This window comes from Victivallis sp. Marseille-Q1083 (genome assembly GCF_903645315.1).
Classification (GTDB): domain Bacteria; phylum Verrucomicrobiota; class Lentisphaeria; order Victivallales; family Victivallaceae; genus UMGS1518.
In genome coordinates, this window is the sequence record NZ_CAHJXL010000001.1 from 2,812,844 (window position 1) to 3,274,216 (window position 461,373).

The window sequence follows — 461,373 nt, forward strand, 5'->3', positions numbered from 1 at the left end:
CTGCGGCGGGAACTGGACGAGGCGGTGGCGGCCGGGCGGAAGGTGGTGATCGTCGCGCATGTGCCGTTGTTTGTGGAGGAGCCGGACGAGCCGGCGGAATATTTCAATATCGAACCGGAACGACGGGCCGGATTGCTGCGGCTGTTCGCCGAAAAGCAGGTGGTCGCTTATCTGGCGGGTCACACGCATACGGCTTTCACGCTGGTGTATGACGGTATTCTGTTCAGCAGCGGCGAGAATACCAGTGTGGCGTTCGACGGCTTGCCGGCCGGTTTCCGGAGCGTGGAATTCAGCGATGGCTTGGTGAAAGTCAAAACGATAACCGTACCAGAAAAATGAGAGTGAAAAACGTATGAGCAGACTGTATTGGAATCGCCGGGAGGTCAAAGAGGACGTCGCGCTGATGCTGGAAACGCTGGCGGAGGAGTATCCGCTGGCGGAAGGGCAGGGCGAGGTGAAGCTGGAATTCGTCGGCGCCGACCGGGCCGGCGTCAAAGTCAACGATGTCGGCGACAAGTACATCATCACGTATTCTTCGGTGGCGACCGCCGCCCGCGGCGTGGCGTTGGCAATGGCCGGCTTGCAGGGCGACAATCCGACGGTGTTCGAGACGATCGGCATCATGCTGGACGCTTCGCGCAATGCGGTGATGACTGTCGGCCATGTCAAGAACTGGCTGCGCCGGCTGGCGCTGATGGGCTATAATATGGCGATGCTCTATACCGAGGATACCTATGAATTGCCGGGCGAACCGTATTTCGGGTATCTGCGCGGCGCCTATACGTTGGAGGAGATTCAGGAGATCGACCGTTACGGCGCCCGGTTGGGCATCGAGGTGATCGGCTGCATTCAGACGCTCGGCCATCTTGAGCAGATTCTGAAATACGGCACCTACGGCGACGTGCGCGATACCGCGTCGGTGCTGATGGTCGACAAGCCGGAAACCTATGCGTTGATCGACAAGATGCTGGCCTTCTGGGGCAAAGCGGTCAAGAGCCGCCGCATTCACATCGGCATGGATGAAACCCATGATCTCGGCCGCGGCCGCTTCATGGATTTGAACGGTTACCAGAAGGGCTATGAGATTTTCAACCGCCATCTGGCCAGAGTGAACGACATGTGCGCCTCCCACGGCCTGAAGCCGATGATCTGGTCGGATATGTATTTCCGCCTCTGCAACAAGAACAACGATTATTATGACAAATCGACGGTAATCACCGACGAGGTCAAATCGACGATTCCGAAAGAGGTCGAACTGGTTTACTGGGACTACTACAACAAGGACCAGGATTTTTATGCCGACTGGATCGAGCGGCACCGGGCGCTCGGCCATGAACCGTTGATGGGCAGCGGTGTCTGGACCTGGAGCCGGTTGTGGTACGATCATCGCCAGACGGTCGACACGGTCAAGCCGTGTATCGACGCCTGTACCGAACGGAAGGTCAAAGAGCTCTTTTTCACGATGTGGGGTGATGACGGCGCCTATTGCGAATACGGTTCGTCGCTGGCCGGGCTCTGTTACGGCGCCGATCTGGCGTACGGCAACGATGCCGGCGAAGAGCGGATGGAGAAGTTCTTTCTGGCGTTGACCGGCGGCAGCTACAAGGCCAATTTGATCGCCTCCGGCATGGAGCTGTACACCGATGAAGGGCTGTTCGACAATGAACGGCTGCTGTGGGATGATCCGATGCTGTGGAAGGCTTATCGCGAAAACGAAAAATTGCGGCCGGGCGTCACCAAAGAGATCATCGCCAATCTCGAACGGGTGTTGAAAGAGTTGCAGCCCTATGAGAACGATTGCGGCGGCGGCCGGATCCGTTACGCGATGACGGTGGTCGAATTGCTGTTGGCCAAGGCCCGGCTGCACCGCAATCTGATGGCGGCGTACCGCCGCGGCGACCGGGAAGAATTGCGCCGGGTTCAGCGGCAGGAGCTGCCGGCGGTCCGCAGTCTGCTCCGGTACTTCATGGCGGAGTTCCGCGATCAGTGGTTGAGCCGCAACAAGCCGTTCGGGCTGGAATCGATGCAGCATCGTCTCGGTGGCCAGTTGGTGCGTTATGATGAATTGGAACTGCGCCTTGATGAATATTTGACCGGTAAAGTGGCGTCGATTCCTGAACTGGACATCACGCTGGACGAATCGGTGAAGCCGTTCGGCGGCTGGGGCGGTTACCGCTACTGGACGTTCGGCTCGTTGATCAATTGATAGGGAGTTTTCTGCAGTCGCAGCGTGAGTTGGCGCCGGGAATTTCCCGGCGCTTTTTGTTTTTTCGCTGATTTTGGAGTGATTGTTGATGGCGGGAAGTTTGCATTTGGGATTTCCCGGCGCTAAGTTAGCGCTGGGAAACCGGTAAAAAAATGATCAATCAGCAAAGGAGGCGGACGGTGAAAAAGATCATCTGGCAGATCGGTGTTCTGGCGGCGGCGCTTCTGCCGCTGCAGGCGGAAGAGGACGCTTATCTGGGTAAAACGATGTGGGGGCTGTCGACGCAGAACGTTGCGGCGGAAACGATTCCGGAACTCAAGGCGGAGCCGGAGCTGGGCGAGGTCTGGCGGATTACGATTGTGGCGCCGGGCGCCACCGGCGAGCAGGAGGGGTTGCGGAAAGGCGACCTGGTGCTTTCGATCGACGGCAAGAAACCGACCGAGTTCAATATTTCCAACGTCAGCGGCAGCCGCGGCGGTAAATTGGCCGTCGGCGATAAAATTCCGGTCCGGGTTTTGAAGTACCGCGACGGCAAGGCCAGCGTGGAAGAACTCGAGTTGGAAACCCGGCGTTATTTCGAAAACGAAAAAGTGCCGTACCGGGAACCGGCCGGCGCGAAGGAATTTGAAAATGCCGAGTCGGAACATTGGCGGACCGCCGAGCCGGTCATTGCCGGAAACCAGTGGGAAGAGCGCTTCGCCGATCTGCTGCAGCGGCTGGAGAATACCGATGTCTATCAGGATCCCTACCGGTTGCCGATTTTCAGTTATCTGATCCGGAATCCTTTCCGGATCGAAGCGGTCAGCCGGAGCGTTGTCGACCGGATCAAGCAGTGCGGGCAGCAGCCGGTTAAGTTGTTGGACTGTGCGCAATATCTGCTGGAATTTGCCGAACCGGCGCCGCAGGAAAATCCGCTGCCGGAGTTCAAAGGCGGCGATCTGGCGGCCCATCTGGATTACATCGAAGCGGTATTGAAACAAGCCGACCAATGGAACCGGCAGGCGTTCAGCCGGATTTCCGAAGAGGAACGTGATTTCGTGCTGGCCAACCGCGAGGCGCTGCTGGATTCCTTCATCTTCTATAAAATGCTCACCTATGAACCCGATACGGAGTTGACCTGCCGTTCGCTTGAGGTATGCCGGATTTTGAACCGGATCGACCGTGAAGCGTTGTTCCGGCAAGCCCGGACGGCCGGTCTGCTGCTGGCGGACACCTTCCTGGATTCACTCTATCAGGCGGCGGCTGGCGAGGCGGACAAGGCGGTCGTCGCCGAACGCGATACCGCTTACGGCAAAATCGTCATTGCCGGCGTCGGCAACAACATCCATGACCGGGATTGCGCCGTCATTTATGACCTCGGCGGCGACGATCTGTATTTGAACAACCAGGCCGGTTCGGTGCCCGGCAAAATTCCGACCGCCGTCATCGTCGATTACGCCGGCAACGACGCTTATGAGACGACGGAGCCGCTGACCCAGGGCGGCGGCAATTTCGGCGTCGGTCTGCTGCTGGATTTGAGCGGCGACGATCAGTATGTCGGGATCCGTTCCGTACAGGGCTGTTCGTTCGGCGGCATCGGTTTGCTGCTGGACGGGTTCGGCGACGATTGCTACCGGGCGATCAGCGTGGCGCAGGGCGTCGGATTTTTCGGCGCCGGCATCCTGGCCGACCGCGCCGGCGACGACCGTTACGAAGCCCATCAGAATTCCCAGGGCGTCGGTCTGGTCCGGGGCGTCGGCTTGCTGGTGGACGACGGCGGTGACGACAGTTATTATTGCAAGGGCAGTCAGCCGACTGGCTACGGCACCCGTGGTCATTTTGAAGGGTGGGGGCAGGGGATGGGATTCGGTATGCGGCCCTACGCCTCCGGCGGGGTCGGAGTATTGTATGACCGTTCCGGCCGCGACCGTTTGGAAGCCGGCACTTTCGTCCAGGGCGGCGGTTATTATTATGCTTTCGGCATCTGCTGCAACGACGGCGATGATGACGATGTGTATATCGGAACGCGCTATGCGCAGGGATTCGGCGTCCATCAGGCGCTCGGCGCGTTTCTGGAAAGCGGCGGCAACGATACCTATCGCACCCGGCACAGCGTCGCTCAGGGATTGGCCTGGGACGAAGCGGTGGGACTGTTCATCGACGAACAGGGGGACGACAGCTATGACGGCGGCGCTTTCTTCAGCCTGGGGGCGACATCGCACAACGCGATCTGTCTCTTCTGGGACCGGGCCGGCAAGGACACCTATGCGTCGGTGCAGCCGGCAATTGCCGATATCAACACTTATCACGGCGGCACTTCGCTGTCGGTCTTCATCGATGACGGCGGTGCTGAGGATAGTTACGTCAATCGCCGGAACAATTCGGTGGAAACCGGCCCGGAAGATTCCATCTTCGTCGACCGCTGACTGATAAAGTCCGGCAGCGTAGAAACTTGGAGAGGCGGGGAAGAACTTTTCTTCAAAAGTTCTTCCCCGCCCTTTTTCAAACCTTTTTTCGAGGAATTTTCCGCGCTTAAAGGATTGAAAACAGAGGCTTATGCCATCTTCAAAGGGTATGGAAGATTGATTGGGGAGAAAGCGGGAAGCCCTCTTTTTAGAAAAAAGGAGCTTCCCGCTTCCCCGGGGAACGATTTCCGGCGTCGGTTACGATTCCGGTTGGATGGCGCCGAAACGGCAGAGCTGCCGGCACATGCCGCAGCCGGTACAGCTTTGTGGGCTGATTGCCGGCTTGTTGCCGCCGGCGGATTCCAGAGCCGGGCAGCCGAGTTTCAGGCAGGCTTTGCAGTTGCGGCATTTCGCCTGGTCGATGGAGTACAGCGGGCCGATTTTCCGGCGGATTTTCAACAGGCAGGGCGCCCGGGAGATAATCAAAGAGACTTCCGGCGCCGCCAGTTCGGTTTTCAGGACTTCGGTCACTCGGTCCAGTTCGTAGGGATTGACGACGGTGATCCGCTTGACGCCGCAGGCCGCGGCGATTTTTTCGATTGAGGCGGCCGGGGTCGCTTCTCCCATCAGGGTCCGGCCGGTGCCGGGATGGTCCTGGTGGCCGGTCATTGCCGTCGTACTGTTGTCGACGACGATCAATGTCGCTTTGCCCCGGTTGTAGACGATGTTCAGCAGCCCGGTGACGCCGGAATGGAAAAAGGTGGAATCGCCGACGATGCCGACGACCGGACGCTTTTCGCCGGCTTTGTCGAAGCCTTGCGCCATGCTGAAGCCGCCGCCCATGCAGAGGATGACATCGGTTCGGTTGAGCGGCGGAAAGACGCCGAGGCTGTAACAGCCGATGTCGCCGGTGACGATGACATCGAATTTGGTCAACGCGTAAAAGATGCCGCGATGCGGACAGCCGGCGCATAGGATCGGCGGCCGGCCCGGCAAATCGGCCGCGGCGGCCACCGGCGCCGGCGGTTGGAGGTCCGTGCCTTCCAGCGCGGCTTTGACGGCCAGCAGACGCACCGGCGTCAGCTCGCCGGTGCGCGGTACGAGGTTTTTGCCGTCGCAGGCGATGCCGAGCGATTTGACGTGTTCTTCGAGAAACGGGTCGGCTTCTTCGATGACGATAAGCCGCTTGACGCCGGCGGCGAATTCCCGGATCAGTTCGTCCGGAAAAGGCCAGGCCCAGCCGAGTTTCAACAGCGACGCTTCCGGAAAAAGTTCCCGGCAGTGCAGCGCCGTGAGGCCGGAGGAGAGGATGCCGAGCGCTTCGCCGCGCCGGTCGATGACGTTCAATTCCCGGTCGGCGGAAGCGGCGGCGGCCTGTTCGGCAAGGCGTGTTTCGACAGCCTGGCGCAAGACCCGGCCCCAGATCGGAATCGGCACATATTGACTGGGGTTGCGGACGAAATCGGCGGTCGGGGTCGGCCGGCGTTCGCCGACTTCGACCAGCGAGCGCGAATGGCTGACGCTGGTGGTGGAACGCAGAATAACCGGGCAGCCGAATTGTTCGGACAACTCGAATGCCCGGATCATGAAGCGGCGCGCTTCATCGGCATTGGCCGGTTCGAGGATCGGAATCTTGGCCAGCCTGGCATAATGCCGGGTATCCTGTTCGGTCTGGGAAGAATGCATGCCGGGATCGTCGGCGACGCAGAGCACCAAACCGCCTTTGACGCCGATGTAGGAGAGCGTCATCAACGGGTCGGCGGCGACATTCAACCCGACGTGTTTCATCGTCACCATGCTGCGGACGCCGGCCAACGCCGCGCCGACGGCGGTTTCGAGCGCCACCTTTTCATTCGGCGCCCACTCGCAATAGAGGTCCGCTTTATAACCGGCCGCCGTTTCCATGATTTCGGTCGACGGGGTGCCGGGATAGCCGGAGGCCAGCCGGACGCCGGCCTCCCAGGCGCCGCGGGCGATCGCTTCGTTGCCGGAGAGTAATTCGCGCATCATTTCGACTCCTTGGCGGGGGTGTCGGCATCATTTTGATAGAAAACCCGCTTGGCTTTGCCTTCGGTCCGCGGCAGCGCGCCGGGCGGATAGACGTCGCCGTCCGGCGAGAAGCCGAGGTCCTCCTTCAACTGTTTCTCGATCATATAGCCGGTGACGCCCGGTTCGGCTTCGACGTTGATGTGCAGTTTTTTGATGCCGTGGTGATCTTCGATGATCAATTGATAATTGGGCAGTACGCCCGGAATCTTCAGCAGAGACTGTTCCACCTGGCCGGGGAAGAAGTTGACGCCGTGGATGATCAGCATATCGTCGGCCCGGCCGCTGACCGATTCGATGCGCGCGTGGGTCCGGCCGCAGGCGCAACGGTCGCGCCCGGCGATCCGGGTCAAGTCGCCGGTCCGGAAACGGATGACCGGCAGCGCTTCGCGGGTCAGCGAGGTGATGACCAGCTCGCCGAGTTCGCCGTCCGGCACCGGCCGGCCGGTGGCCGGGTTGATCACTTCGAGGATATAATGATCTTCCCAGACGTGGATGCCGCAATGAGCCGGACAATCCATGCCGAGGGTGCCGATGCCGCCGGTTTCGGTCATGCCGTAGATGTCGAACACCTCGATGCCGAGATGGCTGCTCAAGCGCTGTTTCATCGCCGGCGTGAAGGTTTCGGCGCCGAAAATGCCGATTTCCAGCGTCGGCAGCGAATCGCCGGTTTCTTCGAGCACTTCCAGGATCCGGGTGCCGTAGGAGACGACGGCGGTCAGGATTCTGGTTTTGAAATCCTTGGCCAGTTTGATCTGGCGCACCGTGTTGCCGGCGCCGCAGGGCAGGATGAAAAGGCCGCGTTTGCGGGCGCCGTGGAACAAGCCGAAACCGCCGTTGAACAGCCCGAAACCCGGCGTGATCTGCACGACGTCGCCGGTGGCCGCGCCGGCCATGCTGTAACAGCGCGCCATGCACTCCGCCCATTGATCGACGTCGTGCAGCGTGTAAGGCATCACCACCGGCGTGCCGGTCGATCCGCTGGACATGTGCATTTCGACGATGTGTTGCGGCGCGACACAGCACATGCCGAGCGGATATTGGCTGCGGAAATCGACTTTGCTCATCGTCGGCAGGCTGGTCAGGTCCTCCAGGCCGCGGAACGATTCCGGGTCGACGCCGGCGGCGGCGAACCGGCGGCGGAAATAATCGCTGTGGGCCGCCGTGTAACGGACCAGCGCCTTCAATTTTTCATTTTGACGGCTTTTCAACTGATCTGCCGACATGGTTTCGGCGTCGGGCTGGAAAAAATGAGAATGGTTCATGGTGGTCAGGCCTCTCTGCCCGCCTGGAACGCCGCGAGATTGGCGTCGATGAGCGGTGTTTTGATACAGTTGCGGATTGCCTGGCTCCAGGCGTCGACCGGCAGGTCGAGTCCGTTGGACAACGCGCCGAGCAGAATGGTGTTGGCCAATCTGGCGTCGCCGCGCTCCCGGGCCATGCCGGGGCAATCCAGGTAATTCAAGTGTTGGAAACAGCTTTGCAGCCGGATTTCGACATCGGTCGGATATTGCGCCTTGCCGCTGGAAACGGTCACCGGAATGATCGCCTGCCGGGAAACGACCGCCAGGCCGTCCGGTTTCAGGTAATGGGCGTAGCGGAGCGCTTCGATTTGTTCGAGGGCGCCGAGCACATCGGCGGTGCCTTCCAGGATAAGCGGCGAGTGTACTTTTTCGCCGTAACGGACCTGGGCGGTGACCGAGCCGCCGCGTTGCGCCATGCCGTGAATTTCGTTGGTGGTCACGTCGAATCCGGCGCCGGAAGCGGCGTTGGCGATGATTCTGGCGGCCAGCAGAATGCCCTGGCCGCCGACACCGGCCAGAATGATGTTTCTGATCATGGAAGAAGTCCCCTGTCGCTGATAAACGGTTATTCGGGTAATATATCCGTCGAAAAAGGAATGTGCAAATGTTCCGGCCGGGTTGGAGCCGGCGAAGTGCATTCCTCAATAAAAAGCGAACGCTCCGGGTCGTCCCCGGACGCAGTCCGGCGGGCGGACACCGCTGGTCGCTTCAGCTTCACTGGAGTGAAGCCAGCTTCGAAAAGTGCCGGCATTTCCGGCGCTTACCAGCCAGCCAGCCGGGCGATTGCCGACTATTGCCGGCGGCAATGCCCCGGAACGTTCACTTTTTATTCGAAGTCGCTGTTCGGGAAATATTCGGCGGCGATTCTGGTCATTTCGTTGATGTCGCCCATCATCAGCATGCCGTCGCCGGCTTCCAGCCGGGTGTTGCCGCGGGCGAGGATGAAATGATTGTTGCGGCGCAGCAGCAGCACCAGCACGCCCGGCGGCAGTTTCATTTCCGCCAGCGTCTTGTTGACGAACGGCGCGTCGGGTGGAATTTCGAATTCGAACATTTTGCTGTTCAGCGTATCGGTTTCTTCCAGTTCGATTGGTGCCCGCACTTTGTCGTTCAGCGGCTTGTCCAGCTTGAGCAGCCGGGCGAACGGCATCAACGTCCGGCCCTGGATCAGCACCGAGGCGATGACGATGAAAAAGACCAGATTGAACAGCAGCCCGGCGTTCTCGATACCGGCCAGCAGCGGGAAGGTGGCGAACACGATCGGCGCCGCCCCGCGCAGCCCGACCCAGGAGATCAGCAGGCGCTCTCGCATCGAATAAGGGCTCCTGATCATGCAGAGCAGCACGGCGGCCGGCCGGGCGACGAACATCAGCAGCAGCGCCAGGATAAAGCCGCTGATGGCGATCCCCGGCAACTGTTTCGGGAAGACCAGCAAGCCGAGCACCAGGAACAGCATGACCTGCATCAACCAGCCGACGCCGTCGCTGAATCGGACCAGGCCTTTTTTGTAGTTGAAGCGCAGATTGCCCATCGTCAACCCGCAGACATAGCAGGCCATGAAGCCGTTGCCGTAGATACATTCGGCGATGCCGTAGGCGAAAAGCACCAGCGAAATGCCGAGGACGAAGTAGAGTCCTTCATAATCGAGTTTCAGCTTGGTGTACAGCCAGGCGCCGGCCCGGCCGACCAGATATCCCCAGACGATGCCGATGGACATTTTGCCGAAGAAGGCCGGAAAAATTGACCAGTAGGAGGTTTCCGGGTTCTGGATGATGCCGATCATGAAGACGGTCAGAAAGGCCGCCATCGGGTCGTTGCTGCCGGATTCCAGTTCGAGCAACGGTTGCAGCCGTCCCTGCAGGCTGACGCTTTTGGAGCGCAGGATGGCGAATACCGCCGCCGCGTCGGTGGAGGAGACCACCGCGCCGAGCAGCATGCCCCATTTCCAGTCGCAGCCCAATACGAAGGTGACGCCGATACCGAGGAGAATCGCCGTCAGCAGCACGCCGGCGCTGGCCAGCAGCGTACCGTAACCCAGTACGCTTTTGATGCTGCGGAAATTGGTGTCCAGTCCGCCGGAATACAGGATGAACGCCATGGCGACCGTGCCGAGATAGTTGGCGGCGGAAGCATCGGAAAATTCAATGCCGCCGAGGCCGTCCGACCCGGCCAGCATGCCGACGCCCAGAAACATCAACAGGATCGGGACATTGAACTGGCTGGACAATTTACTGGAAAAAACGCCGAGAAACAACAGCAGCGCCACGACGGCCAGCACATATTGGATGATCATGCTTGAAACTTTTCCTCCCCGCTGAAATCAAGATTATTTCCGTTCGCAATGTACCAGAAAAGCGGCGATTTTCAAATGGAACAACCCGTTTTATCGCCGGAAAACCTTCGTTTTCTCCTCCATGGTCGGTCAGCCGATCTGGAATAGCAGCCAGCTCAGCAGCGCCGAACCCAGCAGCACGTAGATCATGTTGATCTTCCAGCGCAATTCGACGAACAGCACCAGCGCGAAAATCGCCGTGCCCTGCCAGCAGAGGCCGAAGGCGCCTTTCCGCCACCAGTCGGCCAGCGGCGCGCTGAATACCGAGGTATCGGCGAAAAAGATGACGGCGGCGGCGATCAGGCCGAGCGTCGCCGGCCGGATGCCGGCGAGAAGCGCCTTGACCAGGGGATTGTCCTTGAACAGCACCATGAAGTAGGCGATCAAAGTGACGATGATCAAAGAAGGCGTCATGACGCCGAGCGTACCGACCAGCGCGCCGAAGACGCCGCCCTGCTGGTAGCCGATGTAGGTGGCGGCATTGAGACCGACCGGCCCGGGCGTCACCTGCGCCAGTGCCACCATATTGGCAAACTCTTCATTGGTGAGAAAGGCGTGCCGGAACACCAATTCGTCCTGAAACAACGGAATCATCGCATAGCCGCCGCCGAAGGTGAAAGCGCCGATCTTGACGAACAGCCAGTAAAGCGTCCACAAGTTCACTGCCGTTCTCCTTTCAGCCGGCGCCGGAGCGCCAGATACTGGCAAAGCCCCTGGCCCAGTCCGGCGGCCGCCGCGGCGGCGATCAGCCAGATGGCGTTGACATTGAAAAATACCAGGCTGATGAAGCCGATGGCGGCGACGGTCAGCGGAAAAACGCCTTTGAGGATCTGTCTGGACAACTTGATGACGGAAACCAGGATCAGAGCGCAGACCGCGGCGCGGACACCGAGAAAAATCTGGTCGGCCGCCGCCGAACCCTGCAGGTTCATAATGAACATGGCGATGATGACGATGACGATGAAGGGCGGCAGCACCACCGCGACGGCGGCGGCCAGCACGCCGGGCAGTTTCGCCACCTTGTAGCCGATCAGGATTCCCATATTGATGGCGATGATGCCGGGGACCGATTGCATGACGGCGACGGTATCGACCATGTCCTCGTCGGTCAGCCAGCGGCGTTTTTCGACGAATTCACGGGTCATCAGCGGCAGCATTGTCAAGCCGCCGCCGACCGACACGGCGGAAATTTTAAAAAAGATGGTGAAAAGCTCTGTCAATCGCTGCAGACGCTGCTTCAAAACCGCGGTTCCTCCAGTTGGGTGATGAAAACAATAATATAGCCGAAAAATGGCGGGAAACAACCGCCGGGCGATCGATTTTCGGCCCGTTGGCGGGGAGGTTTCTGGCGGTGCTGGCATTGTACCGGCAGCACGGGAACAACTGGTGCCGGAATTTCTGCCGGCGCTGCCGGTCGATCCGTTCAGCGGGCGGCCGTAGCCGCAGGGAATTGCCGTCGGACCGACTCCGGTCAGTTTTCCCGGAATTTTATTTGCATGTCTTTTTCAATCATGATATATTAATCCTCTTGATAGGAGAATAGAAGTCATGGAAATTCGAAAAGTCAAAATTCACAATTCGGCCGGCATTCATTGCCGTCCGGCCAGTGTCATTCTGAACACGATCAATGCCGAATTCCCGCATGAAACTTTTACTTTGTATACTTCAATGAATGAAGCGATCGAGCTGCACGGCATTCTGGATTTGATTTCGCTGGGACTGCAGTGCGGCGATGAAGCTACGCTGCAGGTGGAAGGCGATCGCGCCGCCGCCGCCGCGGATCGGATTGCCGCACTGCTGGAGCATGAATTCGATTTTCCGCCGCAGTAAGACGGCGGGGAGGCGCTTCCCGGAGTTTTCAAGCGGATGATCCGGCGGAAGTGACCGGAGCGGAACGGGGAGAGATATCGAATCCCCCCGGCGATGAGAGTGCCGTCCTGTTCAGACGGGGCGGGAGGTTACTTTGGGCAGGCAGGGGCGCATTTATGATAAAACTTGGCATCAGCAGTTGTCTTTTGGGGCAGCGTGTCCGCTATGACGGCGGCCATAAGCTGGATTATTTTCTGCGGGACGGCTTGAAGGACCGGGTGGAGTGGGTGCCGGTTTGCCCCGAGACGGAGTGTGGATTGGCGGTGCCGCGCGAACCGATGCACCTGGTGGCTGACGCCTCCGGGTATCGTCTGCGCACCGTCGATTCACAGCGGGATTACACCGAACTGATGCGGCATTACATCAACCGCCGGGTGACGCAACTGTCGCAGAGCGGACTGTACGGATATGTTTTCAAAGGTAAATCGCCCAGTTGCGGTTTGCGGGAAGTGCCGTGCTACCGGCCGGACGGGGAGGCTGCCGGCGTCGCCGGCGGACTGTTCGCCGAGGCGGTGCGGCGGGCGTTGCCGTTGTTGCCGGTGATCGACGATGCTTCCATCCACAATGTCTGGCTGCGGGAGACTTTCGGCAATCAGATTCTGACCCTGCGCCGCTGGCATCAATTTGTCGCAGCGGATGGTTCGGCCGCCGGACTGGCGGAATTCAACCGCCGCCACCGCCTGCTGATCATGCTGCACTCGCCGGGAATGACGCCGTTGTTGAGCTACCTGGTGTTGCACGCGACCTCCGACAAATTGACCGCCACCTGCGAACAGTATTTCCGGACCCTGATGGCGGTGATGGCGACGCCGGTCAGTTTGCGCAAGCATCAGAAAGTGCTGTTTTTCGTTTTCGAGGAGTTGAAAAATCACCTGGACAACTGGGAACGGCTGGAATTGCAGAACATGCTGCACCATCTGCCGGAACAGCCGGATACCCGGAGCGCGGTCGCCGCCTTGCTGTTGCACTATATCCGCAAATTCAGATTGGCCGACTGGCTGGATCAGTATTATTTTCAGGGCGGCGAACAGATTTTTTCACCCCAGTCGTGATACGATTGGGCTTTCAGCGATTCGGCCGGCATGCCGTTCGAAGAGACTTATTTGGCCTGCAGTTGTTCGCGCTTGGTTTCCAGCTCTTCCCAGCGCTGATAGAGCGTTTCGACCCGCTGGCGGGATTCGGCCAGCTGCTGTTGCAGTTCAGTGCTTTGCGCGCCGTAGCGGGCAAAAAAATCCGGCAGCGAGAACAGCATTTCCAGTTTTTTCACCCCAGTCGTGATACGATTGGGCTTTCAGCGATTCGGCCGGCATGCCGTTCGAAGAGACTTATTTGGCCTGCAGTTGTTCGCGCTTGGTTTCCAGCTCTTCCCAGCGCTGATAGAGCGTTTCGACCCGCTGGCGGGATTCGGCCAGCTGCTGTTGCAGTTCAGTGCTTTGCGCGCCGTAGCGGGCAAAAAAATCCGGCAGCGAGAACAGCATTTCCAGCTCCTCGACTTTCTTTTCCGCTGCGGCGATGGCCGGTTCCATATCGTCCAGTTCCCGCTGTTCCTTGTAGGATAATTTGGTCGGCGGCGCTTTGACCGGCGGCGCCGACGAGTTGGCTGGTTTGACGATCGGCGCGCCCGGCGCGGCGGCCGGTTGTTCCTGCCGGCGGGACAGATAATAGTCGTAATCGCCATGCGTATAGACGATGGTATCGTTTTCGAAAGTCATGATGCCGTCGCAGATCCGGTTCAGAAAATAACGGTCGTGGCTGACCAGCAGGAGGCAGCCCGGGAAATCGATCAGCGCCTCCTCCAGCATCCGCAATGACGAGAGATCCAGATCGTTGGTCGGTTCGTCCAGGATCAGGAAATTGCCGCCGCGCTTGAGGATTTTTGCCAGGGTCAAGCGGGCTTTTTCACCGCCGGACAGATATTTGATCCGGGTGTTGATTCGTTCGTTTTCAAATAGAAAACGCTTCAGATATCCCCAGATCGAGATTTTTTCACTACCGAGCTGAATCGAATCGACGCCTTCGGAAATCTCCTCGTAAACGGTTTTTTCCTGGTCCAGCACCAGTTTGCCCTGGTCGACGTAATTGAACGCGACGGTCGGGGCGATTTCTACCCGGCCGGAAGTCGGCGGCAAGGCGCCGGTGATGACTTTCAGCAGGGTGCTCTTGCCGATGCCGTTAGGGCCGACGATGCCGATTTTGCAGCCGGGTTGGAATTCGAAGCTGAACCGCTCGATCAGGCGGCGGTCGCCGAAGGAAACGGAAATTTCTTTCAGCTCCACCGTTTTGTTGCCGAGCCGGGCCGGGGCCGGGATGACCAGTTCGATGTCGCCGGTCCGTTCGATGCCGCTTTGGCCGTCCAGTTCCTGAAACCGTTTCAGGCGGCCGAGGTTGCGGCGCAGTCGCGCTTTCGGCGAACGGCGGACCCATTCGACTTCGGAACGCAGGAACTTCCGCCGTTTGGCTTCCAGCTGGTCCTCGGCATATTCGCGCTCCGCCTTATCGGCCAGGAAATCGGCATAAGAACCTTCGCTGGAAAACAGTTGACCGTGGTCCAGTTCGATGATCCGGGTCGCCAGCCGGTCGAGGAAACAGCGGTCGTGGGTGACGAACAGACAGGCGCCGCGATAACCGGCCAGGAATTCCTCGATCCAGCCGATCGTCGCGATGTCCAGGTGATTGGTCGGTTCGTCGAGCAGCAGCAAATCGGGAGCGGCGATGACGGCGCGGGCAAGGGCGACGCGCCGTTTTTCGCCGCCGGACAGATGACGGCAGGATGACGCGCCGTCCGGCAGCCGCAATTTTTCGAGGAGGGCTTGAATGCGATTGTCCAGACTCCAGGCGTCGAGCTGCAGCAGCCGGTGCTCCAGCGCATCGTGTTCGGCGGAATGGCTGGGCAGGCTTTCGAATTTTTTCAGCAGGCCGGTGAGATAGGCGGCGCCGGACCGGACATTTTCCGTCACGGTTTGGTCCTCGGCCAGTTCAAAATCCTGCGGCAAATAGGAGACGCGCAAATTGCCGGCCGGACAGATGTCGCCTTCGGCCGGTTCCTGGCGTCCGGCGATGATTTTCAGCAGCGTCGATTTGCCGGAACCGTTGCGGCCGACCAGGCCGACCCGTTCCCGGTCGTGGATGGCCAGCGACGCGCCGTCGAACAGAATCTGCCGGCCGATACTCAATTTCAGACCGTTGCCGGTCCACAAAACCCGTTCCGCCATACGATGCCGCCGTTCAATCCAGCATTTTGAGCCGGAAGCCGCCGGGAATGTCCTCGACCAGCCAGCCGGCTGCCTTGAGCTGCTCGCGCAACGCGTCCGCTTCGGCGAAATTTCTGGCTTTTTTGGCGGCCAGTCGTTGTTCGGCCAGCGCGGCAATCGCCGGCGGGATGACCGCTTCGACCGCCTCATCGACCCGGAAGAACCCGAGCACTTCATCGAAGTTGCGGAATTGGGCGAGCAGCTTTTGCGCGCCGGCCTGCGACAAATTGCCGGAATCCAGTTGGCTGTTGGCGCCGCGCTGCAGCAGAAATACCGCCGCCGTCGCTTCGGCGATGTTGAGGTCGTCGGCCAGCGCCGTCCGGAAAGCGGCGTCGGCGTCGGCCAGCAGTTCGCCGCACTCTTTTCCGTCGCCGGGCCGGGTGACGGCTTTCAGGCGCACGAACAGCGCATCGAATTTTTTCAATGTTTCACGCGCCTGGTCTAGGGCCTCGAACGTAAAATTGAGCTTCTTGCGGTAATGGGCGCCGAGCAGCACATAGCGCACCTCCCGGCCGCTGTAGCCCTTGGCCAGCAGGTCGCGCAGCGTGAAGAAGTTGCCGGCCGATTTGGACATCTTTTCGCCGTTGACCATCAGATGGGCGCAATGCAGCCAGTAGTTGACGTATTGGCAGCCGTTGGCGCATTCGCTCTGGGCGATTTCGTCCTCATGGTGCGGGAACATGTTGTCGATGCCGCCGGTATGGATGTCGAACGTCGGGCCGAGATATTTCATCGCCATCGCGCTGCATTCGATGTGCCAGCCGGGCCGGCCTTTGCCCCACGGGCTGTCCCAGGCGACTTCGCCGTCGTTGTCGTCCCAGGCTTTCCACAAGGCGAAATCGGCGACGGCGTCCTTGGCGTATTCGTCATTTTTGATCCGGACGCCGGACCGCTGGTTTTCCCGGTCGATGCGGGCCAGCCTGCCGTAAGAAGGAAATTTGTCGATCGAAAAATAAATGCACCGGTCCTCCGCCTGATAAGCGTAGCCTTTGTCGATCAACGTCTGAATCAACCGGATCATTTCGCCGATATGGTCGGTTGCCGCCGGATAAACCGCCGCCGGCGTGATGTTCAGCGTTTTCAGATCGGCGAAAAATGCTTCGATATATTTGGCGGTGAACTCCTTCAACGCCAGATGCTGCGCCCGGGAATCCCGGATGGTCTTGTCGTCGACGTCGGTGAGATTCATCACCTGGATGACCCGGTAGCCGAAATAAGCCAGCACGCGGTGCAGCAGATCTTCGAACATATAGGCCCGGAAATTGCCGATATGCGCATAATTGTAAACGGTCGGACCGCAGGTGTACATTCTGACTTCTCCCGGCGTCAGCGGCTTGAATGTTTCCAGGCGGCGATCCATCGTATTGAATAACTTCAGTTCCATAATCCGGTTCGAACCCTTCGAGTTTAAGTAAAACCAATATTGACATCCGGTAATTTACTTCCCCGGACGCTTCGATACAAAAAAGAACGCCGGAAAAACCATCCGAAAAACCGAATTTTTCCAAAAACGACTGGCAAAAAGAGCAAAGTACATTATATTAGAAACTCGTCGGCCCGGTTGGAGCCGGCAAGCGAAGCGGAAGGGTGGCTGAGCGGTTGAAGGCGACGGTCTCGAAAATCGTTGTACGGTTTTCCGTACCGGGGGTTCGAATCCCCCCCCTTCCGCCATTTTCTTTCTTTTGCCGCTCGCAATGTTTTTGGCGAAAATTGATAAAAACAGTTCCTGGCCGGCTTGCATGCCCGGGAGAGCTATGACAAACTGCCGTCCGTTCGGCGCTGAACGCGGAGCCGGTTTCAAAAAAATGATTTGGCTGGCCCCGTTTTTTTCGCAAGTTCAAGAATTTGTCAGGACAGGTGGGCCAGATACAACTTTACTTGATTCATGATCATTTTTTGGGGGTGTAAAGGGTTTTCTCATTCCAAAACACTTCAGATGGCATTGGAAATTTTAAAAAATCCGGATCATCAATTGATAAAACCGGTTGTCCAAACTGATAGCAGGTGGGAAAATATTGCCGCAATACCCGGACCTGTTGCTCCCATTTTTTCTGATTTTCTTTAATCTTTTTTTGATTAGGCTCTTGAGACTGTTTTAAAACTTCAATGGCCTGGAGATAAAAGCCTCCTCTGTTATGGGCCAGGGCAATCAAGTCGGCTGTTGAGGCAGAAAGTTTTTGATTGGGATTCTCGGTCATTGCCCGGCTTGGCTGTTGCCAGTTTTGGGTTATTTCGTAGCGCTTAGCCGGGTGCATGAGGATCGCGCGGAGACTGGCCAGGTATGCAAGCCGGGGGTGCTGCTGTTGTTTTTCCAAAACCGCTATTTTCTGCCATTGATAATAATCTGAATACTCTGATGATATGTAATCATTATAAATTACGCAGATGTACTTTTCGGAAGCAGCATGAATCATTTTTTCTTTTTCATATAACTCCGCTATCGCAAACCATCTCTGGTATCGCTGGAGGGGCAGTCCTGTCGGACAATTAGACATCATACGAGGCTTCTTTCTGCGATCCTGTAAAATCGCGTTGGCCCTATGTGCTATTTCTGACCATAAAATCGGCCTTGCCATCATCAATGCGATATCGTCTTGTCTTTCTTTGGGCAATTCTAAGCCTTTAGCACAAGCGTAATCCAACATTAGCCAGTCCGGCATGATGACTGAATAGTGACCGACTACTTGACTGATCAGTGATCTGGCCTCTTCATACCTACCCTGAAAATATAACAATTTAGCAATTAAAAGTTCGACTTCCGGTTGAAGACCGTATGGCGCCTGAATTTGTTTAAGCTGCATTATCAGGGAATCGATCTCCTGGGCAATGCTGTCGGGATCGGAATTTTTCAGTAAGAATCCTGCATCCGCATAAAGCTGAAACAGTTCATCTGTTTGGTTGTCAACATTGTCATTAGTTTTTAATATAGTGAGTAAGAAAAACGAAAGACACAGAATGAATGCCGCCACAATGATTTTACATTTCTTGAACCGCATTTTTTACCTTTCTGACATGGAGTTAAGAATTTTGATTTTCTTCCAAAGGTGTTAACGCATATGGTCAATGTAATCTTTATCTTTTTTACTCAATAAGCAGCTATGCTTTCAAGAAAAGGGTTCAAAACTGGTCTAATTGCAGGGTCGTTTTTTGATGTTTGCTGTAATAATACACTATATTTTAATGTCTTACGTTACAATATGATATTGAGGCCCACCCGTGACAAATGTAGTATTGCAAGCCCTGCCTTTCAAGGGCCGAATGGCAGAAAAATCGAATTTGACGGCTACGTTGCCGGATTGTTTTCCGCCGCTGCATGTCTTTTGCGCGGATCAATGGCTTGCGGGCCGTCCAGGATTGAGGCGCTGGACATTGCCGGACAATTCTTTCGTTACTGAAGCCAGGCAATTATTTTTTGAAAATATCCTCCAACCGGTCGGCGCAGTCCAGGTTGAAGCGCTCGCCGAGTTCGCGCAGCAGCTTGGCGGCCAGCGTGGTTGCTTCGGCGTGAAATTGCGCTGCCGAACGGTGCAGCTTCAATTCGATGGCGCTGATGTGGCATTCGCTGTCCGGATTGAACGGCAAAAGGGCATAGCGGCACTCGCGGTTGACCAGCCGGATGCCTTCGGTGTGGCTCAGTTTCAGTTCCAGTTGCAGCATTTCCATCTGCAAACCGAGTACCGCGTAGTAATTGCCGAGAAACACCAGCGTGTCATGGAACAGCTCCGGCAGACTGTCGAATTCCAGCTCGTCGTTCGGCACCGGCAGGAAGGCCAGATAGTGAAACAGACAGCACTGGAACAACTGCCATTGCCGGCGGTCGTCGGGCGGCAAGGCCCGCAGCGACGTGTTGGTGAAATAACTGTGGGCGAGCTCGCGGAGGATGCCGGGCCCGGCGGGCAGCCGGGCCAGCGCCGTATCCGTCGCCGCTTTGATTTCGGACAACGTGAAATCGTTGGCCGGAAAACTTTCCGGCTGTACCGATAATTCCAGCAGCAGGCTTTTCTGGCCTTCCGGCGGCCGCTTGCGGCGCAGGAAAAAGTTGCGGCTGTGCAGTTTGTCCTCCTCGTAATGACTGATTGCCGTGTCGTCGCCCGGATTGCGGCTGTTCTCGAAGAGGATGCCGCGGATCATCCGGGCCAGCGATTCGCGCTGATGCCGCAGCGCCCGCTGGATCAGCGCGTGAATTTCGCTGGCCCGGTAGGCCGGCCGGCTCGACGCGTCGGCGGTCCGGATGTAAAAAACGCCGAGCATCAGCTCGTTTTCATACGAGGACGTGCAGACGTGCGGGATCAGCCTGAACGGTTTGACGTCGAAGATGACGTAACGTTTGCCGTCGATCAGCGGCCGCTCGATCGTGAAATCGATGGCCGGATCGGCGTAACGGTTGATGAACGGCCCGACGATCGACGGGTCGAACGACTTGCACTCTTCCGGGCTCAGGCCGGTGTAATCCGACGGATGCCCGGCCCGGTCTTCCCCGACGCCGACGACGATATGGCCGCCGTCGGTGTTGGCCAGCGCCAGGCAGTGCCGGACGAATTTCACTTTGCCGCTGCGCGGCAGGTCCAGGAAGTTCATCGCCGCTTTGTAATCCAGCGAATCGGATTCCACGCCGCGATAAACGATTGTGCTGTAGTCGATGGGGCCGGGTTTGCCGCTCATGGCCGTTTACTTGGCTTTCAGATCGAGGTCCAGCCCGATGGCTTTGTTGAAGGTGTTGAACGCACTCATCTGGGCGGCCACTTCCAGCGCGCCGGTGATCTCCTCGTCGGTGACGCCGAGCTGCAGGGCGGCGGCCCGGTGGGCGCTGACGCAGTATTCGCAGCCGTTGGCGGCGCTGACCGCGATGGCGATCAATTCCTTCGTTTTCGGTTCGAGATTTTTGCCGGCGGCTTCCGACAGGCTCAATAATTTTTCCAGAAATTCGCCGCTGCGGCCCATCGCCTGGAAGGTCTGCGGCAGAAAACCGAAATTGTTCTCCAATTTTTCCTGGATGCGGATCGCTTTGGCATCCCCGGTTTTGTCGTAAAGTTTGACGCTCGCCATGATTGATCACTCCTTGAATGTGTTGATTGTTTCCGGGCGGCCCGGCCGCCCCGGCTAAAGTATGCCATCACTTCGGCGGAAAATCAAGTCCGAATTGCCGTTTGGCTCAAAAACGGTTCAATTTGATCAACAGCATCCGGCCGGCGAAAATCAACGTCGTATGGGTGACGTGGGCGACGCCCAGCCGCCAGCTCAATTGCAGCTCGGCGCCGGCCGGTCGCCAGTTGCCGTTTTCGGCCGGCAGCTCGCCCGACACATAGATGCCGTCGCCGGTCAGGTCATTTTCGGTCCGGCTCCAGCATTGCGTTCCGGCGTTACGGGCCGCCAGCAGCGTCCAGCTTATGGTATCGACCTGGACGGCGTCGATTGCTTCGCCGCCCGGAAAGACTTGCAGCCGCAACGGATGCGCCGCGTACTTCTCCGGCTGCGGCAAGCGTTCCAGCAGGGCCAGCGCCCCGCGGTCGCCGCCGCACAACTGGCGGAAATAGTTTTGAAGCGCGGCGGACATCAATAAGTCTCCCGGAGATGGGTGACGCGCAGTTCGCGGCGCAGTTCATCCGCCGTCGGCGGCGGGCCGAACGGAAAATAATCAACGGTGACCGCCCGGCCGGGAAGCAGGGTGAAACTGCTGTCGGAGAAGCGGCCGCCGCACGCTCCCGGTTCGAGATGGACGAAAAATGCCGGCGCATCGGCGGTCAGTTCGACCGAGAGCCGGGCAGCGTGCATTTTGATTTCAGTTCGGATTTGACTCGGGGCCAGGTCGCAACGCTTGTACGGTACCGGGAAAATCGTGTTGGAATGACGGTCGACGAGCCGACCGTCGGCATCGTAGCCGTCGGTTTGCAGTTCGAAGAAAACCTGCTGCGGCAATTCGGCGGCCGGGATGGTTTGCAGCTCGACACTGCCCGGCGCGGCCAGTTCGGCCGAGAAGCGTTCTTTGCCGACCAGGCGGCCGTTGAAATCGTAAGCGGTCGATTGCAGTACGAGCCGTTTGATCGCGGGCAGGTCGCTGACCGCCCGCACCTGCCAGTTACCCTGACGGTCGACGAACGCCAGACCCAGCAGCGGCTGGTAAAAGCGCCGGGCGTGGTAGTGCAGTTGTTTCCAGCTTCCGGAATATTCCAGACTCGACCAGGAGGCGACCGGCCAGTTGTCGTTGAGCTGCCAGTACAGCGTGCCCATGCAGACCGGCCGGGTGGAGCGCCAGTATTCCACCGCCGTTTTGATCGCCAGCGCCTGCTGAAGCTGGCTCAAGTAGAGAAAATGTTCGAACCGGTCCGGCATCCGGAAATAGTTGGCGAACATGGCGATGATGGCGCCGTTGCCGCGCGGACATTTCTGGTGGTGGTCCATCACCGGCGAAAAGACGTTGAACTGCGACGGTTCGGCGAAACGGCGGACGGTTTCGAGCGACGGAAACGATTGAAAACCGAACTCCGAACAGAAGCGCGGTTTGACCTCGTGATAACTGCCGAAATCCTTGCCGCCGTGCCAGACCTCCCAGTAGTGCATGTCGCCGCTGGAATCGTCGTGCCAGCCGTCGTTGAACCGGCCGGGGCCGCCGCAGGGCGAACTCGGCCAGAACACCCGGTCCGGATCGGCGGCGTTGACAATCCGGGCGATTTCCCGGTTGAGCCGGTCGTAGTTGACCAGGTAAGCCGCATAGTTCTGCCGGGAAACGTCGTACCAGTTGATCGCGCCGATCACTTCATTGTCGCCGCACCACAGGGCGAGCGACGGATGGTGTTGAAGGCGTTTGACCTGGTAGGCGACTTCGGCCTGCACATTGACGAGGAATTCTTCGTCGGAGGGATACAGCGCGCAGGCGAACATCATGTCCTGCCAGACCAGCAGTCCCTTGCGGTCGCACAATTCGTAAAAGCAGTCGTCCTCGTAACGGCCGCCGCCCCAGACCCGGATCATGTTCATGTTGGCCTGCCTGGCCGATTCCAGCAGCATTTCATAACGCTCCGGCGTATGGCGCCCCGGAAAGGCATCGGCCGGAATCCAGTCGGCGCCTTTGGCGAAAATGTCGATGCCGTTGATCCGGAAAGCCATCGAAATGCCGTGTTCATCCGGCTCGTTGCGCAATTCGAGCCGGCGCAGACCGATGTGCTGGCCGATCCGGTTGGCCGGTCCGGCGACTTCCAGTCGGTACAGCGCCGGTTCGCCGTAGCCGGCCGGATACCAGAGGCGCGGGTCGGCGAGTTCGAACGCCGCGGTGGCTGTGACCGGTCCGGGCTGGACGTCGAGCGTCCGCCGGCAGCTTTGCCCGTCGAATCGGAAATCGACCGCCAGCGTGCCGCCGGCGCAGGCGGTCAAGTGCGCGGTGACTTCCACCCGGCAATGACGGTCGGAATGGATTTGCCGGTGGGTGACGGCATCGAGCTTGGCGGTGGCGACCGCCAGCAGATAGACTTGGCCGTAAATGCCGCCGGTCGGCACACTGACGCCCCAGTCCCAGCCGGCCTGGCATTGCATTTTGCGCAGCAGATTCAAATGGCGGATACTCTGTAGCGGACTGTCCGGCATCGGCAGCCGCTGCCGGGCGGCGGCTTCCCGGGCGGCGGCGGCCGGCGCCTGAATGCAAACCTTCAATCGGTTGTGTCCTGCGCACAGCAGGGAATGGACCTCGAACTCGTAACTGCGGAACATGTTTTCGCAACGGCCGAGCCAGTGGTCATTGAGATAGACGTCGGCGACGGTGTCGATGGAATCGAAATGCAGCAGGACGGTTTCCGCCTGGCGGACGGCCGCGTCGACCGGAAAGGCGGTGGTATATTCCCAATCGGTTTCGCCGATCCATTGTATCGCCGTTTCATTGCAACTGTCGAACGGGTCCGGAATGATGCGATGTTCCAGCAGCGTCAAAGCCGCGTCGCCCGGCACGGCGGCCGGAAGCGGCCGGGCGAGCGCGGCGCTGTCGAGCTGCCAGACGCCGGAGAGGTCTTGTTGATACATGACAGATACTTTCAAAATTATTTTCCGTGAAGCCGAAATGGCGGACGGTTGAGGAAATATAGACAGTCCCTGCCGGATTGTCAAACCGGAAACGGCGGCCGGAAATTGTCTGAAATTCTTGTTTCGATTGTTGAATGATGCTTGAACGATATTATTTTAGAAGATGAAACAAGCGTGGAAGACGGGTGATGGCGTTGATGTTCAGAATCATTTTGCTGTTGATGATCGGCTGCTGCCGGCTGGCGGGAGCGGAAGCGGCTCCATTGCGGCTTTATCTGCAGTGGCGGCCGCAGGCGCAGTTTGCCGGGTATTATCTGGCGGAGGAATTGGGATTTTACCGGGAGGCCGGGTTGCAGTTGGAGCTGCACCACCTGGCGGCCCACCGGACGCCGGTTCAATTGCTGGCCGACGGCAAAGCGGATTTCGTTTCCGATTGGCTGCCCAGCGCCGTTTCCCGCCGTGCCGCCGGAGTGCCGGTGGTCAGCGTCGGACAATTGATGCGCCGCTCCGGAATGCTGCTGGTCGGCAGCAAGGCGCGCGGCGTCGAGACGCTGGCCGATCTGGCCGGCCGGCGCGTCGGCGTCTGGGTCAACGATTTCCGGCTCGGGCCGCTGTGCATGCTGCTTCGGGAGAAAATCGCCTTTGAAACGGTGCCTTCCAGCGGCGATATCGAATTGTTTCTGTGGGGCGGCTGCGATGCGATGGCGGCGATGATCTACAGTGAATATTTTTCTCTGCTCAATGCCGGACTGGAACCGGAGGATCTCAGCGTGTTCTGTTTGGACGACTATGGCGTGCCGCTGCCCGGCGACGGCATTTACGCGCTGGAGGAAACTTGCCGGCAGCGTCCCGACGAATGCCGGGCGCTGGTCGAGGCGACGCGCCGCGGCTGGGAAGCGGCTTTTGCCGATCCGGAAAAGGCGCTTGAAGCGGTGAGGCGGGCCTGCCGCCAGGGGGATGTCTATTATAACGAAGCGGAACAGCGCTGGATGCTGGAACATCTGAAGGCGTTGTATGATCCGCCCGGTGCGGCGGCGCGAAGCCAGTTGAGCCGCGAAGAATATGAATTTGTCGGGCAGATGCTCCGGGATAACGGCTTCATCACCGGGCCGCTGCCGGATTTTGCCGAATTTGCGCCGTTGGCCGCCGGCGCCGGGGAGCGGGAATGATGCTTCGGCGACGCGGACTGGTGTTCAAACAGTGTTTTTTCGTACTGCTGGCGGTCGGGCTGGTGTTCGCCGGCGTGGTATTTTTCATGTCCTGGAAGGTGCGGCTCTCGCTGCTCAGCGATATCCGGGAGCGTTCGCTCAATCTGGCGCAGAGCAGCGCCAATGAGATCGACCAGGTTTTTTTCGAAGTGCAGCGTACCGCCAAAATGCTGGCGTTGCTGGCGGCCGATCCGCAGTTCAGCGATGAGATGCTGCAGGAGACGCTGAAACGCGCGATCCGGGAGTTGCACCGGGAACGGGAGCAGGTATTCGGCGGCAGTTTCGCCTTCGAACCGTATATGCGTTCGCCGGAACGGCGTTATTGCATGTGGTACGTGTCGCTCGACGGGGAAGGCAAGGTGCGTTTCGAAACTGCCGGCGGGCCGGATTACGAGTATTTCATGCTCAAATGGTATGAGGTGCCGAAACTGCTGGAGCAGCCGGTGTGGTCGGAACCTTATATCGATACCGGTCTCGGTGAAATCGCGATGACCACTTATTCGGTGCCGATTTACCGGGAGGATGCGGCGGGAGAACGGCGATTTGCCGGCGTGGTGACGATCGATGTGTCGCTGGACTGGCTGCGGGAGTCGATCGGCAAACTGCAGTTCAATCAGGTCGGCTACGCCTTTTTGATGTCGCGGTTCGGACGCATCGTCAGCCATCCGCTGCCGGAAATCGTCATGAACGAGACTTTTTTTTCGCTGGCGCCGCTCGACGACCGGAAATTCCGGGAGCTGGGGCGGCGGATGCTTTCCGGCGAACAGGGATTCGCCCGGGATTATTATCCGGTGATGAAGACGGAAGGGGATTCCTATCTGTGTTACGTGCCGCTGAGTTCCAACCGCTGGGTGCTGGTGCTGGTTTTTCCCAGCCGGGTGTTGTTCGGGACGCTCAATCTGATGCAGTGGACGACGGTCGGGCTGGGGCTGGCCGGCATCGGCCTGATTTTGCTGCTGGTCATTTATATCCCCCGCCGGGAGCTGCGGCCGCTGCGGCAGTTGGCGACGGCGGCGGAACGGATCGGCGCCGGCGATTTGCAGACGAAACTGCCGGAAATCGTCTCCGGCGACGAAATCGGCATGCTGGGCGGCGCCTTCGTTCAAATGCGCCAGGCGCTGCAGAATTATATCGCCGAACTGCAGGAGACCACTTCCGCCAAGGAGAAGATCGAGAGCGAATTGAAGATCGCCCGCTCCATTCAGAATTGGATTCTGCCGCAGTTGCGGGAGATCGGCCGGTCCGGCCGGCGGATGGATCTGCACGCCGAACTGTTCGCCGCCCGCAGCGTCGGTGGTGACTTGTATGACTTTTTCTGGCTGAATGACAATAAGTTGTGTTTCGCTATCGGCGATGTGGCCGGCAAGGGAGTGCCGGCAGCGCTGTTCATGGCGGTCACCCAGACTTTGCACCGCGGCATCGCTTCGGAACTGCTTTCCAGCGGTGAAATCGTCAGCCGGGTCAATGCGTCGCTGGCGCAGAACAACGAACTGATGATGTTCGTCACCTATTTCCTCGGAATTTTGGATGTCGCGACCGGTCGGCTGGAATACACCAACGCCGGCCACAATCCGCCTTATCGGCTGGCGGCGGCCGGCCGGCAGTGGCGATTGGATAAACTGCACGGTCCGCCGATGGGGATCGGGGAACAGCAATACGGTTCCGATGTGCTGCAGTTGTCGCCCGGCGACTGTCTGGTGCTCTATACCGACGGCGTGACCGAGGCATTGAATCCGAACCGGGATTGTTTCGGGGAACAGCGGCTGCGGCAGGTGCTGGCCGGCGGCAGCCATCACAACAGGCCGCAGGCGGTGATCAACGCCATCCTGGCGTCGGTCGACGCGTATGCGGCCGGCGCCGAACAGGCCGACGATATTACGATGCTGGCGATCCGTTACGCCGGCGGCCGGGAGGAGCGGGCGGATGAGTGAGCGCCGGCGGCATTGGGCCTGTCCGGAGTCGCCGGTGACGGCCGGCGCCCGGCGGATTGTCGACGTTCTGCGCCGGCAGGGGTTTGCGGCGATGTGGGTCGGCGGGGCGGTCCGGGACGGTTTGCTCGGGCGGCCGCCGCACGATATCGATCTGGTGACCTCCGCCCGGCCGGCAGAAATTTTGCAGTTGTTTCCGGATGCCCGGCAGGTCGGCGTCAGTTTCGGCGTGCTGCTGGTGGCGCAGGACGGTATCGTCTATGAAGTGGCTTCCGGCCGGGAGGAACGCGCTTACCTGGACGGGCGCCATCCGTCGGAGGTCAAATATACCGCCGATCTGGCGCGGGATGTCCGGCGGCGTGATTTTACGGTCAACGCGCTGCTCTACGATCCGCTGACCGGGACGGTGATCGACTATGTCGGCGGATTGGACGATCTCGACCGGGGGGTGGTGCGGACGGTCGGTCCGGCCCGGCAGCGGTTCCGCGAAGATTATCTGCGGCTGCTGCGGCTGGTGCGGTTCGCCGCCCGGCTGGGATTTGCGATCGATCCGGCTGCGCGCGCGGCGGCGGCGGAGCTGGCCGAATTGGCCGGCCGGTTGGCGGCCGAACGGGTCCGGCAGGAATTGGAGGCGATTCTGACCGGGCCGCGCCCGGACTGGGCGTTGGGCTGTCTGGAGGAGATCGGTTTGCTGCGTGCGGTGCTGCCGGAGGTGGCGGCCTTGCGCGGCATTCCGCAGAATCCGTTGTTTCACCCGGAGGGCGATGTCTGGGCGCATACGCTGCTGATGCTGCATCACCTGGTGCGCCCGGCTCCGGCGCTGGCCTGGAGCGTGCTGCTCCACGACGTCGGCAAGGCGCCGTCGCTGCATTTCGACGAGGCGGGGGAGCCGCATTTTTACGGCCATGAAAGCCTCGGGGCGGCGATGGTGCCGGAAATTGCCGCCCGCCTGCGTTTTTCCCGGGCGCTGACCGAACAGGTCGCCGCTGCAGTGCGGACGCACATGCGTTATGCGGCGGTTCGGGAGATGCGGCCGGCGAAACTGGCCCGGCTGCTGGCCGATCCGGATTTCCCGCTGCAACTGGAATTGCACCGGCTCGACTGCCTGAGCAGCCACCGCCTGATGGAGGGGTTCGTCTTTCTGCTGGACGCGTTGAGCGAACAGCCGGAACGGCGGGAATTGCCGGCGCCGCTGCTGACCGGCCGGGATCTGATCGCCGCCGGTTTCCGGCCGGGAAAGGCGTTCAAAATCATGCTGGACGCCGTGCGGGAAGCACAGTTGGCCGGTGAGTTGGCCGACCGGCGTCGGGCGCTGGAATTTATCCGGAAAAACTTTGTGGAAAACTGAAAAAAGTCTTGCGAAAATTGACGGTGCGGCATATATTACTTTTTCCTGATGATCTTGTCAGATTATAAGTTTTCATCATATACAGCGAAAGACAGTTATGAATAACAGAGCCTTGTATCAGAATGACAGCGCCAGCGCAGCGGATTATGTGCAGCCGGAGTATTTGAAAGATTTGCAGTTGATCCGGCTTCAGAAGGAAGTGAAGCTGGCTTTTGAGAACGTCGAACTGTTTCGCGGCCGGATGGAAGAGCGCGGCCTGACGCCGGAGGATGTCAAGACGTTGGCTGACATCCGGAAATTGCCGTTCACGACCAAGAGCGATCTGCGCGACACCTATCCGTTCGGCCTGCTGGCCAGTCCGATGGAGAAGGTGGTTCGGCTGCACGCTTCCAGCGGTACGACCGGCAAACAGATCGTCGTCGCCTATACGCAGGAGGATATCAAGGTCTGGGCGGAAGTGGTCCGGCGGGCTCTGGCCTGTTGCGGCTTGTATAAAAACGATATCATTCAGGTGTCCTACGGCTATGGTCTTTTTACCGGCGGGCTCGGCGCCCATTACGGCGTCGAGGCGCTCGGCGCGACCGTGGTGCCGACTTCCGGCGGCAACACGCAGCGGCAGATTACCGTCATGCAGGATTTCGGGGTGACGGCGATCTGCTGCACGCCGAGTTATTTCAATTTCATCATCGAAAAGGCGCAGGAGCAGGGCATTGATTTGCGCAAGCTGCCGATTCGGGTCGGCGTCTTCGGCGCCGAGCCGTGGACCGACCAGATGCGCCGGCGCATCGAGGAGGCCAGCGGCATCAAGGCCTTCGATATCTACGGCCTGTCCGAAATCATCGGACCGGGGGTGGCGATCGAATGCGAGGAGCAGAACGGGCTGCATATCTTCGAAGATCATTTCTATCCGGAAATCATCGACCCGGACAGCGGCGAGGTGTTGCCGGACGGCGAACTCGGCGAACTGGTGCTGACCACCCTGACCAAACAGGCGATGCCGATGATCCGTTACCGGACGCGCGATCTGACCCGCATCATCGCCGAACCGTGCGCCTGCGGCCGGACGATCCGGCGGATCGCCCGGATTTCCTCGCGCAGCGACGATATGTTCATCATCCGCGGCGTCAACGTCTTCCCGTCTCAGATCGAAGCGGCGCTGCTGTCGGTTGAGGGAACTTCGCCGCACTACAACATCGTGCTGTATACCGAAAACGGCATGGACAACATCGAAGTGGATGTCGAAGTGACCGAAGGGCTGTTCTCCGACCGGGTGCGCGAGATGGAGACGCTTCATCAGAAGATCAACCGGGCAATTGAGAGCACCATCGGTTTGCGGGTGCGGGTGAAGCTGGTGGCGCCGCAGACGATTCAGCGTTCGGAAGGCAAGGCCCGCCGGGTGATCGATCATCGCAACAAATAATTGCGGTTGACGCCGCTTGAAACATTTTTTTTCGAGGAGCAAAAGGACAATGAGAAAATTCTGGCTTACGGCAGTCGCGTTGTTGGCAATCGGCTCGGTGTGTGTGGCGGCAGGGCCGCAGGTGATCAGGGACAGCATTACCAAGAGTGCGCAGTTCGGCCTGAACAATCCTTCGCTGGTCTACGACGGCGTCGCCGGCAATGAAGCGTTGTCGGCGGCCATCGGTTCGTTCATCAACGCCTGCGGCTGGTTCGAGGTGCGGAAACCCGGCGGCGCCGAGCCGGATTATGTTTTGAAAGGGACGGTGAGCGGCAGCCGCTATTCGCTGGTGGTGCTGCAGGGCGGCGCGACGCTGTTTCAGGGGTCGTTCGACTTCAAGCCCGGCATGGAGCGGGAGAGCGCCAAACTGGCGGTCGACGCCGTGTTGCGGCAGATTTTCAAGATGCACAAGTTGAAGGGAATCTGCAATACCAAGATCGTTTTTTGCGCCGAAGTGACCAAGGGCGTCCGCAACCTTTATCTCTGCGATATCGACGGCAAAAATGTGACGCAGTTGACCAATTACCGCAGTCTGTGCGTCGAGCCGGGCTGGTTTCCGGACGGCAGATCGGTGGCCTACACCAAATACAATAAATCGACGACCGATATTCTGGAAACGCGCATCGATTCGCGGCAGACCCGCCGCCTGGCTTCGTATCAGGGCTTGAATGTCGGAGCGGCGATCCATCCGCGCGGCAATTTCCTGGCGTTGATCCTGAGCCTCGACAATCAGGTGGAGCTCTATGTCAAAGCGCTGAACAGCCCGGACAAAATCCGTCTGACCAACAGCAAGGCGGTGGAGGCGGCGCCGTGCTGGAGCCCGGACGGCAACAATATCTGCTATGTGACCGATGAGAACAGCCGGGTGCCGCGGCTGGCGATCATCAATGTAAAGGACAAGAAACCGCAATTGACTTCGACGATGACGGTCGAGGCGTCGACGCCGGACTGGTCGGATGACAACAAAATCGTCTATGCCGCCAAGATGGGCGGACACTACGGTCTGGCGGTGCTCGATTTGAAGGATGCCAACAGCAAGATGACCGGTTCGGTGGTCAACCTCGCCGGCGACTGGGAATCGCCGAGCTGGGCGCCGGACAACCGGCATGTCGTCTGCGTCCGGTCGTACAACGGCAAATCCGCCCTCTATGTCGTCGACACTTTTACCAAGAAGGCCCGGCAGTTGTTGACCTACAACGGCAATATCTATATGCCGGCGTGGTCGCCGCTGCAGCAGTAATTCGGGAGTGAATGATTGAAAATGAGTTTTGATGCAGCGGTCGCCTATCTCGGCGAGCTGCAGAAATTCGGGATTAAGCTCGGTCTGGAACAGATCGGAGCGTTGTTGACGCGCTGCGGCAATCCGCAGCGCGCTTTGCGTTTTCTGCATCTGGCCGGCAGCAACGGCAAAGGTTCCTGCGGGGCGATGCTGCACAGCATGCTGCATGCGGCCGGGTTTCGCACCGGTTTTTACTCTTCGCCGCATCTGGTCAGCGTCACCGAACGGATCCGGATCGACGGCCGGGCGGTCAGCGAGGCGTATTTCGCCGAATTGGCGGGACGCCTGCAGCCGGCGGCGGAGGCGATGCGCCGGGAGGGCCGGGCGGTCACCTATTTTGAATTTACCACTGCGATGGCGATGCTGGCGTTTGCGGAGGCCGGCGTCGATTTCGTCATCTGGGAAACTGGAATGGGAGGACGGTTCGATGCGACCAACATTGTCGATCCGGTCGTATCGATCATCACCAATATCGCGTTCGACCATCAGAAATATCTCGGCGACACGCTGGCGAAAATCGCCTTCGAGAAAGCCGGCATCATCAAGCCGGGCCGTCCGGTTTTCGTCGGGGAGTTGCCGGAGGAGGCGCTCGCGGTGATTCGGGGCCGGTCGGAAGAGTGCGGCGCCGTTCTGACCGCGCCGGCCGGCCGGGTCGGGAGACTTCGGATCGGCCGTAATGCAGGTGGAAGGCTGACGCAGCAGTTCGAATATGACAGGCACGCGATCGAGCTTAGTTTGATCGGCCCGATGCAGCGGCGGAATTTCCGGACGGTTTACGAAGTGATGAAATATCTGGCCCGGACCTTCGGATTTCCGCTGGAGCGGGCGCTGGCCGGGCTGAAGCGAACAAATTGGCCGGCCCGCTGTCAGGAGATAACGCCGGCGCTGTTGGTGGACGGCGGTCACAATCCGGACGGGTTGGCGGCGCTGCGCCAGACGCTGGAAGAGGTGTTTCCCGGCGAAAAATTGGTGTTTATTTTCGGCGCGTTTGCCGACAAGGACGTTCCGGCGGAGCTGCAGATTATCGCCCCGCTGGCCGCTGAAATGATTTTCGTGCCGATTCAATGCGGGTTCCGGCCGAGCCGCGACCCGCAGGAGTTGGCGGCGTTTGTCCGTTCATTCGGCGATTGTCGGGTGCGGACGGCGGCGAATTTGGCGGCGGCGCTGCAAATGAGTGAAAATAGCGGTCGCCGGGTGGTGGCCGGGTCGTTGTATCTGGCCGGCGAATTGCTGGCGGCGCTGGTGAAACAGTCGGAAGTGTTGGATTTGTAATATGAGACCCGCCGGGCGGAAGCGCGGCGGAGCCAATGGAGGCTTTATGGCGGAAAAAACCGGAAATATCACGGTTCGAACAGAAAAACTCATGCTGCCGGAACTGCGTTCGTTGAACGACAACGGCGTGCCGTTGCTGACGGTCAGGCGGCTGGTGATTTTCCCGCATGTGCTGGTGCCGTTGATGCTGGATGCCGAGGCGGATATCCAGGTGGTGAAGCGGGCGATGGAACACGACCGGGTGCTCGGCGTGTTCATCGAAGTGCCGGACGAAATGCCGGCCGGGGAGGACAAAGACTCTTTTCGGACGGTGAAGCATGAGGATCAGGAGCTGGCGGCGGTCGGCATCATGGCCCGGGTCGTCAAATTCCTGACCTTTCCGGACGGTTCGGTGCGGCTGCTGCTGCGCGGCCTGAAGCGGATCACGCTCAACGGGGTGATGAAAAATTTGAATGGCATTCCCTATGCGCTGTATGACGCGTTCGAGGAGCCGGAGGACAAATCGCTGGAGAGTTCGGCGATGATGCGCAACGCGATCGGCAAATTTCAGGAAATTGCCGGGATTCTGCCGAATTTTCCGGACGAGTTGAAGCTGGCGATCCTCAATATGACTGAACCGGGGCGGGTCGTCGATTTGATGGCCGATGCGCTGAACTTGAGTTTCAGTGAAAAACTGAAAATCCTGACATTGCCGACGGTGAAGAAGCGGCTGCAGTTGATGCTGGTTTTTCTGAATCGCGAGTCGGAAGTGTTGCAGTTGAGCGCCAAAATCCAGTCGCAGGTGCATATGGCGATGAGCCAGTCGCAGAAGGAGTTCTATCTGCGGGAGCAGTTGCGGGCGATTCAGGAGGAGCTCGGCGAGGACAACCGCAATCCCGATCTGGTCGAATTCGAGCGGCGGCTGGCCGAGGGCGGTTATCCGGAGGCGGTCGAGGCGGCGGCCCGCAAGGAGATGTCGCGCCTGGAATTGATTCCGCAGGCTTCCCCTGAATACCATGTCGCCTATAATTACGTCGACTGGCTGTTGGCGGTGCCGTGGACGCAGTGTTCGGACGACTGCCTGGATGTCGGACGGGCGGCCAGGGTGCTGAACGAGGATCATTACGGCCTGGAGGATGTCAAGGAGCGGATTCTGGAATTTCTGTCGGTGCTGCAACTGCGCAAAGACCGCAAGTCGCCGATCCTCTGCCTGGTCGGTCCGCCCGGTGTCGGCAAGACTTCGCTCGGCCAGTCGATCGCCCGGGCGATGAACCGCAAATTCATCCGGGTGGCGTTGGGCGGCGTGCGCGACGAAGCGGAAATACGCGGCCACCGCCGCACCTATATCGGCGCCATGCCGGGGCGGATCATTCAGAATATGAAGAAAGTCGGCGTGGCCAACCCGGTGTTCATGCTCGATGAAATCGACAAGCTGGGTAACGACCATCGCGGCGATCCGGCCTCGGCGTTGCTGGAGGTGCTCGATCCGGAACAGAATAAGGCATTCAACGACCATTACATCGAGTTGGATTACGATTTGAGCCGGGTGTTCTTCATCGCCACCGCCAACGTGCTGGAAGCGATTCCGGCGCCGCTGCTCGACCGCATGGAAGTGATCCGGCTGCCGGGTTACACTTCGTTCGAGAAAAAGCAGATCGCCAAGCGCTATCTGGTGCCGAAGCAGTTCAAGGAAAACGGGCTGCAGGGCATCAAAATCAATTTTTCGATGGCGGCGATCGATGAGATCATCGATTTTTACACCCGCGAAGCCGGGGTGCGGCAACTGGACCGCACCATTGCCGCCGTCTGCCGCAAGCTGGCGCGGCAGGTGGTCGAGCAGAAACTGGACCGGACCGGACGGACGACGGTGACGCCGGAGATGGTGCGGGAACTGTTGGGGCCGCGGAAGCTTTTGCAGGACGAGGCGGACCGCCGGCCGGAAATCGGCAGCGCGGTCGGCATGGCCTGGACCAGTTGCGGCGGTACCGTCTTGACGGTGGAAGCGGCGATGATGCCGGGAAAAGGGTTGTTGAAGCTGACCGGCTCGCTCGGCAATGTGATGAAGGAGAGCGCCGAAGCGGCGTTCAGCTATCTGCGCGGCCACGCGGCCCGGTTCAACTTGAAACCGGAAGTGTTCGAAAAGAACGATTTTCATATTCATGTGCCGGACGGGGCGACGCCGAAAGACGGTCCGTCGGCCGGAGTGACGCTGTTTTCGGCGCTGTTGTCGCTGTTGACCCGCAAACGGGTGGCGCCGTCGCTGGCGATGACCGGCGAAATCAATCTGCGCGGCCGGGTGACGGCGGTCGGCGGCATCAAGGAGAAAGTGATCGCCGCGTTGCGCGCCGGCGTCAGGACGATCATGCTGCCGGAGGAAAATGGCAAGGATCTCGAAGAGATTCCGGAAGAGCTGCGCCGGAAATTGACCTTCCGGCTGGTGAAAAATGTGGACGAGGCGGTGGCGGTGGTATTCCCGTCGCTGGCGGCCGGCAAAAAGGAGATGGTATGATAAATAACTGACGTTCGCGGAATCAGCTTTCTGCGTGTAATTTATGGCGATTAACTTACACGTTTGGAAGCGGACAGGTTGCAGACTGAATGTTTCAATGAGGCGCATCAGAAACGATGACGACCCCGGAAAGGAGATTAGTCAGATCTGTAAACCAGAGCGCCACCGTAGAGAGCGACTGATTAATCGACTACTCTGTATGGGAGGATGGTGAGGCCGTGACAGCAGTTCCGCTTCGATTCGTGAAAAACGAATGGAGGCAGAGAATGATGACAAGTTTTGTTGGAGTGGATTTGCACCGGAACAATTTTACTTATTGCATCCGGGTAAATGGGGAAGAACGGAAAATCGGCAAGTGTGAGATTACCGAACTGAAGGGCTTTGCCGCAATGCTCGGTCCGAACACGGCGATGGCGGTGGAGGCGACCGGAAATACGTTCATGTTTTGCAGCTCGCTGAAAGCTCATGTCGGGCGACTGGTGGTGGTGAATCCATCACAGTTCAAAGTCATCAGCATGTCCACCAAAAAGACGGACAAACATGACGCAAAAGTGTTGGCGGAGTTCCTGGAAAAGGATATGCTTCCGGAGGTAAGAGTGAAAGACGATTTGCAGGCGAAAATTTCAAGTCTGACGCAGACCAGGGAAAAACTGGTTCAGTTGCGTACCGTATTGAAAAACAAAGTCAACAATCTGTTAGCAGCTAACTTCATCGTGCTGAAACGGGAAGAACTGTCCACGGAGAAAGGGCTTTTGAAAGCATTGAGTTATCACTTCGACCCGATCACCGACACGGAAATGCTGGTGGTTGTCGAACAGATTCGCAGTCTGAACAAAAGCATTGAAAAACTGGATAAGGCGATTGAGGATCACGGCAGCAAGATGGACGGCTTCGACAACCTGAAATCCATCAAGGGAATCGGCTCGAAAGGTGCGGCGATCCTGTTGGCAACCATCGGCAATATCGCTGATTTCCGATCGGCAAAGCAGTTGGCCGCTTATATCGGAATCGTCCCCAGAGTGAGCAATTCAAATGACACGGTTTGCCACGGAAGAATCACGAAGAGCGGCAGCAAGATCGCCAGAACCGCTTTGGTGCAATGCGCTTTGATCGCCAAACGCTACAGCCCGTATCTCAATGCCTTTCATGAATCGGTAAAAAGTCGGCGGGGAGGTGCGAAAGCCAATATCGCCTTGGCTCGCAAATTCCTCGATATCGTGTATAGAACATTAAAAAACAATTGGATGTTTGAGAATTTTACTCAATTCAAGCTCGTAAAAAATTGAGTTTTTCTCGACATCGAAGTGGAAATTTATCATGGGAGAAATGACATGCGAAGCGGTATCGGTCGTTGGCTGGGCGTGGTCCTGTGCGGTATTTTGGGGATGGCGGCCTGGCGCGCCGGCGCCGGGGACGCGCTGTCCGGAGAAGAATTTCTCACCCGGGTGCGCCGCCCGGCCGTCCGGCCGAGCTACGCGGCGATGAGCGGCGAAAGCCGCCATGTCCGCCGTGGCCGGGAGGCGACGGTGAGCACGCTGTACCTGGGCATCATGTTCAATTCGGAACGGACGCTGGCGCAACTGGTCATCGGCGACCGGGAAGGGTATTTTGTCGGCCAGGCGTATGCCGCCGGCACCGACGGCTGCTCGGTCATTCCGGTCAACAAAACGGGATACCCGGATTCGCTGCTGGCCAATTACGGTCTGCGGCCGCAGGATCTCACGCTGGCGTTCATCTACTGGACGTTGGAGAAGGAACTGCCGGAGGAGAGCCTGATGACGCTGAATTGCCGGGTATTCCTGCTGCGTTCGCCGGACGGCAAGGAGCAGGTGCGCGCTTATCTGAGCAGTAAATACTTTTTTCCGTTGAAGGCGGAGTGGTTTGCCGGCGATGATACGGCATATGAAACGCCGGTCCGGACGCTGGAGGTTTCCTCGTTCCGCAAACAGGATGATTTCTGGCTGGTGAAGAACCTGAAGCTCTACGGTCCCGGCTGGCTGACGCAGATCAATTTCGGCGATACCGAAGCCGGCTGGATCGACGAGGAGAATCCGCCGCGCATTTTCAAGGAACTGCCCGGCGTGGCGGCCGGAGAGTGACGGCTCCGGCGCCGCCGGCCGGATCGGTCAATTTTCCGGCAATTTCAACCATTCCAGATGTTGCGGCAGCGGCGGGCGGTGCTGCCCGGCTTCGGCGTTGCAAACGATGTCGAGATAACTGTCGTAGCGCAATTGCATCCGGCGGATGACGTCATCGATGCTCAGGCGTTCTTCCAGCAGCGCGGCGAACAGGTCGGCGGTGCCGGTCAGGAAGCGCGGCAGCGCCTGGCACTGAAAGGCCCGCAGGGAACTGCTCAGCGTCAGCCACTGCGGTTCCGAAAGGGTGGTGAACTGTTCGCTGACGGTCGAATAGAGGTCGCGGCGGTACGGCAGGCTGTTCATTTCGGTAAAAATCCGTCGCTGGACGGCATCGGAAAGCATGTAGCGCAGGAAAATATTGCCGTCGAGGTAACGATTGCTGCGGGCGTTCAAGGCCAGGAAACTGCCGCCGCTGGAGGTGCAGTTGCCGGGGAGGGGCAGCAGCGGAGACTGGCCGATTTCGAAGTCGAAATCGGTGAAGTTGCACAGTGCCCAATGCGACCAGCCGACGAACAGCAATTGCCGTCCCTGCAGAAACGACCGGAATTTGGCCGGATCGCTGCTGCAGGCGTCGAACGGATAGAGGATGTGTTCCCGGGTCAGGGCGAGCAGTCGCTCGAAAACCGGTCGGAAATCGGCGATGGTCGTCTCCGGCCGGAAACCGCACTGCAGCAGCAGCGCGTCGGCGTTGTTGACGACATATTCGGCTTCCGGCACCTGGCGGTGCAGCCGCCGGCACAACTCGAAAAAATCTTCGCCCGGCGCCGGTTCCGGCAGCGCGTATTTCCGGAACAGCGAACGGTTGAAAAAGCAGGTGTTGAAATTGAAAAAGACCGGAAACAGCCGTGCCTGCCAGAAAGAATCGATGCCGTCGAAGGCTTCACAAAGAAAACGGCCGTCGTCCTTCAGGTCGTGCAGCAGATCGCCGGGCAGCGGCGCCAGCAGTTGCGGGTCGAGCAGGCAGCCGCTGATCTGAATGATATCACAGGGCTGGTCGGCCTGGAGACGCCGGAACGCTTCGGTCGTCGGTTCCGTCTCGAGGTACCGGATGCTGGCGGCGATGTCGCCCTGCAACGCGTTGAAATCGGCGACGGTCTGTTCCCAGAAGCGTTTCTGGACCGGATTCTTTTCAAATAATGCCAGCCGGACGGTGCGGGTCGGGCTGAACGCCTTGAGGTAATTCTTGAAGCTCAAATCCGGCCGGGCTTGGCGTTCCGCCGGTCGGTCATCCGGCGGCGCGGCCGCTTCCGCTTCCGTTTCCGATTGCCGGCAGGTGAAGGTGCCGTGATGGCCGCGCCGGATGATCTGGCCGCGTTCGATAAAGTAATTCAGGGCCGCTTTGATGGTGCCGCGGGCCAGGTGCAGCTCCTGCGCCAGTTGCCGTTCCGGCGGGATGCGGGTTCCGGCCGGATGCTCGGCGATGAAGGATTGTAAATATTCCCGAAACTGAAGATAATACGGAATGCCGGAACTTTTGTCGACGGTAAAATTCATTTTGATTTCAGATTGCATATGCCGGTCGCCAATTCTGTTGATTTTTTTTATGGATCATATTGGAAGTATACCAAATTTTGGGAAGAAAGTCAATATTGAACCAAACTTTTTTTCAGAAAAAATTTGCCAGACCGGCAACCGGCCGGTGACGCTCAGCGGATTTTCTGCAGCAACAGCCGGTCGCGGAGCAGCCGGGCGGCGCCCAGGGCGCCGGCGAATTCGTCCAGGCTGGAGAGCTCGAGCCGCAGGCCGGCGAGGGTTGCCTGCAAGCAGCGTTCGCGCAAACTGCGGCGTATCGTATCGAGCAGCAGTTCGCCCAGTTCTTTCAATGCGCCGGAAATGACGATGCAGCCCGGATTCAGCAGCGTGGCGATGATGGCGAAAACCGGCGCGATCTGTTCGCAGATGTCGCTGGCCAGCAGTTGGGCCGGCCGGTCGCCGGAACGGACCGCCGCCGGCAGGTCTTTCAATTGAAAACCATCTGTCCTGAGGATGGTCCGGACGCTGTTGGCTTCCAACTCGGCGATACGGCGCCGGATGCCGGCCAAGCCGGCGATCGCTTCCAGGCAGCCTCGGTTGCCGCACTGGCACAGCGGTCCGTCCGGGATCAGCACCAGGTGGCCCAGTTCCATCGCGCAGCAACTGTCGCCGCTGAACAGTGTGCCGTTTTGGATGAAACCGGCGCCGATGCCGTCATCCAGCCGCAGATGAAACAAACTGCCGTCGAAATGCCGGCAGCGTTCGCTGTATTCCAGATAACTGCGCGCCCCGCATTCCGGGATGACCAACGTTTGCTCCAGATGGCTCAACTGCCGCAGCAGTTTGCCGGTTTCCAGGCCGTTCCAGCCGGCGATGGCGACTGAACGCAATGACACCTGGCGCCGGGTATCGACCAAACCGGGATCGGCCAGCGCGATGCCGCTGTAACATTCCGCCGGTTCCCGGCACAATTTGCGCAGCAGGGCGTTCAGCAGTTGCGGCAGGTCGCTGGCGTGGAAGCGCCATCCCGGTTCCAGGCTGGCCGTCGCCGTCGGCTGGCCGGTTGCGTCGCAGACGACGCCGTAAAGATGATCGGAAGTCACTTCCAGGCCGATGAAGCGTCCGGCGTCCGGGTTGATCCGCAACCGGGGAGAGCGCCGTCCGGTCCGGCTGCCGTTGCGGTCCGGTTCGAGGAGCAGCCCGAGCGCCTTCAATTCATCGACCGCTTTCAGGACGGTGGCGGCGCGGTAATTGCCGGCGGCGGTGAATTCACTGCGCGTCAGGGTGCCGCACTGCAATAGCCGACGCAAAAATTCCTGTTGAAGCAATTGATTGCTGATCATGGTTTCTTTGTACTTTATGATTCGGATTCGTATTATAATCGTGATTATTTTGACTGAAAACTCTCTTTTATAATACAATATTCATTTTAAAAAAGCAAAAACAGTTTTATCGTTATGGAAGAAATTTACGAACCTTAACCCTGTTTTACAAGGAGTGTTGCCATGGAAAAAGAAAAAAGTACCGGGGATTTTCGTTATGCGGTCGGCGCCGCCAAGGTGCCGTGGCATGCGGTCGGCGAGTTTTATCGGGCCGGCGATGTGCTGGAAGTGGTGAAATTCCTGCTGCCGCCCGGCGGCGATGAAGCGGCCTGGCGGCAGCGTCTGGCCGCGGTGGAGAGTGCGTTGCAGGCGCTGAGCGGGGAGGCGGCGACGGCGACGAAACTGACGCTGGGGCAGCAGGTGCAGGCGGCGGAGGCGGAAGCCCGGAACTATTTCGATTGCCGGTATGCCTGTCTCCTGAGCAATTGGACCGCCGGCATGGAGATCGCCTACAAACTGTCCGGGCTGCAAGCCGGCGATGAAGTGATCATGCCGGCGGTGACTTTCATCGCGACGATGGCCTATCCGCTGAGCATCGGCGCCAAGATCGTTTTCGCCGACATCGACCCGGAGACGATCAACCTCGATCCGGCGGATGTGGCGCGCAAAATCACGCCGAAAACCCGGATGATAGTCCCGGTCCACCTCGGCGGCTACCCGGTGGATATGGCGCCGCTGATGGAATTGGCCGCCGAACACGGCATCTATGTGATGGAGGATGCCGCCCACGGCATGGGCGGGGCGTACCGGGGACGGAAGCTGGGCGCGATCGGTCATTTCGGCGGTTTTTCGCTCCACGAAGTGAAGAATATCAACTCGTTCGGCGAGGGCGGGCTACTGCTGACCAACCTCGATTGCGGCGAACAATTTGCGCAAGCCCGTTTCCTCGGGCTGGATTTCACCCGCAAAATCAAGGATTGGCTGTACGATATTTCTCCGTTGACCGATCGGTTCGGCAAACTTCAGATTCCCGGCAACCATTCGGCTTCCGAGTTGCAGGCGCTGGGGTTGCGTTTGCAGATGAAACGGCTGGACGCGATCATCGCCATGCGCCGGCAGGCGGCGGAATATATGAACGGCGTCCTGTCCGAGGAGCCCGGCATTCTGGTGGAAAAAACCGACACCGCCGACACTTACGGGACCCATCATCTCTATCTGTTGCGCATTGATCCGAAAAAGGTCAACGGCGACATTCAAACGCTGTCGGCCAAACTGGCGGCAGCCGGGTTGACCAATATCACCCACTTCGGTCCGATGTACCGTTTCCGCATCATGAAGCAGCTCGGTTATGATGAGAATGCCATCGCGGCGACCTGTCCGCGCACCGAGGAGATGTTCTATCACTCCTATACGCATTTGCCGCTCTATCCGTTGACGCCGGAACAGCTCCGGTATCAGGCGCAGGCGGTGGTCGAAGCGGTCCGCGACATGAAGCGGGGCCGCTGATGGGTCGCAAGGTGCGTTATGCGCTGGTCGGTTTCGGCGGCATCGCCGAAAACCGGCTGGCCAGGGAGGGATTCGGCCTGGACCGCAGCCGCTTCGACGGTTTGGCCGAGGCGGAATTGATCGGCGCTTTCGATGTCAATCCCGACCGGCGCGGCGCGGCCGAGGCGTTGCAACTGCGCTGGTATCCGTCGCTGGCGGCGGTCTGGCAGGATGAAGCGGTCGAAGCGGTCTTCATCGCGACGAACAACTTGTCGCATGCGCCGCTGGCGCTGGAGGCGCTGGACCGCCAGCGGCATCTGATCGTCGAAAAACCGCTGGCGACGACGGCGGCGGCCGCGGAAGAAGTCTGTGAACGGGCGGCGGCGGCCGGCTTGAGCTTGAGCGTCGATCATATGATGGTTTACCAGCAGTTGAATGTCCGGGCCAGGCAAATGGCGGCCGACGGAACTCTGGGCGACATCGACGATGCCTGCTTCCATATGGAATTCGCCTATGGCTATGAGGCGGCGGAAGCGGCTTCGTGGCGCTGTTCCAGACCGGAAGAGCTCGGCGGTCCGATCGGCGATGTCGCCACTCATTGCTTTTACCTGGCGGAAGACCTCCTGCAGCAGTCTATTGTCGAGGTGGCGGCGGTCTATTATCCGCGGACGATGCGGATTGCGGCCGAAAACGGCGCGCTGATCCGGCTGGCGCTGGCGGACGGCCGGAATATCTCGGTGCGGGTCAGCTTCTGCGACCGGCGCGGCGGGCTGGCCGGAACGCTCGGCAACCTCGGCTACGAACTGTACGGTTCGAAGGCGGTCTTGCGCGGCTATGGAACGATGTTTCAATTGTCCGGAGCGGCGGGAGAACCGTTTCAGCCGCGGCTGGAACTGGAAAAAGACGGCAAGGTCACTATCCTGCGGCCGTCGGCGGCAGGTAATATTTATCAAGCGGTGATCCGGGCGCATGCCGGCAGTATCTTGTCCGGCCAGCCGCTGGATGGTCGCGGGGCGGTGCACAATTTGCGGGTTTGCGAGGCGGCGCACGCCTCGGCGCGGGCCGGCGGTGAATGGAGAAGGGTGGATGGTTGCTGAGGTGGTCGGCGTCCTGGTCAAAATTTTCGTCCTGATGGCGCCGTTTTTCGTCCTTTCGGTCTTTGCCGGCGTCACCGACGGCATGCCGTTGCGGGCCCGGAAAAATCTGGCGCTGCGAACCACGGCGGCGATTCTGATTTTGAGCCTGGCACTCTACTTTATCGGTGATAAAATTTTCTGGGGGCTGGGAATTACGCTGGACGCGTTCCGGGTCGGCGCCGGGTTGGTCCTGCTGCTGAGCGGTTTGGAGATGGTGCGCGGCGCCGTCGGCGGAATCCGGGCCGGCGGCGAGCAGTCCGGCGGACCGGACAACGATCCGGCGGTGGTGCCGCTGGCGACGCCGACGGCAGTCGGGCCCGGCACCATCGGCGCGCTGCTGGTGATGGGGGTAGGTTCCCAGGGCGAACCGAAGCGGATTCTGCTGGAGCTGGCCGGGATTGTGCTGGCGATCGCTTTGATCGGCCTGATGCTCTACTACGCCAACGCGATTGAAACGCTGCTCAAACGGCGCGGCCTGGCAGTGCTGAGCAAATTGACCGGGTTGTTTCTGGTGGCGCTGGCGGTTCAGCTGATCGCCGCCGGCATCCGGGGGCTCTGGCCCGGGCTCTGAGACTTACTTTGAGTTCGCACTCACACCGAACGGTCCGGAAATGTCGAAAATTTGACGTTTCCGGACCGTGTCTTTTCCGGCCGGCGCTTTCTGTCGGATTCGCCGTCCGATGACCGCAAATTTTCAGTCGGAAAAGAGACAAAGTGTACCGGAAAGAGACCGGAAGAAGCACTTTTGGTAACAAAGTCGACTTTTTGCAGGCTCTTCTAATATCTTGTTTATTGTGTTTATAACTAATTGTTTATGATTGTTTTTATGCCTTGTTCCTGAAGAAATATACCAAAAAGAAGAGCGAATGTCTTGATTTCAATTCCTTTTTTTGCTATACTCTTCCATAAGAACAGCGTTGACTGGCTAGAGCAAAGGACGAGCGATGGGTTTCAAGTATCAGGATTTGGCACAATATTACCGGGAAAAAATTTTCAGCGGCGAAATTGCGGCGGGAACGCGGATGTGCACCGAGGCGGAGCTGGTGGAACGGCACCGGATTTCCAGAAAGACTGCCCGGCAGGCGTTGGAGGAACTCAAAAAGAGCGGTCTGGTCCGGAGTCGGCGGGGCGCCGGCACGTTCGTGCGGCCCGGAGCCGGCGGTGAAAAGCGTCAGGCCAGAAATTGCTGCCGCAATATCACTTTGCTGTTCATCGATATGGTCAATGCCCCCGACAGTTATGAACAATATCTGGCGTCGGCGTTGTCGCAGCTGGCCAATGCCGCGGAATTGTCGCTATCGGTGCGCTATCTGACTACCGGTGATTTTTTCAACGAGCGGACGATGGAAAATTTGCGCCAGTCCGGCACCGATATCCTGTGGGTGGACGGTTTCGTCAATACGGTGCATGAGTACCTGCTGAAGCGCCTGGAAATTCCTTATCTGCTGATCGGCGACCGGCCGGAGCAGCCGTGCGGGCCGCAGGTGAAATTCGACTGGCAGGCGTTGAGTTTCGAGGCGGCGGAATACCTGTGCCGGAATAGCTCGTGGCCGGTGGTGGCGATCTGTAAGCCGCTGCAGGCGGGCGGCAATCCGTATTATTTTTATCACGGCATTCAATTGGCCTGCCGCCGGCACGATCGGCCGCTAGAGTTGCATATGTCTTTGCATGCAAATGATTTTGATGCGGTTCCGCTTTTGGGCGATCACTTCCGGATGTATGGACGGCGGAAATGTTCGATCATCACTTCGCCGCATTTTGTCCCCAGTATCGAAAAAGCCTTTCTGATCTATTCGGAATACCGCTTCGACGGACCGATCGCCGTGGCCGGCGCCCGCCATCTGATTCCGGCGGCGACTTACCCGAATATCCGTTATTTCAATTTCGATATCGGTGAATATGCTTCCAGAATTTTCGAAGCTCATGTAAAATTTGTCGACAGCCTGGGCGGCGAAAACAAAAGAAGCATGGAGAGATAAAAATCCGGAACAAAATCAACCAAAGGAGATGGTATGATAAATAACTGACGTTCGCGGAATCAGCTTTCTGCGTGTAATTTATGGCGATTAACTTACACGTTTGGAAGCGGACAGGTTGCAGACTGAATGTTTCAATGAGGCGCATCAGAAACGATGACGACCCCGGAAAGGAGATTAGTCAGATCTGTAAACCAGAGCGCCACCGTAGAGAGCGACTGATTAATCGACTACTCTGTATGGGAGGATGGTGAGGCCGTGACAGCAGTTCCGCTTCGATTCGTGAAAAACGAATGGAGGCAGAGAATGATGACAAGTTTTGTTGGAGTGGATTTGCACCGGAACAATTTTACTTATTGCATCCGGGTAAATGGGGAAGAACGGAAAATCGGCAAGTGTGAGATTACCGAACTGAAGGGCTTTGCCGCAATGCTCGGTCCGAACACGGCGATGGCGGTGGAGGCGACCGGAAATACGTTCATGTTTTGCAGCTCGCTGAAAGCTCATGTCGGGCGACTGGTGGTGGTGAATCCATCACAGTTCAAAGTCATCAGCATGTCCACCAAAAAGACGGACAAACATGACGCAAAAGTGTTGGCGGAGTTCCTGGAAAAGGATATGCTCCCGGAGGTAAGAGTGAAAGACGATTTGCAGGCGAAAATTTCAAGTCTGACGCAGACCAGGGAAAAACTGGTTCAGTTGCGTACCGTATTGAAAAACAAAGTCAACAATCTGTTAGCAGCTAACTTCATCGTGCTGAAACGGGAAGAACTGTCCACGGAGAAAGGGCTTTTGAAAGCATTGAGTTATCACTTCGACCCGATCACCGACACGGAAATGCTGGTGGTTGTCGAACAGATTCGCAGTCTGAACAAAAGCATTGAAAAACTGGATAAGGCGATTGAGGATCACGGCAGCAAGATGGACGGCTTCGACAACCTGAAATCCATCAAGGGAATCGGCTCGAAAGGTGCGGCGATCCTGTTGGCAACCATCGGCAATATCGCTGATTTCCGATCGGCAAAGCAGTTGGCCGCTTATATCGGAATCGTCCCCAGAGTGAGCAATTCAAATGACACGGTTTGCCACGGAAGAATCACGAAGAGCGGCAGCAAGATCGCCAGAACCGCTTTGGTGCAATGCGCTTTGATCGCCAAACGCTACAGCCCGTATCTCAATGCCTTTCATGAATCGGTAAAAAGTCGGCGGGGAGGTGCGAAAGCCAATATCGCCTTGGCTCGCAAATTCCTCGATATCGTGTATAGAACATTAAAAAACAATTGGATGTTTGAGAATTTTACTCAATTCAAGCTCGTAAAAAATTGAGTTTTTCTCGACATCGAAGTGGAAATTTATCATGGGAGACGGAACATGCAGAAGTTTAGATTTACATTAATTGAATTGCTGGTAGTGATTGCAATCATTGCGATATTAGCCAGTATGTTGCTGCCGGCATTGGCGAAGGCGAAAGAGGCGGCGGTTGCCATTTCCTGTACGAACAATCAAAAAAACATCGGACTTGTTCTGATCATGTATGCCGAGGACAATGATGGAGAAATTCCGGCCTATTATTCCGCCAAGCAGGGGACTTGGGGGGAAGTGTTGATGGATCGCAAGATCGACGGCCCGTATAAAAAATCGATTTATTGTCCGGCGGCGCCGGCGCCGAAGGATCCCGACAGCGGCGATATTTTTTACACCACCTACGGCATTCACTACGGCCATGACGGTTCCACGATGAAATTCTCGACCCGGCAGCCGAAAGATCCGAACGATTCGTATGCGGCGAAATTCGGCTTCTGGGACAAGATCGACAATCCGAGCGAACTGCCGTTGTTTGCCGACAGCTTGAATCCCGCCTCCAACAAGCAGTCGTCGGCGCTCTATTCGATCGTGGCCAGCGGGGCTTTGAACCTGGCCCACAGGCAAAAGGCCAATATTCATTTTTTTGACGGTCATGTTGCCAATTACAACGCCGATGAGGCCTTCGAATTGGGATACAAAACCTATGTTCGGAACGGAGTCCGGATTGATCGCAATTAATATTTCATGCTGCAATATGCATTGGAAAACAATGGGATAATATTTACAGGAAATAGGATGGCAATGGAGAAAACCTACCGGATCGACTTTGAGACGCTGGAGCGTTTCATGTGTGAAGTTTTCGAATGTGGTATGGCGGGCGGGGAAAAATCTGCCGTGGCGGCGCCGCCGGGAGCGGGGTCGGAAAAATTAAACTGGTTAGGGCTGGGATGATGATGAAAGAAATTTTGTCTCTTTTTTTTTGTATGCTCGGATTGGCGGCAAGCGCCGCGGAACCGGCCTTCTGGAATACCGACGGCGCAGGGGAGTTGAGCCGTCGCCGCCTGACGGCTGCCTTGCCGGCGATGGCGTGGAATGCCGACGAAGAGGCTGCCGGCATGGCATTGAGCGCGATGGACTTGAACAGCCCGCTTGGCGACCGGTTCCGGTTGCCGGAGCCGTTGGTGCGGCACTTGGACCTGGTCGGGACGCCCGGCGATTATTACACGGCTCTGCTGGGACTGTACGCCTGGCAGCCGCAACGGAACCTGACTCTGGAAGTCAGTGACCTGGTAGCTGACGGGGCGGTGATCCCGGCGGCGAACCTGACCGTTCTGGAGGCAATCGATAATGCGTTGAACCCGGAAAACCGGGTGTTGACCGAACCGCTGCTCAAGCCGGATTGGATTGCCCTGCCGGCCGGAACCGCTGTGCCCCTGATGGTCTTTGTGGATATTCCGGCCGGCGCCCGGCCGGGCATTTACCGGGGAACGTTGCGGGTCGAGTCGGCAAACGGCAGTTTGCGTTTGCCGCTGCGGCTGCGGGTGATGGCGTTTCGGCTGCCGGAACTGACGGAATCGGCCGGCTTTTTCGTCCCCGGCCATTTCCATATCGAAACCGACCGGGGGATCTACGTCAACATGGCTCCTGCCAGCTTGATTCCGGAAAACCTCGATCATTTTTTCCGCTTTTATCGCAGCCGGCGGTTGAATTCTGTGGTTTTATGTCATGTTGCACCGGGCTTGCAGTTGGCCGACGGCAACGTGCAGGCCGATTTCCGGGAGTTGTCGCAGTTTGCCGCGGCGATGCGCCGGGCCGGTTTGAATGGCAAATTGATTATCGATTTGCGGCCGATCACCTGGTGGTGCAATACGGTGGCGAGACAAAATTCGACGCTCCCGGCGGAACCGGACGCTTTTCACCCGGCTTCGGCTGATTATTTCCGGCCGGTTCTGCGGCAATTGCTGGAAACCGCCGAAAAGGAGAATTGGCCGGACTGGTACTTTTTCCCCGAAGAAGAGATGGGCAACGGGCCCCGGCAGCAGCGCGGATACGATTTCTTCCTGCCGATTCTCCAGGAGGTCTGCCCGCAGCGTATTGCCGTGATCGACAACGACATCGGTTACAACCGCCGGGTGGAAGTGGATCGCGGGCATCGCGACCGGATCGTGCATCGGCAGTACAACAGCTGGACGGAGCAGGCCTGGGCGGACGCCCGGCGGGATGGCGCGGAGGTCTGGACTTATAACTACGACATTTCCCGGCTGGCCGCCGGTTTGCTGCAGCAGCGGCTGGGTTCCAGAGGGCATCATCAATGGGCGGATTTGTGGACGGGAAAACGGAAGAACTCCACCGTTTTCTGGGGATACAGCATCTTGACCGGCCGCGGCGTGGTTACGACGCGGGGAATGGAACGTTTCCACGACGGCCGGCTCGATCTGGCGGCCTGTAAATTATTGGAGCAGTCGGCCGGTGAACTGCGGAAACGGGGAAATGACACCGCCGCCCAGATGGCGGAGAAAACCTTGCAGGACGTTACCGCCGACATCCCGATCAACGGCACCCGCTTCCGTTCCTGGCAGTGTCTGGTGCCGAATCGCGAGATCGATTTGCGGCGGTGGAAGATATTTACCGCGATAGAGCGGGCGCAACAACAGTTATCCGGACAACTGGCAAATGAAATTGCCGCCGGCGGCACTCCGGCGCTAACGGTGGAACGGATCGCCGACGGGACTGGAAAGAACGACGGGCTGCCGCAGTTTATGGCGTTGTTTCAGACTCCCTCGCCGCTTCGACTGGACGGCCGGCACGAAGAACCGGTCTACGGCGACGGAACCGGAGCGATTCCTTATATCCTGCAGCAGGAAAATGCCATCCGGGCCAAATGCAGCAGTGAAGAAGAGTTCAAATCGTTCGCCCCGAGTTATGCTGCGGCTTATTTGTGCTATGGTTATGACGGTCTCTATTTTGCCGCCGACGCCGGTCTGCAGACGGCGAAAGAGCCTTTTCTCAGGCAGCGCCAAAATGATGATCCGGAACTGTGGCGGGACGATTCGCTGCAATTCTTCTTTCTGGTTCCGGAGCAGGAGGACAGCTACCAGCTGACGGTCAATTCCGCCGGGGGTCGGACGCTGATGCATGGAGGTCGGGGCGTGCCGATACCGGATTGTGAGATTCTGGTCCGGTCGCCGCTTGATGCGGATGGCGGCATCGCCGTGGAAGGCTTTCTGCCGTGGGAGTATTTTGATTTGCCCGGTATGCCGTCGCCGGGAACGGAGTGGCGGTTCAACTTCGCCCGGCAGTTCCACACGCGCGATCAATTGACGTCGTGGGGCAGGGTGGATTGGAGTTTCCAGCAGCGGGAGTTCTGGGGCGGCGTCTGTTTTTCCGGCCAATCTCCCAGTCGGGCTTTTGCGCAACTGGCGTTGCCGGCTGTTTATCCGGGACCCAACCGGTTGGCCGGCTTGCTGCAGCAGGAGGTGCCGGCCGGCGCCGTTCTGGCCGTTGAAAATGCGGCTGGAGAAGCTGCTGATGCTTTGCCGGTCGGGTCCGGCGGCAGTTTCGCGTTGTCTTTTGTCGTGCCGGCCGCGGATATCGGTTCGAAGTGGCAATTGGTGCTGCGTTGCGGCGACCGGGAAATCGAGCATTTGCCGCTGCCGGTGCAACCGTTGCAAGCGACGGTCGCATGGCGTGGCGGCGAAGACAAAGTATCCGGCGATGACACCTTGACGTTGCTGGCGGACGTCTGCTATCCGTCCGGGCTGTTCCGGCCGGTGCTGACCGGGAAATTGTTGGGACCGGCCGGCATTGAATTGACATTGCCGGAGGCGCCGCTGTCCGCGCCGGGACGTTGCCGGATTCGTTTGCAGGCCGCCGGCCTGACTCCGGGACGCTGGCAGTTGCGGCTTGAGGTTCCCGGAGTGAAACCGGCCGGTCCGGTCGAAGCGATGGAATTTGAAGTACTGCCGCCCCGTTTTGAATTTCGGGAAAGCAAACCGGCCGGTAAATAGCGCTGGCTGCGGGCGATGGCACGGGCTGGCGCCGGTGAGCCGGAGGATTCCCGGCGGTGAAGAAAAATAACCGGCAAGGTGAACCCGGCGGTCGTTTCGGCTGTCGGGTTTTTATTGCATAACGGTGTCGGAGAATTTGGAAAAATACGGAAAAACGCCTACATTACCCGAATCGAGTGAAAGCTGTCGAACGACTTTTGGAGTTGCGGCTCATGGAAGTTAATATTGTTTTGTTTTCAAAACGCCGCCCAGGAATCGTTCGCTGAAGCCGGGTGTTCGGTCTGCGGCTGGCTGATTCGTGGTCCGAACTGGAAGAAAACCGGCGGCCGCAAAGTCGGAAAGGACGGAAAAATGCGTGAAAATTTTCAACAGTTGGTCGGTGACAATTGTTCCGGTGTCTGTCCGGAGGCTTTGGCGGCGATTGCCGAAGCCAACCAGGGCAGCGCCGCTTCTTATGGCGAAGACCGCTGGACCGCTTTGGCCTGTGAGAAACTGCGGGAGTGGTTTGAAACGGATTGTGAAATTTTCTTCGTCTTCAACGGGACGGCGGCCAACGGTTTGGCCCTGGCGCATCTGTGCCGTTCTTATCAGAGCATTGTCTGTACGGCGGTCAGCCACATCGAAACCGACGAATGCGGCGGGCCGGAATTTTTTACTCACGGCGCCAAATTGCTGCACGCCGGCTCCGGCAGCGGCAAACTGACGGTGCCGGATATCGAACGGGTGGTGCGCAAGCGCCGGGACATTCATTATCCCCGGCCGCGGGTGGTCAGTTTGACCCAGGCGACTGAGTTGGGAACGGTTTACAGCGTTGACGAGTTGAAGACGTTGGGGGCGGCGGCGGCGGAACACCGTTTGCGGCTGCATATGGATGGGGCGCGTTTTGTCAACGCGGTGGCGGAACTGGGGGTAAAGCCGCGGGAAATTTCCTGGGAGTGCGGTGTCGACGTACTGTCGCTGGGGGGAACGAAAAATGGTCTGTTGGGCAGCGAAGCGGTGATTTTTTTCAACCGGGAATTGGCCGGGGAGTTCGATTTTCGCTGCAAGCAGGCTGGACAACTCGCGTCCAAAATGCGCTTCATGGCGGCGCAATGGCTGGGGGTGCTGGACGGAGACGTTCTGCTGGCGAACGCGAAACACGCCAATGCGATGGCGGAACGGCTGGCCGAGGGCATGCTCCGGCTGGGGAGGGCGCCGATGTTCCGGCGCCAGGCCAATTCGGTCTTCGTCGAACTGCCGGAAAGAGCGATGGCGCATCTCAAAAAATGCGGCTGGCTTTTCTACACCTTCATCGGCGCCGGTGGTGCCAGATTCATGTGCTCCTGGAATACTTCGCCGGAAACGGTGGACCGCTTTCTGGAAGATTTGAAGCAGGGGCTGGCGGAATAGCGCCATGCCGCTCTTCGTTATGAAAAAATGCGGCAGTGAGGGCGGCCGCCGGCGGTGAGAAAATCTTCAGGTTTCCGGAGGAAGAAAGGCGATTGGCGTTAGGGCTTGTCTTGGGTTGTAAAAGATTTTTTATTAGTGTTTATTGGCCTAATTGCCAATGTAAGCGCTGAATTTTCATCATGATATGGATGAAAAATGCCGGAATTTATTAGTTCATAAAAATCATTTGACCATCTTGACTTTTAGCCTGGCGGCAGTATATTGAAACCGGTTCTGCAGTTATGGATGATGCGGATGCTTGCTTAACTCCGGCTGCAAATCGCGAAACAATACCGGCTGGCGGGTGGAAAAGATGGAATGGGCTGTCATGTAACTTTCGGTCGATGGCCGCGTGGCGCTGTTCCAGCTGGAATCGCTGAGGCGTTATTGGATTAACTTGTTGTTAATCAATATAAAGATGGCATTGCAGATGGAACGGAAGTTTGATTTGCAATGCTGTGGCGTGCCAAGATGGGCGATTTTCCGGGTATGGGCTTGAAGATGGGAGGATTACCTCCCGGTTCGAGGCCGCTTTAATAAAGATTGCTTGATGGAAGAATCAAATCATATAGACGGACCGATTCTCAAAATTGAAAATCGTATCTGGTGTCCGGTTTGGACGCTGGCGCGAAATGAAATCAAGATGAGGAATTATCTGGTGTCGCACGGCATTCCGCACTACCTGCCGCTGCGGCGGGTGATCAAAAAAAATTCCGCCACCAACGCTTACGGCAAGCGGTATAATTATGAAAAGCCCGCCTATCTGCCGATGTTTCCCGGGTACATTTTTGCCGCTCTGGAGACGGAGGAGAAGCGGGCGATCGGTTATGAAAGGTCGGTGATTCGGGTTTTGAACCGGCAGCCGGAATTGGAGTCTTTATTGATTGATGAGCTGAATCTCATCAGGAAAATCGAGCAGGAAGCCGAAACGCATGAACTGATTCTCAAGCCCGAATTGCAGGAAGGGACGCCCTGCCTGCTGCATGGGAGATTCGAAGGCTGGCGTGGGGTCGTCAAAAAGCGGAAAAATAAATTTGAAGTCATCATTGCCCTGACCGAAGTCAATTACACTGCGACGATTGTTTACGAACTGATGGATATCGAAGCGATTCAATAGCTTGCGCAATATCGATGAAACTGCCGGCGGCGAATTCCAGCTTTGCTTAAAATCCGGGTAATTCCGTGGTTTTTTGACGGGAAACGGTCCTGTCTTTGCTGTTTCACGATTTTTTGGGATGATTCTGCTTACAAATAAAAAATCTTTCAAGGCTATTCATAATTTATTGGCTTTCCTGTTAAGCTGATATTAATTTTATTCTATTTTTTTAATTGCGAGGGATGGATTGAGATGTTACAGAAGCTCCAAAATGGTGAAATCAAAGTTGCGCTGATCGGTCTGGGTTATGTCGGCTTGCCGTTGGCGGTTGAATTCGGCAAGAAGTTCGACACGGTGGGCTTCGATGTGAAAGCGGAACGTCTGGAATCGTTGCGCCACGGTGTGGATACGACGCTGGAGACTTCACCCGCAGATCTGAAAGCCGCGAAATATTTGAAATATTCCTGCAATCCGGAGGATTTGAAAGACCGTGATGTTTTCATCGTGACGGTGCCGACCCCGGTGGATCAGTACAATCGTCCGGATCTGACGCCGCTGTATAAAGCGAGCGAAACGGTCGGCAAAGCGATGAAACCGGGTGCGGTCGTCGTTTACGAAAGTACCGTTTACCCCGGCTGTACCGAAGAGGAATGCGTTCCGGTCCTGGAAAGGTTCAGCGGTTTGAAATACAATGTCGATTTCTTCTGCGGTTACAGTCCGGAACGGATCAATCCGGGCGATAAGGAACATACGCTGACCAGGATTTTGAAAATCACTTCCGGCTCGACGCCGGAGACTGCCGAACTGGTCGATGCGTTGTATAACCGCATTCTGCAGAGCGGCACCCACCGGGCCAGCTGCATCAAGGTTGCCGAAGCGGCGAAAGTGATCGAAAACTCTCAGCGCGACCTGAACATCGCCTTCGTCAACGAATTGGCGAAAATCTTTCATCTGATCGGAATCGACACCAGCGAAGTGCTGGAAGCGGCCGGCACCAAATGGAATTTTCTGAAATTCCGGCCTGGCCTGGTCGGCGGCCATTGCATCGGCGTCGATCCTTATTATTTGACCCACAAGGCGCAGGCGCTGGGATATCTGCCTGAGGTGATTCTGGCCGGCCGCCGCATCAACGACGGCATGGGCAAATATGTGGCGACCGAGGTGGTGAAACTGATGATCAAAAAGGAACAGAAGGTGGCCAATGCCAAAGTGTTGGTGCTGGGGATCACCTTCAAGGAAAATTGTCCGGATATCCGCAATTCTCATGTGGTCGATGTGGTGCGCGGTCTGGAAGAGTTCGGCTGCCGGGTCGATATTTATGACCCCTGGGCCGATCCGGGAGAGGTCAGGCACGAATACGATCTGGATTCGGTCCGGGAGCTGTCGGCACTGAAACCCGGCGAGTACGATGCCATTGTGCTGGCCGTTTCCCACCGCCAGTTTGCGACGCTCGATTTCCGCCGGTTTCAGAAATCGCATGCCGTGGTTTTCGATATCAAGGGGCTGCTGCCCAAAGAAGCGGTGGATGGACGGTTGTAAATGATGAAAAAGCGAGTTGAAAATTCCCGAATCCTGGTGACCGGCGGCGCCGGTTTCATCGGTTCCAATCTGGTGGAAACGCTGTTGGCCCAGAACAACGAAGTGGTGGTTCTGGACAACTTCATGACCGGCAGGCGGGAAAATCTGGCTCCGTTCGCCTCGCATAAGGCTTTCGCCTTGATCGAGGGCGACATCCGGGACATGGCGGTGTGCCGCCAGGCGGTCGACGGCGCCGATTATGTGCTGCACGAAGCCGCATTGGGATCGGTGCCGCGTTCGATCAAAGATCCGATGACATCGACGGAAGTGAATATCAGCGGCTTTGTCAATCTGCTCTTTGCGGCGCAGGAAGCGAAAGTCAAACGTTTCGTCTATGCGGCGAGTTCTTCGACTTACGGGGACAGCAAGAGCCTGCCCAAAGTGGAAGACAAGATCGGCCGGCCGTTGAGCCCGTATGCGATCACCAAATATGTCGACGAGCTGTTCGCCGAGAATTTCAGTAAGACTTACGGGATTGAAACGATCGGGCTGCGGTATTTCAACGTGTTCGGCCGTCGGCAGGATCCGTACGGCGCCTATGCGGCGGTGATTCCGAAGTTTGTGATGAGTCTGATGAAACATGAAAGTCCGGTGATCAACGGGGACGGCAGTTACAGCCGGGATTTTACTTACATCGATAATGTGATCCAGGCCAATCAGTTGGCGTTGCTGGCGGATCGGCCGGAAGCGGTCAACCAGGTTTACAACGTGGCCTTCGGCGAACGCACGACCTTGAATCAGCTTTTCAAATATCTGCGCGAATATCTGACGGAATTCGATCCGGAGATAGCCAAAGTCGAGCCGCAATACGGTCCCAACCGCGCCGGCGACATTCCGCACAGTCTGGCCTGCATCGACAAGGCCAGGAAGCGGTTGGGGTATAAGCCGGAATATAATATGCGTCAGGGCTTAAAGTTCGCTACTCGGTGGTATTTCGAAAATCTATGAGTTTCTGTTTCCATTTTTAATGTTTCGGCGAATAAATCGGTTTGCACTTCTCGTGATCATTCTACGGAAACCATAAGCGTAATTCTGGGTATTTGTAATCATTTGCAGGATCTGGATAGTGTCATCGGTCATTACTTAATCCAAGCAGCAATTATTCTGATTTAAGAGCTGCAAGGAATGACGATGTGTTTTGGATATATTGTGCTATAAAATCAAAATCCAACTTTTGAGAGGCTTTTGGTTTACGATCTCCGATTCATGCGGAAATATATAAACCAAAGATATCACACGACAAGAAATTATAAACCATCGCCGCGATAGCTATTCCGTTCACAATGAAGAAAAAAGTGTTCTGTGTCCTGCGCTCGTTAGGGGCTGGAGGAGCCCAAAAAGCTCTTACTTTTGTTGCCAACCTATTAGCTGCAACAGATGATTATGAAGTTCATTTGATTACTTTGTATCAATCTACATCATCTTTGACTTTGGAACCATCCATAAAAGTTATTTATGGACCATATTCTAAAGATGAATTTACCAACAGTTCCTTTTGGGGCAGAAAGAAAAAACAAATTCAGAATCTAATCTGGATTCACAAGATCATAAAGAACAGCAAACCAGATCTCATGATCGTTTTTTTAGCGGATCTTGTTTTCCTATGCAAGATGGCGATGTTTGGTTTGAGAATTCCATTTATTGCATCAGAGCGCGGAACGCCACAGAATTTTTCTTTTCTGCAAAAAATTAGGTATTGTTGGGGGTATTTGCTGGCAGATGTAGTTGTTTTTCAAACGAAACGGCAGCAGCAGTATTTTTCGTCTGCGATTCAGAAAAAAAGTTACATTATAGAAAATGCAATTACCATAAGGAATGATGATGCCAGAAACGTAAATAATCAAGTTACGAGAAATCCATATTTTATGGCCGGTGGAGCGCTTTCTTCGATTAAGGGGTTTGATATTGCAATACTTGCCTCCGAACTTGTTACCGCAAAGTTTCCGGACTTCCAATTACATATTTACGGTGATGGCCCCGAGCGTCAACATCTTCAACAAATGATATTTGAACACCATCTTGAACGGAATGTTATACTGAAGGGCGAAAAAGATAATATTTTTGAACATGCAAATCGATATTCCGGTTTTCTGCTTTCCAGTCGCAGCGAAGGAATTCCGAATGTGCTTTTGGAAGCAATTTTAACGGGACTTCCTGTCGTTGCTACGGATTGTCTATCCGGTGGGCCGCGGACAATTCTGAATGACGGTAGAAGAGGGGTTTTGATTCCGACAGAAGATCCGGAGAAAATGGCTCAGGGTATTATTTCTATTTTATCGGATCCAGAACAGTCGCAGAAGATCGCATTATCCTGCCGTGAAGAATGCAAGCAACAATTCGGACCAACAAGAATAGCCCAAAAATGGATAAATCTCGTCAAAAAGATTTTGGAATAATGATTAAGAGAGTTTTGATCTGTTTGTATTCAGTTGTACATACCGGATATTTAAATTTATGTTGGTTTTTACAATTCCAGATTTGTAAAAATACGCAAAAATCATCAATTTCCGGGAGTAAAGATGTTTCATCCTTACCCTTTAAGCATGCACTTTATCTAGTTCCGCACGCAGATGATGATCTGATCAGCGGTTGGTCATTTCTAAAACGTAACAGAGAGCGTATCTCTCTATTCTATTGTGGTTTTACGGGATCTAGAACGGATGAGAAAAACCGGAAAATCAGAAGAAATGAATTTGTGCAATACTGTACGAAAAATGATTTTTATTTTATTGAATCAAATGGTAATTATGCAAAAGAAATTGATCAAATCCTGAAAACTAAACAATACGATGCGGTTTTTTTGCCTTGTTATCTGGACTGGCATAAAGAGCATCGACAGTTGGATGAAATGTTGGAAAAGATTGATTTGAATAATTTACAAATCATTTGGTATTCCGTAACTGTTCCTCTGACCGCTCAAGTCAACAACGCCTGTTCTCCCATGACGGAACAGGAACAGAAAGAAAAATGGATACAGTTCAAACAAACATATCGTTCACAATGTATGCCGATCATGCGGTTGAAATATCAGGAAAGGCTTACTGGGATGCAGTTGGGATATTTTGCAGTGGAATCATTTTATATTTTCCCGGATACAGAGGCATTTCTATGTTTAATGAACAAATTTCATAAAATAAATGAAGTTACACCATTTGATTGTTTGAGTGAAAAAATCAATAATCTTTCCAAAATTCGTCAGTTTGTAGCAGAAAAATTTGTATTGGATTTTGATCATGCCATCAGCAAGTAAACTTGTTGTCAATTCTGTTTTATATTCCTTCAGCGGAATTTTATCAAAATGTTTGGGATTTTTTCTTTTACCGGTATACACTTTTTACCTTTCCCCTGCGGATTACGGGATCATCAATTTGCTTTTGAGCTTTGTCAGTATGTGTTCATATTTTGTTCTTCTCTCACTTGATTCTGGATTGATGCGTTATTTCGCTGAATATAGAGATCAGCCGCAAACCCTGCGGCGTTTATACGGAAGCTTGATTTTAGTTGTTTTCAGCTGTTACCTTCTGTTTGTAATTATACTTATTCTATTCCGTGATTGGTTTGATGAAACGTTTTTTAAGGGGATCGCATTTCTTCCGTATGTTGTGATCAGTCTATTGATCTTAGGGGGCAGCGCTACTTTTACACTGCACAGACGGTATTTGGAGGCTTCGCAACAGGGGAAAAAATTAGTTTCCATATCTGTTTTTGCGACTTTTCTGACGGCAGGGACAGCACTTTCTTTTTTGGCGTTATTTCATTGGGGAGCCAAAGGTATGCTTCTAGCCACATTGACATCAGAAGGATTTTATCTTTGTTATATGTTTTTTGATATTATTCGCAATAAACTTGCTGTATTTTGCTTTGATATGAAACTGATAAAAGAATGTCTTGCATATTCTCTTCCTATTATACCGCATAATATGTCTGGATATATCGGAAACTTCCTTTCCCGCCTGTTTTTGAAAAATGCCGACAGTCTGGCTTCTCTCGGGATTTTCAGTGTCGCTTTGCAAATAGCGTCGGCGCTAGAAACAGTACAAGACTCCTGTGGGCATGCGTATCGTCCATGGTTGAATGAAACTTTGAAAAACAGGGCTTCGGATATGAAGCAGAAAATCAGTGATATATCGAAACTTTTGATTTGCTGTTATTGTATCTTGTATCTTGGTGTGGCTGTTTTTTCGATGGAAATAATTGTGATTATGGTAAGTCCCGCTTTTTGGGGAGCATGGAAAATCGTGGTTGCAATGACCATGGTATATTCATTTTATTCACTGTATTATTTTTATATTTACCAAGCATTTTATTATAAAGAAACGGCTCGCAAGATATTCATAGTTTCCATTATGGGAAGTATTGTCATGATTCTTGTAACTTACTTTTCCGTTCCGTACTTAGGGATATGGGGAAATGTAGCGGGGATGTTTGTCAGTATCAATATCAGATGGCTAGGAATTCGTCTCCTTCTGCGAAATATGGAAAAAATCGGGTATAATATCAAGTATCTGCTGAGCAGTATCTTATCTTCATGTTTTTTCATTATACTGGGTATAATTCCGGCATTTCTGTTAGAATTTCGAGGGATCTGTTTTTACTATATTGTATATAAATGTGCGATAATAGGGGTATTTGTCCTGGGCCTTTATTTTGTCAACAGGAAGTTCTTTGAAACGATTGGATTGAAAAATCTGATCTGGAATTATTTATCAAAAAAACTCCATGTATTCAGGATGAAAGGTGCTTGATGAAAAAAATAGGTCTTTTGACATTTCATGAATCGGACAATTTCGGGACATGTTTGCAGGCTTTTGCCCTGCAGCATACGCTCAAGAAAATATCGGGTTGTCAAGTTGAGTTGCTTCGTTATTACAGAAGTAACGTCGTTCGAAAAAGCAAGTTCAATAAACTTCAGGAACTGTTGCGGTTACTTTTTCAGTGGAATTTTATTTCAATTTTCTGGATTATCTTCGGACGGAAAAAGATTCAACGGCTGAAAAAACGTTTTCGTGAATACAGAGAGAAGTATTATTCTTACAGTGCGGTGACTTACAGAGAGTATCAGAATTTCTGTGAACATGAGGATGATTATGATGCATATGTTGTCGGAAGTGATATGGTTTGGTCACAAGACCGGGCGACACCATTAAGTCTGTATTTTCTGAAATTTGCCCAGACGTACAAAAAGATTGCATATGCACCAAGTATTGGCTCTTTACACATAGCAGAGGATTTACTGCCGGAATATAAAAAATGGCTTTCCGATTTCCCATATATTTCGTGCCGGGAAAAGTCTGGCTGTGATTTGATTTTTGACTTAACCGGCAGGAAAGTTCCATTGGTGGCTGATCCGACACTGCTGATTTCCGCAGAGGAATGGAATGATATTTTCCGGTTAGAGAAGAGTTATAAAGCACCTGAAAGTACATTGACTCTTTTGTCATATCTGTTCGATGGAGTGCCCAAAGGAAGCAGGAAAACATTAGAGGACTTTTGTAAAGCAAATCACATGTCCCAGACAATAATCCCGATGTCCCCTTATGAGCATTTTTACAGTAAAAATGAACTGCTTGATCCCACGGAATTTGTAGATTTGATTCGAAAAAGCAGTTTGGTCCTGACTAACTCATATCATGGACTTGTTTTCAGTATCATCTACCGTAAACCGTTTTGTGTTCTTGCACGTCCGGCGAATGCCCATTGGGTACAATTTGAAGAGCGTCTCACTGGGTTGTTGCGGTATTTGCATCTTGAGAACCGCCGCATTTCTAATATTTCCGAGCTTACGACGGCTCATCTGACATTAGACTACAGTACAATAGAGCCTCTTCTTCTGGATTTTATTGCTTCGTCCACGGAATTTCTTCGTTCCTCTTTGCGTGATTCGGAGGGTAGCAAATGACCAAACAAGAATATCGTCATTTTTGTGAGGTGGAAGTTTTCCGGTTTCAAAAGAGTTCTTTTATAAAAGATTTTTTGAATAAAATCTTTTGTTTGTATTTTTCTCCTTCAACCCGAGCATGTTATCTGATCCGGAAAATGCAGTTTTTATACCATCGTGGCATGATAGGAAAAATTCGTTCTAAATTTCTGGAAAGAAAAATATTCAAAGAATTCGGAATTTTAATAACGCCCCATACAAAAATCGGGATAGGATTTCATTTACCACATCCACATGGAATTGTGATTGGTCATGCTGTGCATATTGGGAAAAATGTTTCAATCTATCAGGACGTCACACTGGGTGGAACACGCATTGGAGACAGTAAACTCAACAACCAACCGAATATCAGTGACGGCAGTATTATCTTTGCTGGAGCAAAAGTTTTGGGTGGTATAGTATTGGCCGAATTCACAGTTGTTGGCGCCAATGCTGTTTTGCTTTCAAGCACAGAAGCGAGTGGTGTCTATGCTGGAATTCCTGCGAAACTGGTGAAAAATAATGCGGCTCAAAAATAACATAACGGAGATTGAGCGGAAGGATTGTACCGGGTGTGGAGCATGTCAGGCGGCTTGTCCCGTGGATTGCATTGTCATGAAACCGGATCCAGAGGGATTTAGCTGTCCCTCTTTAGTGCCGGAGAAATGTTTGAACTGTGGAAAATGTTTGACAGTCTGCCATACACGGATTGCAGTTTTAAACGAAAATGATCTACCTCGGTCATATATTGTTCAAGCGAAGGATCACGAACACATAAAATTGAGTTCTTCAGGAGGTGTTTTTGCCGAAAGTGCGCGGTATGTGATTGAACAACTTCAGGGGGTTGTATATGGTGCTGCATTTGATGAGACAATGAATGTTGTCCATGAGAAAATAGAAACGACTTCAGGGATCGGCAAGTTGCAGAATTCGAAATACGTACAAAGCAGAACAGACCATTGCTTTGAGGAAATTCGCCGATTCTTGGAGAATCACAGAATCGTTCTTTTTTCCGGCGTCCCCTGTCAGGTGGCTGGATTGAAGGCATATCTTGGCAAAAATTATCCGACATTGCTGACAATGGATCTGATTTGCCATGGAGTAGCCAGTCCAGAATTTTTGCAACGGTCTTTTGAGGAGCTGTCAAAGCAGTATGACAGTCCAATCATATCTTGCCTTTTTCGGACACGTCGCGGATTTCACGCCAAACGGACATTATTTCGAAGTCGAATTGGGTTCCAAAACGGAAAAATCCTTGAGCGCAATCATTCATATGATCCTTATTATTCCATCTATTTGAAGGGAGTCGGTTTTCGAGAAGCCTGCTACAGATGTCGCTATACTTCACTGAATCGTACAGGAGATATCACAATAGGCGATTGCGACAGTCATAATCTTTATCCATCGTTTTGTCCAGAGTATTCCAATTCCGCCGTTTTGCTCAATACGCAGAAAGGGATCGAACTGTGGGAAAAAATTTCGGCGTATTTTGTATTTCAACCTATTGATCCTCTGCGAGAGCAGCAGTGCAATAAACAGCTTCTTTCGCCCTATCCCAGGCCATTGGAACGGGATGGTTTTTATGAACGACTGAAAGAAATGACATGGAGGGAAGTATCTTCCGGTTTTGCCCGTCCATTTACAGTAAAAGCCCGGATCAGAAATTTTCTGACCGGATATCTGGCGATTGCTTGGGTTGCTAAGTTGAAAATTTTTTTCAGATAAGACGTCATGAGATCATCTTTAAGTGAAATTTTTTCTATCCGTTGTCTGAGTTCTTTGTTTTTCGTATTCACTCTGTTTGGATATAACTTCATTACCAGCATGCTGGGCAGATTTGTCGGGAATGAATCCACAGTGATTACGACACCGTTTCGAGTTTTTTTACTTCTGCTGTCGTTTTATTTGATTTATTCTTCAATGTCCTCTCAAGCGGATATCAATAAAGAAAAAGTACTTACCGCTAACAATTACTTTTTCCTTTGTATTTATGCCGTATATGTTCTTAAAATTTTCTTTGATTTATACTTTGATGAACCAGCAAAAGCAGGGCAGTATTACTGGACAACAGAAAAATATCTGTGGTTTGTGATGATTCCAGGAGTTTTAACGATTATTTTAACCATCAGGTATATTGATTATGCATTGGTTTTGAAGATGGCGTTGTTTGTCTGTTTTTTCGGAAATGTAGCCTCTTTGTTCAATATGAATTTTCAGGGAGGCCAGAACATGGGGCGCATGCAGATCGGTGAAAATATCCAATTATTGAACTCGATTTCTCTTGGACAATTTGGGACATCTGCCGCGCTTCTTGGGATCTCTCAGTGGAACAGGAAATCAAATATCCGGATTTTCAAAATATTTATCGGAATACTGATTATACTGGGATTGATTCTAATAGCTAAAGCCGGATCACGGGGACCAATAATTTCTATGGCAGTACCTGTTCTTGTCTATATTTCGGCAAGGCAAAAGAACCCTCTGTTTGGATTTATAGTCTGTGGACTAGTTGGGCTGTTAGGTTATTTATTTATTGACTATATTTTCCAATTGATTTCTTATATTTCCCCTGTATTAGAAAATCGCTTTCAAAGGACTTTGCTGGAAGGCGATTTGGGCCGAGAACAACTTTTTAATGATGCGTTACAGGAATTTTATAAATATCCTTTGGGAGGAGGGTATTTTATGGTTCCTTATCGTTGTTATTCTCACAATATGATTTTGGATGCATTTATGACATTCGGAATTTTTGGAGGTTGTATTTTTGCGATCATGCTTCTATTGAGTGTGGTGCATGCTTATAAGGTTATGCATGCAGAATATTCAGATAGTCAATGGATTAGCTTGATCTTTCTGCAGTTCCTGTGTGCCAATATGACCTCTGGAGCTTTTTATATTAATATGCCATTGATTGCCACCATTATCATTTTGTTTACACTTCCGATTTTAAGCCGTAACGATCTGAAAACAGAAAACAGATAGCAAACGCATGAGGTATTTTCAGATATTTCAACACCACAGGAATCTGTTTCTATGCCTGATATTACCTTCCATATTGCTTTGGGGCGCAGTAATCAGACTTCTAAACTGGCATTTCTATCCGGTTCCCTGTCGGGATGCGTTTTTCTATGAAAATATGATAGAGCAATGGGAGATGACGAAGTCAATTCCCATTATGACACAGTCAATGCGTGCCAACGATATTCCGCCTCTGGCTATTTATTTAATGAAACTGCCCCGCATGTGGTTTCCTTGTGATATTATAACAGGCGGAGTTATTATAAATATATTCCTGGGAATTTTCTTGATATATATAATCTGGCAGATTGCTCTACAGATTTTTCAGTCTAAATTTCTGGCCGGAATGGCGGCTTTATTGGCAGCATCGAATCCTTTTCTGGTTGAGTATTCCACCCAGATGACCAGAGAGATCCCGTATTTGTTTTTTGCCAGTTGTACGGTTTTGTTTTTTGTACGTTTCTGGCAGAAACAAAAATGGTACGATATCATTTGGGCTGGAATCTCATGTTCATTGTCTTATTTATGCAGGCATGAAGCATTTGAACTGTATTTCATTTTAGGTATGATCTGTTTCTTCCTCTGCATTGGTAAGATAATATCATGGCAAAAAGCCGCTGTTTCTATCCCCGTATTTTTGACTTCAGGACTTATTAGCCTATTGCTTTGTTCCTGGCTAATCGGCTGCCCTATAGAATATTATTATGGAGCATACTCTAAGATGAAAGTCGCAATCGGTTGGTTCATATGATAATGACGCTGCAGAAAATCACAGAAGTGCTGTTTTTTCCCATTTCCTTTTCATGTCTGGTCGGTTTTTTCTTTTGTTTTTACAAAACGAAACAATCATTGTTACACATTTGTCTTTATACGATTCTCTCCTTTATGATAATTTGGCGAGGCTTTTATGGAATTATTTCTGAAAGATATTGTTGTATTTTTCTTATTCCTTGTATTATTATTGGAGTATTTGCCTTATCAAAACTCCATCAATTACTACACCGATATCATTTTTATCCGAATTTGATCATATCAGTTCTTTTTTTCCTTTGTATCGGAACTCAAATCGCAAAAGTTTTTCATCCTTTTCCCAAGGCATTTCTCTTGGATCTGGGAAAAGAGATAGAAGAACGTCAGATAAATGATCATGGCTGTGCATGGTTTATCTATGACAGCGAGTACAGAAGGCTTGGTGGAAGCAAATACCCTTTTGTTTATCCTTTATCAAAAGAACAGCAAGGAGAGGAGAACTTAAGCGATATCTTTGAGCAATATCGTTATTGGGGAAAAGCTGTTTATTTCATTTTGCCGGAAGATACCGATAGCCCTTTCTTAACGGAACAGAAACTTGTTTTACCGCAAGGGACTTCATTGAAAATGGAAATTTTTTATTTCTCCAACCGGGAAAAAAGTAAACGTTTGACATTATACCAATACCTTCCGGTTTCTCTGCCTCTTGTTGAAAATATCACAGAGACTTCCGGAGAAAAAGAGAATCTGATTGAGAATGGAAATATGGAAATAATGATGTCCTCGGATATTCTCAGAAAACGCCTTAAAAGATGGATTGATGACGGTGCAGTTTTTTACGATTCGAATTCAATAATGCTCCCTGAATATCAAATACTTTTACCGACATGGAATACACTGAAAGAGTATCCTGAAGTCTTTGCGGATTCAAACTGTCCCATTGAAGGCAACTATTCCCTTCACATACGATTTAAGGGATTGGGGGCAATATATCTTATGCAAAAAATTCCAGCCTGTCCAGGCGTATTAACCTTTAAGATCAAGAATTCAGAAAAAAGTTCTGCATTACGTCTTTTTCGCTATGATTATGCTTCAGATGGCAAAATGCAGTATCCGAAACAAGTCTATAATTTCTATATTTCGGATAATCAGAGCCGTATTGTCTATCTTAATTTGAAAGACAGTGATTATTTAGGTGAAGAAACCTTGTTTGTGTTAGAGGGAAATGACTGCGATTTTCTACTGGATGATGTATCTTTTTTCAAGTTCAATAGGGAAATATAGTTCTCCACAGTTCTGTATATTTGGATTGGCTCCCGGAACAGATATTGAGAAGGTTGCGCCTGGAAGTAACACGTTTGTAATATGCATTATGCATTTATGACATCTCATTTAGGAAAGCGTATAAATTATCAGTCCATTTACAACTTTTGACGCAAAGATCGTACGAATAGTGGTCGCCTTTATTTTATTACTTTTATGGACTTGACTTCGTTGTGGGGGCTTTCACAATGGCTTATTGTTGGAAGATATCAAAAAACTCAAATCAAAAATGTAAATTTCAAATTATCTTTCTAATAGGTTTAATGTTATATCTGTTACGCTTTATCGGTACAATGACAAAAATGGATACGAATTTTTCATTGTTCCGTTTTTTTTGGCAACAATAGTTTTTCGCATTGTAAATTTAAAATAAATTGAAATATTTTATTTGTAGGTCAATGAATAATAGATGAATAAAAATTCACATCTACCCAAAATTGCTATTATACAACCTCTTATTCCCCATTATCGTCAAGAATTTTTTTCAGGGATTCGAAAGGTATATAACACGGATTTATACTGCTTTGAATCTACATCACAATCAGAAAATATGGGTTTTTTCCAAACCGAATCAAATTATTTGCAATTGAAAAAATGGAATGTCGGTCCAATTTATTTTCTGTCTATTTTTCCTTTACTGACTCGTCAATATGATGTGATTATCATCTTGGCAGCTATCAAATCTCCCAGTGTTTGGATTCTCTTACTGATCATGAAATTCTGCAAATGTAAAACGATTTTATGGGGGCATGGTATTTCCCTTCCCCGGTATCTGAAGGAATCAAGGAGAATTCATTACATCAGACGCCTTTTCTATTCGTTGGCAGATATGGGATGGCTCTATACAGAAAATGAATGCCATTTGTGGCAAAAAAGTATTTCCCGAAAAAAATTTATCGCCTTAGGTAACACAATTTCAGACGTCGAAAGAATCACAGCTTTGCCATTGCATAAATTTTCCACTGATTTGCAAAAAAAATATGGTATTAAAACCCGATGCAATTTTATTTTCTGCGCTCGCTTTTCAAGTCCGCAACGCCATCCTGAGTTGCTGATTCAGTTGATTGAACTCTTGGATCCTGAACAATATGGTTTTATTATCATTGGAACAGGTCCATATAAACCTGAGTTTTCTTGTTATAAAAATGTTTATGATTATGATGCTGTGTATGATTCTCAAGTCAAAGATGAACTGTTCTCCATTGCCGACATTTATTTCCAACCGGCTTGGATTGGGTTGTCATGTGTGGAGGCTATGGCTTATGGTAAACCTATTTTGACTTTTCAACGTACCGAGGACCTTCACCAGGGAGTGGAGTTTTTCTATATTCAAGATGCAAAATGTGGAATTATAATCCATTCCTTGGAGGAGGCTCTCCAAGAAATCCGTAAGTTGTCTATGGAACAGATTCAACTGTTGGGTGCGCGAGCTAAAAATTATGTAAAAGCTAACCTGACCATGGCTCAAATGATAAGGCGAGCTAATGATTCTATCGCGGACTTGTTGCAATTGATGTAATTTCCACACTGGTATTTTAAGAAAACATTTTTTACAAAATACTGAAGGTACAAAGCTTCTCTATTTAGGTTTATGTCGCGGCAGCGGGTATTATCATCGGTAGTGAATAAAGAAGAATTTCTAATGGTACGAATCTTACAGATTAATGTCACAGCCAACAATGGTTCCACAGGCCGCATTGCTGAAGGAATTGGCAACGCGATACGCGATGCGGGGTTTGAGAGTCGGATTGCCTGGGGACGGGTAGGACGCGATTCGTCGAGCCGGTTAATACAGATCGGGAACCACTGGGATTGCCGATGGCACGGGCTGGAATCCCGTCTGTTGGACAATCACGGGCAGGCATCGCGACATGCAACTGGCGAACTGATTCGGCAAATGGAGGCGATCAAGCCGGATATCGTCCATTTGCACAATATTCATGGTTATTATTTGAATTATCCGACGTTATTCCAGTATTTGAGTAAAAAAGATATTCCAATCGTATGGACCCTGCATGACTGCTGGAGTTTTACCGGACATTGTACTTATTTTGATTATATTGGCTGCAACAAATGGCAAACCGGATGTAATAATTGCCCTCAAGGAAACAGTTATCCCGCCAGTTGGCTTTTTGACCGTTCGCGACAAAACTGGATTGATAAGAAACATTTTTTTACCATGCCGCGTCGAATGACTCTTGTACCGGTTTCGCGTTGGTTGGCCGAGCTGGTTCAGGGGTCTTTTCTCAACCGATATCCATTTCGGGTAATTCACAATGGTATCGATATCAGGAACTTTCGGCCACATAATTCAGAAGCCGTCAAAGAAAAATATGGTTGGCAAAGGGAGAAAATTCTACTGGGCGTCGCTTCGGTTTGGAGTTCACGCAAGGGACTGGCCGATTTTGTGAAGCTGGCTAATATGTTGCCTTCGCCCTATCGGCTCGTTCTCGTCGGCCTCAGCAAAAAACAGATGCGAAGACTCCCTGAAAATATGACGGCAATTCCTCGTACCGAATCAATTGCCGAATTGGCCGAACTCTATTCCGTTGCCGAGGTTTTCATCAACCCGACTTGGGAAGATAATTTTCCGACGACCAATCTGGAATCGATAGCCTGCGGAACTCCGGTCATTACCTACCGAACTGGAGGTAGCGTAGAGTCAATAAGGCCGGATACCGGCATTATTGTCGAACAAGGTGATTTAGGCGGGGTGCTTAATGCTGTGAATTATACCACAAAAAACGTTGAAAATTGCCGGAATTATGCGTTGAAGCATTTTCGCCAGGAAGATCGTTTCCTGGAATATGTTAAACTGTATCAAGAAATTTTACAGATAAAATAGAGGTATCATGTTTCACGACAAAGTATTACTGATCACGGGGGGAACGGGGAGTTTCGGGAATGCGGTATTGCGCCGTTTTCTGAACTCGGATATCCGTGAGGTGCGGATTTTTTCTCGCGACGAGAAGAAACAGGACGACATGCGGCATGAGCTGCAGAACCCGAAAGTGAAGTTCTACATCGGTAACGTGCGTGACCGGCAGAGTGTCGACGGCGCCATGGACGGCGTGGATTACATCTTCCACGCGGCGGCGTTGAAGCAGGTGCCGAGCTGCGAGTTTTTTCCGCTGCAGGCGGTGCAGACCAACGTGTTGGGGACCAATAACGTCTTGGAATCGGCGGCGGCGCACGGCGTGAAAAACGTTGTAGTGCTGTCGACCGACAAGGCGGCGTATCCGATCAACGCGATGGGTATCTCCAAAGCGCTGATGGAAAAGGTGGCGATCGCCAAGGGACGGGCCTTGGGGCGTGAGGCGGAAACCACGGTTTGTTGTACACGCTACGGCAACGTGATGGCGTCGCGCGGTTCGGTGATTCCATTGTGGGTGGAACAGATCAAAGCGAACAAACCGATCACGATCACCGACCCGAATATGACCCGTTTCATGATGACGCTGGACGACGCGGTGGACCTGGTGATTTACGCGTGGCAGCATGGCGTCAACGGCGATCTGTTCGTTCAGAAAGCGCCGGCGGCGACGTTGAACACCTTGGCGATGGCGCTGAAGGAGTTGTACAACTCCACGTCGGAAATCCGGATAATCGGCACCCGCCACGGCGAAAAGCTCTACGAAACGCTGGTAACCCGCGAAGAGATGGCCAAGGCGGTCGATATGGATGACTATTACCGGATTCCGTGCGACACCCGCGATCTGAATTATGATCAATATTTCATTGAAGGTTCCGAGGATGTCGCGAGAATCGAGGATTACCATTCGCACAACACCCGCCGGCTGGATGTCGCCGGGATGAAGGAACTGTTGTTGAAACTCCGGTTTATCCGGGAAGATTTGGGACTGTAACACCAAAATGGCCGGAATCAGCGTTATTCCGGGCGAAATCTTCACCGACCATCGTGGTCAAATTTCCTCCCTGAACGCTTTTCGTTTTCCCGGCGTGGAACGTTTTTATTTCATTCACCATCCGGACGAAAACGTGATCCGCGGCTGGCATGGGCATCGCTACGAAAAGAAGTGGTTTTACTGTGTCAAAGGAGCCTTCACACTGGCCTTCGTCGCCGTCGATGACTGGGAACACCCGAGCGAACAGTTGATCCCCGAAGTGTACGGACTGGATGAACGGCACAGCCGGATCATCTGCGTGCCGGAAGGGTATGCCAACTGCCTGAAGGCGGAAGTTGCCGATTCGATACTGCTGGTGTTTTCCGGGAAGGTGCTGACGGAGGCGTTGCAGGACAGTTGGCGTTATGACAAGGACTTGTGGATGGATTGGCAAAAGAAGGAGCCTAGAAATCATGTTTAGAATCGGGATCACCGGACAGCCGGGATTTGTCGGAACCCATTTATACAACCTGCTTGGTACTCAAAGCGATGTCGAGCGGGTTCCCTGTAAAGACGAATATTTTACGGATGAGGCGGCGCTGCGGCATTTTGTGAAGCGGTGCGACGCGATCGTGCACCTGGCGGCGATGAATCGCCACCCCGACCCGCAGGTGATTTACGATACCAATCTCCGGCTGGTCCGGCAGTTGATCGCGGCGATGGAGGCCGAGCAGGTCACGCCACACGTGCTGTTTTCCAGCTCGACCCAGGAGGAGCGCGATAATCTCTATGGCGCCTCGAAACGCGCAGGCCGCCAATTGCTGGAAGCCTGGGCGGAACGGAGCGGCGCCAAATTCACCGGTTGCGTGATTCCGAACGTTTTCGGTCCCTACGGCCGGCCGAATTACAACTCGGTTGTGGCGACCTTCTGCCATAAATTGACGCATGGCGAACAGCCGGAAATCCAGGTGGACGGTTCGATCAAACTGATTTACGTCGGTGAGCTGTGTCGGGAATTCCTGCAGATCATCCGGACGGGGGAAGCGGCCAGTCCGCGACCGATTCCATACGGCGCCGAACGCAAAGTATCGGAGCTGCTGGCGACTTTTGAACGGTTTAGAACCCAATATTTCGAGCAGGGAATCCTTCCGGAGTTGCCGACGAAGTTCGATGTGCAGTTGTTCAATACCTTCTGCGGCTATATCGATCACAAGAACTTCTTCCCGTTCGATTTGAAACTGAACACCGATGCGCGCGGCAGTTTCGTCGAGCTGGTCAAATTGGATCACCTCGGCGGCCAGGTTTCGTTTTCGACGACGAAACCGGGCATCACCCGCGGCAACCATTACCATACCCGCAAGATCGAGCGTTTCGCGGTGATCAAAGGCAAGGCCCGGATTGAGCTGCGCAAAGTCGGTAGCGCAGAAAAGTTGACGTTCGAGCTGGACGGCGGCCATCCGTCCTTTGTCGACATGCCGGTGTGGTACACCCACAATATCACCAATATCGGCGAGGACGAACTTTACACCGTCTTCTGGATCAATGAATTCTACGATCCGGCCGACCCGGATACGTTTTTTGAAGAGGTTTAAGACAAATGGAAAAATCGAAGTTGAAGGTAATGACGATTGTCGGGACCCGTCCCGAGATCATCCGCCTCGCGGCGGTAATCAAGCTGCTGGAAAAACACGTGGACCACAAAATGATCCACACCGGCCAGAATTACGACTATGAACTCAACCAGGTCTTTTTCGAGGAATTGGAACTGCGCAAGCCGGATTATTACCTCGGAGTCGATACTTCTAGCCTCGGCCATGTGCTGGGCGAAACGCTGATCAAAGTCGAGGCGGTATTTGACGCCGAGCGGCCGGATGCGGTGCTGATCCTGGGCGACACCAACGCGGCGATTGCCGGCATCATGGCCAAACGGATGAAGATTCCGATCTACCATATGGAGGCCGGCAACCGGTCGTTCGACCTCAACGTGCCCGAGGAAATCAACCGTCGGATCATCGACCACATCGCTGATTTCAATCTGGTTTATACTGAGAACTCCCGGCGCCATCTGTTGGCCGAGGGGCTGCCGCACCGCCATACTTATGTAACCGGCTCGCCCATGTACGAAGTGCTCAACATGTTCCTGCCGAAGATCAAAGCATCGAAAATTCTTGAAACGCTGAAGCTCGAAAAGAACCGTTACTTCATCGTCAGTTGCCACCGCGAGGAAAACGTCGATTATCCCGGCAATCTGCGCAAAATCCTGACCTTCCTCAACGCGATTGCCGCCAAATACGATATGCCGGTGGTGGTTTCGACCCATCCCCGTACCCGGATGCGGATCGAAGCGCTCGATGGCGTGACGATCGACTCGCGGGTGCAGTTCCTCAAGCCGTTTGGTTTTTTCGATTACAATGCGCTGCAGCTTAATGCCAAGTGTGCGATTTCGGATTCCGGAACGATCAGCGAGGAGTCGAGCATGATGAATTTTCCGGCGATCACCATTCGCCAGGCGCTGGAACGTCCCGAAGCGATGGATGCCGGTACCATCATCCTCACCGGACTCGATCCCGAAATCGTCCTTGATTCCATCGCGCTGGTGCTTGACGAATTCGAAGCCAACGGCGGCAAATATGACAAAATCTGTTCTGAATACCAGGTGACCAACACTTCCTGGCGCGTTCTCAAGCTCATCCTCGGCACCGCCAGACTCGCCAATCGCTGGAGAGGCGTCGAACTGAAAAAATAACGGATGCAACCATGGGTAAACGCAAAATTCTGATTCTGACGGAGCGCTTTTTCCCGGAAGAGTTTCTGATCAATGATCTGGCTGCCGAATGGAAAAAGCGCGGTTGGAACATTGAAGTGTTGACGCAAGTGCCAAGTTATCCGCATGACCGGGTTTTTGACGGTTATTATAATCGTTGGTTTCAGACGACCAGGGAATACCGGGATATTCCGGTTCATCGGGTGAAAACTTTAACCGGCTACAATCGAAGCGTGGTCCGGAAAATCGTCAATTATTTGAATTTTGCGCTGCTGACTTCGCTGTGGAGCTTATTTCATGGTTGGCGGTATCAGCAGATTTTTATTTACCACACCGGACCTCTGACGATGGCCGTTGCCGGAGTGGTACTGCATTATATCTGCCGGAAACCGTGTATGATCTGGACCCAGGATGTCTGGCCGGATACCGTTTATGCTTACGGGTTCAAGCCCTGCTGGTGGAAACGGTTGCTGCTCGATAATTTCGTCCGCCTGATCTATTCAGCCTGCGGGACGATTGGCGTCAGTTCGCCCGGCTTCATTGAAAAATTACGGCCCTATACGGATAAAGAGATCCATTTTATCCCGCAGTGGACGACCCAGCGTCTGGCTATGGCCTCCAAAGCTGTTTCCGGCAAAAGAATTTTCACTTTTGCCGGAAATATCGGTTCGGTTCAGAATCTGGAAATGGTAGTTGAAGCATTCGGCTCTTTGAAAAATGAGGAAGCGGAATTGCGGCTGGTTGGGGGAGGGGTGTTTCTTGAGCGTCTGCAGAAGCTCGTCCAGGCAAAACAATATCGGAACATTGTTTTTACCGGTCGACTGCCGCAGGAAAAAATGCCGGAAGTTTTTGCCCAGTCCGATGTAATGATCATTTCATTGAAAAGAGAATTTGCGATGACACTTCCGGCCAAATTTCAAGCGTATATTGCAGCCGGGAAGCCGATTTTCGGCATCATTACCGGGGATACGGCGGAATTGATCGAACAATATGAACTCGGCATGATTGCGTTGCCGGAATTTGAATCGATCAGGAGCGGTTTTCAAACTTTGATGCAACAATCGTCCCGGCAATTGGAAGTGTGGGGCAATAATGCCCGAAATACCTCGAAGCGTTTATTTGACCGTACTAACATTGTCGGAATCATGAGCTGTTTGTGTGGCATGGAGGAATATGACCATTCTATCGAGCATTCGCCAAAATATACCGTGTAATCTCAACCCAACCATCAGGAGGTAGAAAATGGAATTATTAGGTCGCGTTATCATTGCCTGTAGTGTACTGGCGACAGGAGGTTGTATGACTTCTTCTCAATCCGAAGAAAATGTTGTTGCCTCTTCGGAACTTGTCGCGCTCCAGTTCAATGACACGAAAACGGATGTCCGGATCGAATTCCCGGAGGATTGGTTGAACTGGAATTCGCAGACCGGAACTTTTGATGGAAAAAACGCCGGTTTTCAGGTAAGTGGGAAGGTGACCAATGTCTATAGCAGGGATATGCTGACAGTTGATCCGGCTCGACCGATTGAAATTTCAGGAAATTTTAAGAATTTATCTGCAGATTCAGAGGCGACAGTTTATTTGGGGTTCAAAGTTTATGATCAGAACGGTAATGAAATCCGGGATTGGACGGTGAAGGCACTTCCAGGCAGCGATACTGTTTTGAGCCGTAAATGCAATGAAGATTCGACGACGATTTACGTCAGAGATGCTTCTGCGTGGCAGGAAGGCGCCAGGGCCGTACCGGTATTTTTTACTGAAACTGATTACAGTGACTTGCCGAATAACCATTTGAAACAATCGTATTCTCAGTCAATCAGGTCTGTAACAAAGTTGACAGATAATAATTTTGCAGTAGAATTCACTGAACCGGTTGGTTTCGACGCTGGAGTTGGGATTGGCGTACGGTTGCATAAACAGGGCGGCGCGTTGATGTATGCAGGAGGCAGCAAAACCCTTAAACCACAGGAAAGCGTAACACTAAGCGGAATAGTTCAGGGACAGGCAACAATGGGCATGCCGGCGGATGCCTGGTGTCCGGGAGCGGCGTATGCGCGGTTGATTGTACTGGTTCGCAGCAATTCAGAGGACTGCAAAGTTCAGTTCGATTCCATTGAGGCGGAGACGCTGACAGAAAATACGCTGTAAACGGTCATTCGATTCAGCAATATTGTCAAACCGCTCCGGCAAATTCGTTTTTTGCCGGAGCGGTTTTTCTTTTTCGGTGCTTGGAAACAGATCGCCCGGCCGGTGAATTCCGGCCGGGCGATTTATTGGTCGAAATATCAACTTTAGAAACTGTAATTGAATAAAGGGAAGACCGGCAGGAAGCCGTCCGGATTGTAATTGATCGCACCGATCTGCAGCCCCTTGCCGCCTTCCACGCAGTTGATGGCGCCAAGCTGGAAATCGCAATCTTCGGCGAGGTTGAAAGCGCCGATCTGGGCGCCGTCGGCCGTTTCGGTGATGTTGGTGATGCTCAACTGGCAGCCGGTAAACTGATAAGCCGAATTGCCGCCGACGCCGAGCTGCAGGCCGGTGAACTGATCGGTAATATTGCCGCAGGCCAGTTGGACGCCGCAGAAAGTATTGGCGATGTTGACGCAGGGTGCCAGTTGAAAACCGTTGACATCGGCTTCGCTGAACAGCAGGCCGAATTCCATGCCGTTGACTTCATCGTGGGCATGATACAAGTCCAATGAAAAACCGTTGACGACATCCACCCACGGCCAGCCGAAGAAGGAGACCAACCCGCTGCTGCGGGTGGCGCAACTGCTTGCCGGACAGATTTGCGGCATCACTTCCGGCTCGGCCGGCGCTTCTTCCGCCGCCAGACCGAACGACAGCAGCGTAATCATCGAAAAACCCAGTGCCATTTTACCCATTTTTTCCCTCCGTTGGAAGTTTGCTATGCTGTTTTTTTGAAAACTGTTCTTCATCTATATAATATCGTCTGTTCGGCAAAAGTAAAATACTTCCTCCATATTTCCGGCAAATTTTTGCCGGAGATCGCCGAGGATTTGCAAGGTTAAGCGATAATTGTTGTAATATTATATGTAAATAAAAATTCTATCAGAAAAAGGCTTTATTTTCAATATAGGTATTGACTTTTGCCCAAAAATATACTATACTTAGCTTTGTTGATATTAGTGGTAATGCAATCGTTCCGGCAAAAACGGCGAAATCAAAGCCGAAGTGACGGATCGGAATTGTAGCGGATGAACAAATATATGAAGTTATATGAACAAATCACCGATGAGTTGAAGCGGCGCATCGAGTCGCAGGAGTTGCGGCCGGGCGACCGGGTGCCTTCCATCAGGGAGCTGCGCGATCAATATGGGGTCAGCCATATCACCGTCATCCGCTCCTATAAGGAATTGGCGGCCCGGAATTATATTTGCCAGAACCACGGCAAAAACTATTCGGTGTGCGGACCGAAACCGGAAGAGCCGCGCCGGATTACCGGCAACATCGGATTTTTTATCCGTCCGCTGTCGCCGTTCAGTGTCCAGGACAATTACTTCAACGATATTACGCTGGGGATTCAGGGGGAATGCGCGGTGCGGCGGGTCAATTTGCTGTGCAGTCATACGACGGCCCCGTTGAATCATCTGCCGATCAACACCAGTGCTTTCCGCGCGATTGCCGGAGCGATGCGGGAGTTGGCCGGCGAGGTCGACGGCTTTCTGGTCGATGAGCACATTCCCGACGGTGTGCTGGCGCCGTTGGTCGGCGAACTGACCAAGCCGATGGTGATCGTCAACCGGCGCAGTACGCTGGCGGTCAATACCGTGACGCCGGCGATTGAGAAAAATTTTGCCACGGCGCTGGATTTTGCTTTGCGGATGGGATATGACGCGTTCCTTTACATGCGCGATGTGGTGCGCACCAGCAATTTCAATGACTTCCGGACGGCGTTTGAAGCATTTATGGCGCTTCACCGGATCGGCGAAGAGCGACAGCGGGTGGTCGGTAATTGCAATTTGGACCCCCATGAGGTTTCCTGCATGGCGGCGTTGGGTTATTTCAATGAACTCAAGGAAAAATACAACAAAATTTTGGTCGTCACCGAAAGCGACGCATTCGCCCGGGTACTGGTGGATACCCTGGCCGGCCGGAAGGTCGGCTTGAAGCAGCGAATCGGCGTGCTGGCGGCGGAGGGCCTGGGGTATTGCCGCTGGAAAGAGCCATTCATCACTTCCTTGTGTTCCAGGCCGATCGAGATGGGGCGGCTGGCGACGGAAGTGTTATTCAGTTGCATGGACGGCAATTACAAGGCGCCGGCCAATCATACGCCATCGGAAGAATTTTTCCTGGGAAATACGTTATAACACTTTTGAACGACAAAAACAAGAACGGAAAGCAGGTGAAAAATGAAGAGAAATTTTACATTGATAGAATTGCTGATCGTAATTGCAATTATTTCCATTTTATCTGGCATGTTGTTGCCGGCTCTGGGCAAAGCCAAAGCGAAAGCCGTCAGTATCAAATGTACCGGCAACCAGAAACAGCATGGCCTGGCATTGTTGATGTATGCCGATGACAACCGGAGTTTCATGCCGCCGACCTATGCGAATTGCGGCGTCAACATCGGCTGGTGGGTGGCGGACGGTCATCCATCCGACCGGAGCAAATGGCGTTTTCGCGACGATGCCTACGGCAGTTACATCCCTTATATTTACGAGTACGCCGGCAGCGACGAACTGTTTCTCTGTCCGGCCGGCGGCCGCAGCTCCGATATGGCGACCAATATGCAGAATGACTATCCGTTGTCGCCGGTGTTCACTTTCGCAATGAAGAAAGTGGAAAATGTGCCGTCTCCTTCCGACATCATGTTGTGTCTGGAGGGATACACCGTTCCGGCGATGTGTGCCTATATGACGGAAGTACGCCATGACAAGGCAGCGAATATCCTGTTTGCCGACGGTCATGCCGAAACGGTCGGCCGCCGGCAACTGTTCAATGATTGGGAACGTTTTTATCCGGAAGAAATTGCCGGGGTAAACGATTACAGCTATGCCGGGCAGGGGGCCTGGCAGGCTTATGACCGGCTGCCGTTCCTGCCGGGTGAAGTGTGGTGAGGAGTCCAGACGATGGTGAACTGCGGTTGGAAAAATGTTCTGGCCGGCGTGCTTTTTGCCGCCGGCTGGCTGTCGGCGGCAAAATGTGAATATGCTCCGCAACTGGCGCCCGGAATCCTGGCACGGGTGCAAGCGGCGGCGGAGCCGGCGGATATGCGGTCGAAAAACTTTGTGACGGCGGAGCCGGCCGGCGACGAACTGCTTCTGAAATCCGGCGAGGTTATCGTCAGCCTCAACCGGCGGAATCTGACGGTGACGGTCCGGCGCGCTGGGCAAATCTGGCGTTTGGCGGAACTGACGCCGTCGGTGGTTCGGTTCAATGGCGAGGATCATCAACTGGAATTGAAATCGGCTGGTCGGCGGCGGATCGAACCGGAACAATTCGCCGGAGTTCTCGGCTACAAAATTTATCTGGCCGGTTGGAAAGCCGCCGGAGTGGAGCTGGATTTGGCGATGGTTTTGTTCGTCGGGCTGGAATGGGAAACCGGCGATGTCATCTTCGAATTACGCCCGCAGGAAACCGGGGCGGTTTGGCGGCAATGCCGATGGCCCGGCGCACTGGAGGCCGGCGACGCCGACGGGACGGCGGTGCCGTTCATGCAGGGTCTGTACATTCCACGCCGCTGGCCGCAGGCCTTCGAGACGCCTTACGGCGACGGTCCGGGCTACGGGATGGCCTACGGCCGTACTCTGTATATGCCGTGGTGGGGAATCAGTCGGGGCGGTCAGTCGGCGATGTTGATATTGGAGACGCCCGACGATGCCGGTTGCACGTTGAAACATTCTCCGGAGTCCGGCACCGGCGTGGAGGTGCTGTGGCTGCATTCGCTCGGGAAAATGGGCTATGTCCGGCGGGCGCGGCTTTCCACGCTGGACGGTAACTACGTTCAGATGGCCAAACGTTACCGGCAGTACGCCAGGGAACATGGTAAATTTGTCGGTTTGAACGAAAAAATCGCCCGGACGCCGGTACTGGAAAAGCTGCTCGGCAGCCCGATTCTGCATACGACGGTAATGTATACCAATATGCGGGCTGGCCGGGACAGGCCGGAAGGCGATACCTGGTGGATCGACTACCGGAAACACGCTGACAACATCCGCAGATTGAAGGAAGCCGGACTCGAACGGCTGTACGTGCATTTCGACGGCATCGGTTACCGCGGTTATGACAATCTCGAACCGGACCAACTGCCGGTTGGACGGCAGCCCGGCGGCGTCGAGGGATTGAAACAATTGCTGGCCGAATGCCGCCGGCTGGATGTCGTTACCGCCTTTCATCAGCAATATCGCGATTTCTACACCGATGCGCCGAGTTACGACCCGGAGTTGTTGGTCCGGAAGGAAGACGGCAGCCGGCCGATGGACGATATCTGGGCGGGCGGCAAAAACGGCATTCTCTGTCAGCATCGTTCGCTGGATTATGTCCGTCGCAACAATCAGTTTCTGGCGATGCTGGGCGTCAGGGTCGACGGCTGTTATCTGGATGTGTTCGCGGCGGTACCGGCCGACGAATGCTACCACCCCGAACATCCGATGAGCCGGACGCAGTGTTATCGGGCGCGCGGCGAATGTTTCCGCTTTATCAAGGAGCAATGGGGCATCGTCAGTTCGGAAGAGCCGGTGGATTGGGCGATCCCTTATCTCGACCTGGCTCATCACGGACCGTGGCCGGTGATGGAGAATGATACGCCATTCGCGATTATGATTCCGTTGTTCAACCTGGTATATCATGACGCGATTTTCCTGCCGTTCGAATCGAAGATGACCCGCGATTCCTATTATTATCCGGCGACGGAAATTCCGGGTCTGTACGGATTGCTGAATGCCGGCATGCCGTATGTCGCCGAAGAGCCGACCCCGGAGGAACTGGAAACGGTCAAGGCGATGGCGGCGCTGCATCGGCGGGTCGGCCTGCTGGAGATGACTGGCCATGAATTGCTCGATGACGCCGGACGCCGGCAGCGCTCCACGTTTGCCGACGGTACGACGGTGACGATCGATCAGGAAAACGGCACTTACCGGATTGTTATACCGCCGGAGAATTGACGGCGGCGCGGAGGAAGGCAACGGCAAATTCATTGAAAGCAGGCGCGGAAACCGGAAGCGTCGGAGGGAACGGAATGGAAATCCGGGCGGAAAAACAGCGGCTGGCCGAAAAGATATTCTCGAACTGTTTCATCCTTTACGGCGCCGGGATCGGGGGAGGCGGGATGGCCGGTTGCGTTCGAGCGGCGAACGGTTGAATTGAATGAAGATGGTGAAAAACTTCGTTAGCTTTTCTGCTCTTTGCGTTTGTTGCGGTCCAGACGGTAATTGGTCAGGATTCCGCAGGCCAGCCGGGCGGCGGCCCAACTGCCGTTGCCGAGCTTTTTCATGCCGGCCGCCAGCAGATACTGGTGATTTTTCCGCATGTTGGTGTAGGATAAATCCTCGTTGCGCTTGAACAGCTCGATGATTTTCCGTTTGGTCTCTTCGGCAGTCATACTGCGCCGCAGCCGGATCTGTTTATAGGATATCCCGGCGCTCTGGACCGCTTTGCCCCAGTTGCCGAAACGTTTCAAGGCGGCCATATACAAGGATTTGTTGATCGTCTGGATATATTTGGAGTGCAGCGGTTCGCCGCGTTCGTCCATCGCCCGGATCTCTTCGAGGACGCCTTGCGATGTCCAGGTTTTATACTTGCGGATTTCATCGTAATCCAGCCCGCAGGCCTCGATGGTTTCGCCCCAGGAACCGAACAGCCGTTCGGCGGCGGCGTAGACATCCGGATAATTGGTCGCATAATAATAGGAATTCAACGGTTCCTGCCCGTAACGCTGCAGAATATGCTGTTGAATCATTTCCGGATGCCAAAGTTTTTTGAACATTTTACTCCTGTTTCCTACCCGTTAAAGACAAATTTACCTTGCTTTTCGGGCGATACTATACAGCATGATCGGAAACCATGCAAATACAATTATACCCCAATCGGGTTAAAATTGTTCAGAAATCACCGGCTGTCGCCGGCAAGGATGAGTGCGTTTGATTCTTTTGGCGACATTTGCCGCAGTCGCTTTCAAGCCGGGCCGCGATAATCCGAAAAATAGCGTTCCCCAACTGAAACCGGTCAGCAGACAGTAAGGAGATTAATTCATTGAAACGGACGGGAATGATTCCGGATCACTTTTCTGTACGGTCACATAAGATAATTGCAGTAGAAACCGTGTTCTTGTCAAGTGTGAAACGAATCGTTGCAGGGAGAGTTTTCAGGCCGGACCAGGATACCTTCAATGGTTTTTCCTGATGCACCGGCTCCTATTGCCCTTTCATTGATACCGTCTTCAACCGCGTTCCGGTTTGCCGAATCCGGGAAATTCAGCTATATTAACCGGATGCGGAAACGCATGGCCCAACTACAGTTCGTCAAGTAATATGGAGAGGAGTTTTCATGGGGGCGGCTTATTTTTTCGGCGACATGTCCGGCTGGCAACTGGCCGCTTTGATTCTTTCGGCGATTCTGATCGGCATCAACAAAACCGGGGTGCCCGGCATCGGCACCTTGCCGGTCATCATTCTGGCCCTGAGTTTCGATGCCAGGCTTTCGACCGGTTTGCAATTGGTGATGCTCTGTACCGCCGATCTGATGGCGGTGGCCTATTACCGGCAATATGCCGACTGGAAACTGGTGCTCCGGCTATTGCCGTGGGCGCTGGGCGGCATCGGGATGGGGGCGGTGGCGCTGGAATACCTCGACGACAGTTGGATGCGGCCGGTCATCGGCGGCATCATCCTGCTGATGGTGGCGATCCATTTCGGCCGGCAGTACTTGCTGCGCAACGACGACCGGGTGCCCCGGCATTGGGCCTTCACCGCATTTTTCGGCCTGATGGCCGGCTTCACCACCCAGATGGCCAACGCCGGCGGCCCGGTGATGGCCATCTATCTGCTGGCGATGCGGCTGCCGAAAAATAATTACATCGGCTGCTGCGCCTGGTACTTCCTGATCCTGAATTATTTGAAGCTGCCGATCTTCGTGCTGCAGGAGCGCATCACCTGGGCCTCTTTCCGGGCGGACCTGGCGATGCTGCCGGTGGTTTTGCTGGGCGCCTGGTGCGGGGTGTGGATTTTGAAGAAAATTCCGCAGCGCGGCTTCGAATGGATCATTCAGATTCTGGCGGTCATCGGCGCGCTGGTGGTGATCTTCAAGGATCAGCTATTGCCTTGAGGATCGTACGGCAAAAGCGCCATGGGAGCCTTTCGGCATCCCATGGCGCTTTTGCCGTTTTCAGCCGCCGCGTCGACGGCGGCGACCGGACGGGAACGTCGGTTTACTTGACGCACATGACATGGTAAATGCCGTCGATGACTTCCGTTCCTTCGGTGACGTGCTCGAAGCCCGGGAAGGAATGATCCCAGTCCTCCAGCGATTTGAGGTAACCGATCTGCGGGCTGTCGGCGCCGCCGAAATTTTCTCCGGACATCAGCATCGGAATGCCCGGCGGATACGGGATGATCGAGTTGGCGCTGATCCGGTTCATCAGCTTGCCGCTCGGCACCATTTCCACTTCGTTGGCGACGATCTTTTCATAGGCCTGCCGCGGCGTCATCGCCATTTTCGGCAGCGTCGCAAAGGCGGCGTTGAGCTTGGCGCCGGGGTTTTCCTTCTGCAGGTATTCGAACATCCGGTTGCTCAAATCCCGGATGCCGACGTTGCCGTAAACCGCCGGGAAGGCGTCGGCCAGTTCCGGCAGCACTTCCGCCACCGGCACGTTTTTGTCATAGAACTGCTTGAAGGCCAGTAGCGTATTGATCAGCGTACCCCATTTCCCCTTGGTGATGCCCATTGAGAACAGGAACATGATCTGGAAGTCGGTCGTCCGGGTCGGGACGATTCCTTCGTGGTACAGATAGCTGGAGACCAATGCCGCCGGCACGCCGCTCTGCAGCAATCTGCCGTCGTCGCCCATGCCGGGACCGAGGATGCTGACTTTGATCGGGTCGAGCATCACCCAGTTGTCCTCCAGGTCGGTGAAGCCGTGCCAGGTGTCTTTCGGATCCATCCGCCAGCACTTCTGCTCGGTGATCAGCAGTTCCCGCGGCGCATCGGCGAAATCGTAGACTTTGCCGGTTGCCGGATCGGTGACTTTTTCCGCATTCCACGGTTTGAAGAACCAGGAACCCTTTTTGGTGAAGTCGCGGTACAGCCGGGCCATCGCCTGGCGGAAATCGACCGCTTCCTCAATCACTTCGCGGGTCAACGAGGTACCGCTTTCGTTCATCATCGCCGTGGAGATGTCGTTGGAGGCGCAAATCGCGTACAGCGGCGAGGTCGTCGCATGCATCATGTAGGCCTGGTTGAACCGGTTGAAGTCGATCGAATCCTTGCCGTTGCGGATGTGGATGTAAGACGCCTGCGACAGTGCGTTGAGCAGTTTGTGGGTCGACTGGGTCGCGAAGACGGTCGGGCCGTCGTAATCGGCCGGAATTTCACCGCGCATCGCGAAATGGTCGGCGTACATCGGGTTGAACCGGGCGTAACCGTACCAGGCTTCGTCGAAATGGACCCGGTTGACGGTCAACGCCAGTTCATCCTGCACTTTGGCGGCGTTGTAGCACAGGCCGTCATAGGTGCAGTTGGTGACGACTGCATAGGCCGGTTTGTCGTATTTCGGCTTGAGGCCGGTGGCGGCGATTTTGGCCTTGATGGTGGCCGGGGTCATTTCCGAACGATGGATCGGTCCGATGATGCCGTAGCGGTTGCGGGTCGGGATCAGGTAAACCGGGATGGCGCCGGTCAGGATCAGGCCCTGTTCGATCGATTTGTGGCAATTGCGGTCGCAGATGGCGATATCGCCTTCGCGCAGACAGATCTGCATGACGGTCCGGTTGGAGCCGGAGGTGCCGACGACGACCGAATAGGATTGGTCGGACCCGAATACCTTGGCGGCGAATTTTTCGCTGACGCCGAAGGCGCCGGAGTGATCGAGCAGCGAACCGATGCTGGAACGTTCGATGCCGGTGTCGGTGCGGAAGAGGTTTTCCCCGTAAAAGTCGTAGAATTTCTTGCCGGCCGGACTTTTGGTGAAACCGACGCCGCCCTGGTGGCCCGGTGCCGCCCAGGAGTATTCGTGGCTGTCTTCGTTGTACTGCCAGATCGCTTTCATCAACGGCGGCAGCAGGAGATCGCGGAACCGCTTGATGGCCGCTTCCACCCTGCCGGCGACGAAGACCGGGCTGTCCTCGAAGATCCAGACGAATTCGCTGACCAGCGCCATCAGTTTTTCCGACATTGCCTGGGCGGTTTTCGCCCGGTCAGCCAGCAGGAACACCGGTACTTTGGCTTGGCGGTCCTTGATGAATTTCAACAGTTCGATCGCTTTGAGTTCACTCTTGGCGTCCAGTTCCATGTCGCTGGTGATCATGAAGCAATCGATGTCCATGTTATTGCCGACGATCGGCCAGGCTTCCGCGTAGGAATCGGCCTGGATGACCCGGATGTTGTTGTCGAGCAGAACTTCGCTCAAATTGTCCAGCGCCATATTCATGGCGCCGTTGGCGGCGCTGCGTTCGTCGAGAACGATCAGAACCTGATAGGTGTCGATGTTGTTCGTCATAATTACTACTCCTCTATGAGTTGATTGGGATATTCAGCGTTAAATTGCCAGCCAGCCGACGGAAAATGCGATGACTGAGCCGATTGCCACGACGGTGATTGCAATGGCACCGATCAATTCCGGTTTGGTGAAGATCGGCTGTCCTTTGGCGTTCGGATCCGATTCGATCGCCTTGCGCCGGGTGTAAATGTAGACCGGAATGCCGATCATCAGAAAGACGAAGGCCAGCGCCATATATTTCAGGCCGGCGGCGTAGATCATCCACACGCCATAGATGGAGCCGAGGATGCCGCAGGCATAGGCGAAGTGGAATTTGACCGGCATGTTGGCCGGATACTGCTTTTTCGCGCAGATTTCCCAAAGATAGGCGGTGCAGGCCAGGTAGGGCGGCAGGATCATCACGGCGGTGATGGTCAGCATGAAAATCCAGGCGGTGCTGTCGAAGTAAACCATGATCATCGTCACCTGCATGACCAGACTGGGGACCCACAGCGAAACGTTCGGCATGTTGTTTTTGTTTTCCCGGGTGAAAATTTTCGGGAAGGTTCCGTCCTGGGCGGCGGCGTACGGAATCTGGGCGATCATGATCGTGAAGGCCAGCCAGGAGGTCAGCAGCGCGACGATGACGCCGAGGTTCATCAGCCAGCCGCCCCAGTCGCCGACGACATCCTGCAGCAGCGGCGCGGTCGAAGGATTGGCCAGGCCGGCCAGTTCCGGCTGGTACATCTTGCCGAACGGCAGGATGGACAGCAATGCGTAAATCAACAGGCAGGCCAGAAAACCCAGCACGGTGGCTTTGCCGACCGCGCTCTGGCTTTTGGCTTTGCCGGAAACCACCACGGCGCCTTCGATGCCGATGAATGCCCAGAGGGTGACCGGCATCGTCGATTTGATCTGGTCGATCAGACTGCCCAGCGGTTTGATGCCGTGGGCCGGAATCGTCTCAGTGCCCATGACGTCGGTGCTGAAGAAGGTCCAGCGGAACACGTAGAGCATGATCAGGATAAACAGCAGGATCGGCACCAGTTTGCAGATCGTGCCGATCGTGTTGATGAAGGTCGCCTGCTGCATGCCGCGCAGCACGGCGAAATTCATCACCCAGATGATGATCGAACCGCCGATGATCGACCAGATGTTGTTGCCGCCAGTGAAAGTGCCCGGAAAGAAATAATTCATCGCATCCATCAGCAGCACGGCGAAGCCGACGTTGCCGAAAATATTGCAGAGCCAGTAGGCCCAGGCCATTTCGAAGCCGGCGAATTTGCCGAAACCCAACCGTGCGTAAGCGTAAATACCGGTCGTCGCATCCGGCCTGGCGTCGGCCAGCACCCGGAAGGTATTGGCCAGGAAGAACATGCCGATACCGGTGATCACCCAGGACAGGATGACCGCCGTCAATGCGGCGCTTTGGGCCATGTTTTGCGGCAGGCTGAAAATGCCGCCGCCGATCATTGCGCTGACGACCAGCGCCGCCAGTGGGATTACGCCAAGTTTTTTGCTGTCACTGCTGTCCGACATAATTTTCTCCTCTTGATTGTAATTCGGAACGCTATTGAAAATTTTATTTTTATTCGCCGTCGAACCTCCAAATTCAACGGAACGAAATCAACCCGGCCGTGGGGGTGACTTTCCGGCGACGAGTCTGTCAGGGCAATAAAATGCGATTCCGTCTTGTAATGCTATTCTCTTGTCGATTGACCCGCTCCAGCGGAATGTTCGAAAAATGTCACTGAATGACGGAATGCTCCCGTTGCCGGAATTGATCGCGACAGCGGCGGCGGAAAACCGGAAAATGTTTCCGCGGCCGGTCGGACGACAAACTCCGCCCGGAAAAAATCAGCCAAGAAAAAGATGGTAAGTCGGCATGGTTCCTCCTCTAATAATACGCTTCACTTCATTAAAATAAAATTACTCGCTCTCTGGTTTACCAATAGCACGGTTTCGGAAGATTCAAAATAAAATTTATAAAAAAAGACGTATTTTTTTCACCGTCCGGGTTGGCTTGAGCGTATCGAAGCCATTGCGGCAGTTGAGTTCAACATGTTCGGCGGGAAGCGGCTATACTTTGGATACGAAGAGCGTGGAAACATTTCCGCTCAGAAAATTTTTTTGAATTTTTTTCTTGACAGTTGATCGGATCAATGGTATTGGTAAAAAATAGAGAGCGAGTAATTTCCCCGAAATTCTTTAATAATTGTTTATTTTTTTTTCAGTCTGCCGTTTTGGTGTCGCCGGATTTCAGCGGCGCCGGGCGGAGAGCACTGGTCGCAGTCTGCCGGGAGATATTGTTCAGGAGTAAGACAATATCGCAACAGCCGGCTTTAATGTCTATCAATGAAGAGGAGTAGAAAAATGAAGACAGAAAAATCCCAATGGCCGATTCTGTTGGTATCCAAACAATTGGGAGCAGACAACGACGATGCGTTCCGGTTGCGCGAGCTGATCGCGGAGCTGGAAAATGTCCAGGATTGCACGGTGATCGTCTCTTGTTCCTATGAGGATGCGCTGGAAATTTCGGTTTCCCGTGCCGATTTGGGGACAATCATCATCGATTGGGATCTGCCGTTGGAAAATCAATTGGAAGCGATGACGCCGGACGCGTTTGTCGCCGCGATCCGGCAGCGCAACCGGACCATTCCTTTGATCCTGCTGACCGACCGCCTGGAGACGGAAAATCTGCCGACCGATGCGCTCGCGGAGATTACCGATTGCCTGTGGAAAACCGCCGATCCCGTTCCGTTCCGGGCCGGTCGGTTCGTCGATGCGCTGGGGCGGTATCTGCAGAGCTTCTACCCGCCATTTTTCGGCGAACTGGTCAAATATGCCGAACAGTACAAATACGCCTGGCATACGCCCGGGCACCTCGGCGGGCAGGGGTTCCTGCGCAGCCCCGCCGGCGTGGCGATGTACAAGTATTTCGGAGAAAATGTCTTCCGTTCCGATCTGTCCATTTCGGTGCCGGAGCTGGGATCGCTGCTGGATCACGAAGGCGTCGTCTGTGATGCCGAACGCAATTCCGCCCGCGCTTTCGGCGCCGATCAGACCTATTACGTGCTGAACGGCACGTCGACGGTCAACCAGATTGTCTGGCGCAGCCAGTTGGTGCGCGACGACATCGCTTTCGTCGACCGCAACTGCCACAAATCGTTGAATTATGCGATGGTCATCACCGAAGCGTTGCCGGTTTACATGATTCCGCGGCGCAACAAGCGCGGCATCATCGGTCCGGTCCGGCTGTCGGAGTTCACGCCGGCTTCCATCCGGCAGAAAATCGACGCCAGTACGCTGATTCCGGCGGAACTGAAAAAGAATCCGGTCAAAATGTCGGCGTTGACCAATTCCACCTACGACGGCGTCTGCTACAACGTCGTCAATATCAAGAAGCAGTTGGAAAAGAGCGTCGAGAATCTCCATTTCGACGAAGCGTGGTACGCCTACGCCTGCTTCAGTCCGATGTACAAGAACCATTACGGCATGGCCGAGGACGAACTCCAGGCCGATCATCCGCCGATCTTCTGTTCGCAGTCGACCCATAAACTGCTGACCGCCTTCTCGCAGGCGTCGATGCTGCACATCAAGAACGGCGGCAGCATCAGGATCAATCCGGACGAATTCAACGAGTCGTATATGATGCACGGTTCCACCTCGCCGCAGTACAGCATGATCGCGTCACTGGATGTGGCGACCAAGATGATGCAGGATAACGGCGGCGTGATGATGCGCGACATCATCCTTGAGGCGGTGCAGTTGCGCAAAAAAACCGCTTCGCTGAACCGGGAATTTGCCGCCAGGGGCGACTGGTTCTTCGATATGTGGCAGCCGCGCAAGGTCAAAGCCGACGGCCGGACCGTCGATTTCTGCGACGCCGAGACCGATTATCTGGCCGATCACCAGGAACCGTGGGTGATGCGCAGGGACAACAACTGGCACGGCTTCGACGACATTGAGGACGATTATGTCATGCTCGACCCGATCAAGCTGACCTTTACGACGCCCGGACTGGACGACGACGGCCGGATGGGCAATCGCGGCATTCCGGCCGGTATCGTCACCAATTACCTGATCGATCGCAATATCGTCTGCGAAAAGACCGATTATTATTCCTTCCTGATGCTGAATTCGCTGGGAACCACCCGGGCGAAGCAGGGTTCGCTGCTTGCCGCGCTGCTGCAGTTCAAACGCGATTTCGACGGCAATACGCCGCTGGCCGACATCTTCCCGGCCCTGGTCGACGCGCATGGCGAACGCTATGCCGGCGTCGGATTGAAAGACCATTGCCTGAACATGCACCGCTATATCAAAGAGCACGACATGCTCGGCAAAATGCAGGCTGCCTTCCAGATCATTCCGGACCAGGCCCTCAAACCGGCGGACGCCTATCACGAAGTGGTGCGCCGCAACGTCGAATATGTCTTCCTCGACGCTATGATGAACCGGATTCCGGCGGTGATGATGGTGCCGTATCCGCCCGGCATTCCGATCATGATGGGCGGGGAAAAGATGAATGAAAAGGCACGTCCGATTTTCGAATACCTCAAGGCCCGCGAAGATTTCGAAAACGAATTTCCGGGTTACGAAGGCGACATCCACGGCGTGGAACGCGAAGTCCGCGACGGCCGTACCTGCTTCAAAACCATGTGCATCAAATCCAAATAACAACCCTCGACGGCGAATGCCCGGCTGCCCGGAAAGGCGGCGGCCGGCGCATTCGCCGGTATTTCCGATCGAATTACAACAGCTTTTTTCTGGAGGTATCGTATGGCTGCTACCAATGGCTCGAAAGGTACGATGAGTGTCTTTACGATGGCAATGCTGACCGTGGCGGCGGTATTGTCACTGCGGAATCTGCCGAGTCAGGCGGATTACGGCTACAGTATTATTTTCTATATCACGGCGGCGGCGGTCTGCTTTTTCCTGCCGTCGGCGCTGGTGTCGGCGGAGCTGGCGTCCGGCTGGCCGCAGGACGGCGGCGTTTATTTGTGGGTGAAGGAGGCGTTCGGGCCGAAATGGGGGTTTGTCGCCATTTTCATGCAATGGGTGGAGAACCTTCCCTGGTTCCCGGCGGTGTTGACCTTCGTCGCCTCGGCGATCGCCTATGTGTTCAATCCGGAATTGGCTACCAGCCGCTGGTTCGTCTTCATCACCATCCTGGTGATGCTGTGGCTGGCCACCTGGCTGAACTTCCACGGCATGAAGCTTTCGGCGTTTCTGAGCAGTTCCGGCGCGCTGGCCGGGACGGTGATTCCGGGGATCGGCATCATTCTGCTGGCGGCGGGTTATCTGATCGCCGGCAATCCGCCGAGCATTCAATTCTCGGTCGGCGCCATTTTCCCGGAAATGAACAACCTCAATCAGTTGATGCTGCTTTCCGGCATGATGGTGGCGCTTGCCGGGATGGAAATGTCGGCGATCCACGTCACCGAGATGTCGAACCCGACCAAACAGTTTCCGAAAGCGATTTTCAGCGCCTGCGCCGTGGTGATTTTGTTGAGCGTGTTCGGCGCGCTGGCCATCGCATTGGTGATTCCGGAGAATGACATCAGCCTGGCAGCCGGCGCCTGTCAGGCTTTCGACAAGATTTTCCAGATCTTTCACATCGAGTGGATGACGCCGATCATGTGCTTCCTGCTGGCTTACGGCGCCTTGACGATGGTGGTCACCTGGGTGCTCGGTCCGTCCAAGGGAGTACTGGAAGTCGCCAGGGAAGGTTATCTGCCGCAGTACTGGCAGAAGCGCAACAAGAACGGCATGCCGACCCGGATTCTGATCGTCCAGGCGACGATTTCCTCGCTGTTGGCGACAGTGGTGTTGTTCATGCCGACCATCAGCGGCGCGTTCTGGATCATGTCGGCGCTGACCGCCCAGTTGTATATGATCATGTATCTGCTGATGTTCGCCGCGGCGATCAAATTGCGTTATTCCAGGCCGGATGTGCCGCGTCCCTACCGCATTCCCGGCGGAAAGCTCGGCATGTGGATCGTTTCCGGCATCGCTTTTCTGACCGCGTTGCTGGCGATTTTCGTCGGTTTCATCCCGACCGGCGGGGTTCGTGAAAAAGGTATCGAAGCGCAATTCATCTATATCGCGTTTCTGTTCTTCGGTTCGGCGATCTTCGTGCTCATTCCGTTGTTGTTCTATCATATCTATGAAAAGGAACAGGCGAAAAAGGGCAAGGCGAAAGCCAGATGAACAGATAATGCCGGAGGAATTTGAGACGACAGGCGGAAAACGCCGGAACCCGATCGGTTCCGGCGTTTCTGCTGGTTGTAGAAAAAATCGTGCTGAATGGCTTTGGGGTGATTGATAATCAACGAAATGAAGATGATTTGGTTGACAATTTTCCTGACCGTCGAACCTGTCGCGGGTGAGGTTTGTCAATGAAAATAAGTCAGGAAAGGTTGGTGCGCATGAGAGCGAAGGAACGTCAGAACGAAAATCGGGAAATCGGCGATATCTGGTTCGGGACGCTTATCTGGCTGGGGGTCGTCACCGGATTTGTCGCCCTCGCTGCTTTGCTGGGCGGTTGTGAGGGGCTGCAGGACAAAGCGGTCGGAATCGGCTCCGGGGTCGATGCGTTCAAAGTGGAGACCTCCGGCTCGGTGTCCAGCGGGACGGTGCTGCCGAACATCATCGCCGGCGGCGCCGTCAACGCGATGGGCACCAGTCCGGCGATGGCGGAAGGCGCGACAGCGGCGCCGGTCTATGTGCATTCCAGGCGCGGCTCATTGTTCGGTCAACTGCTCGGTTTGAATGCCGATACGGAAGCGGTGGTCTACATCGGGGTGCCGGGCGAATCGGCGACGGAAACCACCGCCCGGCTGGCCGCCATCCGGCAGTGAACATTTTTTCTCGGGATATTTTACGGTAGCGGACTGCAATTGAAACGCCCCGGCCGGCGGCATCGCCGGGCCGGGGCGGATAAGTTCAGTTTGACATGAGGGGACGGTTTACCACAGCGAATCGGTGGACGGATTGAAATGCGCGTAATTGGTCGGCGCGTTTTTGACGATGTTGTTGGCGGTATCCGTGTCGAGTTCCGCGTTGAGCAGGACCCAGTTTTCGTCGCCGATATCGTCGATTTTGCCGTCACAGATAAAGCTGGTATAATGGCGGCTGTCGATGCACAATGCCATATAATCGCCGCGGAAGCGGCCGATCATCTGCGCCCAGCGCTGCCGTCCGTGGCGGCTGAGTTTCAATTCCACCTTGAAGAAATCCGGTTTGTCCGGGATCGGCACCAGCCGCGCTTCGCTGAAATCTTTGGAATCGAGATAGCCGTGCCGGTTGATCCACAGAGTGCGTCCGTCGAAAGTTTCCAGCGGCACTTCCATCTCTTCGGCTTTTTCGTTGCCGGGATATTTGACGATGTGATAGATGTTGACCGTATAGACCGGTTCCGTCTTCAATTTGGATAAATCAAGCGTTTCGCAGCCGGCGGAAAACAGACCGAGAATCAGTGTCGCAAGAAAAAGAAACAGAACGCGAAACATGGGGCCACTCCTAACAGTTACTGAATTTGATTCCTGAAAACCGCTCATACTATAATCTGCATTGTGCCGAACTGCAAGTCGAAGGACGGAAAAGCATTCGGTTGTTCGTCCGGGCGCTCCGGCGGTCCGGATGATATTGTACATCAGATTGGTCGTTTTATCCATTGCCAAAACCGGCGGCCGATGATATAATATATCCCGGTCGATTTGCCGACCGTTGAAACGAATTGCTATAAGGAACGCAACAATGACCGAACAGTATCGATTCCCCCGTTATCCGGCGGTGCCGCTGGTGGTGCACGACCCTTATTTCAGCCTCTGGTCGTTTGCCGACAAATTGACCGACAACTGGAGTTCTCACTGGACCGGAGCGATTCAGTCGTTGTGCGGGATGCTGCGCATCGATGGCGTCGCCTGGCGGTTTGCCGGGATCTGGGGCGATCTGCAGCCGATGGAGCAAATCGGTCTGGAAGTTTGGCCGACCCGGACGGTTTACCGGTTCGCCGCTGCCGGCGTTGAACTGACGTTGACTTTTCTGACGCCGGCTTTGCTGCATAAGCTGGAGATTCTGTCGCGGCCGGTGAGCTATGTGGAATTCCGCATTCGGTCGCTCGACGGGAAAGCGCACGACGTGGCGTTGTATTTCGACGCCGGCGGCGAATTGTGTCTCGACAATGTTTATCAGGCGGCGACCTGGGGGCGGCTGCGGCTGGAAGGGCTGGAAGTGATGACGGTTGCCGCGGCGGAACAGCGGCCGTTGCACCGGGCCGGTGACGACCACCGCATCGATTGGGGACGGTTCTACCTGGCGGTTCCGCAACAGTACCGGCCGATGACGGCGATCCGGTCGAATTTTGAATTGCGCGGCTGTTTCGTCGCCGGCGCCGCGTTGCCGGACAGCGACGATTTTCAACCGCAACGCATGCAGTTTGACGGCTGGGTGAGCCCCGGTATGGCGGTGGAACTCGGAACCGTGGAGCGCGAACCGGCCGAAGTGATGCTGATGCTGGCATACGACGATGTCTGGAGCGTCGAATATCTCGGCCGCAAACTGGCGGCCTACTGGCGGCGGAATGGGCGGGATTTCGGTGAAATGCTGCGGCAGGCCTGGCGGGAATATCCGGCGCTGCGGCAGGAATGCGCCGCCTATGACCGGGAATGGATGAACGATTGCCGTCAAAGCGGCGGCGAAGCTTATGCGCATTTGTGCGCGTTGGCGTTCCGGCAGGCGATCGGCGCTCACAAGCTGGTGGCCGATGAACAGGACCGGCCGTTGTTCTTTTCGAAGGAAAATTTTTCCAACGGCTGCATTGCGACGGTGGATATCACTTATCCGTCCGCTCCGCTGTTTTTGCTGGCCCAGCCGACACTGCTCAAGGGCATGCTGCTGCCGATTCTGGATTACGCCGAAACCCGGCGCTGGAAATTTCCGTTCGCGCCGCATGACCTGGGAACTTATCCGCTGGCCAACGGCCAGGTGTATGGCGGCGGCGAACGCGACGAGCTGGATCAGATGCCGGTCGAGGAGTGCGGCAACCTGTTGCTGCTGGCTGCTGCGCTGGTCAAATTTGCCGATGAATTGGAATTTGCCCGCCGCTATTATCCGACGCTGAAGCAGTGGGCCGATTATTTGAATGAAAAAGGTTATGATCCGGAGAACCAGCTTTGCACCGACGACTTCGCCGGCCATCTGGCGCACAATACCAATTTGTCTTTGAAGGCGATTCTGGCCCTGGCGGCGTTCGCGCAGTTGGCCGGACGGCTGGGTGAAGATGCGGCGGCGGTCGCCGTCTACCGGCAAAGCGCGGAAACTTTTGCGGCGCACTGGCGGCGGGACGCCTGGGCCGGCGACCACTATAAACTGGCGTTCGACCGCGAGGTTTCCTGGAGCCAGAAGTACAATCTGGTCTGGGACCGGCTGCTGGAGCTGGAGTTGTTTCCGGCGGAAGTGGCGGAGACGGAGCTGGCCTGGTACCGTGTCAGGCAGGAGCGTTACGGCCTGCCGCTGGATAACCGGAAAAGTTATACCAAATTGGACTGGATCATCTGGTCGGCGACGCTGACCGGCCGTGACGAGGATTTCCAGGCGCTGCTGCAGCCGGTTGCCCGCTGGCTTGCCGAGACGCCGAGCCGGGTGCCGCTGACCGATTGGTATGATACGCTGGACGGCCGCCAGGTCGGTTTTCAGGCCCGGTCGGTGGTCGGCGGCGTTTTCATCAAATTGCTGGCCGATGCGGCGATGCGCTCAAAGTGGCGGGCCGGGCTGGCGGAGTGAAACAAAATTGCCGGCCGGACCTCGTGAAGTTCCGATTGCCGTTTTTTCAACGGCAATCGGAACTTTTCCGCTGCCGCTCCGGTCTATTGTTCTTGGAACAGTGTAAATGACAAAAAAATGTTTTTTTTGAAAGAATCCGGAAAAAAAGAGTTGCAAAAGCGGCGGGAAGGCAGTATATAATATTGTGATGTATTATATAAGTTCCAAAAGTGTTTGGGTCATTTCTCTAGTGTAAGGAGCGGAAAAATGAGAAAGAGTCGTTTTACCTTGATCGAACTGTTGGTCGTGATCGCGATCATCTCCATTCTCGCCAGCATGCTGCTGCCGGCGCTGGGCAAGGCGAAAAGCACTGCGCTTAGGGCTGCTTGCAGCAACAACTTGCGTCAGGTGGCGATTGGTGCCAGTATTTACGGACAGGAAAATAAAAACTGGGTTTCGCCGGTTGCGGACGGTTTCGCCTGGTCGGTCTTGCTGACCGGCAAACATGCGAATGGCGCCAATGCCGATAAAGTCGGCGGTAATTATCTGGAAGGCGGCGTATTCGTCTGTCCGATGAGTATGGATGATGAATGGACCGAGGATACGGCCACTTATGCGATGTATGATGCTCTTAACGACGGAAATTACGACAACAAAGTAAAGAATTGTGGCGATTTTGTCAATCATAAAGTATTTAATGACAATAATATTGCCTATCGGACGACGAAAATTAAAATGCCGAGTACGATGGTGATGTTCAGCGAGTCGTTGAATCCGAAAGAACAGTCGATGTATTACCGGTTTTCACCGAACGCCGTTGTGAACGGTGCCTCGATCCATACCTATCATGACAATTTTACCAATGCGGTATTTTTCGACAGCCACGTCGCCAGCATGCGGCCGGGTGAGTTGAGCCAGACTGCGACGGAGATTACCAACGTCATTGATGACCAGGGAAATCAAATCGGAATGAAGTAAGATAGCGGATTCTGGGGCCGGGAGTTTTTCCCGGCCTTTTTTTTGTCTATGCCCGGGAAAAAATAGAACCGGGGATTGAGTTTCAGAAAAATTCCGTCACCGCTTGCGGAATTTTACCGGATGGAGACAATTTTTTCAGTGAAAACCGCAAATATTGTTGCAATTGCAACAATATTGTGATATAGTAAACGCACGTTTTTTGAGAAAACCGATTCGGAGGAATCTCATGCGAATGAAATTGTCACTGCGGTTGATTTATCTGGGCTTGCTGGTCTTGTTCGTCGTCGTCCTGCTGCTGACGGTGGGAACGGCCAACTACGCGCCATATTCAGGCCGGGCTTATGTCGAATACGGTGAAGCGCCGGTATTCAGCAAGGTTTCCGCTGTCATTGAGGAACTTTATTGCCGGGACGGCCAGCAGGTCGAGAAGGGCGATCCGCTGTTTCGGCTGGATGACCGGAATTTTCGGGCCGAAGTGGAACGGCTCGAGGCGCTCTATGAAACTACCGTCAATAAACTAGCCGCGCTGGACTGCCAGATTGCCGAACAGGAGGAGGATATCCGCAGGCAGGAAAAAACCTGTGAAAAGTGCCGGATCGATTTCGAGCGCGATCGCACTCTGCTGGACAAACAGGCGGTCGCGGCCAAAACCTTCGAGAATTCCCGGTTGCAATTCGACATTGCCGCCGGCGAGTTGGCGGCGATGCGCAGCCGACTGAATGCCTTGACGCGTCAGCGGGGACGTGCCGGCGACGACAACAGCGAACTCAAACAGCTCCGGGCGGAACTCGCCGTCGCCCGCAACCGGCTTGATGACACCGTCATTCGCGCGCCGATTGCCGGCTTGCTCAGTTGCCACCAGCTCCATCATGGCCAGATGATCCTGACGGCGGAGCGCTATGCGGTAATCCATGAAACCGGCAATCTGACGATCAACGCCGATTTGATGGAGAAGAGCGTGGGACGGCTGCAGATCGGTCAGAAAGCCCTGGTCGCTTTTGATGCGATTCCGGGACGGGTGTTTCAGGCTTCGCTGAAAGGCGTGGTGCGGGAATTGCGTTCCGGCTACGTCGCTCCGAATGAGTTCCACGAAATCGCCGAGGATACCCGCTGGATTCGCACCGTCGGCCGCAATCGGATTCAACTGTCGCTCGAGGAACCAATGCCGCCGGAGGTATTGTTGACGTCCGGTTCCAAGGCCGCCGTTTCGCTGCAGAATCCGGCCCATGCCGTTTTCAGCGGCTTGAGCAATGCCTGGATCCGGTTGATTAGCGTCTGCAACTATCTTTACTGACGGAGCGGAGCATGCGGCGTTATGACCGGGCGCTGGCGGAATTCCGGCGCGATAAATTCCGGCGGCTGGTGCTGGCCGCCGTGGCCGGCGTGATGCTGGCCCATCTGCTGCCGATGAATAGTACGGTTTTCATCGGTTTGTATCCGGCCAGCATCCTGCTCGGCATGGACCGGTTTTCCGTCGGCGCGCTGCTGCTGCGCTGCGCTACATTGCTGGCCGGTATGGTCGTCGGAACTTTGATCATCGAAGCTTTCATGAATGCTCCGATCCTTTCGGTCATGATTACTTATGGCGTATTTCTGGTGATTCTGAAACTCTTTGCGATCCAGTTTGAAATGGGCAATGCGTACAGTTTCATGTTCGCTTATTCGTTGAGCACCATCTATGCGAGCTATCCGGATTCCACGATGGAGGCATCCATCACCGAACCCTATCTGATTCAGGCGGTGTTGATCTTTTTCGTGGTATGGGGATGTTTTGCACTGTTTCCGGCCCAGCCGCCGACCATTCGCAGGGCTTCGCCGCCGCCGCCGGAAATACAGGTCGGAAACGGCGAATTGATGATTTATGCTTTGATCTGGCTTGGCATCTGGTTGTTTTTCCTATTTTTCGAATGGCGTTTCGCCCTGTTCGCCTTCCTCAGTTTTGCCGGAGCGTTCCGCTGCTTTGACCGGAACGTGCTGAAAAAGATCACCCGGGAGAATATCATTGCCCATGTATTCTGCTGTTCGGTGGCGGCGTTGTTCAGTTTGCTGCTGCCGGGAACCGGCGGGAATATCCTGGTACTGCTCGCCGGCTTGATCGTGCTGGTACTGCCTTTTCTGCATGCGGCGGTCTTTCCGCCGAAGCCAGAACTCGCTTATCGTTGCAGTACGATGCTTTCGGGGCTGCTGGTGCCGCTGATCCTCTACCTCGGCACCGATCACGCGGCGGTTTATCAGAGTGCGCTCCGGGCGGCTTTGATCGTTTTTCTGATGGTAATCCTGTATCTGGTGATTGAATCTCTTTATCATGGCGGTACAGTAGTGAAAAAAGTTTCCCGGTGCTGGCGGCAGCATGCCGAGCCGGACCGGCAACCGGAGGATCAGTCATGTACCAGCCGAATCTGATCGCCCGCGCGGTCTGGGCGGTCTGCCGCCATCAGCAGGCCGGCTTGAGCCGTCTGCTTGCTCCATACCGTCTCGGCGGCGGTTCTTACGTTTATCTGCTGATCATTGCGGAGAATCCGGGTATTACCCAGATCGAATTGAGCAGCCGCCTGGCCATCGACCGGGCGACGGTCAGCAAAATGTTGGCGATTCTAGAACGGGAAAATCTGATTCGCCGGTTCCCGCACCCGGACGACCGCCGTTCCGCCAAACTCGAAGCGACGCCGCAGGGGATGGAAACTTTCGACCGTCTGGCCAGGACCGTGACCGGTTTCCGCCTGAAGATGCTGGAGGGCATTGCGCCGGAGGAGCAGGAAGTCACCCTCCGTACCTTGCGAAAGATTCTTGCCAACATCCGGGAACCCGGCGACGGTGAATCCGATTTTTTCCGGCAGTAGTGCCGCGAATCGTTTTTGCGGAGTATTCAAGGTGCTCCAACGCGGGGAGTTGAAATTTTTTCTGGATGATCTGGACGGCGCCAAGGTCGATTTTTCTGCCGATGGCCGGTCTGGCGCCGGGGAACGGCCGGCGCTTTCCGGATGCCTTGCCGGAGGCGCTTGGCTGGCTGTCTGCCGGTCAAGCGAATGCGAATTGGTTTTTTCAGTTGGCCAGCAGTTGGTGAATCAGTGCACAGAACCGGTCGCCGCGTTCCTGATAGTTGCGAAACAGATCCATGCTGGCGCAGGCCGGGGACAGCAGGATGATTTCACCGTCCACCGCCGCATTGGCTGCTGCGACGACCGCGGTGTCGAAATCGTCGAATTCCCGGCAGAACAGGTGCGCTTCGAGCGTTCGGTAAATCTTGTGCCGGCACTCGCCGAACAGATAAGCCGCCCGGATTGCCGGCCCGTATTTGGCCAGCAGCGCAAAATCCATCGCTTTGTCCAGGCCGCCGAGCAGCAGGTGGACGTTGCGCACGCCGGGCGTGATCAGACTGTCGAGGGCGGCCGCGACAGCGGCCGGATTGGTCGCTTTCGAGTCGTTGATGCAGAGGAGATTGCCGGTACCGGGAATTCGTTCCATCCGGTGGCGCCCGGTTTGGAATTCCCGCAGCGCCGCCTGAAAAACCGGTTCGAAGCAGCGTTCCGGCGGGACGACCCGGCCGATCAATTCGAGCGCGGCCAGCAGATTTTCCCGGTTGTGTGCGGCGTTCAAATGGGTGTCCGCCGGATTGATCAGGCATTTTCCCTGCCGGAAAATACCGTCGCCGCGCAATTCGAACAACGCCGGATAAGGCTGGTGCATCGCCAGGCCGAAAATACGATTTTCCGGCGGCACGTGATCGAAGATGCGGTATTTGGCGGCCGTGTAGAGTTCCATGCTGTTGTTGTAGCGGTCGAGGTGATCCGATTCGATGTTCAGAATGACTGCGGCCAGCGGCGCGAAATCGCGGCAGTGTTCGAGCTGGAAGGAACTGACTTCGATGACCGGCAGCGTCGCTGCCGGCCGCAGGCCGGATTGCACATCGGCGGCGAGGTCGGACAACGGCAGCCCGATGTTGCCGGCGGCGCAGGCCGGCACTCCCAGCGCCGTCAGGAGATGGGCCGTCAGCTCGGTGGTGGTCGTTTTGCCGTTGGTGCCGGTGATGGCCAGGCAGGGGCCGGTGAAATGCCGGGCGGCGAATTCCAGTTCGCTGATCAGTTCGACGCCGCTTTGCCGGGCGGCGGCGTATAAGCCGGAACGCTGCGGCACCACGCCGGGGCTGATCACCGCCAGGTCGGCGTCGCCGAAACAGGATTGCGGTGATGCGGCGCTGTCGTCGGTGACGATTTGCTGGGAATATCCGAGTAGAGCGGCGAGACGGGCGGCGGCCTGGCCGCTTTTGCCGTTGCCGATGATGACGATTTTCATAATGCTGCAATGCTCCGGTTCAAGTGATGATGACATCAATATAATCTATCGGCGGCGACAGTGCAACCGCCAAAATGCCGATATTGGACCGGAAGGAGGAGCCGGGGAGGAAAATGATGGAAACGCGGCCCGATTCGGCGGCAAATTTGGCCGGTAACCTTGAATGTCGTAAAAACGGCGTTATCATAAATAATGTTGAAATTGCAATTGAATATGCAGGAGACGCAATGAATTTCAAACGGTGCTTATTGAGCTGGTCCGGCGCTTTGCTGCTGGCCGGCGGCTGCCATTCGGCGGTGGAGGGAAAAATTGACGCCATGAAGGAATCCGGGGTTGTCAAGCTGAACGAAGCCGGAGTGATTGATTATGCCGACCTGTCGCCGATGGACGATCTGCCGACCGAAATCGGCGGCCGGGATCCGGTCGAAGGGTTCAACCGGGCGATGTTTGCCACCAACGATGTGTTCATGCGTTATTTGTTCCGGCCGGTCGGCTACGTCTACGGTTCGATCTTTCCGGAACCGGCGGTGATGGCGTTCAACCGTTTTACCGACAACCTGGGGTTTCCGGCCCGGATGATCAGCGCTTTCTGCCAGGCCCGTTTCCAGGCCGGCGGTATCGAATTTGTCCGTTTCCTCGGCAATACGACGATCGGAATTGTCGGATTTTTCGATCCGGCGACGGCCTGGTTCGATCTGCCGCGGCAGGATTCCGATTTCGGGCAGGCGTTCGCCAGTTGGGGGATTGGGCCGGGCTGTTATCTGTTCCTGCCGGGCGCCGGCCCGACGAACGTGCGTGACGGAGTCGGTAAAATTTTCGACTATGCGCTGGACCCGAAAACCTATTTCTACGGCGGCCAGGCTTTTACGATGCTGAACAAGGGGATGACCTCCTATCGGGATTACGAAACGCTGGTTTACGCCAACTTCGACCCCTATCTGCAGATGCGCGATCTGTCGCTTCTGACCCGGCGCATGCAGTTGGAGCGCTGGAAGCCGGAAACGACGGCTCTGCCGGAAGCGCAGCCGGCCCCGGCCGGTCCGGTCCAACTGGCGGATTATCCGGAGCAGGGCGGCGATGTCAACACGTTGCGGGCGGCGCTGTTCGATTTCACCGACCCGAGCGCCTGGACCTACCTTTCGGTATTCAACGGTTCGTTCGGCGCGGCCGGGTTGATCCGCGACGTTCAGGTGCTGCCGGGCAAACCGGCGATGGAATTTAAATTCTGGCCGGTCGCCGACAACCGGCGGGCGCCGCTGCTGATCATCCTGCCGGGGCTGGGCAGCCACTACACGGCGGCGACGGCGGCCGGTTTGGCAGAACTGGCCCACCAGCAGGGGTATGCCGTCGTCGTGCTCAGCAATGCGATGCACTGGGCTTTCGCCACCACGGCGACCGACAATTTCATGCCGGGATTCACGCCGGCCGATGCCAGGGCGATCCGCCAGGCGATCAATGCGGTGGTCAGGGATTTGAACGAGACGGAGCGCTGTTTCCCGGCGGATATCAGCTTGCTGGGCTATTCGCTCGGCGGCCTGGAAACGCTATTCATCGCTTCACAGCCGTCCGACGATCAGCCGTTTCAATTCCGCCGTTATATTGCGATCAATCCGCCGGTCGACCTGTTGCGCGGTTTGCAGTGCCTGGATGATTATTACGCTTCGATGCCGGCGCCGGATGCCGATGCGGCGGCGGACAATATGGTCGATGCCGCCGGAAATTTCATGATGACGCTGCGCAACAAAAACGCCGAGGTCGGCTACTGGGGCGTGAAGACCGATTTGACGAACAACGGCGATACGCTGTTGTTCACCGACGAGGCGCAGGCGCGGTTCCTGATCGGCTACAGTTTCCGGCGTTCGCTGCAGGAGCTGCTGATCGCGCTGCACAAACAGCAGCCGCTGCCGGTGCTGCAGATTCCGTACAGTTGGTGGAACCGCCACGAATTGTACCGGGAAATTTCCCGCTTCGGTTACGAACAGTATTTGAACGAAGTGCTGCTGCCGTTTTACGAGCGGAAAGTCGGCGACAAAATTTCGCTGCCGAAGTTCAATGAGCTGGCCGGTTTGCACGCCGTTGAAGAGACGCTGCGCGACAACCCGAAAATCCGGGTACTGCACAACGGCGATGATTTTCTGACTGACGCCGCAGACCGGACTTTTCTGCAGCGGACGCTCGGCAGCCGGCTGACGCTTTTTAACACCGGCGGGCATCTGGGGAATTTTTTCCATCCGACCGTGCAGCAGGCGTTGCGCGACGCGTTGTCCCGGCAGCCGGCGGCGAAATGAGAAAACTGAAATCATTGCGACTTTGATTTCGTGCGATAATCCAATTGTTCAAGGAGGATACGGTTATGTGGGAACAAGGTGTCGACATTCATGAAGTTCGGGAATTGCGGGTCAATTCGCTGGTCTATCTCGGCGTTGGCGCGATTCACAAGATTGAGGAGATTGCCGCGCAGTTGAAGGCGCGCGAGATCGCCAGCGTGCTGGTGGTTTCCGGCCGGAACGCCTACAAAGCGACCGGCGCCTGGGATATTATCCGGGCGGCGCTGGACAAGAACGGCATCAAATACGTCAATTACGACCGGGTGTCGGCCAATCCGACCGTCGACCAGGTGGACGAAGCGGCGGCGATGGGCCGCGCCGCGTTGGCGACGGCGGTGATCGCCATCGGCGGCGGCAGTCCGATCGATGCCGGCAAAAGTGCGGCGATTCTGCTGAAATATCCGGATCGGACCGCCCGCGATATTTATGAATACAGTTTTTCGCCGTCGGAAGCCGTGCCGATCGTCGCGGTGAATCTGACCCATGGCACCGGGACGGAAGCCGACCGGTTTGCCGTCGTCACGGTGCCGGAAAAGGAATTCAAACCGGTGGTCGCCTATGACTGCCTCTATCCGACCTGGTCGATCGACGATCCGGCGTTGACGGTCGGCCTGCCGCCGAACCAGACCCGTTATGTCAGTATCGATGCGGTCAACCACGTCGTCGAAGCGGCGACCAGCAAAGGGGCCAGCCCGTATTCGATCATGCTGGCCAAGGAGACGATCCGGCTGGTGGCCGCCTATTTGCCGGCGGCGCTGGCGGACGGCAAGGACCTGACCGCCCGTTATTTCCTGCATTACGCTTCCCTGATCGCCGGGGTGGCGTTCGACAACGCTCTGTTGCATTATACCCATGCTTTGGAGCATCCGCTGAGTGCGGTCAAGCCGGATTTGACGCACGGCCTGGGGCTGGCGATGCTGCTGCCGGCGGTCGTCAAGAATATCTATCCGGCGGAAGCGGCGGTGCTGGCGGATATTTTAAGCCCGATCGTGCCCGGGCTGAGCGCCGATGTCGAGGACGGCAGCGTGGCCGCCCGCGGCGTGGAAAAATGGTTGTGTTCGGTCGGGGCCGATCATAAACTGGCCGACGAGGGCTTTGGCGAGAAGGATATTCCGCGGCTGGTGGAACTGACCTTCACGACGCCGTCGCTGTCGCTGCTGCTGAGCATGGCGCCGACGCTGGCCGACCGCCAGGCGGTGGAGGAAATCTACCGGGAATCGTTGCGGCCGATGCGCTGACGGGAGTTCGGTGAACGAAAGGAAGCGCTCCGCCCTGACCGGCGGGGCGCTTTTTCATTTTCCGGCGTCAAAAAACGGTCGGCGGCTGGCGCCGGAATGCCGCCGGCGTGACGCCGAAACGTTTTTTGAAACATTTGATGAAGTGAAAGACATCGTAAAACCCCAGCTCCGCCGCCGTCTCCTCCGAATTGTATTGGCCGGTACTCAGTAATTGATGGGCTCGATCCAGCCGCAGGTTCTGCCAATAAGCCAACGGCGAAACTCCGATGGTCGCTTTGAACAGCGCGGCAAAACGCGATTCCGAAAGGTGGACGGTTCCGGCCAGTGCCGCCAGTGTCGGCCGTGCCGCCAGATGACTGTGCAGTTGCCGCAGCGCCGGTGCCAGCCGGTGCAGGTCGTCGACTCGTTCCAGTTTCTCCGGCCGGGGCGTGCCATGCCTGATGAGTTCGCCGACCAGCGCCAAACCGGCGCTTTGCCGGTGCAGCGAACTTGCCAATGGCGACAGCCCCGCCGGCGGCCGCAGCAGCTTGAGCAGGGACTTCCGGAGCGGGCCGACGGTGGCGGCCGGAAAAAAATCCGGCAGGTCGAAGAAGTCCAGCAAATCCAGCCGGTGGAAAATGCTGACTTGAAAATGGCACCAGATCGAGATGCCGTTCTTCAGCATTTCTCTTGTGATGAAGCGGTGCCGGGTTTGCGCCCGGACCAGGATGCCGGTCTGCGGCAGGAAATGCACGGCCGGGGAGGCGGCCCGCTCGCAGCGGCCGCGATGGTCGCCGGCGTTGATCACCAGTACATGCTGCGGAAATTGCCGCCAGCCGGTGTGGTGTCCCGGTTCGACGACGGTGACATCGCCGCAGGCGAATTCGAAAACAATCGGTGTGTCAAGCGATATTTCCATTGATATTTCCGCTGAATTTATGACGAACAGTGATTTCTTACATAAAAAAGACTATATCGTACATTGGCGGAAAAACAAGTTTCTGCTATACTTTATAGTATCACAATTCCAAAGAACGGAGAAGAATTTATGAATGAAATGTGGAATGTCATCGGTTTTCCGGCGTTCCGTTACGACGGCGAAGCGTTCGATCCGGCCCGCTGTGAGGTGATGGAGCGATTGCTGGCCGAGACCGCTGGATATCGGCGCTGGCAGCTCTGCTGCACGCTGCCGGACCGGAAGCTGATGCTGCGGCTGACCCGGACCGAATATCGCGACTATCCGGTGGCGGAGTACCTGCCGGAACTGTTGGGAATCGGTGACGAAGCCAGCGGGCTGGTCGAGGATTTTCAAGCCTTGGCGTTTGTTCTGCCGCTGCCGCGTTCGGAACGCTGGGATGAGTATCCTTATCGTGAGGTACGGGTGCGGCGGAATCTGGGCAGCAAAAATGCGCAGGATGATTTCGTCGCCGCCGATGCGGTCCTGCGCGACCGTTATCCGGTCGATCGGTTGACCATGGATACCGACGAAGGCCGTTCTTCGGCGGCTTTTCTGCCGTTTTTCGGCGTCGATTTGTCGCCGGAAGAGGGATACAATTTCGGATTGGGCTGGAGCGGAGCGTGGCGGGCGGATTTTCATCTGGATACCGCGCTGCGGATCACTGCCGGCCAGCGGAAAACCTGTTTCCGGGTATTGCCGGGGGAAACCATCCGCCAGATGTCGGTTGCCGTGCAGCACCGTTCCGGCCTCTCTGCCGCCGCCGGCCGGAATCAGTGGCGGCGTTTTCTCCTGGAATATCATTCGCCGCGCGACCGCGCCGGAAATTTGCTGCTGCCGCCGCTGCCGTTGTGCGCCTGGGGCGGTATGTCCAACCGGGCGTTGCAGGAGATGGTCCGGATACGGGAGGAACATCTCCTGCCTTATGACACCTTCTGGGTGGATGCCGGCTGGTTCGGCCCGGCCCGGGAAGTGGCCGACAGTGAATACGACGGCAGCGACTGGTACAGGACCGTCGGCGACTGGCGGATCAATCCGGTGCCGCATCCCGACGGGCTGAAACCGGTTGCCGATACGGTTCATGCCGCCGGCATGAAGTTTCTGCTCTGGGTTGAAATCGAGCGGGTGATGCCCGACGCGCCGGTGGCGCAGGAGCATCCGGACTGGCTGCTGCATGCCGGCGACGATGTCGGCAATTTGCTGCTCGACCTGGGCAATCCGGCGGCCTGGCAGTGGGCGTTCGAGACGGTTGCCGGCTTGATCCGGAGCCAGGGGGTCGACATTTACCGGCAGGATTTCAATTTCAATACCATTCCTTTCTGGACGGAGGCCGATGCGCCCGACCGGCAGGGGATCTGCGAAGCGAAATATATTGCCGGACTGTACCGGCTGTGGGATGCTTTGCGGACGGAGTTCCCGGATTTGCTGATCGACAACTGCGCCTCCGGCGGCCGGCGGCTGGACCTGGAGACGGTATCGCGCAGCATCTGCCTCTGGCGGTCGGATCTGCTGGGGCGGCCGTGGTTCGACTGCAGCGAATGCAATCACACCGAGAACGGCTATCTGAGCGGCTGGCTGCCGCTGCATGCCGGCGGGGTGACGATGAATCCGCTGGATGATTACGCTTTGTTGAGCGGCGTTGGCACCGGCGGTTCTTTCAGCGGTTTCGGTGCGCTCGAACTTGCTCCGGCGGAATGGGAGTGGCTGCGGTCCCGGCTGGAATTGGTACAGCGGGTCAGGCGGTATTTTCTCGCTGATTTCTACCTGTTGACCCCGCAGCCGGAAAATCGGCGGAATTTCTATGCGGTGCAATGCCATGATCCGGAGACCGATTCCGGGGTGGTGCTGGCGTTCCGCCGTCCGGAATCCCCGGAAGCTTCGTTGAAGTTGTCATGCCACGCGGTGGTTCCGGCGGCCCGTTACCGGCTGGAACGGTGGGAAGGGGACGAATCGGATGTCGGCGGCGAAACTCTGCAGCAGTGGCATCTGGAATTTCCGGCGCCGCGCAGCGTACAGCTCTATTTCTACCGGCGAATCCAGGCGTGACTTGTCTGGAAAGGAAGCGGCCGGAGCGTCGGTGCGAATACTCCCGGAACCGGCTTGCAAATCCGCCGGCTCCGGGTAAGGGCGCGGAAGCTTAGAAAACGCCGGACCGCTTCAGTCCTTCAGAATATCGCGAATGGTTTTTTCCCATGCCTCGGCCATCAGGAAAAAACCGTAGTCGTTCGGGTGGGCGCCGTCGACTGTGGCTTCATCGCAGTAACGCGAGCCCCACACCTTGCCGCCGTCCATGAAATAGAGATTGGTATCGCCGGCTTCACGCAGCTTGCGGACGCGTTCGGCCTGTTCCCGGACGATATCGCTCCAGCGCCGATTACGGGGATTGGCGCCGTCAACACGAGGTTTGTCGTAGGATTCGAAGCTGTAAGGTGTGCCGGAAACCCAGAGAATCGGCGTGGTCGGATGCGTTTTGCGCAATTCCGCAATGCAGGCGGCAACATTCCCGGTCACCGCTTCGCCGGCATTGGCTTCGCAGTCGAAAATGAACATGGCGGGATCTTTGATTTGGGCGAGATGCCGGGCGACGGCAACCTCGCCGCCGCCGCAGGACGAAAAGCCGAAGTTGAGCACCGGCCGTCCCAGCCGGCGGCTGAGAATATTGCTGACGGCACTGCCCGGCCGCGAGGCGCAGGCGCCCTGGGTGATCGAGGTTCCGTAGATTGCGATCGGGCGGGAATCCGCTCCGGCGGCCGGCGTCAGCAGCTTTGCGCCGGGAGTCAAGCCGATCCGCACGGTTTTTACGGGATTATAAAGCGGGAAATTGATGATGAAGGAGCGCATTTTCCGCTCGGCAGGATCGGAAAAAGGAAAGAGCCGCCGGGTATATTGGGCTTCTGACAACGGCGGCGGCGCAACCGCGACAAAACGTTCTTCGCCGGGCGGTCCGGCATAGAGATCGAAGCCGCTGCTGCCGGTTGGCGCCATATGTCCCATCAGTTTCAATTGGCCCAGATCCACGTCGATCCACACTTCGGCGCTGTCCGTTTGAAAGTGCAACTGCCCGCCCGCCGTGTCCCAGGCGAGGTCGGAAACGAGGTAATAGACTGCGGGGTTCGGTTCTGCCGGCAGGCGGCGGAAGAGTTTCTCCTGGTCATACCAGTAGAAACCTTCCACTGAGAATCCCGGCTCGTCGACTTCATGCCATTCGATTGGCTCGCCGGCCGCCCGAACCGGCTTCGGCGCAATGCCGGATAGTGCCATGAACAGCAACAGCAATATGATTTTTCTGGTTTTCATCCCTCTGCCTTTCCTTCAACATAAACGCTTGCGGCATGCCGCGTTTTCCGCCGGAACTGCGGTTATTGTTCTTCCGCCGCCGCCGCCAGTTGCTGCTGCAATTCCGGCAGGTGCGCCTGAATTTGAGCCTGGCCCAGGGCGGCGCTCTGCCGGGAAAGCAGCGCCTGCCTGGCGGCTAACTTCTGACCGAGGGGCGTCTGGTAGAAGGCGATCAATTCCTGCAGCTCCGGTACGGTGAATTCGGCCAGGTAGATGTCGGCGAATCCCTGCTTCAAAAGGTCGAACGAAAGATATTTCCGAAAAAAGTTTTCGAAAATCTGCCGTTGCGCCGCGTTGGCATTGCTGTGTTCCAATTGCATTTTCAGCATTGCCGCCAGCGAATCGTCGAGCATTTCACGGGTTTTCAGGACGTCGAGCAATTGATAGGCGGTTTCGTAGGCTGCCGCCGGATAGACCGGTTGGGCCGGCGCGGCCGGTTCCGCGGCCGGGAGCCGGCCGGTCAGGCTCAGCAGCAGGGCGAGGCTGCAAAGGCGGAAGAACTTTTTCATCGTTTGGGTTCCTTACTGGTTTGGGGTTGACGAAGTTCCTCATACTGTAATCATTCGACCGGAGCAATGCAAATGGCGGGCGGCGGATGGCAGACAAAAAATTTACAGACGGCTAAAAAAATAAAATTGATAATCGTTCCTTTATTTGAACCCGCCTGGACAATTGTTTGTCTTGAACAATAAACGATCAAGGAGTCTGTGAAACCATGAAAATGATTCAATTGAAAAAGCCGGTCGCCGGCAGCAGGCGGGTTGCTTTCCGGGTCAAGGCCGCGACCGGGCGACGGGTTCGGCTGATCGGTTCGTTCAACGGTTGGAATGAGCCGGCGCGGCCGATGGTCGATTGGCGGCACGATGGCATTTATCGCGGGATGTTGTCCCTGCTGCCGGGCGTCTATGAATATAATTTCATCATCGACGGGCAATGGTACAGCGACGCGGCCAACCCGAACCGGAAAAGCTGGCAGCCCGGCAAAAGCCGGAGTATTTTGAAAGTCTCCTGAAACTGACCGAGGAACGGCCCGGAAATGCCGGCGGTTGAGGTGCCCTTTGAATGTTGGATCACTTTCGGAGGACAGTTTGGACGCTGGCGTTTTTGTTTTTGGGGATGACCAAAACACATGCCGGATGCTGCGCTGATACCGTCTTTTCTGGTGATATTGCCCGGTTGGATGCTTGACAAAAGAAAACTGTCGACGTTTATTAATGAAACTTACGGAAATCATTCAATCGTTCAAATCAAGGAGAAAACGATGATGAAAATGTGGCGCAGGTTGGGGATGCTGCTGGCGTTTGCCGGTTGTTTCGGCTTGACTGCCGGGGCTGCTGAAATCGCGGTGCCGGGAGAGGTGCTCGCTCCGGGACAGGGGATTGCGGAAAGCACCCAGCATCTCTGGCCGGGATACGGCTTGTTCACTTACAGCTACGAGGACCTCTACGGCGGACCGCAGACCGTTTCGATCCTGAAAGTGGATCTGAACGATCCGGCTCTGGAGCTCGGCATTGGCGTCTGCCCGGACGACAACCGCCAGACGGTCAGCGCGTTGGGGAAACGATACCATGCCCTGGCCGCCGTCAATGCCGGTTATTTCAACTTCAGCCCCTCGTCGGCGGTGGGGTTGCTGAAAGTCAACGGCGAAATGTTGTGTGACGCTCTGGGCGGAGTCGACTCTTCCGGCTACTTGTATTTTACCGGCAGCCGGGTCGGCGTGGCGACGCCGGAGGAGGTGAATACCGGATTGGGCGACAATATGCGCTGGAGTTTCCCGCTGCTGGTGAAGGATGGGGAAATTTACGACCGCATCGGCGATTATGACCATACGCTGCAGCGTCACAACCGTACCGCAGTCGGCGTCACGGCCGACAACCAGTTGTTCCTGGTGGTTTTCGACGGCCGGACGCCCGGCCGGGCAATCGGCGTAACCTGTCCGCAGTTGGCCGATTTCATGAAGCGGCTCGGCTGTGTCGACGCGATCAATATGGACGGCGGCGGTTCGACGACGATGTGGGTGGAATCGCTCGGCGTCGTCAACCATCCGACCGACAACCGGAAGTTCGACCATGCGGGGGAACGGCGGGTCTACGATATTCTGTATGTCCGGCTGAAATCGGCGGCGGAATTGCCGCTGGAGCCGTCCGCCGAGGAGGCGCCGGATTCCCTGGACCAGACCGACCCGGACAATGAGGCGTTTACCGCCGCGGCGTGAAAAAGCGGCAATTCCCGGCAGAATCTCTGGAATGGGGCCGGTTCGTCGGTATTATGATCTTTCATCATAAATCCGGAGATTGATCATGGGCTTCGGGATTCTGTGCGGACTGCTTTCGGCTGTATTGCAGTCCGCTTCTTAGGTATTTTCCGGCGTTTCATGGCGCATTGTCACCGGCACTGACGGCGCCGTGCGTGAAATCGAAGCGTCGCGCCTTTCCACGCGGCCCGGCCGTTGAGCGTCCGGGCGGCGAGGAGACTGGCCGCGGCGTCAGACTTCGATGGTCAGGCCGTCATAACCGACTTGGATGCGGTGCGGTTCATAAAAGGCGCAGAGCTCTTCGTGGTTGAAAATGCCGTTGTGGGAAAAATGGTTGGCGTACACCGGCGTATCGCGGTCGATGACCTCCAGTTCGAGCAGCCGGTCGCGGAAGGCGACCACCGTGTTGCAGCCCATGTGGTTGTCCCGGGCGTCCGGATATTTGATGCCGCAGGTGCTGTCCAGTATCACCGCGTCGGCGTGCCGGCGGCGGATCAAGTCCCAACTGCTCTCCTTCCAGTAGCCGCTGTCGTTGACGATCAGCAGGCTGCGGCCGTTGCGCTGCAGCAGATAGTTCAATGCCTCTTCGTGGTGGGTATGGTTGGCGGCGATCGGCAACAGTTCCAAGTCGTCGTCGCGGATTTCCCGGCCGGAACAGGCGACCGCCGGATTGATTTTCAACGTATCCAATCCGGTTTCCTCGACGCCGAATATCATCGCCTGGACCAGCCGGTTGAAGACCCACCGGTTGCCGAAGACGTTGATGGGATGATGGACGACGCTGTAGCCGGCATGCCGCCACAGCAGGTCGACCGCGTTGAGGTGGTCTTCGTGGGAATGGGTGAAAATCAGCCGCTTGATGGTTCGCAGGTCGATTTTGAAGTGGGTCATCTGCCAGAAAGCGTCCGGGCCGAAATCGATCATCGTATCGCGGTCGAGCAGATAGGAGCAGCGGCGTCTGAGGTCTTTGCCGCCGTGTTCGAGGGCATGGCGGCAGGCCTCGCATTCGCACCACAGCGCCGGAACGCCTTCCGCTGCGGCGGAACCGAGAATGGTCAGTTGCATGATGAATATCTCCTTAGACAGGGTAATTTTTTCGGAACGGCAGCAACATAATCTTTCAACGGCCAAAATGCAATTCTTCTTGGCTGAAAAAGGAGTTGTTACTTGAAAAAACGGTAAAACACGGCAAAGTATAAAAGAAGTGTGATGTAACAGCAGGAGACGGACAGCGATGAGCGAAGCAAAGCGGCATACGATTTCGGTATTGGTTGAAAACAAATTCGGAGTTCTGGCGCGGGTGGCCGGATTGTTCAGCGGGCGCGGTTACAATATCTGTTCGCTGACGGTCAACCAGACGCATGATCCGCAGGTGTCGAAGATGACGATTGTCACTGTCGGCGATGCCGCCGTGCTGGAGCAGATTGAAAAACAGTTGAACAAATTGATTGATGTCATCAAGGTCGACGACTTGACCGAAGGCCGGTTTATCGAGCGGGAACTGGTGCTGGTGAAAATCAGGGCGGCGACACCGGAAGTGCGTTCCCAGATCATGCAGCTGGTCGAAATTTTCGACGGCAAGATCGTAACGGTGCGCAAGGAGGAACTCGGGGTGGAAATCTCCGGCCGTTCGGACCAGCTGGACAATTTCATCGATCTGGCGCGCGATTTCGGCATCATCGAGACGGCGCGTTCCGGCCGGGTGGCCATCGCCCGGGAAGCGGGAGTCGCCCAGGAATATTGATGGCGGCCGGTGAAGCATGAAAAAATAGACAGGCGATTGGGAGGCATTGATGCGTCCGATCGCCTTTTTCGTGGGAAGTGATTGATGCGGGTGAAGAGAAAAACATGGATGACGGCCGGTTTGCTGGCCGGATTGACCCTGCTGGCCGGCTGCTGGACGGTGCGCGGCCGGGGCGGGGCGGTGCTCTCGGAAGCGGAAAAGCAGGCGATGGCGCAGGAAATTGCCGGCTTGCGCGCCAGGGCCGACCGGGGCGACGCGCCGGCCGCCCGTCGGCTCGGTGAGATTTACGCGTCCGGCGAGGCGGGCGATTTCGATTATCCGGCGGCGTTGAAATATTCGCGCCAGGCGGCGGAAGGCGGCGAACCGGAGGGCTATTATCAGTTGGCGCTGCTCTATTTGTATGGCGACGGCGTCGAACAGAGTTATCCGGAAGCGGTCCGTTATCTGGAATTGGCGAATACGCCGTCGGCCTGGAATGCGTTGGGCGTGATTGCCCAGCAGGGGTATCGGGGGGAAGCGGATCTGGCGGCGGCGGCGGAATGGTATCGCCGGGCGGCGGAGGCCGGCTTGCCGGTGGCGCAGTGCAATTACGCGGCCTGTCTTTTCTCCGGTAGCGGCGTCGCAGCGGACCGTGGTGCCGCGATGGAATGGTTTGAGAAGGCCTGGCGGAACGGGGATTCGACCGCCGGAGAGTGGTTGGGGATGATCTATTTGAAAGGACTGGGCGTGCCGGTCGATCGCGGGAAGGCGCAGGAGTATTTGCAGTGCTCCGGGACTGAATTGGAAGAATTGGCGCGCCGTCCGGTGAACAATTGAACGTGGAACCGGGTCTATTTTTAAATGACTTTACCGGGATGAATATGAATTTTTTGGTGAATTCCTCAAATGATGAAGCGTTGTAACTGCGGGCAGGCAGCCGGGATTGGTTGGAAATGGCTGGTGCTTGAGGCGGTGATCTGCTGTGCGGCCCCGACGGTGCTGCCGGCGGCGGTGTCTCCTTCGGCTGCCGGCCGGCAGGACGGCGTGATCGTCGATCCGGCCGTTTCCTCTCCGGGAGCCAGGCTGCAGCAAACCAGCGAACTTTTCAAGAAAGACGCCTCGCCGGAGCGGGTGGAACAATTGTTGAAAGCCAACGAACTGTTCAACCGGGGGGTCTGTTATTTTGTCGGCCGGGACGGCGAACGCGATTTGCCGGCGGCGATTGCCGCTTTCAAGGCGGCGGCCGATCTGGGGTCGGTATTCGCCCGGTACAACCTCGGCGTCATCTATTCCGAGGGACTTGACGTGCCGGTCGATTACGCCGCGGCCAGACATTATTATGAATTGGCGGCCGACAGCAATTTCGCCGATGCCCAGTACAACCTTGGGGTAATGTGCGGCCAGGGACTGGGCGGCGAACCGGATTTCACGGCGGCGGCCGGCTATTATCAAGCGGCTGCCGAACAGGGACATTTGCGGGCCTGTCACAATCTCGGCGTGTTGTATTATTATGGCCGCGGGGTCCCGCAGAGTTACGAAAAGGCCAGGGAATATTACCAGATTGCCGCGGAGAATGGCGACCCGCGGGCGCAATATAAGCTGGGGCAGTTGTTTCGCTACGGCAAGGGGGGACCGGCCGACGATACCGCCGCGTTTCACTGGTATATGCAAAGCGCCCGCCAGAATGAAGTCTGCGCCCAGGTGGCGCTGGGACAGATGTGCTGCAGCGATGTGTTCGGCAAACCGGACTATGAACAGGCGCGGCAGTGGTATGAGCTGGCGGCGAAACAGGGTTGCGGCGAGGGCTGGTACGGTCTCGGGGTGATTTATTTGAACGGTCTGGGCGTCGAGGTCGATATGCCGCAGGCGCGGCGCTGCTTCGAACAGGCGGCTTTGCTCGATGAACCGGTGGCGCAGTACAACCTCGGGGTGATGAATCTGACCGGCGACGGCGGGGACGTGGACCGGAAGCGCGGCGTGGATTTGCTGAAACTGGCGGCGGAAAGCGGTTGTGCAGCGGCGCAATATGCGCTGGGCTGCTATTATTATAATCTCACCGAGGGCGAACCGGATTACGAACAGGCGTTCCGGTATTACCGGCAGGCGGCGGAGCAGGGGCATGCCAATGCGCAGTATCACCTCGGTCTGTTGTTTTTCGATGGTCACGGAGTCGGCCAGGATACCGGCAAGGCGCTGGAATTGTTTGAAGCCGCCGCCGGCCAGTCTTTGACCCAGGCGCAATTCACGCTCGGAGTGATTTACGCCAAGGGGATGTGCGTCGCGCCGGACCGGGACCGCGCACTGGGATATTTCAATGCGGCGCTGGGGCCGGACCGCGGCCGTGAAGCGTTCGAACATTGTCTGCAAAGTCCCCGGGAAGCGGCCCGCTGAAAAATCGTTATCCCTTGGGTTTACGGCGGAAGACATCTTCGCGCAGCCGGTCGTTGGGCAGGAACGCCAGCGGCCGGGTGAAGAGAATGAGCAGCAGCGACGTGCACAAAATCACGCTGAAGCCGCCGATCATCGTTGCAATCTGATATTTGATCGCCAGAACCGGCTCGGTCCCGCCAAGCAACTGGCCGGTGATGACGCCGGGCAGCGTGACGATGCCGACCGTGGCCATCACTGCCAGGAACGGCGTGGCGGAGGCGTGCAGCGCATCGCGGAGGAACGGCAGCAGCGCTTCGAGACGGGTGGCGCCGAGCATCAGCCGGCAGAGGTATTCATTTTCCCGGTCGCGGCAGGCCCGGTAAAAGCGGTCGACGGCCGTTACATTGCCGCGCATCACATTGCCGAGCAGCACGCCGGTGATCGGAATGGTGATGGAGGCGTCGGCGAAGGGACGCCGGGCGACCAGATAGAGGAAATAGAGCAGCAGCGGCAGGAAGCTGAGCGCCAGTGCCGCCACCGTCGGCAGCAGGAAGCGCCGCCAGTTCAATTCGGTCTGCCGCATGGTCGACAAGTTGGCGGCGAGCATCGTCAATACAACCCACAATAAATTGATGGAAAAAGAGTTGTATAGAAAGATATAGCGCAGGTACAAACCGACCAGCAGCAGTTGAAGCGTCATGCGTATCAATGCCCCGACCGCCTGCCGGAACAGTTTCAGCCGATAATAGAGCACGATGGCCAAGCCGGGCAGGAACAACCCGTAAGCCATGATCATGCCGACGGTGTCGATGTCAATATTTGGTTTGGGCATCTTTGATTTCCTTCGGGGTGCGGACGATCAGTTGTCGGTTGGAAATGACGTAAATGCGGTCGTATTGGGCGAGCACTTCGAGATCGTGGGAGACGGCCAGCAGCGGCTGCGGCATTTTCAGAAAAATATGGGTGACGCGGGTGCTGTTGCGGTTGTCCAGTTCCGATGCCGCTTCGTCGGTGAGAAAAATTTTTTTCTCGAACAACAGACTGCGGGCGACCGAAATGCGCTGCCTTTCACCGCCGGAAAGTGCCGCCGGCGCCGCCTCCAGCAGCGTTTCCGGCAAATTGACCTGATTCAGGATGGCTTTCAGCACTTCCGGGGTCGGCCGGGGATGGCGGCGGTTGGCGCGGAAGCTGTAGGGATAGAGCAGCACCTCCCGGACGGTCGGTTCGCATAACACCGGCGTCTGTTGGATATAGGCGATGCGGCTGCGGAACTCCGCCAGCGTTTCCGGCTTCAGTTCCAGGTCGCCCAGCGCGACGGAGCCGGCCTGAAACGGCAGCCAGCCGACGATGGCCTGCAGCAGCGCGGTTTTACCGCTGCCGGAAGGTCCGGTCAGCGCCACTTTTTCGGTGTCGCCGACTTCCAGGGCGGCGTGCTCCAGCAAGGTCCGGCCTTCCACTGTCAAAGTGAAATTGCGAATGGTCAACATTGTAAAAATTCTCCTCTTCAGACAATATAATTCGCTGGAGGAGATTTCGCAACAGAAATGCGGCAGAAAAGCCGTTTCTCCGGCTGGTCGAAAATATTTCGAACATTGAAGTATCCGAATTGCGGTGTATAGTAGCAACGCCCAGCAACATGGAAAATCGTATGCCGTCCGGGCGTGCGTGCGGTTGGCAAGGCTCCGCAGATTTGGCGGACAAAAAAAGGCAGATTCATCGCGTCTATGAAAAAAGTTTGGCTCATCCTGTTCCTGTCCGTGTTGGTTTGGGGCCGGTCTTCGGCGGCGGCGGAAGGTCCGGCCGCCGGACGAATTCTGTATTTGAATTCCTATGCGGTTTCCAGCCGTTGGAACGACGATGTTCTGGCCGGCTTCCGGGCGTATTGCCGTACCGGGGCGCAGCCGGTTTACCTCGATACTCTCGATCTGAACGGCATGGACTCGGAGTCGGCTGGCGGCTGGCTGCGGCAGCGGCTGACCGACGGCGCGTATGATCTGGTGGTCGCCGGCGGCAATCCGGCCGTGGAACTGTTTCTGCGGGAAACGGCGACTTTGCCGCGCCGGCTGCCGCTGGTGTTCTGCGGTGAATTCGATCCGGCCTGGCGGGACATCTGTCCGGCGTTGACCGGGATCGACTGCCGCGATACCCGTTTGCCGACTTTGACGTTGGGCCGACGGTTGCTGCCGCGGGCCGCGGCGGCAGTTTGCCTCGGAGATGGCGCGGCCGGCGGGAACGTTCCGCTTCCGGAACGGGATTTTCAGATTTTGTCGGTGAAGGCGGCGGAAACGCGGCCGGAAGAGATTCGGAAAGAGCTCGGCGGTTTGCCGCCGGGCTCTTTTATCATTTGCGACGACAGCTGGAGTGCTTTGCCGGCATCGGACCGGCGGGAAATCGCCGCGCTGGCTCCGGTGCTGGCGACGACGGAAACGGCATTCGACGCCGGTGCCGTCGGCGGCGTGATGGGTGACGGCGTGATGACGGGACGCCGGCTGGCCGAACTGGCCTGCCGGATTCTGGCCGGTGAAGTGGCCGGGGCGCTGCCGGTTCGGCCGGCAGCGGTCAAGACGGTTTTCGACTGGAACGGATTGCGGCGGTGGCACCTTGAGGCCGCGTCGCTTCCGCCGGAGGCCGTCCTGCTTCACTGGCCGTCGCCATTCTGGTATCGTCATGGCGGCTGGCTGCTGCTGGTTGGCTCGATCGGCGGAATTGCTGTGATGCTGCTGGTGTTGCTGTGGTGCGGCCGCCGGAAAGACAGAAAATATAAGATACTGCTCGATTCGCTGCCGGTCAGAATGGGGGCAGTCGATGCTGCCGGCAGGGTGCGTTTTTTTCAGGCCGGGGATGCCTATATGCAGTGTCACCCGGCGGAATTGGGCGGCCGGCTGGACTCGTTCGTGCCCGGCGTTCAGAAGCCGTTCCGGAAATGTATCCGGCAGGTATTCCGCCGCAACCGGAAAGCATTTTGCGAATACGATTTCGAAGGCCGGCGGCGGCGGGCGGTGTTCACGCCGTTGCCGGGAAAAATTTTCGGCGTTCCGACGGTGCTGTGGGTTTCGGTCGATGTCGATGAACTGCATCGCGCCAGGCGGAAGATGACCGAACTGGCCGAACGGTTCCGGATGACCCTGCGGTCGATCGGCGACGGCGTGATCGCCACCGATGAGCGGGCCGTCGTCACGATGGCCAACAATGTGGCGGCGCGGATGACTGGCTGCAGGCATGAGGAGCTGATCGGTCGGAAACTGAGCGAGGTGGTTCAACTGGTCCGTATCCGGGATGGCGGCGCCGTCGCTCCGCCGCTGGAAAGCGCGTTGCAGACCGGCAGAATCGTCGAATTGCCGGAACCGGTCGATTTGATTTCGCGGGACGGCACGATGCGCCATACGGCGAGCAGCGCTTCGCCGATCCGCAGCCGCAACGGTGGAATCATCGGTGCGGTGCTGGTGATCCGCGATGTGACCGAGGAGTATGAAAAAGACGATGAAATGCGGCGGCAGAATGCCGTTTTGAACAAGACCGCGATGAGTGCCGATCTGACTTATTTCCGGTGCGACGGCGACGGCCGGGTACAGGAGCCGGTCGATGGGAAATGGTGGGGCGTGCGCGACGGCGAACCGGTGCCGGTCGAGGAGTGGGTGTGCGAGGCGGACCGGCCGGCGTTTCTGGCCGGCTGGCGCCGGCTGCTGGGCGGAGAACTGGATGAACTCGAACTCAACTACCGTTCCCTGTCCGGCGGCCGGTGCCGTTATTTTGAAATGCGGGTGGAAAGGGGTTGTCCGGCCGCCGGCCGCCGGGCCGGATATTGCGGCACCATTCAGGAGGTGACCGCCAGGCATGAAACCGAGTCGAATTATTATGATACCTCGGTGTTGCTGCAGAACATCATGGATAACTTGCCCTGTTATATTTTCGTCAAGGATGTCGATGACGATTTGCGCTATGTGATGTGCAACCGGGATTTTGCCCGGATGACCGGCTGCCGCGATACGGATATCGTCGGTAAGACCGATGCCGACTTTTTCCGGCGCATGGAGGATGCCGAACGGTTCCGCAACGATGACCGGCAGGTGGTGAAGGGCGGGCGGAAGATTCGTTACAAAGAGTCTTTCCTGCGCGGCGACGGGACGGTTGCCTGTGCGCAGATGTACAAGAACGTCATTGTCGGCGCCAACGGCCACCGGCTGTTGATCGGCATGGGCATCGATATCACCCGGCAGGAGTCGACGGAGCAGGAGCTGAGGAACAGCAACGCCCTGTTGCAGGGGTTGATGGATCATTTGCCGGCGGCGGCGGTAGCCAAGGAGGCCGGAAACGGTTTCCGTTATGTGCTCTGGAACAAGATGGCCGAGCGGTGGTCCGGCATCCCGTCGGCGGAAGCGCTCGGTAAAAATAATTTCGAGCTCGACTGGCTGAAGCAGCGGGCGGTGGCGCTGGAAGAGGAAGATCAACTGGTTTGTGCCGGCGACGGCCGGAACAAAGTGGAAGCGGTGCGGTTTCCGGACGGGGAAACCCGCGTGCTGCATACGTTCAAGACGTTGATCAAGCGGGAGCAAAACACGCCTTTGCTGTTGACGCTGAGCATCGATGTGACCGAAGAGAAACGGCTGGAACAGGAACGGCAGCGGCTGAACGACGTCTTGAAAATTTACGCCGACCAGGAGCGGACGGTCAATGCCTGCCTGGAGAACATCATTTTGAATCCGGATTCCGAGTCGGCCGTTTTTGAGGTGTTGCGGCTGGTCGGCGAACAGACCGGCGCCGATCGTTGTTATATCTTTGAAAACGATTACAGGCAGCGGAAGTGCCGCAATACTTACGAATGGACGGCGGCGAGCGTCCCGGCGCTCAAGGAGCATTTGCAGAATCTGGCCCTGGAATTTTCGCCGGAATGGGACCGGGCGCTCCGGAATCGCCAGTTGATCTGTTCCTCCGACCCGGCGGCCGCTGAATCGCCGGCGGTTTTGCCGGAAGTGGCCGACAGGTTGCACCGCCGGGACGTCAAGGCGCTGATGGTCGCCGGAATCTGGGCGGAAGGGGTGCTGTGGGGCTTTATCGGGCTGGATTACGTCGGCCGTCCGCACGTATTTTCCGAAACCGAGTGGAATATCGTGCCGGCGGCGGCCCATCTCATCGAAATAGCCCTGGCGCGGCGGCGCAGCCAGTTCGAACTGGAACGGAAGGAATATGAGAAGCGCTTGATTCTGGATACCATCCAGATTCCGATTCTGCTCTTTGATGCGCAGATGAAGCTGGTGTGGGTGAATGCGATGGCCGGTCGGCTCTGCGGCCGCCGGCCGGAGGCGATCTACCGGGAACCGTGTCATTGCAGTTTCTGCCGCGGCAGTGTGCCGCTGGAACGGTGCCCGGTCCATCTGGCGCTGCGGGAAGGCCGGCCGCATACCGCCGCCGTCCGGGTCTGCGAGCGCGATTTCTTCGTTTCCGCCTATCCGATCTGGCAGGACGGGGTGTTGGTCAACGTCCTGGAAAGTTGTATCGACATGACCGAATTCAACGAGAGTCAGCGCCGGCTGGAAGAGGCGCTTGAGGCCGCCCGCGCCGCCGACCGGGCGAAGAGTTATTTCCTGGCGACGATGAGCCATGAATTGCGGACGCCGCTGAATGCGGTGATCGGCTTCAGCGAGCTGATGCAGGCCCGGCACCAGACGGAAGCGGAACGCCGGGAAAATTTGAGCGCGATCAATTTTGCCGGCAATACGCTGCTGACGCTGCTCAACGACGTCCTGGATTTGTCCAAGCTGGAAGCCGGGCAGATGGATATCGTCAAGGCGCCGATGGACTTGCGGGAACTGATCACCGAAACGGTCCGGACGTTTCAGGCCGGCTGCCGGAAGCGGGACAACGTCATCGCAACCGACATTCCGGAGCGGCTGCCGCTGTTGTCGCTCGACCAGATGCGGTTGCGCCAGGTGTTGTTCAATCTGCTCGGCAACGCGGTCAAATTCACCGAACACGGCACGATCCGGATTCAGGTGGCGTTCGATATGGACGCCGCCGCGGCGGCCGGTACTTTGAAAATAGCCGTCAGCGATACCGGCATCGGCATTGCGCCGGAAGCGCAGCGGACGATTTTCGAGCCGTTCCGGCAGGAGAGCAACCGGATCCGGGGCAACCAGGTCTACCAGGGGACCGGGTTGGGGCTTTCGATTTCCCGACGGATGGTGGCCCGGATGGGAGGACGCATTGAATTGGAGAGCGAACTGGGGCGCGGCAGTACCTTTACGGTGATTTTGCAGGACGTGGAGCCGGCGCAACCGCCGGCGGCTACGCCGGTTGCCAACGGGAAAATTCCGGAGAAACTCGCCTGGCACGGCCGGGTGATGCTGGTTGACGATGTGCCGATGAACCTGCGGGTACTGGAGGCGATGCTGACGCAGTTGGAGGTGCCGTTCATTTCCTGCGTTTCCGGCGAGGAGGTGCTGCGGCAGTTCGCTGTCGAGGCGCCGTCGGCGGTGCTGACCGATTTGTGGATGCCGGGGATGAGCGGCGAGGAGTTGGCGGCGCGGTTGAAAGCGAATCCGGACTGGGCGAAAGTGCCGGTGGTGGCGGTGACGGCGGACACCCAGTTGAATTACAGGGCCGGGGTGTTCGACGGTGTGTTGTTCAAACCGCTGACGCTGGAAAAATTGGGGAATTTGTTGCATTCCCTGGCATCCGGCGGCGAAAAATGATGAATGGTTCCTTGATCCGATTTTATCGATTCCGCGGCAAATGCCGCTTGTAAATCATCCATATTCGATATATATTTAATGAATTTAATTCGGAAATTTGAAATAATGTCCGTAAACGGGATTCTAACCTAAATGGAGGCAAAATTCATGGTTAAGTACCTGAACGAAATCCCCACGAAGAATGAAAAACTCATCAAGTGGGTTGAGAACTGGGCTGAAATCTGCAAGCCCACCGGGGTCTATTGGTGCGATGGCTCCAAAGCCGAATACGACCGGCTGTGCGACGAACTGGTCGCTAGCGGCCTGGCGACCCGCCTGAACAGCAAGAAGCGTCCGAACAGCCTGCTGTTCCGCTCCGATCCGTCCGACGTCGCCCGGGTGGAAAACCGTACTTATATCGCTTCCGAAAAGCAGGAGGATGCCGGTCCGACCAACAATTGGATCGATCCGAAAGAACTGAAAAAGACGATGCTGGATCTGTACAGCGGCTGCATGGCCGGCCGGATTATGTACGTCATCCCGTTCTCGATGGGACCGATCGGTTCGAACATCGCCAAGATCGGCGTGGAAATCACCGATTCCGCTTACGTCGTCATCAATATGGAAATCATGACCCGCGTCGGCAGCAAAGTGCTCGACGTGCTCGGCGACAAGGGTGAATTCGTGCCGTGCGTTCATTCCGTCGGCAAACCGCTGGCCGAAGGCGAATGCGACAACGGCATCTGGCCGTGCGCGCCGCTCGACAAGAAATATATCGCTCACTTCCCGGAAACCCGCGAAATCTGGTCGTTCGGTTCCGGTTACGGCGGCAACGCATTGCTCGGCAAGAAATGCCTGGCGTTGCGCATCGCTTCGGTCCAGGCCCGCGACGAAGGCTGGCTGGCCGAGCACATGCTGATCCTGAAGCTGACCAATCCGAAGGGCGAAGTCAAATACGTCACCGGCGCGTTCCCGTCCGCTTGCGGCAAGACCAACCTGGCGATGCTGATCCCGACCATTCCGGGCTGGAAAGTCGAAACCATCGGCGACGATATCGCCTGGATGAAGTTCGGCAAGGACGGCCGTTTGTATGCGATCAATCCGGAAGCCGGTTTCTTCGGCGTGGCGCCCGGCACCAGCCGCGACTCCAATCCGAACGCGATGGATTCCTGCAGCAAGGATACCATTTTCACCAACGTGGCGTTGACCGAAGACGGCGACGTCTGGTGGGAAGGCATCGGCTACGATGCGCCGGGAACCCTGATCGACTGGAAAGGCAACAAGTGGAACAAGGAAACCGCGACGGAAAAGGCGGCGCATCCGAATGCCCGTTTCACCGCTCGCGCCTGCAACTGCCCGGTGATCGCTTCCGAATGGGAAGATCCGGCCGGCGTGCCGATCTCCGCGTTCCTGTTCGGCGGTCGCCGTCCGAACACGGTGCCGTTGGTCCATCAGTCCACCTCCTGGGAACATGGTGTGTTCCTCGGTTCGATCGTCGGCTCCGAAGTGACCGCTGCGGCGCTTGACCTCAAGGCCGGCACGGTCCGCCGCGACCCGTTCGCCATGCTGCCGTTCTGCGGTTACCATATGGGCGAATATTTCCAGCACTGGCTGGATATCGGCAAGAAAACCCCGGCGGACAAACTGCCGAAGATTTTCTATGTCAACTGGTTCCGCAAAACTGCCGATGGCAAGTGGCTGTGGCCGGGATTCGGCGAAAACAGCCGCGTGCTGGAGTGGATTTTCAACCGTTGCGACAATGCGGTCGAGGCGGTGGAAACCCCGATCGGCCTGATGCCGAAGTCCAGCGACATCAACCGCGCCGGAATCGAAAATGAAGTGACCGCCGCCGATATGGAAGAACTGTTGTCGATCGATATCGAAGGCTGGAAGAAGGAAGTGGAGATGATCAAGACGCATTACGCCCGTTTCGGCAATAAATTGCCGAAGGCGCTCGAAGAGCAGCTTGCGGCGTTGGAAGCGCGCTTGAACAAGTAATTCCGATTCCGTATTTTTGATTCGAACCGCCGAAGCGAAAGTCAATTCCGCTTCGGCGGTTTTCTTTGTTAAGGATGTTGAAATGAGGGTGAAAAAAAACGGAACGACAGTGAACCGTTGGCAGGGGTGGATTTTTTTCTGTATTGGTCTGATCGGGCTGGCGGTCGGTTGCTGGTATCGTCATGCCGGACTTCGGAAGGACGCGTCGCCGGAAGTGGCGGAGAGTTTTGGCGTGATGGGGACGGTGGCGTCGCTGGAGTTGGCCGGCAATGCGGAGACGGCCGGGGCGGCGCAGCAGCGGATTCACCGGATTTTCGAAGATGTGGAGGCGCGTTGGAGCCTGTTCCGGCCGGAGAGTGAATTGAGTCGCCTGAACGCTTCGGCGGCGGAACAGCCTTTTGCCTGTTCGGAGGAATTGTGGCGGGTGCTGCGGCTGGCGCGTGAGGCGTGGCAGGCGTCGGATGGGGCGTTCGACATTTCGGCCAAGCCGTTGATGGATCTGTGGGGATTTTACCGCAAACGCGGCACCATGCCGACCGAAAAGGAAATCGCCGCGGTGCTGCCGCGGGTCGGATTGGATAAAATTCAGTTCGACGATGAGCAGCATTCGGTGAAATTCACGGTGCCGGGGATGGCTTTGGACCTGGGCGGTATTGCCAAAGGGGTGGCGGTCGATTGGGCGAAAGAGGCTGCCGTGGCGTGCGGCGTCAAGGCCGGAGTGATCAATCTGGGCGGCAATCTGGCGTTGCTGCCGGAGCCGTTGCCGAACCGGGAGTCCTACCGGATCGGCGTGCGTCATCCGCTGCGGGCGGAACAGTGTTTGGAAGTGCTGGAATTGCAGAACTGCGCGACGGCGACCAGCGGCGGTTATGAACGCTTCGTCGAGCTGGAAGGCAGACGTTATGCGCATATCATGGACCCGCGCACCGGCCGGCCGGCGGAACAGATGCTGGCGGTGACGGTCATTGCGCCGTCAGCCGGCCAGGCGGATTGGATGTCGACGGCGGTTTTTGTCGGCGGCGAAGCCATCGGCCGGCGTTTGGCGGAGCGTTATCCGGATACCCGGATGTTGTTATGCTTCGAAGACGGCAACGGCGGGGTGCGCGTCGTGCGCCTGCCGGTTGAGTAAACGTCTCATTGTCGGGATTGCAGTCTGCCGCCGCTGGGTTCCGGCCCGGCTTTATTCGACGTTCTGCACCTGTTCGCGGATTTTTTCCAGTTCGGCCTTGAAGATGTTGTTATGCTTCGAAGACGGCAACGGCGGGGTGCGCGTCGTGCGCCTGCCGGTTGAGTAAACGTCTCATTGTCGGGATTGCAGTCTGCCGCCGCTGGATTCCGGCCCGGCTTTATTCGACGTTCTGCACCTGTTCGCGGATTTTTTCCAGTTCGGCCTTGAAGCGGACGATCTGGGACGTGATGGCGCTGCCGCCGGCCTTGTTGCCCAGCGTGGTGATTTCCCGGAACATCTCCTGGAGCAGAAAGTCCAGGCTGCGGCCGGTCGGCTCGGCGGCGGCCAGAAAACTTTCGAACTGCTGAAAATGACTGTTCAGCCGGGTCAGCTCTTCGGTCACGTCCGCTTTGTCGGCATAAAACAACACCTCTTTGAGCAAACGCTCGTCGTTGAGGTCGACCGGCAGATTTTCCGCCGTCAGTTTGTCCAGCAGCCGCTGCTTCTGCAATTGCGGAATTTCCCGGGTGTAAGGGGTGATTTCGGCCAGTAGCGTTTTCAACAGGTTCAAACGGTTCCGCAGATCTTCGTAGAGGGAGCGCCCTTCCTGTTCCCGCATGTGCAGCAACCGGTCCAGCGCCTTCGCCGTCGCCTGGCGGACCGCGTCGAGCAGTGCCGGATTGTCGGCATCCGGCGGCGCGTTGTCGACGACGCCGGGGAGGGCAAGCAGTTCGCCGGCGGTCGGCAGCGCCGGCAACGAATAACGCCGCTGCATGGTCTGCGCGGCGGCGACCAGGGCGTCCGCCAGCGGCCAGTTGATTCTGGCCTGGGTCAGTTCGCTGCCGGCCTGGGCGGTAATGGTCAGGCGGACGGTAACGCTGCCGCGGCTCAGGCGGGCGGCGAGCTGCTGGCGGATGGCCGGTTCCAGCATCGCCAGTTCGCGCGGCAGGTTCAGGCGGATTTCAAGCTGTTTGCGGTTGACGGTGCTGATTTCCACGGCGAAGGCGGCGCCGTTGAATTGAACTTCGCCTTTGCCGAAGCCGGTCATGCTGCGGATCATTGGGCCGCTTCCTCGGTTGAACGGTAATGGTTGAATTCTTCCGCGGTGAACAAGCCGCCGAAGTTGACATTCCAGTTGGTCAGTTGGTCATCCTGGGCGTAGCCGCAGATGACGACCAGACGTTCGCCGGCCGGCCAGACCATCGAAAACTGCTGCAGCCTGGACAAATCGGATTGCGGTTCATCGCTCGGCAATGGGGTTTTGAATTCCGGCGGGAAGGTGGTTTTGACGATTTCCGGATTGGCGAAACGCGCCGAATTCGCTTCCGCCGAACTCAGTTGATTGAACAGATTGTTCCACAGATAGGTTCTGGCCTTCTGCACAGCGCTGATCCATTTGCGGTCGACCGGTTCGAATTTCTTGCGAATCAACCGGTTTGGGGACCAGTTATACATATTTTTGTTGCTGACGCCATAGACGAGATAGGCTTCCTCTTGCCCGGGAATCAACCAGGTGATGCAAACCTGGCTCAGCTCGGAGGACAACTGCATTTCGCCGACCAGGTTGTTCTGGGCGAGAATGTTGCCGAACAGGAAAACCGGCGGATTGAAGGTGACGAATTCCCGCTGATCCCGGGTCAGCTCCGGCGATTCTTCCAGCAGGAATTCGCGGGCGCGCCGGGCCGCCTGGTTCTGGTAATATAAATTGGATTGACAGCCGGCGGCCAGACCGACCGCCATTGTCAGCAGCAACCACGACAGTATTTTCATAACTAATTTGATCCAATGCGTTGATGTCAGTCAATAACGATTGCAAAATATAGTCTTGAATTGAAAGCTTGTCAATGAGGATCGCCGGGCAACTCACCGTTATTTTCGCCGGGCGGCGGCAAAAAATGACGGAATCGGATTGTAAAATGGAAATTCGGCATTACATTTTTCCCAATCCTGGAATTCCGTGCGGTGCCGACAGGCATCGATTGATTCCTGCCGCGGCCCGGCTGGCAGCCGAAGCGGATTGGCCGGGATCCCAACCCGATACAAATACAACTGGAAAGCTGGAAACAATATGCCTTTTGAACATGGATCTTTCACCGTCAGCATTTTTGAATTGCGCGATGCGTTGCCGGACAACTATCTGGAACTGTTCGCCGCCCAGACGGCCGGCATGCTGGACAATGTCAAGGACGAGCCGCAAATCGGCTGGGTCAGCGGCCGCCATCTGCTGGAGAACAACATCGAGGAAAAGACCGCTTTGCGCGGCGGCTGCCTGTATTTGAACCTGCGCAAGGCGGAGCGCAAGATGCCGGCTTCGCTGCTGAATGCGATCTGCAAGCGTGAAGAGCTGATCTACCTGCAGGCGAACAACGCGCAGTTCGTTTCCGGCAAAGTGAAAAAACAGATTCGCGAGGAGGCGCTGGAAAAACACCTGATGAAGATGCCGCCGCAGATTGCCGGGGTGCCGCTGGTCGTCGACCTGGCGACCAGGAGCATGTACGTCGGCGCTTCTTCGCCGACGCAGATCGACGATTTCATCGGTTTCTTTTTCAAGACCACCAACGTCGAGCCGCTGCAGTTGACTCCGGCGTCGCTGCTGGAAACGATGTTTCAGACGACGCTGAGTTCCTTTCCGTCGATCCGCTTTGCGGAGGAGTGCGACGACGAGCCGGCGCCGGGCCGGGATTTTCTGACCTGGCTGTGGTATTACAGCGAAACGGCCGGCAAATTGTCGCATCCGCAGTATGGCGAATTCGATCTGTTGATCGAAGCGCCGGCGACTTTCGCCTTTACCGCCGAGGCGCGCGGTGCGGCGGAAACTTCGATCAAAAAAGGCGGCAGTCCGTTGCGCAGCGCGGAAGCCAAAGCGGCGCTGACGGTCGGAAAAAAAGTGAAGAAGGCGAAATTTTCGCTGACGCGCGGTGACGATATCTGGAGCGGCGTCTTCGATGCCGACCGCTTCTCGTTCAGTTCTTTCAATCTGCCGGAAGGGGAAAACCTGGAGCCGGAGAGCCGTTTTGCCGAGCGGATGCTCAATTTGTTCATTTTTCAGGAAGCGTTGAAGCTCTATTTTCATAAATTTGCCGAATCGCTGTTGTCGATGAGCTGGCCGGAGGAGGAGAAAAACATCCGGCGCTGGGTTAAAGAACGCGATTCGATTTGAGGCGGGTCCGATGTTGGAGAGTTTGAAAGCAATCTGGTTTTCGCCGGTGACGCGGACGGTCCTGCTGCTGGTCATGAGCAATGTTTTCATGACTTTCGCCTGGTACGGCCATCTGAAAAATCTCAGCCAGAAACCGTGGTACATCGCCGCCGTCATCAGTTGGGGAATCGCCTTTTTCGAATACATGCTGCAGGTGCCGGCCAACCGTATCGGCCATCAGCCGGGCGTCCTGACCCTGCCGCAGTTGAAGATTTTGCAGGAGGTCATTACCCTCAGCGTTTTCGTGCCGTTCGCGCTGCTTTATATGGGCGAATCGATCCGCTGGAATCATATCTGCGCCGGAATCTGCCTGATTCTGGCGGTGATTTTCATCTTCGCGTTTAAAAATTGATTCATCGTTTTTAGCGGTCGGGAAAACGGCCCGGCGCCGGCCTGTCATTTTTCAGGCACCGCAGATGCGGGGCATCGGCATCGGTTCGATAGCCATATCCGCCTGCAGGAATTCCAGCAGCAGTTGCTGCTTCAGCATCTGGCATTCCGGCTTGTCCCAGAGATTTGTCAACTCGCCGGGATCGTCCCGCAAATCGAACAGTTCGCCATAGGACGCATTCAAATAAACGGTGATTTTGTAACGGTCGTTGACGAGTGTTTTGGCGTAGAACGTCGTCGGGTTGTGATGGTTTTCGATGATCACATGGCGGCGGGCCTGCGCATGGTCGCCGCACCAGTTGCCATAGCGGTTCAGTCCGGTCATGAACCGGGGGACCGGCAGGCCGGCGAACGCGAGCATCGTCGGCGCCAGGTCGACGGTCGATTGCAAATCGGCGCTGGTTGCGCCGGACGGAATGACGCCGGGCAGCGCGGCGATCAGCGGAACGCGCAGCAGATCGTCGTAATGGTGCATCGCTTTGTAGACCAGGCCGTGCTGGCCGAGAAAATCGCCGTGGTCGGTGGTGAAAATCACCAGCGTGCTTTCGGTCAGGCCGCGTGCGTCGAGCTGGTCGAGAATTTTACCGATATAGGCGTCGAGCATCGTCACCATGCCATACATGGTGGCGATATTTTTCGCTCTGGTTTCCCGGTCGAGCAGGTGGGAGCCGGCGCCGTGCAGCGCGTTGCAGCCTTCGTCGGTCCGGTAGGCGCTGAAATCCGGATTTTCCTGCCGGGTCATCGCGAAATGCGGCGGTTTGTCGTCGAATTCGCCCGGCGTGAATTCCGGGACGGTGACCTGTGCCGGATCGTACAGGCTGGCATAGGGCTCCGGCACCATATAGGGCGGGTGCGGATCGAAGAAACTGGCCCACAGGAAGAACGGTTTCCGGTTGGCGGAGAATTCATCGAGCATTGCGTTGGTGCGTTCGGCAATCCAGGCGTTGTAATGAATTTCCTCCGGGATATCCCAGGGCGCGCCGGGAAGGGGAGAGCGATGCGAGGAGTTGCGCAGCGGATCTTCCGGCAACTGGTAGCAGGGCACGTTCGGCGAAAAATATTCCCGCCAGTCCGGGTAGCCTTTTTCTGCCATCCAGAGTGCGTAGTGCTGGCCGGCGTGGCCCTCGTCGGTATGGTTGCGGGCCAGCTCGACATGGTCGAAACCGTAGAACGGCCCGTGGAAGCTCCGCCAGAAATCAAGGTTGTGGAGAAGCGGATAGGATTCCAGCGAAGGATATTCCGGCGGCGACAGCAACGGTTGGAAGTGCGCTTTGCCGATCAGAGCGGTCCGGTAGCCGGCTTTCTGGAATTCAGCGTTGACGGTCGGCTGATTTTCCATCAATTTGGTGCCGAGGCTGTAGGCTCCATGCTGGCTCGGATAGGTGCCGGTGATCCAACTGCAGCGGGTCGGCGTACAGGTCGGATTGACGGTATAGGCACGGGAAAAATAACAGCCCCGGGCGGCCAGCCGGTCGAGGTTGGGAGTCCGTACTTCGTCATTGAGAAAGCCGAGGGTGTTCCAATGCTGCTGGTCGGTGGTGATCAGGAGAATATTTTTCATGAACCGTACTCCTTGGAGGTTTTTCGGGATGAATGCGCGACGGCGGTCTGTCCAGCACGTTCGGCCAGCAGTTCGAAGCGGCCGATGGTATGGGAATAGAACAGTTGCCAGTCTTCGCACAACGCGCTGCGGCCGTCGGGAAGGCGGTTTTTGGGACAATCGCCCAGGCAGAGCGGCAGGAACCGGCAGGACGGACAATGCGGGTTGTGCGGCTCTTTGCGCTGTCCGAAAGCGGCATGGGAGGGCGAACGGAACAACGCGGCGAAGCCGGTTTCCTGGATGTTGCCGAGGCGCAATTCCGGCCGGACGAAGAAATCGCAGGGGAACAGGTCGCCGTTGCATTCGACGACGAAATAATTGCGGCAATCGCTGTTCATCGGACAGACGGTGGGAATGCCGGTGGCCAGCCGGGAAATGATCGAGTCGAACAGCCGGATGGAGATGCGTCCGCAATCGCGCGGATACCATTCGTTGAACAGCCGGCAGAGAAATTCTCCCCATTGACCGGGCGCGAGGGCATACGGCTGTCGCCGGCCGTTCGAGTCGAACTCCACGCAGTCGATATATTGTTGAAACCGCATGCCCTGATCGCCGAGATAACGGTAAATTTCAACCGGCGAGGCGGCATTGGCGGCGGAAACCAGTGTCAGGATATTGGTTTCGACCCGATGCCGTTTCAAAATGGCCAGGCCGCGCATCACTTCGGCATGGCTGCCGTTGCCGTTGCCGCTTTTGCGGAAACGGTTGTGCAGCCTGGCCGGCCCGTCGAGGCTGAGGCCGACCAGAAAGCGATGGGCGGCCAGAAACCTGCCCCAACCGTCGTCGAGCAGGGTGCCGTTGGTCTGCAACGCATTGCTGATGGCGCGATTGCCGCCGTATTGCCGCTGCAGCTTCACGGCCAGCTCGAAAAAGGCCCGCCCCGCCAGCGTCGGTTCGCCGCCCTGCCAGCCGAACTGGTGCAGCGGCAATGGTTCGGCCAGATAGCGGCGGATCACCGTTTCCAGCGTCGTCTTGCTCATCCGCCGCCCGTCGGCCGGGAACAATTCCCGTTTCGGCAGGTAAAAACAGTACGCGCAACGCAGATTGCAGTCGCCGGAAACCGGTTTGATCAACAAGGAATAGGACGGCGTCATTTGCCTTTTCCCGCCCAGGGCAGCGATGGAACCGGCGTCCGGCCGTTGACCAGTTGGCCGGCTTCGACGTAACCTTCCGGCCGTCCGGCCAATTCCTGAACCAGTCTGTTCCGCCAGAATGCCGTCCGTTCCGGCCGGGCGGCCGAGAGGTCGTGCCGTTCCTGCGGATCGCCGACGAGATCGAACAACAATTCGCGGCCGCTCTGGCTGAACCAGCAATATTTTTCGCGGCCGTCGGTCAGCCAGTGGTTGGACCATTCGCCGTAACAGTGTTCTCCGTGCAGGCTGTCGCGCCGGAAGGTTTCATCGAGCAGGCTGTGGCCGTCCAGGCCGGCCGGAACCGGAATGCCGCAGACCTCGCAGATCGTCGGAAAAATGTCGCATAGTTCAGCGAGCCGCCCGTCGGTCCGGCCGGAGCGGTCCTGCAATGGCGGCGGCAAACGCAGCAGGAGCGGGATGCCGGCGCAGCCTTCGAACGGCAGCGCCTTGCGAACCAGCCGGTGATCGTAAAGCAGATCGCCGTGATCGGAGACGAAAACGATCAGCAAATTGTCCCACAACCGCAGGTCGCCGAGCGCGATGAACAGCCGGTTGAGTTCGTAATCGATGTGGGAAACCGAGGCGTGATAAGCCTTTCTGGCCCGGTCGCGGAACGGCGGCTGCGACGGGACCGGATTTTCCACGTTGCCGGCGGTCGACAGAAAACCGCTCCAATCGCTTTCGATTGGTTCCGGCAGTTCGATCGCATCGTACAGCCGGAGAAACTCCGGCGGCGGGTCCAGCGGCGTGTGCGGCCGGTGGTAGGATACTTTCAGGAAAAATGGTCTGGTCGGATCGCGCCGTTTCAGAAATTCGATGCTTCTGGAGGTGACCCAGGAGGTCGGATGGTACCGGACATCCCACGGCCAGGGCCGGACCGCATAGCCGTTGCAGCCGACGCCGCAATCGCCGATATCGGCGTCCGGCCCGAGATGCCGGCGAATGTCCGGCAGATAATCGTCGTATTCGATCGCATCGCGGTATTGCTGCCGCTTGTCGTGCAGGAAACCGTCATGCAGCACGACGTGGTGAAAACCCAGCAGATTCCGGGCCGGTTCGACGTGCATTTTGCCGACGCATTGGGTGTGATACCCGGCGGCGGCCAGCGTGCCGGCCAGCGTGGTCGGATAGCGCCATTCCACCCGGGAGTCGTAACCGGTAAAGCCGTGACGGTCCGGCCGCAGGCCGGTCATCAGGGCCGCCCGGGCGGCAATGCAGCTCGGACAGGCGGAATAGGCCCGGGAAAAGTTGATGCCTTCCCGGGCCAGTTGGTCGAGGTGCGGCGTGTGAAGGTCGTCCGAACCGTTGACGCCCAGCGCGTCGCGCCGCATCTGGTCGACGACGATCAATAGGACATTGGGGCGGTTGTTCATAGCGAAGGTTCCTTGAAAATTTTCAGTGTCCGAGGCGGGTGGCTCCGGCCCGCCGCGGCCGGTCCCGCTGTTGGAAAAAATCTTGGCCGGGATTTGTCCTCCGGAGCATTTCCGCCATCGTCAGGCCGATACGGCGGTCGAAAATGCCGGACCGGAGGAGTGGTTTCAAGTTTATTGTCCGGATGCCGTTTTTACCGGGTCAGTCGGCGTGTTGCGACATCGCCTTTTCGATCCGCTGCGGGATGTCGCTGTTTTCAAGCGGTTCGGCGAAGAGTTCGCACCCCGGTCCGGCGGCGTTGGTGATGATCTTGGCGCCCGAGTGACCGCCGGTCGTATAAGCGATGCCGAGCCGGGCGTCCCGGCAACGGAATGCCGCCCGCAAACCGTCGTCGAGGTGTTCGGCCAACCCGCTTTGATCGGCATCGGTTCCGCCGAGCGCGGTGATGACCGTCTGGCGTTCCACGGCGGTGAACGGCTGCTGCGCCAGCCCCAATTGGTCTTCGAAAAATTCGACCAATCCGGCGGCGGTGGTCAATTTGCTGTCCTTCAGCCGTTGCCTGGCTTCCCCGGCGATTGCGCCGATTTCCTGTTTTTGAAGCCGCAGCAGCGGCAGCAGCGCCGCTTTCATCTGGTCGATGTTCAGGCCGCCGGTTTCATGGTCGGCGGTGACGATCAGCAGGGTTTCCTGCGGGTGCAGCGCCTGAAAGGCCAATCCGGCCTGGACGGCTTCGTCCAGCGCCACCACTTCGTGGATCAGTTTGCCGGCGTCGTTGCTGTGCCCGGCGTAATCGGTGTGGCCATTTTCCACCATCAGAAAGAAGCCGTCCGGATTGTATAATTGCGCGATGGCCGCCCGGGTGTGTTCGGCCAGCGTCGGGCGGGAGGATGCCTGTTCGGTCGTCCAGCGGGTGAACGGCTGGGCGACGGCGTAAACCTTATCGCTGTCCGGCAATCGGGTTAGCGCGTCGTTGGCGGCGATGACCGTGTAACCGTTGTCTTGCAGCATTGCGTAACTGGCTTCGGCGTTGCCGGCCAGCGCCGCGCCGCCGAGGTAATCGACGCCGGTGGCCGGAATTTCGGCGGCGATCTCATCGAGCATCGAACGGGACGGCTGGTGGGCGTAATGCGCCGCCGGCGTGGCGTCGTTGAGCGGGCTGGAGGAGACCAGGCCGACTTTGAAGCCGCGTTCTTTCAGGCGGGCCGCCAGGCTTGCGACCGGCCGGAGTTCATGGTCCATGCCGATAACGCCGTTGTTGGTTTTGACGCCGCAGGCGATTGCCGTGCCGCTGGCGGCGGAATCGGTGACCGTCCCTCCGTAATTGTCGGTGCCGGTCCGCGCCGCAGTCGGCAATGTGCTCATCATCAGCTTCCGGCCCAGCAGCGTTTCGGTCAACTCCCGTTGCGCCGGTCCGAAGCCGTCGCCGATAAACAGCAGCACATACTTGATTTCCGCCTGCGCGCCGGCGGCGACCAGCAGCAGCAACAGCGCCAGTCCGAATTTATGAAACCGTGTACTCATGTTTTCCTCCTTGAAATTAAATTTGTCTTGAAAGAAAATTCAATCTATGCAGTTCCGGCGGCGGCTTCGGCACGATCTTCTTCCGCGGCGCCATCCCAGACTGCCGCCGCGAATACCGCTTCATCTTCCAAGGTGCATTTCATGATCGTCCGATCCGATTTCCGGGATATGCTCCGCATCCAAGAATACCATCTTTTCGGCCGGGTTGCAAATTCAGTCGGGTATTTTTGACGATAAAAAAAGATCCGGATCCTGCCAACGGATCCGGATCGAATCGCGGGACGGCAGATGTCAGCGGGAATTGCCGTAACGGGCCAGCAGTTCGCCGATCTGCTGCCGCCGCCGCAGTATTTCCCGGCTGTCGCGGGTATATTCGGTATCCGAGCGGATGAAATCCCAATCGGGAGCCAGCAACTTCTCCGCCTGTTCGAGATCGCCGTCCGCCATCTTCACCGCGCCGGCTTTCGCTTGGGCGACCAGCGATTCCAGCAGTTGCAGATATTCATAATCTTCGAGTCCGTCGCGGAGGAATTTGAGCCGCAGCGACGGCACCGCGCCGCCCGGTACCGGATAGAGCAACATGCCGTCGCCGTTGAAATCGGCCCAGCTTTTGCCGTTCATATTGGTATACGGTCCGCCCCGGAGCGGTTCCGGCCACGGATGGTTTTCCAATATTTCAGTAGTGCCGTCCGCCCCGGTCCGGGTCTGGTTGGTCCGCCAGAAGGTCAACTGGTAGTAGAGCAGGCCGTCGCTGTGGAATTGGCGCGCCATGAAGCCGGGCAGCAGCCGGGTGCCGGTCGCCGGACATTCGATCATGAAATTGGCGCTCGGCGGCACCGGGAAGCAGCAGACGTAGTACCAGATTTCCCGGCCGCGCTGCCGGGCGGCTTCCGCTTCCGCCGTCGTATCCAGGTAAACCGGCGTCAGCGGCACCCAGATGTCGATCAACTCGTCCAACCGGCTGTCCGGCCCGAAGGAGTGGTCGTAGGCGGTGGTCATCGTCCGCAGTTTCGGATATTCGGCCCGGATTGCCCCGAATACGTCGTGCATCAGCGCGAAGCCTTCCGGCGAAACCTCGTCGAAGCCGTAGATATAAACGTTGTCCCACCAGTCGTTGCGCTCGACGGCCGGCAGGATTTTCCGCAGTTTGGGCAGAGCGTCCAGGCCGTGGACGTAGAGCAGATTGACCATCGTATTGCGGTTGTCCAGCCGCTCCTGCAATTCCCGTTCGGTCGGCACCGTATTGCGGTACAGATTGTCGGTCGGGACGCGATGGGCGGCAATGATCGCTTCGCAGTTTTCGACGGCCAGCCGGATTTGCTCGGCGTTGCCGTCCAGTTCCGGCCGGTCGCCGGCCACATATTCCAGATACGCCTGATAGTCTTCCGGCGTCGCTTCCGGCGCCACCAGCGAATAAACGAAGTCGCCGTAACTGATCTCGTTGAACGCCAGCGGGAAGGAGTTCTTCTCCGGCAGGACGAACGGCCAGACTTCGATGGTCAGCGGGATTTGCAGCGGTTCGGCCAGCTGGTCGGCGGTGACGGTGATGATGCCGTCATAGAGGCCGGGCGGCTGGTCGGCCGGGGCGCGGACATCCAGCCAGACCGGCTGCCAGCGCTGTTTTTTGACCTCGAATTGCGGCAGGTAGTCGAGAAAGATATCCGGCGTCCAGCCGGTGTATTCCACCGGATAACACGGCTGGACCGTGTTGACGAAGCCGACCGGCGCAATGGCGATATTTCCGGCGTCCAGCACCGTGCCGTCGGCCTGCCGGAAGCTGTCCGCCCGTACCGATACGTTGGTCCAGTCTTCCTGCGGCATCAGGCAGAGTTGAATGCCTTCGGTCTCATTGGCGGCCAGGCTGAGCCGCCCCGGCGTCTTGCCGTCCAGGCCCTGTTCGGGGAACACCCGGGTGATGCCGTCCGCCCAGGCGGTCAATACGCCATCCGGCGAAGCGGCCAGTTCCGCCTGCGCGGCGATCAGGCCGCGCAGCCGTTCCAACTGCGGCAGCAATGACTGCAGCGCCACCTGCGCGGTATAACGCGGCGACGGCGCCCCGGCCTGTTTGAAGTCCGCCAGCGCCTCGGCATAGGCGGTTTCCACCGCTTCCCGGCGCTGCTGCAGTCCGGCGTCCGGACTGGCCGGCTGCCGGAGTGATTTTTCATAAGGGGTTTGCCATTCCGCCGCGGTTTTCAGGCGCTCCAGGTGCAATGGACCGTGCAGCGTCAGGTCGGCGAAACCGTATTGGCGCGGTTCTTTCGGGTCGGTCAGGAAGAAATGAAGCTCTTCGACCGGCAGCTCGGTGGTCAGGCGCCGATTGACCGGCAATGTCACGGTATTCCAGCCGGGGGATAATTTCAATGGCAGGTATGAACGGCTGCCGCCCTGGTTCAGGACGCACAATTGCAGGGTGTTGTCTTCGGTTGCCGCCGGGTTGTAAATTTTTACCGTCAGGCGGTCGTACAGAATCCAATTCTTCTCCGGCAGCGCTTCCCCGCGCAGAATCAGCGCCGGCCAGCGCTCTTCCCCGGCCTCGTAATCGACCAGGAAGCCGGCCGGCGCCTGATCGTCGTCCGTTGCCATCAATTCGCCCTTCGCCGCCCGCAGCGAAAGTTTTTCAATTGCGCCCGGCGACCGGAAATCATTGAGCACCAACGGATCTTCCGCCTGCAAAGCTCGCAGGGACACTGCCCCGGCAATCATCGTCAGCAACACCGCCAACCACCATCGTTTCATAGTCTTCTCCCATGTTTCATGAAAATTACCGTCGGAAACGAGTCCGACTGTATTGTATTGCCAATTCGGACGAAAGCAAGAACGATCTCTTGCGATGTCCGAATTGGCATTTAGAATTCTGAAAAGGCATTCTGCCCGTTTATCCGGCTCCGGTCAATTGGTGTATTCCCTGACGACGCCGTCGACCACCAGCGTTGTGAAGTCGAGGTCGCGGAATTGTCCGACGCTCTGGGCTTCGGCGTGGCCGTCGGCGAAAGCGATATTGCCGGTGCTGCCGTGATTGAGGCTGGCCGCCGCATTTTCCGACGTGGCATAGGGATAGAAATTGAAGTGTCCTCTGCCTTGCTCCGCCCCGGAAGCGATGAGGGTATCGGCGAGAAGCGGAGTTTTGGTCGGCTGTTTCATCCGGGAAAGAGCGTAAAAAGCGTAATACCAGCTTGGATTGCCGAACATGGCGAAATCACCCCAGTTTTCCTTGTATTTGTTATAGAAAGTCAAATCGTCCTTCAAATTGAGGACGCCGTAAGTCCGGAAGGGTCCCCGCCAGTCGTTCTCGTAATCGACTTTCTGAACCGAAGGACAGAAAAAAACCGACTGGTCGACGTACTTGTTCTCATTCAGCGCCTGGTTCCAGGTCAATTCGATTTTTTTGTCGTAGAAATAGACCAGCATGATGTCCTGGCTGTCGTTGGCATAAAGTTGAGTGCCGAGCATGTTCTGCTTCAGATTGTTGAGGCAGGTGATGCTCAAAGCCTTCTGTTTGGCCTTGCCCAAGGCCGGCAGCAGCATGCTGGCAAGAATCGCAATGATCGCAATTACAACCAGCAACTCGATCAGCGTAAACCTCTTCTTCATCTGGTTCTCCTTGGATAGTTTGTCCTTTTACGATTTATCGACCCGCCGGTTAAATAGCCGGCAACAATCCGGAACGGCAAAATATTCTCCTCGGTACATGGCGGCGGATCGGGACACGAAGTCAATTTCGAAATCGCATTGTAAATCCGGTTTCGATTTTCCTGTAACGAACTGTTCCGATACAGCATCCATATAGATAGTATATCAAAAAATTCGGCAAAAGTCAATCCCCCCTTTACAGAAAACTCGAAAATTACCTGAAATTATGTTTGAAATAAAAAAATTCTCCGGCCCAATATCCATTGGCCGGAGAATTTGCGTTGAAAACATTCACTCAGAAACCGGTTGCCGCTTCCGCCGTCGTATTGTCCAGAAGATTGATCACCTTGAATTTCCATGCGCCGGGCATCGGTTCCAACCCGGGATCGACGAGGATTTCAGTCCTGTCCCTGCCGGCGTGGTTGCCGGTCGCCGGCCGGTAGAGCGTGCCGTCCGGCTGATAAACTTCCAGCCGGAACAGCCCGGCGACGCCCGGATTGGCGACTATCGCCTTGACGCAGCGGCCGTCCCGCTCCAGGGTCAGCGAATACGGCTGCGCCGGTTCCGGCAGCAGCGCCAGCAGCCGGACGCCGTACGAGTCCAGCGCGGTTTCAAACCGGTCGGCCCGGCCGAGCGGCCGGCGTTCCAGTAGATCGTAGAGATAATACTCCCGGTCGAACTGCAGAACGGCATCCTTGCGTTCCTCCCGGCCGACTTTGGCGCGGGTCAAACCGACGTATTCATTGCCGTCGAGCCGGTAGCGCCCCAGTTCGGCGTTCGGCGGCAGCCGTACCAGCCAGTCAGCCGGTACGCCGGCATATTGCAGCGCCGTCCGGAACAGTTCGACCGCCGGGTCGCCGGCCGCCGCCTTATCCCGGATGTAGCGGTAATTGTTCGGCAGGAAGTTCAACAGCAGATGGCCGTCCTTGCCGATCATCAGCCGCCGGTCGGCGGCGAACTGCGGCCGGCCGTCAAGCACTTCGAGGTCCGGGTCGCCGATTTCCAGCTCGACGGTCCGGCCGTCGATGGTCAGGAATTCGCCCGGCTTGCCGCCGAAGGCGCTGCGAAACTTCGCATCGACCCCGAAAATCTCCCGGAACGGATTGTCCCGGCGGGCCACGCCATTTTCGTAGCAGCCGCCCGGCAGCACGTCGGCGATCAATTTGCCGCCGGCAGCGACATAACGCTCGATCGCCTCGATGTCGGCGTCGCTCATCGCCTGGGCCAGCGGCAGGATCAGGTACGGCGACACCGCCGGATCGAGTTCCGGCAATTCCTCCGGTCCGACCACCAGCGGGCCCGGATAGCCGAGGTTGGCCAGCACGGCGGTCCAGCCGCCGAAGTCGCGATGGTAATTGCGTTTGTCGGCCACCATGTAATGCAGGAAATCGGAAGCGTCGCTGGTCAGCATCGCCGGGATCGAAAAATACAGCGCAAACGGCGAAGCGACCCGGTTGGCCGGCTCGGTGATGACGTCGAGGCCGGACTGCCTGATTTCGGCGATCATCGCCTTGAGCTGCAAACCGTAATCGACAATCTTCAAATCGCCGTGGCGCAGCAGATAACCGTTGGCCCAGTTGCCGTTGTCCCGCAGGCCGTTCAGGATTTCCCGGTAATTTTTCTCCCGGATTTCCGGAATCGGCGCATGGTAACCGGTCCAGTCGCCGAGACCGGCGCCCGGGGCGGCAAAGCTGCGCAGCACGTCGTCCAGGCCGGTATTCAACTGATCGTAAATCACCACCCGGTCCAGATATTTCAGCATTTCATGCCAGTCGAAGCCGGTGTACAGATTGGTCAGCACCATGCCGGAAATCGCCAGCCTGCCGTCCGGATCGGCGGCTTTCATCGTCTCATACTGGGTTCTGACCGCGTTGGTCACCGAAGTGAACATGAAATGGCGATGGTCGATGAACGAGGCGAATCGCTGTTTTTCAATCGCTTCGGCCGCCATATCCGGTTTCACCTCGTCCCAGGCGGCGAACTCGGTCCGCCAGGCGGCGTTCAACTCGTCCAGCGACGCATAACGCTGCTGCAGCCACTGGCGGAACGCCGCCAGGCACCACGGCGACTGGCAGTAATCGTTCGGCAGGTCCCAGTGGTACAGGGAACACTCATCGCCGATAAAATAGGAATTGGGGTGATAATCGGCCAGCTTCTCCACTTGCTGGCGGACGCTCTGGCAGACCTGCTGCAGATAGTCCGGGTCGCGCAGGCAATTTTCCCTGACACTGTGGCCGGGCTGGGACACATTACTCCAATCCCGGATCGCGTAAATTCCCATCGGAATATAATTGATATTGCTGCGCAGCGCCGCTTCGGCCGCGGTCCGCTGCAGATCAAGATTGGCCAACTCGCCGCTATAGCCGAGCACCTCGTCGAACCCCATCTCGACCAGCGCCCGATGGTATTCGTCGGCGAAATAGTTCGAACAGGACCCCCAGCAGGCAAAGCTCAAGCCGGATCGCGGCGGCAGCTGCGTCGTCCAGGTCGCCTCGGCCCGGTCCAGCACCCGGCCGTCCCGGCGCAGCGTCGCCGTCAGGGTGCTCATCGTCGTCTCCGGCCGTACTTCCGGCTCAACGGCAAAGGGCAATTCCGGCGGCAAGTCGTCGAACAGCCGGCGATACAGCACCCGGCCGTAACGGTCCACGCTTTTCAGTTCCAGCTCGGCCCCGGCAACGTCGCCCCGGAACCGGATATTGCCGGCGACCGGTTCGCCGCCGCCGAAAGATTTTTTCGCCAACGCGAACGCTTCCAGCGCCGCTGCCGCCGGCCGGTTCTGCACGACGGTATACCAGTCGGCGGTATGGCCGTCGACTTTCAGAAAAACGTTGTAAAAGTAATCGCCGTCCAGCGTCATCTTTTCTAGCGGCAGCACCAGCGGCAATTCGTTGCGGCCGGCCTGCAGCGCCGCTTCCGATTCGGCGCAGTCGACCACTTCGCCGTATTTGTCCCGGACTTCCAGCGTCACCGTTCCTTCGGCGGCGGCGACTGCCGCGACTTCCAGGGTCAGTTGATCCTCCCCGGCGTCCAGGCCGGTGATTTCGGCCGGCAGAGCCGTCTGCGCCGCCAGCCGGACCGCCCGCAGAATCTGCGAAAAGTGATAGTCGTAGTAATTGAACCGGCTGCCGACGGCGAAATCGGGATTCGGGATCATTCCGTAACTGTCGATCATCCACTCGCGCGGATTCTGATTCAAGCGATAATTGACCGAAACCACCTTGCCTTTGCCGCAGTCGTACACCTTCAACGGCATCGCCGCCGGATCCGCGTCGGTCCGGATCGCCGCCAGCTTGTCATAGGGTACCGCCCGGTTCAATTTGACCGTCTCCGCTTCGTTGTACCGCAGTGCCAGGCCGGTCGAATCGATGCCGAACGGCGGGTCGACGAAAACCAGACCGACGCCCGATTCAATTTTCGCCTTGATCTTTTCCTTGACCTCGTCCGGCAGGATTTCCCAGCGGATCGCCGAGGAAATCATGATGACGTCATAATCGGCGTCGATCACCTGCCGCGCATAGACGGCCGGGTCCGGCGCCAGCCAACTGCGGTTGTCATTGACATCGAATGCCATTTGATGCGGATAAGCCACCTCGACCAGTTCGAGGTCGAAGTTGCCGCGCACCGTCAGCTCGGCGCTGTCGTGATGGCTCCAGGCGGTGGCGAACAGCAGCAATCTGGTTTTCTCTGCCGCGTCGGCGTCCCAGCGGATGATTTCCCGCCGAAAATCGGTGAACAATGCGGCATATTCCGGCGTGAAGGTGAATATTTTGTCCTTCTCCGCCACCGGCGCCGGCCGGTGGCCGGCATCGAAACTTCTGGTCAGGACGGCGATTCGACGGCCGTCGGCCGCCGTCAGCTCCAGAGAAACGACCGGCTCATCATCCGGGCACGGCAATTCCACTGCGACCTCCCGCAATGCCGGCAGCGTAATCCGCCGGCTTTCCTCGCCGCAGCGCACCGTAATTTCGCCGTAATCGCGATCGCTCCGCAACGCCGCCGTCAGCTTTCCGCCCGCCCGTTTCAAACCGGCGGCGATATGGTTGTCGGCCGCCTCCACCGACCGGCAGCCGTACAGCGGCGTGACACGATAGGAGAAGCGGAAGATGAAGTCGAACAGCGGGTCTTCCTGCTCCGGCCGAATCATCGCCTTGCCCTCCGCCAGCGGCCGGATTTTCAGGTCGGAAGTCAGGAAGTCCAGACTGGGTTGCTGCGGCCCGGTCGGCAGCCAGTTGTAGAAATTGCGCAAAGCCGGGTAATCGACTTCCAACAACACTCCGTCGTCGGCGTCGTTCAGCGCCGCCGCCCAGCCGGCCGCCGGCTGATTGGTGACGATATCGCCGGTCGTCTCCGGCCAGCGGAGCGGCTCCAGCACCGCTTCGCCGTCGTTGAAATCCGGCCAGCTCGAACGCTGCGCGAATGGATAATAGTAGCGCATCGACGTTGTGCCGGCCGGGAACGGCACGGTGACGAACCAGAGGTTGCCGAGAAAGTCCCGGGAGCCGGGGTTGTCGGCCGCATAGGCGACCTCCAGGCTGGCGGCATCCTCCCGCAGGGTGTAGGTTTTGACCAGGTGCAGCGGAGAATCGCCGTTTTCCAGCGTGATGAAGCTGCCGCCGTCCCGGTCTCCGAAATCGACGACCTGCCAGGCCGCGCCGGAAGTCAGATTGATGCGGCTGCCGCGGTCGCGCAACTGTTCCAGCCCGAAGCCGCTGCCGGCCGGGGCATCGCCCTCCGAACCGGGCGAAAACAAATTCGCTTTGCCCGGCTGGCGAAAGCTCTCCACCCGGCCGCCGGCCGCCGGATTGACGACGGCTTCGACCAGTCGATTGGAGAGGCGGTAAAGCGTATTGCCGTCCTGCTCCACCGCGGCAATCTCCGCTGCCGCTTCCCAACTCAGCGCCAACGAAACGAACATCAAAAATCTTTTCCAGAAAACCATTTGAAAGAACCATTCCATTCCAGGGATTCAGCTTGATAAATCAGGCGCTCCGAACGGGACGGTGTCCGCCTTCGGAGTGCCTCCACCAATATACCGCCAGAAGACCGGCGCAGCGAATATTACGGGATATCGAGTCCCAGCACCGGATAATAGGACAGATCGTACAGGCGCTGCTGCGGCTCGATGGCCTGCCGGAATGAAAATCCTTCACAGTGTCCGTCGACAAAAGCGACATTGAGATAGTTGCTGTGGCGGAACGCCGTGTCCGGCCAGCCGGTGAACCGCTGGTTCCACAGCCCCGGCCAGCCGTGACCGTTTTCGACATCGCTGTACAGAAGCGCCTGGGTGGGATTCTTCACATTGGAGAGCTTATACGGCTGGCAGGTGACATAAGCGTTGGCGGTATCATCCCAGCTTCCGCCAACCCACATATTCATGCCATAGGTATAAAAAGTTCTGTTGCCGGAATAACTTGGACACTCCATCGCCGCATGGTCACCCTGCTTGTAAGTGTTCCAGGCGACAATTTTGACTCCCATGTAATCTGCCAGTTGTTCAAACCAGTCACCATTGGAACCCCAACTGTAATAAACAAGTGCTTGCGGTGCCGAATCATTGTTGTCATTGGCGTACATGTTGGTCGCCAACCCCAGCTGTTTGAGGTTGCTGGTGCATTTGATCGCCACCGCCTTGGCTTTGGCCTTGCCCAGGGCCGGCAGCAGCATACTGGCGAGAATCGCGATGATAGCGATTACGACCAGCAGTTCGATCAGTGTGAATTTCTTTTTCATCTTGTTTTCCTCCTTTTGTAGGGTTGATTAATGTGCATTCTGCGAAATACATTAAATTATTTATTTTTAACTATTTACAATGCATTGAAATTTGAAAAATCCTCCAACTGAAATTATATTGTAATCTTCTAGCAATCAAAATCATAACTCCAGAAGGAGGAATAAAAACCAATGCAACTATCTTTATTCTGCGATTATCGCGGGTACGCCAACTCCAAATACGAGAGCCTGTTTCTTGCGCTGGAAGAATCTCATACTAGTGTCGCTAAGAAGAAAGGTCCTGGTCGTATCGGCTATGGAGATTTGGCTTACCTCAAAGCATACGTTTACAAGCACGCGGAGGAAATCAAAAGCATTCCGGAGCTCTTGCGCAATCTGCAACGGAATCCGGTGATCTGCGAAATGATCGGTTTCCAGTATGATTCGCTGCCGGACTCGTCCCGTTTTTATACATTCCTGAGCAAGACAAAAAACTCCGAAATCCAGGCGATTCATCATGCGGCGGTTCAGTCGCTGATCGGCGGCGGCGTGGTTTCGCTTGACGTCCTGATCGTCGATTCCAAACCGGTCATGGCCAATACCAAGCACAACAATCCCAAAAATCCGAGTCGCTCATTGGATAAAGAGGATAAAATCCCCCGCAATCCCAAAGCGACTCTCGGCTATTATTCTTACTTGAAACAGCCATTCGGCACGGGCAAGCAATTCAGCTTTTTCTGGGGCTTCCGGACGCACGTATTGGTCTCCGAAGAAGGCGTTCCGCTGGTCGAAATCACCAAGCCGAACAACATCTCCGACGAACAGATTGCGCACTCGCTCTTACGCAAACTCAAACGGGTCTACGGACAGAAGAAAGGCCGAGTTTTTATCGCCGATTCCGCCTATGACCACCGCCAATTCTACGACTTTATCAAGGACGAAATCAAAGGCCAAGCATGCATCCCAATCAATCCGCGCAACCAGCAAGCGGCCAAACTTCTCGGCGAAAAAGGCTGTCCCATCTGTCCCGGCGGACTCGAAATGAAATATTCATGCATCACCAAGAGCGAAGGCCGCACCCGCAAGAAATTCCGCTGTCCGATCATCGCCGGAACGCGCCCGGAAAAAGCCGAATTACCTGGCCAATGCCCTTGCAATCATCAACGATTCTGTACCGGCAGCCGCTATGGCTGTACCGCTTACATCGACGTTACCGATGATGCACGCGCCCAGGTCCCGCGCCAAAGCGCATGGTACAAAGAGACTTATACCAAACGTACCGGCGTCGAACGCTATTTCTCGCGCCTCGGCTCGCGCGAGGTCGAACAGACCACGCATTTCAATTACCGAGCCATCCGCAACCAGATGAGCATTGCACATCTGACGCTCGCGCTCACCGCCGTCGCCGCCGCATTCATTCTCGAACAGCCGGACAAAATCCGCTGTTACAAATCGTTTGCTGACGCCGCATAGCTTCGCGATAATCTCAAATTTTTCAATCAACCCCGGCGAATTCACATCCGCCTTAATTCTTCACGCCTTTTTTCAGCGATTTTTTACCCAATTCTGCACCAACTCGTACTGTTTGCTTGTTTTCAAAGCTTTTGCCGGTGGCTCAAACTGCTTCCTGTTCACTTTTCCTCTATTTCGCAGAACTCATAGGGTTGATTAATGCTTACATCTCGTCTGTTCGGTTATCATGGGACCAGCCGGTTGAATTGCCGGTGATAATTTGCGGCGGTAAAAAAATCCTTTCCGAAGGCAGCGGCCGTTTCCAGCGGCAGTAATCGACGATCCGGCTGATCATTTCCCGGCCGATCTGCCGGAAAGGCGGCGTGACGCGGCTGCAGATCGGACAGACCGACGAGGCGCCGATGTACATGAAATCGATTTCCCGGCCGGGCTGCAGGTTCAATTTCGAAACCGCATTGTATAAAGGCTCCAAATGATCGCTGTTATAGAACAGGAAGTCAGGCTTTTCCCGCCGCAGGAATGCGACAATCTCGTCCTCCGCTGCCACCACCGGAAAAGGCACCTCCTGCAGCGCGCCATCCGGCACCGGCAGACCGGCGGCTCTTCCCAGCCGGCAGTATTCCAGCGTCCGCCAGTGCAGGAACGGCACATCGTCCGACGTTCTCGGCACTGCGATGCAGCCGCACTTGCGGTAGCCGCGCGACTTGATCGTGTCGACCAGGCATTCGACCAGTTCCCGGTCGCTGTAGCCGACCGCCAGTTCAGGCTCGCGATATTCCGCCGGCGCCCCGAATTGAACTGTCGCCACCACCGCCACCTCGTTGGCGGCAACGGAACGCAGCTTGCGCCGTTGGTCGCCGTAGAAGATTGCCGCGTCGTAGCCGGCCAGGCGCTGCAACTGCCCGTTCAAGGCGAAATTGTCTTCCGCTTCCGGAAAATATTCCAGATGGATGTGGGTGTTGTGCGCAATCCCGACTTCCAGCATGCCGCGGTAGATCTCGGTGTTGGCGTGCCAGTTGCCGACCGGCAGCACTTCCGGCAGAATCCCCACTTCCGGGAAAACCAGGATCACCCGCAGCGGCTTGTTGTCCACCGTATTGCTCCGGCTGACGAAAACCCCTCTGGCCGGCTCCCGGATGATCAGGCTGTCCTTCTCCAGCAATTCCAGCGCCTGGTTGACTACCCGGTCGCTGATCTTGAACTCCCTGGCCAGCACGCGAATGCTGTCGAGCTTCTTGCCGGCCGGATAACGGCCGGAGGAGATGCGCTCGAGCAGAATCTTATAGAGCTGCTGGGGCAGTGGCGTCGATCGGTCTTTCTGCAATACTTCCATTTTTTTTCGGCTTGCTTTGATTTCAAAAACACATCAACTGTTGTACTACAGTCAATAATTATAGCAAGAAAATGGAAAAAAGTCAACCCCCCTACAGAAAATTTCCGATTATTTTTATTTATTTTTATTTGTTTTTGACCTGTGCAGAGCCAATCGATTTTCCGTATTGTCATTGTACCGGCCGCGGCCGCGCGAAAGAGAAAGCGGGAAGCAAATTTTTTGCTTCCCGCTTTCGACTGCGCTCCTGCGGGACGGCTTCGCTCAGGGAATCAGTTGCAGCGCTTCTTCCCCCCCTCCCTGGCGGTCCTGGTTGACGAAGCGCACTTCGGCCCGGCCCGGCGTCAGCGCCACCGCCGCACCGGTAAACTGGCTGCGGTCCTTGCCGGGCAGCGAACCGACCACCACCGGACAGGGCTGTCCCAGGTGGTCGAGTTCATCGCCGACATGGGTGATGTACAAATCGTGGATATGGCCGGACAGCATCAACTGGGGATGGACATTCTCCGCCAGCAGCCGGCACCATTCCCGATAGAGCTCCTGCTCGATGTCGAACGGCGGTTTCAGTACCTGCGAAAACGGCACATGCGAAACCACCAGCCGGTATTCGACGCCGGGCGCCGCGTATTCGTTGCCGGCATCGGCGATCACCTGTTTGAGGAATGCCGTTTCGCGCTGCCGGAAGGCGTGGCAGGCCATCGTGTTGCCGTATTCCGGATGATCGTCCGGTTTGTCCTCGCCGCAGTCCAGCACGATTCCCCAGACCGGTCCGAGCCGGAAGGTAAAATAGGAATTGCCGTTCAGCGTCGGGGTGTGTTCCGCCAATTTTTCCGCATAAATGCCGCGGAGGTCGTGATTGCCGCGGGAAAAGACCACCGGGATTTCCCCTTTGGAGATATTGCCGGCGATGGCGTGGATGGTGGTGAAATTCTGAATGTCGCCGCTGTCTTCCGGAATGTCGCCGTTCAGGATCAGCAGATCGAGGTCGGCTCCGAAATATCCGGCCGCCGCGACCGGGGCGTCGATCCGGTTGTGCGCGTCGGCGATATGAAAGATCCGGATGTCATCTCCCCGGACCGGCCGGAAAGAAAATTCCAGCTTGTTCACTTCGCTGGTTTTGGAAAAATAAGGCAGGCGCTCTTCCACTTCGCGATAGCAGATCGTGTAATGGCCGGCATCGTCCAAATCCTTCATCGGCACGGTCATCCGGTGGGTCGTGGTGGCGGAGCGCAGGATGCCGCAGGATTCGTCGTAATATTCATTGCCGTTCACCTCGCACCACATCAGGGTTTCCTGCTTGACCGGCACCAGAATCTGATATTCGTCGCCGACGGCGTATACCACCGGATAAGTGCTGAAGATCGTTTCGGGAAGTTCGGCAGCACCCATTGCGCCGCCGCATAGCATTCCCAGAGCCGCCGCAGTAAGACACGACAATTTTTTCATTGATTTTCTTTCTGTTGTTTGATGATAATAGGTTGCGCCTGTTTTACGATTGAAAAAGAGAGATACCGCGAAATCCGGGTCAATTTAGCATGAACTGTCTAGTTTGTCCAGTCGGAATTGCCGAATGCGGTCGATGCCGATGCCGGTCATTCTTCAAAACAGCACCAGAAACACCGGTCGAGATCGACATTGCCGTTGGGACGGAATGCCACGTTTTCCCGCCGGAGCAGAGCGGCCTGTTCCGGCCAGCCGGGCGCGCAGCGGCCGGCGGCATTGACCACCCGGTGACAGGGCAGTTTCAGCTTCGACGGCGCTTCGCGCAGAAATTTGCCGACCAGCCGGGGATGTCTGGGATGACCGGCCAGGAAGGCGAGTTGTCCATAAGTGGCGACCCAGCCCTGCGGAATTACCTTCACCAGAGCATAGACCTGCTGCCGGAACTCTTCCTGTACCATCGGACTTCCACTCATCACTGCCGGGAAGGCGGCTGGGTGCTCGCTTTGAACAGGCAGGAAGTCGGCAGCAGGATTTTCTGCGGCTCGCCGGAGCGGGCGAGCAGCTCCAGCGCCCGGCTGATGCTTTCCTTGACCGGCAGCACGACGGTGCTGATTTCGTCGCCGCCGTGCTCCATGCCGCCGAGCGCGGCGATGCTGATATCCTTGCCGACCTGGTAGCCGGCCGCGGTGAACGCCTTGGCCAGTTTGGCGGCGTAATAGTGCTGGATGAGCAGGACGGCGGTGCAGTTCCGGTAAATTTCGTCGAGCAGGCTTTTTTCAAAAATAAAATCGTGGACCAAAATAAGCTTGATCAGACGGTTTTCGACATAATGACCGTGGCGGTGCAGCATTTCGGCATAAGCCGCCAGTACGGTCATGCACGGGATGATGTCCTCGTCCATGATCATGATTTGGCGGTGTCCGAGCTCGAACAGATGCGCCAGCATGGTCCGGACGCCGCCGGCGAGATCGGCGTTGATGCAACTGAACGGCCCGCCCTGCAGCCAGAAATCGTTGATGATGACTGTATTGATCGATTTTTCCTGCAGCAGCTTCCAGATTTCCGGCTCGTTGGTGACCGAAAACGGAAACCGGATCATGTCGTGGCACGGCACCGCCGGCAATTGCCGGATGAAGGCGGCTTCGCCGGTGCCGTCGCCGATCAGCGGCCGGATGTTCCGCTCGGTCAGTTGATGCGACAGTTCGGCGAGCATCGAGACGTGGAGCGGATTGTAACTGGAGTGCATCGGAAAGGCGACGGTCCGCAAGCCGCCGGGCTGGCGGCGGTCGGCGACGAAGGTGCCGACACCGTTGCGGCGGACCAGATGCCCTTTGTCGGCCATCTTCAGCAGCGCCAGATTGACGGTGGCGAGCGAGACGCCGTAGCGGTCGGCCAACTGCCGGTTGACCGGGATGCGGTCGCCGGGCTTCAGCCTGCCGGATTTGATCTGGCCGACCAGATCGGCTTCCACCCGGTCGGTACAGCGAATTTTCGGATTTTTAGTCGGTGTCGCCATCTTAATTTTCCGGGACCTTTTACAGTGATTGCTACTTTTTATAAAGTATAGCATATTTTGAAAAAACAATCAAGTGCCGCGGCGAGGTTTTTTTGAAAAATTTCTGACGTTTTATTAGAAAGCTTGTGAAGATAAAAATAATTTTCGAAAAAATTCAGCTTTGAAATCAATTTTTTTCCCTTTCGAAAAGTCTGCCTGCCAGTTGGAATAAAAGCTGTTAATTATATATAATATGTTTGAAATGAATATTTTTTAATATTTATTTTTTATGTGTTTTGTCTTGAATTTTTGGTAAGCTAATAAAAAAGTGGTTTTTTTATGAAAAGCTATTGACATTTCTGCGGAATTTTGCTATAATTAAAACATGGAACCAATTGGCTGCTGAACCGGTAGGGTCGACTGGTCAAGAGTTATCGGCCGAAAATTGATCGGAATCAAAAAATTCCGACCACCAAACAGTATGGAAGGAAAAGTGAAAAGATGAAAAAGTGTTTTACATTGATCGAATTGTTGGTAGTAATCGCTATTATAGCAATTCTTGCCAGTATGTTGCTGCCGGCATTGGGCAAGGCGAAAAGCAAAGCGCTGGATATCTCCTGCCGGAGCAATTTGAAGCAGCTCGGTTTGCTCAATGTGCTGTATATCGACGACTACGACGGCTGGGCGATGTCAGCGCGGATTCCGAGAGCGGGGCAGGCGAACAGTTGCTGGGGTGCGTCCGTCTGGAGTGTGACGCTCGCCGAAGATTACGGCGCGGCCGGCAACCTGTTTGTCTGCCCCGCCAGCTCGGGCAAATGGGATGAGGATGACATTGCCCATGGAAATCAAAGCATCGGCCTGTCGTTTAATACGTTCGGCTATGGTATTGGGCACGGCGGCCAGAATCCGGTGAAATTTGCCGCTCCCGGCGAATTGTCGCATGGTTCCTCGCCGGTTGTTTTCGCCGATACGCCCTCGCATCTGGAATTCAACAGCGACAAAGCCGCCGGCGCGTATTTTGCGGCGGAAATCATAACCGACCGGGACGACATCGACAATGCGTTCTGGCCGATGCTCGGCAGCGGAGACGGGGGGTATCACTGGTATCCGATGAGCAGCCGGCATAACCTGAGGGTCAATGTCGGCATGTATGACGGCAGCGCGACTCAGTTGATGCGCCGCGAGTGTGGCGCCAGGTACGTGGAGCTGTTCCGGCCGATTCAGGTGGATGGCTCGTGGAAATTTAATTAAGATACCGCTGACAGAGTATGGGATAATTATGTTGTTCAAAAGAATATTGTTCCTCATATTGATGCCCGCAGTCGGCCTGGCGGTGAAGCCGGAGGATTTTTCCGGCTATAAGGCTGCGGTCCTGCCGCAGGTGAGGAAAACCAATCTGCTGGAAGATCCGGCGTTCAGCGATGTCGGCTGCTGGAAGGGGCTGCGCTCCGGGGTCGGCATTGAAAATGGCTGCGGCCGAAACCAGACAGCTGGTTTGAAGTACGATCGCACATTGCCGGATGAATACGTGATCTCCTATCAGAATGTAGTTTTGCAGCCCGGAACATCTTATCGTTTCGGAGTCTGGATCAAAACCGAAGGCGAGCTTGAAGGGGATGGCGCGGCTTTGTGCATGGAGCACTACGACCGCAACGGCAGCTGGCGTTCAACCGCGCATTCCTCCTCCCGAGTAACTGATGCTTCTCATTGGCAATGGATAGAAGGGACGCTTGCCACGCCTCCGGAAGCGGAAGGGGAGTTGGTTTATCGCTTTTCCTGTTACATGATGAAAGGGACGACCGGACTGGCGTTTTTTGATGACGCGGTGGTCGAGGAGATCGCCGAATCCGGATGGCTTATTGCACAGACATGGCCGACCCATAGCGTTTGTCCGGCCTCCGACGGCAAACTCAAACTCTCTTGCCTCAAGGCCGGAGACACCGGACGGGAAATCGTTTACGAAGAGCTGGTCTGCCTGGGACGCTTGTCTGTCGATGGCGGAGGAGTCGTGGAAAGGACGGCGGAACTTAATGCCAGTGGCTGCGTAACCTTGCAATTCGGCAAGCTTGCACCCGGCAGGGGAGAACTGGAAATAATCATTGCCGATCCGCAAAGCAGAAGTTTCATCGGGCGTCAGAAATGGCCTGTTTCCATCGAAGCGCGCGACAGCGCCGGAGTTCAGATTGATGAACATGGCCGTACCCTGGTAAATGGAAAACCTTTCATGCCGATCGGGCTTTACTGCTACGACCTGCAAAAAGAGGATTTGGATTGCATTGCCGATTCGGCTTTTAACACAGTGCTGCCGTATGGAAGTTTGGATTTGCGTTTCAACGGCTCGTCTTTCACGCATCGGGCGGCGATCCGCGAGGTCCTGGATTATTGTGAGCAAAAGGGTTTGAAGCTGATTTTCGCCTTGAAGGACCTTTTGCCGGCTCCGGTTGTTGCTTCGCCGGTTGCGGAGTGGAACGGGATCGAGGGCGGTGATGAAATTGTGAAACGGGTTGTCGAAAGCCTTGGCGACCATCCCGCCATTCTGGCGTGGTATATTTGCGATGAGGCCGATGTCAACCAGCTGGACACTCTTGTCGCCCGGCGGCGGCTGATGAATTGCCTGGATCCCTCGCGCCCATCGCTGGCGGTTTTCTACCAGATCGAATCCATTCCCTGCTATCTTCCCTGTTCGGACATTCTCGGTCTCGATCCGTATCCGATCGCCCGCAACGCCTGCAACCAGATGACGGTGGTCGAACAGGCTATGAATTGGGGTGAACGCTGCGGCATGCCGCTCTGGACGGTTCCGCAGATCTACAACGCCGGCCTCTACGATCCGGAGGTCCGGGAAGGCGATACCGCGAAGTTCTACCGGGAATACACCGACCCGACCGAACATCAGATGCTGGCGATCGTCCTGCGCGAAGTGATTGCCGGCGCCAAAGGTTTTATCTTTTATTCCTATTTCGACCTGCGGCCGGGCCGCGGTCCCGATTCGAAGCAATTCGAACGGCGCTGGCCGGAAGTCTGCCGGGTGGCGTCGATTCTGAAATCGCTGGAGCCGTTCATCCTGAGCACGGCGGCCGGACCGGCCGTGACAATCGAACCGCGCCGGGGGGAGGTACGGGCCCGCTGCCTGGCGGATCAGGCCGGCCGGCACCGGCTGTTGGTGACCGGCAACGGGCCGGGAAGGTCGGAGGCGCTGCTGGAACTGCCGGAAGAGTTCGGGTCTTTTCAATCCACCACCGGCAATACGGAAAATCTTGGCGGCGGCCGATACCGTTTTGCCGGGGAAAATATCTCGTGTGATTGGTTGATCGAAACCCGCTGACTTCACTGATTGAATAGGATGGAAATGTTGAAAATGAAAATAATGATGTGGTTGCCGGTGATGTTTGCCGGTCTGGCTGCCGTTGCCGCCGCCGATATCACCGGCCGGGTGACGGATGCCGACACCGGTGGGGGACTGGCGGGAGTGATTGTTTCCAATTGCGCGGAAGCGGCCGTCACCGATGCGGCCGGAGCATATGTGCTGCCGCGGCATGCCGACACGCGTTTTGTCACCGTCGTCACGCCCGCCGACCGCAGTGCGGAAACGTTTTTCCAGCGGGTAACGGTCGATTCGGATACGAGTTACGACTTCAAGCTGCAGCGCCGGCCGAAATTCGATTCGTTCTGTTTCGTGCAAATGTCCGATACGGAGGCGGAGGGTTCTCCGGTCGTGATGGATTGTTTCGACCGGATCCGCCGCTTTGCCAGAAACTGCGGCGCGGCGTTCGTGATTCATACCGGGGACATTCACACCACGGAGGACATGCGCATGCACGCCGCTTCCGTCAATCGCCGGGGATTCGGCCTGCCGGTCTACCATGTGCTCGGCAACCACGATTTGAAGTCGGAAGGGCGGGGCGAGGCTTTTTACGAGGACACGCTGGGACCGATCTATTATGCTTTCGAGGAGGGAAATGTGCTGTTCGTCATTTTGCCGAAATACCTGGACGGCGATATGGCGCCGGGATTCACCGAAACGGATGTCGCGAAGTACCTTCACAATCTGATGGCGCTGGTGCCGGAAACGCGCCCGGTCGTCTTCGTCAGTCATTATCCGGAAATTCTTGCCGCCGACGGCGTGGCCGGTGCCGGCACGCCGTATCCGACCGATCTGAAAAAATGGAACCTGAAGGGCTGGATTTACGGGCACACCCATTACAGCCGGGTTGCTTCGCTGCCGTTCGGACTGAAAACCTGGTCGAGCTGCATTTCCACCAAGGGAGGCGGTTCCGGTGAAGCGGCGAGCTATCGTTATTACCATGTGGCGGCGGACGGAACGCTTTCTTCCCGCGTTGTTCCGATGTTTGTGGAGAAACTGCTGGATGTGCGCATTTCACCGGCGGCGGACGGCGGCGGTTATACGGTGGCTGCCGCTGCCGGTGATTCCAGCACCCTGATTACCGGACTTGAGATGATTGCAACCGGGACGGACGGCGAAAGTGAAAGGCTGGCGATGACGCGTCGCGGACCGTGGCTCTGGACGGCCGTCTACCCTTTTGAGCCGGAGCGCTCGTACACGGTTGAAGTGGTCGCGACGCTGAATTCCGGAGAGACGATCCGGAAGACCGTCCCGTTTCCGGCGCCGATTTCGCGGACGGCCTCCCTGGAACTTGAACGAATCGCCTGGTTTCCCGGTCATGTTCACTGGGGTGCGCCGGCTTTCGGCGACGGCATGATTTTTGCCGGCATCAACGATGACGACGACGGCACGAACAGCGGAATTGCGGCGCTTGATGCCGCCACCGGCCGGCTCCGCTGGAAATTGCCGGTCGCCGCCGGTATCCGCAACTCCGTCTGCTACGATGCCGGTACGGTATATGCCGCCGATACCGACTCCAATTTATATGCCGTGGAAGCGGAAACCGGCATCCTGCGCTGGAAGTCTTCGCCGGGGCCGGTTCTGTTCGATCATAAGAACAGCAACGGAATCGTGCTGGCCGACGGAATTCTCTATGGCGGCTTCGGCCGCTATCTGCGGGCGGTGGAGGCCGCCACCGGCCGGGAATTGTGGCGCAGCGCCTTGTCCCAATGGGACCCGTCAACCGATCCGCCGCAGGTGATCGACGGCAAACTGATCATTTCGAATTCCGGGCATGGCTGGATACTGGCGGCATTGGACGCCGCCACCGGGAGCTTGGTGTGGAAACTGGAGCTGGATCGCTATCACTTCCAGGTGCGGACCAGCCGCCTGGCGGATGGCAATCTTCTGATGGTTTCGTCTGCCCGGTCCGCCATCGTGGAACCGGAGACGGGCAGGATGATTGCCGCCACCTCGGAGGAGTTGGGCGGAGACGAACTGCTGTCGATGTCCGCCTCGGCTCCGCTGGTCGGCGACGGCCTGATTTATGTCGGCGTCGACTGGGAAGGGGTGGGCGCCTTCGATTTCCAATCGCTCCGGCGGCGCTGGACATCGGTGGAAACCGCCGGCGTTCCGGGCGTTTCCAGGCTGGCGACCCAGGTTTACAGCCGGTTGGAAAAGATTGTCGAATCCGCTCCATTGCTGCTTGGCAGTCGGTTGCTGTTCGCCGGCATGGATGGCGTTCTCTACGAATGTTCGGCTGCCGACGGCGTGCTTGAGGGCCGGCTTGACCTCGGTGTGCCGGTTAGCGCTTCCCCGCTGGTCGCCGCCGGCCGGGTTTATCTCGTGGATTATGCCGGGCGGGTATTCATCTTCAAGCTTCGCGGAGATTTGACGGCGGCCGGTGACTTTCGCCTGAAATAATTGCTCGCCGTTTGACGGTTTGAACGATAACGGCCGCCCCCGAAACATTGAGCGCTCCGGCCTGGCTTGGCACATCCGGCTTGACGGCCGGCCGGCGCTGGCGGCGGAACTGCCGGCCTGGCCGTTGCCGGCTTCGCTGTTAGTGGCGATCCGGCATTTGCTGCTGGGATCGATCACCGTCTATCAGGCGGCGGTGCTGCAACAGGACGGAATGGTGACCATTTTCGGCTGCGACGTGCTGATGAATCTGGTGTTGGTCGGCTCAATTTATCTGGTTTGCCGCATGGAACGCAACTGTGTCACGGAACTGGTGCCCGGCCGGCCGCTGCCGGAATGTTGGCGGTTGATCCGGCGCCGGTTTTTCAGCGGTAAATTTTCTTGATGCGCAAATCCTGGAGCACGGCATCCCGGCCGCCGCCGCAGCAATAGGCGAGCAGCAGCCCGTCCGGCACGAACTCGATGGCGATATAACAGTAGCCGTGGTCCGGTTCGCTTTCGAGCAGTTGATGATCGTGCCAGGTTTCGCCTTCATCCGCACTGCGGGCCAGCACCAGCGGCGTCCGCCCCCAGCTGGCATCCCGGCGTTCGATGGCCCAGCGCGGCGAATGGTCGTTCCAAACGGCGATCAGATCGCCGTGTTCCGGGTCGCGTTTGATCGACATCGGCGATTCCGACGAGCGGAAGCGGTTGTTTTTGACCGCCGTTTCCCAGGTCAGTCCCTGATCGCCGGAGCAGGCGGTGTATTGGGCGCCGTCATTGGTGCGGAACCAGATCATCAGCCGTCCGCCGGATAGCTCGACAACGCCGGGCTCCTGAAAACCGCTGCCGAGCCGGGAGGGCGGCAGCAGCCATTGGGGCGCCTCCCGCCAACTGTCGCCGTTGTCGTCGGAATAATAGACCAGTCCGATGCCGCGGATGTCGACTCCTTTCCGGCCGTCATCGTCGGTGTGTGCCCGGTGCAGGGCGACCGGATAGAGCAGTCGGCCGCTTTTCAACTGGACCAGCCGGTCGTTGTTGCCGACGTAATAGCCGGGCGTCGGAATGATCGAAACCGGTTCGCTCCAGGTTTTGCCCTCGTCGGCCGAATGACGCAGTTGCGGCCGGCAGTCCAGGTAGCCGTCCGCCGTCAGCGCCTTGCGCAGATAAACCATCGCCAGCCGGCCGTCGGCCAGCCGCAGCAGCGAAACGCTCATGACGTTCTGTCCTTCATTCGGCACGACAATTTCATCCTCTGCCGTCCAGCTGTCGCCGTTGTCGTCCGAATAGCGCGCCGCCAGGCAGGCGGCGGCATGGTCGGACCAGCTATCGCCGTAAAATTTGGTATAGATGAACATGATCCGGCCGTCCTTCAACGTGATGAAGGCGCCTTCCGAGTTGCGGGGATTGCCGGCTTGGTGCGGCAATTCCAGGACGGTTTTCTGCTCCATTGAGACATCTCCCTTCGATGCGGCCGGCAAACTGCCGGCGGTTGCCGCCGCCGGAGCCGGCAGAAAGAACGACAGACCGCCCACGGCGGCGAACAGCAAGGCAACACCTGATTTCATCGGTTTCTCCGGGACGGTTTCAGTTGATTGTCGGTTCGATGGACAATACTGTAATCGCCGAGGGCTCCGGTTGCCAACCGCCGGAACCGGATTTTGCGCAGAATTTTTACCACCGGTTCCTCCCGGCCGCCTTGACCGCTCCGCCCCGGCGTGAATTTTCGCTTTTCGTTTTCCCGGCCGGGTCAGTGCAGGGCGATGGTCAACGCCGGATTCGGCCGTCCGACCGAAGAACGCGTGATCAAGTTGACCGGATGGTATTTGCGATGATTCTGTTCACTGCAACCGTTGGCGCGGTGGTCCAGCAGCAAATCGACCGCGCCGCGGCCGGCTTCGTAAAACGGCAGCCGGAAAGTCGTCAGCGGCGGCTCCGATTCCCGCGATTCCGGCAGGTCGCCGAAGCCGACGACGGAAAAATCCCGGGGAATTTTTTTACCGCAATCCTGCAGAATCCGCATGGTTTCCAGCGCCGTGACGTCATTGTTGCATAGCAGCAGGGTCGGCTGTTGCGGCAGTTGGATCAGCCGGGCGATTTTATCCGCCAGCTTTTCTGCCATGTGGTAGTCGTTGAACGTGATGATCCAGTCGTCGTGGATTTCGATCCCGGCATTGCGCAGGTCGGGCAGGCAATCGCGGATATCGCCGAAATCATAATAACAATACATATGTCGCCGCCAGTAATCCGGCTGAATGATCGCCAGCCGCCGGTGGCCGAGTTCCCGCAGGTACTGGGTGAACAGTTTCAACCAGCGCGGATAATCGTAACGAATCGCTCCCAGCGCCGGGGAACTGTGTTCGGCGGCGAGAAAAACCTGTGGAATTTTATCGAGTTCCAGCAGCTTTTCCAGCACCGGGTCTTCGTCGTAGCCGCGGTCGCCGAGATGGACGATGCCGCGGATTTCCCCGGCCAACCGGCGCAGTTGCGGGTCGATTTCCCCGGCGTCAGCATCCGGTTCCGGCAGTTGGAGCATCCGGACGGCATAATCCAGCTCCGAAGCCCGGTCGATGATGCCGTTGAAAAAGCTGCTGCGGATATATTGGCTGGCTTTGATATTGACGTATTCGGAATAGGGCATCGGCAGGACCACGCCGAGGACTTTGCCCGGTTCCGTTTCGCGCGACGGCGGCGTCAGCAGGTAGCGCCGGCTGCCTTCCGGCCGTTCCAGCAAACCGTCGTCCAGGAGACGCTGATACGCTTTGTGGATCAGCGACCGGTCCAGGCCGGCATACAAGGCCAGTTGCCGTTCCGGCAGCAGGGCTTTGCCGCTCAGGGCGGCGCGGTTGCGGCGCAACTGGCCGGTCAGATGGCGGTACAAGGCGTCGGCGGAAGTCGGTTGCCGGAGCTCCGGCTGGTCCAGCAGCGGATTGAAGTATTGATCATTTTTCATGGTTATTTTCCTGGTGTTGGCGGGACTGATGAAAACTGCGGACATCGAATTCCGGTCCCCACGGATCGACGTCCTGAATTTCCGAGGAGACGATTGCCTGGATCAGCCGGTCGCGATAGGCGGCCAGTTCGGCCGGCAGACAACTGAAATCGGCCAGATGCCGGACCAGTTGTGCGGGGATGACGGCCGTCTCCCTGGCTGTTTTCAGCCATTGGAGCTGTTCGGCGGAAGACCGGCCGGCCGGCAGCGCTTCGGTCGCGGCGATCTGGGCGTTGAGAATGCACAGATAGGCGAAATCCTCCAGACCGTCCCGGTAATTTTCCAGCCGGATGCCGGCCAGCGGCTGGTCGTCCGGGCCGGGATAGGCGAGCAACCCGTCGCCGTGGTGATTGTACCAGCTTTCCGGCCACCACGACGTGTAGGGGCCGTCGGTGATCGGCTGGTTGTCCCACCAGATGCGCAGCGCATAATAGAGAAAGCCGTCCGGCTGGAATTTTTCACTCATCACTCCCATCAGCAGCCGGGCGGTCATCGCCGGCTGCTCGATGAACCAGTTGATATGCGGCGGAACCGGAAAGTTGCAGATATAGTACCAGACCCGGTTGCCTCGGGCGCGGCTTCGTTCCACTGCGGAGCGGTCCCGGGCGTAGCGTTCGGTTTTCGGCACCCAGATGTCGACGGAATTGATTCGGCCGTCGGTACCGAGTGAATGATCCCAGGCGGTGGTCATGATCGCCACTTCCGGAAAGGCTTCGTGCAGAGCCGCCGCACAGGTTTCCAGATTGTCGAAATCGGCGGCCTCCACTTCATCGAAACCGTAGATGTAGGCGTGGTTCAGCACGCCGAGCGCTCTGGATTGTTCATAAAGCGGCCGGAACCGGGCCAGCAGTTTGCCGACGTCGATTTGACGGGTGGCCGGGTCGAGTGCGTCGCCCGGAATGTTGCCGAGGTTGAAGGCGACCAGCCGTCTTTCGCGATGCAGCCGTTCGATAATTTCAAAATCCGGCGCGTCACGCCGGTAAAGATCGTCCATGCCGATCAGATAATCGTCGAGAAAATGGCTCCAGCGCCGGCGCTTTTCCGGATCCTTCGACAGTTTGTCGGTGCCGAAACTGATGACGCTCGGCAGCGGTGAATGGCGCGGCAGCGTGAAGGGCAGCACTTCGATTTCCAGTTGCAGGGTACGCCAGCGTTCGCCGTCTTTTAAAATTTCAAGTTTGGCGGTATAGCGGCCGGGCGCCTGATCTTCCGGGGCCCGCACCCGCAGCCAGAAACTCTGCAGATCGCCGGCGGCAATGTCGCAGCCGGTCATGAAATCGAGAATCGGGTCGGGATACCAGCCGACGATCGGCGCGTCGAACGGCGCCAGCTTGGTGGTCTGGACGAAACCGACGACCGACGCAGTCAGCGCGCCGTCCGGAAACGCCATGCCGTCGGCCCGTTGCGGCGTGCCGCATTGCAGTTCGATCCGGGTGTCACGGGTCAGCGGCAGCGCCAGCAATTGCGCCGCTTCGGTTTCATTGCGGGCCAGGCGGATGAGGTGATGGTCGCCGACTGCGGCGGCAAACGGCAGCAGCCGGGGCGGATATTTGGTCATTGCATCGGAGAACGCCAGCAGCAGATCCGGATCGTCTTGAAACAACCGGTCGTTGTCCTGCTTCAACTGCAGCAGGGAAGCAGCCCGCTTCATATTCTGGCGGCTGTTTTGAAATGCGATGATTGCCGCGTCGTCGTCGACGCCGTCATAGTTGTTCTGAATGACTTTGGCCAGTGCATTCAGACATTCCTGGTGGGTGCGGTCGAATTCACCGATCAGGAATTGTTTGTATGGTTCGGTCAAGGCGCTGCTGTGAATCGGGACTTTGGTCGGATAAAATTCTTCGCTGACCGCGGCTTTCCACGGCGTCATCCATTTGCGCAGCCGGTTTTTGACTTCCCGGGAATAGGGAGCGGGTTTTTCCCCAGTTTTGAGCAGCCGGAAATTGTCGAAATAAACTTCGGCCGGAAAAGCGCGCCGCATGCTGTAAAAATAAAATTGTCCGATTGGTTCGGCGCCGAAGCGCGCATTCAGTTCCGCCAGCGGCAGGACGACCCGTTTCAATTGATAAGGACGTATTTTCAATTCATAATACGGCCCGGCGTCGCGGGCGATGCCGGCGGGACCGATATGCATGCCGAACTGGACTCCGTAGGGCGTCGGATTGAAAAGATCGAACGCCAGTTGATCGTACGCCTGAAAGCTGCCGAGATCACCGTGGAAGGAAAAGGCCGGATAGGCGGGGGCGCCGTCGGTCCAGCGCGGCGTGGTGAAGCATAGGCTGCGGTTTCCGGCGGTGGCGAAGGTTTCCGTCAATTCCAGACGGCTGCCGCCGGCGGTTTCCGGCGACAATTGCCAATGGGCTGCCGCATCGTCCCGGTCGAAATCGATCAACGGGGCCGGGGCGCACAGCATGGCGGAAGCGCCGAACAGGGCGAGGAGGGAGACGATGGCTAAAAAGTATTTCATTTCAATTGTAACTGGTTAAGATTGCTTGGCACGGAAGGCCCCCGCCGGAGACCGGAGCTTTCCGTCCGGTCTCCGGCGGGCAGACGATGAAAGGCGATCCGTCATCAGTAGAACGTCCCGTTCGGCCAGTCGGCGTAGTACCAACTGTTCGTCCACTGAATCGGCGAGAAATGCCGGTCGCGCAGCGACACCGCTTCGCGTCCGCCGAAGTCGCGGGCGCTGCCGTCGGCCAGACAGGCATTGAACTTCTGGTTGTGACGCAGCGCAATCTGGTAAGCGGTGCCGCCGTCGGCCGGCGTGGAATAAAGCTGGTCCGGCTTGCCGCTGGAAACGGAGGCGGCCGAAAACAGCGGCCCGTAGCAGCCGTTGTATTCCCTGTTGGCGTAGGAATCGGCGAACAGCACCGGCGAACCGCCGTTTTTACCGTATTCGTCGAGAATTTTGCTCATCTTGATATGCGGATAATTGTGCGTGGCCGGGTTCCATTCATAGCCGGTCACCATTGCGTTGAGGCCGATGGAGGTGTTGCCCTGAAACTCCGCCGTGTCGCTGTCATCCCAGTCGTTGCCGGCGCCGGCCGGACAATATTGCACTTCCGGCGAAATGCCGTAGTGATCGGAAACGTAGATCGCCCAGTCCCGTACTCCGAAGTCGCCTCGGGTGGCGTAAGGCATCGCGTAATCGTCGAAATCCATCGTGTAAAAGACGAACGCCACGCCGAGCTGTTTGTGATTGGAACGGCATTTGATGCCCTGGGCCGCCGCTTTGGCTTTGCCGAGGGCCGGCAGCAGCATGGAGGCGAGGATGGCGATGATCGCAATCACGACCAGCAGTTCAATGAGCGTGAAAGTGAGTGACCGATGTTTTCCCGACATTTTTGATGATCCTTTCCTTTGGTGAATATGCCAGTGAATTTTGGTTTGTTGAAAAGTATAGCAAGATTCAACCAAAAAGGCAATATCCCGGTCAGGAAATTGCGCATTTTTTTTGAAAAAAATTATGATTAAAAAATGGTTGAATTTTGGTTTTTAAATGGTTATTATATTTTATAACATATTTGTATTTAATCTATTATGAATTTATTTCCCGGTGTTTTATTGTACCGGATTCCTGAATTATTTTCAACCAAATGATTGATTTGGTTGAAAAAGCTGTTTTGGAGGAAAAATATTGTGAAAAATGGTGTTGCCCCGACCGGCCCGCCGCTTGCATCGGCGGGAGAGTAATTCTATTTTTTCTTCAAAGAAACTTACCAAAAATGGAAAGGAAAAGATGATGAGATGGTTTCTCGGATTATTGCTGCTGCTGACAATGACAAGGGCAGATGCCTGGGACAACGATGATTTCGACCTTTATCCGATCGTCGTTCGGGCCGGCCGGGTCAACCGGCTGACCATTGATTGCAAAGATGCCGGTCTGCTGCGGGAACCGGAACGGCTGGTGATCGACTATGTGCGCGGTGACGGCATGTTCGATCATCGAACCTATGCCTATTATGACAGCCATCGCGAGATTCCGTTTGAAATCATCGATGAAACGACGCTGGCGCTGGAGCTGAATTTCGACGGTGAAATGGAGTATGCTTTTCGCATTTTCCGCCTCGAAGGCGACACGCGGCAGCCGCGGCAACTGGCGAATTTGAAGGTTTATGCTCTGCGGGAAGACCTCTGGCGGCTGCGTCCCTGGAAAGGGGATGTCCATATGCACAGCCGTTATTCCGACGGCAAGGGAGAGCCGGCCGAGGTGGCGGCCTATGCCCGGTGCAAGGGGCTCGATTTCATGGCCCTGAGCGACCATGTGGCCTACCGGCCGTCGCTGCTGGCGATCGAGGCGATGGCGGCTCTGCCGACCGAATTGCGATGTTATCCGGGCGAGGAGGTGCATGCGCCGCGCAATCCGGTCCATATCGTCAATTTTGGCGGCAGCTTCGGCGTCAGCGACTGGTTCCGGGATCATCCGGAGGAGTATCAGGCTGCTTTTCAGGCCAAACTGGCGACGATTCCAGCCGACGACAATCAGGTGGCCAGGGAAGACGTCGCTTCCAGTGAAGTGGTTTTCGATCAAATCCGCGCCGGCGGCGGGATAGCGATTTTCAGCCATCCCTATTACCGGATGGCCAACCGGGTGTACATCATGGACGATACTGCCGAATGGATACTGAAACGCCGGAATTTCGATGCCGTCGAATTGATCGGCGGTTATGAAAAAAGCGCCACCGAGGACAATGCGCTGATGTTGTCGCGTTATCTGCAACTGCTGCGGGACGGCAATCACCTTCCGGTGGTCGGCGCCAGCGATGGCCACACTTACGATCCGGAGAGTTTCTTCTACTGGTATTATACGATCGTCTTTGCGCCGTCGGTTGATTTTGGCGAGCTGTCCGCCGCCATTCTTGACCATCGTTCGGTTGCGGTGGAGAATGTCGATGGCCGGGATTTGCGGGTATGGAATGCCGATTTCCGGTTGGCGCGTTACGCCTACTTTCTGCTGCATGAGTATTTCCCAAAACACGACGCACTCTGCCGCGAGGAGGGAGAACTGCTGTTGCGGGCGGTCCGGGGCGACGAAACGGCGGTGCCGGAGTTGGACGCACGGCGCTACGCCGTCGCCGAACTGATGAAAAAGTACTTTCAGGCCGACGGCAAATGAGCGGATTTAAAAGACGCCCAGCCGGCCGAGCAGCACCGGCAGCGCCACTTCGGTGCGGAGGATGCGCGCGCCGAGCCGCACGGGCCGGCAGCCGGCGGCGGTGAGCCGGTCGACTTCGTAATCGGTGAAACCGCCTTCCGGGCCCAGGACCAGCGAAACCGGGCCTTCGAGTCCGCCCGGACAGCGGTTGTCGGTATAGGGATGGGCGACCAGTGCCGTCGTTCCGGCCAGGATGGCCGGCAGGGCATCCTCAACGAACGGTTTGAAGGAGCGGTGAAACGCGATGGCCGGCGTGAGCGTATCGCCGGATTGTTCGAGCGCCGCCAGAATTTCATCGGAGAGCGCCTCCGGCTGGAGCCGCGGGCTGGACCAGTAACTTTTTTCCACCTTGAAGCAGTGGATGAAATGAAATTCTTTGACGCCGATGGTAATGCCGGCATGGAGAACTTTTTTGAGCGTCTGGGGCCGGGGCAGGGCGATGACCAGCTTGCATGCCGGCGGTGCCGGCGGCGGCGAATTCAGCGTCACCGCCAGCTCCGCGGCTTCCGCCGAACAGCGGAGCAGTTCGCCGCAGCCGCGCCGGCCGTTGAGCAAACCGACTTTGCAGCATTTGCCGGGCGTAGCGCGCAGGACGTCGCGCAGGTGCTCCAGCCGGCGCCCGGTCAGGCGCGCCAGGCCGGGGCCGATGAAATCTTCCGTTTGCAGAATGATTAAGTTCACCGGATGATCCGCCGTAAATTTCTTTCGTAAATTGTTTTTTCGAAGCTATAGTATACCGGAAAAGTTTGAAAAAGCAACAGATCGGATGAGGAAACTGCAATGATTATCGGGCTGGGGACGGATATCGTGGAAATCGAGCGGGTGCGGAAATTGTTGAACGGTTCCATCGGCGAAGCGTTCCTGGAGCGGGTTTATTCCGCCGGCGAGCTGGCGGCCGGCCGGGAACGCGGCAGTGGCGGTTACGAATATTACGCCGGCCGCTGGGCGGCCAAGGAGGCGTTGTCCAAGGCGCTGGGATGCGGCATCGGCGAAAACTGTCATTGGCAGGACATTGAAATCGGCAACGACGCCATCGGCCGGCCGTTGGTGACGCTGGGCGGGGCGGCGGCGGAAACCTTGTATCGCCTGCATCCGAACGCCACGGTTCACCTGAGCATTTCCCACGAGCGCCGCTATGCGACGGCGATGGTGATCATCGAGGCAAATTGAACGGTTATTGCTCCAGTTCTTTGCCGATGGCGGCCGCTTCCTGCGCCGAAATCTCATGCGACTGCAAAAGATTCATCCGGTAATAAATGCCCTGTCGCGCCAGCAGCTCCTCATGGCTGCCGATTTCGGCGATTTCACCATGCTGCAGTACGACGATGCGGTTGGCGTTGCGGATCGTCGACAGCCGGTGCGCGACGATGAAGGTGGTCCGGCCTTTGATCAGGCGGTCCAGCGCTTCCTGGATCAATGCTTCCGATTCGACGTCCAGTGCGGAGGTCGCTTCGTCCAGCAGCAGGACGCGCGGATTGCGGAGCAGGGCGCGGGCGATGGCGATCCGCTGCTTCTGGCCGCCGGAGAGCCGGGCGCCGTTCTCTTTGACCCGGGTGTTCAGTCCTTCCGGCAGCGAACCGATGAACTCGGCCAGATTGGCGCTGCTGACGGCCTGTTCGAGGGCTTCCTCGGTGACGTTGGAGGCGCCGTAGACGATGTTGTCGCGGATTGTGCCGTCGAACAGCAAGGTTTCCTGGCTGACCACCGAGAGGAAGCGCCGGTAGCTGCGCAGGTCGATGTCGTTCATATTGTGGCTGTCGACCAGAATTCGTCCGGCGGTGGGGCGGATGAAACCGATCAGCAATTGCATGATCGTCGATTTGCCCGAGCCGGAAGGGCCGACCAGCGCGATGGTTTCTCCGGGCTTGATCTGCAAACTGAAATCGCGGATCGCATAGGATGCGTCGTTTTCGTAACTGAAAGTGACATGGTCGAATTCATAATAGCCGTCCAATTGGTGAACCGCCGGTTTGCCGGCGTTCATTTCAAGGTCCGGACATTCCAGCACCTCGCCGATCGAACGGACCGATTCCAATCCTTTGCTGATGGCCGGGATGGTGTTCAATAACTGCATGACCGATCCGGTGATGGAGCCGAAGTAAGTGGACAATAACACGATGTCGCCGACTTCGATCTGAATGACGCCGCCGCGCCGCAGCATGACGGCGGCGAACAGGGTGATCATGTTGAACAGCATGAAGGTCACCCAGTTCACCGAGTTGAAGATGGCGTTGAGAAAGTCGAGCCGCAGGCCGCGTATTTTCACCTCTTCCAGCTTGGCATTGACCCGGTTGAGTTCGTCGTCCTCGATGTTGTGCGCCCGGGTGATCTGGATCATCCGGAGCATTTCGATCACTTTGCCGGACATCGATTCGACGCTGAGGCGGAACTCCTGGTTGTAGCGCTGCATACGGCGGTTCATCACTTTGCAGATCAGCACCGCCAGCGGCACGGTGGCCAGGTAAAAGATGATGAAAAGCGGCGCCCGGCAGGCGGTGACCGTCAGCGCCACGGCGAATGTGATGAGGATTTGCGGCAGGCTTTCGACCAGCATCCTGGTCAGCATTTCGATATTTTCGACGTCGCGCAGCACTTTGGTCTGCAGCACGCCGAGCTTGTTGTTGGTGTGATAGGGGATGGACAGGTGCTGCAGCCGGGTGCACAGCGAGGTCCGCAGATTCATTTCGACTTTGCGCGTCACCTTGCTCAACACCCGGACGAACCAGACGTGGGTCGGGACGTTCTGGACGATGGCGGCGGCGCCGACCAGGAAATTCAACAAAATCAGCCAATCGGCATTCGGCGCTTCGGAATCCCATAAATTGATGATGTTGGCGGTGACGATCGGCATGATCCAGACCGGCGCCGCCTTCAGAACGTACAGCAGTCCGGCGTAAATCAGCCGGCCGATGTCTTCCCGGTAGAATTTGATGTAGTTGCGGAAAATCTTATCCTTGCTGTATTCCAGATGCAGCAGTTCGGGGGAGAACTTTTTCGGGGACTTGTTTTCCTTGGACTCCATGAGCGAATCTCCCAGAATGGTTGAGCATTTGAAAACGGGAAACCGGACCCGTCAATCCAGTTCCCGGCTGATGCGCATCGAACAGAAATCCGGGCCGCACATCGTGCAGAACCGGTCGTCGCCGTGCGGTTTGCCGCCCGCCTGGCTGCTTTCCTCGATGGCCTCCCGGCGCAATTCCCGCGCCCGGTCCGGATCGAGCGCCAGCTCGAATTGTTTTTCCCAATCGAAATCGGCGCGCGCCTGGCTGATGGCGTCGTCGCGTTTGCGGGCGAACGGCCGTTTGCGGGCGATATCGGCGGCATGGGCGGCGATCTTGTAGGCGATGACGCCGTTGCGGACATCTTCGGCGTTCGGCAGGCCGAGGTGTTCCTTCGGCGTGACATAGCAGAGCATCGCCGCCCCGTAATAAGCGCCGAGCGTGCCGCCGATGGCGCTGGTGATGTGATCGTAACCGGGCGCGCAGTCGATGACCACCGGGCCGAGGATATAAAACGGCGCATCGTCGCAGAGCTGCTGCTCTTTTTTCATGTTCATTTCGATTTCGTCGAGCGGAATGTGGCCGGGCCCCTCGACCATCGCCTGCACGTCGGCGGCGCGGCAGCGGCGCACCAGGTCGCCGAGCACCTTCAGTTCGGCGAATTGCGCCTCGTCGCTGGCGTCGGCCAAGCAGCCGGGCCGCATGCCGTCGCCGAGCGACAAAGTGACGTCATACGCCGCGCAGATTTCCAGAATGCGGTCGAACAACGTGTAGAACGGATTTTCGCAGTGATTTTTCTGCATCCACCGGGCCAGGATCGAGCCGCCGCGGCTGACGATGCGCAGCAGCCGTTTTCTGGCCAGCGGAATGTGGTCGTACAGCAACCCCGGATGAATGGTCATGTAATCGACGCCCTGTTCCGCCTGGTCCTGGATGACTTCGAGGATCAGCTCCCCGGTCAGCTTGTCGGCGCTCTTGGCGCGGGCCAGCGCCTCGTAAACCGGCACCGTGCCGATCGGGGCCGGACTGTTCTCGACGATCAATTTGCGGATTTGGACGATATTGGCGCCGGTACTCAGGTCCATGACCGTGTCGGCGCCGTATTTCAGCGCGGCGCGCAGCTTGGCCAGCTCCTGCTGCGGGCAGCTCGACAATGTCGAATTGCCGATGTTGGCGTTGATTTTGGTCGTCAATTGCCGGCCGATGCCGATCGGTTGAAGGGCGTGGTGATGGATGTTGGCCGGAATGACGATGGTTCCGGCGGCGACGCCGGCGCGGATGAATTCCGGTTCCAGGTATTCTTTGGCGGCGACGGCGGCGATTGCCGGCGTGATTTCGCCGGCTTTGGCGCGACTCATTTGGGTATTTATTTTCAAAGCGTTTCCTCCAGTAGCTTGATCACTTTGGCGGTGGCGCCGGCGTGCCGGGCGACGGCCGCATAGGCGCGTTCGCCGAGTTGACGGCGTTGAGCCGCGTCGGCGAACAGTTGGGTCAGGACCGGCTGCAGCCGGTCGTCGTTTTCGACCAGGCGGACGGCATCCGCTTCGGTCAGAATCTGCAGGATAAAACGGAAATTGCGCAGAACGCTGCCGGTGACGATCGGTTTGGCCAGCAGGGCCGGTTCGATGAGGTTATGGCCTTCGTCCTGCCCGGCCAGGCTTTTGCCCATGACCACGACGTCGGCGGCGGCCATCAGTTTCAGCATTTCGCCGGTGGTGTCCGCCAGCAGGCAATCGACCGGTTCGGCCGCCGCGGCTTCCCGGCTGCGGCGGGCGAACTTGAGCGACTGCTTCTGCAGCATGGCGGCGATTTCACTGCCGCGCTCGGCATGGCGCGGCACCAGCACCAGGCGCAACGGCGGGAAGGCCGGCTGTAAATTCCGGAACACCGAGGCGATCAACTCCTCTTCGCCCGGATGGGTGCTGGCGCCGAGCAGGATCAGATGGGGACCCGGACCGAAATACCGATTCAGGTCGACCGGCTGCAGATCGGCCGGCACCGGCTGGTCGAATTTTAAATTGCCGACCGGAACGACTGCCGCCGCCGGCGAAACGTGCCGGAAGCGTTCGGCGTCCGCTTCGCTCTGTGTCGCGATCAGGTCGAACTCTTCCAGCAGCGGCCGGAAAAATTTCCGGAACCGGTAATAACCCCGGGAAGAGCGGTCGGACATCCGGGCGTTGACCAGCGCCAGCGAACAGCCGACCCGCTTCGCTTCATAGATCAGCGCCGGCCAGATTTCGGTTTCCAGAATGACCAGCAGCGACGGCTGGACGAGCGTCATCGTCCGGCGGACGAACGGGAAGAAATCGATTGGACAGAAGATGACTTCGACCCCTTCCGGCGCTTTGCTGCGGGCCAGCGCCTGGCCGGTCGTCGTCGTCGTGGACAGGACGAATTTGTGATCGGGGTAAGTCGCCTGGTAATGTTTCAGCAGTGCCAGGGCGATGACCGTTTCGCCGACGCTGACCGAATGCAGCCAGATGGCGCCGCGGCCGGACGCCAGCCGGGCCCGGCGCTCGGGAGAAAAATGGCCGAAACGTTCGGCGAAGGTCGTTTTCCAGCCGGGCCGCCGCCATAATTTATAGAGCAGGCCGGGCAGAAACAACAGAAAGCCGATCGGAAACAGGATATGATAAATCAACAACATGAAACGCATATTTTCATCTCTTAACATAAAAACGGTTTCAGGGAATATACCGCTTCCGGCCGGGTTTTCAATTGTGTTGCGCCAGAAAGCGGCGATTTCCGGGCGGAATGCCCGGAACCCGCTGCACCGGAGTTTGGAGCCGGCGAAATGTTCCGGCGCGGCCGGTCAAGACGCGGTTCCGGCGGTGCACCTCCGGTTCCGTTCAGAATTCGTCGTTCCTGCCGCTCCTGGCCGCCAGTTGGTAGGCTGAAATGAGCGCCAATGCGGCCCAGAGCAGGTCATGGGCGCTGAAAAAAATTTTGAAAATTTCCAACCGGTCCGACAACGTATAGGAGGCCAGCCGCATCGCCGTGTCATCCCGGGCGGCCCGGCTGCGTAATTCGTCCAGATCTGACGGCTGCAGGGCGATGACCTGCTCCCACTGTTCGTCGTACAAGGTTTGGTATTGCTGAATATATTCGGATAGCTGCCGGTATTCTTCTTCACTCAGGTCGTCCGCCCGCGCCTGGAAGGCATCGATTTCCTCCTTCGTCAATGACGGAGTATATTCGCCATCGGTGATTTTCTGGCCGATCAGATAGAAAACCAGCGGCTGAGTCTGCTGAAATTGCCGGTACTCATCACGCTGCTCGTCCGTCCAGTTCGCCATCCGGTTGGCTGCTTCATCGAAATTGGCGGCGGTCTGTCTCTTCGCCTCCTGCTCCGCCTGTTGATACATCGCCCAATCGGCATCAATTCCTTCGGCTTTCAACTGATTCAATTTCTGGTCTGGATCGGGCAGTTCCCCGGCTTTGACCAGCTCATTGGCCAGCAGCGCCGGCAGGGTATCGTCTTTCACAAAATAGCGGGTTTGCATCTCTTCGCGGACAGAGGCCCGGATCTGGTATTCCACCGTCAGGATTTTGCCGACGGCCAAACCGGCCAGCGCCAGCAGAATTGCCACCATTCCGGTCCGCAAACTGCGCTCCGGGGTCAGTTTCCGGACCGCAAAACCGGTGGCAACGCCGATGGCGATGGCCAGCCAACTGCTTTCGACGTTGCTGACGACGACGATGGCCGCCCAGATCATACCGCAGATCAGCGAGATGGCGAGGCCGATTGCCACGGCCAGGCCGAACCGGCCGGCCGTCTTCAGGGCAGTTCCACTGTCTTTCAGATTCAGAAGAGTGCCGCAGTTGCGGCAGACGCGGGCATCCGGCGCCAGCGGGAAACCGCACTGCGGACATTGGGGCTCGTCATTTCGATGAATCATGAAATACTCCTCGTTATTTGTAAACTGGCCGGAATACGGCTGAAATATTGAAGACGGTCATCGGCGGAGCGGCGCCGTCCAATTCGCCGCCGCAAGCGTTCCGGCGGGCCAGCGGGGGGATGACCGTGGCAGCCGTGTCCGGCAGTTGTTTCAGTAAATGTTTCAAAATCGTTCTTTTGCCTGATTCTGCGGTTTTCGACTGAGAATATAGGGTTCCGGCGAAGAATAGTCAAGTCCATTGTCCGAAATCGGAAAAAAGTTAGGCCGGCATTAAGAAAATGTTGAATTGTACCAGTGCTGCATGTCTTTTAATTGACGGCGAAAAATACGCTGGCAATGATCTGTAAAAGAATTGTGTATCATTTGTAATAAATCTGTATTCATTTTGTGTAGCAATCTGTATAAGTTTATCATTTATAGCTAGTTGTTGAATAAAAAAATCGTTTTATTTTCGCTTTTCCCTTATACAGATATTGACATTGTAATGAAAATTTGCTATACTATCCCTTGTAACAGATATAGCACATAGGATATACAATCATGTACCGTCGGCTTACCAAATCACAATCGATCGTCGAAGCGGTCACCAATGCGATTACCAAAGGGGAATTGAAAAATGGTGAACGGTTGCAGTCGATCCGTCGGCTGGCGGCGCAATTCGAGACCAGCCCGCCGGTGGTGCAGAGCGCGCTGGACATTCTGGAGCGCAACGATCTGATCATCCGCAAGCCGCGCAGCGGAGTGGTGGTGAAGCCGCATTTTCCCGGCGGCGGTTCGAACAGCGGGAAAGTTTTGCTCTGCCTGCCGGCCAGTTGCCATATCATGCAGAACATGTGCCGATTGCTGGAAACCAAATTGAAAGGCAAGCCGGTCGCTTCCGAGCAGGAGTTGCACCGGTCGATCAGCAAGATACTGCCGCCGATCGGCCAGTTGTACCAGGACATCTTCGAACTGGTGCATGAGCGGCTGAATCTGAACGGCTTGCTGCCGGTGCTGGCCAGCCACGACCTGATCATGAAGCCGATGCCGAATCCGGCGCTGATGAACCATTTGAATGCGGCGCTGGAGGACGATTTGCAGGCGGCGATCGTGTTCGGCAAGGACTATATCGACAATCCGATTTTACAGAATTTTCCACCGCTGCGTTCGATTTTCCTGTTCGAGCTGGATTACCCGGAAATTCCCGGCAATGCGGTGCTGCTCGATTTCGAGCAGGCCTTCTATATGATGACGGCGCATCTGGCGAAACTCGGCCGGAAACGGATCATGTTTTCGGTTTCCGAGCCGCACCGGTCGCCGACCCAGCCGGGCTGGAACAACCAGCACCATTTCCTGATGATCTACGGCGGCTACGAACGGGCGCTGCGGGAGTACAATCTGGCCAATTACAATGTGAAATTCACCGGCATCTACGGCAGCTATATCACCAAAAAGGTGCTGGCCGACATCATGAGCGCGCCGAACCCGCCGGACGCGATCATGTGCCACATGGATTTCTGCGCCCTGAATTTCATCAAGGCGGCGCAGGAGCTGGGCATCCGGGTGCCGGAGGACCTGGCGATCACCGGGTTTTTCAACACCGCCTGGTCGGATTATTCGCCGGTGAAGATCACGACGGTCGGTTTCGACACCGAGGAGTTGGTCAACGCGGCGGTGGCGCTGGCCCGCGACCTGCCGGCGGAGCGGCGGGTGATTTACCTGAAACCGCAGTTGTGCATCAAGGACTCCTGCGGCGCGACTCTGGACTTGCTGTAGAAAGCGAAAAAAAGAAAATGGCCGCTGCACAATATTGGAATCGGGCGAAGGCATTTTGCCGGCGCAACAAAATGCTTGAAAGTCCGGTTTCAATAGGCGCGGGCGATTGTTTGGGCAACCTGAAAATCATTCAACATCTCTAAGAAAGGGTGAAAAAAATGAGGAAACAAAGTTTTACATTGATTGAATTGCTTGTCGTAATCGCGATCATTGCTATTTTGGCCAGCATGCTGCTGCCGGCGCTTTCACAGGCCAAAGCGAAGGCGCAGGCGATCAAATGCGTCAGCAATCTCAAACAGATCGGTTTGATGATGCAGATGTATGCCGGCGATTTCGATGATATGATCATCATGAATGCTCCCTGGTCCGGAGATCCCTATACCTATGTGTTCAGTGAAGGCGGTTATGGCCTTTCGAAGGATCTGGTTTGTCCGAGCAATTCCGGCAAGGGGGAAATGAACCTCGATGGCGAGGATGAATTCAACAATCCGGCTTATCCGGCGCTGTTCTATTGGCTTGATGAGGCTTACAATGCGCCGGGATCTTTCAAGACGTCCAACTTGAGTACGGTGAAATGCGCCTGGACGGATATTACCGTCGGCTCGTCGAATTTGGCCGTCGCGGCGGACGGAGCTGCTTCCGACGGCGCTTCGGTCTGGCCGAATTGTTTTCTGGACTATAATTTCGACGAAGAAGGGTATTACAGTGCCCCTTACTTGATTCATTCGAACCGGTCCAATGTCGCTTTTCTGGACGGCAGCGCCCGTTCCATTACGCTCGGTGGATTCAAAAGCGGCGCGGGGCGGGCGCCGTATATTCTGCCCTGCACCGGCGGCCGTGAAGCCAAGGCGTTCTATAAAGTGTTGCTGAGCGACAACAAAGTGATCACCGGGTGGGAGCTGTAAGGAAGAGGCGGCCCGGGGCTCCGGAACCCCGGGCTGGCCGGAAAACAGCCGAGTCGCAAGTTGAGGATTGAAAATAGAAAGACAAAAGATGAAAAGACAAAAATTTACATTGATTGAACTCCTGGTTGTGATCGCGATCATCGCCATTCTCGCCAGCATGCTGCTGCCGGCGCTCTCACAGGCCAAAGCGAAGGCGCAGGCGATCAAATGTGTCAGCAATCTCAAACAGATCGGGTTGATGATGCACAGTTATGCGATCGACAATGACGACATGATCATCATGAACATGATGTGGGGCGGACAATCCTATGTCGAAGCTTTTCATGACGGCGGATATGGTATGACAAAGGGATTGGTCTGCCCGGTCAACTCCGGCGACGGGGAGATGACGCTGGAGGAGCCGGACCGGTTGACCAACCCGGCCTATCCGGCTGTCTATTACTGGGAAGAAGGAGCCGGTTCCTTCAAGACGACGGCTTTGGCCGATACGGTCTGCCTGTGGAGCAATGGCGTTAAAGTCGGGGTATCCAATTTTGTCATCGCGGCCGACGGCGTGACGAAAAGTGACGGCCGGATGTATCCGAACGCTTTTCTCTACTACTATCCGGATGCCGGTTACAGTTGCGCTCCCTATCTGTGCCATTCGGGACGCGCCAATACGGCCTTTCTGGACGGCAGTGTCCGTTCCGTCACTCTGGCGCAGTATAAAGCCAACATCCACGGCGGCACGCCGTATATTCTGCACCGCTATGGCGGCAGAGAAGCGAATTTGTTTTACGATGTCGTCGACAAAGATGGTAAAATTGCCCGGGGCTACAGCTATGATTCGTTGAATTATATCGATGAGTTTTAAGAGGACGTCATATGAAATGGTATCAAATTCCAATGCTGCTGGGATGTCTTGTCTGCAGCTGTCCGGCGAGTCCGGCGGCGGTGACGCCGCAGACGATGCAGTTGAGTCTGGAGCCCAAGGCCGCCGGGAAGCCGATGGTTCTGCTGGGACAGAATTATTACACCGATGAAACGGAGGCCCGCCTTCTGGTGGCTGGAGCCGGCCTGGCCGGCGGCAGCTTCCGCCTGGCGGATGAGACGGCAACTTTGTTGAATACGGCGCTGGCCAGCGACTACCAGTTGCTGCCGTTGCCGATTGAAAAGCTGCCGGAAGGCCGGCGGCTTTTCCAATGGCAGCTGCAATTGCCAGGCGGCCGGGAAACCCTGCAGGGAACGCTGGCGTTCGAAAAGCTGCCGCCGAAGCCGCATACGGTGAAGATCAACCGGATATCGCGCGGCTTGATCGTCGACGGCAAACCGTTTTTTCCGGGCGGATTTTACACTTACTCTGAAGCGTGCGCCGTCACGTCCGGGCAGGTGGCGGATGCGGCGTTCGGGCTGTTCAATGTCGTCAGTCCCTACCAGACCATCACGTCCGATACGCTGGACAACCGTTTGAAATTCCTGGACGAATGCGCCGGGCATGGTCTCAAGGTGCATTACCAGCTCCAGAGCGTCGTCGACGATACTGCGGTGAAGCCGGACGATCCGGAATATCGGCGCAAAATGGCGCAATTGGAAGCTGAAGTGCTGGCGGTGCGGGAGCATGAGGCTTTGCTGGCCTGGTATATCAGCGACGAACCGACCGGACACGGTGCGACGCCGGAGGGATTGCAGGCGGTCTATGAGACGATTCGCCGGCTCGATCCTTATCATCCGATCAGCGTGGTGTTCATGTCGCCGAGCGCGGCGGTGAAATTTGCCGACGGCTTCGACCTGTCGATGGCCGATCACTATCCGGTGCCGTGGGGGCCGCCGTTGGGGCCGGTCGCCGAATATACCTGGTGGGGGTTGCGGCCGGGTAAACCGTGCTGGACGGTGCCGCAGGCGTTCGGCGGCGCGGAGTGGTGGGAACGGGAACCGACCGCGCAGGAGATGCGCGGCATGGTGTACTCCGCCGTCGCCGCCGGCACGACCGGCATCCAGTATTTCATCCGCCGCTGGCCGAACGGTTTTCCGAAATCCCGGGTGCTGTGGGGCGAATGTATCAATTTGAATCTGGAACTGCAGGAGCTGGCGCCGTTTCTGTTGAGTGAGGAAGATTATGTCCCGGTGGCGGTGGCGGGGGAGGCCGGCGATCGTTCCGGGATCGAGAAGATGTCCGAGGCGAAATTCGTCGTCGCCTCCGGCTGGCGGCGGGCCGGTTCATTGCTGGTGATCGCGGTCAATTATGAGAACCGGCCGAAACCGATTGAATTGTCCCTGCCGGGTTGTGGCTGGAATGGCGAGGCGGAAGTCAAATTCGAAACCGGCCGCCGGGTGGCGGTCGAAAACGGCCGATGGCGGGATTTCATTGACGGTTACGGCGTGCGGATCTATCAGTTGGAGCTGGCGCCGCAGAGGTTTGACCGGGTGAAAATCGATCCGGCCAATTTGACCGCTGATCCGAGCTTTGAAGCCAATACCCAGGTGGGGACGCCGGACAGTTGTTATTTCTGGTGCAATCTGGAACCGGAAAAACAGGGCGGCACTGTCTATGTCGATCCGACTGAAGCAATTCATGGTTTTCATGCCCTGCGCGTTATGGTACCGCGGCGGGAAGCGGCATTCTTCCTCGATCCCTACCCGTTGCGCAATCTCGAAACCGGCAAACCGCTGCGGTTCGGCATCTGGGCCAAAACGCAGCCGGGAAAAGAATTCCGCTTCGGCTTCACGCCGGTCGGCAGCCGGGGGGCCGGTGAAAAAGTGGAATTTACCGCTGTCGACTGCTGGCAGAAATTCGAATGTGATTTTATTCCGGACAGTTCGACTGTCCGCTGGCAGCTTGAGTTCGATTCGCCGGGCGTCGCCTGGTTCGATTTGATGGAAGTGACGCCGGTGGCGGAAGGAGAATAATAATTGGGAGATGCCGGCGGCGGCCGGCCGATTACCCGTCACCACGGCGGCCGCCGCCGGCATTTTTTTGATCCGCTGACTGATTGCGGCGGATTTTGTCCCTCTTCCGTTCAGTGAAATGGAAGAGGGATTGATTTTGAAAATTGTATTTTCCGGTTGCCGCAGTATATTATAAGCTTTTTCAAAACGTCCGGGCATATTCCGGGGGAGGAATCGGGCGCATTTTTTTAAGTGGAATTCTTGTTTTATTGCGGGTTGTCGACATGTTTCATCCTTACAGCTTTTCCGAATTGAAATCTTATTCCTGGCAGAAATTTTCCAGCGATCTGTTCGCCGGTGTCACAGTGGGAGTGGTGGCGCTGCCGCTGGCCATGGCGTTTGCCATTGCGTCCGGCTTTTCACCGGAACGGGGGATTTATACCGCCATCGTCGCCGGCTTTCTGATTTCGTTGTTCGGCGGCAGTAAAGTACAGATTGGCGGACCGACCGGCGCTTTCATCGTCATCATTTCGTCAATCTATCTGAAATTCGGCGATGCCGGATTGCTGATGGCGACTCTGTTGGCCGGTGTGATCCTGGTGCTGTTCGGCCTCTGCCACATGGGGGCGTTGATCAAATTCATTCCGTTTCCGGTGACCACCGGTTTCACTTCCGGCATTGCCGTGGTGATTTTCATGACTCAGGTCAACGATCTGCTGGGGTTGAAGCTGACCGGCCTGCCGGCGGATATGTGGGGTCGGGTCGGCTGTTATGCCGCCAATTTCCACCGGATCGACTGGCCGACTGTGGCAGTCAGTTCCTCGACGATTCTGGTCATCGTTCTGGTACGGCGCTTCCTGCCGCGCTGGCCGGCGATGCTGATCGGCATGCTGGCGGCGACGGTATTGGCGACCGGCTGCGGACTGGAGGTCGAAACCATCGGTTCGCGGTTTGGGGCTTTGCCGCGTACACTGCCGGAACCAGCGTTGGCTTTTCCGGACTGGAGCACCCTGCTGCAACTGATCATGCCGGCGTTTACCATTGCCCTGCTGGCCGGGATTGAATCGCTGCTCAGTGCGACGGTGGCCGACGGCATGACCGGTGACCGGCACCGCCCGAACACCGAACTGATCGCTCAGGGCCTGGGGAATATCGGCGCAGTTTTGTTCAACGGAATTCCGGCCACCGGCGCGATTGCCCGGACCGCCACCAATATCAAAAGCGGCGGCCGGACGCCGGTGGCCGGCATGATCCATGCGGTGACTTTGGCCGGGATTTTATTGCTGCTGGCGCCGCAGGCCGGAATGATTCCGCTGGCCTCGCTGGCCGGCATCATGATGGTGGTCTGTTACAATATGAGTGAATATCATACTTTTCTGCGGATGTTCCGCGGACCGAAGAGTGATTGGGTGGTGATGTTGACGACGTTCCTGCTGACGGTGTTGGTGGATCTGGTGGCGGCGGTGGAAGTCGGGGTGGTGCTGGCGGCGCTGCTGTTTATCCGGCGGATGGCGGAAATCGCCAATGTCAGCGCGATTACCGGAGAACTGGGGACGGATAAATTGTCGGACCCGGATGATCCGGATGCGATCGCCGGCCGGGAAGTGCCGGAGCATGTCGTGGTGTTTGAAGTGCAGGGACCGTTTTTCTTCGGTGCGGTTGATGAATTCAAAGATGCGGTGATGGCAGTTTTCCATCGGGAGAGTCGGGTCATTATTTTACGGATGCGGCAGGTGCCGGCCATCGATGCGACGGGCTTGAATGTGCTGGCGGACTTTTTGAAACAGTGCCGCAAGGACAATATTATTTTGATTCTTTCCGGCGTCCGGCCGGATTCGCAGCCGATGTGTGCGTTGGCGCATTATGGCCTGAGCGAAGGAATCGGGGCGGACAATATCTGTCCGCATATCGACAAGGCTTTGGAGCGGGCCAGAATATTATTGAAGGAGCTTCCGGCCGGGCGGCGAGCTTGAAATCCCGGTGATTTTCCCGATTTTTTTCATAAGTCCGGTTTGACAAATTCATCCGGCGGCAGTAATGTAATCAGGTCAACCGGCTTATCCGGGCTTGACGAGCCGAAGTGGCGAAACTGGCAGACGCGCTAGACTCAAAATCTGGTGATGGCGACATCGTGTGGGTTCGAGTCCCACCTTCGGTACCAATGAATATCAATGACTTACAGTAAAAAATACTGTAAGTCTTTTTTTTGTAGATAGAGGATAATAAAGGCTGATAAAGTACAATAGATGTGTTGAAAGTACACCAGTAAAAAATCTTCATAAATTTTACACATTTTGAAATTCCCATCCTCATTTTTCTGCATAAATCGTCTTCACAATTGAAAATTTGATTTAACCTGAACGTTTCGTGCAATATTCAGTCTGACCGGAGCGAAATAAACCCGAAGAAGCGCCGGATGTCCGGCGCCGGATTTTGCGCCGGGAGCCGGGGCTGCCGTTGCCTTTCCGGTGGTGCCGTTTGAAAATTTCACTCTGACGATCGAGGCGGCGCGGCACGATGATTTTGTTCACACCTATGTTGCAAAGGTGTGGAAGAAAACGGCGGCCGGCTCCTGGCTTCCGGCCGGCGAGTTTCAGTTCTTTTCCGATTTTTATCGCGGTTTGGACCGGGTGGCGGATCCGCTCTGCGTCACGGTGCCCGGGGAAAATTTCGACGGCAACTGTGATTACCGGCTGGAAATCGTTCCGGAGGAGTCTTTCGGGCGGCGGGGCGCCGAATCGGTCTGGGTCGAATTCCATACGCCGGACAAACAGGAAAAGCTCTGATCGCATGGAGGCAATCAGGTAAGCAACGATGCGCCGTTCCGCCCGCGAGCCGGGGGGAACGGCGGTCGGGTTCAGGGAATGCGCAATTTCCAGGTGTGTTCAGCCAGGAAGCCCAGCAGGATCAGCAAGCCGCCGATCAACGCCAGCGTCGGCGCGAACTCCTTGTATTCGACATATTTCGGCTGCTCGAACGAAGTCTTTTCCAGTTGACTGATTTCGTTCATCGCCTCTTCGAAGCCCTTGGCGTCGGCGGCGTGGAAGTATTTGCCGTTGGAGATCTTGGCGATATCCTGCAGCAACTCCTCGTCGAACTGGTCGGGAGCCGGTTCGAACCGCATCTGGCCGAACAGCTCCTGCATCGCGTAGGCGTTGTTGCTGCCGATGCCGACCGTATAGATGATCACATTGCTGTTATGGGCCAGCTCGGCGGCCTGGCGCGGCGTAATCCGGTTGTCGACATTGTTGCTGCCGTCGGTGAACAGCACCAGGACGCGGCGCGGCGCATCGCTGTCTTCCAGCCGTTTGGTGCCGCTGGCGATCGGTCCGGCGATGCCGGTCCGGTTGCCGATGGCGCCGGGCTCCAGCCGTTTCAGGTTGGCCAGCAGCCAGGCGTGGTCCAGCGTCGGCGGCGCGATGTTGTACGGCTGTTCGGCGAAGCCGATCAGGCCGATCCGGTCGTTGACCCGCTTGTCGATGAACTTGCCGAGCTCCTCCTTGGCCACTTCCAGCCGGTTTTTGACGCTGCCGTTGTTGATCGCCCGGACCAGTTGCTCGGTGGTGGTGATGTTGGTCGGGACATCGAATACCTGCATGCTGCCGGACAAATCCAGCGCCAGGACGATATCGATGCCTTCGGCTTTGATCACCACTTTTTCGTCGCCGATCCGGGGCCGGGCCAGCGCGACGATCAGCAAAACGGCGCCGAACAGGCTGCACCAGAACGGCCAGCCGGCCGGATGACGCCGGCGGCCGCCGGCGGCCTGAAACGCCTTGACGCTGGAAATCCGGAACGACGGCATCGGCCGGTAGTGCCAGAGGTAGTAGAACAGCGGCAACAGCAGCAGCAGGGCCAGCAACACATAACGATAAGCGAAACTGATCATGCCTGACCTCCTTCCGGCCCATTGGCCGGGTTTTCCGCTTCCGGCGCCGGCCGGGTGGCGTCGACCAGTTGTTCCGCCTTGTCCAGCGCCTGGTTCAGCAGTTGGACGTCCGGCGCGGCTTTGGCGAACTTGACCAGATCGGCGGCCAGCATGAATTCGCGCAGACTGTATTGCTGTCCGGCCGGCAGCGGCGAATCGCTGCGTTCCATGCTCTGCAGAAATTCACCGGTGGTCTGCCGGGTAGCCGGCAACTCGAAACGCTGTTCCAGATAATTGCGGACGATATCGGTCAGCATCCCGAAACCGCCGGACAAATCAGCGTCCCGGCTGTGCAGGTAATCGCGCAGCGAATGAAGTTTTTCCAGCGCCAGTTCCCACGGCGACAGGATGCGTTCGGTCAATTGCCGGCGACGGAAGTGGAGCCACGCCAGCAACGCCAGAACGATGATCAAAGCGATGACCGCCGCCGGCAGGCGCCAGGAAATTCCGCTGCTTTCCGTTTCCGGCGCCAGTTCGCCGGCCAGCGACAACGCTTCGCCTTTGGCAACCGGTCTGGGTTCGGACTGCAGCGCCGGCAATTCCAGCGTGATCGTTTCCGGCTGCGAACTGTCGGCGCGGTCGTTGGCCAGCATGATCTTGAGGCTGCCGGCCGGAATTTCCCCGGTCCGGTAGGTTTTCAGCTCAAAGGTGATTTCCCAGACTGTATTGCCCCATTGCCGGGCGGTCTTTTCGATGGTCGGCTGGTTGACCAGCGTCGCGCCGGCGCCGGGAACGACCTCGGCGGTCACCGGCCGCAGATGCCAGGGAGCCAGCAGTTCGACCCTGCCGCTGACCGGTTCGCCGAGAGTGACGTCGGTTCCCGGCGTCATTTCGACCGCCGTCGTCACCGAAAGCGGTTTGTCCCGGTAGTAGTTGACCGCATACGTGACCGCCAGCGCGACGATCAACAGGACGGCCGCTCCCAGCAGCAGCAACGCATATTTCAATAATTTTCTTTTCCAATCGGCTGTCATAATGGCTTACCTCCTGCCTACCGTCGGGTTTGCCGGCGCCGGCGCCGCTGGAAGAATTCGACCAGCGGCCGCAGCGGGTCCTCGCCGCAATGCAGGTCGATCAGGTCGACCTTGGCGCGGTCGCAGACTTTTTTCTGGGCGGCCTGTTCGGCGGCGGCGGCGGCGGCGAAGGTCTGCCGGTGCCGCGCACTGCCGCCGAAAGCGACCAGTTCGCCGGTTTCGGCATCTTCCAGCATGGCGTCCAGATGCAGCGGCCAGGCCGTTTCGCACGGGTCGGTGACGCGTACGGCGATGACGTCATGTTTGCGGTTGGCGATTTTCAGCGCCACTTCGTAATTTTCATCGAGAAAATCGCTGACCAGGAAAACGACGCTGCGTTTGTTCAAAATCCGGATGGTCTCCTGCAGCGCGAAATTCAGATCGGTGCCGCTGTGGCTGCTCTGGTGGGCGAGCATTTCGCGGATCAGCCGCAGCACGTGCTTACGGCCGGAGCGCGGCGGCAGGTAGAGCTCGACCTGATCGCTGAACAGCATCAGCCCGACTTTGTCGTTGTTGCCGATCGCGCTGAAGGCCAGCATGGCGGCGATTTCGACCGATAGCTGCCGTTTGGACTTGTCCCGGCTGCCGAAGGAGCTGGAGCCGGAGACGTCCACCAGCAGCATCACGTTCAGCTCGCGTTCCTCGACGTATTTTTTGATATAGGGTACGCCCATGCGGGCGGTGACGTTCCAGTCGATGTCGCGGATGTCGTCGTCGCTGGAGTATTCCCGCACCTCGTCGAATTCGATGCCGCGCCCTTTGAAAACACTGTGATAGGCGCCGCCGATGATCTCGTCGACCATCCGGTTGGTGCGGATCTCCAGTTTTCGGATTTGTTTCAATATTTCAGGTGGTAACATGAAAAGATTCCTCCTTGCGGACTAAAAAGCTGCAAACGGCCCGGTTTCCCGTCGCCGGGAAGGCGGTTCGCACTACGGCGTGCGCAGTTCGTCGAGCAGCATTTTGACCACGGCGTCGGAATCCAGATTTTCCGCTTCCGCCTCGTAACTCAAGATGACGCGGTGGCGGAGAATGTCCGGCGCGACGTCCTTGACATCCTGCGGGATGACGTAGCTGCGTCCGGCCATGAAGGCCATGCCCTTGGCGGCGATGACCAGCGCGATGGCGGCGCGCGGCGAAGCGCCGAAATCGATGAATTCCTTCAGTTGATCCAGTTTGGCGCCGCTCTGACGCTCGGAGAGTTCGTCGAGGTGGCCGGGCCGGGTGGCGATGGTCAGGTCGAGGATGTATTCGATGATCTTTTCGTCGATGTAAATCTGGTCGACACACTGGCGGGCGGCGATGACGTCTTCCAGTTTGGCGGCCGGCTGGACAGCCAGAGTCAGCGACGGGTGGGCCATGCGTTCGAGGACCGAGCGTTCTTCGTTACGCTTCGGGTAATCGACTTTCAGTTTGAACATGAAACGGTCGACCTGGGCTTCCGGCAGCGGATAGGTGCCTTCCTGTTCGATCGGGTTCTGGGTGGCCATGACCAGGAACGGCTGCGGCACCTGGAAGGTTTCCCCGGCGATGGTGACCTGTTTTTCCTGCATGCACTCCAGCAGGGCGCTCTGGACCTTGGCCGGCGCCCGGTTGATTTCATCGGCGAGTACGATATTGGCGAACACCGGACCGAGCTTGGTGCTGAAGGAGTGTTCGTCGGCATTGTAGATGCGGGTGCCGATCAGGTCGGCCGGCAGCAGATCCGGGGTGAATTGAATGCGGGAGAAACTGCCGTTCAAGGCCTGCGCCAGCGTTTTGACTGCCAGCGTTTTGGCCAGCCCCGGCACACCTTCGAGCAATACGTGGCCGTCGGCGACCAGCGCCAGCAGCAGGCGGTTGAGCAGATGTTCCTGACCGGCGATAATCCTGCCGAGTTCACTTTTCAACGGCTGCAGAAAGGCGGATTTTTCCTGGACGACGGCTTGCAGTTGCTGAATGTCATATTGCTGCATAATCATTTCCTCCTGTAAAATTTTTATGCCGGAAACCAGAGAATCATATTTTTTTCCAGACAACGGCAAATCCTGCCGCGTTCACCCGCAACTCCGGCATTTTGAAAAATACAGCCGGATTCTCAGGCAAACGGCCGGAAAATTCTATTTACGCAATCGATGATTCTCTCCTGTAACAAAAAAATAATACCACCGGCCGGCCGATTATGCAAATCTTTTTTTCAAAAATCCGCCGATTCGCGGCGGAAGTCACGGAGTTTGTTCCGCAGGTTATCGCTGAGCGCCAGACCGGCCGGCGGTCGCCGGAGGAGAACGACGCCGTCGAGCAGTTGAAAATCGGCCAGAACGGCGGAATATTCTTCGAGCTGGTCCAGCGGCACCTGGCCGGGGGCGTTGGCCAGATGCAGCAGCAGCCTGGCGCACCGCCGGCTGTCGCAGAACAGCCAGCGCACCGCGTATCGCCAGGCCCGCAGGGCCGTGAAGAATAAAAATGGACTCAGCAACAGGATGATCACCAGTCCTCCGCCGGAGAGGTTGCCGGGGTAAGGCCGAAACAACGGCTCGGGCGAGGTGACAAAGGAATCGTCATTCTCGTACTTCCTCTTGTACCACAGGTAAAAAACGGTGATCAGGAGGAAATTCAAACCGAGCGTCAGCCAGGAGTTTTCGGCCGGTTCGACCGGATACTGATGGCGTATGAGCCGGCCGGACAGGAAGAGAACCGGCAGCCACACCGCCGCGCAACCGATCATTGCCAGCCCTCCGCCCAGAATGCCGAGACCGATTTGGCGCCGGCGCTCCCGCTGCCAGAATTGCGATATTTCATTCAATCCATAAGACATTGCGGACCTCCCGAATGAATGGTCGATAATCCCAGCGCCATTATAATGACAAAAAGAAGCATTTGCAAGCCGGAACCGGTATTTTTTCGCGTAATTTTGCCGCGGCATTTGATCTTTGGCGGTCAGAACCCTATAGTGAGTGGGAATAAAAATCATCAATAAAATTCGGAGTCGTCTTCAATTATGCCCTGGGATAACGGTTTGTATGAGGTCTGGCTGGGATTCGCCCTGGTGTTCGGCTGCTGCATCGGCAGTTTTCTGAATGTTTGCATCTGGCGGATTCCGCTGGGGGAATCGGTGGTGTTCGCGCCGTCGCATTGCCCGAAGTGCGGTCACCACATCAGATGGTATGAAAACATTCCTTTGATCAGTTATCTGGGGCTGCGCGGCAAATGCAGCCAATGCCGCCAGCCGATCACCATCCGCTATTTCCTGGTGGAATTGTTGACCGGGCTGTTGTTTGTCGGCGCTTTTGCGGTCTCGGCGGAGCTGCCGCTGCCGCTGCCGGCGCTGGCGTTGAGCGCCGGTTTGATCATGATGGCGTTGCCGGCGGCGTTCATCGATGTCGAGCACCGCTTGATCCCCAACAAACTGACCTGTCCGATGATGGTGTTCGCCGTGCTGGTCGCCTGGCTGGAACCGGCCTGGTGGCAAGAGGATTCGCGCTGGGCAGCGGCCGTATGGTCGATCGGTTCGGGGCTGGCGGCCTGGGCGGTCATGGCGGCGCTGGCCTGGCTCGGCCGCCGGATTTTCAAAGCGGAAGCGCTGGGTGGCGGCGATGTCAAATTTATCGCCGCGGTGGCGGCGGCGACCGGCTGGCAGGGGGCGCTGGTGACGCTGACGGTCGGTTCTTTTCTGGGGACGCTGTACGGCATCGGCCTGATGATCCGGCAGTGGAAAAGCCGGAAAGATTGGAAACGTTTGACGGTGCCGTTCGCGCCGTTTCTGGCGGTGGGCGTCTACGTCTGGATGACGCTGGGACGGTACTGTTACGAATTGCTGCTGGTCAGGTAAGTCGCCGGATGACAGCATGAGATTGCATGGGAGGATTCGGCGTTTCGGTGAGGCGGAATGCCGATTTTTTTTTTACTGAGAAGTCAACAGGGCTGAAAAAGGAGCACAAAAGCGTATGGCGGAGCGGCTGAAATCCGATTTGCGGGCGGAAAATTTGCGTTGTGAATATTTGGCTGCGCCGGTGGGCGTCGATGCCGCCCGGCCGCGGTTGAGCTGGTGTTTGAGCGCGCCGCCGGAACACGATGCCAACCGGCGCCAGACCGCCTGGCAGGTGACGGCGGGGGAGTCGGCGGCGGCGCCCGACTCGCTGTTCGATTCCGGCAAAGTAGCCGGCTCGCAGACCAATGCGGTGCTTTATGACGGCAAACCATTGCGTTCGCATCAGCGGGTTTTCTGGCGGGTGCGGGTTTGGGATGAAAATGATGCCGTGTCCGGGTGGAGCGAAACGCAGTGCTGGAGTTGCGGCTATTTGAACGGTGAAACGATCGGCGGGGAGTGGATCGGCCGGCCAATGCCGGAATCGTCCCGGCAGGAGAACCGGAGTTATCCGGCGGCGACCTACTTGCGCAAGGAATTCGTTCTGGCCCGTCAGCCGGTCCGCGGCGTCGTTTATTTTTCGGCATTGGGTATTTTCGAGGGCCATTTGAACGGCCGGCGGCTGGGCGACGAATATTTCCTGCCGGGCTGGACCGATTACCGGCAGCGGGCGTATGTGCAGGCCTACGATGTCAGTGAACAGTTGACGGCGGGGTGCAATGTGCTGGGCGGCATCGTCGCCGATGGCTGGTTCCGCGGCAATATCAGCAATCTCGGACCGGGGTTTTACGGCTGGCAGACCCGGCTGCGGGCGGAATTGGTGGTGTTTTATCCGGACGGCGGGACGGAGCGGATTGCAAGCGATGCTTCCTGGTTCGTGAGCACCGGGCCGGAGCTGGAAGCGGATATGCAGCACGGGGAGACCTGCGACGCCCGGCTGGCGATGCCGGGCTGGGATGCGCCGGGATTCGATGCCCGGAATTGGGCGTCGGCGGTGACCGGCAGCGAGGTGGCGCCGCAATTGTCCGCCTATGCCGGCGCTCCGGTCAGAGTGCTGGCGGAATTGCCCGCCGTCGCGGTGACCGAGCCGAAACCTGGCGTGAAAGTGTTCGATTTCGGCCAGAATTTCGCCGGCTGGGCGCGTTTGAAGGTGTCTGCTGCGCCCGGCACGCAAATCGAGTTGAAATTCGGTGAAATGCTCAATGCCGACGGCACGGTTTACCGCGAGAATCTGCGCAGTGCCCGCAGTTGTGACATCTATATCTGCCGGGGCGGCGGTGTCGAGGAATGGGCGCCGAAATTCGTCTATCACGGCTTTCGTTACGTCGAAGTGACCGGCTGGCCGGCCGATGGCGAGCTGACCGGCATTGTCGCCGGTTCCGATTTACCGCCCGCCGGCGGTTTCGAATGTTCCAACGGCCTGATTAACCGGATTTTTCTCAACACGTTATGGGGGCAGAAATCCAATTATTTCGAACTTCCGACCGATTGTCCGCAGCGCGACGAACGGATGGGCTGGACCGGCGACACCCAGATTTTCGTCCGGACCGGCAGCTACAACCAGGAGACGGCGCGGTTGTTCAACAAATACATCGTCGACCTGGTCGATGCTCAGCAGCCGGACGGCGCTTTTCCCAATATGGCGCCGGCGCCATACGCGGACTGGTGGTCGCCGGGGTGGGGGGAGGCCGGCGTGATCGTGCCGTGGACGATGTATGAGTTTTATGCGGACCGGCAATTTCTGCGAATCAGTTATGAGGCGATGAAGAAGCATATCCGTTTCTGCCTGGACCAAAGCGAGGACGGGATTATGCCGGACGAAGGGTTTGGCGACTGGCTGGCGATTGGAGAGGAAACACCGAAATCGCTGATCGGTACCGCCTATCTGGCCCGGGCCGCCGATTTGACGGCGCGAAGTGCGGCGGCGCTGGACAAACCGGAGGAGGCGCGGCAGTTCCGGACGCTTTTCGAACGGCTTCGCGCGGCATTTCAACGCCGTTTTGTCGCCTCCGACGGCACCGTTGGCAGCGACTCCCAGACTTCTTATCTGCTGGCGATCTGTTTTCATCTGCTGACGCCGGAACAACGGCAGGCGGCCGGAGAACATCTGCTGGCCGCGCTGGCCCGTAACGGCAACCGGCTGGCGACCGGCTTCCTCGGCGTCAATGTGCTGTTGCCGGGGTTGACGGCGATCGGGGCGACGGCGCTGGCCTATCGACTGCTGCAGAGCCGGGAATTTCCATCCTGGGGGTATTCGATCGACCAGGGCGCGACGACGATCTGGGAGCGCTGGAACAGCTATACGCTTGAAAACGGTTTCGGTCCGGTGGAGATGAATTCCTTCAACCATTATGCCTACGGCGCCTGCGTCGAATGGATTTACCGGGTCGTACTGGGCATCGAGCCGCTGGAACCGGGCTTCGGCCGGGTCCGCCTCCGGCCGCAACCGGGACCGGGAGTCGAGTGGGCGGCCGGACACTACCGTTCGCTGCAGGGTCTCATCGGAGTTTCCTGGCGTAACCGGGAAGGGGCGTTTGAACTCAATTTGACCATACCGGTCAACACGACCGCGTTGGTGGTGTTGCCCGGCCGGGCCGCCGAGGCGGAATGGAACGGCAGAACTGTGAAAATTGCCGGTGAACCGGCCGGTATTGAAGTCGGCTCCGGCGTCCATCATTTCAGCCGGAAGTGGTAGAGGGGCGGCTCCCGCTTTGTCGGCGCCGAACTCTTTCCTGGCAAGACTTCCCGGAACCGGCCCGCAAAATGCCGGTCCCGGGAAACGTTCAGAAAGCCGCCCGGCCTGACCGGACGGCTATTCCTGTAGACCAGCCGGCCGGCTGAAATCGCGAAGTGATAGTCGGCCACCTCAAGCGGAATGAAAAAACCTGCACACGGCGTTAATTTATTTGTAGCATGGCCCGAGGGTCTGGCAGGCCCGGAAATCGGCTCCTTCCGGGTCCATGCCGAAAGCCGCCCAGGTGCTCGGCCGGAAGATCGTTTCCGGCGGCACGTTGTGCATGCAGACCGGAATCCGGAGCATCGACGCCAGCGTGATCAGGTCGGCGCCGATATGACCGTAGCTGAACGCGCCGTGGTTGGCCCCCCAGTTGGCCATCACTTCGTAAACGCCGCGGAAAGCGCCCTGGCCGGTCAGGCGCGGCACGAACCAGGTGGTCGGCCAGCTCGGATCGGTCCGGAGGTTGAGCTTTTCGTGGACTTCCGGCGGCAATTCCACCGTGCAGCCTTCGGCGATCTGCAATACCGGTCCGAGTCCCTTGATCAAATTGATCCGGCTCATCGTGATCGGCATACCGGTGCGCGTCGTGAAATGCGACGAGAAACCGCCGCCGCGGAAGTAACCGGTATTGGCGGGGCACCATTGGGTGGCCTCAAGGCAGGCGTCGACTTCCGACTGGCCGATTTCCCAGAATGGTTTCATCACCGGCCGGCCGTCGCGCTCCTGCCGTCCGGTCGCATCCAGGGTTGTCGCGCCGGAGTTGATCAGGTGGATGAAGCCGTTGGCCGCCATGCCTTCCGGCCGGTAACCGGTCGCTTTTTCCACCGCGTCGGGGCTCCAATAGGTCCGGACGTCGGAAAATCCCTGGGCGGTTCCGGTCAACAGATGGCCGAACAGCATGGCGACGCCGTTCAGCGCGTCATTTTCCGTTGCCAGCACGAACGCTTCGCGGATGCCGTTCCAGTCGAACGAGGAATTGAGCATGCTTTCCATGAAGTCGCCGTTCGGCATGAAGTCGGTCCACTGCCGCTGGCCCTGGAAACCGCCGGCGAGCGCGTTGTGCCCCATCGCCTCTTCGCCGAAACCGAGTTCCGCCAGTTTGGGATTGCCGATCATCAGGTCGCGGGCGATCATCATCATCTTGACGCAATAGCGCCAGATTTCCGCTTTCTGTTCCGCGCTCTTGCGGGCGGACGGCTGATTGTAATCGGTCCCTTCCGGACAGTTCGCCTTAACCCATTCGAGCGCCCGGGCGTATTCGTCGGCGTCGTAGATATGCTCGTTGACCCGCCGGATGATCTCGCTGGAATCGACCGACACGCAGCGCATGTTCAAATAATTTTCGAAGAAATTGCAGTCGACGATCGAACCGGCGATGCCCATCGCCACGCTGCCGATCGACAAGTAGCTTTTGCCGCTCATCGTCGCCACCGCCAAACCGGCCCGGACGAAGCGCAGGATTTTTTCGGCGACATCGGCCGGAATGCTCGGATCGTCGGCCGCCTGGACATCATGACCGTAGATGCCGAACGCTGGTTTGCCTTTCTGGCTGTGGGCTGCCAGCACCGCCGCCAGATATACCGCGCCCGGCCGTTCGGTGCCGTTGAAGCCCCAGACCGCTTTCGGCCAGTCGCCCATATCCATCGTTTCCGAACCGTAACACCAGCACGGCGTCACCGACAGCGTCAGACCGACCTGCTGGTCGGCGAATTTCGCCGCGCATTGCGCCGCTTCCGCCGCGCCGCCGATGCAGCTGTCGGCGATGACGCATTCGACCGGCAGGCCGCAGGAATGCCGCAGGGTTCCGGTGATCAGTTCGGCGGCTTTGAGCGCCATGTTCATGGTTTGCTGTTCCAGCGATTCGCGCACCCCTTTGCGACGGCCGTCGATGATGGGACGAATCCCGACTTTCGGCAACGCACCGTTGAGACGATTGCGCAATGTGACATTTGGGCTGCTCATGATTTGCACTCTCCTGACGATTGGTTGAAAATACGCTGAAAAATTTAAAAATTCTTCATTTGTTCACGTCAAACTACATATAAGGGCGACAGCGGTTTTTTACAAATGGAAATCTTTTTTTTTACAACTTTATTTGCGAAAAGCCGCCGTCAGATTATATTGGACGAACGAATGATTGACGATGATCGGGGGATATATGAAACGTCTGTACCGGATAGTGCTGGTTATCATTGGAATCGGAATGTCGCTGCCGGCGGCGGATGGCGCGGTCGGTTCGATGAATACGATGTTGGAGTCTGTCATCACCGCCGCCGACCGGGTGCGGGTGCGCAGCGGCGGCACCTGCCACCGGGTGCCGCCGGAGGAGGTGACGCTGGCGGAAATCAGCGGATCGGCGGAGTTGCGGGAGTTGTTCAAATTGCTGGCGGTCAATGAGCAGGCCGGTTTTTTCAGTTGCAGCTGCTGCGGCAATCCCAGCCTTGAGTTTTACAAGGGCAATCAGTTGCTGGCGGTGCTGGGCATGCACCACGGCCGGGCGGTCCGCTGGGGCGGCAGCTACTGGCCGGGCGATGGTCTGCTGCTGAACGGCCGCGGCCTGGTTGAATTTCTGGCGGAGCATGGCGTCAAGGAGCCGCGGGAAGAACTGGACCGTTATGAGCAGTGGCAGAAGCAGTTGAAGGACAACTTCAGCGCGTGGGAGGCGGAAACGCCGGAAATTCTGAAGCCGGTCATGCCGCAGATTGCCCGCGGCATTTTTCAGGAGCAGTACCACGCTCTGATGAAAAAAGCCTACAAGGACCGCGACGAACGGCTGCGCGCTTTGCTGCGCTGGTACGGCAGCGGCTTGCATCTGTGGGCGATGCACGTTCAGTTCGAATACATTCCGGCGTTGATGCTGCGGCATTATTCGACGTTTTCATTGGTCAAGGCGCTGAATGCCGAAGCGCTGAAGACGATGATGGAACAGGAGGATACCCGGGCGGATGCCGAAAAAATTCTCAACGGCGCGGCGCTGTACTTCAGCAATTATGTCTTTCTGGACAAACACCAGCAGGAGCTGCAGTTCGTCCCGGACGAATTGCGGATCGAAATGCTGGAAAGCGCGATGCGGAGCAGCGACGGTGAATTTTTCGACCGGGTCGACCGGGTGTTGAATCCGCCGCCGGAGATTACTGAGGATGAACTCGAAGAAGTGCTGCCTGCTGTCGGCGATTGAGCCGTCGGAAGAAACGCCGTCCGCCGAAAAAGGTTTCGGCGGACGGATTTTTTTTCACGTTCAGAACAGATTGTCTCCTTCCGGCTTTTCACGGAACAATTTCACCTGTTCAATGACAATTTCATTGGCCGTGCGGCCGCGAAACATCCAGATTTCCAGTTCGTTGAATCCTTCTCCCGGCGCGGTGCCGGTCGGATTGAATGGAAACGCCAACACGGCGCGGCCTTGTCCTTCCAGTTGCAGCTGCAGACCGTCGACGGCACCCCGGGGACCGTGAAGCTTCAGCATGGCCGAAGTAGCCTCGGTCATCGGATTGGACACCGTGAGCTGGATCCAGCGGTATTCGGCGGTGTCGCCGGTCAATTTCAGCCGGACATTCGGAAATTCGGTGGTCGTATCGAACCGGAACCCTTTGATCACGCTACCCGGCAAATCGAACATCGTCACTGCTGAGTCCTGCCACGGCCGGTAATATTCCTCCGCAAAACTGAAAACGGTCTCATGCCGCTGCCGGCCGCTGTCCGGCCAGTACTGCCGCGACAATTTCAATTCCTTTCCTTCCTTCCGTACCGTGACCGTCAGCCGAACCGGCTGCTCGACCGGCAACTGGAACGCCGCCGCATCTCCGGTCAGTTCCAGTTCGGCGCCGGTAGCCGGGTCAGTCGCCTGCACAACCACGTCGCAATCCGGTTCGGCGACCACCTGGTACTGCAGCAGCGTGCCTTTCGGCACCAGCCCTTCCGCCTGGGAGGCGATCAGGAAAGCATCCGGCCCGCCCTGTGCCATCGCAGTCAGTTCATTGATGACATCGAGCCGCATCGTCTCCAGCGTTTCGATCTCCCGGTTGAATGAGGCCAGATCGGACGCGGAGCGATTGGTCACCTCGAATATGCGCCGTTCGGCCAAACCCGGATCGAGCTTCAAATTTCTCAGCACCCGCCGGCAAGCCTCTTTGTACATCGTCAGCAGATCGAAATCTTCCTGGCCCTGCTTGATCATTTCCAGCCGGATCGTCGGCACCGGGTCGTCATCGACCGTCTCGCCCGGATAGATCAGGTAGCCGTCGCCGTTGGCGCCGGGAAACGCCGCCGGATCGTTCCAGAGGTCCCGTTCGATATATTTTTCCTGGACCGGGTCCCATTTTTTCCAGATATTGATCGCCCAATACAAAGTACCTTCGATGCCGTACTTGGCTTGAAAAATCGACATCATCCGCGGGCTGATGCCGTCATCGTTGATGAAATATCCCGGATAGGGCGGCGGCGGAAACACACAGGTATACCACCACACCTGCTCGCCGCGCGCCTGCCGCTGCTGGTAATAATTCGGATTGTAACCGGCGACTATCGGACACCAGATATCGACCTTTCCTTCCAGTTCCTCGGCGGTGCCATTGTTGATCGTCAGCAGGAAACGGACATCCGGCGCCAGTTTGTGCAGCGCGTCGGCGTAATCGGCACATTCCCGATAGCGTTCCCGGGGCGGTTCATCCAACGTGTAGACATAACCTTTGTCCAGCAGATTTTTCTGCCGCAGCCAATCGCACAATTCGACGAAACGCTGCGGATTGGCCGGGTCGTACGGAATACGGAAGCTGTTGACAACCGGATTGTTCAAATATTTCTCAGCTGCCGGCGAATCCAGCGGTACCGGCAAATCATCCGGCGGCAAACGGTAGCGGAGCATGAAATCGTAAATGCGTTCATAGAGTTTTTGCAACGCCGGCGAATCTGGAGTGAGCCCGTACGGCGCGGCAAGCTGTTCGCCGCCCCAGATCGGAAAGGCGCTCCCTGCCGTCGGCGTATCGGGCAGATTCAGTGGACGGACATCGACGGAAACCGGCGTCGCATGAGTTTTGCCGTTCACGTCGGCGGTAATTTCCCCTCGGTAAATTCCCTCCGGAGTATCTTTCGGCACCTGGATATCGACATAAATGCTCTGCAGCATACCCGGCGCCACCGTAAAAGATTCGCCGCCATAAGCAGGCAGGGCATCCGGATACCAGGTCGGCGTTTTGATGAATTCCCGGCAGCAGATGTAATGGGCTTTGCGCAGTTGGATCGCCTCGGGCGTGATCTGGCGGCCGTCCGGGCCGTCCAGTGCGCTCATCGCCACCTTCGTCACCTGCAAGGGATCCGCCGTCGCCTTGAAAATCAGTTGAAAGGCCTCCGATTCGTTGCCGAGCGCCGTCAGTTCCACCGGCGCGGGCGTTCCCTGCACATCGGCGTCACGGGTGTATTTGCACATCATATTGGCGGGGAACACTTCGCTGTCGGCGGCGGCGAGCAGGCCGCCGCCCAACAGGATGCCGCCCAACAGACAATGGAATAAGTTCATCATGCTTTTTTTTCCCATCAATTATGATTGTGGCGGCTCCATTTGCTGCCGGCGTAGTCCCCCCACCAGAGATTGCCGAGGTTACCGTCCAGGCAGGCCCGTTCGGTCGTCGCCCGGGAAGCCGGTCCGAGCCGGTACGCTGCGGCATGACCGTCCGCCCAAACCAGATTGACCGCATTGTTATGCCGGAACCACAGGACGCCCACGCCGGCTGCATCGGCAGTCAGCATATAATTCCCTTTTTCGGTATTCTCGAAATTATAAACCGTATCGCCGTGCATGATCGTATTCGACGGCTGTCCGAGCCCGGATAGTTTGGCCGGCTCATTGCTGATTCTGCTATAGGGCAGGCTCATATCGAAGGTGGCGCCCAGAAAATAATAATTGTAACCGTAATCCACATAGTTGTTCCAGCCTGCGTACGGATCGCCGAGTTCCGATTTATCGACTCCCTGGGCGCTGGAACCCGGACAGAAAAAGATGTCGGCCGACCCCAGGTAGTTGCCGACCATCAGCAGCCCCATCCAGCCGATTCCCCCCCACGGAGAATCTTTGTAATTTATCGAATGGACCGTCAGCGAATCATTGTTGTCTCCGGCATACATGATCTGTGCCAGACCGACCTGTTTCTGATTGCTGACGCATTTGATCGCCTGGGCGGCTGCCTTGGCTTTGCCCAGAGCCGGCAACAGCATGCTGGCGAGAATGGCAATGATCGCGATGACGACCAGCAATTCTATCAGTGTGAATTTTCTTGACATTTTTTTTACTTCCTTTTTGGTTGAGGATGTTGATTGATATTGATCTGGTTTCCTGATTTCCGGTTTCACAATTTGAGGAAAGACGGCGGAAGCGGATTCCTGCATCAGAGCCGCGACGATCTGTTCCAGAGGATGTTCCGCCGACAGGATCGGATAGATGCAGCTTTGGGCCGCGTGGGTATAGTTGAACCCGGCCAAAGCAATCCTTCGACCGGTCCGCCGGTAATGCTCCAGCAGTACCGGCGCCGCGCCGACCGCAAATGCGTCGGAATAGAGAAAAATGGCATCGACATCCGGACATTCCGCCAGAAGGCGTTCGGCCGCCTGTTGGCCGCAGAGCCGGCTTTCGGTGAAAAAATTTCCACTGTGCCGGATATCGAACGGCAGCAGGTGCAGCATTTTCTTTTGAAGCGTCGTCCGGCCATACTCCGGAAACGCCCGGCACAGACCGAGGAAACGCTGCTCATCCGGATCGACCGCCAACTGAAAGAAAGCAATGTTTTTATATCCCTCCCGGCGCCACAGTTCGATCATCTCGCAAACGGCCCCCGCAGTATCCGAATAAACGCCCGCGTAGCCGGCCGGCAACGGCAGCGTTTCATAATAGACGGTCATCCGGCCGTAGCGCCTGATCTCCCGGTCAAGTTTTTCCATTCCGAAAGGATGGCCGATGAAAATGAAACGCTCCACCCCGTAATCGAGCAGTTTCTGAATCCGGCGCATATTCTGTCCGGCATTGTGTTCCCCGCTGCAGAAATAACAGGAATAATCGAGCTCCTCGTATCGCTTGAACAAGGTCAGAATGATCCGCTGAATGTGGTCATCCAATTCCATCTGATTCATGCTCAACACCGTGGCGACCGATTTCAACGGTTCGCCGCGCATGATTTTAACCCCGACATTCGGGCGGTAGCCCAGTTCCCGGGCCAGTTTGCGTACCCGCGATTTATTCGCTTCCGAGCAAAAATCGACGGTCTTGTTGTTCAGAATCTGCGAGACCGCCGTCACCGAAAGCCCGGCATTTTCGGCAATCGTCTTCAGGGTTACCCGTTTCTGTTTGACATTCTCTACTTGCATTCGGTGGCATCCAAACGAACTTTAATATTTAATATGAAATGCTTCATACCGATATTATAGCAAAAAAAATTTCAAAAGTCAATAGGTGGAGCGAAAAAAGCGTCAATTTTTTCCGGGTCCCGTCCCGAACGCCTGCAGCGGCGATTTTATCTGCCTTGAAAGACGATCAGAACGGCAGCGGCGACGGCAGCCGAAGCTCGGGCTGCACGGTGATAACCGTTTCACCGCCGGTGAAATCGTCCATCAAAGCCCGGGTAATCTGTTCGAGCGGATGAGCGGCCGAGAGGATCGGATAAACGCTGCTCTGAACGGCATGGGTATAATTGAAGCCGGCCAGCGCGATCGCCCGCCCGGTCGTCAGATAATGGCGCAGCAGCACCGGCGCCGCTCCGACCGCGAAGGCGTCGGAATAGAGGAAAATCGCCTCGATCTCCGGTTGCTCCGCCAGGATTTTTTCAGCCGCCCGTTGGCCGCAGAGCCGGCTTTCCGTAAAAAAATCCCCGCTGTGCCGGATGTCGAACGGCAGCAGATGCAGCATTTTCTGCTGCACCGTCGCCGCGTCGTATTCCGGAAAGGCCCGGCACAAACCGATGAATCGCTGGTCGTCCGGGTCGACCGCCAACTGGAAAAAAGCCAGTTTCTCATGTCCCTGCCGCCGCAGCCACCGCACCATTTCGCAAACCGTCGCCGCCGTATCGGAGTGGACGCGCCAGTAACCGGAGCCGGCCAGCGGCACCGTTTCATAATAGACGGCCGTCCGGCCGCAACGCCTGATTTCGGCATCCAACTGCTCCACCCCGAACGGTCGACTGAGAAAGATAAAACGTTCGACGCCGTAATCGAGCAGCTTCTGAATCCGGCCCATATTCTGTGCGGCATTGCATTCGCCACTGCAGAAATAACAGGAATAGTCGAGCGCCTCGTACTTCTTGAACAAGGTCAGGATAATTCGTTGAATATGGTCTTCCAGCTCCATCTGGACCATGCTGAGCACCACCGCGACCGATTTCAGCTTCTCGCCGCGCATGATTTTGACCCCGACGTTCGGCCGGTAACCCATCTCCCGGGCGATGCTCCTGACCCGCTGCTTGTTCGCTTCCGAACAGAAATCGACCGGCTTGTCGTTCAAGATCTGCGAAACCGCCGCGATGGAAAGTCCGGCGCGTTCGGCAATCATCTTCAATGTCACCCGTTTCGGCTTCGATTCCTGTACCGGCATTCCGCGCTATCCTGTTTTACGATTTAATATGAAATGTTTCACTTAGAAAAAAATAGTTGATTTCCCGGCAAAGTCAACCGGAAAAAACGGGAAAACCGCCATTTTGCCGATCCGCAGCGGCGTCAGTCAAACCGCGGCTGCCAATGCGGATCGGCGGCCGCCTGGAAACACATCGCAATCTGCTCGGCGGTATTTTTTTCGAGCGCCAGCGGCGGCAGCGCCTCCAGCGGGAAAAAATCGCTGGAGGCGGTTTCGATATTGGCTTTGAATTCTCCGCCGCGCAGCCGGCACAGGATGAAAATTTTGCAGATGCCGTAGGCGTAACGCGGCGGATTGTGCCGGTTGCGGTCCTGCACGGCGATCAACCGTTCCGGCATCACATCGAGTCCGGATTCCTCCAGCGCTTCCTTGACCGCGTTGTCGCCGACCGACTGGTTGACGTCGACCCAGCCGCCCGGCAGCGACCAGCTGCCGTTGCGCTCTTCGACCAGCAGAATCCGGCCGTCCCGGAAAATGGCGGCCCGGGTATCCAGTTTCGGCGTTTGAAAGCCAGTCTCGTTGCAGAACAGGTTCTTTACCGTTTCCAGCGACAAACCGGATTTCACGCTCAACATTTCGGCGGCAATTTCCCGGATGCGCCGGAACCGTTCCAGATCGAACGGATCCTGGGAATAGGTCACCCCCGCCTGGCCGATGAACTGCAGCTCCACCGCCCAGTCCAGCCAGGGCGGCTCCAGCAGAGTCTGTTCCGGCATGATGATCTACTCCGCCGCCGGCCGGATGGCGATTTCCGCCGGGTCGGTCAATTTGAACAGCAGGTCGCCGGCCGGGTCGAACGGTTCGGCCAGGTGATTGCCGGCAATCGTCACGTCGGCGACATGTTCGAAAAAGAACAAATGGCGATTCCAGTGGAATGGCGGAAATTCGTCGTTCCGCCGCACCGTATTGCCGGCAAAAGTCAGATGTTCGATCGACTTCGCGTAGAGAAGCGGCCGGTCGAAGGAATCGAATTCGTTGTCGCAGATCCGGACGTTGGCGTGAAAATACGTCTGGCCGGCCGTCAGTACCGGAATCTCCGGATAGATCGAAATGACCGCGTTGGTGAACTGGTAGTTGGCGGTCAGGACATTGATGAAGCGGTTGCGGCGGATTTCGACATCCGTGCAGGCGCCGGTTTCGAACCAGCCGTTGCAGTCGCCGCACAGCAGAATGGCGGTGCCGTGGACGTGATCGAATACATTGTCTTCGCAGATTACTTCGCGCGGCGTGCTGAACAATGCGCCGCGGGCCCGGTTGTTGCGGACCAGGTTGTTCTGGAACAGCACGCGCGGCGACCAGGTCAGGTTCTCCACTCCGTAACCGGCCGCCGTTCCGGCCGGCTCCGGCAATTCATCGGCGAATTCCAGGATGAACTCCCTGGCGCCATGCGCCGTCGGCGCATCGGCCGGCCGGATGGCGGTCAGGCGATTGACGCCGCCGGCTTTTTCCATGCTGGCGGCCCGGATCAACTGGACTTCATCCCCCGGCTCACCCCAATCGAAGCCCCAGCTCTGCTCGTGCATATAACGGGCGCGCACCGTATGATTGTCCGTTTTTTCCAGAATTTTCAAGTAAGTGCCGTGGACGTTGATCGCATCATCCGCCATCGCCTCGTAACTGCCATTTTTCGAAACGATCGATCCCCTGCAGCCGGAGAAGTGAGTCGCGTCCGCCCGGGTCGTGAAATAACGTTCACTGCCTTCCCGGCGCCAGACCCGGAAGCCGTCGAGCAGGATGTTCTCGCTCATCTGCGCCAGCAGGCCCATGCCGTCGGCATAATGAAGCGTCAGGTTTTCAAGGCGGCTGTTGTCGGCATGGTGGAGAAAAATCCCCGGCGCCGGCCGCGTATGGAGAAACACGAACCGCTGCCCCGGCCGCCAGGCGCAATTGGATTTTCTGATCCGCAGCCGATACGGCTCGAGCTCCTCCACCGTTTCCGGCCGAAAAACCGGATCGGCGCATTGGTAGGTCAACCGGCCGTCCGGTTCGAACTGCATCCCGCCGCCCGCCTCATAGCGGTAATCGTCGCCGGTGAAAAACAATTTGCCGTCGACGAGCTCATAGGCGCCGCGCGGCAGGATTTCGGCGAAGTAATCCCCGGACTGTTCATCGCGTTCCCGGATCACCAGCTGCCGCGCAGTCGGCTCGGCGCTGTCGATGACGAAATTCCGCAGCGTGCAGTTGTCGCAATCGACCATTGAAAAAGCGATCATCCGCCCATGAAACCGGATTTCGGCGCCATTGCCGTCCAGCGTGACGTTGACCAGCTTCTCCAACGGGAGGCAGACCGCTTTCGACGGCGTCTGGTCATGATTGGAAATGAAATAATTGCGGCTATTTTCCGCGCTTGGATAAAAATGGTAAATTCCCGGCGCGAAGTTGACGACGATCCGATCGTATTTACGGCAATTTTCCTGCAGAAAGGCGATAAGTCCGGCAGCGGCGGGCGCGGCGTTTTCCGGCTGATCGGGAATACCGCCGAACTGCTGGAACGAAACGGTCAAAACGTTCATGTTCTGTATATTTACCTGTTGTTCTGAATTTTCAGAAGTTGTTGTTAATGAAAAATCCCCGGCAGAAGCTGCCCAGAGGCAGCTTAATCCGTAGAAGCCGATGCAAGAAAAGACGAATCTATTGAATAGGCTCATCACGCTTCCTTGAAAACGTTTTTGTATAATAAACAGAGGTTCGGAGAAAAATCAAGAAAGGAAATCGTGATAGGCTTAAAAAAGGTGATGGCCGAAATTATAATATTCCTGCAAGGGAAATGATTGGTCGCCAAAGAACTATTTGGAAGGGGCATGCCGCTTACCGGATGGCCGGCATGCGTTGAAACGGCCGTCAAGTCCGGCGCAAACCCAATGGCGGCTGCCGCCGGCCCGTGCTCCGCCGATCGGTGTCCCGAATGAACAATTGCATTCCGCCGGACTCGGATGTATATTAAGCCGTTTGTGTTTTTATTATGTACAAGTGGCTCGCCGCCATGGAGTACCAACGTTTCAAGACAGGATTCGACATGTTCAGCAAAGTTTTACCCTTTCTCCAGAATCTGGGCAAGGCCCTGATGCTCCCCATCGCCGTGCTGCCGATCGCCGGGCTGATGCTCCGGCTCGGTCAGGAAGACCTTTTGAATATTCCGTTCATGGCCAAATCCGGCGGCGTGCTGTTCGACAACCTGCCGCTGCTGTTCGCCATCGGCGTCGCGGTCGGCTTTTCGGTCGATGCCGCCGGAGCGGCGGCACTGGCCGGCGTCGTCGCTTATTTCACGTTGACCACCGCGCTGACGGCGATCAGCAGCGGCGCGGATATGGGAGTCCTGGCCGGTATCCTCTCCGGCATCATCGGCGGACTGATGTACAACCGCTTTCATAAACTTACGCTGCCGCCCTGGCTGGCCTTTTTCAGCGGCAAGCGTTTCGTACCGATCATTTCGGCGTTGACCGCGCTGGCGCTGGCCGGAGCGATGTCGCTCATCTGGCCGCCGATCCAGCACGCCATCAATCTGGTCGGCAACTGGATGGTCAATGCCGAAGCGCTGGGGGCGACGGTTTACGGCATCCTCAACCGGCTGCTGCTCTCGGTCGGTCTCCATCAAATCCTCAACACGCTCTGCTGGTTCAAATTCGGCACCTTCACCGATGCCGCCGGCAAAGTATTTGAAGGGGATTTGCACCGTTTCTTCGCCGGCGATCCGTCCGCCGGAATGTTCATGACCGGTTTCTTTCCGGTGATGATGTTCGGTCTGCCGGCCGTGGCGCTGGCCTTCTATTTGACTACCGACAAAAAGCGGCGGCCGGAAGTGGCCGGTTTGCTGTTCTCGCTGGTACTGACCGCCTTTCTGACCGGCATCACCGAACCGTTGGAATACACCTTCATGTTCCTGGCTCCGCTGCTCTATGTGGTCCATGCGTTGCTGACCGGTGCGGCTCTGGCCATTTCCCAGCTGGTCGGTTACAAAGCCGGCTTTACGTTTTCGGCCGGGTTAATCGATTTACTTCTCTCCTGGGGCAAGTCTACCAAGCCGTATACAATCCTGTGGATGGGACCGCTGTTTTTCGGGTTGTATTTCTTCATATTTTATTTCGCCATCAAATGGTTCAAGCTGAAAACGCCCGGCCGGGAACCGCTCGACCGGGACGATGCCGCCGATGAAGCCGCCGCCGAACCGCCGGTGCCGGGCGGCGACCGCTACGAGCAACTGGCCGTCGGTTACATCCGGGCGCTCGGCGGTCTGGACAATCTCAGGACCATCGACAACTGCATCACCCGGCTGCGGCTGCAACTGAACGATGCCGGCAAAATCAACGAAGCGGCGCTGAAAAAGCTCGGCGCCGCCGGCGTCATCAGAATGGGCGGCAATGCGCTGCAGGTCATCGTCGGTTCCCAGGTGGAATCCGTCGCCAATGCGATGAAGCAATTTTCCCGGGCGGGGCGACTGCCGGTTGCCGAAGCCGCGGCAAGTCCGGCGGCGGCCGAGCCGGCGGCTCCGGCGGAAACGGCCCGGCCGGCTGCCGGGAGCGCGGCTGAAATCGTGCTGCTGTCGCCGGTGGAAGGACGCGCCGTGGCGCTCGACGAGGTGCCGGACCCGACTTTCGCCGACCGGCTTGCCGGCGACGGCATCGCCATCGAACCGTCCGGCAATGTCTTCGCCGCGCCGGTTTCCGGCACCATCATTTCGCTGCCGGCCAGCGGCCATGCTTTCGTCATCCGCCACGCTTCCGGCGTTGAAGTGCTCGTCCATATCGGCATCGAAACGGTAGGGTTGAAAGGGGCCGGCTTCCGGATCATGGCCGCCAGCGGCATGGAAGTGGCGGCCGGAACGCCGATTCTGCAGGTCAACTGGCCAGCGGTGCGCGGGAAGATCAAAGCGACGGTATCGCCGGTGCTGATCGCCACCGCCGACAAGGTAACCGGTCTGGCTCCGGCTGTCGCGCCGGGCCAGATTGTCAAACCCGGCATGCCGCTGGTCCGGGCCAAACTGAAGAAATGAGGAATCAGCCATGTTGATCGCTTCCGAACATCTGATCGCCGCCGCCGACTGTGCGACTCCGCTTCAGGCGCTGGAACTGCTGAGCGGCCTGCTGCAGAACAATGATTGTACCGGCGCTTCATGCGCCGCCGCGCTGGAAGCCGGCGACCGCGCTTTCCCCTGCGTTCTCAACGGCATCGCCGTTTCCCACCTCGGCACCGCCGGCGAGGGGTTACTGCGCCGCGGCGGTGTGGCCGCCCTGCGGTTGAACAGACCGCTGGATTGGTACGGCAGTCCGGTTTCGCTGGTTTTCGCCGTCGCGCTGCCGAGGCCGCTGCAGCCGGCCGCCTTTGCCGCCATCGCCGCACTGTCCGCCGATGCCGAACGTCTGGCCGCCGTCGCCGAGGCGGCGCTGCCCTCCGATTTGCTGACGTTGTTCAATGCCGTTTCGGTCGCCGCCAGCCGGGCGGCGATTCCGGCACCGCCGCCGGAGCGGCGGTATGAGGCAACCCTGGCGGTTTTTCTGAAAGATCCCAACGGCATCCATGCCCGCCCGGCCGCCAAACTTGCGGCGGCGGCGGCCGGTTTCGACGGTGAGCTCCTGCTGCTTTACCGGGATCAGGCGGCCAATTTGCGCAGTGCCGGCGCAGTTATGGGACTCGGGATCGGCGAACCGGCTGAAGTGACGGTCGCCGCCAATGGCGCCGGCGCCGCCGAAGCGGTCAAGCGGATTGCCGGAATGATCGAAAACGGGCTGGATGACGCGGCGGCGGCTGAAAACGAGGCGCTCAATTTCGCTGCGCTGCCGACCTTCCCGCCCTCGCGGCAGGCCATTCACGGCATTCCGGCTTCGCCCGGAATCGGCATCGCGCCGCTTTTCCGTCTGGACATGAACGACCGTCGGCCGGCCGTTCCGGAACAAGGCTCCTCTCCGGCGGAAGAAGCCGCCCGGCTCCGGCAGGGCTGGCGTGCCGCCGCCGAAGCGCTGCAGCGCCTGAGCGCCGGACTGATTCAGCAGGGCGAGAAAACCTCCGCCGGTGTTTTTGAAGCGCATCGGGCGCTGCTGGCGGACGAGGCGCTGCAGCAGCGCGCATTGCAACTGATCGCCGACGGCAAGAGCGCGCCGTTCGCCTGGCAAACCGCTTGTGCGCAGGCGGCGGAAACGATCGCCAATTCGGAATCGCAGCGCATTGCCGAGCGGGCGATTGATTATCAGGATGTCGCCAAGCGGGTGCTGGCCTTTCTGTTGCCGGAAACGGCGGCGGCGACCCGCTGGCCGTCCGGCAGGTTCATTCTCGCTGCCGTCGACTTGACGCCGTCGCAAACCGCTCAGTTGCCCAGGGCGCAGGTGGCCGGCATCGTCACCGTCCAGGGCGGCCCCACTGCCCATACCGCCATCCTGGCCCGGGCGCTGGGCATTCCCGCCGTGGTGGCCGCCGGCGACGCGGTTTTGCAATTGCCGGAAGCGGCGGCGCCGATGATTCTCAACGGCGTCTCCGGTTTTCTGGAGCCGCAGCCCGATACTGCTCAATTGGCGGCGGCAGAGAAAGCGGCCGCCGAACTGGCCGGGCGGCAGAGCAAGCTGGAGCGGCTCCGGTTCGAAGCGGCCCGTACCGTAGACGGCATCGGCGTTGAAATCGCCGCCAATATCACGTCGGCCGCCGAGGCGCGGCAGGCGGTGGAAGCCGGCGCCGACGGCATCGGATTACTGCGTACTGAAATTCTGGTGCAGGATTGCCGCGAAGCGCCGCAGGAAGAAACGCTGCTGGCCGGTTTCGCCGAGATCGCCGCCGCGCTGGACGGCCGCCCCATCCTGATCAGGACTTACGACATTGGCGGCGACAAACCGGTGCCGTTCATGCCGGTGCAGCCGGAAGCCAATCCGTTTCTCGGCGTGCGGGGCATCCGGCTCTGTTTCGCCTATCCGGCAATTTTCCGGACCCAGCTCCGCGCTATCCTGCGGGCCATCCGCGACCACCATTTGAACGGTAAAATCATGCTGCCGATGATTGCCGCCGTCGACGAACTGCGGCGGGGAAAACAGTTCATTCAGCAGGAGGCGGCGGCATTGCAGATGAGCTGTCCGCCCATCGGCATCATGATTGAAGTGCCTTCCGCCGTCTGGATGATCGACGCGCTGGCGCAGGAGTCCGACTTTTTTTCAATCGGCACCAACGATTTGACGCAATACATCCTGGCGATGGACCGGCTGCATCCGGTGCTGGCCTCCCAGGCGGATTCTCTGGACCCGGCTGTGCTGCGGGCGATTGCCGCGGCGGTAGACGGCGCCCGCCGCCAACGGAAATGGATCGGCGTCTGCGGCAATCTGGCCTCCGATCCGATCGGCGCGGCGGTGTTGCTCGGCTTGGGCGTCGATGAATTGTCGATGGGAGCGCCGGCGATCGCCGGCGTCAAAGCGCTGGTGCGCGGCAGCCGCCTCGAAGCGCTGAAAAGCCGGGCCCAACGGGCGCTCCAATGCGTTTCCGCCGCCGAAGTCCGCGCCTTGTATTCGTGAACCATTTTCTCAGCTCCCCGGCGGTTGCGCCGGGGAGGGGGGCCGGCCGGCGGCGTTCTTGGGGGGATCCGCAGGGAAGATTCCGCAACCGGTCTTGACTTCGGCGGAAAATCTTCTATATTTCCCTGTCACCAAAAAAACAACGGAGGCCGTGACCATATGCCGAAAAACAGCTTTGTCACTTGTCCGCATTGCGGCGGGGAGACGGTACCGAAGGAGAAGGTGTTGCTGGACGGCTGGACCAGGCGCGGCACTGTGCTGGTCTGCGCCTTTTGCGGCGGCGAGTTGCCATCGGCGGAGAGTCCGGAAGCGACGGCTCCGGCGGCGGATCGGAAAACTTCCGCGTTGGCCGCGCTGCTTGGCAGCGAAGTGCCGGAAGCCGTCAAGCTGACCGCGTCCGCCGAAGAGCGCCGTTTTTGCCGTGACTGCCGTTACTATATCAAACATCCGTTTCTGTCGCGGTGCGAACGCCGGCAGGCCGAAGTCAATCCGATGGACGACTGTCCGGATTTCGCGTTGCCGGACCCGCCGGCGCCGGATGCAACTCCGAACCACTGAAATGATTTTTTCGCGATGAAAAGCTGTTTTCAAACTCTGGCGGACCGGGTGCGGGCTTTTGAAGCCGTCGATCTTTATCCGGTCATCTCCTCGGAATTCACCAACGGCCGGCCGGTGCTGGAAATTCTGCGCGGCGTCGCCGCCGGCGGGGCCCGGATTGTGCAGTTGCGGGAGAAAAATCTGGCGCTCGGCGCTTTCTATGAACTGGCGACCGCCGCCCGGGCGATCGCCAACGAGCACCGGATGCTGCTGCTGATCGACGACCATCTGGACATTGCGTTGCTGAGCGGCGCCGACGGCGTGCATCTCGGCCAGGAGGATTTGCCGTTGCGCCCGGTGCTGGAATCGGCCCCGGAGCTGTTGATCGGCAGTTCCACCCATAACTTGACCGAAGCCTTGGCGGCGGAGACTGCCGGGGTCGGCTATCTGAATATCGGGCCGATCTATCCGACCCGGACCAAGAGTGTGCCCTGCGGCGCGGTCGGGCTGGAAATGTTGCAAGAGGTGAGCCGGCGCATTCATACGCCGTTTTCGGTGATGGGAGGGATCAAGGAGCGCCATCTGCCGGAATTGCTGGCGGCCGGCGCCCGGCATATCGCGATGGTGACGGAAATTACCCAGGCGCCGGATGTTGCCGCCCGCACCAGCGAATTGCGGCGTTATTTCCATGCGTAATCTTGTTGTTTTTTCAAAAATACGCCGTGTGCGGGTTTTCAGATGGCGTTGGCAATCGTTTAAACCCGGAGGTGCAATACATCTGATTTGTACCACAGCCCGAAATGATGTGGTATTCTTTGCGTATCGGGTTGCCAATTGGGAAAAAATTATTCAAAAAAGGTCTGAAAAAGGAAGATCGCCAGAAGGCAAGAACCTTTCAAAAGGTTTTTTCTGCTCGCAGCCAGTTTTGCATAACTGACTAATTTACGGAACTTTTCTTGCATGACTCGTCGTGGAAATGAAAAAACTGGTTTGCAAACCGCGAATCCAGCTGCGGTATAGATTAAGAAATAAAATGATGCTTTGACCCGGATGTCGCCGCAGGACTTGTTTGACGTAGCTACGGGATAAACGTTCTTGATTTTGTGCCAAAATCGAAATAAAACCATTAAAAATTTTTCTATTTTTGATTGATGGGGATTGACTTCAGAAATTTTTTTTGCTATACTATATAATGTATTATTTTCAGAATAGTTATAGTCCTGGACTGTAATTGGTTTTATTTTTTTAAGAAATAATATAAATTTTAATTTTGTTAAGTACATTTTTTATAAAAGTAACTGTAATTTGGTGCTGATTTCAATGAATAGTGTTATAAGTAATTTATATTAAATATTTTATTTATAGTTTGCGGGAATTAATTTTCCGATATGAAGGTGGATAACTTGGATTATATCTTTAATTAAGGCATGTCAATGCTTTGAAACCATTGGAAAGGAGATGAGAGATGTTAAGAAAAGTATTTATTATGATTTCCTGCTTATTGTTTTCCGGAATATTTTCATTTGTTTCCGCATATGAATTTGTTGTAACCGAAGAAAGAGACCAGAGTACCATTGATACCATGGATACGTTGGAACAGAGAGTAAATTGTGGTTCATCTTCATTAAGAGTTTATTTGGAGTTTCCCAAAAGCACTACTGATAACACAAAGGGTAATGATCTCAATTGGGTGGAAACAAACGGTGTGTGGCAGTGTACATATTTTCTTACTTTTTTTCTTCCTGGCTTGGACCAACCATATCATAATGGCAAAGGTGGAGGCTATAACAGTGGACGGCTTGTGCGGCATATTTATCGTTTTGCCGTTTATGCAAAGTATTATGATGTAATAGAGAGCCAAGATCCAGTCCTCGTCAGAGAAGAGTTGATGCGTTTTCGTTATAAAGACTCTCCGATAGAAGAGGGGCCACACGCTCCCAATAAAGCTTGTGGACCACATGAATAAAAAACGGTTGACTCTTTCGATGAAACATCAGAAAACAATTGGGTTGGCGGTACTCTTATTCATTCTATTTGGTATTGCAATTGTTTATTTTGTCGCGAAATTCATTCCCGCCAACGGTCCCCGAACGATCGTTTATCTCGCCAATTCGCAGGGGGAGTGGGAGCCGGCTGATACCGCGAAAATGGCGGAATTACAGCCTTTGCTCAATGCTCCGCAAGTCGTCATATGGCTGGAAGGCACTGATCTGGATATGGTTCCCTATCCTCCGATATTTCTGGAGGAGCTCTGTCGCGGTGCCGACTTTGACTTGCCGACGATGATATTCGGGAATGCGGAAGTTTATGTCGCGGCACGCAAGTCGCCACGCGGAGAAGGCTGGTATGACTTCAAAATTTCCGACCGGGGTGTTCTTCTGGAACTCAATGAAGTCCCTTACCGGGGTGAAAAACGCCAAACGATCGCCCGGGGGGTTCATTGGCTGATCGAAATTGTCCGGGGGCCATACTTATGAAATTCGGCGTTTTGTTTTTAGTGATAACATGTGGTGTTTCTCTTTGGGCGGAAACGCCGGCGGCGGAAGAAAGCCGGCGCGGCAAACAGTTGATCCGGGAGGCGCTGACGGCCAGTGCCAATGCTTCCTATATCGCCCGACTGCCCAGGGCTGACCCGCATTCCCGGCGCAACCTCCCCGGGCTTCTCTACCGCCGGGTCGATGAGCGGGGAGGCGTTTGCAAGCGTCTGGAGTTGTCATCCGATTCGCAGCGCCGGGAAATTTATCTTGTCAATGACACCGGTCAATACGGCACTACCGGTGATGACTGGGTAAAGATTGAGGAAGTTTTGATTCTCTCACACTGGGACAATCTTTTTCAGCCGCTGACGGCAGGGGAATTCATGGTCAGCGTCTGTCGCGTCGAAGAGGTCAACTATCGCAATGTCGCCTGCTATCAGATAACGCAGGACTTGGCTTCCGATGTCAATCTGATTGCCTCAATTTCCAGTTTGAGCGTCACCGACGCCGTTACCAACCTCAACAGTACTTATCACAAGCTGCGGCCGGTCAAGCGGATCTTTCTGATCGGCAAAGAGAATCATCTGATTTACTCCCGAACTCATTACAACCGTTTCGGCAGAAAGTTACTGGATTTGGAATTGGGTGATGTTGATTTGACCACGCCGATTGATCCACAACTTTTTGTAACGCCGGAAAAGATCATTCGCCATGCCCGGTTTCGGAAAGATTTTCTCTCTCCGTCGCAGGAACTTCCTGCTTTTTCAGAAACCGTCCAAACCAAAGTATCAAGCGGGACGGCAGCCGTCGTTCAGTGGTTGCGCCAGAAGATGATTTCCTGGCTTCCCGTGTTGCTGCTGGCTGTCGGGGGTGTCGCGCTGGCCGGAGCTTATTGGCTCCGGCGACGAATGCGGCAACGTTAAGCGGTCGCAGTCCTGTTTGCGTTTTCCCCCCGCCGGAGCCAACCTCCTCTTTTACTCCGAGGAGTGGAGGCACTCCGTTGCCAGGCGAGAGTTTGGCCGATGGATCCCGAAACAAAGCAATGGCTCCATTCCTCAGACTGCTTCCGAATAAGTACCAAAAAAAAACTTGTGTATGGCACCGGAATACGGATTTTTTAATATGGACAAAACCATAACTTATGACTATATTGGTTACAGGATCAGAAAAGGGTGGTTCCGATGATCAAAATTTCAACCCGCTTTTCGGTCGGCGTGTACATTCTGACGTTGCTGCTGGTCATCTGCAAGGATTACCAGTGTATTTCCGAATTTATCGCCGGAAGCGTCAACTCCAGTCCGGTGGAGATCCGCCGCCTGATCGGCCGGTTGAAAAAAACGGGCTGGTCAGAGTATCCGCTGGCGTGACCGGTATGGTGCTGGCGAAAAATCCGGAGAAAATCACGCTGCTGGACATCTATCGGGCGATGGGAGCGTCTGATCGCGACCGACTGCCGTTTGAATCAGCGGATCGTTTTGTAATTCATGATGATCGTAGAGGTTCTCCGTTGCCGGCAACCAGCGCAAAAACTCTTTTACGAAGCATGTCCAGAAAAGAGTGTTTCACTTTGCCGGACTGTCGAATATCAAAAGAAGTCAATAATTTTCCGGCTCGGCGCGTTAAGCCGAGTTTGCAATCAAATTTCTTGACAAAGAGCAAATCTCCGTCATTGCTGATAGCTCCGTCACTGAAATTGAATTCTATTTTTCTGCTTTTCGGACCTTGAAAATTACAACTTGGAACACTACAGTTTGTCATAAGCAGACCTTTTTTGTTTACTGTGACGTAAGATTTTACAATATAATGCCTTACTTGAGGTTCTACCTCTTTGTTTGAGGAATTTTATACAATATTCAGCTTAAAGTCAAAGCTTCAGTATTATTAGGAAAACTTGAGAGGCCAAGAGGCAATGGCAATATGGTTTTCTACTCCGGAGATTTTGAAGCCACAGTTAATGCCGGAGTCGCTGCAGAATTAGGAATTCGGTTAGCGCTTGAAGCAGATGGTGAGATTATGGCGATGCTGGAAATATTATGATTAATAAAGTTATTTGTTTTATCCTTTGCGGAAGTATTATTTTGGGGGGAGGAGGTAGTCTGGCTAATGCCGATAACGGAGATATTCCGCAATCGAAAGAGAAAATTTTGAATTCTGACGAGCTGTCGGCTAACGAGAAGTCAGAAGGAGAAAATGAAAAAATAGCATCGCTATGGCAACAGGCAAGAAAAAATCAAAAAGAACGCTATTGGTGGTCAGTAATTGACGAAGAAACAAAAAGAGAAGAACTTATTGCCAAGGATAACGATAATGCCGTAATGCGACAGTTTTATCATGACTTCACCGACAGTTCATTGCAGACAATTCTAACGCAATACGCATCGTTTCCAGAAGTATTTCCGTATGTAATCACGGATTATAATTTTCTTAAAGCATACCGCGAATTTCTTGCTATGTTGAAATTGTATACAGATTGTACGCAACAAGATTATGAGCTTGCCGTTCAAGCGGAAGCGCAACAGGAAAGTCCAATGCGCTTTTTATTGAAACAGCAAATTCAAAATATTGGGAAAAGTATTTTTAAAATTATAACTCCATCTGGCCTGAAACATACTGTAAAAGTTGATGATGAGGGTTATTTTGAAATCTTGTCTTGCGAAATCCCCGAACATGATGAGCAGAATATGCTTATGGAACTTGCAGATTGGGAAGCCAGATGGGAATATGGAACTGAATTATTAAAGACATTTCCTTCTATGACCTTCTATGACCTAAAAAGAAATATGAGTAATTCAGTGAGAAATGCTTCTATTTTTTTTCAGCCCCAAAAACAAAGTGGCCGGTATCTTTTAGATGTAATGAAACGATATTGTATATTGGAAGATGGGAAACGGTTGAAAAGTCTTATCGGTTATACACGTGTAATTGTTGAAGTAACCTATCTGCCGAAAGATAAAAAATACGAACTGAAAAGCAAGATTTTATTTTCAGATCCTCCCATCAAGGATTCAGTGTTTACGTATGATGCTGAAACGGAAAAACCAGCTTATGGGGAATTGAATTCGATTACAGTATGGATTATGATCATGTTACATAATTCTAGTCTTCCTTCTGAATCAGTGACCAGGGAACAATGCTGGAGCGCTGATGGTATGCAATATGAACTGACATCGGTAGGAATAGCACAAGATAATTTGTTTGCACGTGTGAAAGAGGTTGCTGTATCAAACTCTACCGATGGTTACTTAGAAGGAAGTTTTTTATTTGATTTGAACAAAGGGAAATATGTATCTGCAGATTATCATTATGTAAAGACTACAAAAGAGCGAGATGTGCTTATAGAAGTTAATATTCGCTCTCTGGATGAATGATAAGATTGTTTTTAAGTATATAACGCCGTGTGCAAGTTTTTTCATGAGAAAACCTGTTTAAACTGTAGAATCGGATCCCTGCGGCATATGAAGAAAGCAATTGATATGGTATGAGTCAATAACTTTCGCTCAATCCGGACAGTCAGATGCCATAGATTTCTTGCTCTGACTTGTTCAATGTGGAACCGTTTTGTCAATTGCCCGATCACGGTTTCAATCAGGCGTCTTCGATTGTTCAATGCTTTAACCTGAGAAGCGGGTCTTGAGTCTTTCATATTTGTCCGTAACGGAGTATGAAGTGTCATGCCGACCCTCCAGAATGCCTCTTATATTGCGTCATTACAGAGATGTCCGTTATCTCCAAGTATATGTGGCGCAGCATATCTCCGTTGTTGAAGTGACATTTCACGTTCATCGATATTTGTCGGAGCTCCGGATGACTCCATATTGGGGCCACCGGCAGGTATCCCTTCAAATCGTAATAGAGCATTGCTTGGGCCGGTGGTGGAGCTGGTGATCGGTCATTGTAAAAACGAATACAGAATGGATCGTAACCGGCTTCGCAGCAAACTCGGCGATAAGCTCAAAGTGATTTTCGTCGTGGCCGGATTCAATAGGCTTTTGCATAGCCAATACATAAGGTTACCAGCTTGCAACGCATCAACGAGGCATTGGGAGCCGCTCTGCGCTTCCACTTGCGTAATAATAGCTCAAAAGTCCGAAAAAAATAGTGATCTCTAGATTTTTAATAAGTCAACAGATGCAATTTTTCACTGTGTTTTCTGGATGTTGAAAACAATCCACAACATTCCTGCCGTCGACAACAAGAGTCACAAGTTTCCGGAAAGAAAACCTTCCAATCGGAGATAGATTGACACGCATATGGATATAAACCGGGCGGCAGCAGACAATGCGGCAGATTAAAAATTGCCACCGGTATATCGTAAGCGTTTAAAATACTTACAGCTCTTTCTAACTCTTGTTGATATTCTGCCGGATCAATCCATACCTCAACTTCGTGCTGGATTGCCAATCCGGTAAATTCCAGTCCCATGAAAACCACGGAGCCTACAAACGGCAAATTCCGATAAATGAATTCTGCCACTTTCGGCAAACGCCGCCAATTCTTTTTTTGAATCACGATGCGCAGTTCGATTTCCGCTTTGAAGCAGGCAAGTTGATAAAGACCATGCATTGTTTCCGACCAGGAGCCCTTCACTTGGGTGATTTCATCATGATCTCCACAGAAATCGGAATGTAGTGGAATACTGATCAACAACCTGTCCAATCCGACATTATTCAATTTCTCTGTATATATCGGATCGGCAAAAGCACGACCATTACTCAACAGTTGAATCGTTGTTTCAGGCAGCGTTTCCCGGATTTGCTTCAGAAGCTCGAATAATCGATCTCCCAGCAAAGTCGGTTCACCTCCGGAAATTCCTATGGTCGGTAGCTCGACCGGAGCGTGTTCCAGCAACTTTAGGCTCCGCCGGAAGTGAAATTCGACGTCATCTCGCTTTAATGGTGGTTGCGCACACATCAGGCAATGGTTATTACACTGTGACGTGACGAATAGGGTATTGTCATTAGAATAGATATCCCACCTGAACTTTTTCATCCGTTCCACTCCGCCAGCCAACGCCGAAATACCGGCATGACTTCTTCTTCGCGTTCAATAATCAGAGAGAAAAGATGCTCAATGATGGCGGTACACTTTTTGCAAACTTCAGAAGCAGGCCTATATCCGTACCGATCTTGCTGAACCGCATAATTGCGGACCGGATCTGCACCGCAATATGCCTGAAATGCACAGTCGGAACAGCCGGCAATTCCTTCAACAGTATTTACATCGGCCAAGTCTTGCACCTGGATGCCATGAAAAAGCTTTTCGTAAGATTCCGAGACAGGTCCTATTCTGAATTGAAAATCTCCGCAAGCGGCTAACATCCGGGATTCATCGGAAGCATATACATATCCGTCGCAGTGATAAACCGCCACTCCTGACATGAGGCCGGAAGGCGAACGCAGGTCGACGAAGCCGTCAGAAAATGGAGTTAGGATTCGCCGCAGAAACAACAATGTCAATTCCTCAACCAGTACCGTTCCGTTCCGATTCAAAGAGATAATATAATCCAGTGCCTTCCGGTAAAATGCAATAAAACGCTCTCCATATTCGGTCCAATCGAGATTCTGCATTGCCACGCCGTAAGGATTCAAAGAACGCAAAAAAACAGAATGGAAGCCAAGCTCAAGATAAGTATCAATAATTTCATGCGGTTTCGTCAATGAAGCCGGCGCTGCGGTCATCAAGGCGGATACTCGGTCTTCACCCAGCCATTCCCGCGCCCGGGCAATCCCGGTCGTTACCCGAGAATAACTGTCCTCGCGACCCCGATTGTGATTATGCAAATTCTCCGGACCATCCAATGAAGTAGAAATCAAAACATGGTATTGCCGACATATTTCCAACACCTCAGCCGAAAGTTCCACACAATTGGTACAAAGAACATAGGTGATTTGTTTACCGCACTCTACTTTCCTGCGTTCTGCCGTTTCGACTGCCAGCCGGAATAATTCCGGAACCAAGGATGGTTCACCTCCTTGAAATTCCATCGTCAATGCAGCCGCAGGACTTTGGAACATCAGATCGATCGAATACAAAAGAACAACTTCCGGCATATCGTAACCGACTGCATCCTGTTTTTGGCTGGAGGCTTGGCAATAAATACAATTCTGGTTGCAACGCAGGGTAAGTACGAAAATGTGCAGCGAGGTAAATTCATTCAAAAAAGCCTTTCGGGTACGGAGCCTCACTGCATATAAATCAAGCCATTCCGGAATCAGGGATTCACTGATGAAGAAAGCCGCAATCAGATCTTTGTACAATTCTTCCGTCGGTCTTATCTGCCGTCCTACGATACGTGCAACGGTGCCTGCCGGAACCACCAGAAAATCACCGACCTCGTTTACCAGCAATTCCCGACCAGCCAAATGCCGGAACCGGAACGGCAGCAAAAAATATCGTTCATTCATCATTGGCCCCGAATTCTGCTGTTTTTTCAAACTCGGCAAATGCCTTCACATACAGAATCGTTCGAATATCACGCGTTTCGCGCTCGACGATCTCTCGCAATTTATAATCGGCGAAATCCCGACTCAACCGTTCTTCAAGCTTTCGCAGTTCTTGTGGAGAAAACTCACCCTGTTTCTTTCGCAATGAAATCTGTTGTTGTCTTTCTCCTGAGTTCTCCCGCATAATCAAATATTCAGATGCCATCCAGTATAGGACATGAGAAATTACTTCATCACTGTAAATAGACAGATCTACCACGAAAGAAGCGATTGTCGGAGCTTTCAACTGTATCGCATCGATCATTCAGTCTCCGTTTCCTTGAAAGTCTTCAAACTTTCAATCAGACTGGAGGTTGCTTTGCCGTCCTCCGAAATTTCCAAAATAGTCTGAAGTTGGCGAATCGCCTTTTGAACGACTTGTGTTCCGATTACGAGACCGGCACTATTTCGCTTAAGATCCTGTTCGGAAAGATACCGTTGTGTAATCAATAACCGGATTAATTCTTTCCATTCTTTTCGTTCCGTCCCATTCCAACAGAGTGCCGCCTCAATCAGCTCGCCAACGTTTAATTCAGTTTTCATGCCGGCCACGACAACCGCTTTCATCATTTGCGGATTGCAGATGTTTTTTCCTGCTGCATCATACTGCAGATCTGCCTTTGTCATATATTCATATTCTACCAAAAAAGCAGCCAGTATCGCAACATGTTCTGGATTGATCTGGTCCCAAATCAATAGAGCTTTGATTGTACTGCTTCTCGCAAGACCATCTGCAGAAAGCCCGGCGGCCAATTGAAAACGCTTCACTGCTGCCATAACATTTTTTTCAAAAATGACCTCTCCTGAACCATTTTTTACAACAGCATTGGCTGCAAGAAAATTATGTTTAATCAGAAGCCGTCCCAATTCTGCAACGTCCATTCCGTAACAACCTTCTTCAAGGTTGCGTTCACCCAGCTTATATTGTGGTACCGCTGTTTGAGGTGTCGAACGTGTTTGCTTCGGGGATATTGATTGAACAGGCTGCCGACGCGGCGCAACCGGCGGAGTTGCCGGAATCGACGGAACTTGTGGGACGTAATAACTTCCACCGCCTCCACCAGTTCCGGATCGATGAGAAGAATGGGACGAATGAGAACGATGACTGCTATGGCTGCGATGCGCAGCTAAAGTCATTGAAGTCGCTCCATGATGATTCAGAATCAGTGAGTCAGGGGCATTCTTCTTTGGCTTATTCCGATCCTTCATATAACTATTCCCGAAAATCACCGGAAATGAGACAACTTCGGATCCATGTGCATTGACCAAAGAACTTACCGACGCCAGCAAAATACCTTGCAGAATTCTATAGAATTTTAGTTCCATAAAAAGAGCATTTTATATTATTATATTTAAAGATAATATCTAACTGTAAATATGATACAATATAAAACTGAAAAGTCAACAATAATGTTAAAAAATTTCATTAAATCATATCGATAGTGTCTCCGACCATCAAAGAAGCTGCCACCATCTTGAATAAAATGAACCCGAACAAATCTGCGACCCACTTTATCATGATGCTTAAAACGGTTGCGTTTTATCAAGTTCTGTAAATTACAAAAGTCATGAACTTGTTAATTTACGGAGTTTTTCTTGCCGACTTGGCGTGGAAATGAAAAAACTGATTTGCAAACCGCGAATCCGACGGTATGGTATGATTAAGAAATAAAATGATGCTTTGACTTGGACGTCGCCGGATGGTCAGGTCAACGGAAAGCACTGGAAATTCGTACCGTTAGGCCCTGGGGTGCGAATGAGCCGGTGCTTTTTTTTTTGCGTTTGGGACGAGGCTTGAAAGGAATGTTATGAAAAGCGGAGAAACGGATATTCGGAGCGAATTTGCCCGGTATGTATCCTTAAACCTTTTCGGCATGGTCGGATTGTCGCTTTACATCCTGGCCGACACCTTCTTTGTGGCCCGGGGAGTCGGCCGTGACGGACTGGCGGCGTTGAATCTGGCTATTCCGGTCTTTTCCCTGATCAGCGGCATCGGCTTGATGATCGGCATCGGCGGAGCCGCGCACTTCTCAATTTTACGCGGCAGCGGCCGGAAGCGGACGGCGGATGCCGTCTTCTCCGGAGCGGTCAAGCTGGCCGTGCTGTTCAGCCTGCTTTTCGTGATGATCGGAATTTTCTGGACCGAACGGCTGGCGCAATGGCTGGGAGCCGACCGGACGCTGCAGCCGTTGACCATTCCCTATATCCGGACACTGTTGCTGTTCGCTCCGGCTTTTCTCGGCAACAACCTGTTGATCGCTTTCGTCCGCAATGACGGCGGTCCGCGGCTGGCGATGATTGCGATGCTGGTCGGGAGCGCCGCCAATATCGTGCTGGATTACCTGTTCCTCTTTCCATTCGGCTGGGGAATGTTCGGAGCGGCGTTGGCGACCGGTCTTGCTCCGGTTATCGGCCTGGCGATTCTATCGTTCCATCCGTTACCGGGACGGAACCGTTTTCATTGGGGATCCCCGGGATTCCTGCCGGAGGCGGCCGGAAAGATTCTTGTGCTTGGAATGCCTTCGTTCATCACCGAGTTTTCATCGGGTGTCGTGATGCTGCTCTTCAACTGGACCATCCTGAAACTGGCCGGCAACCTCGGCGTCGCCGCTTACGGAGTGATCGCCAACATCGCCCTGATCGCCGTAGCGGCTTTTTCCGGCGTCGGCCAGGGAATCCAGCCATTGGTCAGCCGTGCCCACGGCGCCGGACATCATGAAAAAAGCCGGACCGTTCTGTTGCTGGCGCTGTGTCTCGCACTGCTGATCGGTGCGGGGTTGTACCTCATTCTGGCCTGTTTCCCGGATGCGGTCATCGGTATTTTCAACCGGGAAGGGGATGAGGGATTGCAGGAAATCGCCCGGCAGGGAACTTATCTTTACTTTATTGCCCTGTTGTTCATGGGAGGCAATATCGTGGCGGTCTCGTTCTTTACCGCCATCGGGAGAAGTTTGCCGCCGTTGCTCATCTCATTCCTGCGCGGCCCGGGAATCATCGTACCGATCCTGCTGATTTTCCCGTATTTCTGGGGATTGACCGGTGTCTGGCTGGTCATTCCGGCGGCAGAGAGCGCCACTTGGCTCTTGACGGCGGCCCTGCTGCTGAAGCGATGTCACGCCCGTACCGGCGGCCTGGCGGCTTGACGGGATTGCGGACGGTTGTTTTGCTTACGACCGGCCGGGAAAAATGGATTTTTTTGGGAAAAAAATTTGACAAAACCATAACTTATAACTATATTGGTTACAGGTTCAGAAAAGGATGGTTCCGATGATCAAAATTTCAACCCGCTTTTCGGTCGGCGTGCACATTCTGGCGCTGCTGGTCGTCTGCAAAGATTACCAGTGCACTTCCGAATTTATCGCCGGAAGCGTCAACACCAATCCGGTGGTGATCCGCCGCCTGATCGGCCGGTTGAAAAAAGCCGGGCTGGTCAGAGTATCCGCCGGTGTGGCCGGTGCGGCGCTGGCGAAAAAGCCGGAGGAAATCACGCTGCTGGATATTTATCGGGCGGTGGGAGCGGCGGACAGTACGCTGTTCGACATCCATGGCGATACCAATCTTCATTGTCCGGTCGGGGCGCATATCCAGTCGGCGCTCGACGGCAGCATCAGGGACGCCCAGAACGCTATGGAGTTGGAATTGGCGTCACAGACATTGGCCGATATCGTCCGAAATATCGAAGCGGAATGCCGATGAATTTTTTTCTGTCAACCTGTAACTGATATGGGTACAAAACAATGACAACCGGTTCCGGCGACGCCGGAAGGTTGAAACAACCCAAACTACGTAAGGAGACCCGATCATGAACAAATCCGTCATCCGGAATTACCGGACCGCCGAAGGCCAGCCGGTGGAGAGCAACGGCAATTGCTTTACCGTCAAGCCGGTGGTGCCGTTGAGCGAAGCCAAACAATGCCAGGTGAATTTTGTCGAAGTGGCGCCCGGCAATTATGCCTATGGCTACCATTGGCATGAGATGAATGAAGAGGTGTTCTACATCATCGAAGGCAGAGGCATCGTCCGCACTGCGACCGGCGAAGTCGAAGTCAAGGCCGGCGATGCGATCACCTTTCCGCCCGGACCGGAAGGAACTCATGTGATTCGCAACGCGTCCGAAACGGAAAGATTGGTGTACATTGATTTCGACACCAACAATCCGGCCGAGATCGTCCATCTCCCGGAGGTGAAGAAAATCATGGCGATCGGACCGTTTTCGAACGCCGTTTACGACGAGCAGTAAGCGAAAAGAGGAAGTGCATCGGTGCGTGACATCTGGAATCCGCGGCGGGGCTGCCGGAAAGTCGGCGAAGGATGCCGGCACTGCATGTACTTCCTCGACCGCCGGTGCGGCGGAAACGGCGCGGCCGCCGTACCGGCAATTTCAATGGTCCGCTGCAATGCGACTGTCATGGAGGTTATAGACTCGAAGCTGACCGGTGTGCGGGGATTGCCGCCGAGTGGAACGCGCGCATTCCGGCGTATTTTTTTCATCCGGCCGATTGAAAAATAATAAAACAAATATATAGTAAAGTTGTTTTATTATTTAAATACGGACAGGTGAATCATGAGCAGAGACGTCAGATTGTTCCTACAGTACATCGCCCCTTCGATGATCGGCATGCTGATTGCCGGCTCGTTCAGCATCGTCGATACTATTTTTATCGGGCGCGGCATCGGCAAAACCGGGTTGGCGGCGGTGGCGCTCACCTGGCCGCTGGTTATGCTGTTCGGCGCGCTGGGGGATATGATCGGTTCGGGCGCGGCGGTGATCATCTCGCAGTCCCGCGGCGCGGGCGACGAGGCGAGAGCGCAGAAAGCGCTGGGCAACATGGTTTCGCTGCAACTGCTCGGCTCGATCGCCGGCGGACTGCCGGCGCTTCTCTGGCTGGAACCGCTGCTCCGCCTGTTCGGTGCGACGCCGGAACTGATGCCGGATGCCTTCGTCTATGCCCGGATCATGATCGTCGGCGCCTTTGCCGGCATGTTCATGACCGGTTGCATTGCGGTGGTCCGCAACGACGGCAGGCCTTTTCTGGCGATGTGGCTGGTGATCTGCGGTTTGCTGGGCAATATGCTGCTGGACTGGCTGTTCATCATGGTGTTCCAATGGGGGGCGGCCGGCGCCGCCTATGCCACCGTGGTCAGCCAGGCGTTGGCCGGTATTCTGGGACTGGTTTACTTCCTGTCGCCGCAGACCATGCTGAAAATCACCGGCGGCAGTTTGAAACTGTCCGGCCGTGCCGTCCGGCATATCTGCATTACCGGCATTCCGATTTTCGGCAACATGCTTTCGATCATCGCCATGTTGTTCATGCACAATTTCCAGGCGCTCCGCTACGGGGCGGTGGACGGCCTGGCGGCCTATACGCTGGTGGCCGGACTCGAATCGGTCGGTTCGCTGTTGATGAGCGGCCTGGCCGGCGGTGTCCAGCCGCTGACCGCTTATCTGTACGGCGCCGGCAAACACCGGCGCCAGAACCGCATCGGCAACTACGGATACTGGACGGCGTTCGGTTTGGGGATCGTATTGATGCTGGGGGCGTTCGCATTCCGGCGCATCATGCCCGGCTGGGTCGGGCTGACCGGGCAGGTCGGGGCATTGGCGGCGCACGGCGTGCTGCTCAGTTCTCCGGCGTTTCTGCTGCTGGGGGTGATCCGGGTCGCCGGTTTCTACTATCAATCGACCGGCAAAATCGCCGACGCTTCGCTGCTGATTTACGGCGATTCCTTTTTCGCGTTGCCGTTGTGCCTGTTCCTGCTGCCGGTCTGGTTCGGCATGGACGGAGTCTGGCTTGCGATGCCGGTTTCGCGGGTTATATTATTTGCCATCTTGTGTTATCTGTGGTTTGGAAAGCGGCGAAAGGAGAAGGCGCATGTCGACCGACCGTACTTTGCTGAGCGAGTGGATGGAACTGTGGCGGCTGACCGATAACGTCTACACCGTTTTTCTGAAACGCTGGAATCTCTCGCTGAATGCCTATTTCGTGCTGACCTGGCTTCGCGACAATCCCGCCGGGGTCGAACCGGCCAGGCTGGCCGACCTGGTGAATATCCAGCGCCAGTTGGTGACGATCATTCTGCGGGATTTCGAAGCGCGCGGCTTGATTCTCCGGCGGGAACGGTCGTCCGACCACCGGCGGAAACTGATTCTGCTTTCTGCCGCCGGCCGGGATTTTGCCGATGAAGTGTGCGGTGCGGTGGAGGAGATGGACCTGCAGGGGCTGGCCGCGTTCTCGCTGGAAGAACAGCAGCGCCTGGTCGAATATTCCAAACGGTTTTATGAGGCGATCCGCGGTTTTTAGGCGCCGGAATCGGATGATGCGGAACGGATTTTCGGCGTCATATCCGGTGAATTTTCGCAAAACCGGCCGCCGGGTTTCCAGGCGGAGTATTTTTCTTGTTCCCGGCCAGCTCCGGCACCGCTGCCCGGACGATGGAAATAAGGGGGGGAAGAAGATCCTGGCTTGGATTATTTTATTTTCAAACCTTGAAAAATGGCAATCCCGGATTAGTTATAGTTTGACCTTTTTCCGGAATCCATTCCGGGAGAGTCTAAAAAAATACAAACCGACGGGAAGTTTCGAATGAAAAAGACGGGCGTGATATTGGCGGGGTTGGCAGTTTCGATCGGATGTTTCGCCATGGATTTATCCGGCACTCCCGAATCGTCCGCTCCGCCGTCCGGCCGGGGTGAACGGTTTGAATCCGATTGCTTGCGGCTTTATCCGGTGCCGGCGGAGTTTCCGCTGGCAATGCCGGAGGCGGCATTGACGGTACGGGTGGATGGTCATGCGCTGGGGTTGTACGTCGACCGGAATTTCTGGCAGGGACTGGTGCATTTCGCTTCGTTCGATTTCGATCCGGCCCAGCCGGTAACAGTGGAAATCGAACTGCCGGAAACGGTGAAAACGTTCCGGCTGCTGCCGGAAAAATACGGGTTGCGGCCGGAACGGCAAGGGCGGACGGTTTCGTTTACGGTTGCCGAGCCGGACAGCATGATTACGCTGGTGACCGATGAAAATTACCGGACGGCGCCGGTCCTGCATTTGTTCGCCAATGCCATTGATCCGGACGCGCCGTCCGGATCGACCCCGAACGTCTGTTATTTCGGGCCGGGGTATCACGACCTGCAGGCCGAAACCGGCAGCGATGAATTGGTGGTCTCCGGCAGCGAAACCGTCTATCTGGCGTCCGGCGCGGTCGTCGACGGCAAAATCGCCCTGGCGCATGCCGACGGCGCGGCGGTGCGCGGCCACGGCATGCTGATGCGCAACCGGTATGAAGGCATGCTGCTGACGACCGGTTTTTCGCGCAACATTACATACGACGGCTTTCTTTTGTACAATTCCAGGCCGCAATGCTGGACGGCCGGCACCCACGAAGCGGACGGCGTCGAGGTGAGCAACGTCAAGGTGATCGCGCCGCATTACGCCAGCACCGACGGCTTCGATCTGGTGAATTCGCGCAACCTGCATTTCGTCAACACTTTTGTCCGGGCCAGCGATGACGCGGTGGTCATCAAGGGACTGGCCGACGGTTTGCCGGCCGACTGTCCGCCCAATGAGAATATGCTGTTCGAGCAGATGCAGTTGTGGAACGATTGCAACAATGCGTTCAACATGGGCGCCGAGGCCCGCGCTGCCGCTTATCGGAATATCACGCTGAAAGACAGCGATATTCTGTTTTCCTACGATGATCCGCATCACCACGGCAAACTCGACGAGCGTTCGACGATGTCGATTTCGGTGGTGCATGGCACTTTTTTCGAGAACATCCGTTTCGAAAACATCCGGGTCAACCGGTGCGAACGGCTGATCTGCCTGACCTTCCTGGAATCGTTCTGGTTCGGTTCGCTGCCGGGCGAACAGGAAACGCCCGGCGGCATGCGCGACATCACTTTCCGGCAAATTTCATCGCCGAACCGCTCGGAAAGCCCGATCGCCAATCAGATTCTGCTGCACGGCTGGCCAGGCACCGGCGATACGCCGGTCAAGCGGATTGAAAATCTGCGTTTTGAAGATGTCACCATCCGGGGGAAGCCGCTGACGACCGACAGCGAACATTTCCGGATCGATACCCCGGAACTGGTCGATTTCGAAGTCGTCGGCGCCGAATAACCGGTTGGGAAAAAAAGTTCAGGCGGTCAGGAAACGGATCGCTTCCGGCAATTCGGCGAAATGGTAGATAATGTAATCCGGTTCCGCTCCCGTCGGTCTTTGTTCGCCCTGGTTGGACCGGAAAAACACCGTCTTCATTCCGAGCCGCTGCGCTCCGTAGACGTCGCGGTACATGTCGTTGCCGATGAAGATTACTTCCGACGGCAGCAATTCCAGCTCAGTCAGCGCCGCTTCGAAGATGCGTTGGTCCGGCTTCCGGAATCCGAGGTCGCTGGAGACGATGACCGGGTTGAAATAGCCGGCCAGTCCGACCGAGCGGAGTTCCGGAATCGCCCAGAGGCTCTGTCCGTCGGAAACCGCCGCCAGGCGGTATTTCCAGCGCAGTTGGGCCAGGGCTTCGACGACGCCCGGATAGAGTTGCAGCTTGAAGCGTGACGCCGCCCGGAAGACTTCGGCCAGCATCACCGGCAGCAGTTCCCGCTTTTTTTTCGGCAGCGCCCGGGTGTAGGCGCTGGCGTGCTGTTCGACGATGTCGCGGAAGAGCGTAACGACGTCGAACTCCGGATACTCCTCCGGACTGTTGCGGCGCTGCTGTTTGTTGAGGTCGAAATAGAGGCGCTTGATCTCCTCCGGACTCAGGGCGATGCCCTGATAATCCAGCAGGTTGCTGAGCGTCCGGTAAAGGTCGTCGCAGCCTTCATTGGTCAGAATGTCGCTGACCGTGCCGTTGATGTCGAACAATAAGCCCCGGATCGTCATTGCCACCTCCTCAGACATTGTTTGGCTTCGTGAATGAGTTTTCGTCGGTACTCCGACCCCAGCCAGGCGTTGCGGGCGATCCGCAGCAGTGTGATGCCCATATAGAACGGCACCCGCCGGGTAGTGGCCCGGAAGGCCTGTTCCCGGTCGGGGAAATGGCAGGCGTATTCCCAGAGAAAATGGCCGATGAACGGTTCCGCCGCATATTTGTTGCCGGTGGTCTGCAGGAAAAAATGGAGCAGTTCGCCGGCAATCCGGCCGGTGTCGTAAACGCGGTCGGCGCGCCGGACCCGTTCCAGGTCGAACGAAATGACGCTCAAACCGTCGCCGAACAGGAAATTTTCCGGCGTGGCGTCGCCGTGCGCGAACACCTGGCGGTCTTCCCACATCCGGGGCTGTTCGCGCCAGCGGTCGCGTAAATAATAGAGTTCGCCGGATTCGTCGCCGCGGAGGCTCTGGTTGACGAGCAGCCGGTTGATCAGCGAGTCCATATAAAAGCAGGCCTCCTGGAAATCCACCCCGGCGTCGACGGCCGTCCGGTTGTGAAAGGCGGCCAGAAAGTAAGCCAGTGCGGTCAGTTTGGCGTACAGCAGCCGGTCGTCATGCTGCTGGATGGCCCGCTGGATGATATGGCTCAACAGCTCGCCATTGCAGTATTCGACGACCAGCAGCTTGTTCAGCCAGTCGTTGCAGCCGAGCGGCCGGGCGATGTAATGCGGCCAGCCGGTGAACCCGTAGCCGCGCATCATCGCCAGGTTGTGATATTCCCGACCGAGCCGCCGCGCGGCGATTTCCGGATTGCGTTCGCGTTTCGACAGGAAGAATTTGCCGATCACTTTGGTGAGGCTGTGTTTTTCTTCGTACAAATAAACATCGTTGGAGCCGTTCAATTGAAAGACCCGATACGTCGGCCGGGCCGGACCGGCGCCCAGTTGCGGCTGAATGTCGTACTTGAGATATTGATAAAGCGGGTCGTGCTCCGGCAGATGACCCAGATAATTTTTCCACATATTTTAACGTTTTTCTCCTCTCGACACAACAGGAAAGGCCCGCGGCCGCAACGGTGGCGGGAGTCCTGAAACATCGGATTTCTTGCCCTTTGGTTAGAATTCGATTCAATTTATCCCGGCAATGACCAAAATACAATCGGCGATTGCCGAAATGAACCAAAGAATGAACCGGCAAGACCGCCGGAGGAGAACGGGCGGCGGGCATCGGAAGCGGGAGCGTGCCTTTCAGGTCCGGTTGCCGGTCCGGCGCCAGCCGGTCTGCACCAGCCAGTCGTGGTATTGCCGCCGGTGGCGGGCCAGCGTTTCGCGGTCGGGGATGAAATCCTGTTCGCGGCGGAAACGGTCGGTTTGTTCCGCCAGCGGGCACAAACCGAGTTTCCGCCGCCGGCGGTCGACGGCGGCCAAATCGTCGCAGGCTACCGGCGCCATCCGGCCGTCATCGTCCCAGTCGAACTGGGTGCCGTAACGCTGCGGTTTGCCTTCATACATGTTGATGCGGTCTTCGAGGTAAGCGAGGTCCCGGGGGGAGATTTCGCCGGCCGGCAACCGGCGCAGCAGCCGCAGCATTTTTCTCATGAAATCCGGCCGGCCGATGGCGTGCTGGATGATCAGCCAGGCGGCGTTGGAAGCGTCGGCGCCGACCTTGGCGATCGTCGGGTAACCGATGACATCGATGATCGCTTCCAGCCGGCTGGAATTTTCCCGGTGGAGTTGTTCCATTTCGGGACAGTAACCGTCATACAATCTGCCGGCCTCCAGCAATTGCTGCCGGACGGCGAAGTCGTGTTCCCGGCGTTGAATCAATTCCCGGGCGATTTCCTCAAAACACATATTCCGTTCCTTCTGGCGATACGATGTCGAACGTCCGGGAAAATAGAAACCCCGGCAACAGGTTTTGCAAATCTGGCGCCGTTTTTTTTCGGGAAAGAATGAACATTTCCGGAGCTCCGACCAACCCGGCCCGCCAGGTGGAAGGCCGGAGGGGGAAGGCGCGGTTACGGCGAAAGCCGCGCCCCCATTGCGCAGAGTTCGGCCCGGATCTGCCTGCCGTCGAGTTCGGCCGGAGAACAACGGCCGGCAACCGCCGCGGCGGCGGCGACGCCGGCCGCCTGGCCGAGCGAACAGACCGGCGGCATGACCCGGATGCTGCTGTGCAGCGCGTGATCGACCGAAATGCAGCGGCTGCCGATCAACAGGTTGTCGCAATCGGCCGGCACGATGCAGCCGTAAGGTATTTCATAGAATTCCCGGTCGCTCATCATCATGATTTCGGTGCCGCTGCCGGTCGGGTTGTGGATGTCGATCGGATAATTGCAACGGGCGATGGCATCCGGAAACTTGCTGCGCCGTTCGAAATCGCTCCGGGTCAGGTAGGCCAGTCCGCGGATCCGCCGGCTTTCCCGGACGCCGAGCTGTACTGCCTGCGACACCAGTTCAGCCTGTTCGAAACCCGGGATGGTCCGGCGCAGCCAGTGCAGCAGTTCGCGTTCCTGGCGGTGGGCGATCCGGGTCGCTTCGGCGAAGCTGACGCCGTCGGTGGCATCGTGCTTCAGAATGCGGGTCGTGTTGAAATGGACGACATCGTCAGTGGCGCCGGGGAAGATCAGGATATTCTCCCGCGGGCAACTGAGCGTCCCGTCCTGCTGGGCCTGCCGGTAGGCGCATTCCATCGCCTGGCGCCATTGCGGGTCGAACAGGCCGCCGGGCGGCAACTGAACCGGCGCCAGTTTGAAACAGAGTGTCATCGGCTGGCAATAGCCTTCGCGGTTGCCCAGCTCGAAACGGCAGCCGAACCGGGCGGCCAGGTCGCCGTCGCCGGTTGAATCGACGTAAACGGCGGCGCGAATGCCGACCGGGCCGGAACGGGAGACGCCGATTAGCGCGTCGATGCGGCGTTCCTGCCGCTGGACGCCGATCAGCTCGTGGCCGTAGAGAATTTCAACTCCGGCGGCTTCCAGCAATTCTTCGGCGGCCAGCGCCGCATATTCCTTGTGGATGAAAAAATCCTCCTGCCACGGATGTTGCCGCCGGCGTCCGTCGGCATAATAACTCGACATTTTCTGCCGCCATTCTTCATAAATCGGCGCGTCGAGGCTGATGCCGTCGACATGGTTGCCCATGAACGGGGAGATTTCGCCGACGGCTGCCATGCCGCCGACTACGCCGTATCGTTCCAGCAGCACGACCCGGGCGCCGCGGCGGGCCGCCATGATGGCGGCGCCGAGTCCTCCGGGACCGCCGCCGACCACCGCGACATCGGTTTGACGGATGATCGGAAATTCCGTGGTAAATTTTGCCGTTTCCATTTTTTCCTCATAAATTTGGCGTTTGACGATTCCGGTACTACAATAAGTATAGCAAATTTTTAGCGGTTCGACCAGAGGGAAAATGGTCGAAAAAGTTGCGTGAAACGCTATTTAAACCGTAATAACTGGTAAAAGCGATTATGGAATCTGAAATGGAATGGGCCATCCGCTGTTTCGAACGCTGGAGTGAAACGCGGGTTGCCCTGTACGATCATTCCGGAGAATTCGGTCTGCTGTTGGGGCCGGAACGGTTCGTGCACCGGCATGTGCCCTGCCGCCAGGCCAAGGAGTATGACGAACGGCGCTGCATTCGATTCGACCAGACTGCCGTGGCGCGGGAGCTCTGGCGGCAGCCGCGCGGCCTGCTGAAACTCTGTCACGGCGGTTTGCTGGAATGGGTGGCGCCGCTGTTTGTCGACGGCCGCTTGAAATTGATTCTGAACGCCGGCTGGCGTTGCCCGCCGGAGAAGGAATTGGCCGGCTATACGCTGCTGGCCGACCGGCGGCTGGTGCTGACCGGACGCCGGGTCGAAGCCGATGAACTGGAGTGGATTATGGAAGGTTTGCGCCAGTTGGCCGCCCGGTTGGGGCAGTTGTCGCTTGCGGCGCTGCGGCCGCCGGAGGCGGTTTCCAGGCAGATGAAAATCCACGCGTTCCTGCTGCGGCGCTGCCGGGAAAAAATCGGCATCGCCGAATTGGCCGCGGCGCTGCATTTGAGCGAAAGCCGGGTGGTTCACGTCGTCCGGGAGGAGACCGGCTGCGGATTCCGGGAACTGTTGACCGGCTACCGGCTGCGGCTGGCCGCCGTGCAGTTGCAGGCATCCGACCAGCCGGTGCCGGAGGTGGCGTCGAACTGCGGATTTGGCGACGTCGCCAATTTTCACCGCAGCTTCAAGCGTTTTTTCGGCCAGACGCCGCTCAAGTACCGCCGCCTTTGCCGGAAGGCCGCACCGCCGGATGCGCCGGCGAAAATGTCGTGAATTTTCCGGATCGGCGACGTGTAAATCGTTGGCGGAACACTTATAGTATGCGATAAACAGGAAGGAAAAGAGAATGAAAAAATTATTTTCAGCGATGGCGGTGCTGGCCACGACGGCGCTGGCGGCCGGCGAATTGGAATTTACTTATACGAACAGTTACGACGGCAGCGAGCAACTGGCGCTCGGCTATGTGCCGCAATCGTACTCGCCGGAGCAGGCGGTGCCGCTGGTGCTGCTGGCCCATTCGGCCGGTTGCGACCGGACCCAGGCGCGGAACCTGGGATATTACGAGACGGCGGAAAAAGAAAACTTCATCGTCGTCTGTCCGGAGCTGCACGGTGAATACAATCCCGGGCAGACCTCGTTCGCGGCGCTGCCGGCGCAGTACGATATGCTGGATGCGATGCATTACATGCTCGAACATTACAACATCGACCGGACCCGCATTTATGTCGACGGCCGTTCGATGGGCGGCATGATGGCGGCGCTGTTGGGCTTGAAGCATCCGGACAAATTCGCCGCGGTGATGGCCGGCCAGGGCATTTACGAGATGAAGGACTGGGGCGGGGATTGGGTCCGGGAGTTCGGCGGCACCATAGAAGAAAAGCCGTTTGCCTATGCCCGCCGCTCGGCGATCAACTTTGCCCGCAACGGCCGTTACTTGCCGGTGTTCCTCTGGCACGGCACCAACGATACCTGGGTGCCGGTCGAGCAGGCCGACAACTTCTTTGACGAACTGAAAAAGTTCAATAAATACCAGACGCCGGTATTCTACCGGGTCGCGTCTTCACATTGCGAGATGAATTATCCGCCGCAATGGATCTACGACCAGTTGAAGACCTATCAGAACGTCCCGGAAAACGGTTTCGATTGTTCCACCCGTTTTTTCCGGGAGCTTGATTTGATTACCGACGAGGATGGCGAAATCTTTTATCTCGGTTTCAAAAAGGCCAACCCGGACGAATTCATCGAATTGCAGGCGGTGCTGGATGACGAGGGGGCATTGGTCATCCGCAGCGTCAATGCCGCGGAAATCACCGTCAACGAAGCGGAAATTCCGTTCCCGGTCACATCGGTCACCGTCGATCCCGGCGTCAAGTTGCAGCGTTTGCCCCGGCCGGCCCGAAAGTAGAAACGGCTGACGCAGTCAAGCCGGAAGTGGGTTATTGGGTGCCGGCCGCTTCGCGTTTCAAGACCAGTTCCAGCACCCGTTTGGCGCCGCGTTCCAGATCGGTCCGGGTCAATTCTCCGGCATGCAGTGCCGCCAGTAAACCGTCAGGCTGGCCGTTCGGCATTTTGACATCGCTGCCGGCTTTGATTTCCAGCGTTTGCAGGCTGTTGTTGCCCCAATCGGTCATCACCAGGCCGTCATAGTGCCATTCCTGCCGCAGGATTCCGGTCAGCAGTTCCCGGTTTTCGGCCGTTTCGCGGCCGTTGACTTTGTTGTAGGAGGACATGATGCACCAGGGAGCCGCCTCCTGAATGGCAATCCGGAACCCTTTGAGATAGATTTCACGCAACGCCCGCTCGGAAACCCGGCTGTCACTGTTCGTGCGGTTGTTTTCCTTGTTGTTGGCGACGAGGTGCTTCAGCGTGACGCCGACGCCGTTGCTCTGGGCTCCTCTGGTCAGGCCGGCGGCGATTTTGCCGCTGAGAACCGGATCTTCGGAATAGTATTCAAAGTTTCGGCCGCACAGCGGGTTGCGATGAATATTCATGCCCGGAGCGAGCCAGATGTCCAGGCCGTTCAATCCGGCTTCGGCGGCAACGGCCCGGCCGATCTGTTCGGCCAGATCCGGATCCCAACTGCTGGCGATGGCTACGGCGCAGGGCCAGGCGGTGGCGGCTTCCGCCAGACGGACGCCGGCCGGTCCGTCGAAAGTTTCGACTCCCCGGCTGCCGAAATCCTCCAGCACGCCGATTCGACCGGTCGCCCAAGGTTTGTCGCTCGGAGCGCCGCCGGCCAGCCTCGCCAGATCGGCGTCGGACAGTTGAGCCAGAAAATCGTCCAGTTGTTCCGGATGACCGACGAGTTCCGCATTTTCCTTCTGAATTTCCGCCTTTGGAATTCTTGTTTCACCGGTCCGGCCGAAAGAGGCATTTCACCGCCGCCGTCTGCTGCGGTTCCAGCGTCACCGCAAAGCCGTTGCCGGTCAATTCCGGCTCGCTGTCGCCGAATATCGCTTCGATCTCCTGCGCCGCCGGCAGGGCGGAATGAACAGTGAAGCGCCGCCGGCGTTTCCCGGCGTTGTGCAGTGCGAAAATCACTTCGCCGTCGTCCGGCTGCCCGTAGCGTTCGATCCGCAAATCCGGCGAATCGCCCACCGCCGCCGTCACCGGCTGCCAGTGCAGCGCGTGCATTTGATCCAGCACCGGCACCATCGGGCGCAGGTATTCGAGCCGGGCGTCCCGCCCCGGATAGATGCCCCACAACAGGTGGTATTCGACGCTGGCTTTCGACGGGTCGGCGTAATACGGCACGTAAGTGACGGTTTTATTGCCGGCCAGCATCCGGAATTTCGCCGGATCGGGAACGAACAGGTTTTCGACGCCGAACACATCCAGTTGCGGCGCGGCGAAGGCGAACTCCCCGAATACGTTGGCGAAGATCATCATGCCTTCCGGGCGGTAGCGCGCCGCCAGCGTGTTCAGAAAATCGACGGCCGGAAGCGTATTTTTGTTCATCAGTTGTTTGCTGTCCGGGTCGAAGCTCAACGGATAGCGCGCGAAGCGGAAATTTTCCCGGCGGTAATCGTTCGGAAACGGTCCGAAATCCGGGAAACAATCCAGCGCGATGCCGTCGAAGCCGCGTTCGTATTCGGCGGTAATTTTCTGCAGGGCCGGCTCGATGACCGTTTCGAGGTTCACCTGGCCTTTGCCGTCCGGAATGGCCGGCGACAGATTGCACGGAATCATCGCGCCGAAGCCGCTGTCGAAAATCCAGTCGCCGCGCCAGCCGAGGTTGAGGATCATTTCGCCGTCGGCGGAATATTGACCGCTGCTTTCCGCCGCTTTCAGCAATGCGGTGATGAACCGCTGATTGGCGGCCGGGTCGTCCGGCGCCCCGCTGTAAGGATGGCCGCAATGCGAGTTTTTGGTGTAATGCAGTTGATTGAATTTGTCCCATTCGTCCGGGTCCTGGGCGATCAGCTTGGTCAGCCGTGCCATCGTCTGCGCATTGGTCGGCGACGTGTAGTCTCCCATGCTGAACTGCAAGAATTGCGGTTCGATGTAGAGCAGGTTCTTGATGCCGTTGTCGGCGCTGCGCCGGAACGATTCCCGGTCGTCTTCCAGGGCTGTCCAGTTGAACCGGAAGCCGCCGTCGAGGATTGCCGGCAGCGTCTGGCCGGATTTTTCCCGGAAGTAGGTCAATTCCCAACTGCCGCCGTGGCCGATCCGGTCGGCGAAATATTCCGGAAAGATTCCGTAATATTTTTCGCAGATGCTCCGCAGACCCCAGGCCGGGTCGCCCTGGAAAAGCAGCGCTTTGAATTCCGCCTGCCGCAGCGAGCGGCCGTCGACGGCCCTGATATCGGCCAGGCCCAGGTTGAAGGCGACATAAATGACGCCGGCGGCCGGATTGAAGTTGAAATGGCAGTCGGTCGGCTGGCCGAGGTCGACGGCCAGCGCCAGATTCGCGGCTGGCCCGGCCAGCGAACAGAACGGGTAATCGTTCAACTGCGGTTCGTACGGTCCGGCCTGGGCCGCGTCAGTCGCGTCGATCGAACGGTTCAAGCCGTAATACCAGCGGCTGCCGTCGCAGCGGACCGGCAATGCCCAATAGACGGTGACGGCCCGGTCCGCCGGGTTGAGCGATTCGACCGTGCCGCTCAGCTCCAGATAGTCGTCCCGGACTGTTACACTCGCCTCGAAACGCAGTTGCAGCTCCTCCAGCTCGGCTTGCTGGGTCAGCTTGCCCGCTTCGAGTTCGACGTTGCCGCCGACCGGCTGAATCGCGCCGGAGGATTCGGCATCGCGCACCAGCCAGCCGGTCGGAAAATTCCTGATGGTACTGAGCGTCTGCCCGGAGTTGCTGACCTCGCCGACCATGCCGTCGGTTCTGAACTGCAGCGACAGACCGTCGGCGGTGGTCAGATTGCCGAGCGCGCCGACCGGCGCCGGTTTTGACGGGGCGACAACTTCCCGGTCGAACAGCAGTTCGCCGTCATCGGCGCCTTTGAGCCGGATCGAATGAACCCGGAAGGTGTATTCGTGCGGGTAGCTGTAGGGTCGTTCATACAGGTAAACGTCGATTTTATCGACTTTGCCGCGCTGCATCGGCGTCAAATCGGCTGCAACCGTTCGAATCGCGCCGGTCCTGACCGGCAGCAGGCCGCTGGTTTGTTGGATGATTTCGAACTGAGCCGAATTTTCCTGGCAGAACGTTTCATCATAGAGGCAGACGACGATGTTCTTGCCGTTTGCCACGATATCCGGATTGCTCGAGGTCAATTCCAGCTCCAGTTCCAGCTTCTGGTAGCGCCGCAGATCCAGCGGCTCCGGCAGCACGCAGCTCAGGCGCGGATAACTTTCGCCGCCGCCGTCGGCTTCCGCTTCGACCAGGAGGCCATTGCCGTCGAGCGGCTTGGCGGTGAGCGCCATGCCGCCTTCGGCTTCCGGCCGCCATTGAAACGGTTTGTCCAGCAGATCAAGTTCGGCTGCCGGGGCCGCCGCCCCGAACGCGGCCAGGCCGCCGAGCACCAGCAGTTTTAACAGTCGTTTGCTCATGATGTTGCTTACCAGCCGTATTTGCCGCTCTTGTTGTGCGTCACGCTGTAGCCGGGAAACGCCAGCCCCCAGGTGCGGAAATCCTGCGCGTAGGAGTCGTTGTACCCCTGATTTTCGACGTGGCCGTCGGCGAAGGCCAGATTGTGGCGTCTGCCGTGCTGTTTGAAGAAACCCTCCTGCGTCCAGCCGTCGTTCACCGCCATGTAGTACATATTCGCATCGATGATCTTCCAGCCGTAATCGTCATCCATCAGCGTCATCATCACCGACGGGCTGCCCAGCTCGGTCGTCTTGGTCGGCGCCACATTCGGCACCGACCAGCCGCCCATCCGGGAAGCGCCGGCGATTTCCGCGTTGTAACCATAACCGCCGGTGATGCTGGTATTCGCTTCGGCCGGGCAGTGGTAGAGGTCCAGCGAGCCGTTGTAGGGATGGATCAAATCCATGAAGCTCTCGTACCAGCCGGCATTTTCCGACAGGGAAACTGAAAACATCATGTTGTGGCCCGGCATCGCTTCGTCGTCGGTGGTCGTGTATTTGGTCGGGTCCGGCCGGTAGATCGGAAACATGTCCTCGTAATCCATCGCATACATCGTCGTGGCCAGAGCCAGTTGTTTCAGATTGCCGACGCATTTGATCTGCTGGGCTTTGGCTTTCGCCTTGCCGAGGGCCGGCAGCAGCATCGAAGCGAGGATGGCGATGATGGCGATCACGACCAGCAGTTCGATCAAAGTAAAGCGGTACTTCTTCATCTTCTTATTCTCCTTGGTTGGAAAGTTGTTTTTTTATTGTATTTCATGAAGCGGCGACCAATTTTTTCAATCTGCATAACCCTCCGGATATAAATAATAATGGATATTTTTCTCCCCGTTCAGAGCCCTGCCGCGCCGCGTATCAATGTCTTTGAGCGCCGCTTCCGAGGTACCCCGGTCGTCTCCGGAAAACAGGGAATAAACCGGCAGTCCGGGACGCTGATCCGTTTGGTTGTCCACCGGAGTCCCGGCTCCGACGTTGCCGCGGATTCCATGTTCCGGTCCGAACCGTGCCGTCAGTTCGACTCCTTCGGCGGCATAAAGCAGGTCGATGGCGGAGTGCAGTGCCGAATTGACGCCGGTCGGATTGGTGATCAAGCCGACCCGTTTGCCGCTGACTGAATCCAGAAATTTCTCGAAGAAAACTTCCACCGGCGGTTTGAATTTGGCGTCCGTCGCCGTCAATCCCGGGATCAATCCAGTCATAAGCAGCAATGCTGTGATAAACTTTTTCATGGTTTTTTTCCTGGCTGCCATTCGGTACTCTGCCTGGGGACGGCAACGCCGTCTGCCGGTTTTTCCAGCGTGACGAAGGTGCTGTTCCAGTCCATCTCTTCCAGCTTCTCCGTCCGGCAGCCGCAGCTTTCACCCAATACCAGCTCCGGTTGCAGGATGAGCGGCGTTTCCGGCAGCGGCTTTTTGTTGATTTTCCGCAGCAGCAATTGTCCGGCCTGCTCGGTCAGGGCGATGGCCGGTTCCAGTACCGTGGTCAGCGTCGGCTGGGTGAACCGGCTGAATGCCAGGCCATTGAAGCCGATCACCGCCGCGTCCTGCGGGACGGCGATGTTGTTTTCCCGGAAAAGCAGCAGCAATTTGCCGGCGATGTAGTCGTTCGACGTCAGAATGCCGCTGATGCCGTGTCGCCGGACGGCGGCGGTCAGCGTTTCCGCCGGATGCGGACAGTCGGCCAGGTCGATGACCCGGATGGCCTCTGGCGCGATGCCGGCCTGCAGCATGCCGACTAGTTTACGCCGGTTGTGGATATGGCCGGCATTGGTGCAGACCAGCGCGAATTGGCGGTGGCCATGCTGCAGCAGGTGCGCGGCGGCGAGCCTGGCGCCGGCTTCGACGTCGATGGTCACATCGCTGTTGCCGTCCGGTCCGAATCCTTCGACGACCGGAACTTCCAGCTGACGCCGGTTGAGGCTGTGGCTGACCCACAGCAGCAGGATGCCGTCGACGCCGCGGGCCAGATATTCATTGACCAGCTCCTGCAGTTCCGACGGCGGCGCCGCGTCATCCAGCGGCGTCAGGTAGAGCCGGTAGCCGAGCGGCGCGAACAGTTGGTTCAACTGCCAGATGATTTCCGCCCGGACGACGCTGTTGATGAAGACCGCCAGCGTTTTGGTCGCATTGCCGCGCAGTTGCATCGCCGCGAAATTCCGCTGAAAGCCCAGCCGGTTGGCGACCTCCTTGATCTCGCGGCGTTTGGCGTCGGAAACCCGGCAGTATTCCGCTTCGTTGAGCACTGCCGATACCACGACGCGGGAGACGCCGGTGAGTTCGGCAATATCTTTCATCGTCACACTCATAAGTCAATTTCCTTTGCGGTTTGATTCGCGGGCCAGGCCGTTTCGGGTTTCGGCGCGTCATTGGCGGTGTGATCCGCTTCCCGCTCCATTCCGGTCGTCGTCGCGATGACCCGGCCGTCGTCGGATGCGTCTTCCGGCCGGTTCTTCAGGTTCCGGAACAACCGCACCAGGTCCCGGGTGCCGCCGATCGTGAACCAGATCGAGGTGACGATCGCCACCAGAAAGCCCAGCGGTACGTTATAATATTTCCACCAGGCGAACCAGGTTTCACTGCTCCAGACCCCGAAGCAACTGTTCCAGACCAGTTGCAGCATGAAAACGGCAAAATTGTACAGTGTCCAGAGGATCACCGACCAGGCCAGGATCCGGTCGCCGCGGCTGTATTCCGCCGTGATGCCGAGCAGCCGCTCCCGCCAGTCGACGATGCACTCTTTGCAGACGGCCGGCCAGCTTTTTTCCGCTTCCGGCGGCCGGTGCAGCATGGCGGCCAGGTCGAATTTCCGGTTGGAAATCAGCGACCCGGCCACGTAGCAGACGATGCACAGGATGACGCCGATCATCGACATTTCCACCGCGGTGACCGGGAAGCGTTCCGGGGTGATCTCCCAGTTGACGATCGGCAGCGTTCGGCTGATGGTCTGGAGGATTTCGCCGCCTCTGGCCAGGAGGTCCGGATAATTTTCATTCAGGAACGGATAGATCGAACTGTGCCAGCAGGTCTGCGTCCAGAAAATGAGGCCGCCGGTGACCACGCTGCAGATCATCGCCGCCCAGGCGCCGGAGGTCGAACCGCGCCGCCAGTAAAGGCCGCCGATGATCACCGCGCCGCTGGCACCGGTGTAAAAAGCGCCGGACAGGGCGAAGAACATGATCAGGAAGGTCACCTGGCTGAAATAGAAACTGAAGAACCAGGCGAAAATCGCCACGCCGGTGATCGACAGGCGCAGCAGCCGCAGTTGGGTTTCCGGTTTGAACGGCTTCCGGCGGAACGGCAGGACGACATCCTGGATGAAGATGCTGCCCCAACTGTGCAGATAGGTCGTATCGGTGCTGAGCATCAGGAAGATCATCAGCGCGCAAAACGTTCCGGAAATGCCGACCGGCAGAAGGTGCCGCAATACCACCGGCACCAGCATCTGCTGCCGGATCGTGTTGGTGACCGCCTGGTCCGGGAACTGGATGCGGTCGGTCAACTCCTGCTGAACAGCTGCTGCGCCGGAGGCGAATTCCGGATTGTTCATATAAGTATAGGCGCCGATCGCCAGCAGCAGCACGACCAGTCCGAGGAAACCGCCGCGCCAGGCGCCGAGGACGCCGCCCATCTTCTGCTCGTGCGGCGAGGCGCCGGCGCAGTTGTACCCCTGGTTGCCCTGCCAGCTCATCCGGTAATAAACCAGCGAAAACAGGCCGATCAGGACGTACAGCACGTTGAATTCGGTCAGTTTCGCCGTATCGTACGGATTGATGAACGATTCGCCCGGGCCGCGCGACAGCATCGCGGTTTCGAACTGGTCGAACGAGAACAGATAAAAGATGACGGCCGCCAGCACCGTGAAGCCGATGTAGCAGAAGATGCCCTGCACGCAATCGGTGACCATCGTCGTCAGTTGGCCGCCGAACAGGACGATCAGCAGAGCCAGGCCGAGGAAGAGCGCCATCACCGTGCCGAACGTGGAGAAGGAAATGCCGAACAGCGTGAACTCGAGCGGCCAGCCGCAGTAGTAGATCAGAAACCGGCCGCCGACGGCCGGGAAGATCGCGTAATTGATCACCCCGCACAGAAACGCCACCAGCCCGGCGAAAATCCGGAAGGACTTCGAATAACGCAATTCGAACAGTTGCGACATCGTCATCACCCGCGTCTCCCGGTAGCGGTAGGCGACGAAACCGGTCAGGGTCATCATCAGCGTCACCAGCACACCGAAACTGGCCCAGAAGTTGATCGCCCAGCCGGATTGGTAATACATTTCGAAAGCGGCGATCACCAGCACCAGCCCGGTTCCGGCCGTTCCGTCGGAAACCGCCAGCAGGTAGCGTCCGGCCACCCGGCCGGCCGACAGGAAGTCGGCGACGCTTTTGACATATCGCTTGGTCAGGCCGGCGATCGCCAGCAGGACCAGCAACGGGACCAGGACGATGGCGTAATCGGTGATGCTCATTTCAATCTTTCTTGGCAAATTTTTTTTGATTTACTCGTGTTAATCATAAAGTATAGCAAATTTACGACCAAAAAGCAATCCCCCGGAATCAAAAAAATGCTTTTTCTTTGAAATTTTTCCAATTCGGATGGCGGCGGGCGCTTTTTTGCCGGGAAGCTATGAATAAATTGTTAATATCTTGTCATCAAGTTGTCAATTGGCCGGTTATGGGTTGCGGCCTGGAGAGGATTTTTTTATTTAATTTGTTTATTGCATGATAGTTATCATAATGATAGGATACGGTTTTTAATAGTTAAAAAGCTCGAAACGGGATTTGAAATGGATTTCCCTTTGTCAAGTCCCTTTCGTTAAAAAATCGTTGGAAAATTTTCCAAAAACCAGCCGCTTCCGATTTGCTTTGTTGACTTCCCGCCGCTAAATTGAATAGAGTTGCACCACTGGAAAAAGCCTCGGGGGGCTGTTAATAACTTGTGGGCAAAGTTGGAAATACTGTTGACAGTTTTCATAAGTTTTTAAATTCAGCAGAATTTGCGGTATTTACGTGAAAACTTGTCGAAAGTTGCGTATTGGAAAGTGAAACCGCAGTGGATCCGTGGGGATTTTGAGCTTAATTTTCCCTCGAATCCGTTGCGGAAGGCAAGCCGGATCGATTGTCATGTATATGGCGGCAGTTGAACAATTTATCGGCTTGGCGGCTGGAAAGGCGGGGCATTTCCTTCCGGCGGCTCGCTGTCAGCAGCCTGTTAATAACTTTTCAATAACCTTGAATGGATGAAATGAGAAACTAGATATAAACCGTGTAAAGTTAAAGGGAAACAACACCATGCAATCGGATCACTCATCGGCGGCCAGAGTCTGGACGTGTGTCGCCGACCGGTTGAAAACACAGATGCAGGAATCGACTTTTCAGCAATGGTTCGCCAATATCGTGCCGCTGAAGGTGGAGGACGCCACGCTCGTGCTGGGCGTGGCGGATGACTTCTTCGCCGACTGGCTGCGCGATATGTATGACGAGGTATTGATCGCCGCGCTGACCGCCATCGACGGGGTGACGTATCAATATCGCTTTGAAGTCGGATATCTGCCGGAAGTGCTGGAAAAGGAGCCGGAAGCGGCCGTTCCGGAGCCGGCCGCGCCGCCGCCGGAAGCCCGGGGCCGCCAGGCGGGCAAGACCATCGCCAACCGCCACACCTTCGAAAATTTCGTGGTCGGCGAAGAAAACCGTTATGCGTTTGCGGCCGCCCATACCGCTGCCGAAAATCCCGGCGTCTACAATCCGCTGTATATTTACGGCGGCACCGGAATCGGCAAGACCCATCTGTTGCAGGCGGTGGCGACCGAATACCTCAACCGCAACCCGCGGGGGGTGGTCCGTTACGCCACCTGCGAGGAGATTCTCAACAGCTATGTGGAATCGTTGCAGAAAAATACCCAGGCCGAATTCCGCGCTTCGGTGCGCGAAGTGGATATGCTGCTGGTCGACGACGTTCATATGCTGGCCAACAAGCCGCAGTTGCAGCAGCAGTTTTTCGACACTTTCAACACGCTGTATCACCGGAATCGCCAGATTATTCTGACCAGTGACAAGCAGCCGTGCGAAATCAAAGGGCTGGAGGAACGCCTGGTGTCGCGTTTCGAATCGGGCGTGACCACCGAAATTTCGCCGCCGGGTTTCGAAACCCGGCTGGCGATTCTCAAATTGACCCAGCAGGAGCACCTGATCAAGCTCGATGAGTCCATCCTGCAATTCATCGCCTCCAACATCTCCTCCAGCGTCCGCCGGCTGAAAGGCGCATTGCTGCGGCTGGTGGCCTTTGCCTCGGCGATGTCGACGACGATCACGATGAACCGCGCCGAGGAGCTGCTGCACAGCCTGATCGAGGAGGAGAACGCGTCGAAGCTGATTTCCATCGAGGTGATCCAGCGCAAAGTGGCCGAGCATTTCGATATCCGGCTCAACGACATTCTCAGTGCCAAGCGGCCGCGGAATATTGCCGAGCCGCGCATGGTGGCGATGTATCTGTGCCGCCGGCTGACCTCCTACTCCTTCCCGGAAATCGGCGCCGCCTTCGGCAAAAATCACGCGACGGTGATGAACGCGATGAAAAAAGTGCCGGAGTTGTGCGACCGCAGTGAGGGCATGCGGCGTTCGGTCGCCTTGATTGAGCGCCAGTTGCGCAGTTAAGCTGCCGTTTCTGCATGGCGGTTGCCGGCCGGTTGTGTGGTTCGGAAGAGCGGGGCGGCCGGGCGACTGAAGCGCGCGAGAAGAAAAGAACCGGTCTGGAAAAGGTCTTTTCTTCTCGCTTGTTGTTTGGAGTTGTGAAACAACGAATTGAGAGCAAAACATGAGCGTTTCCCCCGATGTCAGCATTATTGTTCCGGTTTACAATTCGGCCGCCGGTCTGGCTGCGGCGCTCGATTCGCTGCTCGGCCAGAGTTTGCCGTCGACTGAATTGATCGTCGTCAACGACGGTTCCACCGACGATTCCACGTCGATTTGCCGGGAATATGCCCGGCGATACCCCGGTTGGCTCAAATTGATCGAGCAATCCAATGGCGGAGTCGGCGCCGCCCGCAATGCCGGCCTGGCCGTCGCCGCCGGCGACTGGATTTACTTTGCCGATTCCGACGACATCGCCGAACCGGAGGTGTGCGCGGTCCTGCTGGCTCTGGCTGTCGACAATCATGCCGAAATGAGCTGTTGCGCCCTGCAGTGCGATTCGTCCGAACGGGAAGACATCCGTACCAATCTGCCCGGCAGCGGGGACGAGGTGCTGGAAATCGAGGCGATCCGTTCCCGTTACCTCCGGCCGCTGTTGCGCCTGAATTGGAGTGATGGCGCCGTGAGAGGATATTGTCCGATTTCGCTGTTCCGGCGTGAGGTGATCGAACGGCACGGTCTGCGTTTTACGCCCGGCATGACTTTTGCCGAGGACGAGGCGTTCATTCTGCGTTATCTGCCGTATGTCACCCGGCTGGCGTTGACCAGCCGGGTGCTTTACCATTACCGGCTGTCCGAAAACTCGGCTTGCGCCCGGATTTTCAGAAAACGTGCCGCCGCCTTCCATGAGCTGGAGCGCAACTGGTTCCTGGCCTGGGATAATCGGCTGCGGGTTTATCGGGAACACCGCCTGGCGCAGTTTTTCCCGGAGGCCGGAGCGGCGCTGCTGATCAACACTCTTTATCACCGGTCGCAGTGGGTGCTGTCCGATTCGCGGTTGTCGGCACCGGAGCGGAAGCGTGAACTTGACCGGGTGCTTGCCGCGTTCCGGGCGGCGGCCGGGGACCGGGAGTTCTGGCGGCGGGGAAAATTGTCACGGGCCCAGCAGGGGTTCAAGTGGATGCTGTCGGCCGGCCGGCCGGGGATCGGTTTGTTCTGCCGGTTGGCGCGCTGGCGGAAAATGTCGGCGTGATTTTCCGGCGGAAACGGAACCCGCCGGCTTGTTTTTTGGGGCGGGACCATGTAATGTAAAAGGTTGGAGTAACGTATGCCTTGCCGGAAAACGCGATTGGGGAGCCGGCGGACAGGAACAAAGAGTGGAAGAAGGGGTGATGAAGATTCCTTTTACGATTGTGGTGCCGGCCTGCAACGTTGCCGGCTATGCCGCCGAAATGATCGCTTCAGTCAAAGCGCAGACCTTTCCGGAATTTGAAGCGATCATCGTCAACGAGGAGAGCAAGGACGGTACCCGGCAGGTCCTGCATGAGGCGATCGCCGGAGACGGGCGGTTTGAGTTGGTGACGCTGCCGCGCTCCGGGTCGGCCTCGGTCAGCCGGAATTACGGCATCGACCACGCCGGCGGGGAATATATTGTTTTTCTGGATGGCGACGACTGGCTGGAGCCGGAGGCGCTGGCGCGGTTCGACCGGCTCATTCGCGAGGCGGATCATCCGGACATCGTCATGGCGGCGGTTCGCTGCTGGTATTGCCGGGCGGATGGCGTGTGGGAGCCGCGCGAATGTCTGGGCTTGGGCCGGGAAGGGGAGCGCTTCGCCTCCGGCGTCGACGCGATGCTGGCGGACGGCAAGCTCGAACATTGGATTCCGGGCAGTTGGCTGAACATTTTCCGGACCGGTCTGTTGCGGGAGAACCGGCTGTACCAGGTGCCGGGTCGCATGCACCAGGATGATGAATGGACTTACCGGGTGTTCCTGGTGGCCGGCAAGACGGCGGCGACCGAGTATTCCCATTACAATTACCGCTGCAATGAACAATCCATCACCAATACCCAGAGCCGGAAATCGATTGCTGACCGGGCCGCCAATGCGGAGTCCGTTTTGCAGTATTGGCGGACGCATGACATTCCGGCGCGGATCAAACGGCCGCTGGCCGATTATTATTGCAAAAATTTTCTGCACCACAGCTTCTTCACGCGTTCCCGCCTCGGCAGGCTCAATCCCAATCGGCCGTCCTGCGCCGAGCGCCGTGAGATGTTTCGGCGGTGTTTCGGGCCGTCCGAACGGTTTGCCGCCTACTTAGCGGTTGCCCGCGCGGCGAAAAGGTCCGAACGGCTGATGATCCCGGTGATGCGCCTGGCCCGTTGCCGGTATGGTTTCAAACCGGCGGAACTGTTTTTTAACTTCATCTATTATCCGGCGATTTTTGTCTTCTGGCGGAAATTGAAAAATGCCGGTTGGCTTCACCGCAAGGCGCCGGACGCAAAATGATAAAAATTCCGATCGTTAAAAATACGCTGACCAATTATCTTTCGATGGGCGTGAAGCTGCTGCAGGGGGTTCTCGTCACCCGCTGGCTGATCGCTTATCTGGGTGAAGAATATTATGGCCTGTGGGCATTGCTGTGGTCCTTTTTCTGCTATTCGCTGCTGTTGGATTTCGGGTTCGGCGTCACGGCCCAGAAATACACCTCCATCGGCATTTTTCAACAGGATTTGAAACGGTACAACCGGATTATCTCGACGATTTTCTCCTTTCATGCGGTGATGTCGCTGATCATTCTGGCCTGTACGGTGGCCGCCTCATTTTTCGTCGTCACGCTGTTCCATCTGGACGACACGCCGGCGGAACGGATCGAATACTGCCGCCGCTGCTTCCTGCTGTTCGGTATCGGTTCCGCGCTGATTTTCCCTTCCGGCATCTTTCCGGAAATCATGGTCGGGCTGCATAAAATTTATCAGCGCAACTATGTGATTATCGTTTCCAAGCTGCTGGAATTGGCCGGATTGCTGCTGGTGTTTGCCTGCAAAGGGGAATTGCTGCTGCTGATCTCCTTCACGCTGGTGCTCAATCTACTGACCAACCTCGCCATGCTGTTTTACATCCGTCCGGCCATTCCCGGTTTCCGGCTGCGCCTGTGGATCAGCCGGGAGGTGTTTCGGGAAATTTTCCAATTCAGCGGTTTTGTCTACCTCTGTTCGGTGGCCAGGCTGTTATGGGGGCGGGTCAGTCCGCTGCTGATCAGTATTTTCTGCGGTCTGCAGGAGGTCGGCTTTTTCCAGATCGGCAGCCGGCTGCCGAATTTGATGAATCAGTTGACCGGCCCCTATCAGGAGAATATCACGCCGATTTCCGCCTCGTTTTACGCGCAGGGCAAACACCGGGCACTGTCGAGAATCCTGGTCAATTCGATGCGCTGGAACAGTTTTCTGTCTTCCGGCATGATGGTGGGAATCTTCGTTTTCGCCGCCGAATTGATCCGTTTTCTATTCAAGGTTGATCAACCGCTGGTACTGGCCATCTGCCAACTGATGGTCGTCTCGCTTTATATCGGTTTGCTGTTTCGCAGCATTCCGGAGCGTTTCCTGCTGATGGCCGAAAAACATAAGCTACTCTCCTGGATCACCATTTGGGAGTCGGTCGCCAATTTCGCCGCCTGCATCGTGCTGTTGCAGTTCTTCAACATCACCTGCGTGGTCTGGGCGGCGCTGATCATCAAGGTATTCACCACGGTCTTTTTTATCGCGCCGCCGATGCTTCGTTACCTGAAAATCGGCGTTTGGAAATTGCTCTATGAAATTTGCTTCCGACAGTTGGCAGCGGCGCTGCCGCTGGTGGGGATTGCTCTGCTGCTCGAAACATTCGCGGCCGGCTCACTGTCGGATTTCTGGCTTCTAGTGATCGGCGGCAGTTCCGGCGGCCTGGCCTATGTGGGATGTTCCTACTGGTGGGTGCTTTCCGCCGATGAAAAGCGGTTTTTCCGGCGCAAATACCTGACGCGCTGGCGGCAGATTTGGCGGCAGTGGAAAGGCGGCCGCCGATGAGCTGTGATGTCGGCAAACCAGTAGCGGTCTCGGTCATCGTGCCGATCTACAATGTCGAAACCCGGCTGGAAGCGTGTCTGAATTCGCTGGTCGGCCAATCGCTGACTTCGCTGGAAATTATCCTGGTCAACGACGGGTCGACCGACCGCAGCGGCGCCATTGCCGAAAAATTTGCCGCCGCCTGTGATTTTGTTCATTATATCACACAGCCGAACCGGGGCGTCAGCGCGGCCCGGAATGCCGGTTTGGCCCGCGCCCGGGGCGACTATGTCGGCTTCTGCGATGCCGACGACTATGTCGACCGCGAAATGTTTGAAGTGCTTTACCGCAATGCCGTTGCCAACGACGCCGATTTGAGCTCCTGCCGTCTGCAGTTGGCCGACGGGGAATGCCGCAGCAACCATCCGACACTGCCGGAAGGGGTGTTCGAACATGGCGAATACCTGTCGGAATGGTTTTTGCCGCTGCTGTTGCGGCGCGGCGTCAAAGTTTACGGGTTTCCGGTGATATCGCTGTTTCGCCGGGAGTTGCTGGAAACGTATTCGATTCGTTTTCCGGAGGATTTGCATATGCTGGAAGATACGGTGTTTTATCTGGCGGTGCTGCCGCGGATCCGGCGCATGGTCACCACCCGGCAGGTGCTTTATCACTACATCTTTTTCGAAAATTCGGTCACCGCGCAATATTTCACCCGCAAAACGGTATCGCGTCTCAAACAGGAGACCAATGCCGCCAAAGTGACGGCGCATTATCTGGACGCACTGCGTCAAAGTGGTTTGACGGCCGCCTTTCCGGATGCCGAGGATGAATTGCTGTTGAATTTATTGCGTCAGCAGAGCCAGATCGAAATTTTGTCCGATCAGCCGTTGAGGGAAAAAATACGCCGGATTGGAACGTTCGTTCAAATGTTCCGCAGTCAAGTCGGCGGCTGGCGGCTGGTGACCAACCGGTCGCTGCCATTGAAAAAGCGGTTGCTGTTCGTGGGGGCGCTGCTGGGCGCTCCGGTCGTTTACTGGTTCTGCCGTCTGAATCCGCCGCATTGACTCCGGCAGTCGCCTGCCGGTGCCGGAGCGTTTCGGTTTGAAACGCGGTTAAGCTCCACCCCGGAACCGGCTTGAGAGTTTGCCGGCTCCGGGAAGGGGCCTGGGGATCACGGCAGTTGCAGGTTCAACATTTTATGGACGCGTTCGACGCCGGGAAAATCGCGGAAGTAGAACACCTTGGACTGCAACTGCGGATAACCGGCCAGCAGGGATTCGAATTCCTCTTCTTTGAGCAGGGACCGGTCGATGCCCAATAATAAAGCCGGCGTTTTGTCGCTGTTCGTCAGCTGGGCCAGGCGCTGTTTGAGCTGGGTGTAGTGCCAACGGTGAAACAGTTCCAGATGGACCGTCGTATCGCCGCCCGTATGGTGGAAACTCAGATCCGGAAAGATCACCTCCTGACCGCCGACCGGCAGAAACGGCGTTTCGCCGACAATTTCCCAATCGGCGATTTTCTCTTTGAACAATTTGTGAAACATGGCGATCTCTTCCGGCACGTAGCTGGAAAAGTTGCGGTAATGCGACACCAGCTTGCTGTTTTCGTCCAGCACCAGCTTGCCGGCCTGGCCGTTCAAACGGATCGCGGCGCTCAACTGCCAGCATTGCAGCGCACAGACGGCCGGAAAAAAACAGGCCAGTTGCAGACCGTATTTGCGGCTGTTGTCGAACAGCGCAAACGGTCCGCTGATCTCCAGTTGCAGCGCGGTTTTGCCTTTCCAGCGCGGCGAGTTCGATCGGTAACGCCGGATGGTGGCCAGCAGCCGGAAAAACTTCAGGTACTTGAACAAACGCCGCAATTTGGCCGGTTCGGCATCCGCCACCGTCAATTCCAGGCGGTCGGCGTAGAGCAGCAGCGACTGAACCAGGGAAACGTTGTAGCGTTCCAGAAGTTCGCGCGGAAACAACCGGCGCATTTTGAGCAGCCGCTCATTCTGCGGCAGGTCGGCATAAATGTCTTCGGCCGCCCACGGCGCCGCCGCAAGAATGGTTGCCCGGTAAGTTGGATAGTCCGTCCCCTTCGACAGCGCGGCCGCACTGCAGTCGAACAATTCCGCCCGGTTCGGGCCGTAGTCGCCTCCGTCGGCACCGGAAAATTCGCAGCCGTCCAGAATCAATTTGTTGAGGCCGCCCAGCAATTTCGGTTCGCCCTGTCCCTTCAGCAGCGGATCGAGCAACTCCTCCAGCTCTTCCCGCCGCATCCGGTCGGTCAGCGCCTGCCCGTAAATTGCCAGCAGGCGGGCGGCGGTCTCCAGCAGCCGCGGCTGCAGCGGATCGATGAACGGCAGCTTCAGATATTCCCCGCGCCGCCGGTAGCTGAGCAAATCGCGCGTCAGCATTGCGGTCAGTCCCGGCCGCCGGCGGTCAATTCGGCATATTTTTCGGCATCGAAACCGACCAGTACCAGATCGTCGCCGATCAGCAGCGGCCGTTTGATCAGCATGCCGTTGGAACTGAGCAGGCGAATGGCTTCCGCTTCGGACAGCTCCGGCAGCCGTTCCTTCAAATGCAGGCTTTTATAGAGCAGGCCGCTGGTGTTGAAAAACTTTTTCAGCGGCAGCCGGCTGCGTTCGATCCAGGCGGTCAGTTCCGCCGCGTTCGGGGTGTTTTCGACGATATGGCGGTCGACATGGGCGATCCGGTGATCGTCCAGAAATTTTTTTGCCTTCCGGCAGGTGGAGCAGGGGGGATATTCGACAAACAGATATTTCATCACAGTTCCTCCTCGATGATGCGTTGCACCCGGCCGACCTGATTGCCTTCTTCCAGCATCACTTTGATGCCGTGCGGATGGGTGGGACTGCTGGTCAGGATTCGTTTGACGTGGCCGCGCGTCAGCCTGCCGGTCGGTTGATCTTTTTTCAAGACGACATCCACCAGCAGGCCGATGCCGATGTCGGAACGATTGCGTCCATTCATGTTCTGGTTTCCTCGGTTCAAGCGTTTCGGGCGCCATCATTGGGCCCGGATGAAACTTTAGCGGCCGGAGGCCGGACTGTCAAACGCCGGTTGGGGAAAATCCGGCCGGAAAGCGCGTTCAGGACAATTTTTGCCGCTGCAGCCGGACGGCGTTCAGAATGGCCAGCAGGGCGACGCCGACATCGGCGAATACCGCTTCCCACAGCGTCGCCATGCCGAAACCGCCGAGCAGCAGCACGATTCCCTTGACGCCCATCGCCAGCGCAATGTTCTGCACAACCACGTTGCGGGTCAGGTGGCTGACCTGCAAGGCGGTCAGCAGTTTGGACGGCTGATCGTTCTGGATGACCACATCGGCGACTTCGATGGTGCCGTCGCTGCCGAGCCCGCCCATGGCGATGCCGACCTGGGCCAGCGCGATGGCCGGCGCGTCATTGACGCCGTCGCCGACGAACGCAACTTTATGGCCCGCGTCGACCAGGGCTTGCACTTTGGCCAACTTGTCCTGCGGCAGCAGATCGCCGCAGGCGGCATCTACCTGCAACTCCCTGCCCAGCGCTTCGACCAACGTCCCGCGGTCGCCGGAGAGAACCACCGTCTGCAGGTGTGCCGCTTTGAGTCCGGCGACGGCTTGCTTCGCATCCGGTTTCAATTCGTCGGCGATGATGATGCAGCCGAGGTATTGCCGGTCGCGCGCCAGCGCCACGACGGTTTGCGGCGTCTCCAGGCTGACCGGGGCGACGGCGATTCCTTCGGCGGCCAGCCAATGGGGATTGCCGAGTTGGAATTGCCTGCCGCCGATCGTGCCTTCCAGGCCGCGTCCCGGTATTTCCCGGAGGTCCGTCGCTTTCACACCGGCGTCGGCCTGCGGGGCGAATTCCAGTAACGCCCGGGCGATCGGATGGTTGGAGTGCCGTTCCAGCGCGATGACGCCGGCGAGCAATTCGGCTGGGTCGATTGCTTCGGCCGGAATCAATTCGGCGACCTTGAAGACGCCGCGGGTCAAAGTGCCGGTCTTGTCGAGGACGACGCAGTCGATCTGCCGCAGCGCGTCGAGATAGTTGGCCCCTTTGAAGAGGACGCCGTGGCGCGAAGCCAGGCCGATCCCGCCGAAATAGCCGAGCGGAATCGAGATGACCAGCGCGCAGGGACAGGAGAGCACCAGGAACACCAGCGCCCGGTAGAACCATTGATCGAACTGATAATCGGCGACGAAAAAGTACGGCATTGCGATGATCAGCAAGGCCAGCAGGATGACCGCCGGCGTGTAAATCCGGGCGAACCGGGTGATGAACAATTGCACTTTCGATTTCCGGGCCGTCGCGTCTTCGACCAGGTGCAGCACCCGCGACAGAACCGTATCGGCGTAAGCGGCGGTCACCCGGATGGTGCAGGCCGTCCGGCCGTTGATCATGCCGGCCAACACCGGTTCGCCGGCCCGGCGGGTATCCGGTTTGCTTTCACCGGTCAATGCGGCGGTGTTGAAATCCGCCTGCGGCGACAGCAGAACGCCGTCGAGCGCCACTTTTTCATCCGGTTTGATCCGGATGATTTCACCGATTTTGACCTCGGCCGCTTGAACGGTGGCGGTTTGGCCGTCGCGTTCGACGGTGACCCGGTCGGGACGAATGTCCAGCAGTTTTTTGATTGAGCGCCTGGCATGATCGACCGCCGCGTCCTGAAAGAGTTCGCCGATGCAGTAAAACAGCATCACGGTGACGCCTTCGGCATATTCGCCGAGATAGAAAGCGCCGAAGGTGGCCAGGCTCATCAGCGAAAACTCATTGAACACATTTCCCGCTTTCAATTCCCGGCCGGCTTCCAGCAGAACCGGATAGGCCGCCGCCAGATAGGCGGCGACGTACAGAGGGACGCGCAGATAAGGACTCAGGTCGATTTGATCGATCGCGTCGATGACGATCAGACACAGGGTCAGCAGCGCCGAGGCGATCAGCAGCCAGTGATCTTTCCAGACCCAGCTTTTTTCCTCCGGACCGGTTAAATTGAGTCCTGTGGATTCACACGAGCAGCCCGGACAGCCGCCGCAGCCGCCGACCGGCTGGCGGGGGTGTTCGTGCCCGTGGTGTTGTTGATGGGAATGAGCCATAATCAATCATATTCCTTTCAAATCATCCGACAGTTCCGCCGGCCGGGCCGGTTACTTCATATACCTTGTGATCGTCTTGAAATCTTTTAAAACATGTTGGGCTTCGGCCGGATTGCGGATTGCTTTGTCCAGACAGTCGTTGATGTGCGACTCCATGAATGTCACCTTGGCATTTTCCAGTGCGCCGACGACGGCATGCAGTTGCTGGGCGATGTCCATGCAGGGTTTGCCCTGTTCCATCATCGTTATGACGCTTTTCAAATGGCCTTCGGCCCGTTTCAGCCGTTTGATGACTGCTTCATGGTTGACATGTTCACTCATGGTCGTTGCTCCTTTCATGCAAAGGCCGCTCCCGTTGCCGGGAAAAGCTGTTTTTTGATTTTATATCCTATACTATAGGATAGGATATTGAGAAGTCAAATCCTTTTCGTGTTAAAAAAGCGGGAATGGGGGGGCGGAGAAGCAGTTTGGAATAAATTAATCGATTAATGGATTGCATTGAAACTTTTTTGGTTGAATTATTGTGATTTTTTGAATAAAAAGCAACATTTTTTTATTAAAGCAGTTGACTTTTTTTATTTTATTTGCTATAATTTAATTGTTGAGTAAATGAATTAAGGCGAGAGGCGTAATTGTGAAGAGTGTGAGGAGTGGCGCGGAAGAGGAGCGCGTGTAGGCTCCCGGCGCTCTGTTCCGGTGATTCGCGATAACCGGCAGAGCGTCGGGAAGGGGGAGGCGTGTCTCAGGAAGGCTGGGCCAGCGCCAGCATGAGGACTCCCAGTAAAATCAGCGCCAGCGCCCAGGCTTTGCGGCGGACATTGCGGTCATGGAAGTAATAAACGCCGAAGACGAATGTCACCACGCAACTGCCGCGGCGCACCAGCGACAGGATCGAAATGTGGATATCCGGCAGGCTGACTGCGTAAAAATAAAGGTAATCGGCGGCAACCAGCAGAATACCGGTCAGCGGGATCGACCAGCGCCATTGAAACGGCCGGTTGCGCGCCGGCAGAAACCGGCGGATGAGATAGGCGCCGCCGAGCAAAACGACCAGGTCGAGCGAAAACCAGAGCTGGACGGTATCGCGCGGAATTTGGATGACGTTGAGCAGGTATTTGTCATAGAGAGCGGAGATCGCGCCGAGTACGGTACCGAGAATGATCAGATGGACGCCGCGATGTTTCCGGAACGAGATTCCTTCCTGCAGACCGAGAATGGAAAATAGGTAGTACCCGAGGAAAATCGCCAGCATGCCGACACCCTGCAGTACGGTCGGTATTTCGCCGAACAACAGCAGGCTGCCGAGAAACGTCCACAACGGGGCGGAAGCGCGGATCGGCGAAGCGATCGAAATCGGCAGTTCCCGCATCGCATAGTAAACGCAGGTCCAGCTGGTGCCGACCAGCAGAGATTTGACCGCCAGCAGCCACCATTGCCGCGGCGTGCAGAGAATGGCGGTGGTGAAATTGCCGCTCAGTGCGCTGCCGGCGACGAACAGCAGCGTGCCGGAGAATGTGGCGAAAAAGAGCACCGGCATCACGGAATTGTCGCGAACCGCGTGTTTCTTGCATAAATCGTAGATGCCCAGCGCGAGCGCGGAGCAGAGAATCGGCAACAGCCAGGCCGGTAAGTCGATCATCGGTGAAAACAATCCGGAAATGAACGGGTGATGGTTGGGCGGAGGGGTGAAAAAGTCAACCGCGTCATTCGCGGGAAAACCGGAAGAATGCGGTTGGCTTTTTGACGCGCCGGTTCGCTCAGAACCACGCCCGGCGGTTGACGATATAGCGCTGCCGGAAGTCTTCCTGGCTGCACGTTATATACAGGATGCCCTCGATGATGCCGATGATTCCCATTGCCGTCGAAGCCAGGCCGAAGGAGAGAGCTCCGCCGGCAATCGTCACCACCAGCATGATGAGCCCGGCTTTCGGGTAGCCGAGGATGAATTTATGAATGCCGAAAGCGCCCAGCAGGATTGCCGCGAGACCGACGATAAAGCGGTTGGTTTGCAGGGTTTCCAGGCCGGTCGCGACGGTTGCGGCGCCGCCGTCATTCAGCCGCAGAGCCGGAACGGCTTGCGAGGCTTCGCCGTCCTCCTGATATTCCGGCAGGACGATTGTTTCCGCCTGGCCCTGCGGCCGCCAGCCGATGAAAAATTTACTGAAACATTTGCCGCAGACGCCGATCTGGCCGCATTGGTTGTCGGCAACCAGGCTTTTCCGGCCGCAGTCGGGACAGACGATATATTTTTTCATCGTTTATTTTACCCCCTTTGCAACGCCGATTCGTTCCACCGCCCGTCTGAATCCGTCGGCGGAACGCCGGATGACCGTTTCGTCCATGCAGAAAGTCAACCGGAAATAACCGGCGCAGCCGAAGCCGCGACCCGGCACCGCCAACACCCGTTCCGCCAGCAGCGCCTGGATAAAGATATTTTCATCGGCCGTCGGCGATTTCGGGAAGAAATAAAATGCGCCGCGCGGCAATGTGAATTCGATGCCGGCAGCGGTCAGCACCTCCGCCATCACGTCGCGGCGGCGGCGGTAGATGTTCAAATCGACCTGGCTGTCGAGGCAGTCGAGCAGAATCTTTTGCGCCACGGCCGGCGCGTTGACATAGCCGAGAATCCGGGTGGTCAGAATGACCGCGCCGACCAGCTCCGCGACCCCGGGAATCGCCGGATTGCAGGCGACATAACCGATCCGTTCGCCGCCGAGCGACAGCGTTTTGGAGAAGGAGCCGATGACGATGCTGTACTGATAATGCCGGAATACCGACGGAATTTCAACCCCGTCAAAATTGAGAAAACGGTACGGCTCATCGGAAATCAGATAGATGACCCGGCCGTATTCGGCCGACTTGGCCGCCAGCAGTTTGCCCAGTTCGGCGATTTCCGCCGCCGAGTAAATCTGGCCGGTCGGATTGTTCGGCGAATTGATGATGAACGCCCGGGTGCGCGGCGTGATCGCGGCGGCCAGCGCCGGCAGGTCCAGCTCGAAGCTCAACGGCCTGGTCGGCACCGCATGCAGTTTGGCGCCGTAATTGCCGGCGTAGAAATCGTATTCGACGAAGTAGGGCGCCGGACAGACCACTTCATCGCCCGGCGTCAGAATCGCCCGGAAAAGCGCATTGATGCCGCCGGCGGCGCCGCAGCTCATCACTACCTGGCCGGCGGAAAGCTCGACGTCCTGTTCGGCGGCGACTTTGGCGGCGACTCTGGCGCGCACCTGATCATAGCCGGCATTCGGCATGTAACCGAGGGAAAAGGGCTGGCCGGCCTGGCCGGCGATCTTCTCCAGCGCCTGTTTGACGCTCGGCGGCGGCGGCAGGTCCGGATTGCCGAGGCTGAAATCGAAAACCTGATCGTTGCCGTACTGTTTTTTCAATTCGATGCCGGCTTCGAACATTTTGCGGATCCACGAGGAATTCGCCAGGAAGCCTTTTATTTCATCGGAAATCAACTGCATGATCGTTACTCCATCGGTTGCTTGGTTCGCATTGGTTGATCAATTGGGTAATGTATCACCAAAGCCGGTGATTGACAAGGCTTTTCCGGCTGGAAGGTTGACGTTTTTCCGGTTTTCACCGGTCCATGGCGGCGATCGGCGCGCCGGGTCGGAGCAGGAAGAAGGAGTATTGATTGTCATGAAAACGAATCGTTATCAGCCGGATTTTCCGGTGCGCGCCGCTGCCGTGATTCGGAATGGCGGCAGCGAATCCGCGGTGGCGCAGGCGCTGGGCATCACTTTGACCGCACTGAAAAGGTATCGGCAATTGCACGCCGAATTCGAAACGGCGTTTTGGCCGGGCGAAACCGCCGACCGCGACGTGGAGCAGGCGCTGTTCAAACGGGCCAGGGGATTCCGTTATGAGGAAGTGCAACTGGAAGAGCTGGTCGACCGGGAGGGGAAGGTGCTGGAAACTCTGAAAAAACGGACCGTCGTCAAAGAGGTGCCGCCGGATCTGCGGGCCGTGCTGTTCTGGCTGACCAACCGCTGTCCGGAGCGTTGGAAGGAGAAGGGAGCCGGCCCGGCGGGCATTGAGGAATCCTATGCGTTCGATGAAGCCGACGAGCGGTTGTGAAATTCGCCCGGTTTATTCGCCGCGGCCGGAGGCTTGACATAAAATGAAAAAATTCGCTGCCGGTCATTGAAAATAAGCGGGAAAAGAAGTATTATTGCACGATAATACTCAACGACGGGGGCGATGATGAAATGGTCTGGCGGAATTTGGGTCGGAATCGGCGTGTTCGGATTACTGCTGCAGTTGCCGCTGGCAGCCGGTTCGGTTTTTGAGGAGCAGATGGCCGATAGCGTCGCCTGGGGCGGCGATGAAAATGCGTTGGTGGCGAATGAAACGCTCGACGGCCGGCCGGTTTTGAAGTTCACTTTGCCGGGGCGGCGCCATTGTCAGTTCAACGGCAACGCCGTCGGCAAAAATGCGCTGAAGTTGGAAATCCAACGGCTCGATACCGATTTCTGGTTGACGATCCGGCTGGGCAGCCGGCCCTATTACGATTGTTTCAGCGCCATGGTGCCGATCGCCGGTGAAGGATGGCAGACGGTGATCGTTCCGTTCGAGCAATTCCTGCCGGGGTTCGATGTCGTCTACAGTTCGCCGTCGCCCCTGGCGCCGGAGGCGGTGATCCGCGGGAAAATCGGCGGCGCGATTCTGCCGCTGGAAGAACTCAATACCGTCACTTTCGGTTCCTACTGGCAGATCAGCCACCGCAATGAGCCGATCGCGCCGTATTCGTTCCTGGTCCGTAATATCGAACTGGCGGCGATCGGGGAAGGGGAACGCCCGGCCGGTGCGGTTGAGCCGGAACGCAGCCGGACGCTTGATGAAGTGGTGAAAAAAATGGCGGCCGGCGAGGCGGTGACCATCGATTGCATCGGCGATTCCATCACCGCCGGCACTTCGGTGGAGCAGCCGGAACGGAACGCCTATCCGAGTTTGCTGCAGGCGCAGTTGCGCCAAGCATTCGACAATGAGCAAATTGTCGTCCGGAATCTCGGTGTCGGCGGCGCTTTCAGCTTCGAGTTGCGGCTGTGGGCGCAACGCGATTTGACCGAGTTTCCGGCCGATCTGGTGACGGTGATGGTCGGCTTCAACGACCGCATCTACAACGTCGACCGGGAAATTTACCGCCAGGCTATGCTCGATTACGTCGACCGGGTGCGGCATTCCGCCGCCGTGGCGCCGGCGCTGGTGCTGCTGACTCCGTCGCCGGGCTTGGGCGACCGTTATCATACCCAGGATGAGCTGGCTGAGGCGATCCGGACGATCGGCGTAGAGAAGCAACTGCCGGTCGTTGACGTTTCCGCCGCGTTCCAGGCTTTGCCGATGGAGGAATTCGAATCGTTGATGGCGGATTTCGCCCATCCGAACAAGCGCGGTCAGGCGCTGATCGCCGACCGGCTTGCCGCGCTGTTTCGGCAAGCCCGCTGATTGCGCTGATAAACGCCGGTCATCTCTTCCTGCCCAAAAAATATTCGCCCCCGACGCGTATCCGGCGCGGTTCAGCGGGCGGATGCCGCCGGCCGCTCCGGTGACGCCGGAATGATCTTTCCCGGCAATTCACCAGCCCGGATTTTTTCGAATAAAAAATGCTCCGGGACGTTTCCGCGTCGTCCGGAGCATTTCACTGGCGGATGGATCGATCAGGCTTTGACTGCCATCGGCGTCAATTCCTGCTGCAGCGCCGCATCCATCTCCGCAATTTTGGCGGTCTGCTGACGGCGGAATTCTTTCAGTTTGCCGGCCAGCTCGGCATCGCCGAGCGCCAGGATGGCGGCGGCGTACAGCGCGGCGTTTTTGCCGCCGGCTTTGCCGGCCGTAACGGTCGCCACCGGAATGCCCGGCGGCATCTGGACGGTCGCCAGCAAAGCGTCAAGCCCGTTGAAGGGCTCCGAGGCCACCGGAATGCCGATGACCGGCAGCGTCGTATGCGCGGCGATGACGCCGGCCAGATGTGCCGCCATACCGGCCGCACAGATGATCACCTGAATGCCGTTTGCCGCCGCCTGCGCCGCAAATTGCGCCGCGATTTCCGGCGTCCGGTGCGCTGACATCACCCGCGCCGTATAGGCGATGCCGAACTCTTCGAAAACCTGGAAAGCGCCCTGCAGAATCGGCAGGTCGCTTTTGCTGCCCATCAGCACGGCGATTTTTGCTTGCTTTTCCATGGGAATTTCCTTTAAAATGACGAGGCCGGACTGCCGGAGCGGTCCGGCGGGAACTCAGTGGCGTTCCTGCCGATTTTCCGGCAAAGTCATATCTTTGCCGTCGGCGACGGCTTCGCCGCCCGGCTGCCCGTCGAAATCATAGGAAATCAGTCCTTCGGCGATTTCCAGCAGCGCGACGTCCAGTTGATTGTCCGAGTCGCACTTGACCATCGGCCGGGCGCCCATCGATAGCTGTTTGGCCCGTTTGGCGGCGACGACCGATAAAATCTGCGGATCGACGATCTGCTTCTTGGCGCGGTCGAGATAACTGTTGTTCATGGTGTTTGCTCCTTCCACAAAAGTGATGGAAAACGGAACGTCCGTCCGGCTCGCAAGGGTTGGCCGGAGGACGCTCCTGTCAAAAAAGAATTAATATTCGATCACTTCACGATGACTGTCGATGACGCTGACGTCATCGCTCATCACCCGCAAATGACGCTTGGTGAATTCCGGTACCGCATCCAGGATGTAGCGTTCGGCCAGCACCACCCGTTCGGCGTCATGGCAGGCATCGCGCAGCATCAGCAGACCGACGAACACGTAGGTTTCCATGTCCACCAGATGGCGAGCCATCAGGTCGTGGTATTCCGGACAACGCTTGTCGGCGACGAATCTGACCGCTTCGAGATGCTTGGCGTAGAGTTCGCCGAGCATTTCCTTCAAGCGCGCCAGTTTGCCGGTATAGGGCAGCGCGAAGAGTTCGGCGATCCGTTTGTCGTTGTCGCGCTGAATGACTCCGCCGATGGCGGCGACGACCTGCAACTGTGTGGTGCCTTCGTAAATATTGGTGATGCGGGCATCGCGGTAGAACCGTTCGGCATTGAAGTCGCGCATATAACCGGTGCCGCCGTGAATCTGGATGCTGTCGTAAGCCACCTGATTGGCGATTTCGGTGGACAGCGCCTTGCACATCGGCGTCAACACCGCGGCAACGCGGTTGTAATATTTCTGGGCGGCGCGGTCCTCGGGGGAAACCGTCTCGCTGTGCTCGACCAGATGATTGTAGCCGTTGCGCAAATCGACGGCGCGGGTGGTTTCGTACAGCAGCGTGCGGGCCGCCAGGATCTTCGACTTCATCGAGCAGAGCATGTCATAAATCGCCGGGAACTGGTCGATGCTTTTCTTGAACTGTTCGCGCTCCGAAGCGTATTTGCGCGCTTCGCGGTAGGCTGCTTCGGCGACGCCGAGCGCCTGGGCGCTGATCGCGACGCGGGCGCCGTTCATCAGCGACATCACATAACGGGTCAGGCCGCGGCGGCGCTGGCCGCAGAGCTGCGCCGGCACATCGTTGTACTGCAGCTCGCAGGTGGCGACGCCGTGGATGCCGAGTTTGTTTTCAATGCGGCGGACGACCAGCTTCGGACCGGCTTCGCAGATGAACATCGACAGCCCGCGGCCGTCGGTGGTGTTGTCCTCGGAACGGGCCAGCACCAGATGCACCTGGGCACAGCCGTTGGTGATGAAGCGCTTCATGCCGTTCAGGTACCACTGACCGGTCTTGGGGTCCTGCCAGGCGCGCAGCCGGACCGATTGCAGATCCGACCCGGAATCCGGTTCGGTCAGGTCCATCGAGCCGTCGACTTCGCCGGTGGCGAAACGGGGCAGGAATTCCTGGCGCTGTTCTTCGCTGCCGAATTCGCAGATGGTTTCGGCGATGTCCTGCAATCCGAACAGGTTCTGCAAGCTGGCGTCGGCACGCGACACCATCTCGGTCATCATCGTGTAGATGGTCACCGGAAAATTCAGCCCGCCGTACTGGTGCGGCAGCATGACGCCCATGACATCGGCCTTGGCCAGGTCGGCGAGGTTCTGCCGGGTCAGCGGATGATAGGTCACGACGCCGTCGGCAAAATGCGGACCTTCCTGATCGACGGTGCGGGAGCGCGGTTCGATGTTGTCGCCGCAGATTTCACCGATGACATCGAGCAGCCGGCGGTAGTTGTCCATCGCGTCGGCATAATCGGTGGGAGCGGTTTCGAATTGCTCGGCGAACGTGTAATTCGCTTCGCGCAGTTTCACCGCTTCGGCCAGGTCGAGGTGGTCGAGCGTGAACTGAAGGTCGCGGTTGTCTTTGAAAAAGTTAGCCATTTTTTACATTATCTCCTTCGTCGCACTTACGCCTTGGCCTTGAAGGCTTTGATCATTTGCGGGATTACCGTGTTCAAATCGCCGACGATCGAGTAATGCGCCACCGAGAAGATCGGCGCATGCGGATCGGTGTTGATGGCGATGATCTTTTTGGACTCATCCATGCCGGCGCGGTGCTGGACCGAACCGGAGATGCCGCAGGCGATGTACAACTTCGGACGCACCGTCACTCCGGTCTGTCCGACCTGGTAGTCATGGCCGATCCAGCCGGCGTCGACGGCGGCGCGGGAAGCGCCGACTTCGCCGCCGAGCACGTCGGCGAGTTCGCGGATCAGCTTGAAATTCTCCTTGCTGCCGACGCCGTAGCCGCCGGCGACGATGATCTGGGCGCCTTTGAGGTCGACTTCCTTGTCCTCGCGAACCCGTTCCAGCACTTTGATGACGGTTTCGGCGTCGCTCAACTGGGCGGCGACTTTGACCAGCTTGCCTTTGCGCTTGAAGTCCGGCTCGGTCATCTTCATAACGCCTTCGCGGACGGTGACCATCTGCGGATCGTCCCAGGTGTTGACGATCGTGGCGATGATGTTGCCGCCGAAGGCCGGACGAATCTGCATAAGCTTGTTGGAGTAGAATTTCTTGTTGACTTTATCGTCGAAGTCGTCGATCTGCAGATTGGTGCAGTCGGCGGTCAGACCGGCGAGTTTTTCGGAGGCGACGCGCGGCGCCAGCTCGCGGCCTTTCAACGTCGCGCCGAACAGCAGGATGTTCGGTTTGTGGGCTTTGATCAAATCCATGATCACTTTGGCGTACGGCAGCACCGTGAACGGTTCGAGCCGGGCGTCTTCCACCAGCAGGACCGTATCGCAGCCGTAGGCGTACAGCGTGTCGACGCAGCCTTCGAGCTTGTCGCCCAGCAGCAGCGCCTCGACCTTCACGCCGAGTTTGTCGGCCAGTTCACGGCCTTTGCAGACCAGTTCCAGGCTGACGTCGGCGATCTTGCCGCCTTCCTGTTCGATAAAAACCCAGACATTTCCAATTTTTTCAGCCATGTCAATCACCCTAAAGTATGGTCAGCAATGAGTTCGTGCATCAAGGCATTGATGCCTTCGACGGTCGGCTCGACCGACTTGGCTTCCCCGGCGGTCAGCACGACGCTTTGAATGTTTTTCACCTTGGTCGGCGAACCGGCCAGACCGGTGCGCTGCAGATCCGCCTGGACATCGGCGGCGGACCACTCGTGGATCAGCAGATTTTTGGCCTTGAGCTTTTCCAGCTCGGCTTCCAGCGCGCTGGCGTCGGTATAAGCGTTGTCGGCGTGCTCCTTCATCAGCTCCGAGGCGGTCCGGGCACGTTTGTATTTCATAATTTTGCGTCCGGCCATCGGGCGCGGTTCATTGGCGTCGATGACTGTCAGCAGCACCGGCAGTTGACAGGAGAGAATTTCATAGCCGCCTTCAATCGCCCGGCGGGCGACGATCCTGTCGCCGTTCAGCTCCTTGACCTCTTCGACGTAGCAGATTTGCGGGATTTTGAGTTTTTCCGCCAACTGGGGGCCGACCTGGGCGGTATCGCCGTCGATTGCCTGGCGGCCGCAGAGAATCAAATCGAATTTACCGAGTTTGCAGGCGCAGGCGCTCAACGCATAGCTGGTCGCCAGCGTATCGGCGCCGGCGAAGGCCCGGTCTGTCAACAGATAACACTCGTCGGCGCCGCGGAACAGCGCGTTGCGCAATACTTCGACTGCCGCCGGCGGCCCCATCGTCGCGACGATGACTTTGGCGCCGTAACGATCCTTGAGCTGCAGCGCCAGTTCCAGCGCGTTCAGGTCCTCCGGATTGAAAATCGCCGGAAGCGCGGCCCGGTTCACCGTCCCATCCGGCTTCATGGCATCGCCGGTGATGTTCTGGGTATCCGGAACCTGTTTGACAAACACGAGTATGGTGTAACTCACAGTTTCGACTCCCTTATTTGGTTAAATATGGCTATGATTGAATTCGCAAATTAACTCACACTATAGCACAATCCGGCAAAATTCATAGCCCGGTCGCCGATTTTTTGCGAAGTTTTACCGGAACCACTTGGGAATGCCGCGGGCTCTTAACCGTTTGACCACCAATTCACGGCGTCGCAAAATGGTGTCCGCGTCGGCGGCGAGTCCGCGGTCCCGGTAGGGGACGCCGGCGGTGGAGCCGAGGATGATGTTCCACTCCTTGTCGCTCAACGGCGGCAGCGGCCCCCGGCGGGCAGCCAGCGTGCCGCCGCGTCTGCGGCCGAACGGAGTGGTTTCGCCGACGGCGAGGCCGGCGCGGTGCAGCGCGCCGCGCAACGGGTAGGCGCTGCAGTAGGTGACGATCCGGCCGTCGGCGGCGAGATGTGTTTTCAATTGGCGGATGAAGTCGTAGCTCCACAGTTCCGGGTTGACGTCGGGAGAGAAGCCGTCCATGAAGATCAGGTCGAAAACACCGGACAATTGCCGGATTTGCCGGCGGGCGTCGCCGAACAGCAGGTGCAGGGCGGCAAACCGCCCCTGCCAATATTGCCGTCGTTCCAGCGCCTTCAGAATTTCCCCTTCCCGGCTGTCGGCCGGATACAGCGGCAAAGCGGCGGCCAGCACCCGGCGGTCATTTTCCAGTGAAACGATGTCCAGCCGGCCTGTCCCGGCCTGTTCGGCGGCGGCCAGTGCGGTGAATGCGTTGACGCCGAGGCCGAAACCGATGTCCAGCAGCCGGAGACTCCGGCCCTGCTGCAATTGTTCCGGCAGGTTTACGGCCTCGATGAATTTCTTTTCCGCTTCGCTTCTGGCGCCGGCCAGCGAATGAAAATGCTGCCGGTAACGGGGATGGTACAAGGTGTAGCTGCCGTCCCCGGTGGCGACTTTCGGAAATAATTCCGGCGATTCCCGGGCGAATTCCCGGCGGAAGAATTCGAGGAACTGTCCTTTGCTCATCCACCATTTCGGCGCGATCAGCGCATCGGAAGCCGCGTCGCCGGTCAGGCGCATGACGATGCGTCCTTCCGGTTGGCGCCGCAGGAAATCGGCGGCGGCGGCGGCATATTCATATTCGTTGAGCAGACGAAGCTGCGTCCTGCGGCCCGGATCGCCGTACCAGGCGGCCAGCGGGCTGTTCTTCAATACCATCAACTGATGCAGTTTGACCGCCTGGAACGGCAGTTCGGCCAGCAATTCGGCACTCCGGCTCCACATCTCCGGCGTTTCCTGCGGCAAGCCGAGGATCAGGTGCGCCGCCGTCCGGAGCTGCCGTTCGGCCAGGCGCTGCGCCGCCAGTCTGACGGCGGCGAAATCGTGGCCGCGGCGGATCAACTGCAGCGTCCGGTCGTGGCAGGATTGGACGCCGAGTTCGACCCAGACTTCATAGCGCCGGTTGAGTTCGGCAAGGTAATCGAGCACCGGTTCGGGCAGGGCGTCCGGCCGGGTGGCGATGATGACCAGCCGGAAATCGGCCTGAGCGAGCACGGTTTCATAGTAACTGCGCAGTTGTTCCACCGGAGCATACGTGTTGGTGAACGACTGGAAATAGGCGATGTAAGGCGGTTCGGCCCGGTAGCGCTGCCGGGCGAAAGCGATGCCGCGGGCGACTTGTTCCGGCAGTTGCAGCTGGCGGGCCAGGTGGCGGGCCCGGCTGCCGTCGGCGGCGCAGAACAGACAGCCGCCGCGCAGTTCCCGGTCCCGGTTCGGGCAGCCGAGCGCAAGATCGACCGGAATCCGGTAGAGCGGCTTGCCGTACCGGCCGGTCAGGTAGTCTTTGAAAAAAATCAGTTTCTTCATGTCTGGAATGTAACGATGCGGCCGAGGAAGAGAATCATTCCGGTGGCATTGTCGATGATGGCATAAAGGAACGGCCGGTCAAGGCGGAGCGTAAGAGGCGGCGGCTCCGGCCTCGGAACGCTGCCGGTCCACATCCCAATCGCGGTGGCGGCGGTTGCTTCGCTGCCCCGTTCATCGACTTCGAGGAACACTTTCTGCTTGATCAGGCCGATATAGAGCGGAAAAGCGTCGGTGATGCCGGAGAAGTCGGCTTTGCCGGGCGTGAATACGTCGTCCAGGCCGAGCGCTTTCAATGGCGGTATCAAATTCATCTCGCTGGTCAGTTTGAATTTCGGCAGGAAGAGGTCGATCTTCTGCTGGGAGAGTTGTTGGAGAACCTTTGCCCATTCCTCGGCGGAAAGCAATTGTTCCAGGGTTTCCAGTGAGCTATCCGGCTCCGGCAGCAGGAACAGCATGGAAAGGTCGCCGGGACGGTAATTCAATTGAATGGCCTGACCGTACGGCAGTTTCGCGTAGCGGTAATTGGCGGTTTGCCGCATGAACGGCACCGGCGTGCTGGTGCCGTCCGCCTGATGGAATTCTTCCGGCCGGGTGAAATGTCTGTCGAACGGCGATTCCCAGCGTCCGAGGAAATAAACGCAGTTCAACAATACCATGTAAGCGTTTTTGACATCGTCCGTATCGACGATTTTGGTGATTCGGCCATGCGTTCCTTCAGCGGCGGCGGCATTGATACGGGTGACGGCATCGGCCGGGCGGCGCAAAAAATCCACCAATTCGAATTGCGGCGCGAAAAACTGCTCGATTTTCCGCCGGTAATCCGCCCGCGGCGGGATGTCTTCCTGCAGGAAAATTGCCGAGAGGAACTCCAAAGTGACGTCTTCCTTCTCCGCCGTCCGGGCGAACCGTTGCTGTAATGCGGCAAAAGCGGTCTCCGGGCGGTCCGGATAGTTCAGCGCCGTCTGGAGTTCGGCCGCGCTGCCGCTGTCGGCTCCGAGGTAGGGCATGGCCATCAGGCAGGAGATGGAATAAGGCGAAAAACAAAAATTGTTCTTGACCCCGGCCAGTTCCCGGTAGAGTCGGAAAGCGAACGCGGTATTGCCCTCGACCAATTCCGCCGTTTCGGTTTTTACCGCCGGTTCGGCCGGACTGGCGTCGCCGGGCGGCAGCCAGATCGCCGCCGCCAACAGGAAAATTGCCAAAAGTTTCATTTTTTATTTCCTGATTCGATAAAATTATTTTTGCTTAATTTCCGAATCTGATCGCGCAGTGTCGCCGCCCGTTCGAATTCCAGCGCTTCGGCGGCGGAGAGCATTTCGCCTTCCAGTTCCAGGATGAGTTCCTGAAGCTCTTCGCCGGTCAGGCTGCCGCCGTCCGCCGCCGCCGGCACGACGCCGTCCAAAATGGCCCGGGCGGCATCGGCGTTGCCGAATTTTTTCTTCGATTCCTGGCCGTTGGCGACGACATCGGCGATGCTGGCCAGTTTGTCTTTGACGATGGTTTTGGGAGTGATGCGGTGTTGCCGGTTGTATTCCTCCTGGCGGGCGCGGCGGGCCTGGCTGCCGTCGATCAGGGCCTGCATGCTCGGGGTGATATGGTCGCCGTAGAGGATGACCCGTCCGTTGACATTCCGCGCCGCCCGGCCGGCCACCTGGATGAGCGAACGCTCCGAACGCAGGAAGCCTTCTTTGTCGGCGTCGAGGATGGCGACCAGCGCCACTTCCGGCAGGTCGATGCCTTCGCGCAGCAGATTGATGCCGATCAGGCAGTCGAAATCGCCTTCCCGCAATTTGGCCAGCACCCGGACCCGTTCCAGCGCGTCGAGTTCCGAATGCAGGTAGCTGGTTTTCAAGCCGAGCTCGCTCAGGTAATCGGCCAGCCGTTCGGAACTCTTTTTGGTCAGCGTGGTGACCAGTACCCGTTCGTGTTTGGCGGCGGCGGCGCGGATTTCGGCCATGACGTCGTCGACCTGGCCCTCCAGCGGCCGCACTTCGATCAGCGGGTCGAGCAGGCCGGTCGGCCGGATGATCTGTTCGATGACGCCGCCGGAGTGCTCCAGCTCATACGGGCCGGGAGTCGCCGACACGAAAACGATGTCATTGGTCAATTTTTCGAATTCATCGAATTTCAACGGCCGGTTTTCGAGCGCCGAAGGCAGCCGGAAGCCGTGGTCGATCAACGTCTGCTTGCGGCTGCGGTCGGCCTTGTACATGCCCTGCACCTGCGGCAGCGTCACATGCGATTCGTCGATGACCGTCACCAGGTCGGGCGGAAAGAAGTCGAACAGGCAGTAGGGCCGGCTGCCCGGCCGGCGTTTGGCCAGGTGCATCGAGTAATTCTCGATGCCGCTGCAATAGCCGATCTCCTGCATCATTTCAAGGTCGTAATTAACCCGCTGGTAGATGCGCTGGGCTTCGACCAGCAGCCCGTTGTTTTCAAAAAAACGAACCCGCTCCTTCATCTCCCGGCGGATGGCGTCGGAAGCCTCTTCGATCCGGTGGGCCGGCAGCACGAAGTGCTTGCAGGGGAAAAAAGTGATTTTATTCGGCCGGGTTTTCAGCTGGCCGCTGACGGCGTCGTGGCGGGAAATGCTTTCCACCTCATTGCCCCAGAAATTGATCCGGATGAAATCATCGCGTTGCGGTTCATGAATTTCCACCGCGTCGCCGCGCACCCGGAACTGGCCGGCTTCCGGCGCCGTATCGTTGCGTTCATACTGGATGTCGATCAGCCGGTGCAGCATTGCGTTGCGTTCGAGTTGGTCGCCGACCCGGACGGTGACGCACATGTCGGCATAATCGTCCGGCGAGCCCAGGCCGTAGATGCAGGAGACGCTGGCGACGACGATGACATCGCGCCGCTCGACCAGCGAAGCGGTGGCCGACAGGCGCAATTTTTCGATGCTGTCGTTGATGCTGGCGTCTTTGGCGATGTAAGTGTCGGTCTGCGGAATGTAGGATTCCGGCAGGTAGTAATCGTAATAGCTGATGAAATATTCGACGGCGTTTTCCGGGAAGAAACCCTTGAATTCACTGTACAACTGGGCGGCCAGCGTCTTGTTGTGCGACAAGATCAGCACCGGCCGCTCCAGCTTGGCGATGACATTGGCCAGCGTGAAGGTTTTGCCGGAGCCGGTGACGCCGAGCAGCGTTTGATAACGTTTTTTGGCGGCAAAGCCCTGCAGCAGCGCTTCAATCGCCTGCGGCTGGTCGCCGGAGGGACGGTAGGAAGATTGTAATTTGAATAGTGCCATGATGAAAGACAATTTAATGTTGCAGGGCGGAATTGTCAACCTTCGTCCGGGCCGTTTCCGGCAATTTGAGCGGTCTTGGAAGTTGATTGATGCCGTACAGGGCCAGCAGGCAGCCGAGCGGCAGCAGCGGCAGCCGGAAACGCCAGTCCAGATTGCCGAGCGGCAGCAGCATGAAATAACCGCACGACAGCAGCACCGCGATCACCAGCGTCCACTGTTTTTGCCGGCAGAGCCGCCAGAAGCCGTAACCGGTCAGCAGCCAGAGCAGGCCGTACCAGGGCAGGTAGAGGACGGTCAGCACGGTCGCCGGCAGGTTGCCGGCGAAATAGTGGCGGATTGCCGCGAACAGTCCCTGCCGGCGCAGAATATCCAGCGTGCCGCGGTTGCCGGCAGCGATTTGCAGCCGTTCCAGCAGCGGCGTGATGTCCGGCTGGAAAAAATCGATCAGATTGCACGGCAGCCACCGCAGGAAGCCGGATAGATTTTCCAGAATGAGTTGCCGGCCGAGTTGTCCGGCCAGCCGGCTGCGGAGGAATGTGTCCGGTTCGGCCGGCAGCCTGGCGTCCAGTTCGCGGCGCACCTGGTCGAAAGGGTGGCCGTCCCGGACCGACAGGTAGCTGCCGGCCTTGTAAAACAGCAGATAATAGCCGCCATGCGAAGAAAATTCGAAATGGCCGTAATGGAGGTAGTTGCGCCAGCTCCAGGCCAGCGGCAGCGAATTGGCCGCCAGGACGAACCACAGCAGCGCCAGCCAGCGGCGGCGGGTCAGGGCGTGCCGCCATTGCCACAGCAGAAAAAGTGTCGCCGGGATGAAGAAGAACATGGCCGCCGGGCGGCAGCAGCTAGCTGCTGCCAGGGACAGGCCAGCTCCTGCTGGCCTGTCCCTGGCTATTAAAAACAACATCAGGGAGAAGAAAAACAGGAAGGGAATTTCGGACAACGGCACTGCCGTGCAGGCCAGGAAACCGGCGCTGCCGCCCAGGAAAAAGACGACGAACCGGCGGTAACGCAAACGAAAATAGTTCGCCAGTCGCAAGATCAGAAAGGTGATGCCCCAGGCGGACAGCAGATTCAGCCAGAGATAGCTGCCGAACAAGGCCAGCAGCATCGGAACGCCCGGCGCCCGCCAGCCATCGGGAACCGCCGCCGGATAATCGAACTGACCGGTATTGCGCAGTGTTTCGGCCAGCACCAGGTAATCGCCGCAGTCAGGGAAGGGGGCGTAATGAATGCCGCCGGCCAATGCGACGAGAAATCCGGCCAGCGGCGGCAGGCAGGACCAGAGAATATCAGGCAGGAGAACTTTGAATTTCATCGACGGCGGCTTGGAATGATGCCGAAAAAAATATGGTCTTTTCCCGACCGGCGGCGCCGGCCGGAAAAAGACGGCAAAAGCTCTGGCGAAGGAAGAACCCGGCAAGGCGCCTTCTTTCAAGAAGGTTTTCCCGCCCGCGTCCTTCCTTTGCCGGCCGGCTCAGGCGTCCGCCAGGGCGACGACGCCGGGCAGGGCCTTGCCTTCGAGGAATTCGAGGGACGCGCCGCCGCCGGTGGAGATGTGCGACATCTTGTCGGCCAAACCGCTCTGGTTGACCGCCGCGACGGAGTCGCCGCCGCCGATGATGCTGATGCAGTCGCAGTCGGCCACCGCTTTGCAGACGGCCATCGTGCCGGCGGCGAAGTTCGGCATTTCAAAACAGCCCATCGGACCGTTCCAGACTACCGTCTTGGCCTTGGCGATTTCAGCCGCGTACAGTTTGATGGTTTCCGGACCGATATCGAGCGCCATGTAGCCGTCGTCGATATCGTCGCCGACGATTTTGGTATCGGCCTCGTTGTCGAATTTGTCGGCGATCTTGTTGTCGACCGGCAGCAGGAATTTGACGCCTTTGCGCTTGGCCAGCTCCAGCGTTTCCCTGGCGGTGTCGAGCAATTCGTCCTCACAGAGCGAATTGCCGATGTTGTGGCCCAGCGCCTTGAGGAAAGTGTAGGCCATGCCGCCGCCGATCAGGATGGTATCGACCTTTTCCATCAGCGACTTCAGCACTTCGAGTTTGCCGGAAACCTTGGCGCCGCCGATGATGGCGACGAACGGCCGGGCCGGATTGGCTACCGCTTTGCCAAGGTATTGCAGCTCCTTGTCCATCAGGAAGCCGGCGACGCAGTTGGCTTTGTCCATGAATTCGGTGATCACCGCCGTCGAAGCGTGGGCGCGGTGGGCGGTGCCGAAGGCGTCGTTGACGTAAACGTCGCCGAGTTTGGCCAGTTCCTTGGCGAATCCGCGCAGCGCGGCTTTGTCTTCATCGGTCTTGGCCTTGAGGTCCTCCTCCTTGTGGAAGCGGGTGTTCTCGCAAACCATCACGTCGCCGGCTTTCAGCGCCTTGGAGGCGGCGACCGCTTCCTCGCCGATGCAGTCGTTGACGAATTTCACCGGCTTGCCGAGCAGCTTGGCCAGGTAGTCGGCGGTCGGTTTCAGCGTGAATTCCGGATTGGCCTGACCTTTCGGACGGCCGAGGTGGGACAGCAGCACCAGCGATGCGCCATGCGAGAGGATGTATTCGATCGTCGGCAGCGCGGCGCGGATTCGGGTGTCGTCGGCAACTTTGCCGTCTTTCAGCGGGACGTTGAAATCGACGCGCATGACGACGCGCTTGCCGTTCAGATCGATATCCTTGACCGTTTTTTTGTTCAGATTCATGATAAAAACTCCTCAACTGTATGTTGTTTGGAAAACAAAACCCGAAGAAACCGTAAAGTCATGCCGGTTCTTCGGGTTCAAAAGCGATCACGCTTGATTCATCAGGATTTGACAGTTTCCGAAGAATGGCTGCCAATACCCCGGCTTACAGAGAAGCCATATAGGTGATCAGGTCAACAACCTTGTTGGAGTAACCCCACTCGTTGTCGTACCAGGAAACAACCTTGACGAAGTTGCCGTTCAACGCGATACCGGCCTTGGCGTCGAAGATGGACGTCCGGGCGTCACCGGTGAAATCGGTCGAAACGACGGCGTCTTCGGTGTAACCGAGGATGCCTTTGAGTTCGCCTTCGCTGGCAGCTTTCATCGCCGCGCAGATTTGTTCATAGCTGGCTTCCTTGGCCAGGCGGCAGGTCAAATCGACGACCGAAACGTCCGGAGTCGGAACGCGGAAGGACATACCGGTCAGTTTGCCGTTCAGTTCCGGAATGACTTTGCCGACCGCTTTGGCCGCGCCGGTGCTGGACGGGATGATGTTGCCGAGGATGCCGCGGCCGCCGCGCCAATCCTTCTTGGACGGGCCGTCGACGGTCTTCTGGGTGGCGGTGGCGGCGTGAACGGTGGTCATCAAACCTTCGACGACACCGAAGCTGTCATTCAGAACCTTGGTGATCGGCGCCAGGCAGTTGGTCGTGCAGGACGCGTTGGAAACGATGTTCATGTCCTTGGTCAGCTTCTTGTTGTTGACGCCCATGACGAACATCGGGGTGTCGTCCTTGGACGGCGCGGACATGACGACCTTCTTGGCGCCGGCGGCCAGGTGGCCTTCGGCTTTTTCCTTGGTCAGGAAGAGACCGGTCGATTCAACGATGTAATCGGCGCCGACTTCACCCCATTTCAGGTTGGCCGGTTCTTTTTCGGCGGTGATGCGGATGGCCTTGCCGTTGACGACCAACTGGCCGTCCTTCACTTCGATCGTGCCGTCGAATTTGCCGTGGACGGAGTCGTATTTCAGCATATAGGCGATGTAGTCAACATCCAGCAGGTCGTTGATCGCGACCACCTGAACATCTTTGCGCGACTGCGCGGCGCGGAACACCAGACGGCCGATACGACCGAAACCGTTGATACCGATCTTAATCATTTTTCTCTATCCTTTTATGGTTAATGCTTTGACCTTCCGGTCATTTTTCGAGAATTTTCCGGCACTACCGCAAGGGCGGCGCAGCCTGGCCGCGCAGTAAAGAAACCTCTCCTTCCGGTTTGCGTAATATAACCTCGTATTGCGGAATTGTCAAAATTGATATTTCCCGAATCGATAAAAAAAGAACTATTTTGAAGGAATCGGTTTCCGTCTCCTTCGGAAAAGAGTGAAAATGTCCGGAATTTTCCAGAAATGGCCAGCTTGCCGCTTGCGAAAATATGGCGATCGGTTTACATTGCTTCCATCATGAATTTTTGAATGCAATGCGGGGGGCTTCCATATCGATGACGGAACTGGATTTTTCCAAGGGTGGCGGATTGATTCCGGCCATCGCGCAGGATTATTTGAGCAATGAAGTTCTGATGCTGGCTTATATCAATGCCGAAGCGTGGCAGGAGACGCTGCGGACCGGTTACGCTACTTATTTTTCCCGTTCGCGGAATCAGTTGTGGCGGAAGGGCGAACGCTCCGGCAATGTGCAGTTGATCCGGGAAATCCTGATCGATTGTGACGGCGACACGGTGATTTTCAAGGTGGAGCAGATCGGCGGCGCGGCCTGTCATACCGGCCACCGGAGCTGTTTTTACCGCCGGATTGCCGACGGCGCGGTGACGGAGGATGAGGAGCTGGTGTTTGAGCCGGAAAAGGTTTACGGCGGCGGCAAACCGCCCAAGGATGGGTTGAAATGAGAAATACCGAACTGAGTGCGATGATTACGGAGCTGGAGCGGCAGTTGCCGGAATTGCCGTTGAAATATATGGTTTCCTGGCGGGAGATTACCACGCTGGGCGTCGGAAGCGAGATTCCGGTGGTGGCGGAGCCGACCGACGACATCATGCTGGCGCGGCTGCTGGCCTTCTGCCGGGAGCGGACGCTGCCGGTGCTGTTGGTCGGCGGCGGTTCCAATCTGGTCGGTTGCGATGCGGAATTTGCCGGTATCGTCGTCCGGTTGCGGCAGAACGACTTCGTCCGGCTGCGTTTCGGGCGCAATCATGTGACGGTCGGCGGCGGCGTGCGGCTGGCCGATCTGGTCAACAGTTGCGCGCGGCACGGTTTCGGTGCGCTGGCGCCGCTGGTCGGGATTCCCGGCACGGTCGGGGGCGCGTTGCGGATGAATGCCGGAGCGCATGACGTGACGTTGAGTGAATTTGTCATCGAGCTGTTCGGCTGGCATCTGGACGGAACGCCGTGGACGGCGGTGCGGGAGGATATCCAGTGGCGTTATCGCGCCAGTTCGCTGCCGGAGGATGTGGTGATCACCGGCGCGATCCTCCGCCTGGATTCCGGCATCGACAAGGAGGCCGCCCGGAAGGTATCCTATTATCTGGATCTGCGGCGGCAGCACGAACCGCGCGGCCGCAGCGCCGGATGTGCGTTCCGGAATATCGCGCCGGACGAACCGGCCGGCCGGCTGATCGACCGCTGCGGCCTCAAAGGCGCCGTTTCCGGCGGTGCCGGAATCAGCGACAAGCATGCCAATTATCTGATGAACGGCGGAGAGGCCAGTGAGAACGATGTCGTCGAGCTGCTGTCCCGGGTGCGGCGGGAAGTGGCGGCGCAGACCGGTTTGTACCTGGTGCCGGAGTACTGTTTCGCCGATCCGGCCGCGTTGCGCCGGGTGCTTGCCGCGGCGATGCCGCCCCGGGTGGCGGTGTTGAAAGGCGGCGACAGCAGCGAACGGGAAGTGTCGCTGCGTTCCGGCGCGGCGGTGGCGCAGGCGCTGCGCAATGCCAATTATCCGGTGCGGGAAATCGATTTGAAGTCGTGCGAGGTACTGCCGGAGATGGCGGCCGCCGAGGTGATTTTTCCGGTATTGCACGGTGGTTTCGGAGAGGACGGCTCGTTGCAGGCCGTGCTGGAAGCGGCTCACCTGAATTTTGTCGGCAGCGGCAGCGCAGCCTGCCGGCTGGTGATGGACAAAATCGCCACCAAGCAATTGCTGGAGACGATGCAATTGCCGACGGCGCGCTGGGCGACCGTCAGCCGCGAACATCCGGAGTTTCCGGACGGTCTGCAGTTGCCGGTGATGATCAAAGCGCCATGGCAGGGATCGACGATCGGCATTGCCAAGGTGGAAAAAGCGGCCGACTGGGCGGCGGCGCTGGAAAAGATTTTCGTTTATGACGAGGTGTTGCTGGTCGAAGAGTTCATCGCCGGCAGCGAGATCACCGTGCCGGTCGTCAACGGCCGGGTGATGCCGGTGGTGGAGATCCAGAGTCCGCACGGTTTTTACGATTACGATGCGAAATATGTTTATCAGAACGGCAAAACGAACTATTTCTGTCCGCCCCGGACCATCTCGGAGCGGACCCAGCGCGAAGCGTCCGCCGCGGCGTTGAAATTCTACGTAGCGGCCGGTTGCCGGGACTTGTTGCGGGTGGATTTCATGGTGGACGCTGCCGGAAACAGCTTTATGCTGGAAGGCAACGCGCTGCCGGGCTTCACGGCGACCAGCCTGGTGCCGAAAGCGGCGCAGGTGGCCGGCATGTCCTTCGAAAGGCTGTGCGCGTCGCTGGTCCAAGCGGCGCGGCAGCGGGCGTGAAGGACGCCGGGGCAGCCGGATGGGCGGCTCGGAAAAATCGATCGGTTCGGCCGGAAGGCCATTGCATTTTCAAATTTCGCAAGGTATGGTAGCGGATACGGATATTTGGAACCGAGGGACGGGTACGGGTGAACATTCTTGGAATTTCTGCCTATTATCATGATTCGGCAGCCGCTTTGCTTTGCGACGGCGTCGTCGTTGCGGCGGCCCAGGAGGAGCGTTTTTCTCGGCGCAAACAGGATGCGTCGTTTCCGTCGCGGGCGGTGGATTTTTGTCTGAAACAGGCCGGGCTTGCGGTCAGTGAGCTGGATTATGTCGTCTTCTACGAGAAACCGCTGCAGAAATTCGACCGACTGCTGGAAACTTACCTGGCCTTTGCGCCGCGCGGTTTCGCCTCGTTCAGCCGGGCGATACCGCAGTGGCTGAAGCAGAAGCTTTTTCTGCGCCGTGATATCCGGCACCGGCTGGGCCGGGATTTCCGGGGGAAATTGCTGTTTACGGAGCATCATCAGTCGCATGCGGCCTCGGCGTTTTATCCGTCGCCGTTTGAGCGGGCGGCGGTTTTGACGGTGGACGGGGTCGGCGAGTGGGCGACTGCCAGCATCGGCGTCGGAAACGGCCGCCGGCTGGAATTGTATGAACAGATGAATTTTCCGCATTCGCTTGGCTTGTTGTATTCCGCCTTTACCGGTTATTGCGGTTTCCGGGTCAATTCCGGCGAATACAAGCTGATGGGGCTGGCGCCTTACGGCCGGCCGGTGTATGCCGGGCTGATCCGGGAAAAATTGGTGCGGATTTTCGATGACGGTTCGATTCAACTGAATCTGAAATATTTCAACTACTGTACCGGTCTGACGATGACTTCACCTGCCTTTGACCGTCTGTTCGGCGGCCCGGCCCGGCGGCCCGAATCGCCGTTGACCGGACGAGAAATGGATCTGGCCGCGTCGATTCAATCGGTTACGGAAGAGATCATCCTGAAGATGGCGCGCCATGTCCGGCGGTTGACCGGAGAGGAGAACTTGTGTCTTGCCGGCGGCGTGGCACTGAACTGTTCCGCCAACGGCCGGTTGGCGCGGGAAAAAATCTTCGAGCGGATTTGGATACAGCCGGCTTCCGGCGATGCCGGCGGCGCGCTGGGGGCCGCTTGGTTTGTCTGGCATCAACTGCTCGGCCGGGAGCGGGTAACGACCGGCGGCGATCGCCAGCAGGGATCCTTGCTCGGTCCGGCCTACTCGGCGGCGGAGATCGGCGCTTTGCTGAAGCGGCGGCAAATGGTTTATGAAGAATTCGATTCCGAACCGGCTTTGCTGGCCGCTTGCGCCGCATTGCTCCGGGAAGAGAAGGTGGTCGGCTGGTTTCAGGGACGTATGGAATTCGGGCCGCGGGCCTTGGGGTGCCGCAGCATTCTGGGCGACCCGCGCAGCGAGAAAATGCAGGCGCAGATGAATTTGAAAATCAAATTCCGCGAATCTTTCCGGCCGTTTGCTCCGTCGGTTCTGGCGGAACGCGCTGCCGAATATTTCGATTTTGCCGGCGAATCTCCCTATATGCTGATGGTGGCGCCGCTGGCGGCAAACCACCGGCGCAAATTGACGGCGGCGGAAGAGGCGGTGATGGGCGATGACCCGGATCTGAACCGCCGGCTTCAAATCAGGCGTTCCGATTTGCCGGCGGTCACTCATATCGATTATTCAGCCCGGCTGCAGACGGTGGATGAAACGCGTCACGGCCGTTACCGGCGGCTGCTCGAAGCATTCGCCGGTTTGACCGGTTGTCCGGTGCTGATCAATACCAGTTTCAATATCCGGGGAGAGCCGATCGTCAACACGCCGGAGGAGGCGCTCCACTGTTTTTTGAATACCGACATGGATGTGCTGGTGCTGGAAAATTTCCTGCTGCGCAAGGAGCGGCAGCAGGTCCGGGCCGACAGCGTCGCTTACCGGCGGGAATTCCGATTGGATTAGGAGCCGCAAGTATGATCAATCCGTTTGAAGAAATCAACTGGCGCCCGGATCGTGCCGCCCTGCGGCGGTTCCGCTGGACTTTGTTGGTTGCCGTGCTGGCGATCGCCGTAATCTTATGGGCGGTCGGCCGGCTTTCATCCGCTGGCGCGCTGCGGGTCGGGCTGGCGGGAGCCGCCGTGTTCGCGGTGAGTTGGCTGCCGCTGGCGGGGCGGGGAATCTATCTGGCCTGTTATGCGGTCGGCGGCGCGATCGGGCTGGCGGTATCCAATTTTCTGCTGCTGCTGTTCTTTTTCGGCATGTTTACTCCGGCGGCGTTGATCGGCCGCTGGCGGGGCCGTGATGTCCTCCGCCTGAAAAATTCGAAGCTGGACAGCAATTGGCGGCCAACTGTGAAAATTGCCGATCTGAAGCGATATTTCAAACAATTCTGAAGGGCATTATGAAACAGGAGAAACAGCACTCTTCCGGCGATGAGTTTGAGCGGTTGGAACATCATGGAACAGTAGTCGGCGAACTTTGGGAACTGATCCGGGAAAACAAGAAGTACTGGCTGATTCCGCTGCTCGTCATCCTGTTGCTGCTGGGCTTGCTGATTTTTCTCGGCAGCACGGGAGCCGGGCCGTTTCTTTACACCTTGTTTTGAATGGACGAATCATGACGTGGCCTGAGAGTGTCAGCCGGCGGCTTGCTGTTGGGGCGGCATTGACGGCGATCGCCGGGGGGATGGCGGGTTGGCAGACGCCGTTCAGCGGAATCGTTTTGATGCTCGATGCCGCGCTGGCGGCGCTGCTGGTCGGGCTGTCGGTGCGCCGGATTCGCTGGCTGCGGCTGGCCGCCTTCAATCTGTTGCCGATTTTTCTGTTTCTGGCGGTGGTTGAAACGGTGCTTTTACGGCCCGATCGGGTGGTGTCGAAAGCGTTCGGTGACGCGATGACCCGGCCGGACCGGTCGCTCGGCTATTTCGGCGTGCCGGACGCTTCCGGCGGCCTGCGGCTTGTGATGGATGACGCGGTGCTGGCCGAAGGACATTATCATACCGATGCCGTGGGCCGCCGGCGGACGCCGGAAGGCGATTGGCCGTCCGTCGCCGTGCTCGGCTGCTCGATGGCGTTCGGGCAATTGCTGGACGATGCGGCGACGTTGCCGTGGCGTCTCGGCGAATTGAGCGGCCGGCGGGTATTCAATCTGGCCGTGCCCGGTTACGGCGCCCATGAACCGTTGGCGATGCTCGAGGATGACGGGCGCTGGCGTGAGCTTACCGATGCGGCGCCGGTCGAATTGGTGTTGTATCTGGCGATCGACGACCATGTCAAGCGGACCGCGTTGCTGGCGCCGTGGGAACCGCTGTACGCGCCGCATTATCGAATTGCCGGGGATTCGTTGGTGCGCGGCGGTGTTGCCGGTCGCCTGCTCGGTTTCAAATTGCTTGGGCGGCTGTTGCCGAATACCACTTTATTCATCCGCAAGGCGCTGTTCAGCCGCGGCCGCAACGTGGACGACCGGCGGGCCTTGCGGCTTTACCTGGCGGTTGTGGAGGCGATGCGGAAACGGGTGGAAGCCGCCGGTGCCCGTTTTGTCGTGCTGTTTTACGATTCGACACCGGAGTCGACTGTTCTGATTGAGGCGTTGCGTCGTCAGGGGGAGACGGTTGTTCTGGTCAGTTCGTTATTGGCTGAACCGCTGGATAATTGCCGCTACGTGATTCCGTACGATTCCCATCCGGCCGCCGGCGTCTGGCGGGAGGCGGTACCGCATCTGCTGGAACGACTGGCGCTGTCTCCCGGGCGGGCAGATGAAGCCGGCCGCGAGGAGTGCGCCGGAGGGCTGGGGCGGACGGAATGAAGAAAAAGCGCAAAAAAGCCGGTAAGCGCATTTGCTTTTTTGCCGTTTTCATGTATTTTAAACGACATCACATCGAAGGTGTGATTATTGCGCCCATAGCTCAGTTGGTAGAGCAAATGACTCTTAATCATTGGGTCCTGGGTTCGAGTCCCCGTGGGCGCACCATTATAAAGTATTCCGCCATAAGCGGTTAAGTGCAGTGGCAGACGTAAAAGTCTGCCATTTTTTTATATTGTCAGCCGCCATTATTTGCCATTTTCCGGTTTATTATTTTTTAAGTTACCTGAAATGACCTGAAATATCGAACTTTAACGATGCGTAACCTCTGTTTTTTTCTTAAAAATTTCTTTTTTTATCTTCGCGGATATTCCCTGATTTTCTTGTATTTTTGCGCCACCAAAAGGCATAAATACGCAATTTTATATCATGAAATTTTATAATTTTAGAATCGAACCAAAAAAAATCAGCCGCCATTATTTGCAATTTTGCCTTTAAATTCTTAATTACAAACATATTGTGCAGGATTTTTTATTTGATTCCTTGCTCAAACCCACTTTTCGCGATACTGTGATGGTTGTCCTTTAGCCTGAATATTGCGTAAATTTTCAAAAACAAAGAGGCAGATTCTCGACTAATATATTATATTGTAATATTTTACGTGACAATATAACGCCGAGGTCTGCCAATGACAAAATGTAACGTTTCGATTCCGTTCTTTCAAGGTCCGAAAAGCAGAAAAATTGAATTCAATTTCGCCGGTGGAGATATCAGCAGTGACGGCGGGTTGCTTTTCGTGAAAGAATTCGACCGCAAACTCGGTTTGACCCGGCGCGCCGGTAAACTGCTGGATTCTTTTGATATTCGACAGCCCGGAAAAGTTGAACATTCCTATCTGAGCATGCTTCGTCAACGAGTTTTTGGTTTGGTTGCCGGCCATGAAGATCTCAATGACCATCATGAATTGCGAACTGATCCGCTGATTCAAACTGTTGCCGGTCGTGATCGTCAACTCGCCACTCCAAGCACTTTATGTCGATTCGAAAATGGAATCGATCGTCGTGCTTGCGTAGATTTGAGCCGATTGTTTGTCGAATTCTTTATCGAAAGTTTCTCCACGCCGCCTCGAGAATTGATTCTTGATTTCGATGCTACCGATGACCTCACTTACGGGATGCAGGAAAATCGCTTTTTTCATGGCTATTATGACCACTATTGCTTTTTGCCGTTGTATGTTTTCTGCGGGGATCAATTGCTTGTGGCTTATTTGCGTCCATCAAAAATTGATGCGGTCAAGCATGCTTGGGCGATTCTCTCGCTACTGGTAAAGAGCTCTCGGCAGAAATGGCGGAAGGTTAAGATTATCTTCCGGGGAGACAGTGGCTTTTGACGGCAGAAAATGCTGCACTGGTGCGATAAAAATGAGGTCAAATATATTGTCGGATTGGACAACAATCCACGTTTGCTGGCACTATCAAAAGATCATCAAGGGAACACGGAAGCACTTTACAACGAAACACATGAAAAACAAAACTGTTTACTCAGTTCGAATATGCGGCAGGAACTTGGAAATACCCGCGCCGGGTGATTGCCAAAGCGGAATTCAACTCCCCCGGACCGAATAATCGTTTTATCGTCACCAATCTTGATGATGATGGACAATATCTTTATGAAAAAGTCTATTGCGCCCGAGGTGAGATGGAAAACAGGATCAAGGAACAGCAGCTGGATCTTTTCGCTGATCGGACGAGCTGCCATGACTTTGCGGCAAATCAATTCCGGCTTCTGCTTTCAAGTTTGGCTTATATTCTCATGGAACGGTTTCGGGCATTGTTGTTGACAGGAACTCAATTTGCCGAGGCTACCTGCGGCAGCATTCGCTTATACCTGGTGAAAATCGGTGCCATTATTCGGCGGAATACCAGAAAAATTTATGTTGCTCTTTCAAGTGCTTGTCCAAATCAGGAACTCCTCCGCTTGATCGCTGCGAAAATCATCGCTTGGGAATAAAACCTTGGAGAGCTGTCCCCGGCTCGCCGAACAACAACGGGGGAAAGGGGGAATATGCTCAATTTGCAAAAAAACGACAATATCCGACTCTGAAAATAAAAACTTCCGAATCTTCTGAACATTTCTCGACGATTCGAAAGTTTCATGCAACATTCAGGTTAGCCGTTTTTATAAAGAAACTCATTTTTATCTTTTCTTTGAATCAATGCTGTTTTCGAGAAAAACTCCATCGTCAAGTTACTCTATTTTCAGCGATTGGCAGCAAATTACTTATTTTGCAGTTGCCTTGAAATCTATACAGATTTCAAGGTTAACTCTTTGATTTCCAATTGTTTTTTTTTTCATATTTACCATTTTATTGGAAAATATGAAAAAAACAAAAAAAGGAACCATATTGATGCCTAAGGCTATACTCAATAAAAGACGTAATGGAACCGGGTCGTTGAAGAAAATGCCGAGCGGATTCTATGCGGTTCAATATTACGATGATGACGGCAAGCGGCGTCAGAAAACCTTACTGGACAGAGCCGGAAATCCGACAAAAATAAAGGAGGAAGCAGAACAACTCATACGTCAGCGTTTTGCCACTAATACAGCTCTGGAGCAGCTTGAATCCAAAGAAGAAGCGATTCTGAAATTGATGGAAACCCGGCAGATGATGGTTAAGTGTAGCTTGACTCTGACGGAGGCTTGGAATAAGTTCCATGAGTTCAAGGAAGGAACGGTTGAAGCCATCACATTGAAAGGCTACGAAAGTGCGTGGCGAACTTTTATCGGTTATATGTCAAAAAGACATCCGATCATTGAAAAAATTGGAGAAGTAACCCAGTCGGTATTGGAAGATTATTTCAACTTTCGCAAAGCCCAAAAAGTTTCCGCTCAAACTTTCCGGGTTGATACGATCACTTTGAAAAGCGTCTGGCGTAAAGCCCTGGGACCGGAAACCGAAAAACTGTTTCTTGATTTGCCTAAAATTCCGAAAAGTCAACAATCGCGAGAGCCATTGACCCTTCAGGAACTACAACATATATTCAGTTTATTGTCCTCCGACAGCTTGTATGAACTTAATGATAAGGATGAATATCGCTGTCTTCTGAAGTTGATGGCTTTTACCGGAATTCGCGGTGGAGAAGGCACTCAAATGACTTGGCAAGATATCAATGAATCCTTTACTGAAATATCATTTGTACCGAATAAAACGAAAAGATCGTCGCCAGATCCGGTGACTATTCCGATTCATCGTGAATTACGAGCAGAATTATTATATCGCTTTTCCATCCGGGCTTCCGGTGACGTTTATATCATGCCCAAGCTCCAAATGCGTTATCGCTCCTATACCGGCGCTATCAGCAAAATTATAACCAAAATACTGCAGTCAGCCGGTATCATCACGTCTGTGGCTCCGAATGCCCAAGTCAGACGTGCGATACGTAAAACTATTGATCCCCAAACACAAAAGGTAGTAGCAAAGCAATGTAAAATTTGTCGAAAATCCATGCACAGTGTTCGGCATTATTTTGCTACCATTGCCTCAAAATTGAGTATTGATCCTTTAATCACCCAACGGATTTTGGGACACAAAACACTGAAAATGACCAGCCACTATACGCACATCGATATTGAGCAGAAGAGCGAAGCGATTGCCCGATTGCCGGACATTTATCCGGCAGATACAATTGATGTGGTCGCTGTTGATGTTACCGCGAATACACGGCAGGACTTATTGTCTGAAATAACGCTTGCATTACATGATTTGCCACTCAATCACCTCATGCTGATCCGCGATCAATTAAGGCTTGTTTCACACCATAATCATGAGCTGCCGCTGAATATACCTCTGCCGGCCGTAACTGAAAAAAGATTGAATGAAGTATTGTTTTTTAACAATATAGAAGTCGGAAAGATCTTCGGCATATCGGATTCGATGGTCACTCGTTACCTGAAAAAATACGATTTGCCCACTAGCCTGAATGTTGCATGAAACTTTCGAATCGTCGAGAAATGTTCAGAAGATTCGGAAGTTTTTATTTTCAGAGTCGGATATTGTCGTTTTTTTGCAAATTGAGCATATTCCCCCTTTCCCCCGTTGTTGTTCGGCGAGCCGGGGACAGCTCTCCAAGGTTTTATTCCCAAGCGATGATTTTCGCAGCGATCAAGCGGAGGAGTTCCTGATTTGGACAAGCACTTGAAAGAGCAACATAAATTTTTCTGGTATTCCGCCGAATAATGGCACCGATTTTCACCAGGTATAAGCGAATGCTGCCGCAGGTAGCCTCGGCAAATTGAGTTCCTGTCAACAACAATGCCCGAAACCGTTCCATGAGAATATAAGCCAAACTTGAAAGCAGAAGCCGGAATTGATTTGCCGCAAAGTCATGGCAGCTCGTCCGATCAGCGAAAAGATCCAGCTGCTGTTCCTTGATCCTGTTTTCCATCTCACCTCGGGCGCAATAGACTTTTTCATAAAGATATTGTCCATCATCATCAAGATTGGTGACGATAAAACGATTATTCGGTCCGGGGGAGTTGAATTCCGCTTTGGCAATCACCCGGCGCGGGTATTTCCAAGTTCCTGCCGCATATTCGAACTGAGTAAACAGTTTTGCTTTTTCATGTGTTTCGTTGTAAAGTGCTTCCGCTTTCACTTGAAGATCTTTTGATAATTCCAGCAAACGTGGATTTTTCGCCAATCCGACAATATATTTGACCTCATTTTTATCACACCAGTTCAGCATTTTCTGCCGACAAAAGCCACTGTCTCCCCGGAAAATAATCTTAACCTTCGGCCATTTCTGCCGAAAGCGCTTTACCAGTAGCGAGAGAATCGCCCAAGCATGCTTGGCCGCATCAATTTTTGATGGACGCAAATAAGCCACAAGCAATTGATCCCCGCAGAAAACATACAACGGCAAAAAGCAATAGTGGTCATAATAGCCATGAAAAAAGCGATTTTCCTGCATCCCGTAAGTGAGGTCATCGGTAGCATCGAAATCAAGAATCAATTCTCGAGGCGGCGTGGAGAAACTTTCGATAAAGAATTCGACAAACAATCGGCTCAAATCTACGCAAGCACGACGATCGATTCCATTTTCGAATCGACATAAAGTGCTTGGAGTGGCGAGTTGACGATCACGACCGACAACAGTTTGAATCAGCGGATCAGTTCGCAATTCATGATGGTCATTGAGATCTTCATGGCCGGCAACCAAACCAAAAACTCGTTGACGAAGCATGCTCAGATAGGAATGCTCAACTTTTCCGGGCTGTCGAATATCAAAAGAATCCAGCAGGTTACCGGCGCGCCGGGTCAAACCGAGTTTGCGGTCGAATTCTTTCACAAAAAGCAACCCGCCGTCACTGCTGATATCTCCACCGGCGAAATTGAATTCAATTTTTCTGCTTTTCGGACCTTGAAAGACCGGAATCGAAACATTACATTTTGTCATTGGCAGACCTCGGCGTTATATTGTGATGTAAGATATTACAATATAATACGTTAGTCGAGAATCTGCCTCTTTGTTTTTGAAAATTTACGCAATATTCAGGCTAGACGGAAGGCGACACAAACGTTGTGTCCAGAACAATTAAATACTATTAGGTTGAAGCTTTTAAGAATGTGATGTATTCGCATCGGAACCATTTTTTCTATATAACAGAAAATTATTACTGTTTAGAATGGAAAGTGATACAGCCAGTTAAGTTTCGGAATCCACTGGGATTTTTCTTCCTCCAGCGGTTTTGAACAGACGATGTGCGAGGCTTGCAGCGATCCATACCAGTGCAAACGGCCAAACGTTATCACCGTCGTAAAGCGCGTTCTGGAGCAAAACAGCCAGAGCAAAGGAAAGAATCAGATACATCCAGGTGAAGACCACCAGCGGCATCCGGTTGATGGTTTTGACCTTAAGCCTCGGTTTATGCCGAATTGCGCACCAAATCAGCTCCAGTCCGACCGTGCACATCGCCCACAGCATCTCCAAAACAAAGGCAGCGCACCACACCCCCAACGTCGCCAGAGTAACGATGCCGATGCCTGGACAGCGCCAGATAAAACAATCGTTGCCGGAGTAGATCAACCATATTCCGCCGAAAACCGGCAGCAGAGCCACGGTAAAAACGGCGAGACGGCAATAATCGTACCAATAGAACCAGCGGGTTTTCAAATTGCCGTTTTTTCCCGCCTCCTGTGTCGCCGGGCAATGGCGTTCAACCCGCGCGCCGCAGACTTTCCGGCATTTCTGCTTGAATGCCGACCGGACAAAAACATCGCCGTTTTTCAGCAGCCGTCCTGATTGCCAGAATATGTACCCGACCTGGCATTGTCCGCGAGGCCCGCCAGCCTGAAGTGTGGTGAAGGATACGATGTCCACCTTATAATCTTTTTGTTCCGACCAGCCTTCGGAATAGTTGTCGGACCTGGAGTAATCGCCTTTCAGTCCGCCTGATTGAGAGTCGCCGAGATTTTGGCTGCGTCGCCGAATTACCTCTTGTCCGATACTGTCGGCCGCCCATTTGTTGGTTTCATGATCGCCGTTTTGGCAGAAAAACTTCGTCCCGAGGTTTCCCAGCAGCGACGCAGCTTTTTCCTTGCCGTAGCCGTCATGGAGGTTGCCCAGATTCTGGGTTGCATACACCGTCAAGGTTCGACTGGATCTGGCGGTGGTCTGAAACTTCTGGTCATAATCGATGGCGAAAAACTGGCATTCATCGGCCCACAGAAAAACCGGACGGGCGTCGGGATTGGTAATGTCTTCACGGCGCTCAATCATTTTTTGAAAACATAACTTGATGATGGCGGCAGTCATTTGTCCGACCAGTCCGTATTGTTTGACATCCTGATCGACAATCAGGATTTTGCCCTGCCGGTAAAGCTCTTCCATATGCAGAGAAGAACTGCGGGCGCCAAAGCAACGCAGAAATTCTCCGCGAAGCATGGAGTCGGCCAGTACGGTAAAACTGGAAATGGTATTGCTGCGGGTACGTTCGTCCAGTTGCGGAAATTCGATCAAAAAATAATTCCAGGCCAATTCATAGTCCGGGCATTCGGTATGACCGTGATATGCTGCTTGCAACAGCAACAGGCTGGAATATTGCTGCGCATGTTCCAGCGTTTGATGGTTTACCGCATCGCCGTTGAGTTCAATATAATATTTCTGATATGCTTGGGCGGTCGACCTGAAATCTCCGTATTCATCCGCTTCGGCTTGACAAAAGACGACAAAGCCTTCGACGTATTTTTGAATATTTTCCGCGACTTCATTGGAGCGCAGCGCAGTATCGATGGTTTTCTTGATGTTGGGCAATGTTACCTGCTCTTTGGCAAGAACCAGCAGCGATATGGCATTGCGCAGAAATTGCTTGATCGCATTTTGCCAATATTCATCGGAAGTGCCGGCTTGTTTCTTATCTTTCGAGATTTTGACAACCTCCAGAAAGATATTGACCACATTCTCAACCTGTCCGCCGCCGGCTTCCCTGGGGCGGGAAAATTCTTCATCCAGAAAAGCAAATGTTTCATTACTCAGCCGGAGCAGATCGCCGGTCCGGCCGGTTTCGGCGGCATAGTCTTCCCATGTGCCAGGTTCGTCCGGTTTTGCGCAGAAGACGATTCCGCCATACCCAAGCTGCAGGAATTTCAAGGCTATATTCCGCAAAGGGCCGGAGGATTTTCCGGAGCCGGTCATGCCGAAAACCATGACGCCGGTGGCCGCATCACGGGTCGTCCAGGCATTGCCCTCCAGATTCAGTATTTCGGTGTCAAGAACCGAGGCCATCAGGTCCACCACCAGCAGTAAAGATGAAATGCTCCGATGCCGGCCAGCAGCGCCAACAGCAACAGACAAACAGTGAAGACACATTTATTGGCAAAACGTTCGCGATGAATAGCGATCAACCGGCGAAACTGCAATCGGTAGTGAATCTGAAAACGGGTTGCCAGCTCCAGTGTCTGTTCGTGGTTCTGCTGCAGAATCGCGTTGATGCGCTCCAGCATTACTTCATTACGTTTCACTTCGGATTGGAGCCTGCGATCCTGTTCGCGATGCAGAAGTTCCAACTCCAGAATGATGCCATAGGTCAGGTCGTTTGGATCGCCGGTTTCGCGATATAATCCGAGCAACCGGCGAAGTTCCTCGGACGAAACCTCCGAGTCGGCCATCGTATTCATGCACAGTTCTCTCAGGTTCATAAAATCTCCTTGGCCGCCGCTTCCGCGCCGGATTATTCCGGAACGGAAACCGGCGGCCTGAACGTTTATCGGGACATAGCTGGTTCCTGAATGGTTTTACCGGGCGCTTTGTTTCTACCCGGTTCCGGCGTTTCTTTACCTGGTTCCCTGGCGGCTTTTGCCATCAGGTCCTTCGACAGATCCCGAAATGTGCCTTGCGTCATAGCTGCAATTTTCTTTTCGCTCATGACGGGAACCATGCCGCGTTCCATCCATTTCCGCAGCATACCTTCTTGCTGGATGGTTATCGGTTCGGCCTGAACTGCCTTACCAATAATTTCGGACGCCTGTTTTTTCGTGATGTCAGTGGGAATTTCATCGATTTTACCGGTCTTGTGAAGTTCCTCCAATTTAGCCAATTGATTCTCCGTGGCCGGTCCATCCGGTTCCTGTTTATGAACTTGCGCCTCATTGGATTTACCGGAACCAATATCCAGCAGTTTGCTGGCTTCGGCAAAAGTCAGATTGTCGTTTTCATATTTTGACAGAGGTTCGAGCCGACCTTGTTCCACCATGTTGCGGATGGCGTTTTTTTGTTTGGAGGACGCCGGCGCATTGGCAAGAATCTCCCGTGCCTGTCCGAAATTGATCTTCTCCAGTTGCGTTTTGGACATCGGTTCGATCCGTTTCTGGTCGATCAGTTCCTGAATCCGGGCCAGTTGTTTGCCGGTAGCCGGATCGTCCGGCTCATGCGGTTTTGACTGGGAATATGCGGCATCCAGAATCTCACTGGCCGTCCCTTTGGTCAGATTTTTCGTATCCACAGGCTCAATTCTCCGGTCGGCAATCAACTCTTCGACTCGCTTGATCTGTTCTTCCGAAGCCGGCCCCAGCCCCAGAATTTTACTGGCTTTCCCCATGCTCAACGTGGCAATCTCCCGTTCTCCGATAGTCGGAGACGGGATGATTGCCGCCAACGCCTTGCCGTCAAAGCCGCCGGCTTTCAGCATTTCGCGCACCGCCTGCTTCTGGTTTTCCGTAGCCGGAGCCAATGCCAGTGTGATATTGATCATCTGTCGGGCTTCAGGTTCAGTCAGAATTTTCCAGCGTTCCGACTGCATCCGGGGAACCAGCCCTTTGTCCATCAGCCGACGTAGTTCCTGTCGGGTGCGATCCGTAACGGCGGGAGCATCTGGATCAGGGGCAATATTGCGATTTGGAACGTTTTTGAAAATTATTCTGGCTTCACTGCCGGAAATATTTTCAATGTCATCTTGTGACAGCTTAACTCGTCCCTCGGCAGCCATGATGCTCAACGCCACCTTTTGTTTGATGGAGGCCGGAGTATCGTTCATCTGAACCAGATCCTTCAGAAAATCCGGCGAGAGTTCCCGCATTTGCTGTTGCGTCATCTCCAACCTGCCGGAAGCGATCAACCCCGACGCGATGTTCTGATAATCCTCATTTGTCAATTCGTAAGCAGCCATTTTCGTTCTCCTTTCGTTTGTTTCACTTTGCGGCGCCGGAAGCGTCGCGCGAATTTTGTCTTGGTCAAACGGGATGCCGGACGCTTCAAAAAGCAATTCCAGCCCGGTTATATTTTCAGGGGTTCCCGCCACGTTCAAGGTATCAAGCCAATCGGCAGGCCGTGCCTGGGTCAACAGCATCGGCAAGCCGTTGACAATTTCCTCCGCTTTTTCCGGTGACAATTTTCGCCATGCCTCCAGAGGCAATGGCGGAATGACGCCGGCGGACACAGTTTTGGCGATAATCTCCCGATGATACAGCAGTTGCGCTTCCCGCAGATTGATTGCCGGATTCGGTTCAAAGCCGTCCGCCAGCCGGGACGGTGAAAATTTCAACTCCCAGTTTTTCAGTCCGGATTGCAGGTTGCGAAACGAGTGGGAGCCGTCCGCCTTTACGATCGGATCGGCGGCGTCAATACCCTGCTTGAAGTAATCCAGCCAGGCCACTCCGGCGCGATAGGAAATCGTCTTGTGCAGCACCCGGTCCTCCCATTCAGGATGCTGTGCAAAATAAGCCCGCTCCTGCAATTCAAGATGATACTGTTCCTTCGGATTCCGATCCTGCACATATGAGCGGGCGATGCCGTCAGAACCGATTCCGCTTTTCCTTTCCCGCGGATATTTGAGCGGCTCTTCCCGTTCCATTTCCTCCCGATAACGCGCCCGTTCGATTTCTTCAAAGGAGGCGTCCGGATAACGGCTGCGCAATTTGCTTTCCCACTCATAATCGAAGCCGTATTGATTCTCGCCGGCCAGGTGACTTGAGCGGCTATAGTCCACCACATCCAGCAGCTCCAGATGGCGCACGCCGCCGTCCGGAGTCGCCATGGCGATTTCCGCAACCGCCAACAGCGGCAGTTTGTCGATTTCCCGTTCGATATGTGAAAAGTCTAATTCTGCCATATCAACTGGTTTGGAAAGTCCCATCCGAACCATGCGGCTAAACAGATCAATCTGGGCGGCGCGGTATATTTTCTCCGCCTCCGCCAGATTTTTGCCAAGGTCCGGTTCAAACGCCTTGCGAATGCCGGCGTCGGAAACCGGAAAATTCCAGCGCCGCAAATTTTGTTGCAAAGCCTCCAAATCCACCACATCCGGACTGGAATGCAGGAATTGTTTCCAGGCGTCCGGCGAATATTCCACGCTGATGCGTCCGGTCGGCATATCGGCAAACGCCTGCTTTTGCAGCAGTTCGCCGGCGCGTTTCTGGAGATTTGTCCTGGAGGCGTCGAACATCGATATTTCGACCGGCTTGCGCTGTGAATCCAGTCCGCTGACGACACCATGATAAATCTCTGGAAGATTGTTCACCATTTCATCGAGCCGTTCCCTGGTCAAGCCGTCAAGAGGCATGGGGGCCGCAGCCCCCATGCGCACCAGCCTAGCGGCCAGATCACGCTCTTCAAGCGTTATGCTGTTTTCTTCCGCCATCGAGACTTAACACCTCTTTCTTTATTTTTGTTTGCTTTTCCGGCCACAGCACCCGGAATCTCTGGGCGGCGATTTCATACTGCTTGCGAATGCGGATGATTTGCATATATTGCAACCCCTGAAGTTGCGCCTTGTCCCTCAGCATCTGTCCGTAAGTCAATCCGGCTTTCCGACTCAAAGTAAGATATTCCGGAGTAAAAAACGGCATTTCGATAATTCGCGTATGCGGCAGCTGCTCCTCCAGTACCGGTTTCAGCGTTTTTTCGTAATACCAGAAATTTTGTCCGGCAATCAGGTTTCGGATCAGGATCAAGTTAGCCTGCCCGGAAACAAACATTTCCCGGCAATAATCCAGCCAGCGTAGAAACGTGATGCAACTGTCCACCTCGGCTGTGACGCAGCCGACGATATTGACAGCGATCCTGGCTGCCGCCAATTCCGCAACCGGCACACAATCCAGCCACTCCAAAGTGGATTTGCTGGTGCCGGCTTTCATATCGACAATAAAAGCCTTTTCCTGATCGGAATTTGCCTTGAGCTCATTTACGACCCGATCCAACGGATATGCTTCCCGGCCATTCTCCGGATCAATGGCGTGCAGCGTTATGGTCGAATTCTTAAATACGGCCGTCAACGATTGATTCTCATTATCACAGTCGTAGGCGACCACCTGGATTCCGGCATCGATAGCGGTATCAATCAACATCGATGCGCACAGTGTCTTACCCACGCCACCTTTGGTTCCGGCAACAAGAAATAATCCCATAATCATCTATTCCTTCGATTTGTGGTTTTTTCGATTGAAACTACAATCATTTCTTTTCTGTTTCCGGCAATATTCCGACGAACCGTGTTCAATCAGAATCTCTGCGTCGTGCAACGTCAGCTTCGACAGCTCGGCATCGGTCATGGGAGCGATAAAGCCCCGTTCCATCAACTTCTTCAAACGTGCCCGCTGTTTAGGGGTAATACCGGAAGCATCAATATCTTTGCAACCGGCCAGCCAGATAATTCCCTTTGCATATTCCATCGAAATTCCTTTCTCAATATCGCTTTCACGAATATTCGGCAGTATGCCGGAACGAACAATACGCAGCGCTTTTTCCAGAGTTTTCCCCTCGGCCAGTTCATATCTGCTCAAGGTTTCGACCTGAATTGTAGCACTCATACCATCTCCTTTTTTCATCACGCGCCATCAATCATTTGGACTTCCACCGAAATTTAACAGCAGGCCGGGATTCGGCTTTTCCGCTTTCGGTTTGTTGCCATCATGAACATGTTGAACCAGCGCCCGCATAATCATTGTATTTACGGCAATGATTTCCGACTGCTTGAACAACAACATTTCAAACTGTTCCTGCCGCGCCCGGAATTCCGCCGCTTCCAGATGGGCTCGGATTAACCTGAATGTTGCATGAAACTTTCGAATCGTCGAGAAATGTTCAGAAGATTCGGAAGTTTTTATTTTCAGAGTCGGATATTGTCGTTTTTTTGCAAATTGAGCATATTCCCCCTTTCCCCCGTTGTTGTTCGGCGAGCCGGGGACAGCTCTCCAAGGTTTTATTCCCAAGCGATGATTTTCGCAGCGATCAAGCGGAGGAGTTCCTGATTTGGACAAGCACTTGAAAGAGCAACATAAATTTTTCTGGTATTCCGCCGAATAATGGCACCGATTTTCACCAGGTATAAGCGAATGCTGCCGCAGGTAGCCTCGGCAAATTGAGTTCCTGTCAACAACAATGCCCGAAACCGTTCCATGAGAATATAAGCCAAACTTGAAAGCAGAAGCCGGAATTGATTTGCCGCAAAGTCATGGCAGCTCGTCCGATCAGCGAAAAGATCCAGCTGCTGTTCCTTGATCCTGTTTTCCATCTCACCTCGGGCGCAATAGACTTTTTCATAAAGATATTGTCCATCATCATCAAGATTGGTGACGATAAAACGATTATTCGGTCCGGGGGAGTTGAATTCCGCTTTGGCAATCACCCGGCGCGGGTATTTCCAAGTTCCTGCCGCATATTCGAACTGAGTAAACAGTTTTGCTTTTTCATGTGTTTCGTTGTAAAGTGCTTCCGCTTTCACTTGAAGATCTTTTGATAATTCCAGCAAACGTGGATTTTTCGCCAATCCGACAATATATTTGACCTCATTTTTATCACACCAGTTCAGCATTTTCTGCCGACAAAAGCCACTGTCTCCCCGGAAAATAATCTTAACCTTCGGCCATTTCTGCCGAAAGCGCTTTACCAGTAGCGAGAGAATCGCCCAAGCATGCTTGGCCGCATCAATTTTTGATGGACGCAAATAAGCCACAAGCAATTGATCCCCGCAGAAAACATACAACGGCAAAAAGCAATAGTGGTCATAATAGCCATGAAAAAAGCGATTTTCCTGCATCCCGTAAGTGAGGTCATCGGTAGCATCGAAATCAAGAATCAATTCTCGAGGCGGCGTGGAAAAACTTTCGATAAAGAATTCGACAAACAATCGGCTCAAATCTACGCAAGCACGACGATCGATTCCATTTTCGAATCGACATAAAGTGCTTGGAGTGGCGAGTTGACGATCACGACCGACAACAGTTTGAATCAGCGGATCAGTTCGCAATTCATGATGGTCATTGAGATCTTCATGGCCGGCAACCAAACCAAAAACTCGTTGACGAAGCATGCTCAGATAGGAATGCTCAACTTTTCCGGGCTGTCGAATATCAAAAGAATCCAGCAGGTTACCGGCGCGCCGGGTCAAACCGAGTTTGCGGTCGAATTCTTTCACAAAAAGCAACCCGCCGTCACTGCTGATATCTCCACCGGCGAAATTGAATTCAATTTTTCTGCTTTTCGGACCTTGAAAGACCGGAATCGAAACATTACATTTTGTCATTGGCAGACCTCGGCGTTATATTGTGATGTAAGATATTACAATATAATACGTTAGTCGAGAATCTGCCTCTTTGTTTTTGAAAATTTACGCAATATTCAGGCTAACCACACAATATTTTTATAACGCCAAAAACCAATTATTCCGGGTTACAGAAACAGGACATCCTGTCATGCTCTTCGTTTACGACGCACTCGGCAACCTGACCCAGAGCGGATATGATGCCGATGATAACAATAATTTGACAGTGGCCTCATCGGATCGGCTTTTGGTGACAGAGCAACTCTTTGTCAAAGAAAGCAACTTCTGGTTTTTCAAAACCATCCAATCGGCCTATGCCACAACCAATAACGGAACTGCAACCACCATACTTCAATCGAAAGAAAAATTATCTGGTCTCCCGACCGGAACTGTTGCCGAAACCCAACATATTGATGTGAATGGAAATGTCATTACCGACACGATTCAGGTGGATAGAGCCAATCGCAAAACCACTCTGAATATCCTGTATCCGTTTTCAACTGTAGCGCAGCAGGAAATTACAGTCAATGGATTGCTTCAGTCCTCTCGAACACCATCAAATCTGACAACAACCTATTCCTATGATGCGCTTGGCCGGGTTATCGGTATCACAGATCCCAGAATTGGAGAAAGCCAGATCACGTACTATTCTTCCGGTTCCGGTAAAATAGGGAAACTTTGCACACAGACCGATGCGGCAGGAAATATGGTTACTTATGACTATGAAAGCACAACCGGGTTAGTGAAATCAGTACAAAACGCCTTGAATCAAAAGACATATTATACATACAATAACCTGAACCAGGTTGTCCGAAGTTGGGGGGATTGTGATTATCCGATGGAAAGAATTTATGATTCACAAGGACAGTTAACGCATTCCAAAACATATCGCAGTGGCACCAGTTGGAGCAATGTGTCATGGCCTGGGGGCAATATTACGGCTGATGTTACTCAATGGACATATGACGCCGCATCCGGTCTGGTTAAGGTGAAAACCGATCCGGCTGGAAAATCAATATCTTATATTTATAATCCAAATGGAACATTGCAAAAGAGAACCTGGGCAAGGCAGAGTAACAATCAGCCGCTGACAACAACTTATACCTATAATGTCTTCAACGAATTGATAAAAATCGATTATTCGGATACGACGCCGGACATCACTATCACTTATGATCGGCTCGGACGACCGCTTACCGTAGCGGATGCCGTTGGTACAAGAATATTTACCTATAATGCGCAATTGGCTTTGCAAAAAGAGGCAATCAATGGTATTTATACGAAAGAGCTAATTCACAATTATGCGACCACCGGCATGAAAGGGCGCAGCCTGGGTATGAATATCGGCAATGTCAATTTATACACTTATGGTTATGACCAATATGGACGCTTGAATCAAGTGTCCACTTCTGCCGGTGCTTTCAACTATGTTTATCTTGCCAATAGTGACCTGATCGCGTCCATTGGACGTCCCAACAGCTTGACAACCTCCTATACCTATGATGATGATCGCAATCTGTTGACGAAAATCATCGATGGCTCCATGAGTACATTGACTTATCTCAACGACGCTCTTGGGCGTCGTACCAGTGTAAGCCGAACTGGCAGTGTTTTCTCAGCACCTGAATTATTGAGTTATACTTATGATGCCCGCTCGGAACTTGCCGGCGCTTCATCCAACAATAATGCCTCCTATAATTATACCTATACTTACGATCCGATCGGCAATCGCAAGGCTGCCGGGATCGCCGGAGTCAATTGGACTTATACCGCTAATAACCTTAATCAATATACGGCATTGAACAAAGCCGGAACGGTTCAGAACCCGACCTATGACGCTGATGGCAATATGTTGACCCGTGACGGTTGGACGCAAACCTGGAATGCCGAAAACCGATTAATTAAAGCGGAAAAAGGATCGGCAAAGCTGGAGTTTGTTTACGACTACATGGGCCGCCGGGTTGAGAAGAAAGTTTATAACGGCACTACTTTGACCAGCCATATCCGTTTTGTTTATGACGGTTACAAACTAGTCGAAGAACTCAATGGTTTGAGCAACAATGCCGTCATGCGCCGCTATACCTGGCAGCCGGTTATGATGGATGTACCTTTGACGGTATTCGACGCCGCCGCCAGCAAGACGTATACTTATCATGCCGATGCCAACAAAAATATCACTGATTTGACGGATTCTGCCGGAGTCAATGTCGCTCACTATGAATACAGTCCTTTCGGGCAACTGGTGAAGTCTGGCGGAAGTTATGCCGCGACCAATGTTTTTACCTGGAGCGGAGAATATCTGGATCGCGAAACCGGTCTGGTCTATTATAATTTCCGCGAATACGATCCATTGTTGGGACGCTGGTTGTCCCGTGATCCTATCGGTGAAAACGGCGGAATCAATCTATATGCCATGAGTGCAAACATGGTGACCAATGTGTGGGATAATTTGGGATTACTGAATTGCGCTAAGCTGCGGGAGGATATCCTCAATAACGATCGAATGATGGACAATTATCGCGATAGAATCAATGAAGCTTTAAACGACAGCGGATGGGGGGAGGTTACCACGACAGCTTCTAGCGCCGCAATTGCTGGCTTAGATTATGGACTGTTTCTTGTGCAGGAGAGAATGGAAAACCTAGGGGAAGCTGTGCCTACGGGACTTAAATATACGGGGTATGGTATTGGAGGTCTCGGCATTGGAATGGGATTATACGGAGCTTATCAAGCATTTTCCACAGGTGATATAACTGAGGGAATGGTTTCCGTTGGGGAATCACTTGGTGGTGCAGCTGTTATGGCAACTGGTTATAGACCATTTGCATTTTTAGCACCGCCTTTAGCATTTCTCGCAACAGGAGAAGCAATTGGGCGCAGTGCTATCAATATTGGTTATGGAATATATATAGCGAAAATTGAAGATGAAACAAATCAAAAAATGTTGGAAGGATATGGAAAATTATTGGATAGGCGTATGCAAAAGGGAGAAGATTTGCGATATTTGTATAATAAATGTTGTGTTAAATACTAAATCAAGGTTTTTGCAATGCGTGCTTTTATTTTATATACCATTTGTCGTTACACAATGCTTATGGGCTTAATCATTGCTATTTCATTGTTTGTATGCCATTCTATAAATACTGGAATAAAGTTTAAAATTGTCGCTACAGTGAGTTTATATATTATCCCGCTGTGGTTACTTTTTAGTTGTTTCAGTAAAATGACATTCTTTGGAGCTTATTTGGGGTATTATCCTGTTTCTGTTAAGCAAATAAAGAAAAAAATTGCAAAACAGAATGAATATATGTTAATATCTTTTTGCTCAGTATGGAGGTTTCATATATTACTAGTTTCAATTTTAGGAATGGCTGTATTATATTTTATAGCAATCATACTATATCCCAATGTTCCATATTTCATTACTGTAGGAGCTATTCTAACCGCTATCGCTTATTTTTATACGGCACTTTATATTTATTACGTTTATGGCTACAAGATGCATAAACATTTGAATGATAGATTTAAAATAACAAATTTTGAAAACGAAGGAATCAAGGTGATAAATAAATATAATTTTCAGACTGCTCAAGAAATCGGCAAATATTATTTTTCACAAAAACTTGATTACAAAAACGGTTATCGCTGGTTCTTCATGACTTGGCTTTCTGCTAAAACTTCAATTCCCGCAGATTTGCAACAATATATAGATTCAAGGGATAAAGCATTAATAAATTTATTTCTCCCTGATCCTAATGCGGAAGACCCCTTGGAAAAAGATCTTTTTCCATTATGGGCATATATTTACTGGACACTTATCGGTAATGACAATGACATAAGAGAAAAATATTATCAGGAAGCCGCAAAAATCGGATTTGATGATACGCAATGGCAATTATTTTGCCCGAAACAGATATCTGCAACAGCATAAATAAAAGGTGGAAAAATGAAACGCGTTTTATGGCTTCCCACGGGATTATGTCTGTTATTGTGTGATATTGCTCAAGCAGATAAATTACCTGAATCTAAGGCTGATCTTCCCGTAATAACAATTACTTCTTTACCTGATAATGTCAAGCTTATCGTCGGGATGACCGACGATAATTCTTACCTTCCTCGTGTTCAAGCCATACATGCACTGGGTAGAAATCTGCCGCAGGACCAGATTGATGCTTTTTATGATTTTCTCTTTCAAAAGCTTGAAGATCAGGAATTGCCGGATCTGGAGTTCAACGGCTTGAAAAATGAATTGACCTGGGCATTGATCTGGCAGGAGAGAGTTCCAAAAGAGCTGGCCAAACATCTCGATACCATGTTCCGGGATAAATCCTATGATGTGACCTGGCGGGATTACTGCGTCCAGTTTTTCGGCAAGTATTATCGTTACGTCGGAGAAGCCGACCGCAAAATCCTGAAAGCCGGGCTGGAAGAGGCCTTGAACGAATGGCAGAACCGAATCGCCGGAACTGCCGGTTATATGCTCTGGCAGATGTCCGACTATCCCGGATTCGACAAGCAAGCTATCATTGACAAGATTGTCGAAATATTGAATCAACCGGATTGTTCCAATGCTTCAAAGTTACCCTTGCTGCAAGCCTGCGGCGAAGCCGGAGATAAGCGAGCTCTACCGCAAGCCCGCGAGCTGATGAAAACCTGCAAAGATATCATGCTTCGCGCCTCGGCTATCGCCGCAGTCGGCTATCTTGGTGACGCCACTGACATCCCATATCTTGAAACCCTGAGCAAACAAACCGATCCCAGAGTACAAAAACCTGCCCAGGCCGCTTTGGTGAAGCTGCAAAAGTAAAAGAGATATAATTTTATAAATAATAATTTATTTATAAAATATCAAAGCAAGGGAGAGGAAAATGAACAGAAATCATGTTATCGGTTTCAGTATGCTATTTGCAGCCTTATTTTCTAGTTTGGCTTATGCGAATCTCCCCTGCGAAGGCGGCGAGAACTGCGAAAAGGAGTGTGAATGTGGTGAAAACTCTTCATCATCCGGTAACGGTGGCGTCGGAACCGGCGGCCCCGGTCATGGCGGTGAAACCGGTGGCGGAGCATCCTTTGGAACCGGCGGAGGAACCCAAAGTTTTGCTGATGGTTCTGGCGGCGGGGTTATCCAACCGACCGTGATGCGCAACGCCGGGAGCGGTACNACCGGCGGCCCCGGTCATGGCGGTGAAACCGGTGGCGGAGCATCCTTTGGAACCGGCGGAGGAACCCAAAGTTTTGCTGATGGTTCTGGCGGCGGGGTTATCCAACCGACCGTGATGCGCAACGCCGGAAGCGGTACGACAAAAGTCGGCAGCGTCGATATCTCGATCAACTTCGGCATTCCGGCCAATGAAAACATTGATGTGCTGGGCCGTTTCAGCATCTACACGATCGCGCCGAGTTCGGCGATCTACACCCCGCAGACGCTGCAATACCTGAACCGTCTGCTCGACCGGTTGACTATTGCGGTGACCAGACCGCCGATGGGCTCCTCCGGCTCGATGACCCACGAAATGTACGCGGCCGGAGATGCGACGATCGGAATTCATCCGAATAATAATACACCTGGAGCAAATAATGACGCCGGCGGAGCCACGCCAGGGCAGGGAACCGCAACCCTGAGCGGCACCTGTCCGGATTGCGGCGGCAACCACAGCGATATGCCCGGCAACACGGTCCGGCAGGTGAAGCTTCTGACCAAAGACCGCGAGGTGTTGATCTTCAATTTTCCGCAGAACGAAAACACCGCCAAGCTCTCCGGCCAGAAAGCTTACTACAACTACCGGCTGCAGATGGTCAACGCCACCGGCACCCCGGTCACCGACAACCCGACTTATTACGACATGTTCATCGGCGACGGCTATGTGATGCGTTATTCGGCCGAAGACGGCCAGGTGATATCCCTGACGACGCCGTTCGGCCGGACGATCAAGCCGGACTCGCCGAGCGTCGGACTGGAAATCATTTACGACGAATCCGGCAACATCAAGCAGGTGTGGAGCAGCGCCGAGGGGCTGGCCGACGTCGTCGTCACCGCCCCCGGCAACAGCTACGAGATCCGCATCTATCCGCCGGCCAGCGCCGGAACCAAGACCAACGGCGCTTATGTGCCGACCGGCGATCCGCATACCGTCTGGAAGATTGAAAACCCGAATCCCGGTCAGGCCACCCAGGTCCAAGTCACCAAATCGGTGACGGTCAACGGCGTAACCACCGATGAGGTGAGCCTTTACGACTACAGTTATGCGCAGGAAGGCTGGAAGCTGGATTCGCCGGACGGCCTGGAAGTCATCTCGCAGAGCACCAGTTGGAATTACTCGAAAACGGTGCGGACGATCAGCGAAACGGTTAAGACCGCCGCCGGCGAAATCGCCAGCAAAAGCACTCGCGTCATGCAGAAGTTCCCGTTCGGAGATCGCACCGTGGTCAGCACCCTCGATCCGGAAGGCGCCAACCTGCAGACGGTCTATACCTATTATTCCAGCGGCGGCGGCATCGGCCGGGTCGAAACCATCAGTTACCCGGACGGCAACTGGGTCTGGTACAAATACGATGATGAAGGCCGGGTGATCGAAGAAATCAAACCATGGAAAAACTCACCGCTGAAATCCCCGGCCAGCCAGGCCCGTTCAATCACTTATTCCTACGCGCCGCTGGACTCCCGCGACACCGTGCAGCCGAACGACGCCCGGCCGCGCTCCATTGAGGAAAAGATTCTCGGCGTCACCGTGAGAAAAGAGTTTAACGCGTATTATTTCGCATCCAATCAGTATTACGAGATCAACCAGCAAGGCACCACCCAGGATGCCGCCTGGAACGACGCGGCGAACCTGAAAACCGAAAAACGATACTACGCCAAAGGCGACAGCAGCTCACCGTCGGCCGGCCGGTTGTACCGGATCACCTATCCGAACGACACCACCGAAACCTATACCTATGCGTATGGCAACTGGAATGCCGGCAGTTCATTGGGGGCCGGAACCTTTACCGCCGGCACCGGCACCGCAGTCAAAATGACGGTGACTTACGGCACCACCGCCAACCCGAACGGCGTCGCCAACAAGACCGGCCAGCAGGTGACGATCTTCGACGGCATCGGCAATGTGGTCATGAAAGAAAAGTATGTGTATACCGGCAGCGGTTTCGAGCGGTTCGGTTGGACCGCCGCCAGCTACGACGCCTGGATGCGTCCGCTGGCGATCAAGACCTCGAACAACGAACTGACCGAATACACCTGGAACTGCTGCATGAAGACCTCCGAAACACTGCCGGATGGAACACAGTACACTTATGCCTATGACGCGTTGAAGCGGCTGATTTCCAAGACCAAAGTGGGTATCGGCGATCAACCGGATCTGGTGACAAGTTATACCTATGACGCTCAAGGACGTGTATTGAATACAATAGTATCGGGGGGGAACTTGAGTTTGAGTGAAAGTTCAACATATAATTATGCCGGACAAATAACTTCAACGACTGATCAGTCTGGTTTGACATCTACCTATACCTATCTTAACGGTAGTAATGTTGGTTCGAACCTGCATGGTTCTATCAAAATTACAACAAAACCAGGGAATATAACTGAAATAATAGAAGCATTTTGTGATACAAATATTTCATCTATGACAGGAAGTGGACAAACTTCACAATATAGTGACTATGGGGTTATAGCCGGAGGATTGCAGTGGAACAAAATCACAGTAGGTAGTGTCGATTCCCCTAGGTGGTATAAGGAATACTATGATTTATTAAATAGAAAAATTAAAATTGAACTGCCTGGTGCTAATAATAGCGTCTTAGTCGCGGAATATTTCTACAATACTAAAAATCAACTAATTATGATAACTAGTACCTATCAGCCAACAATTTTTTTTACTTATGATTCTATTAGTGAATTAAAGCAAATTGGCTTCGACATTAATAAAGATGGTAATTTAACGGCAATTTCTGATGATGTAATATTGCTCACTAATAATTCATTTATAAAAGAGAATGGTAATTGGTATAATCACAAAACTGAATCAACTTATGCAACTTCAAATAGTAATATTATAACGATACTTAATCAGAAAAAAAATAAATTATCAGGGTTTAACACTGACATTATTACTGAATTAGAAGAGATTGATATCTATGGTAATGTGACTTTAACGCAAACAAAGCTGAATCGTCAAACCCATGAAATGATTATTGATATTGATGTTCCTTTTTCTTCTATTATTATGCAAAGTAAATATTGTAATAAGTTGCTAAAGTCAAAAAAAGATTCTTCAGGTATAACAGTTTCATATAATTATGATTGCTTAGAGCGATTAATTGATACTTCAAATGCCAGAACTGGTACAGAAATATTAACTTACTATCAAGATGGAGTTGGTAAAAAAGGAAAAATTAAGACAGAGCCTCATGAATCTAATGGATATATAACATATGATTATGATTCAATAACTGGTCATATAAAATCAATAAAAAACAGCTTGAATCAATATACCTATTTTGCGTATAATAATTTCGGCGAAATCAATAAAACATGGGGAGATAATGTCTACCCCACAGAGCATCTCTATAATTCGTATGGCGACTTAATACAAATAAAAACTTATAGAAATGATAGCAATTGGACTTCACCTATTTGGCCATCAGATCAAACGAATGCTAATATTACGACATGGAATTATGATATTGCTACTGGATTAATAATTGAAAAAATTGATGCTGCGGGGAGAAGTACGCTTTATGATTATTATGATGACGGAAGACTGCATATAAAAACGTTGGCACGAAAATTCAATAATCAATCTTTGCAAAAAATATATACTTATGATGCACTTGGCAAACCTCAGACAATTGATTATACAGATGAAACGCCATCTATTTCATTTACTTATAATCGTATCGGAAAAATATCTACTATTATTGACGAAACTGGAATTCATACCTTTAGTTATAGTCCACAACTGACATTACAAAAGGAAGCAATTGATGGTATCTATACGAAGGAATTAAATCGTATATATTCAGCAGCTGGTTTCAAGGGTAATTATCTCGGATTGAGCATTGGTAATACCAGTTTATATTCATATCGCTATGACCAATATAATCGTTTAAATAAAATAGCGACTGCAAGTGGAAATTTCGACTATACATATCTTGCAGAAAGTAATTTGATTGCTTCAATAACTAGGCCGAATAATGTATCGACAAGCTATACCTATGAACCAACCAAAGATCTGTTGACCACAGTTGCCAACGGCTCGATCAGCACTTTTCAATATACTAATGATGTACTCGGACGCCGTACCAGCGTAAGCCGTAGAGGCAGCGCTTTCACTGTTGCCGATATCTTGAGTTATACCTATAACAGTTACTCTGAATTGACTGGCGCTTCGTCAAACAATAATGCGTTCTACAATTACAGTTATAACTATGATCCGATCGGCAACCGCAAAACAGCCGGTCTGGCTGGTAGCAATTGGAGCTATACGACTAATAATCTCAATCAATACACAACCATAAATCAAACTGGATCAATTCAAAATCCGACCTATGATGCTGATGGCAATATGTTGACTCGCGACGGTTGGACACAAACATGGAACGCCGAAAACCGACTGATCAAGGCCGAAAAAGGTACCGCAAAACTGGAATTTGCTTATGATTTCATGGGCAGACGCATAGAAAAGAAGGTTTACAGCGGCAACTCTTTAACAAGTCATATTCGATTTGTTTATGATGGTTATAGCCTGATTGAAGAACTTGATGGTTTAAACAACAATGCTACATTACGTCGCTATGTCTGGCAAGCAATACAATTCAAGACACCGTTGACAGTTTTCGATGCTGGCATAGACAAAACTTATTTTTATCACATAGATGCCCAAAAAAATATAACTGATTTAACCAACTCTGCAGGAGAAGTTGTTGCGCATTATGAATACAGTCCCTTTGGACAACTTGTTAAGTCATCTGGAAGTTATGCAAATACAAATGTGTTAACTTGGAGTAGTGAATATTATGATCAAGAAAATAATTTAATTTATTATAATTACAGATATTATAGTCCATTATTGGGACGATGGATTTCAAAGGACCTTATCGATATTGATAAATTCAGAAACTTATATAGTTTTGTCAATAATAATCCTATAAATTATACCGATTCCTTAGGATTAATGAGTCTTGATTCTGTTTCTGCAACTATGGAACAAGCTATTTTACAGGGAGATATTGATACAATTTTATGGTTGCTTCAAAATGAGGGGGTATACCTAACTAAGGCTGCTGTAGCTGCAGCAACGGCTTATTTGGCAAGTGTGGCATATTGTGAATCACTTTGGAATTACTATAAATCTTTCGAATGCAGAAGATGTAAGGGTTGTTGGACTCGTGAAGAACTTTTTGCCATGGCAACAATCTGCCTGGACGAAGTAACAGGACGTATGAATTACCTTAGAAATAAATGTGATTTTATACTTCCGGGTAGTATTAGGACAGGAAGTACATTAAAAGAGAATAACCATATGAATGAATTAAATAATAAATTTAGAGCCGCTTTACATTGTTTGGATTTGGCCATAAAAACAATTAACTAACTTTAATTTAATTAGGTTTTATTGATTATGAACACCCAATATAGCTTTTTATATATTCAATATATTTATAACTATTTAGAAAACAAAAAATTATCGCCGCAGAAACTTTGTGATCACATCAGCGAATTATGCGGAGTTGATATGTGGCTAACAGAAGATGAATTACTCACATTAATTACTCAAGGCCAATATATAGGGGAATTTAAGAATTTAAACGAAATAATTATATCGTACTTATTGATGATTGTTGGTTCGAAAACTGATAAACTTTCTGGTATGACAATTGCTGGAAGTATTTTTTCCCTATTTATGTTAAACAGAATTACTAATGAGAATCAAGATGATTGGAGTGAAATCTTTCGGCCAGCAATAGCGACCTATGTAAAAATTATTCCATATATACGTAGTTGGGATGCTATTGGTATATTTTTAAATTGTTTTGATACAGATTCTTTATATAGATATATGCAAGAGGAAATAGAATATGCAAATCCAAAAATAGAAGATTTTTATTTACAAACAATGAGAAGAATAAATCAAAAAAAATAATTAGGTAACTATTTCAAATTGAACATCGGCACGACCAATCTTTATACTTATGGTTACGACCAGTACAGTCGCTTGAATAAGGTGACTACCGCAGCCGGTATTTTCAATTATACATTTCTGGCCAACAGCGACCAGATCGCTTCCATGACCCGACCGAATAATGTGGCGACAACCTACACTTATGAAACCACCAAGGATCTGTTGACCAAAGTTGCCAACGGAACCATCAGCACATTCCAATATGCCAACGACGCGCTCGGACGCCGTACCAGCATGAACCGCAGCGGCAGCGCTTTCACCGCTGCAGATGTTTTGAGTTACACTTACAACAGCTATTCCGAACTGACCGGCGCTTCATCGAACAACAATGCTTCGTATAGTTACAACTATACCTACGATCCAATCGGCAACCGCAAGACGGCTGGCCTGGCCGGAACCAACTGGACCTATACCGCCAACAGTCTCAATCAATATACAATTTTAAATCAGGCAGGAACAATTCAGAATCCGACCTATGACGCCGATGGTAACATGCTGACTCGCGACGGCTGGACTCAAACCTGGAACGCCGAGAACCGGCTGGTCAAAGCCGAAAAAGGGACCGCAAAATTGGAGTTTGCTTACGATTATATGGGACGGCGTATTGAAAAAAAGGTTTACAACGGCAACACGTTGACCGGTCATATCCGTTTTGTTTATGACGGATACAAACTGATCGAAGAGCTGAATGGGATGAACAACAATACCGTTTTGCGTCGTTATGTCTGGCAACCGGTAATGCTTGATAGCCCGTTGACGGTTTTTGATGCTGTTGCGAATAAAACATATTTCTACCATGCCGATGCTAATAAGAACGTGACTGATCTGACGGACTCTGCTGGCGCGATAGTCGCGCATTATGAATACAGTCCTTTTGGACAACTGGTGAAATCCTCCGGTGCTTATGCAAATACTAACGTCCTTACTTGGAGCAGCGAATACACTGACCGGGAGACCGGTTTGATTTATTATAACTTCCGGGAATATGATCCGAAACTGGGGCGTTGGTTGTCACGAGATATACTTGAAGAATTTATAAGCATAAATCTATTTTCTTATGCAAATAATTCACCAATTAGTTTTTATGATAATTGGGGATTGGCAATATCATCATTAGATGGAAGTGTTGAGGCCGCTATAAGAGCTGGCGATATAGAATTAGCACAATCACTTTTACAAGAATTAATTGCTCAGCAAATATATGATCAAACAGCTCTATTAGCAATGGCAACTGCGATAGCTCAAGCACAAGTCATCTCTGAATCGCAACAAAATTGTTCAAATTCTACTGAACCACCACAATGTGAAAAACTTCGAGAACAATTGAAAAAATTACGAAAAGATCAAGCTGGTGCTCGAAAAAATATTGAAGAACATGAACAAAAACTAAAAGATTATCTTGAAAATCCATTTAGATATGATAACCAAGGTATATTAAGACATCTTTCAGAAATTGGTCGTCAAGATTTAGTTGAAAAAGCTATAAAGGGTAGAGCTAATTTTCTTTGGAAAACTATTAAGAAGCATAGTAATAATTTAGAGAAATTTCAAAAACAGATATTGGATATTATTGATAAAATGAGAGATTTAGGTTGCGATATGTAATTTAAAAAAATATAAAGGAATTATGTGATGTTTAAAAAATTTGTATGTCAAAATCCACAGAAAATTTTTAATGAAATTATTTTAATCCAAAATTATAATGACATAGAAATTAATAAAAATAAGATATTTATGCCATTTGCATGTATATACGATCAATGTGATCTTAATACAGATGAAACCTCTTTTCTCAAAAGATTATTATTAGCAGGAATGTATTATTTTGATGCAATAGGACCAGATAGCTCTAAGAAACATGATTCTGTTGATTGGCTTCAAGTGATGATCACGGATATTGATGGAGAAATGAATATTGAAGACATTGAAACATTTTGGGAAAAAGGAGATAAATATGATAGTATTAATGATACTATAGATCGTATTTGTCAAATCATGACGGATTCAGATTTTACGCATTGTAATCAGCTTATTGTGGTAACATTAGATTTACGATACTATGAGCAATTAACTCAGAAATTGGAATATATAATGGACGAGTAATGCTAAAAATTCTCAATGGTATCTATACGAAAGAGCTGAATCGCGTTTATACCAACAGCGGCTTAAAGGGAAGTTACAGTGGATTGAACATCGGTACGGTCAATCTGTACACCTATGGTTACGACCAGTATAGTCGCTTGAATAAAGTGACTACCGCGGCCGGCGTTTTCAATTATACCTTTCTTGCCGACAGCGATTTGATCGCTTCAATGACCCGACCGAATAATGCATCGACCAACTACACCTACGAAACTGCCAGAGATCTGTTGACCAAAGTTGCCAACGGATCAATCAGCACATTCCAATATAACAATGATGCGCTTGGACGCCGTACCAGCATGAACCGCAGCGGCAGTGCCTTCACCGCTGCTGATGTTTTGAGTTACACTTACAACAGCTATTCCGAACTGATCGGCGCCTCATCGAACAACAATGCTTCGTATAGTTACAGTTATACCTACGATCCAATCGGCAACCGCAAGACGGCCAGTCTGGCCGGTACGAATTGGACCTATACCGCCAACAATCTCAATCAATATTCAGCATTGAATCAGGCAGGCACAATTCAGAATCCGACCTATGACGCCGACGGCAACATGCTGACCCGCGACGGTTGGACGCAAACCTGGAACGCCGAAAACCGGATGATCAAAGCCGAAAAAGGAACGGCAAAGCTGGAATTCGCTTACGATTACATGGGCCGACGCATTGAAAAGAAAGTCTATAATGGCAGCACTTTAACCAGTCATATCCGCTTTGTTTACGATGGATATAAGCTGATTGAAGAGCTTAATGGACTGAATAACAATGCCATCCTACGTCGTTATGTCTGGCAGCCGGTAATGCTTGATAGCCCGTTGACGGTTTTCGATGCCGCAGCAAATAAAACTTATTTCTACCACACCGATGGCAATAAGAATATAACTGACATTACCGATTTATCCGGAATAAGTGTTGCACATTACGAATATAGCCCATATGGACACCTAATAAAATCTTCCGGAACCTATGCAATCACCAATGTTTTAACCTGGAGCAGTGAATATCTTGATAGAGAAAACAATTTGATCTATTATAACTTCCGTGAATACGATCCGAAAATTGGCAGATGGTTGTCCAAAGATCCAATAGGAATAAATGACAGAATAAATGTATTGTCCTTTGTTCGTAACGATCCAGTTTCATCATATGATATTAATGGACGAAAACAAAAATTCGTTTTTGAAACTCGATCGGAGCCTCCAGAACATACATCTCCTATATATCATCTACAACCTATTGCTGTTACTATTACTCTCTTTAGTCCAGAAAACGATTCTATACTGAGTGATGAAGATAAAATGAGTATTAATCCTGGAAATAATGCAAACATAGAAAATATAAGTGGTTATGTTGCCCAGCCATCTGAAACATCATGTTGTTGTTCCGATGGATCTCAAGGGAAACCTGTCTTAATGCAACTAAAACAAAATGGCAAAGGGGAATGGGAGGTAGATAGTTATGAAGAAGAACAAATTACAGGTGGATATTGGTTAACCTGAATATTGCGTAAATTTTCAAAAACAAAGAGGCAGATTCTCGACTAACGTATTATATTGTAATATCTTACATCACAATATAACGCCGAGGTCTGCCAATGACAAAATGTAATGTTTCGATTCCGGTCTTTCAAGGTCCGAAAAGCAGAAAAATTGAATTCAATTTCGCCGGTGGAGATATCAGCAGTGACGGCGGGTTGCTTTTTGTGAAAGAATTCGACCGCAAACTCGGTTTGACCCGGCGCGCCGGTAACCTGCTGGATTCTTTTGATATTCGACAGCCCGGAAAAGTTGAGCATTCCTATCTGAGCATGCTTCGTCAACGAGTTTTTGGTTTGGTTGCCGGCCATGAAGATCTCAATGACCATCATGAATTGCGAACTGATCCGCTGATTCAAACTGTTGTCGGTCGTGATCGTCAACTCGCCACTCCAAGCACTTTATGTCGATTCGAAAATGGAATCGATCGTCGTGCTTGCGTAGATTTGAGCCGATTGTTTGTCGAATTCTTTATCGAAAGTTTTTCCACGCCGCCTCGAGAATTGATTCTTGATTTCGATGCTACCGATGACCTCACTTACGGGATGCAGGAAAATCGCTTTTTTCATGGCTATTATGACCACTATTGCTTTTTGCCGTTGTATGTTTTCTGCGGGGATCAATTGCTTGTGGCTTATTTGCGTCCATCAAAAATTGATGCGGCCAAGCATGCCTGGGCGATTCTCTCGCTACTGGTAAAGCGCTTTCGGCAGAAATGGCCGAAGGTTAAGATTATTTTCCGGGGAGACAGTGGCTTTTGTCGGCAGAAAATGCTGAACTGGTNATCAAAAATTGATGCGGCCAAGCATGCCTGGGCGATTCTCTCGCTACTGGTAAAGCGCTTTCGGCAGAAATGGCCGAAGGTTAAGATTATTTTCCGGGGAGACAGTGGCTTTTGTCGGCAGAAAATGCTGAATTGGTGTGATAAAAATGAGGTCAAATATATTGTCGGATTGGCGAAAAATCCACGTTTGCTGGAATTATCAAAAGATCTTCAAATCAAAGCGGAAGCACTTTACAACGAAACACATGAAAAAGCAAAACTGTTTACTCAGTTCGAATATGCGGCAGGAACTTGGAAATACCCGCGTCGGGTGATTGCCAAAGCGGAATTCAACTCCCCCGGACCGAATAATCGTTTTATCGTCACCAATCTTGATGATGATGATGGACAATATCTTTATGAAAAAGTCTATTGCGCCCGAGGTGAGATGGAAAACAGGATCAAGGAACAGCAGCTGGATCTTTTCGCTGATCGGACGAGCTGCCATGACTTTGCGGCAAATCAATTCCGGCTTCTGCTTTCAAGTTTGGCTTATATTCTCATGGAACGGTTTCGGGCATTGTTGTTGACAGGAACTCAATTTGCCGAGGCTACCTGCGGCAGCATTCGCTTATACCTGGTGAAAATCGGTGCCATTATTCGGCGGAATACCAGAAAAATTTATGTTGCTCTTTCAAGTGCTTGTCCAAATCAGGAACTCCTCCGCTTGATCGCTGCGAAAATCATCGCTTGGGAATAAAACCTTGGAGAGCTGTCCCCGGCTCGCCGAACAACAACGGGGGAAAGGGGGAATATGCTCAATTTGCAAAAAAACGACAATATCCGACTCTGAAAATAAAAACTTCCGAATCTTCTGAACATTTCTCGACGATTCGAAAGTTTCATGCAACATTCAGGNGCTCGCCGAACAACAACGGGGGAAAGGGGGAATATGCTCAATTTGCAAAAAAACGACAATATCCGACTCTGAAAATAAAAACTTCCGAATCTTCTGAACATTTCTCGACGATTCGAAAGTTTCATGCAATATTCAGGTTAGATCCTGTGATGAAAACTGGAAAACCTTATCTTGTACATGGAGATGATGGTCTTACTTATCAGATTTTTGCTGTAAGATATTACTCATACATAGATCCAGTCCCGGGATCAACATTAAGAGGACGACCTTACAGAGGGGGGCCTAGAATAATCGATATACCAGGAACGAGTAAGTTAGCCGAATCGTCGCGCGTGTCTCCTCCTGTTTTTGGTGCTTCATATCGTTTTCGAATTGAAGTTTTCTGTCGATGCCCATATAATGACGAATATACTGGTTCTTCAATAGAATTTACATATAAATACCCTCCTGGTAATAAACCATCAACACTCCATGATGTAATTCAAGAAGTCGCATCTCCAGTCAATCAATCAAGATATCCATTTAAACCACATTATCGTGGTCCGGTTGGTATTCCTATTGTCAAGTAATGAGGTTACATATGACGCAAAAGATGATTATTTCATTAAAGCTGTTTGCCCTAATAGTTCTAGTTTTATTATCATGCTTTTATCGTTCGAGTTGTTGTAAAACGGAGATAATTCCATGGTGGCTTTTATTTTTATTAACTACAATTGGAATTTTCACCGGAAAACAATTATGTAAACCTCTTTCAATGCACTGCTGTCCGGTAAAAAATTCAGCATAGAAACTCGTTGAAAAGTTCGAGTTGTTCGGGAGCATTCCAATCCGGCGGCTTCGTAATGGTTTTGCGGTTCAGAGCGAGGACTTCGAGCAGGGAAAGATTCTGCATAAGCGTCTCGCGGATTCGGTTCGTTAATTCCGAGAGGCTGAGCTTGAATCCATGCAGGAATTTGATGTATGCGACCAAAAGATAATGGATAAGCGCGACATAGATTTGCGTCATGACGGCGTTTTCACTGGTTCCAAGAAAGCTCTTGATTTTGAGATTTTGCTTGATCCATTTGAAGAAGATTTCGATCTGCCAACGCTGTTTATAAATTCCGGCAATGCTCGCTGCCGCCAGTTTGAAGTTGTTGGTAATGAAGCGGTATGTTTTTCCGGTCGATTCATCCAGGAACTCAATCAGCCTCAGTTCTCCGGGATATTTTCTTGCTGATTGATATCCGGTAAACCACACGGCTTCATCCCGCAAAACCCCACGTTTTTCATTTGCCTCCCGATGCTGTCCGAGAAACTCAATTTTTGCATTGTCTTTCAGTCTCGTGACAAAATAAGCCTCGCTGTCCGCAATGTGTTGAAACCAGTTCAGATCATAGTATCCTTTGTCAAAGGTGTAGATGCTGTCCGGAACGATGATAATGTTCTCTCGTGCCGCTCGAATATCTGCTATTTTCCCGTTGCTCAGCATCACAAAGCAGGGCAGATTTCCGGATAGATCAAGCTCGGTATGAAGTTTGATAGCACCCTTGTTTTTACGATAATGCGCCCAATCGTAAAGATTTAGGCACAGATCAATCGTCGTGCTGTCAATCGCGTACAGCGGATTGTGGAATCGGAACTTGTGCGAGGGCGCACATTTCAAAGCCCGGTCAAGAATTTCCTCAAACAACGCCTTGAATATCTCCGGATCACGTCGATTCATCGCTTCGGACAAGGTCGATTTTGGAACAACCTCCATGCCGAGGTGATACAGCCGATCATGGTTTGCAAGAAGACCGTTTTCAATTTCTCGCAAGGAGTCTTTGCCCGTAATTTGCGCGTAAAGGCACGTCAAAAACTGCCGCCATGCGGTAAAATGTTTGCAATAGCGGTCGCCGGATAAGTTTTCTACGGATTTCTCAAAACGATGTCTCGGTATGAAATTGAAAAGCTGCTGAAAGATGCTACTGTAATGCATTGTCGGGACTTTCTTGTTCAATATTATGGGTTTGAGCTCTTCTAATATAGAACAAGTCCCGATTTTAACAATCAAGTCCGGAAACTTTTACCGGACAGTAGTGCTTTCAATGAAAAATTTAATTTTACAATCTCTATTTTGTGTAGCAATGTTTTGTCTGATTATAATATTGTATTTCCTTGAAAAATAATAGAGAGAGTAAAAGAAAATGAATGTTAAAAATATGCAATCATTATTTGCCTTAATACTGCTATGTTTTGTTATTTTCATTGCGGCAATAATCTGCTTATCATTCTTTTATCAAATATGGTATAATATTTTATGCGGTAGCCTTGTCGTTTCTTCATTATGTATTGAAGGATTAATTATTGGCTATTTGTTTCAATGTTTTATAAATCATAAGCATTTCTGTTATTTGTTGATATTGTTGATATTGATATATCATTTTCTCTCAATGTATTTTTTGGAGAACAGCGGTTTTTGGATATGGGTTATTAATAGTTTTTTAGATGAAAAAATTGGCTATACAGTTAAGGTTGATGGAATCGTTTACCCTGAATTCATGGACTTTATTAAAAAATGGCAATATTAATATTAATTTGGACATAATACTGATTAGATTTCACATTTATTATTAATAAAACCAATGATTTAAAAAAGGTTTTTTATGAAAATAAAAGATGCAGCACAAAAAACATTGTTAATAATTGGCATATTTAGTTGTTTTATTCATTATGCCAAAGGAAACGTTCATCAATCAATATTTATCTCTTCTCTTCCCCAAAATATCAAACTTATCGTCGGGCTGACCGACGATAATTCTTACCTGCCTCGTGTTCAAGCCATACATGCACTGGGTAAAAATCTACCGCAGGACCAGATTGATGCTTTCTATGATTTTCTCTTTCAAAAGCTTGAAGATCAGGAACTGCCTGATCTGGAGTTTAACGGCTTAAAAAATGAATTGACCTGGGCCTTGATCTGGCAGGAGAGAGTTCCCAAAGAGTTGGCCAAACATCTCGATACCATGTTCCGGGATAAATCCTATGATGTGACCTGGCGGGATTACTGCGTCCAATTTTTCGGCAAGTATTATCGTTACGTCGGAGAAGCCGACCGCAAAATCCTGAAAGCCGGGCTGGAAGAAGCCTTGAACGAATGGCAGAATCTGGTTCTGCAACTATGGAACAAGCTATTTTACAGGGAGATATTGATACAATTTTATGGTTGCTTCAAGAAAAGGGAGCATACCTAACTAAGGCTGCGATAGCTGCAGTAACGGCTTATTTTGCAAATGTCGCATATTGCGAAACTCTTTGGAATTATTATAAGAATTTTGAATGTAAACGATGTAAAGATTGTTGATCTCGAGAGGAACTTTTTGCAATGGCAGCAATCTGTCTAGACGAAGCAAGAGGGCGCCTTGATTATCTTACTCATGGATGCGATTACATACTACCTGGCAGTATTAGGGAAGGTAGCGCAGAAAAAGCAAGGAAGCATAAATTCAGTTAATTAGTAAAATGGAGGCTGCTGGTCGTTGCTTAGAATTAGCCTCTAGGGCAATAAAATGAAAATGTAATGCATATGAAAACTAAAGAATATAGCTTTCAATATATCCAATATATTTATAATTATATAGAAAATAAAGAATTATCATTAAATGAGCTGTGCAGCCACCTCCGCAAAATATGTGATGATGATATGCATTTGACAGAAGATGAGTTATTAATACTAGTTTCTCATGGTAAATATATTGGAAAGATTTGGAATTTAAATGAAACCATTTCCGCATATTTATTGACACTTGACCTTAAAGGAATTTATCACTATACCGGAATTGAAATTAGTGGATGTATTTTTTCTTTATTTATGTTGAAAAAGATAGTTAATAAACATCATGAAAATTGGGCTGATTTGTTTGAGTCAAGCATAAGGATATTTGCCCGAATTTTACCGTATTTACGTCGCTGGGATGCTGTCGATATTTTTTTAAGTTGTTTTGATTCAGAGTCTTTATATGAATTTCTAAAGGAGGAAATAGAATATGCAGATCCAGAAATAGAAGATATTTATTTACAAACAATAAGAAGAATAAATCAAAATAATTAATTAGGTAACTATCTCAAATTGAATATCGGTACGGTCAATCTGTACACCCATGGTTACGACCAGTATAGTCGCTTGAATAAAGTGACTACTGCGGCCGGCGTTTTCAATTATACATATCTTGCCAACAGCAATTTGATCGCTTCAATGACCCGACCGAATAATGTGCCAACCAACTACACTTACGAAACAGCCAGGGATCTGCTGACCAAAGTAGCCAACGGATCAATCAGCACATTCCAATATGCCAACGATGCGTTCGGACGCCGTACCAGCATGAACCGCAGCGGCAGCTCCTTCACCGCTGCTGATGTTTTGAGTTACACTTACAACAGCTATTCCGAACTGACCGGCGCCTCATCGAACAACAATGCTTCGTATAGTTACAACTATACCTACGACCCAATCGGTAACCGTAAGACGGCCGGCCTGGCCAGCACTAATTGGACCTATACCGCCAACAATCTCAATCAATATACAGCCTTAAATCAGGCAGGTACAGTTCAGAGTCCAACTTATGACGCTGACGGCAACATGCTGACTCGCGACGGCTGGACGCAAACCTGGAACGCTGAGAACCGGCTGATCAAAGCCGAAAAAGGTACGGCAAAATTAGAGTTCGCTTACGATTACATGGGCCGACGCATTGAAAAGAAAGTCTATAACGGCAGCACCTTGACCAGCCATATCCGTTTTGTTTACGACGGATATAAATTGATTGAAGAGCTTAATGGGTTGAGCAACAATGCTGTCCTGCGACGTTATGTCTGGCAGTCGGTAATGTTTGATAGTCCTTTGACGGTTTTCGATGCCGCTGCCAATAAAACCTACTTCTATCAGACTGACGCTAACAAGAACGTGACTGATCTGACGGACTCTGCTGGTGCGATAGTCGTGCATTATGAATACAGTCCATTTGGACAATTGGTGAAATCTTCCGGAGCTTATGCAAATACTAATGTCCTTACTTGGAGTAGCGAATACGCTGACCGGGAGACCGGTTTGATTTATTATAACTTCCGGGAATATGATCCGAAACTGGGGCGCTGGTTGTCTCGTGACCCAATTGGACATAATAATCATGTAAAAAATACTTTATCTTTTGTTAATAACAACCCGATATCATTAACCGATAAATATGGCCTTCTCTCTTGGCGTTTTTGGGAATGGTTCAGTGAAGGTGACGATGAATCTCCTCAAGAATTATTGGAGATAACTAAATCGGAAGATATAATCACAATTGAGGAGAGATTGGATGCAATTAATTGCCTCGGATATGCATGTGGAAGGGGCCATTTTGTTAGACCGGGGTACGGACAATCATTGGAACAAGCGACTCAGGAACTTGGATATGATTGCACATTAACCGTTGAGCCATGTGACCCATCATCAGAATGTGAAAATGTTATGGTCCTCTATATTTATAAATATGAACAAAATTTGGGTAATAGAGATCCATGGTCGGATCCGTGGTTTAGATATCCAGATAATGATTATCATGCAATTCGCGGCCCAACTCATTCCAATCCATCATGGACCTATATTCCATATGCTATGTTAAAAACGAATCCAGAAAATTACCCACATATAACGCCTGATCCGAACGATCCAGATTCATTTTGGAAAGGAAAAATCCCATCAAGAAGGTATTGTTGTCGTAGTAAGAAAACAACATGTGAGTGTCAATCTGATGAATGATGAGTTAATAATGTCAAGAATAAGAAAAAAGCAAATGAATGATTTGAGTAAATTGTATTTGTTGTTAATACTTGTCTCTTTAAATTGTATTTCATGTATAAGTATTCCATTATACGAAGGAGATATCAAAAATCGTACCAATTTTAGTAAGGAGATTGATCCAAATGCCATTAATTTTCAACTCTACAATCTAAAACCTGGACAATATTCAGTAGAGTATTTACTATATTTTGCACGAAAAAGTTATAAAGAAAGAACTGGAAATACTTTTATCATTTCTTGGCCAGAAGAGATTACACAAGAGATTTTATCTCATGAAATTTATATTACTCATGCTCCTGGTAATTTATCGTTTATTCGTTTACTTGATATTGTTGGAAATGAACTTGATTTAGAATGTCGCATTAATAAAACTTCCGCACAATATCTATATGATGAAATTATCTTTGATGATATTCCTGTTGTAACATCAGAAAATTCTTATAATGATATTATTTTTTATTCCATTGATGATCTTATTAATAACCTAAAAATTAATAAGGTAAATATTGTTTATTACGGAAATAATCAAAGAGGAAAAACGTTACCTGAAAATGAAAATAGTTTTATTCTAGAATTACTTCAAAATAATTTCACCATAATGTTTGGAAAACACCATAAAAGTAGATACCCATTATTAAGTAATGATTATTTACCAGAAGATAGTATCAAGAATAAACATGATTGATTGCTGTCAAATAATATGATTGATTGAGATATATAATGTATATTAAAGGAAATCATTAGTAATCCTCATCTGGAAATAGAGAAACATTGGAAATAAATTGTCACCGGAATTAACCTTTGGAGATGACAGATGGAACGTGAAAGACGGAGTCGGAAGCAAATTTATAGGACACTGCCGCCACTCTTCAATGTTGCCGTAAATCTTCTGATTTAGCTCGCTTACCGTACTTGTGCTGACTTTCGCGTTCTACAACGCCTCGGTTATGTCTTCGATACGGCGTACCAACACTCCGGCCAAATACATCTCAACCAGTGTTCCCTCTATCGAGCTCTCACGGTACTTATAGCGTTCGATGATCTGCGTCTCAAACGGCAATGAGCAGAGGCGCGGAACCTGCAGTGACACTTCACCAACGCCGGTGGTGAGCTTACACGAATAGCTCCCGGCGCGGATGTCTTGACGGTCATGGCTGCGCTCATAGCGTCCGATTCCGCAGATCGCGTCTACCTCCGTGTTCAAAAGCTCGTTCAACGTTTCCTCAACCGATTCCTTCACCATACTTGCCAGATGATTTTTTATCTCTTTTTCATCGATCTTAAAGGCATTCGACAAGACTTTTTCATCAATCGGTGCTACATTTTCCATGACGGATTTCCTTCTTTTGATTGTTATTCCGGTGACCAAATAATCAATCGAATTTCCGCTGCTTTTTCAAGCAACTATTTTTAAATGTGCGCAATTTTCAGGACGTTATCCGCTGTTTCGTCACCGTTCAGAGCAGAACCGGCAGTTCCGATCACGCCGGATTATATTCGCAAAATCCGAAAATCTCTGGCTTTGACTCAAGCAAAATTTGGAGAACGTTTAGGTGTTTCCGCCAGTACGGTTTCCGCTTGGGAACGCGGCAAATCCAAGCCGCAGCCGGCACCGGCAAGCAAGCTCCGAGAACTTGCGGCGAAAGCGAAATAAGTGAAACTATTTAGTTTCGCTTTGTTTTTTGGCTTGAATCCGGGCCCATCTCACCAGATGACAGACTGAACCCATTTTCGGCTTGCCGTTTTTATCGTATATCACGGCCTTATACTATTTCGCTTTCAAACACAGACCATCCAATCAAAAAGAGAAAATGATTGTATCGTTTTCGGATTTTCGGAAAGTTGAAGCAAGACCTCACATAATCTGTCTTCGAGTTGTTCGAGCGACTGCCAGAACCAGTTGTGAGTTAAAACAGTTCGCATATGTTTCCACAAGTGTTCAACAGGATTGAGTTCCGGACTATACGGGGGCTGAAATTTGATGAGAATATTGGGATATTTCAGCAAAGATGAACTTTTATGCCAAGCAGCCTGATCCATGATGATCAAGGTTGGTTTTCCGGCTCGTTGCCTGGCAAATTCATCCAAAAAAATCTGCATGCAGTCCATATTTGAATATGGCATGATCAGCGAACACAGGTCTCCTGTATCCGGGCAGAGGGCGGCATAAACATAGCTGTATTGACGAATCCGTTGTGAAGGTAATTGAGGACGGATTTTTTGTGGCGCCCAGCAGGGAACCGGATTGGACATGCGTCCGAAGATTCCTTCATCCTGGAAATAGACTTCCAGTGATTCGTCGGATGTGAGATTCAATTCTTTTCTGGCGGAATCCAGCAAATTCGAGTAGTTTTTTTAAAGGCCGAGCGAGCATTTTCATCTCCGTTCGGGTGATAAGTATGCGGCATGATTCTCCGCCACCGGTTGCGATGCAACAAATCATAGGCATAGTCTTTTGGAACTTCATGTCCCACTTTTGCTTCGACGGCAATCTTGACCGCATGAGCCGTGATGATTACTCCCCGTTCAGCTTTCTCCTGTAGCGACTGGAGCAATTCCTGCTCGGCAGTTTCAGAAAGAATGAAGCGATGACGACCGCCACGCCCAACAAGAATATAGTTCTCTGGGCCTTTTGTGTTATAAAGCCAAGTCCATTGAACCACCGTCTTGCGAGATACAGAACAGATATTTGCGATCTCACAAACGCTCAAGGAAGGAGTTTGAAGACGCAAAAAGATCGCCTGCCAACGGCGGAATTGAGCAACACTACAAGCTTCCTTCATTCGCAAGGATATTTCTTCTACGGTTAAATGCGGTTGAATCATCGGTAACCTCCTGTTTCGGTTACCGATAATATAGCATCATTTTTAATCGATGTCTATGTTTGAAAGCGAAATAGTATTACAGCCGAGTTTGGCTTTACACTCCAGTTCAACGTCTACGGCGGCCTGCAACGACACTATGGCCCGTATCATTTCCCGGCTTATCAGTCATATTGCAGCACCTTTCTCATTGCCGTATTAAAAAATATAACTCTTCCATATCTTTGTCAAAGATCAATTTGATCATTCGCCCGGAATTATAACCAATCTTCCTTACCCGGTTTGTCACGGTCATCAAGGGGACTATCGCCGCTTGATTCCCCGTTTTTCGGACAAACCGGAAAGGAAGATAAATCCCATGAATGAAAAAGAACAAATGGTCGTCGCCGCCTCGATGACCGGAATGCTATGGCGAAAGTTTCCGCAAGACTCCGACGGCCGGCTGGAACTCGATTCTGCCCGGATACATGTCGCCGGCTGGATCCAGACTCTGGAATTTCTCATTTCAACCTGTTCTCCCAGATTCCGGGAAGATTGGCAACTTGAGCTGAACCGGGTTCAAGCCATCAACTTCCAGATCATCCCCGGAGAGGAATATTCCCGACTGATTACTCAACCCACATTTAGCGAAAGGAAATAATTATGGGCGGGCCTTGCATCTACAGTCATCTTTATGTTGATTTGGCAACCTTGGAGGAAACAAGCCGGTTTATCGAAATCTTTACCGCATTGATTGAGAAGAATCCTGATTATGAATTCTTTAAAATTTATCCGGTTGAGAATTCTGTTGAAGTCGATTTTGTTGGCTATGAAGGTGGCAAATGGTTTGAAACGCTGCTGATCGACTTCAATCGCTGGTGTCAGGAAAACTTTCAGACCGGTCTGCAGGGTTATTATTACAGCGAGGAATACGGTACAAACTACCGCTGTGAAATCAGCAACAACGAAATCGACAAAGAAGATATCGAATGGCTGGTTAACTACACTAATGAAGAAATCCGTTTCCTCGCAGAATTTGCCCACGAACATTTTGATTAACAATAGCCTCCGGAGACAAACATGAGTAATTTCCCAAATCCTGTCACACCGGAAAAGCAGATTTCCACGGACAAATTTAACGGCTATCTTGAAATGTATCGCGCTCATCTTGCCAAAGTGAATTATCCGATTTCTGTACAATTATTACATTTGCCGCTTTGATACAATCTCACGGCCTGCTTGCGCCGCTCTTCAAGAGCGACCTTATCGAGTTTTCGTGCATCTTGAGTTTCCATGATGATAATATACACCCTCAAGCAAATATTGCACGTATGTTAATTGCCGAATCTATAAATGGGTCCGTGTTAATGAGGTTGAAATGGATATTTCGACGGATTCTGTGGATCACCCAAAATAATAGTTTCTCCAGAAACTGTACCTGAGCCAGTCGGATGCCTGGTGTAAGTAAAGTCAACAGAAGAACCGGTATATTCATCATTGTAAGCACAACGGCAAAAAACTTCTATTCTAAAATCCAAGCTGAAGTCATGACTTGGCAGTATTGGTTCTTGTGATAGAGCTCTTAGAATATATCCCTAAATAACAGTTGAAAACATGAAAAATATTGCTATATTATCATCAACCACTAGAAGGAGAATATGGCAATGAATTCGTGGGAAGTCTCTGATGCTTTTTGGTCGAAGGTCGAACCTTTGATTCCTCGTGCAAGGCGTGATAGCAATCGAGAGTATCAGCGTCGTCGCGGAGCTGGACGAAAACCGTTGGAAGCGCGTCGAGTGTTTGAGGGTATCGTGTATGTTTTGCGAACGGGAATACAATGGAAGGCGCTTCCCCGAGAATACGGGAGTTCAAGCAGCATACATCGTTATTTTCAGCGCTGGTTGAAAGCCGGATTGTTTCAAAAATTGTGGAAGAAAGGTTTGGCGGAATACGATGAGTTGGAAGGGATTTCCTGGCGTTGGCAAAGTATCGATGGAGCAATGAACAAAGCCCCATTGGCCCGGGAAGCAGTAGGTCCCAATCCCACAGACAAGGGAAAAAAATGGGACCAAACGTCACGTTCTCGTAGACGAGCGTGGCATCCCGTTGTCAATAGTCGTAACCAGAGCAAATCGGAATGATGTTACGCAAGTGAATGCCGTTTTGAGCGCAAGAATGAGAAAGCCGCGAGGAAGGACAAAGCAGAATCTTTGTGCGGATGCCGGTTATACCGGCTCTGGAGAAGTTATGAAGGCGTACCGATATATTCCGCACATCAGACCGCGGGGAGAAGAGAAAATTGCAGTCAGGCAAGGTTATAAAGCTCGACGTTGGATTGTGGAAGTGGCCCATTCATGGTTCAATCGCTTCAGAAAACTTCTGGTGCGTTTTGAAAAAACACATGCCGCATATGAAGCGTTGCTTCAACTGGCGGCAAGCGTGATTATTTATAGAAAACTTGCGGTTATTTAGGGATATATTCTTAATCATTATCTTGAACAATACAATATTGGTTTTGTCTCTGTAACTCAAGATATAAATACCAATACATCGGCTGGTCGAATGTTGTGGAATATTCTGATGACTTTCGCTCAATTCGAGCGAGAGACAATTTCAGAACGAGTTCGCGATAAAATTGCTGAAAGTAAACGCATGGGAAAATTCTGTGGCGGTATGACTCCTATGGGTTATAGACGCAATAACGAAACTCGTCGAATTGACATTGACTCCAAAGAAGCCATTATTGTTCGTTGGATTTTTAAAAAATACTTGAAATGGAAATCTTGCGGTCTCGTGGCAAAAGCATTGAATCTCCGTGGCCTCAAGACACGAAAATGGACTTCAAGTCATGAAATCAATCATGGAGGTAAAAGTTGGTGTACTGCACGTATTCATTCTATTCTCACTAATCCGTTGTATGCCGGCTTGATTCGTCATCAGAAACAAATGTATCCGGGAGAACACATTCCTATCATAACTCAAGAAATGTGGGAACAGACTCAAGAATTGTTGAGTCATAACAACCAAGGCAGACACAAATGTTTCGGTCAACGAGAAGCTACGCTGCTGATGACTCTTTTGCATTGTGAAGAATGCAACTGTGCTTTAACTCCTACTTATACCGATAAAAATCGCAAACGGTATTTTTATTATGTTTGTCAGAAATCACGAAAATATCCGGATCATATCTGCCAATTGCCCCAATTGCCATCTAAAGAAATTGAAAATGTTGTTTTCATGCAATTGGAAATGCTCATTCAATGTTATTCGTTTCGAGAAAACATTATCGAGGCAATCAGACAGACACAAGTCGAATATTGCCGTATAATAAAAAAAGAATGTTCTGGTTTACAAACCTTGATCGCGATAGGAAAAGACCACGATACGAACATGGAGATGAAAGATAGGCTTGAGATGCTTGATCGTAAGTACGGAGCCTTTCAACAGGAGATAAAAGTCAAAGCGATAGATCGTTATCTAGATCAATTTTCTGTCCTATGGAACGAAATGGGGTCTCAGACAAAAATCGAACTGTTAGACTTAATCGTGGAAAGAATAGAGGTTTACCCCACCAAGATCAGTATATTCTTGGTGGAAGATTTTATCTGCCTGAAAGAAGAAATTGCCAGCCGCTTTCGGTCAGAACAAAGTTTATTCTCCGTTCATCAAGAAGATGGATGTTTAATTTTGGAATCTCCAATTGTGTTGAAGAGAGTAAATGGACAAAATAAAATAGAAGCGACGGGAGTCAACTATGACAATAATCGTCGTTGTCTGCTTCATGCAATAGCTCTTGCGTGGCGTTGGAATGAAGAGTTATGTGCCGGAAAATTCAAAAATGTTTCTGAATTGGCAAGAACACTCAAACAAAGTGCTGCATATACTGGACGCATTTTGGCTTTGAGCAATTTAGCGCCGAGCATCGTAGAAGCTATTGTATATGGCGATATCCCAAATGGTTTAAGCTTGCCAAGCTTCATGAAGACGATTGGGAAGAGCAATATAAGGAATTAGGATTTTCAACCGTAATAAATTAATCCTTGTTGCAGAATAACCGTTTCAGAGTTTACAAAATTTAAAAACGGTTATTTTGTGATAAAATATTTTTTCTGATTTCGGAGTACGTGTAATGAAATAAAATGTGTAAAATCCTGAGAATCAATAGAAAAACAAAACAATGAAAAAGTTAACCGAGAGTTTGTGAATAATAAAATGGCGGAGAGAGAGTCGGCTTCTCGCAACCTCCTGTTGAGCTCAAATTGGCGTTACAAGACTCTCTATTTCAAGAAGTTATTCTCTAATTTAGCTTTGGGTCTTGCAGACGTTTCAACCTATCGAAAAAGGCACTTTTCGGTACTTACAAGTTCTAAAACGGCACAGTTTGGCACCTAACTAAACTCTGCTCAAAGAGATGGCTCCTGCCTGATCTGTCGATCCCTGTACAGAGAGCGATTCCATAGCCATTTGGGGCTGCATTAGAACCTGTTCCAACGGCACTATAATGGTACCTCAGACAGCGACCGGTTGTCCTCATCGACCCCCTGCAACATGCCAACTGCACCAGAATGGCACCTCATCACCTCTTCGATTTCAGTATCGAAAATGTTCCATTCGTCCTAACGGTACCATAGTGGCACCCCATCTATAATGAACCCGGCACATGTTATTATCAGGTGCCACCTTACTATAATGCCATTAAGGGAAATTGCAAATGTGACATGCAGAATCGTCTTAAGAAAGATGAATGAAACAAAGTGAAGAGCGTATGAAACGGATATACTGATATGCTCAATACAAGCTCCGTGTGTCTGTTTCCCATTTGCATTTTACTCCATCAGAAGTATATTTACTCCATCGATGGAGTAAACGGAGATCAGGAGGACCAAGAAATGAATCAGTTGCAACAGTGTGATGAACTCAAGAAGAAGCTGGATGCGCTCCGACCATTCCCAGCAGAAACGCTGAGATCGCTCCGTGAATATTACCGGGTCGGCTTGACCTATTCCAGTAACGCACTGGAAGGCAACTCACTGACGGAATCCGAAACGAAAGTTGTGATTGAAGACGGCCTGACCGTGCAAGGGAAACCGCTTCACGATGTCTATGAAGCGCTTGGTCACGCGGATGCCTACGATCATCTACAACTGATGGCAACAGACAAGCAGTTGAAGGTTGCCGATATTCTGAAACTTCATGAACTTTTCTATAAGCGCATTGATCCATCGCAGGCAGGTAAGTTCCGAACCGTCCCGGTATTCATCAGTGGAAGTCACTATCCGCTACCATCTGCGGAAGAGATTCCTAAGTTGATGGACGAGTTCCTTGCATGGTATCGACAGCATGAGCTCCTGCTGCATCCTCTCGAACTGGCAGCACTGGTACATCAGAAATTTGTCTTTATCCATCCGTTCGTAGACGGGAATGGACGGGTCGCGCGTCTGCTGATGAATCTGGTTCTCCTTCGCTTCGGATATCCCATTACAATCATTCCTCCCATCCTGCGATTGGAATACATTGCGACTCTTGAAAAGGCCCATCGCAGTACGAATGAGTTCATCCAGTTTGTTATCGCCCGTGAGATAGAAACACTCCGGGAACTACTGCGACTTCTCGGCTGTATCCTTGAGAAAACTGAAGCCTCCACTTTGAGTCACGGAGCTGCTCAGATACTACAACTTTTACAAACTCATCCCGGCTGGCGCGTACCAAATTTTGCAGAAGCGTTGCAGAAGAGTCGTCCTACGATAGAACGTCATCTGCGGGAACTTCGCAATGCTGGTCGAATCGAGTTTCGAGGTGCCCCAAAGAACGGCGGTTATTTTACCAAGTAATGCGATGGCGGTACTCTTACTCTGATCAGTGCAATTTTATTCATAGCGAGAATTTTATTATTGTATCGGCAATTAAGGGTATTTGCTTTTGTGGCAGTTTCAAGCACGACAAACAAGCAACCTAAATTGCCGAAACTATAAGTTACATATTAAATAGAATGATATATAACGCGGATGGGATTCTGGACACCAACGGTTACAAAGTGGATTTTTGCCCCATGATTTTGGACAAAAGGGTATGTCCATTGGACTATTTGGGTGAGTAAATGGACTCTGAATTTTGGACTTTTAGCCTCAAAAGTCCAAAGTCCAATCAGGAAAAGACAAACTATATATACCTCGTTTTCTTCTGCCTTGTTTCATCAATTTCATCCATGAGAATGTATCGCGATCAGCCCCCCTTATTCTGCGATAGAGATACTTGTTTATAGAAGGTATTTATCATGCTGTAGGCTACGGCCTAGCCCCCCCTTAAAACCATTAAGATTCGGCTCATTCTCTCCAGTATAGCAAGGCTTTTTGCTCGCCTTTAGTCGAGTCTTCGAACTTCCTCCTTCTTTAGAAGGAGGAAGCCGTGGAGAAGCGTTGTTTCAATAATCGTTGTTCAGCTTCCTATAAGGCTCTGAATGAAACGCCTTGCGGTTCTTCTGTCGAAGAACACTGATTGTTTTCATGTTGTCGGCCATCACGGCCATGAATGAAACGCCCTGCGGCTCTTCTGTCGAAGAACCGCAGGGGTTATGTTTACTCTGTCTGGCTGGATTCGTCACTTGCCAGAATGTAATGGATGATGTCGGTGTTGCGGAATCGGACTGCGTGTCCGACCATCTTACGTTTGAAGGGCAACTGTGGTTCCAGTTTTTTGAAGTTGGCGAGGCTAACTCCAAGCATTTGTGCAGCCTCATTCATGTCAACCAGTTTAGGAACAACATTCGGTACAGGTGTGCCCTGGGCAGCAAGGTGCTTGAGCTGGGCAATGATCTCCCGATATTCAGGAAACGGAATCAAGTTGGATTCCGTTAACGGGTGAAGTAGCTTCCCAATCAGGACAACGGTTTGATGACGAATAGGATGTGGCATGTTGCGCCCCTCCTTCTCTGGCGCATACAATCGCAAGCCACTGTAGTTTTTTACTCTGCGGTTTTCTGAGAAAGACTCGCTCCTTCCATATGTCACTTAGACTGATTTAAGTTTTTCATAAACGCCTGTACCATCGCATCCCCAAGCGCATCAGCAAACCGAATCGGCCGATCCAAAGTCAAACTATCGAAAGAGCGCACTCTTGAGAGCGCAGTGTATAATTGCCCCGGTGCGAAACAGCCATCACCAAGGATGACATGAGCCTTCTCCAGCGTCTGCCCCTGCGTTTTGTGGATCGTAGTGGCGTAAGCGGGCATGACGGGGTATTGCCAAAACTTTCCTGTTTCATCTTGAACGATCTGAAGCTTTCCCTCTTCGTTCCGCCAAGTTGTATATTCATAATGCGTCCAGCAGGTTTGTGTAACTTTTACGATGGGACCGCGATCAAGTTTGACAAGAATAACTCGTGCAATCGGATCGTAGCAAAGGACTTCACCCTGATCACCATTTACATATTCATATTGCTGAATATCAGTGCCGTGACTGCGGTTGCCAAGCAACATTATCCGCATTCCGCGTTTGAGCAGGAGTACCTGACTGACCGGAAGTTCGTCATCAGGAAACTCACCCCACTTCTCTCCCATGATCTCCACGCCGCTGTCGGGCAGTTGAGCCAATGCCTGAGCATTGATCTTATTCGCCGTGTCTCTGGAACAGCAAAGACAGATCGGACCGTTTAAACCGTCCGTGGAGCGGTTGGCTGCGATCCGTCCATTGGCATCATGCAAGCGTTCCTGAAGATCGGTGTCCATCTCTCTGACAGAGTTCAGAAAGGCAATAAATTCTGGTTCTGTCTGCCGATGTATCTGAGTCAGTTCAATGTTTTGAAACCGTGCGCTCTGCCATGCGAGCGTATTGAAAGCGTAAATACCATTCAAGTGCTCCTCAAGATATTCCTCAACGGCCTGTTCACGAACGACCGGAGGAAGCTGATAGAAATCTCCCACAACAATGATTTGTTTCCCTCCAAACGGTAACCCTGAGCACCCGGAAGAAGCGCTTTCACGGAGTAGGCAGTCAATAACGTTGAATGTATCACTTCGAACCATTGAGATTTCATCAATCAAAAGAGTTTTTACTGTGCTTAGAAATGGCCTTTTTTCCAGTAGGATGTAAGCCAGATTACCTGGCTGTAACACACCGGATGGTAAACCAAAAGTTCGATGGATTGTTCCAGCTTCTGTCAGATTTCGGGCTGCAAGTCCGGTAGGTGCAACACAAACGAGATTGGCTGGATGGTGACGGATGAACGCATTGATGACTGCGGATTTGCCAGTTCCTGCACGACCGGTCAGAAACACATTTTGTCCAGCCAGCATCGCATCAAGTGCAACTTGTTGTTCGTGATCCAGTTGCATTGTTTCAACCCCTTTCGGTTTCAGGTAACTGCGATGCGTGAAAGCAGTTACAATTAAATGGTGTAGCTTCCTTGGTATTGATCTTGGCAATGTAGGAGCCGAAGCGGATCGCTTCCTCCTGAAGCGCCCGATTGTTTCGCGTGACGATCAAACCATGATTGATCTGCTGGCTGTGATAAACGCTTTGATCTTTGTGGATCAGATACGGTGAAATCGTTGCTTGAGCTCCCGGATTGAATTTACAAATTGCCTTGACCCATAGCCATTTGGCTTCCTTCATCCGGTTAAAATACTGAATACGGTTGGCATCCAGAAACAGTACAAAATGGTAATGTGGATTCTTGGATGTGTGCTGTTCCCGAACCCAAACATACTGAGGCGAAAAACCGTGCATCATCAGCTTGCGTCGGTATTCTTCCATAAAGTATTGGAAGCACTGGTTGCTCTTTTCCGCATCCACTTCGTCCGGATATTTGGCAACCAGCCTTATCATCAGCACCTTGCCGTGGACTGAAAGTTGATACTCCAGCCGATCAATCAACCGATCAAGGATGGCGGTATAAAATCCTTTGCCGGGTCCGTTGTAATCAAGCAGTGGATAATCTCGGTAGTTTGAATCACGTGTAATTGCTAGTTTGCTCATATTCTGCGGCTCCTTTTCTCCGCATAATATTGAGGCGAATCATGCAAGTATATATTCAGTATTAAAACCAACGATACATGAGCCATATTAAGCCAATAATATATTAGCCATCTAAAACTAATGGTATTACAATGATTCTAAAAACTAACAGTGTCTTACCCCGACCCAGAATATCCACGATCACATCCAGACGGCAGAACGGTTGTGGGAGAAGACGCTGAACCTTCATCCGAAGCATGATGACGCAGGACGGACAACCAGCTACGGACTGATTGACGATTGTATGAGGAACCGGCAAGGTCAGCCGCAGGAGAACGGTGTTATGCTCCGCAAGGATGATCCCGAATATGAACGCAAATACGACCAGTGTTTCCGACGTTGCAGCTACCTCGCCAAAGTCAACCAGAAAGATTCCTCCCCCAAGCATCAACGGGAACTATTCTCATCCCGTATTCAACATTAACATTGAAAGGCTATCACCATGACCGAACAAGAACTGAACGTATTCCTCGACCTGGAATGGAACTGTGCAGCTTTTACTCCCGAAGAGCCATCTGTTTCCGCTCCGCTCTCTCCGAAGCAGTGGGCACGCATCATCTCCCGACACCCGGAGCTTCAGGAACTCTGCCCCTTCTCCGAGTTCACCTCGGACGAGTGGCTCACCGTTCTTGAAAAGCAGCCATCGCTTGCATGGCGGTGTATGTACTGGAAAGATTTCACCCCCGCTAAATGGCAGCGTCTGTTACGGCATCAACCGACCTTATTGCATTACTGCGAAATACCGGATCATCCGGCTATACGGGGCGGATTACTGGCAAGTGACAGTTATTTCAGCACAGATATCGATACGCATGATTTCACTCTGGGCGACTGGTTCTGGGTCGTCAAGCATAATCCGGGCATTTGGTATAACTGCCCCTGTCAGGAACAGTTCACGAAACCGATGTGGTGGAGCATCCTTTACAGTTCAGCCGAGTTGCTGACGGAGTGCCCGTGCCTTGACCAGTTCAGCGATGAGGACTGGCGCAGACTCAACATCCTTCCGAAGTTGAAGTCACGGATACGCAATGGCGAGCAGTTCCGGAAGCTGATCGATCTGGTCAGGCATCCGTTTCGCAACCTCAAGTTCGATGACGACCTGCCGCTGTAGTTCCGTAAATGAAGCGATATGATCCCTGTCACAGCAGGGATCTTGATCGTTCTCTCTGGCATCGGGAAGGCATCCTGATCTACGGTACACCGGCTCGTGAACGGTGTAGTAAAAAAGTATTCGCAATCGCTATCCGATGAGCCGGAACACGGTGTTCGCTGGCTCGTTTCAATCAACAACACGAGGATAGGATTATGAAAAGATCCAATGAACTCTCCAACACGCAACCCGCACCACAACCCAAGCAAGCCGCAACCAAGACAATCGAGATCGTACTGGAAATGCCGTCATTCATCACCGACACCACTGCCCGCAAGATGGCCGTTAAACACTTTGTCAACTATGCAGAAAAGAACTATTCCAAAGCAGCGGAACAACTGGAGCCCTTTCTCAACGGAGCGACCTGTTCTGTGAATGAATCGGGGCACCTGAAGATCGAACGGGAGGTGCCAGCCAACTTCCCGCCTCGCAGACTAAGCGTGCTCTGTCACAAGGCCGAAGAGGTCTGGAGCAGCAGTCTGCCCTCCCTGCTTGAAAGCAATGGCATGATCAAATGTGAAATCAAATAACCGGACAGGGGATAACTTACCATGAACAAACGTAAAAGCGACATTGACGGTTCCCGCTTGCAAGAGGATGGTTCCGATACAGCGACTGACCCGATAGCACCTGAGTGCGAAGAAGACGCTTCTGAGCATCAGATTGACTTCGTCATGAAGATGCCAAACTGTGTGGTTGACCCTGAGAGCAGAGAGCAGCTCATCCGGTATTTTCAGCAACAAGCGGGAAGCACTTACTGCTGGAAAGAGATCGGCGACTTTCTGGAGACAGCGGAATGCACTGTTGACGAAGACGGGAATCCGCACTTCACCAATCGGTCTGGTACACTGAAAGACTTGACATTACAGGAAACCATGACCGAGCTTGACTGGGCATGGCGTAACTCTATCTTCGATATCTTCCTGAAATCTGGCATGGTCAACTTCAACGTGAAACCTCAATAACACAAGATCATCAGTTGGAGGCAACGGCTTCCAACTGATGATCGACCGTTTGTTTCTGACAGAGCATGTTTTATGCCCGGTATAGCAGGGATGTTGGATTTACTGACGATGCTGATTTGACCATCTCTGCCCGGTAGTCTACAACCATCGAAATGAGCTGTTCCTGTAAGTCATTTCAGGGCATCCTCCAGCTTGACAACTACCCCGGTTTACACAATCAACATCTGCATGGAGAGCAAATATAAAATAATTATAACATGTTGATTATTAATATATTACAGTCAAACCACACAATCGGGCAAGTATCATATTCTACTCTACGACATCCTCGGTCTGCCAGTCGATGAGCTGGCCTTTCTCCGAATCGAAGTTGACTCCGATCATCGTGATCTTCTTCGAGGACTGAAGATACTTCTTGAAGTAGGCTTTTTCCTTGATCTGCGACAACGCAGTATCGTCATCGTCCAGCTTGAACTCAAACAGATAGATATGATCGTCCGTCTGGACAACCGCATCGATCCGACCGTCGTTCGTGCAGGACTCGGCTTCGACGTTGAATCCGAGCAGCCGGAAGATCGCGTAGAAGACGGACTGGAACGTCGCTTCACTCTTCTTGTGGATCGTGTAAGGCACCCCGGCGAAGAACGATTCGAGAACCTTCCTTGCCTGATTCAGATTGCCCTCCAGGAACGCGGTTGCAAGATCAGCGGAGAAGCTGCTGACCTCTCGCTGTGTTCTGCCTACATAACTGTTCAGCAGATAGGTGCTGAAAGATTCTGCCACTTCCTCATTCGGGAAGTCGAGCCAGAACCAGCGTTTGTTGAAACGAATCTCACTGGATTTGATCGTCAGATACCCCGTCTGCAACAGCAGCGTTACAGGATCGATATTGGGTATCTCGAACGCATCGAACGTCACACCGGGAACCGCTTTCGATACCGCATCCTCAAAGTTGAAGTCGGTCTTCTTGGCAAGCTCCATCAGGAACGAAGGCGTTCCGGTGGCGAACCAGTAATTGTCAAACTTGCCGTCATTCTCAAAGAACTTCGCAATGGACACCGGGTTGTAGACCGTTTCCGAAGTCTCCTCGAAACAGTAGCCGTCATACCACACCTTGAGTTTCCGTTTCAGCTCCTCCACCGAAACTTTCTGATCCTGTGCGGTCGCTTCGATCCGGTCGCTGAAATAATGTTCCAGTTCCGATTGCGTATAACCGAACATCGTCGCATAGTCGGAACGCATGGTGATGTCCGTAAGATTATTCAGATCGGAGAACAGCGATACATGGCAGAACTTCGTCACTCCCGTGATGAATACGAAACGTTCCAAATCCTCGCAGGTCTTGATCGTTGAATAGAACCCTTTCAAAACACCGAGAATCGCATCGGCTTCCGGATTCGTCACATTGTTCAAGATCGGTTTGTCATATTCATCAATAAGAATGACCACCTTTCCACGCTTGCTCAATGCTGAAATCAGGGATTCAAAGCGTGTAGCATAGGACTGACCGCGCAGCGTTACATTATGCTCTGCCGCGACATCGCACAGTCTGTCCTCAATGAAGCTTTCCAAAGCCTGGGGTGTTTTGGCAGAACAGTTGCCCATATCAAAATGAATGACCGGATATGATTTCCAGTCATACTCTTTCTTTGAGATCGCCAAGCCGTCGAACAGCTCCTTGCGTCCCTCAAAGATCGCTTTGAGAGTGGAAACCATCAAGGACTTGCCGAACCGACGGGGACGCGACAGGAAGTAGATGCCCTTATAGGAACGAACGAGCTTCCAGACATATTCAGTCTTATCAACATACAGGTATTTCCCCTGCCGGAGATCGGCAAATGCGTAAACACTGTCTGTGAGTTCCTTCATCGGTCATATCCTCCAATACCTTACTATACAGCAATTCCAATGATTTTCAAGCATGGGTGCGACAAGATTGCTATGAGTTCAGTTCCTCCCTGAAGACAACCGGTCTTCAGGGAGGAATTGCCATCTGTCATGATGAAGCCGAAAACGTCAACTTTTGTCCCTGTGCCAGCAGGGACTTTCGATCTCCAAACCGTCTGTTTTGCGCTTCTCTGCTCTACTGTCTTCGGGGGGCGAATTGAAGGGATGTTAACCTTGCCAACACGAACATTCTTTCAGCAATTATAACGATGTGATTTGACAAAGCCGCGAATGTCCCATATATTACAGACGTTCTTGTAACGCACTAATCTAACAGGAGGTTATGAACTGACCAGAGTATCAATAATCAATTGACAATCAGATAACGTAAACTTTAAGTAGGTTTCACCTAAGGAAACGCCAAAACTCCGTGAATCAAACCTGCGACTTGAGTTTGCGCCCAAGCTTGGGCGCTCTCTGTTCGTATAGGTTTGATAGGCATTGGCGTGCCTCTTAGGTGAATACAGCAGAGGGCGTCTTTTTTATGTCTGTGATTGATTCAGAACCACCCATACTCATTTCAGGCATATTACGAAGCCCTCCGGTCAAAAGTGGTAGATCACACGCAAGGAGGCACGTAATGGATACCCCTGACTTCAAAGAACATTTCAGTTCGCTGCTCACCGAGAGCGAAGAACATCTGTCCACGCTGGATCAGTTCCTGGCGGAACGTCTAGCTCAAGTGGAGATCAACGATCCGCAAACCGTCATCACAGGCATCGACGCGGTTCTCGACTCCATCGACCGCAATCACGAGAACCTGACCGCAAGCAAACAGACCGGAACAAGCCGTACCGCCTGGCTTCAGCAGAACCTGACGGAACAGACCTCCTCCCTGAAAGAGAATCAGGCGGCAACCCTGATCGACACCATTACCGGTTCCATGACCGGAGAGACCTCAGCTACTATAAATGAAAACGGCTCCTTCTCCGGACTGGATGCCGTGGAGAAGGTGCGCAATCTGGATCAGGCGTTGATCGCGACCACCTGTCAGGCGCAAGCCGAGCTTCAGAACGCCGTCCTCAGCGCTCCCGATGACACCATCCGGGAAAGCCGATTGATGCAGCAGGCCATCGAAGGGAAAGACCCGGTCGCCTTCAAACAGATCAGGAAGATCGCAGCGGTCTGCCTGATGACAATGGGATTGGAGAAGCCACTGGATTACGTTTCCGCTTCCATGTTCGCAGACCGAGGCATCTTCTCTGTGTTGACTGACTTCGCGGTCGGTTCCGGTGAGTGCAATGAAACCGATGCTGTGGAACGGTTGATCGACCGTGGTGCGGCTCAACTCAAGACATGGCTTGAAGTGACTGTTCCACGTCTGGTAGATGCCGGTCTTACGGCAATTTCAACCTATGTGGTAGCGCATTGTCCCGCTGCGGCTCCGGTGGTTGCCAAGGTCGCCCCCGTTGTTCGTTCATTGTGTCAAATGGCTGCCATCCCAGCCATTCGCAAAGGTGCGGAGAAGATTCAAGCTGCGGCGAAGTCATGGTGGCAGAAGCTGAAGAACAAGAGCAATAGCGCTTTCGTAAAGATTGTCAATACGGCAACGAATTTTCTGGCCGCTGATTAAGATTGGAGAGATACGGATATGGTACGTTTACCATTGCTGATTAACAAACAGAGGATCAAGACTCTCGAAGAACTGCGGGAGAACTTCAATCTTACAGAGCTGATCGAACGCTATAAAGGAGGTCAGCTACGTGCATGGCTGAACTGCTGGGACTTCAGTTCTGAACTGGAACAACTGGAAGCCATCTCTCCTGATTTACCGGAATTAAAACTGCTGGAAGCCCTGTGTCGTATCTTCGGAGTCGAAGGGGAGGCAAAAGAGCAAGCGCTGACCGCCTTCAAAGAAGAACAGGAGAAGCGGGATGAGGAAGCGAAGCGTCGCAAGGAACAGCTGGAAGCGGAAGAACGAGCCAGGACAAGCATCGCAAAACCTTTAACATTGGACGAAATTGAATTCGACTGGCAGGAAGGTATAACGCTGAATAAAGAAAGCCTGTATGACATAAACGTTGGAGAAGATCGCTTTTTTGCTCTTTCAGATTATAATTACGAACGTATATCAATTTATAGCTATGATGGAATTCATTGGGAGCCCTCCTCAAGTTGTATCAATAGTACCATGAGAACTACCATGTTCTCCAATGGTTTTTTCATTATTACAGGGGATACAAGTTATCAATATAGCAGAGACGCTATCAACTGGAGTAAGGAGATCATTATTGATGATGAACTTGTACATATCCGAAAAATTCTTTGGACAGGCAGTCAATATGTTGCGTTAGGGGAAATAGTCCAGAATTACCATTATACCGAAAGTGGTACTTTCTTATCAAGAACAAAGTCAGCTTATTATAACAAACCCGTTATCTATGTTTCTGATTCAATTACCGGTCCATGGCACAAAGAGTCAATCGGGAATTACTGTCAAGGCGATTTGATTTATGACATTATTATTTTAAATGGAACGTTCTGTTTGGGAGGAGAAGTAGACACACACTATGCAATAAACACAGAGCAACAATCTGATGAAGACAGCATTATTCTTTACACGGGACATTCTTTTATGGAGTTAAAACGCAGTGTAATCACTGGGTTGTTTGGGATGGTGAGTTTCTACCGCCACAAGAATAAGTGCTTCTTTAATACTGACGAAGGGGAATGGGGATATCTTGATGACGTGCGTTATGATTTGATTTCTCGTGATGTATGGTGTAGAACTGTTACAGACTGCTTCATAATTTCATCAAACCAGAAACACATTCATATTTCTGTTGACGGGGTCAACTGGCGAAAGCTGAACGCTCCCTTGCAGAATGGCAAGATGGCTTATCTGGCTGGCAAGTTGCTTATTACGGATGGGAACAAGATCGCTGTCGGAACCTTGAAGATTGCTCATAAGGACAATACGTCAAGCCGTTCGACTCATTCCTCCAATACTTCAATAGAAGATCGTGATTTGCATTACAACGTGGAACTCAATGCCGAAGAGGCGAAAACCGGAACGATCAAGGAAGTTATTGTTACACGCTCAGAGACCTGCTCTTTATGCTCCGGTTCCGGGCGTGAGTCCGGTGCCGGAGAAAGGAGCTGCTCCAACTGCAATGGATACGGCTTGGTGCAAGGAAGCAAATCCATCAAGGTTCGGATTCCGGCTGATGTCAAATCCGGTGCCAAGCTTCGGATTCAGGGACAAGGTAATGCCGGATGTGGAGAAGCGCAACCCGGAAACTTGTATGTGCATATCACCGTTGTAGAGCAAACGAGAGTTTATCAATCCCGATACCAACAACCAGTTGAAGACTCCGATCATACCAAACCGTTGGATAGGATCATTGATTCAATAAATCCGCTTAAGAATCCAACGGTATTGATTTCTCCAACAGCCGGTGTCGTCAAAGCCGTTACTAATATACTCAAGAACAAATGATACTAAGACCGGAGACAACAAACATGCCACGTTTACCACTAATCATCAATGGACTGCGTCTCAAGACTCTCGAAGAACTGCGTGAAAACTTCAACCTTACGGAACTGCTTGAGCGTTTCCGTGGAGGACAATTAAGGAGATGCCTTTACAGTTGGGATTTAAAGGCGGAACAAAGACAGGTAGAGACTCTGTCTCCAGATTTGCCGGAACAGGAACTTCTGGAAACACTGTGTCATATCTTCGGCATCGAAGGTAATACCAAAGAACAGGCGTTAGCCCGTTTTACAGCGGAGAAAGTCCGTAAAGAACAGGAACAGATATTAGAGGCTCAACGTATACAAGAGCAGAAAAGACAGGAGGAAGAACGTCTTCGAGAAGAGGAAGAGCGGAAACAGCAGGAAATTGAAGAGCAGAAACGCTTGGAGCAACAGAGACAATTTGAGCTGACGAAACCATTAAAACTAGAAGAGATTGAATTTACTTGGTGTGAACAGTATGGACTTCCAATCACCAGCTGTATCTGTACTTCTAACCGTCTTCTTTTTATTGCTGAAGATGAGGATGAAGATGGACGCAAACAAAATATCTTGTATGTCAGTGAGGATGGTCTCCAATTAAAAGAATGGGGACCTGTACCGATCAATGATTGCTTTTGCCTCAATGATAAATTCATCATTATTGAAGACGGCGATAATGATGGGGGGGCTTATTATTCTAACGATCTTATCCACTGGAATAAGATTGATGTTGCTTGTCCTAAGGTAAAAAAGATAATTTGGACAGGAAACAGTTATATTCTTTTTGGATATCAATATTTCACAACCGGGTGTTCTCGAAAGTGGAGACCTCTCGGATATGCTCTCTGTCCCAAACCTGTTATATTCACTTCAGAGAAGTTGGAGGGGCCTTGGCATAAAGAAACTTTTTCGAAGGAGAGTGTCGGGTATGGAGAAAGTTTCGGGTATGGAGAATGTGTAGAAGATTTTACTTGGTTTGATAATAAATTTATTTTTACGGGTTTGATACCCCGTATATTTGAAAAAATGGAATCTGAATATTTTGTTTACAGTGGCCGAAAACTAACCAAATTAAATAGGTATTCACTGGGAATAAAATTGGGCTCCGGAGGCTTAAAGGTTGGAATGGGAAAATGTTTTTATTCCTATGGTTATGGTGAGGGTGACACGCGTAACACTTTTATGACTAAGGACGGTATTCACTGGATACCTCAAGGATATCATTTCGACACAAGTGAATATCGTAATTTTTTTGATACAAAACGTTTCATTGTTGCTTACTTTGATTACTATGGAAATAGTTGGCATGGATGGCATATCTCTCTGGATGGAATAAGGTGGAAGGCGCTAAACCCTCCTGAAGGTTATGATGGGGACGGTAGTAAGATAATGGCCTATTGGAATGATATACTTTTTATCAAGAATCGTGAAGGGAAAGTGGCAGCGGGGATACGAAAACATTAGAGCAATTAAGTACGTTGAGTGCGAGATGCGTCATTTGAAACACATCTCGTACTATAGGCACCCCGGAGACTTGTTTACCGTTGCAGAGTAAACGGGGCTTATTCGAGCCGGATACCAACAACCGGAAAGCAACACAACTTTTAACAGCAAAGGTTCAGATATGAACAAATCCATTGAAAACAGTTCTTCATGTAAAATAGATCAAATTGCCCGTAAGTATCTTAAAGATAGCGACAATGATACTATCCGACAGGCATTGGAAGTCGTGATGACAGATCGCAATGTCAGTGTCAGCCACTTGCAGAGACAACTGAGAGTCGGCTACAACCGTGCGGTAGAAGTTATTGAGGTTCTGGAGGAGCGGGGGATCATCGGACCGGGTGACGACGCAAACCAACGGAAAATTTTGATTCTGGATGAGCTCAATACCAAAGCATCCAGTGAAACAAATATGAATTGATAGCCAGAAAGAACTGTAACAAGAATACGAGTGTTCTACTCATATCGTTTTATTTAAGAGCCAAACATTGGAGATGCCGATGAAAGAAAAGATGTCCGACAGTCTGCTCCGCTACATTGACGCGGGCAGACCGTTGATCTATATCAACCACTTCGACTTTGAAACCGTGGATCGGATGCTTGCGGAAGCCTTCCCGAAAGCCACGATTGCGGAATACTGCGATGCGGACGGCTGGGTTGATTTCAAGACCAAGCAGCCGCACGGCTCCACGCCTTACACCCTCCCGGAGTTCCTGATGCTGTTCAACAACGACCAGCTCTATCAGGATCGCAAGGAATATCTCGTGGTGCTCAAGGAGATTCACGACTCCATCGGAGACAAGCAGGTCTATTCGCTTCTGCAATCCATTGCCCGCAGGAAGTTCATGCGCGGAGACTCCAAAGGCTACAACGTCACGGTTCTGATCGTGGACAGCAAACTGGTGATCCCTCCGGAGCTGGAGAAGCTGATCACGATGGTGGAACTGCGTCCGCCGCAGGAAGAGGAGATACGGGAGCTTCTGAACGGTATCGCTTCGGAGAATCTGCTGACCATCGACGACGACTCCATGACCGAACTGGTGATGGCCTTCAGCGGCCTCTCCGTCTTTGAGATCAAACAGATCGCCAACCTTGCACTCGCCACGGATGGGGAGATCAGCAGACACAGCAAGAAGCTGATCCTGTCCGAGAAGAAACAGGCAATTCAGAAGTCGGGACTTCTGGAACTGATCGAACCCGGAGATCTGGAAATCGGCGGTTTGGAGAACCTGAAGGAGTATCTGCAAAACAACAAGGCAGTCTTCAACAATCCCGGCATCGCCGCTTCGCACGGGATCGACATGCCCGCCGGAGTCATGATCGTCGGTATGCCCGGATGCGGAAAGAGCCTGACCGCCAAGTGCATCTCCAAGGAGTTCGGAGTGCCTCTGCTGCGTCTGGACATCGGCCGATTGATGGGAAAGTATGTCGGCGAAAGTGAAGAGAACCTCCGCAAAGCCATCCGGGTTGCGGAAGCCACGACCCCCTGCATCCTCTGGATCGACGAGATTGAGAAGGCCTTTGCCGGACTCGGCTCCGGAGGAGAGGTAACGACCCGTCTGTTCGGTCAGTTCCTCACGTGGATGCAGGAGAAGAAGAGCGCGATCTATGTGGTTGCGACAGCGAATGACATCTCCAATCTTCCCCCGGAGTTCCTGCGTCGCGGACGGTTCGACGAAATCTTTCAGGTGCGTTTCCCCAACATCAAGGAACGGGAGGCGATCTTCAAAATCCAGTTGGAGAAACGGAACGGGAAACGGCTTCCGGATGGAGTCGATCCCCATGCTCTTGCCGCGATGCTGAAGGATCAGGACAACTATTCCGGAGCGGACATCGAGAGCATCGTCAAGGAGGCGATGAAACGGGCGTTCGTGGACGGACAGCGCAAGGTTACGCAGCAGGACTTGCAGGAGATCATCCGAAACACGAAATCAAGCTATCAGTCGCAGAAGGAGAAGCTGGACAAGATGCTTGAGAAGTTGAACAGCCTCGGAGTCAAACCGGCAAGCCGTTGAGGAAGGGGAACAGCAAGGCGCATGGGACAGGACGAGGACAAGTCGATGAACATTGCAGGTTGCGGATGCCTGCTGGGACTGCTTATCGGTTTCATACTGGTCGTGGCAATGGTGTTCTCCGGTTCCATGATTCGGAATCTCAAAGGGATTCTGATTCTGATTCCGCTGCTTGGCCTGTTCTGCGGAAGTGTTCCCATGCTGGTCTTGAGTCCGGACAAGGGATTGCGCGTCGGAGCAGGCTGTATCTGTTATCCTCTGCTCATCTACATGATCCTTGCTGTGTCTTTGGATCGTGGCAGGATCGCGTGGGGATGGATTGCTTTTCTTGGCGTTCTTGTTCTCGCGGGCATCATTGCCGGTGCGGTACGCAAATATCGAAGCAGACAATGACAGAGTTGAATTGGCATGGAGTTTACAGGGAACTCATTCAAACGAAAATAGAAAACAACAGGAGCGTGTAACATGGCACAGTATCAGGCATTGGTGGAGTACAAGAGAATCGCAAAAGGGACGACTTCCGTCCACAACATGAAGGAGTTCGTTTCCGTCGGCATGAAGAACGTCCAGCTTGCCAAAGGAAAGATCAAGGCCAAGTATCCGAATGACAAGATCATGTTCGTGAACGTCACTTGGAAATAACAGCCAGGCGGGAGCGGAAGAGTTATGGCGATACAGAAAACGCCTTGGACAAGAGTCAACGTCAAGGTCTGCTGCACCTGTGAATACTGGGACGGGGAACGGGAACTGCAATTCCTTCCGGGAGTGAGGTTGAACGCAATCCTCGCCCAGTTCAATCCACAGGGGCACTGTCAGGCAAAGATGAACTGTCTGATGTCTTACAACAATCCCGGAGCGGCATATTGCGCGACTTACAAACGGTGGCACAAGTTGCCATGAAGGAGTATGAAGATGAGTGAAGCTGAAGAATCAAAAGCATTGCAAGTAGCAAACTGGTTGACGGAGAAAGCTGTCGGTGGGGTCGGTCCCCTTTCCAGTGCAGAAGATCTTGCATTGGAATACTTGAACGATTCAAATTATGAAGATAACGACAAACGTGTGGATAGTTTGATCAACTGGGAAACTTCCAAAAACTTCTCTACCGGGTTTATTACAGGACTTGGAGGCTTTGCTACATTGCCTGTTGCGATCCCGGCGTCCTTGGGAGCATCTTGGGTGTTACAAGCTCGAATGGCTGCTGCCATCGCTAGAATTTACGGGCATGACCTCAATGAAGAACGAGTTAAAACCTTGATCCTTTGCGTTATCATCGGACAGGATATTAAAGAAGTCTGCAAACAGGCTGGCATAAAAATTGGTACCAAACTGACTTATGTTGCCATCAGGAAACTTCCCAGTGAAGTGTTGAAACGAATTAATCAAGCTGTCGGTTTTCGATTGATAACTAAAGCTGGTGAAAAAGGGATTATCAATCTGACCAAACTTGTTCCTGTCGTTGGCGGTGTTGTGGGTGGAACGTTCGACGCGGTTACCTGTAGAATCACAGCGAAAGCCGCGCGGGAGGCCTTTCGTCAGAAATGAGTACAGGCTTCATACAGCTTCCCGGATTCTTTCGGAAAAAGATTGAACCAGTGTATTATCGTGTATGCTGTCCGGAGTGCGGTTATACGGAGATGGTGGAGCAGGAGAAGGGATGCGGTGATTCGGAAGAGCATCGGAGAGTGACGGCATTGCCGAAGGTCTGTCCTGTATGCGGAGCCGGGGTGACACGGAAGCGTATTCCGGTCTTGCTTCGATATTGACAGATTGGATGATGAAGTTGAAATCGAGGTAAAACATCCCTGTAAACACAGGGATCATTCGATTCGAGATCAGGCGAAAAGTAACCGTGTAGGCAGAGGGGCAGGACAGGTCACTGGATGGAGGAGAGTAAACGGTATGGCGACAGAAGAAGACAACGAGCCTTACAAGTGGTATTGTAGGCATGAACCCTATCAACTACTGATAACGGCAATGCAAATTCGCAATATTCAATGGATCAGCTATCTCATCCGTTCCGGGAAAGTTGATCCGAATCTGTGGGATGGAACTGAACCATTATTGTTCGTTTTCATTGATTCCAGTTTTTCGTTGCCACAAAAGAAAGAACTCATTCGTCTGGCTGTTGCTCATGGAGCTGATATTCATGTCCAAGACAAAGAATGCAGGAATATACTGCAATGGACAAGATCAGGACCGTTACTGAAATTCCTGCTGACAGAGTTCAAGTTCAGCAACGAAGAAATGTGGAAAGCCTATAATACCACCAATAAACCTTTAACCTGAATGTTGCATGAAACTTTCGAATCGTCGAGAAATGTTCAGAAGATTCGGAAGTTTTTATTTTCAGAGTCGGATATTGTCGTTTTTTTGCAAATTGAGCATATTCCCCCTTTCCCCCGTTGTTGTTCGGCGAGCCGGGGACAGCTCTCCAAGGTTTTATTCCCAAGCGATGATTTTCGCAGCGATCAAGCGGAGGAGTTCCTGATTTGGACAAGCACTTGAAAGAGCAACATAAATTTTTCTGGTATTCCGCCGAATAATGGCACCGATTTTCACCAGGTATAAGCGAATGCTGCCGCAGGTAGCCTCGGCAAATTGAGTTCCTGTCAACAACAATGCCCGAAACCGTTCCATGAGAATATAAGCCAAACTTGAAAGCAGAAGCCGGAATTGATTTGCCGCAAAGTCATGGCAGCTCGTCCGATCAGCGAAAAGATCCAGCTGCTGTTCCTTGATCCTGTTTTCCATCTCACCTCGGGCGCAATAGACTTTTTCATAAAGATATTGTCCATCATCATCAAGATTGGTGACGATAAAACGATTATTCGGTCCGGGGGAGTTGAATTCCGCTTTGGCAATCACCCGGCGCGGGTATTTCCAAGTTCCTGCCGCATATTCGAACTGAGTAAACAGTTTTGCTTTTTCATGTGTTTCGTTGTAAAGTGCTTCCGCTTTCACTTGAAGATCTTTTGATAATTCCAGCAAACGTGGATTTTTCGCCAATCCGACAATATATTTGACCTCATTTTTATCACACCAGTTCAGCATTTTCTGCCGACAAAAGCCACTGTCTCCCCGGAAAATAATCTTAACCTTCGGCCATTTCTGCCGAAAGCGCTTTACCAGTAGCGAGAGAATCGCCCAAGCATGCTTGGCCGCATCAATTTTTGATGGACGCAAATAAGCCACAAGCAATTGATCCCCGCAGAAAACATACAACGGCAAAAAGCAATAGTGGTCATAATAGCCATGAAAAAAGCGATTTTCCTGCATCCCGTAAGTGAGGTCATCGGTAGCATCGAAATCAAGAATCAATTCTCGAGGCGGCGTGGAAAAACTTTCGATAAAGAATTCGACAAACAATCGGCTCAAATCTACGCAAGCACGACGATCGATTCCATTTTCGAATCGACATAAAGTGCTTGGAGTGGCGAGTTGACGATCACGACCGACAACAGTTTGAATCAGCGGATCAGTTCGCAATTCATGATGGTCATTGAGATCTTCATGGCCGGCAACCAAACCAAAAACTCGTTGACGAAGCATGCTCAGATAGGAATGCTCAACTTTTCCGGGCTGTCGAATATCAAAAGAATCCAGCAGGTTACCGGCGCGCCGGGTCAAACCGAGTTTGCGGTCGAATTCTTTCACAAAAAGCAACCCGCCGTCACTGCTGATATCTCCACCGGCGAAATTGAATTCAATTTTTCTGCTTTTCGGACCTTGAAAGACCGGAATCGAAACATTACATTTTGTCATTGGCAGACCTCGGCGTTATATTGTGATGTAAGATATTACAATATAATACGTTAGTCGAGAATCTGCCTCTTTGTTTTTGAAAATTTACGCAATATTCAGGCTAACTTTGCGGCGGGGAAAAGTTCTTTCCATAAGGCGTGAGTATCCTGCATCGCCAGCATGATTTCTTCCGTCGAAATCGTAAAATCCATAGCCTGAATGTCGCGGCGGATGACCACCAGTTTTTCTCCGGTGGATTTGATTTCATCGAAGTCGGTCGTTCCGTCAATCAGGCCGTCTTTCAATTTCTGCATGTGCTTTTTGATTTCCGTCTCCTGTCGGGTGAGCTCGGCAATCTTTTGTTTCTGGCCCTCCTTGACGGCGAGCAAGGTTTCCTGAATCAGCATCGGCGTTTGGAGCACGCCGGACAGAAGCGTCAGAACCATGCCTTCAAGCTCCCCGGAAGGAATCCGGCGCAGGGGACACTGATGTTCCGGGTTTCGCGAATGCTGCTGGCAGAAAAAGTAGGTGTACTTTTTGCCGCCCTTGTTCGTGTAGGTCGGGGTCAACACGCTCCGGCAATGCCCGCAGAAGACAACCCCGCGCAACGGCGTCACTTCGCTCCGGCTTTTGCGGACGCTGGTTCCGTTGCTGTGCGAGTTCATGAGCGCCTGTACCCGCTCCCATTGTTTCCGGTCAACAATGGCTTCATGCTCACCCTCGTAACGGGCTTTGTAATGCTTCACATATCCGGCGTACAAAGTGTTGATCAGAATTTTATGGACGCTTCCGGTGTCCCATGCTTTCCCGCCATGCCGGATGCCTTTGGCGGAGATGAAAACCTTCGTGGTATAACCCATCCGGTTAACCTGAACCACCGTTTCCGCAAGCGAACCGATCTCTTCGTAGGTATTGAAAATTTTCCGAACCACTTCCGCCTCGTCGGGGACTATGTGCAGCTTTTTCGTTACCGGATCGGAGGCGTATCCGAGTACCGGCGTTCCTCCGCAGTGGATACCGCGTTTCTTGCTGGCGGCGATTTTGTCGCGGATTCGCTCGGCGATGATTTCCCGTTCGTATTGCGCGAACGACATCAGAATATTCAACATCATCCGCCCGGCCGACGTGCTGGTGTTGATTTCCTGCGTTACACTGACGAAAGATGCACCATGTTGCTCGAACACGCCCTGCAGCTCGGTAAAATCCAACAGGGAACGGGAAAGTCGATCTATTTTATACACAACGATAATATCGACTTTGCCCTTTATCACGTCTTCCAGCAGTTTCTGCAATGCCGGCCGGTGCGTGTTGCCACCGGAAAAGCCGCCGTCATCGTAATGCTCCGGCACGAGAACCCAACCGTTCGATTTCTGGCTTGCAACGTAATTCTCACCGGCCTCGCGCTGGGCGTCCAAAGAATTGAATTCCTGCTCCAGTCCGTCTTCCACCGATTTTCGGGTGTAGACGGCACACCGCAAAGTTGTCTTTTTTGTTTTTTCTTTCATGTTTATACTCCGAAGAATTTTTTACCGTTCCAGCTCGTTCCGGTGATCGCCTTGGCAGCGCCGCTTAAAGAACGATATTGCCGTCCATTCAGCTCGAATCCGTTTTCGCGGGCGATCACAACGTATTTGATTCCCTTCCATTCCCGTTCGAGAATGGTGCCGATTACGATGCCCGCGGAATTCTGCTGCGGCTTGGGCGCGTCACCGATGGCTGCGATTTTCATTTTGTCGGATTCGCCCAGGCCGCCGAAGCGGAGCTCCTGAATTTTGTATGCGAGCTTCCGCCGCATGAACATCGTCGAAAGCGGCGGCGCTTTCGTCCCCAGGACCGCGCGCCATTCTCGCTTGAGCCCGTTTTCATCCAAGGTCTGGATTTTTAGGAGCTCCGACCGAAGGTCTTCTATTGTAGTTATTTCCATCTTTTCGCCTCAGAATTGGTTTGCGCTATACAGAAAGCTCTCATCAAGAAGGATAGCAACTACTTCTTGCGGGATTCCTTGATCTTTCTTGCAATAATCGCCTCGGCAAAAATTTTGGCAAGCTGTTTGACAAGATCGACATCCATGGTTATTAACTCCGTTTTCTAAGTTCGGAAAGTTTCAATTTCGCTTTCGGCGCGGTTTTCGGAACCAGCGAGGAAACGCCTTCCACGGGCGCACTGTGCGGGGTTTTGCCGGTTCTCTGCTCGGACAGCCGGAGCGGCGGGCGATTGCGGGTACGAACCCTTACCGCGCCGAATTCGGGCAACGTCGCGCCAAGCATCGACGCGCAGACCGCACAACCGGCGCAGCAGTCCAGCCAATGGTTGTCGGAGCGTTCCGGGCGGAGCTTCCATTCGTCGACCGTCCGACCGCGGCCGATGGTCTTGACGCGGTATTCCGCTGTCAGGTGCTCCGCGATCAGCTGGTGGATCTGCGGATGCCGTCCATACAACGCGAGGCAGCTTTTATCTCCCATCGGTACGGCGAGCCTGGCGTGAATGAACGATTTCCAGAAGTTCGAGTCAAAGATCACATGCCGGATCGCCCGCTTGCCTTTGACGGACGGCATCATCCAATTGAAGCCGAGCTTGTCGCCCTGCTGCTTCTTATATTCCGTCATCGGTTTGGAGCTGGCTCCGACGTACCGGCCGTGCGCCGGGAGGATCACGCCGGAGTAAATGCTTTGACGGCAAAACTGGTAAATCAGATCGGTCGACTGCCCCCAATTCGCGTCGATCATCGCCCGCTCGATTTTCAACAGCGCCCCGTCCTCGCGTTCCCACTCGCGGGCAAGGTAATCATCGGTCAGCGCCTGAAGCGCGGCGTACAGCCCGCCCTCGAAGCCCGCCTTGGGAAACGTGGACTGGATGGTCGGGTTCGCATCGGAAAGCGAGAACTGCCGCCGATGCTGGTCGGGCCACGCGCCATAGTCGATCACCGTTCCGGAAAAATCCTCCGACCAGGCGATGACCACATAATAGAGCAACGCTTTCTGGACGTCGATGAACATCGTGAGCTTATCACACGCCAGCGGGACGCGGCCGCGGGCAAGCCCGTTCACCTTTTCTGCGATCTCGTCCACACTCATCAGCGAATCATCCGACACATCTTCCGGGAGTGGGTCATTCTGATATTCCGATTGAAACGCTATTTCGTCCTGGAGTTTCAGATTCATCGCGTGTTGGAGGGCGCTGACCTCGTCCGGGTTGAACCGCGCCTCCCATTCCACCACCGCACCTTCGTCCATGGCCTCCCGATTCGCAAGGTAGAAATCCGTCGCCGCCTGAAAGTTGCCGTCCGTCCGCAGTGCCTCCGCGCGAATCTCCGCATATTCCTCCCAGAGCTTCATGTTCTTGGGAAACTGGTACAGCATTTTCGTCCGTTCGCCATTCCAGTCGGGGTGAGTCGTCCGATTCAGAATCGTGTCGGCAAGGTCGCCCGGACGGATTACCGTGCAAGGCATGATCCCCGAGATTTTTTGTCCGGGACCCGCCAAGCCCAGAATGTCACCGGCCAACACACGAACACGCTTTCTGGTCTGCTCCAGCGAACCGGCCGACTCCGACGTCTGCGGATCGTCGATTATTACCAGCGAAGGACGCACACTCCGGCCATCGCTCCGTTTATATTTCATCCCGCGCACCCGCCCGGTAATGCCCGCGACGCGAACGATGATCCCGCTCGCCTTGCTATTCTTGACCGTTGGCAGGACGATTTCGCTCGAAGTCCAGGTAATCCGTGTGCGTTCACCGCCGTAGAGCTGTCCGGCACATCTGTTTGCGATTCCGTCCAAGCTGGCAATCGGGAAGCATACCTCGGGAAAATCCGCCGCGAGGTTTTCGTTCACTTCCAGCTCGGTCTTCAGTGAATCCAACAGCTCCAATGCGGCAGTTTCAGTTGCCCCTATCAGAGTCACAAATTCTCGATGCCCATAAAGCATCGCCCAAAGACAGGCACACTCAACTAACGAAGTTTTGCCTGACCCGCGCGGGAGTGCCAAAGCAAACAGTCCACCGGCCAATACCGCCGTCTCAATTTTATCAATCACCTTCAAATGATCGTCCGACCATGCCAGGGTAAACGTATCCGGAAAATAGGATTCACTGAACAACCGGAAGTTTCGCTCACAATCGGCTTTCCGCTGCGGATTCTGTACTTCCGGCATATCGCCGATGTCGCGTCCGGCGAGCGATTGCGCCGCATTGCGGGCGCGTTCGGCATCGCGTCGCTCATCGTAGGAACGAGCCTGGGACGGTTGCTCGACCGGTTCGGTGTGCTTTTCGTCGCAGAGCCAGGCGATGTATTTCAGGAGGTTGATGTTTCGGGAATTGTCGCTCGCTGCGATTCGGAATCCCACGCGGTTGAAGTCCCGGTAGACCCGCGCTTGGCTGATGACAAACCCGGCAGTTGTCGAATTGATCAGACGCCCGACTTCCACCGGGCGCATGCTGGATGGATTAATCGGCATTCTCTTCGGTCTCCTTTGCCAGCCAAGCGGCGTATTCAATCAGGTTCACGGTTCCGTCCGGATTCCGGGGCGCACCGGTCTCGAAGTCCTCCTGCAGAACTTCCTGCGTAAGAAACCGGCCGCCCGCCTGTTTGAGCAACCGGACGAGCACATCGGGCTGGAGTGCGGTTAATTTGAAGGCATTTTCCATAAAAGTCCTTTATTTTCAACTATTTTCGAGATGTTGACTGGCTATGCCCCGAGATCGACGCTTATGTATGCCCCAACGAAGGGAAACCGAATTCAGGAACAACAAAAAAGGAGATCGGAGATGAGGCGAAACGAATACAAAATGGCTTTCAACCGCTGGGAGTACATCGAGAGCTGCCAGAAGAAAAGCGGCAAGAAAATTGCCCGGCGGATTACCCGCCGCCACCTGAATAAACTTTGCGCCAAGACGGCGCAGGCTTGAATCAAAACACAACCACAACGGAGGTCAGAAATGAACAAGAACGAAGTCAAAGTCGGAAGCATCGCCACGGTCAAAGTCGGTCGCAACCTGGTCGAGGTCGAAATTCTCGGAGCCGAGGACGACAAGTGGAAAGTCAAAAGCGTTTCCAGCGGACGCGAATTCACCACCGCCAAACTGGAATCGATCAAAACCACGGGGCCGATCCCCGCGAACACGGAGGACACCATGAACGAAGGAACGCAGAACGCCGCCGAAACCGAAACGCCGGTCACCGGAGCCACCGCCCCGGCCACGCCGGAACCCGGCGCTGAAAACGACCGGGAGCAGATGGATGCGGGAGCTTCCGCTGAACGTGCGCCGGAGGAAGACAAGCCCAATCCCGCGCCGGAATCCGGCACCGCCAAGGCGGAGAAAAAGACCGGCCTTTACGAAGCGGCGGTCGAAGTCCTGCGCCGGAGCGAAACCCCGCTGAACTGCAAGGCGATTGTCGCCAAAAGCATCGAGCTCGGCCTTTGGAAGCCGACCGGAGGCAAGACGCCGGAGCAGAGCCTCTACTCCAGCATCTTCTGCGAGATCAAGACCAAGGAAACGCCCCGGATCATCAAAAGCGAAACGGTCCGCGGAGCCTTCGAATTCAACCGCGGCTGAACCGACACGCACCGCCCCCGCATCACGCGGGGCTTTTTCGCTTTCACACCAAATCAATCATGAGAAACCGCCTCCGGGGCGATTTCAACATTTGCCTCGACCGGGGGAGTCAGGGCTTTCCAATCGCAACCTTCTCCGTGAACGAACTCCGACCAGCGACGACGGATCACATCGCAATATTTCGGGTCGAGCTCCATCATCCGGCACTTGCGGTCGGTTTGCTCACAGGCGATCATTGTGCTTCCCGAACCGCCAAAGGTATCGATGACCAATTCCCCACGCTGACTGGAATTTTGGATGAGATAAATCAGCATCTCGATTGGTTTAGACGTCGGATGGCCAACGTTCTGTGTCGGTTTATGATACTCCAAAACTGTGGTTTGACATCGGTCGGAATACCAGTTATGTGCTGCGCCTTCTTTCCAGCCATACAAAATCGGTTCATGCCGGAAGTGATAGTCGCAACGTCCTAAAACAAGAGCATTCTTTACCCAAATCAAACATTCCCGAACCTGCATATCCACATCGCGGCAAGCTCCTCGAAAATTGAATCCCTCTGTATCCGCATGGAAAATGTAGAAGCTCGCTCCCGGCTTCATCCAGTTCTTGACATTTTCAAAAGAGTCTTTCAGAAAAGTTCTGAATTTTGTGTCTTCCATGTTGTCATTAATGATGGATTGCCCGAGGCTGTTTTCGTAGGCAACGTTGTATGGCGGATCGGTGAGCCAGAGATCGGCGTCGCTATCATCGCTGCCGTCATTCATAAGCGCGTCCATGTCATCGGCATTGGTCGCGTCGCCGCAGAGAAGAAGATGATTGCCGAGCCGATAAAGCACACCGCGTTGGCTGTCGGATTCCTCCGGGACTTCCGGGACGGCGTCGGGATCGGTTTCGCCTTCGGTGACGATGTCCGTTTCTGGGCCGTTCAGCAGCCGGTCGAGCTCGTCGGTATCGAAGCCGAGGAGCGAGAGGTCGAAGTTCGCGTCCTGCAGCTCCTTGATTTCAAGCGGCAGGAGATCATAATTCCACTGCGCGATTTCGCCGGTCTTGTTGTCGGCGATGCGGTAAGCTTGCACCTGTTCGGGCGTGAGATCGGTAGCTACAATCACCGGAACTTCAGTCAATCCAAGCAGCTTTGCACTGCGAAGTCTTGTGTGTCCCGTAATGATTACGTTGTCTTTGTCAACGACAATCGGAACCTTAAATCCAAACTCTTTTATGGATTTTGCCACAGCCTCCACCGCATCGTCATTGAATCGTGGATTTTTTTCATAGGGCACGATCTCATCGACCTTCTTGATGACGATATTCATCATTGGTAAATTTCCTCTCTGTATGTTTTCAAATTGTGAATTCCATCAATTACTGCACGCGAGCAATGGAATTTTCTGGCTATCGCTGAGCACGACACGCCGTTATCTATAAGCCGTCGAACTTCACGAACCTGTTCGGGGAGAAGGCGTCGGGATGCAAATTTTGGCATCTGTGCCATTCTATGCAGTTCATCGTATGACCGAAGCCCGGTTTGAAACGCATGCCTACTATTTTCGCTTCTTGTGCACCATTCAAGATTTTCAGCAGTGTTATGGGTTTTTATCCCATCAATATGATTGATTTCCAAGTAGCTATTGGGATTAGGGATAAAACATTTGGCAACAATTCGGTGAATATATTCGTCATGGCGATTGATATTCACTCTCAGATAACCATGACTATTGGGGCGGCCTTTTTGTCTGTGGATATTCAAGCCACCCTTGATTCCCATGCTATATACAGCTCCGTCCGAGGTGATCAAATATCGGCCTCCATAAATTGCTGCGCGAATTCGCCCCGGAGGGGCATTGGCGACGGTTTTCTGCGTTTCGGGGCGACTTTCAGTGATTTGCATGCAATAACCTTTCTTTAAGGATTAAATTCGATCAACTCCATAAAAACTGATGGATTCAGGGAGTCAAGTCCGTTTTTTCTTTGTTTTTTCTTGAACTCCTATAAAATCGTGCTATTTTAGGAGTAAACTCCAAAAAATAACAAGTTAAAATGGAGTTGGAGGTAGTATGGCTTATATATCACGCTATTTAGAGCCCGACATAAAGCGGCGCCTTTTCTCCGGCAAAGCGATCATTGTTTACGGTCCGCGCCAGTGCGGCAAAACCACCATGATTCGTCATATTACCGATGAATGGTCTGATGATGTTCTTTGGCTGAACGGTGACAGCCCGGATGTTCGGGAGGAGCTTGATCGCGTCACTGTCGCCAGATGGAAACTGATTCTTGGCAAGAAAAAAATTCTTGTTCTTGACGAAGCGCAGCGTATACCCAATGTCGGACTTGCGCTGAAACTGATTACCGATGAAATACCGGAAGTTCAGGTTATAGCTTCGGGCTCATCATCGTTTGAATTGGCGGACAAAGCCTCTGAACCTTTAACCGGCCGCAAATTCGAGTACCGTCTTCTGCCGCTGTCTTTTGCTGAAATGGTCGCGCAGGATGGACTCTTGCAGGAAAAGCAACATCGTGAACAGCGGCTTCTTTACGGCGGCTATCCCGACATTGTGGTTCATTCCGATGATGCTGAGCGTCTGCTGAGCGAGCTGGTCAGCAGTTACCTCTTCAAAGACATTTATGCGTTAGAGGGACTGAAGAAAACCAAAATCCTCGACAACCTTGTCAAAGCCCTTGCCATACAAATTGGTTCGGAGGTTAATTTAAATGAACTGGCTGGTTTGACCGGAACCGACCGGAAGACCGTTGAAAGCTACATTGACCTCTTAGAGAAAACCTACGTGATATTCTCTCTTCCCGCCTTTAGCGGTAATATGCGTAACGAGATCAAGAAAGGGAAAAAAATCTATTTCTACGATCTCGGCGTTCGCAATGCCGTGATGGGCAATTTCAGTCGGCTGGAATCTCGAACCGATAAAGGTGGGATGTGGGAAAACTACCTGATTCTGGAACGCTTCAAAAACACGATGAACCAGCCGTTTCAGCCGCAACGTTTCTTCTGGCGAACCACCGCGCCGCAAGGCAAAGAGATTGATTATCTTGAGAAAACGGCAGACGCGCTGAGTGCATGGGAGATCAAAGCAAACCCGGCGTCAAAAGCAAAAATCCCGTTGTCATTTCGGAATGCCTACCCGGATGCGCAGACGGCAATTCTTACGCCGGACAACTACGACGATTTCCTGTTGCCGCCGCTGTCCTGACAACGGTGACCGAGAAGGCCCACACAGCCCCGCTGTTGCGCCTTTTCGGGTATCCCGAATCCATGCCCGAACCGGCCCGTAAAGCCCCGGAAACGGAGCTGTCTGCGCCCCTGTGGGTGCACTGGCGGCATGGCGCATAAGTCCTTGATAGGCAATAGCTGAAAAATTTTATCGGACCGCAACCAACTCTGCTTAACACGTCGAGTCCTTCCGCCGCCCCTCGGAGATAGTCCTCTGAGGGGGGAACCATTGCCATTTTCGGACATTTCCACACTATCCCGAGCTCGGGGACGGGTCCGGCCTACCCGAGCCCTCACGCGCGTCAGAACGCGTGCTGGATAGCTTAAAAAGCGTCCGTCACTTTGCAAAAAAGTGACGGAACGAGCCGCCGCTTTGCGAGGCGACCACAATACGTAGTGGTATCGGCGTTGATTTGCGTTGCATTGCTTCGTATATCTTGTGGTATGGCTTTCGTGCGAGTTCTGCTCTGTTGCCCCACGCTCATAAACGCCCCGCCGACGCACGTCACCGCGTTATGGCGTTTGTTCACCCAAAGACTCACTACGCTCCGCTTCAAGCGGTGTCGGGGGCTTTCCAAGCGTTTGTGAGCGCCTCTTACCCTTGGACGGAAACCATCTGAAGAATCGCCTTGTACGGTTTTCTTCCCCTCTTTCGGAACGGGTTGTGCCTACCCAGCGAGCGGGCGAGCTGGTAGACCCGGCTTATTGAGATGCCGAGTGAGGCGGCGACAGCTTCGGCTGACAGTCCGTTGCGGACGAGCAGAAGAACATCATCGTGGGCGGCTGGAGTTCGAGCGGGAACCCATATCATGCCCTGCCAGTGCTTTTGAACCTGGGCGAGCAGCTCAGGGGGAAGCACATCAGCGGCGTTGGTGTAGAGTTGAGCCATGGTTTTTCCTTTTTCCAGAAGAAAGATCCCCAAATTCGCACCCTTCTATACACACATACGGATTTCCTTCCAATGCGAGACTCCTTGCGAATTTGTGAATTATCTCTAAAAACATATATTTTTTATTATTTTTACCCTCAAATAGTCTCTTTTTGGTTTTCGAGATAGTTCGCAAGATAGTTCACAAGTTCGCACTTTTTTCCGAATTTCGGACCTTTTTTTTGCCGGGCAAAACTGCGAACTTTGAAGTTTCCGGGGAATTGGGGTGAATTTCCTCAAAGCAGGACATAGTTTTTCATCGGCTTGGTTTTGCCGGTGTCGATCTCGAATGAAATCGTCCCGTTCTCGATGAGCGTGTCGATGATCTTCTTGAACACGTCGAGCGACTCATGGCTGGAGCGGAGAAGTTTGCTGTGTCCTATCTTGCCTCCGGCCCGGTCAATGAGGCGCACGACTTTCTGGCACTTCTCCTCAAATTGCGACTCATAGACATAGTATTCGGCCATGAAGAGTGTCCGTTTGTTGACGTACTCGATGAAATCGCGCGCCCATTTGACGGCTTTACAGGAGATGGAGGGGTTATAGACATTCTCGCTGAGGGCATAAAGCATCGCCAGCTTGCACACCTTCTCGTAGCCGCGGGCCCAGACAGCGGAGGCGACATCTTCGCCATTGTCTTTGTAGAAATCGACAAGGTCGTCGAATTCGTGCTGAATCTGCTCCAGGAGGACTGTCGCGTCCGGCTGATCGGGAACCAGCATGGGCTTGGGATTGATACTGCAGAGGTTGCCGTTCAGGGAGTCGATGTTGACGATGTACTTGGCGGCGCGGAGTGTTTCGTCGGAGGGGATGATTTCCCGCTGGGACTTGCCTCGACCGCGCTTGCCGGCTTCGATGATGATACAGCGGGCGGCAAGGCCGTTTTCGAGCACACGCCGGGACATCGCTTCATAGAAATACTTCGGAATGGCGGTTCCGAAGATGACGAGGTTCGGATTGACGATGCACTCGATCTCTTCGCGGTCGCCGTTGGAGCGTGTTTTCACCAAGGCTTTGCGTCGCAACGGATAAATGGAGTTCGCGGCGCCATAGAATTTGAGCAGTTTTTCGTTCATGGATTCTGTCCTTTGATCCTTGTTGTATTTCATGGTATTGAAGATGGAGTCGATTTCGTCCGTCTGAAACAGCATGGACGGGTGCATGAAGAGCGCGTCTTCGAGCCCTTCGCCGGACGCGAACGCATCGCCGATACACGCGCCCATTCCCGCGGCAAAGGCGATATTGAAATTGACTTTGCGCGGATGGTCTTTGCCGGTTCCCGAATCCGCAAGGGCTATGAGGTAAAGATTCGAGCGGTTATTCCGCTCGTCTTTGACCTTGCGCCCGGCGAGAAACGCCAGGTCCGCCAATGCTCCGATGAATGCCAGGATGGTATTGGGATACGGTGCGGTGTCCATGGTCAGTTTCATGACATCGGCGACGTACCCCGGCATCTTCAGGAGGCGTTCGGGAATCGCTCCGGGATTGGGGAAAAGTTTGTCGTCGTTTTTCGCCAGCTTGCGACCCTGATTCAAGATTCCCGTTAGATCGACGGGCGCAGGTTCAGGCTTCCGCTCGTAACAGCCGGGTTCTTTAAGCTCGCGGAGCTTCTTCCAGTCGTTGCCGGAACACGAGTTGTGATGGCAGGTGAAAGCGATTGCTCCGTTCGCATGTTGAATCAGGACGGCGGAGCGGTTCGCGTGTGCGTCGTTGAACGGACAGACGGGGAACACCCATTTCCGGCCATCCTTCCACACCTTGGGAGCTTCGAGCTCCGGGCAGTATTGCCGAACCCATGAGTCGAGATCGAACTCGTCGGAAACCGAATGCGGCTGCGCTGTTGCCACGGGTTTCTGCGGCTGCGCGGTGAAATTGGCGACGCGCTCCAGTTGCTCGCGGGAAAGCACCGAAAGCGTGCTCGGAACGGAGAGGAGTTGCGCCATGCGGTGCGGTCGCGCTGGAATGCTGTCTCCTTTGCAGTTCATTGTTCCCGGGATGCGCCAGATCCGGGCGGGATTGTGAACGGTTTTATCGATTTCCACCGCATCGGTCGATGCGCTGCTCAACGATTCGATGGTTCGCTGAATCAGCCCCTCATCATCGGGGGGAAGACTAGCGCGATAGAGCATCTGCGCCCCGTTCCCGCTGTCGCATATCACGGGTTCCGGCCAGGTAACGGAAGCCATATCGTCTCGGAGCTCACGCGCTTTCTGAATCGCCGCCTTGTGTTCAGCGTCGGTGCTGGAAACGCCGGAGACGCGCTTGGGATCGCAGTCAATCAGGAGCCAGCGGCGTTCGGCGATGTCGGAATCCGCGGTCGTCGGCTCCCGGGTGATACCGCGAATGCGGTTACAGGCGCGGGCCAGGAGATCGGATTTCACCGGATTGATGGTCACATAAGCTCCGCGATAAGACCGCAGTTTCGCGATGGCGTCGGCGGCTGCCGGAATGTGCTCATAATCGAAATACCCGGACTCCATGTGCGGTCGCATCCAGTCGACTGAAACGGCGTCGAGGATGCGAATTTCAAACACGTCACCCGGCAGAAACCACAGTTGCAGCGCACGGATTATCATTTCCTTATCGGTCATGCCTTGCGCCCTCGGTTCGGTTTGAGTTTGTTTGGAAAATTCGGAACGCAGAAGATTATGTCGGGCTGCTCCTCGAAGGGAACGCTCATGATGCTCTGCATGAACAGCAGATGTGCCAGATGAAAGTTGAGAATCTCATCTTCCTTACTGGTACGGGCATCTTCCCGGGCTGTTGCCGCTTGCTGTTCTTTCCGAGCCGCCCACGGCGGACGCGGCAGGAACTTTTCGCAACCGGGCCGTTTGCAGATTTCCGGTATGATTTCGCAGAAGACCCATTGCCGAAGGGCGCCGGAATCTCTCATCGCGCTTGTGATGGAAAGGATCTCGTCCTGTTTGATCAGGCGAACCATGGTCGAATAGACCGGGGTTTGGATGCGGTGATAGACCGGCGAGCCGTTCACCCGTTCTGCCGCGGAGCGGAACCCGGGAATCCGGCACAGATCACGGTAAACAAAATAAATCCCGTCGTCTTTCAGAACGATACGGATGGTGTTAGCCTGGAACCGAACGTTCAAAATCTCATTCATTGCTGTTGTCCTCGTCGTTGATGTTTTTCAGGAAACGGAGCGCCATCGCTGCAGTGTGGACGGCTTCGGTGATGATATGCGCCTTGGAGCCCTTGTGTTCGTTATGGTCGAGGACTGCCTTGGTTACCTCGCCCGATTCTTCCGCCAGAATTGCCGAAGCGTGAATCAGGTTGTTCGGCCATGCGGGGTGAAGTTTCTCGGCCCAGGCGAGCTCGCTCAGGATCAGGGAAAGCGCGGATTCTATTTTCATGGTGATGCCTTTGTGAAGTGTTTATCTGCTTGCGGGATGCGTATAATAAGGGAAAATCGGAGTTTTTTGGGAAAAATGGTCCGGTTTTATCCAAAAATTTTATAAATACTGATAGGTAAAGATAAAAATATGAGGAGGTGATGAAAATGAATGAAGTGATATTATTGATAATAGTATTGGTTGTTGTATGTAAGTTTTAACAACACCCCCAGGGGGAGAGTGAAATCTCCCCCTGGTCATTCCGCCACGCGGCAGTTCAGGACTTCGTGCGTGACGCAGTCTCTGCACACGCTCCGGTTGCCCCGCAGTTTGCAGCGGACGCAGACATGTTCTCGGATGAAATTCTCCAAGCGCGAGATATATTCGCGCTCCGTCAGCGTGTTCCACAACGCCAAAGCGGTGGCCTCGTCGCAGAATCCCGCCTGTCGGCCGCATGCCTCGCACTCATAATAGAAAAGCACACACTGCCCGAAATGATCGGCGGCGAGCCAACCATGGACTTTCCTGCTGCGGCAGACGGGGCAACTTGGATTTGTCTTACTCATGATGTGTGTTTCCTTTGGGTTACTACGTCGATACTCACGTCCCCGAAAGCAGTAGTCGCGTGGATTCGCCACGTGATCTCGCGGCCGTAATTCATGTGACAGCCGGTGAACCGCAGTCCCCACGGCTCGTTGACGGGCTTGGGCGGTTGGATTCGTCTGAGGTTCCACATTCTTTATTTCCTTATACTTGAATTGTACTCTTCGAACGGGGCGGACTTGCGGATTTCCTGCCGGTTGCACCAGCGGGCCAGGCGACGCAGCTCCAGCGGCGGTTCGCTCTTTCCCGAAAAATCCCGGAACGGCTGACAGAAGGGTGTGACGTATTTATCAAGCTTCGCCAAGTGGCAGATCCGCTCGTGCGCGTCCTCGAGCTCTTGCGCCAAGACGTAGACGAAAAACTCGCCGCGGAATCCTGCCGAGCGGAGCAAGCGGACGGCATTCTTCACGTGTGGAAGCATCGCGGCCGTATCGCAGCTGAAGCGGATAAACTTGATCCATCGCGTCTCAGCCAGTTCCCGGGCGTTTTGCTCGTTCACCAGTCGGGCATCCAACGCCTGGTTGAAATCGAGCCGGAGCTTCAGCCGCTTCGCCTTCTCCAGCTGCTCAGTGACGAACGCTGCCGGAGCGGCGAGGAAGTTGTTGTCGAGCAGAACCACATTCTTTCTGCCGGCACAGAGCCGCTCGATGTCGTCGACGACATGGAGTTTCCCTTCTTTCCGGGGAACGATGCACCAAGAGCACTCCCGAACACATCCCCGCGTGAGAAATCCCAAGGCGGAAGTGAACTCCGGGTAAAGGGAATAGTCGGGGAGCGTCCGCTCCACATCGTCCGGGAGCTTCACGCTCGAATCGTATCCGGTCCCGCCGCACACGGGATTCGGTGCGTTCGCGGCAAGGTCTGAATAATCCGGGGTGAACGTGAAGACCTTTGACATGTAGAGCCGCTCGGGGCGGCTGAAAAGCGGCGAGTACCACTCCACATCGTCGCCCCAGAGCTTGTGCCATGCCGAAAGGCGCATGAGCGCCAAGTTGGGAAATCCGCGGCCATCGACGTCAATCAGCGAGACCTTCATCTTCAAGCCGCTTCTCTTCCGCCGTCTTCAGCCACTCCAAATGCTTCTGCGCCTCTTCGCGGATGCCCGCGAGCTTCTCCATGAAGTCATCGCAGTTCGAAATAAAGGTCTCGAAGCACTGAACGTAATTTGTGCCGATCCCATGCGGAGTCAGAAGCAAATCATGATTGGAAAGGAAGAATTGCGACGGAGTCTTGCCTTTTTGCGAGCGGGAGATGTGCCAGCGTTCGTCCGCGCTCACGAGCTCCTGTTTCAAATGCTACTCGGTCACCCGCCATTCGAGAGGGATTTTATTCATCGGACTTGCTCTCCTCATCTTTCAAAACTTCGGCGACCGGCCGCCAGCCCAGCGGCTGATAGGTCGAATCGACGTACCACAACCCCTCGCGAAACAGATACACATACTCAGCCCAATAACTGTCGGAGGCTTTGCTCAACAGGTAGTTCGCATCGTGCCAGAACTTGGGAGGCTGGTAATCCTCACTGCGGTCCCGGTGATAAGCGATGCAGATATCCCGGACCGGGCTGTCGTAGTCGTGTGCTTCGCCGGGCTTGGGAGCAAGACGTTCGCCAAGACAACTCAAGTTTCCGAGAGCAAGCAGGGCTTCGGCCAGCTCAGGGGTATTGTAGTGTTCAATGAGCAACCGGCCGTTGTTGCTCACATATCCGTCGAAATGACAGTAAATTCCCCGACATTGCTTGTCGGGATCTTCAATCGCGATTACCGAGCGGGTGGACATGCGTGTCTCTCCTCGTGCCGGCAGAGTTCGGGATTCTTGTGTGCGTTCCCGACAATGCGGATTTTCTGATAAAGGGTCAAACGGCTGCTGTGCGTGTTCGGCGTGAGGCCGTCCAGCACGTAGCGCCCCTGCAGATTGATGAAACGAACGATGAACAGCCCGACCGATTCCCCGGCATTGTTGAAAATCTCCACGATGTCGTTGGAGAAAATCTTCTTTTCTTCCTGGTCGAGCAAGCCCGTCCACTGGTCGATTTCGCAGTCTTCGCGCCGGGCGGGATTCGTTTCGCTGGTCTCAACGCCGTCGAGCGTGTCCTCGAACACGAACGAAGCATTGAAGCCGTAAACCGGGAACAGCGTCAGCGTCGACCGGTGGAACGCCCGGAACTCAAGGGTGAATTCCGGCTGGTGGATGTGTTTGAATTGCATATTGGAACCTTTCTTTTTTTATTCGCTGCGGAAAATCAGGGCAATCCGGCATTTGTTACAGGCGTGGCTCTTGCAGTTGTTGCAACTCTCCTCGATGATGTTCCGAAGACGCTGATTCTCGTCCATGAGCTTTCGCATCTTCAGGCAGTCTTCGCGGTCATGGCCGGTAACGGCGCCGGGGGACTTGCTGAAGTGTTCAATCGCCTGTTTGAAGGACTTGTGAGTCGCTTCCCGGAAATCCGGAACCAGCTCGCTCGGGTGGTTTCCGCACCGGCCGTCATTGCCGATGTATATGGTTTTCAACTCGCAGGTCGCGGTGCTTTTCCCGCATTTGGTTGAATGATACGGACAGGGGAAATTCGAGCATTGCACCTTGTAGGTGTCTTCAAAGCGGAGGGGAATGGTATTACTCATAGAGATTTTTCCTTAAAAAGTTACTGTTGCAGTAAGGGTTGCGGCAGCTAGCCAATAGATGGTGTGCCGCCAGTCGCCGTTGAATGCGTAAACACCGGCAGCGCCGATGTCCAGAGCAATCAGCAGAATGGGGAAAATTTTAACGGCGGTCACGAATCCACCTCCGGTTCGATGGGCTCAACCGCATCCGGGCGCGAGGGAAAACGTTCCATTTCTTTTGTGATCATTTGCGTTTCATCTCCTTGATTGTTTCATGAATGGTAAGCAGCAGGAACAGCGGAAGACTCAGAATCGAAGCCAGCACCAGCAGGACGATGTAAGCGGCCGCGTTCAGCCGATCAGAAGGGAATTTCGTCGTCATCATACGGCTCCATGGGCAGGCTTGGGTAATTGCCTCCATCATCGTCATTCCAGCCCGGTTCGGGCGGAGGCGTGTACTCCGGGCGGGAATTCAAGCGCCAGCCCGTTATCCGGTCGAACTTCTCGCCCGCGACCGTTTTCACGGTAATGGACGCCGGAGCCGCCAGAAAGCCCTGTGTGGCCAAATCTACGGCTTGGTGCGCGGTCTTCGGAACCGGACAGCCGAGAGCCGCCCGCTCACGCCACCATTTTTCGAATTTGCCGCGGGCATACCCGGTGTGTTCGGGGCAAACCCACTCGCTCTTGAATTCGTTGAATCCGACCTGATAATCGACGCGCATCGTCCGGGGCGTTCCGGGCTCGGCATACCGTTTTTCATGGACGCAGTAAAACACTTCCTGAACGTCATAGTCGGTGTATTCGACCTGACCCGAGATAATGCCGACCGTCGATGCCGTCTGCGAAAGTTTGTCGTTGCCTTCGTTCGGCGGAAACTCATATCCGCATTCGGGACACTTCGCGAACCCGGCGTGAATGAGCGCCAAACACTGAGGACATTTCTTTGCCGGCGCGTCGCCGCCTTTCCCGGCCCCAGGCTCTTTGATTTTTATCATGTCTACCGGACCGTGTCGGAGGATGTTGCCCCCGTAATCAAGCACGAGGCAATTGCTTTTTTGTGTTTCCGGACTGAGCCGGGTTCCGCGGCCGACCATCTGGATCAGTAAGCCCGCCGAATTGGTAGGACGAAGCAGCACCACGCAGTCCACGTTCGGGGCGTCGAACCCGGTAGTAAGCACATTCACGTTCGCGAGAAATTTCAGCGGCGGTTTGGGCGTTCCGAAGAGATCTGCCGGGATGTGTTCTCCCTTGAACCGGGCAAGAATCTCCGCTCGTTCGCCCGGAGAGGTAGTACCAGTTACGATAGCACACTCTTTTCCAGAATAGGCTTCCAGCTTCTCCGCCACATGCTTGCAGTGTTCCACGGACGAAGTGAAAATCAACACGGACTTTCGGTCGCGGGTCAAATCCACAATCTCCCGGCAGGCCGCCGAGACCAGCTCGTCATTGTCCATCGCCGCGGCGATCTCGTCGTTGACGAACTCACCGCCACGGACGTGAAGATCATCGAGCTTCGCTTCCACACGCCCGGCCCTGGAAGTCAATGGAGAGAGGTATCCCTGCTGGATCATCTCTTTCAGCCCGGCTTCGAAACAGATTTCATTCAGGAGATTATCCGGCTGACAGATGAGACCTCCCTTCAACCGGAACGGCGTCGCGGTAAGCCCGATCAGCCGGACACGCGGATTGATGAGCTGCATGTCCTTCAGGAACGTCCGGTACATCCCGTCGCCATCGGGGGCGATCAAATGGCAGTTGTGAACCAAGACTCCGTCAACATAGTAAGAAGGGTGTCCCGCGATTTGCAGATTGTACACAGTTCGAGGGCTTTTGAGTTTGATACGTGTAATACCGACCACCCTAATTCCGCCAGCCATACCCGAATCCGTTTGTCTGTTTTGCGGATTTTCTTCGCAAAGTGACTCCCCCCGTCCAGTTGTATTCCCAGACGGAGAAACGGGATTGCCACATCCAGTTTGTAGCAATGCGACGCTCCCGCATGACGCTGTTGCGCCGTTGTCGTGACCGGATATTCCGTTTCCGCTTCCAAAAGTTGTGCCAGTAGTTCCTGCGGCAAAGGCAACACTCTCCCGTTCCCGCCGTGAACCAGCGGTTTGTGACCTATTGCTTTCAGGGTCGCAGACACTTTCTCCACAACACCCGGCAGAAACATCGGATTCTTGACTTTCTTCGAGCAGGATATTGAGCAAAAATCTTGCAGACCCCACATCTTTTCCGACATCGGCTGCATATGGTAAAAACGCGGGCGAAATTCCTTCCTGCAGCAGAGACAGATCTTTACCGCCATCCTCGCTCGTTGCCTCCAGCTCTCCTGCGGTTTTGCAGCATTTCCCGATGCCGGATGTCTTTTTGCATTCTTCAAACATTGTGGAGAACAATATTTCCGAAGAAGCCATGCCTTTTCCATTTGACATCTGATCGGGTTCCCGTTCGGATCGAACCATACGTGTGGCTGATAGTCCTTCCCGCAAACGGGACACGTCTTCACAGCTGAAAAGACGCGCTCCCACTGCCAAGGAGCTCGCTGCACACCAACCGGATTCAGTGAAGAACGGGTGGTTGGCGGTGCATTCAATAATGTTTCCATTACTCAACTCCAATTTCATGATTTCAAATGTCGGACGCGATGAGATCGCTTCAACATTTCCAACTCCAAGCGCGTGTCTGACCGGTTGTCCCACATACAAATCTTCAATTGGAACCTGTCCGCGCGGCGTGTCAATCAATGTCCCAGCAGGAAAACATTCGTCCACGATGATAAGATCGAAAGCTCCGAGATCACATGCCTTGTCGTACACCGATTGGATTCCTGCGACGATTACCGGTCCGGCGGTGTCTCGGCTATTCAGACCAGCAGAATAAACGCCAATTTTCAGTTCAGGACACAGTTTTCGGACTTTATCCGCATTTTGCTCCAAAAGTTCCTTGACATGTGCGAGGACAAGTACCCGTCCATTCCATTTTTTCACTGCGTCTGTCGCGATTTGAGCCAAAATTATCGATTTCCCGCATCCTGTCGGACACACCACGCAGGGATTATTTTCTTTCGTGCGGAGATGCTGATAGACAGCCTCAACCGCAGCAGTTTGGTACGGTCGAGGGGTTATCATTTCATTCCTCCCCGGTCCGAATACCTGCTTTTTTGAGATCGAACGCCAGTTTCAATTTGATATTTTCGAGGCGAGCCGGGGTCAAGTGCAGCCGTCTGCAAATTTCCCGGTCGGTGTAGTTATTCATATAAAGAAAGCAGACCAGGCGCTCGGTTTCATCCGTGATATCGGTCACGAACTCTTGGACAATTTGGCATCGCCGCCCGTTGTTTTGTCTTCGTTCCATTCGGCTCCTTCCATGTCTTCAAGTTTTACGAAACACAACCCGCCGTCAATCGGCTCGTGCATTTCGAGGAGGATTCGTTTGATTTGGCAGTCATCGCGGTAAAGTCCCGCTGCTTGCAGGGTGTCGAGCAGAACTTTTCCTCCGACATTGTCCAAATCCCGTCGCCGTCTGTCCGGAGGATAGAATTCCGCATGAAGCGAAATTCGTCCTTCGAACGGGCGGATGTTCTTCTGCCTGACCAGCGCGGTTACCAGTTCCCGATACCGCCTCCCGTCCCGGCTGATCAAAACCCGTGGCCCCACGTGCCTGTAGTAATGGTTCACGCTCGGGGGCCAGGGTAATTCGAACTCCTGCGTCATTTGTTCCCGAACTGGAACAGAAACGGGGAATTACTCGGAACGACGCCTCCGGGCGCTTTACCATCCCAACGCCGGGCGGCTTCCAGCTTCGCTTCCGCTTCCATCTGGCGGATCTTCAAGTCGATCATTTTCGTCTGGGCCTCGGCGGCTTTGGCAAATTCCTCGGCCTTGGCGCGTTCATTCTGCGCGATGGAGAGTTCCTTCTCATTGATGACCTTTTGCGCTTCACGCTCCTGCTCGGCTTGTTTTACGCGGGTCTCGTTGACGAAAACGGCGTCGATGGTTTTCTGCACCTCCGCATTGTCATACAGCATGCCGTCCGCGATGCCGACCGAGGAAATCGTGATGCCATACTGTGCGAAGTGTGCGGTCAGCTCCTTGGAGAGTTCAAGAACGATATCTTTCTTTTCCTTCTGACACACGGAGAGATCGCGACTGCCGAACTCGCGGGCAAGGATGTTCTGAATGTACCCTTTGACGTTCTTGCCCATCACCTCGGTGAGACTGTTGCCGGGGTAATAGTAGAGGAATTTGGCCGCATCCTCTTCCTTAATCATACCCGTACAGTTCACACCGGCTGTAAAGCCGACGCTGTCCAGGCTCTCGACCTTGATGCCGTCTTTCTCCAGCCACTGACAGGTAACCGGCGAGCGGTCAACGACAATCACACGGGCCAGCGGAATCCATTCATAATCGAACCAGGCGCGGCCGGTCGAACGTTTGCGGAGCGGAATGATGATCCGCTTGGTGGCGACCTTCGCCTTCTCCAGGTATTCGACGCTCATGAACTGCGCCTGATCCTTTTTCGAGTCGCCCTCCAGCGGCACGACGAACGCGGTTTCGTGGTTCTTGACCTCAACCGCATGTTCGGTCGGATACGGACCGCACCCGGTCAGAGCGAGGCTGGTTGCGATGGCGGTGAAGAGAACGAAAGAGATGAGCTTAATGTTTTTCATTGTATTCCTGAACCTTTGTTTTGATGATGATGTAAATTCGATAACCGAGCCACGCGCCGCACCCAAGGGCGGCGGCATTGAAGGCGATGGAGAGATAATCGGTCAGCATCTTGTAGAGCACCCCGGCCGGCAGCGTTCCGTTCAGCTGTTCGTTCAGGGTTCTGAGACCGATCTCACTTCCGGCAAACTTGCCGATCATGTCGGCAAGCGCCAGAAAGAACACTCCCAAGGCGAAGGGGATGATTAATCTCCGCATCGCTTACTTCCTTGCCCACGGCGGAGCGTCGCTTGCTCCCTGGGGCGCAGGTGTCGTCGGCTTCGCGGCAACCGAGCCGGTGTTCGCTTCACGCGGGCCGTAGCCACGGATTTCGTTGGTCATTTCGTCGTCCTGGTTCTTTTTGCAGCGGACGGTAATGGTCAACGGGAGATTGTGAAGCTCGACCGAATCGCTCGGGGTCATGACATTGACCGCGCGACAGATCGCCGACAGATCGGCCTGCGCCATGCGGACGGCGTCGGCATTGGGATTCTTGATATTCAGACGCGCCCAGAGTTTGCGCCCCTTGTAATCGCCCTCAATGACCTCGAACTCCAGCTGGAGGTATTCGCCGGTTCCCGATTTGGTCGTCTTGGTTTCGGAATCGACGATGACCGCGAGATATTTCCCTGCGGGGATGGGGTCGAAACCGACCGAGGGATCGACATTGTTGGCATCGAAATTGAGTGTAGCCATGATAAATCCTTTGTCTTACGCCATGAGGCGTGTTGTTGAACTGTTTTTCCGTTCTCGACAGACGAAGGCTCCGCCCGGCGCGATGCTCGGAATCGTCGCGTCTGAGTGTGTTTTCGTTTGTCGTAAGAGAGTGTTACGCCGGACAGAGCGCGTTACAGTACGCTTTCGGCTTTATCGGAGTCGGGCATCGCCGGGGCGTAACCACGGCAGCTCCTCCCGGACACCGGATGTGTTCATGATACGGCATCGGGGTATATTCGTCCCGGACAACGCGGTACCGCTCGCCGGGATGAATCCGAAAGCCGCAAAGATCACACACCAGTGGTCTTGTTGCTATTTTTATGTTTTCGTGCATTTCCATTCACCTCTTTTTTGTTCCCATAACCGGAAACATCAAATACCTTCCGATCCTTGAACTCCTCGCGTTTACCCTTATTCCAATTGCTGACGGGGCGAAAGTACCCGCAGCAACGGCTAAAGACTTCGCAGATTACACCACATTTACTCATGTGTTAAGCGTTCCTTCCTGGCTGTTTGGAGATTATAATTCAGTTGACGCGTGCTAAGGCCACAGAATTTAGCCAACTTACCATCCGTCCAATGAGATATTTCTTTCCAGAATAGCAATTCAAAACAACGGATAAGGTAGTTTTTCTTTCTTATCTTCAGCCCATTTTTGTTTAAATAATGGCGGTTGGCATTCCAGCTTTGCTTTCCTAAAACCGCATATGAATGCCGTTCATTTTCTGAAGGGGTGACCCATTCCAGGTTTTCCACACGGTTGTCTTGTTTATTCCCATTTTTATGATTAACATGGGCTCCGTCAAAATAGCTATCGGCCAAGAATGTCTTTGCAATCAGACGATGAAGTAGATAGTTATGGTTGTTGACGGATACGGTTACATAATGCGGTTGGCCATTCAAGGTCGTGAACACTCGACGAAGAAGATGTCCTTTCAATTTCCGTTTGTAACAACGCTTGGGTGTCTCAACAGCGCTGATGCGATCTGTGCTTCTAATTTTCCCAAGGCTGGATACTTCGTGTGTTGGAATTTCTGGAATTACCATCCAAATCACAGATTCAGTCAATTTATCTGCCATCCTCTGCTTTCACCGCCTGGCGAATCGCCTGTATCAGACTCGCATTGCGGCAGTTGTTGATGATCTCGTCCACACCTCCACCCCCCGGAGCAAACGCTCGTGTGAGCGCCGGGCCGCCGATGGCCTGCTTTGCCAATTCCATGTCGGACGGGTCATCAAGTCGGAAGCTGGCAAGCAATCCGGGCGACGGAGGTTCTTCGGGGGGCGGACAGTACAGGCATCCGCGCCCCTGGCAGTATTTACACCGTGGCATGTTCGGCTTGAATCTTCTGGTAAGCGTCCACGAACGCCTGCCAACTGAGCGGCAGTTCAGGCGGCAGGCCGTAGCGATTCTTCGCCACACACGCCGGGGAGCCAACCGTGCGAATGATGCGTTCGCCGCCATTCGCTCCAATCGGCGCCGCAATCGCCCGCTCGCCGGAAAATCCCGCATTCTCCTTGGTGACGCGGAAGCGCTTGTTGGCGAACAGCACCGCGTCGACCCATTCAGAAATGAGGCTGGCCGCATGTTTGTGAAGCCGGGGCGTGTAACGGTCATACGCCGCATTTTCCGGATCTTCAAACCGCTCGATTTTTGCGTGTGCGACCAGAATGACCATCATCCCGCGTTTGTCGCGGAGCTCCTGCAGCAGAGCGATGACCTTGCGCCAATGCGTCAGAGCATGGGTGTAGCCCTTGCCGTAGCCGCCGTCCGCTTTTTCAATGCTGCGGACTCCATATTCGCGACAGACTTCATCGAAAATCAGGCGTTCCAGCCAATCGGCGCTGTCGATCACGACGGTTTGGAAATCGTGCTGTTCGTCCCGGAGCGCGGTCAACGCCGCGGTGACTTCGGCCATGTTGTGCGCCAGCGGAAACTTCTTGCAGTTGATTTCTCCCAGCCCATCCTCGGTTTGCACGAAGATTGCACCGGGCGCTCCCGCGCCGAAGGTGCTGTTGTGCGTTACGATGAAATCATCGGTGACGTAAAGAGAGTCCAGCGAATCAATTACAATACACTGACATTCCTTTTTGCCGACAGATTCCACATTCCGGATTGTATGACGAATCATCCATTCCGGGAATTTCCATTTGCTCATGTGCTTGGCTGATGCCACCGGCACCACACCGTTGGTGAAAGACGCATAAATCCGATGTGACGGTTTCACATCATGTTTTTCACCATTTTTGCGGTAATGCGCCGGGCGGATTTCCATCGTAGCCGAACCGCCAAGAGAACGGACAAGAAACAGAATATCTTCCGCCATCCGAGGACTGGCAGTGGTAATTTCGACCGCGCCCGGACGAACCACATACCCATCGCCATCACAAAGGCCGCGAAGCAGTTCTTCCCGGCTTTCTATAGATTCGGCAATTAACATACGTGCAATATTTGCTTGATGGTGTATATTATCATCATGGAAACTCAAGATGCCCGAAAACTCGATAAGGTCGCTCTTGAAGAGCGGCGCAAGCAGGCCGTGAGATTGTATCAAAGCGGCAAATGTAATAATTGTACAGAAATCGGAAAAATCGTCGGAGCGCACCGCAACACGGTGGGCAAGTGGATAAGCAAGTGGAAAAAAAGCGGCTTGTCTGCTTTGAAAGTAAAGAAATGCGGTCGTCCAGTCGGCTTTGGACGCCGTCTGCTTCCGCATGAAGAGAGTAATACTATTTCGCTTTCAAACATAGACATCGATTAAAAATGATGCTATATTATCGGTAACCGAAACAGGAGGTTACCGATGATTCAACCGCATTTAACCGTAGAAGAAATATCCTTGCGAATGAAGGAAGCTTGTAGTGTTGCTCAATTCCGCCGTTGGCAGGCGATCTTTTTGCGTCTTCAAACTCCTTCCTTGAGCGTTTGTGAGATCGCAAATATCTGTTCTGTATCTCGCAAGACGGTGGTTCAATGGACTTGGCTTTATAACACAAAAGGCCCAGAGAACTATATTCTTGTTGGGCGTGGCGGTCGTCATCGCTTCATTCTTTCTGAAACTGCCGAGCAGGAATTGCTCCAGTCGCTACAGGAGAAAGCTGAACGGGGAGTAATCATCACGGCTCATGCGGTCAAGATTGCCGTCGAAGCAAAAGTGGGACATGAAGTTCCAAAAGACTATGCCTATGATTTGTTGCATCGCAACCGGTGGCGGAGAATCATGCCGCATACTTATCACCCGAACGGAGATGAAAATGCTCGCTCGGCCTTTAAAAAAACTACTCGAATTTGCTGGATTCCGCCAGAAAAGAATTGAATCTCACATCCGACGAATCACTGGAAGTCTATTTCCAGGATGAAGGAATCTTCGGACGCATGTCCAATCCGGTTCCCTGCTGGGCGCCACAAAAAATCCGTCCTCAATTACCTTCACAACGGATTCGTCAATACAGCTATGTTTATGCCGCCCTCTGCCCGGATACAGGAGACCTGTGTTCGCTGATCATGCCATATTCAAATATGGACTGCATGCAGATTTTTTTGGATGAATTTGCCAGGCAACGAGCCGGAAAACCAACCTTGATCATCATGGATCAGGCTGCTTGGCATAAAAGTTCATCTTTGCTGAAATATCCCAATATTCTCATCAAATTTCAGCCCCCGTATAGTCCGGAACTCAATCCTGTTGAACACTTGTGGAAACATATGCGAACTGTTTTAACTCACAACTGGTTCTGGCAGTCGCTCGAACAACTCGAAGACAGATTATGTGAGGTCTTGCTTCAACTTTCCGAAAATCCGAAAACGATACAATCATTTTCTCTTTTTGATTGGATGGTCTGTGTTTGAAAGCGAAATAGTATAAGATACGGAAAGATTTGGTCGATCATTGTCCGGATCAGTTAAAATTGCCATTTGCGCTCTGGACTCGTCAGGCGGTACGGTTGCACATCAAGATTTCGTTTGGAATCGAAATACCAGTCCGAACCATGGGGGAGTACTTGAAACGCTGGGGATTTACGCCGCAAAAACCAGTTAAGAAAGCTTATCAGCGCAATGAGGCGCACGTTCAAAAATGGCTGATTGAGGAGTATCCCCGAATCAAAAAGCTGGCAAAATCAGAAGATGCGGATATCTTTTGGGGGGATGAAACAGGAATTCGCAATGACGAGGCCAAGGGCCGCAGTTATGCGCCGAAAGGCAACCCCCCGGTGCAAGCAGTCAATCCGGTACGCGAAAAAGTTAATATGATCAGCGCGATTACCAACCAGGGGAAAACTCATTTCATGTTTTACAGCGAAACGATGACAGCTCAACTCCTGATCCAATTCATGGAACGTCTGATTCGTCAAAATGAGCGGAAAGTGTATTTGATTCTGGATAACCTGCGGGTTCACCACAGCAAAACGTTGACTGGTTTTCTGCAGGAAAACGCGGCTTTCATCAGGCTATTTTACTTGCCGAGCTACAGTCCCGACCTGAACCCGGATGAATATCTCAACCGCGACTTGAAATCAAATCTGAGCAACAAGCCCTTGGGGCGCGCCAAAGGAAAAATAACCGAACATGCCAAGCTACATATGGAAATGATAGCTGAACAACCGGAACGAATCAAGAAATTATTCCATTCCAAGACTGTTTTATATGCAAGTTAGTTAGTTGCCGGTACAATAGTCGGGAAAAAGCACCGGTATCAGCCATTGCAAAAACCGTATTTTTGAAACGGAGAAAAAGAGATTTTTCAAAGGTTCGGCAAATGGCAATGCCGTATGATAAGTCCGCTTTAACATCTCGTGTCAAAACAGACAAGAGCTTTCTGCAATCAAACCGAGCCTATTTGCACCTTGCGTGTTGATAAATAACATAAGTAAATCTTATTGAATTATTTGTTATATTCATATTTTAGAATGTTAATTACAGTGATGTTTTGCAACGTCAAAAACTTAACATAAGAATGGATTTTTGAGCTTAAAAATCAAATTATCACATAAATTTATTTTGTGATTTTATTCAAAATATGCCTTGTTTTTTATGTCCTCTGATGTAGATTGAATTGGGAAGCAGAAAAACCATATACGCGGGAGCCCAAAATGTTTTCAATCGCAGATATTGTACCGGCAACTAACTAACTTGCATATAAAACAGTCTTGGAATGGAATAATTTCTTGATTCGTTCCGGTTGTTCAGCTATCATTTCCATATGTAGCTTGGCATGTTCGGTTATTTTTCCTTTGGCGCGCCCCAAGGGCTTGTTGCTCAGATTTGATTTCAAGTCGCGGTTGAGATATTCATCCGGGTTCAGGTCGGGACTGTAGCTCGGCAAGTAAAATAGCCTGATGAAAGCCGCGTTTTCCTGCAGAAAACCAGTCAACGTTTTGCTGTGGTGAACCCGCAGGTTATCCAGAATCAAATACACTTTCCGCTCATTTTGACGAATCAGACGTTCCATGAATTGGATCAGGAGTTGAGCTGTCATCGTTTCGCTGTAAAACATGAAATGAGTTTTCCCCTGGTTGGTAATCGCGCTGATCATATTAACTTTTTCGCGTACCGGATTGACTGCTTGCACCGGGGGGTTGCCTTTCGGCGCATAACTGCGGCCCTTGGCCTCGTCATTGCGAATTCCTGTTTCATCCCCCCAAAAGATATCCGCATCTTCTGATTTTGCCAGCTTTTTGATTCGGGGATACTCCTCAATCAGCCATTTTTGAACGTGCGCCTCATTGCGCTGATAAGCTTTCTTAACTGGTTTTTGCGGCGTAAATCCCCAGCGTTTCAAGTACTCCCCCATGGTTCGGACTGGTATTTCGATTCCAAACGAAATCTTGATGTGCAACCGTACCGCCTGACGAGTCCAGAGCGCAAATGGCAATTTTAACTGATCCGGACAATGATCGACCAAATCTTTCCGTATCTTACTCTCTTCATGCGGAAGCAGACGGCGTCCAAAGCCGACTGGACGACCGCATTTCTTTACTTTCAAAGCAGACAAGCCGCTTTTTTTCCACTTGCTTATCCACTTGCCCACCGTGTTGCGGTGCGCTCCGACGATTTTTCCGATTTCTGTACAATTATTACATTTGCCGCTTTGATACAATCTCACGGCCTGCTTGCGCCGCTCTTCAAGAGCGACCTTATCGAGTTTTCGGGCATCTTGAGTTTCCATGATGATAATATACACCATCAAGCAAATATTGCACGTATGTTAATTGCCGAATCTATAATCAGGAAAGACGAGGCATCGCACAATTCGACAGAATCTACAGATTTCGCGGTTTGTTACCGGAAGCGGACGACTGCATGGATGACTTGTTCCTTGAGACGCTCGGAGAGATTTTGAACTATGTCGGCGAAATGGGGTGCGAGGTACCGGAAGCCGCATTCTCGGGAGAATCATTTCATCGAAAGCGAAAGAATGCTGAAGTCACCTGTATTGGAATGCGATATCGCCACCTGTGGGCAGGAAAGATAAATCACTTTCGGGACGAAGAGCCAAACACACGACGGCGCATGATACACGATATCACCTTGACGGAAACTGGCAAGGGACTGGAATTGGGATACCAGGTCGTTGCTGAATACCTTTTAGGCCAGCCCATCGATTTTTCTCCTGATTTCATCTTCAAACTCTCCGACCCAATCGGCCTCTATCAGAATACCGGCCCGCTACTCGACGGAGCACCTCTATTGATTCAGGATGACTCCCAAATCGACGAGCTGTTGGAAATTGTCGCAGACCCCGAACGATATTTCCTCGTGATTGCTATCTCTGAAATCAATTCCTTCTCCTGGCGCAGTTCGCCCAACGCTCCCCGGGTAATCCTGAATCCACATGACCTTGCGAGACACCTGCGCGGATTTGCCTTCGTCGCCCATCTCTCTTATAACGCCAGCAAAGCATGGCAACAGCGCGTAGGCCGGGTGTTTTCAGTCTATGATGGAGCGATTCGAACATTCTATCCCAGCTCGGACTTCATGAACAGCTCCGGCAAAGACCATCCGGGGTTGTTCAAAGATCAAATTCCCTCTTACCAGTTCAAAAATCAAAAAGGCGCAAGAGGATATTTCGCGTTTCTGATCAACCGAATGCGGCATCATTCCGCGACGATCAAAATCCCCTGGAATAAACTTTATTTCCTGTCGGACGCGGCTCAGTTGCAGCATGAAATCAATCTGTATTCCGCGACTCTCCCCAAGCCCACCGTCAAGGGCAGCGCCAAAATAGTCGCGCAGCTTCAAAAAGAACAGACATTGGCCCTGGATGAATTGAAAAAGAAGGACGCCAAAATTGCTAAACTGGAAGAAGGGCTTCTGACAAAAGAAATTGAAGTGTGCGAACTCCAAGCTCAGGTTGAGCACCTGAACTCTCATCTCTCTCCGGCGCTACCCCAGCCGTGCAATGACGCAGCGACAAGCGAAGCCTCAACCCCGGTATCGGCCAATATCACCTATGCGAACATGGCAGAGCATTGCCTCGCGGAATTCGCAGGAAAGCTGATTTTGCTGAAGCGTGCCGAACATACCTTGACGAAAGCGCAATATGAATCGCCGGAGCTCGTGTTTCAGGCATTGGAACTTCTTGCAAACGAATACCGGGATTCCCGAATGGGGAAAGTAACCCATTCCGTGTTTTTGGATAAATGCCGGGAGATCGGAGTTATTTTTTCCGATATCCGCAAAAAAAGCTCCAATCGCTCCGATGACGCTTATACCGTCAACTATCCCCCGGGCTCGCAGAGCGTCGAACAGTTGCGATACGTGTTGAGCAAAGGCAACTCAAAGAAAAGACGGTATCGGATGCGTCTCTACTTCTTTTGGTCGGAGCGTGACCGCGTTGTCGTTGTCGGCGATTTGCCTCAGCAAATAGGTGATCAATAAAATAGGGCAAAGGTACAGAAAATGATGTGTCAGGAAATAAAAGACTTTGTTCGGAAAGAGGTGCGGACTCAGCTTGCGGAAAAACTGAAAAAGAAACCCAGGGAAATCTGTCGCGAATGCCACCAGCGGCTTTCGCAAGTGGAAAAACAAGTGAAAACCATTGCCTCCGAGAAATCTTCGCGGAATGTGGCGGAGGGGACCGCTCCTCAGAAACGCCATTACCGAATCACGGGCGAGCATTTGCACAAGATTCGAGAACAGTTTGATTTGACCCAGGAGGAAATCGCGCTCCTGCTGGAAACCACCCTTACCACCGTGAACCGTTGGGAGCGCGGACGAGTGCTCCCGTGTTCGAGAATGCAACAGAGAATAGCGGAACTGCGGTCCGGGGGTAAGAGAAGTGCGCATAGGCGTCTCAAAGAGCTCAAAAAACCACAACAAGCCGACAACGGAGACAAAGATGAATCTATTTTGCAATAAATCGCTTGATAAGTTTATCTCTGGCGGCAATGTAGCTCTTGCTCGCCAAAACCTTGCGCACCACGAAAGGACGGAGCGCAGCAACACCGTTCGCCGACCGGTGGAGAAATTCGTTTCTCGAATGTCGGCTTTATTTGTGTCTTCGATATTTCGATGGGGACCGAGATTGACAACAGCATAGTAGATGTTACATTATGACTATACTAAACTATTATTTGCACAATTTTTCGTGATGAGGTTAATTTTCAACCCAAGGAGTACATCATGCCCGACATGAAACAGGTCTTCAGCAGCGAGATCCGCCGAATCGCCCACCGGGAAATCAAAGCGGTCTTGAAACCTGTCATCGCCCAAAATGTTGAGCTGAAAAAGAGGCTTAACGCCATGGAGCGGGAAATCAAGGAAATGCAAAAGCAGTTTCCCGCTCCCGAGCTTCCGCCAGTCGACAAGCAGAATAACGATGAAGTTTCCGTACCTGCCAAAATCCCCCGCATTACCAAAGAACGCATCCTTGCCCTTCGCAAAAAATTGAATCTGTCCCAAGGGGAATTTGCAAAACTGCTCGGCGTCGCCTCGGGAACCATTTGCCATTGGGAAATCGGCAAAAATTCTCCTCGCTTGGAACTGAAAATTCGAATTGCAGAAGTGCGCGATATGAAGCCCTCCGCAATTAAGGCGCTGATGCTCGAAAAAGGTATTCTGTGTGCTGATGTTGCCGAGCCGAACGAACCGGAGCCCGTCGCAGAAGAAACCACCGAGGAAGAAACCGTAGAGTCCGAGGGGACCTTTGATAAAACGGCGTTCTTTGAGTTTCGGAAAAAGAACAATCTCTCACAGGGCAAGATCGCCGCGCTCTTGGGCGTTTTCTACTCTTCGATCAGACGTTGGGAAACGGGCGAAGGGCTGCCTAGAGAGCCACAGAAAGCGAAAATTGAGGCATTGCTGGCTCTGACCCCGGAACAACTGGCGGAACGCCTGGATAATTTGCCGCTCCCCAAGCGTCCGCATGCTGAAGTGTCCGGAAAAGCGAGAAAATAAAACCGAGACATCATAACCGGTCAGGCGGCTTTGCGGTATCCGAATAGCAGGTGTATCTGACCCGGAAAATGATGGGAATTGACGCTTGTACCGACAACGGACCGACTGCCGGTGCATATACTATCGCAACAGCAAAATGTTCTCATCGCTTCGGGGCGATGTTCGGCTCCGTGACGTCCTGTCTTTGGGGATTGCAGCTGTCCGTTGTATGTCCGGCGAGGAGTTCCTGATAATAAACCTTTTTGTAGGCCAGAATCTCCATTTGCTTTTTCAGCATCTTCAGTTGTTCACGCAAGACTTTTTCCTGTTTGAAAATAATCTCGGCGCGCTCCGAAATCGTGGCGTCGCCCTCCAGGCACATGCGGATGTAGCGCCGAATTTCGTCAATGGACAGTCCGGTCGCCCGCAGACAGTGGATGAGTTTGAACCAGGTAAGATTTAGATCGGAAAACATGTGGATGTTGCCGCTCGTCCGGCCCACGTCCGGAATCAGACCGGCGTTATCATAGTAACGAACGGTGTAAGTCGTCATGCCGAGTTTGTCGGCAACCTCCTTGACCGTGTATTTCGAGGTGCTGTCAGTCAAGCCTTCAAAGGGTGTCTTTTTCGTCATCGAAAGTGCTCCGTCAAGGTTAAAGTGATTCTTAGTGCAACTTTAATATACGATCCCAATGGAAAAATGCATTTTTTTTGAACTCAAAACAAAAAAATATCCGTTTTTTTGCTGGAAATGGTTTGACTTACAGTAACTATAAGGTTTAGATTGGTTATCAGTCTGGAATGATAAGTTTATTCAAAAAACAACCATCGCAGCAAAAAGGAGCCAAGCCATGAAAACACTCGCTGCAGCAAGCCTTGCAGTGCTTTGCCTGTTGGGGGCAAGCATCTCAAAAGCCGATACCGCTTTACCAAAGGAGCAGAAAATGACACCCATTGCCAATGATACCCGCGTATTCAAGATCAACCCGGAGATCAAAACCAACGATGTCCGTTTCAAGAACCGCTTCGGCATTACGCTTGCCGGACACCTCTATTTGCCGAAGGATTTCAATCCGGCCCGGAAATATCCGGCAATCGCGGTCAGCGGTCCGTTCGGCGCGGTGAAAGAACAGTCCTCCGGCCTCTACGCGCAACAGCTGGCGGAACGAGGCTATGTGACACTTGCCTTCGATCCGTCATTTACCGGTGAAAGCTCCGGGGAACCCCGTTATGTGGCCTCGCCGGATATCAACACGGAAGACTTCTCGGCGGCCGTGGATTACCTGTTGTTGCAGGATTACGTCAACCCGGAACGCATCGGCGTGCTCGGCATCTGCGGTTGGGGCGGTCTGGCTCTGAACGCGGCGGCGAACGACACACGAATCAAGGGAACCGTCGCCATCACCATGTACGACATGAGCCGCGTGACCGCGAACGGCTACTTCGATTCCATGAGCGCCGATGATCGCTATGAGCTCCGCAAAAAACTGAATGCACAGCGGCTGATCGACGCCAAGAACGGCAATTACGAGCTGGCTGGCGGCGTGGTCGATCCGCTTCCGGCCGATGCTCCGCAGTTCGTCAAGGATTATTATGCCTATTACAAGACGTCGCGCGGCTATCACGCCCGTTCGCTCAACTCCAACGGCGGCTGGAACAAAACTTCCACACTGGCCTTTTTGAATGCGCCGTTATTGACCTACAGCGACGAGATCCGCTCTGCCGTGTTGCTCGTTCACGGAGAAAAGGCCCATTCCCGGTATTTCAGCGAGACGGCGTTCAAAAAACTGACGGGCGACAACAAAGAACTGCTCATCGTCCCCGGCGCAAGCCATGTCGATCTCTATGATAATTTCGGTATGATTCCCTTCGACAACATCACCGACTTTTTCAAAAAGGCTTTGAATTGAAATGAACCAAAACGTACTTCTGATTTCGTCCAGCCCCCGTCGCGGGGGCAACTCCGATCTTCTCTGCGATCAGTTCGCCCTGGGCGCGAAAGAAGCTGGCAACAGCGTGGAAAAAGTGTTTCTCAAGGACCTGGAGATCAATTTCTGTACCGGGTGTGGCGTATGCAACACCACACACCAATGCGTACTGAAAGATGACGAGGAAGCGCTTCTCGCCAAGCTCGTCGCCGCCGATGTGATTGTAATTGCAACTCCGGTCTATTTTTACACCGTGAGCGCGCAACTGAAAGTTATGATCGACCGTCTCTGTCCGCGCTATACCGAAATCGCGGACAAGACGTTCTATCTCATTGCGACAGCAGCCGAAGACGGGGAGCATACCTTCGACGGCACCATCGCCGCCTATCGTGGCATGCTGGACTGTCTGCCCGGTTCCAGCGAGGGTGGCCGCATTCTCTGCGGCGGAGCTTGGCAGATTGGGGAAGTCAAAAATCTTTCGGCCATGCATGAAGCTTACGCTGCCGGGAAAAATATATGACGATTGTTCTCAAGGAAAGGTATTGTAAATGAAAACAAAGGCAATGGTGTGCGCTATGGCTGGACTTATTTTTTCAACAATCGGATGTTCGGCGGAAGAACTGAACACTGTGAAAGCAACAGCGGAACCGGGCAAGATTCTGGTTGCGTATTACTCTTACAGCGGCAATACCCGATTCGCCGCTGAACAGATTCAGAAGGCGACCGGGGGCGAGCTTTTCGAGATCAAACCGGTCTCCGCGTATCCCGCGGATTACGATGCTTGCGTCGAACGGGCGAAGAAAGAAATCAACGCCGGAACCAAGCCGGAGCTGGCGGAGAAAGTCAAAGACTTCAGCCAGTACGAAGTGATTTTCGTCGGAACGCCGAACTGGTGGAGCACGATGGCGCCTCCGGTGTTGAGCTTCCTGTCCGGTTACGACTTCAGCGGCAAAGTCATCATTCCGTTTGTAACCCACGGCGGGGGTGGGATGGCACGTTGCAAAAAAGATATGCAAAAGGCATGTCCGAAAGCGTCGTTCGGCAAAGGTGGTGCGTTCTCCGGGCGAAGCATCAAGAGCTCTGAAGCGGCACTGACAAAGTGGGTCGATGAAGTCATAACCATCAGAAAGTGAGGAAAGCCATGAAGAAAATCGCCCTGTTCGGAATTCTTCTCGCGTTTTTCGGCATCGTCAATGATACGGAGGCAAAAGATACCATGAATGCTTTGAACACTAAAGAGCAAAAGATCGCCATCATTGCCAAATATACGGCTCAGGGCGACATGGCGAACCTGAAAAACGCGCTGAACGTCGGACTCGATGCAGGATTGACCGTCAACGAAATCAAAGAAGTATTGACGCAACTCTATGCTTACTGCGGTTTCCCACGCAGCTTGAATGCTCTCGGCAATTTCATGGCGGTGATGGAGGAACGTGAAGCCAAAGGCATCAAGGACAATGCCGGGGAACTCCCCGGGCCGATGCCGGAAGGCAAAAGCATTGATTTCGGTACCGCTAATCAAACCAGGCTCTGCGGCGCTCCGGTCACGGGAAAGCTCTTCGGCTTTGCCCCGGCAATTGACGAGTACCTCAAGGCACATCTTTTCGGGGATATTTTCGGGCGCGACAATCTCGATTGGAAAACGCGCGAAATCGCCACCATCGCCGTGCTTGCCGCGATGCCCGGCACGGAGAGCCAGTTGAATTCCCATATCAGGATCGCCAAACACAACGGCGTCACCGACGCCCAGATCGCCGGGATTCTCGCGCTCGTCAACAACAATGAGTTCGGCGTCCCGCAGATCAGCCCGTTTCTGGTCGGCCCTGAAAACACTGGCTATGCGAAGTATTTCAGTGGAAAATCCTATATTGCCCGTTTGACCAAGGACGAACGTCTGAAGGTTCCGGTTGCCAATGTCACGTTTGAACCGGGTTGCCGCAATAACTGGCATAAACACACTGGCGGGCAAATGCTGATTGTGGTTGGTGGAATCGGCTTCTACCAGGAACGCGGCCAGACCGCCCGGCGTCTGGTTCCCGGCGATGTGGTGGAGATTCCGCCCGATGTTGAGCACTGGCACGGCGCCGCCCCTGACAGCTGGTTCTCGCACCTGGCTATCGAGTGTAATCCTGAAACCAACCGAAACACCTGGCTTGAAGCCGTGAGCGATGCCGATTATCTCGCCGCTGCAAAATAACGGAAAGTGAGGCGAGATTTATGCGGAAAAATATATATATTGCTTTGCTCTTGGCCGGAATCGCTGTGTTGAGCTCATTCGCGGCGGACCTTACACCGGAAACGGTGGAATTTCTGCAAAAACGCGCTCCCGGACAACAGGCAGGAATGACGGCGGCGCTACGGGAAGCCATTGCCGGAAATTCGAAAAACTTGAACGTCATTCGCGACGCAATGGCGAAAGACACACCCGCCCCGGAGAATGTAATAGTGGAGAATCGGACGGTCGATACCTGCCGGATGCGCTTATATCTGCCGGAAAAAGCCGACAGGAAAAGTGTCGTTCTTTACCTTCATGGAGGAGGCTGGGCGGTCGGTGCGCTGGAGGGAAGTTCGCGTTTCTGCGGAGACTTGGCGAAAGCAACCGGCATCGCCGTCGCACCCTTGAGTTATCGATTGGCTCCGGAACATCCTTATCCCGCCGCATTGGATGACGTTCTTGCCGCAATTGTCGCGCTGAAAAAAGACGGATTTCTCCGAATCTATCTTGCGGGCGACAGCGCCGGGGGAAATCTTGCCGCAGCCGCCGCATTAAAACTGCGGAACGCCGTTTCCGGACTGATCCTTTATTATCCGGTGACGCTTGCTCGAAGCGACGATTCACCGTCCTGGAAGGCTTACGGCTCCGGTTACGGATTGGACGCGAAGACAATGGAAGCGTTCAATGACACCTATGCGACCAGAAAAACAGTGGACATTCCACTGGTTTCGCCGCTTCTTGCGACAGAATTCAAAGATTTCCCGCCGACACTGATCGTCGCGGCGGATCATGACATCCTTTTCGATCAGGGGAAAGCGTTCGCCGGAAAACTTCGGACGAATCACATTCCTGTTGATCATCGGGTGATTCCAGGAACAATTCATGCGTTTATGACCTATCCCGGCATGGAACAAGCCTATCAATACGGCTTGAATTTGGCTGTGGCATTTTTAAGAAAATGGGAGAAACATCCTATGAATTCTGTTACGCCGGACGGTATTGTCCGCTTGTCCAGAGTGACCGTCGATCCGGAACAGTTGGAAGAGTACCTCGCGTTCGTCACGGAATGCGGTACACGTTCCATGGCGGAGGAACCGGGCGTCTTGATGATGTATTCGATGGTCGGCAAGGCACAGCCGAATATGGTCACGATTTTGGAAATCTATGCGGATCACGCCGCATACAAAAGCCATATCAAGACCCCGCATTTTCAGAAATACAAGCAGGGTACATTGAAAATGGTGCAAAAACTGGAATTGCTCGACCAGACACCGCTCGTTCCCGAAATGAAAATGAAATAACAGGAGTTGCTATGAATAATTTGAGAAAAATACTTTTCACGATTTTATGACGAACAAGGGGAACTCCGGTTCAAGCTCGACAAACTGACTTGAACATGCTTTCAGGGTGGAAAAATCAACCGCAAACTTTGCGAGATCGAGTCGGTTTTTAGTCAATCGTAATATCCTTTCTGTAAACATATTACAGAACCGTTTCCGTTTTGAAAACTTAACATTGCATTGCCGTTTTTGGCGAAAAACTGTACCGCGAGTTTGCGAATGTCGTCCCGCCGAGCAATTCTGCCTGCTTTTCGCCTTTTGGAGAGCATAAAAAACGTTGCGAAAGGTGATAAAAAATCATAAAGCGAAGCATTCAAACTCAAATTTATGCAATTATGACTTTTCGATCTATGGTTCGTTTTACAGCGACGAGTGGGGAGGCACTCTATGCGAGAGGTGGAAAATATGCCTTTTTGCCGTCATTCGATCCTCCTTGTCCAAGAAATCGGTCAGAAAAACTCAGAATCGAGACTGAAATCAGCCTTCTCGCGCCCCTGTGACAAAGAAATCGTGATTCTGAGAGTGCCCGTAAACACACACTGGAAAGCGCCGTAACCCTTTGAAACTCGCGGAGTTAGATTAATGTAAGAATAGTAACTCTCTTATACCGAGCAGTTTGAAATAGCTAAAAGAATGGCGGAGGGAGAGGGATTCGAACCCTCGGAGAATTGCTCCTCGGCGGTTTTCAAGACCGCTGCCTTAAACCAACTCGACCATCCCTCCAAGGAAAACCGGACTCGCGTCGGTGCCATCCAATATAGTGAAAATGACCCAAAAGTCAAGTGCCAGTCCGGCTCGAATCTCAATTTTTTAAACCGGCCACCATCAAGTCGGCAATCCGTTTGGCGAAAAGGCCCGGATCGGCAATCTGGCTGCCTTCGGTCAGCAGCGCCTGATCGTACAATAGCCCGGCGTATTCCTTCAATTGAGCCGATTGCGGGTCCTGATCGTACAGTTTCTGCATCGCTTCCACCAACGGATGTTTCGGATTCAACTCCAGAATACGTTTGCCGGCCGGAATTTCCTGATTCATCGCTTTGAAGAATCGTTCCATATGGGCGCTCAAACCCTGTTCATCCGCAACCAGACAACAGGCGCTTTCCGTCAGCCGGCCGCTGAAACGCACCTCCTTGACGTTGTTTTCCAACTCTTTCGCCAGGTATTCCACCAAGCTCTTGTGCGTCTCGGCGGCAGCCTCGACCATATTTTCCAATTCTTTTTTGCTGTCGGCGTCCAGCTCCAGTTCACCTTTGGCGACCGATTTGAAGTGCTTTTTGTCGTATTGGAACATCGACTGCATGACCCATTCGTCGATCGGATCGGTCATCAACAGCACATCGTAGCCTTTGCTGCGATAGATTTCCAGCGCCGGCGAGGCGAGGGCGGTCGTCCGGTTTTCAGCCGTGATGTAATAAATATCCTGCTGGCTGCTCGGCATCGCCGCGACGTATTCCCGCAGGGAAATCAGCTTGCCGGCTTCGCTGTTCATCGATTCGTACATCGCCAGTTCTTTGATTTTGTCCTGGTTTTGGAAATCGGTGTGGATGCCTTCTTTCAGGATCTTTCCGCATTCCTGATAGAACAGCAGATATTTTTCCGGCTCCTTTTCCTGCAGTTTTTTCAACTCGCTCAGCACCTTGGCGACGATTGCCTTCTGAATTTTCATGATCTGCGGATTTTCCTGCAGAATTTCGCGGGAAACATTCAGCGGCAGATCGCTGGAATCAACCACGCCCTTGATAAAACGCAAATAATCCGGCACCAGGTCCTTGCATTCATCGGTGATGAAGACGCGCCGAACATACAATTGCAAGCCTTTTTTCTGCAGATCGGGCATGAACAAGTTGAACGGCAGTTTTTCCGGGATATACAGCAGCGCTTTGAATTCACTGGTCCCTTCCGCCGCGATATGGAGCGGCTTCAGCAGTTTGCCGCCATGCGACAGATGGGCATAGAAGCTCTGGTGTTCTTCGTCGGTAATTTCGGAGGCGTTGCGCAGCCAGATTGCTTTCTGCGAATTGAGGATTTTTTCTTCGATCGTTTCGGTGTTGTCGTCATTTTTCTTGACGGTCGGCAAGATGATCGGGTATTCGATAAAATCCGAGTAGCGGTGGACGATTTCCGTCACCTTCCACGGTTCCAGATACAATTCCGCGTCCGTTTTCAAATGCAGGATGATCGTCGTCCCCTGATCATCGCGGGTCGCTTCTTCGAGCGTATAATTTTCCTGCCCCTTGGAGGTCCAGCAGACCGCCGGCTCGTTGCTGCCGGCCCGTTTGGAAATCAATTCGACCTCTTCGGCAACCATGAAAGCCGAATAGAAGCCGACGCCGAATTGACCGATCAATTCCGGCATTTCATTCAGCGGCGTCTGGCTCTCCTCCAGTTGTTTCAGAAAGGCTTTGGTGCCGGATTTGGCGATAGTGCCGATGTTTTCGACGACTTCATCCGCTGTCATGCCGATTCCGTTGTCGCTGATGGTCAGCGTCTTGGCATCTTTGTTCTGTTCGATTTTGATTTGCCATTCGCGGTTCAGAGTGGAATCGGTCAACGCGGCGAAACGCGCCTTGTCGATGGCGTCGGCGGCGTTGGCAACCAGTTCCCGCAAAAAGATGTCTTTGTTGGAATAGAGCGAGTGGATCATCAAATCCAGCAGGTGTTGTACTTCCGTCTTGAATTTTCTGGTTTTTTCCGCCATATCCGTCTCCTTAAAAATATTTTTTTGAAAATAGTGGTGATTAAAATTACAGCCCGCAATTGGAGAACGACCATTCCCCGTTGCGGGATTAAATTCTTAAAGACAGCAGTCGTGCTGTCGATGTTCCAGATTGAACCGGAATAAATATAGTCAGAATTGAGGATTTTTCAAATAATTATTGATTGACTGCTGGAAAAACGATCGTTGTCAATTTATAGTCAAATGGTGCGATCAATTGTGATGGAGGATCATGAATATGTCGGAAAAAAGTTGTGACGGGACGGCCGCTGCGCTTCGTTCCGGTTCGACAGTGCCGTCGTCGACGTTTTTGAGGCCGTCGGAAATTGCTGCTGAGGGGGCGAGCCAGACTGGCGAGCACAACCCGCAGCAGGGCGGCAGTTCGGATGCGACGGGAGAGGCGGCGACGCCGGTTTCCGGGATCGGGGCGGTTTTGAAAGGACATCTTCATGAACGGGAAGAATTGTGCCGTCGTCTGGAGGGCTTGCCGGCGGAAGCGGCGGCTGAATTGCCGGCGTTGCAGCGGGCCTGGGATGAAGCGCCGCCGGTGCCGTCGGAATATCTGGAAATTCTGGAACGCCGTTTTGCTGCCGCTGCAGTGGATTTCAAACGACGGGTGGACGAGCGTGAGGCTGCCGGCAAGCGCCGGGCGGAAGCGTTGACGCTGCTGCAGGGCAATCAGGTCCGGTTGGCCGAATGGGAAACGGCCGCGGAAATTTTGCCGCAGCGGAAAAACATTGAGGAAATATACCAGCAGAGCCGGGCGGTGGCGATCGACGATGGCGCCGTTTTGCTGCAGCCGCTTGAAGAGCTCTATCGGCGTTTACAGCAGCGCTGGGAAGCGGAACAACAGGCGGAAGCGGAGCTGTTTCATAACCTGCGGCAGTGTTGCGAGCGTCTGGAGGAATTGGCCAAAGGTGATCCGGAGAGCGGTAAAGAGGAGAAACAGCAGCTCGAAAAACGTTTTCAGCAGTTATTGCCGGCGGCGGAGCAGTGTGACCGGCCGGCCGCTTCGGCTTTGCAGCATCGCGTTCAGAAAGCGTTGAAGGTATTTTCCGCCAACTTGCATCAGCTTTACCAGGCGCGCGATCTGGAACGCTGGGAGCATTATACGCTGAAGTTGGATATTTGCCGTGAGTTGGAGCAGTTGGTCGATTGTCCCGACAAGGATTTGCCGCTGGCGGCCAAACGGCAGAAGGCGCTGCGGGAGCGCTGGCAGGAATTGGGGGCCGTGCCGCATGAAAAAGCGGATGAGCTGTGGGCCGGTTTCCGTGGTTTGAACTCCCGGCTGCAGGCGCGTCTGAATGAATATTTCGATCGGCTGGAAAAAGAGCGGAATGCTTCGGATGAGTTGAAAAAGAGCCTGGTGGAACAGGCGGAGCAGTTGGCGCATTCGACCAAATGGGAAAAGAGCGCCGAATTGCTGAAAGCATTGCAGCAGCAGTGGCGGATGGCCGGACCGGGGCACCGGGCGCTGGATCAGCAGTTGTATCAGAAATTCCGGACTGCCTGTGATACTTTTTTTACGGCCCGCAACGATTTTTATCAGGAACGCAGAGCGGTTTATACCGCCGCCGCGGAACAGAAAGAGCAGTTCTGCCGCGAAGCGGAACAGTTGAGCCAGTTGCCGCCGCGGGAAGGGCGGCAGCGGGCCGATGAACTGCGTCGCCGCTGGCAGGAGACGCCGTCGGCCGGCCGGACGGATCAGGAGTTGTATTTGCGTTTCAAGGCGGCGCTGGACGCCTTCTTCAACGGGCGCCGCTCGGCGATCCAGGACGGCATTGGCCGCAAGGAGCAGAATTTGAAATCGCTGGAAGAATTGTTGGCGCATCTGGAAAATCCGGCCGTGACCGATGATCTTGCCGCCTTGCGCCGCCGCTGCCGCGAACTGGAACAGGAGTGGGAAACTGGCGGAGAGTTGCCGCATGCCGTTTATATTGAATTCGAGCAGCGCCGCCGCTGGTTGCTCGACAAAATACAGCAGAGTTTGCCGAAGTTTCGATTGCGGCAACTGCTGCAGGAAATGGTTGTCCGGGCGGCGCAGGAAGAGCAGTTGGCGCGTTGGCTGGCGACTGCTGGGCCGAAAGAGTGGCCGGCCGGCCTGGAGGCGCATGCCGATTGGCGGGCGACGCCGACCGGTCGATGGTTGCTGGCGCAGACGGAGGCCGTCGGAAAATATTCCGGCTGGGAAGAGTTTCAAAAACACAATCAGGCTGTCAAGGAATCCTGTTGCGGCAAGCTGGAACGAACAACCGGTCCGGCGGAGAAAACGGCGGTGCGGATTGATCTGGATTTGGCCGCGGAATTGAAACGGGCGATGGAGAGTCACTTCGATGCTCCGCCGTCGGAGGAGATACCGGCGGAAAATCTGGAGGATACCGTCCGGGAGTTTCTGGCCTGCGGACTTGGCGGCGTTGAAAATGATGCGCTCAACCGGCGTTTTCTGACTGCATTGCGAAATGCAATCGATGGAACCGCACGGTGAATCGGCAATTGTTTGGTATAGATAGTAGAGAAAGGAAATGTATGCGGATCAATCCGGATATCGTCATGCGGGAGGAGTTCGATCATTGGGGCGTGGTATTCAACCCGGACAACGGGGAAGTCTTTGCCTTGAATCCGACCAGCGTGCTGATTTGGCAGGGGCTGGCCGAGGGATTGGATAAGACGGCAATTCTGACAAGGATGCGGGAGCGGTGCGAGTCGGTGCCGGATACCGCGGCTGCGGACCTCGATGAATTTATCGCTGCTTTGGTCGACAAAGGATATTGTTCGCTCGATTGAGGTCGCCGGGCTAGAGATATCGCAATGACTGCGGCAGGGACGTCGGCCGGAAGTTGTGTCGTAAACAATACAAGATAATCCTGTCGAAAATCTTGGCAGGCTCCAGCGCTCGAAAGCCGCCAGGCCGGGAATTGGAAAGTGGCCGACAAATCGATTGATCGGCCACTTTTCGCAATTCCGGGGGGCTTTTACCAGTTGTCCGTCCGGAACGGGAAGGCGGGCAGGCCGGCGGAATTGTACAGATTGGCCGCCGCCGGATTCTGGGCCCAGGCGTAACGCACCGCGACCGGCCGGGGGACCTGATCGGAGCGGACGATCAGCTTATTGCCGTCGATCTGGACTTCGGCCGGATGAAACACTCTGTCTTCACCGGCGATCATCATCGTTTTCACCCGGTCGCCTTCGCGCAACCGGAGGCCGTCGGCGATTTCGTCGAAAGTCAGAATTGCTTCGCCGGCGGCAAATTCAACCTTTTCCAACACCGGTCCGAGTGCGGCAATCTCCCGCCGGTAGGCCTGACGCAACGCGCAACCGGCCAGCCGTTCGCCGACTTCCCGCTTGCGGGCCGGATGGATGTTGTCGGCTTCCCCGAGGTCGACGGCGGTGGCGATGAGATTGCCGGTTGCCTGGGCCGCCTGGAATTGTGCTTCCCGAATCCGGGCCCAGGTGGAATTGCCATCATAATCGCCGGCCGCTTCGAAGCCGGCCAGTTCCACCTGCAGGAACGGAATTTCGCCCTGCTGGAACTGGTAACGCCAATCGCGGATCAACAACTCCATCAGCGCGGCGTATTCGCCATACCGCCAGGCGTTGGCTTCGCCCTGGTACCAGATGACGCCGCGCAGCGCATATGGAATCAGCGGTTCGATCTTGTTCTGGAAAAGGATGCCCGGAACGTACATCGAAGCCGGCGCACCCGGCCCCGACAGTTCGGCCCGCCGTCCGACGTTCTGTTCCAGCCGGCAGAACCATCGGCCGGCCAACGGCAGTTGGCGACCGGCGACTTCAACGGACATCTCCTCGGCCGGACCGGTCAGGCCGCCGGCGTAGAGATGTGATGCGTTGCGCACCGCGATGACGTTTTCGCCCGCTTTGACCAAATCGCCGGGCACCTGGTAAACCCGTGGCAGATTCCAGCAGCTTTCATCGAATACTTCTCCGGTAGCACCGACTTTGACGCCGTTGAAATAGGTGATGTCGGTCTTGTCGATGGCGCCGAGCCGGAGCGTCAGCGGCTGGCCGGCTGCTTCCGGCGGCAATTCCAGTTCCCGGCGGAACCAGACGACGCCGTTGGTGTCGTACGAGGCGGCGATGTCGCTCCACAGGCCCGGCAGCATCGCCGTATCCCAACCGGAGGAATCGCGGCGCATTTCCCGGTGCCAATTTTCCCGTTCACCCACATTGTCGGCCAGTTTCCGGCGGGTTTCCTCGATTTCTGCGGCCTTCTGTTCGGCCAGTTTTTTCAGCCGTTCGCCGCCCAGTTGCGGAATGTCCGACGGTTCGCCGTCGATCACCCGCGCGATGGCGCGGTGGTCGAACAACAGCCACTCTTCCGGATAGTTCCGGTCGTAATTGCGCCACCAATCCGGCGCGTTCATCTGGTTCAGCGATTCGGTTTCGAGCAGTTGCCGGTAATGCGGGTCGCTGGCCAGTCCGGCCCGGCTGACCCAGGCCTCGGCGGTGGTGCCGCCCCAACTGGAACTCAGAATTCCGACCGGAACCTGCAGCTCCTGCTGCAATTTCCGGGCGAAGAAGAACGCGACGGCGGAAAAATTACCGATTCGGCCGACGGCGGCCACTTCCCAGACGCCCGGCGCTTCCGACAGTTTGCCCGGCTGGGTGGTCAATTCGGTTTGAAAGAAACGGACCAGCGGAAAATTGGCCAGCGCCGGGTCTTCGAGGTCAATTCCGGGAATGCTGGCCATCGGATAGTAGAGGTTGGACTGGCCGCTGGCCAGCCAGACTTCGCCGAGATAGATATCCTTGCTGGTCAGCCGTTCGCCGGCGGCAGGATTGCTGACGACCAGTTCATAAGGGCCGCCGGCTGGCTGGGGCGGCAGGTAGGCGATGAAGTAGCCGTCCGTGTTGGCGAGCGTTTCGGCCTGTTTGCCGTTGAGTTCGACGGTGATCCGGCTGCCCGGGGCGGAGTGGCCCCAGACCGGGACGACCGCCTCGCGCTGCAATACGGCATGGTCGCCGAAAAGCGGTGGCAGCCGGAGGCTGCCGGTTGGTTCCGCGGCAGCTAGAAAACCGGTGCAAGACAGGATGAAAAGGAAAAGGCTCTGTAGTAATTTTTTCATAACGAATTGATTGTCCAGTGGTTGTATTGTGTGTAGTTCGATGCGTGCGGTTGCGGATTGCCGTCAGATTTTTCTGATGACCCGGCAGGGATTGCCGACGGCGATCGAGTTGGAGGGAATGTCGCGGGTGACCACACTGCCGGACCCGATGATGACGTTGCTGCCGATGGTGACGCCGGGATTGACGATGGCACCGCCGCCGAGCCAGACATCGTCGCCGATGACGATCGGCGACGCATATTCGACCGGAACCGCCCGTTCCACCGGGTCGACCGGGTGATACGCGGTATAGAGCTGGACGCAGGGCGCCAGCAGCACGTTGCTGCCGATCGTGATGGTATTGACATCCAGAAATACGCAGTTGAAATTGGCGAAAAATCCGTCACCGATGAAGATATTGCAGCCGTAGTCACAGCGGAAATCTGACTCGATGCAACAGTCTTTGCCGCAGGCGCCGAGCAATTCCTGCAGGATTTTCTGTCGTTGTTTCGGAGATTCTTCATCGGTCTGGTTGAATAATCTGACCAGTTTGCGGGCGCGTCGGCGCAATGCCGCCAGTTCCGCGTCGGCCGGATCGTAACCCAGTCCGGCCAGTGCTTTTTCGCGTTCCGTCATTGTTTTTTGTCCTTTGCGCTGATGGGACCACCTGATCGGCGGCCGTGGCTTCTGCTTCGATAAAAAAATCAGCTTTAATATAATTCCGCTTGCGAGGGATTCATCCGGGAAAAGAAGATTTCCGGAGAATTTGGCGGCTCATCTCGATTTTAACGGCAGTTGTTCTTGATTTTTAGCTGCGCAGATGATACATTCCACACGCAAAAATTATCACCGGAGTGGACAAGAAAAAGGCATGATAAGATTCTTTCGTTCGATGTTGTTGCCGCTGCTGTTGCTGGCCGCAGTTGTATTGGAGGCGGCGGATGGCAGGGTTACCGCCCAGGCGCTCAATCTGCGGGCCAAGCCGGATACCAAAAGCCCGGTGGTCGGCCGGGCGGTCAAGGGCGAGGTGCTGACGGTCTACCGGGAGGTCAACGGCTGGTACGAGGTTTCCCTGCCGGCGACGGTGGAGGCGTGGATTTCCGCCGGGTTGGTCAAGAACAATAAAGTCGCCAGTAACGCCAATCTGCGTTCCGGCCCCGGTACTTCCCATGCGTCGCTCGGTGTTTTGGCCGCCGGTACGCCGTTGACGATTCTTTCCCGGCAGAACGGCTGGGCGAAAGTGCGGGTGCCCAATCCGGGTTCGCTGCGTGCTTACGCCTCCGCCAGATATATCAATGCTTCCGGGACTGTTCCCGCTTCCGGCGGCGCTGCTGTCAGCCGTTCGGCCGCCGCCGCCAAGCCGCGCATCAACGGTCTGGCCGCCCGGAACGGCATTGTCGTCTATCACGTCGGCAGCGGCCAGGTGCTCTATGAGCAGCATGCCGACCGGCCGGTGGCCATTGCGTCGCTGACCAAGATGATGACCCTGCTGGTGGCGCTGGATGAACTGGAGCGGCGGAGTGACGTGACGCTGGATACCAAAGTGCCGATCAGCAAGAGCGCGGCGGGCGTTGCGCCGACCAAGGCCGGATTGGTGCCGGGCAAATCGATCACCGTCCGGGAGCTGCTCAGTTCGATGATTATCAAGAGCTGCAACGATTCGGCGGCGTTGACCGCTGAATTTTTCGGCGGGGGCAGCGCCGATTATTTTATTTACAAGATGAATCAGAAGGCCAGGGCTTTGGGGATGAAGTCGACCACCTTTTACAATCCGCACGGTTTGCCGGGCGCTTCGGCGGAATTGGACAACCGTTCGACGCCGAACGATCTGGTGAAACTGGCCAGGGCTTTCATGCAGCGCAAGCTGGCGCGGCAGTGGGTGAACACCAAATCGGTCAAGATCACCAACGGCCTGGCGCAGCCGAAAGTGCTGAACGGTCACAACAACCTGCTGGGCAAAAACGGGGTTGACGGCATCAAAACCGGCTATACCAACCGCGCCGGCTTCTGTATCGCCACCCATGCGAACACCGCTTCCGGCGAATATATCATCATTGCGACCGGCTTCCCGAAAGCGGCGACCCGCGATTCGGTGGTGGCGCAACTGCTCAAATGGGCGAGAAACCGCTGAGGATGCGAGCCGGGATGCCTACTGCGGCGGTCCGGCGGCCGGCGTGGCAAGGCGGCGCAAGGTTTTTCGCAGCAGTTCTTTCAGTTGCTGTTCGTCCCGGGCGGCCGGATAGACGGTCCGGAAGCGGTTGAAGAGATATTCCGACAGAACGGGCGTCATCTCCAGATATTGAAGCGCTTCGGCGATGCCGTCGCGGTCGCCCAGCATGCACAGGTCGATCAGGGCGGCCGGATAGAGCTCATACTGCATCGCGGTCGGATTTTGCCGGTTGATCCGGACGAACGTTTTCAAGTCGGCGAGATAACGGCTGTTCCGGGCTTTCAGCAGCTCCTCCAGCAGCAGGCGGCAATCCGGCACCCGGCCCGGCGAGATTTCATTGTTGAGCAACGCTTCGATCCGGGCATTTTTGGTGCCTGTTTTGCTCGGCTGGCAGAGCAGCGGGATGAACCAGCGGAATTCGGCTGCCGAAGCGTCATCGCAGCGGCGCAGCATTCGTTCGACATACATTTCATCGTTTTTCATTTTGTCCGACTGCCGGAGCGCATGGCGCCACAGTTGGTCGTTCTGCGCCCATTGCCGCATCAGGGCGCGGAATGACAACGGGTCGTGGGCGACGAGCGCTTCGCCGGCGGCCGCCGCCAGTTCCGGCTGCTGCAGGGCGGCCGTCCAGAGCGGATCGCCGGGCAGACAGTTCGCGTCGCTCAATTGGGTCAAAATCAAGCGGCGCACCACTGTATCGTCCGCCGCCAGAAAACGTTCATACCAGAATTGCCGGGCTTCCGGCGGCAGGGAATGGCGAAAAACGCCGATCTGTGTCAGCCGCAGCAGATCCTGTTTCCAGCGGAATGACATGTTCTCGTTCAGCAAATCCCGTTTCAGCCAGTCGGCTTCCGCTTCCGGGGGCAAGCGGCGGAAGGCGGCGATCGTTTCCTGCCAGGCCGCCGGCTCGATGGCGCCGGCCGGGCCGGCGTCGCCGCAAGCCGTCCAGCCGTCCACTGTCCGTTTGACCGGCAATTGCCGGTCGCTTCGCTGCGGCAGCAGAACGGCGGTCACCGGCTCCGTCACCGTTTGCCCGTCCGGCATTCGATAACTCACCGTGACGCCGGCCGGCACTTGCAGAATCTCATCCGCCGCCAGGACACCGCTCCAGAAGTCCGGCTGCGGATTGGTCCAGCCCTGCCAGTCCAGCAGTCGGCGGTCGCGGAAACGCGCCTGGTATAATTCGTTGCGCCAGACGTAGGAGCCGTCTGGCCGCCGTAGCGACAGCCGGAGCTCGGCCAGGAGACTGCCGTCCGGCTGCCGGAGGAAGCGTTCAACCCGCCGGGTTTCGCCGGCGGCCGCCGCCGGCAGTTGAGCCGGATCGTAGTCCGACGGTATATTGTCCTGGGCAACGCCTTGTCCTGCCGCCAGCCAGATGCCCGCCGTCAGGCAGAGATATTTCCAGTAATTTCCGATCATCGTTTTTCCTTGTTTTTTCTGTCGATGGCATCGTCATTGGAGCTCGGTTGGGAAGTGGCGGGCGAGGTAATCGCCGATCAATTTGCCCAACGTCGCTCCCGAAGCGTTCAGCGCCTGGTTGCCGAACCGGTTGTTGAATTCGAAAAAGAAGAACGCGCCGTCCACTGCCGCTACGTCGAAACCGGCGAAATCGAGTCCCAGCGTCCGGGCGGTGCGCTCCACCAGCGCCAGCGCCTCGTCCGGCACCGGATCGAATATCACCCGGCCGCCCTGGTAGACATTGTTGTGGAATTCCCCTTCGCGCGCCTGCCGCCAATAGGCGGCGGCAATCCGGTCGCCGACCCAGACGATGCGCATATCCCGGTCGATCGGCAAATGCATCTGAACGTAAAGCACCTCGCGCTCTTCGGCGGCGTAGCGGCGGAACTGTTCGACGTTTTCGATCAGATAAACTCCGCACCCCCGGGCGCTGCGGATATCCTTGGCGACGAACGGGAAGAAAAATTCATCGAGAATCCGTTCCCGGGCGGAGGGCGTGTTCGGCAAAATCAGCGTATCCGGCACCTGGTCCGGGCAGACGGCCTGAAAGGCCCGGGTCATCTCCACTTTGTTGTGGCCCAGCAGGTAATTCGGCAACGACGGAAAAATCGGCTTGTGCAATGCATAGACCAGCGAATTGACCTGCCAGTAACCCGGAAACAACACGAGATCGGCCGCTTTGACTGTTTCCAGTTCCTGAAAATAATTTTCCATTTTCATCGGACGAACCTGCGGCAATTCCAGCGTCAGCAATGGTTCAAAAGAAATCAAGTTCATCTTTATCCTCTCGACTCGATTCCGAAACCGGTTCAAAGCATTTCGCTTCGCCAGCCGGAAATTTCTTCCAGAAAAAACGGCAGCACCGTATGGATTTTGGCCGGTCCGATTCCTTTGAGGCGCGAAGCCTCGCCGACCGTTACCGGCGCCTGCCGGGCCAATTCCCGCAACACGCTGTCCGGGAAGATCATGAACGGTTTCACCTGATATTCGGCGGCCAGTTCCCGGCGCAGCCGGCGCAGCCGTTCGAAAAGGTCCTCCCGAGCGCTGTCCAATTCGCCCGTTTCCGGTTCCGGCGATTTGGCGCCGCGCCGTCGTACCGTCCGGCGCCGGCCTTCTTCCGGTTCGGCCAGCGGGGCGAAATCGACGGTCAATCCGGCGCCGCCGCTGCGGAGCAGTTCAAGTCCGGAACGGGTGATCGCCAGCGTCGAAAAACCGCCGCGTTCCTGGCGGCCGATGAGGTTCTGCTGCTCCAGACACTTGAGGAACAGCAGCAATTTGTTCTGGCGCAACTCCTGCAGCGCGCCGAACAGCGGGTGGCGGTCGTGGTGATACTGCATGATTTCCGCTGATTTGATGCCGGAGAGGATCAGGCTGATCTTGCCGCTGCCGAACCGTCCGTTGTCTTCGCGGACGAAGCGCAGAATCGTCAACGCCACCTCGATTTCATAGCAATTGGCTTCCCGCATCACGCCGGCGAGTCCGCCCCGGCAGCGGTCGCAGCTTTCACAATGCCAATCGCCGGCCTCTTCGCCGAAATAACCGATCAGGTAACGCTGCCGGCATTCCCGGGCCCGCGTATAGCCGATTACTTCGTCGAGGCGGGCGATTTCAAACGACCGTTTGTCTTCCAGCGCCTTGAAGTCGATGGCCAGTTCCGTCTCCTCCGGTTTCAGCAGCGTGGTGCTCCGGCCGGCGAACGGCGGCGTCCAGTCGATGCAGTCGCCCTGCAGGGCCCGCAACACCCGGCGGATTTGTTCCAGCTGTAAGCCGGCTACTGCCGCCAACTGTTCCAGACCGGCTTCCACGCCGCTGATCAATTGCAACTGATAGGCTTCCAGGCAGCGGTAGATGAACCGCGACCGCTGCGTCGTCTGGCTGCTGTGCTGACGGCGCAGCTCTTCCAGATCGCCGAGAAAACGAAGCAGCCCGCGGTTCTGCATCCGGTATCCGCGTTCGAGGTAACCGTGTTTTTCCAGGATGGCCATCGCGCTGCCCAACTGGTTTTCCGATTTGGCGTCCGGCACCAGCGGCAACAGTTGGCCGAGGGTGATTTCCAGTTCGGCACTCTGCCGTTCCCGGCCGAGCTGCAGCAATACCCGGTAGAGCTGCCGCACCACCGTTTCGGATGGGTTGGTCATCTCGATGAAGAACTCCTGGACATAGCGGTCGCTGAACGAGAACAACAGCACGCATTCGGCCGGTTCGCCGTCGCGCCCGGCGCGGCCGGCCTCCTGATAATAGGCTTCCAGCGAACCGGGGATGTTGTAATGGATGACCCGCCGGACGTCCGGGCGGTCGATGCCCATGCCGAACGCATTGGTTGCCGCCAGCACCGGGGCCGGTTCGCTCATGAAGCGCTCCTGCGCGGCGTTGCGCTCTTCGTCGCTCATGCCGGCATGGTAACCGATGCAGCCGAAATCGGCGGTCAACTGCTCGACCAGTTTGCGGGTGGAGGCGTAGATGATCGTCGGCACCGGTTCGGCCAGCAGTTGGCGGATCACCTGGTTTTTCTGTTCGGCGCCGGCGCAGTCCCGCACCGAAAACGCCAGGTTCGGCCGCTTGAAGCCGGCGACCAGCACTTTCATCTCCAGCCGGCGCAGTTGCCGGCAGATGTCTTCCCGCACCCGCGGCGTCGCCGTCGCCGTAAAGGCGCAGACCTGCCGGATGCCGAACCGTTCCACCACGTCGCCGAGCCGCATGTAGGCCGGCCGGAAGTCATGCCCCCACTGGCTGATGCAGTGGGCCTCGTCAACCACCAGCAGGTGCGGCGGACTGACGGTCAGCAGGTTTTGCAGCGAATTGGTTTGGAACCGTTCCGGCGCCACGTACAGCAATTTGATCCGGCCGGCGGCGGTGTCGCGCAGAATTTCATGTTGTTCGTTCAGCGGTACCATGCTGTTGACGCAGGCGGCCGGAATGTCGCGGTTGCGCAAGGAATCGACCTGGTCTTTCATCAGCGAAATCAACGGGGAGACGATGATGGCGTAGCCGTCCATCATCAGCGCCGGCAATTGATAGCACAACGATTTGCCGGCGCCGGTCGGCATGATCACGCAGAGGTCTTCGCCGGACAGCACATTTTCGACGATTCCCTGCTGGTTGTCCAGAAATTCGTCGTAATGAAAAAAGTGCTGCAGCGCACCGCCAACGTCGTATTCGGCCAAATCCGGCATAATCGAAGCTCTTTTCTGTTAGAGTAATTGATCTGTCCGATAATTTAGCACCGCAACGGGACCGGCTCAAATGGTCATGCTCAAAATATCCGCCGAGATTTCCCGGCTGTACCGGCAAAAAAAGCGAGCGCCGGCTGGTTCCGGCGCTCGAATCGGTCATCGGGAACGGTCCGACATTTCTTTCATCGGCTTTCAGTTCCACAAATTTTTCCAGCCGCCGTTGCTGGTGTCGACGAAGGCGTAACGCACCAGCGTGTCGTAACGGTCCAGGCCGGTGAAGTTCGAGAATTCGACATGGCCGTCGACGTACAGATGGTTGCTGCGGTTCCGGTCGTGCCGGATGGTGAAATACTTGTCGTGATTGTTGGGATTGTCGCCATAGACGTCCCAGATTTCAAAGTTGCCGTTGGCCGTGCCGGACGTGCATTTGCCGTCGACCAGTACCGCCATCGTCGAAGGCATCGGGCAAGTGGAGGTTTTTTTCACCTGATAACCCTGCATCAGGTTGCCGATTACTTTGTTGTAGCTGTAATTGCTGATGATCTCGCCGCCGGCGTTTTTGAAGGTTTCGTCGCTGCCTCCGGTGGGGCAGAGGAAAACCTTGCCGTAATCGCTGCCGGCCGAACCATCGGTCGTATTGCCGATGTAACCGGTCAGCAGCCAATGCCAGTAGAAGAAATTCGCGTAATCGGCCGGATTGCCGTTGCCGGCCAGCGGCAGGTCGTCGTCGAAGTCGGTGCTGTACAGGATCGTCGCCGTGCCGATTTGTTTCTGGTTGCTCGTGCATTTGATCTGCTGGGCTTTGGCCTTGGCTCTGCCGAGGGCCGGCAGTAGCATCGAGGCGAGAATGGCGATGATCGCGATGACAACCAGCAATTCGATCAGTGTGAATCTTTGTTTCATGATGCGTCTCCCATGATAAATTTCCACTTCGATGTCGAGAAAAACTCAATTTTTTACGAGCTTGAATTGAGTAAAATTCTCAAACATCCAATTGTTTTTTAATGTTCTATACACGATATCGAGGAATTTGCGAGCCAAGGCGATATTGGCTTTCGCACCTCCCCGCCGACTTTTTACCGATTCATGAAAGGCATTGAGATACGGGCTGTAGCGTTTGGCGATCAAAGCGCATTGCACCAAAGCGGTTCTGGCGATCTTGCTGCCGCTCTTCGTGATTCTTCCGTGGCAAACCGTGTCATTTGAATTGCTCACTCTGGGGACGATTCCGATATAAGCGGCCAACTGCTTTGCCGATCGGAAATCAGCGATATTGCCGATGGTTGCCAACAGGATCGCCGCACCTTTCGAGCCGATTCCCTTGATGGATTTCAGGTTGTCGAAGCCGTCCATCTTGCTGCCGTGATCCTCAATCGCCTTATCCAGTTTTTCAATGCTTTTGTTCAGACTGCGAATCTGTTCGACAACCACCAGCATTTCCGTGTCGGTGATCGGGTCGAAGTGATAACTCAATGCTTTCAAAAGCCCTTTCTCCGTGGACAGTTCTTCCCGTTTCAGCACGATGAAGTTAGCTGCTAACAGATTGTTGACTTTGTTTTTCAATACGGTACGCAACTGAACCAGTTTTTCCCTGGTCTGCGTCAGACTTGAAATTTTCGCCTGCAAATCGTCTTTCACTCTTACCTCCGGAAGCATATCCTTTTCCAGGAACTCCGCCAACACTTTTGCGTCATGTTTGTCCGTCTTTTTGGTGGACATGCTGATGACTTTGAACTGTGATGGATTCACCACCACCAGTCGCCCGACATGAGCTTTCAGCGAGCTGCAAAACATGAACGTATTTCCGGTCGCCTCCACCGCCATCGCCGTGTTCGGACCGAGCATTGCGGCAAAGCCCTTCAGTTCGGTAATCTCACACTTGCCGATTTTCCGTTCTTCCCCATTTACCCGGATGCAATAAGTAAAATTGTTCCGGTGCAAATCCACTCCAACAAAACTTGTCATCATTCTCTGCCTCCATTCGTTTTTCACGAATCGAAGCGGAACTGCTGTCACGGCCTCACCATCCTCCCATACAGAGTAGTCGATTAATCAGTCGCTCTCTACGGTGGCGCTCTGGTTTACAGATCTGACTAATCTCCTTTCCGGGGTCGTCATCGTTTCTGATGCGCCTCATTGAAACATTCAGTCTGCAACCTGTCCGCTTCCAAACGTGTAAGTTAATCGCCATAAATTACACGCAGAAAGCTGATTCCGCGAACGTCAGTTATTTATCATACCATCTCCTTTGTTTGAGTTGGCCGGTACGGCCGTGGTCGAGGGTTCCGCCGCGGCGTACCGGCATTGGGGAATTAATGGTTTTCAGGGAAATTCATTTTGCTTAATTTTTCGATTGCCCGCGCCAGTTTGAGCCGGTGTGCTTGCAGCGCCGCCGGATTCCGGCTGAAGGCGAAGAGGTCGTAACTGACCGCTTCCGGGACGGTCAGCAGCTCTTCGCAATCGCGACGTTCTGCCGGCGGCAGCATTGAGCCCCGGTCGGCCAGCAATTCCTGCAGCCGGACGAAATATTCGTAGTCCTCCAGGCCGTCGCGCCACATCGCCAACCGCTGCGACGGCACCGGGCCGTCCGGCAGCGGCACCCGGACCGACGGATCGTAAGCGGCCCGCGGCGGATAGAGCAGCGAACCGTCGCCGTTGCCGAATTCGCCGCCGGATTCGTTGATCACCAGCGGCTGCCTGTAGATGTCGCGGGCCGGATAACCGGGCGCGTTGGCGTCGCACCAGAAGGTCGAAGACCAGATCAGCACGCCGTCGATCCGGTTGGCCCAGGTCTGCCACAGCCAGGTGCGCAACTCCAGCGCCGGATGGTCGATGAACAAGCCGGCATACGGTTCTCGCGGACCGGTGCAGACGTACCACCACAATTCCTCGCCGTTGTCGCGGCAGCGCTGCGCCGCCCATTCGACGTAGTGATGGGAGAGAAAGCACCAGATGTCGAGGTTGGGCTCCCAGCGCCGCTGGATCCAGAACGGCGTCACCAGCAATTTCAGGTCCGGCGCATAACGCCGCAGCCGCTGCAGGCAAGCGTCGACCTCGGGGAAGGCCGACGGATGCGGCTCGTCCCAGACATAGACGAAGGCGATCTCCTGCCAGTTTTTTTCAACGATATGACGGTTGATTTTTCCGTAGACGTCGGCGATCATCCGTTCCTGAAACGGCGTCAACGGCTCGTTCAAGCGGTCGATCCCGGGCGGTGTCGGCAGTTCCAGCACGAAACGGTTGAAGCGGTATTGACGCAGCACCCGTTCCACTTCCGCATCGAAGCGGCTGAAATCGACCGGCACGTCCACTGCCGCCGCCGGCCCGCCGGTTGTTTCCGGTTGCCAGTCCACTTCAATCGGCGCATACGGCGTGATCTCATAGGGTGAAAGATGGTATTCCTTCATCAACTGCATATATTGATCGTAAGCCGCCTGTTTGTCCGCCGGGGTTTCCGCTTTTTGGCACTCTTCGATGTAGCGCTTCTGCAGCGACGTCATCGCCGGGCAGTGCAGCGTGTCCGGCAGCGCGAAATCGAATACCTCGACTTCCAGCGGCACCGTCCGGTCCGTTCCAGCGCCGCGAATTGTCACCGTGCCGCGATAAAGGCCGGCCGCCGTTTCGGCCGGAATGCGGACCGTCAGCCATACCGGCTGATTCTCCCCGCCGCGCAGCGTAATTCCGCCGGACAATGGCGCCAGCACATCCGGCCAGAAATCGATCGCTCCTTGCCGGTCGGTCGCCACCGGCAGAAAGAGGTAATCGACCATCCTGATTTCCACCGTGTCCGCCGGCAGTTGTCCGCCGGCATCATTATCCAGCGCGCTGAGGCCGATCTGCAAGTCGGATTGGTCATGTTCGGAGGCCAGCACCAGCTGGACCGATTCCGCTTCATTCTTTGCCAACGCCACCTTCACGGCCGGCGCTTCCGCCGCCGGCAGCGAACGGTGCCGGCCGACCCGCCAGCCGGCGTCCGCCGTCCACAGCGTCAAATTGTCGTCATTGCCCGGCAGCAGGGCTCCGTAAGAGGCGTCGTACAGGGAGGGAATGAAAACATAAGCCCGCTGGGCGACGGCACCGTCCGCCTGCAGATTCAGGGTCAGGTCGCCCGACTCCGGCAACGCGAAATCGAGCGGGAAGAAACGCTGCTCCTGCGGGCCGACGGTCAGCGTTTCGCCACGGAACACCGCCCGGTCGTTGATCACCAGTTCCGGTTTCACCGTGCTGGCAGCGGCGGTCGGATTATACACTCGGCCGATCAATCGATAATGGTCGGTCGAAGTGCCGCCGGACAGTTGTTGAAAGGAGAGGGTGACCCGATCGGTTTCCGGCGTTTCCGCCGCATAAAAACTGCGACCGCGCGCTTCCAGCGGAGGACCGTCGAATGTCGCACTGAGACGGCTGAATTGAAAACTGCCCGGTCCTTCCTGGCCGGCCCTCAGCCGGAGAAAAAGCGTCGAACCGCCCAGCGAACCTTCCGGCAGCCGATAGCTTTTGCCGTCAGCGGCGTGCTCGGCCACCGGCAGGAAGGTTTCGCCGTCGGCAGAGGCTTCCAGCCGCAGGTTCCGGCCGTTGATCCGCCATTCGGCGGCGACGAACTTCCGGCCGGGAAGGCGATACTCCCAGGTGACCGACGCGTCCGGTCCGGCCAGCTCCTGCCGGCGGTTCAAACCGGCCGTTCTGCCGTCGAGCAACTCGGAATTGGCATACAGGGTGTTGCCGAACACCGCTTCCCGGTCGCCCAATTGCAGATCGTCGCCGCACGTCAGTTTGATCGGATGAAGTTTTTCGACCGTCACTTGCCGGAACGCCGCCGAGCCGGTATGGTTTTCCTGGCCGATTTCCAGATAGCCGTCGCCGGTCCAGTCCAGCGGGGAACGGCACAGCTTGACGAAACAGCGCCAGCGGGTCGGGTATTCCCAGAGTTCCAGCCGCTGGAAGGGCAGCTCGACATACGGCGTGCCGATCGGCCATTCACGGTGTTCCATCGTGCCGAGCAGATCGAACCCGACCCGGTACAGCGAATCCGGTTCCAGCACACAGTGCCGGCGCATCGCGCTTTTGCCGTTGCCGTCGCCGGTAAAATGCATTTCCTCGACGCCATCGCCGCCGGCGACGTATTCCGCCTGATTCCACTCGCCGGAATCGGTCACCTCCCAACTGCCGGCCAGCAGCGTTCCAGCCATCAACAAAGCCTGCAACATCGTCATTGGACTCCTTTTTGTGTCACTGTCAATTCGTGCCGATGCACCGCGCGCAGCCGCCATTGCACATGCCGCGCCTTCCGGCAGCAGATCCGCAGTTTGCCCGGGCGTTTCACCCAATGCTTCAAACCGATTTCCCAGGTCAGGAAACGGCCGAAATAATGATCGCCGATCAATTCATCGTCCAGATAAGCCTGTCCGCCGGCCCCGTCGTAATCACAGCAGACCGTCAATTCCGTCAGATGATTCAGATCCTCCGGCGCGACTTCGCCTTCGATGATCCAGTCGTCGCCGGCGCGGTACTCCCTGGCGGCTCTCAACTGCACCGGCGGCGGAGTGAAGTAGCCCGACAGATGCCAAACCCCGTTGCCGCGGTCGACGACCGCCAGGCGGTCTGCCTCCGGACAGCTCAATTCCAGCGGCGACGGACTCAAGACTTCCAGCTCGAAAAATGCGGCATCATGCAGAACCGTGGCGTGAATAATACCGTTCTTGGCCCGGCTTTCCAGCACAGTCATCGCGGAGAACGCCACCAGTTCGCCGAGCTCCCAGGCTTCTCCGGCCCGCACACTGTCGATCAACACATAACGCAACCGGCCGGACAGTTCCGCCACGGCGATTTTGGACGAGGGCTTGCCGATGATGGTCACCTGGTTGGGACTGTCCTGGAGAGACAGCAGGGCTTCGTCGGTCCGGCAGTCCGCCGCATCCGGCACGGCGAAGGTGCTTTCCACCAGTTCCTCTTCGGTGGCGTGGGCGATCACCTGCATCCGGTCGGCGAACGGCCGCCGGTCCAGCAGGGTCGCGGTCGAATGATCGAGAAAACAGTGCGGAGCCAGCTTGACGAAGAATGGCAGGATTTTGACCGTTTGCGGCGGCAGTTCGAGCTGTACTCTGGCCGGATATTCCTTATTGACCTCACAGGCCAGCTTGTTCGGCGTCACCCGGATACGGATATCCCGCCGCCATGGCGCCCGGTCGCTGCCGACATTCCGCAGGAAGAGGAAATTGCTGTCGCTGAGATTCAGGCCGGGCGTCACCCTGGCCAGCGACTCCACCGGCCTGCCGCCGCCTGTTTCGGCCGAAGCATCGCATTCCCGCCCATAGCCGGCGAAAAGATCGTTCGGCTGCGATTGTGCTCCCGGATACGGTTCGCCATAACTGCGCACACAACTCCAGGCGGCGTCCGGCACGGTTTTCAGCAATTCCGGCTCGAACGCCCGGACGAACCAGCCGAGGCGTTTCAGCGCCCGGTAAGAATCCCGCAGCGTGCCGACATTGCTCACCGGCGCCTGGAAATTCATATCGCGGAACGGAATCATCGATTCGTTGTCGCTGCCGAAGTGCTGCCCGTCACAGAAGACAAAGAAACCGATGCCACTGGCTCCTTCGGCGATCGTCTGGGCAGCCAATGCCTCCACCGCGGCGGCCCGGATGATTGGCCCCTGGTAGCTGTTGGTGTTGCGGTAAGGCGGATAATCGAAAAAGCGCGGAAACATGCCGCAGCCGGTTTCGATGGTAATCCACGGTGTTCCATTGGACGGGTGAATCTGAAACGGCGACAATTCCCCGTCGGCGCAGAAACAACTGGCCGGATAGTGGCCGCCGGTATCGATATGGTTTCCCAGCAGGGTTTCACGTCCCGGCACCTTGTTGATGTCGAGCAGCGGCAGTTCGATGCCGGCGGAACGCACCAGCGTGCAGTAAAAATCCAGATGGCGGCGGTTGGCTTCGTCGTCGTCGCTGCCGCGCGGGATGTCATCGCCTTTGCAGCCGGCGGAGCCCAGTTCATTTTCCAATTGAATGAGAATGATCGGGCCGCCGGCGCCGATCAGCCGGGGCTTGGCGATCTGCAGCAGCTTTTCATACCACCGGCAACTGTAGTGCAGATATTCGTCGTCATTGCTCCGCACCCGGGGACCGAGCGCCTCGACCAGATAATCCGGATAACCGCCGTTGCGGTATTCGCTGTGGACGAACGGCCCCATCCGGAAGATTGCGTACAATCCGAGTTCATGGATCAGGTCCAGAAAGGCCGCAATATCGTGATTGCCGTTGAAATCCCAGACATTGTCCGCCGTCTCATGGAAGCGCCAGACACAATAGAAACTGATTGTATTGATGCCGGCCGCCTTCATCGTCAGCAGCCGGTCCCGCCAGAACTCCCGGGCGGTTCGCCCGTAAGCGCAATCGCCGGCATAGAGGAAACGGCGTTTGCCGTCGATGACCAAGTAATTTTCTGCAACATTTATCGACATATTCACAATCCCGAAGTTATTACCAGTAAGTTTAGGATAAAAAAAGGAAAAAAGCAACCCCTCTGTCAATAAATTTCAATAAAATAAATAAAAAAGTCATTGAAATTTATCGACGCGCAATTATATTCATTGACGACAATAATCAATCAGGGAGGCACGGAGAAGAGCATGGAACAGAATTTGAAGGAGGCTGTTTTTAACTATATCCTCAGCCTGAATTTACCGCCGGGCGGCCAGATCCCGACCGAGACCAAGATCAGCCACAAGTTCCAGTTGACCCGTTACCGGGTCCGCAAAATTATCGATGAATTGTCGGCGGAGCACGATTGGACCAAAATCCAGGGCTCCGGAACCTATCTGCCGGGCGGCAACAAGAAAAATCGGCCGATTGAACGGGTAATTGCCGTCATTGTGCCATTTTCCCGCAATCTGCCCGTCCAGATGCTCGAAGCACATAAGATCGCGATGGCCCGGGATTACCGGTTGTTGATTTTCAGCATTTCCCACGACAAGCCGGAATACGAGATGGAGTGCCTGCATCATTTGCTCAGTCGGCGGGTTTTCGCGCTGATCATCGATCCGCATCCCGGCAATCCGGACAACTTCACCCTGATCGACCAATTGATCGCCGACGGCTGCCGGGTGATCCTGCTGAATGCGCCGCCGGACAAGAAAAGCTCCTACCGGGTCTTCGACTTCAATTACCGCAAGGCCGGCTATATGGCGGTCGCCCATCTGCTTCGGCAGGGAATCGATTCGCTGGTGCACATCGGCAAATGGAACAGCGTCGCCTGGCAGCATCAGGGCTTTCGCGACGGGGTGCGGGAGGCCGCCGATGATTTCAACATTCCGCTGGAGTATCACAAAGCGATCCTGAATCTGAATATCCATCATTTCGGCTGGCACTGGCTGCCGGATGATTTTCAACTGCCGCTGCATGAAAACTGCGGTTATATCTGTGACAGCAACGTGCTCGACGCCTCCTATTGCTATTCGCAATTGAAAAATAGCAGCTTGACCAATACGCCGTTGATCACCGTTTTCACCTATCAATACGCTTTGCCGTTTCCGATGCTGTTCTTCAATTTTCAGGAACGGCTGACCCGCATTGTCGACGCCCTGATCAACCAGCCGCTTTCCCAGTTGCCGGGCCGTCTGGTTTTTGACCCGCGGCTGCATCTGGAAACTTCGGAGAGTGCGGAGGATTACGATCTCGATTCCTTGTACTGAATCGACTTCTTATTCGCTTTCAAACCTGGACTCAACGCAATTCGATGCGGCCGGGCGTCCGGCCCGCGAATGGCATTGTCGCCGGCCGGCCGGCGGAAACCGGTTCATTGGCTTGCGGATTCCTGGCGCAATTCCTTATGGCGGCTTCCAGAATCCGGTTGGATTCCAGATACAACCGGAGCGCGCTTTTCTGCCGGGCCAGTTCGATGACGGCGTCCGCCAGTTTTCCGCCGATGCCGAGACCGCGATAGAGGCCGGATCGACGGACAATTTCGCCAGTTCCCAGCGGTCCTGCTCCGCCTGATGCAGCAATGCGCAAACGCCGGCGCTTTTTCCGGTCGTGTTATCCACCGCGATGAAAATTTCGCCGCCTTCCGCCAAATATGATTTGCGAGGGTCGGCCAATTTGTTTTTCATCGGCCGGTTCAAGCGTGAAATACTGCTTGATCCACAGGGGGGAGAGCCGGATGAAATCCGCTTGGTAACACTCCCGGTAAGGCACGATCCGAATCGCCGCCGCAATCCGGGCGTTGCGGATTTCTCTGGTTCGCTCCAGAAGGGACTAGTGCCAGGGACGGCATTTGGGGCACTGCTTCCGGTTGGCATTTGCCGCCGCCGGGAGGAAAGGAAAATATTCAATGAATTTTTATGTAATATATTATTGTCGATTATTAGTAACTTTTATCAATTTTTTTGTGACGAAAAAAATTATCGCTGCTCCGATGCAGTTGGTATTTACGCTGGTTTTTCGCTCCGAAAATTATTTAAGTTATTTTGGGAGATGGAATTCAGCGGTTTTAACGATGTGGTTGGCGGAATTATTTCTCGATTTGCCGAAGGAGGAGATAATAAATTAATATTGAAATACTTCCGGATTGTTTAGCTGAAAATTAATTGATTTTTTCTTGAATTGACTGGTATTTTTTCAGAGTATCAGTTATGGTACTATGCATATTAGTTTCTTTATGTCCAATAAAAAGGCTAACAAAGGGTAAAAGAAGATGGGAATTAAGTCTTTTCTGTTCTCGACGGTTCTGGTCGGCGGAGTCGGGGTTTCGATTGCAGCGGCGGTGGAACCGCCCCGGAACTTGCAGGGTTTGCAGGCGACCTATCGCAAAATAACGTTGGCCTGGCAGCCGGAAGATGCCCAGGTGCAGATTGCCGGCTACAAGGTTTTCCGGAATCAGGAGGAGATCGCCACGGTCAACGTGCCTTATTTCACCGATGAGGCGTTGCAGCCGGGGACGGAATACTCCTATACGGTGGTGGCGGTGACCAGTGGCGGCGCCAGGTCGGAGGCGTCCGTTCCTTTGACGGCAGCGACCTTGAAGGAGGGGAATTTCGACAACCATGCCGTGGTGGAAACGGTGGTCGACGAGCTGCACGGCGCCGACGACAATTGGAGCGGCGTGGCAATGCTGGCGGCAGTCAAGGGGGGCTTGGAAGCGCTGCTGGGCGGCAATCTCACCGGCGCCGTGATCGACGACCAGTTGGTTGCCGATTTGATTACCGCCGACCTGGGGTTGCTGCGGCAGCCGGCCGGAGCGTTGTCCGAGGCGGAAAAGACCGCTGTCGAGGCGGAAGTCAAAGCGATTGCCGCCAGCTACGGCGATTCGATCGATGCGGTTTATTTCAATGACCGGCTGCAGCAGTTGGCCCAGGCGCATTTGACTGCCGGCCGGCCGGAAGCGGCGGCGGCGTTGTTTGAAGCGGCGTTGTTTTATCTGAACGAGCATCCGGCCACGGTTCGTTATGTGCTGGATCGTCTGGCGCAGATCAAACTGGCGGCGATCGGCGAACAGAGTTCCGCCGCCGAAATCCTGACCGCTCTGAATGCGGCCCGGGATTGCTATTTGCGCTTTTTTGACTTTTTTCCGGAAGCGGCGCCGGAGGAGGCGGAATTTATTTACCGGCTGGCGGCCCGCAACTATTTCCGGCAGTTCCCGAAACTGCTGGATTACGATACCTATCAGCAGAGCGCCTTCGAGAACGCATTGGCCCTGGTTGACCAGTTGCTGGCGCTGACGCCGGAGGAGGCGGCCAATTACGATCGGCTGGTCCAGTTCCGGGAGCGGATTGCCGCTTGGCGGTTGGTTTTGGTCAAATTGAAATTTGCCGACGGAGCGGCCGGTTTGCGGAGCGGCATGGTCCGGATCGTCAATGTGACGGAGAACACCGAGCGCCGTTTCGTGCTGCTCGACGGTCATTTGGTCGATGAACGGCAGTTGCCGTTTTCGAATGGCGCGCTGGAAGTGCCGCTTTATGCCGGCCATGTCTATGAAATGACGGTGAATGTCGAATTGGAAAATGGTCAGACGCTCCAGTTCACGTTGCCGGAGCAGGGCTGGCAGGACGGCCAGAAAATCGTTTACAATGCCGCCGGGGAAGTGGTGTCGTCCGGACCGTCCGCTTCCGGTGCGACCGAGGTGGAGTTGACGCCCGACGGCGTGGACCGTCCGTTCAATCTGCGCTACGAGCGGCAGATCGATGTTTTCCGTTTGAGCTGGGATTGGCTGGCTCAAGCCGGCTTTGATTGTCAATATTTCAAGGTTTTCCGCGGTGACAAGGCGATTGCGACAGTGACCGGCAATTTCGCGGAGCGTTTGCCGCTGGCGAATGCCGACGGCATTTACAGTTATCATGTCGTGGCCTATGACGCCAACGATGTGCCGTCCGCTGCCAGCCGGAGCATCACGGTGGTGCCGGGCGACCAGACTGGATACACCGCGTTCCTGGAATGGATGCGTTCGTATTTCGGCGATGAGGAAGTCTACTCCTGTGACGATCCGGATGGCGATGGCGTGGACAATTACCATGAATTTCTGAATCAGACTGATCCGACCAGCGCGCCGGCGCCGACGCCGCAGGTGTTGCAGAGCACGCATGACAAAATCACGCTGGAATGGCTGGCGCCGGAGGGCAGTTCGGCCGGGATCTGGGAAATTGCCCGCAACAATACGGTGATCGGAACGAGCCAGGAGGGGCATTTTGTCGACGATGCGCTGATGCAGGGGACCGTCTACGCTTACAAAGTCCGCTACCTGCAGCCGAACGGCAAGAAAAGTGACTGGAGCCGAACCGTTTCGGTGATGACGATGCGGCCGGCCGAGGTCAGTTACGCGACCCAGTTGCAGCAGGTGATCGATACGGTCAATCCGCTGTTGATCCGGGATTATTCCGGTCCGGCGCTGGTGGCGGCGGTGAAGGGGACCTGTGAAGCGGTGCTGGGCAGCGGCATCACTTTCACGGTGGTCAACCAGGCGTTGCTGGAGGAGCTGGCCGAGCAGGAACTGGCGGTAATTCGCGAAATCATGCCGCTGGAATCGGAGGAAGAGCAGCAACTGCTGCGGCAGCAGCTGGATGCGGTGCTGCGGGAGGATTTCAGCGGCAATTCGTTTGAAAACGTCTACATCAGTTCCCGGCTTTCCCAGTTGGCCGCTGCTCATTTCCTGGAGTATTACAACAAACGGGACCAGCGGGATTGGGACGCGGCCAAGGCGCTTTACGAAGCGGCCATCGAATTCATGAAAAATGATTCGACGATGGTTCTGAACAACCTGGCCTCTCTGGCGCAAACTTACATCAGTGCGTTGAATCCGGATTCCGGCGCGGCGGAGCGCAAAGAATCGGTGCTCGCAGTACAGGCATATCTGACGCGTTATTACGATTATTTTCCGGATGGCGGTACGCCGGAGCAGGCTACCCGGCCTTACCGGGTGGCGCTCGGCCATGCCATCCACCAGTTCCCCTGGCTGTTGACTTATGCGGATTATGATTCGGAAGTGTTCGAACTGTCCAGGCAACTGGCGGATTTGCTGATCGAGCGGGACGGCGATGTGCTTTCGACCCGGATGCGGGATTGGGTGACGGCATGGCGGTTGATTCCGGCGGATGTCACCATGCAGACGACGGTCGACGGCCTGCATCCCCGGCTGCAGGTGGACAACGGTTCCGACCGGCTGGCGGAGTTGCCGCATTACCGGACGTACGCGGACGATGTCCGGAATTTCGATCTGAGCTCCGGAAGCGTCATTCCGTTCTACCAGGGCCATGTCTATGATTTGACCCTGCGGACGACGGTGCCGGGCGGTCCGGACTGGGTGCAGACGATCAAGGATTTTTATGTCAAGCCGGGCATGAAAGGGGTGTTCCATCCGTTGCAGGGGCTGGAATATCAGTTGCTGGAGGGAAACGGCGACTGGAGCGCGCTGGTGTTCCAGTTGATGGTGCCGGAATTTCCGTACAATCTGTCGGCGGACATCTTGCCGGATGTTTTCACGTTGAATTGGGAATTTGCCGCGCCGGCGGGCTTTTCGGTCGATCATTACAACGTTTACCGGCACGGTTCGCTGATCGGTGCGACGGCGATGAAGTCGTTGCCGAACATTCCGCGCGAAGTGGCGGAAGATGCCGTATATGATTTCACGGTGACGGCGGTCGATGTCAACGGCGTGGAAACCCTTCACAGCCCGGCGTTTGTCGTGCTGCCGGAATTCACCGAACAGGAGTTGGCTTATTTCGAATGGAAGAGGAAATATTTCGGCGACACGCCGTCGCTGGCTACCGACGATCCGGACGGCGACGGGTTGACCAATTATCAGGAATTCCTGCTCGGCTCCAATCCGTTGCAGGCGCCGGTGACCGATGCCGGCGATCTGGTGTTGGACAAATTGCCGGGCGCCAGGGTGAAGTGGTTCGACTATCAGGGCGAACAACTGGCCGACCTGGCCAAGAAAATACCGTTCAAGGAGGAAATCCTGTCGCGTTTCACTTTCATCTCGACCTGGGGCGAAGTGCTGTCCAGTTCCCGCAGCGATAATGTGGCGATGACGGCGGAAGGATTCTTTGAAGTTCCGGAATCCGGTTCGTATGAATTCTATCTGTCCAACGACGACAACGCCCGGATTCTGATCGACGACGTGGTGATTTTCGATATGCCGATCATGGATGCCGGCCAGGAATATATGAAGCGACTGGTGCTGCAGCGCGGCATCCACTCGTTCCGGGTGGAATACGGCGAATACAATGGTTCCGCCTGGCTGGAGCTGTATTGGTCCGGGCGCGGCTTCAACCGGATGCGTTTCGATGCGGCCGACCTCTGGCATCTGGACGGTGACGACGGCGCCTTGCAGGAATATCTGGCCTGGCAGCGTGACAGCGACAGCGACGGGCTGACCGATGCGCGCGAATTGCAGTTGGGGACGGACCGTTTCAATGCCGACAGCGACGGCGACGGCATCAACGACGGCGACGAAGTCGACGTTTATCACACCGATCCGTTGAATCAGGATACCAACGGCAACGGCATTTCCGACGGTGAAGAGCTGGAAATGAACGGCGGGGCGCTGCCGGACGACGATACGGCGCTGAATTTTGCTTTGCAGCAGACGATTCCGGGCGCCGGCTTTGTCGATAAACTGGGCGGCTGGCAGGTCGAGGGCGGCGCGGTTTGTGCGAACGACCGGCGCGGCTGGGTGGAATACGATGTGACGTTGGCCGACGCGAACGTCTACAAATTGGAAATGCAGTTGCGCGAGGGATCGTTCGGCAACGATTTCAGCTGCGACCTGGATATCTATGTCGACGGTGCTCTGGTCGCCAGCCCGGTGGTGCGGCTGGCGAAGGAAGGGACGGTGACCAATGTGTTCCTGCCGTATCTGGCTTCCGGCACTCACCGGGTGCGGATCGTCTGGGATAACTATCGCAGCTCCACCGCCCTGCAGATCGACGAGTTGCGTTGGCTGGGCTTGACCGCGTCGGCCGAAACGCCGATGGCGGAAGGTGAAACGGCGGCCGACGCGCTGCTGGCGCGCCGCAATGCGGTGCCGTTGACGGTGATCAGCCGGACGTCGCCGGCCTGCCTGGAAGGCGAAGCGCGCTTCCCGGAACTGGTCCGATTGAATGGTGAAACGGCGGCGCAGCCGTTGTCGAAGCGCGGCTGGTATGCCGATGTGCCGTTGACGGCCGGCGCGGATACGGTGGCGACGGTGTCGTATGAAAACGGCGGCCGGAGCGAAGCGGTATCGCTGCAGTGGCAGTTGACCAACCTGATTGCCGAAAACGGCCGGACGCTGCGGATTCGCAAGGGTGATTCGCTGCTGGTGACGGCACAGAACAACAGCCCCGGCAACAGCGGCAGCTATGAGATTGACTTCAACGGAGAAACCTATCAGAACAAGGTGAAGAATCCGCGGGTGATGACCTTCAACGAAGCGGGTACTTATACGTTGACCGGCCGTTATCTGTCGCCCGGCAGCAGCGGCGGCAAGGGCAGGCACCAGGACGCCGAAGGCACGGTGACGGTCGAAGTGGTGGATTATCAGTTCAACCGGGACAATGTGGCCTGCTGGGTCGGCTGGGGGCGGGAATGGGCGCTGCCGGCGGTGCCGGCCGGCGTGAAATTCCAGTTCGATGACCGTTTAAGCTCCGGTACGCTGAGTGAGGAAAACGGCACGCAGTACGCCCGGATCTATGTGGACGACAACCAGGAACGTTATCTGGCGGCGCGTCTGGAAGAAAATGGTCCGGTGCTCGATGTGCAGCCGATCGACGGTTTCGGCCTGTATTCCTCGACGAAAACCCAGGTGAGCCTGATACGGGAATATGAAGACGGTACGCGTTTGTACGATCTGCTGGTGGTGACGACGCCGGTGCGCAGCGACGTGGAATTGCGGGCGAACATCTTTGTCGCCGGCGTGTTGTTCGAGGACGGCACGGTGACGAAGACGATCACCGCGGCGGACTACGACGAACTGGGGCAGGTCCACGTGCGTTTCCTGAAAGCGCCGGAAGTGCAGACGTCGATCTGCCACAACCTGTCGGCATATCAGAACAACGAATTCATCGGGATCCGGGCGCGATGAAGCCGGGGAAACGTTTCTACTGGTTGTGCGGAGCATTGGCGCTGGTGTCGTTGCTGGGCTGGTGGGTGCATTTCGGTGATCCGGTCGATTACAGCGGCTCCGAGTTTCAGTCGAAGCCGTCCGACCCCTACTATCGCCGGGCGGTGAAGCTGCCCGGCGTGGCGGCGGAGACGGCGATCACGCCGGCGCTGCTGGCCGGCCGGGCCGGTAGCGCCGAGGTGCGGCAGGTGCTGACGCCGGAAGGTGAATGGCAGCCGTATGAACGGTTGAACACGCTGCATGATTTGCCGGACGATCTGTCGGCGGACGACTGCCGTTTGTTGATGGCTTATCTGTCGGCCGGCCCGAATGACAATTTCGAATACGCGTTGAAAAACGACATCATGAATGTGCTGCGCAACCAGGCGCATCTGCCGCCGGAGCTGACCGGTACGCTGTTGGCGTTGTACCGTGACAAGGCGGAAAATATCGTGGTGCGGGTCTATGCGCTGCAGCATCTGCGTCCGCAATATGAAAAGACGAAGGATCCGGCGATCCGGGAAGCGTTCTACGAAGCGCTGGACGAGTCGGACACCGAAATTGCCGGCGGCGCACTGCTGGCGCTGCGTTATCTGGCGACGGAATATCCGACCGAATTCGACCGTGAACGGGTGACGTCGAAGGCGTTGGAACTGGCGGAACAGCCGGAAACGTTCCTGTTGACGCGAATCTCGGCGGTGCAGGTGGCGTCGTCGCTGGAAGCGCCGGGTCTGGGGGTGCGCTTGCAGGAGTTGGTGAAGAATGAAACGACGCCGTTGATGTTGCGGATTGCGTCGATAGCCGGGTTGGGGGAACTCGGTGAAACCGCCGCCCTGCCGGACCTGGAGGAATTGAGCCGGAAAGATTCTCCGGCCGCCCAAGCGGCATTGGCAGCGGTAAGGAAACTGAAAGGCAAGAGTTTGCAATAGGGACGAGAGAAAGGAAGAAAAATGTTGAAAAGGTTAAGTTTGTTGTTGTGCCTTGCCTTGGTTTTGCTGGCGTTGCCCGGCAATGGGGCGAATGAGAACAATCCTGAATTGCCGAAAGAAGAAGAGTGTGAGACTTGTGGAGGGCCGTGTAAGGGAATTTGTGGAGTTTGCCGGGCGCACCCTACGGATGGTTGTGAATGCGAGATTTGCGGAGGGCCTTGCGAAGGAACTTGTAGTAAATGCGGAGCCCACCCGAAATCCACATGTAAGGGTACTTGTAAGATATGCGGCAAACATCCTTGTGAAGGACCTTGTGACAAATGTGGCAAACATCCTTGTGAAGGCCCTTGCAAAACTTGTGGTAAGCATCCCTGTGAAGGTGTTTGTGGAATCTGTGGCAAACATCCCTGTGAATGCCCTGATCCGACCGATCCCGATCCGACCGATCCCGATCCAACCGATCCCGATCCAACCGATCCCGATCCAACCGATCCCGATCCAACTGATCCCGATCCAACCGATCCTGATCCGACCGATCCTGATCCGACCGATCCCGGTGGCGGCGGCGGTGGTGGCGGCGGTGGTGGCGGTCATGAGTGCGATTGGGAAACTCAAAAGACATATTCTTGTCAGGTGGGGCTTACTAATCCGGAGAAGGAGTTTATTGTTACTTGTCCCAGCGAAGATTTGAAAAATGAGATTATTAGCCGTTTTAAAGGAAACTTAAAGGATACTTCATCTTCTTTTTATCGTTGCAAAACGCTCAAGTGTACAAAAAAACATGACATTCAACCCCGTACACACAATAAAGCTGGAATCATCATTTGTGGAACAGGGATGCATAACAGTAATCATCCTACGAATGTGACTTTTACTCCGCAACAACTGGGAGTTTCCGGAACATACTGCATGGGAATTCCTTGTATCGATAATGGTTGTTCTTCGCCGGACGGAGAGACTGGTGCCAACCGGTATCATTACCGGCCGATCAAAATTCGCCAGGTAGCTGTCGATATAGATGTGGACAGTAATAATGATGGTGTAATTTCCGTCGAATCGGAAGATGAAGACCGGATTGAAGAGAATTCTCCCGGCAAGATAATCTCCGAAGGTTCGACGGCGCAAGTGAAATGGCGGAATATCTATACTTCTTCCACCGCATCAATTACGGTCGATTATCCGTTGATGAACGCATCCGGTTCCGGCGCGGGCTTCAAACTTTGGAAGGGGACGGGACGTGTTCCTCGTCCGTTGAATCAGGGAGGAAATTATGTTCCTCCCGGGAATTATTCTCTGGCGCAACTCAGCAGTGGGGATTATTACCTGGAGGGATTTGGTTCTGGCAGCGGTCTTCTGACCATGACTTTGAATGACAGTGTGAAGGGAATCACGGCGACGGATAAAGTTCTGGTCACCGTGCTGAGCATAGATGGGACGAGGATCTATGATCCCAAATTGGAGGGAGCCGGCAATGCAAGTTTTTCGGTGACTCCTGCGTTGCCGTCCGGTTATTCTGTGATTGTCCGTGATTCGACCGGGAATACTGTTGCGGATTTGGGTAGTGGAAGCAGCTTTACTTGGGATGGCTGTTGGGATCGCGAGCCGGCTGGCGCGGCAAGTATTCATACAGGTAGATTTGTTGACCCTGGAACGTATCAGGTCAGTGTCCAGAAAGATGGTACTCTGTCTGCTGGAAGCAGTGTCGTGGTTGATATGGATATTTATATTGTGCGACTGGGAGTTACTGCTATCACTTTTGAAGGACGAGTGAATGATGAATGTTTGCCATTACAGTTTCATGTTAGCAAAATGTCTGATTTAAGTGATGGAATTTCTCAAGCTTCAGAACGTTTTCCCATCACAACATCATGGCAGATTGGCGATGAAGCTACAAATGTTCAAAATGCAGATATTACTTCAGGGGCAAATGCGGGGCAACGGCGAGAGACCATTGATCCTTATTCGGGACTTTATTATCCACCTCCTGATACACCAACTTCTACTGTGGTGGAAAATGATACTTGGAATTATCCCGTATGTTATAAACAGGGAAGTCGTATTCAAATTAGTGTAATTCCAAGTGAAGGTGCCTTTTCTCAAATAGAAAATCGTATCTTGGCTGCGGATGAGTTAGGATTTGTTAGCGGTTGTCCGAATATCAAGATGAAAGTGGAATATGTTGGTAAGAGTGATATGGAGCCTGATAGTGGCTGGGATGATATCGAACCTGGTACAGCAGTTTGTTTTACTGCCCAAGCATCAGACACATTATCAGATGATATTGGCAGTGAGGTGATTGAATTGAAATTTACATGGGTATATCAGGATGGTGTTAATGAAGTATCCGTACCTGGAAAATTTGTTTCAAAGCATAAAGTGTATCGCATATTGGAGGCACCTCAAAAGAAACCTTGGATAGGTAATGCGCTTTGGATTGCAGTTTTGGATCGTGCCGTACAATGGTGTAATGGAAAGAAAACTATCGATGATATCAATAGTATGATTACGACTAAAGTAAACAGTACATTGGGACTGCAATATGAAACTACTCGTGGTTCTTCTCATTATGCTTCTCAAACGTTGTTTCGTTGTGCGAATTTTCTAGAGGCATTGGAGGGGAGAGCTAAAACTAGTGCATTCCTGACTACATATAGTTCTGATCCGAATAAGGTGAATTGTTCAGATTGTGCCGCCATAACTGTAACATTTGCAAACATTTTAGGGGGTAATTTGAGCGTTACTCATATAGATAGCGGATACGCTTTGAACAAAATCAAATCTATAGGGCATTTGGCCGGCGTTCCTGCGTGGTCTAGTTTTGCTTATCATGCGTTTGCGACAAATACTGCTAATGAGGTTTATGATGCCTGTCTAGAAGTCAACGATGGAGTTGATGCCGCTGCTGGAACAGAAAATAAATGGCTTTTGCCTGCTGGAATGGTTCATCAGTCTGGATTACAAGTGTCTAGTAAAAATATTAGATTGATACCAATTACAGGATCTACTGCTAATAGTGTTCTACAAATTACCCGGCTGTATCAAGAAACTGATCATGATGGTATTGTAACAGATGAATGTACTTTAGAATGCACAAATATTACTGGAAACAATGTTGTTTTTAGTGGCACCTATCGCGGACGCAGTATTTCTCCAGTGTCCTTTAATTTTAATATGATGAGTGCAAACAATGTTACTCTCACAATAGGAGGAATCAAAATTTTAGATTGTCATTTGGTTGTTGGTCCGGATCCTTTTTTGGTGGGAGATAAGTTTAAATTTGATCTAGTTCATGAATATAAAGACTATCAGAGTAAATTAGCTGCTCCGGATTGGAAATTGAATGGATTAAAAGGAAGAACTCCAGCCGGTACTTTTAATAATTATGACCTGAATATATTGGAGTGATTGCAATGAATGCTAAATTGTTGAAATGTTTGGTAGTCGTTTGGACTACAGGATTTCTGAGTATCTTCAGTTTGGGAGAAGAGACGACAACACAAGAATTCTCATTGGGGGAACGTCCTGCTGATATTACACAAGCTATGTGGAAAACAATTGTTACAAAATATGATGAATACCCTATGCTGGTTAAAATGCCGGATGATAGAATTGTTATTGCACAATTATCTAGCCAACCTCAAGATTTATTTGTGAAAAATAGGAATTGGCGCTTTGCTCCTGAGCTTGTCGAAAAAGATATCGATCTTTTAAAGATGTATTATGTAAAAACAAAAAATAAATTTTATCTTTCGTATCAAGAAAGAGAATATGCAATCGCTATTGCTGTTGCGCTTAGACTCGCCACCAATGAAAGAGAAGCAACGATACAAAGCATTATTGAATCCGCCGTGAATTTTAGTTATTGTGCAAGACCGAATAGTTGGAGTGGACAAGATGTGCTTCCTTCTCGGTGTTCTTTCCTGGCACATTTTAATGATCAATCTGATCAATCCATACAAGGGTGTGTTCATAACGTTATATTAAATGCGGAATTTCTGATAGAGATAACGGAAAATAAAACATGGAAGATATCGAATGAATTCGTTGAAGGATTTCTAGAATGTTTTGATCAAGTATTTTTTAAAACAACAGCAGAGATAAAAAAAGTATTGAATTGTATGGCGACTCAAACAACTCAAGGTCTCCAAATTCACTGGGACCTTATACCGTCGGCTTTATCTGCGCCGGTAGACAGTTATTGGGTGCGATTTGAAATTGATTCTGGTTATATCAAAAAGAATGATGCACAACAAATTGAGTTATATGAAATTCCTACTGATTATGCGGTGTTGACGGTGTATGTAATTAGTGCTGATGGTAATGAATGTTATAAACAAGAGATTACTCTGGATCGCCAAGGGAGAATTATTCCATAATTTATTTAGAGGTAGTGTCAAAAGTTTTTATGAAAAAACATCGGATAAAACAATAAAATTTTTGCTTTCGGTCAGGCTATCCCCGAGGCAGAGCATCGGGGTATTATGCCCGACCTTACACGGCTCGCAAGCGAGCCGGACGCAAAAATTGAAAATACAAAGGACTCAATGAACCCAATGGAATAAAAAAGCAGGAGCGGGAACGATGCATATAAGCGAGATGTCCTGCAATCGTCGTCCGTGGTTATTCACCGAGTTGCCAACAGTTCTAGCTTCGACTCCGACGAGCTTGGGCGGGCACATTCTCGTCGAAGCGCACCCTATTGATAACTCTGGTTTTAGGTCAAAACGGAATTATGGCAGTAATGGGTTAATTATAAGCATATTAACTATAGTTTTTTTTCAGAAAACTTTTGATACTACTTATTTAGACCAAAAGAAATGGATAATAAAAAACCATCCGTTTCTTTTGGTAAGAAGAAATATAGCCGATGATAATCAAACTTTATATATCTTATCAAAAAGCTGGCAAAAATCAGAAGACGCGGATATCTTTTGGGGGATGAAACAGGAATTCGCAATGACGAGGCCAAGGGCCGCAGTTATGCGCCGAAAGGCAACACCCCGGTGCAAGCAGTCAATCCGGTACGCGAAAAAGTTAATATGATCAGCGCGATTACCAACCAGGGGAAAACTCATTTCATGTTTTACAGCGAAACGATGACGGCTCAACTCCTGATCCAATTCATGGAACGTCTGATTCGTCAAAATGAGCGGAAAGTGTATTTGATTCTGGATAACCTGCGGGTTCAGCACAGCAAAACGTTGACTGGTTTTCTGCAGGAAAACGCGGCTTTCATCAGGCTTTTTTACTTGCCAAGTTACAGTCCCGACCTGAACCCGGATGAATATCTCAACCGCGACTTGAAATCAAATCTGAGCAACAAGCCCTTGGGGCGCGCCAAAGGAAAAATAACCGAACATGCCAAGCAACATATGGAAATGATAGCTGAACAGCCGGAACGAATCAAGAAATTATTCCATTCCAAGACTGTTTTGTATGCAAGTTAGTTAGTTGCCGGCACAATAATTTACATCAAGGGGAGTTAGAAAATCCATGAAAAATTATAAATTAGCAATTGTATTTGTAATAATTTTTATGTGTACTATTAGTAATAGTTTTTGGTCTTTAGAGTTAAATGAGCATTTTTTAATGCCCAATTTGATTGTTTCTAATGGGAAAGTTGCAATTGTAATTCTTAATAGATATAATCTAACCGAAGCAGAGGTGAATGAAATTAGAGATGAAGTACAGAAAACATACTCTGATAATATTGCTATAAGGAATGAGATTAAAAGTAAATATACTTCATTTGATAAAAAAATAAGAAAACTAATAGATGATTCTACTATAACTTTTTTTGAAGCATCTTCATTTTGGGATAAGATACTACCCGCATGGGTCTTGGAGAATCCAGATTTTTCTTACATGGAAATAATGGAAGATGTCAATGATAATTTAAAAAATACAAAGCATCTATTTGGTTTAGCATCAACAATAGAATATGCAACTCGCTATATTTCACGGGAAGCATCAGAAGATGAAATTAATAAATTGGCCGCTTTTGAAGTAATTCCAGAACAAATTTTTTGCTATCATGATTTACAGAATGAAAGTGATATTTGGGCAATGGTTTTAGGTGATACAGTTGTAAATTATTATCGAGAAATCCCTAATGGATATAAAGTCCCTTTCCGAGGAGATGGAAATCCTTTCTGGTTAAATTATTTAAAATCAGAACCTCAAAAATTTTCATGTGGTTTGGATAGTAATGGGATTATTTATATTGTAGACAATAAGGGAAGATTGGGTTTTTTTGATATTCCTAACAAAAATTATCTTCCTGATTTTTACACATTCCAATATCCAATATTAGTACCACAAAATAATCAAAGTCATAGTGTTTTCATTAAGAAAGAAGGGCAATTGGTTGAATATATTGTACAAATAGGAAGAACTACGGAAGAATGGAATCAAAAGCGAATCTTTGTTGAAAGTTTTGATCGTATTTTATACGCTGATGAAAAATCATTGTTAGCTTTCTCTGATGATAAAGGAGAATTGATCTATTATGATCAACAAGAAGTCTATAAAAAAACTGTAAATATTCCGGATTATTTAACATTGCGTCAGGCAGCTTATTCTCCTATTGATCAAAAAGTGTATTTTTTATTTGTAAATAAAAAAACTTTAAAAGATATTTATTATACTATGGGAGCTTTTTCCTGTTGTCAGGTCGATGTTTATCAGTTAACTTTAGATGTGAAATTGGAGAAAAAATTTATAAAATTTGATAAAACAATTATAATTAGTGACGATAAAAATGATATTTATCATGAACAGTAAATATTAGATTCTTTGTGAAGTTAGGTAGGGAGTGGAGGTATGAACAGCTGGAGAATTCTGGTAATGGTTTTCATTGTGGGATATTGTGGCGGATATGCCTCCGCTTCTGACTGGGTGACCTATGGTTATTTGATAGACCGTGCGGGACAAATCAAAACAGAAACAATCAGTGCGGCTAGGGAAGATATTCCAGAAAGTGTCTGGGAATCACTGCCTCAAACACCAGAACAAAGAGAATCGCCCTTTTCCGTAAAAAATATTATAAGAATGGGTCCAATAAATAATAGAAGAATTTTTTCTAATATTGTGTACAATCAACTTGGCGGCTGGGATTTTGCGATGGACTTATTGCCCTTGCTGGATGAAGGGGAAGATATTCAGTCAAAAATTTTCGTACCTGATCTTTACAAAGTCAATGGAAGACTAGTTTCTACCATGTGGGGGTACAAGCCTGGATATTTTGAATGGTCATCTGATAGTCCATGGCGAAGAAGTTATTTTACTTGTTGGCGGGATACTTTCTGGCTGGTTGATGAGAAATGCAATCTTTATGAGTTGCGACAACTGCCGGAAACGGAATATTTCGGTGATCGGCAGGTCTATTTCCCGTATGCCATTCCGGAGGACCCGCTATTCTGGTTGCCTGGCGCAAAATTGGATGATGTCCAGACGTTTGGAGAAATCCTGGAAAATAGAGGTCATGCGGGGACCCCGGAATTTATTTGTGGAGATGCCGGTCTGTTTGGCGATCAGATGTTCATAGTGACAGAACATGGTTATTGTGTCCGCCGTAATCTGGAAGACGAGAGTTGGTCAGAGCCAGTTCGGTGGTTTGAGGGAGAAAATCACTGTGCGCGAAAACCGGTCTTCCTGTTTGAGGTTGGCGGCGGGTTGTATTGTTATAAAGATGAAGACGGCAAACGATTTGTTCCATATGAGGTTTCCGGGGATTGGACGAAGCTGACCCCGTGCAGTGATTTGCCGGAGTTGCCGGACTTGGCGCTGCTAACCCAAAAGAATGAGAAAGTGATTTACTATCTGGAAAACCGGCAAAGTACGCAGGTCAAGCGTCTGACGTTCGGCAGTCATGAGATCGCCGATTTCGCTGATTTGGATGGCGAAGAGGTGATTGCGCTCCAGCAGATTCAGCGAGATGAGCATCCGGAAGTTCATTTTCTGGTACAAACCGCCAGCAAATTGGATAATCATAATAATCCGGTTATGAAATTCCATCCGGTAGTAGTGAGGGATGATTTGAAGAAGTCCGAGTAAAAAAAGTAAGCCGATGCTTCTGGATAAGTTGGGGATAATTTTTTTTCGGCAATTCCAGAAGTGTCTTTCAATTAGGCTATAGAACAAAGATTGCAGATGAAAAAGCGACAGTTCAAGCATAAAATCTTCATGACAGCCTTTGGGTTGTTGTGTATCGTGACCATGCGTTGTCTTGCCGTTGAAGCAGAGGGGGAGTTGTCACAGGAGGAGATGATGGCCCTCTTACAGAAGTTACATGACAGATTGAGTCCCGAGCAGAAGAAGTTGCGGGAATACCGTAAGCATAAAGCATGGGTCATAAATGCCGATCCGTCTGAAGAAATTTCAGGGCAATAGTGGTTTCAGCGAAAATATTTTGATTTGAAATATGAAATTGACAAGCTGAATGTTGTATCGGCGCAGGTGGAGCATTTATCCGATTTACAACGGCAAGCCTCGATTTTATTTACGGAAGACGCGGCGTTGCGGGCGTTTTCTGCAAAATTTGGTGTTGGAGAGGAATGTAATTTATCGTTTTTGCCTGCAGGTATATCGGTTGAATACATTGGGGAGAAAATGACGGGGACAGTCTATACGGCACCTGCTGGTAATGGTACGTCTAGTATATTGGCCAACGCAACCTATAGAGGTAAGACATATAATTTGGGTGTGGTAAAAGAATTTTCATATGTATCTCCTATATTATTTTTGCATCGTAGTGACTTGCATAAAATACATAGTCAAAATAATGCTTCTTGTGGATTTTTGGCAGATGTTTATTTGCAGCCGACTGATGTGTATTTTTATAAGGTGTGGATGAAAGAAGGAATTGTTGCTCCTGTGGTAACAGGATATTTCAACCAATCTCCATATGATACTTATAATCATGCTGATGGACTATGGATTAAAGCTAAAGACCATAGTCTGCAACTGGGGACCAGGATTGGCGTCGATAAAATTTAAGGAGGAAATTTCTTTTCTCCGTGGAGTAATGGAACATTTATTTGGAATATTCCCTTATGGTATAAAATTGGTGATAGTGCTTCGGCTACAGTTTATTCGATGGGAACTATTGAGCATGAAGTAACGATAAATGATATTGGTACTGTTACTATTGAAAAAGGAGGGATTCAAGAATCTGCTGGAATCTTTGATGAGACGGATTATCCATTTCCTTATAACAACAACAACAATCACTAGGAAAATTATGAAGGTAATTAAAATTTTTACTCTCTTAAGTTGTGCTTTAATATTAACTATCACTTGGAGTGTAGAGTCTGAGTATAAAATTACTGATTTTCAATTGCAGTACTGGAAGATCGGAAATGAGGTTAAATTATTAGATAATAGTTTGTTTGAATCTCTTACTGAATTATCCTCATTGACAATAGAATGGGATGATTTTCTTGAAAGATATAATAATATTTTGTTTCATTCTTATGCTGGTGATGAGGAAAAAACAAAAATATATCTTTTGGGTATGCCATTATTGTTTTTAAAAGCGGTTTGTGATATTAAGAAAAATACAGAATATGTAATTGACTTTGTTGAATATATAAATGGACCACCTTTATCAAAAGAACAAAAAGAAAAATTGAAATGGAATTATCAAACCTTACCAGTTGAAGTTAATAAAATAAAAATCAAATTTTATGAAGCATGTACCGTATTACAGAGATCTAATGAACAATGTGACACTTGGCTGATTCCATTGGTTTATTTGATTATGGGTAATGAAGATCAATTAGAGTTTGTCTTAAATGAAGTTTGTATTTGGAAGATGAGAGATAATTTACCAAAAGGGGAAAGAACAGAAGTTGGTAACGAATTTCAGCATAAATACTTTAATTTAAAAAATCGTTTGAATGCATTAGATCCTTCAGATTTTGGTGTTGCCGCAAGCCTGAATAGCTTGAACCAAGAGTGGGAAGAATTATTTTCCCAATATCAGGCTTCCCTGGAAACTCCGGAAAATAATAAGAGGAGTCGGATTTATCAACTGGGTATGCGCTTGTTGTTTCTGAAACGGACATTGGTGCTTGCCGGAGATCCTGCCGAGGAAATAGCTCGGTTGCGTATGATATTGGATATACTGGAACCGACTAATGAGGCTTGTGAAGAATGGGCAATTCCATTGATTTGTCTTTTAATGGACAATGAGGTACAAATCAATGCTGCAATGCAAGCAGTAAGAGGTTGGAAGGCGGATCATGGTTTACAGAAAGAGGAATCGAGTACAAAATTGGCTGTTTCTGCAGGGAAAGAGCAGAAAACAGAGTAGTAATTTATTTTTTCAGTTGTCCAAGAATGATTCGATTTACTCAAAAATTGAAAGAATATATGGTTTGCTATAAATTTTTTTTCATTTTGCTGTTGTATGTTGTTATTCCATGTTACATTACTGTTGGAGCAGAAAGTGAGTTATCACAAGAAGATATGGAAGTTCTTCTGCGGAAAGCTTATGATAAATTGAGCCCTGAACAAAAGAAGTTGCGGGAATACCGTAGACATAGAGCGCGGGCAATAGGTGGTGACCCGTCTGAAGAAGTTTCAGGTCAATATTGGTTTCAGCGAAAATATTTTGATTTGAAATATGAAATTGACAAGCTGAATGTTCTATCGGCGCAAGTGGAGCATTTATTCGATTTACAACGGCAAGCCTCGGTTTTATTTACGGAAGACGCGTCGATGCAGGCGTTTGCTGCAAAATTTGGTGCTGAGAAAGCGACCCCTTACCGGATCAGTATCTGGTTGTTTCTTTTGAAGAAAAATGATGAATTGGTGCGGAATTTGGAAATGCGACTGCTTGCCAGGCAGGAAGATTTACCGGAATTCACTTCTCTGCAGCACGAAATTACCGAAGCATTGGAGCAACGCAAAGAGTTGGCGAAAGCTTTGCGGGAAGCGGTTGGAACGCAGGAAAATGCTGATAATTATTTGTTGCCGCTATGCAGTCTGATTATGTCGACTCCCGAGCAGCAGACGATGGTATTTGAGGCCTTGCTAGATCGCTGGTCTGATCGTCCGGTTTCCTTTTCAGAGTTGGAAGCAGCGCAGCTTGCCGATTACCGGCAAGCGTTATTGAAATTGAAAGCTGCCTTAGCCGGCTTGGAACCTTCCCCGGAAGCGATTGCGGATTTACTGGTTTTACAGGAGCGTTGGGATGAACTTTTGAAACAGTATGATTCCGTATTGAGCAAACCGGAACTGAAGAATTTTACTCGCACTCATAAAATTTGGATGCTGTTGGCCTTTCAGGAAGTGAATAATGATATCTTTCGGACCACCAAAGAAGGTAAGCGGCCCAGTGTGTTAATTGGTGAACCAATTGATAAATTGCCTCCAGCCAGAAAAAATAGTGTATTATTATTCAGAAAGTTGGAGACGGAAACCCGTAATTTATTTTACGATTTGAATGATGCGGAAGATTATTTAGCGCCGATATTCTGGATTGCAGAAAATGAAACCGAACAAGTGGTTACAGATTATGTTTTTATTGATCGGGCCTTTGAAGAAGAATTGCTTAAAAGCCTTGAATAAGCATTGTTCAACTCCTATGAGTTCTACAGGCGGTCCTCTGGCTGTTGGGAGCCAGCCGCCTGTTTGCCGATGCTGGGCTGCCCCTCAGCCTAACTGAAATTCGCTTGGTGGCGAGTGGCGGCGGCAGTAGTTCTGGTCCGCCTCAGCAGTAGTGTACTTTTAAAAAGAAATCGGAATATTTCTATTGTGATTTTGACCGCCATAAGGAGCGCTGGAATCCCAATTATGCCGACGGAGATGGTGGAGATAGTGTAAATGAACATTATTTTACCGGTACGGCCAATCAATTGCTTGATTTTATGAAACAACGTGCTAAAGAAGATTTGGTGGATTGTTCCGAGGTAAAAAAGCCTTGCGACAACCCGAATTGTCCGAAAACCAGAGTGAAACGGTCTTATGATCATAAAAATATGGGGGAAGGATTTATCGTTTGTGGAAAACATGAGTCAGGGACTCCGCATTTGCATTCGGATACGGAATACCCCCAGATCGCACCAGGTTCTTCAACATCTTTGGAATACGCCGCATTCCGAGGCGGCCATGCCGATATCGGAGGAGGTTATCATGATCGGGGATTGGCGAATATTACTTTCGAATACATGCATGATAGGGGAAAAGCGGCAGGGGCGCCATTTCGAAATATCCCATCAAAACAATTAAAGGAATTGTCACGTAGATTTACCAGTAAATTAAGTTGGCATCAGGAGGATCCTTTGTACAATCTTAAGCGGCATAAGCGACGTAGTGATATCGCTTCAAAGATCCCGAAACATGCCAGTGTTGGACATCTGAATGGGCCGAGCAGTCCGAACACGGGACCCTTTTATTATATTAGTCCAGGATATACCCATTATGGCTGGTATTAACAGGTTGTAGAAAATTGTTATAGATCCGAACCTAAGCCCATTGTACATTGACATTTGTTTAAAACAGTTCCAGGAAATAAGCCGGTGCAAGTTCGGATCAATCAATAATTAAGGCTGATTATGAAAAAAAATAAGTTACTGTTTGTATGGTTGTTATTGAGTTGCTGCTGCGGGATCTTTATCGGATATTCCTATGCGGTCGGTTGGAAAATAGCTGAAGAAGAAACGGACAATAAGCTACCTGGCAATGTTTCTGTTCTAAACTTCACGAATAAAAAGATAGAAAGTATAATGATCTCGCGAGAAGGGCAAGATTTTAGCTACTATGGAAGGCTTAGTCCATGGATAAGTAGTGCGATGTATGGTTTTTTTTCGGAAATGCCATCCGTTATTACCCTTAAATGGTGTTATGAAGATGAAGAAATATATCTCCAGAGAAGATTTAATATTACACATCCGGAGTTGCTGAAAAAATACCATGATGATTTCATGAGACTCAGCTTTTATATTGTAGGGAAGGAGTGCATGTTGCTCTATTTATTTGTCACTTATTTCCCTGATGGTGAATTTGCTAATTGTGTTCTTTTTTTTCCAGAGGAAAATCGCTGGGTTGAGCTGACAGATTTTGAAAATAAATATCGTGCCATTGGCAGAAAATGAATTATCATTATGGGAAATAATAAAATGAACCGGTGGTGGAAAATTGCTGCGATATTGCTCGCTTGTGAATTCGGTATTATTATCGGTTATTGGTTACCGGAACGGGTACAGCCGCAGGAAAAAGTTTCTCCGTTGGTACCGAAGATCAATCCGGAGAAGAGAAGAATTGCAAGTGTGGAATCCGAAAAGAAGAATCATTATGAAATAAGAGTTGAGGATTTTTCCGATGTTGGGGTTGAATATGCTAAGATTGAAATAGGGAATCGATCTATCTCGCTTGGTGCGATTCTGCCATGGCAATCCGCTAGTGATAAGTTTGCTGTCATTGAAATTCCTGATACCGTATTGATTGAATGGCGTTATGAGAATGATGAAATTCTTTATAAGAAAAAAATTCACCTTGTTTATAAAGATATTATACTGACAGATTATTCTGATTCATTTCACGGTTTTGTTTTCTGTATTGCGGAAAAAGATTGTTTTATGTTTTATCAATTTGACACTTATTTCAGCAATGGAGAATTTGGCAATAGTTATGGGTATTTTTCAGTCGATGGAAACCGCATATATTACCCTGGTGTTTTGAAGCGGAAACTATGGGACAATCCTAAATGGAGATTTGAGCAATAGTTATGGGTATTTTCAGTTGATGGAAACCGTATATATTACCCTGGTGCTTTGAAGCGGAAGCTATGGGGCAATCCTGGTTCCAACTCGGGAAAATGAGTGACATCTTTGAGCAGAATGTTGACGGTGAGTTGTCATAATCTTTTCGCTTTCGATGGTACTGGTAATGGAAAAAGCAGCTATACGAATGTTTACCTTTTGTATGAAAGTCATGGCGGAAGCGCATTAGGTGAGTATTATTCAGGCGTTGGGACTGATGATTACACAGACTCGGAGGGGGTGTTTTCGCAGATTAGGCAGGCCTTTTCTCGTCCTGATATTACACTAAAAATTAATGAAGCAATGAGTGATTACAACACTTTAAAGTGGTCTAGTACAGAGGATGTATGTATTGATGTGGTCGGTTTCAGCCGAGGTGCTGTAACCGCGGTGGAGTTTGTACAAAAACTCGGAGATCAGGAACAAGATATGGCTGCGAGAGTTCGTTTTCTGGGGTTGTTTGATCCGGTCACAGGACCTGATACATCGACATCTCCTACCTTGCCGATTAATATTGATCATGTTGCTATTGCTTATTCATTGGATGAAACGCGTAACACATTTACTCCCGTTATTTATGAAGCGCCTAAAGGGTCTACAATGGAGCTCTTAAGACGTGCATTTCGTGGTGGACATGCTGATGTCGGAGGTGGTTATGCAAAACGAGGCTTGGCAAATATTACCTTTGATTTTATGTTTGAGGCTGGGAGGAATGTGGGAGTTCCATTTATGCCTCTTAGTAGAACATTTATGAATAAAATGAAACATTCCAAGATAGATGGTGAATTTATTACTCATGAAATGATGTGGCATCAAGAATATCCTGCATATAATATAAAATATGAAGCCCGACATCTGCCTGCTGCAATAGAACGGCATTGGATAGTTAATGAATTGGAAGCACCCAGTGGACCGGGAAATGCGTTTAAATATAAAAAGACAAAAATATTTATGCCATATCATAATTAAGAAGTTTTTATTATGTAGTGTTTTTAATATTTTTAGTGATATTTGTGTTTTTCATTGCTTTGTAATGTTATACGGGAAGCCGAAGTATTGTATTTCAAATTATTAATAGAGTTGGTTTTATGAAGAAGAAAATTTTATTTGTTTTATTGTTATTGTTCTCTTATATAGGGGGACTTATTACTAGTTACTATTTCTCACTTTACCGGTATAAAGAAATCTATAAATCAGAAATTGCCCGATTAAGTGTTGGTTATGATCTTGAAGTTAAAAATGCAGCAGAGAAAGAAGTAACCGATATAGAAATTTTGGGAGAAAAAGAAATAAAAGTGGAACGTCTTGAGCCATTGATTTTTCATGGATATTCCCAATTTTTTCCGAAAATACCGTCAACTGTAACTTGTAAATGGCGTTATGGAGATGTGTTCTATCAAAAAGAATTTAATATTACGCATATGGATTTGCTGAAAAAATATCCTAAAAATTCTGGATTCAGCTTTTATATTACAGGAGACGAGTGTGTGTTGTTCTATTACTTCTGGGCTTATTATCCAGATGGTGAAATTGCTGCTCGTCCTGCTTTTTGTCCAGAAAAAAATCTCTGGATTGATCCAATGGAATTTTCTCGCTATTTGCGGAAAACTAGATAGCGGATAATGATATATAAAATAGGAATATAATAAGATGAATAAGTGGTGGAAGTTCAGCGTACTGTTGTTCGCTTGTGGGTTCGGTATTGGCTATTGGTTGTTTATGCGGTTGCCGCCGCAACTGGATGATGCCTTTCTGTTTGGTCCGAAGCCAGTCAATCCGTGGAAAAAAGAATTGCAAGTGTAGAATTAGAGAAAAAAAATCATTATGAGATGAGAGTTGAGAATTTTTCCAATATTGGAATTGAATATTCAAAGGTTCGAATAGGAAATCTATCTGTCGTGCCAGGAGCGGTTCAGCCTGAACAATCCAGCAGTGGGAAACTTGTCTTCAATGAAATTCCAGATACTATATTTTTTGAATGGCGTTATGAGAATGAGGAAACTCTTTATACGAGAGAAATTCATCTTGTTAATCAAGAGATACTGACTGACTACTTTGATGCGCTTCATGGTTTTGTTTTTTGTGTTGCAGGAAAAGATTGTTTTTTATTTTATCAGTTTGATGCTTATTTTGAAGATGGAGAATTCAGTAATAGTTATGGATATTTTTCTATGGATAGAAACCGTTTCTATCATCCATTAGCTCTTAAACTAAAATTATTTTGATGAATGGAACTAGAGCATAATAATGATTCCAATCAGTAGTCTCAGTTTGTCGAGAAGATTGGTATGACGACGGTCAATACGACGTCATTTACTTATACCGCCAATGGGCAGGTGCAGAGCCAGGTTGAGAATGGCCGGACGACGAGCTTTGTCAGATGATATCTTGACTTCTACAACTGCCAGGTGAGCTAACCTGAATGTTGCATGAAACTTTCGAATCGTCGAGAAATGTTCAGAAGATTCGGAAGTTTTTATTTTCAGAGTCGGATATTGTCGTTTTTTTGCAAATTGAGCATATTCCCCCTTTCCCCCGTTGTTGTTCGGCGAGCCGGGGACAGCTCTCCAAGGTTTTATTCCCAAGCGATGATTTTCGCAGCGATCAAGCGGAGGAGTTCCTGATTTGGACAAGCACTTGAAAGAGCAACATAAATTTTTCTGGTATTCCGCCGAATAATGGCACCGATTTTCACCAGGTATAAGCGAATGCTGCCGCAGGTAGCCTCGGCAAATTGAGTTCCTGTCAACAACAATGCCCGAAACCGTTCCATGAGAATATAAGCCAAACTTGAAAGCAGAAGCCGGAATTGATTTGCCGCAAAGTCATGGCAGCTCGTCCGATCAGCGAAAAGATCCAGCTGCTGTTCCTTGATCCTGTTTTCCATCTCACCTCGGGCGCAATAGACTTTTTCATAAAGATATTGTCCATCATCATCAAGATTGGTGACGATAAAACGATTATTCGGTCCGGGGGAGTTGAATTCCGCTTTGGCAATCACCCGGCGCGGGTATTTCCAAGTTCCTGCCGCATATTCGAACTGAGTAAACAGTTTTGCTTTTTCATGTGTTTCGTTGTAAAGTGCTTCCGCTTTCACTTGAAGATCTTTTGATAATTCCAGCAAACGTGGATTTTTCGCCAATCCGACAATATATTTGACCTCATTTTTATCACACCAGTTCAGCATTTTCTGCCGACAAAAGCCACTGTCTCCCCGGAAAATAATCTTAACCTTCGGCCATTTCTGCCGAAAGCGCTTTACCAGTAGCGAGAGAATCGCCCAAGCATGCTTGGCCGCATCAATTTTTGATGGACGCAAATAAGCCACAAGCAATTGATCCCCGCAGAAAACATACAACGGCAAAAAGCAATAGTGGTCATAATAGCCATGAAAAAAGCGATTTTCCTGCATCCCGTAAGTGAGGTCATCGGTAGCATCGAAATCAAGAATCAATTCTCGAGGCGGCGTGGAAAAACTTTCGATAAAGAATTCGACAAACAATCGGCTCAAATCTACGCAAGCACGACGATCGATTCCATTTTCGAATCGACATAAAGTGCTTGGAGTGGCGAGTTGACGATCACGACCGACAACAGTTTGAATCAGCGGATCAGTTCGCAATTCATGATGGTCATTGAGATCTTCATGGCCGGCAACCAAACCAAAAACTCGTTGACGAAGCATGCTCAGATAGGAATGCTCAACTTTTCCGGGCTGTCGAATATCAAAAGAATCCAGCAGGTTACCGGCGCGCCGGGTCAAACCGAGTTTGCGGTCGAATTCTTTCACAAAAAGCAACCCGCCGTCACTGCTGATATCTCCACCGGCGAAATTGAATTCAATTTTTCTGCTTTTCGGACCTTGAAAGACCGGAATCGAAACATTACATTTTGTCATTGGCAGACCTCGGCGTTATATTGTGATGTAAGATATTACAATATAATACGTTAGTCGAGAATCTGCCTCTTTGTTTTTGAAAATTTACGCAATATTCAGGCTAATCCTTGCTCTGCAGGAATTGAAAACACCGCTGGTACGATTCGGGGACGCGCCGCCGGTTGTGCAACAGTTTCGGCAGCGTGAAAACCGGAGTGGAACGGTTGCCGAACCGTTCCGATAGCTGCGGCCCGTAATGGTCGTTGAGCCAGGCGGATTCCGCCCGGGCGGAGTTTGTCGCTCTACAGCCAGGCCGGCTCGACCGGCATCTCTTCGCGGTCGAGCCGCCAGCTGTCCAGCGCGATCATCGCGCCGTCGGCGGTAAACACTGCGCTTTTGATTCGGCTGGTGCCGATGTCGATCGCGACAATTTTCATCGTTTACGGCAGCATGAATTTCTCGCGCATGCCGGGCAAATTGAGCAGCGCCTCGTTGTGTTCGCGGCCGCCGGGCGCGTTGGAACTGAGGAAAACCGGCGGCATGATTCCCCGGCCGGCCAATTGCTCGACGGCCAGTGCCGAGAGGGAATGCACCAGAAAGCTGCCGGCCAGCGTGGACAACGGTCCCATCGGACAGTTGCCGGCTTCGATGGCGGCGTCGCCGCAGGGGACGTGGTTGTCGATCATGATCACCCGGTCGACCAGTTGCCACAGCGAACCGATGGTCGAATGGTTGCCGCGGGCCTCCCGGTAGGCGGACGAGGAGATGACGATGACGCTGGCCTGGCGCTGCAGGGCGGTCGCGGCGACGGCGACCGGGGCGGCGTTTTTGCCGGAAGTGGAGATGACCAGCAGTACGTCGCCGGCCTGCAGTTGGGAATTTTCGACAATAGCCCGGCCGGCCTCTTCACAGCGTTCCATGGCGCTGGTCAGGAAGCCGGGCGTGGTGGCGATGTTCATGCCCGGCCCCCACAACGGCTGCCAGAAGGCCGGCGCGCCGGCCCGGTAAAAGACATCTTCGGCCAGGATTGCCGAATGGGTGCAGCCGAAGATGTAAATGCGATGCCCGGCCTGGTAGGCGTCGGCCACCGCTGCCGCCGCCGTTTCGAGGTTGGCGGCTTCCCGGCTGGCGATTGACTCCAGGACGTTCTTGGCCGCGGTCAGGTAATGATCCAGAATCGTGGTAGCCATGACAAAAGCACTCCTTTTCGCTGATAACGTTTTGATCGAATCGACTGCGGAACGCAGGGATTCGGGTTGGTCTAAAATAATCCGCCGGCAAGCGGAAAGCAAGCCGGAAAAAACGGATATTTGAGCGGTCGAAACGAATGACGCGGTCCGGCGGAAAGGTTTCCGGGATCGGAGCCGTCCCGGAAACACGGAATTTCTTTGATTTACAGGAGCTCTCCGTAACGCCTGATGTAATTTTTCTTCACCGCCTGGGCGGCGAACATGTATAGAACGATCGTCAGCAGCAGCCAGAAGAAGTAGATGCCCGGCAGCGGCGTCAAGCCGAGTACACCGCCCAGCGGGGTGAAGGGAATCACCGTCAGGAAGGCGATGCCGGCGAAAGTGAGGAGAAAGACCGGCAGGGAGGCCCGGCTCTGCATAAACGGAATTTTGGGCGTTCGGATCAGGTGGATCACCAGCGTCTGCGACCACATCGATTCAACGAACCAGCCGGTTTGGAAGAGCGCGACATACCAGTCCCGAAGCACCGGGTCGGTCAGCTGGGTGAACAGTTGGCCGCCGCAGAGGGAAGGGCAGATGACAAAATACATCAACAGATAGGTGGTGATGTCGAAAACCGAACTGACCGGACCGATGCGCAGCATGAAGCCGGCCACCGACGACGCGTCCCAGGGGCGCGGCCGGCGCAGGTATTCGATATCGACATTATCCCAGGGAATGGCTGTGCAGGAGATGTCGTAGATCAGATTCAACAGCAGCAGATGAATGCTCAGCATCGGCAGAAACGGCAGGAAGGCGCTGGCGATGAGCACCGAAAACATATTGCCGAAGTTGGAACTGGCGGTCATCTTGATGTATTTGATCATATTCGCATACGTCCTGCGTCCCTCGAGGATGCCGTTCTCCAACACCATCAGGTCTTTTTCCAGCAACACGACGTCGGCCGATTCCTTGGCGATATCGACAGCGGTATCGACCGAAATTCCGACATCGGCCGCTTTCAATGCTGCCGCGTCGTTGATGCCGTCGCCGAGAAATCCGACGGTATGGCCGTTGGAACGGAGCACTTGCACCAGCCGGGCTTTTTGCTGCGGAGACAGCTTGGCGAAGACGTTGGTGCGTTCCACGGCGCGGGCCAGTTCCGCTTTGCTCATTTTTTCCAGCTCCGCCCCGAGCAGCAGATTGTCGACCCGCAGGCCGACCTGGCGGCAGACGCAGCGGGTGACTTTTTCATTGTCGCCGGTCAGGACTTTGGTGGCGACGCCGTATTCCCGAAGCGCGCGGACTGCCGCCGCCGCCGTCGATTTCGGCGGATCGAGGAAGGCGAGATAGCCGATCAGCACCATCCCGGTTTCGTCGGCGACGGAAAATGCGTCGACCGGCGGCGGATTGGTTTTCTGGGCGACGGCGATGACCCGCAGGCCGTCGCGATTGAACGTGTCCACCGTGGCCAGAAGATCGCGGCGCAGGGCGGCGGTCAGCGGTTCCACGCTGCCGCGGTATTCAACGTGCGAACAAATGCCGAGCATCTCTTCGACGGCGCCTTTGGTGATCATCTGCGTCTTGCCGTGCCGGTCGGCGACAACGACGCTCATCCGGCGTCGTTCGAAATCGAACGGAATTTCGTCGACTTTCTCATAGCTGCCGGTGAGCCGCCGCAGCGTCGCCTCGTCGCCGCACTCCCGGCCGGTCCGGTCGATGATGGCGATGTCCATCAGATTTTTCAAGCCCGTCTGATAGAAACTGTTCAGAAAGGCGTGGCGCAGTACCCGCGAATCGGTTTCACCGTGGACATTCATGTGATATTCCAACACCACTTTATCCATGGTCAGCGTACCGGTCTTATCGGTACAGAGCACATCCATGGCACCGAGGTTCTGGATCGCATTGAGATTTTTGATGATGGTTTTGCGGCGCGACATCAGCACGGCGCCTTTGGCCAGGCAGGTGGTGACGATCATCGGCAGCATTTCCGGTGTCAGGCCGACCGCTACCGAAATGGCGAACAGAATGGCGGCTTCCCAGTTGCCTTTGGTGATGCCGTTGACGACGAGGACGACCGGCACCATGATCAGCATGAAACGGATCAGCACCCAGGAGACGGCATTGACGCCTTTTTCGAACCCGGTCACGGTCGGCGGAGCGGCGAGCGAACGGGCCGCGTCGCCGAAAAGCGTGTCGCTGCCGACGGCGATGACCAGAGCGGTTGCCGAACCGCTGACGACATTGCTGCCGGCGAAAGCCAGATTGGGGGAGTCGGTCACGGCGTCACAGTCGTGCCGGACGACGGCGGCGTTTTTCTCCACCGGTTCGCTTTCTCCGGTCAGGGAGGCCTGGCTGACGAAAAAATCCTTGGCGCGGAGAATTCGCACGTCGGCCGGCAGCATATCGCCGGCGGCGAGGTGAACGATATCTCCGACGACGAGTTCTTCCAGCGGAACTTCGATTTTGCCAACCATGCGGCGTTCGACCGTCGCGGTCGTCTTGACCATTTCGCTGAGGCGCGCCGCAGCATTGCCGGAACGCGTCTCCTGGATGAAGCGCAGCAGTCCGCTGATCAGTACCATGGTCAGGATGATGATAACCGTGGTCGGGTCTTTGTCCTCCGGCGCCGCCAGGCGGACGTCCATGAGGAACGACACTGCGGCCAGCAGCAGCAGAATACCGGTGAACGGATTGACGAAAGCGCCGATCAGCCGTTTGAGGATCGAATCCCGGTTGGCGCCGACAATCCGGTTGGCGCCGAAACGGTTGCGCATATGTTTGACCATCGGCTCGGACAGTCCGTTGGCCAGGCCGAATTTGCGAACAAAATTGCCGGTTTCCGATTTGGCGGCGGAAAGCCGCCGGGCGGCAACCATCGCCTGCCGGCGCAGTTCACGATTGTGCTTGCCGGCCTGGAACGTGAAAAAAAGTTTCATTTTTCCGTACCTTTCTCTTGGTGATCGATTGAGATTGCAGAGGATGGTACAGAGCTGGCTGGGAGGACCTGCCGTCAGAGGCGGACGAAACGTCGATTGGCAAAGTAAATCAGAACTTCATCCGGCCGGAAAATCGCTTGGAAGGAATCCGGCCGGCGCCGCAATCGGCCGCCCGGTGACGGTTGATACGTCCGCCAGGCTCTATACCGCTGTTACTTCCTTCGTCCATTTTCAGACCTTTCGATGAATTGAATGCCCGGGATGCGGTATTCCGGACGGCAAGCGGCAAAAAAAGCCCGCCGGCTGCGGACAGCGGCGGGCAGAAAAAACAAAACAATTCTGCGTTGGCCTTTCGGCCGATTGCCTTACCGTCCAAGCTTCGGCATCACGGGGCGATGAAATTACATTAGATCACACCTTGTTTTTCGATGTGGCCTGCTGACCTGCTTGTAGTGTCTCCACCACTTTGCGGCAGTAATCCGTATCCCTGCGATAGCTTCACCTACCGGAAACAACGCTGCAATATAACGGTGGCGGCAGGAAGAGTCAAATCGCCATTTGAAAAAAAGTGAAATTAAAAAATCGGCTTCACACCGACAATCGTTCCGGGCAAAAGTCGTCGCCCGGGCCGGCGCCGAGTATTGTTGGCAAAAGAAAGCGGTCTTCTTCCGGCAACCCGGCCAAAGACGGCGAACGCCCGGCCAAAGGGGTATGAATTACTTTCGGCCGACGGCTTTCAGTTTGGCGATCATCTCTTCGACCTCCCTGGCGCCGGAGGCGTACAGTTCCTTTTCATTCGGCGCCAATTCGTGCAGCAGTCGGAAGAATTCGCCGGCATGGACCAGCTCCTCCTCCGAAATATCGAGCAGAACCGCCTTGGCCAGCGGGTGATCGATCGATTCGGCCATCTGGGTATAGAGCTGTGACGCTTCGTACTCGGCGGCGATCATGAAACGGATGGCGCGCAGCAATTCGTCGCCGGTAAGTTTGCGGTCCGCGTGCATGACGGAAAACGGTGTGCAGAATTCAGGCATGATTTTTTCTCCTTCATTGGATGATTATTTCAATTCGATTCTTTTTCGAACTGTTTCCGATAAAACTTCCTCTGTTACTATTATAATGCTATCGGTAAATAAATCAACTTTCCTTTGAAGAAGTCGTTTGATTTTTTCAGAGAAATAAATTTGATTTAATATTTGACATATCAAATATTAATTGATAAAGTATATTCCTGACAGGAGGAATATCATTGTTGCAGCATAAGATTTTAAAATTTGAAATGGCGGAACACGAAGCGGTGATGAACGTCTGGTGGACCGGGGTGTTGCTGAAGAAGATGTCCGGCTGGTTTTTTCGCGACCGTCCGGTGTCTCCGGCGCAGTTCAACATTCTGATGCTGTTGACCTATGCGGAAAAACCGCTGACCCAGCGGGAAGTCAGTGACCGGCTGCTGGTCGATCAGTCCAATGTCACCGGCCTGGTGGAACGCATGGCCAAGGCCGGGCTGATCCGGCGCGGCGACGTGCCGGGCGACCGGCGCTGTGTACTGCTGGAGACGACGGAGCTGGGGCGGCGGCTGGTTACGGAAATCGAGCCGGAATATTTAGATCTGATCCGCTCCCTGGTTCGAAAATTTTCGCCGGGGGAACTGCGGCTTTTGAATGATTTCATGGTCCGGCTCCAGGCGGAAGCCGTTCAGGTGGAGCCGGCGCTCGAGGACGGCCGAAAGTGACCGGAACCGGGGAAATGATCTCACGATGGTATTGGCGACGGCGTCTGCTCGGCTGGGCGGCGCTCTTCTGGCTGCGCCGCGTCATCCTGCGGCAGCCGTTGCCGCTGATCGGCGGTCTGGTGCTCAATGAAAGTTGCAATTTGAATTGCCGCCACTGCCGGGTGAACCGCTGTACCTCCGCCGACCTGAGTTTCGCCGAGGCGCTGACCGGTCTGCGGGTCTTATTTCGCCGGGGGGCGCGGGCCTTGGCGATTACCGGCGGCGAACCGCTGATCTGGGGGACGGCAGGCGCGGGAGTCGCTGAATTGATCCGGGAAGCCAGGGCGATGGGGTTTCTGGCGGTTTCCGTGTATACCAACGGCACTTTGCCGTTCGACCATTTGGATGCCGATGCGATTTTCATCAGTCTGGATGGCCGCGAGCCGTGTCATGATGCGTTGCGCGGACCCGGCGTTTTCCGGAAGGTGGCGGCGCGGATCGCCGAGGCGGTTCATCCGAATTTGTTCATCAACCAGGCGATCAATGCCGGCAATGTCGCGGAAGTGGAGCCGATGTGCCGCTGGGTGGCGGCTCAACCGAACTTGCGGGGAATTTTCTTTTACTTCCATACGCCGTATTACGGCATCGATGAATTGTTCCTGCCGTTGTCGCGCCGGCGTGAATTGATTGGCGAACTGCTGCGGTTGAAGCGGCAGAATCTACCGGTCGTCAATTCCGCCAGTTGCCTGAAACTGGTTGCCGCCGATCGCTGGAAACGTCCGGCCGATCTCTGTTTGGTCTATGCCGACCGGAAACTGTTCCGCTGCTGCCGGGCGGTCGGCAACGCACTCGCCTGCGACAACTGTGGTTATCTCGGCTATCCGGAGTTGCAGTGTATCCTGCAGTTGCGTCCGGACGCGGTGGCGGCGGCGTTCGGTTACCTGGCCGGAGGAGGAAAAAGATGATCGCACCGGTTTTGCGATTGCTGCGCCGCCGGCTGACCGGCGGTGCGGATGATTTTACTTTCCGGCCGGCGTCTGTCCCGGAGTTGCCGGAGCTGGAGGCGTGCGATCTGTACATCCATATTCCGTTCTGCCGGAACCGTTGCCGTTACTGCCCGTACAACACTGTTCCTTACCGGCCGGAACAGACCGCTGCATTTTTTCAGGCATTGCGCCGCGAGCTGCGGCTCTATCTGCCGTGGCTGCAACGGCGGCGGATCGGTTCGATTTATATCGGCGGCGGCACGCCGACGGTGGTCTGGCCGGAATTGGAGGCTTTCCTGGCCGGGCTGTTCAAACGGCTGCCCCGGCACGGTCCGGTGGCGCTCGAAACCAACCCCGATGAAATCGATGACGCCTTGGTCTCGCGCCTGCGGAGTAGCGGCGTGTCGCTGGTCAGCCTGGGCGTCCAGAGCTTCGACGACGGACAATTGCGTTTTCTGGGACGCAGTTATCCGGCCGAAATATTGCCGGATAAAATCGCCCGGTTGCAGGCCGGCGGTTTTGCCGGCGTGAATTTGGATTTGATGTTTGCCTTCGGGGCGGCGCCGGAACGGATATTTGCCGAAGATCTGGCCAAAGCGATGGCGAGTGGCGTTGCTCAGATCACCGCCTATCCATTGTTTGAGTTTCCTTACAGCCAGGTTGGCGAAATCCGGCGTCAGCGGCATTTGAAGATGCCGAAATTGCGTTTGCGGCGGCGATTGTATGAACTGCTGTTCAATACCATGACCGGAGCGGGATGGCAGCCGCGGTCGGTCTGGGGATTCAGCCGGACGGCAGCGCCGGCATATTCGTCGGTGACCCGCGATTTTTTTCTCGGTCTCGGACCGGGAGCGGCCAGCCGGTTGCCGAATCGTTTTTATTTCAATACCTTTGATAACCGGGCTTATCAGCAGCGCCTGGCGGAACGGCGGTTTCCGACCGCGTTGGGCATGACGCTTTCCGAGCGGCTCAGCAACTGGTACTGGCTTTACTGGCGTTTTTATGAGACCAGGCTGCCGGTGGCGGAGATCGAACGGCGTTTCGCGGCCGAATGGGCCTGGCCGCCGCTTCGGAAAAGCCTGGATGTTCTGCATTGGTGGGAACCGGATGGCGAGATGCGCCGGTTGACGCTGGAAGGCGCGTTCTGGATTCATCTGCTGCAGAATGGGTATATCCTGAACGACATCGATCAAGTGTGGTCGAGTTGTCGCCGGGAAGCGTTTCCGGCGGCAATCCGGCTGTAAAGGATTAATTTACGCCGTGTGCAAGGCGGGATGAAGGGGGTGAACGATTATGGCGGCGGCATGCCGCCGGAGGGTTGTCTGTTTCCGGAAGCGCCTGTAACGGCAAAGCGTTTACCGGGCCGGGAGAGGGAGAGTCGTCGGCGATAGCGGGGCTGCCGCGCATAGCCGGTGACGATTGAATACGGCCGGATGACGAAATTCTCCGATCACCACAGTTATCGGCTTGCCGGTTTTCCGGCTTTCGCTCTGGCCGATACTGCCTGATATCGGAACCGGAACTATCATCCATTGACCGATACGCCGGAATTCCTGCAAAGCAGCCGGGGAAGAATGTTTTGATTATTTTGTGGATTTCGAAACTGTTTTGGTTTGTGTTTTGCGCATAACGGTGCTATTTTGAAAAAGGACGGAACGATTGGAATCGTTCGGAAAAATGAAATCGCCGGCTGAAATGCGCATCCCGGTGTAAATGTTTTACCCTGAAGGAGGAGAAAAATGAAAGAAACCATTGTTGCCATCGTTTACTGCAGCCGCTATGGCCATACGAAATTGATGGCGGAACGCGTCCAGCGCGGCGCCGCCGCCGTGCCCGGCACGAAAGTGCTTTTAATGACTGCCCAGGAGGCGACCAACCGGCTGGAAGAGCTGGATAAGGCGGATGCGATCGTTTACGGCACGCCGACTTACATGGGGAATATCGCTTCGGAGATGAAGGCTTTCATGGAAGCCGGGGTCGGCCGCTGGGTTTCCAGGGCGTGGCACGACAAGATTGCCGGCGGATTTACCAATTCCAGCAACTTTTCCGGAGATAAGCTCAATACGCTGAATGGATTGATGGTCAATGCGATGCAGCAGGGAATGATCTGGGTCGGGCTGGAGCAATTGCCCGGAGCCAATGAGCCGGATTCCGCCAAGAGTGTCGATGGGCCGGGGCCGAATGCGCTGAACCGCAATTGCGGCAGCCTGGGACCGATGGCCTCTTCTTTCAACGTCAAGGCTCCGGATGCGCCGCCGGCCGGCGATTTGCAGACCGCCGAGGATTACGGGAAACGGATCGCCGTGATTGCGGCTCAATTCAAGCGGGGGAAAGAAGGGGATTGATCCGGTTGGACCGCATCGTTGAAAATGTAGAAAATTCCGTCTGGGTCAGGCGGAATTTTTTTTTGTGTACGCCCGGCATGGGTGATAACTTGACGGTGAAAGTCCGTTACAGACTTGGCAGTAGGAACTGTTAGCTTAAGGCAAGGGTGTCCACCGCGAGGTGGAATCTGAAGGAAGTCGGCGGCAAATTCCCGGCCTGACGAACAGAAAGTACATATAAGGCATTTGCAAGGCGGACGAGCTTGCACAACAAAGCGAAGTCCAATACTGCCCGAACCTTGTGGTGTAGATGTACCAGGCGCCTGGGATGAAAGTTATCGCTCTTATCCGGGGAGATCTCAACGGTATGAATGAAGCCGTGAATGCATGGTAATTTCAACCCGTACAGTGATGTGCGGCTGAACGTTGAGAAGTCAGCAGAGGCCATAGTACCGTGTTTTTTTTTTACGGGAAGGGCCGAACAGTAGTCGATCTTTCGCAAGTGAAAGGTGCAGCATGTGTAGAGAGCAGAAAATCCGGAAACGGAACTGCCCGGGGATGGATAGGCTGGAAGCCGAAGAGAATCCGGGAGTGCGGAGCATGCTTACGCGGGAAACTGAAGCGAAAGACGGTGCTGATTTGTTTGAACGCATCCTTGAGCGTAACAACCTCAACCGTGCGTACAAGCAAGTCAAGAGAAACGGCGGAGCGCCGGGCGTGGACGGAATGACCGTTGACGACCTGTTGGCGTATCTGTGCGAACACAAGGAAAGTTTCCTTGAAAATCTCCGAACCGAAACGTATCGCCCGCAACCGGTGCGCCGGGTTGAAATCCCGAAACCGGACGGGGGGATACGGATGCTTGGTGTTCCAACGGGCATGGATCGGATGATTCAACAGGCAATATCGCAGGTCCTCTGCCCGATATTCGAGGAGGAATTTTCAGAAAACAGCTACGGTTTCCGACCGGGGCGTAGCGCTCATCAGGCCATCCGGCAAGCACGGAAATACTACAATCAAGGCTATCGGCGGGTTGTCGATCTTGACTTGAGCAAGTATTTCGACACCATGAACCATGAGCTGTTGATGGAAATGTTGCGGGCCAAAATCTCTGATCAACGAGTTTTGTGCCTGATTAAACGCTACTTGAAGAGCGGAGTCATGATCAATGGCGTGGTGACGCGAACGGAAGAAGGCAGTCCACAGGGCGGCAATCTTTCGCCATTGCTGAGCAACATCTACCTGACCGCTTTCGACCGGGAATTGGAACGCCGTGGACACAAGTTCGTACGATATGCGGACGATGTCAACATCTACGTCAGAAGTCAACGCGCCGCCGAACGCGTACTTGCGAGCAGCAGACGGTTTCTTGAAGCGAAATTGAAACTCAAAGTAAACGAATCCAAAAGTAAAGCGGGAAGTCCGCTGAAGCTGAAGTTTCTCGGCTTCGCACTGCGAAGTACGACGAAAGGACAGGCCGGAATTCGAATACACGAGAAGTCTATAGACCGCTTCAAAGCCAAGGTTCGCGAGCTGACCCGAAGGAATCAGGGAAATTCGGTGGAATATATGCTGTACAAACTTCGGCAATATACCGTCGGATGGCTCGGATACTATGCGATTGCGGACATGAAGATGTTTATGCAAAACATGAATGAATGGATTCAACGGAAAATTCGGACGTATGTTTGGAAACAGTGGAAACGAGTACGGACACGATTTACGCGACTGCAATCGTTGGGTATTTCCGAGGGAAAAGCGTGGGAATGGGCGAATACGAGGAAAGGCTACTGGCATATTGCCCGTAGTTGGATTTTACATCGTGTATTGCCGTCTCAACGCATTGCCGAAATAGGGTATGACGATATCCTACTTCGGTACAAAGCGTTGCACTCAAGCTGCTGAACCGCCGTATGCCGAACGGCACGTACGGTGGTGTGAGAGGACGCCCGGCCAACTAATGACCGGGCTCCTACTCGATTTTGAGCGATTACAGCGCTCGATAGGGATCGGATGCTCCGCTGCCGAGATGTCCGATATGGTAGGCCAGCGAAATGCGGTCATGATTCGGCATCGTCAGCGGTTCGGAGGTGGCGTGGCCGTCGCTCCAGGCGATATTGGCTTGTTCGCGATGGCGCGCCTGGATGGTGCCAGACAGATAACTGCCGCCGAGCGCCGCCGGGCGTTCCCGGCAGTACATGAAAGGCGACAGTTGCGGCGGATCGAATTCAAATGGTCCCATCGTGGCGCGCGCGTTATCGCCGAACATGATTACGCCGGCCGGATTGACCATCTGACTGCTCCGCAGGCTGAAAGCCTGATTGTTGACGACATAACGTCCCAGCCAGACGGCGTTGTAGCCGTAGCCGCCGCCGTAAGGAATCTGAGTAAAATCACCGGTGGCGGCGGTGACGCTCGGACAAATCAGCACCGCGGCGCTGTGGCTGAGATAAGGGCCGAGCAGCGGGTTGCAGGTCAAATCGGTGGTTGCGGTGCTGGGCCCGGTCTGGCCGTATCCTTCCCGGCTGCCGGTTTTTTGGTAACCCAGCCAAAGCTGGCCGTCGGCGTCCATCACATCGCCGGTGGAATAGGGGACGAAGAAATCGTCATTGCCGACCGCATATAAGATATTGGCGGTCGCCAACTGCCGCAAATTGTTCCGGCAATGGATGGAACGGGCCTGGACGCGCGCCCCGGACAATCCGGGGAGCAGCAGACTGCCGAGCAGTGTGATCAGGGCGATGCAGACCAGCAGTTCCACCAGCGTGAACGCCGGCGGCTGCTGCCGGCAGCCGCGCAACAGCAGCAGGTGGAGGCTGACGCCGATGCCGACGGCCAGCAATAATAAGTAATAACAAATATTGTGCCAGAACAGCGCTGAAAGACCGAGCATCAGCCACAGACAGGCCAGACTCTGCACTTTGACCGCCAGCGGCACACCGCTGCCTTCCCGGTAATGATCCAGGTAATAGCGCAGATACCGGTTGGCATACAACCATTGCCGCAGACGCGGCGAACTGCGTTCATAGCAGACCGCCGCCAGCAACAGAAACGGTGTCGTCGGCAGCAGCGGCAGAAAAATGCCGATGGTTCCGGCCAGCACGCTGACGTGACCGGCCAGCAGCCAGAGTTTTCGTCGTGTTGCCGCAAACATTTCAACGCTCCAGCGGTGTGGCCTTGACTCGTTCCGCTTGCGGCATTGCCGCCAGCGCTTTGACTTTTTCAAGGTCCAGCTTCAGGCCGTTTGCCACCCGGGAGCCGTATTCGGGATCGGCTTTGTAGAACAGCGCACTCTGCCGGTATTGCAGCGCCGGTTGGGCGTTGCGCAAATGGCCGACGATATTGGAAATCAGGTGGCTCTTCTGCTCGTCATTCAACACCCGCCGGTACAGTTCGCCCGGTTGAACGAAATCAAGGTCCTCGGCCGGCTGTTCATGGCGGGCAATGACCGCTTCGACTTCAAAGGCCGGCGGGGTGAAGGCCGGGCAGGGGGCGGCACCGCCGGCGCTGTTCGGCCAGTAATTCGGGCCGCTGCCGCCGTTGCCGTTGACGGCCATCTGCCCGTCGCGCTGGTAAGTGTGCATCGGGCAGCGCGGCGCGTTGACCGGAATCTGCTGGTGATTGACTCCGAGCCGCCAGCGATGGGCGTCGCCGTAGGCGAACAGGCGGCCCTGCAGCAGTCTGTCCGGCGAAGGTCCGATGCCGGGGACGAAATTGGCCGGCGAGAAGGCCGCCTGTTCGACATCGGCAAAGTAATTTTCCGGATTGCGGTTCAACACCATTTTGCCCACTTCGATCAGCGGAAAATCACTGTGATACCACACCTGGGTGACGTCGAACGGATCGAAACGGTATTCCCGGGCTTGTTCCGGCGTCATGATCTGGACGAAAAGTTTCCATTCCGGGAAATTGCCTTCGGCGATCGCCTGAAACAGATCCTGAGTCGCGTGGTCCGGATTGGAACCGGAAAGTGCTTCGGCCTCCGCCGCGGTCAACGTGGCGTTGCCGAGCGTAGTCTTGAAGTGATATTTCACCCAGACATATTCGTTGCGTTCATTGTACCATAAATAGGTGTGGCTGGAATGGCCGTCCATCCGCCGGAAATTCAGCGGCGTGCCGCGGTCGGAAAACAGGATGGTTACCTGGTGCGTCGATTCCGGTGTCAGCGACAGGAAGTCCCAGAAGGCGTCGGCGTCTTTCAGGTTGTTCTGCGGATTGCGTTTCTGGGTATGGATGAAGTCCGGAAATTTGATCGCATCGCGGATGAAGAAAACCGGCGTATTGTTGCCGACCATGTCGTAATTGCCTTCTTCGGTATAGAATTTTACGGCAAAGCCGCGCGGATCACGCGCCGCATCGGCGGAGCCCCGTTCGCCGCCGACCGTGGAAAAACGGGCGAACAGTTCCGTTTTTTTGCCGACTTTGGCGAACAATTTCGCTTTGGTATAGCGGCTGACATCCCGGGTCACTTCGAAATAACCGAAAGCGCCGGCGCCTTTGGCATGGACGATGCGTTCGGGAATCCGTTCCCGGTTGAAATGCGCCAATTTTTCGACCAGATGCGCATCCTGCAGCAAAGTATAGGCGGGCTTGCCGGTGGTGATGGAGGCCTGATCGCTGTCGACCGGGCAACCGGAGGCGGTGGTCAAAACGGTAGTCTGTTTCATCATATATCTCCTCTTGTTGTTGGATTGAAATTTCACTTTTACCGGCGGGAAAATTTCCTGTTGAACCGGCCGGAGCAATTATTTCCGAATCAGCCATTCCCTCGTTTCTCCTCAAAAACGTCGATGCAAAAAAAACATCGCCGGGAATCGAATTCTTCACCAGTTTCCACATTGAAACTATAAATGACCCGGCTGGCAATTACAACTATATTTAAAAATAAAAAGAGTGATTTTTTTTAATTTTAGTTGAAAGATGAATAAGCAATTCCATTTTCTTGGTGATTTTGATTTGTTTATCAACAAAGAAATGCTATCTTTAGCTCTGCAGGGAGGAGAAATAGCGGTGCGGTTGACAAACCGTATTTTTTTTAAACTTAACCGAGGAGTGAAAATGAAGAGTAATCTGCCATCGTCGCAATCACCGTGGCTGACCGTCGAAACGCAACAGTTCATCGATGCTTTGAATGCCAATCCAGGACCGCCGTTGTATACGCTGACGCCGGAGGGCGCCCGTCAGGTATTGAGCGAGGCGCAGGCAATTCCGGTGGCGTCTCCGGCGGCGGAAGTCGCGGATTTGGTCTTGCCGGTCGGTCCGACCGGCAAAGTGGAGGTCCGGCTGGTACGGCCGGAAGGGGCGGCGGCGAATTTGCCGGCGCTGTTTTACTTTCATGGCGGCGGCTGGGTGATGGGGAACAAGGACACCCATGACCGTCTGGTGCGGGAGCTGGCGGTCGGTGCCGGGGTGGCGGTGATTTTCGTCAATTACACCCCGTCGCCGGAGGCGCAATATCCGGTGCCGGTGGAGCAGGCCTATGCCGCGGTCGAATACGTCTGCGCCCACCCGGAAAAGTTCCATATCGACCCGAAGCGGTTGGCGGTGGCCGGAGACAGTGTCGGTGGCAATATGACGGCGGTGATGACATTGCTGGCCAAACAACACGGCCGGCCGGAATTCGCCGCGCAATTGCTGTTCTATCCGGTGACCGATGCCGCGTTTGATACAGCGTCCTACCGGGAATTTGCCGATGGACCGTGGCTGACGCTGAAGGCGATGGAATGGTTCTGGGATGCCTATCTGCCGGACAAAACGCGCCGCTGCGAAGTCACGGTTTCGCCGTTGCAGGCGACGGTGGAACAGTTGGAAGGCCTGCCGGAAGCGCTGGTCATCACCGACCAGAACGACGTGCTGCGCGACGAAGGCGAAGCGTATGCCCGGAAGCTGCAGCAGGCCGGCGTGAAAGTGACGGCGGTGCGTTACAACGGCACTATTCACGATTTCATGATGCTGAATGCGTTGGCCGGTTCGACGCCGACCCGTGCGGCGGTCCGGCAGGCGGTCGATTTCTTGAAAAATATCTTTTCCTGAAAAGCTGTTCGACACCATCGAGCAGTCGGCTCAGGTGTCGAAAAAGGAGCAGTGCCCGGAATTGGCCGGGGAACTTGCCCATTCCGGGACGGTTCCGTGGCACTCAAATTATAATTTATTTGATTCTAAAACCTTGCGGTGATTTTCGTCACTGGCTTTCTGCAACTCCTCCTGTCGTCGACTGCTCTCTTCCTCGTAGCGTCGCCATTTTTCATTTTCCTTTTTCAAATTTTCCTGAAGGATTCGCTCCCTTTCTTCTTTGTATGCCTTGGCCTGTTCTTCATTCTGCTTTCTTAGTTCTTCCTGCCTTGCTTCATATTCTGCCCGCAAGACGGCGATCTGGGTACTGAACGGCGATGAAAACGGTGGCGTAATCCGTTCCGCTTCCGGCTGACTGAAGAACGCTTCCAGTTTGGCGGTCTCCGCATCAATATAGGCGACGTCTTCCGGATCATCCCAGGACAGGCGGGGGGCACGCAGTTTCAATACGCAAAGCCGGAGCGGAGAATATTCATAGCTGTCACAGGTGGATACATTGAATTTGTCATATAATACAAATATTTTCTTGGTAAGAGTTGCGCCAAAACCAACTCTGACATTCCAAATGCATATGTTTCTATATGTCTCATAAGTGTCGGAAGACGAGTTTTGCAAGTAGCGAGTAAAGCTTTCCTGTGCTTGGGTCAGAAGTTCAATATCCTTTTGTTCGTGCTTTTCGATAAAATTTTTCAGCCAGGACAATTTGTCTTCCTGAATGCGGGTCAATTCTTCATCCGTCAACCTCAACGCATTGTAGCCGTCATTTTCCTTGAGGTAAACAAGGTCATCAAGAATGGAAAGCTGCAAATCCCGTTCCGAGAGAAACAGTTGATTGTTCAACTCTCTGGCCGCGTCATCTGCGAATTTTTGATTTTGCCGGACAAGCTCTTTCAGGAAGCCGTCAAGCCGATAGCCGACAAGCCGGAGGTAACTGCGCATCGCTTTCTGCCAGCGCGGATCGTTTTCTCGAGAGATGATTTCACGCAGCGCCTGTTTGACATTTTCGTCGTTCGGAAATTCTCCCAGAAAGAGACAGGTATGAGGGCTGGAATAGTATTCGACCGGTAATGTGTCGCCCTCCTCAACACTGAATCCATCGAGCTCGTCGTCAAGTTGCTGCAGCAAAGCGTTTTTCAGAGCGGTATCATCAATATTGTAATGGGTTCGAAACTGTTCAAATGCGAACCGCCACTCAGGATCTCTCACCGGCAATTTTTCGCTGCTTATCCGTTTTAACTGTTGTAACTCCTCGGACGTTAATTTGGCGTCTTGAGCAAAAGCGATGGTCGACATTAACAGGCATAACAACGTTGGCAGTAGTGTTTTCATGATTCATTTACTCCTTTTTTCGCCCCGGCGGTAAACCGGAAGAAAAAGTGTTTTGTTTCCCATTTTATCCCTTTGCCTGAGTCATCAATGGTGAATAATGAAAAGCGTTCTTCTGCTAGTATAATAAAAAATATACCCGAAGTCAAGTTCATGAGTTTGTAAAAAACAGGTAAAGTTTTCAGTAAACTTTTACCCGACGACGGGAGAGTCTGGCCGATCTGGCGGTGGAGCACCTCCTCAAAAAGTTGGCCCGTATTTTTGCTCCATTGAGACATCTGCTTTTTTAAACCCCGATTCCGTTTGGGAGTTTGTTGAGGCTTGTGTTATCCAGGTATACCGCTTCCATTTTTATGCGAATAATGTTTACTGCCAAGAATATGAGTAGCTGACGGAGCAGTCGACGATGTCGCGTTGGCGTAAAAAGCTGTTGAAAAGCGGCGCGGAAAAGATACTCGAAGCGAGCTTTAAGACCGGTTTGCGCGAAAGTTTCCTCAAGAAAAGCGACCCAAAGAAACTTTATTCAATTCATGAGCCGCAATACGACGGGCATACGCTGAAATCTGCGCTGGATAAATGACGGAACTAATTGGTCATGAAGTGAAAGTGGCGATATTCGACTCGGCTTTCGGGGGCACGGTTATAAAGGCAAATGTAATATCCAGATAATGAAGCGATTTCGTAAACGGGTTTCGAGGTCGTTGTGCCGGCGGTGGAATCGGCGGTCGGCCGTTGAGCCGGTGATCGGGCCTTGTAAAAGCGGACAAAGAATGAATCGGAATTAACTTCGCGGTAAATTCGGTGACGAATTGAATGTGATTTTTGCTGCGGCAGGATTCAATTTTCACAAATTATGACGGGCTCTCGCCCTATTTTTGTAAGGTTTTTCCTTCTCGCATCAGGCTTTGCATAGCCGATTAATATAGCATGAAATCAATAATCTTTAAACAGTGTTAACAGGATCTGGGGAAATTACTTCAACGCGAGTTTGTAACTGTCATTGATCCGGTTGAAAATTTCATCGTCCGGCACGGAACCGTCCAGCCGGATCGTGAACCAGTGCCGTTTGTTCATATGGTAGCCGGGAAAATAAGTTTTTCCGTCAATCAGCGCGGTGATTTCCGCCGGCTTGCCCCGCAAATCGATAATGTCAATCACTGCATCATCGTCCAGTCCAAGTTTTTTCCCGGAGAGCGCGAGCAACGCGGCATACCATTTGGCATTGTCCTGCCGGCGGTAAACGGCATTCTCCGGGAAACGTTTCCAGAGAAATTGCAATTCGTCGTGATAAGTCTCGCGCACATGTTGAATCACCCGCCTGGCGCATTCGCTTTTGAAGACATCCGGTTCGAAACAATGCTCCGGAATTTCAGACAACTCTTTGTCAACGGCCTCCCGCACTTTGCCGACAAACGCGCCCTGAGCGTTGGCGAGCCGATACAAGATATATTCGTCGCCGGAAACCCGATCTGTCACCTGTGTTTTTGCGCCGCCGGCGGAAATGGCGATCGTCAGGTGGAACAAGCCGTCCAGGAGCTCCGAGGTCCGGCGGTAAATGCCGTTTTCTTCCCGGAAGCCGTAGTTGGAGAGGGCGGCCGGATTCAGGCGCCGATTGTGAAACAGTTCTTCTGGCGTCATAGTTTCAGCTTCCTGTCGTCAAAAAACTTTTTGTTTTGCCGAAATCGGTCACTTCGCCGTTTTTCCATCGTCCGGAAGAACGGTTCATCGTTGTCACTCGCCGTGCCGATATAGGCGATGCGCAGCGGCGTTTCGCACTCCGTCAACGCGAGACGGAAAAATTTCGCCAGTTTCGCATACGTCGAACCTTTTCCTGCCAGAAGATACATGTCTTTTTCCTTGCCCATGCGAAAAAATCCAATTCTGCGTCACCGTTTGGCTGCCGGCTCAGCGTCGCAACAGTGACTGCAGGAGCGGCATTATGATTTTATCAATTAATGAGCTATTAGTCTGTTATTGTTCTCTTGGAATAAATTTAGCATTTTAATTCTTGAAATCCATATTTTTATCGAAAAAAATGCGATAAAGCTCATGGAATATGGGAAAAAAATAGGAAAAAAAGTTTTGATTGAAGGAAAATTTAAAATTTCATGTTATTATAGTAATGCATTGACAGGGCAACTCAAGGCGTAAGGAAAAGGGAATGGGAATGAGATTGGGAAAGAAGCTGCTGCCATTGTTGGTGGTGCTGGCAAGCTGCAGTGGCGTGTATGGAGCTAATGACAACAATCCGCCGACTTGTGATCATCCGCTTTCCAAGCGAGTTACGAAGTATGAGAATTTTCGGGTAACTTTCGCGAGCGATCCGCAAAATACTTGTAACGGCTCAAAAACTCTGGCTCAAATTAAAAATGAACTATTGGCGGGGACCCATGGTCAATGCACCAAATATACGGAGTGTGATAATCGTATTGATGGCCAAAGATGTGGAGTAAGAAATCCCGGGAATGACACAACTGTGACGATATCTCACTCGCCGACGATTGCCTCTGAAGTCCAGACCAAACCGGGAGTATATTCGATAGTGGTATCCGTCACTTGTTCTCACCTTGCAGATGCCAAAAACAAAACTTATACGATCAACTTGAATCATGATTTTCAGCTTCAGGCTTCCGATAAATGCAGTTTCAATTTGCAATGCAAGCCGGTGGCAACCAATGCGCAATACGTTCAATTGTCGAGTTTTTCCATCCCGGTCAATGAAACGCATCTTTACGGAGTTGAAGACAAAGGAAGCACCGGGGCGTCGGCAGTGACCTTGAAATGCGCGAGGTGTCCAGCGACGCATCAGGAGACGGTATCCCATGCCAAAAGTCTTTCAGCCCCGGAAACCAACGGAGTTGTTGCCCATAATCCTAGCGGCCCGGAATATAATATCACCTTTCCTTCCGCCGGTTCTTTTACCGTCAAATTTCATGCATCCTGCACAGTTACGCCGAGTAGTTTTATCTTTGATAATAAGACTTATACCATCTCTTCTTGCGGCAGCAGGGATTTCACCTTTAACGTGACCAGTGCAGAAGTTGCGTCATTGACCGGCACTGCCTCCCAGATGTTCTCCGGAACGGCGACGATCAATGGCGCCACCAGACCGGTGTTGTATATCAAACCGTTCAGCCGGGAAGGCTCTTCTCAGCAGAATCCGCTCAATTTGACCGCGGTCGCCAACCCCGGCGGCCAATGGCCGACTAAAAATCCGGTAACGAAGGCTGACTTTACCGGCGAAGCTTGTTATCCGAAATGGTCAATTGCCAATTGGAATGGCGGAGCGATTGCCAATGCCGACAGCATTTTTTTCCCGTCCGCTTCCAATCCGCGTCCGACGGCGACCTTGAAGGCGACGAGCGGAGAATTCAAGATCACCGCGTCCTGCGGCAATTCGAAGGAAGTTTACGTGAAGGTGGTCAATCCGACGACATCGGTAGATTTCCAGCCGTTGCCGCCGGGTAGCTGGCCGGCTTCCTGGCGTGCGAAGGGCGACGAGCCGCCGCAGAAAAGCCTCATGGCTTCCGGGACCAACGGTTGGCATCCGATCCGTTTGATATTGGGAGCCGATGCGGGAGGACTGCCGAACAAATCGGTGACCCTGACGATTAGGGGGAAGGAAGAAAAATCGTTTGCGGTGTTTTCCGATGCGGCCTGCACGCAGGTGTTCATGGCGCCGGGTCAGACGACGAAGACGTTCACATTTCCGGCCAATCAGACCTCGCAGACTTACTATTTTGTCGGCTTGAAGGGCGATGAGGAAGTAGATGCCAAACTGGATTTCAGCAGCGGTTCGCTGTCGGTGGACGATCCCGGGGAGGACAAGGTGGAGATTCTGCCGCTTTGCCAGGCCTGCCAGAACGGCCTGTGCCTGCCGGGCGAGGGAAATTATGCGATGAACGAGAACGGTATCGATGCCGATTTTCCGTTGGGCAGCGAGGATTATGGATCCGGCCGGGCGTCGGTGCGGCTGCGGGCGCCGGAGATTTCCTGGGATATGCTGGACAAGGATCACTTCCGGGTTCAGAGTTCCCCAGGCGTCAACGTCACTTATGATCCGGAGGGTTATCCGACCCAGGTGACCAGCGGCGGAGAAAAGACGACGTTCGCCTATACGCGTGGTGCGGTCGAAGATTCGGCGTCGATTACCAGAATCGTAATGAAGCACTATGTCGGCGGCGCCGCGACGCCGCACGCCGAAACCGAATTGAAACTGGATTTGAGTTCGACGGTGCCGCAGCTGATCAATGGTTTCAAAGTGACCAGCACGGTTGGTTCGATCGTCCGCAACTACTACTGGCGACAGTTGACGATCGCCTATCCTGAATTTTCCAGTTCCGCCCTTCCGACCTTTCAGTTGTTCACTTGGAGCGGCACCGGCGCGCAGCCGACCGGGCTGGCGCCGGAGTGGATGTCGTGGAGTGAGTCCGGGGATACCCGGATCGAACATCATTTAAAAGGGATCGGGGCCCAGACCGGCATTTATACCAAAATTACCCGCAAGAAAATCGCCGGCATTTACCGGGTGACGGAGATCAACGAGGTCGGATTGCGCAAAACCACTTTCGCGTATGATTTGCAGGGTCGTTTGACTCAGAAAATCGCCCCGGATGGCACCAGGTACAGCTACAGTTATCCAGGGACGGCGCGCGACAGCTATACCGAAACAGAAACGCGCGGAACCTTGACGACCAGGCGGACTTACAGCACCACGGTCAGCGGCAGTAAGATCATTCAGGATATAACGACCACGGTGAACAATACGCTGACCGCTCATGACCGTTATGAGAGCTATTATATCAGCAGTTCCAGCCCTGACCTGCAGATCCGTTACGACGGCAGTACGGAGTTGAAAACGGAGATTTACCGGATTACCGACACAGCCAGCCCATTCCTTGGCCGGACCCGGTTGATCAAACATCCGGATGGCCGGGTGACGATCTATGAATACAGCCGGGCGGCCAACGGCAACGATACGGTGACGGTGTCCAGCGGAGCGCCGAACAACCCGAACACTCCGACGGCAGTGTCCAGCGGCGAACGGACGGTGACAGTGACCAATCCGCAGGGTAAAGTGATCAGCCGCACCCAATACATCTCCGATCCGTTCATTTCTCCGACGCTGTACCGCAAGGTGGGGGAGGAGACCAATACGCTTGATTCGTTCGGCCGGATAACCGCGACGACTTATCTGGACGGCACCAGCAGCAGCCGGACCTACGGCTGCTGCGGCGTCACCGAGGAGACCGACCGGACCGGGGTGACGACGACTTATGGTTATGACGAGCTAACCAAACAAATGACTTTCACGGAGCGGAACGGTATCACGACGCTTTACAGCTATGACAACTGCGGTCGGCAGACGGCGGTGACGGTCAAAGGGCGCAGCGGCGGCGAGTTGACGACGACGGTCGGCTATCTGTACAACGCGGTCAGCACGGTGACCGATCCGAAGCGTTTCACGACCCGGTATTCGCACAACTATGCCCAGACCAATTCCTCGACGTTGACGTTGACGGAGACGGTGACGCTGCCGAACAATGCCACCCAGATTTCGACCTATGTCAACGGGCTGCAGACTTCGACGGGAGGAACCGGGCAGCATGCGCAGACCTTCAGTTACGGTCCGAACTGGCAATCTTCGACGCCGTCGAATGTGAAAATCTACACCGACATGCTGGGCCGGCAGTACAAGACCGAATACCCGGACGGCACCAGCGCGGTGAATTACTACAATATGAAGGGGCAGTTGGTCAAGTCGGTGACGCCGGGCGGGGTAACGGCGCTGTATACTTATAACGTTCGCGGCCAGCTGGTTTCCGAAATAGTGGATATGGATCGCAACGGGACGCAGTCGACCGGCGATATTGTAACGACTTATACGCATAGCTTCGGAACTAAAACGCTGGATGGCCAGTCTGTTACTGTACAGGTTATGACCGTGGCAGCGTCAAGCGGAACGAATTCGGTTGAGGTCCGGAAAACCGAGCAAACCCTGGATGGGCTGTGCAGCTGGGTGACGGAGTTCGGCAAAACCGCTTTTTCGAGAACCGAATATCCGGGAGACGGGGTGGTACGAGTAACCGAAATCGATGCGGTTGGAGTAAAGAAAGTGACGACGCAGGAGAACGGGTTGGTTACGAAGGAAGAATTGTTCAACAGTGACGGCACCGCCGGCAACGTGACGACTTACACTTACGATCAGTTCGACCGGTTGAGCACAATGACCGAGAAGCGCGGCGCGACGGTGGTGAATACGCTGGCCAACAACAGCTATGACGCGAACGGCAACGTGCTGATGCGGACGGTGAACGGGCAGTCGGTCAGCATGGCTTACGACAACCTGAACCGGCTGTATAATTATCTGCTGCCCGGGAACCGGATCGTCAACTATGAGTTCCATCCGACCGGCGAGTTGAAGAAGGTGTCGGGAGCGGAGACTTACACGCAGGAGTTCAGCTACAACAACTTCGGTGGCATGTTGACGTTGAAGACCTGGCGTACCAACACGACGCCGCAGGTGACGAGCTGGAATTACGACAGCCGGCAGCGGGTGAAGGAGAAAATCTACGCGGACGGCCGTAAGGTCTCCTATACCTATACGGCGGACAATCAGCCGTTGAAACGGACCTGGGCGCGTGGGGTGACGACGACTTATTCGTATGACAACGGCGGGCGGCAGACCGGCATTGACTACAGCGATGCGACGCCGGACGTGTCGATCACCTACGATTTCCTGAGCCGTCCGGTGACGGTGACCGATGGAGCCGGAACCCGGACTTATACTTATGACAATGCGAAAAACGTGCTGACCGCCGAGACGCTTCCGTATCTGGCTGATACGACGCTGAATTATACTTACGATGTCTACGGCCGCCGCACCGGCCAAGCGTTGAAGACCGGCAGTACGACGCACCAGCAGGCGAACTATACCTATGGTACGGACGGTCGTTATGCGACGATTTCGGACGGCGGTTATACGGCGCATTATACCCACAATGCGGCTGGGCAGCTGTCGACGCTGCGGCTGGCGACGGCGACGGCCAACCAGACGGTATCGACGGCAACCCGGAGTTTTGACAGCGCTCACCGGCTGACCGGCGTCAGCACGACGGCGGGATCATTGACGAAGAACTACGGTTATACATTGAACATCAAGGACCAGCGGATCAAGACGACGCTGGCGGACGGCAGTTACTGGGATTACGCGTATGACAACTATGGACAGGTGATCAACGCGGTGCGCAAGAATGCTTCCGGAGGGATCGCCGGGCAGTCGTTTAATTACAGCTTCGACCAGGTCGGCAACCGTCAGTCCGCCTTCCAGGGAACGACCGGCAGTGATTCCCAGTGGAGCTATACGGTGAATGCGGTGAATCAGTATTCGCTGATCACCGAGCCGAATGGCACCACTTACGCACAGGTGCATGATGCGGACGGCAACCTGACCGGCAGTTATACGACGCAATATACATACGATGCCGAGAACCGTCTGAAAACGGCGGATGTCGGGACTTATCGTTATGAATATACTTACGACTATTTAAGCCGGCGGATCAGGCAGAAGGTGATTCTGAAATCGGGCGCGACCGGCCAGACGCAGTCAGAGGTCGCTTACGTCTACGACGGCTGGAATGTAGTAGGCGTCTACGACACCACGACGGCGACGCCGACTTTCCAGAAGGGGTATTTGTGGGGCGAAGACCTCTCCGGCAGTCTGCAAGGCGCCGGCGGGGTCGGCGGGCTGCTGGCGGAAAAGCGCGGCGGACAGACCTATCTGCCGGTCTATGACGGCAACGGCAATATCATGAGCTACCTGAATGCGTCGACCAAGGCCTCGGTGGCGGAGTACGTCTACGATGCCTTCGGCCGCACGATATCTTCGAGCGGCGCGGAGGCTGACAACTTCACTTACCGGTTCAGCACGAAGCCGATGGACGGTAACGGCCTATACTACTACGGTTACCGTTACTACGATCCGCAGCATGGCCGGTGGATCAGTCGCGATCCGATTGAAGAAAACGGCGGGGTTAATTTGTATGGCTTTGTCGGAAATAATCCTGTAAAGAAGAAAGAATATTTAGGTTTAGATGTTTGGGTTGAAAGTACAACTGCAGTTGATGGATGGCATAAACGAATTTGTGTAACAGTATGGAAAGAAGGAACTAGTGAGCTTTATGGCCCAGAATTAACCTGTTGTGGGAATGATGGGAAAAAATACATTCCTGTCGATGCATATTGTATAAGCTTTGGCATAATAGAGGGGGAAACAATGGGATCTTCGGGAGGTTCTTTTGTTGATGGAGGGATTTTTGATTTTGATTCAGGGAGAGAAAATGGTAGTATTAGTGTGGCTGAGCCACACTTAAAAGTGTCGATTCCTTTGCCGCCGGGTTTTGAGGGGCCCACTGATGAGGGGAATGGTAGGATTTATGAAGATATTGAGGCGCGTGGAAAAAAACGGTACCAATTTACTTACACAGATTGTAATGAAGATTTTGCGATATTAGAATATATGAAATTATTAGTTGGTTTGAGAGCTGAATACTCAATATTTGGACAAAATTGTCGAGATTTTTCGGATATACTATTTGATTATTTAATTTCAGAAAAAAGGAAATAAATAATGCAGAAAAGATGGAAATTTATTTTTAAAATGACGAAAATGATATATGCATTTCTCTTTATATGCATATCTTGCATTGCTTGTTCTATCTTTATTGATAAAATAGGTAATGTTGAAGTAGGTAATATTAGGGTTAGATTTAATCCAGAATTTACTGATATTCAAAAGTTTGATGTTCCGTATCCAAGTAATCATGAAGATATAGAGCTTATGGAAAAATGGCTGGATAGCATTAGAGATAACCGAGGAAGTTTTACTTATGTTACATTTGCTCCAACAGAAATAGAATTAATTTTTGATAATATAAGAGTTTATTTCGGAAAAAAAAACTTGATTATATTTACTAAAAATAGTAATTATAAATATACACAATCATTAAAAAAAATGGATGAACTTGATTTTAAAATGAAAGAATATTTACGAAAAATAATAGAAAAGGAGATGGAGGTAAGAGGATATTCTTATTCAATTGATATTTAAAGTGAACAATTTCAAAAATAAATAGTTTTCTAGTTTAGCCAACTTTAATTGCATAAGAGTAAAATTTATACTTATGACAATACGACGGCGACGCCGACTTTCCAGACCGGTTATCTGTGGGGCGAGGACCTCTCCGGCAGTCTGCAACGGGCCGGCGGCGTCGGCGGACTGCTGGCGGAGAAGCGCGGTGGCCAGACCTATCTGCCGGTGTATGACGGCAACGGCAACATCATGAGTTACCTGAACGCCTCGACCAAGGCCTCGGTGGCGGAGTACGTCTACGACGCCTTCGGCCGCACGGTATCGTCAAGCGGAACGGAAGCCGACAACTTCACCTACCGGTTCAGCACGAAGCCGATGGACGGTAACGGCCTCTACTACTACGGTTACCGTTACTACGATCCGCAGCACGGCCGCTGGATCAGTCGCGACCCGCTGGAAGAAGAGGGAGGCGTGAATCTATATGGGTTCGTCCAGAATAACATAATAAATCGATTTGATATCCTTGGACTTGCTGGCAATAGCGATGTGAAATGGGTGGAGAATTTACAAAAATATGAGGGAGCACGACGATTAAATCTAACTTATGAATTATCTCCGGAAGGAGAAGAGGCTACTCCAGGAAATTTACCAAGAGGGACTGTTTTTGCAAAAGGAGATTTAAATATTATTATAAATGATATTGAAAATATTCTAAAGGATTCTTATGATCCATATTGTCATTGTATAGAAAGTATTACAATAACGGCTCATAGTGGTTTAGAAGGGTCCTTGAATTTTGGAAATGCAGGAACTTTTTCTGTTCAAGATGCAAGGGATTATCTCGATGGTAAAAATATGAAATTAAGAGTTAATTCGAATGCAAAAATTTATAAATTTTTATTTCTAATAAAGAAATACTTATGTGAAGATAATTCATGGATTTATTTTTCGCAGTGTAATACAGGTGGGGGCGAAGATGGTGCAGTTTTACTTGAGTTTTTAACTGAATTTTTTAGTGGAACTAATACTGTTATTTACCTAGATACCAGATCAGTATTTTGGTTTATTGGAAGACCTTATCCAAGAATTGGATTTTGACTTTCAAGGTTTTTTATTTTAGGAGAAATAATTGTAATGAATAAAGTAAATAGGATTATTTGCATTATATTGGGATTGGGAATTGTTTATTTTATAGGAACTTTTTTTCTAACATGTCATCGTGCTCAAGAAAAAGAAATTCGACCGCATCGTTTTGTTCGTGCTGCTGTTATTTTGAAAAATATATTAGTTCGTATTAAGATAGATAAAATCAATAATGAATATGAATTTGCTTTACTGTTCTTTAAAGAATGTAATTACTATCAATTTGATAATTATTTTGTTAATCAAAATTTTTATTTATGGTGTAATGCGGATAAGAGTAAAAATAAATTAGCTATTATTTATCCAGATCCTATTGATGAAAATTCACTTTGTGGGATCACATTTGGAGGAGAGTTTGTGACAAAAGTATCTCAAGATATGTTTGAAGATTTTTTTGCAATTATAAAAGATGATTAAAAAGTGATTTAGATAATAATACCAAAATGACGATGATGCGGAGCTTCAACAGCGCTCACCGGCTGACCGGCGTCAGCACAACGGCGGGATCATTGACGAAGAACTATGGTTATACATTGAACATCAAGGACCAGCGGATCAAGACGACGCTGGCGGACGGCAGTTACTGGGATTACGCGTATGACAACTATGGACAGGTGATCAACGCGGTGCGCAAGAATGCTTCCGGAGGGATCGCCGGGCAGTCGTTCAATTACAGTTTCGACCAGGTCGGCAACCGTCAGTCCGCCTTCCAGGGAACGACCGGCAGTGATTCCCAATGGAGCTATACGGCGAACGCGGTGAATCAGTATTCGCTGATCACCGAGCCGAATGGCACCACTTACGCGCAGGTGCACGATGCGGACGGCAACCTGACCGGCAGCTATACGACGCAGTACACCTACGATGCCGAGAACCGTCTGAAAACGGCGGATGTCGGGACTTATCGTCATGAATATACTTACGACTATCAGGGGCGTCGGATCAGGCAGAAGGTGATCCTGAAATCGGGAGCGACCGGCCAGACGCAGTCGGAGGTTGCTTACGTCTACGACGGCTGGAATGTGGTGGGCGTCTACGACACTATGACGGCGGCGCCGACTTTCCAGAAGGGGTATCTATGGGGCGAAGACCTCTCCGGCAGTTTACAGGGCGCCGGCGGGGTCGGCGGACTGCTGGCGGAAAAGCGCGGTGGGCAGACTTATCTGCCGGTCTATGATGGCAACGGCAACATCATGAGCTACCTGAACGCGTCGACCAAGGCTTCGGTGGCGGAGTACGTCTACGACGCTTTCGGCCGCACGATATCTTCGAGTGGCACGGAGGCCGATAACTTCACCTACCGGTTCAGTACGAAGCCGATGGACGGTAACGGCCTCTACTACTACGGTTACCGTTACTACGATCCGCAGCACGGCCGCTGGATCAGTCGCGACCCGCTGGAAGAAGAGGGAGGCGTGAATCTATATGGATTTATCCAGAATAATGGCGTAAAGTTTATTGATGTAAATGGCTTATGGGGATGGGATGGCGATTACATTGAAACCATTTGGATAATGATGTCAGATGATTCTGCGGATGGAGATGCCGTTCGAGAAGCTTTCTTTATGGAAGCATGGGATAGGGGCAATGCCACCGCTGATGCGCTTACTTTCGATGCGACAAAAGCGTTGCGGCAAAAATTGAATTGTGATATTGTCTTTGATGAGGAATCCTATGAAAAGCAAAGATGTTTCGCGAGTTGCTGGGAACGAATTACAGCCAGTGCTTTAACTGCCGGGATATTGGATAAACGGACGAATTGGCCAGCAGTTTCTGACTCCTTAGGAATACGTGATATTGTAAATTACTGGCAAGACGATAATATGTTGGGCGTTAGCGGCTCTGCAACTCTGATGGGATTGGGACATTACGCAAGAATATATGAACGTCGTTCTCGTGAGCAACAAGAGATATTTGAAAGATTGAGGGTATCTGCCAGAAGAAACCAGCATAAGAAGAAGCAACCCAATGAGTTCTGCGAAATAGAGGAAAAGTGAACAGGAAGCAGTTTGAGCCACCGGCAAAAGCTTTGAAAACAAGCAAACAGTACGAGTTGGTGCAGAATTGGGTAAAAAATCGCTGAAAAAAGGCGTGAAGAATTAAGGCGGATGTGAATTCGCCGGGGTTGATTGAAAAATTTGAGATTATCGCGAAGCTATGCGGCGTCAGCAAACGATTTGTAACAGCGGATTTTGTCCGGCTGTTCGAGAATGAATGCGGCGGCGACGGCGGTGAGCGCGAGCGTCAGATGTGCAATGCTCATCTGGTTGCGGATGGCTCGGTAATTGAAATGCGTGGTCTGTTCGACCTCGCGCGAGCCGAGGCGCGAGAAATAGCGTTCGACGCCGGTACGTTTGGTATAAGTCTCTTTGTACCATGCGCTTTGGCGCGGGACCTGGGCGCGTGCATCATCGGTAACGTCGATGTAAGCGGTACAGCCATAGCGGCTGCCGGTACAGAATCGTTGATGATTGCAAGGGCATTGGCCAGGTAATTCGGCTTTTTCCGGGCGCGTTCCGGCGATGATCGGACAGCGGAATTTCTTGCGGGTGCGGCCTTCGCTCTTGGTGATGCATGAATATTTCATTTCGAGTCCGCCGGGACAGATGGGACAGCCTTTTTCGCCGAGAAGTTTGGCCGCTTGCTGGTTGCGCGGATTGATTGGGATGCATGCTTGGCCTTTGATTTCGTCCTTGATAAAGTCGTAGAATTGGCGGTGGTCATAGGCGGAATCGGCGATAAAAACTCGGCCTTTCTTCTGTCCGTAGACCCGTTTGAGTTTGCGTAAGAGCGAGTGCGCAATCTGTTCGTCGGAGATGTTGTTCGGCTTGGTGATTTCGACCAGCGGAACGCCTTCTTCGGAGACCAATACGTGCGTCCGGAAGCCCCAGAAAAAGCTGAATTGCTTGCCCGTGCCGAATGGCTGTTTCAAGTAAGAATAATAGCCGAGAGTCGCTTTGGGATTGCGGGGGATTTTATCCTCTTTATCCAATGAGCGACTCGGATTTTTGGGATTGTTGTGCTTGGTATTGGCCATGACCGGTTTGGAATCGACGATCAGGACGTCAAGCGAAACCACGCCGCCGCCGATCAGCGACTGAACCGCCGCATGATGAATCGCCTGGATTTCGGAATTTTTTGTCTTGCTCAGGAATGTATAAAAACGGGACGAGTCCGGCAGCGAATCATACTGGAAACCGATCATTTCGCAGATCACCGGATTCCGTTGCAGATTGCGCAAGAGCTCCGGAATGCTTTTGATTTCCTCCGCGTGCTTGTAAACGTATGCTTTGAGGTAAGCCAAATCTCCATAGCCGATACGACCAGGACCTTTCTTCTTAGCGACACTAGCATGAGATTCTTCCAGCGCAAGAAACAGGCTCTCGTATTTGGAGTTGGCGTACCCGCGATAATCGCAGAATAAAGATAGTTGCATTGGTTTTTATTCCTCCTTCTGGAGTTATGATTTTGATTGCTAGAAGATTACAATATAATTTCAGTTGGAGGATTTTTCAAATTTCAATGCATTGTAAATAGTTAAAAATAAATAATTTAATGTATTTCGCAGAATGCACAGAAGCAACCCAATAAGAGGAGAAATCGCGCCCGTAATACAAGCAAAAAATATGCAAGACAAGCCAATGCAGCCCGATTGGCGGGCAATGCAATTGCCGCGGGATTGTTTATTTCCGATTTGTTCGATTGCTACAATAAATGCGAGGAATGCTCGGATGCTTACCAGAATTTCCGTTGGTTTGGAGCAGAAGATGAGTGAAATATCTAAAGTATGTCAAAAAAATAAACAAAAAATATTTTAGTAAAATCTGATGATATAAAATTGAAATGGAATTTTTTTGGGTTTATTGTTAGATATTAACTGTATAACTATCGAATAAAATATATATGATATTATTGAAAGAGAATAATAATGAAAAATCTAAAATACCTTAAAGACTATAGTCCTAAATGGCATGGTTTTTTGTCTAGTATTTTGCCTTTTATAATTACTCCACTGATGACTCATATTTTATCTTTAAAAACATGGAATATTGATAAGAGTATTTTAGAAATATTTATTTTCTCTACTTATATCATTGGATTCTTTTCATTCTTTTTTACTATCTATGTAATTGGATGGATACGACAGGAAAAAGTAAGTAAATTGAAAGAATTTATATTGGTGTTTTTTTATATTATATTTTGGATAATATTTGTTTTTTATTATCCAATAGCAGGGATTATGGCTGTTTACTATGAAACTCTTACTCCATTCATTTTTCTTATTATTAGTCCGATATTTTTTACTGGTGTATATCGGTATTTTAAGCGAAAACGTCAGATCAATGAAGTTATTGTTCCTAAAATGAAAAAACTGCGATTTCACCGTAAATAGTGACAAGTTTACTATTGGTCAGAAAACAAAATACTTGCATCTTTGTTTAAACTCAAGTTATATTATTGGCGTTATACGAGCGCCGGAAGCAGGTGGTATTGCTTCGAGAAAAGGGAATTGGTGCGTAGTAAAATCGTTCAGATAGTCGGAGTAAGCGCCTATACGGTCGGACAAAAGTTAGGAAAGAAGGAGGTCATGCCGTGCAAAAGTCTGCCGGCAAGAACTCTATCGAAAGTTGTTGTTGCATAAGGAGGAGGTGTTCTGTGAATTTGACTTTGCAAGCAGTCCGAAAACTATTTAATGGAAGAGTACCCAGCCATTGCGGCCCAGGTGAAGAAAGAGAAGGCGGAAACTCATTGGACCGATGAAACCGGTTTGCGTAGAGACGACGTGAATGGCCGTTGTGACGCCCCAAAGGGCAAATTCCTGTTTAACGTGTAAAAGAGACACCGAAAAAACAGAATATGATCAGTACAGAGACCAATCGCGGGCAAGTGCGTTTCATGTTCTACCATGAAACCATGACGACACCACCACTGAAATAGTGAGAGACGATCCAGCGACCCGGGATGAGGTTATAAAGGCCTTCCGTGCTTATGAAGAAGGAGGTTTTGGGGTCACTGTAAGATTAGGAGCATGTCTTCATGCTTATGCGGATAGTTGGGGACATGAAGGATTTACAGCTTGGTGGAATAGCAGTATCAATCGGCGGACAGGTAGTATGCGTCCTAATATTGGACATGCAGATGCAGCAGATGGAGGTAGTGCTCCAGATTATCCTTATAATGACGTAGATAAAGCTTTGGAAGCAGCAAAGGCAATCTTTGATAAAATTCCTGATAAATGTGGCTGTCCAGCAAACTGGGAAGATTATGAAAATCATTTACGTTCATTGTTTTCATATAAGAATAATGATGATAATATAAGATCTGAGAAATGGCGTTCTGAAATAGAAAAGAAATTTGGAGAAAAACCATTTTTTGATGTAGAATATTTTAAACATCGTAATGATTATTTTGAACGATCTTTGGGACTTTAGCAAAAGATAGAATTTTAAGAGGAGACAATATATGATGAAAATAAAAACTAGCTTATATTGCGCAATTACCACTTACTTCCTATGGTTGGGAATATTATTATGGATATATAAAATAGTTCTAGTAGAAAAACCGGAGGGTGGCATTTTGATGTTAAGTTTTCCGAATGTTCCACTATCTTATTTTTCTCTTTCCATGGTTTGGATATTTTTTGCAATTGTTATCAATGGCGGATTATATTCTTTTTTTATTTATATTTTATGTAGAGACAAATTATTTTGGAAATTAATTTCTATTGCCATAATATCATTGATTCTTATAGTTTGTATTTTTTTAGAATTGTTTGAGGCGAAGGAAATAGCTCAAGCAGAAATAAGTCAAATTATAGAGATATTTTCATGGCCATTTTTTATACGTAATGATTTCTATCCTTTTTTCATGGGGTTTAATCTGTTTTTGATTTACTGTTATTTTACTATTTTAAGAGGTTTGTTTTTAAGATGTAAAGAAGTAGTAAAAAAACATAGAACTTGAGATATATTTGTCAGTAATTACAATTCAATTGCAACATATTGTTTCGGATGGTAAACGAATAATCAGTCAGTATGATTTATAATAGTCTGAACCGGACGTATAATTATCTGCTGCGGACGAACGCGGTGAATCAGTATTCGCTGATCACCGAGCCGAATGGCACCACTTACGCGCAGGTGCATGATGCTGACGGCAACCTGACTGGCAGCTATACGACGCAATATACCTACGATGCCGAGAACCGTCTGAAAACGGCGGATGTCGGGACTTATCGTTATGAGTATACTTACGACTATTTAAGTCGTCGGATCAGGCAGAAGGTGATCCTGAAATCGGGCGCGACTGGCCAGACGCAGTCGGAGGTCGCTTACGTCTACGACGGCTGGAATGTGGTGGGCGTCTACGACATCACGACGGCGACGACGACTTTCCAAAAGGGGTATCTGTGGGGCGAAGACCTCTCCGGCAGCCTGCAAGGCGCCGGCGGGGTCGGCGGGCTGCTGGCGGAAAAGCGCGGTGGGCAGACTTATCTGCCGGTCTATGACGGCAACGGCAACATCATGAGCTACCTGAATGCGTCGACCAAGGCCTCGGTGGCGGAGTACGTCTACGACGCCTTCGGCCGCACAATATCTTCGAGTGGCGCGGAGGCCGACAACTTCACCTACCGGTTCAGCACGAAGCCGGTGGACGGCAATGGGCTTTACTACTACGGTTACCGTTACTACGATCCGCAGCACGGCCGCTGGATCAGCCGCGACCCGATTGAGGAAGAAGGAGGGATAAATCTGTATGGGTTCGTTCAGAATAACGGCGTAATGAAATATGATTTGCTGGGAACATTCGTATTAAGTCCTGGATATGAGTATCGCGTATATGCTGGCGGATATCCATTATGGGGAAGTTATAATATTAGATTTTTTGAAGAAACATTACAAGAAACTTCTTCTTTTATTTCTAAAAAGATAATTGTGAGAAGTAATATGTATAGTGCATTTCGTACATCACGAGAAAGATATGATTATGGATGGGGGGCCTATCCAGGACGGAATCCAGTAATACCTACAGAAACTCCTCATGAGATGTTTTGGGCTTATGCGATGATTTTTACATGTAAATGCCAATCCAAAGATAATGGAGAGGTCTATGGTGCTGTAGAACTTTTTGAAAAATCTTCAAGCTGGCAAGTTGAAAGAGATTGGTTTGAGGGATATTCTGTGGATGGAGGAGTCTCTTTAATGAAATTAGGCATGGGCCTTTCATTTAATGGTTCAAATGTGCTTAATTTTGAAAGAGCAGGAGGCTCTGCCTATATAGCAACTGGTACAGTTTATCGTGTAGCTTATGAAGTTGGTTGGATGCTTAATAAAACCACTTCTGCAAGTATTAGTGCAATGGGGCTAGGGATGGGGTTTCCTATATTATCCCAAAATACTGTCATCGCAAAATTACGGTTTATGGTTCAAGGAACATGTTCATTTGAAAATGGTCGATTGAATCTAGATTTGGTTTATCTTGATTATTAAGAAAGTATAATATATAAGTGGAGATGATGTAATTAGTGTTTTTTCTAGATGAGTTACTATAAATTGGGGTAATTAATAATAATGTAATAAAAGAAGTGATTAGCCTGAATGTTGCATGAAACTTTCGAATCGTCGAGAAATGTTCAGAAGATTCGGAAGTTTTTATTTTCAGAGTCGGATATTGTCGTTTTTTTGCAAATTGAGCATATTCCCCCTTTCCCCCGTTGTTGTTCGGCGAGCCGGGGACAGCTCTCCAAGGTTTTATTCCCAAGCGATGATTTTCGCAGCGATCAAGCGGAGGAGTTCCTGATTTGGACAAGCACTTGAAAGAGCAACATAAATTTTTCTGGTATTCCGTCGAATAATGGCACCGATTTTCACCAGGTATAAGCGAATGCTGCCGCAGGTAGCCTCGGCAAATTGAGTTCCTGTCAACAACAATGCCCGAAACCGTTCCATGAGAATATAAGCCAAACTTGAAAGCAGAAGTCGGAATTGATTTGCCGCAAAGTCATGGCAGCTCGTCCGATCAGCGAAAAGATCCAGCTGCTGTTCCTTGATCCTGTTTTCCATCTCTCCTCGGGCGCAATAAACTTTTTCATAAAGATATTGTCCATCATCATCAAGATTGGTGACGATAAAACGATTATTCGGTCCGGGGGAGTTGAATTCCGCTTTGGCAATCACCCGGCGCGGATATTTCCAAGTTCCTGCCGCATATTCGAACTGAGTAAACAGTTTTGCTTTTTCATGTGTTTCGTTGTAAAGTGCTTCCGCTTTCACTTGAAGATCTTTTGATAATTCCAGCAAACGTGGATTTTTCGCCAATCCGACAATATATTTGACCTCATTTTTATCACACCAGTTCAGCATTTTCTGCCGACAAAAGCCACTGTCTCCCCGGAAAATAATCTTAACCTTCGGCCATTTCTGCCGAAAGCGCTTTACCAGTAGCGAGAGAATCGCCCAAGCATGCTTGGCCGCATCAATTTTTGATGGACGCAAATAAGCCACAAGCAATTGATCCCCGCAGAAAACATACAACGGCAAAAAGCAATAGTGGTCATAATAGCCATGAAAAAAGCGATTTTCCTGCATCCCGTAAGTAAGGTCATCGGTGGCATCGAAATCAAGAATCAATTCTCGAGGCGGCGTGGAGAAACTTTCGATAAAGAATTCGACAAACAATCGGCTCAAATCTACGCAAGCACGACGATCGATTCCATTTTCGAATCGACATAAAGTGCTTGGAGTGGCGAGTTGACGATCACGACCGACAACAGTTTGAATCAGCGGATCAGTTCGCAATTCATGATGGTCATTGAGATCTTCATGGCCGGCAACCAAACCAAAAACTCGTTGACGAAGCATGCTCAGATAGGAATGCTCAACTTTTCCGGGCTGTCGAATATCAAAAGAATCCAGCAGGTTACCGGCGCGCCGGGTCAAACCGAGTTTGCGGTCGAATTCTTTCACAAAAAGCAACCCGCCGTCACTGCTGATATCTCCACCGGCGAAATTGAATTCAATTTTTCTGCTTTTCGGACCTTGAAAGACCGGAATCGAAACATTACATTTTGTCATTGGCAGACCTCGGCGTTATATTGTGATGTAAGATATTACAATATAATACGTTAGTCGAGAATCTGCCTCTTTGTTTTTGAAAATTTACGCAATATTCAGGCTAGCACATCTGCGTTGGATTGGAAATAGTTGGTTTGGAGAAGGAGCCGAGCCTGGACCGTTTGGCCAAGCGTACCGAGCGATTGGTACTCCTGCATTTCTTATCTTTGCCGGAATATCTGCTATGTTTGGAGATTGATTTATATCACACCTGTCCTAACAATTTTCAAAATGGCGTAATTTTCTGATTACGCCCCCTCATTTTCATCTATTTCACACCAATTCTCAAAAGTAGCCCCCCTTTGTTGTAAATCTGCTGTCCTAAAAAGCGAACTCTGGTTGAAATGATTCCGGCTCCGGTGGTTTGGTAAATGGTTGATCCAGCCATTGGCGCAAGTCGCGGTAAACAAATAGATTCCATTTCAGGAAAGTGACCAGGGTTGAAAAATGCCATTGCGCTTTCGACAAAAACTTCAGGTACTTGGTCAGCAAAATAGCGATAAGCGCTGTCCAAACTTGAATCCGAACCGCATTTTCGCTGGTGCCGATAAACGTTTTGATCTTGAAGTTCTGCTTGAGCATCTTGAAAAAGCTTTCGATTTGCCAGCGAGCCTTATAGATGTCGCCGATCGTTTGTGCGTCCAGCTCAAAATTGTTGGTTAGCAAGGTCAATGTCCGATGGTTTTCCACATCGCAGACGACCACTTTGCGGAGACGTTCCGGATATTTGTCTTGCGAACCACGCAGAAAAATGACTTCATCGCTCAAAACGGTTCCGGGATATTGCTTGACATCGTATTCCGGGATGTCGTAGGTCGTATTGGTCTTGAGGCGCGTGACAAAATCCACACCGGAGAGATTCCATTTATACAGCATGGAAAAATCAACGTATCCGCGATCACAAACCACCATGCTGTCACGCGGGAGTTCCATTCGTCTGGCGCTGTTTACCTCATGAACATCTCCATTGGTGAAATCAACGAACACGGGAAGATGACCATCGTGATCCAACAGCATATTGAGCTTGATTGCCCCTTTGGTTTGCCGATAGGTTGCCCATGGAAAAACTTTAACGCAAAGCTCAATCAGCGTTGCGTCGAGACTGTAAAGTTTCTTGGGAAACGAAAACTCATGCCGTGGCGCAATTGCATGGCAGTGTCCCAGAAGCATATGGAAAATATCGCCGAACATTTTCGGAGAGCGATGGGCATTGGCGTACGACAAGTTGGATTTGGTTGGAGCGGATTCCACTCCAAGGTGATTCTATTTGCCTCCACAGGTTTTCAAACCTCCGCAAATCTCTCGCAGACTATTGGCCTGCGCCAACTGGCAGAAGATCATCGACACAAAATGTGCCCAACTGTCAAAGGACTGTTTTCGCTTGTCTCCATTGTGTTTCATGACTATTTCTTCAAATTCTCGCTTCGGTATCAAATCCAACACTTGACGAAAAAGACTGACTGATGTATTCTTCATTACGGAGCCTCCTTGTGGTTTAGGCAACCGTAATATACTATTACGGACAAGTTGGCTCCACTTTTTTCACCCTTTCAAAAGTTTGTTAGGACAGGCGTGTTTACATATAATGATCTCGGATATCTGATCGGCATGGGAGGGATGTCCTATACATATGATGCCTATGGGCGACGCATTACCGCAGCTGATGTCTGGCATGCGATGAATTATTCCTATGATGCGCGAAATCGATTCGCTACGGTTTCCGGTGATGTCAATACGCCGTTCAAAGCCGCCTATCAGCACCATAACGTAACTGGTCAGATCACTCAAATGACCATAGATCCATTGCCCGGAACCGGCGGCATGAGGCCGATAACGCAGACCAGGAGCTACGATTCGCAACATCGCCTGACCGGTATAGCGCAGAACACGCCCGCAGTATCGATGCAGCCTAACGGCTATACGGCGAATTACACCTACGATATTCAAGGTCAGCGCGAAACTCAAAGCAGCAACTTGTTCGGTTCCCGGAGTTACGAATACGACGTTCTTGGCCAGTTAACCAGGGAAGCAAACGATAGCGGCAATACGCTTATGAGCTATGCGTATGACCTGATCGGCAACCGAGTCAATATATCAAAATCCGGTGATTTCAGCCGGATATATGCGACCGATGAAGTCAACCGCTATGAGACGATCACAACCGGCGGAACGGCGGAAGTTCCGGAGTATGACGCCGATGGCAATTTGAAGGCCGTGAACGGCTGCACTCTCACCTGGGATGGCGAAAACCGGTTGATATCCGCAACCAAAGGGCCGGTGCAGTATGTTTACAGCTATGATGCTTTCGGGCGTCGTACTTCGGAGGCCTATTCCGGTCCGGACACGGCGACTTATCCGTCCCGGAGTTTCATCTGGGACGGCTGGAACATCCATACGGAAACAATCGGCATGGACATTGATATTCCATCCACCCGCATCTGCTATGTGTGGGGTGAAGATCTGAGCGGCACGTTGCAGGGAGCCGGCGGCGTCGGCGGGCTGCTGTTCCAGACCGTCATGATAGGATCGCAAGGCGGCGGCGAAACGTCTTTCCCGCTGTATGACGGTAACGGCAATGCGACGGTGTACGTTGCTCCGGACGGTGTTTACAGGCAGATGTACAGCTATGACGGGTTCCTGAATGCCGAGCCGCAAATCGTCAACGGCGAAGCATTCCGTTTCCGTGGCAGCACCAAAAGCTGGAACGAATTTACCGGCCTGCTCGACTATCAGCTCCGCAGCTACAATCCTCAAACCGGCCGCTGGATACAGGAAGACCCGATCCAGGAACAGGGCGGAGTGAATTTATATGGGTTCGTCAATAATAATCCAAATAAAAATATTGATGTTCGGGGAACAATTTTAATTCAGCGAAATAATCAAGAATTTTCTAAAATATGCCTAACGTCAAAAGCAGAGACTATTGATGACATAGTAAATGCTATCAGACTAGATAAAAATGAATGGAAAAAATGGCTTTTAACTGAAGAACATGCCAGTGTTGATAGGATAGAGTCATTTACATGGTATTTGGCTCCAAATACATTTGTCATTGCAACAGGCAATAATACCGGGGTGTCAACAGCAATACTCGCAAGATGGTCTATGAAACTCTATGATGCCGCATATGAAATGGGTTTTAATGTTATTAATTTTCGTGCTGATGTCGGAACTTCAGTATCCAGGGTAATTTCGAAAACAAAAGAGAAATCAGTTTGGGGTTATGCTTTCTTTGGGCACGGTTATGCTCAGACCATTATTCCTTATATGCCGGCGTGGTTCCTTTTTGCTGATGAACAAATAAATGGTAGCTTTGTTTGGGATGAATCGAGCGATAATATGGATATTATTCTTGAATATAATTTAAGAACTTCATTTAAATACGCATTGGGAATTAATTATCACTGTCATGCAGAGAAGCAAGATTGGAAGCTACATTCAATAAATTATTATGGTTCTAATGGTGTTTTGAGTTCTCTTTCTGGACCGCGCGGAATTGGTTATTGGGGAAGTTGGGAAGGATTGCTGTATTCAGTTTTTAGATAAGAAATAAAAATTATAATTGTGTAATTGTGCTAGGGGGCTGATTGTGAATAAACAAATTAATAATAAAAAAGTAATTATTGGTATTATTTTATGCGTAATAGGGATTGGGTTGTATTGTAGTTATCCGTGGCGAAGTAAAGGTAAAATAACCAAGACAATAGCGTATTTTTATTTGGATATAACTAAAACTATTATTGATAATTATGCAATGGAAAAAAATAAATTCCCCGATCGTGAATTTGTCATTAATTCACTTGAAAATTATAAGGTTTCACATACCAAGCATGGTATTTCTTTATTCTATTGGCCTGATGGTTATAGAAATAGTTCTATAGTTGATAAAAATATTTATATAATGGTTAAAGATCCATGCAACCAACAAATAAGTTACTTTGTGTCAGAAAATGGGAAAAATCTTTTTCCAGTAAAATATTTAATATATTATAATGATGAACTTGACAAAATACTTAATAACGAGAACCCGCTTATAATGGTTATAAAAGAAGAAGAATAAAAGAAAATGATGCTTTCGCACGTCGTGTAAGGATAAATTATGAATTTCATCATATATATAATATTTTCTTTATATACAATTCCACCTCATCTATTAATTAACCTGAATATTGCATGAAACTTTCGAATCGTCGAGAAATGTTCAGAAGATTCGGAAGTTTTTATTTTCAGAGTCGGATATTGTCGTTTTTTTGCAAATTGAGCATATTCCCCCTTTCCCCCGTTGTTGATCTGCAAGCCGGGGACAGCTCACCAGACGATTATTCTATGGCAATGATTTTTGCGGCGATCAGGCGCAACAGTTCCTGATTCGGACAAGCACTTGAAAGAGCAACATAAATTTTTCTGGTATTCCGCCGAATAATGGCACCGATTTTCACCAGGTATAAGCGAATGCTGCCGCAGGTAGCCTCGGCAAATTGAGTTCCTGTCAACAACAATGCCCGAAACCGTTCCATGAGAATATAAGCCAAACTTGAAAGCAGAAGTCGGAATTGATTTGCCGCAAAGTCATGGCAGCTCGTCCGATCAGCGAAAAGATCCAGCTGCTGTTCCTTGATCCTGTTTTCCATCTCTCCTCGGGCGCAATAGACTTTTTCATAAAGATATTGTCCATCATCATCATCAAGATTGGTGACGATAAAACGATTATTCGGTCCGGGGGAGTTGAATTCCGCTTTGGCAATCACCCGACGCGGGTATTTCCAAGTTCCTGCCGCATATTCGAACTGAGTAAACAGTTTTGCTTTTTCATGTGTTTCGTTGTAAAGTGCTTCCGCTTTGATTTGAAGATCTTTTGATAATTCCAGCAAACGTGGATTTTTCGCCAATCCGACAATATATTTGACCTCATTTTTATCACACCAATTCAGCATTTTCTGCCGACAAAAGCCACTGTCTCCCCGGAAAATAATCTTAACCTTCGGCCATTTCTGCCGAAAGCGCTTTACCAGTAGCGAGAGAATCGCCCAGGCATGCTTGGCCGCATCAATTTTTGATGGACGCAAATAAGCCACAAGCAATTGATCCCCGCAGAAAACATACAACGGCAAAAAGCAATAGTGGTCATAATAGCCATGAAAAAAGCGATTTTCCTGCATCCCGTAAGTGAGGTCATCGGTGGCATCGAAATCAAGAATCAATTCTCGAGGCGGCGTGGAGAAACTTTCGATAAAGAATTCGACAAACAATCGGCTCAAATCTACGCAAGCACGACGATCGATTCCATTTTCGAATCGACATAAAGTGCTTGGAGTGGCGAGTTGACGATCACGACCGACAACAGTTTGAATCAGCGGATCAGTTCGCAATTCATGATGGTCATTGAGATCTTCATGGCCGGCAACCAACCCGAAAACTCGTTGACGAAGCATGCTCAGATAGGAATGCTCAACTTTTCCGGGCTGTCGAATATCAAAAGAATCCAGCAGTTTACCGGCGCGCCGGGTCAAACCGAGTTTGCGGTCGAATTCTTTCACGAAAAGCAACCCGCCGTCACTGCTGATATCTCCACCGGCGAAATTGAATTCGATCTTTCTGCTTTTCGGACCTTGAAAGAACGGAATCGAAACATTACATTTTGTCATTGGCAGACCTCGGCGTTATATTGTGATGCAAGATATTACAATATAATATATTAGTCGAGAATCTGCCTCTTTGTTTTTGAAAATTTACGCAATATTCAGGTTAGCTGGATATTTCGGCGATGGGTTGAGCTTTCCAGTTTTGAGGGAGCAAAGAGTCGATCTGCGATGCGGGCGTGGTATTGATGCGGATCAGAACATCTTCCAGCCATTGACGGTAGTTGACGGCGTTGGCCTTGCAGGCCGCCGCGAAGGAAAACAGGATCGCCAAATTCTGTCCACCTGTCTCGCTTCCGGTGAAAAGCCAGTTACGTCTTCCGATTGAAATTCGTCTCATTTGAGACTCGGCGACGTTATTGTCAAGATTTAATTGGGGATCATAAAGGAACTTTTTGAGCTCTTTTTCAATATTCAAAGCATAGGTTGCGGCTTTTGCCAATGGAGAGAACGGCAACTCATTCTGCTGCCACTCACGGCAAAGCGCAAAGATATCGTCAACAATTTTACGTGAATCCCGGCGGGCGATTTTTCGAGCTTGAAATAATGCAGTCTCGGTGCCTTTGGCTTCGGCTTTATCCTTGGCGATTCGCTCAATCCGGTAGAGATCGCGGATCATGTCAAGCATCCGCGCACTTTTAACAAAACCGGCTTTATGGGCATCGAAAATACGCCTTCTGTAGTGAGCCCAGCAGCAAGCAGCCTCGCAGGAAAGCTTTTCATAACCGACATAGGAATCGCGAATAATCGTGCCGACATAATCGCCCAGCAACAGTTGAGCAACATCCTGTGAGCGCGATGGCGAAAAATGAAAGGCCACCATCGGCGGACCGATCCCGGTCATTCGACACCAGAAATAAGCGGTTTTGCACTTGCCGTGTCCGGGAACGGCCAGCTTCAGGAAGGTTTCATCGACATGGAGCACATCACACTCCATAATCAGTTCCACCATCCGGTCATAAAGAACCTTGAGGCTCTGGGCCCGTTTTTGAAAAGATGCGCCAGCGTGGACGGGGCGATCTGGACTCCCTCACTTGCAAACATTTTCACTTGGCGTTCCAGCGGAATCGAGTGTTCCGTTTTATCGGCGATGACTTTCGCCGGAATGGAGACATCATATTTGGTTTTGCCGCTCGGACTGTTGAAATAATCACCAGGCGCGGAAGCCGTCCGAACGCCTTGGAGCGGATCTCCCGAAGCCGCATATTTAGCCCGGCGGTAGCGGATCACATACAAGCCGCTGCGGATCGCCAAACGTTCGGAATCCTCATAGCCGATCAACTCCATCCCCAGTCGTTTTTCCTCCGGGATATCGATGATCCGATCCTCGCGGGGAAGATCAGACGGAATCTCCTCCCAACCATTTTTTTTCACGGATTTTCCGGGTGTGCTCGGCGATGGTTTGCGATTCAGCAGGAACCTCCGATTCACTTGTTTCCTCAAATCCAGGCAACAACCCCGATTGGTCGGCCGTCGGCAAAAAACGCTCTGATTTGGAACCGAAAATCTGACGCTTCAGCCAGGCGTTTTCATATTCGAGTTTGGCGTTCTGTTTTTTCAACGCGGCATTTTCGGATTTCAGAACTGCGTTTTCAGCTTTCAGCGCGGCATTTTCGGATTTCAGGGTGATGATTTCAGCTCTGGCCGCCGCCAGTTCTTTTTTGAGATTCAATATCTCTTCTGCCTGCTTGTGAATGAGAGCACTCAATTCCCGGATGGCCGCAAGCGCGTCTTCCAAGGTGGATATTTCCCCTTCCATGTCAATAGCATAGACTGTTCAATCGGATTTTTCAAATCCATATCCAGCTTATTTTCAAAAAATTATCAATATTATTACGACGGTGTCTCCTTCGAATACCGTTTGTAATACCGCTGCGGCTTGATCCCCGACAAGATCGCATAAAGTTCCCGCGACTCCAACTCAATTTTTCCCTCCGCCGATACCGGTAGATTGAACTGACCACGCTCAAGCCGCTTCGCAAAAATACACATGCCGCCATCCTGGTAAAAAATCATTTTCACCAACTTCTTGTTCCGGCTGAAAAACACGAACAAATGTCCCGACGCCGGATCGCGACCGATATATTCCTCCACCGCTCCCGCCAAACCATCGAACGACTTCCGAAGATTCACCGGGTGCGGACAATAATAGATGCGCTGATTGCCTCCAAGAGAAAACATCAACGATCCTCAAATACGTCCAAAACTTCCGATAACGTTTCCGGAACAAAAGCCGGAGCCAACTCAATTTCCCACTCGCCAAACTTCAGACGAATACCAGAAGAACGCGTTGAGATTGGGACGGACGATGGTTTTACTTCCACAAATTCAACTTTGGCGTCTCCTGCCCGTTCCTTTTTTAGCCGGCTAACCTGAATGTTGCATGAAACTTTCGAATCGTCGAGAAATGTTCAGAAGATTCGGAAGTTTTTATTTTCAGAGTCGGATATTGTCGTTTTTTTGCAAATTGAGCATATTCCCCCTTTCCCCCGTTGTTGTTCGGCGAGCCGGGGACAGCTCTCCAAGGTTTTATTCCCAAGCGATGATTTTCGCAGCGATCAAGCGGAGGAGTTCCTGATTTGGACAAGCACTTGAAAGAGCAACATAAATTTTTCTGGTATTCCGCCGAATAATGGCACCGATTTTCACCAGGTATAAGCGAATGCTGCCGCAGGTAGCCTCGGCAAATTGAGTTCCTGTCAACAACAATGCCCGAAACCGTTCCATGAGAATATAAGCCAAACTTGAAAGCAGAAGCCGGAATTGATTTGCCGCAAAGTCATGGCAGCTCGTCCGATCAGCGAAAAGATCCAGCTGCTGTTCCTTGATCCTGTTTTCCATCTCACCTCGGGCGCAATAGACTTTTTCATAAAGATATTGTCCATCATCATCAAGATTGGTGACGATAAAACGATTATTCGGTCCGGGGGAGTTGAATTCCGCTTTGGCAATCACCCGGCGC

General features: G+C 53.6%; 382 protein-coding genes, 4 tRNA genes, 4 pseudogenes and 1 riboswitch (2 of these 391 only partly in view). Of the genes and pseudogenes, 214 read left to right on the forward strand and 176 right to left on the reverse strand.

What is annotated here, in order from left to right; genetic code table 11:
- The 3 genes from HWX74_RS11585 to HWX74_RS11595 form a co-directional block, all read left to right on the forward strand.
- Positions 1–339: the 3' end of a metallophosphoesterase gene (locus HWX74_RS11585; protein ID WP_176013693.1), read on the forward strand. 405 nt of this gene lie to the left of the window's left edge; 339 of the gene's 744 nt are visible here — the last part of the coding sequence; the start codon falls outside the window, past its left edge; its stop codon occupies positions 337–339.
- 13 nt (positions 340–352) lie between these two features.
- Positions 353–2,206, forward strand: a complete 1,854-nt coding sequence (locus HWX74_RS11590; RefSeq protein WP_176013694.1) for a beta-N-acetylhexosaminidase — start codon at positions 353–355, stop codon at positions 2,204–2,206.
- A gap of 179 nt (positions 2,207–2,385) precedes the next feature.
- Positions 2,386–4,611: a hypothetical protein gene (locus HWX74_RS11595; RefSeq protein WP_176013695.1), complete on the forward strand. Its 2,226-nt coding sequence runs from the start codon at positions 2,386–2,388 to the stop codon at positions 4,609–4,611.
- Between the two features lie 237 nt (positions 4,612–4,848).
- Here HWX74_RS11595 and iorA read toward each other — a convergent pair whose 3' ends face one another.
- From iorA to HWX74_RS11625, 6 genes are all read right to left on the reverse strand, one after another.
- Positions 4,849–6,600: an indolepyruvate ferredoxin oxidoreductase subunit alpha gene (gene iorA / locus HWX74_RS11600; RefSeq protein ID WP_217704933.1), complete on the reverse strand. Its 1,752-nt coding sequence runs from the start codon at positions 6,598–6,600 to the stop codon at positions 4,849–4,851.
- A complete protein-coding gene (locus HWX74_RS11605) occupies positions 6,597–7,901 on the reverse strand; it encodes a phenylacetate--CoA ligase family protein (protein WP_176013696.1) in 1,305 nt (434 codons plus the stop codon). Before HWX74_RS11605 ends, iorA begins: the two co-directional genes overlap by 4 nt.
- A 5-nt stretch (positions 7,902–7,906) precedes the next feature.
- Positions 7,907–8,476 (reverse strand): indolepyruvate oxidoreductase subunit beta, encoded by a 570-nt coding sequence (locus tag HWX74_RS11610; protein ID WP_176013697.1) that lies wholly within the window; start codon positions 8,474–8,476, stop codon positions 7,907–7,909.
- Between the two features lie 290 nt (positions 8,477–8,766).
- On the reverse strand, positions 8,767–10,233 hold the full coding sequence (locus HWX74_RS11615; protein ID WP_176013698.1) for a potassium/proton antiporter: 1,467 nt from the start codon (positions 10,231–10,233) through the stop codon (positions 8,767–8,769).
- A gap of 129 nt (positions 10,234–10,362) precedes the next feature.
- Entirely contained in the window at positions 10,363–10,935 is a 573-nt protein-coding gene (locus HWX74_RS11620; RefSeq protein ID WP_176013699.1) for a chromate transporter, read from the reverse strand.
- Positions 10,932–11,513, reverse strand: coding sequence for a chromate transporter (locus HWX74_RS11625; RefSeq protein WP_176013700.1), 582 nt, complete (start codon positions 11,511–11,513; stop codon positions 10,932–10,934). The genes HWX74_RS11620 and HWX74_RS11625 overlap by 4 nt, the downstream gene beginning before the upstream one ends.
- 307 nt (positions 11,514–11,820) lie before the next feature.
- On the opposite strand from HWX74_RS11625, the gene HWX74_RS11630 reads away from it, so the two are divergent.
- Together HWX74_RS11630 and HWX74_RS11635 are read left to right on the forward strand one after the other, a co-directional pair.
- On the forward strand, positions 11,821–12,102 hold the full coding sequence (locus HWX74_RS11630) for an HPr family phosphocarrier protein (protein WP_176013701.1): 282 nt from the start codon (positions 11,821–11,823) through the stop codon (positions 12,100–12,102).
- Between the two features lie 155 nt (positions 12,103–12,257).
- Positions 12,258–13,193, forward strand: a complete 936-nt coding sequence (locus HWX74_RS11635; protein ID WP_176013702.1) for a DUF523 and DUF1722 domain-containing protein — start codon at positions 12,258–12,260, stop codon at positions 13,191–13,193.
- A 47-nt stretch (positions 13,194–13,240) separates the two neighbouring features.
- On the opposite strand, the gene HWX74_RS11640 is transcribed toward HWX74_RS11635, so the two are convergent.
- From HWX74_RS11640 to cysS, 3 genes are read right to left on the reverse strand one after another with little or no spacing between them, the layout of a single operon-like run.
- A complete protein-coding gene (locus HWX74_RS11640) occupies positions 13,241–13,408 on the reverse strand; it encodes a hypothetical protein (RefSeq protein ID WP_176013703.1) in 168 nt (55 codons plus the stop codon).
- 58 nt (positions 13,409–13,466) lie between these two features.
- Positions 13,467–15,353, reverse strand: a complete 1,887-nt coding sequence (locus tag HWX74_RS11645) for an ABC-F family ATP-binding cassette domain-containing protein (protein WP_176013704.1) — start codon at positions 15,351–15,353, stop codon at positions 13,467–13,469.
- A 13-nt stretch (positions 15,354–15,366) separates the two neighbouring features.
- Complete coding sequence (cysS, locus tag HWX74_RS11650; RefSeq protein ID WP_176013705.1) at positions 15,367–16,776, reverse strand: cysteine--tRNA ligase; 1,410 nt, start codon at positions 16,774–16,776, stop codon at positions 15,367–15,369.
- Between the two features lie 197 nt (positions 16,777–16,973).
- On the opposite strand from cysS, the gene HWX74_RS11655 reads away from it, so the two are divergent.
- Positions 16,974–17,063, forward strand: a tRNA-Ser gene (locus HWX74_RS11655).
- A gap of 218 nt (positions 17,064–17,281) precedes the next feature.
- On the opposite strand, the gene HWX74_RS11660 is transcribed toward HWX74_RS11655, so the two are convergent.
- From HWX74_RS11660 to HWX74_RS11680, 5 genes are all read right to left on the reverse strand, one after another.
- On the reverse strand, positions 17,282–18,388 hold the full coding sequence (locus HWX74_RS11660; RefSeq protein WP_176013706.1) for a hypothetical protein: 1,107 nt from the start codon (positions 18,386–18,388) through the stop codon (positions 17,282–17,284).
- A gap of 409 nt (positions 18,389–18,797) precedes the next feature.
- The gene (locus HWX74_RS11665; protein ID WP_176013707.1) at positions 18,798–20,054 is read right to left on the reverse strand and encodes a helix-turn-helix domain-containing protein; all 1,257 of its coding nucleotides are present in this window, start codon (positions 20,052–20,054) and stop codon (positions 18,798–18,800) included.
- Between the two features lie 6 nt (positions 20,055–20,060).
- Entirely contained in the window at positions 20,061–20,438 is a 378-nt protein-coding gene (locus tag HWX74_RS11670; protein ID WP_176013708.1) for a carboxymuconolactone decarboxylase family protein, read from the reverse strand.
- A 106-nt stretch (positions 20,439–20,544) separates the two neighbouring features.
- Entirely contained in the window at positions 20,545–20,946 is a 402-nt protein-coding gene (locus tag HWX74_RS11675; RefSeq protein WP_176013709.1) for a hypothetical protein, read from the reverse strand.
- Entirely contained in the window at positions 20,946–23,399 is a 2,454-nt protein-coding gene (locus HWX74_RS11680) for a glycoside hydrolase family 2 protein (protein WP_176013710.1), read from the reverse strand. The genes HWX74_RS11675 and HWX74_RS11680 overlap by 1 nt, the downstream gene beginning before the upstream one ends.
- Before the next feature lie 197 nt (positions 23,400–23,596).
- Here HWX74_RS11680 and HWX74_RS11685 point away from each other — a divergent pair, with 197 nt between their 5' ends.
- From HWX74_RS11685 to HWX74_RS11725, 9 genes are all read left to right on the forward strand, one after another.
- Positions 23,597–24,568 carry an ABC transporter substrate-binding protein gene (locus HWX74_RS11685; protein WP_176013711.1) on the forward strand — a complete coding sequence of 324 codons (972 nt, stop codon included), beginning with the start codon at positions 23,597–23,599 and terminating at the stop codon, positions 24,566–24,568.
- On the forward strand, positions 24,565–26,538 hold the full coding sequence (locus HWX74_RS11690) for a SpoIIE family protein phosphatase (RefSeq protein ID WP_176013712.1): 1,974 nt from the start codon (positions 24,565–24,567) through the stop codon (positions 26,536–26,538). Before HWX74_RS11685 ends, HWX74_RS11690 begins: the two co-directional genes overlap by 4 nt.
- A complete protein-coding gene (locus HWX74_RS11695; protein WP_176013713.1) occupies positions 26,531–27,883 on the forward strand; it encodes a CCA tRNA nucleotidyltransferase in 1,353 nt (450 codons plus the stop codon). Before HWX74_RS11690 ends, HWX74_RS11695 begins: the two co-directional genes overlap by 8 nt.
- 97 nt (positions 27,884–27,980) lie before the next feature.
- Positions 27,981–29,303 (forward strand): phenylacetate--CoA ligase family protein, encoded by a 1,323-nt coding sequence (locus HWX74_RS11700; protein WP_176013714.1) that lies wholly within the window; start codon positions 27,981–27,983, stop codon positions 29,301–29,303.
- A 49-nt stretch (positions 29,304–29,352) separates the two neighbouring features.
- Positions 29,353–30,582 (forward strand): PD40 domain-containing protein, encoded by a 1,230-nt coding sequence (locus HWX74_RS11705; RefSeq protein WP_176013715.1) that lies wholly within the window; start codon positions 29,353–29,355, stop codon positions 30,580–30,582.
- Positions 30,583–30,603: 21 nt separating this feature from the next.
- Positions 30,604–31,893 carry a folylpolyglutamate synthase/dihydrofolate synthase family protein gene (locus HWX74_RS11710; protein ID WP_176013716.1) on the forward strand — a complete coding sequence of 430 codons (1,290 nt, stop codon included), beginning with the start codon at positions 30,604–30,606 and terminating at the stop codon, positions 31,891–31,893.
- A gap of 46 nt (positions 31,894–31,939) precedes the next feature.
- Positions 31,940–34,381, forward strand: coding sequence for an endopeptidase La (lon, locus tag HWX74_RS11715; RefSeq protein WP_217704934.1), 2,442 nt, complete (start codon positions 31,940–31,942; stop codon positions 34,379–34,381).
- Positions 34,382–34,650: 269 nt separating this feature from the next.
- Complete coding sequence (locus tag HWX74_RS11720; RefSeq protein ID WP_176014518.1) at positions 34,651–35,667, forward strand: IS110 family transposase; 1,017 nt, start codon at positions 34,651–34,653, stop codon at positions 35,665–35,667.
- A gap of 45 nt (positions 35,668–35,712) precedes the next feature.
- A complete protein-coding gene (locus HWX74_RS11725; protein WP_176013717.1) occupies positions 35,713–36,480 on the forward strand; it encodes a hypothetical protein in 768 nt (255 codons plus the stop codon).
- 27 nt (positions 36,481–36,507) lie between these two features.
- On the opposite strand, the gene HWX74_RS11730 is transcribed toward HWX74_RS11725, so the two are convergent.
- Both HWX74_RS11730 and HWX74_RS11735 read right to left on the reverse strand, forming a co-directional pair.
- Positions 36,508–38,031, reverse strand: a complete 1,524-nt coding sequence (locus HWX74_RS11730) for a GntR family transcriptional regulator (protein WP_176013718.1) — start codon at positions 38,029–38,031, stop codon at positions 36,508–36,510.
- A gap of 134 nt (positions 38,032–38,165) precedes the next feature.
- Positions 38,166–39,335: an ROK family protein gene (locus HWX74_RS11735; protein WP_176013719.1), complete on the reverse strand. Its 1,170-nt coding sequence runs from the start codon at positions 39,333–39,335 to the stop codon at positions 38,166–38,168.
- 162 nt (positions 39,336–39,497) lie between these two features.
- Between HWX74_RS11735 and HWX74_RS11740 the strand changes: the two genes are divergently transcribed.
- From HWX74_RS11740 to HWX74_RS11880, 29 genes are all read left to right on the forward strand, one after another.
- Positions 39,498–40,820, forward strand: coding sequence for a DegT/DnrJ/EryC1/StrS aminotransferase family protein (locus HWX74_RS11740; protein WP_176013720.1), 1,323 nt, complete (start codon positions 39,498–39,500; stop codon positions 40,818–40,820).
- Positions 40,820–41,896 carry a Gfo/Idh/MocA family protein gene (locus HWX74_RS11745; protein ID WP_176013721.1) on the forward strand — a complete coding sequence of 359 codons (1,077 nt, stop codon included), beginning with the start codon at positions 40,820–40,822 and terminating at the stop codon, positions 41,894–41,896. Before HWX74_RS11740 ends, HWX74_RS11745 begins: the two co-directional genes overlap by 1 nt.
- On the forward strand, positions 41,886–42,506 hold the full coding sequence (locus HWX74_RS11750; RefSeq protein WP_176013722.1) for a MarC family protein: 621 nt from the start codon (positions 41,886–41,888) through the stop codon (positions 42,504–42,506). Before HWX74_RS11745 ends, HWX74_RS11750 begins: the two co-directional genes overlap by 11 nt.
- Positions 42,507–42,879: 373 nt before the next feature.
- Positions 42,880–43,914, forward strand: coding sequence for a GntR family transcriptional regulator (locus HWX74_RS11755; RefSeq protein WP_176013723.1), 1,035 nt, complete (start codon positions 42,880–42,882; stop codon positions 43,912–43,914).
- Between the two features lie 306 nt (positions 43,915–44,220).
- Positions 44,221–45,237 (forward strand): IS110 family transposase, encoded by a 1,017-nt coding sequence (locus HWX74_RS11760; RefSeq protein WP_176014518.1) that lies wholly within the window; start codon positions 44,221–44,223, stop codon positions 45,235–45,237.
- A 45-nt stretch (positions 45,238–45,282) separates the two neighbouring features.
- The gene (locus HWX74_RS11765) at positions 45,283–45,954 is read left to right on the forward strand and encodes a type II secretion system protein (protein ID WP_176013724.1); all 672 of its coding nucleotides are present in this window, start codon (positions 45,283–45,285) and stop codon (positions 45,952–45,954) included.
- 63 nt (positions 45,955–46,017) lie between these two features.
- Positions 46,018–46,167 carry a hypothetical protein gene (locus tag HWX74_RS11770; RefSeq protein WP_176013725.1) on the forward strand — a complete coding sequence of 50 codons (150 nt, stop codon included), beginning with the start codon at positions 46,018–46,020 and terminating at the stop codon, positions 46,165–46,167.
- 14 nt (positions 46,168–46,181) lie between these two features.
- Positions 46,182–49,223 carry a glycoside hydrolase domain-containing protein gene (locus HWX74_RS11775; RefSeq protein WP_176013726.1) on the forward strand — a complete coding sequence of 1,014 codons (3,042 nt, stop codon included), beginning with the start codon at positions 46,182–46,184 and terminating at the stop codon, positions 49,221–49,223.
- 351 nt (positions 49,224–49,574) lie between these two features.
- Positions 49,575–50,612: a low specificity L-threonine aldolase gene (locus tag HWX74_RS11780; RefSeq protein ID WP_176014591.1), complete on the forward strand. Its 1,038-nt coding sequence runs from the start codon at positions 49,575–49,577 to the stop codon at positions 50,610–50,612.
- A gap of 589 nt (positions 50,613–51,201) precedes the next feature.
- The gene (locus HWX74_RS11785; RefSeq protein ID WP_176013727.1) at positions 51,202–51,768 is read left to right on the forward strand and encodes a transcription termination/antitermination NusG family protein; all 567 of its coding nucleotides are present in this window, start codon (positions 51,202–51,204) and stop codon (positions 51,766–51,768) included.
- Positions 51,769–51,999: 231 nt separating this feature from the next.
- Positions 52,000–53,286 carry a Vi polysaccharide biosynthesis UDP-N-acetylglucosamine C-6 dehydrogenase TviB gene (tviB, locus tag HWX74_RS11790; protein ID WP_176012329.1) on the forward strand — a complete coding sequence of 429 codons (1,287 nt, stop codon included), beginning with the start codon at positions 52,000–52,002 and terminating at the stop codon, positions 53,284–53,286.
- Positions 53,287–53,289: 3 nt separating this feature from the next.
- Complete coding sequence (locus tag HWX74_RS11795; RefSeq protein WP_176014592.1) at positions 53,290–54,273, forward strand: SDR family oxidoreductase; 984 nt, start codon at positions 53,290–53,292, stop codon at positions 54,271–54,273.
- 335 nt (positions 54,274–54,608) lie between these two features.
- Positions 54,609–55,721 carry a glycosyltransferase gene (locus tag HWX74_RS11800; protein ID WP_176013728.1) on the forward strand — a complete coding sequence of 371 codons (1,113 nt, stop codon included), beginning with the start codon at positions 54,609–54,611 and terminating at the stop codon, positions 55,719–55,721.
- Entirely contained in the window at positions 55,688–56,575 is an 888-nt protein-coding gene (locus HWX74_RS11805; RefSeq protein ID WP_176013729.1) for a hypothetical protein, read from the forward strand. The genes HWX74_RS11800 and HWX74_RS11805 overlap by 34 nt, the downstream gene beginning before the upstream one ends.
- A complete protein-coding gene (locus tag HWX74_RS11810; protein WP_176013730.1) occupies positions 56,559–58,070 on the forward strand; it encodes a lipopolysaccharide biosynthesis protein in 1,512 nt (503 codons plus the stop codon). Before HWX74_RS11805 ends, HWX74_RS11810 begins: the two co-directional genes overlap by 17 nt.
- Entirely contained in the window at positions 58,070–59,224 is a 1,155-nt protein-coding gene (locus HWX74_RS11815) for a polysaccharide pyruvyl transferase family protein (protein ID WP_176013731.1), read from the forward strand. The genes HWX74_RS11810 and HWX74_RS11815 overlap by 1 nt, the downstream gene beginning before the upstream one ends.
- Positions 59,221–59,781, forward strand: coding sequence for a serine O-acetyltransferase (locus HWX74_RS11820; protein WP_176013732.1), 561 nt, complete (start codon positions 59,221–59,223; stop codon positions 59,779–59,781). Before HWX74_RS11815 ends, HWX74_RS11820 begins: the two co-directional genes overlap by 4 nt.
- On the forward strand, positions 59,765–60,967 hold the full coding sequence (locus tag HWX74_RS11825) for a Coenzyme F420 hydrogenase/dehydrogenase, beta subunit C-terminal domain (RefSeq protein WP_303048103.1): 1,203 nt from the start codon (positions 59,765–59,767) through the stop codon (positions 60,965–60,967). Before HWX74_RS11820 ends, HWX74_RS11825 begins: the two co-directional genes overlap by 17 nt.
- 132 nt (positions 60,968–61,099) lie before the next feature.
- A complete protein-coding gene (locus HWX74_RS11830; RefSeq protein ID WP_176013734.1) occupies positions 61,100–62,224 on the forward strand; it encodes an O-antigen ligase family protein in 1,125 nt (374 codons plus the stop codon).
- A gap of 172 nt (positions 62,225–62,396) precedes the next feature.
- The gene (locus tag HWX74_RS11835) at positions 62,397–63,011 is read left to right on the forward strand and encodes a glycosyltransferase family 39 protein (protein ID WP_217704937.1); all 615 of its coding nucleotides are present in this window, start codon (positions 62,397–62,399) and stop codon (positions 63,009–63,011) included.
- The gene (locus tag HWX74_RS11840) at positions 63,008–64,294 is read left to right on the forward strand and encodes a hypothetical protein (protein WP_176013736.1); all 1,287 of its coding nucleotides are present in this window, start codon (positions 63,008–63,010) and stop codon (positions 64,292–64,294) included. Before HWX74_RS11835 ends, HWX74_RS11840 begins: the two co-directional genes overlap by 4 nt.
- A 448-nt stretch (positions 64,295–64,742) precedes the next feature.
- The gene (locus tag HWX74_RS11845; RefSeq protein WP_176013737.1) at positions 64,743–65,852 is read left to right on the forward strand and encodes a glycosyltransferase; all 1,110 of its coding nucleotides are present in this window, start codon (positions 64,743–64,745) and stop codon (positions 65,850–65,852) included.
- 123 nt (positions 65,853–65,975) lie between these two features.
- Positions 65,976–67,178, forward strand: coding sequence for a glycosyltransferase (locus tag HWX74_RS11850; protein ID WP_176013738.1), 1,203 nt, complete (start codon positions 65,976–65,978; stop codon positions 67,176–67,178).
- Between the two features lie 7 nt (positions 67,179–67,185).
- Positions 67,186–68,199: a polysaccharide biosynthesis protein gene (locus tag HWX74_RS11855; RefSeq protein WP_176013739.1), complete on the forward strand. Its 1,014-nt coding sequence runs from the start codon at positions 67,186–67,188 to the stop codon at positions 68,197–68,199.
- 7 nt (positions 68,200–68,206) lie between these two features.
- Positions 68,207–68,659, forward strand: coding sequence for a WxcM-like domain-containing protein (locus HWX74_RS11860; protein ID WP_176013740.1), 453 nt, complete (start codon positions 68,207–68,209; stop codon positions 68,657–68,659).
- Positions 68,652–69,770 carry an NAD-dependent epimerase/dehydratase family protein gene (locus HWX74_RS11865; protein WP_176013741.1) on the forward strand — a complete coding sequence of 373 codons (1,119 nt, stop codon included), beginning with the start codon at positions 68,652–68,654 and terminating at the stop codon, positions 69,768–69,770. The genes HWX74_RS11860 and HWX74_RS11865 overlap by 8 nt, the downstream gene beginning before the upstream one ends.
- A gap of 5 nt (positions 69,771–69,775) precedes the next feature.
- Positions 69,776–70,924: a non-hydrolyzing UDP-N-acetylglucosamine 2-epimerase gene (wecB, locus tag HWX74_RS11870; RefSeq protein WP_176013742.1), complete on the forward strand. Its 1,149-nt coding sequence runs from the start codon at positions 69,776–69,778 to the stop codon at positions 70,922–70,924.
- A gap of 485 nt (positions 70,925–71,409) precedes the next feature.
- The gene (locus HWX74_RS20025; RefSeq protein ID WP_217704938.1) at positions 71,410–72,156 is read left to right on the forward strand and encodes a glycosyltransferase; all 747 of its coding nucleotides are present in this window, start codon (positions 71,410–71,412) and stop codon (positions 72,154–72,156) included.
- 28 nt (positions 72,157–72,184) lie between these two features.
- Positions 72,185–73,090 carry a hypothetical protein gene (locus tag HWX74_RS11880; RefSeq protein ID WP_176013744.1) on the forward strand — a complete coding sequence of 302 codons (906 nt, stop codon included), beginning with the start codon at positions 72,185–72,187 and terminating at the stop codon, positions 73,088–73,090.
- Between the two features lie 143 nt (positions 73,091–73,233).
- Here the strand turns inward: HWX74_RS11880 and HWX74_RS11885 are convergent, their stop codons facing one another.
- Complete coding sequence (locus HWX74_RS11885) at positions 73,234–73,827, reverse strand: hypothetical protein (protein ID WP_176013745.1); 594 nt, start codon at positions 73,825–73,827, stop codon at positions 73,234–73,236.
- A gap of 345 nt (positions 73,828–74,172) precedes the next feature.
- Between HWX74_RS11885 and HWX74_RS11890 the strand changes: the two genes are divergently transcribed.
- From HWX74_RS11890 to HWX74_RS20505, 4 genes are all read left to right on the forward strand, one after another.
- Complete coding sequence (locus tag HWX74_RS11890) at positions 74,173–75,273, forward strand: GntR family transcriptional regulator (protein WP_176013746.1); 1,101 nt, start codon at positions 74,173–74,175, stop codon at positions 75,271–75,273.
- A gap of 42 nt (positions 75,274–75,315) precedes the next feature.
- On the forward strand, positions 75,316–76,023 hold the full coding sequence (locus HWX74_RS11895) for a prepilin-type N-terminal cleavage/methylation domain-containing protein (RefSeq protein ID WP_176013747.1): 708 nt from the start codon (positions 75,316–75,318) through the stop codon (positions 76,021–76,023).
- A 12-nt stretch (positions 76,024–76,035) separates the two neighbouring features.
- The gene (locus HWX74_RS11900; RefSeq protein WP_176013748.1) at positions 76,036–78,069 is read left to right on the forward strand and encodes a DUF5696 domain-containing protein; all 2,034 of its coding nucleotides are present in this window, start codon (positions 76,036–76,038) and stop codon (positions 78,067–78,069) included.
- A gap of 74 nt (positions 78,070–78,143) precedes the next feature.
- Positions 78,144–78,266, forward strand: coding sequence for a hypothetical protein (locus tag HWX74_RS20505; RefSeq protein WP_303048104.1), 123 nt, complete (start codon positions 78,144–78,146; stop codon positions 78,264–78,266).
- A gap of 27 nt (positions 78,267–78,293) precedes the next feature.
- Here HWX74_RS20505 and HWX74_RS11905 read toward each other — a convergent pair whose 3' ends face one another.
- Positions 78,294–78,890, reverse strand: coding sequence for a hypothetical protein (locus HWX74_RS11905; protein ID WP_176013749.1), 597 nt, complete (start codon positions 78,888–78,890; stop codon positions 78,294–78,296).
- A 560-nt stretch (positions 78,891–79,450) separates the two neighbouring features.
- Here HWX74_RS11905 and HWX74_RS11910 point away from each other — a divergent pair.
- A complete protein-coding gene (locus tag HWX74_RS11910) occupies positions 79,451–80,227 on the forward strand; it encodes a sulfite exporter TauE/SafE family protein (RefSeq protein WP_176013750.1) in 777 nt (258 codons plus the stop codon).
- 103 nt (positions 80,228–80,330) lie between these two features.
- On the opposite strand, the gene adiA is transcribed toward HWX74_RS11910, so the two are convergent.
- Both adiA and HWX74_RS11920 read right to left on the reverse strand, forming a co-directional pair.
- Positions 80,331–82,616: an arginine decarboxylase gene (adiA, locus tag HWX74_RS11915; RefSeq protein ID WP_176013751.1), complete on the reverse strand. Its 2,286-nt coding sequence runs from the start codon at positions 82,614–82,616 to the stop codon at positions 80,331–80,333.
- A gap of 39 nt (positions 82,617–82,655) precedes the next feature.
- The gene (locus tag HWX74_RS11920) at positions 82,656–84,134 is read right to left on the reverse strand and encodes a basic amino acid/polyamine antiporter (protein ID WP_176013752.1); all 1,479 of its coding nucleotides are present in this window, start codon (positions 84,132–84,134) and stop codon (positions 82,656–82,658) included.
- Between the two features lie 834 nt (positions 84,135–84,968).
- Here HWX74_RS11920 and HWX74_RS11925 point away from each other — a divergent pair.
- The 4 genes from HWX74_RS11925 to HWX74_RS11940 all read left to right on the forward strand — a co-directional run bounded on the left by HWX74_RS11925 (position 84,969) and on the right by HWX74_RS11940 (position 89,455).
- The gene (locus tag HWX74_RS11925) at positions 84,969–87,272 is read left to right on the forward strand and encodes an Orn/Lys/Arg decarboxylase N-terminal domain-containing protein (RefSeq protein ID WP_176013753.1); all 2,304 of its coding nucleotides are present in this window, start codon (positions 84,969–84,971) and stop codon (positions 87,270–87,272) included.
- A gap of 102 nt (positions 87,273–87,374) precedes the next feature.
- On the forward strand, positions 87,375–88,805 hold the full coding sequence (locus HWX74_RS11930; protein ID WP_176013754.1) for an amino acid permease: 1,431 nt from the start codon (positions 87,375–87,377) through the stop codon (positions 88,803–88,805).
- A 20-nt stretch (positions 88,806–88,825) separates the two neighbouring features.
- Positions 88,826–88,984, forward strand: a complete 159-nt coding sequence (locus HWX74_RS11935) for a hypothetical protein (protein ID WP_176013755.1) — start codon at positions 88,826–88,828, stop codon at positions 88,982–88,984.
- A 39-nt stretch (positions 88,985–89,023) separates the two neighbouring features.
- Entirely contained in the window at positions 89,024–89,455 is a 432-nt protein-coding gene (locus HWX74_RS11940) for a hypothetical protein (RefSeq protein WP_176013756.1), read from the forward strand.
- Between the two features lie 108 nt (positions 89,456–89,563).
- Here HWX74_RS11940 and HWX74_RS11945 read toward each other — a convergent pair whose 3' ends face one another.
- Positions 89,564–90,106 carry a hypothetical protein gene (locus HWX74_RS11945; RefSeq protein ID WP_176013757.1) on the reverse strand — a complete coding sequence of 181 codons (543 nt, stop codon included), beginning with the start codon at positions 90,104–90,106 and terminating at the stop codon, positions 89,564–89,566.
- 247 nt (positions 90,107–90,353) lie between these two features.
- Here HWX74_RS11945 and HWX74_RS11950 point away from each other — a divergent pair, with 247 nt between their 5' ends.
- The 6 genes from HWX74_RS11950 to HWX74_RS11975 all read left to right on the forward strand — a co-directional run bounded on the left by HWX74_RS11950 (position 90,354) and on the right by HWX74_RS11975 (position 96,402).
- Complete coding sequence (locus HWX74_RS11950) at positions 90,354–92,381, forward strand: glutaminase family protein (protein ID WP_176013758.1); 2,028 nt, start codon at positions 90,354–90,356, stop codon at positions 92,379–92,381.
- Positions 92,382–92,627: 246 nt separating this feature from the next.
- A complete protein-coding gene (locus HWX74_RS11955; protein WP_176013759.1) occupies positions 92,628–93,338 on the forward strand; it encodes a type II secretion system protein in 711 nt (236 codons plus the stop codon).
- Between the two features lie 226 nt (positions 93,339–93,564).
- Entirely contained in the window at positions 93,565–94,632 is a 1,068-nt protein-coding gene (locus tag HWX74_RS11960; RefSeq protein WP_217704939.1) for an HlyD family secretion protein, read from the forward strand.
- Positions 94,633–94,643: 11 nt separating this feature from the next.
- Positions 94,644–95,741 carry a DUF2955 domain-containing protein gene (locus tag HWX74_RS11965; RefSeq protein WP_176013761.1) on the forward strand — a complete coding sequence of 366 codons (1,098 nt, stop codon included), beginning with the start codon at positions 94,644–94,646 and terminating at the stop codon, positions 95,739–95,741.
- On the forward strand, positions 95,723–96,178 hold the full coding sequence (locus tag HWX74_RS11970) for a MarR family winged helix-turn-helix transcriptional regulator (protein WP_176013762.1): 456 nt from the start codon (positions 95,723–95,725) through the stop codon (positions 96,176–96,178). The genes HWX74_RS11965 and HWX74_RS11970 overlap by 19 nt, the downstream gene beginning before the upstream one ends.
- Before the next feature lie 65 nt (positions 96,179–96,243).
- Positions 96,244–96,402 carry a hypothetical protein gene (locus tag HWX74_RS11975; RefSeq protein ID WP_176013763.1) on the forward strand — a complete coding sequence of 53 codons (159 nt, stop codon included), beginning with the start codon at positions 96,244–96,246 and terminating at the stop codon, positions 96,400–96,402.
- Here HWX74_RS11975 and murD read toward each other — a convergent pair.
- Entirely contained in the window at positions 96,381–97,631 is a 1,251-nt protein-coding gene (gene murD / locus HWX74_RS11980) for a UDP-N-acetylmuramoyl-L-alanine--D-glutamate ligase (protein ID WP_176013764.1), read from the reverse strand. The two genes, HWX74_RS11975 and murD, sit on opposite strands and share 22 nt — an antisense overlap.
- 227 nt (positions 97,632–97,858) lie before the next feature.
- On the opposite strand from murD, the gene HWX74_RS11985 reads away from it, so the two are divergent.
- Both HWX74_RS11985 and HWX74_RS11990 read left to right on the forward strand, forming a co-directional pair.
- Positions 97,859–99,919, forward strand: coding sequence for a VacJ family lipoprotein (locus HWX74_RS11985; RefSeq protein ID WP_176013765.1), 2,061 nt, complete (start codon positions 97,859–97,861; stop codon positions 99,917–99,919).
- A 65-nt stretch (positions 99,920–99,984) separates the two neighbouring features.
- On the forward strand, positions 99,985–101,196 hold the full coding sequence (locus tag HWX74_RS11990) for an iron-containing alcohol dehydrogenase (protein ID WP_176013766.1): 1,212 nt from the start codon (positions 99,985–99,987) through the stop codon (positions 101,194–101,196).
- A gap of 67 nt (positions 101,197–101,263) precedes the next feature.
- On the opposite strand, the gene HWX74_RS11995 is transcribed toward HWX74_RS11990, so the two are convergent.
- Positions 101,264–102,094, reverse strand: a complete 831-nt coding sequence (locus HWX74_RS11995; RefSeq protein WP_176013767.1) for an AraC family transcriptional regulator — start codon at positions 102,092–102,094, stop codon at positions 101,264–101,266.
- Positions 102,095–102,223: 129 nt separating this feature from the next.
- On the opposite strand from HWX74_RS11995, the gene HWX74_RS12000 reads away from it, so the two are divergent.
- Positions 102,224–104,176 carry a glycoside hydrolase family 36 protein gene (locus HWX74_RS12000; RefSeq protein WP_176013768.1) on the forward strand — a complete coding sequence of 651 codons (1,953 nt, stop codon included), beginning with the start codon at positions 102,224–102,226 and terminating at the stop codon, positions 104,174–104,176.
- Between the two features lie 111 nt (positions 104,177–104,287).
- Here the strand turns inward: HWX74_RS12000 and HWX74_RS12005 are convergent, their stop codons facing one another.
- Positions 104,288–105,427, reverse strand: a complete 1,140-nt coding sequence (locus HWX74_RS12005; protein WP_176013769.1) for an SGNH/GDSL hydrolase family protein — start codon at positions 105,425–105,427, stop codon at positions 104,288–104,290.
- Positions 105,428–105,489: 62 nt separating this feature from the next.
- Positions 105,490–105,975 carry a DUF2059 domain-containing protein gene (locus HWX74_RS12010; RefSeq protein ID WP_176013770.1) on the reverse strand — a complete coding sequence of 162 codons (486 nt, stop codon included), beginning with the start codon at positions 105,973–105,975 and terminating at the stop codon, positions 105,490–105,492.
- Positions 105,976–106,181: 206 nt separating this feature from the next.
- Here HWX74_RS12010 and HWX74_RS12015 point away from each other — a divergent pair, with 206 nt between their 5' ends.
- Together HWX74_RS12015 and HWX74_RS12020 are read left to right on the forward strand one after the other, a co-directional pair.
- Positions 106,182–106,478 (forward strand): glycogen-binding domain-containing protein, encoded by a 297-nt coding sequence (locus HWX74_RS12015; RefSeq protein ID WP_176013771.1) that lies wholly within the window; start codon positions 106,182–106,184, stop codon positions 106,476–106,478.
- Positions 106,479–106,727: 249 nt separating this feature from the next.
- Positions 106,728–107,681: a phosphodiester glycosidase family protein gene (locus tag HWX74_RS12020; RefSeq protein ID WP_176013772.1), complete on the forward strand. Its 954-nt coding sequence runs from the start codon at positions 106,728–106,730 to the stop codon at positions 107,679–107,681.
- Between the two features lie 270 nt (positions 107,682–107,951).
- On the opposite strand, the gene HWX74_RS12025 is transcribed toward HWX74_RS12020, so the two are convergent.
- Positions 107,952–108,785 carry an MBL fold metallo-hydrolase gene (locus tag HWX74_RS12025; RefSeq protein ID WP_176013773.1) on the reverse strand — a complete coding sequence of 278 codons (834 nt, stop codon included), beginning with the start codon at positions 108,783–108,785 and terminating at the stop codon, positions 107,952–107,954.
- 169 nt (positions 108,786–108,954) lie between these two features.
- On the opposite strand from HWX74_RS12025, the gene ilvN reads away from it, so the two are divergent.
- The 3 genes from ilvN to HWX74_RS12040 all read left to right on the forward strand — a co-directional run bounded on the left by ilvN (position 108,955) and on the right by HWX74_RS12040 (position 111,834).
- Complete coding sequence (gene ilvN, locus HWX74_RS12030; protein ID WP_176013774.1) at positions 108,955–109,464, forward strand: acetolactate synthase small subunit; 510 nt, start codon at positions 108,955–108,957, stop codon at positions 109,462–109,464.
- A 108-nt stretch (positions 109,465–109,572) separates the two neighbouring features.
- Positions 109,573–110,280: a tetratricopeptide repeat protein gene (locus HWX74_RS12035; protein WP_176013775.1), complete on the forward strand. Its 708-nt coding sequence runs from the start codon at positions 109,573–109,575 to the stop codon at positions 110,278–110,280.
- 69 nt (positions 110,281–110,349) lie between these two features.
- The gene (locus HWX74_RS12040) at positions 110,350–111,834 is read left to right on the forward strand and encodes a tetratricopeptide repeat protein (RefSeq protein WP_176013776.1); all 1,485 of its coding nucleotides are present in this window, start codon (positions 110,350–110,352) and stop codon (positions 111,832–111,834) included.
- A 7-nt stretch (positions 111,835–111,841) separates the two neighbouring features.
- Here the strand turns inward: HWX74_RS12040 and HWX74_RS12045 are convergent, their stop codons facing one another.
- Both HWX74_RS12045 and HWX74_RS12050 read right to left on the reverse strand, forming a co-directional pair.
- Positions 111,842–112,645 carry an ABC transporter permease gene (locus tag HWX74_RS12045; RefSeq protein WP_176013777.1) on the reverse strand — a complete coding sequence of 268 codons (804 nt, stop codon included), beginning with the start codon at positions 112,643–112,645 and terminating at the stop codon, positions 111,842–111,844.
- A complete protein-coding gene (locus HWX74_RS12050) occupies positions 112,626–113,300 on the reverse strand; it encodes an ATP-binding cassette domain-containing protein (protein ID WP_176013778.1) in 675 nt (224 codons plus the stop codon). Before HWX74_RS12050 ends, HWX74_RS12045 begins: the two co-directional genes overlap by 20 nt.
- A gap of 237 nt (positions 113,301–113,537) precedes the next feature.
- Here HWX74_RS12050 and HWX74_RS12055 point away from each other — a divergent pair, with 237 nt between their 5' ends.
- The 4 genes from HWX74_RS12055 (at position 113,538) to HWX74_RS12070 (ending at position 121,774) form a co-directional block, all read left to right on the forward strand.
- Positions 113,538–118,502 (forward strand): PAS domain-containing protein, encoded by a 4,965-nt coding sequence (locus HWX74_RS12055; RefSeq protein WP_176013779.1) that lies wholly within the window; start codon positions 113,538–113,540, stop codon positions 118,500–118,502.
- Between the two features lie 147 nt (positions 118,503–118,649).
- The gene (locus tag HWX74_RS12060) at positions 118,650–120,479 is read left to right on the forward strand and encodes a phosphoenolpyruvate carboxykinase (GTP) (protein WP_176013780.1); all 1,830 of its coding nucleotides are present in this window, start codon (positions 118,650–118,652) and stop codon (positions 120,477–120,479) included.
- An 82-nt stretch (positions 120,480–120,561) separates the two neighbouring features.
- Positions 120,562–121,608 carry an FAD:protein FMN transferase gene (locus HWX74_RS12065; protein ID WP_176013781.1) on the forward strand — a complete coding sequence of 349 codons (1,047 nt, stop codon included), beginning with the start codon at positions 120,562–120,564 and terminating at the stop codon, positions 121,606–121,608.
- Complete coding sequence (locus HWX74_RS12070; RefSeq protein ID WP_176013782.1) at positions 121,601–121,774, forward strand: hypothetical protein; 174 nt, start codon at positions 121,601–121,603, stop codon at positions 121,772–121,774. The genes HWX74_RS12065 and HWX74_RS12070 overlap by 8 nt, the downstream gene beginning before the upstream one ends.
- A gap of 51 nt (positions 121,775–121,825) precedes the next feature.
- On the opposite strand, the gene HWX74_RS12075 is transcribed toward HWX74_RS12070, so the two are convergent.
- Positions 121,826–122,707: a YicC/YloC family endoribonuclease gene (locus HWX74_RS12075; protein ID WP_176013783.1), complete on the reverse strand. Its 882-nt coding sequence runs from the start codon at positions 122,705–122,707 to the stop codon at positions 121,826–121,828.
- Positions 122,704–123,417, reverse strand: a complete 714-nt coding sequence (locus HWX74_RS12080; RefSeq protein ID WP_176013784.1) for a hypothetical protein — start codon at positions 123,415–123,417, stop codon at positions 122,704–122,706. The genes HWX74_RS12075 and HWX74_RS12080 overlap by 4 nt, the downstream gene beginning before the upstream one ends.
- A 298-nt stretch (positions 123,418–123,715) precedes the next feature.
- On the opposite strand from HWX74_RS12080, the gene rdgC reads away from it, so the two are divergent.
- Together rdgC and HWX74_RS12090 are read left to right on the forward strand one after the other, a co-directional pair.
- A complete protein-coding gene (gene rdgC, locus HWX74_RS12085; RefSeq protein ID WP_176013785.1) occupies positions 123,716–124,807 on the forward strand; it encodes a recombination-associated protein RdgC in 1,092 nt (363 codons plus the stop codon).
- Between the two features lie 10 nt (positions 124,808–124,817).
- Complete coding sequence (locus HWX74_RS12090) at positions 124,818–125,198, forward strand: DMT family protein (RefSeq protein WP_176013786.1); 381 nt, start codon at positions 124,818–124,820, stop codon at positions 125,196–125,198.
- Positions 125,199–125,249: 51 nt separating this feature from the next.
- Here HWX74_RS12090 and HWX74_RS12095 read toward each other — a convergent pair whose 3' ends face one another.
- The 8 genes from HWX74_RS12095 to HWX74_RS12130 form a co-directional block, all read right to left on the reverse strand.
- Positions 125,250–126,797, reverse strand: coding sequence for a sulfatase-like hydrolase/transferase (locus HWX74_RS12095; protein WP_176013787.1), 1,548 nt, complete (start codon positions 126,795–126,797; stop codon positions 125,250–125,252).
- The gene (locus HWX74_RS12100) at positions 126,794–127,930 is read right to left on the reverse strand and encodes an anaerobic sulfatase maturase (RefSeq protein ID WP_176013788.1); all 1,137 of its coding nucleotides are present in this window, start codon (positions 127,928–127,930) and stop codon (positions 126,794–126,796) included. Before HWX74_RS12100 ends, HWX74_RS12095 begins: the two co-directional genes overlap by 4 nt.
- A complete protein-coding gene (locus HWX74_RS12105; protein WP_176013789.1) occupies positions 127,927–129,342 on the reverse strand; it encodes an arylsulfatase in 1,416 nt (471 codons plus the stop codon). Before HWX74_RS12105 ends, HWX74_RS12100 begins: the two co-directional genes overlap by 4 nt.
- 199 nt (positions 129,343–129,541) lie before the next feature.
- Positions 129,542–130,861 carry an alkaline phosphatase gene (locus HWX74_RS12110; protein WP_176013790.1) on the reverse strand — a complete coding sequence of 440 codons (1,320 nt, stop codon included), beginning with the start codon at positions 130,859–130,861 and terminating at the stop codon, positions 129,542–129,544.
- A gap of 291 nt (positions 130,862–131,152) precedes the next feature.
- On the reverse strand, positions 131,153–133,597 hold the full coding sequence (locus HWX74_RS12115; protein WP_176013791.1) for a DUF4091 domain-containing protein: 2,445 nt from the start codon (positions 133,595–133,597) through the stop codon (positions 131,153–131,155).
- A 153-nt stretch (positions 133,598–133,750) separates the two neighbouring features.
- Entirely contained in the window at positions 133,751–134,452 is a 702-nt protein-coding gene (locus HWX74_RS12120; protein WP_176013792.1) for a prepilin-type N-terminal cleavage/methylation domain-containing protein, read from the reverse strand.
- 334 nt (positions 134,453–134,786) lie between these two features.
- Positions 134,787–139,406: a beta-galactosidase gene (locus tag HWX74_RS12125; protein WP_176013793.1), complete on the reverse strand. Its 4,620-nt coding sequence runs from the start codon at positions 139,404–139,406 to the stop codon at positions 134,787–134,789.
- A gap of 143 nt (positions 139,407–139,549) precedes the next feature.
- A complete protein-coding gene (locus HWX74_RS12130) occupies positions 139,550–140,221 on the reverse strand; it encodes a prepilin-type N-terminal cleavage/methylation domain-containing protein (RefSeq protein WP_176013794.1) in 672 nt (223 codons plus the stop codon).
- 171 nt (positions 140,222–140,392) lie between these two features.
- On the opposite strand from HWX74_RS12130, the gene HWX74_RS12135 reads away from it, so the two are divergent.
- Positions 140,393–141,673, forward strand: coding sequence for a transposase (locus HWX74_RS12135; protein WP_176012237.1), 1,281 nt, complete (start codon positions 140,393–140,395; stop codon positions 141,671–141,673).
- Positions 141,674–141,875: 202 nt separating this feature from the next.
- Here the strand turns inward: HWX74_RS12135 and HWX74_RS12140 are convergent, their stop codons facing one another.
- The 4 genes from HWX74_RS12140 to HWX74_RS12155 all read right to left on the reverse strand — a co-directional run bounded on the left by HWX74_RS12140 (position 141,876) and on the right by HWX74_RS12155 (position 145,962).
- Entirely contained in the window at positions 141,876–143,006 is a 1,131-nt protein-coding gene (locus tag HWX74_RS12140) for a GntR family transcriptional regulator (protein ID WP_176013795.1), read from the reverse strand.
- A 261-nt stretch (positions 143,007–143,267) separates the two neighbouring features.
- Positions 143,268–144,449: a metallophosphoesterase gene (locus HWX74_RS12145; RefSeq protein ID WP_176013796.1), complete on the reverse strand. Its 1,182-nt coding sequence runs from the start codon at positions 144,447–144,449 to the stop codon at positions 143,268–143,270.
- Between the two features lie 146 nt (positions 144,450–144,595).
- Positions 144,596–144,904 carry an MGMT family protein gene (locus HWX74_RS12150; protein WP_176013797.1) on the reverse strand — a complete coding sequence of 103 codons (309 nt, stop codon included), beginning with the start codon at positions 144,902–144,904 and terminating at the stop codon, positions 144,596–144,598.
- A 14-nt stretch (positions 144,905–144,918) separates the two neighbouring features.
- On the reverse strand, positions 144,919–145,962 hold the full coding sequence (locus HWX74_RS12155; RefSeq protein ID WP_176013798.1) for a GntR family transcriptional regulator: 1,044 nt from the start codon (positions 145,960–145,962) through the stop codon (positions 144,919–144,921).
- A 480-nt stretch (positions 145,963–146,442) separates the two neighbouring features.
- On the opposite strand from HWX74_RS12155, the gene HWX74_RS20030 reads away from it, so the two are divergent.
- From HWX74_RS20030 to HWX74_RS12175, 4 genes are read left to right on the forward strand one after another with little or no spacing between them, the layout of a single operon-like run.
- A complete protein-coding gene (locus HWX74_RS20030) occupies positions 146,443–147,192 on the forward strand; it encodes a type II secretion system protein (RefSeq protein WP_217704940.1) in 750 nt (249 codons plus the stop codon).
- 28 nt (positions 147,193–147,220) lie between these two features.
- Positions 147,221–149,266, forward strand: a complete 2,046-nt coding sequence (locus HWX74_RS12165; protein WP_176013799.1) for a hypothetical protein — start codon at positions 147,221–147,223, stop codon at positions 149,264–149,266.
- A gap of 33 nt (positions 149,267–149,299) precedes the next feature.
- Positions 149,300–151,708 (forward strand): PQQ-binding-like beta-propeller repeat protein, encoded by a 2,409-nt coding sequence (locus HWX74_RS12170; RefSeq protein WP_176013800.1) that lies wholly within the window; start codon positions 149,300–149,302, stop codon positions 151,706–151,708.
- 19 nt (positions 151,709–151,727) lie between these two features.
- Complete coding sequence (locus HWX74_RS12175) at positions 151,728–152,090, forward strand: hypothetical protein (protein WP_176013801.1); 363 nt, start codon at positions 151,728–151,730, stop codon at positions 152,088–152,090.
- Here HWX74_RS12175 and HWX74_RS12180 read toward each other — a convergent pair.
- The 4 genes from HWX74_RS12180 to HWX74_RS20035 form a co-directional block, all read right to left on the reverse strand.
- A complete protein-coding gene (locus HWX74_RS12180; RefSeq protein WP_176013802.1) occupies positions 152,071–153,252 on the reverse strand; it encodes a sialidase family protein in 1,182 nt (393 codons plus the stop codon). The genes HWX74_RS12175 and HWX74_RS12180 overlap by 20 nt on opposite strands.
- 182 nt (positions 153,253–153,434) lie before the next feature.
- Positions 153,435–154,637: a LacI family DNA-binding transcriptional regulator gene (locus HWX74_RS12185; RefSeq protein WP_176013803.1), complete on the reverse strand. Its 1,203-nt coding sequence runs from the start codon at positions 154,635–154,637 to the stop codon at positions 153,435–153,437.
- Positions 154,627–157,143 carry a DUF4091 domain-containing protein gene (locus tag HWX74_RS12190; protein WP_176013804.1) on the reverse strand — a complete coding sequence of 839 codons (2,517 nt, stop codon included), beginning with the start codon at positions 157,141–157,143 and terminating at the stop codon, positions 154,627–154,629. Before HWX74_RS12190 ends, HWX74_RS12185 begins: the two co-directional genes overlap by 11 nt.
- 104 nt (positions 157,144–157,247) lie before the next feature.
- Positions 157,248–158,018 (reverse strand): type II secretion system protein, encoded by a 771-nt coding sequence (locus HWX74_RS20035; protein ID WP_217704941.1) that lies wholly within the window; start codon positions 158,016–158,018, stop codon positions 157,248–157,250.
- A gap of 397 nt (positions 158,019–158,415) precedes the next feature.
- Between HWX74_RS20035 and HWX74_RS12200 the strand changes: the two genes are divergently transcribed.
- Positions 158,416–159,792, forward strand: a complete 1,377-nt coding sequence (locus tag HWX74_RS12200) for a PHP domain-containing protein (protein ID WP_176013805.1) — start codon at positions 158,416–158,418, stop codon at positions 159,790–159,792.
- Positions 159,793–159,798: 6 nt separating this feature from the next.
- Here the strand turns inward: HWX74_RS12200 and HWX74_RS12205 are convergent, their stop codons facing one another.
- Positions 159,799–160,512: a 16S rRNA (uracil(1498)-N(3))-methyltransferase gene (locus HWX74_RS12205; RefSeq protein ID WP_176013806.1), complete on the reverse strand. Its 714-nt coding sequence runs from the start codon at positions 160,510–160,512 to the stop codon at positions 159,799–159,801.
- A 99-nt stretch (positions 160,513–160,611) separates the two neighbouring features.
- On the opposite strand from HWX74_RS12205, the gene acpS reads away from it, so the two are divergent.
- Positions 160,612–161,001, forward strand: coding sequence for a holo-ACP synthase (acpS, locus tag HWX74_RS12210; RefSeq protein ID WP_176013807.1), 390 nt, complete (start codon positions 160,612–160,614; stop codon positions 160,999–161,001).
- Positions 161,002–161,005: 4 nt separating this feature from the next.
- On the opposite strand, the gene HWX74_RS12215 is transcribed toward acpS, so the two are convergent.
- From HWX74_RS12215 to HWX74_RS12235, 5 genes are all read right to left on the reverse strand, one after another.
- Positions 161,006–162,853, reverse strand: a complete 1,848-nt coding sequence (locus HWX74_RS12215) for an ABC transporter ATP-binding protein (protein ID WP_176013808.1) — start codon at positions 162,851–162,853, stop codon at positions 161,006–161,008.
- Positions 162,854–162,904: 51 nt separating this feature from the next.
- Positions 162,905–164,188 carry a phosphomethylpyrimidine synthase ThiC gene (thiC, locus tag HWX74_RS12220; protein ID WP_176013809.1) on the reverse strand — a complete coding sequence of 428 codons (1,284 nt, stop codon included), beginning with the start codon at positions 164,186–164,188 and terminating at the stop codon, positions 162,905–162,907.
- Positions 164,189–164,202: 14 nt separating this feature from the next.
- Positions 164,203–165,486 carry a 3-deoxy-D-manno-octulosonic acid transferase gene (locus HWX74_RS12225; RefSeq protein ID WP_176013810.1) on the reverse strand — a complete coding sequence of 428 codons (1,284 nt, stop codon included), beginning with the start codon at positions 165,484–165,486 and terminating at the stop codon, positions 164,203–164,205.
- Positions 165,487–165,679: 193 nt separating this feature from the next.
- Entirely contained in the window at positions 165,680–166,729 is a 1,050-nt protein-coding gene (locus HWX74_RS12230) for a zinc ribbon domain-containing protein (protein ID WP_176013811.1), read from the reverse strand.
- A gap of 13 nt (positions 166,730–166,742) precedes the next feature.
- Positions 166,743–166,895 (reverse strand): hypothetical protein, encoded by a 153-nt coding sequence (locus HWX74_RS12235; protein ID WP_176013812.1) that lies wholly within the window; start codon positions 166,893–166,895, stop codon positions 166,743–166,745.
- A gap of 374 nt (positions 166,896–167,269) precedes the next feature.
- Here HWX74_RS12235 and HWX74_RS12240 point away from each other — a divergent pair, with 374 nt between their 5' ends.
- The 7 genes from HWX74_RS12240 to HWX74_RS12270 all read left to right on the forward strand — a co-directional run bounded on the left by HWX74_RS12240 (position 167,270) and on the right by HWX74_RS12270 (position 175,040).
- Positions 167,270–168,484 carry a substrate-binding domain-containing protein gene (locus HWX74_RS12240; RefSeq protein ID WP_176013813.1) on the forward strand — a complete coding sequence of 405 codons (1,215 nt, stop codon included), beginning with the start codon at positions 167,270–167,272 and terminating at the stop codon, positions 168,482–168,484.
- 158 nt (positions 168,485–168,642) lie between these two features.
- Entirely contained in the window at positions 168,643–169,389 is a 747-nt protein-coding gene (locus HWX74_RS20510; RefSeq protein WP_176013814.1) for a type II secretion system protein, read from the forward strand.
- Positions 169,390–169,477: 88 nt separating this feature from the next.
- Positions 169,478–170,242, forward strand: a complete 765-nt coding sequence (locus tag HWX74_RS20515) for a type II secretion system protein (RefSeq protein ID WP_176013815.1) — start codon at positions 169,478–169,480, stop codon at positions 170,240–170,242.
- An 11-nt stretch (positions 170,243–170,253) separates the two neighbouring features.
- Complete coding sequence (locus HWX74_RS12255; RefSeq protein ID WP_176013816.1) at positions 170,254–172,275, forward strand: glycoside hydrolase family 2 TIM barrel-domain containing protein; 2,022 nt, start codon at positions 170,254–170,256, stop codon at positions 172,273–172,275.
- A 263-nt stretch (positions 172,276–172,538) separates the two neighbouring features.
- Positions 172,539–174,227 carry a SulP family inorganic anion transporter gene (locus HWX74_RS12260; protein WP_176013817.1) on the forward strand — a complete coding sequence of 563 codons (1,689 nt, stop codon included), beginning with the start codon at positions 172,539–172,541 and terminating at the stop codon, positions 174,225–174,227.
- Between the two features lie 101 nt (positions 174,228–174,328).
- Positions 174,329–174,415, forward strand: a tRNA-Leu gene (locus HWX74_RS12265).
- A 307-nt stretch (positions 174,416–174,722) separates the two neighbouring features.
- Positions 174,723–175,040 carry a hypothetical protein gene (locus tag HWX74_RS12270; RefSeq protein ID WP_176013818.1) on the forward strand — a complete coding sequence of 106 codons (318 nt, stop codon included), beginning with the start codon at positions 174,723–174,725 and terminating at the stop codon, positions 175,038–175,040.
- Positions 175,041–175,111: 71 nt separating this feature from the next.
- Here the strand turns inward: HWX74_RS12270 and HWX74_RS12275 are convergent, their stop codons facing one another.
- The 5 genes from HWX74_RS12275 to HWX74_RS12295 form a co-directional block, all read right to left on the reverse strand.
- A complete protein-coding gene (locus HWX74_RS12275) occupies positions 175,112–176,143 on the reverse strand; it encodes a VWA domain-containing protein (RefSeq protein ID WP_176013819.1) in 1,032 nt (343 codons plus the stop codon).
- Positions 176,140–177,156: a hypothetical protein gene (locus HWX74_RS12280; protein WP_176013820.1), complete on the reverse strand. Its 1,017-nt coding sequence runs from the start codon at positions 177,154–177,156 to the stop codon at positions 176,140–176,142. Before HWX74_RS12280 ends, HWX74_RS12275 begins: the two co-directional genes overlap by 4 nt.
- Positions 177,157–177,173: 17 nt before the next feature.
- Positions 177,174–178,055 (reverse strand): DUF58 domain-containing protein, encoded by an 882-nt coding sequence (locus HWX74_RS12285; protein ID WP_176013821.1) that lies wholly within the window; start codon positions 178,053–178,055, stop codon positions 177,174–177,176.
- A 72-nt stretch (positions 178,056–178,127) separates the two neighbouring features.
- Positions 178,128–179,150, reverse strand: coding sequence for a MoxR family ATPase (locus HWX74_RS12290; protein ID WP_176013822.1), 1,023 nt, complete (start codon positions 179,148–179,150; stop codon positions 178,128–178,130).
- A gap of 221 nt (positions 179,151–179,371) precedes the next feature.
- The gene (locus HWX74_RS12295; protein WP_176013823.1) at positions 179,372–179,992 is read right to left on the reverse strand and encodes a hypothetical protein; all 621 of its coding nucleotides are present in this window, start codon (positions 179,990–179,992) and stop codon (positions 179,372–179,374) included.
- A 183-nt stretch (positions 179,993–180,175) separates the two neighbouring features.
- Between HWX74_RS12295 and HWX74_RS12300 the strand changes: the two genes are divergently transcribed.
- Together HWX74_RS12300 and HWX74_RS12305 are read left to right on the forward strand one after the other, a co-directional pair.
- A complete protein-coding gene (locus tag HWX74_RS12300) occupies positions 180,176–181,006 on the forward strand; it encodes an A24 family peptidase (protein ID WP_176013824.1) in 831 nt (276 codons plus the stop codon).
- Between the two features lie 115 nt (positions 181,007–181,121).
- Positions 181,122–183,737 carry a family 78 glycoside hydrolase catalytic domain gene (locus tag HWX74_RS12305; protein ID WP_176013825.1) on the forward strand — a complete coding sequence of 872 codons (2,616 nt, stop codon included), beginning with the start codon at positions 181,122–181,124 and terminating at the stop codon, positions 183,735–183,737.
- A gap of 207 nt (positions 183,738–183,944) precedes the next feature.
- On the opposite strand, the gene HWX74_RS12310 is transcribed toward HWX74_RS12305, so the two are convergent.
- Entirely contained in the window at positions 183,945–185,741 is a 1,797-nt protein-coding gene (locus tag HWX74_RS12310; RefSeq protein WP_176013826.1) for an L-fucose isomerase, read from the reverse strand.
- Between the two features lie 196 nt (positions 185,742–185,937).
- Here HWX74_RS12310 and HWX74_RS12315 point away from each other — a divergent pair, with 196 nt between their 5' ends.
- Complete coding sequence (locus HWX74_RS12315) at positions 185,938–186,957, forward strand: hypothetical protein (protein WP_176013827.1); 1,020 nt, start codon at positions 185,938–185,940, stop codon at positions 186,955–186,957.
- 60 nt (positions 186,958–187,017) lie between these two features.
- Here the strand turns inward: HWX74_RS12315 and HWX74_RS12320 are convergent, their stop codons facing one another.
- The 5 genes from HWX74_RS12320 to HWX74_RS12340 form a co-directional block, all read right to left on the reverse strand.
- Entirely contained in the window at positions 187,018–189,297 is a 2,280-nt protein-coding gene (locus HWX74_RS12320; protein ID WP_176013828.1) for a glycoside hydrolase domain-containing protein, read from the reverse strand.
- Between the two features lie 14 nt (positions 189,298–189,311).
- Positions 189,312–191,132 carry a LacI family DNA-binding transcriptional regulator gene (locus tag HWX74_RS12325; protein ID WP_176013829.1) on the reverse strand — a complete coding sequence of 607 codons (1,821 nt, stop codon included), beginning with the start codon at positions 191,130–191,132 and terminating at the stop codon, positions 189,312–189,314.
- A gap of 166 nt (positions 191,133–191,298) precedes the next feature.
- Positions 191,299–192,351 carry a LacI family DNA-binding transcriptional regulator gene (locus tag HWX74_RS12330; RefSeq protein ID WP_176013830.1) on the reverse strand — a complete coding sequence of 351 codons (1,053 nt, stop codon included), beginning with the start codon at positions 192,349–192,351 and terminating at the stop codon, positions 191,299–191,301.
- A 122-nt stretch (positions 192,352–192,473) separates the two neighbouring features.
- Entirely contained in the window at positions 192,474–193,106 is a 633-nt protein-coding gene (locus tag HWX74_RS12335; protein WP_176013831.1) for an NUDIX hydrolase, read from the reverse strand.
- 6 nt (positions 193,107–193,112) lie between these two features.
- On the reverse strand, positions 193,113–194,903 hold the full coding sequence (locus HWX74_RS12340) for an alpha-1,3-galactosidase B (protein WP_176013832.1): 1,791 nt from the start codon (positions 194,901–194,903) through the stop codon (positions 193,113–193,115).
- A 503-nt stretch (positions 194,904–195,406) separates the two neighbouring features.
- Between HWX74_RS12340 and nagE the strand changes: the two genes are divergently transcribed.
- The 8 genes from nagE (at position 195,407) to HWX74_RS12380 (ending at position 204,255) form a co-directional block, all read left to right on the forward strand.
- Positions 195,407–197,380 (forward strand): N-acetylglucosamine-specific PTS transporter subunit IIBC, encoded by a 1,974-nt coding sequence (gene nagE / locus HWX74_RS12345; RefSeq protein WP_176013833.1) that lies wholly within the window; start codon positions 195,407–195,409, stop codon positions 197,378–197,380.
- A gap of 10 nt (positions 197,381–197,390) precedes the next feature.
- Positions 197,391–199,874, forward strand: coding sequence for a phosphoenolpyruvate--protein phosphotransferase (gene ptsP, locus HWX74_RS12350; protein ID WP_176013834.1), 2,484 nt, complete (start codon positions 197,391–197,393; stop codon positions 199,872–199,874).
- A gap of 159 nt (positions 199,875–200,033) precedes the next feature.
- Positions 200,034–200,432 carry a hypothetical protein gene (locus HWX74_RS12355; RefSeq protein WP_176013835.1) on the forward strand — a complete coding sequence of 133 codons (399 nt, stop codon included), beginning with the start codon at positions 200,034–200,036 and terminating at the stop codon, positions 200,430–200,432.
- Between the two features lie 15 nt (positions 200,433–200,447).
- Positions 200,448–201,107, forward strand: a complete 660-nt coding sequence (thiE, locus tag HWX74_RS12360; protein WP_176013836.1) for a thiamine phosphate synthase — start codon at positions 200,448–200,450, stop codon at positions 201,105–201,107.
- A gap of 769 nt (positions 201,108–201,876) precedes the next feature.
- Positions 201,877–202,377, forward strand: coding sequence for a hypothetical protein (locus tag HWX74_RS12365; RefSeq protein WP_176013837.1), 501 nt, complete (start codon positions 201,877–201,879; stop codon positions 202,375–202,377).
- Positions 202,378–202,396: 19 nt separating this feature from the next.
- Positions 202,397–202,888 (forward strand): hypothetical protein, encoded by a 492-nt coding sequence (locus HWX74_RS12370; protein ID WP_176013838.1) that lies wholly within the window; start codon positions 202,397–202,399, stop codon positions 202,886–202,888.
- Positions 202,885–203,811, forward strand: coding sequence for a hypothetical protein (locus HWX74_RS12375; protein WP_176013839.1), 927 nt, complete (start codon positions 202,885–202,887; stop codon positions 203,809–203,811). The genes HWX74_RS12370 and HWX74_RS12375 overlap by 4 nt, the downstream gene beginning before the upstream one ends.
- A gap of 258 nt (positions 203,812–204,069) precedes the next feature.
- Positions 204,070–204,255, forward strand: a complete 186-nt coding sequence (locus HWX74_RS12380; protein WP_217704942.1) for an Rrf2 family transcriptional regulator — start codon at positions 204,070–204,072, stop codon at positions 204,253–204,255.
- A 115-nt stretch (positions 204,256–204,370) separates the two neighbouring features.
- Here the strand turns inward: HWX74_RS12380 and HWX74_RS20675 are convergent, their stop codons facing one another.
- On the reverse strand, positions 204,371–204,646 hold the full coding sequence (locus HWX74_RS20675) for a transposase (protein ID WP_176013840.1): 276 nt from the start codon (positions 204,644–204,646) through the stop codon (positions 204,371–204,373).
- Between the two features lie 275 nt (positions 204,647–204,921).
- Here HWX74_RS20675 and HWX74_RS12390 point away from each other — a divergent pair, with 275 nt between their 5' ends.
- A complete protein-coding gene (locus HWX74_RS12390; protein ID WP_176013841.1) occupies positions 204,922–206,256 on the forward strand; it encodes a hypothetical protein in 1,335 nt (444 codons plus the stop codon).
- Between the two features lie 41 nt (positions 206,257–206,297).
- Here HWX74_RS12390 and HWX74_RS12395 read toward each other — a convergent pair.
- The 5 genes and pseudogenes from HWX74_RS12395 to HWX74_RS20045 form a co-directional block, all read right to left on the reverse strand.
- Positions 206,298–206,567, reverse strand: a pseudogene (locus tag HWX74_RS12395) (transposase); the annotation flags it as partial.
- A gap of 434 nt (positions 206,568–207,001) precedes the next feature.
- A complete protein-coding gene (gene hxsC, locus HWX74_RS12400; RefSeq protein WP_176013843.1) occupies positions 207,002–207,877 on the reverse strand; it encodes a His-Xaa-Ser system radical SAM maturase HxsC in 876 nt (291 codons plus the stop codon).
- Positions 207,874–209,295, reverse strand: coding sequence for a His-Xaa-Ser system radical SAM maturase HxsB (hxsB, locus tag HWX74_RS12405; protein WP_217704944.1), 1,422 nt, complete (start codon positions 209,293–209,295; stop codon positions 207,874–207,876). The genes hxsC and hxsB overlap by 4 nt, the downstream gene beginning before the upstream one ends.
- Positions 209,285–209,635 (reverse strand): His-Xaa-Ser system protein HxsD, encoded by a 351-nt coding sequence (gene hxsD / locus HWX74_RS12410; protein ID WP_176013844.1) that lies wholly within the window; start codon positions 209,633–209,635, stop codon positions 209,285–209,287. The genes hxsB and hxsD overlap by 11 nt, the downstream gene beginning before the upstream one ends.
- Positions 209,632–210,696 carry a peptidoglycan-binding protein gene (locus HWX74_RS20045; RefSeq protein WP_217704945.1) on the reverse strand — a complete coding sequence of 355 codons (1,065 nt, stop codon included), beginning with the start codon at positions 210,694–210,696 and terminating at the stop codon, positions 209,632–209,634. Before HWX74_RS20045 ends, hxsD begins: the two co-directional genes overlap by 4 nt.
- Positions 210,697–211,178: 482 nt before the next feature.
- Here HWX74_RS20045 and HWX74_RS12420 point away from each other — a divergent pair, with 482 nt between their 5' ends.
- The 7 genes from HWX74_RS12420 to HWX74_RS12450 all read left to right on the forward strand — a co-directional run bounded on the left by HWX74_RS12420 (position 211,179) and on the right by HWX74_RS12450 (position 217,487).
- Positions 211,179–212,513 carry an MATE family efflux transporter gene (locus HWX74_RS12420; protein ID WP_176013845.1) on the forward strand — a complete coding sequence of 445 codons (1,335 nt, stop codon included), beginning with the start codon at positions 211,179–211,181 and terminating at the stop codon, positions 212,511–212,513.
- Positions 212,514–212,640: 127 nt separating this feature from the next.
- Positions 212,641–213,066 (forward strand): Rrf2 family transcriptional regulator, encoded by a 426-nt coding sequence (locus HWX74_RS12425; protein WP_176014594.1) that lies wholly within the window; start codon positions 212,641–212,643, stop codon positions 213,064–213,066.
- Positions 213,067–213,172: 106 nt separating this feature from the next.
- Complete coding sequence (locus HWX74_RS12430; protein WP_176013846.1) at positions 213,173–213,610, forward strand: cupin domain-containing protein; 438 nt, start codon at positions 213,173–213,175, stop codon at positions 213,608–213,610.
- Between the two features lie 21 nt (positions 213,611–213,631).
- Positions 213,632–213,880 (forward strand): hypothetical protein, encoded by a 249-nt coding sequence (locus HWX74_RS12435; RefSeq protein WP_176013847.1) that lies wholly within the window; start codon positions 213,632–213,634, stop codon positions 213,878–213,880.
- Between the two features lie 54 nt (positions 213,881–213,934).
- The gene (locus tag HWX74_RS12440; RefSeq protein WP_176013848.1) at positions 213,935–215,302 is read left to right on the forward strand and encodes an MATE family efflux transporter; all 1,368 of its coding nucleotides are present in this window, start codon (positions 213,935–213,937) and stop codon (positions 215,300–215,302) included.
- Complete coding sequence (locus tag HWX74_RS12445; protein ID WP_176013849.1) at positions 215,244–215,672, forward strand: MarR family winged helix-turn-helix transcriptional regulator; 429 nt, start codon at positions 215,244–215,246, stop codon at positions 215,670–215,672. Before HWX74_RS12440 ends, HWX74_RS12445 begins: the two co-directional genes overlap by 59 nt.
- Positions 215,673–215,954: 282 nt before the next feature.
- A complete protein-coding gene (locus HWX74_RS12450) occupies positions 215,955–217,487 on the forward strand; it encodes a glycosyl hydrolase family 28 protein (protein ID WP_176013850.1) in 1,533 nt (510 codons plus the stop codon).
- Positions 217,488–217,505: 18 nt separating this feature from the next.
- On the opposite strand, the gene HWX74_RS12455 is transcribed toward HWX74_RS12450, so the two are convergent.
- The 4 genes from HWX74_RS12455 to HWX74_RS12470 all read right to left on the reverse strand — a co-directional run bounded on the left by HWX74_RS12455 (position 217,506) and on the right by HWX74_RS12470 (position 221,562).
- Positions 217,506–218,246: an HAD family hydrolase gene (locus tag HWX74_RS12455; protein ID WP_176013851.1), complete on the reverse strand. Its 741-nt coding sequence runs from the start codon at positions 218,244–218,246 to the stop codon at positions 217,506–217,508.
- Positions 218,243–219,256 carry a phosphotransferase gene (locus HWX74_RS12460; RefSeq protein ID WP_176013852.1) on the reverse strand — a complete coding sequence of 338 codons (1,014 nt, stop codon included), beginning with the start codon at positions 219,254–219,256 and terminating at the stop codon, positions 218,243–218,245. The genes HWX74_RS12455 and HWX74_RS12460 overlap by 4 nt, the downstream gene beginning before the upstream one ends.
- Before the next feature lie 225 nt (positions 219,257–219,481).
- Positions 219,482–220,087, reverse strand: a complete 606-nt coding sequence (locus tag HWX74_RS12465; RefSeq protein ID WP_176013853.1) for a DUF6624 domain-containing protein — start codon at positions 220,085–220,087, stop codon at positions 219,482–219,484.
- Between the two features lie 164 nt (positions 220,088–220,251).
- Positions 220,252–221,562, reverse strand: coding sequence for an FAD-dependent oxidoreductase (locus HWX74_RS12470; RefSeq protein ID WP_176013854.1), 1,311 nt, complete (start codon positions 221,560–221,562; stop codon positions 220,252–220,254).
- Between the two features lie 152 nt (positions 221,563–221,714).
- Here HWX74_RS12470 and HWX74_RS12475 point away from each other — a divergent pair, with 152 nt between their 5' ends.
- Together HWX74_RS12475 and HWX74_RS12480 are read left to right on the forward strand one after the other, a co-directional pair.
- The gene (locus HWX74_RS12475) at positions 221,715–222,542 is read left to right on the forward strand and encodes a helix-turn-helix transcriptional regulator (protein WP_176013855.1); all 828 of its coding nucleotides are present in this window, start codon (positions 221,715–221,717) and stop codon (positions 222,540–222,542) included.
- Between the two features lie 73 nt (positions 222,543–222,615).
- Entirely contained in the window at positions 222,616–223,674 is a 1,059-nt protein-coding gene (locus HWX74_RS12480; RefSeq protein ID WP_176013856.1) for a S9 family peptidase, read from the forward strand.
- A gap of 31 nt (positions 223,675–223,705) precedes the next feature.
- Here the strand turns inward: HWX74_RS12480 and HWX74_RS12485 are convergent, their stop codons facing one another.
- The 6 genes from HWX74_RS12485 to HWX74_RS12510 all read right to left on the reverse strand — a co-directional run bounded on the left by HWX74_RS12485 (position 223,706) and on the right by HWX74_RS12510 (position 231,773).
- Positions 223,706–224,458 carry a glycoside hydrolase family 3 protein gene (locus HWX74_RS12485; RefSeq protein WP_176013857.1) on the reverse strand — a complete coding sequence of 251 codons (753 nt, stop codon included), beginning with the start codon at positions 224,456–224,458 and terminating at the stop codon, positions 223,706–223,708.
- Between the two features lie 160 nt (positions 224,459–224,618).
- Complete coding sequence (locus HWX74_RS12490; RefSeq protein ID WP_176013858.1) at positions 224,619–227,270, reverse strand: hypothetical protein; 2,652 nt, start codon at positions 227,268–227,270, stop codon at positions 224,619–224,621.
- A gap of 8 nt (positions 227,271–227,278) precedes the next feature.
- Positions 227,279–228,022, reverse strand: a complete 744-nt coding sequence (locus HWX74_RS12495) for a prepilin-type N-terminal cleavage/methylation domain-containing protein (RefSeq protein WP_176013859.1) — start codon at positions 228,020–228,022, stop codon at positions 227,279–227,281.
- 66 nt (positions 228,023–228,088) lie between these two features.
- Positions 228,089–228,538 (reverse strand): exo-beta-N-acetylmuramidase NamZ domain-containing protein, encoded by a 450-nt coding sequence (locus HWX74_RS12500; protein WP_217704947.1) that lies wholly within the window; start codon positions 228,536–228,538, stop codon positions 228,089–228,091.
- Positions 228,535–229,614, reverse strand: coding sequence for a LacI family DNA-binding transcriptional regulator (locus tag HWX74_RS12505; RefSeq protein WP_176013860.1), 1,080 nt, complete (start codon positions 229,612–229,614; stop codon positions 228,535–228,537). The genes HWX74_RS12500 and HWX74_RS12505 overlap by 4 nt, the downstream gene beginning before the upstream one ends.
- Complete coding sequence (locus HWX74_RS12510) at positions 229,611–231,773, reverse strand: sodium:solute symporter (protein ID WP_176013861.1); 2,163 nt, start codon at positions 231,771–231,773, stop codon at positions 229,611–229,613. Before HWX74_RS12510 ends, HWX74_RS12505 begins: the two co-directional genes overlap by 4 nt.
- A gap of 823 nt (positions 231,774–232,596) precedes the next feature.
- On the opposite strand from HWX74_RS12510, the gene dnaA reads away from it, so the two are divergent.
- The 5 genes from dnaA (at position 232,597) to HWX74_RS12535 (ending at position 239,037) form a co-directional block, all read left to right on the forward strand.
- Complete coding sequence (dnaA, locus tag HWX74_RS12515) at positions 232,597–233,958, forward strand: chromosomal replication initiator protein DnaA (RefSeq protein ID WP_176013862.1); 1,362 nt, start codon at positions 232,597–232,599, stop codon at positions 233,956–233,958.
- Between the two features lie 160 nt (positions 233,959–234,118).
- Positions 234,119–235,186, forward strand: coding sequence for a glycosyltransferase (locus tag HWX74_RS12520; protein WP_176013863.1), 1,068 nt, complete (start codon positions 234,119–234,121; stop codon positions 235,184–235,186).
- Positions 235,187–235,325: 139 nt separating this feature from the next.
- Positions 235,326–236,441 carry a glycosyltransferase family 2 protein gene (locus tag HWX74_RS12525; protein ID WP_176013864.1) on the forward strand — a complete coding sequence of 372 codons (1,116 nt, stop codon included), beginning with the start codon at positions 235,326–235,328 and terminating at the stop codon, positions 236,439–236,441.
- Positions 236,438–237,994 carry a lipopolysaccharide biosynthesis protein gene (locus tag HWX74_RS12530; protein WP_176013865.1) on the forward strand — a complete coding sequence of 519 codons (1,557 nt, stop codon included), beginning with the start codon at positions 236,438–236,440 and terminating at the stop codon, positions 237,992–237,994. The genes HWX74_RS12525 and HWX74_RS12530 overlap by 4 nt, the downstream gene beginning before the upstream one ends.
- Positions 237,991–239,037, forward strand: a complete 1,047-nt coding sequence (locus HWX74_RS12535) for a glycosyltransferase (protein WP_176013866.1) — start codon at positions 237,991–237,993, stop codon at positions 239,035–239,037. The genes HWX74_RS12530 and HWX74_RS12535 overlap by 4 nt, the downstream gene beginning before the upstream one ends.
- 107 nt (positions 239,038–239,144) lie before the next feature.
- Here the strand turns inward: HWX74_RS12535 and HWX74_RS12540 are convergent, their stop codons facing one another.
- The 8 genes from HWX74_RS12540 to HWX74_RS12575 form a co-directional block, all read right to left on the reverse strand.
- Positions 239,145–240,374, reverse strand: coding sequence for a DUF790 family protein (locus HWX74_RS12540; RefSeq protein WP_176013867.1), 1,230 nt, complete (start codon positions 240,372–240,374; stop codon positions 239,145–239,147).
- A gap of 5 nt (positions 240,375–240,379) precedes the next feature.
- Positions 240,380–240,748 carry an arsenate reductase family protein gene (locus HWX74_RS12545; RefSeq protein WP_176013868.1) on the reverse strand — a complete coding sequence of 123 codons (369 nt, stop codon included), beginning with the start codon at positions 240,746–240,748 and terminating at the stop codon, positions 240,380–240,382.
- A complete protein-coding gene (locus tag HWX74_RS12550; protein WP_176013869.1) occupies positions 240,748–240,954 on the reverse strand; it encodes a YwbE family protein in 207 nt (68 codons plus the stop codon). Before HWX74_RS12550 ends, HWX74_RS12545 begins: the two co-directional genes overlap by 1 nt.
- 118 nt (positions 240,955–241,072) lie before the next feature.
- On the reverse strand, positions 241,073–243,061 hold the full coding sequence (locus tag HWX74_RS12555) for a heavy metal translocating P-type ATPase (RefSeq protein WP_176013870.1): 1,989 nt from the start codon (positions 243,059–243,061) through the stop codon (positions 241,073–241,075).
- 51 nt (positions 243,062–243,112) lie between these two features.
- Complete coding sequence (locus tag HWX74_RS12560; protein WP_176013871.1) at positions 243,113–243,382, reverse strand: metal-sensing transcriptional repressor; 270 nt, start codon at positions 243,380–243,382, stop codon at positions 243,113–243,115.
- Between the two features lie 421 nt (positions 243,383–243,803).
- Positions 243,804–244,700, reverse strand: a complete 897-nt coding sequence (locus HWX74_RS12565) for a DMT family transporter (protein ID WP_176013872.1) — start codon at positions 244,698–244,700, stop codon at positions 243,804–243,806.
- A gap of 118 nt (positions 244,701–244,818) precedes the next feature.
- Positions 244,819–245,316, reverse strand: coding sequence for a TM2 domain-containing protein (locus HWX74_RS12570; protein WP_176013873.1), 498 nt, complete (start codon positions 245,314–245,316; stop codon positions 244,819–244,821).
- Positions 245,317–245,319: 3 nt separating this feature from the next.
- The gene (locus tag HWX74_RS12575) at positions 245,320–246,528 is read right to left on the reverse strand and encodes a pyridoxal phosphate-dependent aminotransferase (RefSeq protein WP_176013874.1); all 1,209 of its coding nucleotides are present in this window, start codon (positions 246,526–246,528) and stop codon (positions 245,320–245,322) included.
- Between the two features lie 178 nt (positions 246,529–246,706).
- Between HWX74_RS12575 and HWX74_RS12580 the strand changes: the two genes are divergently transcribed.
- A complete protein-coding gene (locus HWX74_RS12580) occupies positions 246,707–247,144 on the forward strand; it encodes a hypothetical protein (protein WP_176013875.1) in 438 nt (145 codons plus the stop codon).
- A gap of 123 nt (positions 247,145–247,267) precedes the next feature.
- Positions 247,268–248,512, forward strand: coding sequence for an SGNH/GDSL hydrolase family protein (locus HWX74_RS12585; RefSeq protein WP_176013876.1), 1,245 nt, complete (start codon positions 247,268–247,270; stop codon positions 248,510–248,512).
- Positions 248,513–248,724: 212 nt separating this feature from the next.
- Here HWX74_RS12585 and purE read toward each other — a convergent pair whose 3' ends face one another.
- The 11 genes from purE to gap form a co-directional block, all read right to left on the reverse strand.
- Positions 248,725–249,249 (reverse strand): 5-(carboxyamino)imidazole ribonucleotide mutase, encoded by a 525-nt coding sequence (gene purE / locus HWX74_RS12590; RefSeq protein WP_176013877.1) that lies wholly within the window; start codon positions 249,247–249,249, stop codon positions 248,725–248,727.
- A gap of 54 nt (positions 249,250–249,303) precedes the next feature.
- Positions 249,304–249,567 (reverse strand): DNA-directed RNA polymerase subunit omega, encoded by a 264-nt coding sequence (rpoZ, locus tag HWX74_RS12595; RefSeq protein ID WP_176013878.1) that lies wholly within the window; start codon positions 249,565–249,567, stop codon positions 249,304–249,306.
- Between the two features lie 90 nt (positions 249,568–249,657).
- Positions 249,658–251,376, reverse strand: coding sequence for an acyl-CoA dehydrogenase family protein (locus HWX74_RS12600; RefSeq protein WP_176013879.1), 1,719 nt, complete (start codon positions 251,374–251,376; stop codon positions 249,658–249,660).
- Positions 251,377–251,402: 26 nt separating this feature from the next.
- Positions 251,403–252,413 (reverse strand): electron transfer flavoprotein subunit alpha/FixB family protein, encoded by a 1,011-nt coding sequence (locus tag HWX74_RS12605; RefSeq protein ID WP_176014596.1) that lies wholly within the window; start codon positions 252,411–252,413, stop codon positions 251,403–251,405.
- A 17-nt stretch (positions 252,414–252,430) separates the two neighbouring features.
- Positions 252,431–253,327: an electron transfer flavoprotein subunit beta/FixA family protein gene (locus HWX74_RS12610; protein WP_176013880.1), complete on the reverse strand. Its 897-nt coding sequence runs from the start codon at positions 253,325–253,327 to the stop codon at positions 252,431–252,433.
- 114 nt (positions 253,328–253,441) lie between these two features.
- Positions 253,442–255,163: a TIGR01212 family radical SAM protein gene (locus HWX74_RS12615; RefSeq protein ID WP_176013881.1), complete on the reverse strand. Its 1,722-nt coding sequence runs from the start codon at positions 255,161–255,163 to the stop codon at positions 253,442–253,444.
- Positions 255,160–256,374, reverse strand: a complete 1,215-nt coding sequence (locus tag HWX74_RS12620) for a serpin family protein (protein ID WP_176013882.1) — start codon at positions 256,372–256,374, stop codon at positions 255,160–255,162. The genes HWX74_RS12615 and HWX74_RS12620 overlap by 4 nt, the downstream gene beginning before the upstream one ends.
- Positions 256,371–258,419: an excinuclease ABC subunit UvrB gene (gene uvrB / locus HWX74_RS12625; protein WP_176014597.1), complete on the reverse strand. Its 2,049-nt coding sequence runs from the start codon at positions 258,417–258,419 to the stop codon at positions 256,371–256,373. Before uvrB ends, HWX74_RS12620 begins: the two co-directional genes overlap by 4 nt.
- Before the next feature lie 10 nt (positions 258,420–258,429).
- A complete protein-coding gene (locus HWX74_RS12630; protein WP_176013883.1) occupies positions 258,430–259,731 on the reverse strand; it encodes a hypothetical protein in 1,302 nt (433 codons plus the stop codon).
- A 159-nt stretch (positions 259,732–259,890) separates the two neighbouring features.
- Entirely contained in the window at positions 259,891–261,105 is a 1,215-nt protein-coding gene (gene pgk, locus HWX74_RS12635; RefSeq protein ID WP_176014598.1) for a phosphoglycerate kinase, read from the reverse strand.
- Between the two features lie 151 nt (positions 261,106–261,256).
- Complete coding sequence (gene gap / locus HWX74_RS12640) at positions 261,257–262,255, reverse strand: type I glyceraldehyde-3-phosphate dehydrogenase (RefSeq protein ID WP_176013884.1); 999 nt, start codon at positions 262,253–262,255, stop codon at positions 261,257–261,259.
- Positions 262,256–262,599: 344 nt separating this feature from the next.
- On the opposite strand from gap, the gene hisI reads away from it, so the two are divergent.
- The 9 genes and pseudogenes from hisI to HWX74_RS12685 all read left to right on the forward strand — a co-directional run bounded on the left by hisI (position 262,600) and on the right by HWX74_RS12685 (position 272,654).
- A complete protein-coding gene (hisI, locus tag HWX74_RS12645; RefSeq protein WP_176013885.1) occupies positions 262,600–263,004 on the forward strand; it encodes a phosphoribosyl-AMP cyclohydrolase in 405 nt (134 codons plus the stop codon).
- Positions 263,001–264,857 (forward strand): D-alanine--D-alanine ligase, encoded by a 1,857-nt coding sequence (locus HWX74_RS12650; RefSeq protein WP_176013886.1) that lies wholly within the window; start codon positions 263,001–263,003, stop codon positions 264,855–264,857. The genes hisI and HWX74_RS12650 overlap by 4 nt, the downstream gene beginning before the upstream one ends.
- 128 nt (positions 264,858–264,985) lie before the next feature.
- A complete protein-coding gene (locus HWX74_RS12655) occupies positions 264,986–266,824 on the forward strand; it encodes a carbamoyltransferase (RefSeq protein WP_176013887.1) in 1,839 nt (612 codons plus the stop codon).
- 11 nt (positions 266,825–266,835) lie between these two features.
- Positions 266,836–267,255: a hypothetical protein gene (locus HWX74_RS12660; RefSeq protein WP_176013888.1), complete on the forward strand. Its 420-nt coding sequence runs from the start codon at positions 266,836–266,838 to the stop codon at positions 267,253–267,255.
- An 8-nt stretch (positions 267,256–267,263) separates the two neighbouring features.
- On the forward strand, positions 267,264–267,467 hold the full coding sequence (locus HWX74_RS12665) for a DUF5989 family protein (protein WP_176011560.1): 204 nt from the start codon (positions 267,264–267,266) through the stop codon (positions 267,465–267,467).
- Between the two features lie 11 nt (positions 267,468–267,478).
- Complete coding sequence (locus HWX74_RS12670) at positions 267,479–268,666, forward strand: hypothetical protein (protein ID WP_176013889.1); 1,188 nt, start codon at positions 267,479–267,481, stop codon at positions 268,664–268,666.
- An 89-nt stretch (positions 268,667–268,755) separates the two neighbouring features.
- Positions 268,756–268,831 (forward strand) — tRNA-Lys (locus HWX74_RS12675).
- Positions 268,832–269,351: 520 nt separating this feature from the next.
- A pseudogene (locus tag HWX74_RS12680) lies at positions 269,352–270,673 on the forward strand (IS1380 family transposase).
- A 451-nt stretch (positions 270,674–271,124) separates the two neighbouring features.
- Positions 271,125–272,654, forward strand: a complete 1,530-nt coding sequence (locus HWX74_RS12685) for a tyrosine-type recombinase/integrase (protein WP_254872350.1) — start codon at positions 271,125–271,127, stop codon at positions 272,652–272,654.
- Between the two features lie 142 nt (positions 272,655–272,796).
- Here HWX74_RS12685 and HWX74_RS12690 read toward each other — a convergent pair whose 3' ends face one another.
- From HWX74_RS12690 to HWX74_RS12730, 8 genes are all read right to left on the reverse strand, one after another.
- Positions 272,797–274,119: an IS1380 family transposase gene (locus HWX74_RS12690; RefSeq protein WP_176012100.1), complete on the reverse strand. Its 1,323-nt coding sequence runs from the start codon at positions 274,117–274,119 to the stop codon at positions 272,797–272,799.
- Between the two features lie 249 nt (positions 274,120–274,368).
- Positions 274,369–276,531, reverse strand: coding sequence for a type IV secretory system conjugative DNA transfer family protein (locus tag HWX74_RS20260; protein WP_368506807.1), 2,163 nt, complete (start codon positions 276,529–276,531; stop codon positions 274,369–274,371).
- Positions 276,447–276,860 (reverse strand): hypothetical protein, encoded by a 414-nt coding sequence (locus HWX74_RS12705; protein WP_176013891.1) that lies wholly within the window; start codon positions 276,858–276,860, stop codon positions 276,447–276,449. Before HWX74_RS12705 ends, HWX74_RS20260 begins: the two co-directional genes overlap by 85 nt.
- A 65-nt stretch (positions 276,861–276,925) precedes the next feature.
- The gene (locus HWX74_RS12710) at positions 276,926–279,796 is read right to left on the reverse strand and encodes a hypothetical protein (RefSeq protein WP_176013892.1); all 2,871 of its coding nucleotides are present in this window, start codon (positions 279,794–279,796) and stop codon (positions 276,926–276,928) included.
- The gene (locus HWX74_RS12715; protein WP_176013893.1) at positions 279,768–280,562 is read right to left on the reverse strand and encodes a hypothetical protein; all 795 of its coding nucleotides are present in this window, start codon (positions 280,560–280,562) and stop codon (positions 279,768–279,770) included. Before HWX74_RS12715 ends, HWX74_RS12710 begins: the two co-directional genes overlap by 29 nt.
- Before the next feature lie 6 nt (positions 280,563–280,568).
- Positions 280,569–280,964 (reverse strand): hypothetical protein, encoded by a 396-nt coding sequence (locus tag HWX74_RS12720; protein ID WP_176013894.1) that lies wholly within the window; start codon positions 280,962–280,964, stop codon positions 280,569–280,571.
- A 27-nt stretch (positions 280,965–280,991) separates the two neighbouring features.
- Complete coding sequence (locus tag HWX74_RS12725) at positions 280,992–281,366, reverse strand: hypothetical protein (protein WP_176013895.1); 375 nt, start codon at positions 281,364–281,366, stop codon at positions 280,992–280,994.
- A complete protein-coding gene (locus HWX74_RS12730; protein WP_176012100.1) occupies positions 281,357–282,679 on the reverse strand; it encodes an IS1380 family transposase in 1,323 nt (440 codons plus the stop codon). The genes HWX74_RS12725 and HWX74_RS12730 overlap by 10 nt, the downstream gene beginning before the upstream one ends.
- Before the next feature lie 70 nt (positions 282,680–282,749).
- Between HWX74_RS12730 and HWX74_RS12735 the strand changes: the two genes are divergently transcribed.
- From HWX74_RS12735 to HWX74_RS12775, 9 genes are all read left to right on the forward strand, one after another.
- On the forward strand, positions 282,750–285,731 hold the full coding sequence (locus tag HWX74_RS12735) for an RHS repeat domain-containing protein (RefSeq protein ID WP_176013896.1): 2,982 nt from the start codon (positions 282,750–282,752) through the stop codon (positions 285,729–285,731).
- 15 nt (positions 285,732–285,746) lie between these two features.
- Positions 285,747–286,628 carry a hypothetical protein gene (locus tag HWX74_RS12740; protein ID WP_176013897.1) on the forward strand — a complete coding sequence of 294 codons (882 nt, stop codon included), beginning with the start codon at positions 285,747–285,749 and terminating at the stop codon, positions 286,626–286,628.
- A 15-nt stretch (positions 286,629–286,643) separates the two neighbouring features.
- Positions 286,644–287,504 (forward strand): HEAT repeat domain-containing protein, encoded by an 861-nt coding sequence (locus HWX74_RS12745; protein ID WP_176013898.1) that lies wholly within the window; start codon positions 286,644–286,646, stop codon positions 287,502–287,504.
- A gap of 61 nt (positions 287,505–287,565) precedes the next feature.
- Positions 287,566–293,289, forward strand: a complete 5,724-nt coding sequence (locus HWX74_RS12750; RefSeq protein WP_176013899.1) for an RHS repeat-associated core domain-containing protein — start codon at positions 287,566–287,568, stop codon at positions 293,287–293,289.
- A 141-nt stretch (positions 293,290–293,430) separates the two neighbouring features.
- Positions 293,431–293,838, forward strand: coding sequence for a hypothetical protein (locus HWX74_RS12755; RefSeq protein ID WP_176013900.1), 408 nt, complete (start codon positions 293,431–293,433; stop codon positions 293,836–293,838).
- An 18-nt stretch (positions 293,839–293,856) separates the two neighbouring features.
- Positions 293,857–295,482, forward strand: coding sequence for an RHS repeat domain-containing protein (locus tag HWX74_RS12760; RefSeq protein ID WP_176013901.1), 1,626 nt, complete (start codon positions 293,857–293,859; stop codon positions 295,480–295,482).
- Positions 295,483–295,509: 27 nt separating this feature from the next.
- Positions 295,510–295,980: a hypothetical protein gene (locus HWX74_RS12765; RefSeq protein ID WP_176013902.1), complete on the forward strand. Its 471-nt coding sequence runs from the start codon at positions 295,510–295,512 to the stop codon at positions 295,978–295,980.
- Entirely contained in the window at positions 295,980–297,521 is a 1,542-nt protein-coding gene (locus tag HWX74_RS12770; RefSeq protein WP_176013903.1) for an RHS repeat domain-containing protein, read from the forward strand. The genes HWX74_RS12765 and HWX74_RS12770 overlap by 1 nt, the downstream gene beginning before the upstream one ends.
- A 95-nt stretch (positions 297,522–297,616) precedes the next feature.
- Positions 297,617–299,080, forward strand: coding sequence for an IS1380 family transposase (locus HWX74_RS12775; RefSeq protein WP_176013904.1), 1,464 nt, complete (start codon positions 297,617–297,619; stop codon positions 299,078–299,080).
- 937 nt (positions 299,081–300,017) lie between these two features.
- Here the strand turns inward: HWX74_RS12775 and HWX74_RS12780 are convergent.
- On the reverse strand, positions 300,018–301,199 hold the full coding sequence (locus HWX74_RS12780; RefSeq protein WP_176013549.1) for an IS4 family transposase: 1,182 nt from the start codon (positions 301,197–301,199) through the stop codon (positions 300,018–300,020).
- A 667-nt stretch (positions 301,200–301,866) separates the two neighbouring features.
- Between HWX74_RS12780 and HWX74_RS12785 the strand changes: the two genes are divergently transcribed.
- From HWX74_RS12785 to HWX74_RS12800, 4 genes are all read left to right on the forward strand, one after another.
- Positions 301,867–302,454 carry a hypothetical protein gene (locus HWX74_RS12785; RefSeq protein ID WP_176013905.1) on the forward strand — a complete coding sequence of 196 codons (588 nt, stop codon included), beginning with the start codon at positions 301,867–301,869 and terminating at the stop codon, positions 302,452–302,454.
- Between the two features lie 332 nt (positions 302,455–302,786).
- Positions 302,787–303,311, forward strand: a complete 525-nt coding sequence (locus HWX74_RS12790) for a hypothetical protein (protein ID WP_176013906.1) — start codon at positions 302,787–302,789, stop codon at positions 303,309–303,311.
- A gap of 18 nt (positions 303,312–303,329) precedes the next feature.
- Positions 303,330–305,006 carry an RHS repeat domain-containing protein gene (locus HWX74_RS12795; protein WP_176013907.1) on the forward strand — a complete coding sequence of 559 codons (1,677 nt, stop codon included), beginning with the start codon at positions 303,330–303,332 and terminating at the stop codon, positions 305,004–305,006.
- A complete protein-coding gene (locus tag HWX74_RS12800; RefSeq protein WP_176013908.1) occupies positions 304,984–305,733 on the forward strand; it encodes a hypothetical protein in 750 nt (249 codons plus the stop codon). The genes HWX74_RS12795 and HWX74_RS12800 overlap by 23 nt, the downstream gene beginning before the upstream one ends.
- A gap of 246 nt (positions 305,734–305,979) precedes the next feature.
- On the opposite strand, the gene HWX74_RS12805 is transcribed toward HWX74_RS12800, so the two are convergent.
- The gene (locus HWX74_RS12805) at positions 305,980–306,378 is read right to left on the reverse strand and encodes a transposase (protein WP_176013909.1); all 399 of its coding nucleotides are present in this window, start codon (positions 306,376–306,378) and stop codon (positions 305,980–305,982) included.
- A gap of 84 nt (positions 306,379–306,462) precedes the next feature.
- Here HWX74_RS12805 and HWX74_RS20680 point away from each other — a divergent pair, with 84 nt between their 5' ends.
- Entirely contained in the window at positions 306,463–306,702 is a 240-nt protein-coding gene (locus tag HWX74_RS20680) for a helix-turn-helix domain-containing protein (protein WP_176013910.1), read from the forward strand.
- A gap of 125 nt (positions 306,703–306,827) precedes the next feature.
- Here the strand turns inward: HWX74_RS20680 and HWX74_RS12815 are convergent, their stop codons facing one another.
- Both HWX74_RS12815 and HWX74_RS12820 read right to left on the reverse strand, forming a co-directional pair.
- On the reverse strand, positions 306,828–307,388 hold the full coding sequence (locus tag HWX74_RS12815) for an IS630 family transposase (protein WP_368506808.1): 561 nt from the start codon (positions 307,386–307,388) through the stop codon (positions 306,828–306,830).
- A complete protein-coding gene (locus tag HWX74_RS12820; RefSeq protein ID WP_176013912.1) occupies positions 307,361–307,873 on the reverse strand; it encodes a winged helix-turn-helix domain-containing protein in 513 nt (170 codons plus the stop codon). The genes HWX74_RS12815 and HWX74_RS12820 overlap by 28 nt, the downstream gene beginning before the upstream one ends.
- Positions 307,874–308,228: 355 nt before the next feature.
- Here HWX74_RS12820 and HWX74_RS12825 point away from each other — a divergent pair, with 355 nt between their 5' ends.
- The 6 genes from HWX74_RS12825 to HWX74_RS12850 all read left to right on the forward strand — a co-directional run bounded on the left by HWX74_RS12825 (position 308,229) and on the right by HWX74_RS12850 (position 313,680).
- Positions 308,229–308,510: a hypothetical protein gene (locus HWX74_RS12825; protein ID WP_176013913.1), complete on the forward strand. Its 282-nt coding sequence runs from the start codon at positions 308,229–308,231 to the stop codon at positions 308,508–308,510.
- A gap of 2 nt (positions 308,511–308,512) precedes the next feature.
- Complete coding sequence (locus HWX74_RS12830; protein WP_176013914.1) at positions 308,513–308,908, forward strand: hypothetical protein; 396 nt, start codon at positions 308,513–308,515, stop codon at positions 308,906–308,908.
- Between the two features lie 21 nt (positions 308,909–308,929).
- Entirely contained in the window at positions 308,930–309,070 is a 141-nt protein-coding gene (locus HWX74_RS12835; protein ID WP_176013915.1) for a hypothetical protein, read from the forward strand.
- A 437-nt stretch (positions 309,071–309,507) separates the two neighbouring features.
- A protein-coding gene (locus tag HWX74_RS12840) for an IS5 family transposase (RefSeq protein ID WP_176013916.1) occupies positions 309,508–310,321 on the forward strand; the annotation gives its coding sequence in 2 pieces (ribosomal slippage) (positions 309,508–309,912 and positions 309,914–310,321; 813 coding nt in all).
- Between the two features lie 6 nt (positions 310,322–310,327).
- Entirely contained in the window at positions 310,328–311,863 is a 1,536-nt protein-coding gene (locus tag HWX74_RS20050) for a recombinase family protein (protein WP_303048123.1), read from the forward strand.
- Positions 311,864–312,738: 875 nt separating this feature from the next.
- Complete coding sequence (locus tag HWX74_RS12850; protein WP_176013917.1) at positions 312,739–313,680, forward strand: Fic family protein; 942 nt, start codon at positions 312,739–312,741, stop codon at positions 313,678–313,680.
- 744 nt (positions 313,681–314,424) lie between these two features.
- Here the strand turns inward: HWX74_RS12850 and HWX74_RS12855 are convergent.
- The 3 genes from HWX74_RS12855 to HWX74_RS12865 all read right to left on the reverse strand — a co-directional run bounded on the left by HWX74_RS12855 (position 314,425) and on the right by HWX74_RS12865 (position 316,821).
- Positions 314,425–314,760 carry a hypothetical protein gene (locus HWX74_RS12855; protein WP_106052560.1) on the reverse strand — a complete coding sequence of 112 codons (336 nt, stop codon included), beginning with the start codon at positions 314,758–314,760 and terminating at the stop codon, positions 314,425–314,427.
- Positions 314,761–314,852: 92 nt separating this feature from the next.
- On the reverse strand, positions 314,853–316,178 hold the full coding sequence (locus HWX74_RS12860; RefSeq protein ID WP_176013918.1) for an ATP-dependent RecD-like DNA helicase: 1,326 nt from the start codon (positions 316,176–316,178) through the stop codon (positions 314,853–314,855).
- 4 nt (positions 316,179–316,182) lie between these two features.
- On the reverse strand, positions 316,183–316,821 hold the full coding sequence (locus HWX74_RS12865; RefSeq protein WP_176013919.1) for an inovirus-type Gp2 protein: 639 nt from the start codon (positions 316,819–316,821) through the stop codon (positions 316,183–316,185).
- A 481-nt stretch (positions 316,822–317,302) separates the two neighbouring features.
- Here HWX74_RS12865 and HWX74_RS12870 point away from each other — a divergent pair, with 481 nt between their 5' ends.
- From HWX74_RS12870 to HWX74_RS12880, 3 genes are all read left to right on the forward strand, one after another.
- On the forward strand, positions 317,303–317,971 hold the full coding sequence (locus HWX74_RS12870) for a hypothetical protein (RefSeq protein ID WP_176013920.1): 669 nt from the start codon (positions 317,303–317,305) through the stop codon (positions 317,969–317,971).
- A 194-nt stretch (positions 317,972–318,165) separates the two neighbouring features.
- A complete protein-coding gene (locus HWX74_RS12875; RefSeq protein WP_106052555.1) occupies positions 318,166–318,540 on the forward strand; it encodes a hypothetical protein in 375 nt (124 codons plus the stop codon).
- 21 nt (positions 318,541–318,561) lie between these two features.
- Positions 318,562–318,975 carry a hypothetical protein gene (locus tag HWX74_RS12880; protein WP_176013921.1) on the forward strand — a complete coding sequence of 138 codons (414 nt, stop codon included), beginning with the start codon at positions 318,562–318,564 and terminating at the stop codon, positions 318,973–318,975.
- Positions 318,976–319,287: 312 nt separating this feature from the next.
- Here the strand turns inward: HWX74_RS12880 and HWX74_RS12885 are convergent, their stop codons facing one another.
- Complete coding sequence (locus HWX74_RS12885) at positions 319,288–320,844, reverse strand: ATP-binding protein (protein ID WP_176013922.1); 1,557 nt, start codon at positions 320,842–320,844, stop codon at positions 319,288–319,290.
- 658 nt (positions 320,845–321,502) lie between these two features.
- Between HWX74_RS12885 and HWX74_RS12890 the strand changes: the two genes are divergently transcribed.
- The 10 genes from HWX74_RS12890 (at position 321,503) to HWX74_RS12940 (ending at position 330,179) form a co-directional block, all read left to right on the forward strand.
- A complete protein-coding gene (locus tag HWX74_RS12890; RefSeq protein ID WP_176013923.1) occupies positions 321,503–322,495 on the forward strand; it encodes a hypothetical protein in 993 nt (330 codons plus the stop codon).
- Positions 322,496–322,513: 18 nt separating this feature from the next.
- Complete coding sequence (locus tag HWX74_RS20265) at positions 322,514–324,361, forward strand: DnaJ C-terminal domain-containing protein (protein WP_254872317.1); 1,848 nt, start codon at positions 322,514–322,516, stop codon at positions 324,359–324,361.
- Between the two features lie 23 nt (positions 324,362–324,384).
- The gene (locus HWX74_RS12905) at positions 324,385–325,842 is read left to right on the forward strand and encodes a hypothetical protein (RefSeq protein WP_176013926.1); all 1,458 of its coding nucleotides are present in this window, start codon (positions 324,385–324,387) and stop codon (positions 325,840–325,842) included.
- A gap of 160 nt (positions 325,843–326,002) precedes the next feature.
- Entirely contained in the window at positions 326,003–326,302 is a 300-nt protein-coding gene (locus tag HWX74_RS12910; protein WP_176013927.1) for a DNA translocase FtsK, read from the forward strand.
- A gap of 79 nt (positions 326,303–326,381) precedes the next feature.
- The gene (locus HWX74_RS12915; RefSeq protein WP_176013928.1) at positions 326,382–327,896 is read left to right on the forward strand and encodes an AAA family ATPase; all 1,515 of its coding nucleotides are present in this window, start codon (positions 326,382–326,384) and stop codon (positions 327,894–327,896) included.
- 21 nt (positions 327,897–327,917) lie between these two features.
- Positions 327,918–328,286 (forward strand): hypothetical protein, encoded by a 369-nt coding sequence (locus tag HWX74_RS12920; protein ID WP_176013929.1) that lies wholly within the window; start codon positions 327,918–327,920, stop codon positions 328,284–328,286.
- Positions 328,287–328,358: 72 nt separating this feature from the next.
- The gene (locus HWX74_RS12925; RefSeq protein WP_176013930.1) at positions 328,359–328,535 is read left to right on the forward strand and encodes a hypothetical protein; all 177 of its coding nucleotides are present in this window, start codon (positions 328,359–328,361) and stop codon (positions 328,533–328,535) included.
- Between the two features lie 24 nt (positions 328,536–328,559).
- Positions 328,560–328,793, forward strand: coding sequence for a hypothetical protein (locus HWX74_RS12930; RefSeq protein ID WP_176013931.1), 234 nt, complete (start codon positions 328,560–328,562; stop codon positions 328,791–328,793).
- Between the two features lie 12 nt (positions 328,794–328,805).
- Positions 328,806–329,435: an EcsC family protein gene (locus HWX74_RS12935; protein ID WP_176013932.1), complete on the forward strand. Its 630-nt coding sequence runs from the start codon at positions 328,806–328,808 to the stop codon at positions 329,433–329,435.
- A 357-nt stretch (positions 329,436–329,792) separates the two neighbouring features.
- Positions 329,793–330,179, forward strand: a complete 387-nt coding sequence (locus tag HWX74_RS12940) for a hypothetical protein (protein WP_176013933.1) — start codon at positions 329,793–329,795, stop codon at positions 330,177–330,179.
- 153 nt (positions 330,180–330,332) lie between these two features.
- Here the strand turns inward: HWX74_RS12940 and HWX74_RS12945 are convergent, their stop codons facing one another.
- The 5 genes from HWX74_RS12945 to HWX74_RS12970 all read right to left on the reverse strand — a co-directional run bounded on the left by HWX74_RS12945 (position 330,333) and on the right by HWX74_RS12970 (position 336,278).
- A complete protein-coding gene (locus HWX74_RS12945) occupies positions 330,333–331,655 on the reverse strand; it encodes an IS1380 family transposase (protein WP_176012100.1) in 1,323 nt (440 codons plus the stop codon).
- Positions 331,656–331,750: 95 nt separating this feature from the next.
- On the reverse strand, positions 331,751–333,139 hold the full coding sequence (locus HWX74_RS12950; RefSeq protein WP_176013934.1) for a recombinase family protein: 1,389 nt from the start codon (positions 333,137–333,139) through the stop codon (positions 331,751–331,753).
- A 2-nt stretch (positions 333,140–333,141) separates the two neighbouring features.
- Positions 333,142–333,558, reverse strand: coding sequence for a DUF2924 domain-containing protein (locus tag HWX74_RS12955; RefSeq protein WP_176013935.1), 417 nt, complete (start codon positions 333,556–333,558; stop codon positions 333,142–333,144).
- Positions 333,559–333,709: 151 nt separating this feature from the next.
- Positions 333,710–336,088 (reverse strand): terminase gpA endonuclease subunit, encoded by a 2,379-nt coding sequence (locus HWX74_RS12965; protein ID WP_176013936.1) that lies wholly within the window; start codon positions 336,086–336,088, stop codon positions 333,710–333,712.
- Positions 336,078–336,278 carry a hypothetical protein gene (locus HWX74_RS12970; protein WP_176013937.1) on the reverse strand — a complete coding sequence of 67 codons (201 nt, stop codon included), beginning with the start codon at positions 336,276–336,278 and terminating at the stop codon, positions 336,078–336,080. Before HWX74_RS12970 ends, HWX74_RS12965 begins: the two co-directional genes overlap by 11 nt.
- A 120-nt stretch (positions 336,279–336,398) precedes the next feature.
- On the opposite strand from HWX74_RS12970, the gene HWX74_RS12975 reads away from it, so the two are divergent.
- Positions 336,399–336,539 (forward strand): hypothetical protein, encoded by a 141-nt coding sequence (locus HWX74_RS12975; RefSeq protein WP_176013938.1) that lies wholly within the window; start codon positions 336,399–336,401, stop codon positions 336,537–336,539.
- A gap of 30 nt (positions 336,540–336,569) precedes the next feature.
- On the forward strand, positions 336,570–337,187 hold the full coding sequence (locus HWX74_RS12980; protein ID WP_176013939.1) for an HTH domain-containing protein: 618 nt from the start codon (positions 336,570–336,572) through the stop codon (positions 337,185–337,187).
- A 53-nt stretch (positions 337,188–337,240) separates the two neighbouring features.
- Here HWX74_RS12980 and HWX74_RS12985 read toward each other — a convergent pair whose 3' ends face one another.
- Both HWX74_RS12985 and HWX74_RS12990 read right to left on the reverse strand, forming a co-directional pair.
- Positions 337,241–338,503 carry a DNA modification methylase gene (locus tag HWX74_RS12985; protein ID WP_217704953.1) on the reverse strand — a complete coding sequence of 421 codons (1,263 nt, stop codon included), beginning with the start codon at positions 338,501–338,503 and terminating at the stop codon, positions 337,241–337,243.
- Positions 338,500–339,075 carry an HNH endonuclease gene (locus HWX74_RS12990; protein WP_176013940.1) on the reverse strand — a complete coding sequence of 192 codons (576 nt, stop codon included), beginning with the start codon at positions 339,073–339,075 and terminating at the stop codon, positions 338,500–338,502. The genes HWX74_RS12985 and HWX74_RS12990 overlap by 4 nt, the downstream gene beginning before the upstream one ends.
- A gap of 166 nt (positions 339,076–339,241) precedes the next feature.
- Between HWX74_RS12990 and HWX74_RS12995 the strand changes: the two genes are divergently transcribed.
- Positions 339,242–340,390: an ATP-binding protein gene (locus tag HWX74_RS12995; protein WP_176013941.1), complete on the forward strand. Its 1,149-nt coding sequence runs from the start codon at positions 339,242–339,244 to the stop codon at positions 340,388–340,390.
- A gap of 615 nt (positions 340,391–341,005) precedes the next feature.
- Here HWX74_RS12995 and HWX74_RS13000 read toward each other — a convergent pair.
- The 9 genes from HWX74_RS13000 to HWX74_RS13040 all read right to left on the reverse strand — a co-directional run bounded on the left by HWX74_RS13000 (position 341,006) and on the right by HWX74_RS13040 (position 347,492).
- Positions 341,006–341,332, reverse strand: coding sequence for a hypothetical protein (locus HWX74_RS13000; RefSeq protein WP_176013942.1), 327 nt, complete (start codon positions 341,330–341,332; stop codon positions 341,006–341,008).
- 242 nt (positions 341,333–341,574) lie between these two features.
- Positions 341,575–343,929, reverse strand: a complete 2,355-nt coding sequence (locus tag HWX74_RS13005; RefSeq protein ID WP_176013943.1) for a hypothetical protein — start codon at positions 343,927–343,929, stop codon at positions 341,575–341,577.
- Positions 343,926–344,456: a hypothetical protein gene (locus tag HWX74_RS13010; RefSeq protein WP_176013944.1), complete on the reverse strand. Its 531-nt coding sequence runs from the start codon at positions 344,454–344,456 to the stop codon at positions 343,926–343,928. The genes HWX74_RS13005 and HWX74_RS13010 overlap by 4 nt, the downstream gene beginning before the upstream one ends.
- Entirely contained in the window at positions 344,449–344,706 is a 258-nt protein-coding gene (locus tag HWX74_RS13015) for a hypothetical protein (RefSeq protein ID WP_176013945.1), read from the reverse strand. Before HWX74_RS13015 ends, HWX74_RS13010 begins: the two co-directional genes overlap by 8 nt.
- A 236-nt stretch (positions 344,707–344,942) precedes the next feature.
- Entirely contained in the window at positions 344,943–345,251 is a 309-nt protein-coding gene (locus HWX74_RS13020; protein ID WP_176013946.1) for a hypothetical protein, read from the reverse strand.
- 173 nt (positions 345,252–345,424) lie between these two features.
- Positions 345,425–346,324 (reverse strand): radical SAM protein, encoded by a 900-nt coding sequence (locus tag HWX74_RS13025; RefSeq protein WP_176014601.1) that lies wholly within the window; start codon positions 346,322–346,324, stop codon positions 345,425–345,427.
- A complete protein-coding gene (locus HWX74_RS13030; RefSeq protein ID WP_217704955.1) occupies positions 346,305–346,580 on the reverse strand; it encodes a hypothetical protein in 276 nt (91 codons plus the stop codon). Before HWX74_RS13030 ends, HWX74_RS13025 begins: the two co-directional genes overlap by 20 nt.
- Before the next feature lie 34 nt (positions 346,581–346,614).
- The gene (locus tag HWX74_RS13035; RefSeq protein ID WP_176013948.1) at positions 346,615–347,064 is read right to left on the reverse strand and encodes a hypothetical protein; all 450 of its coding nucleotides are present in this window, start codon (positions 347,062–347,064) and stop codon (positions 346,615–346,617) included.
- Positions 347,046–347,492 (reverse strand): YopX family protein, encoded by a 447-nt coding sequence (locus HWX74_RS13040; protein WP_176013949.1) that lies wholly within the window; start codon positions 347,490–347,492, stop codon positions 347,046–347,048. Before HWX74_RS13040 ends, HWX74_RS13035 begins: the two co-directional genes overlap by 19 nt.
- On the opposite strand from HWX74_RS13040, the gene HWX74_RS13045 reads away from it, so the two are divergent.
- The gene (locus HWX74_RS13045; protein ID WP_176013950.1) at positions 347,472–347,831 is read left to right on the forward strand and encodes a hypothetical protein; all 360 of its coding nucleotides are present in this window, start codon (positions 347,472–347,474) and stop codon (positions 347,829–347,831) included. The genes HWX74_RS13040 and HWX74_RS13045 overlap by 21 nt on opposite strands.
- An 87-nt stretch (positions 347,832–347,918) precedes the next feature.
- Here the strand turns inward: HWX74_RS13045 and HWX74_RS13050 are convergent, their stop codons facing one another.
- The 11 genes and pseudogenes from HWX74_RS13050 to HWX74_RS13100 all read right to left on the reverse strand — a co-directional run bounded on the left by HWX74_RS13050 (position 347,919) and on the right by HWX74_RS13100 (position 355,752).
- A complete protein-coding gene (locus HWX74_RS13050) occupies positions 347,919–348,059 on the reverse strand; it encodes a hypothetical protein (RefSeq protein WP_176013951.1) in 141 nt (46 codons plus the stop codon).
- 70 nt (positions 348,060–348,129) lie between these two features.
- Positions 348,130–348,270 (reverse strand): hypothetical protein, encoded by a 141-nt coding sequence (locus tag HWX74_RS13055; protein WP_176013952.1) that lies wholly within the window; start codon positions 348,268–348,270, stop codon positions 348,130–348,132.
- The gene (locus HWX74_RS13060) at positions 348,245–351,016 is read right to left on the reverse strand and encodes a DEAD/DEAH box helicase family protein (RefSeq protein WP_176013953.1); all 2,772 of its coding nucleotides are present in this window, start codon (positions 351,014–351,016) and stop codon (positions 348,245–348,247) included. Before HWX74_RS13060 ends, HWX74_RS13055 begins: the two co-directional genes overlap by 26 nt.
- Position 351,017: 1 nt before the next feature.
- Positions 351,018–351,242, reverse strand: a complete 225-nt coding sequence (locus tag HWX74_RS13065) for a hypothetical protein (RefSeq protein ID WP_176011562.1) — start codon at positions 351,240–351,242, stop codon at positions 351,018–351,020.
- On the reverse strand, positions 351,188–351,601 hold the full coding sequence (locus HWX74_RS13070; protein ID WP_176013954.1) for a RusA family crossover junction endodeoxyribonuclease: 414 nt from the start codon (positions 351,599–351,601) through the stop codon (positions 351,188–351,190). The genes HWX74_RS13065 and HWX74_RS13070 overlap by 55 nt, the downstream gene beginning before the upstream one ends.
- Positions 351,598–352,557, reverse strand: coding sequence for an SPFH domain-containing protein (locus tag HWX74_RS13075; protein ID WP_176013955.1), 960 nt, complete (start codon positions 352,555–352,557; stop codon positions 351,598–351,600). The genes HWX74_RS13070 and HWX74_RS13075 overlap by 4 nt, the downstream gene beginning before the upstream one ends.
- Positions 352,544–352,813, reverse strand: coding sequence for a hypothetical protein (locus tag HWX74_RS13080; RefSeq protein ID WP_176013956.1), 270 nt, complete (start codon positions 352,811–352,813; stop codon positions 352,544–352,546). The genes HWX74_RS13075 and HWX74_RS13080 overlap by 14 nt, the downstream gene beginning before the upstream one ends.
- A 3-nt stretch (positions 352,814–352,816) precedes the next feature.
- Positions 352,817–353,290, reverse strand: a complete 474-nt coding sequence (locus tag HWX74_RS13085; protein ID WP_176013957.1) for a DUF669 domain-containing protein — start codon at positions 353,288–353,290, stop codon at positions 352,817–352,819.
- A gap of 389 nt (positions 353,291–353,679) precedes the next feature.
- A pseudogene (gene nrdD, locus HWX74_RS20685) lies at positions 353,680–353,790 on the reverse strand (anaerobic ribonucleoside-triphosphate reductase); the annotation flags it as partial.
- A 1-nt stretch (position 353,791) separates the two neighbouring features.
- Positions 353,792–354,391 carry an HNH endonuclease gene (locus HWX74_RS13095; protein WP_176013959.1) on the reverse strand — a complete coding sequence of 200 codons (600 nt, stop codon included), beginning with the start codon at positions 354,389–354,391 and terminating at the stop codon, positions 353,792–353,794.
- 239 nt (positions 354,392–354,630) lie between these two features.
- Positions 354,631–355,752 carry an AAA family ATPase gene (locus tag HWX74_RS13100; RefSeq protein ID WP_368506826.1) on the reverse strand — a complete coding sequence of 374 codons (1,122 nt, stop codon included), beginning with the start codon at positions 355,750–355,752 and terminating at the stop codon, positions 354,631–354,633.
- Between the two features lie 36 nt (positions 355,753–355,788).
- Here HWX74_RS13100 and HWX74_RS20690 point away from each other — a divergent pair, with 36 nt between their 5' ends.
- The 4 genes from HWX74_RS20690 to HWX74_RS13120 are packed head-to-tail and all read left to right on the forward strand — an operon-like array spanning position 355,789 to position 357,967.
- Positions 355,789–356,073, forward strand: a complete 285-nt coding sequence (locus tag HWX74_RS20690) for a helix-turn-helix domain-containing protein (protein WP_176013961.1) — start codon at positions 355,789–355,791, stop codon at positions 356,071–356,073.
- Between the two features lie 42 nt (positions 356,074–356,115).
- Positions 356,116–356,628: a winged helix-turn-helix domain-containing protein gene (locus tag HWX74_RS13110; RefSeq protein WP_176013912.1), complete on the forward strand. Its 513-nt coding sequence runs from the start codon at positions 356,116–356,118 to the stop codon at positions 356,626–356,628.
- Positions 356,625–357,161, forward strand: coding sequence for an IS630 family transposase (locus HWX74_RS13115; RefSeq protein WP_176013911.1), 537 nt, complete (start codon positions 356,625–356,627; stop codon positions 357,159–357,161). Before HWX74_RS13110 ends, HWX74_RS13115 begins: the two co-directional genes overlap by 4 nt.
- Positions 357,162–357,190: 29 nt before the next feature.
- A complete protein-coding gene (locus HWX74_RS13120) occupies positions 357,191–357,967 on the forward strand; it encodes an IS630 family transposase (protein ID WP_176013962.1) in 777 nt (258 codons plus the stop codon).
- Between the two features lie 470 nt (positions 357,968–358,437).
- Here the strand turns inward: HWX74_RS13120 and HWX74_RS13125 are convergent, their stop codons facing one another.
- A complete protein-coding gene (locus HWX74_RS13125) occupies positions 358,438–359,478 on the reverse strand; it encodes an IS630 family transposase (RefSeq protein WP_176012706.1) in 1,041 nt (346 codons plus the stop codon).
- A gap of 134 nt (positions 359,479–359,612) precedes the next feature.
- Between HWX74_RS13125 and HWX74_RS13130 the strand changes: the two genes are divergently transcribed.
- From HWX74_RS13130 to HWX74_RS13140, 3 genes are all read left to right on the forward strand, one after another.
- Positions 359,613–361,190 (forward strand): hypothetical protein, encoded by a 1,578-nt coding sequence (locus HWX74_RS13130; RefSeq protein ID WP_176013963.1) that lies wholly within the window; start codon positions 359,613–359,615, stop codon positions 361,188–361,190.
- 21 nt (positions 361,191–361,211) lie between these two features.
- Positions 361,212–361,670, forward strand: coding sequence for a helix-turn-helix domain-containing protein (locus HWX74_RS13135; protein ID WP_176013964.1), 459 nt, complete (start codon positions 361,212–361,214; stop codon positions 361,668–361,670).
- 264 nt (positions 361,671–361,934) lie between these two features.
- Positions 361,935–362,708: a helix-turn-helix transcriptional regulator gene (locus tag HWX74_RS13140; RefSeq protein ID WP_176013965.1), complete on the forward strand. Its 774-nt coding sequence runs from the start codon at positions 361,935–361,937 to the stop codon at positions 362,706–362,708.
- Positions 362,709–362,850: 142 nt separating this feature from the next.
- Here HWX74_RS13140 and HWX74_RS13145 read toward each other — a convergent pair whose 3' ends face one another.
- Positions 362,851–363,321, reverse strand: a complete 471-nt coding sequence (locus HWX74_RS13145) for a MerR family transcriptional regulator (RefSeq protein ID WP_176013966.1) — start codon at positions 363,319–363,321, stop codon at positions 362,851–362,853.
- A 217-nt stretch (positions 363,322–363,538) separates the two neighbouring features.
- Between HWX74_RS13145 and HWX74_RS13150 the strand changes: the two genes are divergently transcribed.
- From HWX74_RS13150 to HWX74_RS13170, 5 genes are read left to right on the forward strand one after another with little or no spacing between them, the layout of a single operon-like run.
- On the forward strand, positions 363,539–364,597 hold the full coding sequence (locus tag HWX74_RS13150; protein WP_176013967.1) for an alpha/beta hydrolase: 1,059 nt from the start codon (positions 363,539–363,541) through the stop codon (positions 364,595–364,597).
- Position 364,598: 1 nt separating this feature from the next.
- The gene (locus tag HWX74_RS13155; RefSeq protein WP_176013968.1) at positions 364,599–365,135 is read left to right on the forward strand and encodes a flavodoxin family protein; all 537 of its coding nucleotides are present in this window, start codon (positions 364,599–364,601) and stop codon (positions 365,133–365,135) included.
- A gap of 28 nt (positions 365,136–365,163) precedes the next feature.
- Positions 365,164–365,748, forward strand: a complete 585-nt coding sequence (locus HWX74_RS13160; RefSeq protein ID WP_176013969.1) for a flavodoxin — start codon at positions 365,164–365,166, stop codon at positions 365,746–365,748.
- 8 nt (positions 365,749–365,756) lie between these two features.
- The gene (locus tag HWX74_RS13165) at positions 365,757–366,812 is read left to right on the forward strand and encodes a carboxymuconolactone decarboxylase family protein (protein ID WP_176013970.1); all 1,056 of its coding nucleotides are present in this window, start codon (positions 365,757–365,759) and stop codon (positions 366,810–366,812) included.
- 20 nt (positions 366,813–366,832) lie between these two features.
- Positions 366,833–368,131: an alpha/beta hydrolase fold domain-containing protein gene (locus tag HWX74_RS13170; RefSeq protein ID WP_176013971.1), complete on the forward strand. Its 1,299-nt coding sequence runs from the start codon at positions 366,833–366,835 to the stop codon at positions 368,129–368,131.
- A gap of 673 nt (positions 368,132–368,804) precedes the next feature.
- Here the strand turns inward: HWX74_RS13170 and HWX74_RS13175 are convergent.
- Together HWX74_RS13175 and htpG are read right to left on the reverse strand one after the other, a co-directional pair.
- Positions 368,805–368,893, reverse strand: a tRNA-Ser gene (locus tag HWX74_RS13175).
- A gap of 79 nt (positions 368,894–368,972) precedes the next feature.
- A complete protein-coding gene (gene htpG / locus HWX74_RS13180) occupies positions 368,973–370,868 on the reverse strand; it encodes a molecular chaperone HtpG (protein ID WP_176013972.1) in 1,896 nt (631 codons plus the stop codon).
- 256 nt (positions 370,869–371,124) lie between these two features.
- Here htpG and HWX74_RS13185 point away from each other — a divergent pair, with 256 nt between their 5' ends.
- Both HWX74_RS13185 and HWX74_RS13190 read left to right on the forward strand, forming a co-directional pair.
- Complete coding sequence (locus HWX74_RS13185; protein WP_176013973.1) at positions 371,125–373,371, forward strand: DUF349 domain-containing protein; 2,247 nt, start codon at positions 371,125–371,127, stop codon at positions 373,369–373,371.
- 41 nt (positions 373,372–373,412) lie between these two features.
- Positions 373,413–373,670, forward strand: a complete 258-nt coding sequence (locus tag HWX74_RS13190) for a PqqD family peptide modification chaperone (RefSeq protein ID WP_176013974.1) — start codon at positions 373,413–373,415, stop codon at positions 373,668–373,670.
- A gap of 188 nt (positions 373,671–373,858) precedes the next feature.
- Here HWX74_RS13190 and HWX74_RS13195 read toward each other — a convergent pair whose 3' ends face one another.
- Positions 373,859–375,970, reverse strand: a complete 2,112-nt coding sequence (locus tag HWX74_RS13195; RefSeq protein WP_176013975.1) for a sialate O-acetylesterase — start codon at positions 375,968–375,970, stop codon at positions 373,859–373,861.
- A 63-nt stretch (positions 375,971–376,033) separates the two neighbouring features.
- A complete protein-coding gene (locus HWX74_RS13200; protein ID WP_176013976.1) occupies positions 376,034–376,585 on the reverse strand; it encodes a sugar O-acetyltransferase in 552 nt (183 codons plus the stop codon).
- Positions 376,586–376,820: 235 nt separating this feature from the next.
- On the opposite strand from HWX74_RS13200, the gene HWX74_RS13205 reads away from it, so the two are divergent.
- Positions 376,821–378,080, forward strand: a complete 1,260-nt coding sequence (locus HWX74_RS13205; protein ID WP_176013977.1) for an SH3 domain-containing protein — start codon at positions 376,821–376,823, stop codon at positions 378,078–378,080.
- An 18-nt stretch (positions 378,081–378,098) separates the two neighbouring features.
- On the opposite strand, the gene HWX74_RS13210 is transcribed toward HWX74_RS13205, so the two are convergent.
- The 7 genes from HWX74_RS13210 to HWX74_RS13240 form a co-directional block, all read right to left on the reverse strand.
- The gene (locus tag HWX74_RS13210) at positions 378,099–379,538 is read right to left on the reverse strand and encodes a hypothetical protein (RefSeq protein WP_176013978.1); all 1,440 of its coding nucleotides are present in this window, start codon (positions 379,536–379,538) and stop codon (positions 378,099–378,101) included.
- Positions 379,539–379,571: 33 nt separating this feature from the next.
- Entirely contained in the window at positions 379,572–380,354 is a 783-nt protein-coding gene (locus HWX74_RS13215) for a RimK family alpha-L-glutamate ligase (RefSeq protein WP_176013979.1), read from the reverse strand.
- Between the two features lie 32 nt (positions 380,355–380,386).
- A complete protein-coding gene (locus tag HWX74_RS13220; RefSeq protein WP_176013980.1) occupies positions 380,387–382,750 on the reverse strand; it encodes a RecQ family ATP-dependent DNA helicase in 2,364 nt (787 codons plus the stop codon).
- A 192-nt stretch (positions 382,751–382,942) separates the two neighbouring features.
- Entirely contained in the window at positions 382,943–383,653 is a 711-nt protein-coding gene (locus tag HWX74_RS13225; protein ID WP_176013981.1) for a type II secretion system protein, read from the reverse strand.
- Between the two features lie 45 nt (positions 383,654–383,698).
- A complete protein-coding gene (locus tag HWX74_RS13230; protein ID WP_176014518.1) occupies positions 383,699–384,715 on the reverse strand; it encodes an IS110 family transposase in 1,017 nt (338 codons plus the stop codon).
- Between the two features lie 347 nt (positions 384,716–385,062).
- Complete coding sequence (locus HWX74_RS13235) at positions 385,063–387,960, reverse strand: glycoside hydrolase domain-containing protein (protein WP_176013982.1); 2,898 nt, start codon at positions 387,958–387,960, stop codon at positions 385,063–385,065.
- Positions 387,957–390,212: a beta-galactosidase gene (locus tag HWX74_RS13240; RefSeq protein ID WP_176013983.1), complete on the reverse strand. Its 2,256-nt coding sequence runs from the start codon at positions 390,210–390,212 to the stop codon at positions 387,957–387,959. The genes HWX74_RS13235 and HWX74_RS13240 overlap by 4 nt, the downstream gene beginning before the upstream one ends.
- A gap of 168 nt (positions 390,213–390,380) precedes the next feature.
- On the opposite strand from HWX74_RS13240, the gene HWX74_RS13245 reads away from it, so the two are divergent.
- Complete coding sequence (locus HWX74_RS13245; protein ID WP_176013984.1) at positions 390,381–391,442, forward strand: GntR family transcriptional regulator; 1,062 nt, start codon at positions 390,381–390,383, stop codon at positions 391,440–391,442.
- A gap of 31 nt (positions 391,443–391,473) precedes the next feature.
- On the opposite strand, the gene HWX74_RS13250 is transcribed toward HWX74_RS13245, so the two are convergent.
- Positions 391,474–391,761: a GNAT family N-acetyltransferase gene (locus HWX74_RS13250; RefSeq protein WP_176013985.1), complete on the reverse strand. Its 288-nt coding sequence runs from the start codon at positions 391,759–391,761 to the stop codon at positions 391,474–391,476.
- A gap of 36 nt (positions 391,762–391,797) precedes the next feature.
- Between HWX74_RS13250 and HWX74_RS13255 the strand changes: the two genes are divergently transcribed.
- From HWX74_RS13255 to HWX74_RS13345, 19 genes are all read left to right on the forward strand, one after another.
- A complete protein-coding gene (locus HWX74_RS13255) occupies positions 391,798–392,325 on the forward strand; it encodes a hypothetical protein (RefSeq protein ID WP_176013986.1) in 528 nt (175 codons plus the stop codon).
- Positions 392,326–392,443: 118 nt separating this feature from the next.
- Positions 392,444–398,305 carry a PA14 domain-containing protein gene (locus HWX74_RS13260; protein ID WP_176013987.1) on the forward strand — a complete coding sequence of 1,954 codons (5,862 nt, stop codon included), beginning with the start codon at positions 392,444–392,446 and terminating at the stop codon, positions 398,303–398,305.
- Positions 398,302–399,252, forward strand: a complete 951-nt coding sequence (locus HWX74_RS13265) for a hypothetical protein (RefSeq protein WP_176013988.1) — start codon at positions 398,302–398,304, stop codon at positions 399,250–399,252. The genes HWX74_RS13260 and HWX74_RS13265 overlap by 4 nt, the downstream gene beginning before the upstream one ends.
- A gap of 21 nt (positions 399,253–399,273) precedes the next feature.
- Entirely contained in the window at positions 399,274–402,657 is a 3,384-nt protein-coding gene (locus HWX74_RS13270) for a hypothetical protein (RefSeq protein ID WP_176013989.1), read from the forward strand.
- Positions 402,658–402,662: 5 nt separating this feature from the next.
- Positions 402,663–403,628, forward strand: a complete 966-nt coding sequence (locus HWX74_RS13275; RefSeq protein WP_176013990.1) for a hypothetical protein — start codon at positions 402,663–402,665, stop codon at positions 403,626–403,628.
- 534 nt (positions 403,629–404,162) lie between these two features.
- Positions 404,163–404,699: an IS630 family transposase gene (locus HWX74_RS13280; protein WP_303048124.1), complete on the forward strand. Its 537-nt coding sequence runs from the start codon at positions 404,163–404,165 to the stop codon at positions 404,697–404,699.
- Positions 404,700–404,745: 46 nt separating this feature from the next.
- Positions 404,746–406,035 (forward strand): hypothetical protein, encoded by a 1,290-nt coding sequence (locus HWX74_RS13285; protein WP_176013992.1) that lies wholly within the window; start codon positions 404,746–404,748, stop codon positions 406,033–406,035.
- A gap of 39 nt (positions 406,036–406,074) precedes the next feature.
- On the forward strand, positions 406,075–407,307 hold the full coding sequence (locus HWX74_RS13290; protein ID WP_176013993.1) for a hypothetical protein: 1,233 nt from the start codon (positions 406,075–406,077) through the stop codon (positions 407,305–407,307).
- A 96-nt stretch (positions 407,308–407,403) separates the two neighbouring features.
- A complete protein-coding gene (locus HWX74_RS13295; protein ID WP_176013994.1) occupies positions 407,404–407,643 on the forward strand; it encodes a hypothetical protein in 240 nt (79 codons plus the stop codon).
- 24 nt (positions 407,644–407,667) lie between these two features.
- On the forward strand, positions 407,668–408,249 hold the full coding sequence (locus tag HWX74_RS13300; protein ID WP_176013995.1) for a hypothetical protein: 582 nt from the start codon (positions 407,668–407,670) through the stop codon (positions 408,247–408,249).
- Between the two features lie 244 nt (positions 408,250–408,493).
- A complete protein-coding gene (locus HWX74_RS13305) occupies positions 408,494–409,567 on the forward strand; it encodes a hypothetical protein (RefSeq protein WP_176013996.1) in 1,074 nt (357 codons plus the stop codon).
- A 26-nt stretch (positions 409,568–409,593) separates the two neighbouring features.
- On the forward strand, positions 409,594–410,826 hold the full coding sequence (locus HWX74_RS13310) for a hypothetical protein (RefSeq protein ID WP_176013997.1): 1,233 nt from the start codon (positions 409,594–409,596) through the stop codon (positions 410,824–410,826).
- A 287-nt stretch (positions 410,827–411,113) separates the two neighbouring features.
- Positions 411,114–411,692 carry a hypothetical protein gene (locus tag HWX74_RS13315; protein WP_176013998.1) on the forward strand — a complete coding sequence of 193 codons (579 nt, stop codon included), beginning with the start codon at positions 411,114–411,116 and terminating at the stop codon, positions 411,690–411,692.
- A 120-nt stretch (positions 411,693–411,812) separates the two neighbouring features.
- Positions 411,813–412,352 (forward strand): hypothetical protein, encoded by a 540-nt coding sequence (locus tag HWX74_RS13320; protein WP_176013999.1) that lies wholly within the window; start codon positions 411,813–411,815, stop codon positions 412,350–412,352.
- A 24-nt stretch (positions 412,353–412,376) separates the two neighbouring features.
- On the forward strand, positions 412,377–412,982 hold the full coding sequence (locus HWX74_RS13325; RefSeq protein WP_176014000.1) for a hypothetical protein: 606 nt from the start codon (positions 412,377–412,379) through the stop codon (positions 412,980–412,982).
- A gap of 114 nt (positions 412,983–413,096) precedes the next feature.
- On the forward strand, positions 413,097–413,987 hold the full coding sequence (locus HWX74_RS13330; RefSeq protein ID WP_254872353.1) for a DUF2235 domain-containing protein: 891 nt from the start codon (positions 413,097–413,099) through the stop codon (positions 413,985–413,987).
- Between the two features lie 119 nt (positions 413,988–414,106).
- Positions 414,107–414,634, forward strand: coding sequence for a hypothetical protein (locus HWX74_RS13335; protein WP_176014002.1), 528 nt, complete (start codon positions 414,107–414,109; stop codon positions 414,632–414,634).
- Positions 414,635–414,668: 34 nt separating this feature from the next.
- Positions 414,669–414,821 carry a hypothetical protein gene (locus HWX74_RS13340; RefSeq protein WP_176014003.1) on the forward strand — a complete coding sequence of 51 codons (153 nt, stop codon included), beginning with the start codon at positions 414,669–414,671 and terminating at the stop codon, positions 414,819–414,821.
- Positions 414,797–415,243: a hypothetical protein gene (locus HWX74_RS13345; RefSeq protein WP_176014004.1), complete on the forward strand. Its 447-nt coding sequence runs from the start codon at positions 414,797–414,799 to the stop codon at positions 415,241–415,243. Before HWX74_RS13340 ends, HWX74_RS13345 begins: the two co-directional genes overlap by 25 nt.
- A 350-nt stretch (positions 415,244–415,593) precedes the next feature.
- Here the strand turns inward: HWX74_RS13345 and HWX74_RS13350 are convergent, their stop codons facing one another.
- The 5 genes from HWX74_RS13350 to HWX74_RS13365 all read right to left on the reverse strand — a co-directional run bounded on the left by HWX74_RS13350 (position 415,594) and on the right by HWX74_RS13365 (position 422,040).
- Positions 415,594–416,916: an IS1380 family transposase gene (locus tag HWX74_RS13350; protein WP_176012100.1), complete on the reverse strand. Its 1,323-nt coding sequence runs from the start codon at positions 416,914–416,916 to the stop codon at positions 415,594–415,596.
- Positions 416,917–417,197: 281 nt separating this feature from the next.
- Positions 417,198–417,332, reverse strand: a complete 135-nt coding sequence (locus HWX74_RS20520) for a hypothetical protein (RefSeq protein ID WP_303048109.1) — start codon at positions 417,330–417,332, stop codon at positions 417,198–417,200.
- A gap of 3 nt (positions 417,333–417,335) precedes the next feature.
- Positions 417,336–418,085, reverse strand: a complete 750-nt coding sequence (locus tag HWX74_RS13355; RefSeq protein ID WP_176014005.1) for a sugar isomerase domain-containing protein — start codon at positions 418,083–418,085, stop codon at positions 417,336–417,338.
- Between the two features lie 203 nt (positions 418,086–418,288).
- Positions 418,289–421,006: a magnesium-translocating P-type ATPase gene (mgtA, locus tag HWX74_RS13360; RefSeq protein ID WP_176014006.1), complete on the reverse strand. Its 2,718-nt coding sequence runs from the start codon at positions 421,004–421,006 to the stop codon at positions 418,289–418,291.
- Positions 421,007–421,361: 355 nt separating this feature from the next.
- A riboswitch (M-box (ykoK) riboswitch) is annotated at positions 421,362–421,523 on the reverse strand.
- 199 nt (positions 421,524–421,722) lie between these two features.
- Positions 421,723–422,040 carry a ferritin family protein gene (locus tag HWX74_RS13365; RefSeq protein ID WP_176014007.1) on the reverse strand — a complete coding sequence of 106 codons (318 nt, stop codon included), beginning with the start codon at positions 422,038–422,040 and terminating at the stop codon, positions 421,723–421,725.
- Positions 422,041–422,258: 218 nt separating this feature from the next.
- On the opposite strand from HWX74_RS13365, the gene HWX74_RS13370 reads away from it, so the two are divergent.
- From HWX74_RS13370 to ltrA, 5 genes are all read left to right on the forward strand, one after another.
- Entirely contained in the window at positions 422,259–422,738 is a 480-nt protein-coding gene (locus HWX74_RS13370; RefSeq protein ID WP_217704956.1) for a MarR family winged helix-turn-helix transcriptional regulator, read from the forward strand.
- A gap of 14 nt (positions 422,739–422,752) precedes the next feature.
- A complete protein-coding gene (locus tag HWX74_RS13375) occupies positions 422,753–423,682 on the forward strand; it encodes a radical SAM protein (protein ID WP_176014009.1) in 930 nt (309 codons plus the stop codon).
- A complete protein-coding gene (locus HWX74_RS13380) occupies positions 423,679–424,947 on the forward strand; it encodes a coproporphyrinogen-III oxidase family protein (protein WP_176014010.1) in 1,269 nt (422 codons plus the stop codon). The genes HWX74_RS13375 and HWX74_RS13380 overlap by 4 nt, the downstream gene beginning before the upstream one ends.
- A gap of 495 nt (positions 424,948–425,442) precedes the next feature.
- Entirely contained in the window at positions 425,443–426,048 is a 606-nt protein-coding gene (locus tag HWX74_RS13385) for a flavodoxin family protein (RefSeq protein WP_176014011.1), read from the forward strand.
- 537 nt (positions 426,049–426,585) lie between these two features.
- A complete protein-coding gene (ltrA, locus tag HWX74_RS13390; protein WP_217704802.1) occupies positions 426,586–427,932 on the forward strand; it encodes a group II intron reverse transcriptase/maturase in 1,347 nt (448 codons plus the stop codon).
- An 85-nt stretch (positions 427,933–428,017) separates the two neighbouring features.
- Here ltrA and HWX74_RS13395 read toward each other — a convergent pair whose 3' ends face one another.
- Together HWX74_RS13395 and HWX74_RS13400 are read right to left on the reverse strand one after the other, a co-directional pair.
- Complete coding sequence (locus tag HWX74_RS13395; protein WP_176014012.1) at positions 428,018–429,181, reverse strand: YbaN family protein; 1,164 nt, start codon at positions 429,179–429,181, stop codon at positions 428,018–428,020.
- Position 429,182: 1 nt separating this feature from the next.
- Positions 429,183–430,697: a catalase gene (locus tag HWX74_RS13400; RefSeq protein ID WP_176014013.1), complete on the reverse strand. Its 1,515-nt coding sequence runs from the start codon at positions 430,695–430,697 to the stop codon at positions 429,183–429,185.
- Positions 430,698–431,085: 388 nt separating this feature from the next.
- On the opposite strand from HWX74_RS13400, the gene HWX74_RS13405 reads away from it, so the two are divergent.
- Positions 431,086–432,060, forward strand: coding sequence for an alpha/beta hydrolase (locus HWX74_RS13405; protein ID WP_176014014.1), 975 nt, complete (start codon positions 431,086–431,088; stop codon positions 432,058–432,060).
- A 108-nt stretch (positions 432,061–432,168) separates the two neighbouring features.
- Here the strand turns inward: HWX74_RS13405 and HWX74_RS13410 are convergent, their stop codons facing one another.
- Together HWX74_RS13410 and HWX74_RS13415 are read right to left on the reverse strand one after the other, a co-directional pair.
- A complete protein-coding gene (locus HWX74_RS13410) occupies positions 432,169–433,428 on the reverse strand; it encodes a hypothetical protein (RefSeq protein WP_176014015.1) in 1,260 nt (419 codons plus the stop codon).
- On the reverse strand, positions 433,425–433,703 hold the full coding sequence (locus HWX74_RS13415) for a hypothetical protein (protein ID WP_176014016.1): 279 nt from the start codon (positions 433,701–433,703) through the stop codon (positions 433,425–433,427). The genes HWX74_RS13410 and HWX74_RS13415 overlap by 4 nt, the downstream gene beginning before the upstream one ends.
- 128 nt (positions 433,704–433,831) lie before the next feature.
- Here HWX74_RS13415 and HWX74_RS13420 point away from each other — a divergent pair, with 128 nt between their 5' ends.
- Positions 433,832–434,005, forward strand: a complete 174-nt coding sequence (locus HWX74_RS13420) for a hypothetical protein (protein WP_176014017.1) — start codon at positions 433,832–433,834, stop codon at positions 434,003–434,005.
- Between the two features lie 392 nt (positions 434,006–434,397).
- Here the strand turns inward: HWX74_RS13420 and HWX74_RS13425 are convergent, their stop codons facing one another.
- Together HWX74_RS13425 and HWX74_RS13430 are read right to left on the reverse strand one after the other, a co-directional pair.
- A complete protein-coding gene (locus HWX74_RS13425; RefSeq protein WP_176014018.1) occupies positions 434,398–435,063 on the reverse strand; it encodes an MmcQ/YjbR family DNA-binding protein in 666 nt (221 codons plus the stop codon).
- Positions 435,060–435,290, reverse strand: a complete 231-nt coding sequence (locus tag HWX74_RS13430) for a hypothetical protein (protein WP_176014019.1) — start codon at positions 435,288–435,290, stop codon at positions 435,060–435,062. Before HWX74_RS13430 ends, HWX74_RS13425 begins: the two co-directional genes overlap by 4 nt.
- A 1,160-nt stretch (positions 435,291–436,450) precedes the next feature.
- Between HWX74_RS13430 and HWX74_RS13435 the strand changes: the two genes are divergently transcribed.
- From HWX74_RS13435 to HWX74_RS13455, 5 genes are read left to right on the forward strand one after another with little or no spacing between them, the layout of a single operon-like run.
- Positions 436,451–442,051, forward strand: a complete 5,601-nt coding sequence (locus HWX74_RS13435) for an RHS repeat domain-containing protein (RefSeq protein WP_176014020.1) — start codon at positions 436,451–436,453, stop codon at positions 442,049–442,051.
- Positions 442,052–442,054: 3 nt separating this feature from the next.
- Positions 442,055–442,534, forward strand: coding sequence for a hypothetical protein (locus HWX74_RS13440; protein WP_176014021.1), 480 nt, complete (start codon positions 442,055–442,057; stop codon positions 442,532–442,534).
- Positions 442,535–442,582: 48 nt separating this feature from the next.
- Complete coding sequence (locus tag HWX74_RS13445; protein ID WP_176014022.1) at positions 442,583–443,614, forward strand: RHS repeat-associated core domain-containing protein; 1,032 nt, start codon at positions 442,583–442,585, stop codon at positions 443,612–443,614.
- A 36-nt stretch (positions 443,615–443,650) separates the two neighbouring features.
- The gene (locus tag HWX74_RS13450) at positions 443,651–444,076 is read left to right on the forward strand and encodes a hypothetical protein (RefSeq protein ID WP_176014023.1); all 426 of its coding nucleotides are present in this window, start codon (positions 443,651–443,653) and stop codon (positions 444,074–444,076) included.
- 26 nt (positions 444,077–444,102) lie between these two features.
- Positions 444,103–445,656 carry an RHS repeat domain-containing protein gene (locus HWX74_RS13455; RefSeq protein WP_176014024.1) on the forward strand — a complete coding sequence of 518 codons (1,554 nt, stop codon included), beginning with the start codon at positions 444,103–444,105 and terminating at the stop codon, positions 445,654–445,656.
- Positions 445,657–445,814: 158 nt separating this feature from the next.
- Here HWX74_RS13455 and HWX74_RS13460 read toward each other — a convergent pair whose 3' ends face one another.
- A complete protein-coding gene (locus HWX74_RS13460) occupies positions 445,815–447,095 on the reverse strand; it encodes a transposase (protein ID WP_176013233.1) in 1,281 nt (426 codons plus the stop codon).
- A gap of 492 nt (positions 447,096–447,587) precedes the next feature.
- On the opposite strand from HWX74_RS13460, the gene HWX74_RS13465 reads away from it, so the two are divergent.
- The 4 genes from HWX74_RS13465 (at position 447,588) to HWX74_RS13480 (ending at position 451,149) form a co-directional block, all read left to right on the forward strand.
- Positions 447,588–448,052, forward strand: a complete 465-nt coding sequence (locus HWX74_RS13465; protein WP_176014025.1) for a hypothetical protein — start codon at positions 447,588–447,590, stop codon at positions 448,050–448,052.
- Positions 448,053–448,596: 544 nt separating this feature from the next.
- Positions 448,597–449,091 (forward strand): DUF6765 family protein, encoded by a 495-nt coding sequence (locus HWX74_RS13470; RefSeq protein ID WP_176014026.1) that lies wholly within the window; start codon positions 448,597–448,599, stop codon positions 449,089–449,091.
- 31 nt (positions 449,092–449,122) lie between these two features.
- Positions 449,123–449,623, forward strand: a complete 501-nt coding sequence (locus HWX74_RS13475) for a hypothetical protein (RefSeq protein WP_176014027.1) — start codon at positions 449,123–449,125, stop codon at positions 449,621–449,623.
- A 71-nt stretch (positions 449,624–449,694) separates the two neighbouring features.
- The gene (locus tag HWX74_RS13480) at positions 449,695–451,149 is read left to right on the forward strand and encodes an RHS repeat protein (protein WP_176014028.1); all 1,455 of its coding nucleotides are present in this window, start codon (positions 449,695–449,697) and stop codon (positions 451,147–451,149) included.
- A gap of 261 nt (positions 451,150–451,410) precedes the next feature.
- On the opposite strand, the gene HWX74_RS13485 is transcribed toward HWX74_RS13480, so the two are convergent.
- From HWX74_RS13485 to HWX74_RS20525, 3 genes are all read right to left on the reverse strand, one after another.
- Positions 451,411–452,733, reverse strand: coding sequence for an IS1380 family transposase (locus tag HWX74_RS13485; protein WP_176012100.1), 1,323 nt, complete (start codon positions 452,731–452,733; stop codon positions 451,411–451,413).
- 360 nt (positions 452,734–453,093) lie between these two features.
- Complete coding sequence (locus HWX74_RS13490) at positions 453,094–454,023, reverse strand: IS4 family transposase (RefSeq protein WP_217704957.1); 930 nt, start codon at positions 454,021–454,023, stop codon at positions 453,094–453,096.
- 12 nt (positions 454,024–454,035) lie between these two features.
- Positions 454,036–454,248: a DUF4372 domain-containing protein gene (locus tag HWX74_RS20525; RefSeq protein ID WP_217704958.1), complete on the reverse strand. Its 213-nt coding sequence runs from the start codon at positions 454,246–454,248 to the stop codon at positions 454,036–454,038.
- A 132-nt stretch (positions 454,249–454,380) separates the two neighbouring features.
- Between HWX74_RS20525 and HWX74_RS13495 the strand changes: the two genes are divergently transcribed.
- Together HWX74_RS13495 and HWX74_RS13500 are read left to right on the forward strand one after the other, a co-directional pair.
- The gene (locus tag HWX74_RS13495) at positions 454,381–456,318 is read left to right on the forward strand and encodes an RHS repeat domain-containing protein (RefSeq protein WP_176014029.1); all 1,938 of its coding nucleotides are present in this window, start codon (positions 454,381–454,383) and stop codon (positions 456,316–456,318) included.
- A 43-nt stretch (positions 456,319–456,361) separates the two neighbouring features.
- Positions 456,362–456,832, forward strand: coding sequence for a hypothetical protein (locus tag HWX74_RS13500; protein WP_176014030.1), 471 nt, complete (start codon positions 456,362–456,364; stop codon positions 456,830–456,832).
- A 259-nt stretch (positions 456,833–457,091) separates the two neighbouring features.
- On the opposite strand, the gene HWX74_RS13505 is transcribed toward HWX74_RS13500, so the two are convergent.
- The 6 genes and pseudogenes from HWX74_RS13505 to HWX74_RS13530 all read right to left on the reverse strand — a co-directional run.
- Positions 457,092–458,417, reverse strand: a complete 1,326-nt coding sequence (locus HWX74_RS13505) for an IS1380 family transposase (RefSeq protein WP_176014031.1) — start codon at positions 458,415–458,417, stop codon at positions 457,092–457,094.
- A gap of 100 nt (positions 458,418–458,517) precedes the next feature.
- Positions 458,518–458,685: a transposase domain-containing protein gene (locus HWX74_RS20695; protein WP_368506827.1), complete on the reverse strand. Its 168-nt coding sequence runs from the start codon at positions 458,683–458,685 to the stop codon at positions 458,518–458,520.
- Positions 458,662–459,698: pseudogene (locus tag HWX74_RS20700) on the reverse strand (IS66 family transposase); the annotation flags it as partial. The pseudogene HWX74_RS20700 and the gene HWX74_RS20695, both read right to left, overlap by 24 nt.
- 52 nt (positions 459,699–459,750) lie before the next feature.
- Complete coding sequence (locus HWX74_RS13520) at positions 459,751–460,170, reverse strand: hypothetical protein (protein WP_176014034.1); 420 nt, start codon at positions 460,168–460,170, stop codon at positions 459,751–459,753.
- Positions 460,171–460,244: 74 nt separating this feature from the next.
- Positions 460,245–460,592 (reverse strand): IS66 family insertion sequence element accessory protein TnpB, encoded by a 348-nt coding sequence (gene tnpB / locus HWX74_RS13525; RefSeq protein ID WP_176014035.1) that lies wholly within the window; start codon positions 460,590–460,592, stop codon positions 460,245–460,247.
- Positions 460,593–460,940: 348 nt separating this feature from the next.
- Positions 460,941–461,373, reverse strand: the 3' end of a protein-coding gene (locus HWX74_RS13530; protein WP_176011736.1) for an IS1380 family transposase. It continues 890 nt past the right edge of the window; 433 of the gene's 1,323 nt are visible here — the last part of the coding sequence; its start codon lies off the right edge, out of view; the stop codon is at positions 460,941–460,943.

Coding starts and splice junctions, on each gene's coding strand:
- HWX74_RS12020 (WP_176013772.1), top strand. CDS start 106,728: ATGATGAAAATGTGGCGCAGGTTGGGGATGCTGCTGGCGTTTGCCGGT.
- HWX74_RS11705 (WP_176013715.1), top strand. CDS start 29,353: ATGAGAAAATTCTGGCTTACGGCAGTCGCGTTGTTGGCAATCGGCTCG.
- HWX74_RS13285 (WP_176013992.1), top strand. CDS start 404,746: ATGAAAAATTATAAATTAGCAATTGTATTTGTAATAATTTTTATGTGT.
- HWX74_RS12615 (WP_176013881.1), bottom strand. CDS start 255,163: ATGAAGAAACTGATTTTTTTCAAAGACTACCTGACCGGCCGGTACGGC.
- HWX74_RS11835 (WP_217704937.1), top strand. CDS start 62,397: ATGACGAAGTCAATTCCCATTATGACACAGTCAATGCGTGCCAACGAT.
- HWX74_RS13410 (WP_176014015.1), bottom strand. CDS start 433,428: ATGAAAACACTACTGCCAACGTTGTTATGCCTGTTAATGTCGACCATC.
- HWX74_RS12050 (WP_176013778.1), bottom strand. CDS start 113,300: ATGTTGACCATTCGCAATTTCACTTTGACAGTGGAAGGCCGGACCTTG.
- HWX74_RS13430 (WP_176014019.1), bottom strand. CDS start 435,290: ATGGGCAAGGAAAAAGACATGTATCTTCTGGCAGGAAAAGGTTCGACG.
- HWX74_RS12460 (WP_176013852.1), bottom strand. CDS start 219,256: ATGTGGAAAAATTATCTGGGTCATCTGCCGGAGCACGACCCGCTTTAT.
- HWX74_RS13055 (WP_176013952.1), bottom strand. CDS start 348,270: ATGATGACGACGAAATTCCCTTCTGATCGGCTGAACGCGGCCGCTTAC.
- HWX74_RS12820 (WP_176013912.1), bottom strand. CDS start 307,873: ATGATTCAACCGCATTTAACCGTAGAAGAAATATCCTTGCGAATGAAG.
- HWX74_RS11890 (WP_176013746.1), top strand. CDS start 74,173: ATGAAGTTATATGAACAAATCACCGATGAGTTGAAGCGGCGCATCGAG.
- HWX74_RS11745 (WP_176013721.1), top strand. CDS start 40,820: ATGGGTCGCAAGGTGCGTTATGCGCTGGTCGGTTTCGGCGGCATCGCC.
- HWX74_RS11960 (WP_217704939.1), top strand. CDS start 93,565: ATGCGAATGAAATTGTCACTGCGGTTGATTTATCTGGGCTTGCTGGTC.
- HWX74_RS11810 (WP_176013730.1), top strand. CDS start 56,559: ATGCCATCAGCAAGTAAACTTGTTGTCAATTCTGTTTTATATTCCTTC.
- tnpB (WP_176014035.1), bottom strand. CDS start 460,592: ATGTTTTCTCTTGGAGGCAATCAGCGCATCTATTATTGTCCGCACCCG.
- HWX74_RS13260 (WP_176013987.1), top strand. CDS start 392,444: ATGGGAATTAAGTCTTTTCTGTTCTCGACGGTTCTGGTCGGCGGAGTC.
- HWX74_RS11945 (WP_176013757.1), bottom strand. CDS start 90,106: ATGTTTCGCGTTCTGTTTCTTTTTCTTGCGACACTGATTCTCGGTCTG.
- HWX74_RS13405 (WP_176014014.1), top strand. CDS start 431,086: ATGAAGAGTAATCTGCCATCGTCGCAATCACCGTGGCTGACCGTCGAA.
- HWX74_RS12060 (WP_176013780.1), top strand. CDS start 118,650: ATGGTTAAGTACCTGAACGAAATCCCCACGAAGAATGAAAAACTCATC.
- HWX74_RS12955 (WP_176013935.1), bottom strand. CDS start 333,558: ATGGAAATAACTACAATAGAAGACCTTCGGTCGGAGCTCCTAAAAATC.
- HWX74_RS13230 (WP_176014518.1), bottom strand. CDS start 384,715: ATGACAAGTTTTGTTGGAGTGGATTTGCACCGGAACAATTTTACTTAT.
- HWX74_RS12285 (WP_176013821.1), bottom strand. CDS start 178,055: ATGTTACCACCTGAAATATTGAAACAAATCCGAAAACTGGAGATCCGC.
- HWX74_RS20510 (WP_176013814.1), top strand. CDS start 168,643: ATGAGGAAACAAAGTTTTACATTGATTGAATTGCTTGTCGTAATCGCG.
- cysS (WP_176013705.1), bottom strand. CDS start 16,776: ATGGAACTGAAGTTATTCAATACGATGGATCGCCGCCTGGAAACATTC.
- HWX74_RS11695 (WP_176013713.1), top strand. CDS start 26,531: ATGAGTGAGCGCCGGCGGCATTGGGCCTGTCCGGAGTCGCCGGTGACG.
- HWX74_RS13165 (WP_176013970.1), top strand. CDS start 365,757: ATGAAGAAAATCGCCCTGTTCGGAATTCTTCTCGCGTTTTTCGGCATC.
- HWX74_RS12995 (WP_176013941.1), top strand. CDS start 339,242: ATGGCTTATATATCACGCTATTTAGAGCCCGACATAAAGCGGCGCCTT.
- HWX74_RS12830 (WP_176013914.1), top strand. CDS start 308,513: ATGGGCGGGCCTTGCATCTACAGTCATCTTTATGTTGATTTGGCAACC.
- HWX74_RS12090 (WP_176013786.1), top strand. CDS start 124,818: ATGTTGGAGAGTTTGAAAGCAATCTGGTTTTCGCCGGTGACGCGGACG.
- HWX74_RS11675 (WP_176013709.1), bottom strand. CDS start 20,946: ATGTCCGCCGCGCTTCAAAACTATTTCCGCCAGTTGTGCGGCGGCGAC.
- HWX74_RS13195 (WP_176013975.1), bottom strand. CDS start 375,970: ATGAAAAAATTACTACAGAGCCTTTTCCTTTTCATCCTGTCTTGCACC.
- purE (WP_176013877.1), bottom strand. CDS start 249,249: ATGGAAAAGCAAGCAAAAATCGCCGTGCTGATGGGCAGCAAAAGCGAC.
- HWX74_RS12510 (WP_176013861.1), bottom strand. CDS start 231,773: ATGAGCATCACCGATTACGCCATCGTCCTGGTCCCGTTGCTGGTCCTG.
- HWX74_RS13025 (WP_176014601.1), bottom strand. CDS start 346,324: ATGAAGGTCTCGCTGATTGACGTCGATGGCCGCGGATTTCCCAACTTG.
- HWX74_RS13085 (WP_176013957.1), bottom strand. CDS start 353,290: ATGGCTACACTCAATTTCGATGCCAACAATGTCGATCCCTCGGTCGGT.
- HWX74_RS12290 (WP_176013822.1), bottom strand. CDS start 179,150: ATGCAGCAATATGACATTCAGCAACTGCAAGCCGTCGTCCAGGAAAAA.
- HWX74_RS12865 (WP_176013919.1), bottom strand. CDS start 316,821: ATGAGCAAACTAGCAATTACACGTGATTCAAACTACCGAGATTATCCA.
- HWX74_RS13380 (WP_176014010.1), top strand. CDS start 423,679: ATGATCGCACCGGTTTTGCGATTGCTGCGCCGCCGGCTGACCGGCGGT.
- ilvN (WP_176013774.1), top strand. CDS start 108,955: ATGAGCGAAGCAAAGCGGCATACGATTTCGGTATTGGTTGAAAACAAA.
- HWX74_RS12555 (WP_176013870.1), bottom strand. CDS start 243,061: ATGGCTCATTCCCATCAACAACACCACGGGCACGAACACCCCCGCCAG.
- HWX74_RS12120 (WP_176013792.1), bottom strand. CDS start 134,452: ATGAAGAAGAGGTTTACGCTGATCGAGTTGCTGGTTGTAATTGCGATC.
- HWX74_RS13455 (WP_176014024.1), top strand. CDS start 444,103: ATGACGATGATGCGGAGCTTCAACAGCGCTCACCGGCTGACCGGCGTC.
- HWX74_RS12035 (WP_176013775.1), top strand. CDS start 109,573: ATGACGGCCGGTTTGCTGGCCGGATTGACCCTGCTGGCCGGCTGCTGG.
- HWX74_RS12445 (WP_176013849.1), top strand. CDS start 215,244: ATGTCGACCGACCGTACTTTGCTGAGCGAGTGGATGGAACTGTGGCGG.
- HWX74_RS12080 (WP_176013784.1), bottom strand. CDS start 123,417: ATGAAAATACTGTCGTGGTTGCTGCTGACAATGGCGGTCGGTCTGGCC.
- HWX74_RS12475 (WP_176013855.1), top strand. CDS start 221,715: ATGGAATGGGCCATCCGCTGTTTCGAACGCTGGAGTGAAACGCGGGTT.
- HWX74_RS12565 (WP_176013872.1), bottom strand. CDS start 244,700: ATGATCGACTTACCGGCCTGGCTGTTGCCGATTCTCTGCTCCGCGCTC.
- HWX74_RS12130 (WP_176013794.1), bottom strand. CDS start 140,221: ATGAAAAAGAAATTCACACTGATCGAACTGCTGGTCGTAATCGCTATC.
- HWX74_RS12715 (WP_176013893.1), bottom strand. CDS start 280,562: ATGGGATTATTTCTTGTTGCCGGAACCAAAGGTGGCGTGGGTAAGACA.
- HWX74_RS11765 (WP_176013724.1), top strand. CDS start 45,283: ATGCAGAAGTTTAGATTTACATTAATTGAATTGCTGGTAGTGATTGCA.
- HWX74_RS11825 (WP_303048103.1), top strand. CDS start 59,765: ATGCGGCTCAAAAATAACATAACGGAGATTGAGCGGAAGGATTGTACC.
- HWX74_RS13385 (WP_176014011.1), top strand. CDS start 425,443: ATGAAAGAAACCATTGTTGCCATCGTTTACTGCAGCCGCTATGGCCAT.
- HWX74_RS13375 (WP_176014009.1), top strand. CDS start 422,753: ATGATCTCACGATGGTATTGGCGACGGCGTCTGCTCGGCTGGGCGGCG.
- HWX74_RS12915 (WP_176013928.1), top strand. CDS start 326,382: ATGAAAGAAAAGATGTCCGACAGTCTGCTCCGCTACATTGACGCGGGC.
- HWX74_RS13200 (WP_176013976.1), bottom strand. CDS start 376,585: ATGACGGAACGCGAAAAAGCACTGGCCGGACTGGGTTACGATCCGGCC.
- HWX74_RS12495 (WP_176013859.1), bottom strand. CDS start 228,022: ATGAAGAAGTACCGCTTTACTTTGATCGAACTGCTGGTCGTGATCGCC.
- HWX74_RS11635 (WP_176013702.1), top strand. CDS start 12,258: ATGATAAAACTTGGCATCAGCAGTTGTCTTTTGGGGCAGCGTGTCCGC.
- HWX74_RS11885 (WP_176013745.1), bottom strand. CDS start 73,827: ATGGGTAAAATGGCACTGGGTTTTTCGATGATTACGCTGCTGTCGTTC.
- HWX74_RS13095 (WP_176013959.1), bottom strand. CDS start 354,391: ATGGCAGATAAATTGACTGAATCTGTGATTTGGATGGTAATTCCAGAA.
- HWX74_RS12980 (WP_176013939.1), top strand. CDS start 336,570: ATGAACAAGAACGAAGTCAAAGTCGGAAGCATCGCCACGGTCAAAGTC.
- HWX74_RS20515 (WP_176013815.1), top strand. CDS start 169,478: ATGAAAAGACAAAAATTTACATTGATTGAACTCCTGGTTGTGATCGCG.
- HWX74_RS11840 (WP_176013736.1), top strand. CDS start 63,008: ATGATAATGACGCTGCAGAAAATCACAGAAGTGCTGTTTTTTCCCATT.
- HWX74_RS12330 (WP_176013830.1), bottom strand. CDS start 192,351: ATGCCGGTACAGGAATCGAAGCCGAAACGGGTGACATTGAAGATGATT.
- ptsP (WP_176013834.1), top strand. CDS start 197,391: ATGTTGATCGCTTCCGAACATCTGATCGCCGCCGCCGACTGTGCGACT.
- HWX74_RS11670 (WP_176013708.1), bottom strand. CDS start 20,438: ATGGCGAGCGTCAAACTTTACGACAAAACCGGGGATGCCAAAGCGATC.
- HWX74_RS11615 (WP_176013698.1), bottom strand. CDS start 10,233: ATGATCATCCAATATGTGCTGGCCGTCGTGGCGCTGCTGTTGTTTCTC.
- HWX74_RS12180 (WP_176013802.1), bottom strand. CDS start 153,252: ATGAAATCAGGTGTTGCCTTGCTGTTCGCCGCCGTGGGCGGTCTGTCG.
- HWX74_RS12720 (WP_176013894.1), bottom strand. CDS start 280,964: ATGAGTGCTACAATTCAGGTCGAAACCTTGAGCAGATATGAACTGGCC.
- HWX74_RS13305 (WP_176013996.1), top strand. CDS start 408,494: ATGAAGGTAATTAAAATTTTTACTCTCTTAAGTTGTGCTTTAATATTA.
- HWX74_RS12660 (WP_176013888.1), top strand. CDS start 266,836: ATGATCAATCCGTTTGAAGAAATCAACTGGCGCCCGGATCGTGCCGCC.
- HWX74_RS12970 (WP_176013937.1), bottom strand. CDS start 336,278: ATGGAAAATGCCTTCAAATTAACCGCACTCCAGCCCGATGTGCTCGTC.
- HWX74_RS12390 (WP_176013841.1), top strand. CDS start 204,922: ATGATTAATAAAGTTATTTGTTTTATCCTTTGCGGAAGTATTATTTTG.
- acpS (WP_176013807.1), top strand. CDS start 160,612: ATGATTATCGGGCTGGGGACGGATATCGTGGAAATCGAGCGGGTGCGG.
- HWX74_RS12600 (WP_176013879.1), bottom strand. CDS start 251,376: ATGGCTAACTTTTTCAAAGACAACCGCGACCTTCAGTTCACGCTCGAC.
- HWX74_RS13465 (WP_176014025.1), top strand. CDS start 447,588: ATGAAAAATCTAAAATACCTTAAAGACTATAGTCCTAAATGGCATGGT.
- HWX74_RS13020 (WP_176013946.1), bottom strand. CDS start 345,251: ATGAGTAAGACAAATCCAAGTTGCCCCGTCTGCCGCAGCAGGAAAGTC.
- HWX74_RS13015 (WP_176013945.1), bottom strand. CDS start 344,706: ATGAAAATAGAATCCGCGCTTTCCCTGATCCTGAGCGAGCTCGCCTGG.
- HWX74_RS12095 (WP_176013787.1), bottom strand. CDS start 126,797: ATGAAAAATATTCTCCTGATCACCACCGACCAGCAGCATTGGAACACC.
- HWX74_RS13220 (WP_176013980.1), bottom strand. CDS start 382,750: ATGCCGGATTTGGCCGAATACGACGTTGGCGGTGCGCTGCAGCACTTT.
- HWX74_RS12790 (WP_176013906.1), top strand. CDS start 302,787: ATGAAAACTAAAGAATATAGCTTTCAATATATCCAATATATTTATAAT.
- HWX74_RS12010 (WP_176013770.1), bottom strand. CDS start 105,975: ATGAAAAAGTTCTTCCGCCTTTGCAGCCTCGCCCTGCTGCTGAGCCTG.
- HWX74_RS12850 (WP_176013917.1), top strand. CDS start 312,739: ATGAATCAGTTGCAACAGTGTGATGAACTCAAGAAGAAGCTGGATGCG.
- HWX74_RS13480 (WP_176014028.1), top strand. CDS start 449,695: ATGATTTATAATAGTCTGAACCGGACGTATAATTATCTGCTGCGGACG.
- HWX74_RS11710 (WP_176013716.1), top strand. CDS start 30,604: ATGAGTTTTGATGCAGCGGTCGCCTATCTCGGCGAGCTGCAGAAATTC.
- HWX74_RS12560 (WP_176013871.1), bottom strand. CDS start 243,382: ATGAGTGAACATGTCAACCATGAAGCAGTCATCAAACGGCTGAAACGG.
- HWX74_RS12935 (WP_176013932.1), top strand. CDS start 328,806: ATGAGTGAAGCTGAAGAATCAAAAGCATTGCAAGTAGCAAACTGGTTG.
- HWX74_RS12530 (WP_176013865.1), top strand. CDS start 236,438: ATGATAAAAATTCCGATCGTTAAAAATACGCTGACCAATTATCTTTCG.
- HWX74_RS12295 (WP_176013823.1), bottom strand. CDS start 179,992: ATGTCTTATGGATTGAATGAAATATCGCAATTCTGGCAGCGGGAGCGC.
- HWX74_RS12450 (WP_176013850.1), top strand. CDS start 215,955: ATGAAAAAGACGGGCGTGATATTGGCGGGGTTGGCAGTTTCGATCGGA.
- HWX74_RS12740 (WP_176013897.1), top strand. CDS start 285,747: ATGCGTGCTTTTATTTTATATACCATTTGTCGTTACACAATGCTTATG.
- HWX74_RS12920 (WP_176013929.1), top strand. CDS start 327,918: ATGGGACAGGACGAGGACAAGTCGATGAACATTGCAGGTTGCGGATGC.
- HWX74_RS11950 (WP_176013758.1), top strand. CDS start 90,354: ATGACCGAACAGTATCGATTCCCCCGTTATCCGGCGGTGCCGCTGGTG.
- HWX74_RS13080 (WP_176013956.1), bottom strand. CDS start 352,813: ATGCGGAGATTAATCATCCCCTTCGCCTTGGGAGTGTTCTTTCTGGCG.
- HWX74_RS11685 (WP_176013711.1), top strand. CDS start 23,597: ATGTTCAGAATCATTTTGCTGTTGATGATCGGCTGCTGCCGGCTGGCG.
- HWX74_RS12665 (WP_176011560.1), top strand. CDS start 267,264: ATGAAACAGGAGAAACAGCACTCTTCCGGCGATGAGTTTGAGCGGTTG.
- HWX74_RS12885 (WP_176013922.1), bottom strand. CDS start 320,844: ATGAAGGAACTCACAGACAGTGTTTACGCATTTGCCGATCTCCGGCAG.
- HWX74_RS11785 (WP_176013727.1), top strand. CDS start 51,202: ATGGAAGAATCAAATCATATAGACGGACCGATTCTCAAAATTGAAAAT.
- HWX74_RS11610 (WP_176013697.1), bottom strand. CDS start 8,476: ATGATCAGAAACATCATTCTGGCCGGTGTCGGCGGCCAGGGCATTCTG.
- HWX74_RS13185 (WP_176013973.1), top strand. CDS start 371,125: ATGTCGGAAAAAAGTTGTGACGGGACGGCCGCTGCGCTTCGTTCCGGT.
- HWX74_RS11740 (WP_176013720.1), top strand. CDS start 39,498: ATGGAAAAAGAAAAAAGTACCGGGGATTTTCGTTATGCGGTCGGCGCC.
- nagE (WP_176013833.1), top strand. CDS start 195,407: ATGTTCAGCAAAGTTTTACCCTTTCTCCAGAATCTGGGCAAGGCCCTG.
- HWX74_RS20045 (WP_217704945.1), bottom strand. CDS start 210,696: ATGGAACTAAAATTCTATAGAATTCTGCAAGGTATTTTGCTGGCGTCG.
- HWX74_RS12835 (WP_176013915.1), top strand. CDS start 308,930: ATGAGTAATTTCCCAAATCCTGTCACACCGGAAAAGCAGATTTCCACG.
- HWX74_RS12985 (WP_217704953.1), bottom strand. CDS start 338,503: ATGATGAATATCGTCATCAAGAAGGTCGATGAGATCGTGCCCTATGAA.
- HWX74_RS13145 (WP_176013966.1), bottom strand. CDS start 363,321: ATGACGAAAAAGACACCCTTTGAAGGCTTGACTGACAGCACCTCGAAA.
- HWX74_RS11900 (WP_176013748.1), top strand. CDS start 76,036: ATGGTGAACTGCGGTTGGAAAAATGTTCTGGCCGGCGTGCTTTTTGCC.
- HWX74_RS11630 (WP_176013701.1), top strand. CDS start 11,821: ATGGAAATTCGAAAAGTCAAAATTCACAATTCGGCCGGCATTCATTGC.
- HWX74_RS12280 (WP_176013820.1), bottom strand. CDS start 177,156: ATGACAGCCGATTGGAAAAGAAAATTATTGAAATATGCGTTGCTGCTG.
- HWX74_RS13100 (WP_368506826.1), bottom strand. CDS start 355,752: ATGTTAATTGCCGAATCTATAGAAAGCCGGGAAGAACTGCTTCGCGGC.
- HWX74_RS13320 (WP_176013999.1), top strand. CDS start 411,813: ATGAAAAAAAATAAGTTACTGTTTGTATGGTTGTTATTGAGTTGCTGC.
- HWX74_RS12950 (WP_176013934.1), bottom strand. CDS start 333,139: ATGAAAGAAAAAACAAAAAAGACAACTTTGCGGTGTGCCGTCTACACC.
- HWX74_RS12855 (WP_106052560.1), bottom strand. CDS start 314,760: ATGCCACATCCTATTCGTCATCAAACCGTTGTCCTGATTGGGAAGCTA.
- HWX74_RS12585 (WP_176013876.1), top strand. CDS start 247,268: ATGATGAAATGGTCTGGCGGAATTTGGGTCGGAATCGGCGTGTTCGGA.
- HWX74_RS13070 (WP_176013954.1), bottom strand. CDS start 351,601: ATGACGCAGGAGTTCGAATTACCCTGGCCCCCGAGCGTGAACCATTAC.
- HWX74_RS13420 (WP_176014017.1), top strand. CDS start 433,832: ATGTCGCGTTGGCGTAAAAAGCTGTTGAAAAGCGGCGCGGAAAAGATA.
- HWX74_RS13415 (WP_176014016.1), bottom strand. CDS start 433,703: ATGTCTCAATGGAGCAAAAATACGGGCCAACTTTTTGAGGAGGTGCTC.
- HWX74_RS12765 (WP_176013902.1), top strand. CDS start 295,510: ATGTTTAAAAAATTTGTATGTCAAAATCCACAGAAAATTTTTAATGAA.
- HWX74_RS12945 (WP_176012100.1), bottom strand. CDS start 331,655: ATGACAAAATGTAATGTTTCGATTCCGGTCTTTCAAGGTCCGAAAAGC.
- HWX74_RS11820 (WP_176013732.1), top strand. CDS start 59,221: ATGACCAAACAAGAATATCGTCATTTTTGTGAGGTGGAAGTTTTCCGG.
- HWX74_RS13485 (WP_176012100.1), bottom strand. CDS start 452,733: ATGACAAAATGTAATGTTTCGATTCCGGTCTTTCAAGGTCCGAAAAGC.
- HWX74_RS11680 (WP_176013710.1), bottom strand. CDS start 23,399: ATGTATCAACAAGACCTCTCCGGCGTCTGGCAGCTCGACAGCGCCGCG.
- iorA (WP_217704933.1), bottom strand. CDS start 6,600: ATGATGCGCGAATTACTCTCCGGCAACGAAGCGATCGCCCGCGGCGCC.
- hxsD (WP_176013844.1), bottom strand. CDS start 209,635: ATGATCGATGCGATACAGTTGAAAGCTCCGACAATCGCTTCTTTCGTG.
- HWX74_RS13110 (WP_176013912.1), top strand. CDS start 356,116: ATGATTCAACCGCATTTAACCGTAGAAGAAATATCCTTGCGAATGAAG.
- rdgC (WP_176013785.1), top strand. CDS start 123,716: ATGCCTTTTGAACATGGATCTTTCACCGTCAGCATTTTTGAATTGCGC.
- hxsC (WP_176013843.1), bottom strand. CDS start 207,877: ATGAAAAAGTTCAGGTGGGATATCTATTCTAATGACAATACCCTATTC.
- HWX74_RS12200 (WP_176013805.1), top strand. CDS start 158,416: ATGATGAGATGGTTTCTCGGATTATTGCTGCTGCTGACAATGACAAGG.
- HWX74_RS12705 (WP_176013891.1), bottom strand. CDS start 276,860: ATGAACCTGAGAGAACTGTGCATGAATACGATGGCCGACTCGGAGGTT.
- HWX74_RS12340 (WP_176013832.1), bottom strand. CDS start 194,903: ATGAACGTTTTGACCGTTTCGTTCCAGCAGTTCGGCGGTATTCCCGAT.
- HWX74_RS20680 (WP_176013910.1), top strand. CDS start 306,463: ATGTGCGCAATTTTCAGGACGTTATCCGCTGTTTCGTCACCGTTCAGA.
- HWX74_RS13460 (WP_176013233.1), bottom strand. CDS start 447,095: ATGCAACTATCTTTATTCTGCGATTATCGCGGGTACGCCAACTCCAAA.
- HWX74_RS12355 (WP_176013835.1), top strand. CDS start 200,034: ATGCCGAAAAACAGCTTTGTCACTTGTCCGCATTGCGGCGGGGAGACG.
- HWX74_RS11940 (WP_176013756.1), top strand. CDS start 89,024: ATGAGAGCGAAGGAACGTCAGAACGAAAATCGGGAAATCGGCGATATC.
- HWX74_RS11965 (WP_176013761.1), top strand. CDS start 94,644: ATGCGGCGTTATGACCGGGCGCTGGCGGAATTCCGGCGCGATAAATTC.
- HWX74_RS13255 (WP_176013986.1), top strand. CDS start 391,798: ATGAAAATTTCGCCGCCTTCCGCCAAATATGATTTGCGAGGGTCGGCC.
- HWX74_RS12505 (WP_176013860.1), bottom strand. CDS start 229,614: ATGAGTGTGACGATGAAAGATATTGCCGAACTCACCGGCGTCTCCCGC.
- HWX74_RS13065 (WP_176011562.1), bottom strand. CDS start 351,242: ATGGAACGAAGACAAAACAACGGGCGGCGATGCCAAATTGTCCAAGAG.
- HWX74_RS11805 (WP_176013729.1), top strand. CDS start 55,688: ATGGATAAATCTCGTCAAAAAGATTTTGGAATAATGATTAAGAGAGTT.
- HWX74_RS12480 (WP_176013856.1), top strand. CDS start 222,616: ATGAAAAAATTATTTTCAGCGATGGCGGTGCTGGCCACGACGGCGCTG.
- HWX74_RS20505 (WP_303048104.1), top strand. CDS start 78,144: ATGGAAATCCGGGCGGAAAAACAGCGGCTGGCCGAAAAGATATTCTCG.
- HWX74_RS13005 (WP_176013943.1), bottom strand. CDS start 343,929: ATGACCGATAAGGAAATGATAATCCGTGCGCTGCAACTGTGGTTTCTG.
- HWX74_RS12570 (WP_176013873.1), bottom strand. CDS start 245,316: ATGAAAAAATATATCGTCTGTCCCGACTGCGGCCGGAAAAGCCTGGTT.
- HWX74_RS12875 (WP_106052555.1), top strand. CDS start 318,166: ATGAAAAGATCCAATGAACTCTCCAACACGCAACCCGCACCACAACCC.
- HWX74_RS20265 (WP_254872317.1), top strand. CDS start 322,514: ATGGTACGTTTACCATTGCTGATTAACAAACAGAGGATCAAGACTCTC.
- HWX74_RS12165 (WP_176013799.1), top strand. CDS start 147,221: ATGTTGTTCAAAAGAATATTGTTCCTCATATTGATGCCCGCAGTCGGC.
- HWX74_RS12580 (WP_176013875.1), top strand. CDS start 246,707: ATGAAAACGAATCGTTATCAGCCGGATTTTCCGGTGCGCGCCGCTGCC.
- HWX74_RS13125 (WP_176012706.1), bottom strand. CDS start 359,478: ATGGAAACTCAAGATGCCCGAAAACTCGATAAGGTCGCTCTTGAAGAG.
- HWX74_RS11800 (WP_176013728.1), top strand. CDS start 54,609: ATGAAGAAAAAAGTGTTCTGTGTCCTGCGCTCGTTAGGGGCTGGAGGA.
- HWX74_RS13155 (WP_176013968.1), top strand. CDS start 364,599: ATGAACCAAAACGTACTTCTGATTTCGTCCAGCCCCCGTCGCGGGGGC.
- HWX74_RS13190 (WP_176013974.1), top strand. CDS start 373,413: ATGCGGATCAATCCGGATATCGTCATGCGGGAGGAGTTCGATCATTGG.
- HWX74_RS12275 (WP_176013819.1), bottom strand. CDS start 176,143: ATGATCAGTTTCGCTTATCGTTATGTGTTGCTGGCCCTGCTGCTGCTG.
- HWX74_RS12065 (WP_176013781.1), top strand. CDS start 120,562: ATGAGGGTGAAAAAAAACGGAACGACAGTGAACCGTTGGCAGGGGTGG.
- HWX74_RS13035 (WP_176013948.1), bottom strand. CDS start 347,064: ATGTCCACCCGCTCGGTAATCGCGATTGAAGATCCCGACAAGCAATGT.
- wecB (WP_176013742.1), top strand. CDS start 69,776: ATGGAAAAATCGAAGTTGAAGGTAATGACGATTGTCGGGACCCGTCCC.
- HWX74_RS12575 (WP_176013874.1), bottom strand. CDS start 246,528: ATGCAGTTGATTTCCGATGAAATAAAAGGCTTCCTGGCGAATTCCTCG.
- HWX74_RS13350 (WP_176012100.1), bottom strand. CDS start 416,916: ATGACAAAATGTAATGTTTCGATTCCGGTCTTTCAAGGTCCGAAAAGC.
- HWX74_RS12230 (WP_176013811.1), bottom strand. CDS start 166,729: ATGATTCATCGAAATGACGAGCCCCAATGTCCGCAGTGCGGTTTCCCG.
- HWX74_RS11590 (WP_176013694.1), top strand. CDS start 353: ATGAGCAGACTGTATTGGAATCGCCGGGAGGTCAAAGAGGACGTCGCG.
- HWX74_RS12215 (WP_176013808.1), bottom strand. CDS start 162,853: ATGGAGTCCAAGGAAAACAAGTCCCCGAAAAAGTTCTCCCCCGAACTG.
- HWX74_RS13325 (WP_176014000.1), top strand. CDS start 412,377: ATGAACCGGTGGTGGAAAATTGCTGCGATATTGCTCGCTTGTGAATTC.
- HWX74_RS12545 (WP_176013868.1), bottom strand. CDS start 240,748: ATGAAATATCTGTTTGTCGAATATCCCCCCTGCTCCACCTGCCGGAAG.
- HWX74_RS11850 (WP_176013738.1), top strand. CDS start 65,976: ATGGTACGAATCTTACAGATTAATGTCACAGCCAACAATGGTTCCACA.
- HWX74_RS12880 (WP_176013921.1), top strand. CDS start 318,562: ATGAACAAACGTAAAAGCGACATTGACGGTTCCCGCTTGCAAGAGGAT.
- HWX74_RS12685 (WP_254872350.1), top strand. CDS start 271,125: ATGCCGAGCGGATTCTATGCGGTTCAATATTACGATGATGACGGCAAG.
- HWX74_RS12380 (WP_217704942.1), top strand. CDS start 204,070: ATGATCAAAATTTCAACCCGCTTTTCGGTCGGCGTGTACATTCTGACG.
- HWX74_RS12155 (WP_176013798.1), bottom strand. CDS start 145,962: ATGGCGACACCGACTAAAAATCCGAAAATTCGCTGTACCGACCGGGTG.
- HWX74_RS12930 (WP_176013931.1), top strand. CDS start 328,560: ATGGCGATACAGAAAACGCCTTGGACAAGAGTCAACGTCAAGGTCTGC.
- HWX74_RS12535 (WP_176013866.1), top strand. CDS start 237,991: ATGAGCTGTGATGTCGGCAAACCAGTAGCGGTCTCGGTCATCGTGCCG.
- HWX74_RS11995 (WP_176013767.1), bottom strand. CDS start 102,094: ATGGAAATATCGCTTGACACACCGATTGTTTTCGAATTCGCCTGCGGC.
- HWX74_RS11865 (WP_176013741.1), top strand. CDS start 68,652: ATGTTTAGAATCGGGATCACCGGACAGCCGGGATTTGTCGGAACCCAT.
- HWX74_RS12525 (WP_176013864.1), top strand. CDS start 235,326: ATGAAGATTCCTTTTACGATTGTGGTGCCGGCCTGCAACGTTGCCGGC.
- HWX74_RS11780 (WP_176014591.1), top strand. CDS start 49,575: ATGCGTGAAAATTTTCAACAGTTGGTCGGTGACAATTGTTCCGGTGTC.
- HWX74_RS12315 (WP_176013827.1), top strand. CDS start 185,938: ATGAAACGTCTGTACCGGATAGTGCTGGTTATCATTGGAATCGGAATG.
- HWX74_RS12825 (WP_176013913.1), top strand. CDS start 308,229: ATGAATGAAAAAGAACAAATGGTCGTCGCCGCCTCGATGACCGGAATG.
- HWX74_RS12170 (WP_176013800.1), top strand. CDS start 149,300: ATGAAAATAATGATGTGGTTGCCGGTGATGTTTGCCGGTCTGGCTGCC.
- HWX74_RS11795 (WP_176014592.1), top strand. CDS start 53,290: ATGAAAAAGCGAGTTGAAAATTCCCGAATCCTGGTGACCGGCGGCGCC.
- HWX74_RS12890 (WP_176013923.1), top strand. CDS start 321,503: ATGGATACCCCTGACTTCAAAGAACATTTCAGTTCGCTGCTCACCGAG.
- HWX74_RS11605 (WP_176013696.1), bottom strand. CDS start 7,901: ATGAACCATTCTCATTTTTTCCAGCCCGACGCCGAAACCATGTCGGCA.
- HWX74_RS12420 (WP_176013845.1), top strand. CDS start 211,179: ATGAAAAGCGGAGAAACGGATATTCGGAGCGAATTTGCCCGGTATGTA.
- HWX74_RS20525 (WP_217704958.1), bottom strand. CDS start 454,248: ATGAAGAATACATCAGTCAGTCTTTTTCGTCAAGTGTTGGATTTGATA.
- HWX74_RS12305 (WP_176013825.1), top strand. CDS start 181,122: ATGGCGGAGCGGCTGAAATCCGATTTGCGGGCGGAAAATTTGCGTTGT.
- HWX74_RS12745 (WP_176013898.1), top strand. CDS start 286,644: ATGAAACGCGTTTTATGGCTTCCCACGGGATTATGTCTGTTATTGTGT.
- HWX74_RS13245 (WP_176013984.1), top strand. CDS start 390,381: ATGGAACAGAATTTGAAGGAGGCTGTTTTTAACTATATCCTCAGCCTG.
- HWX74_RS20035 (WP_217704941.1), bottom strand. CDS start 158,018: ATGTCGGGAAAACATCGGTCACTCACTTTCACGCTCATTGAACTGCTG.
- HWX74_RS13330 (WP_254872353.1), top strand. CDS start 413,097: ATGTTGACGGTGAGTTGTCATAATCTTTTCGCTTTCGATGGTACTGGT.
- HWX74_RS20520 (WP_303048109.1), bottom strand. CDS start 417,332: ATGAAAATTGTCGCGATCGACATCGGCACCAGCCGAATCAAAAGCGCA.
- HWX74_RS12940 (WP_176013933.1), top strand. CDS start 329,793: ATGGCGACAGAAGAAGACAACGAGCCTTACAAGTGGTATTGTAGGCAT.
- murD (WP_176013764.1), bottom strand. CDS start 97,631: ATGAAAATCGTCATCATCGGCAACGGCAAAAGCGGCCAGGCCGCCGCC.
- HWX74_RS12115 (WP_176013791.1), bottom strand. CDS start 133,597: ATGAAACGATGGTGGTTGGCGGTGTTGCTGACGATGATTGCCGGGGCA.
- HWX74_RS11815 (WP_176013731.1), top strand. CDS start 58,070: ATGAAAAAAATAGGTCTTTTGACATTTCATGAATCGGACAATTTCGGG.
- HWX74_RS13040 (WP_176013949.1), bottom strand. CDS start 347,492: ATGCAATTCAAACACATCCACCAGCCGGAATTCACCCTTGAGTTCCGG.
- HWX74_RS11985 (WP_176013765.1), top strand. CDS start 97,859: ATGAATTTCAAACGGTGCTTATTGAGCTGGTCCGGCGCTTTGCTGCTG.
- HWX74_RS12310 (WP_176013826.1), bottom strand. CDS start 185,741: ATGAGCAGCCCAAATGTCACATTGCGCAATCGTCTCAACGGTGCGTTG.
- HWX74_RS12015 (WP_176013771.1), top strand. CDS start 106,182: ATGAAAATGATTCAATTGAAAAAGCCGGTCGCCGGCAGCAGGCGGGTT.
- HWX74_RS12335 (WP_176013831.1), bottom strand. CDS start 193,106: ATGCCGGAACAGACTCTGCTGGAGCCGCCCTGGCTGGACTGGGCGGTG.
- HWX74_RS13495 (WP_176014029.1), top strand. CDS start 454,381: ATGGGAGGGATGTCCTATACATATGATGCCTATGGGCGACGCATTACC.
- HWX74_RS13400 (WP_176014013.1), bottom strand. CDS start 430,697: ATGATGAAACAGACTACCGTTTTGACCACCGCCTCCGGTTGCCCGGTC.
- HWX74_RS11690 (WP_176013712.1), top strand. CDS start 24,565: ATGATGCTTCGGCGACGCGGACTGGTGTTCAAACAGTGTTTTTTCGTA.
- HWX74_RS12110 (WP_176013790.1), bottom strand. CDS start 130,861: ATGAGTACACGGTTTCATAAATTCGGACTGGCGCTGTTGCTGCTGCTG.
- HWX74_RS11970 (WP_176013762.1), top strand. CDS start 95,723: ATGTACCAGCCGAATCTGATCGCCCGCGCGGTCTGGGCGGTCTGCCGC.
- HWX74_RS11930 (WP_176013754.1), top strand. CDS start 87,375: ATGGCTGCTACCAATGGCTCGAAAGGTACGATGAGTGTCTTTACGATG.
- HWX74_RS12630 (WP_176013883.1), bottom strand. CDS start 259,731: ATGAAATTCAAAGTTCTCCTGCCTGATATTCTCTGGTCCTGCCTGCCG.
- HWX74_RS12490 (WP_176013858.1), bottom strand. CDS start 227,270: ATGAGCAAACGACTGTTAAAACTGCTGGTGCTCGGCGGCCTGGCCGCG.
- HWX74_RS13240 (WP_176013983.1), bottom strand. CDS start 390,212: ATGTCGATAAATGTTGCAGAAAATTACTTGGTCATCGACGGCAAACGC.
- HWX74_RS12430 (WP_176013846.1), top strand. CDS start 213,173: ATGAACAAATCCGTCATCCGGAATTACCGGACCGCCGAAGGCCAGCCG.
- HWX74_RS11845 (WP_176013737.1), top strand. CDS start 64,743: ATGAATAAAAATTCACATCTACCCAAAATTGCTATTATACAACCTCTT.
- HWX74_RS12710 (WP_176013892.1), bottom strand. CDS start 279,796: ATGGCGGAAGAAAACAGCATAACGCTTGAAGAGCGTGATCTGGCCGCT.
- HWX74_RS12040 (WP_176013776.1), top strand. CDS start 110,350: ATGATGAAGCGTTGTAACTGCGGGCAGGCAGCCGGGATTGGTTGGAAA.
- HWX74_RS11925 (WP_176013753.1), top strand. CDS start 84,969: ATGAAGACAGAAAAATCCCAATGGCCGATTCTGTTGGTATCCAAACAA.
- HWX74_RS11720 (WP_176014518.1), top strand. CDS start 34,651: ATGACAAGTTTTGTTGGAGTGGATTTGCACCGGAACAATTTTACTTAT.
- HWX74_RS12755 (WP_176013900.1), top strand. CDS start 293,431: ATGTGGCTAACAGAAGATGAATTACTCACATTAATTACTCAAGGCCAA.
- HWX74_RS11910 (WP_176013750.1), top strand. CDS start 79,451: ATGGGGGCGGCTTATTTTTTCGGCGACATGTCCGGCTGGCAACTGGCC.
- mgtA (WP_176014006.1), bottom strand. CDS start 421,006: ATGAAACTTTTTTTCACGTTCCAGGCCGGCAAGCACAATCGTGAACTG.
- HWX74_RS20030 (WP_217704940.1), top strand. CDS start 146,443: ATGAAAAAGTGTTTTACATTGATCGAATTGTTGGTAGTAATCGCTATT.
- HWX74_RS13205 (WP_176013977.1), top strand. CDS start 376,821: ATGATAAGATTCTTTCGTTCGATGTTGTTGCCGCTGCTGTTGCTGGCC.
- HWX74_RS12910 (WP_176013927.1), top strand. CDS start 326,003: ATGAACAAATCCATTGAAAACAGTTCTTCATGTAAAATAGATCAAATT.
- HWX74_RS12320 (WP_176013828.1), bottom strand. CDS start 189,297: ATGATGAACTTATTCCATTGTCTGTTGGGCGGCATCCTGTTGGGCGGC.
- HWX74_RS13365 (WP_176014007.1), bottom strand. CDS start 422,040: ATGCCTGAATTCTGCACACCGTTTTCCGTCATGCACGCGGACCGCAAA.
- thiE (WP_176013836.1), top strand. CDS start 200,448: ATGAAAAGCTGTTTTCAAACTCTGGCGGACCGGGTGCGGGCTTTTGAA.
- HWX74_RS11645 (WP_176013704.1), bottom strand. CDS start 15,353: ATGGCGGAACGGGTTTTGTGGACCGGCAACGGTCTGAAATTGAGTATC.
- htpG (WP_176013972.1), bottom strand. CDS start 370,868: ATGGCGGAAAAAACCAGAAAATTCAAGACGGAAGTACAACACCTGCTG.
- HWX74_RS20260 (WP_368506807.1), bottom strand. CDS start 276,531: ATGTGTCTTCACTGTTTGTCTGTTGCTGTTGGCGCTGCTGGCCGGCAT.
- hisI (WP_176013885.1), top strand. CDS start 262,600: ATGACGGAACTGGATTTTTCCAAGGGTGGCGGATTGATTCCGGCCATC.
- HWX74_RS12860 (WP_176013918.1), bottom strand. CDS start 316,178: ATGCAACTGGATCACGAACAACAAGTTGCACTTGATGCGATGCTGGCT.
- HWX74_RS12225 (WP_176013810.1), bottom strand. CDS start 165,486: ATGCGTTTCATGTTGTTGATTTATCATATCCTGTTTCCGATCGGCTTT.
- HWX74_RS13440 (WP_176014021.1), top strand. CDS start 442,055: ATGCAGAAAAGATGGAAATTTATTTTTAAAATGACGAAAATGATATAT.
- HWX74_RS13290 (WP_176013993.1), top strand. CDS start 406,075: ATGAACAGCTGGAGAATTCTGGTAATGGTTTTCATTGTGGGATATTGT.
- HWX74_RS12105 (WP_176013789.1), bottom strand. CDS start 129,342: ATGAACAACCGCCCCAATGTCCTATTGATCGTCGTCGACCAGATGCGG.
- HWX74_RS11700 (WP_176013714.1), top strand. CDS start 27,981: ATGAATAACAGAGCCTTGTATCAGAATGACAGCGCCAGCGCAGCGGAT.
- HWX74_RS12440 (WP_176013848.1), top strand. CDS start 213,935: ATGAGCAGAGACGTCAGATTGTTCCTACAGTACATCGCCCCTTCGATG.
- HWX74_RS12125 (WP_176013793.1), bottom strand. CDS start 139,406: ATGTTCGTTTCGTTGGCGCTGAGTTGGGAAGCGGCAGCGGAGATTGCC.
- HWX74_RS12500 (WP_217704947.1), bottom strand. CDS start 228,538: ATGAAAAAGTTTATCACAGCATTGCTGCTTATGACTGGATTGATCCCG.
- HWX74_RS11770 (WP_176013725.1), top strand. CDS start 46,018: ATGGAGAAAACCTACCGGATCGACTTTGAGACGCTGGAGCGTTTCATG.
- HWX74_RS12965 (WP_176013936.1), bottom strand. CDS start 336,088: ATGCCGATTAATCCATCCAGCATGCGCCCGGTGGAAGTCGGGCGTCTG.
- HWX74_RS11725 (WP_176013717.1), top strand. CDS start 35,713: ATGCGAAGCGGTATCGGTCGTTGGCTGGGCGTGGTCCTGTGCGGTATT.
- HWX74_RS12025 (WP_176013773.1), bottom strand. CDS start 108,785: ATGCAACTGACCATTCTCGGTTCCGCCGCAGCGGAAGGCGTTCCGGCG.
- HWX74_RS11905 (WP_176013749.1), bottom strand. CDS start 78,890: ATGTTCAAAAAACTTTGGCATCCGGAAATGATTCAACAGCATATTCTG.
- HWX74_RS13335 (WP_176014002.1), top strand. CDS start 414,107: ATGAAGAAGAAAATTTTATTTGTTTTATTGTTATTGTTCTCTTATATA.
- HWX74_RS12925 (WP_176013930.1), top strand. CDS start 328,359: ATGGCACAGTATCAGGCATTGGTGGAGTACAAGAGAATCGCAAAAGGG.
- HWX74_RS12650 (WP_176013886.1), top strand. CDS start 263,001: ATGAGAAATACCGAACTGAGTGCGATGATTACGGAGCTGGAGCGGCAG.
- HWX74_RS12300 (WP_176013824.1), top strand. CDS start 180,176: ATGCCCTGGGATAACGGTTTGTATGAGGTCTGGCTGGGATTCGCCCTG.
- HWX74_RS13060 (WP_176013953.1), bottom strand. CDS start 351,016: ATGATAACCCCTCGACCGTACCAAACTGCTGCGGTTGAGGCTGTCTAT.
- HWX74_RS13505 (WP_176014031.1), bottom strand. CDS start 458,417: ATGACAAAATGTAATGTTTCGATTCCGTTCTTTCAAGGTCCGAAAAGC.
- HWX74_RS13295 (WP_176013994.1), top strand. CDS start 407,404: ATGAAAAAGCGACAGTTCAAGCATAAAATCTTCATGACAGCCTTTGGG.
- HWX74_RS13135 (WP_176013964.1), top strand. CDS start 361,212: ATGATGTGTCAGGAAATAAAAGACTTTGTTCGGAAAGAGGTGCGGACT.
- HWX74_RS12905 (WP_176013926.1), top strand. CDS start 324,385: ATGCCACGTTTACCACTAATCATCAATGGACTGCGTCTCAAGACTCTC.
- HWX74_RS12550 (WP_176013869.1), bottom strand. CDS start 240,954: ATGAATGGACGCAATCGTTCCGACATCGGCATCGGCCTGCTGGTGGAT.
- lon (WP_217704934.1), top strand. CDS start 31,940: ATGGCGGAAAAAACCGGAAATATCACGGTTCGAACAGAAAAACTCATG.
- HWX74_RS12150 (WP_176013797.1), bottom strand. CDS start 144,904: ATGGTACAGGAAGAGTTCCGGCAGCAGGTCTATGCTCTGGTGAAGGTA.
- HWX74_RS12465 (WP_176013853.1), bottom strand. CDS start 220,087: ATGTGTTTTGAGGAAATCGCCCGGGAATTGATTCAACGCCGGGAACAC.
- HWX74_RS12690 (WP_176012100.1), bottom strand. CDS start 274,119: ATGACAAAATGTAATGTTTCGATTCCGGTCTTTCAAGGTCCGAAAAGC.
- HWX74_RS13520 (WP_176014034.1), bottom strand. CDS start 460,170: ATGGAAGGGGAAATATCCACCTTGGAAGACGCGCTTGCGGCCATCCGG.
- HWX74_RS13160 (WP_176013969.1), top strand. CDS start 365,164: ATGAAAACAAAGGCAATGGTGTGCGCTATGGCTGGACTTATTTTTTCA.
- HWX74_RS12730 (WP_176012100.1), bottom strand. CDS start 282,679: ATGACAAAATGTAATGTTTCGATTCCGGTCTTTCAAGGTCCGAAAAGC.
- HWX74_RS12325 (WP_176013829.1), bottom strand. CDS start 191,132: ATGCAAGTAGAGAATGTCAAACAGAAACGGGTAACCCTGAAGACGATT.
- ltrA (WP_217704802.1), top strand. CDS start 426,586: ATGGATAGGCTGGAAGCCGAAGAGAATCCGGGAGTGCGGAGCATGCTT.
- HWX74_RS13150 (WP_176013967.1), top strand. CDS start 363,539: ATGAAAACACTCGCTGCAGCAAGCCTTGCAGTGCTTTGCCTGTTGGGG.
- HWX74_RS13270 (WP_176013989.1), top strand. CDS start 399,274: ATGTTGAAAAGGTTAAGTTTGTTGTTGTGCCTTGCCTTGGTTTTGCTG.
- HWX74_RS11895 (WP_176013747.1), top strand. CDS start 75,316: ATGAAGAGAAATTTTACATTGATAGAATTGCTGATCGTAATTGCAATT.
- HWX74_RS13395 (WP_176014012.1), bottom strand. CDS start 429,181: ATGTTTGCGGCAACACGACGAAAACTCTGGCTGCTGGCCGGTCACGTC.
- gap (WP_176013884.1), bottom strand. CDS start 262,255: ATGATTAAGATCGGTATCAACGGTTTCGGTCGTATCGGCCGTCTGGTG.
- HWX74_RS13010 (WP_176013944.1), bottom strand. CDS start 344,456: ATGAATGAGATTTTGAACGTTCGGTTCCAGGCTAACACCATCCGTATC.
- tviB (WP_176012329.1), top strand. CDS start 52,000: ATGTTACAGAAGCTCCAAAATGGTGAAATCAAAGTTGCGCTGATCGGT.
- adiA (WP_176013751.1), bottom strand. CDS start 82,616: ATGACGAACAACATCGACACCTATCAGGTTCTGATCGTTCTCGACGAA.
- HWX74_RS12000 (WP_176013768.1), top strand. CDS start 102,224: ATGAATGAAATGTGGAATGTCATCGGTTTTCCGGCGTTCCGTTACGAC.
- HWX74_RS12240 (WP_176013813.1), top strand. CDS start 167,270: ATGTACCGTCGGCTTACCAAATCACAATCGATCGTCGAAGCGGTCACC.
- dnaA (WP_176013862.1), top strand. CDS start 232,597: ATGCAATCGGATCACTCATCGGCGGCCAGAGTCTGGACGTGTGTCGCC.
- HWX74_RS12780 (WP_176013549.1), bottom strand. CDS start 301,199: ATGCATTACAGTAGCATCTTTCAGCAGCTTTTCAATTTCATACCGAGA.
- HWX74_RS12785 (WP_176013905.1), top strand. CDS start 301,867: ATGAAAATAAAAGATGCAGCACAAAAAACATTGTTAATAATTGGCATA.
- HWX74_RS11750 (WP_176013722.1), top strand. CDS start 41,886: ATGGTTGCTGAGGTGGTCGGCGTCCTGGTCAAAATTTTCGTCCTGATG.
- HWX74_RS12870 (WP_176013920.1), top strand. CDS start 317,303: ATGACCGAACAAGAACTGAACGTATTCCTCGACCTGGAATGGAACTGT.
- HWX74_RS13340 (WP_176014003.1), top strand. CDS start 414,669: ATGAATAAGTGGTGGAAGTTCAGCGTACTGTTGTTCGCTTGTGGGTTC.
- HWX74_RS12185 (WP_176013803.1), bottom strand. CDS start 154,637: ATGAAAAATGATCAATACTTCAATCCGCTGCTGGACCAGCCGGAGCTC.
- HWX74_RS13235 (WP_176013982.1), bottom strand. CDS start 387,960: ATGACGATGTTGCAGGCTTTGTTGATGGCTGGAACGCTGCTGGCCGGC.
- HWX74_RS12540 (WP_176013867.1), bottom strand. CDS start 240,374: ATGCTGACGCGCGATTTGCTCAGCTACCGGCGGCGCGGGGAATATCTG.
- HWX74_RS13210 (WP_176013978.1), bottom strand. CDS start 379,538: ATGATCGGAAATTACTGGAAATATCTCTGCCTGACGGCGGGCATCTGG.
- HWX74_RS13130 (WP_176013963.1), top strand. CDS start 359,613: ATGGATGACTTGTTCCTTGAGACGCTCGGAGAGATTTTGAACTATGTC.
- HWX74_RS13265 (WP_176013988.1), top strand. CDS start 398,302: ATGAAGCCGGGGAAACGTTTCTACTGGTTGTGCGGAGCATTGGCGCTG.
- HWX74_RS12005 (WP_176013769.1), bottom strand. CDS start 105,427: ATGAAAACCAGAAAAATCATATTGCTGTTGCTGTTCATGGCACTATCC.
- HWX74_RS11975 (WP_176013763.1), top strand. CDS start 96,244: ATGATCTGGACGGCGCCAAGGTCGATTTTTCTGCCGATGGCCGGTCTG.
- HWX74_RS13425 (WP_176014018.1), bottom strand. CDS start 435,063: ATGACGCCAGAAGAACTGTTTCACAATCGGCGCCTGAATCCGGCCGCC.
- HWX74_RS11760 (WP_176014518.1), top strand. CDS start 44,221: ATGACAAGTTTTGTTGGAGTGGATTTGCACCGGAACAATTTTACTTAT.
- HWX74_RS12140 (WP_176013795.1), bottom strand. CDS start 143,006: ATGGAAGTATTGCAGAAAGACCGATCGACGCCACTGCCCCAGCAGCTC.
- HWX74_RS13355 (WP_176014005.1), bottom strand. CDS start 418,085: ATGGCTACCACGATTCTGGATCATTACCTGACCGCGGCCAAGAACGTC.
- HWX74_RS13225 (WP_176013981.1), bottom strand. CDS start 383,653: ATGAAACAAAGATTCACACTGATCGAATTGCTGGTTGTCATCGCGATC.
- HWX74_RS11730 (WP_176013718.1), bottom strand. CDS start 38,031: ATGCAATCTGAAATCAAAATGAATTTTACCGTCGACAAAAGTTCCGGC.
- HWX74_RS13075 (WP_176013955.1), bottom strand. CDS start 352,557: ATGAAAAACATTAAGCTCATCTCTTTCGTTCTCTTCACCGCCATCGCA.
- HWX74_RS12975 (WP_176013938.1), top strand. CDS start 336,399: ATGAGGCGAAACGAATACAAAATGGCTTTCAACCGCTGGGAGTACATC.
- HWX74_RS12255 (WP_176013816.1), top strand. CDS start 170,254: ATGAAATGGTATCAAATTCCAATGCTGCTGGGATGTCTTGTCTGCAGC.
- HWX74_RS11860 (WP_176013740.1), top strand. CDS start 68,207: ATGGCCGGAATCAGCGTTATTCCGGGCGAAATCTTCACCGACCATCGT.
- HWX74_RS13170 (WP_176013971.1), top strand. CDS start 366,833: ATGCGGAAAAATATATATATTGCTTTGCTCTTGGCCGGAATCGCTGTG.
- HWX74_RS12055 (WP_176013779.1), top strand. CDS start 113,538: ATGAAAAAAGTTTGGCTCATCCTGTTCCTGTCCGTGTTGGTTTGGGGC.
- HWX74_RS12455 (WP_176013851.1), bottom strand. CDS start 218,246: ATGACGATCCGGGGCTTATTGTTCGACATCAACGGCACGGTCAGCGAC.
- HWX74_RS12670 (WP_176013889.1), top strand. CDS start 267,479: ATGACGTGGCCTGAGAGTGTCAGCCGGCGGCTTGCTGTTGGGGCGGCA.
- HWX74_RS12260 (WP_176013817.1), top strand. CDS start 172,539: ATGTTTCATCCTTACAGCTTTTCCGAATTGAAATCTTATTCCTGGCAG.
- HWX74_RS12100 (WP_176013788.1), bottom strand. CDS start 127,930: ATGACGCCGTCCTATTCCTTGTTGATCAAACCGGTTTCCGGCGACTGC.
- HWX74_RS13215 (WP_176013979.1), bottom strand. CDS start 380,354: ATGAACTTGATTTCTTTTGAACCATTGCTGACGCTGGAATTGCCGCAG.
- HWX74_RS12620 (WP_176013882.1), bottom strand. CDS start 256,374: ATGAAACTTTTGGCAATTTTCCTGTTGGCGGCGGCGATCTGGCTGCCG.
- HWX74_RS11855 (WP_176013739.1), top strand. CDS start 67,186: ATGTTTCACGACAAAGTATTACTGATCACGGGGGGAACGGGGAGTTTC.
- HWX74_RS11880 (WP_176013744.1), top strand. CDS start 72,185: ATGGAATTATTAGGTCGCGTTATCATTGCCTGTAGTGTACTGGCGACA.
- hxsB (WP_217704944.1), bottom strand. CDS start 209,295: ATGATGAATGAACGATATTTTTTGCTGCCGTTCCGGTTCCGGCATTTG.
- HWX74_RS13275 (WP_176013990.1), top strand. CDS start 402,663: ATGAATGCTAAATTGTTGAAATGTTTGGTAGTCGTTTGGACTACAGGA.
- thiC (WP_176013809.1), bottom strand. CDS start 164,188: ATGAGTCGCGCCAAAGCCGGCGAAATCACGCCGGCAATCGCCGCCGTC.
- HWX74_RS12990 (WP_176013940.1), bottom strand. CDS start 339,075: ATGCAAATCACTGAAAGTCGCCCCGAAACGCAGAAAACCGTCGCCAAT.
- HWX74_RS12365 (WP_176013837.1), top strand. CDS start 201,877: ATGTTAAGAAAAGTATTTATTATGATTTCCTGCTTATTGTTTTCCGGA.
- HWX74_RS12145 (WP_176013796.1), bottom strand. CDS start 144,449: ATGAAAAAATTGTCGTGTCTTACTGCGGCGGCTCTGGGAATGCTATGC.
- HWX74_RS12520 (WP_176013863.1), top strand. CDS start 234,119: ATGAGCGTTTCCCCCGATGTCAGCATTATTGTTCCGGTTTACAATTCG.
- HWX74_RS12075 (WP_176013783.1), bottom strand. CDS start 122,707: ATGATCCGCAGCATGACCGGCTTCGGCAAAGGCGAAGTTCAATTCAAC.
- HWX74_RS13310 (WP_176013997.1), top strand. CDS start 409,594: ATGATTCGATTTACTCAAAAATTGAAAGAATATATGGTTTGCTATAAA.
- HWX74_RS12805 (WP_176013909.1), bottom strand. CDS start 306,378: ATGGAAAATGTAGCACCGATTGATGAAAAAGTCTTGTCGAATGCCTTT.
- HWX74_RS12770 (WP_176013903.1), top strand. CDS start 295,980: ATGCTAAAAATTCTCAATGGTATCTATACGAAAGAGCTGAATCGCGTT.
- HWX74_RS13450 (WP_176014023.1), top strand. CDS start 443,651: ATGAATAAAGTAAATAGGATTATTTGCATTATATTGGGATTGGGAATT.
- HWX74_RS13140 (WP_176013965.1), top strand. CDS start 361,935: ATGCCCGACATGAAACAGGTCTTCAGCAGCGAGATCCGCCGAATCGCC.
- HWX74_RS12135 (WP_176012237.1), top strand. CDS start 140,393: ATGCAACTATCTTTATTCTGCGATTATCGCGGGTACGCCAACTCCAAA.
- HWX74_RS20690 (WP_176013961.1), top strand. CDS start 355,789: ATGGAAACTCAAGATGCCCGAAAACTCGATAAGGTCGCTCTTGAAGAG.
- HWX74_RS11755 (WP_176013723.1), top strand. CDS start 42,880: ATGGGTTTCAAGTATCAGGATTTGGCACAATATTACCGGGAAAAAATT.
- HWX74_RS13475 (WP_176014027.1), top strand. CDS start 449,123: ATGATGAAAATAAAAACTAGCTTATATTGCGCAATTACCACTTACTTC.
- HWX74_RS11990 (WP_176013766.1), top strand. CDS start 99,985: ATGTGGGAACAAGGTGTCGACATTCATGAAGTTCGGGAATTGCGGGTC.
- HWX74_RS20675 (WP_176013840.1), bottom strand. CDS start 204,646: ATGACAAACTGTAGTGTTCCAAGTTGTAATTTTCAAGGTCCGAAAAGC.
- HWX74_RS12370 (WP_176013838.1), top strand. CDS start 202,397: ATGAAACATCAGAAAACAATTGGGTTGGCGGTACTCTTATTCATTCTA.
- HWX74_RS11955 (WP_176013759.1), top strand. CDS start 92,628: ATGAGAAAGAGTCGTTTTACCTTGATCGAACTGTTGGTCGTGATCGCG.
- HWX74_RS12375 (WP_176013839.1), top strand. CDS start 202,885: ATGAAATTCGGCGTTTTGTTTTTAGTGATAACATGTGGTGTTTCTCTT.
- HWX74_RS11735 (WP_176013719.1), bottom strand. CDS start 39,335: ATGATCAGCAATCAATTGCTTCAACAGGAATTTTTGCGTCGGCTATTG.
- HWX74_RS12045 (WP_176013777.1), bottom strand. CDS start 112,645: ATGCCCAAACCAAATATTGACATCGACACCGTCGGCATGATCATGGCT.
- HWX74_RS12470 (WP_176013854.1), bottom strand. CDS start 221,562: ATGGAAACGGCAAAATTTACCACGGAATTTCCGATCATCCGTCAAACC.
- rpoZ (WP_176013878.1), bottom strand. CDS start 249,567: ATGAACAACAGTTATCTCGACCGCGCCAAGAAGCAGATCGTCGATCCG.
- HWX74_RS11660 (WP_176013706.1), bottom strand. CDS start 18,388: ATGCGGTTCAAGAAATGTAAAATCATTGTGGCGGCATTCATTCTGTGT.
- HWX74_RS11920 (WP_176013752.1), bottom strand. CDS start 84,134: ATGTCGGACAGCAGTGACAGCAAAAAACTTGGCGTAATCCCACTGGCG.
- HWX74_RS12190 (WP_176013804.1), bottom strand. CDS start 157,143: ATGAAATACTTTTTAGCCATCGTCTCCCTCCTCGCCCTGTTCGGCGCT.
- HWX74_RS11665 (WP_176013707.1), bottom strand. CDS start 20,054: ATGAGCGGCAAACCCGGCCCCATCGACTACAGCACAATCGTTTATCGC.